This is a genomic window from Austwickia chelonae (assembly GCF_003391095.1).
GTDB lineage: Bacteria > Actinomycetota > Actinomycetes > Actinomycetales > Dermatophilaceae > Austwickia > Austwickia chelonae_A.
Window position 1 is genome coordinate 518,365 of record NZ_CP031447.1, and the last position, 461,373, is coordinate 979,737.

Below are 461,373 nucleotides of genomic sequence, written 5' to 3' on the forward strand. Positions count from 1 at the left end.
TGCACAGGCGGAGACGATCGCGAAGCAGTTCGGGCAGGCCTGCCAGAGCAAGTACCCGAACCTGTTGCCGCACCTGTCGACGAACAATGTCGTCAAGGACATGGACATCGCCCGGGCGGCGTTGGGGCAACGCCAGATGACGTACATGGGCAAGTCGTACGGCACCTTCATCGGCGCTCTGTACGCGGAGCAGTTCCCGAAGCAGGTGGGCCGGTTCGTCCTCGACGGGGCGATCGCCCCTGATCTGACGGAGAAGGAGCTGACCTTCGGGCAGGCCGAAGGTTTCGAGACGGCGACCCGCGCCTATGTCGCCGACTGTGTGAAGAAGGGCTCCTGCCCGTTGGGTGGCAGCGTCGACGAGGGCATGCAGTCGCTGCGGGACATGTTGAAACGTCTCGACAGCCAGCCGGTGCCGGTGAAGGGCGACGAGCGGGTCAAGCAGTTGACCGAGGGGTGGGCGTCGATCGGGTTGGCGTCGGCGATGTACGCCGAACAGAAGTGGCCGGAACTCACGAAAGCATTGCGTGGCATCAAAGCCGGCGATGGCACCGACATGTTCACCTTGGCCTCGGGCTATGTCGACCGTGACAAGAGCGGCCGGTACACCGGCAACCTGATGCAGGTCATCTCCGCGGTGAACTGCCTGGACCACCCGGCGGAGAAACAGACGAAGGAACAACGCGAAGCCCGGATCGCCGAAGCGAAGAAGATCGCCCCGACATGGGGTGCGTACATGGCGGGCACTTCGTACACGTGCGCGAACTGGCCTGCCCCGGCCGACGGCAAACCCCGCAAGATCGCTGCCGAGGGGGCGAACCCGATCATGGTGGTCGGCACGACCCGCGACCCGGCGACCCCCTACGCCTGGTCCGAACGGCTCGCCAAACAGCTGAAGAGCAGCCGCCTGGTCACCTACGACGGCGACGGACACACCGCGTACATGCGGAGCAACCGCTGCGTGCACCAGGCCGTCGACGACTACTTCCTCCACGGCAAGGTGCCCGACCACGACGTGAAGTGCTGACCGGAGCACTGACCCGCAGCCGGACGCTTTGGAGCTGACCCTCCCCGTACGTATACTGGGGAGCCGCATCCTCGTTCGCTCACGCGAACGCGGGCGTCTGCCGCTTTAGCTCAGTCGGCCAGAGCGATTCACTCGTAATGAATAGGTCGTCGGTTCGATTCCGACAAGCGGCTCAGGACAAGCCTCTCGCATTAGCGGGGGGCTTTCCTGTTGGTCGGGGGGTTGTGCCACGTCGTGGCCCGCAGCTGCGTCGAGCCGGTGCAGTCGTGCGCATCCCACAACGCTTGCAGCGTGACACGCGGACGAGCCGGGTCGATGAACGTTTCCTGATGCAGCTTCCGACGAATCTGCGCCTCGAAATCCTCAGTGTTGCGGCGACGGGCAAAGGGTCTTCGAGCGTTAACGATAGTCCGGGGTCCAGTTCCGCCCTTGCAGGGCCAAGGGCCGCCAGATGGTCGAGCAAGTCCATGAGGTCAGGCATGGTGATGCCGAGCCGCAACGTGCGCAGCTGCTCACCAGGTCCGGCCGCGACGTCGAAACTAGCCACGATGCCCCCATGTCCCCACGCATGCGGCTACCGGTAACGAACCGGGCATCGTCGCACAGAAAGGGCCCTAAGTCCTCTCTCTGAGTGGCCGTTGCGTGGTCCTGAGAACTGGAGAATTCCGGTCGGTGGCATGCAAGGGTGGAGCGAAGTCTTGCTCATGCCGATGCGCGCTGCGGGGCGCGGCGAGAGACCATGTCGCCATGACAAACAACATCGGCGTGCATCACTGTGTTTTTCCCCGCTGTGGCGTTCGGATGGATAGGTAGATGGCTCATAACGCAGACTCCGTCGCCCCGCGGACTGGGGCGCGGGTGATCGTGGTCGGGGGACATGACGACGAACTTGACCAACGGCTCAGCGATGAGCTCGACGCCTTCAATGCCGCCGCCATGGACACCTCGGCCGAGGAACTATCGGTCCGCGTGGAGGCGGACGGCGACCTTGTCGCCGGGGTTTCCGGGTGGACCTGGGGTCGAGCGGCCGGGGTCGGAATGACGTGGGTCCGCGAAGACCAGCGCGGCACGGGGATCGGAGCTGCTGTGATCACCGCCTTCGAAGACGAGGCGCGGCGACGCGGTGCCGATCACTGCTTCGTCACGTCGTTCTCATTCCAAGCCCCGGCGTTCTATCAGCGGCTCGGATACGTGGAGATTTTCCGCTGGGACGCCGTACCTACGACAGGTCAGGACGATGTTCACATGCGCAAATCACTGTGACCGACCTCGGGGTCGGGCGGACCGTCCCCGAGGTCGGCAGCGCTGCTCCTGTCTACCAGGATGCCCTGACCGCTTCTCCAGCAGTTGTAGCGGCTTGCGGCACCATCGGGGGCAAAACCATCCCTACTGGTTCAAGAGCGCCGGCTTTGCCAGCGCTGCGGCGGGGCCCCGCCCTCCGGCCTGCGGCGCTTCGCGCGCCGCCCTCCGGGCACCCCACCGCCTGGAGCATACTTCGCTAGTGTCGTGAGGCGGTAATACGTTGCTTGTTCGGTAGGCTTGGTGTATGCCGGGTCCTGCTGCGAAGTCTCTTGTTCTGACTGATCATGAGCGGTCGGTGCTGTCGGGGTGGGTGCGTCGGCCGACGTCGTCGGCGCGGTTGGTGCAACGGGCCTCGATCGTGTTGGCGTACGCCGAGGAGTCGTCGGTGGCCGGTGTGGCGCGGCGGGTGGGGGTCAGTGCCCCGACGGTGACCAAGTGGCGCGACCGGTTCCTGACCGAGAGGCTGAACGGGTTGGATGATGCGCCACGGCCGGGGCAGCCCCGCAAGCTGACCGACGAGCAGATCGAGACGCTGATCAGCCGCACCCTCAGCGGGGTGCCGCCGAACGGAGATACTCGCTGGTCGACTCGGTCCATGGCCAAGGACCAGGGGTTGAACCAGACCCAGGTGTCGCGGATCTGGCGGGCCTTCGGTCTCAAACCGCACGCGGTGGACTCCACCGAAGTCGTCCAAGGACCCGGCGTTCGTGGACAAGGTCCGTGACATCGTCGGCCTGTACCTGCCACCCCCGCAGAACGCCCTGGTCCTGGTGGTGGATGAGCAGTCCCAGGTCCAGGCCCTGGACCGGGCTACGCCGATCCTGCCGATGATGCCCGGCACGCCCGCGCGGGCCACCCACGACTACGTCCGCCACGGAACCACGACAGCGTTCGCGGCGATGGACATCCTCTCCGGGGCAGTCATCGCACGGAACCACCATCGCCACCGCAGTAGCGAGTTCCTGCGGTTCCTCACAGAAGTCGAGAAGGCCACTCCCAAGCACCTGGAGTTGCACCTGGTCCTGGACAACTTCCCCCGCGAGCGGGAGGTGCCCCCAGCCACGCACAAGACCCCGGCCGTGAAGGCCTGGCTACTCAAGCACCCCCGCGTGGTCCTGCACTTCACGCCCACCAGCGCGTCCTGGCACAACCTCGTCGAACGCTGGTTCGCCGAACTCACCCGCCGCAAACCCCGGCGCTCAACCCACCGCTGTGTCATCGAGCTCGAACGCGACATCGTGACCTGGACCCAGAACTGGAACAACGACCCCAAACCCTTCGTCTGGACCAAGACCACCGACCAGATCCTCGACACCCTCACCAGCTACTGCCAACGAACCAACAACTCACGACACTAGTTATGAAGAGCTGATAATTCCGTCGCGCTGAAGCGATTCTTCTAATTCGCCAATCCGCTCCCTGATCAAGTTTTGCCGATGGTTCACGTCTTTCGAATCCTCCAGAAGCCTTCTTAGGGCTCCGGCGTTCCGTTGGTGGTCGATTTCATCAAGCTCGTTTCTCTGAGTAGGTGAGTAGTGTGTCCAGTATGGCAGTTTATCGGAAGCAAGTAAACCTATTCCGTGGCCTCCAATATCAACCTGGCCGATAAGTTCTACTCGCTGACGAAACTCTACAAGTAGCTTATCTGCGGTAAAAAGGTAAACTTTTTTATGGTAATCCGGAAGTTCGCCGCTCTGAGCGATGTCGCAAATTGCTGAGTAAAGAAGATCATATGCGGCTCCGTGGAGTTCATTCAGTGTGGGTGGGCAAATTCGGTTTAATTTTAACAAGGCTGATGCTCCGTTGCGTTTCTTTCCGCTGCTGTTCGTTTCACGATTAAGTAAGAGCTCGCTAATTGTAAGCGTCGCATGAGCGGAGAACCCCGCGAACTTGTTCATCTGCTCGACCCAACTGCGCCAAGCGGATATGCGTTCTTCTGCCTGGAACTTCTGGTTGTGCATTGGCCTATATAAGCGAGCTGCCTCAAGGATGCTTAAATAGTTCAACATCGATAATTCACGGTCGCCGTCGCCATAGTCGTTGGCATCTGATTTCTGATGAGAAAGATCCGCCAAATATGCGTTGACGTGCTCGCGCAAATCTTCGATGCTGACGGTTAAGGGGTCTGACAGCATCCACGCCCTCCAATGGGCCCTCAGCTGCCTGGCGGCTGAGATTCCGCCCGGACCTTCACGGCATTCGGCAAGTGCGAAACCAGGTACCGAATCCAACTCTTTTATCCATTTCAGGTGGGCGCGTAAGTCAAGGAGTCGTTTCGGATTTTTCTCAGGATATTTTATTGCGCGTTCAGCATCAATGAGGATGCTCTGATCGATGAGTACTGATGAACTAAACTCTGGACAAGCTGGTGCTTCTGATTGCGGTCCAACGTACGAGTAGCGTGTAGTTTTATCGAAAGGAAGGGATGTGAACCGCGCGACCCCCCGAGGGGCAAGCCCCTTTTGTGTGCGGATCAGGTCTCCGATGTTCTTAAACTTTGTAGGCGGTAAGCGGGAGATGATCAGGATGATTTCGCTTCCGTTGGACGGGGCGTCTCCGTAGATATGAGCTGTGGGAAGAAAAGCAACGAGGGGTCGGTCATCGGCGCAGACATACCGGACGGTGAGGCCGACCGGAACGTGGACCACTTCAAGAGGTGCTTCTGCTAGGGCCGTGCAATTCGTAGATTTCCCCAGGACTAGGCCCAGCTGTTCGCCATAGGAACGGAAAGACTCATCGCTGATGGGGAGTGTTCCAAATGTGTTACTCGTAGATGTCTCGGCGACGAGAACGAGTGCCGGTTGGCCCGCTAACTGGCTGTACCAGCACCCTTGCCACTCCATAACTGCAGGAATCTCACCGATGTCCGGCCTACCACTTGAGTATCGGAACCTCATCGAGCAAGAATCACCCAAGTTGGCGGGGGATAGCAACATAATTTAGTGCCCCCCTGCCCACGCCTTGCTGATGGCATGGGATCCGTGTTCCAGTTCTCGGTCCAGGCTCCGAAAATGGGGACTGCTGCAATGCGAGGTGGCGCTCGTCGAGATCAAGACCCTGGGCCGGACCCTGAAACGCCGCGCCGCGGACGTCCTGGCGTACTTCGAACATCCCTGCACATCCAACGGGTCCACCGAGGCCATCAACGGACGACTCGAGCACCTCCGCGGTATCGCCCTGAGCTTCCGCAACCTGACCAACTACATCACCAGAGCTCCTGGGCACCGGCAGTTTCAGGCCCGACCTACACCGCATTCTGCGATGAGCCCTCTCCTATCGTCGACCGGAATGGCTACATCACCGAGCGGCGGATGTGCTGAGATGCACTGACCGAAAAGGCTGGTCGAATGGTCACTGCCATGTGAACAGTGGCAATGCCATGGCCGTTGGCCCAGACCCGGTGTCAGCCAGGACGAGTGCTTCGATCGAGTATTGCGCCGAACCCTGCCGGGATTTCTGCAGCGCTGGCACCTGTTTTGCTCTACACGGAGGCGTCGACAGCTTCAGAACAGCCGAGCCAACGCCGCAGCGATCATTCCCACGAGGACGACGACGATGAACGGTGCCCGCAGGATCAGCGCCACGGCTGCTGCGGCGAGTGCTGCGATGCGGGCGTCGAAGGTGATGTTCTGCCCCGTGGTGAACGTATTCGCCACCACCAGGGCGCTGAGCAGGCCGACCGTGCAGGCGGCCGACGCCTGGCGGAGGATCGGCGCGTCCAGGACGGACTCGGGCACGAGGTAGCCGAGCAGTTTGGTGGCGAAGGCGATCAGGCAGGCCAGGCCGAGCCACAGCCAGGGCGTCATCACTTCTCCTCCTGGCGGTGCTGCACCCACGCGATGGCGACAGCCACTATGGCGGCCATCACGATCGGGATCCCCGGCGGCACGAACGGTGTCGCCATCAACGTGACGACGGCGCAGATCAGCGCCACCTGCACCGGCCCACGTCCGTGCAGGCGCGGCCACAGCAACCCCAGGAAGGCGGCGACCGCCGCCCCGTCGAGCCCCCACACCTTCGGGTCGCCCAGCGAAGCGCCCGCGAGCGCGCCGACGAAGGTTGCCAGGTTCCAGAAGATGAAGACGGCCACTCCTGCCGCCCAGAATCCGCGGTGTTGTTCGTCGGGGTCCTCCTGACCGGACGCGGTGGCCATCGATTCGTCGATCGTCAGGTGGGCCATCGCGGGCCGTAGCAGGCCGTGCGGGCGGAGTAGCTCGTTCATCTGCACCCCGTAGACGGCGTTGCGCACGCCCAGGAGTGAGGCTGCTGTCACCGCCGACGGCCAGCTGCCCCCGCCGGAAAGCACTCCGACGAGTGCGAATTGCGAACCGCCGGTGAACATCAGTAGTGACAGGGCGCAGGTCTGCAGCACCGACAGTCCTGCGGCTACGCCGAGCGCGCCGAAGCTCAGCCCGTAGAGCCCTGTTGCTACGCCGATCGACAGGCCCATCCGGGTGGCAGGGGTCAGAGTCGCCATCGCCGCATCGTAAATCCCCAGGGGGGTGGCCGGCGGGGAATGTCCGTCCGCCAGAAGTGGCCGGGTGGAAAGGGGTGCGCCCGGCTCACTCGGCATGTCATCCAACGAGATCGTAAAAGTCGCTGTCAGATTTCAGCTTTGATGCAGGACTCTTCATAGATGTCCTGGCACGCTGGCGGGGCCGACCCGTGGCCCGGCTCCGCTGCTCACCGGAGCCGGGCCACGTCATCCGATCGGTGACCTCATGCTTTCGATCAGAAAGGGCGCCCCTCATGCCTGATCCGGACCTGCACACCCACCACGTGAATGACACCAGGACTTCTGGTCGGGGAGCTGCGCAGGCCGGGCGATGGGGCACCGACTACTTCCGGATGGCGACGAGATCGCCGCGGTACCGGTGGTGGGTGCCTCTCATTGAAGTCGCCCTGCTCTACGTCGGCTACCTCGCGTTGGTCTTCGTCGTGGTGATGATCGCGACGGCGCTGAAATTGGTGGCCCCTGATCACACCAACTTCATTCAGGGAGTGGGCAATCAGGCCGGCATCGCGCCGTCCAAGCCGATCGACTTCACGTTGACGACGCTTTCGCTGATCATCCTCGTACCTGCAGCGATGTTCGCCGTCCGGTACGGTGGGCGCCGTCCGGTGGGAGGGCTGTTCGCGGTGTGTGGGTGGCTGAACACGTCGCTGTTGTGGCGTTCGACGAAGCTCATCCTGCCGGTCTACGTGGTGTCGACAGCTGTTCCGATGTTTTTCTTCGACTACACCTTCAGCATCACCGCGAGTGCTCTCATCGGCGCGCTCCTCGTTGTCATTCTCATCCCGTTGCAGGCGGCCGCTGAAGAAGTGGCCTTTCGTGGGCTGATGGGGCAGGTGCTCGGGGCGTGGACGAAAACCCCGGTCATCCCGATCGTCCTTCCGGTGATTCCTTTCCTGCTCGCCCACAGCTACGACTTTTCCGGGATGTTCGCGTTGGCGGTCTTCTCGATCTGCATGGGGATTCTGCTCTGGGTCACCGGTGGTTTGGAGATCCCGATGGTGATGCACGCGATCAGCAATATGACGGCGCTGTTTCCCGTGGCTTTCGGCGCTGGGGCGGTCTCCGACACGGTGAGTCTGACGGTCGTCGTCTACCAGAGCGCGTTGACCATCGGGTTGACGGTTCTGATCATCCTGCGTCCGCAGGTCGTCGGTGTCACCAGTTGGAAGACCTCGTCGGCTCCCGAAGGGAAAACGGCGAGCTGAACCGACCGTGCCCAGCCGTCGGAGGGCGGTCGGGCACGGCTGGGGTCGATGGCCTGTTCAGTTGCGGGCCAGGGCGGCTTCGATGTCGGCGCGCAGGTTCTCCGGTTTGGTGGTCGGGGCGTACCGTTTGATGACCTGCCCGTCCTTGCCGACCAGGAACTTCGTGAAATTCCACTTGATGCTGTCGGCGATCACGCCGCGTTTCTGCGAGCGCAACCAGACGAAGAGCGGGTGGGCGTCGTTGCCGTTGACGTCGACTTTGTCGAACATGTGGAAGCTGACGCCGTAGTTCTTGGTGCAGAATTCGCCGATCTCGTCGGCGTCGCCAGGTTCTTGCCCCGCGAACTGGTTGCAGGGGAAGCCCAGGACGGCCAGGCCTTGGTCGGCGTAGTCGTGGTGGAGTTTCTGCAGGCCGTCGAGTTGTGGGGTGAGGCCACATTGGGAGGCGGTGTTGACGACGAGGACGACCTGCCCGGCGTAGTCGGACAGTTTCTTGTCCTCGCCGGTGAGGGTGGTGGCGGTGAAGTCGTGCAGGGAGGCCATGGTGTCGTCCTTCGATTCGGAGGTGGTGAACTCTGGATAAGTATTGCGCACAATTTAGTTGTGTACAACTAGGTGTTGTCGGACCTGTCGGTGGTTCGTCCGTCGAAAATGACTGGGCTGCCGTTTGATTCGTGGAAATATCTCGCTATGACCATGCCATCGGGCTACGTGCTTCACCGCGGAACGCCCGCCATCGAGGACTACCTCCGGCTCCGTCGCGAGTCGGGTCTGACGCCACGAACCCCCGCTCAAGCCGAAGCCGGGCTCCCCGGAAGCTGGGCGGCCTGCCATGTCACCCACGGCGATATCGGCCCTGCCGTGGCCATGGGTCGGGTCATCGGCGACGGCGGCTGGTACTTCCACATCATCGACATGGCCGTACTGCCCGAGCATCAACGGTGCGGGCTCGGTGACGCCGTGCTCACCTGGCTGCTCACCCGCATCCGTGAAGACGCCCCCGAAGGGGCCTTCGTCTCCCTGATGGCCGATCCGCCCGGCCGTCCGCTCTATGCCAAACACGGCTTCAGCGAACGGCGTGACCTCTCCATGGGGATGGCCATCTGGAACTGAGTCGGCGACTCGGATTCCACTAATAAAGAACCGAAACCTGAGCACCGAGTACGGTGCCCAGGTCCCGGTTCCAGGTTCCAGTTGAAGGGGTGGGGACGTGGTCAGTGGGTGAAGCCCACCGGAGCCACCACCGGTACCCCCTCGTCGGAGAGCACCTTGGCCTCCACCCGGTAGGTCGACGAGAGGGTCTGCGAGGTCAACACCTCGGCCGGGGCCCCGAAGCCCACGCTCGCCCCGTCCCGCAGCACCAGCAGGTGGTCGCAGAACCGGGCCGCCAGGTTCAGGTCGTGCATCGGCACCAGGGAGACCCCGTCCACCGCCGCCGTCCGCGCCCGCACATAACCCAACACCTTGATCTGATGGTGCAGGTCCAGGGCCGACGTCGGCTCGTCCAACAGCATGACCTGCGGGCGACGCACCGTCATCTGGGCGATCCCGGCCAACTGGCGCTGCCCGCCGGACAGCTCGTTCAGATAGCGGTTGGCCAGGGCGGCGATGCCCAACTCCTCCAGGCACGAATAGGCCGTGGTGATCTCCTCGGCGCTGGTGTGCCAGGACGACCGGCGCCGCAGACCGACCAGCACCGACTCCAAGACCGTCAACGCCACATCGCCGGGCGGATCCTGCGGCACATAGCCCAGCACGTCACGCCGCTGCCGGGCCGACAGCTCGACGCCCTCGGTATCCACCACGCAGATCCGCCCCTCCCCGTGGTGGATCCCGGCGATGAGCTTCATCAAGGTCGACTTGCCCGAACCGTTCGGCCCGAGCACGCCCACCACTCCACCGGTCGACGGCATGGACACCCCGGCCAGGGCGACCCGCTTGCCGTAAGAGAACCCGATGTCCTGCAGAGCCAACTTCACCGGGCACCTCCGAAGGAGTTACGGCGGCGGGTCGTGATGATCAACACGAACACCGGCACCCCGACCGTCGCGGTGAGAATGCCCACCGGCACCGCCACCCCGGGCACGATCACCAGGCTGAGCGCATGCGCCGACGACAACAACGCCGCCCCGGTCAACAGCGACGCCGGCAGCAGATACCGCTGGTCCTCCCCGACGAGCACCCGGGCCACGTGCGGGCCGACCAGGCCGATGAAACCGATGATCCCCACGAAGGACACCGACACCGCCGCCAGCAGGGATACCGCCAACAACGAGACGATCCGCACCCGTCGTACGTCGACCCCCAGGGCGGCGGCGCGGGCGTCACCGAAACGCATCGCGGTCAGCTTCCACCCGTTCGCCGCGAACCCCGGTACGGCGAGCGCCAGTGCGACGCCGACGAGGGTGATCGCCGGCCAGGTGGCGCGCTGCATCGACCCCATGCTCCAGAAGACGATCTGTTGCAGGCTCTCGGTGCTGGCGTTGTACTGCATGAGCGCGGACAGGGCTTGGAAGAGGAAGACCATCGCGATGCCGAAGAGGACCACGGTCTCGGTGCTGGCTCCCCGCCACATCGACACGGTGGAGATCACCGCGGCCGCGGCGAGGGCCAACGTCCCGGCGAAGACGGTGAGGGTGTGGTCCTCCAGGAAGGGCACGGTCAGGCCGGTCACGATGGCCAGCGCTGCACCGAAGGCCGCTGCGGCGGAAACACCCAGGGTGAAGGGCTCGGCGAGAGGGTTGTCCAGGATGGTCTGCATCTGTAAACCACCCAGGGAGAGCGCGGCGCCGACGAGGACAGCCAGCAGTGCCGGGGGGAGGCGCAGGTTCCACACGACGGTGCGGGTCTGGGCTTCGACGGCGTCCGGGGTGAGGATCGCCCAGAGCACGTCGGTGAGGCTGTAGCCGAGGGGGCCCAGGGCGATGCCGGTGAGGAAGGTCAGGACGACCACGGCGGCCAGGGCGATCAGGGTGAGCGAGCGTTGTACGGCTCGTCGTCGGACGATGCGGAGCTGTTCGTGGGCGCCGGGCACGCCGACGGCGCCGGAGAGCGGGGTGATGCTCTCCGGCGCCTCGGCTGCGGCGCTGGTGGACCGTGCGGACATGCCCGGTCAGTTCACCGACGCGATGACGGTGCCCTCGGCGGGGAAGGGCATGAACTTCTCGGAGAACTCCTGCCAGTTCTTCTCCGGGTCGAGGTCGGCGAAGAGTTCGGGCTGCTGCCATTTCGCGAAGGCCTGGTAGGCGACGAAGTTGTAGGGCGCGTCGTAGAACTGGTGGTAGATGCCGTGGACGGTGCCCTCCTTGAAGGCGGTGAGGTGCTCGAATCCGGGCTGCTGTTGCAGGGCCTTCAGGGAGGCGACGGCCTGGTCCTTGGGGGTGTCGTAGCCGATGTCGACGAAGGTGGTCCTCGATTTCTCGTCGATCTTCTGCTTCGCCCAGGCGCCACCGGTGGCGATGATGTGTCTGGGCTGGCTGGCGATGATCTGCTCGGGGGTGATATCCCCTTCTTCACCGGTGAGGATCGAATCGGCCAGGTTGGTGCCGCCGACCTGGGTGAGCATGAGGCCGAAGTTGCTGCCCTTCCAGGTCGAGCAGCAGGGTTTGAGGCCGGGGGCCCGCCACATCAGGGTGGTGGGTTTGTTGGTGGCGCTCTCGGCCTTCTTCATGATCGGTTCGACGGCGCCCTTGTAGTAGGTGAGGAAGTCCTCGGCCTGCTGGTTGCGGTCGAGGAGCTTTCCGAGGGCGCGCATCGTGGTCTCGGTGTTCTTCGTGGGGTCGACCCGGAAGTCGGTGACGACGTATTTCAGTCCGGCTTTGTCGAACTGGTCGAGCAGGCCGGACTGTTTCGCGGCGCGCATCGAGTCCAGGGTCATCACGTAGACGTCGGGTTTGTGGGCCAGGAGGGCTTCGACGGAGAGGTCGCTGGAGCGGACTGCGCCGATCTTGGGTACGTCGGCGGCCTTGGGGGTGGTTTTCAGCAGCCGCTGGTACATGTCGGGGGCGGCGCTTTCCATGTCGGATCCCCAGGCGACGACCTTGTCGATCGGGTTGTCCTTGTTGAGGACCATGCTGGCGTAGGCCTGGCGTTGTTCGCCGAAGATGACACGTTCGGGTTGTTTGTCGAAGGTGACGGTGCGTCCGGCCGCGTCGGTGACGGTGACGGCGGTCTTGCCTGCTTTGGCGTCGCCGCCGGGGGCAGTGTCACAGGCGGTGAGGAGGAACGAAGTGGTGATGAGCCCCACCGCGAGGGCCGGCTTGAGCTTCACGGGAATCCTGTCGCATCGAAAGTTCACAAAAGCAAGGAAAGCCTAACCTAAGGGGCGATTGGTATGACCGGGACCTTCCGGTAGATCCGCAGGCCACCGGGCCATCTCGTACCGAAGAAGGCGAAAAAAGAGGAGTACCAAGATGATTCGCTATCGCAGCGATTGAGCGGATCAACCGGTGCGGATCGGCTCTTCCTCATCGCTGACACAGCCACTTGTCAGTGGTCGATGCGAGGATGAACAGACCGCCACCCGGAAGGAAGGTCGTCGTGGACATCACCGACATCGGACCCAAACCACAGGTCTTCAACCTGGAAGACGCCACCCTGGAGAACGACCACTACCGACAGGTCGCCTGGACGGGCAAATACCTCCAGCTCACCCTCATGGCCATCCCCGTCGGCGAAGACATCGGCCTCGAAGTACACCCTGAAACCGACCAGTTCCTCCGCCTCGACGGCGGTCGCGGTCGCGTCCAGATGGGCCCCGCCGAAGACCAGCTCGACCAGGAATGGGAAGTGGAGGACGGACACGCCGTCTTCGTCCCCGCGGGCATGTGGCACAACATCACCAACATCGGTGACGAACCCATGCGGCTCTACGCCGTCTACGCCCCCGTCCACCACGCCCAGGGCAAGATCCACCCCACCCAGGCCGACGCCGAAGCCGACGAAGACTCCGGCAACGACGAACCGCCGTCGTGGACCGTGCAGCCCGGCATCGGCAAACCCGACCAGCACGCCTGAACACGAGGCACCCTCGGCAACACTGACATCGACCGGCCCGGCTCGTCAGCTGGGCCGGTCAGCCACCCATCGGCGATCCGGCGACACACCTGCTCGACAGCGCATGGGCAGGGCCGCAGCAGGTCGTCGAAGACCTGCGCCACAGAACGGTTCGAGGCCGAGGCTGAGAAAACCTGATCGTAAGATTGCCGGTCACACAAAAGGCGTCAGCCGAAATGCCCACACCTGACATCATTCTTCGCTGCCTAAGGATGAACCCGCCCTCAGCGAGCCACCCGCTCGAATGTGACCAGGAGCCCTTCGACCCCGCCAGGCCCGATCCGCCCTTTGACATCGACGGACGAGATCGCCTTGAGCTGCCAGCCATCGCTGGCATGGTCGTTCAGCACCCGCTCCAGCTTCGCGCCGCTCATCTTGCCGCCGATCAGGCCTTCGCGCAGTTCCACCACTTTGTACTCGTACATCGTGTCCTCCTCGGGCATTCGTAGGGCACGACTCTAGGGGGTCGAGGACGCAGCGCCTATGTCCTGCTGCCCGGTCACTTCACGTCGAAGGGCTCTCCTTCTCCGACGATCGCTTCAAGCCGCCCGCCAGGGACCTTCGCGTCGCCGGTGTACACGAACCGGTAGGTGCCCGGCCGGGCCTCGGCGGGGACCGTCCAGCTCAGCGCAACTTTCGAGGACGCCACTCCGACCCGGGTCCAGGAGAACCGGGTGTCCGGGTCGTTGTCATCGGCGACGCGTTCCCACCCGGTGGTGGTGCGTCGTTCGACCCGCATCAGGCTGGTCCGGCGGCTGACACTGTTGTTCGGGTGGGCGCCGACGAAATCGGCCTGCACGGTACTGCCCGCTGCCACCGCACGGGGCTTGTCGCCGAGCCCCGGCCCGGCCACCTGCTGCCCGAAGTGTTCTCCCGGGGTCGGAGCGTCGTGGACGACCTTGCCCACGGCGCTCTCGACGGTGACCTTCGGGCTGGGCGGAACCCCCATCGCCACAGGGGTCCCGTCACGCAGCGCTCTGCCCAGATGAGCGACCACCCCTTCGAGGACAGGCACCGTCCACCGGCCGAAAACCGTCGCGCCGCCTTCGTAGTCCTGCCGGGTGTACTCCTGCGGAGTGGTGAAGTAATGCCCGTACGCATTGGTGACGCTCTGCAGGAACACCCGCTCCGGGGAGACCCCAGCGGCACGGGCCAGCACATGCCGCATCCGCACCCCAGCCGCGGCGGTGAGCTCACCGGGCATCCCGAGCAGGACGACATCTCCGATCCGGAACACCTGAACCGGCAACACCGTCTGCACGCCGTCGACCAGCCCCGACCGGAAGAGGAACTTCTTCGGAGCCTGGCAGCGACGCAACACCGGATTCAGCGCATAAGCAGTATTCGTCTGTGACTCGAAAGGCGTGTTCCCGTCCGGTCCTTCACTGAGGAAAGGCGGCCCGCCGCTGCCGTCCTCGGTGCTGCCCGCACCGAAGGAAGCACCCAGGACCGGCTCACAGGTGCGTTCGTCACCACCACTACCGGTATACACAGCGGACGCATCCTGATGCGGCATGTCGACGTAGACGATGCGGGCATCGACACCGCCGGCCACCGCACGCCGCGCTGTCTGCGCCGGATCGTACGCAGCCCGGAACTGACGCTCGCCGATGACCCTCATGTTCTCGAAAGGATCCTCCGTGGGCCCACTGCCCGGCTTCAGGTTCAGATTGGACGAGGCATCACCGCCATTGCTCATCGCGAACCCCGCCACCATCGCCGGGTTCACGCCCTGCGCGACAGCCTCGTAGTCGACCCCGGCGGTGCGCCGCTCCCACAACCACTGCGCATACCCCTTGTTGTCCGTCGAGATCAACCGGTTCTTCGCCGTAAGACTGGTGGGATGCGTGGCGAACCAGTTCAACGCGCCGACGGTCCGCCCACCCCGATCGAAGGTCAGCGTCTCCGACCGGGGATCGATCCCGCCCGGCAGCTCCGCCTTCACCCCAGCCGGATTCAACTCGTGGGCGCGGCGGCTACGGTTCACCGACGCCGTGGTGAGCCGAGACGCGCTCTGATGGATGCTGGTCGGCGCCAGGTCGGCCTCGGCGCGGGCCACCGCAGCGAGTACACCGTCGGTGAGCGCCCGGAAAGTATCTCGATGAGTACCCATCGTGGTGACGTTGTACAGGCTGTACTCACCGGTCCCGCCCGGCGTGGCATGAGTGTGGATACCCGCGATCATCACATTGGACTCCCCGTACCGGTCGCCGTAGACGGCAGCCAGCCGGGCCAGGATCTCCCGACGCATCTTCGACTCCCCGGTGAGGATGTCACCGAGGACGTACAACAGCCGTTTCCCACTGGCCGGGTCCGCGATGACGAAGGCCCGGGCGTGCTGGCGCATATGGACCCCAGCGGTGAGCTGCTTCCCGTCGCCGTACCCGGCCATACCGTTCTCACCCGGTTCACCGGTGATATCGGCCAAACCGCGACCCACCAGGTAGGTGCCCGGCCCGCTCGGCGCACCCACGGCAGGCGACGCCGTAGCCGGGACGACCGCGGCCGACAACGGAAGAACGACCGCCGCAGCCAGAGCCATCCGCCGACGGGCTCCAGAGCGACGACACCGCCCGGGATGAACGAGCCGCCCTCGACCACCCGGATCACCGAACGGCCGAAAGACAAACTGGGGATGATGCGCCATAGGGGAGCTCCTCGTCGAGCCGGGCCTCCCCGAAGCCGGGCCGCACTCGAGAAGACCCGAGTCGGACAGCCCGTCCTGGCAGGCTGCGGGGTGCCGATGTCCGATGGTCGGTTCCGTCCCTGGGCCCGTCCGCGTGACACGAAGAGTAGCCCCCACCCACCCCGGGGCGAGAAGGCACCGGTGACACGGCGTGTCAGGCTTGGGCCGATGCCACCTTCTTGATAGGTCTGCCTCGCGATGGTTGCGACGCGACACCCAGGAGGCGGCCCGATGGAGGGAGGCAGAACCCAGCACAGGAGGGCACCCGACCGCCCGCATGTGGTGGAAGGTGTCCCCGAACTGGTGTGGTCCGTCTTCGTGCTGTCGGTCTTCGCCGTCGGTGAAGACCCGGACGGCCCGATCTCCATCCAGAACCCGGTGGCAGGCTTCAGCTGCATCGCACTGGGCGCACTGATCTTCTGGTGGGCCTTGCGCTGCGCATTGTCACGGGCAGTGCGTGTACGGGGCTACCCGGTGAAAGTGCTGCTCTTCTGCGGGGCGGTCGTCGGCGCGCTCGCGATGTCCGAGGGGACGTGGATGCGGGTCGGCGTGGTGGTGGCGACGGCAGTCCATTGTTCGTGGGTGAACGAGTGGTGGTGGCATCGCCGGCCGATCTCGGTGGGGAACAACCGTCCGGGGTGACGGTGCGGCGCGGCGTGGCGCGTGACTGATCGGAGGCGCAAGGTTTCTGCGCCTCCGATCAGCCGGTCAGGAATCAGTGTCCTTCCTGGTCATCGGCCTGCCGGGGTGGTGGCCGGTGTGCCCGCGGGGGGTGTCGTCGAGGCCGGGGCCTTCGGTGTCACCGTGGCGGGTCGTGGTGCGGGTGCCGCAGGAGCTGTCGGGGTAGCGGGTGCTACCGGGGCAGCCGGTGCGGGGGCGGCAGGTTTCGGTGCTGCCGGTGCCGGGGCGACAGGTATCGCGGGTTTGGCTGCTGCCGGCGCCGGGGGAGCGACGGGCTTCGCTGCACCGGGCTTCGGAGCGACGGGGGCGACGGGGGTGACCGGGGTGGTCGCGCGGGCCGCCGCTGCTGCAGCGACTGCGGGCGGGATCACCGTGGTCGGCACCTTTTCGGCGTTCCGGGTGGCCAGGACGTCGGTGGGGTTGTCGTAGAACTGGACCTTGACGGCATTGGTCAGGGGAGCGGTGCCACGGGTGGCGCGGGGTTTCGACCAGGTTCCGTTGAGATTGCAGCCTTGGCGGGTGCCTTCGTAGGAGATGACGTTGAAGCCGTAGCTGGCGCGGGCGGTCTTGCCCGGCGGCACCTTGTACGGGCCGATGGTCTGGCCGACATTCCAGGCCATCGAGTGTTCGAGGGTGGGCGTGATCGTCGCTTTGACCACGGAGAACAGGTCGAAGCCGAAGCTGCCGGAGACGGAGGCCCGGAAGGTCTTGGTCTTCGACAGGCTCTGGGTCAACGGCAGCGGCTCGCTGGTGTTGTTGGTGGTCTCGATGGCGCCGGAGGCCTTGAAGTGGGCATGCACCTTGGTGATGGTGATGCGGGTGTCCTGCCAGGCGTTGCAGACGGGGTTGGCGTTGAGGATGTTGCGTTTCTGGGGCTGGCGCCGGTTCTCCTGGACGAAGGGCAGCGCAATGTCCTTGACGCCGATCACCCCGTGGGGGTTGCTGGTGGTGAGGACGGTGGACGCCAGCTCTGAGGGTTGGGCGTCGGCCGGGGAGGCGGCATGTGCGGCGTTGAAGGGGATGAAGGTGACGGTGGCAGCGAGCGCTGCAGCGCCCGAGATCATGCGCAACAGACGGCGAGTCAAGGCGATCACTCCTGTCAGGAGGCTGAAGGGGTCTCATCTGCGAGATCCCCGGCAACATTCCGTGACTCACGTATCGCCTGACCATATTTTTTACATATTCTTTTGATAAATGTTATCAATCGTTGATCTTTTGGTCCACTTATGCTCCATTTACCCGGACCGGGCCTTCTTGATCGAACGGTCCTGAAAAGACATTCGTGAACGGGACATGACGAGGGCCGGGCTCCAGCGCCGTCGCGCGGAAGTCCGGCCCTCGTCTGTGCGTGGTCGGTGGGTGTCACGCCCCTCTGGGTGGTCGACGTACGGCCGATCGGTCGATCGCAGGGGCGTGGCTCACCGGAGTCGGATCAGCCCCGAGGTTTGGCCGCCGGAACGACGGCAGTGGGGACCTTCTCGGCCGAGCGTGAGGCCATCACATCGGCAGGGTTGTCGTAGAACTGCACGTGCACATTGCTGGCCACCGGGGCGGTGCCTCTGGTGTACGTGGGCTTGGCCCAGGTTCCGTCGAGATTGCACCCCTGGCGGGTGCCTTCGAAGGAGATCGTGTTGAAGCCGTAGCTGGCGCGGGCGGTCTTGCCCGGAGGGACCTGGTAGGGGCCGATGGTCTGGCCGACGTTCCAGGCCATGCTGAACGACAGCCCCGGGCTGATCGTGGCCTTGACCGCAGAGAAGACGTCGAACCCGAAGCTTCCGGAGATCGACGCATTGAAGGTCTTGGTCTTGGTCAGGTTCTGGGTCAGCGGCAGCGGGCCGCTGGTGTTGTTGGTGGTCTCGATGGCGCCCGAGGGCTTGAAGTGGGCATGCACCTTGGTGATGGTGATGCGGGTGTCCTGCCAGGCATTGCAGACCGGGGCAGGGTTCAGGATGTTGTGGCGCACCGGGTGACGTCGGTTTTCCTTGACCACAGGAAGTTTGACGTTCTTCACCCCGAGGATCCCTCCGGGGTTGGTCGTACTGGCCGGCGCTTCGGACGATGCTGCGGTCGGCGCAGCCGGTGAGGCGGCGTGCGCAGCGCTGAGGGGGACGAAGGTGACTGCGGCAGCAAGAACGGCAGCCCCCGAGGCCACGCGCAACAGACGGCGAGTCAAGGCGATCACTCCTGTCAGGAGGTGAGGTGTGTGGACTCTTCTGTGAGCCCGGTGGTAATACTCTGTGAATTCCATTGACTCAAACAAATTTTTTACATTTTCTTGTAATAAATGTTACAAAATTTTGACCTATCCATCTTGTTATGCACTATTTGCCCAGAACTTGAGATCTTGGTGGTTCGGATTCGGATCCGGTGGTGATAAATCGGACATCCCCTGGCATCCGGGAGAGGTGTGAAGGGTGCGCGGGTTGCGCCGGGTGTGACTCTGATGCGAGTGAGTGTCTGTAACCCATTGGGATGCCGGGTGGCAATGACTTCGGCATGCGCATTTTCTCGACGATGATGCTATTTGCGGGATTGACATAGCGCCGAAGTGGCGTGATCTATCGCCCAGATATGAAGATTTCCTGCTTATTCTCTGTGAATATCTGACGGTAGAATTTAAATATCCAATCGGATGGGGGTGATCTGGGTGTCGAAGACGGGAAATTTCTTGCCGGCCATGAGGTCTGGATTGTCCGGTTTCTCGTCGTGGTGTACATGAATTTTCGACCTGACCTGGGCCGGGAAAGGTCAATGACCAGGTCGGATCACCGATGAGGGGAAATCTCCTCTCCACCATCGGCAGATATGCCATACCTTCTTCAATCCGAATTGAAGCGATGTGATATCACGGAGCTGCGGAAAAGTTGCGGACATGTCTGACCACCGCATCACATGAATGTCGGCCAGCCAGGAGGGCGCCCGACAAACCACGGGGAGTCATCAACCATGTGGGCTCGAAAGAATCGTGCGACCAGGCGCACCACATCATCAGTCGTGCTGGCTGTCGTCGGAGCATTCGTCGTCACCACCGCCGGATGCGGTGGCGACACACCCGCTGCGACAAGCTCCGGCACCTCCAGCCCATCCCCGGTGGTCTCAGCGCCGACGGTCTCCCCAGCACCGGCGCCCACTCCCGTGGACGAAATGTCCCCCCGTGGGCAAGTCGGTGACACCCGGCACCGCACCGCCAAACCAGCCCAGCACGCCCACCACGGCTCCCCCTCCTTCTTCGGGTCCGGGCGCTGCACCTCCTACGTGGTCTCCGCGAACGGCCGCGCCCTGAACTGGCACGAAATCCGCAATACCTCAGTGGGCGCACCCTTCACCCTGGGGCAGGCACCTTTCACCCCCGTTCGAGCCGCCTACACCGGCGGTGGCGGAGACATCAGCAACCGCATCTCGGAATTCGCCGCCACCGACACGCAAGGCAAGCTGCACCTCCTGCGATCCACCGTCACCGGGGCGGCCAACGGGAGGCCAGCCTCCGCGCAGGTCACGTCCGCACTGCTCGGACACGGTTTCGCCGGGATCTCCGCCATCGGCGGCCGCACCTGGATGCCGAGCAACGGCCGAGGCGAGATCTATGTGATCGACGCTGCCGGTCGGCTGCAGAGATACCTCGTTCAAGGAACCCCGGAAGCGCCCCGGCTCTCCCCGCCGGTCACCCTCGCCAGCGGATTGACCGGAGTCACCGCACTCAAGGTCGACACCCTCCACCTGAACGGCGTCGCTGCCGCCGACCCGGATGCCACCAGAGTCCTCTTCACTCAAGGTTCCACCCTGAAACAGGTGATCATTCGCGCCGACGGGCGCTCCTACACACCCATGAACCTGATCCGACCGCTGCCACCACTCAACCAGGCCACCGCGCTGAGCCGGATGACCTGCATCGGCAACGATGGACGGGTGAACAACCACGGCGGAATCGTCGTACACCGACCAACAGGAGCCGCAACGATCCTCGGCGGCACCTACGGCGTCAACATCCCCGTCCCCACAGGTCTCAGGCCGGTAGGAGTCGCCACCAGCGCTGTCCCCGGGCTGCTCATGGGGTGACCGGCGTCATGGGCTCATGAGGAGCGCGCTGCCGACGCGGCAGGAAGGACGCGAAGACCACCCCGCAGGCGAAAGCCAACCCGGACACGGCCCAGATTCCTACTGTCAAGGAGAAGATCGCCGTCGACGCGGCCACCACCGCAGGACCGCCCACCGCTCCCAGGTCGCCCAGGAAACGACAGACCCCGAGGAACTGGGGACGGCCGCGATCCGGCGAACCATCCGCCGAAATCGTCATGACGATCCCTGAACCCAGCCCATTGCCCACCGCGACCAGCCCCGCCACCGCCAACAGCGGCAGGAGCCCATCGGTCAATGGCAACAAGGCGAAAGCCAGGGTCATCACCGCAGTCATCGGTATGGCTGCCGCCCGGCGGCCGTAGCGGTCCATCACCCATCCGCCGGGGTAGAACAGCATCGTGTCCACAGCCCAGGAGAACGCCACCACCAAGGACACCTGCGTGTCCGCAAGCCCCAGATGATGCCCCCACAACGGCAGCACCGACTGACGAGTACTGCGCACCGCGGAGAGCAGAAGGATGCCTACCCCCAATGTGGCGTAGAACCGACGATGATTACGCACCACATCGGCGATGCGGACCTGGCCGACCGTTCCGCCCTTGCCCTGGACTTCCGCCGTGCCCGCCGTGCCCGCCGTGGCAAGGCCGGTCGGCAAGGGCGGCAGCAACCAGGACAGCGCAGCAGTGATCACCATCGTGACCGTCGCCAACGCGAACACCGCAGGCCGCCCGGCCACCCCCAAGAGCCCGGCCCCGCTCAACGGCCCGAGGAACATCCCCACCCGCATCACCCCGCCCAAGGTCGACAGGGCACGCGCCCGGTGGCTCACCGGGACGGCCTCCGTCAGATAGGTCTGCCGGGCCAGGGCGAAGACGACCATCCCCGTGCCGAGCAGGAAGACCAGGACGACCAAGGCCCACAGCTGGGAAATCTGGACCATCAACGCAAGAACCAGGGCGCTGAACAGCGCTGACGTCGTCATCGCACCCCGCTCGCCGACCCTGGCGGTGAATACCGAGGCCGGAAGGGACGCGCTCAACGCCCCGATCATCTCCAGGGTCAGCACCAGTGCGGCCTGCGCCGGAGACGCACCCAGGTCCAAGGCCACCAGAGGGAGCAACGGAGCGATCGCGCCGATCCCGACACCGCTGAGCGCCACCGGTGCGTACACGGTGAGCGCGAGATGTCGCGCTGAAGGGCCGTCCACCCTGGAAGAATAGGGCGGCGGTGGGTCACCGGGCGGCAATGACGCCCACCGGCCGCCACCGTGATCGCAGCCGGACGTCGACGGCGGAACCCCGGAAAGGACCCGCGTCGACGCCAACGAGAGGACGAAGAACACGATGATCGGCGAACAGCCCGTCGAGAGCCTGATCAGTCAGGACGAGGCCTGGCCGCTGGTGCAGGAGTGGGCGGCGGCACGCGGGGCGCGCATCCTCCCCGGTGAGGCAGCAGAGCGTGCCGAAACTTTGCGGGCTTTGCAGGTCACCACGCATTCGGTCCTGGGTTCCCTGGCGTACCACTGTGGGGGAATCGTCGTCGACGACGGCTGGCTTCGTCTTCTTGGCGGCGGGCAGCCTGCCGGCGAGGAGCCGGGGCTGCCCAGTCTGGCCGAGATGAACGGGCTCGGAGAGCGCGGCCAGGACGCTGTCGCGCCGGGCCTGCTGGTGGTCGCCTACGACGTTCTGGGTGGTCTCTTCGGCGTGAACGCCGGTGCACTGCCTGCCGCGCAGGGTGAGATCGCCTATTTCGGTCCGGACACCTTGGAGTGGGTTCCCCTGGAAGCCGGTCATGCCACCTTCGTCGAGTGGGCGTTGACCACCGGTCTGGACGACTTCGCCGGTCATCTGCGGTGGCGGGGCTGGGCGGACGAGGTGCGCAGGCTGACCCTCGACCAGGGGATGACCGCCTACCCGCCGCCGTGGAGCCACGAAGGCCGCGACCTGGGGGCGGCGCGGCGAGCCCCAGCGCCCATCGTCTCCATCTGGGCTTCCCAAGCCACGGCCGCGAAAGGCCTCGCCGACTGACCCTCCCCTGAACAACCGGGACCTGGGCACCATAGTCGGTGCCCAGGTCCCGGTTGAGGGGGTTCGTCAGGGCAGGACGATCAGAGGAACGGCCCGGGTGTACTGGATGCGGCCGGCCCACACCAGCTTCACCAGGACCCACCAGTTGCCCGGTCGGACGTCGGTGTCGGCCTGGACGTCGAAGCGGATCGTCTGGCTTTGACCGGCTTCGACCTCCAGGGCCTGCACCGTCGGGCCGACAATGCCCCACGTGCCCCACGGGCTCACCGGGATCGCCTCACCACAGATCGCGGTGCGCAGATCGTTGCGGACGGTGACCTCGATCGACGTGCGGGTACCTGCGCGGAGCACGACCTGCTCGGTCACGCCGGTGACCGTCAGCCCGGTGCTCCGGGCCGTCGTCCGGGGAAGCCCACCGATCTGGATCTGATGGTCGACCTCGACCCCCGGCGTCGGGGGCAGGATGTCTCCGGGGTCGCCGACCACGACGGTCAGTACGTCCTCGACGAGGTCCTCCCCGATCCGGGTTCGTACGCCGATCAGATAGGTCCCCTCCGGGGTGCCCTTCGGAACGACCACCTCGCACGGTACGAAGAGATGACCACCGGGAGACAGATCGAAGGAGTGCCCGGCCGCAGTGCACGACCACCCCTCAGGTGCGTCGATTTCCACAGCGGAGGACACCGAAGCGTCGACCGACTGACTCGACAGCCGGACCTGTGTCTCGGCGCGGCCCTCGTCGTCGACCCGCAGCACTGTCGGTGAACAGGTCAGACTCACCGGCAGATAGCCCATCGGAGCTGGGCCGCGGTTGTGCAGCCAATACCGGGAGTAGACGGGCTGGACAGGTTCGCATGCCGGCCCGAGCAGGTCACCCTGCGGGTCGCCCACACCGGAGGGGACAGCCACGACCGTTCGGATCTGCGAACCGTTCATCGCCAATTCCAGTGAACGCGAAGAAGTATCGACCTGCAGCTCAGGGATCCCGGGCAAGGGGTCCTCGTGCAGGTCCGCCTCGACGGCCTCGACCCATCCCAGATCGGAGGTGACCGTCGCAGTCACCGGCATGCCGGACAAGGCTGACAGCCGGACAGTGACTCCGTCACGGGCCCGGGGGAGCTGGGCGGATCCACGAGCGATCGGGTTGCCCTGTGGCTTCACCGTCTGGAGGTGGACCGACCCCTCCGGCGCCACGGAGAGGAAGACATGTCGTGGCGGGATCCGACCGTCGTGCGGGGCCTCTTCGCGGGCGGTCAACGGTGCTGAGCGTTCCTGCCCGCGGTGGGCCAGCCGACCGGCCCGCCAGTCACCAGGCCCGGCGAACAAGCTGTAGTCGAATTCGTGGGTCCAGTGCTGTAGTTGGAAAGCTGAGCCGTCAGGGTGGCGGCGTACCGGCGGGTCCAGCCAGATGCCGGACGGCCAGCCGGTGCAGGAACGCATCAAGGACAGGTGCAGGCCGCCGTCGGGAGAGACCGCGAAGCTGGGCAGACCGTAGGAGGAGATCGCGACGGTGTAGTCGTCGGCGAACCGGGTCGGTCCGGCGTCCACACAGCGGGCTTCCATCCGGGCTCCGGTGGACAGCTCCTCGACGAGTTCAGCCACCACCGCCGACAGCGCTTCGGGGGAATCCCCGGCAGCGTCGACGACCAACACCGGAAGGGCACGGATTCCGCGGAGGTCGGCGTGGGGCACCCAGGTCTCTTCGACAGAGCGCTCCGAGGGGACGAAGACCCGGGCCTGGCCACACTCGTCGATCTGACGGGTCAGCTCAGCTGCCTCCGGGCTGCTCTCCAGGATCTCCCTCGCCAGCGGGTTGCGCTCCGGGCCGCCCAGGACGATCCGCACGTCCGGCAGGTTCGAGTCGGCGTGCGACCATCCGTAACGGTTGCCCGTGGCGACGCCGGTCGTCGCGGTGACGCCGACTCGGGCCAGCGCGACCACGAGGTCCCTGGCCAGAGGAGAAGCCTGGTCGAGATCAGGGACGACCACTTCGGCCACGGCGATCGACAGATCTCCTACCGGTTTCCCCGCTGGGTCGTGTACGCCGATCCGAGCCGTCGAGCCCACACCGAAGACTGTGTGCGCGGGGTGGTCCAAGGTCCAAGGAGTCGCTGCGGTATCGGCGTCCGGGTGCGCGAAGGGGCGGCCGATCACGGCTCCGGCGACATCGCTGAACGAACGGCCTCCGGGCACATCGCAGGCGAACTTCACCCGTAGTAGTTCGTCGCTGCCTTCGAAACGGACCACGCGGGTGGTGAAGTCGACCCTGTCCAGGCCTTGCCAGCAGGTGACGATCTGTTCGTAGCGGACCGATCCCACCTGCCCGGTGGCGATGAGCCGTTCCCCGACCGGACAACGCTCGACCCGCACCTGAGCCGGGTTCTCCGCGCTGGAGACGACCTTTCCCTTGGGGAGGAGATGCCAGGGGCCTTCTCCGAAGTCGGGGTGGGCCTCGTATTCGGCGGCCAGCCGCAACTCGGCACCCAGGGCGCCGTCCTGCAGTAGCTCTCGTCCGCTGCGCAGATCGACGATGCTGCTCAGCGCGCCACCGCGTGTCGGATCGGCGACCACGCGGAAGATCTCCGAGGAGATGGTGTGCTCGGTGTCTTCCGAGGTGCCTTCGCACGGAGACTCCCAATGAGGAAGGGGCGCCGCTGCGGTCATGACTCGCCAGGTGCGATGGCCGATGCCGGGCACGTCCTGGGCGACGAAGGCGATCGAGACCGTCGCGGGTCCGTCGCCGTCCGCACCCGTCCCCTGGGATTCGACGACGAAGGGCACCTCGGCGCCGTCGTCGTCGACCAGCCGCAGTCCGGAGCCCTCGGGCCAGGGCACTGACATCCGGGCGACATCGGTCCGAGTGTGTGCCAACGTGTTCACCACGACGACGGCGCGGCCTTCGCCGCGGGTGTCGACGGCGCCGAGCAGGGCCCGCAAGGACGCTTCTCGGACATCGGCGGCCAGGTCGTGGGCTTCACGCCACCCGTGGACGAGATCGAGGTAGACCTGGTCGGATTCGCTGCCGGTGATCGCATCGTGGTGCGAGCCGTAGGCGAGCAGCCGCCACACCTTGTCCATCGCGGCGTGCGGGAACTGGCCCAGCCCGTGGAGTTCGGCGAAGGTCGCCAGTTTCTCGGCGTCGGTCGCCGCGACCTCCACCGCGCGTTGGGCCTGCTTGGTGTCGATGTACGAGACGTCCTTACCCGTGTAGATCGGGTTCATGTCCCGGGACTGCGGGCTGGGGGTGACCCCTCGCGCGTCGAGTTCGTCCTGGACCGCGGCGAAGAAGTCCCGGGGGAGGGCACACACGAAACGTGGCGAGACATAACGGGCGTTCCAGTCGCGGTGGATCTGGGTGACCCACTTGTTCGGCGGGGTGTAGTCGGTGCCGACCGGCAGCATGGTGTTCTTGCTGGAGGCCACCGAGGCCAGCTCCAGGAAGAGCCGGTAACACTCGTCCTCGGCTTCCTGGAGGTCCTTGGAGGAGTCCATCCACCAGCCGGCGGAGTAGTGGGCCGGCATGTAGTGGGTGGTCACGCCGTTCCCGCTGGGGGAGATCCACTCGAACTCGGCGGGGAACTGCATATTGCGGATGTCGCCGTCGTCGCTCTTCCACCCGGTCGACATCGGACCCCACTGGTGGTGCGGGCCCCGTGCCCAGGCGGTGCTGGTGAGCCCGGCGTCGGCGACGAGTCCGGGGAACTGGGGGTCGTGGCCGAAGACGTCCAGTTGCCAGGCCGTGCTGGGGTTCGCCTCCATGATGTCGCGTTGGTAGCCCATGCCGTGGACGAAGTTGCGGATCGTCGTCTCCGAGCAGATCAGGTTGGTGCTGGGCTCGTTGTACGTACCGCCCATGATCTCCAGGCGGCCTTCGGCGACGAGTTGTCTTACGGTCTCGCGTTCTTCGGGGCAGGTATCCCAGAAGGGCTTGAGGTAGTCGACCTCGGCGAGGACGAAGGAGTAGTCCGGGTCGACCCGGGCCTTCTCCAGGTGCATCTTCACCAGGGCGATGCCGTTGTGGTCCCATATGCGCCGGGTCGAGCCGTCGTTGCCGGGCAGTTCGCCGCGGTCGGTGTACGCCGCCTGGGTGTTCCACCACACCGGGTCGTAGTGGAAGTGGTTGATCAGGAACATGGTCCACCCGGTTTCGGCGACTTCCAGCTCGGTCGTCACCGATGACTGGTCGGGGTCGTATCCGGAGGCGGTTTCGTCGACCTCCAGGGTCACGGTGATCGGGACACGTTCCTTGACCTCGTGTCGGGAGTCGATCTCGACCGGGATCTCGAGTCGCGGCCCGTCTCCCGGGGCGATCTCGACCGACCCGGTGACGCCGTCCCCGACGACCTGCACCCGAGCTGCGGCAGGGGCCGGAGCATCGAGTTCGGCCTGGACGACCTGGGCCGGTCCGTCCGGGGTGCTGACGAAGCACCAGGTGGAACGCGCAGAGGCGAGAGCAACAGCAGTCATCTGAATCATCCCTTTACAGCGCCCTCCGAGACGCCCTTGAAGAAGAAACGGTGCAGAGCGGCGAAGAAGAGGACGATCGGGATCAACGCGATCATCGTTCCTGCGGCGATGAGCCGGGGGTCGTTGACGAAGGTGCCTTTCAGGTGGGCGAGCCCGACGGTCAGGGTCATCATGGACGGGTCTTGGAGCACCAGCAGCGGCCAGAGGAAGTCGTCCCAGGCGCCGATGAAGCTGAAGATGGCGATGATCGAAATCGTCCCGGTCACATTCGGAATGCCGACGTAGAGCAGCCGTTGCCAGACGTTCGCCCCGTCGACGACGGCGGCCTGGTCGAGTTCGACGGGGATCTGGTCGAAGGCGTTGTACATGAGTAGGACGTTGATCGCGCCGATCAGCCCGGGTAGCGCGACGCCGTGGAGCGTGTTGGTCAGACCCATCGTGTTGATCAGCTGGAACTGGCTCATGATCGTGGCCTCACCGGGCAGGATCAGCGTCGACAGGAAGAGCCACAGCACGATCTTCTGCCCGCGGAACTGCAACCGGGAGAGTGCATACCCGGCAAGAGTGCAGCCGACGACATTGCCGACCACGACCATCACGGCGATGACCAGGGAATTGCCGATGTAGGACCACACCGGGATCACGTTGGCGACCCCGATGTAGTTCTCGAGGGTCGGCTGTTCGGGCAGGAGACTCGGCCGGGCCGTGTTCACATTTTCGTACTTGCTTTTCAACGACGTGGACAGCTGGTAGAGCATCGGCCCCAGCGAGATGATGGCGAGGAATGCCAACAAGGTGTAGCGCCAAATGTATTCGCTTGCTTTGATCCGGCCGTTCATCACTTCTCCCGCATCCGTGCCAGGACGAGCAACGGTCCCAGGCAGATGAAGAAGAGCAGCACGGACAAGGCGCAGGCGTAACCGAGATGTCCCTGCATGCCTGCGCCGTTCTGCTGGATCAGCATGACCACGCTGGACGCCCGCCCGCCCGGCCCGCCCAGTCCTCCGGAGAGGATGTGCGGTTCGGTGAACACCCGCAGAGCGGACACGGTGATCATCACCGAGACCAGCAGCATGGTGGGCCGGACCCCGGGCAGGGTCACGGTGAAGAAGCGGCGGATCACCCCGGCGCCGTCAACAGCAGCCGCTTCGTACAGGGTGCGGTCGATGGCGCCCAGGTTGGCCAGGTAGATCACCATGTACCAGCCCAGGCCCTTCCAGACGGTCAGGCTGATCGCCGAGAAGATGAGGAGCCACCGGTCCTGCAGGAAGGGCAAGGGCCCTGAGATGAGGTCGGCTGCTTTCAACAGCCCGTTGACCACGCCTCGGTCGTCGAGCAGCCACTGCCAGATCAGGGCGACCACCACGGCGGAGGCCACGACCGGGAAGTAGAAGACCGTGCGGAAGAAACCGATGCCCGGGAGATTCTTTTGTACGAGCATCGCCAACAACAACGGCAGAATCGTCAACAGCGGAAGACAGACGACCATATAGATGACGCTGTTGAGGATCGCATTGAGCAACTGGTCGTCGTGCAGCATTCGCTCGTAGTTGGCCAGCCCGGTGAAGTGGCCGCCGCCAAGCATTCTCACATTGGTGAAGGAGAGCACCACGGTGTTGATCGCCGGGAAGATGCTGAAGACCACCAGGAGGATCAGCGCAGGCAGGATCATCACCCATGGGGCATACCAGCGGTGAAAACGCATCCGTGCGTCCTTTTCTTGATTTCAGGATCAGTAGTTGAGCAGCGAGTTCGCTTTCTGGACGGCGTTGTCGACGGCTTGTTGTGCCGTGATCCGTCCGGTCATCGCATCGGCGATCTGCTGGTCCAGGTATTTCTCCATCGGGTTGCTCCACAGCGGAGGAGCCGGGATCTTCGCGTTCGACAGGGATTTCCAGGCCATGACGGTGGCGTCTTGGTGGGCGCTGCCGTCGGAGCGGGAGAAGATCTCGTCGCTGTTCTTCCCCTTCGATCCGGGGAAGTAGCCTTTGGCCTTCGTCTTCGTGGTGAAATTGATCTGGTTCTCGTCATTGGTGACGAATTTTGCGAAGGCCAGTGCCGCCTTGGCGTTCTTGGACTTGGCGTTCACCGACAAGGCTTGGGCCCACAGGGGTGGATTTCCGATCGCCGGGGCGGCCACGATCTTCGGCGAGAGGATCGGGTTGGTCTCGCCGACCTTCTCGATGAAGCTGCCGCCAGCCGTCGTCCAGGCGACCTGTTCCTTCTTGAACATCTCGGAGTTGCCCTGGTATTCGCTGGTCAGGATGCCTTTCGGCATATATCCGGCTTGGTAGGCCTTGGTGTATTTTTCGACGACCTCAGCTGCGGCTGGGGTGTTGAAGACGAATTTCTTCTGCTCCTCGTCCATGATCGGAACGCCCGCACCGGCGATATCGGCGATATTGGGCTTACGGCTCATCATGGTGATTTCGCCGCCGGTCTTCTCGTGCATCTGCGCGGCCTGCGCGATCAGGTCGTCGAGGGTCTTCGGCGGGTTGGTTTTCGGGTCGAGGCCAGCCTTGGTCATCAACTCGGTGTTGAAGAAGTTCGCGTCGGTTCCCAAATACCAGGGGAGGCCGAAGGTGCCGCTTGGTGAGCGGTAGGTGTAAGCGCCCAGGCCTGCCTTCTGATATGTCTTCTCGATGTCCGGTATGGACTTTTTGACGTCGAGCAGAGCCCCTGCTTTGGCGGCACTGTAGGCGATGTCCGGAGGCAGGTTGACGACATCGGGAAGATTGCCCGAGGTGATCTGGCTGGCGACCTTGTCGGAGTATCCTTCGCCGGGCTGGTCGATCCAGTTGACTTTGACCTTGGGGTTCTTGGTTTCGAAGTCCTTGATGAGGGCGTCGAAATATTCCTTGAAGTTCGATTTGAGTGACCACGACTGGAAGGACACCTCACCGCTCAGCTCACCTGAGGTGTCGATGGCTCTGTCCGATTGGCTCTGATCGTTCGACCCAAGGCCACAGCTGGAGACGAGGGCGACGGTGACGGCCAGTGCGAGGGCGCGGGGGCGCATGCTCATTCTCGATCTTCTCCCCTATGAGAAGTTCCGGGTTCTCTTCGAGTGAGTTTACGCATTTCCCTGCCGGAGGAGAACCGGTTTAGATTTTTTGACTATGTACTGAGCGGTTATGGCTGTCAAGGGGTTCGGCGCTGTGACACGATTCAGCCCATGGGGAGGGTGACCATCAACGACGTTGCTCGACAGGCAGGGGTCTCCAAGAGCTCTGCCTCATTTGCGCTCAACGGTCGGCCGGGGATCTCCGAGGCCACTCGGGCTCGGGTGCTCGAAGCAGCGGCTGCTCTGGGCTGGCAGCCGCATTCGGCTGCTCGAGCGCTCTCCCACTCCAGGGCGGACATGGTCGGCCTGGTGTTCTCCCGGCCGGCCCGGACCCTCGGGGTCGAGCCGTTCTTCGGGCAGATCCTCTCCGGGCTCCAGGAGGGATTGCGGGGACAGTCGATGGGGCTCCAACTGGCTGTGGTCGACGGGCACGAGGACGAGATCGAGCTCTATCGGCGATGGTGGGGTGGTCGGCGGGTCGACGGGGTCGTCCTGGTCGACGTCCACGAGCAGGACTCGCGGATATCTGCCGTGCGCACATTGGGGCTCCCCGCCGTGGTGATCGGTGCAGATGCCGACGAATGTGAAGGTATGGCAGCGATTCCCGCGGATGACGAGGGTGCTATGACCCGGATCCTCGACTATCTCGCCGCGTTGGGGCATCGCCGCATCGCGCACGTGGCCGGTCTGGCGACATTGCGGCACACCCGCAGGCGGATCGCGGCGGTTGCGCTGGCACGGGAGCGATTGGACCTGGAGAGCGCGGAATCGTTGTCGACGGACTTCTCCGATGTCCAAGGAGCCGACGCCACCCGGGAGTTGCTCAGTCGACATCACACTCGGCCCACGGCGATCGTCTACGACAGCGACCTGATGGCGGTCTCCGGGATGGGCGTTGCCCATGAAATGGGTTTCAGTGTTCCTCAGGAGCTCTCGCTGGTGTCCTTCGACGACTCGGTGTTGGCCCGGTCGATCCACCCGGCGATGACGGCTCTGCACCGCGATGTCTTCGCCCTGGGTCGGCTTGCCGCACAGGCCTTGCTCCAGGAGATTGCCGAGCCGGGGAAGAGCCTGGTGTTTCCGGCGGAAAGACCCCGGATGGTGGTGCGGAAGAGCACCACTTCTCCGGCCTCCACAGCAGGAGCTGAACCGGTTTTGCCATGAATTCTTCGGGACGAGTCCTGAGAACTGCCCTGAAAGCAGTCCGCCGCCCCACCCTTCGAGAAGAGCGTAGGAGCACACTGTGACGATCGCCCACCAGGACAAAGACTCTCACCTCGCTGCCCGCCGACTGAGAGTGGGTGCCAATTACGTGCCGAGTCGGAACTGGTTCTACAGCTGGCTGGACCTCGACCTGGACGACATCCGCCGTGACTTCGACGATCTGGCCGACGTCGGCCTCGACCACGTCCGCGTCTTCCCCATCTGGCCGTGGATCCAACCCAACCGGGGGCATCTGCGAGGCCCGGCGATCGAAGACGTCCGCTCGGTGCTCGACGCCGCTCATGAGCGAGGTCTCCAGGTCTGCCTCGACCTGCTCCAAGGACATCTGTCGAGTTTCGACTTCCTGCCCTCCTGGGTCTCGACCTGGCACCGCCGCAGCGTGTTCACCGATGCCCAGGTGCGTTCCGGCCTGGTCTCCTACGTCAGCACGATGTGCCGGACGCTGGGGGAGCATCCGGCTCTCTTCGCGATCACCACGGGAAACGAGGTCAACAACCTCTGGCCGGTCAACGAGACCACCCCGCAGGACTCCCTGAAATGGGCCGAGGAACTCGTGGATGTGATCCGTTGCGAGGCACCGCAGGTAGCCTCCTTGCACTCGGTCTTCTCGGACGCCTGGACGGTGTCAGGACATCCCTTCACCCCTGCAGAAGCCGTCGACATCGGCGACTGGACCACCGTGCATTCCTGGATCTTCAACGGCCCCAGCGCTCTCGCGAGCCATGTCGACGAGAGCTGCTTGAGCTGGGCCGACTATCTCGTCCAACTGGCGGTGGCCGCAACTCCCGAGGTGGCACGCCCGGTGTGGCTGCAGGAAGTCGGAGCGCCGGGGCCGGATGTCCCCGCGGAGCAGGCTGCTGACTTCGCCCGGGCGGTGCTGACCCGAGTGGTTGACGAACCGCGACTGGTCGGGGTGACCTGGTGGAGTTCCCACGACATTTCACGTGACCTGGTCGATTTCCCCGAACGGGAATACGATCTCGGGCTGTTCACCGTTGATCATCAGCGGAAACCGGTCGCCGAGGTGCTGGCCGACTTCGCAGGGCGGGAGCTGCCCATGGTGCCGCGGAAGCAGAAGCTCGACATCGATGTGGACGTGCGGGCTGCGTTGCGCGGAGACATCGACCGGCGTGACGAGCTGGCAGCAGGGTCACCTTTCCACCGGCAGTGGGTGCAGACACGGGCCACCGGCCCCGTCAGCGTCGAACTCGCCTGACCCCGCTGAACCTGACCACTCCTATCAGCTTGGGATGCTAGCTATCGGAGCGGAATTACGTCATCGTTGCCGTAAAGGGCCAGCGAATGGCAGTAACGCCCAGGTCCCATGTCGAGCACTCCTCGAAAGGTCGTCTGCGTGACCTCTCCGGAACACCGAGTCCACGATTTCTCCGACTCCATCCCTCGCAGCCCCGGACATCGGCTGCGTCGCACCCTCTCCTACGCCCTAGCCCTCGCCTGCGGGGCAACGATCGCCCTCGTCCCCCATGCCCACGCCGCACCCGACGACCGCGCCACAGGCCGAACCGGAACAGCCGAAGCCGGCCAGAAGGTCACCGAGATCAATGCGGCCCTCGATGCCGCAGACAGACGTCTCGACGAACTGACCACCAAGGCCGGAGTCGCCGCTGAACGGGCCAATGCGGCACGCGTCGAACTCCAGAAACTCGCCACCGAGGTGGAAAAGGCACAAGAAGCCGAGGAAAGCGCTCGCGCTGAAGCCCAGAAAGCCCATCAGGACGTCGACGGTCTGGCAGCCAGGCTGTGGATGTCAGGCGGCTCCCTCGACGGCCTCGAAGTACTTCTCGACAGCAAGGGCAGCACCAAGGTCGCCGACCGGGCAGCCGGACTGGACCTGCTGACCTCCTACCGCGGGTCGGTCCTCAGCGACGCCAAAAAAGCTTCCGACCGGGCTTCCGCGGCACATCGGCAAGCTGCAGCGGCAAAGGTCAAGCAGGAAGCCGCCGCCGCTCGTGCGGCCGCCTCGGCCACGGCGGCGGAGAACGAACTGAAATCGGCCAAGGCCGCGCGCGACGAGATCGTCGCCCGGCAGACGAAACTCCTCGCCGAACTGGCTGCAGCGCAGAACAGCACGGTCGAAGCAGAGACCCAACGCCGGCTCGTCATGCAGCAGAGCGCCAGCCGGGCGGCGATCGAACAGGCCATCCGTCAGGCCAGCGGAGCCAACGGCCCGATCCCGGCGTCCCACCGAGGCGCCGCCGCCGCGCTGACCTACGCCTCACGTCAACTCGGCAAGACCTACGTCTGGGGTGGCGAAGGACCCCACGGATACGACTGCTCCGGCCTGACCAAGATGGCCTGGGCGCAAGCCGGGGTGCGGCTGACCCACCAGACGAACTACCAATGGGCAGAGACCGCACGGGTTCCGTTGAACCGAGCCCAGCCCGGTGACCTGATCTTCTACGGGAAGATCGGCGGTGACATCCACCACGTCGGCCTCTACCTGGGCGGCGGCCGGATGATCCACGCACCGACCTTCGGCGAACCGGTGAAGGTCTCGTCCATCTACTGGGGAGACCTCATCCCCTTCGCCGGTCGGGTGCGCTGAACTCAGGAACAGACACCGACACGTGGGTGGGGCGGCCGGTACCGGCCGCCCCACCCACGTGTCGGTGTCGGCCCCCGCTGCGCGGCGTCGTCCGACGTCAGTGACAGCGCGGGTGCGGAAGCGGCCACCGGTGCGTGGTGACCCCGTGCTCCTGGGCACGGTCGATGGCCTCACGGATGATCCGCTCCGCGGTCAGCCGGTCCGCCCAGTGCGCGCCCTCCACGGACTTCCCGGGCTCCAGGTCCTTGTACGTCTCGAAGAAGTGCTGGATCTCCAGACGGTCGAACTCGCTGACGTCCTCCAGACCCTGGATATGCCCGACCCGAGGGTCCTTCGCCGGGACGCACAGGATCTTGTCGTCGCCACCGGACTCGTCACGCATGTGGAACATGCCGATGGCCCGGCAGTTGATCACCACACCGGGGAAGGTGGGCGAGTCCAACAGGACCAGGGCATCCAACGGGTCACCGTCCTCACCGAGGGTGTCCTCGATGTAGCCGTAGTCGCTGGGGTACTGGGTCGAGGTGAAGAGCATCCGGTCCAAGCGGATACGCCCTGTCTCATGGTCGATCTCGTACTTGTTCCGCTGTCCCTTGGGAATTTCGACGGTCACGTCGAAGAACATCGGCGGTGTGGACACCCGAGCCTCCCCCGAGTCGCCGGGGGTGAGCTCGATGTTGCTCGTCATACGGTTGGCCTCCTGCAGTGGCGGATGTCGCACGCTCGCGGGCAGCGGCGTCGCTGTTATAGGCCAGTCTCTCGCATCTGAGGTGGCGGTGGGAGCAGGAGTGTCCGGTGAGCCTGCAGGGGTGTTCCCGCCAAGCACCGCCGGACCCCTGGGTATTGTCGAGACCGAGGCCTGCGCTTCAGGCTTGTCCGGGGGCGTGGACCGTGCAGGAGCAGACCGGCCCGTGCCCTTCCCCGGACGGATGAGATTTCTCCCATGGAGAGGGGAACCCGGCGACTATGCGGAAGATTCCTGTGATCGCCGCAGGCATCACTTTGACGCTCTGCACCTACGTCTGCCTGGACGCGGCAGACATCGTCCCTGGCGTCTTCACCACCGAAGCCTCCGTCACCGTCCTGGACGGGGCACCGGCCCCCCAGCATTCGGGCGCAGAGCAGAGCGGCGGAAAACGGTGGAAGACCGCTGACCGGGCTTCCGCACTCCCGACCCTCGACCGGAATGCGCCTCTGCCGACTCCGGAGACCCTGGCCAAGATCATGGCCCCGCTGACCGTCGATCGTGCTCTCGGCTCGGAGACCAGCGCTGTCGTGCTGGACGGAATCACCGGGAAAGTCCTCTACGACGTCGGCGGGAGGACTCCCCGCACCCCGGCCTCCGTCACGAAACTTCTCTCCGCTGCCGCCATCGGATCAGCGGTCTCCCTCAACCAGACCCTGGAGACCAAGGTCGTCCGAGGTGTCAGGCCACAAGAGATCGTGCTCGTCGCCGGCGGCGACACTCTCCTCGCCTCGGAGAACGGCAACCCCGCATCCGTTCTCGGCTACGCAGGGTTGGGTGAACTCGCCCAGCAAGTCGCCGACCGGCTCAAAGCGGCCAAGGTCCCCGGCCCGGTGCAACTCACCCTGGACGACGGACGTTACCGAGGTCCGGCCGTCGACCCGGCCTGGGATCCTCAGGACATCGTCCAAGGCTATGTCGGGCCGGTCACTCCGCTGGGGATGGCCGTGGACCTGCCCGCCGAAGGCAGGCCGGCACCGGCCGACCCGTCGATGAACGCTGCTGCTGCCTTCCGCGCCGCCCTGACCAGACGAGGCATCGCCGTGGCAGAACCGGTGACCAGAGGAGCAGCACCCGGCGACGCCCAGACCCTCGGCAGCGTCCGCTCGGCCTCCCTCGGAGACCAGCTCGGCTACGCGCTGGCCGCGTCGGACAACATGTTGACCGCTGCCCTGACCAGGATCGCCGCCGTCCAGACCGGCAACGACCCAGCCTTTCCGTCAGTGGCCTCCTGGGTGACCGGACGGATCGCAGCGCTGAACGTACCGGTCGACGGGATGAAGATCGTCGACGCCTCAGGACTGGCCCCGGGCACCACGGTCACCGCGCAGACCGTCGCAGCAGTCCTCCACCACGCGGCAAGCGAGAAAGAACCTCGGATCTCCCAAGCATTCTCCGGGCTCCCGGTCGGCGGCCTGACCGGCACCCTCGCCACCCGTTACCTCGACGGTCCTCAACGCGCAGGGGCAGGGATGGTCCGCGCGAAGACCGGCACACTCACCGGCGTTTCCTCCCTCGCCGGGAATGTCGTCGACCAGGACGGCCGCCTCCTGGTTTTCGCGATCATCGCCGACCGGCTACCGGCCGGGGTCCACGTCGCCCGGCCTGCACTGGATCGTTTCGCAGCCGCGCTCGCCGCCTGCGGCTGCCGCTGAACCGGCGCGGGCGCCCCTGCGCATCCGCGGCCCGGGAGTGTGCTTTCCACGACCATCCGGGGGAGGATGCCCCCATGGGTGAACAGCGAGCAGGCCAGTACGGCAGCGGCGGCCCCGGCAACGCCCAGAGCCCCGACGACTCGACGGGGCACCCGGAGCCTGCCGCAGAGCCCCTGCGACTGATCAACTGGGAGCTCGCCCTGAAAGGAATCCGGAGGATCACCCCGGCCGGCCCCGTGATCGATCGGGCACAAGCGGACGAGGTGGTCGCCGACCTGCACTCAGCTTCCCAGCGCGCCTACGATCCCGTAGCTCGGACCTCGGGGCTGCACGCGCCCACCGGCCCCGAAACAGCACTGGTCGTGGACCGACCCACCTGGGCCCGGATCAACATCGACTCCTTCGCCGCATTGATCGACCCGGTGGTCGACGCAGCCGTCCGCAGCGCCGGGCGCCCAGAACCAGGCCTGCTTGCCAGGCATCTTGCCGGGGCCACCACCGCGGGCGAACTCACCGTCCTGATGAGCTTCCTGGCCACCAAGATCCTCGGTCAGTACGACCTGGCCTACAGCTCCACGAATGCGCCCCGCCTCTTGCTGGTCGCGCCCAATATCGTCCAGGTCGAACGAGAACTCGACCTGGACCCGCACGATTTCCGGCTCTGGGTATGCCTGCACGAAGAGACCCACCGGGTGCAGTTCACCGCGGTTCCTTGGCTGCGTGAGCACATGATCGGACAGACCCGCCGCATCGCGGCAGACCTGATGCCGCGCAGCGACCAGGTGCTCCACCGGCTGACCCTGGTGGCCAAGAACGCAGGCGCCGCACTGCGCCCTGGCGGAGCCGGTCTGGCCGAACTGTTCCTCGACGAGGGACAACGCGCCGATATCGCCAGGCTCAGCGCCGTCATGGCCCTGCTGGAAGGCCACGCCGATGTCGTGATGGACGAGGTCGGACCCCACGTGGTCCCCACCGTCGACCTGATCCGCCGACGCTTCGAGTCCCGCCGTCACGAGGTCACCGGCCTGGCCGCACTCTTCCGGCGAGCGCTCGGCCTGGAGGCCAAGATGGCGCAGTACCGGGACGGGGCAGCCTTCGTCCGGGAGGTCACCGCCGCCGTCGGGCTCGATGGTTTCAACGCGGTCTGGGATTCACCGCAGACCTTGCCGGACGCTCAGGAAATTCAGGACCCCGCAGCATGGATCGCCCGTGTCCACGGCTGACCGGGAAGCACACCTGAGCCGCGGAGGGACGAACACCCGATGACCGGACCTCACCCTGCCGTGGCCGCCACTCGGCATGCGGTGCGCTCACATCTGGCCGGTTGTGCACCGGGCAGTCTGGTCTTGGTGGCGTGCAGCGGCGGGGCCGACTCGTTGGCGCTCGCTGCGGCTGCGGCTTTCGAGGCGCGGAAGTACCCGGTCCGGGTGGGCGCGGTGACCGTGGACCACAGCCTCCAGGAGGGGTCGGCACAGGCTTGTCGAGAAGCTGCGGACCGATGTCGAGGGCTGGGTCTGGATCCGGTGGTGATCCGCCGGGTGCAGGTGCCGCAGTTCGGCGGGGGTGGGCCGGAGGCGCGGGCGAGGCACGCACGTTATGCCGCTTTCGCGGAGGTGATGGTCGAATACGGCGTCGGCTCGATCTGGTTGGGGCATACCCGGGACGACCAGGCCGAGCAGGTTCTCCTGGGGCTGCTTCGAGGTTCGGGGACCCGTACGTTGTCCGGCATTCCCCGTCGTCGGCCGCCTTATGAGAGGCCTTTGCTCGACCTGCCTCGACAGGACACGGTGGAGGCTTGTCGGGCTCAGGGGCTGGTGCCGTGGATGGATCCGAGTAACGAGGATCCGTCTTTTCTCCGCAACCGGGTCCGTCGTCTGTTGAGAGAGGCCGGCGAGGAGCTCGGGCCGGTCCTGTCCGCGGCCTTGGCCCGCAGCGCGGCTTTGGCCAGGGAGGACGCCGATGCGCTCGATCTGTTCGCTGCGCAGGCGTATCAGGAGCTGGGCGATTGGCCTTGGACGGCCGCTGCCGTAGCCGGGCGACCGGCTGCTGTTCGAGGGCGGCTATGGCTTTTGTTGGCGCGAGAAGAGGGATGTTCTGAGGTGACTTCTCGGCATGTGTCAGCGATGGATGCGCTGGTCGTGCGGTGGCGAGGACAAGGACCGGTGGCTTTGCCCGGAGGACGTTGGTTCGGCCGGAGGGGCGGTCTGGTCGGCTTGACCGACCGTGGTGGGCGAGAATGGGAGATGGGTGACGGCCGGGAGTGCTCTCCTGGTGGTGGCCTGGTGCCGTCGGTTTCGGCGGTGCCTGCTGAGGGACCTGACGGTCACGCGACAGAGGAGATATGAGTGGACGCCGAGCACATGGGTGCTGATCTCGAGAAGGTGCTGATCAGCGAGGAGCAGATCATGAACCGGCTCGAGGAACTCGCCGTGCAGATCTCGGAGGACTACGCCGGGAAGGACCTGCTCCTCGTGGGTGTCCTGAAGGGTGCTGTCCTGGTGATGGCCGACCTCATGCGGGCGATGCCTCGCACAGTGCCGATGGATTGGATGGCGGTCAGCTCCTACGGGTCTGGGACGAAGTCCAGCGGTGTGGTGCGCATTTTGAAGGACCTGGACACCGATATCACCGGCCGGCATGTCCTGATCGTCGAGGACATCGTCGACTCGGGCCTGACCTTGAGCTGGATCAAGGCGAATCTCGCTTCTCGTGACGCGGCCTCGGTGGAGATCTGCACTCTGCTGCGTAAGCCGGACGCGGCCAAGGTCGAAGTCGACGTCAAGTACGTCGGTTTCGACATCCCGAACGAGTTCGTGGTGGGTTACGGGCTCGACTACGCCGAGGAGTACCGCAACCTCAGGTGTGTCGGAACCTTGGCGCCGCACGTCTACGCCTGAACGCGGGTACATCCACTTTTTTCTGCGCGCTCCGATCCAGTTAGGGAACCTCTGGCACCGTTCGCACGTGCTTCATGGGGTGGCTCCGGTTCTTCCGGCAACCGCCGATAGTGCTGCGTCGGGAGGAAGAATCAGGTGAGTGTTGGAGCGCCGATGAAACGGCAGGACGAGGACAGCGGGGTGTCGGCTCTCTCCAGCGGGGGGCTGACTTCTGAACAGGTCGCTGAGCGGATCCGTGAGGGGAAGATCAACGACCTTCCCCCACGTTCGGGGCGGACCGTCGGCCAGATCATCCGGGCGAATGTGTTCACCCGGATCAATGCGATCTTGGCGGTTCTCTTCGGCATCGTGGCGATCACGGGCTCGTTCAAGAACGGTTTGTTCGCCTTGCTGATCGTGGTGAACAGCGTCATCGGCATCATCCAGGAGGTGCGGGCCAAACGCACTCTGGACAAGCTTGCGATCGTCGGTGAGGCACGACCGTTGGTGCGTCGTGACGGAGTGGCCCGTCGTATCGACCGGCGTGAGCTGGTCTTGGACGACATCGTCGAGTTGCAGCCCGGCGACCAGGTGGTCGTCGACGGTGAGGTCGTCGAATCGTCCTACCTGGAGGTCGACGAGTCCCTGTTGACCGGGGAGAACGACCCGGTCGACAAGCAGGCCGGGGACCAGATTCTTTCAGGGAGCTTCGTGTCCTCGGGATCGGGCGCCTATCGGGCGACCCGGATCGGTGCAGACGCCTACGCAGCTCAACTCGCAGCAGAGGCCAGCCGGTACACCTTGGTCGACTCGGAGCTGCGTAGCGGCATCGACCTCATCCTGCGCTACATCACCTACCTGCTGATCCCGGTGGGTGTGCTGACGGTGTGGGTGCAGCTGAACCACGTGAACACAGATGGCAATGGCGCGCTCCTGGGGCTGGTGGCAGCCCTGGTGCCGATGGTGCCCGAGGGCCTGGTCCTGTTGACCTCGGTCGCTTTTGCCGTCGGGGTCATCCGCCTCGGGCAGCACGGATGCCTGGTGCAGGAGCTCCCGGCGATCGAGGGACTGGCCCGGGTGGACACGGTGTGTGTCGACAAGACCGGAACCCTCACCGAGGGTGGTATGCGGCTGGACACCCTGGTGGCATTGCCCGAGGACGACGAGAAATCCCGGGAGCGGGTGTCGCAGCTCTTGGCGCAGCTGGCGGCGACAGACCCGCATCCGAACCCGACGATGGCAGTGATCGCGGAGCATGTCGGGGCCCCGGCCTCGGTCTGGGAGACCAACGCCCTGGCCCCCTTCACCTCGGCGACCAAATGGTCCGGGGCGAGTTTCACCACGGGCGAAGGCCGCCCGCGCAGCCTGGTGCTGGGTGCGCCGGACGTCCTGGCGGTGCCGGGTTCGCTGGCTGCCAAGCGGGCCGAAGAATTCGCTGAGCAGGGGCTTCGGGTGGTGCTCCTGGGCACTGCGGAACGACTGGTCGACGACCCGGACGGGCTGGGTGAGGTGACCCCGGTGGGTCTGGCCGTGCTGGCGCAGAAGGTCCGGGATGATGCTGCCGACACCGTGGCGTATTTTGCTGAGCAGGGCGTCGAGGTCAAGGTCATCTCCGGTGACAATGCAACCTCTGTGGCTGCGGTGGCTCGATCCGTAGGCATCGGTCAGGGATCGGAGACGACGGCGATGGATGCCCGTCATCTCCCCGATGACGCTGCCGGGTTGGCGGATGCCGTCGACGGACACAAGGTGTTCGGTCGGGTAACTCCGCAGCAGAAGCGGGCGATGGTCGGCGCGCTGCAATCGCGGGGGCGGGTCGTCGCGATGACGGGGGACGGAGTCAACGACGTCCTGGCTCTGAAGGACTCCGATGTCGGTGTGGCCATGGGGTCGGGGTCGGAGGCCAGTCGGTCGGCGGCACAGATCGTGCTCCTCGACGACCGGTTCGCGACCTTGCCGAAGGTGGTCGCCGAAGGACGGCGGGTCATCGGGAACATCGAGCGCGTGGCGGCACTCTTCCTGACGAAGACCTTCTACTCCTGTCTGTTGGCGATGTTGGTGGGCCTGTCGGGGCAGCCGTTCCCCTTCGTGCCGATCCACGTCACGATCATCTCCTGGTTCACGATCGGGATCCCGGCCTTCATCCTGTCCTTGGCCCCGAACGCGGACCGGGCCCGGACCGGTTTCGCCAAGCGTGCGCTGGCCCGGTCGGCACCGGCAGGTCTGATCATCGGCACCATCACCTTCCTCACCTACCTGTGGCTCAGGCATGACCCGCGGGGGGCGAACCCCGAGCAGATCTCGACCGGTGCGTTGATCGTGGTCATCGGGATCGCCATGTGGGTGCTGGGCGTGGTGGCCCGTCCTGACCGGCTGTGGAAGATCGTGTTGATCGCGGCGAGCGCGCTGGCGTACGTGGTGATCTTCACGGTGCCGATGCTGGCCCGTTTCTTCAACCTGGACACGGGGAGCCCGTACACCCTGACCGTCGGTGCTTTCTCCGTGGTGCTGGGCATCGTCCTGTGTGAGACGGCCTGGCGTCTGGAGCGTTGGTACGGGCGTCGGCGGGCTTCGAGCGTGTGACGAAAGAAAACAGGCAAGATACGCTTTCGTTCTGAAGCATGTACGTCCGCGGGTGATCTTTCGGGGTCATCCGCGGAGGTGCTTCGGGGGTTCGGTCGGTGTCGAACATGTGTGCTGGTTCCGCTTGTGTGGATCGGACACGACGCCAGGACTCGGACCGTGGTCGGAACACCTCGGGACAGCAGACCGTTGCGAGGTGGTGAGGAGCGCCTCCTTGCTCGTGTACCGTTCGAGGAAGTCGAGGCCGGCGCTCCGGTCGAATGTCGCGACGAGCAGGAGGTTCGGGGCCCTACCCCGCAGATGAACGCCAAACGCATCCTGAAGAACCCGTGGCCGCTGATCATCTTCGCCGTCGCTGTGCTGCTCATCCTGTCGAGGCTGTTGACGGGTGGTGGCTTCACCGAGATCAAGACTCATGAAGCCGAGCAACTCATCAACGGTGGCAAGGTCGAGTCGGCGACCTTTGTCGATAATGATCGCCTTGAGTTGACCCTGCGAGGTAAGCAGGACATCGGCGAGTTGAAGGGTGTGGAGAAGGTCTACACCCTGTATGTTCCGCAGCGGGCCGAGTCCCTGCTGAGCGAGTTGAAGGCGAAGCAGCCGCCGAGCGGATACAACGACAAGCCCCCGCAGTCGTCGATCTTGGGCACCTTGCTCTTGAACTTCCTGCCGATGGTGGTGCTGCTGGCCTTCTTCGTCTGGATGATGAACCAGGCGCAGGGTGGCGGCGGTCGCATCATGCAGTTCGGTAAGTCGCGGGCGAAGCTGGCTGACAAGAACACCGAACCGGTGACTTTTGCCGATGTCGCGGGCGCGGACGAAGCCATCGAGGAATTGACCGAGATCAAGGAGTTCCTCGCCGAGCCGAGCAAGTTCCAGGCGGTCGGGGCGAAGATCCCTCGGGGTGTGCTGCTCTACGGTCCTCCGGGAACCGGTAAGACCTTGCTGGCGCGGGCTGTCGCGGGTGAGGCGGGGGTGCCCTTCTTCAGCATCTCCGGATCGGACTTCGTCGAGATGTTCGTCGGTGTGGGTGCTTCCCGGGTCCGTGACCTCTTCGAGCAGGCCAAGCAGAATTCCCCGGCGATCGTCTTCGTCGACGAGATCGACGCGGTGGGTCGCCATCGTGGCGCCGGTCTCGGCGGCGGTCATGACGAACGGGAGCAGACGCTCAACCAGTTGCTGGTGGAGATGGACGGCTTCAACGCCCGGCAGAATGTCATCCTCATCGCGGCGACCAACCGTCCGGACATCCTGGACCCGGCACTGCTGCGGCCCGGACGCTTCGACCGTCAGATCGCGGTGGAAGCCCCGGACATGCTGGGCCGTTACGCGATCCTTCAGGTGCACGGCAAGGGCAAGCCGCTGGCCGAGGGCGTCGATCTGATGGCGGTTGCTCGACGTACTCCGGGTTTCACCGGTGCCGATCTGGCGAATGTGTTGAACGAGGCAGCTCTGCTGACGGCTCGCTCGAATGCCAGGATGATCGACGATCGCGCCTTGGACGAGGCCATCGACCGCGTGGTCGCCGGTCCGCAGAAGCGCACCCGGTTGATGGGGGGCCGGGAGAAGAAGATGACGGCCTACCACGAGGGTGGTCACGCTCTGGTCGCGGCGGCGTTGAATCATACCGACCCGGTGACGAAGGTGACGATTCTGCCGCGTGGGCGTGCTTTGGGGTACACCATGGTCCTGCCGATCGAGGACAAGTACAGCCAGTCACGTAACGAGATGCTGGACCAGCTGGCTTACGCCCTGGGTGGTCGAGTGGCCGAAGAGATCATCTTCCACGACCCGACGTCGGGTGCCTCGAACGACATCGAGAAGGCCACCGGGATGGCCCGCAAGATGGTCACCCAGTTCGGGATGAGCGAGCGGATCGGTGCGATTCGACTGGGGCAGGACAACAGCGAGGTCTTCCTGGGCCGTGACATGGGCCACCAGCGTGACTACTCCGAAGGCCTGGCAACGGTCGTCGACGAGGAGATCCGCCGTCTGATCGAGGCCGCCCATGACGAGGCCTGGCGCATCCTCAACGAGAACCGCGACATCTTGGACCACTTGGTGCTGGAGCTCCTGGAGAAGGAGACCCTCAACGCCGAGCAGCTGGCCGAGATCTTCGCTCCGGTGCGTAAGCAGCCGCGCCGTCCGGTGTGGCTGTCCAGCGATCGGCGTACGGTCAGCGACCAGCCTCCGGTGCTCACTCCGGCGGAACGCGCCGCCTTGGAGCGCGGTGACGACCTGGAAGACCGGGCTCCTGGCGAGGAGCATCCTCCGGTGAAGACCATCGAGGTGGAGCCGGGCGGTCCGGTCGGTGGTTGAGAACAGCTGTGCGGTGGCCTCGGCACGGCCCGGCGACATCGAGCGACCTGACCGGTCGTCTCGGGTTGACCTGGGCCGTGCCGAGGCCGCTGTCCGGGAACTTCTGTTGGCCTTGGGTGAAGATCCAGAGCGGGACGGTCTGCAGGACACTCCTGGTCGAGTGGCTCGCGCCTATGCGGAGATGTTCTCCGGGGTGCAGCAGGATCCGGCCGAGATTCTCGAACGTCGTTTCGACATCGACCATGACGAGATGGTCATGGTGCATGACATCGAGGTGTTCAGCACCTGTGAGCATCACTTGTTGCCTTTTCACGGGGTGGCGCACGTCGGTTACATCCCGGCACAGGACGGGCAGGTCACCGGGTTGAGCAAGTTGGCTCGTCTGGTCGACTGTTTCGCGAGGCGTCCTCAGGTACAGGAACGGCTGACCACCCAGGTGGCCGACGCTTTGGTGACTCATCTGGAAGCGCGCGGAGTGATCGTCGTGGTGGAGGCGGAACACCTGTGCATGTCGATGCGTGGCGCGCGGAAGCCGGGCGCCCGGACGACGACTTCGGCTGTTCGAGGGATGTTGCGGAACCCGGCGACCCGGGCTGAGGCGATGGGTCTGATCCTGCGGGGACGTGGATGAGCGGGCCTGGGAGTCTTCCTGCCTCACCGGGAAAGGGGTCTGCCTCGACCTTGGTGATGGGCATCGTGAATGTCACGCCGGATTCGTTCAGCGACGGCGGACGCTGGTTCGACCACGGCGCTGCCGTCGCTCACGGCGTGAAGCTTCTCGAGGAGGGCGCCCACCTTCTGGACATTGGTGGTGAATCGACTCGTCCAGGATCGCAGCGCCCCGATGAGGAGGAGGAGCTTCGCAGGGTTCTTCCGGTGGTGCGGGAGCTGACGGCAGCTGGCGCGGTGGTCTCGGTGGACACGATGCGGGCCCGGGTGGCTCAGGCCTCTCTGGCGGCGGGGGCCACGTATATCAACGATGTCAGCGGGGGGCTGGCCGATCCGGACATCCTGGGGGTCGTGGCAGACCATGGCTGCCCGTACATCTTGATGCATTGGCGGGGCCATGGCTCGGTGATGCAGAGCCGGGCGTCCTATGCGGACGTGGTGGCTGAAGTCCACGCGGAGCTGGCGACGAGGATCGAGGCAGCGGTGGCCGTCGGGGTCGACGAGCGCAAGCTGATCTTGGATCCAGGCTTGGGTTTCGCCAAAACCGCTGAGCACAACTGGCGTCTGCTGGCAGAGCTGGCCGGGTTCTCCGCCTTGGGTCTCCCGCTGTTGGTCGGCGCCTCTCGCAAACGTTTCCTGGGCACACTCCCGCCGGGGGACGACGAGGAACCGACAGCACCTGGGCAGCGGGATGCCGCGACCTGCGCGGTGAGTGTCCTGTCCGCTCAGGCCGGGGCTTGGGCCGTGCGGGTCCATGATGTGCGCTCGTCGGTCGCGGCGGTGGCTGTGGTGGACGCAGTACGGAGGTATCACGGTGGCGGGTCCCTGGGGGAGGGGCGCCATGGCCAGTGATCTGATCACGGTGTCCGGGCTGAGGGTCGAGGCCTGCCACGGGGTCTTCCCCGAAGAGAAGGTTCGACCGCGGCCTTTCGTCGTCGATATCGAGCTGGAGGTCGACCTTTCACGGGCCGGGGTCTCCGACGACCTGGCAGACACGGTGAGCTATGCCGAGATCGCTCATCGGGCGGTGGCGGTGGTGCGGGGGAGACCGGTCGACCTGATCGAGCACTTGGCCGAGCAGATCGCCACGGTCTGTCTGGACGAACCGTCCGTGGAGGCGGTCAGGGTCGAGGTGCACAAGCCTGAGGCACCGGTCGGGCTCCCCTTCGAGGACGTCTCGGTGCGGGTGCACCGGGAGCGGTCGGCCACGGTAGTGGTTGCTCTGGGTTCGAATCTGTCCCTTCCAGCGATGCGTCTGGCTGATGCGGTCCGCAGAATCGGGGCACTCGACGGCGTCGATCTGATGACGCTCAGCCCTGTGGTGGAGACCGACGCGGTGGGTGGGCCGGAAGGGCAGCCGGCCTATCTGAACGCGGTTCTGCTGCTCCGGACCAGGCTGGCTCCACATACCTTGTTGGCTCGGCTGCACGAGGTGGAAGCGGTGCACGGGCGTGTCCGGGACGTACGTTGGGGGCCGCGGACCTTGGACCTCGATCTCATCGACTATGCCGATCCTGTTCGTGGTGGGTCCAGAAGGTCGGACGACCCGCAGCTGACTTTGCCCCATCCTCGGGCCTTCGAACGAGCTTTCGTGGTGGTGCCCTGGTTGCTGGCCGATCCGACCAGGGACGAGGCGTATCAGGTCTGGGCGGAGCTGTCCGGGGTGGCGGGGCTGGAGGGTGCGCGTCCGGTGGCTGGTGACTTGGGAGTCAGGTCGGGGCCGGAGTGGCCGGCTTTTGTCGCAGCGCTGGTGGCGGTGTCCTCGTGGTGATCTCGGGTCCAGGTGGCCGACCACCTGGCCACGGATCGGACGGCGGGTTGCCTGCGCGCACGGTGTGGTGGGCGTTCATGCTCACGCTGGGGGTGGGTTATCTCCTCCAGGGCTATCTGAACGATCACTGGGGCCGGATGCCTTTCCCCGGATGGCCCGGCGCGGTCATGTTGGCGGCGGTGTGCACCGGGCTGGTCTTCGGGGGGTTGCCGGTCCGGCGGTGGCAGTCGGGCCGTCGGAAGCGCAGGCTCGACCCCATCTTTGCTTTCCGGGTGTTGATCATGGCGAGGGCTGCAGCACTGGCCGGCGGTGTGGTGGCCGGTTGGTACCTGGCCCATGCCGCCGTTCTTCTGCCCGATGTAGGGTCAGCTACCGTCCGTGACGGCGTATGGCGTTGTCTGGCTTACGTCTTCACCGGTGGCGCGTTGACCTTCTGCGGTTTCATGGTGCAGTCCTGGTGTCGTCTCGACCCTACTGAAGACCTCCACGAGTCGGACGAGGACGACGTCGACCCTCGGTGAACTCGAGGGAACGGATCAGCGGTCGATGTCCCCGATGACGAAGTAGAAGGAGCCCAGGGCTGCGGCGAGGTCCTGGATCCGGGTGCCGACGAGCACAGCGGAGAGCGCGGAAGCCGCCGCGAAGGAAGGTGTCCGCATGGCCAGCCGCCATGGAGTCTTCTCTCCGTGGGAGACGATCAGATAGCCGGCGTGTCCGGCGGGAGCTTCCGTGCTCACGTAGTGCGCTCCTTCCGGAACGCGCAGTACCTTCGGTAGCCGGACGTCGATGCCTTCAGCTGGCAGGGAGCGCAACCGGTCGATGCAGGCCTCGACCAGTTCTACGGACACCTCGATCTGTTCGGCAAGGACCTGATGTCTGGCGAGGGCATCTCCCTCGTGACGGGTGATGACACGGCCTGGTCCGCCGGGCGCGAACAGTTCCCCGTAGGCCAGGTAGGGTTCGTCCCGACGTAGATCGATGTCGATCCCTGCTGCTCGGGAAATGGGGCCGAGTGTTCCGTAGGCCTGTGCATGGTCCTGGTCCAGGAGAGCGACCCCCCGGGTGGCGGCGAGGACTCGCTCCTCAGCCAGCGCTTGGTTGAGTTCCGGAAGGACCGCACGTACCTGGGCGATCACCTGGGATACCTGGGCGAACCATCCGGCAGGCATGTCCTGGGACAGGCCGCCGATCCGCACGATCATCACGTGCATCCTGCCGCCGGTGGCGGATTCCAGGACGGTGAGGAGTCTTTCGCGCAGGGGGTGCAGCCCGAGCAGGCGAGCGTTCCCGGGCAGCGGCATCCGGTCGAGGAACTCAAGGTGGTGCACGATCCGCGTGTATTCAGCGAGGAGAGTACGTAGCCAGGTGGCCCGGGTGGGCACTTCCAGCCCGAGCATGTGTTCTACGCCGAGGGCGATACCGAGTTCTCCGGCGTAGGAGCTGTGCCAGTCGTGCCGGTTGGCCAGGGCAAGGATCTGGCGGTAGTCACGTACTTCGAAGAGTTTTTCGACTCCGCGGTGGAGATGTCCGACGAGTGGTTCGGCTGAGGTGATGCGTTCGCCGTCGAGACGCAGCGCGAGCCGGAGCAGACCGTGCGAGCTGGGGTGGCCTTCGCCGAGGTCGATCACGGCGTCTGAACACCAGCGGGCACCGGCGCCGATGCCGACGATGGTGTCGGAGAGTTCGTTGGCATCGATCTGCGAGGGCCCGTCGGTCATGGTCGTCAGCTTAGGGAGTCTCCGGTGCGGGGGACGTATCGGTGGTGCTGGGCAGGTCATGTGCGTTGATACACCCAGGTGAAGTTGCCGAGACCATAGGGGTCGAGCAGCCGGGCCGCTGTGCTCGAGGCGCTCAGCGCGGTGAGATAACCGGTGGGGTCGCCGGCAGCATCGCCCGGGTCGGGTGGGCCGGCGTCGATGCCGAGTTCGTTCAGGCTGTTCCGCTGATCGTCCAGACGGTCATGGGTGAGGGAGTCGACGGCGACATGGGCAGTCACATCGCTCGCTCCGTCGGGAATCGGTGGGCGGTGGCGTCCATGGCGGTATCCGGTGAGGGTGCCTCGTGTGGGTCTGGCTTCGGCGGTGTGGCCGTAGTCGACGGCGATGGCCAGGCCGTGGGGCACGTGGTCGAGGAGGCGGTTCCAGGCCTTGTCGCGGGGGCGTCCGACTTCGATCCGGCTACCTGGTTCCTGGTCTTCTAAGGGCCACCAGGTCTGGCACCAGGCGAGGTCGTCCGGAGAAGGACCTCCTGGTTCTCCGGGGGCGGGCCCGAGGGTCTCGCGACCGTCCGGGGACACCAGCAGGGTTCGCGGGGTGCCTTTCTCGTCGAGTTGCCAGATGGGGCAGGGGACGACGTCGAGCCATTCGAGTGCGAAAGTAAGGGCTCCGGTGATGTGGGGGAGACCGGTGAGATCAGCGCCTCCGGGGGTGGTGATCCAGGTGATCCTGTCGGGGATCCCTGGGGGGCGTGTGCCGATGTCAACGGCATAGATCTGCAGGTGGGGAGCAGATAGCGTGAGAGCTGTAGCGAGTTCACCTCGGCCTGAGGCCAGGTCGACGACGGTGTCGAGGTCGTGGCGTCGGCAGAGTTCGATCAAGGCCTGCGCGAGGATGTGGGCGGTTCCGGGAGCACCTTGTGCTGCGGTGGTGAAGTGTCCGCAGGGTGCCTGGCGTCTGTAGAAACCGTGATCGGGGTCGTAGAGCGCCTGATACCAAGCCGACTCCCAGGGAACCATCTGCATGCGGACAGGCTAGACTCAGACTACTTGTCAATGATCGTGGGGCGTCTAGCCATATGGTGGCGTCTATCGATGATCGAAGCGAGCGAGGCTGCAAGGAATGATGAATTCGCTCTGGGCGGTAGTGCTGGCTCTTGCACCCTCAGTAGGTATCGGATTCCTCTTCTATAAGGTCATGAAGGCCCTCCTCGAGGGGGACCGTAACGAGCGGCTCGCTCATGCTCGCTGGGAAGCCGGGATCGTCGCTTCGGACAAAAGTGCCCCTCTAGGATCGCAGCACCCCACTGAATCCGGCGGTCGTACCGCCTAGTGCACAGGATTGCCGCGCTCCGCCGGGCCTCTGGTGTCGAGTGCCTACGGGAGCATGAATTTCTTTTTGTCGGGAGGTATCTCACTGTGCGCCGATGGCGTCGTGGGTGTTTTTCCCGGGGTGGTGGATAGATCGCTTCGTAGCAGTGCGAGGCTAGGCCTCGTACGTTCCTTCTCGGCCATATCGATCATGTCATTTTTAACGTTCTCGTCCTGCCCGTGAGGATTCGATCTGCGTGAGCGGTGCGTTCAACTCGACGGTGATGACTTCAGGGCCGTAGTCCGACCGGCCGTATGGTCGGGCTGTGGCTTACTGCATAATCCTGACCGTGATCTGTGGCTCATATGTGTTGTTTCGCGCGTGTAGGGCGTATTAGGTCCCGACTTGGCTTTCGGGCATGGTCGATGGCTCTACTGGTGTGTGGTTTTCGCAGCGTTAGACGGACTGAAGCATGGCTGCTTAACAACATGCGTTGAGCGGGGTCAGGTATTGACCTGTATGGTGCTCTTCTACAGTGGCGGAAGAGCTTCCTCTTTGGTGATGTCTCCATCAGCCTAGGACCTTGCTCCAAGGGCTGCGACTTTTGTCCTGCCGATGCTGCTGTGAGATAGAACGTGAAGCACCTTGCATTTCCCTTTTTCTCTCGGATGAATTACTATCGGCGCCGAGGGAATCCTTACAAGATCCAGTATTGAACTCTTGAGGAGAGATACGATGGCGCAGAAGGTCCAGGTCCTCCTGGTCGACGACGTCGATGGCGGCGAAGCGCGCGAGACAGTGTCTTTTGCACTGGATGGAATCAGTTACGAGATCGACCTTTCCGATGACAATGCCTCGAAGTTGCGCGAGGAATTGGCCTCTTGGATCGGCCACGCTCGTCGCTCTGGTGGGCGCAAGATGACGAACCGTCGTCCCAGCGGTGTGGGACGACGCGACCTCAACGCTGTTCGCGAGTGGGGTCGCGCCAATGGTTTCCAGGTGAGCGACCGTGGGCGTGTCTCTGGTGAGCTCCAGGCCGCTTACGACAAGGCGCACGCCTGATCATAAGTAGTCTTATGCTTGACTTCGGTTGAGCTTATATTTCCGTATGAGGGTGGTCACTCGGTGAGTGGCCACCCTCATGCGTTTCTTCTGGTGCGATGGAGTGCAGGATGTTCTTATGGGTATCCCCGTTGAGGAAGCCTGTCGTCTGACGGATACGATCAGCCGCGCCCTCGGTTATGTGGACGTGGTTGTGGCTGAGGCCGAGGGGTCTTTGGGGTATCGCTGTGCCGAAATCGTTCGCTCTCAGAGCGCGGGCGATGATCCCACCTCTGAATGGCGTCGCCGGGTACGGGCGAGTCAGACTTCCTTCTATGGGGTGGAAGCGCCACCTCAAGTAGCTGCAGCTTTTGTCCTCCAGTGGTATCTGGGCGTTGTTGCTACTCCTCTTGCATGGGCGGCAACACTTGGTCCATGGGTAATTGATAGCTCACCGGACTCGCTCTCTTTCGAACTTTCCGAGCGCGACTGCTTCCCTGACGCGGTATCGATTCGTGCCGATCGGATCATCGAGGTGCTCGATGAGGGTGATCGATTGGCCCTTGCTCATGAGTGGTATGTCGCACACGCCCGAATATTTGCGGAGAGTTACCATCCGCCAGAGGTTCGAATGGGCACCGGACAACGCTTCGGTATCGCATTCGATGTATGGATGATGTCATTGGAGAGTGCACGGCGTGCAGTATTTCCCGTATATCGTCAGCGACCCCCGGGGCGAAGAAGAGGATGTTGCATGATCTATGCGCTACCAGGCGGGCAAGCCTGCTCGACCTGCCCGCGCCATAAGAAAGCCGACAAGTCCTGAAACGGGCAATTCACAAGATGGGCTCCTCTGGCTTCAGATATGACGGCCCACATTCGTCGGAAGAGCCGCGACCTGCCCGTACGGCGTCCGGAAGGCGTCTTCTCCTCTGAGAGCTATGACTTGGAATCATGTTGCAGGGCAATGGAGAAGGCTCAAAAGTGAGCTATTTGAATCTCTGCTGCTTTGAACACTCGTACGAAGCGTCGGTAATCTGGAGGACTGGCGTCCGATAAGGGCGCATCCTGACAGCCGACACAGGCGGGCATGCCGCTGGATTTCTCCCACAACAATGCCCGTGAGTGAGGAGAGCAGTGAAACCCGCACGTACGAACGACAAGACAGTCCTGCTACGGGCCGGGATAGCGCCACGGGTCTTCTGGCCCGCTGCTGCGTTGACCCTGGCTTTCGTGGCCGTGGCACTCGTCGCGCCAGCTTGGCTCAAAGGCGTGCTCAGTTCCGCAAACACGACGGTCATCAACGGCCTCGGGTGGTACTACGTGCTTCTGGTCACCTGCATGGTGGCCTTTTGCCTGTACGCAGGATGGTCCCGCTGGGGTGAGGTCACCCTCGGACCGGACGACGAAGAACCCGCCTACAGCTTGATGACTTGGTTCGCGATGCTTTTCGCCGCGGGCATGGGAATCGGGCTCGTCTTCTGGGGTGTTGCTGAACCGCTGAACCACTTCGCCACCCCGCCGCCCGGAAGCTCCGGAGCCATCGAAGGGGCCTCTGCGGCGACCAGAGCGCAGAACGCGATGACGACGACTTTCCTGCATTGGGGCCTGCATGCCTGGGCGATCTACATCGTGGTGGCCCTGGCCCTCGCGCTGGCCGTGCACCGTCGCGGGCGGCCGGTCTCCATCCGGTGGGCTCTTGAACCGCTTCTCGGTGACCGCGTTCGCGGAATCTGGGGAGACATCATCGACGTCGTGGCCATCGTGGGGACGCTCTTCGGTGTCGCGACCTCGTTGGGCTTCGGGGTCACCCAGGTGACATCAGGTCTGCATTTCCTGGGAATCGCTGACGAGAGCATGACCCTGATGGTGACCCTGGTCGTGGTGATCACCTCGATCGCGATGGTCAGCGTGGTCAGCGGCCTCGACGTGGGGATCAAGTGGTTGTCGAATGGCAACCTGGTCCTCGCCTTCGTCCTGATGGCGATGGTTCTCGCTTTCGGCCCCTCACTCTTCCTGCTGCGCGAATTCGTGCAGAATTTGGGTTCCTATATTCAGAACATTGTCGGGCTGAGCTTCCGTACCATGCCTTTCCAGGGTGCTGAGGGCGAGAAATGGCTCGCCGGATGGACCACCTACTACTGGGGCTGGTGGATCAGCTGGTCACCCTTCGTCGGGGTCTTCATCGCGCGGATCTCCCGCGGTCGCACCGTCCGGGAGTTCATCGCCGGTGTCCTGCTCGTCCCGACCCTGGTGACCTTCCTCTGGTTCTCCATCCTGGGTGGCACCGCGATCTACCTGCAGATGACCGAGGGCACGCTGATCCAGGACGGGGTCGTTTCCACGAACACCGCTCTGTTCAAGATGCTTTCCTCCTTGCCGGGGACGACGGCCCTGGCCGGTCTCTTCTTGTTGCTGATCGTCGTCTTCTTCGTGACCAGTGCAGACTCCGGATCGTTGGTGGTTGCGATGCTCGCCTCCGGTGGCGACGAGCTTCCCCCTGTCTGGACCCGTGTGCTCTGGTCGGCACTTGGCGGAGCCATTGCCGCAGTACTCCTCTGGGGTGGGGCCAGATCCGGCGGGCTCACCGACGGTCTCTCTGCTCTTCAGACGATGGCCATCCTGGTGGCGGCACCTTTTAGCCTCGTGATGATTGCGATGTGTTTCGCTACTGCACGTGCCCTTCACCGCGAGGTGGCACGCCTGCGCAGGTTGGAACGTGCCGCTTTCGCGCGGAAGATCGTGAAGGATCACGATCTAGTCTCCAGTTCCGACCTTTAACCCACGGAAAGGACCCACGGTGGGCTCGTCCCCAACAGATCCCGATCTCCTCACGGAAGAGGCCGGGACACCTCCCGCCGCACCTCGCTACACTCCGGCGCGTATCTCCTGGCTACTGTTCTCCTGCACCGTACTGGCGTTGGGTGTGGTCTTCCTGATCGCCTCCCGGAAAGGCGCTGACGGTTATTCGACCTTGCTCAATGGGGTCACCATTTCCTCGGGGCTGCCGTTCACCGCGGTCTGTGTCCTCGTCGGGCTGGTCTTCATCGGGATCGGATGGTCACGCGGACTGAAGCCGGACCTCGGCACCGTCGTCCAGCCCGTGCTGGTCGGCGTGGTGGCCGGAGCTGTGTTGCCTCTCGTTCCCCAGGCATCCGGGGCGGCAGGCCAATGGGGACAGTTCGCCCTGGGCTTCGCGCTCCTGGCTTCGGGGATCGCCGGGTATCTCAGCGCCGACCTCGGCGTCGGTCCCACCGAAGGCCCGGCGATCGCTGTCGAGCCGCTCATCCCCTTCCGCTGGGCCTACCTGGGCGTTCAAGTGGTGGGTTGTCTGATCGGCTGGCTCTGCCAGGCCGACGTGGGCGTGGGCACCTTGATCGTGGTCTTCGGCATCAGCCCGGTCATCGACCGGCTTCGCCCGCTGATGCCGACCTGGTCTTGATCATGTCCGGAACGAGGTGAGGAGAGAGCGGATGCGCCGGCTGGCCGCAGCTCTTGGTCAGGTGAAGTTCGACGGATTCATCGTCGCGATCCTTACCGCGGTGCTGGTCGCCTCCGTGCTCCCCGCTTCGGGCCGGACGGCAGGCCACCTGGATATCGGTATCCAGGTGGCCATCGCCGTTCTCTTCTTCATGTACGGGGGGCGGCTGGAGCCCCGTCAAGCCTTGCGCGGGCTGACCCATTGGCGGCTCCACCTCCTCATCCTGGGGTTCACCTATGTGGCTTTCCCGCTGGTAGGGGTGCTCTGCGCATCTCTGCTGGGGCTCGTACTTCCCCCGGCGCTGGTGGGCGGGGTGCTCTACCTGTGCCTGATTCCGTCAACGGTGCAGTCGTCGATCACCTTCACCTCCATAGCGAAGGGGAATGTTGCCGGCGCGGTGGTCTCCGCTTCGGTGAGCAACCTGGCCGGGGTGCTGCTCACTCCGGCCCTGGTCCTGCTCGTCATGTCCGGGAGCAGCGGAGTGGCTCTGCAACCTGAAGCTGTCGTCGACCTCGTCCTGCAGATTCTGTTGCCTTTCGTGTGCGGGCAGCTGAGTCGCCGCTGGACGGGGGGCTGGTTGGCGGCGAACGGAGCATGGCTGAAGTACGTGGATCGCGGGGTGATCGTCGCCGTCGTCTACTCGGCCTTCTCCCGGGGGATGCGTGAAGGCATGTGGACCCAGATCTCCGGAAAAGACCTGGTCGCGCTGACCCTGGTGATGGCAGCGCTCTTGACGCTCATGCTCCAGGCGACACGGACGGCGGCCGAGGCCTGCGGTTTCAACCGGGAAGACAAGATCGCCGTGCAGTTCTGCGGGACCAAGAAATCTCTGGCTACGGGGCTGCCGATGGCTCTGGTTCTTTTCCCTGGGCAGCCTGTCGGGCTGATGGTGCTGCCGTTGATGCTCTTCCACCAGCTCCAGCTGATGGCGTGCGCGGTGATAGCGCAACGATATGCGCGTGAGAGCGTCCATCCCGGGTCGGGGAGGAATGATTCAGGTCCGTCCAGTAAGGACGACCCGGGCTCGGGCGGAACCTGAGACAGTCCTACCCGAGAATGAGGGTAAAACGGACAACTCGAGAAGGCTGCAGGCCAGACCGATGGGTCAGTACATGACCTCTTCCTGCAACACAGTGGCCGACCACCCACGGACACCGTGGGAGGGCCCGGCTGTCGGACGAGACGAAGGAGCGCCGTGCTTTGAGCACAGGTGACGATAGACCCACCGCCGTCGAGCGGTACCGCGCAGGGCGACGTCGAACCGTCCTGTGGTTGTGGCAACGGCTACGGATCGCCTTGCGCGACTCACCGGTCACGGTCATGGCCTTGGTCTGGTTGTCCTGCGCAACCGTTGCGGCGCATCTGCTCCCGGTGAGCTCCAGAGCCTTCCTAGCGGACACGGTCCTCCTGCGGCACGGCGACCTACTGGCCGAGCCGTGGACCCCCCTCACGTCCTTACTCCTGCCGTCCAACCCGCTGGACGCCCTTGTCAGTCGTGGCCCGGTGGTCACCGCAGCCCTGCTCTTCGTTCTCGGGGTGGCGGTGGAACGTCGTCTGGGCTCCCATCGCTTCCTCGCGGTGACCGTGATCGGCAATGTCGTCGCTGCCATCGGCACCCTGTTCTTCGCCATGCTGGTCCGGAGAGTCTTCCCGGAATGGTCCGAGTCGATATCGGCGTTCACCTTCGCCGGACCCGGCGTCGCTGTCATCGCCGCGGCAGCGTGTGCCACGGCGACATTGACCCATCTGTGGCGACGTCGCATCCGTGCCACTGGGACCACTGTGGTGGTGACGATGGCGCTCTACCACGGTGGTGCGGTTTCGGTGGCGGCGACATCTGCGGTGGTCTGCGGTCTGTTCATGGGCCGGCTGATGCGCCGTCACCGGGTGGAGACACGACCGTTGGGAACGATCCACGAACGTCGTGTCCTGCTCTCCTTGATCATCACCGCAGGCGCCATCGGCCCGTTGGTCGGAGCCTGGCCCGATTTCGCCGAGGGGCCTTTGTCCATCCTGGGAGGCTCCATCGCTCTGCCCTCTGCCGGGGGGTCGGACGCCATGGCGACGGTCTGTGCCGAGGACAGGTTCTCTCGTGAATGTGCTGAATACCTGCTGGCTTCAGACCCCAATCCCGGGGTGTTGCTGCTGACCTTCATTCCCACCGCGATCCTGTTGTTGTGTTCGGTCGGATTGCGTCGAGGCCGCCGACTGGCGCTGATGATCGTGGTCGTCCTCGAGATCGCTCTGGGCGGTTTCTTCCTGAAGACCCTGCGAAGCCTGCTCGACGTAGAAGAACAGCTGGGCATGTTCATCGGTGTCGAGCTCAGCTGGGTCGAGCTCGCCGAGGTGTGGATCCCCTGTCTTGTGCCGATCGGGCTCGCCCTGTTGTTGCTTTTCCACCACAGGCTCTTCGCCACCCCCGGGCCGACGGGGAGTGTGCGGCGGTTGTTCGCCTGGGTGACGGGCGCGTGCTCGGTGGGACTCACCGTCTACGTGGTGGGTGGGCTCGCCGTAGCGGACCAGTGGACAGGTCAGGTCTCCGCTTTCCAGCTGGCGAAGGATGCCCCGCGAAGGCTTGTACCACTGGAGTACCTGCTTCCGATGAATGATGCTTTTCCCGCGCTTCTCCCCATGGGGCCGCAAGCGACCTTCTTGTACTCCTGGGTCGGGGTCCTCACCTGGCTGCCGATGGGTGGGGCGCTGTTGCGCGCCATGTCCCATGCACCGGCGGCTGACCCGGGTGCTGGACGAGCCCGGGAACTGCTCATTCGTTACGGTGGCGGCTCGTTGTCGTGGATGGGGCTCTGGGAGGGGAACCGGCATTGGTTCTCCGCCGACGGCCAGTCCTATGTGCCCTTCCGGGTGATCGGCGGGGTCGCCGTGACGACGGGCGACCTGGTGGGGCCGGCCTCTGCGCAGGAGAGGGCATTGGCCGAATTCCTGTCCTATGCGGATGCACAAGGATGGACGGTGTGCTTCTACTCGGCGACGGCCGATCTGCGGGAGCGGACGGCTGCCCGCGGCTGGCAGAGCACCCAGGTTGCTGAGGAAGCGGTTCTTCTGCTCCCTGACCTGGCTTTCACGGGGAAGAAATTCCAGGATGTGCGCACAGCACTGAACCACGTCAAGAAGCAGAATCTCACCACCACGTGGACGACCTGGCGGGAAGCCCCGCTGGAGGTGCGCCTGCAGATCAGGGAGATCTCCGAACAATGGGTCGGGGAGCAGACGCTCCCCGAGATGAGTTTCACCCTCGGCGGGCTGGCCGAGATCGCAGATACCGACGTGCGGCTTTTCCTGGTGTCCGACAGCGTGGGCGTGGTTCATGGTTGTGCTTCGTGGCTGCCGATCCATCGGGACGGGCGACTCGTCGGCTGGACCCTGGACTTCATGCGCCGTCGGCCTGATGGTTTCCGACACACGATGGAGGTGCTGATCGGGCAGGCCGCACTGGACCTGAAGGCGGAGGGATACGAGGAGCTCAGTCTTTCCGGTGCTCCCCTGGCGAAGGTGACCACGGCGGAAGAAATGCCTTCGCGACCGGCGGGTTTCCCGGCCGCTGTCGATTCGGTCTTGGAAAAGGTCGGTAAACAGCTCGAGCCGGTGTACGGCTTCCGTTCGTTGCTGCGTTTCAAAGCGAAATTCCAGCCCACCTACCGCCCGCTCTACCTGCTCTACCCCGACCCTGCGGCGCTTCCGGCGATCGGCACAGCCATCGCGCGGGCCTATCTTCCTGACGCTGATCTCGGCGACCTCTGGCAGGTCAGCAGCCTGATTCGAGGGTCACGGCGCGCTCAGGAACAGAAGGTTTCATCGGAGCGGGTTTCGGGGCCGACCCGGTGATCCTCTCTTTCCAGGCAGACCTGTGGCAGATGCCCTGGGTCTCTGCTCTGTTGCGCCTGCCGGTGCTGGGGGTCGCCGCCGAGGCGGTGACCTATGCGGTGATGGCGCTGTGCGTGGTGCTCCTGGTGAACGTACCGTCGCTGAAGGGGCACCGTCGTTGTCCTGCCTTGGCCGTGGCGGCTGGTATCGGAGCAGCGGTAGGTGTCACGGTCACTGTCCTGGCCGACCAGGTGTTGTCATGGGTTCCCGGCGGTATCCCACCGGGTGCACGGGCCTGGTTGGTCGCAGCGTCTACTGTCCTCGGGTTGGGCTGTGTCGCGGTGGGGCAGGGTCCTGGTCTGCGGCGTGTCCTGGCCTTCGTCCTGTTGATACCGGTCGGTGTGACAACCGCAGTAGGGGTGAACGCCTCCTACGGTTTGTTGGGGGACATCGGGTCCTTGATGGGCAGGAGTTCCTCTCGACCGGTCGGAGTCGATCAGCTGCCGCCGTTGCCGAGCCGGACGGAGAACACCGCGGAGTGGGTCGCCCAGGGGTGGAGTCCGCCGGCGGGGATGCTGGAGCACGGACGTCGTGTCGCGGTCGAGATACCCGGTGAGGTCTCGGGATTCCGAGCCAGGCCTGCGGGTCTCTACCTTCCGCCGGCTGCACTGGTTCCGGATGCTCCTGCGTTACCGGTCGTGGTGATGATGATGGGGTCACCCGGCAGTCCGGATCTGACCCATGTCGCTGATGCGCTGGACAGGGAGGCTGTCCGGCATCGCGGGCTGGCCCCCATCGTGGTGGTGGCCGACCAGCTGGGGAGCAGTTATGTGGACACCCTGTGCATGGACACTGCTGCGCGTGGCGCAGTGGAGACCTATGTCAACACTGATGTCGTGTCCTGGATCGAACGGCATCTCCATGTCTCCCGACACCGGTCAGGGTGGACCGTCGCCGGATATTCCAACGGCGGCCTGTGCGCGGCTCGGTTCGCTGCGCGGCATTCTCAACGTTGGGGTAATGCGCTGAACATCTCCGGGGAGGAATTCCCCGGGTCGGACCGTCCGGAGAAAACCTTGGCCGATATCTTCCACGGCGACCGGGCGGCGTACGAGAACACCGCCGTCCCTCAGCTGCTGGGTCAGGTGTCGTTGCCGGACACCTGGATGGTGTTCACGGTCTGTGCCGATGACACCCGACATCTTCCCGGGGCCCGTCGAGGTGCTTCAGCAGCGGCTGCCGCAGGTGCGCACAGCGTTTACCTGGAGTCTCCGTCGGGTGGGCATGTTCTTCCTGCACTGGTGGCCGGGGTCGACCGTGGGTTCGCGGCCTTGTATCCGCGGCTGGGGTTGGATCTGTGGCATCCCCCACAGGACGCGCACCGTGCCGTGCCGGCAGAGGGTCCTCCGTCGGGAAGTTGATCCGTGTTTGACCTTTTCGGGGAACACCTGTGGTGGGGGCCCGTTCTGCGACGAAGCCCCCACCACAGGTGTTTGTCGGGTCAGGCCTTGGCCTCCGTCGGAGCGGCTTCGTCGTCCGTGGACGAGGCGTTTTTCGAAGAAGCCGCCGCAGCTGCTTTCTGCTTGGCAGCTTTTGCCTCGGCCGCGGCTGCTGTTTTGGCGGCCTTGGCCTGCTCCTTCTGTTCGTTCAGCCAAGCGGTGCGTTTCGCGGCGGGTTCCCAGCCGGAATCCACGAAACGTTTCTGCACCCAGATGGCGCTGATGAGCAGAAGTGCGGACAACGCTGCCAGACCGGCGAGACCACCGATCGGTCCCAGCTTGATGATGTGGCCGACCAGGAAGCCGTACCAGGCGAAGTCGGCGTCACCGAAGGTGGTATTGGCGAAGCCGAGCGTGCCGAGCACCCCCAGGAGGAAGGCCGGGAGGAAGGAGATGAGTACCCCGTTGGTGAATCCTCCGAAGACTGCGCCGCGCCGGCCACCGGTGGCATTGCCGAAGACTCCGGCTGCACCGCCGGTGAAGAAGTGCGGAACCATACCCGGCAGGATCAAGGCCAGGCCGAGCGCCGGCCCGAAGACCCAGGCCAGGAGGGCGAAGGAGACCAGCCCGCCGGCGAAGGAGGAGATGAACCCGATCAGTACGGCGTTGGGTGCGAAGGGGTAGACGATGGGGCAGTCCAGCGCGGGGACCGCGCCGGGGACGACCTTGCGGGAGATGCCCTCGAAGGCGGGGACCAGCTCGGCCAGGATGGTGCGAACCCCGTACAGGATGATCGATACCCCGATGCCGAACTGCAGACCTTGGGCGACACCCTTCATGATGAAGTCGCCGCCGTCCTTGGCCTTCAGCATGGCGAAGGCGATGTCGCTGCCGAGCCCGATCCAGGCCCAAGCGCAGAAGACGACGTAGAAGAGCACCATCGACAGTGCGGTGGCCACCATCGAATCACGCAGGAAGCGCAGCCCTTCGGGGACCTTGATGTCCTCGGTGGAGCGTGATTTCCGGCCGACGGCCTGGCCCACCGCGCCGGCGGCGACATAGCCGAGGGTGCCGAAGTGGCCGATGGCGAGCTTGTCGTTGCCGGTGACCTTCTTGGTGTACGGCTGGGAGACGGCAGGCATCACCGTCATGATCGTGCCGAGCAGGACCGAGGCGACGACGACCTGGAGCACCGGATGCGGTTTGGCCACGGAGAGCACCACGGTCAGCATGGTCGCCATGAAGAACATGTGATGGCCGGTGAGGAAGACGTACTTCAGCGGGGTGAGCCGGGCGATGATCAGGCTGACGAGGAATCCGCCGATCATCACCCAGGCCACCTGTGCCCCGAACTGGGCGGCAGCGATGGAGACGATGGCTTCGTTGGTGGGGACCACGCCTTGGGCACCGGTGGTCTTGAGGATGAGCTCGCCGAGTGGTTTGAGGGAGGCGACGACCACTTCGGCCCCGGCGCCGAGGATGAGGAAGCCCAGGGTGGCCTTGAGCGCTCCTCCGATGACCTGCCCGGACTTCTTGCCCATGGCGAGGAGACCGACGGCGGTGATGAGGCCTACCAGGTAGGCCGGCACCGACAGGATCTGGTTGACGATGAAGTTTGCGATCTGCATGACGATGTCTTCCCGACCGTGCCGTGTCGGCTACTCGCCGACGGACGAGATCTGCTCGGAGATCTCGTCGACATCCATGAAGTTGGTGACGATGCGGACCGGGGTGCTCAGGTCTTCGAGTTCACCGGCGAGTTCGGCGCTGGTGAGGACCAGGTCCGCCATGGCAGCGGCGCCTTTGGCGGTGCCGATGTCGGCGGCTTCGACCTCGCCGTCGATGTCGAGGGCCTCGAGTGCCTTCTCGGTGTTCATCTTCAGGAGGATGGAGGTGCCGATTCCCATTCCGCAGACGGCGATGATCTTCATGAGTCCTTCTTTCCCAGGCTGGCGTCGATGGCGTGGAGGAGCTGGTCTGCGTCGTCGGCTGCGGACAGCTCCGCGCGACGGGCTGGATTCGAGATGATCTCGGCGATCTGCCGGAGAGCCTCGAGGTGCGTGTCGTGGTCGGTGCTGGCCAACCCTACGACGAGGTCGACGGGGTCGTTCTGGGGGTGTCCGAAGGACACGGGCTCGTCCAGGGAGAGCCAGGACATGCCGGGTTTGAGTACGGCTTCGGAGGCCTGGGCGTGGGCGAGGGCGAAGCCCGGCGCGATGACGATGTAGGGGCCGAACCGGTCGACGGCGGCAATCATCTGTTGGGTGTAGGCAGCGGTGGTGCTTCCACTCGTGTGGAGGAGCCTCCCGGCTTCTTCCACGGCTGCACGCCAATCCGCAGCGGACGCATGCAGATGGATGGCTTCGGGGGGTAATAGGTCCGTGAGGGAACTGTGTTCAGGCCCCTGTTTCGCGCACATCGCTGTGCCTCCTCATGCGTCACCGGGACCGTTCGGCCCCAAGTTTTGGTCACTATAGGTCAAAACCATCGACGGTCGCTAGCCTTGGTGATGTCGTTGAGCAATGTCGCGAGGGGAATTCCATGGAGGAGACGGGACGTCCGATGGGGGCGCGGTCCATCCGCAGGGCCGGCGCGATCCGACCCCGTACAGGGCTGCGTTCGGAGGTGGGGCCAGGCGCACTGCTCGCGGTGATCCGGGAATCGGGCGGGCTGACCCGCCGTGACTTGATCGACATGACCGGCTTTGCGCGGGCGACGGTCGAGTCCAGGCTCGACGCGCTCCTGGGCTCGGGGCTGATCGTGGAGCGGGCCCGCCAGGGAGGTACGGGTGGGCGCCCTCCGAAGGTCTTCTCGTTCAACGAACAGGCCGGTTATCTGCTCAGCGTGGTACTGGGGTCCAGCCATACCCGGATCGGGGTCTCCGATCTGGGGTGTCGCACGGTGGCCGTGGAGGACCTGGACGTGGACATGTCGGCCGGTCCCGGCGTGGTGCTTGGCGCGGTGGGTACCCGGTTGCGACGCATGCTCGAGCAGCGGGGTATCGAGCCTCGGACGGTTCTGGGGGTGGGGGTTGGGGTGCCCAGTCCGGTGGAGCTGGGTGGCCGGATGGCCCGTCCTCCGGAGCCGGGCGGCCTGTCCGACCTGGGAGGACAGTGGGCAGATGTGGTCATCGCCCGGGAGATCATGGCTTTTCTGCCGGGGTTGGGGGTGGAGGCGGTTCCGGTGGTCGTGGACAAGGACGCCAACATCATGGCGTTGGGGGAATGGCGGACGACCTGGCCGGATGTGCGCGATCTCATCGTCTTCAAAGTCGGCATCACCCTGGCCTGCGGGATCGTGGCCAATGCCTGTGTGGTGCGGGGTGTGGGTGGGATCGCCGGTGACCTGGGGCATGTTCCGGATCCGGCCAGTGATGTGCGCTGCCGGTGCGGTCAGTCGGGGTGCGCCGAAGCCGTGGCCAGCGGGGAGGCCATTCGGCGGGCGTTGGGTGACCGGGGGCGCGGGTTGAAACGAGGGCGGGACATCGTCGAGCTGCTGCATGCGGGAGATCCGGAGGTCGCCGAGCATGTGGTGCGGGCGGGGCGGCACATCGGGCGGGTGATCGGCGATGCGATCTCCACCTTGAATCCGGAGCTGGTCGTGGTCGGTGGAGCTCTCGCCGAGGACAATCCGCTGCTCATCGATTCGATCCGCTCAGTGGCGGCCGCGCGGGTGCATCCGCTGGCAGCAGCGAGCACGCAGATCGTGGCGTCGACGATCAAGGAGGACACCGGTGTGATCGGGGCTGCTTTGTTGGCTCTGGAGGAAGCCTTGGATCCGGTCGTGGTGGACGCGATGGTGGGGGTGGGCCGGACCGGGGGGTGATCGGGGCCCGGGTCCGGGAGGGGCCCTTCACCTGGGGGGTCGCATTCAGTTGAGTTTTGTCTTACTCTAGTCATAACTGGATCAAGTCCTGGGGTCCTCGACCTCCACCGCAGTCGACGGGCCCCAGGGCGACCACAGCGAAGGACGACTCAGGGATGATCACCTCGGCCGAAGCAGATCTGATCCGATACGCCAGGGTGCTGCCCTTGGACATCGTGCAGGCCAAGGGCAACGGACACGCCGGCACCGCCGTCGGCCTGACGCCCCTGATGACCGTGCTCTACCGGCACCGACTCGTCCACGACCCCCAACACCCCGACTGGGCAGGGCGGGACCGTTTCGTCCTCTCCGCAGGGCACGCCAGCCTCGCGCTCTACCTCCAACTCTTCCTGACCGGTTACGGCCTGGAACTCGACGACCTGCGTCGTGCCCGAACCCTCCACGCACTCACCCCCGGACACCCGGAGCTCGGCGTCACCCCAGGAGTGGAAACCTCGACCGGGCCGCTCGGGCAAGGGCTGGGCAATGCCGTCGGCATGGCCATGGAAGAACGTCGGGTCCGGGCCATGCTCGACCCGCAGAGCCCGGCCGGGGAAAGCCCCTTCGACCACCGCATCTGGTGCTTGGTCTCCGACGGCGACTTGATGGAGGGGCTCTCCCACGAGGCCGCCGCGCTCGCCGGACATCTCCGACTCGGCAAACTGGTCGTCCTCTGGGACGACAATGGCATCAGCATCGAAGGTCCCACGCAGATCACGACCTCAGAAGACGTGCCTGCCCGCTTCGCTGCCTACGGATTCCGCGTGCTCACCCTCGAGGACGCCGAAGACCTCGACGGGATCGACCGCACCCTCGCCGAAGCGGCTGAAGCCCAGGACGGCGACGCCCCCACCTTCATCCGGGTCCGCACCCGGATCGGCCACCCCATGCCGAACCTCGGAGGCACTGCAGCCGCCCACGCCGGACCGGTCGGTGAAGCCGAGATCAGACAGACCAGAAACGTGCTCGGGCTCGACACCGAAGCCTGCTTCCACCTTCCCGAAGACCTGCTCCTGGCCTCCCGGGAAGCCGCTGCGGCGCGTGGGACACAGCTACGTGAACAGTGGCAGGCCCGCCACACCGCCTGGCAAGAACGAGCCACCCCGGAATGCCGAGAACTCCACCGGCGGCTGCGCGCCCGACAGCTGCCCGACGACCTGTGGCACAGCATCGTCCGTGACCTCGAAGAACTCACCGACCCCGTAGCCAGCCGCACCGTCACCGCTCGTATCCTCGCCGCCCTGGGAGAGCGGATGCCCGAGCTCTGGGGCGGATCCGCCGATCTCGCAGACACCGCCTGCGGTCGACTCAGCACCACCGACAATGTGCTCAGCCCGGTCGACACCACCGGACGGGAAGGTGGACCAGGAGGACGCCAGGTCCACTTCGGCATCCGAGAACACGCCATGGGTGCCCTCGTCAACGGTATGGCGCTGAGCGGAATCACCCGACCCTTCGCCAACGGCTACCTCGTCTTCTCCGACTACCTGCGTCCCGCGCTGCGCATGTCCGCTCTCATGCAGCTGCCCGTGATCTACCTCTTCTCCCACGACTCCGTGGCCGTCGGCGAGGACGGACCCACCCACCAACCGGTCGAACACCTGGCCGGACTGCGTTCCCTGCCCGGCCTGGCCGTCGCCCGACCCGCTGACGCCGGGGAAACTCTCGGCGTATGGCGCCGCACCCTGGAGTCGGCAACCGGGCCTACCGCGATCATCGGTGCCAGACAAGCCACCCCTCCGGTCGCCGAACTCAGCGCAGGCGCCGCCGGTGCCGTACGAGGCGCCTACATCCTGCGCGACGACGAGCAGGTCGAAGTGCTTCTCCTGGCCACCGGCTCAGAAGTACACCTGGCCTGCGCCGCCGCCGACCGGCTGACCGCCGAAGGCCTCGGCGTCCGGGTCGTGTCCATGCCCTGCCTGGAATGGTTCGAGGACGAGGACATCGCCTACCGAGAAGCCGTCCTGCCACCGACGGTCGCCGCTCGAGTGAGTATCGAAGCCGGTGTCACCACAGGCTGGTGGCGTTACCTGGGCACCTACGGACGTGCTGTGGGCGTTGACCGCTTCGGCGAGAGCGGCCCGGGCGATATCGTCCTTGCTCGAGCCGGGGTGGAGATCGACGCCGTCGTCGACGCCGCCCGATCATCACTTTCCGCCGTGCGCCGCGGCGATCCCCATCGGGACGAACCCTCCGGCGCAACCCCAGACACCATCAGCTCATAGCTGATCGACAACCGTCCCTGAGGAGAAAATCATGGCTGTCCGCACTGTGCCCGTTGCTGCTTCTGTCGGTCTGCACGCCCGTCCGGCCTCCCTCTTCGTCCAAGAGGTGATGTCTACCGGGCTTCCGGTCACGATCGCCTGCGGCGACCGTGGCCCCGTCGACGGGCGCAGCATGCTGGGCGTGATGACCCTCGGTGCACGCCACGGCGAGGAAGTGACCCTCACCGCCGAAGGCGAGGGCGCTGACGAGGCCCTGGAACGCCTGGTGAACTTCCTCTCCCGCGACCTGGACTCGGAGTGAGCCGATGAGCGAACGCACTCTGAACGGCATCGGCGTCAGCGAAGGCATCGCCGTCGGACCGGTGGTCCGTCTCGCCGAGATGCCACATCCGCCATTTGACGAGCCGAAGACAGCCAACCAGAAGGAATCGGCCCGTCGGATCCGCACCGCGCTGGAAGAAGTCGCCGTCGCCCTGGAGAAACAGGCCGCCGCTGCAGACCCTGCTGCCAAGGAGATCCTTGAAGCCAGCGTGATGATCGCCCGCGACCCCGGCCTGACCGCCGCGGTCGACGAGCGGCTCGCGACCGGAACCGGCGCAGCACAAGCCCTCAACGACGCCGTAGACAGCTACTGCGACATGCTGACCCAACTCGGTGGCTACATGGCCGAACGGGTCACCGACCTGCGTGACGTGGGCGCCCGAGCGATATGCAGACTGCTCGGCGTCCCCGAGCCGACCATCCCCGCAGTGAAGAGCCCCTCAGTGCTCGTCGCCCGCGACCTGGCCCCCTCCCAGACGGCAGGGCTGAACCCGAAGAAGATCGTCGGCTTCATCACCAGCGAAGGCGGACGGACCGGCCACACAGCGATCCTGGCGGCTCAGCTCGGCATCCCGGCCGTGGTCGGCGCCACCGACGCCCTCACTCTTCCTGAAGGCAAGAAGGTCCTGCTCGACGGCGCGACCGGAACGGTCCTGCTCCGGCCCGCGGAGAGCCAGATCGCGGCGGCACGCAAACAGGAATCCACCCGTGCAGCGCTCTGCGCGGAAGCCTCCGGCCCCGGGGCGACCAAGGACGGAGCCCGCGTCCAACTCCTGGTGAACATCGGTACACCGCAGGACGCCAAAGCCGCCGCCGGAACGGACGCCGAGGGAGTCGGCCTCTTCCGTACCGAATTCGCCTACCTGGACCGGACCCAGGCCCCCACCCGCGAAGAACAGACCCGGATGTACACGGAGGTCTTCGAAGCCTTCGCCGGGAAGAAGGTCGTGGTTCGTACCCTCGACGCCGGGGCGGACAAACCCCTGCCCTTCGTCCCCGCCGCTGCCGAAGAGAACCCCGCCCTGGGCGTCCGTGGTCTGCGGCTGCAGCGCAGCGTGGACAACCTGCTGGCCGTACAACTCAGCGCGATCGCTGACGCTGCCCGGCAGACCAGCGCAGACGTCTGGGTGATGGCACCGATGGTGGCGACTCGTGCCGACGCCGAGATCTTTACCGCAACGGTCCGGGCCGTCGGACTGTCCACCGCCGGAACGATGGTGGAGATCCCCGCTGCCGCACTGCGCTCGCGGGAGCTTCTGCAGGTGTGTGACTTCGCGTCGATCGGTACGAACGACCTCTCCCAGTACGCCTTTGCCGCTGACCGGATGAACAGCGCGCTCTCGGGTTACTTGGACCCTTGGCAGCCTGCCCTTCTGGACCTCGTGGCGATCACCTGCGAAGGCGCTTGTTCGGCGGGCCCGGGGGAGATCGGGACGACCCGACCTGTCGGTGTCTGCGGAGAAGCCGCCGGTGATCCTCTGCTGGCTTGTGTCCTGGTGGGTCTGGGGGTGAACAGCTTGTCGATGGCGCCTTCTCGCGTACCTCGGGTACGGGCGGCCTTGCGTGCCCACGACATGGCGACCTGTCGAGCGATGGCTGCGGCAGCCCGACGATCAGCCTCGGCCGAAGCGGCTCGGGAAGTCGTCCGGTTGTTGGCCGAGCCCTCCGTGCGCGATCTGTGATCCGCGCACGGGCGGTGAGCGGTGCGGGGCCCAGGGGCCGAGGTATCGACGCCCCGTACCGCTCGACCGGCCGATCTCATCCCACTGGCGCAGAGTCGCCTTTCTCCGGGCCGGTGACGACCGGGTGCCCGTACTGCGGGTCGCCCCACTCGGTCCAGCTGCCGTCGTAGACGGACACGAGCCCAGGGTCGTATCCGGCGACGCAGGCGGCCAGTGCGGTGACACAGGCGGTGACCCCTGATCCGCAGCTGAAGGCCACATTCGGATGACCTTCGGTGGCTTCGTCCATCATGGATCGAAGCTCGGCGGCGGGTTTCATCAGGCCGTCCTGTTGCGTGGCCAGGTAGGGCAGATTGGTGGCGCCCGGCATGTGCCCGGAGCGCAGACCGGGCCGGGGCTCGGCGTCGACTCCAGTGAACCTGCCGTGGCTACGTGCGTCGACGACTGCGCACGCCGGGTCCTGGAGGAGCACGGTCATGGTGTCGGCGTCGATGATGGCGCCGGGACGAGGGCGGGCCGTGAAATTCCCTTCGGGAATCTCCTGCTCGTCGGGAATCGGTTCGAGGTCGTGCCCGGCGTTGATCCAGGCGTCCAGTCCACCGTCGAGTACGGCGATCCGGGGGTGGCCCATGGCGTGGAACATCCACCAGGCTCTGGCAGCGGAGTAGAGCTCATGGATGTCGTAGACGATCACGGTGCTCTCCGTGCTGATCCCCAGCTTGCGGGCCCGTTCGGTGAAGGCCTCCGGGCTGGGCATGGAGTGTGGGAGGGAGCTGTCGTCATCGGAGAAGTCGTGTTCGAGGTCGAACCGTCGTGCACCGGGGATGCGTTGTCCCCTAGGGTCGTTCGGCGGAATGGATGCATCGAGGAGAACGAGATCATCGTCGCGCAGATGACTTGAGAGCCAGGAGATGTCGACGATGGGGGGAAAGACTGTGGTCGGCGTGGGGGTGCTCACGTCCCCCATGCTGCCAGGAGGTGGTGCCTATCGGACTCCGGGTCATCGGCCCTGCCGGGGGTACGCCCAGAGCGAACATCGCCTTTCTCTCCGGATTCATCCGGAAGAAACGGAATCACGAAGCCGGTCAGGGCGTTCGTGGAGACAAGAGAAGAGACTGTCCGGACCCTCCGGTGAGCCCGGTTGCATCCGACGGGAGCAGGCAGTCCAGGCAAGAGCACCGATAGCATCGAGGTATCTCGATAGCGAGGAGCGGGTTACATGTTCGAACGGTTCACCGACCGGGCGCGTCGGGTGGTCGTGCTTGCGCAGGAAGAAGCGCGCATGCTCAACCACAACTACATCGGCACCGAGCACATCCTGCTCGGCCTCATCCACGAGGGTGAAGGCGTCGCCGCGAAGGCTCTGGAAAGTCTCGGCATCTCGCTGGACGCGGTCCGCGAGCAGGTGCAGGAGATCATCGGCACGGGCACCCAGGCACCCAGCGGGCACATCCCGTTCACCCCGCGGGCGAAGAAGGTCCTCGAGCTGAGCCTGCGTGAGGCACTCCAGCTGGGCCACAACTACATCGGCACCGAGCACATCCTGCTCGGCCTCATCCGGGAGGGCGAGGGCGTCGCGGCCCAGGTGCTGGTCAAACTGGGCGCAGACCTGTCCAGGGTGCGGCAGACCGTCATCCAGCTGCTCTCCGGATATCAGGGTAAAGAGACCGCAGCGGCGGGGGTCGGCGGCCAGTCGACCCAGGAAGGCACGCCTGCGGGCAGCCTCGTCCTCGACCAGTTCGGACGCAACCTGACCCAAGCCGCCCGCGAAGGCAAACTCGACCCCGTCATCGGGCGGAGCAAAGAGATCGAACGGGTCATGCAGGTGCTTTCCCGGCGCACCAAGAACAACCCGATCCTCATCGGCGAGCCCGGCGTCGGTAAGACGGCCGTCGTCGAAGGTCTCGCGCAGGACATCGTCAAGGGCGAGGTGCCCGAGACCCTCAAGGACAAGCACATCTACACCCTCGACCTCGGCGCGCTGGTCGCGGGCTCCCGCTACCGCGGCGACTTCGAGGAACGGCTGAAGAAGGTCCTCAAGGAGATCCGCACCCGCGGCGACATCATCCTGTTCATCGACGAGATCCACACCCTCGTCGGGGCCGGTGCTGCCGAGGGCGCCATCGACGCGGCCTCCATCCTCAAGCCGATGCTGGCCCGTGGCGAACTGCAGACCATCGGGGCGACCACCCTCGACGAGTACCGCAAGCACATCGAGAAGGACCCGGCTCTGGAACGCCGCTTCCAGCCGATCCAGGTCGCCGAGCCGACCCTGCCGCACACCATCGAGATCCTCAAGGGACTGCGCGACCGTTACGAAGCGCACCACCGGGTCTCCATCACCGACTCGGCCCTGATCGCCGCGGCGAACCTGGCCGACCGGTACATCAACGACCGGTACCTGCCGGACAAGGCCATCGACCTCATCGACGAGGCCGGGGCCCGACTGCGTATCCGCCGGATGACCGCACCGCCGGACCTGCGCGAGTTCGACGAGAAGATCGCCCACGTCCGCCGCGAGAAGGAAGCCGCGATCGACGGGCAGGACTTCGAGAAGGCCGCCAAGCTGCGCGACGACGAGAAGCAGCTCATCGACGCCAAGGCCAAGCGGGAGAAGGAATGGAAGTCCGGTGACATGGACGTCGTCGCCGAGGTCGACGAGGAGCTGATCGCCGAGGTCCTGGCTGCTTCCACCGGTATCCCGGTCTTCAAGCTGACCGAGGAGGAGTCCACCCGGCTGCTCAACATGGAGGCTGAGCTCCACAAGCGCATCGTCGGCATGGACGACGCCATCAAGGCGCTCTCCCAGTCGATCCGGCGTACCCGCGCCGGTCTGAAGGATCCGCGTCGCCCCGGCGGCTCGTTCATCTTCGCCGGCCCCACCGGCGTCGGTAAGACCGAACTGGCGAAGGCCCTGGCCGAGTTCCTCTTCGGGGACGAGGACAGCCTGATCACCCTCGACATGTCCGAATTCGCCGAGAAGCACACGGTCTCGCGCCTGTTCGGCTCCCCGCCCGGCTACGTCGGCTACGAGGAGGGCGGCCAGCTCACCGAGAAGGTGCGCCGCAAGCCGTTCTCGGTGGTGCTCTTCGACGAGGTCGAGAAGGCCCATGCCGACATCTTCAACAGCCTGCTGCAGATCCTGGAGGACGGCCGCCTGACCGACTCCCAGGGCCGGGTCGTCGACTTCAAGAACACCGTCATCCTGATGACCACCAACCTGGGCACCAGGGACATCTCCAAGGCGGTCAGCCTCGGGTTCGCCCCGGACTCCTCCGCCGGCGCCAGTAACTACGAGCGGATGAAGAACAAGGTCCAGGACGAGCTGAAGCAGCACTTCCGGCCGGAGTTCCTCAACCGGGTCGACGACATCGTGGTCTTCCCGCAGCTCACCGAGGACGAGATCGTGCAGATCGTCGACCTGATGATCGCCCGTCTCGACGAGCGTCTGCGTGACAAGGACATGGGGATCGAGCTTTCGCCTGCGGCGAAGAAGCTCCTGGCGAAGAAGGGCTACGACCCGGTGCTGGGCGCGAGGCCGTTGCGCCGGGCCATCCAGCGGGACATCGAGGACGTGCTCTCCGAGAAGATCCTCTACGGCGAGATCGGTGCCGGTGAGCTGGTGTCGGTCGATGTCGAGGGTGAGGGCAAGGAAGCGAAGTTCACCTTCGTCGGCGCGAAGAAGGACCTCGACCCGCTGCCGGTTCCCGATCACGCACCGGGCAGCGCTCACGAGTCCAGCCCGGAACATCTGGGCGGTTTCTCAGGAGGCTCGGCCTCCGGGGAAGCACCTGAACCGCCTGCTTCGCCCTTGGGTGGATCGATCGGCTGACCAGCTGTGTCCTGAGTTCTTCAGCACAGACGAACGGTGGGGGGCAGCACTTCTTCTGAGTGCTGCCCCCAGCTGTTGTCATGAGGAGGACACCGGAAGACGCACTCCGGCCGAGAACAGTCGGCAGCGAACGCATGCTGAACAGCTGGTGGGCGGACGTTAGTCTGAGAAGGATATGAACGCGCTGCTCGGACCCCTCGTCGCTCTTGCTGCTGCACTCGCTTACGGCGGGTCCGACTTCTTGGGCGGGATGCTTTCCCGCCGCCGTCCAGCGGCCGCTGTGGTGGGTGTCTCGCAGGCCTGTTCCTTGGTCTTCCTGGTCCTGGTCGTCGCGGTGGTCGGGATCCCCGACGACTGGTCCTGGCTACCGTGGGCCGTCGGCGCCGGCGCGGCGGGGGCCATGGGGTTGATCTTCTTCTACACGGCTCTGGCCAGCGGCACGGTCAGTGTGGTCTCCCCGATCAGTGCCACTGGCGCGATCTTGCCGGTGGCCATCGCCTTCCTCGGCGGTGAGCGGCCAGGCGCGGTGAAGGTCACCGGAATCGTGTTGGCGTTGTTCGGAGCGGTGCTGGCCTCAGGGCCGGAGCTGCGTGGCGAGCCGCATGTGAAGGCACGGGCGGTGTGGCTGGCGGTGCTCGCCGCGATCTGTTTCGGGGTCACGGTGTACGCGATCGCCCGAGGTTCGCAGGTCTCGGCGCTGGCCACCATGCTCGGGATGCGGGCGACGAGTGTCACCGGTTTCGTGATGGCAGCGGTGATCACCCGGAGCGTGGGCGGGGTGAAGCCAGGTGAGCTACCCGTGCTCGCTGCGGTGGGGATCACCGATGTGGGGGCGAACCTTCTGCTGGGGATCTCGACGACCTTGGGCATGGTGTCCGTGACCACGGTGCTGGCCTCTTTGTATCCGGTGGTGACCGTGGCCATGGCGGCGATCTTCCTGCACGAACGGATGCGTCCGATCCAGATGGTCGGGGTGATCGCTGCTCTGGCCGGCGTCGTCTTGATCGCGGGGGTCTGACCGGGGCGCTCTTCGGCTACCAGGAGACTGTCGGAACCGTCGGGCATGATGCGGTCATGGATGCGAGGACCCACGAGTTGCGACAGTCCCACGACCGGCTCGCCGAGGTCTACGCCGAACGCCTGGCAGGGCATCTGGCCCAGGCACCGGCCGAGCGGGCCGTCCTGGGGTTGTTCGGTGAATTGGTGCGAGGGGCTGCCGATTCCACCGCAGGAGAGATGCTGGTCGGCGACATCGGCTGCGGTACCGGGAGACTGGTGCCCTTCCTGACGACGCTGGGCTTATCTCCCCGTGGAGTCGACCTGTCCACGGAGATGATTCGGGTGGCTCGGCGCGAACATCCCGGTTTCACCTTCGAGGTCGGTGATCTACGGGAGCTGCCTTTCGAGGACGCCTCTTTGTCCGGTGTGGTCTGTTGGTACTCGCTGATCTTCTTGCCGCGGGAAGAGCGTGCGGCGGCTTTCGCCGAGCTCGCCAGGGTGGTTCGCCCGGGCGGATATCTCACTGCGGCTTACAAGGTTGGTGGAGGCGAGGCCCGCCGAGGCGGGATCTCCCTGGGTGTCGCCTTCGACGTCTACTGGCTCGATCCGGGGCAGATGCAGAGGCTCGCCGAGGACGCGGGATTCACCGTGGTTTTCCGTGCCGAACGCCCTGCCGAGCCGGACGAATACCAACCGCAGGGGTATCTGATCGCTCGGCGGGGCTGACCCTCCCCGGCCGCCCTTGCTAGCCTGAAATCGGCCCTTCGACGGTGGAGGTGACCCCGGACGAGAGGCCCGCCGTACCCGGACACGACGACGGCGAGGCAACGGAGTCCGTCATGAACTGGATCGTCCTCGTCGTCGCCGGCATGTTCGAGACCATGTGGGCCAGCGCGCTCGCCCAGCCCGACTGGTGGCGGCGTCCCCTACCGCTGGTGGCCTTCGTCGCCGGAAGCCTGATCTCCCTCGGCGGGTTGTCCTGGGCCCTGCGATCGATTCCGGTGGGCACCGGGTACGCCATCTGGGTAGGGGTCGGGGCAGCGACGACCGTGGTCTACGGCATTGTCGCGCTCGGTGAACCGGCCACCGCAGCCCGTATGGTGTGCATCGGTCTCATCATGGCTGGGATCATCGGGCTGAAACTGGTGTCCTGAACCCGTAGGAGCTTGATCTGCTCACGCGCGGGGGTCAGGGCTTGGCGCAGTCTTCACAGGTACCGAAGATCTCCAAGGTGTGCCAGATGTCGGAGAAGCCGTGCCTGCGGGCGACCTCCTTGGCCCATTCCTCGTCCTGGGGGACCTCGATCTCCACGGTCTTCCCACAGTCCTGACAGACCAGGTGGTGGTGGTGCTCGGTGGTCGAGCACAACCGGTAGATGGCTTCACCGTCGTGGCGGCGGATCATGTCGGCCCGTCCGTCCTGGACCAGCCCGGCCAAGGAACGGTAGACGGTGGCCAGGCCGATGGTGTCGCCTCCTTCACGTAGGCGTGCGTGTAGGGCCTGCGCCGACAGGAAATCGTCGGTATTGCGCAGGGCCTCCTCGACGGCGCGCCTTTGACGGGTGGCGCGGCGTTCACCCTCGACCATCAACGGACTCCCCTCTGCCGAAGCTGTGACGGTCGACTTTACCGTGAGTCGGTCGACATTCAGCCTTTGTCCAGCTCAGCTCAAGGATGACCGGTTCTTCTCTGCGGTGCGGGGATGGTCTTCGGGCCGGTGCTCGTCGTAGTGGTCGCCGTGCTGGGCGTGGAGGTGTCCGTCATGGAGGTAGTCGACGTGATCGCCGTGGAGGATTGCCGGGTGTCCGCATCCGGGGCCGTGGTCGTGTTCGTGTGCTCCGATGTGGTGCGTGTCGTGGCGGAGTCCCCGAATTCGGGCGAGGAGTGCCACGAGGACAGCCACCGCGGCGTAGACGATGACGGTGAGTACCACGATGGTCCCCCCGGAGGGGGTGTCGAGGTAGAAGGAACCGACGACTCCGCTGACGGAGCAGAGCACGCCGATGAGGACTGCGATGGCCATTCCTGACCGGAAGCTCCGGGCGAGGAGTTGCCCGGTCGCATTGGGGACGATCATCAGAGCACTGATCAGGAGGAGCCCGACGATGCGCATGGAGAGGACGACGGTGACCGCGGTGAGGACGGCCAGCGTGATGTTCAGCGCCATGACAGGTAGCCCTGCGGCTCGGCTGTACTCCTCGTCGTTGGCGACGGCGAAGAAATAGGGACGCAGCAGCCAGGTGAGGGTCACGACCACGACCGCCAGCACGGCGAAGGTCCACAGATCGCTGGAGCTGGTGGTGGTGATGGCGCCGAACAGGTAGGCATTCAGGCTCGTCCCACCGGAAGGGGCCTTGGCCATGAGGACGACGCCCAGGGCGATTCCGCCGTAGAACATGATGGCGAGGGCAACGTCCCCGCTGGTGCTCCCGCGTACGCGGATGAACTCGACGACGACCGCGCAGATGATCACCAGGACGAGCGCGGTGAGGATCGGCTGGGTGCCGGTGAGCGCGCCGACGGCGACCCCGGCGAGGGCGACATGCCCCATGCCGTCGCCGATGAGGGAGAGCCTGCGTTGGACGAGGAAGACCCCGACCATGGGGGCGGTGGTGCCGACGAGGAGTGCGGCGATCAGCGCCTGCTGCATGAATTCGTAGCGCAGGAGATCAAGCACGGTGTGTTTCCTCCCGGACACCCAGGGGTGTCCATCCGGGGCCGGGTGGGTCGTGGGGTGCCAGGTGGTGGTGGCCGCCGGTGGCCGTCGTCGGGGGGTTCTCTCCGGCCGGCCGGTCGTCGGTGATGCGTCCGCCGTGCATGGTGACGATGCGGGTGACGGCCTCGGCAAGGGCGTCGAGTTCGTGGGTCACGGTCAGCAGAGTGACGCCTTCACCGGTGAGCCGGGTCATCGCCTGGGCCAGGACGGCCTGGTTGGATTCGTCGACTCCGGCGGTGGGTTCGTCCATGATCAGGATCTCGGGTTCGGCGGCCATGGCCCGGGCGACGAGTACTCGGCGTTGTTGCCCGCCGGAGAGGTGGGTGACATCGGCTTTCTCCATGCCGCCGAGCCCGACGACCTCCAGGGCGTGGGTCACGATCTGGAGATCGCGGCGCCGTAGCCGCCCGAGGAGGCCGGTGTGGGGAAGCCGTCCGATGGCGACGATCTCCCCGACGGTGGCGACCACGGAGGTGGACAGGGTGTGCCGTTGGGGGACGTATCCGATGAGGCTGCGACGCCGTAGCCCGGCGAGGGGGTCGCCGAGGACGCGTACCTTCCCGCCGAGGTGGTCGTTCAGGCCGAGGAGTCCACGGACGAGGGTGGATTTGCCGCATCCGTTGGGCCCTAGGACAGCCAGCGATTCCCCGCGGTCCACGTGCAGGTCGATACCGGAGACGATCGTGCGGCCGGCGTACCCGAAGGATGCCGACCGCACGTCGATGACCGTGCTGCGATCTGTCACGAGCAGCTCTGCCCCTTCTTCAACGTGGCGAGGTTGGCGCGCATGACCTCGATGTAGTTCTTTCCTGCGGACTTGTCGTTGATGCCTTCGATGGGGTCGAGCACAGCGGTCTGGGCGCCGGTCTCCTTGGCGATGGTCTGCGCCACCGCGGGGCTGACCAGGGTTTCGGTGTAGATCGTGCCGACCTTGTTGTCCTTGACGAAGTCGGTGATCTTGGCCATGCGAGCGGCATCGGGCTCTTTGTCGGGGGAGATGCCGGCGATGGACATCTGCTGCAGCTTGTACCGCTCGGCGAGGTAACCGAAGGCGGCGTGGCTGGTGACGAGTTTCTTGTTGCTGCAGGTCTTCAGGCCTTCAGCGAAGTCGGTGTCAAGGGAGGCGAGCTCTTTGGTGAAGGCCTCGGCGTTCTTCTCGTAGTCGGCCTTGTTGGCAGCGTCGATCTCGCCGAGTTTGGTGGCGACAGCTCTGACGGCTTTGGTGTACCGGACGGGGTCGAGCCAGAAGTGGGGGTCTTTCTCGTCGTCCTTGTGGTCGTCCTTGTGCGGGCTGACGGTGGGGGTCTCGTGGTCGTGGTCCTTGTGGTCGCCGTGGTCGTGGCCGTCGGAGGTGGCTTTCAAGGTGAGATCGACATCTTTGGTGATGTCGTAGGCGTTCTTGGCGTTCTGTTCTTTGAGCGCTTTGTCGACGGCAGGCTGGAGGCCTTTTTCGTAGACGGCGAGTTTTGCCGAGGTGACCTTGGCGATGTCCTGGGGGGTGAGTTCCAGGTCGTGGGGTTCTACACCGGGTTTAGTCAGATTGGTGACCGTGACATGGGTGCCACCGACTTTCTCCACGATGTGCTGGAGGGGGTAGAAGGAGGCGACGACCTCGATCTTGGATCCGTTCGAGGAAGCGGATTTTGAGTCGGTGCCGCAGGCGGAGGCGGAAAGGGTGGTGGCTGCGACGAGGAGAGCAGTGGCGGCTGCACGGCGGTTCATGGAGGCCAGGCTAAACTAGATGAGAAAGATTGTCATTTAGGCTTGCCTTCCTCTTCGGATGTGTTCCTGTCCGTGCCGATCGAAGAAAGAAGCCGAGAGTGCGCCACGGCTGCCTCTCGCCGGGAGCAGGAGCAACGGATTCTGGCAGGCTTGGCTCCATGAACAGTGATGACATCCCTTCAGGGGTGGAAGGCGGGCGACCTGGAGACAGGGGGTCTGCTCAGGAAGGGAAAGCGCTCGAAGAAATGCCGCAAGGTGTTCTTTCTTATGGCATCGGACATGCCCTCACCCGCGATGTCAATGCCATCCGGGAACTGGTCAAACCTTATGCGGAAAAGCGGATTCTGATTGCGAAAGATGCCGTCGCCTACTACGAAGGACTGGCTGAATTTCGGGTGGCCAGGGAAAAGGGCACCGGGCGGATCATTGGCTGCGGCGCGCTACATGTCATGTGGGAAGATCTTGCTGAAATTCGTACTCTGGCAGTCGCTCCCGATTCCTTGGGGCGGGGAGTCGGCGGAGCCCTGGTATCCCGGTTACTGGATGACGCTGAGAAGATCGGTGTTTCTCGCGTGTTCTGTCTGACCTTCGAGGTCGACTTCTTTGCGCGACATGGTTTTCAAGCCATTGACGGGCAGGCTGTTGAGCCTGAGGTCTATCTTCAGCTGCTTCGATCCTATGACGAAGGCATCGCCGAATTCCTCGATCTGGAGCGTGTGAAGCCCAACATCCTGGGTAATACGCGGATGCTGCGCATCCTTTAGGGCGTGTCTCCTAATTGGGCGGTAGGGACGCGGCTATGGGGTGTTGGAGCGCGCACGCACAGCGGCATGAGCGTGCACAGCAAATGTGTTGACCCGGTCGAAGCCGTGCCCTGATAGTGCGGACATGGAATCGACGCCGTTCACGAACAAGCCGACCCTGTGAGGCGAGCTGGTCACGTTGCGCCCCATCCGCGCGGAGGACGCCGACGTGATCGACAACACAACGGGTCACCTCGTCGGCGAGGTCGTCCTCAACGAGTGGGACGAGGACAACGAGTCCTGCGGCTTCCGCACCTTGATCGGGGCGGCCGGCCGAGGCCGCGGGCTCGGCACCGAGGCGACCCGGCTCGTCGTCGAGCATGGCCTGACGACGATGGGCATGCACCGCATCACTCCCGAGGTGTACGACTTCAACCCGCGCGCCCGCCATGTCTACGAGAAGATCGGCTTCGTGTACGAGGGCGCCGGCCGCGAGGCTCAGCGATCACAGCCGTGATCCCTCTACTGCGCAGCAGGGCACGGTGAGCCCGCGAGGAGTAGGCCTTGTCCGTCATCACCCTGTCCCACGTTCCGTCGGCGGTGAATCGGCGGTGCTGCTTCCTGATCCCTTCAACCACGATCCGGTGAACCCCGGAACCGTGAGCCCCGGCGCCCGTCCGAGGACCTCGGCTGCGCCACTGTTCACGCCAGCTCGCCTGGTCGCCGCGCTCCCTCCCACTTCAGCGATGAAGAGCGGAGTTACTTCGGACGACGGAGCGGAACCGGTTCGAGCTCAGGAATCGTGAAAATGCGGTCACAGTGATCGGCCACGGTATCGCTGTGGGTCGCCACGATGACGGCACGTCCTCCGTCGGCCAGTTCACGCAGCATGCCCATGACCATCGCCTCGTTGGCCTCGTCCAGGGCTGCGGTCGGCTCGTCGGCCACGATGATGCGGCTCGGTTTGACCAGGAGACGCGCCAAGGCCACTCGTTGCTGCTCACCACCGCTGAGGGTATGCACAGGATCAGCGGATCTTCCCTCCAGGCCGACCTTTTTGAGTACGTCTTCAACATTGATTCTCTTCATCCAAAGGCGAGGCCTGGCGGCTATGTCTATGTTCTCTTGAACAGAGCACGATTCGACTAGCGCGTAGTCCTGGAATAAGTAACCGATGACACTCTGTCGCATCATCCTTTTTGCCCGGCTGGATGACGACGAAGCCTCAACTCCAAGGAGTTTCACCGAACCGCTGTCAGGTTGCTCAAGAAGTCCGATGCAGTGCAGGAGGGTGGATTTTCCACTTCCGCTGACCCCTCTGACGGCAAGCATCTCTCCTGCACCGACTTGGAGTTCGATATCAGACCAGAGAAGATGTGTGCCATAAGATTTGGTTAGTCCGCTTATTGTGATGATTTCTGTGTTCCCCATGATTTTCTCCTGACATATTATTTGCAGTTGGAAATTTTCTAGGAGGCGCTGGTGGCCCTTCTTGTCAGTGTCCGGTCAACCATGGAGATAGCCAGAAAAAGCGAAGATGCTCCGAAAATTAAGACACCAAGATAGACATAGGGAATGGTCTCACTCTGTTGAAGTAGAGAGACCGAGTCTCCGCCTGACGAAGCTATGTTTCCTTGGAAATTTTTCTCGTAGGAGAGATAGGAGAAAACGGACCCCAGAAGTATCCACAGGGCAAGTTCGCAGGTCAGGACCCTTCGGTAAGTTCGCATAAAGGACCATCCATGGATTCTCCGGATGAAGCTTCGTTGACGGTAAAGCGTTGAATAGGCAATTGACAAGCTGAAAGAAGTAGCCAGAAGTGTCAGGGCGGCACCGATAACTCCGACGACGGTGAAATTTATCTCACGCTTTTTTTCAGTAAGTTTTTGTGTGGAAGAAGTTCCTGCCAGTGAAATACCGGACAGGGCCTCCTTGAGTTGAGGAGAGTCGAGGATGATCCCACGTGCTTCTGAGGCATCCGTCATGAGCACGCCGCCGGAGGAGGCGGCAGAGGCGATGAAATCCCCATTCAGCGACCTGTCAGGAATACGGATGACAAAGTCTGGCTCACTGAGAGCTGAAATGCCTAGACCTTGTGAATCATAAGTAAAAAATCTAGAGCCTTGCTCCAGCTCGGCGTAACTAAATTTTTTGGAAAAGTCAGAATTTAAGCTGAATTGTATTGCTTTTTGAATCTCGGTTCTAATATTTTTACTACTTGATCCTGAGCTTCGAATCGCGATGCACGCGTCGCTTCCGCATGACTTGAGGCTCTCCGGAATATTGTTGCGCTTCACATACTGATCATTAATGATCAGAGCGTTCTGAGGTCGGCTTTCTTCGCTGATGGACATCAGCAGTTTGTGGGCTATGACGAGATGCGACTTCTTATCTTCCTCAGCGAGCCATCGCTCTACCGGGTCCATAGCCTTTTTTTGAGATTCAGAATCTGTCATCACAGAACCTACGCCGTGAAAAATGAGTCGGCCTACTCTGGCGTTCTCACCATGCCAGTGTTCATGCTCTTTTTCTGCAGAGGTGACCTGCGCTCCAGCGAGGGCAAGCGTTGTCGAGAGCGATATGACAAGCCCTGCTGCTGGAGCTCGGACCAAGCAGGAAGAAGAGATGAGAGGAATTCCTTCGGCTCTGCCCTTGACCTGCGAGAGTATCGCAGTGCAGCGCCAGGCAACTGCTGCGGAGAGGATGTGGACGATGAAGATAGCTGATAATGAAGCGACGAGCGCGTAAGCTGCCGTCCAGAGAAATGTATCTAGTTGTCCGAGTTGATTATATAAATGAAGAAAAAAGATCGAGGCTGCTCCTGAGGCTGCACATGATAGGACGGCTTGCGTGGAGCTAGATTTTATTTGACGAGATATTTCTGTGGTAAATGCATGGCCGTTCATGCGTTTGATTCCATATTGCCTGCCGCATGAAAACTGATATGCGACGATGGTGGCGCATAAAGCTGCTATTATTCCTATAATGGCCCATTCCATCCCTCTTTGGAGGGAGATCATTTGAAATAGTCCGATTTTGCCATGGGCTGTCGCTTTGAGTCCGAGTTGTTCGAGCTGCGTGGCGAACTCAGTTGCTTGTCCAGGGGTTCCATAGACGAGGTACTGGCCTGACCAGTCGTTGTTCTCGAGGTTCAACGGTGTGACTTTGGTCGACATCTTGCTGCTGAAGTCGGGATATCTTTGGTTTATCTCCGGCGCGGACGATGGGATTAATCTGATTGTTCGCGCTTCGCCTGGGTCGGTGGAGTCCGGCTCGACGCGCCCAATCGTGATCCTTTCGGATCGAACAAAACTCACCACTTTTTCGTAGGCATCCTCGGCGTTGATATTTATTTTTCCATTAGCGATGACATGTGCAGGTGAGTCGTGTGTCGGATAGCTCGCATCTGTGGCTGAAAGGCAAAAAAATGCAATCAAGAAGCATAGTGGTGCAATTAACTTGTAGATAGATTTCATATCCTTGTCGTCTTGCATTCTTGGTGGAAGTTAAGATGGGGAGAATATTGTTGGGCTCAATGCTTTCTCAGGTGCCCTGAGTTGGGTGTCCTCAAGGGGGTCGGCTATTTGACTTCCCATCAGGTTACCGGTGTTTCTGCCGTAAGGTGAGCTGTTTGCCTAAGCGCACCGGTGAATTCTGCGCTGCTATCGCACAGGCTGAGGCCTACGCGTGCGGAGGGTGCCGACGGCGGGCCTTGAGCCGGGTGGTCGGTAACGGCGGGGCAGGCAGCCAACTCGTCGGACCCTGATAGCCGGGCACCTCCCCGAACCGGTCTTCCCGGGCATTCCACTGGTCCCGCGCCGCAGCGACCTCTTCGTGGGAAGCGCCCACGAAGTTCCACCACATCACGAATTCCTCCTCGAAGGGCGTCCCGCCCAGAAGCACCACCCGGGTCGACTCCGCTCCCACCTGCAAGGTCAGCCGTTCCTGACCGGGCTCCACCACCGCCAGGTCACCGCGGCCGACCTCGACACCGTCCACCCGGACCACCCCGTCATCGACCAGCACCCCGTGCTCGAAGGAGCATTCCACCGGCAGCGTGAACTCGGCCCCGGCCGTCAGGTCGAGCTGCGCGCCCAGCAAGGGTGTCGCCGTCGCCACCGGTGAACTGTCCACGTCCGGCAGGCGGCCCAGGAAGACCTTCGCCGTGCCGCAGCTCCCGGGAAGTGGCTTCTCGGGCGGGATATGCCGGACGACTCCGCGGGGCATGCCGCGGTTCGCCTCGGGCAGGACCACCCACAGCTGCACCCCGTGCAGCACCGCTGTGGCCGGGGTCGACACCTCCGAGTGGGCGATGCCATGACCCGACGTCATGAGGTTCAACTCACCCGGACGGACCACCGCCACCACGCCACTGCTGTCCCGATGCTCCAGCTCTCCGGCGAACAGCCAGGACACCGTCTGCAACCCGGTGTGCGGATGAGGCGGCACATCCATCCGGCCCGGCTGGCCGGGACCGGCCGGAGACGGGCCGTAATGGTCCGCGAAACACCAAGCGCCCACGCAGGGCCGGTCCCGCTGCGGGATCGTGCGCCGCACGGTCATGGCGTCCGCGCCGCCCAAAGGCACTTCTTTGCCGCTCAGGATCTGCACCATCACCTGCTCCTCAGCCCAGGCCGCCGGGGAAGGACACTGCCAGCGTCCCACGCCGGGCAGACGAGGGCACCTCAACGAGACGCCAGGTAGACCCGTCGCACCACGTCCTCGATGTCGGGCTCCTCGATCGACAGATCACGCACATCGGCCTGCCGGGCCACAGCGGCCAGGACGGTCGAGGCGGAGGTCGCCGCGGAGTCGAAGGCCAGCCGTTGGCGCAGACCCTCGCCCTCCGAGGCCAGATGTTCGGTGCCGGGGATCCCGGTCAGATCGGCGGTGGGCGCGGCCAGGTCGACCACCAGCACCCGGCGGGCACCGACCCGTGCCGCCAGGCCGGGCAGGCTGCCGTCGTAGGCGAGTCGACCCCGGTCGACCACCAGCACCCGCTCGCACAACCGCTCGATGTCCCCCACGTCGTGGGTGGTCAGCAGCAGGGTCTGCCCGTGGGCGGCGCGTTCGGCCACCAGGAACTCGCGCAGCCGTTGCTTGCTCAGCACGTCGAGCCCGATCGTCGGCTCGTCCAGGATCAACAGGTCGGGGGAGTGCAGCAGCGCCGCAGCGATCTCGGCCCGCATCCGCTGACCGAGGGAGAGCTGTCGCACCGGCCGGTCCAGGTAGTCGCCCATCTCCAGGCGTTCGACCAGCTCGGCGGTGCGCTCCCGGGTGGCCCTGGTCCCGAGGCGGTGGATCGCCCCGAGGATCGCGAAGGACTCACCGGTGGGCAGATCCCACCACAGCTGGCTGCGCTGGCCGAAGACGACCCCGATCCGCCGGGTCAGATCCTTGCGGGAGCGTTGCGGATCCAGTCCGCAGGTGCGTACCCGTCCGCCGGTGGGGGTGAGGATGCCGGTGAGCATCTTGATGGTGGTGGACTTCCCGGTGCCATTCGCGCCGATGTAGCCCACGGCTTCGCCCGGAGACACCGACACGGTCAGTTCGTCGACCGCGCGGAGCACCGCACGGCGGGTCCCCCAGTGGATACGTCGGACGAACTCCCGGGTGAGTTCCTCGGTCGTGATGATCGGCTCGGTCATCCGCCGCCTCCTTGGTAATGCTTCGTCCCGCGATTCCACAGCCAGGCCACCACGAGCCACACCCCGGCAGCGACCAGCGGTGAGGCCCAGGCGAGTTGGGGGAGGAGCCAGGGGATCTGTTCCGGGGCGTCCAGTCCGAGGAGGGCCAAGGCCGGCAGGTAGCCGGTGAAGGCCACCGGCACCGCCACGACGAAGAGCCCGATCAGGTACGGCGGGAAGATCGAGGTCGGCTGCTGGGCGGCGTAACGGCCGCCGTAGGTGAACGCATTGGTCAGTTCGGCTCCTTCGATCAGGAAGAACTGGCAGGCGGCCGCTGCGACGAAGATCCCGCAGAAGATGATCACGCTACTGGCCAGGCAGAGCACGAGGAGTAGGACCGTGGTCGGTGACCAGGCGATCGGGTTGACGGCCAGCCCGTAGCCCAGGGCCGTGACCCCTACGACCACCCAGCCCAGCCGACGCAGGGCGATCTCACTGGTCATCAGCTGTCCCAGGATCGACAGCGGCCTCAGGTAGAAGGCTTCCAAGGTGCCCTCACGCAGGAAGGTCGGCAGGGAGTCGACGTGGCCGACGAGTACCTGGCTGACCGAGTAGGCGCAGTGGGACAACCCGAAGAGCAGGCACACCTGCGCGAAGGTCAGCCCGCCGAGGGAGCGCACATTGTGGAAGACGATCCACACCTCGACGAACTCGATGAGTCCGAAGAGCAGACTGGCCGCGACGTCCAGCGTGAAGGAGACGCCGTAGACCTTCTGGCTGCGCAGCCGGGAGACGAGAATCGTCGCATAAGGACCGCGCTGTCTGTCTTTCGCCCGTTCAGCCACCGGCGACCACCAGGCGGCGGGTCCCGGCGCGGAAAGCGAGCCGCACGGCGAGAGCCAGGGCGACCGACCAGAAGAGTTGCGTCCCCAATACGGACCAGACCTGCGCGCCGGCGATCCGTCCGCTGAGCAGATCGGCCGGGGCCTGCAACAGCGACGGGAAAGGCGTCACCCGGCTCAGGGATTGCAGCCACTCGGGCATGATCGCCACAGGGACGATCAGCCCGGACAGGATCCCGGCTGCTCCTGCGTAGAGACTGAGCAGACCGCGGGTCTCGGTGATCCAGAAAGCCGCGCACTGCAACAGGAACCGGGACAACTGGCTGACCAGCATGGCCAGGGCGATCGCGACCAGGCCTGCGGTCCAGACCGCAGGATCCGTCGGCAGCCGGACCCCGACCACAGCTATCCCGACAGCCAAGGTCGGCAGGGAACGGGGGATCACCGTGGCAGCGGAGGACCCCAGGCCGTGGGCCAGGAAAGCGGTCGGTACGTCGAGAGGGCGGGCCAGGTCGACGGCGATGTCGCCGGTGCGGATCCGGTCGCGCAGGTCGCTGCCGGACCAGATGTCCACCGGCCCGAGCAGGGCTTGGGTGATGAAGGCGTAGGACAGCAGGCTCGCGGCGTCGTAGCCGGCCAGATCGGAACTCGCCGTGGCGGTGGCCGTGGCTGCCATGGCGAGGAGCACGGCGCAGCGGACCAGCCCGAACACGCTGTTGGTGACGACCCCGGCGAGGACGGCCATCCGGTAGGTGGTGCGGCGGCGGAACCCGGCTACGAAGAGCCTGCGATAGGGGTCCGTTGCGAAGCGCACAATTGAGAAATTCTACGTGGATCGGTGAAGAAGTGCTCTATGAAACGGATCACGGGAGCGAGTATCGATCGTCGGGTGTCAGGACCAGCAGTCCATCGGCGACCAATGAGGCCAAGCACCTGTTCCGCTGGAGGTCGTCCCGGGGCCAGGCCGCTCGCAGGTCATCGGCACCGACCGGCCCGGAGGCCGCCCGGGCCACCGCCATCAAGGTGCCCCGCGCTTGACGGTCCGTGCCCTCCCAGGCCTGGCCGCGGTGGGCCTTCCCGGTGTAGGGCGGGCACCCGGCCCGCTGCCAGGCGCACCTCGCCTGTACCGGGCAGGAGCTGCAGCGGGGTGCGCGTGCGGTGCAGACCAGCGCGCCCAGCTCCATGCAGGCCACATTCCAACGCACGCTGGTGGTCGTCTCCTGGGGAAGGAGCTCGTCGGCCAGTGCGGACTCGGCGCGGGTCAGTGACGGCTGGGGCAGGGCGGACCCGGTGACCAGGCGGGCGTGTACCCGGCGGATGTTGGTGTCCACCACGGTGGCTCGCCGACCGAAGGCGAAAGCGGCCACAGCGGCGGCCGTGTAGGCGCCGACCCCGGGCAGCGCCCGCAGGAGTTCTTCGGTGTCCGGCACCTGGCTGTCGTGATGCTCGACCATCGCGGTGGCGGCGGCGTGCAGGCGCAAGGCCCTGCGGGGATAGCCCAAGCGGTTCCACATCCGTACGGCCTCCCCGGCGGGGTCGGCGGCCAGGGCGGCCGGTGTCGGCCAGCGCTCCGTCCACGCATGCCAGGCCGGTTCGACCCGGTTCACCGGGGTCTGCTGCAGCATCACCTCGGAGACGAAGACACCCCACGGGGTGCGATCGGGCTGCCGCCAGGGTAGGTCGCGGGCGTGCCGGTCGTACCAGTGCAGGATGTCGTGTCGTGTCGCCGAGAAGTCCACGGCGACGAGTATCACGCGTAACGTTCCAACATGCTCGCCTCGGCGATCCGGGAGAGCCCTTCCCGGAGGCTGTGTGCGCGGGTTTCACCGACGCCTTCGACCGCCATGAAATCGGTCAGATCGGCCAGCAACAGGGCCTGCAGGCCGCCGAAGTGCTCGAGGATGCGTTCGCCGACGGCTTTGGGCAGCCGAGGGATCTTCGACAGGATGCGTTGTCCTCGGGGGCTGATCGCCTCGTCCAAAGCTTCGGAGCCGTCAGGGTGCCCGAGTGCGACGGCGATCTGGGACAGGTCGAGGAGTTCGGAGGCGGTGAGAGCAGCCAGGTCCCGGAAGGCGTCTTCTTTGCCTCCGCTGACCTTTTCGTGCAGATAGTCGGCGGTGACCAGATCGCGTTCGGTGCGGATGCCGACGATCAATTCCTCCAGTTGGAGGGAGAGCAGCCTGCCGTCGGTGCCCAGCTCGATGACATAGCCGACGACCTCCTCACTGATCCGCCTCACCATTTCGTGGCGTTGGACGACCAATGCGACATCTCGCAGTGTGACCAGGTCCTCGACCTCCAAGGCGGTGAGGATGGCGGTGACCTCGTCCAAACGGGTCTTGTAGCGTTCGAGGGTGGCCAGGGCCTGATCAGCTTTGGAGAGGACTGCGGTGGGGGCTTCGAGGACCTGGTGGAGGTGCCCGACGTACAACGCGATGGTCCGCATCGACTGACTTACCGAGATCACGGGCAGACCGGTCTGTTTGGCAACTCGCTCGGCGGTTCGATGCCGGGTGCCGGACTCCTTGGTCTCGATGGTGGCGTCCGGCACGAGCTGAGTGGCAGCTCGCAGGATCCGGGAGATGTCGTTGTTGACCACGACGGCACCGTCCATCTTGGCCAGTTCACGTAAACGGGTGGCGGAGAACTCGATGTCGATGGGGAAGCCTCCGGTGCACAGGGTCTCGACGACCCGGTCGTGCCCGAGGACGATCAAGGCGCCGGTGCGGCCTCGTAGGATGCGTTCCAGCCCGTCGCGTAATGCGGTTCCGGGAGCGACCGCAGCCAGGGTACGCCGCAGCAGCTCTTCGTCTGTGCGCTCCACGGATCTCCTCGTCTCTGCGGTCCACCCCCGCGCCTGCACCGTGACTCCGACCGTGTCGGTAGGCCGTGGCACCCCCGCGCCGCGCATCATCTCCGGTGATTTTACCGCTCGGTCAAGACCAGGTGAGCGGCTTCGCGTACGTCTGACACCTCGATCACGGCCATGCCGTCAGGTACACCGGAACCTGAGGGCACAGGGCTCAGGGCTGGAGCGCCGCGTCGAGGACGTCCGTCAGCGTCCCGGAAGGAGCCGGTGGGTACGACGGCTCGTTCGAATCCGATGCGGCGGGCCTCGGCGAGACGACGGGGGACTCCGCTCACGGCGCGTACCTCTCCGGCGAGTCCGACTTCTCCGAGCACGATGGTGCCGGTGGGGAGCGGCCGGTCCAGGACGGAACTGGCCATGGACAGGGCGATGGCCAGGTCGGCGGCGGGCTCGGCGACCTTGACCCCGCCTACGGTGGAGACATAGGTGTCGCACTTGCCGACGGGAAGTTTCGCCCGTCTCTCCAGCACTGCCAGCAGCATCGAGACGCGAGAGGACTCCAGCCCGGAAGTGGTCCGCCGAGGGGCAGGTGCCCCGGTGGGGGCGAGCAAGGCCTGCACCTCGGCGACGAGGGGCCGTCGTCCTTCGAGGGTGACGGTGACCGCGGTGCCGGGGACGACGAGGTCGCGGCTGGACACGAAGAGCCCGCTGGGGTCGGCCAGCCCTTCGATTCCGGTGTCGGACAGGTCGAAGCAGCCGACCTCGTCGGTGGGCCCGTATCTGTTCTTCACCGCGCGGACCAGCCGGAGTCTGCTGTGGCGTTCTCCTTCGAACTGGACGACGACGTCGACGAGGTGTTCGAGGACCCGCGGGCCGGCGATGGAACCGTCCTTGGTGACATGACCGACGAGCAGAGTGGACATGTCGCGGCTCTTGGCGGCAGCGATGAGGCTTGCGGCGACCTCGCGTACTTGGGAGACATTCCCTGCTGAGCCGTCGATCTCGCTCGAGGCGATGGTCTGCACCGAGTCGACGACGAGCAGGTCCGGTTCGAGGCGTTCGAGTTGGGCCAGCGCGGCACCCAGGTCGGTTTCAGCGGCGAGATAGAGCTCGTCGGCGAGGGCTCCGATGCGTTCGGCGCGTAGGCGTACTTGGGCGGAGGATTCCTCCCCGGTGATGTAGAGCACCCGTCGACCTGTGCGCGCGGTGCGGGCGGCGACGTCCAGCAGGAGCGTCGACTTGCCGATGCCAGGCTCGCCGGCGACGAGTACGACGGCGCCGGCGACGAGCCCCTTGCCGAGGACTCGGTCCAGTTCGGGGACTCCGGTGGAGCGGGCCTGGGCCGGAGTGGCGTCGACCTGTCCGATCGGCCGGGCCGGACGGTCGAGTTTGGTGGCGGGAGCGGTGCGCGCGGTGACTTGTCCGATTTCCTCGACGGTTCCCCAGGATTGACATTGACTGCATCGACCAACCCATTTCACCCCGGACCAGCCGCATTCGCTGCACCGGTAACCGGGAGAATTCTTTGCTGCTCGTGCTGTCGTGCTTCTCGCCATGGCGCTGACGTTAGCGGGCTGAGCTGACAGTGGTGTGGAGACGTTCGACGGACGTTTCGACGGGGGGAGTGGCTCTCGTTGAGCGATGGACGGTAACCTCCTGCGGGGTCCGCGATACGCGGAGCCTACCTGAATGCCATTCTTACACTAAGGATTAAGTAAAAGCAGGGTTGTGTAGTTAAGCTGTCTTGACGCATAAACTGCTTTTGTCATCTACTGATGTTTATGAAATCCGGGGATTTTCCAGAAGGTTGGGAGCGGGCCTTTCTGTCCTATGTCACATTGAGACTCCTTGTGACATATCCAGATGACGGGAATGCCGTCATGACTCGTCTCCGTAATGTCGGTTACCGAGATCTCGAGAGCGGTGCGTTGTACCCTTTGTTGAAGAAGATGGAGAAGGAAGGCCTGATCACTTATCAGTGGGGGATGCCTGATCAGGGGCCTGCACGCCGGATCTTCTCGTTGACCGACCGGGGGGTGGAGAAGGTGACCAGGGCGACTGAGAGGTTGAATTCAGTCCTGTCCTCCATGCCTTTCGAGGATGACGGATCGATGAGCTACTGAGCTGTGAATAGATAGGCGATGGGGCTTCGCCGTAGGGGCGGTAAAGGTTGGGGAAATTTTTTTGTGGGGTCTGGCTTTCTGAGCATCGTGGGTGATGTCTGCGCACTGGGGTTCAGTAGCGTGAGTGCCAGATATTGATGGCGTAATCGACTCCGTCGCCAGAATATTCCTCGAGGATATTGGCTGCGATACGGGGGGAGAACTCGATGCGAACCACTGCTTCGAAGTCGGCTCGATCGTGCATCTGCCAGCGCATGGTGACCCGTTCTGCCGTGAAACCTCTACGCTTCCAAAAATTTTCAATCTCAATGGGGTCGTAGTTCGGGTGTTCTCGCCGGAACCAACTCCCGAAGGTTGAACGACTGGCGTCATTGTCGATGAGAAAAGCGCTTCCTCCGGGACGAAGTACCCTGGCCAATTCCGCTAGGCCAGGTTCACATCCTGGGCCGAAGAAGTAGGCCCAACGGGCGTGCACGATGTCGACGCTGTTCTCCGGGAGAGGGATGTCCTGGGCTGCGCCGACAAGCACCGACATCGGCGCAGCCGCCGGACCCCGCGGGTCGAGAGCCACCCGACGTCGGGCTTCGGAGACCAACGGGGGATGTGGTTCGACTCCGGTGACGTGGCCTGTCGGGCCGACCAGGGAAGCGAAGGCCGGCAGATGGAAACCAGTTCCGCAACCCAGGTCGAGCAGATGCTGCCCTTCCGGTGGATGCAACCGACACAATGCCGAGAGGATCAGCCCCTCGGGGTCCACGGATCTGTTCTCGATCTCGTAGATCTGTGGGTGATTCCAGATATTCGGCGAGGGAATCACGGCAGGTGTGGCTCTGTTCCGGCGTATCCGGTCGACGCCGGTGGCCCGACCCGAGCTGGCCCACAGGCTCATGACCGGGATGCCTCCCGGGTCGCCGGATGGGAGTACAGCCGGAGCATCGGACGACCGTCGGCATCGACCGATGAGGCCCCAGCCCAGGACTCCAGATGGGCTTCGCACTGTTCGCGAAGCACCAGATAGGCGGCTTCACCGATCAGCTCGGTCAGCTCGGCCGCTGCGCTGACATAGAGCGGCACGCCGCTTCGATGAGCGAGCGGAGAACCGGTGCAGTACCAGTCCAGATCATGTCCCCCCGGGCCCCAGCCCCGACGGTCGTACTCGCCGATGCTGACCTCTAGATAGCTGGTGTCATCCGGCAAGGTGATCGTGCGATAGGTGCGGCGGATCGGGAGCTGCCAGCACACATCGGGTTTCACGGTGTGCGGCGGTAGCCCTCGGGCCAAGGCGTAGTGGTGGAGGGCGCATCCGGGCCCGCCGGGGTGGCCGGGCCGGTTGAACAGGATGCAGGCACCGTCGACCACCCGGGTCTTCACCTCGGGTTCGTCGTCGTTGTCCTCTGCATCCTCCCACCACGTGTCGCCAGGGGAGTGAGCTTGTAATTGCCAGGTCTCCTCGTCGAGGTCCGCCACGACGGTGCTGACTCGCTCAAGGTCTTCAATATCGGTGAAGTGCGCTCCGAGCGTGCAGCACCCGTATTCAGGCGTCGTCTTGTCGATGCCGAGGCAGCCTTGGCCGAAGATGCAGTTGTAGCGGGAGGTCAGCCAGGTCAGATCGCAGCGGAAACGTTGCTCTGCGTCTTCGGGGTCGGGGAATTCGATCCACAGCCTCGGGGGATCCAACGGAGTCTCCGAGGAGGATTCCGGACCGGAGATGCTGCGGCGGGGCATCTGTTCACTGTAAGCGCTGGTCGTCCGGGGGCTGAAAGATGAACCGGGCCCGACCGTGCTCAGCGGGGGCACTCCTCCGACTCGCAGCAGTCCGGGTGTTCACCGATCTCGTCGAGGTCCGCGCCCTCCCACGCGGGGAAGGGGTCCGCATAGGACAGCCATGCCTGCGGGCCGTCCGCGATCTCGGCGTCGGTGAGCAGGCATTCCGCTAAACGCTTCTGGAGAGCCTCCGGCTTCAGGTCGATGCCGATGAAGACCAGCTCCTCGGCGTGCGTGTCGTCTTCCTCCCGGGCGCCCGCAGGGTCGAACCGGGCCGAGCCGCCTGCCTGGCTCCATAGCCCGGTGACCGTCGGGCGGCTGGCCAAGGTGAAGAAGCCCTTCGAGCGGACGATCCGTCCGTAGGGTCCGTCGTCGAGGTCATCGGCCAGGAGTGACATGAGACGATCGGGGTGGAAAGGGCGTGGTGACCGGAAGACCACAGAGGAGATGCCGTATTCCTCGGTCTCCGGGATGTGGTCGTCGCCGTTGAGTTCGGCGACCCATCCAGGGGCCTGTTGGGCACGTTCGAGGTCGAAACGGTGGGCGCCGACGATAGCGCGGATGTCGATCTGACAGTGCCTGGTGCGGATGACCTCGGCGAGAGGATTGAGTCGACGAAGAGTGGCCTCGAGCCGGTCGACGTCGAAGGGTTCTGCCAGATCGGTCTTGTTCAACAGGATGACATCGGCGAATTCGACCTGGTCGATGAGGAGTGCCGAGACCGTGCGGTCGTCACTTTCGTGCTGGTCCAGGCCTCGGTCGAGGAGGTCATCGGCCCGGGCGAGTTCGGCCAGGAAGCTGGTGGCGTCGACGACGGTGACCATGGTGTCGAGCTGGGCTCGCTGCCACAGGGTGGAGCCGTCGTCGCTTTCCAGTGCGAAGGTGGCGGCGACGGGCAGCGGCTCGGAGACGCCGGAGGATTCGATGAGGAGATGGTCGAAGCGGCCTTCGGCTGCGAGCCTGCCGACCTCGTCGAGGAGGTCGTCGCGCAGGGTGCAGCAGATGCATCCGTTGGTGAGTTCGACGAGTCGTTCTTCGGTGCGGGAAAGGCTCGCGCCATCGGCGACGAGAGCGGCGTCGATGTTCACCTCGCTCATATCGTTCACGATGACGGCGACGCGGAGGCCTTCCCGGTTGGCCAGGACGTGGTTGAGCAGGGTGGTCTTCCCCGAGCCGAGGAATCCGGAGAGGACGGTGACGGGGAGGGGAAGGCGGTGGGTGTGGGGGCTCTGATCGGTGGCGGACGCAATCATAGACATGAGAATCATTATGATCTTGGTGGGCCGTGGTCGACGACCAGCACATCGATATCGCTCACCACCGCACTCGCGCTAGCCTGCTCACATGCGCATGGGTGTCATCGACGTCGGGTCCAACACCGTCCATCTCCTCGCCGTGGACGCCCACTGGGGAGCTCATCCCTTCCCCGCCTCCTCCTACAAACTCACCCTGCGGCTGTCCGAACACACCGAGGACAACGGGGAGATCAGCGTCTACGGCAGGGACACCCTGATCCGGTTCGTACAGGAATGCGCGGCCAAGTCCGAGGACTGGGGTATCGAAACACTGATGGGCTTCGCCACCAGTGCAATCCGTGAAGCCCCCAATGGTGACGAGATCCTCGACGCCGTCAAGGAACAGACCGGCGTCGAACTCCAGGTGCTCCCCGGCGAGGACGAATCCAGACTGACCTTCCTGGCCGCCCGCCGCTGGTTCGGCTGGTCGAGCGGACGACTCATGCTGGTCGACATCGGCGGTGGATCACTCGAGCTGGCCGCAGGGATCGACGAGGACCCTGATGTCGCGCTCTCCCTGCCGCTGGGAGCCGGACGGCTTACGCGCGAGCGCCTCGTCGGCGATCCTCCGAATCCAGAGACCGTCCGCGAGGTCCGCAAGGACATCCGTACCGAAGTTGCCCGTGTGATGCGGGATCTGACGAAGGTCGGACGGCCCGACCGCTATGTCGGCACCTCCAAGACCATCCGCTCCCTGGCCCGGATGTGCGGAGCCGCGCCCAGCGCGGACGGCCCCTACGTGCGTCGGAGCTTGGACCGTGACGATCTGCGGGTGCTGGTTCCCCGGCTCGCCTCGATGAGCTCGGCCCAACGGCGGAGTCTGCCCGGGGTCTCAGAAGAACGATGCCGTCAAGTGCTCGCCGGAGCATTGGTGATCGAAGCCGTGATGGATATCGTCGACATCGAACGCCTCGACGTCTGCCCATGGGCGCTGCGTGAAGGAGTCATTCTCCAAGCGCTTGATCTCATCCCCGCGCCCTGACCTCTGGTCCGCACAGATCGCCCGCTCCGCGAAGGGAGCCTCGGTGGTACTTCCCGCATCGATACCCTGACAGCATGAACAGTGCCCCGGACGGACCTGCCATCCGGGTGACGATGTCCACCTCCTCGGTCTACCCCCTGGGTGCAGAAGCTGCCTTCGAAGCGGCAGCACGCCTGGGGTACGACGGGATCGAGGTCATGGTGCTCGGCGATCCGCTCACCCAGAACCACGCCATGCTGCAGAGATGGTCGGAGGCCTACGGAATACCCGTCCTCTCCGTCCACGCGCCCTGCCTGCTGGTCACCCAACGGGTCTGGGGGACCACCGACCCGTGGACGAAGCTCGATCGATCGATCGAGCTGGCGCAGCAGGTCGGTGCCGAAGCCGTGGTCGTGCACCCCCCTTTCCGCTGGCAACGCGATTACGCAGCGGGATTCGCCGACGGCATCGCCGAACGCGAGCATGACACCGGCATGGTCCTCGCGGTGGAGAACATGTTCCCCTGGCGGGCACGCAACACCGATGTCCAGGCCTATCTTCCCGATTGGGACCCGGTCCCTCAGCCCTACGACCATGTCACCCTCGACCTGTCGCACACCGCAACCGCGGGCAGCGACGCGCTGGCCATGCAGGAGGCTCTCGGCACGCGGCTGAGCCACGTGCACCTGGCTGACGGCTCTGGATCCTTCAAGGACGAACATCTGGTCCCCGGGAGAGGCAGCCAACCCTGCGGTGAATTTCTCGCGCGGTTAACGGAATCCGATTTCACAGGTGTGGTCTGCCTGGAGGTCAGCACCCGGAAGCTCGCCCCGGCCGACCGAGAAGCAGACCTGATGGAATCCCTGGCCTACGCACGCCTGCATCTGGGGCAGCCGCCGAGCCAGCACATCGTTCACCCTCATCCGCACCATCAGCGCTTGACCACCATGAGTGCCGGAGCGGCCCGTCGCCGAGAGCGGCGCATGGACCGGCTCTCCCGGCGGGCAGCACGGCGGCACCTACGCGGCTGAACCCAAACCAGCAACCTATAGTCGTCCTCGACACTTATTGCCGCGGCTGACGATTCGTTGACATATTCCGCCTCGGGCACACCCCGGTCGACGGGGGCCGGGCAGATGCGGACCCGAGGGCCGACCGTCTACTCAATGAGAGAACCGTCGCGAAGGGGGACCAGAGAGAAATGCCTGCTGCCAAGGCAGTCCTGTCCGCATCACTGCGCCGGGTGGCCAGGGAAGGGCGGCTGCGTCGTTTCGTGGAAGCACCCACCGTGGGACACGAGATCGTCAACAGATACGTGGCCGGTGAGTCCCTCGGATCGGCCGTCGACGCCGCAGCGGAACTGACCTTCAAACGCCGATATGTCTGCCTGACCTCCCTGCACTCGGAGATCGACAGCGAAGAGCGAGCAAAATACAACGCCAAGCGGTATCGCAAACTTCTGCGCAGGCTCGGGGCTGCAGGGCTGACCTCCGGCGGCCGCTGCGAAGTGAGCTTCCAACTTGCAGCCCTGGGGCTCGAACTGGGCACGAACGGGGCCGGTCTGGCCTTGGAACATGCCCGGAGGATCTGCCGTGAAGCAGCCAACGTGGGAGCATCGGTCACCGTCGAGACCCACCATCCAGAGACCGTCGACCTCACCTTGGAAACAGTCGCCGACCTGAGGGAGGACTTCCCCGGCGTCGGAGTCAGTCTGCAAGCCGCCCTGCGCCGTACCGAGTCGGACGTGCGTGAGCAGTCCGGGCAACGGGTACGGCTCTGGAAGGGCCCGGCCGGATCGGGCAACGACCGTTTCCGCCATGCAGCCGAGGTCGATCGGGCATTCGTCCGCAACCTCAAGGTGCTGATGGCCCAACCAGGAACCCCGGTGGTCGCCACCCAGGACGTCCGACTGATCGATATCGCCGATGCGCTCGCCCGCTATCTGGACCGTCCCCGTGACCAGTACGAATACCAGATCCGTTACGGAGTGCGCCCGGAGACCCAGGCCATCATCGGTGATCGAGGCGACCGGTGCCGGGTGTATGTGCCCTTCGGCGAGGACTGGTATTCCTACCTGATCTCGAGGGTGGCCGATGACCCCACGAATGTCGGTGACCTGTTGAAAGCGACTTTCGCCCGGTAGGCCGGGCCTGAACCCGGGTGGACCGCCTACCCGGTGTGTCCCGGAGGGGACAACGACAGCGAAAGGATCCGTCCATGGCTCGACTCGCGGTTCTCGGAGCAGGTGTGATGGGCACAGCCATCCTGTCCGCATTCCTTGACGCAGGTGCTTACCGACCGGAGGAAGTATCCGCCTCCACTCTCGATGACGACTGCCGGCGACGGTTGGCCGACGAGCTCGACGTGGAGGTGACCGACAACGCCCGGGCGGTCTCCGGCGCTGAGGTGATCCTGATCGCCGTGAAACCGGATGTCGTGCCCTCAGTGCTCTCGGAGATTCGTGATCAGGTTCCTGAGGAAGCCTTGGTGATCAGCGTCGCGGCAGGGGTGACCTTGGACACGTTGGAGAGCGAGCTGCCTGAAGGGACAGCCGTGGTTCGGGTGATGCCGAATACTCCGGTCGTGGTGCGTGAGGGCATGTTGGCGCTCTCACCGGGTAAAGAATGCCGGCCTGAACAGGTCGACCGCGCAAAAGAACTGCTCGCCTCGTGCGGTTCGACCCTCGTCGTGGCGGAGAAATATCAGGACATGGTGACCGGGGTGTCCGGATCAGGTCCGGCCTATGTTTTCTCGCTGGTGGAAGCGATGGTCGAGGGTGGCGTGGTGCAAGGGCTGTCACGTCCGGTGGCGACCGAGCTGGCGGTGCAGACCTTGTACGGGGCGGCCAGCCTCCTGCGTCAGCAGGGCGGTCATCCAGGGTTGTTGCGTGAACAGGTGACCAGCCCCGGCGGTACGACGGCAGCAGGTCTGCGGGTCCTGGACGCAGGTGGCTTCCGCGCCACCGTCGTCGATGCGGTGGAGGCGGCCACCCGCCGTGCCGGCGAGCTCGGAGCCTGAGGGCTTGCCCTTTCACTGCGGGGCGGTCACCATCCAGATGGGGCCGTTGTCGACGGACCCCAAGGTTCCGCAAACGGTGGGAATGACGTTGCTAGCGTGTTTAATCGCGTGTCGGGTGCCGGTTTTTGCCGGTCAGGAGCCCGAGCCCGGATATGGAAGGGTTGATGGATGATCGAGGCCACCGTGCGTCGTCTCTCCGAGGAGGAGTGGACGACCTATCGTGATCTGCGGTTGACGGCTTTGGAAGAGTCACCGGAAGCCTTCGTGAAGTCCTACGCGGAGGAGAAGGAGTACGACGAGGAGCTGTGGCGGGCGCGGATGCGTCGAGCAGAACGCCTTGTCGCTTCTACCGACGGGAAGGATGTCGGGATCCTCTCCTTGCGGAAGGCCGACGAGGAGTTCGAGGAATCAGCCGAGATCTTCGGCATGTGGGTGACTGTCGAGTTGCGTGGACAAGGCGTGGCCACAGTGCTGTTGCAGGACGCAGTCCGTGAAGCCAAAGCGGCGGGTTACGACCACCTCGTCTACTGGGTAGGAACGGAGAATGCGCGAGGAGTCGGCTTTGCCACCGGCCGGGGGTTCCGCCCGAGTGAGCAACGGCGTCCGATGAACCGGGAGTCCACCGACGAGAGCGAGGAGGAGATCGCTCTCGTGCTCAGCCTGAGCTGACGGTGGCTCCTGCTCTCGTGGGCGGGCAGGCCGTTGATCGTGGCCGGTTCGCTCCGGGCACGGCCCGGATGCTTCCAGGAGGGCACTTTCGCCAGTAGCGTGCGGATATGGCGCGCACCGGGATCGTGTGGGACGAGAGCCTGACCGGCTATGACTTCGGCGCAGGTCACCCCATGAACCCGTTACGGCTGGACCTGACCGCGCAGCTGTGTCGAGAGTTCGGTCTGCTGGACCACGAAGGTATCGCCCTGGTCGATCCGGATATCCCCCAGGACGAGCTGCTCCGGTCGGTCCATACCCCGCAGTACATCGACGCGGTGAAACAGGCCTCGGCCCATCCGAGCGGGGCACAGGGCGCCTTCGGGCTGGGCACCGACGATGATCCTGCCTTCGCCGGGATCCACGAGGTCAGTGCCAGGATCGCGGCCGGAACGGTGGAGATGGCCCGGGGCGTCTGGGAGGGGGACTACCGGCATGGCGTGAACTTCGCCGGAGGTCTGCACCATGCGATGCCTGATTCCGCATCGGGCTTCTGCATCTACAACGATGCAGGGGTCGCCATCCAATGGCTGCTCGACCAGGGTGCCGAGCGGGTCGCCTATGTGGATGTGGACGCTCATCACGGTGACGGCGTAGAGCGGATGTTCTGGGAAGATCCTCGGGTGCTGACCGTCTCAGTGCACGAGACCGGCGCGGTGCTCTTCCCCGGGACAGGTTTTGCCGCCGACACCGGCGGCCCGGGTGCTCCCGCGGGAGCGGTCAATCTCGCCTTGCCACCGGGGGTGGGAGACACGGCATGGCTGCGGGCTTTTCATGCCGTGGTTCCGCCGGTGCTGCGGGCCTTCCGCCCACAGATTCTGATCAGTCAGCACGGCGCGGATTCGCATGTGCGCGACCCGCTGGCCCACCTGGCCCTGTCGGTGGACGCTCAACGGATCGCGATCGAGGTCTTGCGTGATCTGGCCGTCGAATTGTGCGGTGGGCGTTGGGTAGCACTGGGCGGTGGGGGATACGAGATCGTCGAGGTGGTGCCTCGGACCTGGACCTATCTGGTGGCGGCGGCTCAGTACCGGCATCTTCCGGTGGGTGAGCCCGTTCCTCAACGATGGATGGACTATGCGCAGGAACGGGCGGGGCAGGAATCTCCACGGTTCATGGGGGACGGGGCCTCGGAGGACGGCCGTATCTGGTGGCCGTCCTGGGACACGGGCTTCGACCCGGAGAACAGCGTCGACCGGGCGGTGATGGCGACGAGGGAAGCGGTCTTTCCCGGGCTGGGGCTGGACATCTGGTTCGACTGAGCCAGGCGGGCCGACAAAGCCGGTCGACGCGAAATCTGTTCGGGGTGTTCTTGCTCGGAGAGACGTCCTGGAAGATGTCCAGGGTGAGGAGTTCCTCGTGCAACAGCCCGGGCCCGGTTATGGTGTGCCTGGTGCGGTGGTGACAAGAAGCGATGGATGCTGACGTCGGAGCCGCACGACTGTTCGTTCCGCGGGACGCTTCGACCTGCGTTCTCGGGCGAAGAGATTCTGCGTGATTCCTTCATGAAGGTCCGTCGGCGATTTCCGCACGATGCGGCGGGGGGAGTACGCTTTTTGGGATCGTTCTGAAAGGACCACTCATGGGCTCTGTGATCAAGAAGCGCCGCAAGCGGATGGCGAAGAAGAAGCACCGCAAGCTGCTGCGCAAGACGCGTCACCAGCGTCGCAACAAGAAGTGACCACGGCGCCCGTGCGGCGCACAGGTCGATGATGGCCCGCATCCGGTGTGGATGCGGGCTTCGTCGTCATCTCCTCCCGTAGGGAATCACCCCTCCTCATCTGCCTTGGGTCCCTTTGCGCCGCTTAGGATCAGGCGATGAGCTGAGGAGGCGTGCGATGGCACAGGCCGTACTGGTCACCGGTGTCAGCAGACATCTGGGAGCGAGGGTGGCCCGAGGTCTGGCGCTGCGCCATGACATCTCCAAGGTGATCGGGCTCGACATGATCCCGCCCCGGGAGGAGCTGGGCCGGGCAGAGTTCGTGCGGGCCGATGTCCGCAATCCCATCGTGGCTCGTCTGTTGGAACAGGCCCAGATCGATACGGTCGTTCATCTGTCGCTGTCCACCAATACGACCCGTGGCGGAGCGCGGGCCTCCCAGAAAGAGGCCAACGTACTCGGTGCCATGCAATTGTTCGGGGCCTGTCAACAGGCTGCAGGTCTGAGTCGGATCGTCCTGAAGTCGACCTGTGCCGTCTACGGAGCATCCCCCCGGGACCCGGCGCTGTTCACCGAGGACCAGACTTCCTCGCGGGTGCGTTCAACCGGTGGAGTGCGGGATGCCCTGGAAGTGGAGGGTTATCTGCGTGCTGCGCGCCGCCGACGCCCGGAGCTGGAAGGGACGGTTCTGCGACTGGCCCATGTCGTCGGCCCGCACATGTCCTCGCCCCTGCTCGACTACTTGGCGCTTCCTGTGGTCCCGATTCCGTGGGGGTACAACGCCCGGCTGCAATTCCTCCATGAGGACGATGCCGTGGCTGCCATCATCGCGGCCGTGGTCGGCCCGCCTGCCGGTGTGGTCAATGTCGCCGGGGAAGGCATCATCACCTTGCTGCAGGCGGTAGCGCTGTCCGGGCGGGCTTTCGTCCCGGTGCCCACCAGGCCGGGGCTGCCGTTGAACCGGCTCGGGCACAGCGACTGGTGTGTTCCCTTCGATGCAACGGATGTCAACTACCTGAGGTATGGCCGGGTGATGGACATCACCCGTGCACGAGAGCAGCTGGGATTCACCCCTCGATACTCCACCCGCGAAGCCTTTTTGGAAGCGGCGGATTCCTTTTCTCCTTCGGTACCGCCAGTGCGGGCGATACGGGACTGGTCCGAGGTGTTGAGTGGAGCAGTGGTCGCTGCCACACGAGGTCGACCTGGTCGTGGTGAATCGGCGGAGACGGACAGCACGATGGCCGGCCAGGAGGAACTCCGGGGATGACAGCGAGATCGGACTCCCAGGGGACCGGCGGTCCATGGGGGGCGGACGAAGTGGCGGCGGCGGTCCAGGCTTTGGTGGTCGGGCTGAGGTGGGCGGCACGGCAGGCCGGTTTCCCCGAGAACGAGGTGGAGGACCGGGTGGCCGACACCCTGGCTTTTCTGCGCCGTCGGATCACCGGGGAGTTCACCGTCGACGAGTTCGGCTTCGACCAGGATTTCACCGAGCACGTATTCCTGCCGATGCTGCGCCCTCTCTACCGATCCTGGTTCCGGGTCGAGGTGCGAGGAGTCCACCATCTTCCCGATGAAGGTGGTGCCCTGGTGGTGGCCAACCATTCGGGGACGATCGCACTGGACTCGTTGATGACCCAACTGGCAGTGCACGACGAGCATCCGGCACGCCGGTATCTACGGATGCTGGGGGCCGACATGCTTTTCGCTGCGCCGGTGGCGGGCGAGTTCGCTCGTCGGTTCGGGAGCACCTTGGCCAACCCGACTGATGCCGAGCGACTTCTTGTGGCAGGCGAACTGGTCGGTGTGTGGCCGGAAGGTTTCAAAGGGATCGGGAAGCCCTATCAAGACAGGTACCGGCTGCAGCGCTTCGGTCGAGGTGGGTTCGTGGCTTCGGCATTACGTGCCGGCGCGCCGATCATCCCGTGCAGCATCGTGGGAGCAGAGGAGATCTACCCCATCCTGGGTTACCTGCCGGCGCTGTCCCGAGCGCTGGGAACCCCGTATTTTCCGGTGACGCCCCTGTTCCCCCACTTCGGTCCGCTCGGGCTCGTCCCCTTGCCGAGCAAATGGATCATCGAGTTCGGCCAGCCGCTGCCGACCGACCATTACGGCTCGGACGCAGCTGACGATCCGATCCTCGTCTTCGACCTGACCGACCAAGTGCGTGAGACGGTGCAGCGTACGTTGTACAGCCTCTTGGCCCGGCGTGGTTCGGCCTTCTTCTGAGAGAGAAGTGGTGTTCGATGTCCTTCCCTGATCGAGGCCGGCCTCCACGGCTGGTCGTGGTGACGATCCCAGACTGTCATTTGTGTGATCTGGCCCGTGAGGCCGTGGAGAAAATGGCGTTCCGGGCAGGGATTCCCTGGTCGGAAAAGGACCTGACCGAAACGGGCGCTCCTGATCCGGCGTGGTGGGACGAGGTTCCTCTGGTGCTGGTGGACGACGCCGTGGTCTGTCGTCTGCGGGTCGACGAGGACCTCCTCGGGGCGGCCCTGGAACGTTGAAAGAGGTGGGCCTGCAGCCACTTGAAGGAATTTAGCGGATTCGGTTCGGCGGTTCTTGTCGGTAATTACCGCCGTTCCCGTTACCGGGGCCGAAGCGAGATGCTGGTTCGTGTCGGTATCTGAAATGTCATAAAGAGGAGAGTGGCCTCGTTTGGTTCAGTCACCTTGAAACGCCTATCGTGAACTGTCCCTACCCTGTGCGACAAGGAGCCGGTGCACTCGTGTCCGATGAGATCGCCGCGCGCCGGGGGATGTCAGAGGCGACGATCGCCCGCCTGCCGGACTACCTCCATGTCCTGGGAGACCTCATCGACCGGGGAACCGCTTCGGTCTCCTCCCGGGACCTGGCCGCTGCTGCTGGGGTCAACTCGGCCCAGGTGCGTAAAGATCTCTCCCTGCTCGGCTCTTACGGGGTGCGAGGCGTCGGCTATGACACGGCCGGGCTTGCCGGACACATCGCCCACGCGCTCGGCCTGACCCATCCCTGGGGGGTCGTCATCGTCGGCGCAGGTCGGCTCGGACAGGCCCTGGTCCGATACCCCGGTCTGGACGGACGAGGGTTCGCGATCAGGGCACTCTTCGACTCCGACCCTGACCTCGTCGGCACCCGGATAAGGGAGATCGAGGTCCACGCCGTGGACGAGATCCCTGAAGTCGTCTCCCGCCACGCTCCGGTGCTCGCCGTGATCGCCACTCCCGCGGAGGCCGCGGCCGGAGTCTGCGCACGGCTCGTCGAAGCCGGAGTCACCGGTATCCTGAATTTTGCACCTGTAGTCCTTCCTGAACCGCAGGGCGTTCATCTTCGCCAGGTCGACCTGGCCAACGAACTTCAGATCCTGGCCTTCCACGCTCACAGCGAGGAGGTGACGGCATGAGCCTGCTCGCGATCGGTCTGTCGCATCGCAGCGCACCGATGTCCGTGCTGGAAGAAGCCGCCCTCGACGCGAGCGAACAAGAAAGTTTCGCCACCGCGCTGGCGGCCTGCGAGAACATCCGTGAGGTCATTGTCCTGGGCACCTGCAACAGACTCGAGGTCTACGCCGAGGCCACGACCTTCCACGGCGCATTGTCCGAGATCGGACAGTGTCTCGTCGACGCCACCGGTATCGGACGTGAGCGCCTCACCGATTTCCTCTACGTCCACTATGAAGAACGAGCCATCGCGCATCTGTTCTCAGTGGCCTCCGGCCTTGACTCCATGGCCGTCGGCGAGGCCCAGATCCTCGGGCAATTGCGCACCAGCCTGCGGCGTTCACAGAGTGTCGGACATGCCGGTCCAGTCCTCAACGCCCTGGTCCAGCAAGCGCTCCGGGTCGCCAAGCGAGTGCATGCCGACACCGGGTTGGACAAAGCCGGGCCCTCTCTCGTCGAAGCCGGGGTGGGAGCGGCCACCGCTCACGTCGGAAAGCTCGCCGAGGCCTGTGTGCTGGTTCTCGGGGCAGGCGCGATGAGCAGCCTCGCTGCTACCACTGTTTCCCGGATGGGCTGTCGTGACCTGGTCGTGGTGAACCGGACCCATGAACGGGCCCGACGATTGGCCGTCGCTACCTCCGGCCGGGCCGAGACGGTCGACAGCCTCAACCGGGTGCTCGTCGAAGCCGACATCGTGATCTCCTGCACTGGCGCGGTCGGCTACGTCCTCGACACCCAACAGGCACTGACCGCATCCGTGGCGCGTTCTCATCGGCCCCAGGCCTATGTCGACCTGGCTCTGCCTCGAGACGTCCACCCGGATGTGGCCGAGACCCCCGGCGTCGTCGTGCACGCCTTGGCCGATCTCGGCGAACTCCTGACCACTGCTCCCGACTCGCAGGACGCCGTCGCCGAAGCCCAGGACGTGGTCACCGCGGAGGTGGCTGCTTTCCTCGCGCATCGTCGCACCCTGGAGGTCGCGCCGACCGTCGCGGCATTACGGGCCAGGGCACAGGAAGTCCTGCAGGGAGAATTCAGCAGGCTCAACGCTCGACTGCCTGGCCTCGACCGGTCGGAACAAGACGAAGTGCGTCTCGCGATGCACCGCGTCGTGGAGAAGCTGCTGCACACGCCGACCGTGCGGGTCAAGGAGCTCACCGGAACAGCCGACCCGAGTGACTACGCGCAGGCTCTACGCGAACTCTTCGACCTCGATCCCTATGAGGTCGCGGCCGTGTCCACACCCCCGGAGAAGGGAGGCCTGGCGTGAGGACACCTCTGCGGCTGGCCACACGTCGCAGCGCACTGGCCACTACGCAGGCGCAATGGGTTGCGGATCTGCTTCGCGCCCGCGGTGAGGAGGTCGAACTCGAACTTGTCGTCACCGAAGGCGATGTCAACGAAGCGCCACTCACCCAGATCGGTGGAACGGGCGTTTTCGCCTCGGCCATCAGACGTGCGCTCCAGGAGGGGCGAGCAGATCTGGCCGTGCACTCCCTGAAAGATCTGCCGTCCGCGCCCGAGGCGGGGTTGACCATCGCCGCGGTCCCGGAACGGGAAGACCCGCGGGATGTGCTGATCGCTCGGGACGGCTTGTCGCTGAAGGAACTTCCGGCCGGTTCGATCGTCGGTACCGGGTCGCCACGTCGGGCGTCCCAGCTGCTCGTTCTTCGTCCGGATCTGCAGGTCAAAGCTATTCGAGGAAATGTCGATACCAGGATCGCCCAGGTCGCTTCGGGCTCCTGTGACGCGGTGATCCTTGCTCGAGCAGGCCTGTCCAGGCTGAACCGACTCGAGGTGATCACCGACGTGATCGAGATCCCCGATATGATCCCCGCTCCCGGCCAGGGAGCACTCGCCATCGAATGTCGTTCGGACCGAGGCGATATCATTCAAGCAGTCGAAGCCCTCGACGATCCGGACAGTCGCGCCTGTATTCAGGCCGAACGTAGTCTCCTGGCAACTTTTGAAGCTGGCTGCACGGCTCCCATCGGTGCCCACGCGCAGATCGTGCCTACTTCATCGGGAACCAGTCTCAGCATGACAGCGTTCGTGGGGACAGTGGACGGCCGTGAAAGTCTACGGCGCAGTCTTGACGGATCGCCTCTCTACCCAGTGGAAATCGGTGCCGATTTGGCCTGTCGATTACTCGACGAAGGCGCCGACCGTTTCACGACCGCACCGCAGGAGCATCATCCTTGAGCCGCCAATGCACGCCACCGGCCGATGACGCGCTGGCCCGCGTCGCCTTCGTCGGGACAGGACCAGGAGCACCCGGCCTCCTGACTGTCCGCGGAGCAGACCTAGTCGCCCAGGCCGACGTCATCATTCTCGACAAAGGCACACCACGTTCGATCGTCGACCGGCACGCCCGCTCGGGCGTCCGCATCGTCGAAGCCCCGGAAGTACTGGGGGAGAACGCTGCCGAACTTCTAGGAAGCCTCGTCCGTGAGGTCGCCCGTAAGCCGACCGACGAGGACGGATCAGCCGTCGTCGTCCGGCTGATGGATGGAGCGTCGGGTCTCGCGGATACGCTTCGCGCTGAACTCGCCACCTGTCTGGGCGCGGGGCTGGCCGTCGAAGTCGTTCCCGGCGTCAGCTATGCCACCGCTGTTCCCACCTACGCCGGTATCCCCTGGGCCAGCGCAGGAACGCCGGCATCGCTGGTCATCTCCCGGGTCTCCGACACCACCACCTGGTCGGTCGCCGGATCCGACGATCTGGCCGTGACCATCATGGGCGAGCCGGAGGACATCGCCACTGGTCTGGAACGCACCCTCGCCGAGGGCCGCGATCCCCATACCGATGTCGCCCTCGTCGCCAACGGCAGTACCACCGAACAGCGCACCACCGTCGTCGCTCTCGGAGAAGCGGTCAAACTGCTACGGACCGGCCGGGTACCGGGCGCCCACGTCGCTGTCGTCGGCGGAGGCGTCGCCGACCGGGAGGCCTTCAGCTGGTTCGAATCGCTACCGCTCTTCGGCTGGCGGGTCCTGGTGCCAAGGACCAAAGCGCAGGCCAGCTCGATGATGGCTGAGCTCCAGTGCTACGGCGCTGTCGGTGAGATCGTCCCGACCATCAGTGTGGAACCGCCTCGGACACCGGCTCAGATGGACAAGTCCATCGAGGGCATGGTCACCGGGCGATACGAATGGGTCGGTTTCACCTCGGTCAACGCTGTGCGAGCAGTGAAAGAGAAATTCGCCGAACGGGGCTTGGACAGCAGGGCCTTCGCGGGCCTGAAGATCGCCGCAGTGGGCGGGGCGACGGCCGACGCTCTTCGAGCGATGGGGCTGGAACCCGACTTGATCCCCAGCGGTGAACAGTCTGCCCGTGGGCTGCTCGAGGACTGGCCGGCCTATGACGCCGACCTCGACCCGATCAACGGTGTTTTCCTGCCCCGAGCCGATATCGCGACCGATGTGCTCGTAGCCGGTCTTCAAGAACTCGGCTGGGCCGTCGACGATGTCACTGCCTACCGCACTGTACGGGCGGCTCCACCGCCGGCACCTGTCCGGGAAGCCATCAAGAAGGGCGACTTCGACGCGGTGCTCTTCACCAGTTCCTCGACGGTTCGCAATCTCGTCGGGATCGCCGGTAAACCGCATGCCAGCACTGTCGTTGCCTGTATCGGCCCAGCCACTGCTGCCACTGCGCAGGAACATGGTCTGACGGTGTCGGTCATCGCGCCGGAGCCCAGCGCAGCTTCGCTGGTGGGTGCGTTGGCGGGCTACGGCAGCCAACGGGCCAAAGCGGCTCAGGACGCCGGAGAGCGCCTTGTCCGGCCCAGTGAGAAGAACATCCGGCGGCGACGCCGGTCCTGACCCTCGGTCTGCGTCGCGCGCTGCGCAGCCCCTTCCGAACGGAGAACCGATGTCTGAGGCAGTTCCGCAGGTGGTGCGTCCCCGCAGGCTTCGTCAGAGTCCGGCAGTGCGTCGACTCGTGGCCCAGACCAGGTTGCACCCGGCCGAGCTGATCCTGCCTCTCTTCGTTCGGGAAGGGGCGAACGAGTCCCTCCCGATCGCCTCGATGCCCGGTGTCAGCCAGCACTCGATGGATTCGCTCCTGGTCCAGGTGCAGGAAGCTGTCGAGCTCGGGCTCGGCGGAGTGATGCTCTTCGGAGTGCCTGAGCGGCGGGACGCCCGCGGAACAGGTGCCGATGACCCTGACGGCGTGCTCAATGTCGCGCTGAACCGAGCCCGGGACCTCGTGGGTGACGACATCCTCGTCATGGCCGACCTGTGTCTTGACGAATTCACTGATCATGGGCACTGCGGGGTCCTCAAGGACGACCCTCGACGCGGGCCTGTCGTCGACAATGACGCCACTTTGGAGCGTTATGCCGCGATGGGGCTCGCCCAGGCCCGCGCTGGAGCGCACGTCCTGGGCCTCTCCGGCATGATGGACGGTCAGGTCGGTCACGTCCGGACAGCGCTGGACGAAGCCGGGTACACCGATACGATTCTGCTGGCCTATGCCGCGAAGTACGCCTCAGGCTATTACGGGCCTTTCCGTGACGCCGTCGAATCGACACTGACCGGAGATCGCACCACTTATCAGCAGGACCCGGCGAATCTCACCGAGTCCCTCCGCGAGGTCCGACTCGACATCGCTCAGGGCGCAGATCTGGTCATGGTCAAGCCGGCGCTGCCCTATCTCGACGTGGTGCGCGCGGTGGCTGCCGAGTCGTCCGTGCCGGTCAGTGCTTACCAGGTCTCTGGGGAGTACGCCCAGATCGAGGCAGCTGCCGCCCACGGGTGGATCGATCGGGAACGGGTTGTGCTGGAGACCCTGACCTGTATCCGGCGTGCCGGAGCACAACAGATTCTCACCTACTACGCGGCCGAAGTCGCTCGACTCCTCGGTTGAGCTCGGCTCGACCTCCTGGGTAACGGCAGGGACGGACCTGCCCGCTGTCGAGGACCCTCCTGCCGTTATCGTTCTGCGGTGAGGATCCCGGTCGGAGAGGACGACCGGGACTTCATGTGGTGGGGTTCAGGTGCTCCATCGCCTTGAACGCGGTGTTCACGGCTGTCGGGGAGTCCGCTGGGCCGGTGCACTGCCCAGCTCATTGAGGACGAGGATGCGACAGCAGCGACAGCTTGCCGAAACCGGGTCGGCGGTGCTCGGCGGTGGCCAGATCACCGAGCAGGAACAACCCCGATGGTTGACCGACGAGGAACAGACTGCTTGGCGCGCCTATCTGCGAGGCAGCTGGCTGCTGATGGATGCGCTCGACCGGGCCTTGCAGGTCCACGGCATGTCCATCTCCGAGTACGAAGTGCTGGCCATTCTTTCCGATGCGCCTGAAGGCCGGCTACGGATGTCTGTCCTGGCCGACACCGTGGTCCAATCACGTAGTCGCCTCACCCACACGGCGACCCGGATGGAAAATCGTGGATGGGTGAACCGGTGCTCCGTCCATTACGACCGGCGCGGTGTCGATCTGTGCCTGACTGAGGAAGGACGTCGGCTGCTCACCGTGCTGGCGCCCATCCATGTGGAGAGCGTGCGCCGTTACCTACTCGACCCCCTGGGCCATGACGATTTCCTCGCATTGGGCGAATATCTGAGCCGTGTCCGGGAGGCTCTCCCGGGGGAGGCGTCCTGACCGGACGCGAGGAGACAGCTCTGCGTCACTGGCGTGAAACGCCCTGGGAGAAGCGGTGATGTCGGCATCAATGGACCACCAGGACGTCGAGCAATGCGGGCGTTCTACCCTTTGATGGTGTCGACAGACCTTCCCGCGCGTAGATTTCTGAAACTCTCCTATCTCACCGAATTCCTGAAGTTCGGTCTGGTCGGCGCATCCGGAGTGGCGGTGAACGCGGGCGTCTTCCTGTTGATCGTGAAGTTGACGTCATATCCCGACAGCCAAGTCCTCTTCGGCCTGTGGCCGACGTCGAAGAATTTCCGGGTCTATCATCTGGCGGCCACGATCTCCTTCATCCTGGCCAATGTCTGGAACTTCGAGCTCAACCGTGCCTGGACCTTTCGGCCCGGCGGTATGTCCAGCCGGAAACGTTTCGGCCGGTACTTCGTCATCGGCGTGGCCGCTTTTGTGTGTGGTCTGTGGATCATGAGCATGTTGTTGACCCCGGGGTCGCCGGTGGTCCTGCCACTGGAGATCCTCGACGGTTCGACCACCCTGCGTAAGGCGTCCTTCTGGGCGAACCTGATCCAGATCTTCGCGACCATGCCGATCTCCTTCATCCTGCAGAAGGTGTGGACCTTCGCCTCCCACGAGGAGGAGTCCCCCGAAGAGGTCGTCCCCGAACCGGCAAAGGTCGCCTGACCTTTTCTGCGGGGCTCGCGTCGGACTCGGCGCCGACCGGTGTCGGCCATGGGAGAGGATGAGGCCATGGTGGACCCCAGCGCTGTGCACATACCTTTCCCTTATGACGCGCCTGCCTCCGCGGCACTGATGGATCGCGCTTCGACGGTCATCCCCGGCGGGGTGAACAGCCCGGTACGGGCTTATCGAGCTGTCGGCGGCACGCCACGTTTCATCGCGAGCGCGCGGGGACCATGGCTCACCGATGCCGACGGGCGACGCTATGTCGACCTGGTCTGCAGCTGGGGACCGATGATCCTCGGACATGGCGACGAACGGGTTCTCGATGCCGTGCAGAGGGCTGCAGTCTCCGGCTTCTCCTTCGGTACCCCTAGCGAGAACGAGGTGGCGCTCGCGGAGGCGATCGTCTCCCGGGTCGAGCCGGTGGAACAGGTCCGGCTGGTCAGCTCAGGTACTGAGGCGACGATGTCCGCTGTCCGGCTGGCGAGGGGGGCTACCGGCCGGAGCACGGTGGTGAAATTCGCCGGCTGCTATCACGGGCATGTCGATGCTCTCCTGGCTCATGCCGGCAGCGGCGTGGCGACTTTCGCGCTTCCTGACTCCGCAGGCGTCCCGGCGAGCGCTGCTGCTGAGACCATTGTCCTGCCTTTCAATGACATCCCTGCTCTGGAAACGGCCTTCGCCGAACATGGCGAACGGATTGCCGCAGTGATCACGGAGGCCGCCGCAGGCAACATGGGCGTCGTCCCGCCTGCTCCGGGGTGGACCCAGGCGTTGCGCCGGGTCACCCGGCAGTACGGTTCTCTGCTGATCAGTGACGAGGTGATGACCGGATTCCGCTGTTCCGCTGCGGGTTGGTACGGGTTGGAAGGACCCTACGACCTGCATGACGGGAAGGATCGGGGGGCGCCCGACCTGTTCACCTTCGGCAAGGTCATGGGCGGTGGCTTCCCGGCCGCAGCTTTCGGTGGCCGTGCCGACCTGATGGCCTTGCTCGCACCCCAGGGGCCGGTCTACCAGGCGGGGACGCTGTCGGGGAATCCGGTGGCGACCGCAGCGGGTCTGGCGACTTTGCAGGCTTGTGACGAGTCGGTCTACACCCGCCTGGCCGAGGTCTCACGCGTGATCGCCGATGGCGCGGTGGCGGCCTTGGCCGCTGCAGGAGTGCCCCATGTGGTGCAGTGGGCCGGCAGCATGTTCAGTATTTTCTTCCGGGAAGAACCGGTCGTGAACTACGACGACGCCCGCACCCAGGACACCGCAGCTTTCCGGGCGTTCTTCCACTCGATGCTCTCCAACGGGGTTCATCTGCCGCCCAGTGCCTTCGAAGCGTGGTTCTGTTCGGCTGCCCATGACGACGCCGCGATCGACCAGGTGTTGACGGCTCTGCCGGCGGCAGCACGAGCCGCCGCGGCCAAGGAGGACCCGGCTGCTTCGAGGCATGGGAGCATGGGCGCATGACTTCTTCTCGTACCGTCGTCCACGTCGTGCGGCACGGGGAGGTTCACAACCCCGATCGGGTCCTGTACGGGCGTCTCCCGGATTACCACTTGTCCGACCGTGGCCTGGAGATGGCTCAACTCACTGCACAGAGCCTGGCCGATCGGGATGTGACCGTCCTGGTGTCCTCTCCGCTGGAACGTGCCCAGGAGACCGCCGGTCCGCTCATGGATGCCTTCGAGATCCCGGTCCGCCTGGACGAACGACTCCTGGAGGCAGAGAACTTCTTCGAAGGGAAGGCCTTCACCACCTCCCGGCTACGGGAACCTGCGGTCTGGCCTCGCCTGATCAATCCCTTCCGGCCCAGCTGGGGTGAGGCGTACTCGCGTATCGCTTCCCGGATGAAAGCCGCACTGGAGGCCAGCCGCGATGCCGCTCGTGGGCATGAAGCAGTTCTGGTCAGCCACCAGTTGCCCATCGAGACCTTGCGTCGGCACCTCTCGGGGGAGCGCCTGTGGCATGACCCTCGTCGGCGGCGGTGCAATCTGTCCTCGGTGACCTCGTTCACCTTCGACGGTGACGACCTGACGTCTGTCTCCTATACCGAGCCTGCCCGGGCTCTCTACGCCGACGCCTCAGCGGTGCCAGGGGCATGAACCCGGACGGAGCTTCCCGTCAGCGCTGGGGAACGGGTGTGCGTGGCCTGCGTCGCCACGGAACTCCCTGGTTGGTCTGTGCCCTCGCGTCCTTGGCCGTGGCGGGATGCTCCGTCGATTCCCATTCCATCGCTGGGCAGGCCCAACGAGGGGACAGCAAGGGCTATGTCGCCGGGAACGGCGCGATCGAGAGCATCCGCCCCGGCGACCGTAGCCAACCGGTCCGGCTCGAAGGGAAACTCCTGGACGGCAGCCCCTGGAAGATCGACGACCACCGTGACAAGGTCGTGGTGATCAATGTCTGGGGCAGTTGGTGTGCACCCTGCGAAGCCGAGATGCCTCGGCTGGAGAAAGCCTGGAGTCGTTGGCGGGATTCGTCCCAGCCAGTGGTTTTCGTCGGTATCGACAGCGGAGAATCAGCTGAGACCGGTGCCGCAGCTGTCAAGAGGTACGGGCTGACCTATCCGAGTCTGAGCGACCAGAACCGAACTCTTACTCTCGGCCTGCAGGGCAAAGCCAATGCCACGCCGACCACCCTGGTCATCGATCGGCAGGGAAGGATCGCCGCCAGGATCTCCGGGGAGGTGACCAGCGAGTCGACCCTCGTCGGTCTGGTCGAGGACGTCTTGAAGGAGACATGACCACCGGTCGTATCGAAGGAAGGCCGACGTGAGCGCGATCGCCGCTGACGGCAACCTCGTCCTGGCCGTACTCGTCGCGATGGCGGCGGGAGTGGTCTCCTTCGCCTCTCCTTGCGTGCTGCCACTGGTTCCGGGCTTCCTCGGCTATGTCACCGGGCTCTCCGGAGAGGTCGCCGGGTCGCGTGACGGCCAGGAGAACAAGCGGGGCTCAGTGCCGGAAACGCCGCTGAGGAGGCCACCGTCCGCCCGGGTGATCATCGGTGCTGCGCTCTTCGTGGCAGGTTTCTCGGTGGTCTTCCTCGCCGGAACGGTCCTGGCCTCTGCGGTGGGATCCTTCCTCGTCGAATATCGGCGTGCCGTCTCGACGGTCGGCGGGCTGGTCGTGATCGCCCTGGCCTTCGTCTTCCTGGGATGGGGGACACAAGGAAGCTGGTCGCCGCGCTGGCGTCCGGCGGCTGGTCTGGCGGGTGCCCCTCTGCTGGGGATGGTCTTCGCCGTGGGATGGGCTCCGTGCATGGGCCCTACGCTGGCGGTCATCTACACCCTGGCGACGACGACCGGCGGAGGGCCGGGAACCATTCTGCGGGGCTGTCTGCTCGGCGCGGCCTACTGCGGGGGGTTGGGGGTGCCTTTTCTGCTGGTGGCCGCCGGGTGGGCGCGAGCGACTGCGGCATCGTCCTGGCTGCGTCGACACCACGTGCTCGTGCAGCGGTGCGGCGGCGGCCTCCTCCTGGCCGTCGGTGTGCTCCTGCTCACCGGGTGGTGGGACTCCTTGGTGGTTTTTCTGCAGATCCGTCTGATCAACGGGTTCATCCCTTCGCTGTGAGGCTCCGCGCTCGCTGCTGACGACGTACCGCGGCGGAGCGGTTCTGCGTAGAAAGAGCCAGAAGCGGGGCGGATATGGCAGGCTGGCGAGGCATATGGACGCGCAGCATCAGCACGGTGAGCAGCCCGGCGAGAAGAACTCCGAGGGGGGACCCTCAGGAGGACGACTTCCCGAACTGGGGCCGCTGGGACTGCTCAGGTGGGCCTGGCGACAGCTGACCAGCATGCGCACCGCGCTCTTCTTGCTGCTCCTGGTAGCGGTGGCGGCGGTGCCCGGATCGATCTTCCCGCAACGGAACCTGGACCCCGCACGGGTGGCGGACTATCTCCGCGACCACCCGGACACCGGCCCTTGGCTCGACCGCTTCGGCTTCTTCGGAGTTTTCAGCTCACCCTGGTTCTCCGCGATCTACCTGCTGTTGATGCTTTCTCTCATCGGCTGCGTGGTGCCTCGGACCAAGCTGCATGTACAAGCGATCCGTCATCCACCGCCGCGCGCGCCACGTCGGATGGAACGGCTGCCCAGCCACCATGAAGGCGTCATCGACGGCGAACCGGAAGCGGTTCTGGCTCAGGCACGGCGTGCCCTTGGCTGGCGGTACCGTTTCCGGTGCGGTCAGGACGACGATCCGAACACGCTCTCCGCGGAGACCGGATACTCCCGGGAGACGGGCAACCTGCTTTTCCATATCGCCTTGTTGGTCCTGATCGTGGCCCTGGCCTGGGGGCATCTGGTCGGCTGGCGGGGAGACCGGATCGTCCCGGTCGGGCAGTCCTTCTCCAACTCGGTGTCCGGTTACGACACGTTCAACCCTGGCCCCTGGGTGAACGCCGAGGACCTGCCCCCCTTCACCGTGCGGATCGACGCCTTGGACGTGCGTTTCGAGTCCGACCCCCGGGCAGGAAAACAGGTCGGTGCACCCCGTGACTTCCGCGCTCGGACGAGCGTCACCGAGGGGCCGGGCCAACCGATGCAGCCGCGGGAACTCTCGGTCAACGGACCACTGGGATTCGGGGATACCCAGGTGTACCTGCTCGGTAACGGATATGCGCCCACGATCACCGTGCGGGATGCTGCCGGACAGGTTCTCTTCCGCCAGCAGGTGCCCTTCCTACCCCAGGACGACAACTACACCTCCACAGGCGCGGTCAAGGTGACTGGCGCCCAACCGAAACAGCTCGGGTTGATGGGGCTCCTCCTCCCGACCGCAGCCGCTGATGTCAACGGTGGACTGCGCTCGACCTTCCCCGGAGCTACGAATCCGGCTCTGGTCCTGACCGCCTACGAGGGGGAGCTGTTCCCCGAAGGGCGAGCCCAGTCGGTGTACACGGTGGACACCACCCGGATGTCCCCGGTCAAGGGCGAAGACGGCAGCCAGGTGAGGCTGACCCTGACCCCGGGGCAGAGCGCCGAACTCCCCGGCGGGCGAGGAAGTGTCACTTTCGACCAACTGGACCGGTGGGCCGGCGTGTCTGCCAGGTACGACCCGGCGCGTCCGCTCGCCCTGATGTCGTCACTGGTGGCCGCCTTGGGCCTGGTGGCCTCCTTGCTGGTCCGCCGCCGCCGGATCTTCGTACGGGTGCATACCGAACCGGTGGGAGCCGACGGACGGCGACGGACCAGGATGGAAGTCGCCGGGCTGGCCAAGGGCGATGACCCGAAGCTGGACGTCGTGGTGGCCGATCTGGTGCGGCAGGTCGACGAACGGCAGGCCAAGCAGGTCCTTTCTGCGGGTTCAGGACGTTAGTCTGAACAGACGGCCGGTCTGGCGATCGTCCTGGGCGAGACCCACGAGGTGACAGGCCACCGATCTATCCAGACCCCGCATGCGGGGACCGACCTCTGCGGACAGGCTCATGACGATCCTCCTGCTCGATGCACGCATCAACCTGCAGCTTGCGCATTACGCCAATCTCGCCTTGTACGCCGCGATGGTGGTACTGACGCTCGCGATGCTGGCCTTTGCCGTCTACGTGGCCTTCGCGGAACGTCCGGGCGCCGCAGAGCAGGTCGCGACGGAGGAACGGTCGAAAGAGCTCGCCGGCGTAGGCGGGGCATCAGCCGCAGGGGGAACCACCGAGGTGTCGTCTGCGGACGGGGCGGCGTCTCCGAGTGAAGCTGCTGAACCGGGCGAGGGCCAGGACGCGCCGGATTCTCCGCAGGCCCGGAAGGCCCGCCCTCGAGGTACTGCCTCCGGGGCTGCCGGAGTCAGCCTGACCTGGCTGAGTCTGATGTTCCTGGTCGTCTCGGTGGTCTGCCGAGGCGTGGCCAGTAACCGCGTTCCGGTGGCGAACATGTTCGAGTTCGCCGTCTTCGGGTCGATGTTGGTGCTGGCGGTCTACCTGGGAATGGGGATGCGCTGGCCGCTGAAATGGTTGGGACTTTTCGTCACCACGCCGGTTCTTCTCATCTTGGGCCTGGCGCTCACCGTTTGGTATTCACCGGCGGCGGAGCTTCTGCCGAGTCTGCGTAGTCTTTGGCTGGCCATCCACGTGCCGATCGCGACTTTGTCGGTGGCGGTGTTCACCATCGCTGTCAGCGTCCTGATGCTGCATCTGGTCAAGGAACGGCGTGAGCGCAGTGTCACCGACGGCGAGAGCCGCAACAGCTTCCTTGACACTCTTCCCCGGGCGGAGAGTCTCGACCGGATCGCCTACAGCCTGCACATCGTGGCTTTCCCGCTGTGGACCTTCTCGCTGATCGCCGGGGCGATCTGGGCTCAGCAGGCGTGGGGTTACTACTGGAACTGGGACCCGAAGGAGACCTGGACCTTCATCATCTGGGTGATCTACGCCGGCTATCTGCACGCCCGCTCCACCAGCGGCTGGAGCCGGCGTACCGCGAACGTCCTGGCCGTCGTCGGCTATCTGGCCATCATCGTGAACTTTGCTGTGGTCAATGTCTATTTTGCCGGGCAACACTCCTATTCCGGATTGTGAGGTCGAAGATGAGGTCTCCCGTCCTGCGTTATTCCGTGCTCAGGATCGGTGTCTTCCTGCTCTGTGCGGTCGTGCTCTGGCTGATTCCGCCTTTGCGTGACCGGATGCTCATCCTGCTCCTGCTCGCCGCTACCGTGTCGATGCTGATCTCGATGCTCGTCTTGAACGGACCGAGGGACGAGATGAGTGAGCGCATCGCGGCTCGGGTCGAGGCCCGGCACCAGGCGAAGGAAGCCGAGCAGGAAGCCCAGACGCACACGGCGGACGCCGGCGCGGAAGGGAAGGCGGACGGGTCGCGTGCGGTCTCTCCTCGGAAGATGCTTCGGGACGAGGACGCCGAGGACGCCGAGATCGCGGCGAACGGCGAGCGTTACCGCTGACTTTTCGTCGAGATCCCGGCATCCTGACAGGTGCGGAGGTCAGGAAGCGAATTGCTCCCGAGCCGCGCGTCCGGCCAGTTCGCGCAGCAGCCGGTCGGCCTCCTGCATACAGACCTGCGGGTCCGGCTCGATGTCGACCAGCTGGTAGATCGCGTCCAGCCCCGTTTCGGAGATCTCCTGTGGAGTCAGCTCGGCGCGACCACACACAGCGATCACCGGGACACCAGCGGATTTCGCAGCCCTTGCGACTCCTGCCGGGGCCTTACCCAGCAGGGTCTGGAGATCGAGCGCACCTTCTCCGGTGACGACGAGGTCGGCGCCAGGAAGTAGTTCGGTGAACTCGCCCAGGCCCAGGACGACATCGATCCCCGGTCGCATCGTCGCACTCAGCACGGCCTGAGCGGCATAGCCGACTCCGCCCGCGGCACCGGCACCGGGACGCTCGGTGTCATTCTGTCCGGTCACCTCGGTGACGATCGAGGAATAGTGTGTCAACGCATTTTCCAGCTCTGCGCACATGGCCTCGTCGGCTCCCTTCTGCGGGGCGAAAATAGCCACACAGCCCCGCTCACCGAGCAAGGGATTGTTGACGTCACTGGCCAGGGTGATCTTCGTCTGCGACAGCGCGGGGTGGAGAGCCGACAGGTCAAGGGTGGACAGCCGGGCCAGCGCGGCGCCACCGGGCGGGAGATCATTGCCCTGGTCGTCGAGCAGACGTGCCCCCAAGGCCTGCAACATGCCGGCACCACCGTCGGTGGAAGCGCTTCCACCGATGCCCAGCACGATGTCCCGGACTCCGGCGTCGAGAGCTGCGACCATGACATCGCCCACCCCCCGGCTGGTCGCGCCCAAGGCGTTGCGACGTGCGCCGGCCCGGACGATCCCGCAGGCGTCGGCCATTTCCACGACGGCCTGTTCACCCCGGATGGCGTACGAGGTGTTGGTGGGATCACCGAAAGGACCCGAGGCGGTCACCGGTACTCGGGTGAAGCCTGCCGTCTCGGCGGCGTCGAGGGTGCCATCACCCCCGTCGGCGATGAGAGTGGCGCTGACCTCCAGGTCGGGGAGCGCGGCACGCATCCCCTCGCTGATCGCGGTCAACACCTGGGTTCCAGTCAACGAACCCTTGAATTTGTCGCAGGCCACCAGGATGCGAGCCATGAACGGAAGCTCCTCGAGATCGGCGCCCGTGGGCTGCCGAGCGCGACGGATGAAGACAGGACAGCGGGCCTTCCATCACTAGAGAGACTCGCTTCAGGGCATTCTCGCCTCTCCGCAGGGATCGCGCGAGGACTTTCGGACAACGCCCTGCCTCGAAGTGTCTGTTCCTGGAAGGTAGCTCATCAGATCGGAGAGGGACCCAACCACATACCCAGCCCCAGGAGCATCCCGTAGGCCAAGGTCAACTGACCGATAGACCCGAGGACCGAGATCAAGGCAGGGCCCTTGACCCCCTTGAGGACACGGAACACCGGAAGCACCGCAAGCCCGAAAGACAGCACAGCGGCCAAAGCGCCACGGTGGAAGAGGCCGGTCGCCACCGCGCAGGCCAGAGCCACGAGAATCATCAGGACGAAAAGCACACGGGCTTTTTTCTCTCCGAGGCGGACAGCCAAGGTTCGTTTGCCGCTGACCGAGTCGCCGGGGATGTCCCGGATGTTGTTGATCATGAGGATCGCGCAGCTGAGCGACCCGCAGCCCACAGCCCCGGCCCACCCCGCGGGAGAGAGGGCCAGGGCCTGGGTGAACTGGGTGCCCAAGACAGCGACCAGGCCGAAGAAGATGAAGACGAAGACCTCACCCAGGCCCAGATATCCGTACGGGCGTTTGCCGCCGGTGTAGAACCACGCGGCCACGATGGCGGCAACACCCAGGAGCAGGATCCAGTACGTATTGGCCAGTGCGCTCAGCGCCAGACCAGCTAGGGCTGCGAAACCGAACCAACACATCGCCATGAGTTTGACGTCCTCAGGGCTGGCCAGCTGCTGGCCCACCAGTCGGATCGGGCCGATCCGCGCATGGTCGGTGCCACGGATCCCATCGGAGTAGTCATTGGCATAGTTCACGCCGATCTGCAGCGAGACCGAGACCACCAGGGCCAGAATCGCGGCTGCGGCGGACGGCCTACCGAGAGCCGCAGCCGCGCCGGTCCCGATGGCCACGGGGGCGATGGCAGCGGGCAGGGTGCGCGGACGTGCGCCTTCGATCCATTGGGGGACGGTTGCCATCACAAACTCTTCAGGAAGTCGGGGTCGTCATCGGGGCCACGGGGTCCTCTCGGGCGCGGGGGTTCTTTCAGGCGTTTCACCAGGGAGGAGTTGTTCGGCCCGTACGGCCTGCCCACCAGGAACCAGACGGTGGCGCCCACCCCGGGGAAGGCCAGGACCACCATCACCCAGGTGGCCTTGGGCAGCCCTGAGAGCCGTTCCTCGTCGGTCTGGATGCAGTCGGAGACTGCATAGACCGTGAACGCCAGGAGCGCCAGCATCAGCACCACCCGTAACACGTCCCACTCCTTGGTCTGATCTTTCGTTGCTGAGGATCGAGCTGGTCGGAGCCGTCCCCTTCAGCCCGGGATGACAGGTCGATCATCACTGTTCATTGTGTCAGCTCCGCTGAGGAACCTCTGCCGGACAGCGGCGCGGTCGACCTTGCCGACACCGATCGTCGGCAGCGAGGAGAGAACCGCCACGCGCCGAGGAAGTGCGTAGTGCGGCACTTGTCCACGTAGACGTTCGCGAAGCTGTGAAAGTTCCGGAAGGGACGCTGCCGAAGGAGCGTCAAGTCTGACGTATTCACTTGCAGGAGAAGCACAAGCCAGATCCTGAGGTCTGTTCTCGCTCGGCTGTCCAGGCGCGAGTGCCACAGCCACGACCTGACCCCAGCGTGGGTCCGGCAGCCCGACGACGACCGCCTGCCAGCCGGACGGCAGCACCTGGGCGAGCGCTTCCTCCACTATCGAGGGCATCACCTTCATCCCACCGGTGACGATGACATCGTCCACCCGCCCCCGCACCGTGAGCACACGTCGACCAGTTCCCGGATCGTTCTCCCACGATCCCAGGTCGTCGGTGCGGAACGACCGGCCTTTCGTCGTCGAAGAAAAAGCAGCCCGGGTACGTTCGGCATCACCCAGATAACCAGCGGCCACCATCGACCCGCCGAGCACGATCCGACCGATCCCCGACGGCGAGTCCACCGGCTCCAGACCGACCTCGGTGCAGGACAAAGGCACACCGTCGTAGACACACCCGCCGCAGGTTTCGCTCGACCCGTAGGTCGTCACCACGCCGACCCCCAGGGAGCGGGCCCGGTCCACCACGGCCGGATCTGTGGCCGCACCCCCGACCAGAACCGCTGCGAAGGGACGCAAGGCGGCCACCCCCTGCGGACTGTCGAGCAGGCGATACAGCTGAGTAGGTACCAGCGAGACGTAGGACGGGCGCTCGCCTGCGGATCGGTGCACGTGATCCGCGGAGTTCACGAAGCCCGGTACCCGGAACGGGCCGGAAGCCACTGCACTGACCCTGCCGGCACCCAACAGCGTCCTGATCAGCACCTGCACGCCGGCGACATGGTGGGCGGGGACGGCCAGCAGCCAGTCACCCGGGCCGTGGAGCCGCTCCTCGGTCGCGCGTGCGCTGGCCCGGAGCGCAGCAGCGGTGAGCAGAGCACGTTTGGGTGTTCCTGTCGAGCCTGAGGTGCCGAGCACGGTGACCAGGTCGTCGGGCAGCTCCGCGGGGTCGTGCCCGGGCAGGACCGGTGGCGGCCCGTCCGCCGGGAACGGGACCACCGCGGGGCCATCGCCCTCGATCGCTGCCTGCCATGCCGTGAGGGACTCCACTGCACGCTCACCTGGATGGACGGGGAGCAGGACCAGGTCACGGGGCACAACGACACCATAGGCGACCGGTTCGCCCTACCGATGCCATGTCCGCGGCGCGTGACCGCGTCGAGGCTGCCCAGATGTGCAGACCCCTGTCCCGGCTAGACAACGGGGAGAATGACGACATGACGAATCGTGGAGTGGCAGTAGTGACCGGTGCGAGCAGTGGCATCGGCAGGGCGACCGCCCGCAGGCTCGCCCAGGACGGCTTCGAGGTGATCGCTGCCGCCCGGCGGCTCGACCGTCTCCAGGAGCTGGCAGCTGAGATCGGTTGTCGCGCGATACGCTGCGATGTCACGGACCCCGAGCAGGTCGAAGCCCTAGCCAGGGAAGCCGGTGAGCGGGTCGCCTTGCTGGTGAACAATGCTGGTGGAGCGATCGGGCTCTCGCCGGTGGCCGAGGCCGATCTGGGCGAGTACCGAACGATGTTCGAGACCAATGTGTTGGGCACCGTCGCCGTCACCAAGGCGCTCCTGCCTGCGCTCGTCGCCTCGGGGCAGGGCACGATCATCACGATCACCAGCATTGCCGGGCAGACGGTCTACGAAGGCGGCGGCGGATACAACGCAGCCAAGTTCGCTGAGGTCGCAGTCAGTGATGCCCTGCGTCTCGAGCTGAACGGGCAGCCTGTCCGGGTCTGCGACATCGCGCCAGGCATGGTCGAATCCGACGAATTCTCGCTGGTCCGTTTCGACGGGGACGCCGAGAAGGCCGCGAAGGTCTACGAAGGGGTCGACCGTCCGCTCACCCAGGACGACGTGGCCGAGTGCATCGCCTGGGTGGCTGAACTGCCCCACCACGTGAATGTCGACAAGCTCACGGTGAAACCGGTGGCCCAGGCTGCCGCACACAAGGTGCACCGCGGACCCATCTACCGTTGACGCCGATCGTCGGTGGTGCCGGAAGCTGTTGGCCCGGCCCCACCGACGGGATGCTCAGAAGTACCAGGGGAAGGGCGACCAGTCGGGGGCACGTTTCTCCAGGAACTGGTCACGGCCCTCGACGGCTTCATCCGTCATATAGGCCAGACGGGTTGCCTCCCCGGCGAAAACCTGCTGACCGACCAAACCGTCGTCGACCAGGTTGAAAGCGAATTTCAACATTCGCTGAGCCTGCGGCGACTTGCCCAGGATCTCCCGGGCGACCTCAAGGGCTTCGGTTTCCAGCTCGGCGTGTTCGCACACCAGGTTGACCGCGCCCATCCGCTGCATGTCCTCGGCAGAGTACGTGCGGCCCAGGAAGAAGATCTCCCGAGCAAATTTCTGCCCCACCATCCGCGCGAGATAGGCCGAGCCGTATCCGGCGTCGAAGGAACCCACGTCCGCATCGGTCTGTTTGAAACGGGCATGCTCCCGGGAGGCCAGGGTCAGGTCGCAGACGACGTGCAACGAATGTCCACCTCCGGCGGCCCAACCGTTGACCAGGGCGATCACCACCTTCGGCATCGTCCGGATCAGCCGTTGCACCTCCAGGATGTGCAGACGTCCGCCCTCGGCCTTGACCCGGGCCTCGTCCACCGATGATGCGGTCTCGTCGCCGGCCGTGGTGGCATTCTCCGAGGCGTACTGATACCCGCTACGGCCACGGATCCGCTGGTCACCGCCAGTGCAGAAGGCCCATTTGTCCGCTGCTCCGGTGCCCTGGGGTCCGGGCCCGTTCCCGGTGAGCAGGACCGCTCCGACGTCCGGGGTCATCCGGGCGTGGTCCAAGGCTCGGTAGAGCTCGTCCACGGTGTGGGGGCGAAAAGCGTTCATCACCTCCGGACGGTCGAAGGCGATGCGTACGGCGCCCAGGGTGCGCCCCGGAACCGGCCCTGGAAGGACGCAGCGGTGGTAAGTGATGTCGGTGAACTCGAACCCCGGTACCGGGGCCCAGGCCTCCGGGTCGAAGGTCGGCGAGATCGGTCGTGAGGTCGAGTTCTCGGCTGGTGTCATGGCGTCACTGGTCACATCGCCGATCCTAGGTGGACCTTCTCAGGGGTGACACGGGGTCGTTCTGAGGTCGGCGACAGGCCGGTGCGGATGAATCCGCCTGTCCCCAGGTGAAAAAGCTTCGGAAATGGTTGATAGCGGCCGATGTGACACATGCAGGAGCCACATTCACCGGACCCGCACCGGCACACACCCCGAGGGAGCCGCTCATGGCCCGCCGTATCCTCGTCGTCCCGTTGACCCCCGGGGCGGGAGTCACCTCTGCCTGCCTCGGGCTGGTCCACGCCCTGGAAGGACGACACCTGTCGGTGGGCTTCGCCAAACCTTTCGGGGACATACGCGGTGCCGTTGAGGACAGCTCAACCAGCTTGTTCCGCTTGGCGACCTCGTTACGGCCACCGCAGCCCATCGATGCCGCAGACCTGGAGAACAGGCTTGCCCTGGGACGGGTCTCTGGCGTGATGACCAATGCCGTGGAGTTGATCGCCGAACTCGACGACGAACACCAGATCCTCGTACTGGAGGGGATGGTGCCCTCCCGGGAACAGTTCTACGCCAGCAGGATGAACGGCGAACTCGCCCGTTCGCTCGACACCGAGGTCGTTCTCGTCGGAACGGTGGATGCCGGTAATGTCACCCGTTTCGCCGAATTCGCGGCCACCGTCGCCCAGATCTATCGCGTACATGGTCAGAGCAGAGTCGTCGGTGTCGTCGCCAACCGGGTCCCCGAGGGTGTCGACCACGGTGAACTGGCCGACGCCCTCCAGTCGCACGACCTGATGTGTGCGGCGATCGTCGACGACTACGACGAATTCGGAAGGCCGCGTGTCGCCGACCTGGTGCGTGAACTCGAGCTCGATGCGCTCTCCGGTGATCTCTCCAGGAGGGTCTCCTCGACCGTCATCGCCGCACAGACCATTCCGGGTTTCCTCCCGTACTTGACCGAGGGTGCTCTCGTCGTGGCCCCCGGCGACCGACACGACGTGCTCATGGCCGTAGCCCTGGCCGAGTCTGCCGGGATCCGGCTGGCCGGTCTGCTGATGACAGTGGGTGTCCACCCCGACCCGCAGGTGATGAGCCTGATCGAGCCGGCGCTCTCCGGAGAACTGCCTTTACTGGCCACCGGAGATGCGACCTTCCCGGTTGCCAGCCGCATCGTGAACATGGACCACAGCATCCCGGCCGATGACGAAGTACGGGCACGCCGGGTGATGGAGACCGTCGCGCAGAACTACGTTCCGGCCTTCCTCGATACCTTGTCCCAGCGCAGGCAGACCACTCGCACGACCCCTGCCCAGCTCCACGCCCACTTGCGGGCCCAGATGTCTCGTGGGCACGTACACCTGGCCATCACCGATGTCACCGATCACCGGATGATGCGGGCCCTCTACCTGCTGCAACGTCACGAAGCCCTGCGTTTCACCGCCTTGGTCAGCCAAGCCGTCCTGGACGAGCAACTGGCGCTCTTCGGTGAACGCAGACTCCCCATCAACGTGCGCGTGGTCGACCCGGCAGAGGAATCGGCCACGGCCACGGCACTGCATCAGGAGCTGACAGCGGCTGGTCTCCATCTCGACAAGGACTCACCCCTGTTGCACGCGCTGGCGCTCGTCCGTGACAGGGAGGTCGACGGTGTGGTGGGCGGCCTGAACGACACCCGGTCCCACTTCCTCGACACGATCCGAACCGTGATCCCCCTGGTCGCCGAAGCCCCGGTGATCTCGGCGGCCCAGGCCGTCCTGTTACCCGACGAGGTCGTCTTCGTCGCCGACACTCTGTTCACCGCGCATCCGGATGCCGCCACCTCCGCAGCCATCGCGATCCGGACGGCGGAGACCGCCCGCATGTGTGGCGTGCCGCCCTATGTGGCTTTCATCGCGCCGAGCTCGTCGTCACCGACCGCGGACCAGGATCGAGAAACGATTGCCGCCGCACGAGCGATCCTGGCGGAGCAGCGTCCTGACCTGGCAACCTGCGGGCCGCTCTCCTTCCACCAGGCCTCAGCAGAGGTCGCTTCCGAGCAAGGGCGCCCCTCGGTCTTCATCTTCTCCGATGTCGCCTCTGCGGCGGCCACCGCGAAAGCACTCGACCAAGGCACCGGCACCCGGGTCTACCCGCCACTGCTCCAAGGGCTGTCTACGGCGGCGAACTTGCTGCCCAAGGATGCAGACGTCGATCAGATCATGGATCTCATCGTGGCGACCGCCGTCCAAGCCGCCGATCTGGGGTGAGCCGGAAAAGCGCTGGGATATCCGGTTAGCCTGGGCAGATGTCTGACCCCTGCGCCGACCGGTTCGTCCTTGCGCCGCCGGATCTTCCGGATCTCCTCGCCGGGGCACGAGTCGTCCGAATTCCTCTACGGGTTCGTTTCCGAGGTGTGGAGGAACGTGAGGCGCTGCTGCTTCACGGCCCCGCGGGTTGGGGAGAGTTCGCGCCCTTCCTGGAATACGCGGACGACGAGGCGGCCCGGTGGCTCGGTGCAGCGGTGGAAGCAGCCTGGACAGGGCATCCTGGGCCCTGCCGCTCCACCGTGGCGGTGAATGCAACGATCCCTGCCATCGCCCCGGCACAGGTGACCTCGGTCCTGGCCAGATACGACGGTTGTCGCACGGCCAAGGTCAAGGTCGCCGAGCACGGGCAGACCCTGGCGGATGACCTGGCCCGAGTGGCCGAGGTGCGCGCGCTGATGGGGCCAGCTGCCCGGATACGGGTCGATGCGAATGGCGCCTGGACGGTGGACCAGGCCGTGGAAGCGATCTCCCGGCTGGCCAGACATGGCCTGGAGTATGTCGAACAACCGTGCGCGAGGGTGGAAGAACTCGCTCGACTACGGAGGGAACTGGCCGTCTCCGGGATCGACGTCCCGATCGCTGCGGACGAGTCGATCCGTAAGGCAGGCGACCCCATGGCGGTCCGTGACCTGGGCGCGGCAGATCTGATCGTGGTGAAAGTCGCTCCGCTGGGGGGTGTCCGTCGAGCTCTGCAGGTCGTGGAACAGGCCGGACTGCCAGCTGTGGTCTCCAGCGCTTTGGACACGTCAGTGGGTATCAGTGCTGGACTGGCCTTGGCGGCAGCACTGCCTCAACTCGAATACGCCTGTGGCTTAGGCACTTTAGAGCTGGCAGCCGGGGATGTCGCGGCCGACCCCCTGGTTCCGGTCAGTGGTGACCTCCACGTGCGCCGGCCGGAGTGCGACGAAGAACTCCTGGAACGATGGGCCGCGCCACCGGAGCGGGTGACCTGGTGGCGGGACCGGCTGACCCGCTGCCACCAGCTGCTGAACTGACCCCGCTTCGTCCTCTCGCAGCCCAGCGGATCAGAGCAACACCACCAGGAACAGGACGACCGCAGCAGCCTCGACCAATGCCCCCAGCACGTCCCCGGTGATTCCGCCCAGGCGGTGGACGACGAAGGACAGGACGAGTTCACAGGCCAGCATGGCACCGAGAACAGCACCCAAGGCGCCTATCGGGATCGACGTCCCCGGGAGAAGCGGACTCCCACCGGTGGCGGCAAAGGCCGATACGGACAGGATGGCAGCCGCAGTGACCGCCCAACACAGGAACCACCGGTACCAGGGGACCGCACCAGCGACAGCCTCGCCGAGCCCCTCAGGCCTGGCAGCGGGGACACCGGCCCGGGTGCCGGTCGCCAGCGCAGCCCGGGATGCCGCGATGAGCACAGCGGCGACAGCCCACCCCCAGGGCCGGACAAGAACCGCTCCGAGGCAAGCCGCCTGCAACCCCAGCACGACGATCAGTGCGGAAGCACCCATCGGCCCGACATCACCACGGCGCATGACGTCCAGCGCCCGCTCCCGATCCCATGAGACACCCAGCCCGTCGACGGTGTCGGCCAACCCGTCGGCGTGGATGGCCCGGGTCAGGGCCAGAACAAGCCCGACGGTGACGAACCCTGCCGCGGTGGGAGGAACCCCCGCGTGCGCGAGCAGCCCGCCGACAGCCGCAGAGAACAATGCCACCGGGACCATGACCACCGGACCGATGATCATCGCCCAGCCGGCGACCCGGCGGTTGACCGCGGTCGGCGGCGGAGTCGGCAGGATCGTCAAAGTTCCCGCAGCCAAGGCGAAGGCGTCACCAGGCAGGGCCCCTGGCCCCTGACCGGGGCGGGATTTCGAGGGGCTGGAGCCCTGCCCTGCGCTCATGACAACGGTGCCTCGGTGGTGGTGACGGGGTGATCGACATCGGTGAGCTCGCTGAGCAGTGCGAGATCTCTGATGCCGGCAACAGCTGTGCGCAGGATCGGTACGGCGCAGACGGCGCCGCTGCCTTCGCCGAGCCGCATGCCCAGGTCGACGATCGGCACGAGCCCGAGCTGCTGCAAGGCCAATCCACAGGCCGGTTCAGGGGAAAGATGACCGGCCCGCATCCATGCGCGAGTCCCCGGCTGGAGGGATTCGGCCATGACGGCTTCAGCAGCAGAGATGACCCCGTCGACGAGGACCGGGACGCCGCGGCGGGCAGCCCCCGTCATGAAGCCGGTAGCAGCGGCGAGATCGGCGGATCCGAGCGCAGCCAACCGGTGCAAGGGATCGTGACGGCGCTCGCCGACCCGGGCTATCCCGGTGTCGATGACCTCGGTCTTGCGGCGCATCCCCTCGTCGTCGATGCCGGTTCCCCGTCCGGTGACGGCGGCAACGGGCAGGTCGTAGGTGGCGGCGATGAGCGCGGTGGCTGCGGTGGTGTTCCCGATACCGACATCGCCGGCGATGAGGAGCTGTGCGCCGTCGGCGATCTCTTCTGCAGCGATGCGGTCGCCCAGCGCGAGTGCTTCTCTGGTCTCGTCGAGGGTGAGGGCGTCCCGCAGGTGGAAGGGTTCGCTGCCGCGTCGGATCTTGGCCACCGGGGTGGCGTGAGCGGCCGGTGGGATGTCGATGTCGTCCAGGCAGGAGATGTCGACGATGCGTACCTGGATGCCGTGGGCCGCCGCCAGTGCGTTGACTCCGGCTGCGCCCTGGGCGACGCCGGTGGCGATGGCGGTGGTGACCTCCGAGGGGTAGGCGGAGACTCCGTGAGCGGCGACGCCGTGGTCACCGGCGAAGACGACGACGCGGACGTCGTTCAGCTGGGCAGGTGGGAGCTGTCCTTGGCAGGCGCTGATCCAGGCTGCGAGCTCTTCGAGTCGCCCGAAGGCGCCGAGTGGTTTGGCCTGAGCATCGCTGTATCGGCGGGCGTTCTCGTACGTCTGGGGCGATGGTGGCGGCAGATAGGGCGCCTGGCCGGTGTCAGGGGCCTGGGTGAGGAGGGTGGCGTCAGCGGTGGTGTTGGTGGTGTTCATGCAGTGTGCTCCGACGTGGTGTGCGTGGTGGGTCGGGGTTCGACGGCGAGGAAGTACTGTTTGTCGCCGACCCTGGTGATGATGCAGGTGAGTTCGTTGCCGCGTCCGTCGAGTCGGAGATCCTTGCGGAGTCGGTCGGCGTCGAGGGTGATACCGCGTTTCTTGATGGTGAGGCGCCCGATGTCCTGGCTCCGGAGCCAGTGACGCAGCGTCTTGTGCTGTAGAGGCATCGCGGCGCTGATCTGGTATCGCCGCGCGTAAGCGACCTCGGAGGGGCTCGCTGCGGTCACATAACCGGCTCCTGCGGCGAGTTCTGTTCCGTCGGTGGCGGCGACGAGAGCACCGGTGAGCCCGGCGCGGACAACGGCTTTGTCCGGGTCCCAGATCCAGTCGCCTTCGGAGGGGGCCGCCGTGGCGGTGGGGCGATCCTGGCCGGGAAGGGCATCGCGTTCGGTGAGGGTGATGTCGACGGCGGGGGCACTGCCGTCGGCCGACGGCGGGCGCAGGACCAGAGCGCTCCGGCCTGCTTCGGTGACCAGTGGGCCCCACCACAGAGTGCATTCGAGGACTTCTCCGGCGTAGGAGGTCCACTGGGCTTCGCAGCCTGCCGGGACGGCGGAGTGGGCGAGGGAGGGACTGAGCTTGGCCCCGGTGGCGGGGACTCGGGCGGCGGTCTCCACCAGGGTGTTGAAGGAGGGGGTGAGCTCGTCGAGACGGAAGGTGCGGCGGGTCCGTCCTTGGGCGTCGTGACGTCCGGGGCTGCGGCGGGCCGGATCGAACCAGGCGCCGTCGGTAAGCGCGGTGATCTCGTCGGCGATCGCGGCGGCATCACCGACGCGGGTGCGGGAATCGGGGAAGTAGCGCAGGTTGGTCCCGGCGATGGCGGCGGTGGCGGGGTCCTGGTCGACGGCGGTGACCTGTAGTCCCAGTGCGGACATGGCCATGGCGTCGGCGCCGATCCCGCAGCCGAGGTCCCAGACATGTTCGATCCCGGCTTGGCGGTATCGGGAGGCATGCCGAGCGCCCAGCTCGAGGCGAGTGGCTTGTTCGAGCCCGTCGGAGGTGAAGAGCATCCCGGCGGCGAAGTCGCCGAGTTTTCCTTGGGCTCGGGCCCGTAGACGGCATTGGGTGAGTGCGGCCGAGACCAGCTCGGGGTCGTATCCGGCTTCGCGGAGGGACGCGCCCAGGTGGAGCGCGGTGGCGTCGTCATAGGGCGGGAGCGAGCTGAGTAAGGCCCATCCTTCGGGGGAGAGCAGTTTTTCGACGACGCCTATATCCATGGTGTTCATCCTGCCGCACCCGGTACGGCTCCGGCTCATGCCCTGGCCGACGGCGTGGGGTGCGTCGGGTCGGTGAGCCGTGGTGGGCCTGTCCCGCTGGGTGACAGATCCGTGGTCCTGAGGGGTGGTGAGGCGAGTTCTCCTCGGGGACGGGCGGTCCGAGGAATATGCGGCAGTTTGAGCGCGTGACGCTCCGTGTTGGCACTCGAGTTGACCGAGTGCTAAGGCCGGGCCTAAATTCGCTTTAGCACTCCATGCGGGCAAGTGCTAATAGCAGTCGTCCGCAGCGGAGTGGATCAAGATCGCTTCCGTACAGCGTGCTTGGCGACCCCCGCGACGGCGTCAGGTGTGCGCAGGGAGCAGCCCATCAGTCCACCCGTGCCCCAGGCGGGCACGGCCGAAGCGAAAGGTTCCTACCGTGTCGGTTTCCATCAAGCCGCTCGAGGACCGCATCGTCGTCAAGTCCAGCGAGGCCGAGCAGACCACCGCATCCGGACTGGTCATCCCGGACACTGCCAAGGAGAAGCCCCAGGAGGGCGAGGTCCTCGCCGTGGGCCCCGGGCGTGTCGACGACAACGGCAACCGCATCCCGCTCGACGTCAAGGTCGGCGACAAGGTCATCTACAGCAAGTACGGCGGCACCGAGGTCAAGTTCTCGGGCGAGGAGTTCCTCATCCTCTCCGCTCGCGACGTTCTCGCGATCGTCGAGCGCTGAACCGCTCGTAGGCAAGACCTCTGACGGCGCCCCGGCCCACCTTCCACCAGGTGCGCGCCGGGGCGTGCGTCGTTCGTGAGATCCCCTGGTCGGTGAATCCGGCCTCCAGACTGCAGAGAGAAGGATTGACATGGCCAAGGAGCTGGAGTTCAACGATTCCGCCCGTAAGGCGCTGGAGCGGGGAGTCGACGCCCTCGCCAACACCGTCAAGGTGACCCTCGGTCCGAAGGGTCGCAACGTGGTTATCGACAAGTCGTGGGGTGCACCCACGATCACGAACGACGGTGTGACGATCGCGCGTGAGGTCGAGCTCGAGGACTCCTACGAGAACTTGGGTGCGCAGCTCGCCAAGGAGGTCGCCACCAAGACGAATGACATCGCCGGTGACGGAACCACCACTGCGACCGTGCTGGCCCAGGCCATGGTCAAGGAAGGCCTGCGCAATGTCGCCGCAGGTGCCGCCCCCTCGGGGCTGAAGAAGGGGATGGATGCTGCGGTGGCCGCAGTGTCCGACAAGCTGCTGGCCAACGCGCGTGAGGTCGAGGGCAAGACCGAGATCGCCCAGGTCGCTGCGCTCTCTGCGCAGGACGCCACCATCGGTGAGCTGATCGCCGAGGCCTTCGACAAGGTCGGCAAGGACGGGGTCATCACGGTCGAGGAGTCCCAGACCGCTTCGACCGAGCTCGAGTTCACCGAGGGTATGCAGTTCGACAAGGGCTACCTCTCGCCGTACTTCGTGACCGACTCCGAGCGGATGGAAGGCGTCCTGGAGGACTGCTACATCCTGATCAACTCGGGCAAGATCTCCAGCGTCCAGGACCTCCTGCCGCTGCTGGAGAAGATTGCCGGGGCGAAGAAGCCGCTGCTGGTCATCGCGGAGGACGTCGAGGGTGAGGCCCTGTCCACCCTGGTGCTCAACCGGATGCGTGAGGTCCTGAAGGTCATCGCCGTCAAGGCGCCCGGCTTCGGCGACCGCCGTAAGGCGATGCTGCAGGACATGGCGATCCTCACCGGCGCCACCGTGATCTCCGAGGAGGTCGGCCTGAAGCTGGACGCCGCAGGCCTCGACATGCTGGGTGTCGCCCGCCGCGTCGTCGTCTCCAAGGACAACACCACCATCGTCGAGGGAGGCGGCCAGCAGGACGAGGTCGACGCCCGCGTCGCCCAGATCAAGCAGGAGATCGAGCGTAGCGACTCCGACTGGGACCGTGAGAAGCTCCAGGAACGTCTCGCCAAGCTCGCCGGTGGCGTCTGCGTCATCAAGGTCGGTGCGCACACCGAGGTCGAGCTCAAGGAGAAGAAGCACCGCATCGAGGACGCCATCTCGGCGACTCGGGCAGCCATCGAAGAAGGCATCGTCGCTGGTGGAGGAACGGCACTGGTGCACGCCTCCGAGGCCATCGACGGGCTGGAGCTCTCCGGCGACGAGGCCACCGGAGCGGCGATCATCAAGAAGGCTGCCGCCGAGCCGCTGCGCTGGATCGCCGAGAACGCGGGCATGGAGGGTTATGTCGCCGTTGCCAAGGTGCGCGAGCTGCCGACCGGCCAGGGCCTGAACGCAGCCACCGGCGTCTACGGCGACCTGATGGCGGCCGGAGTCATCGACCCGGTCAAGGTCACGCGTTCCGCGCTGCGCAATGCTGCGTCGATCGCGTCCATGGTCTTGACCACCGACACCCTGGTCGTGGAGAAGAAGGTCGAAGAGCCTGCTGCGGCAGCAGGCCACGGTCATGGCCACGGCCACTGACCTGAGGTGACGACCGACGGATGGCCCGCCCCCGGAGTCGGGGGCGGGCCATCCGTTGCTCTGACTGCGGGTTAGGCTGGAACAGTCGAGGGTCAGCTCGCTGCGGGAACCTGTCTCTCGGTGAGGTGGATGGACTCTCGCTCGTCCTCGGTGAGGGCTCCCCAGACTCCGTAGGGTTCTCGGACCTTCAGGGCATGGGCGCGGCACTCGATCAGGACCGCACACCGCCGGCAGACGTTCTTGGCCGCTTCGTCGCGGCGTCTGCGGGCGGAGCCACGTTCACCTTCTGGATGGAAGAAGACATCGGGGTCCGATGTCCGGCACCTGCCGGCGAACTGCCATTCCCACTGGTCGGCTAGGGGTCCGGGCAGCCTCGATATCTCGGCCACGATGTCTCCTTATGGGTGAGGGTCCACCAGGTTGCCGCGTTCTGGTCGGCGTCTGGCAAGGTGAATGAGAGAATCTCTCTTCATCGGTAGTCGGACGCACGCCCGACCGGGCGTCATGTCACGGGATACCCGCTGAGGGGTGGGCCAAAACCTCTGGTAGGAAGAAAGACCTGCCCATGAGCCAACAGTCAGGAGAACAGCCTGTGATCGGGGTGCTGTGGGCGTCAGCCATCCGTGAAGAACCCGACCGGCGAAACGCTTGCATCGGTAGCCGTGCCAGCGGACAGGAGAGGGAGTTCGACGGATGACAGGGGGCCACTCCAGGGGAGGGAGTGACTATCACCGGCGGGGACCGTCCGGCTGGATGGAAACAGGCCATGGTGAGATGTCGGAGTCGGGGAGACCTTCGGAGTGGTCGGTGCTGACCGATCTGGCGGTGGGTGCACGCGCCGGCGAGAACGAGGCACGTGAGCGCTTGGCCGCCTGTGTCCACGACCGTGCCTACCGATACAGCAGGGCAAAGCTTCCGCAGTTCCCTCAGGTGGCTCTGGCCGCTGAAAGGGTGGCTCAGGCGGTATGTGTGGCCGCGCTGGTCGAGCTTCTGTCGTACGACGAATTCGTGCAGCCTTTCGACGAGGTGGTCCACACGATTTGTGCGCGGGCAGTGGGCGAGGCCTGCCAGGCGGTGATGGACGAATCGGAGCGGGGCGAAGAACTTCCCGAACTGTTGGGGGACAGCTCGGACGAGACCTGGGAAGCCTGGCATCTGTTGGACCAGCTTCCCGAACAGCAGCGGGAACTCCTGATTCTTCGGATAGCAGTGGGGCTTTCTGCCGAGGAAACCGGTGATTCGCTGGGTATACCGGTGGGTTCCGTGCGGGCGGCGCAACATCGTGCGCTCGTCCGTTTGCAGCGTCTGATGCATGAGGCCAGGGGTGAAGAGTGATGGCGGGCAATTTCTACGACGCAGACGATCAGCTCCTTGATGCGCTGGCACGGGGCGAGATGATCGTCGACGATCCGACGGCCATGCTCCTGCAGGCATGGGCCGAGCCGGTGTTGGTCGATGCTGCGGGGTCGTGGCGTTCTTTCAGCTTGGACGCCGTGGAGGAACGTGCTGCGGATGTGCTGGAGGAGGTCGCCGGTGCAGGCTGGGCCGGCCCGAGGGCTGGGGTCTCCGGGATCCTCGCCGCGGCCGGGCTGTCCGCCTCCACGGTCCTCTTACGCGATGCCCCGGAGCACTTCGTCGACATGGCTCGCTTCGAGGCGGGAGCCGGGGCGCGACAGTCTTTCAACATTTCACGTCCCGCGCGCCCGGTAGGGCCTGTCGGTGGTGCTGCGGCAGAGCCTGATGCGGCTGGTCCGGCCACGGAGGACGTCCCGGTGCCGAGGGAGTCCGGTACACCCCAGGAGAACGGCCGGCCAGCTGCTCAAGATCCGCACACCGAACCGGTGGAGCCGGTTGAGATCGGGAAACCACCGTCCGGTGGAGCTTCGGGCGGAGAATCTTCCGGGGGACCAGGTCGCCGCGTAGTTCCTGCTCCGCCCACTGCCCCGATCGAGATGTCACCTGCCAACCAGGTCAAAGCCCCTGCAGCAGTGCCGGATGAGGACGAAGCAGGTTACACCAGGGTGCAATCCGTAGCAGGGCGGACCATGGCTGCCCCGTTGACGGCTCCTCCGGTGACGGCTCGGGTCGAAGCCGTCGACCGCACCCGCGGCTTCGATGTCGAGGGGCCTCGGGAGCGAGCCGGCACCCGACAGTTTGCTTCAGCCGCGGCAACTACAGCTTTTGACCGGGCCGAGTCCGGTGAGATGCCTGGCCCTTCTCCGGCGAAGACCCAGATCGCGGCGGCCGGTCCGCCCAAGGGCGCTTTGGCGACGATCGACGACCGGGACGAGGAGATCTCGTCCACGGGGGATCGTGCTGCCAAAGGCGCCGTGGGTACCGCCGCGGTCGGTGGCGGCGTGGCTTTGTGCATCCTGGGCTCGGTGGCCTTGGCGATCGCCGGGGTCGATGTTCCGCTGCTGTCGCCGATCGTGCGTCCGGTGAAGATCCAGAACCAGAACAACACGCCGTCGTCGCCGGTGACGACGAAGAGTACGGCCGGTGCAACATCCTCGCCGTCGTCATCGAGTGTGGGCAGTCGTACCTCGCCCGCGTCGGTGCCTACCCAGCGGCCGAGTGAACCAGGCCGCCCCACGACGGCTTCGCCGAAGGCACCGGTACCTTCGCGGGTGCAACCACCGGCACCGCAGTTGCCACCTCAGCAGCCTGCCGCGCCCCCGTCGGTCCGGGAGCAGCCTCCGCACATCGCACCTCCGCCGGCTGTCCCGGCGCCGAAGCCTCCAGCTCCGAAACCCCCGGTTCCGAAACCCCCGGTTGCGCCTCAGCCGCCGGCAGCTCCACCTGCGCCGGCAGAGGCACCGTGATCCTCTCCGTCCGGGGAACGACCTGACAGGTCGTTCCCCGGACGGGCGGTCTCTCAAGCGGTGGAAGCCGACTCACCACCGCGCAGCGGGACGACCGGTCAGTCTTAGACTGAGGTGATGAGCGACGCGACCGGACCCGACCGGGATCCCTTTGCCACGATCGGCCTGACCTATGACGACGTGCTTCTGCTGCCCGGAGACACGGACGTCATCCCCAGCGAGGCCGACACCGCCACCCGGATCAGCCGCAATATCGTGGTGAAGATTCCGCTGGTCTCCGCGGCGATGGACACGGTCACCGAGTCCCGGATGGCCATCGCGATGGCCCGGCAGGGCGGAATCGGCATTCTGCACCGCAACCTGTCGATCCAGGACCAGGCTCATCAGGTCGACGTGGTCAAACGTTCCGAGTTCGGAATGATCACCGACCCGGTGACCACCAGCCCCGATGCCACGCTCGCTGAGGTGGATGCCACCTGCGGTCAGTTCCGGATCTCCGGTCTGCCCGTCGTCGACGACACCGGTCTGCTCGTCGGCATCATCACCAACCGTGACCTGCGCTTCGAGAGCGACTTCTCCCGCCGGGTCCGTGATGTCATGACGAAGGCGCCCCTGGTCACCGGCCCGGTCGGGATCGACAAGGAGTCAGCCCTGGCTCTGCTGGCGAAGAACAAGATCGAGAAGCTCCCGCTGGTCGACGAAGTCGGTCGACTCTGCGGCCTGTTCACCGTGAAGGACTTCACGAAGTCCGAGCAGTACCCCCTGTCCACGAAGGACGACGCCGGGCGACTCCGCGTGGGCGCGGCCGTCGGATTCTGGGGAGACTCCTGGGAACGGTCGATGGCCCTGGTGGACGCCGGGGTCGACCTGCTGGTCGTCGACACCGCCAACGGCCATGCCCGCGGAGTCACCGACATGATCCGCCGGTTGAAGTCCGATCCGGTGACAAAGGGCGTTGACGTGATCGGGGGGAATGTGGCCACCCGGGCCGGGGCACAGGCCCTGGTCGATGCAGGTGCGGACGGGGTGAAGGTCGGTGTCGGCCCAGGCTCGATCTGCACGACCAGAGTCGTGGCCGGGGTCGGAGTACCACAGGTCACCGCTATTCACCAGGCGAGCCTGGCCTGTCGTCCGGCCGGGGTCCCCTTGATCGGAGACGGCGGCCTGCAGTACTCGGGAGATATCGCCAAAGCCCTGGTGGCCGGCGCCGATACGGTGATGCTGGGTTCGCTGCTGGCCGGATGCGAGGAGAGCCCCGGCGAGTTGGTCTTCATCAACGGCAAACAGTTCAAGCAGTACCGGGGGATGGGCTCGCTCGGAGCGATGCAGTCCCGGGGCCGGGCCAAGTCCTACTCGAAGGATCGCTACTTCCAGGGCGATGTCACTGACGACGACAAAGTCGTGCCCGAAGGGGTGGAGGGCCAGGTAGCCTACCGCGGACCGCTCGCAGCAGTCGTCTACCAGCTGGTCGGCGGATTGCGTCAATCGATGTTCTACGTGGGCGGGCGGTCGATCGATGAGCTGCAGACGAAGGGGCGCTTCGTTCGCATCACGGCGGCAGGCCTGAAGGAGTCGCATCCTCATGACATCCAGATGACTACCGCGGCACCCAATTACACCGGTAACTCCCGTTGATCGTGTGGCTGCGGCCGGGTGCCCGCAGACCCGAGAGGCGAACCGTGGGTAGATTGGTGCGGTGACCGACATCGAGATCGGCCGCGGAAAGCGCGGCCGCAGGGCGTACAGCTTCGACGACATCGCGATCGTGCCTTCACGACGCACCCGAACCCCGGAGGATGTGTCGATCTCCTGGCAGATCGACGCCTACCAGTTCGGCCTGCCCTTCGTGGCTGCTCCGATGGACTCGGTGATGTCCCCGCAGACGGCGGTCGCCTTCGGCGAGGCCGGTGGCTTGGGTGTCCTCGACTTGGAAGGCCTGTGGACCCGGTACGAGGACCCGAGCGCGCTGCTGGCGGAGATCGCCGAACTGTCTCCAGTCGAGGCCACCTCCCGGATGCAGGAGATCTACGCCGAGCCGATCAAGCCCGAGCTGATCACCGAACGTCTACGGCACCTGAGGGATGCCGGCGTGGTGGTGGCCGGAGCACTGTCGCCGCAGCGTACGAAGGAACACTGGAAGACGGTCGTCGATGCAGGCGTCGACATCTTCGTCATCCGAGGGACGACGGTGTCGGCCGAGCACGTCAGCTCCCAGGACGAGCCGTTGAACCTGAAGCGTTTCATCTACGAGCTGGACGTGCCGGTCGTCGTCGGTGGGGCGGCTTCCTACACCGCAGCCCTGCACTTGATGCGCACCGGTGCGGCCGGTGTGCTGGTGGGATTCGGCGGCGGAGCGGCGCACACGACTCGCCAGACCTTGGGTATCCACGCCCCGATGGCCAGCGCGGTGGCCGATGTCGCCGCTGCTCGACGCGACTACCTCGACGAATCGGGCGGTCGCTATGTCCACGTCATCGCCGACGGTGGAATCAGCAGGAGCGGCGACGTGGTGAAGGCCATAGCGTGCGGAGCGGACGCGGTGATGATCGGTGCGGCCCTCGCCCGCGCTGAAGAAGCACCTGGCCGTGGCCACCACTGGGGTTCAGAAGCACACCACCCGGACCTGCCCCGTGGAGAGCGGGTGCACGTAGGCACCTGCGCGCCTCTGCACGAGATCATGGTCGGCCCCGGCCGCACCGCCGACGGCACGACGAACTTCGCCGGAGCGCTTCGTCGCTCGATGGCCACCACCGGGTACAGCGACGTGAAGGAATTCCAACGCGTCGAGGTCATCGTGGCTCCGTACACCGCAGGCTGAACAGACAGCTCCGCGCACTGACCAGAACGAGGGCGGGCCGTGGTCTCAGGACCACGGCCCGCCCTCGTCAAGCCCTCGAACGACGTACGGTGGGAGCATGACTGCGACGACCGGTGTGGACGCTGCCTTTTCCGGCTCAGACGAACGACCTGAGACGACGGAAGGCCAAGGGCATCACGCGTTGGACCCGGCCTGGGTGCAGCGGTTGACCGCGCTCGCGGTGACCTCCCCCCGGGCGGAGAAGATCACTGCGGTGACCCCGATGACAGGCAAGGCGCTGGCCCAGATTCCGCTGTCGACTCCGGAAGATGTGCGCGTCGCGGTGGACGGGGCACGTGCCGTCCAACCTGGTTGGGCGGCGACACCGCTGTCCGAGCGCGCTCAGATCCTGCTGGACTTCCACGACCTGGTGCTCGCTCACCAGGTCGAACTCCTGGACGTGATCCAGCTGGAGAGCGGAAAGGCCCGGCTGCACGCCTTCGAGGAGATCGTCGACGCCTGTCAGGTTGCGCGGTACTACGCCCGGACCGCGCCGCGGCATATCGGCCCGCAGCGCCATACCGGATTGATCCCGGGGCTGACCCAGGTCACCGAACTACGACGTCCCAAGGGTGTGGTGGGCATCGTGGCCCCGTGGAACTATCCGCTGTCGATGGGGATCACCGACGTCCTGCCGGCCTTGATGGCCGGGAACACCGTCGTCGTCCGACCTGACTTGCAGACCTCGCTGACCTTGCTCTTCTGCGCGGAACTGCTGCGGAGGGCCGGCCTGCCGCCACGGGTCCTTCAGGTCGTCCTGGGACGGGGCGGCGTGGTCGGCAATGCGTTGTTCGAACGGTGTGACTACATCGGTTTCACCGGGTCGACCCGCACCGGTCGGCAGGTCGCTGAACAGGCCGGACGGCGCCTGGTGTCCTGCTCGCTGGAACTCGGTGGGAAGAATCCGATGTACGTGGCGGCCGATGCCGACCTGGGTCGTGCCGTCGAAGGAGCAGTGCGTGCCTGCTTCGCTTCGGGCGGGCAACTGTGTGTGAGCATCGAACGGTTGATCCTGCACGAGGCGATCGCAGATGATTTCCTGTCCCGTTTCGTCCCTGCTGTTCGTGCGATGAGGCTGGGCTCGCAGCTCACCTACGACGCGGACATGGGCAGCTTGGTTTCCGCTGAGCAGCTCGAGGTCGTCCGGCGGCATGTGACAGATGCACGTGAGCGGGGTGCCGTGGTCCTGACCGGGGGGCAGGAGCGTCCGGACCTGGGCCCGTGGTTCTACGAGCCGACGGTGTTGACCGGGGTCACCGAGGAGATGGAGGTCTGCCGGGAGGAGACCTTCGGACCGGTAGTCTCGGTCTATCGTGTCGCCGACGACAACGAGGCGGTCGCCCTGGCCAATGACACCTGCTACGGGTTGAACGCGTCGGTGTGGACCCGGGATATCGCCCGGGGTCGTGCATTGGCCGCTCGGATCGAGGCCGGTACGGTCAATGTCAACGAGGGGTACGGGGCTGCTTATGGGTCGACTGCAGCACCGATGGGTGGTTTCAAGTCTTCAGGGGTGGGACGTCGTCATGGCGGTGAAGGCATCTTGAAGTACACGGAGGCGCAGACCATCGCTGTCCAACGTGTGCAAGGTCTCGGTGTTCCGCCGCAGCTGTCGGTGGGTCGATTTACCGAGGCGATGACGGTCTTCTTGAAAATGATGAAGATGCTGGGTAGGCCATGACCCGGTCATCCGTGGATGAGGAGGGCGGCGCGTCGGTGTCCGCCCCTGGAGGGAGCATGACCATGCCTGCATCTAACGATGTGACTTATTTGTTGATCGATGGGGAGAACATCGACGCGACATTGGGCGGGGGCATCCTCGGCCGTCGCCCGCGCCCTGAGGACCGGCCCCGTTGGGATCGAGTCAAACGGTTCGCCGAGGAACACTGGGGCCAGCCTTCGGTGCCGCTGTTCTTCCTCGCGGTCAATGGTGAGATCCCGATGCCTTTCGTGCAGGCGCTGATCGCTGTCGGTTACAAACCGGTCCCCTTGTCCGGGCAACCGGACCAGAAGGTCGTCGACATCGCGATCCAGCGCACTCTGGAGGTCCTCCGCGACCGTCCTGCTGACGTGATGTTGGTCAGCCATGACGGGGATTTCCTCTCCCACGTCCACGACTTGAACGACGGGCGACGGTTGGCGGTCCTGGGCTTCGCCGAATTCCGCAATGCAGGCTTCTCCGCCTTGGGCCCGCAGGTGGAACTGATCGACCTGGAGTACGACGTGAATGCGTTCACCGAACGACTTCCTCGGCTACGCGTCATCCCGATCGACGAGTTCGACCCGGAGGACTTCCTCTGACGGGTTGCTCCTGAGCTCGTGCCTTCGGCCTGTTCTCAGGGAGAGGCGCGCGTCTTCAGGCCTGTTCACGCGGTGCGGTGGTCTAACCTGGCCACGTGCTGCGGACCGCTCTGACGCCGAAATGGCTGGCCCTGCTCGGCCTCGTGATCGCGGTCGTCGTCGGGTTCGCGGCTTTGGGGATATGGCAGTGGGATGCCGCTCACGAGCGCGGGGTGGCGGAGGCCACCAAGGAGGCGGCAGCGAAACCGGAGGCTCCTCTGGTGCAGGTAATGCCGGCGGATGGCACTTTCCCCGTGGGCGCACTGGACCGGAAGGTCTCCGTCGCCGGCACCTACGACCTGTCCGGGCAAGTGCTCGTGTCGGGGCGTCGGCACGGGGAGACGGAAGGTTTCTGGGTGGTCACTCCTTTGCTGGTCGAGGGAGCGCAGGGTCGTACGGGCGGTCCGGTGCGGATCCCGGTGCTTCGCGGTTTTGTCGCCGAAGGCGCCCCGGTGCCGCGGCCACCTGATGACCGGGTTTCCCTGCAAGGAGTGCTCGCCCAGGGGGAACCGCCGCCGAACCAGTTCCGGCCGCTTCCGGAGGGACAACTGGCGACCTTGAACGTGCCTACCCTGCTGAACCGGTGGGGTGGAGAGGTCTACAACGCCTTCGTCTTCACCGTGTCCCAGACACCGCCGACCACCGGGGACACGTTGACCCCGGTGCCCCCGCCTGCTCCTGGCAGCACCCGGTTGAACTGGCGCAACCTGGGTTATGCCCTGCAATGGTTCTTCTTCGCTGTCTTCGCCCTGTACATGTGGTGGCGGATGGTCCGGGAGGAGAGCCGCGTGCAATCTGCTCTCGAAGAGCGGCAGGAGATGCACGCCGATCAGTCCACGGATAAAGGAGAACCAGCGAGATGACCACACCTGCTTCGCGGATCATTGCGAGCAATGAGGAGATCCGTCGCGCGCTCACCTTCTTCAAGGTGATGGCTTTCGTGGTGGGGGTCGGGTTGCTGGTCTTGGTGCTGGAGATGGTCCTCAAGTATGCGGTGGGTCTGCAAGGGCGGGACAACCCGTTGTGGTGGTGGCCGCAACCGCACGGTTTTCTCTACATGGTGTACGCGGTGGCGACATTTTCGCTGAGCCTGAAGGTCCGTTGGCCGCTGGGCAAACTGATCTGGGTTCTCCTGGCCGGATGTCTTCCGTTCCTGTCCTTCGTGACCGAGGCCAAGGTCGTCCGTGAGGTCCGGGCGTTGATGGCGGAACGAGAGTAAGCAAGAGGCTTGCGGATGTAGGAGATCGGCCTCAACTCTACCCTTACGTAAGGGTAGAGTTGAGGCCGACCAAGCGCCGTTGCGCGCAATTCGCGCGTCGCACCGTGAAGGACGTCTCGTGAACAAACCGAACACCTCGCTCCGGTCCCTCCCTCGCGTGTCCGAGGACGTGCGATCCCCAAGATCGGCGACGAACAACCCCTCTCGGCATCCATGGGCGGACAAACTGGGCAAGCGGTACCCGATCGTGAACGTCCTGCGCGAGGACAGACATCGCAATGGTGGGGTGCGCACCCCAGGTTTTCAGACGATCGCTTGTCACCGACTGGCGAACTGGGCGGAGAGTGACGAAGCGCCCAGGGCCTTGCGGGCTCCGGTGGGGCGGGTCGCCCGGGCCGGGCTCCTGGTCGCCCGCGGGGTTTACGGTATCGAGCTACCGGCCAGCGTCGTCCTGGGGCGAAGGGTCAAAGTCGCGCATCAGAGTGGAATCATCGTCCACCCTGACGTGGTCATCGGAGATGACGTGCTGATCAGGCAGAATGTGACGATCGGCCTGAAGGAGGACATCTTGGGCGATGCTTCGGAACATGTCCCGCACATCCGCTCCGGCGCCTCTCTGGGGGCAGGGGCCGTGGTCGTCGGACCGGTGGTCGTCGGCGAGGGCGCTGTGATCGGGGCGAACACGGTGGTCACCCGCGATGTGCCCGACGGTGGGACGGTCTTACCTGCGCGTTCGATCATCCGAGACCACTCGGGGGCCGAAATACGTTCTGGCATCGTGCGCTCCACGCCGCAGGACATGTTTCCTTCCGCGGAGTGAACCAACCGCTTGCTCAGGCGAGCAATGCCATCCCTGGGTCAGGGCCGGTAGGCCGACTCCCTGGTCGCGGCATGTAACCGGTTGCGTAACAGCCTGGAAGGGCCAAGGATCCGCTCGATCTCTTCGATGGCCTCCGCGACGGTGGCCTCACCGTTCTGCACCAGCTCAGCGTCTCGATCAGTACCTTGACCTGTTTCGATGGCCCGGCAGGCATCGACGATCGGCCGAATCTGTTCCAAGGACAGGCCTACCAATTTCAGACTCATCACGAGGCGGAGCCGCTCGACGCCTTCGGCATCGTAGATGCGGAAACCTCCGGCCGTCCGCCCCGCAGGGGTGACCAGACCGAGGTCCTCGTAATGGCGGATGGAACGCAAACTCAACCCGGTGAGTTCGGCGACGTCCCCGATCTGCAGAGGCCGCATCGGGATGGGCCCGGTGCCAGGAACGGTGAGCATGTGGTGACTCCGAGGTACGTTCAGATAATCGCATCATCCTAGCGAAGCGTCCTGCGGCCCTGGACGGTCGAGGGTCGGTGTCTTCCCTCGTCGGCCGCTAGGCTGGTTCCTGTGAGTAAGGATCCCCATGCGCATCCCGTCCTAGTGGTCGACTTCGGTGCACAATACGCACAACTCATCGCCCGTCGGGTGCGTGAGGCCGGAGTCTACTCGGAGGTCGTCCCCCATACAGCCTCCGCTGCCGACATCCTGGGACGGCAACCTTCCGCCATCGTCCTGTCCGGCGGACCATCCAGCGTCTATGCGGACAGCGCACCCTCGCTGGACCCGGAACTCCTGCGAGCGGGGGTGCCGGTCTTCGGGATGTGCTACGGATTCCAGGCCATGGCCCAAGCTCTCGGCGGTGAGGTGGCCCGCACAGGTCTGTCCGAGTACGGGGCGACCCCGGTGACCGTCAGCGACACCGATTCCACCCTCTTCACCGGCCAGCCGAACGCCCAGTCGGTGTGGATGAGCCACGGTGACTCGGTCACCCGCGCACCCGAGGGCATGTCAGTCACCGCCTCGACCCCCGGCGCACCGGTCGCCGCCTTCGAGGACGACGAGAAACGTCTCTACGGCGTGCAATGGCACCCGGAGGTCCTGCACTCCACCTTCGGTCAGCGTCAGCTGGAGAACTTCCTGCGCCGCGGCGCCGGCCTGACAGCGGAGTGGAACCCCGAATCGATCGTCGAGGACCAGGTTGAGCGGATCCGCGCCCAGGTCGGCGAGGACCGGGTGCTCTGCGCACTGTCCGGCGGGGTGGATTCCTCGGTCGCCGCAGCGCTCGTCCAGAAGGCCGTGGGCTCGCAACTGACCTGCGTCTTCGTCGACCACGGCCTGCTGCGCCAGGGCGAGGCCGAGCAGGTCCAGCAGGACTTCGTGGAGGCCACCGGCATCGACCTGGTCACCGTCGACGCCTCCCAGGCCTTCCTCGGTGCGCTCGCCGGGGTCAGCGACCCCGAGGAGAAACGCAAGATCATCGGCCGTGAGTTCATCCGCACCTTCGAGCGGGCTGCTCGGGAGATCGTGCAGGACCGGGGTGACGAGGAGCACCCGGTGAAATTCCTTGTCCAGGGCACGTTGTACCCCGACGTGGTCGAGTCCGGCGGCGGCAGCGGCACGGCGAACATCAAGAGCCATCACAATGTGGGTGGTCTGCCCGACGACCTGCAGTTCACGCTGGTGGAGCCGCTGCGGGACCTCTTCAAGGACGAGGTCCGCCAGGTGGGGCTCGAACTGGGCGTCCCTGAGGCGATCGTGTGGCGTCAGCCCTTCCCCGGCCCCGGTCTGGGGATCCGGATCGTCGGTGAGGTCACTCACGAGCGTTTGGAGGTGCTGCGCGCCGCTGACGCGATCGTCCGCGAGGAGCTCACCCGCGCCGGCCTGGACCGGGAGATCTGGCAGTGCCCGGTGGTCCTGTTGGCCGAGGTGCGTTCCGTGGGTGTCCAGGGCGACGGGCGGACGTACGGACATCCGGTGGTCTTGCGGCCGGTCAGCAGCGAGGACGCGATGACCGCGGACTGGACCAGGGTGCCTTACCCGGTGCTCGCGGCCATCTCCACCCGGGTCACCAATGAGGTTCCCGAGGTGAACCGGGTCGTGCTCGATGTCACCAGCAAACCTCCGGGCACCATCGAGTGGGAATGATGCCATGATCCTTGGCAGACGCCCGCAGGTCTTGATCAATCTGACGGTGATCGGGGTCAATCTGCTGGTGCTGCCGAACTGGTTCTCGCCGGGGCGTTTCCCGCTTCAGGCGAGGCTCGCCTTCGTGGCTGTGCATGTGGTGTTGATCGCCCTGTGCTCGTGGTGGTTGTCACAAGCACTGGGCGTCAACCCGTTCACCCGCCGTCGACACCCGGTCTACACCCCGTACGCCTTGGATCCCGAGGCGGGAGATCTCCCCACCGACCGGTCTGGAAAAGAGTCTTCGGGGAAGAGGAACAGCAGGGACAACTGGGGGAGATCGGGGGACTTCCGCGAGTTCGATCCGCACGAGGAAGAACCCGACCCGCCGACAGCTCATGATCGTGAACTTGCCCACCCTGGAGCGGACGGAGCCGTAGCGTGTACCTCCATGAGCGAGGGACACACGTCAGATCAGCGCCGACGGACGGTTCAGCGTTACTACGACGCTCTCGACCGCGATGACCTGGAAGCGGTGTTGGAGTGTTTCTCCGGTGACGTGCTCTACCGGAGGCCGGGCTATCCGGTGATGACCGGTTCCGAGCAGCTCCGGGCGTACTACAGCGAAGAACGCCGGCTGGCCCGTGGCCGCCATTCGGTCCGGAACCTACTGGTCGACGGCCAACAGGTCGCAGCCCAGGGCACCTATGAGGGGGAGTTACGGGAAGGCGATCGGATGACGGTCGACTTCGCGGCCTTCTTCGTCATCGACGGCAACGACCGGATCTGTGAGCACGCTACGTATTTCTATGTCGCGCATGTCTGAGTTCGTGACTGCTGGTAGCTCGTCGGGTGATTGTTCATCCTCTTTGTCGAGCAGGTGGTCTCCGCGACCGACTTCGCACCGTCTGTCCGCGTTTTTTGCACAAAAAGCAATAAGTGGATCATTCGCTGAAAGCTATTAAATTTTTTTTTCGGAACCAAGCTCTTTCTTGCTCATGGCATCTTCGGTTGGCGTATTGTGCTGAACGGGTGTATCAGTTTGTGGGTTTTACTTAAGTATTTCGAGCTGCTGGGTTGTCGGAATGATGCCTGTCGATGATGTGTGCATGCCGCGTGGGCGGGCGTGATTTCGAGTTCAGGAGAATGATCCGAGAGTATTTGAGCTGGGGGAAGAAGATGAAGATCGGCAAAGCGATCATCTGTGGAGCAGTGAGTGCTTCGATCGTCATGGGGGGAGCCACTGCCAATGCGGCAGTGTTTGGATCGAGTGATTCTTCTCGGGCAGGAGTGGTGGCGAGTGGGAGTCTTGCTTGCCCTCATGAGAGTGATGAGGTTGTGAGCTTCGACAGGATCGAGGATGTCGCTTTAATTGAAAATCTCAAGGGTAAGGTGGGGAGTGGGATCAGGTCGGGAGAAATCCGTCTCACGGCAGACCTGAAAGACTTTGACTTCTCGGCAGTGAGGGTTTTTGAAAACAAAGCCAGCGGTAAGCAGTCTACGGCGGTCATGGTTCCTGCGGTGGAGGGGGAACGGAGCTTGATGAGTGGAGTCACTGCTTTCTATGAGCAGGGACGCCTGGCGGGTTATAGTGAGCTTCACGTTACTCGAAATGAAAATGGTAATTTCCAATTGTTGACATCTGTAGACGGAGGCGTTGCCGAGAGTAAAGATAGTGGAATTAAGTGGTTCTCCGACAGGGAGATGTTTACTGAAAGTGCTGTACTGGGGTCGAGTGGCTGGATGAGTAATATGGATAAATGCCTTGCGACGACTCTGGGAATATCTGGCGGCGCGGCTGTTCTTATCGGAGTGCTCTGTAAAGCCAACTGCGGAGTGGCTGTTACTAATGTACTTTCAATGTCGGTGTGTGCTGCATGCGTCGGTGGGGTCATTGGGTTGGCCGGGAAGTCATTTAATGCCGCCACTAGGTGTTTTTCACTCTGAGGTGGATCTAGTCGTATGAGGTGCCTATTCCAGGTTTTTGCATCAGTAGCTTCGATGCTGGCGGTGCCCTTGGGGGCGTGGCTCCTGGCGTGGAATGGGGAGTCGGGTTGGGTGCGCATCGCCCCCTTGGCCGGTGCGGAGGCCTTCCTCCTGATCTGCCTGATCATCCTGGCGTTATGCGGCGCCAGTCTCTCCACGGAGAGCAGCGAGCAGCAGAACCCCGTCTGAACACCACGACGGGCCGGAACGACAGCGCGGGAAGACCCGCGACATCGCCCCGGCCCGTCGAGGCGAACTGGTGGATGCAGACCGCTCGTCAGGCAGCCGTGCCGCGCGCAGCAGCGAACCGGCGGGAGACGTCGTCCCAGTTGACGATATTCCACAGCGCCGAGACGTAGTCGGCCTTCACGTTCAGGTACTGCAGGTAGAAAGCGTGCTCCCACACGTCGAACACCAGCAGCGGGTCGGCACCGAAGTTCACATTGCTCTGGTGGTCGTAGTGCTGGCTGACGATGAGACGGCCGTCAAGAGGCTCGTAGGCGAGCATGCCCCAACCGGAACCCTGGATGGTCGTGGACGCCGCGGTCATGTGGGCCTTGAAAGCCTCGAAAGAACCGAAGTCCTTCTGGATCGCCTCGGCCAGCGGGCCGGTCGGCTCACCGCCGCCCTCGGGGGAGAGGTTCTGCCAGAAGATGGTGTGCAGAGCGTGCCCCGACAGGTTGAAGGCCAGCGTCTTCTCCAGCCCGACGATGGCGCCGAAGTCGTTCTTGTCCCGTGCGTCGGCCAGCTTCTCCAGGGTGTCATTGCACCCCTTGACGTAGGTGGCGTGGTGCTTGGCGTGGTGCAGCTCCATGATCTGGCCGCTGATCGCCGGCTCAAGGGCCGCGTAGTCGTAGGACAGGTCGGGCAGGGTGTACATCATGCCTCCTGGCATCTTGTGAGCGGTGCCCCACACACCCTAGTCGGGGTGGGGAAGAGTTGCGACATATCACCTTTCACCCGAGGTGACATGTCATCCACTTCCGAACGTATCAGGGCCGGCCGGTGTGCCCCACATCTCGACAGGGCCGGAAAGCCCTCGGATCAGGCGTGGGCATGCCCCGGACGCCGGACCGTACGCATCGCCGAAGGCACGTACACGCAGGTCGGATCCGAACCCAGGATGTCGCCGGTCACCGCATAGGCGTGCGACCGCGACCCGCCGCAGACCTCGTTGAACTCACACACCCCGCACTTGCCATGGAACTCCTCGGGATGCCGCAACGAGACCAACAGCGGATCGGTGCGGTAGATCTCCGGGAAGGGTGTCTCCTTCACATTCCCGCAATGCTGCGGGAAGAAACCGGAGGGGTAGACCAGACCGGTGTGCGAGATGAAAGCGAAACCACGACCCGAATTCACATCGATCGGCGGCCGGGGCTTACGGCGCCGCACCGTCGCGTCGCCGAGCAGATCCGCCGTGGCCGCGCGCAACCGCCGGTACAGATCGCCGTGCGGCACCTGCGAGGAGGTCGTTTCACCCTCTTGTGCCCTGGCCCGCATCCGTGCCCGCTGAATGGCGACCCGACGATAGTGCGGTGCCTCCGTCGTCTTCACCGCGATGAGATCGGAGACATCGTGCAACCAGTGGAGGACGTCCTCGGCCTCGGCCGCGCTGAGCGTCTGCAGCGCGGAGCCACGTCCGGTCGGCACCAGGAAGAAGACACTCCACAGCGATGCGCCCAGGGAGTGCACCAGGCGCAGCAGATCAGGCAGTTCCTCCACGGTGTCCCGCGTGATGGTCGAGTTGATCTGCAGGCGGTAACCCAGCTCCTTCGTCCATGCCGCAGCCTGCACGGTCGCATCGAAGACACCGGGAACCCCGCGGAAACCGTCGTGGACCTCAGCGCGGGCGCCGTCCAAGGACAAGGAGATCGCATGGACGCCGCTGTCGCGGAAGACCTTCAACGACTCCGGAGTCATCTTCGGCGTGACCGACGGCGAGAGCGCCATGTGCAGGCCCAGGTCAGCCCCGTAACGGACCAATTCGGGCAGATCGGCACGTTCGAAGGGGTCACCGCCGGTCAACACCATGATCGGATGGGGCTTACCGAAGGAAGCCACGTCGTCCAGCAGAGCCTTGCCCTGCTCGGTGGTCAGCTGATCCGGGTGCGCCGACTTCTGGGCGTCGGCTCGGCAGTGCTTGCACACCAGCTGGCAGGCGCGGGTCGTCTCCCAGATGACGATCATGGGTCGTTCGCCGGCGTCATGATGCAGATGTCGGACGACGCGCTCGGGCGTGACGGTCATGAGGCCTCCTCGGCATCGAAATGTCTGACCAGCCGCTCGGCCGCGCTGTTCGCCGACGCGATGCACGCGGCCAGGCCGATGCCGTCGTAGGAAGCACCGGCGAGCACGACCCCGGGGAGGTGCTCGTCGATCTCCGCCCGGATGTCGGCGACCCGGTCGAGATGCCCCACCGTGAGCTGAGGCAGCCCCTGAGGCCAGCGTTGCACGTGGACGATGGCGGGGGCCACCGACAGCCCGGTGAAGGATCGCAGATCTTCCAGGAGTCGCGCGACCAGGCTGTCGTCGTCGAGCCGGTCGACCAGGTCCTGGCCATCACGCCCCGCGGACAACCTCACCAGGTGGAGGTCGCCGCCGCCGTGCTGCGGCCATTTGGCCGACAAACTGGTCATCGCCTTCAACAGGGTGCCCGTCGTCGACGGCACGAGAAGCCCGTTGGCCTGCAATGCCGGAACATCGGCCACGTCCTGGGTCGGGAAACCCAGGAGGACGGTCACCGTGGAAGAGATCCGGGTCTGGGCGAGAGTGTCCGCCGCGCGGGGGAGCACCGGTTGCAGCAGCTTCCGCGCCGCCGTCGCCGGGACGGCCAGGACGACGGCATCGGCCTCGGCGACGCCCTCGCTCGTCGTCAGCCGGTAACGCTGCCTCCCGGGGTCGCTCTCGGGGCCACCGGGGACGGCTTCCACGGTGTCGACCTGTGCGCCGAGGACGACCTCGACCTCGACATCGGTCAACAGGCGGTCGACCACTTCGTGGAGACCGCCCTTCCAGGACAAGAAGTCCATCCGAGGGGCAGGGCGCGCAGGCGCCGGGGCGAAGGCTTTCGGCAGTGCGCCGACGATCTTTTCCCGACGATCTGCCGGAAGGCGTCGTGTGACGGTGCCGACAACCTGACGGGGGAGATCGCCCAGGCGCAGCGGCATCAATGAACGCCCCTGCGATGCTGCGGAAACCAGGGTCGGAGTGGTGGCGCGCAGACTGAGCTGGTGGACATCGCCGGAGTGCAGCCCGCCCAGCAAGGGGTCGACGAAACGGTCCACCACCTGACGGCCGAATCTGCCGGCGACGAACTCGCCGACGGCGATGTCCTGGCCCGGGCCGAGCGGGGGCGTCGACCGCAGCCGAGCAGCCACAGGTTCCAATCCGGCCCGGAACAGGCCGGCCATCGACATGACCCGGCTGGCCAGGACCGGACGTAACCGTGTCGGCCCGGCCGGACCGACACCGGAGGGAAGCCGACGTCGTCCGCGGGGCGTCCACAGGTAGCTCTCTCCGGAACGGGCGACGATGCGTTCGTCGAACAGTCCGAGTTCTTTCAACAGAGCTATTCCGTGCGGTGCCATCGTGTGCATGGCTTCTGCGCCCAGGTCGACGGGCATGCTCGCAGGAGCTGGATCGTCCTGGTCCGAGGAGGTCCCGTGGCCGGTGGATGGGATCGGGACATGCACGGTGAGGATCTGCCCGCCGAGTCGACGGTCGCTCTCGTACAGGGTGACCCGGTGACCGGCCAGGGCGAGCCGACGGGCGGTGGTGAGCCCGGTGATGCCGCCGCCGATGACGACGACATGTCGGACCTGCGAACCTTCCATCTGTCGGTCCTTCCCTCCTGCGCATCCTCTCGCCCTCCTGCGAGCCGGTCTGCCCGACAATCCTAGGACGGAGGCCTGTCGGCAAAGCAGGAGGATGCTCGCGCAGGTCATATCCGGTGTGCGATGACACCGGGCGGACTGCTGTCGGGACCCTGACACTGGATCAATCGTTCCCAGCTGGTTCACAGGAAAGGGGAAGGTCCGTCTCCCACCATGGCGTCATGGCCAGTCTTCCCACCCGCGCTGTGTCCGCGGTCCTCCCCGGTGGGCGTAAGGCCAGGGGTGCGGCCGTCGGATACGGATTCGTGCTCATGGCGTCGGCGCTCGTCGTGATGGCATTCCTGGTGCGTTTCTTTCTCCATGACGCCCGCGGGCAGGAGCTGGAGCGACGAATCATGCGGGGAGTCGGAACGAGTTCCCTCATCGACCAGGTTCTCCAAAGCGGTTTGGAGCTGGTCAGCGTCGGAGCGATCGTGCTCGCCCTGGTCGCACTGGCGGTTTTCGCGGTGATGCGTCGACGGGCAGACCTCGGCCTGGGGGCGGCGATCCTCGTCGCCGGAGCGAATATCACCACCCAGGTGCTGAAGTACGGGGTGCTGGAACGATCCGACTTCGGGTTCTCCCGCCACAACTCGCTGCCCAGCGGGCATGTCACCGTGATCACCTCACTGCTGATCGCGGCGGTCCTGGTCCTGCCCGCAGCCTGGCGTCCGATGCTGGCCCCCGCAGCAGCCTTCCTGGCCACCGGGGCAGGCGTGGGCACCATCGTGCTGAGTTGGCACCGTCCCAGCGACGTCATCGCCGCCTATGCGGTGGTGCTGTGGTGGGTGGGCGCCATCGTGGCCTGTCTAGCGCTGGCCTGGCGGCAACAAGGCCCTGTTCCCAGAGGGCTGTGGCGCCCCTTCGGCTATGTCGTCGGAGGCTTCCTGGCCGTGGTCGTGGCGGCGGTCCTGATGCTCGTCTCAGGGGTCTCCCCCCGGCAGGGAATGTACGACCTCGCACTGGGACTGGCGGCACTCCTCCTGGTGGCCCTGTGCTGCGCGGCGGTGATCAGCCTGGCCGCTTACGCCACAGACCTCCTCGGCGACGACCGCGGGACCGGCTGAGTTATCGATGGTGAGTGGTGCTCGCTAGGGTGTGAGCGTGTTGAGGACCATGACCGCCGTCGCTGCCGGCAAGGCCGCCATGCTCGCCGCTCGCGTGCGTGGAGGAGGATCTGCCCTCCCCGGCCTGATCGTCGAGCGCATCGATCCGTCGTTCCTGGCCACATCCTTGTCCCGAGTCAGGGGCGGGATCGTGGTCGTCAGCGGGACGAACGGCAAGACAACAACGACCAAGATGCTCGCCGAAGTACTGCGAGCACATGACAAAGAGGTGTTCAGTAACCCGACGGGGAGCAATTTCACCCGCGGCGTGATCTCCTCGCTGCTCGGCAAGGTGGGTGTCGATGGACGGATCCACGCGGACTTCGCCGTGGTCGAACTCGACGAGGCCCACTCGATCCCCTTCGCCCAAGCTGTTGCCCCGACCCACGCCCTGCTGCTCAACGTGGCCCGCGACCAGCTCGACCGGTTCGCGGAGATCGACCACACCGCTGAGCTCCTGGCCCGTCTGGCCAGTTACACCACCACGGGGTTCGTGCTGAACCGGGACGACTCCTTCATCTCCCGGATCGCCGGACGCCTCGAAGAAGCCCCGCGATCGCAGCGGCCGGTGCCTCCGCGGATCGGTTACTTCGGTGTCCACCCGGAGATCGCCGACCGGCTGCCGGAGCTGCTGGAGGCAGACCTGCGCTCGGACGAGGAGACGGCGCTGCCCGACCTCGGCGCGGGTGACGGGCTTCTCCGCCCGATCGACGAGAACTCCTTCGAGATCCTCTTCGGGGACGGCAGCAAGGTCGGTCCTCTCGAGCTGCGCCAGCGAGGACTGGCAGCCATGATCAACGCCACCGCGGCGACGACGATGGCACGGCAACTGCTCGGTGCCGAATTCGACGTGGCCGCTGCGGAACGCGCGCTGCGGAATGTCGCTCCGCCCTTCGGTCGCGGCGAGGTCGTCGACGTCGACGGGCAGCCTCTGGAACTCGTCCTGGTGAAGAACCCCGCCGGGTTCACCGTGGCCCTGGGCACCTACGGTTCCTCACCGGTGGCCACCATGATCGCGATCAATGACGACTATGCCGACGGGCGCGACGTCAGTTGGCTCTACGACGTCTCCTTCGACTCCCTGGCCGAGCGGGGCGTGGCCATCACCAGTGGTGTCCGGGCCTACGACATGGCTTTGCGTCTGCACTACGACGACATCACCACCTACGCCCAGGAACCTGACCTGGAGAAGGCCCTGGAGCAGTTCCTGGAGACCTACCCGAACGAACCCAAACGGATCTTCTGCACCTACACCGCGATGATGGCCCTGCGGCGGATGCTCGCTGCTCGCTACGGGCTGGCCGCGATCGGTGAGGACAACCCCGGGAAGAGCGAGAGGCTGGCATGAGCACGCAGGATGTGGTGGTCACTCACCCGGAGGGGGAGAGCAAGGGCACCGTGGTGCTGGTGCACATCTACCCGAAGGAGATGAGCATCTACGGTGACCTGGGCAATACCCGGGTCCTGCAGCGTCGGCTGAACTGGCACGGGTACAGCTGCCAGCTGCACCGTCACCACCCCGGAGAGGACTTCCCCGAGGACGCCCACATCGTGCTGGGCGGCGGCGGCCAGGACTCCGGGCAGGCCAGGGTGGAGTCCGACCTCGAACGCAACGGACCGGTGCTGAAGGCCTTGGCCGACGACGGCTGCCCGATGCTGATGATCTGCGGCATGTATCAGCTTTTCGGCAATGCCTTCGTGACGCTGGAGGGGCGGCGGTTGCCAGGTCTGGGCATCCTCGATGTCACCACGACCGGGAACACCACCCGGATGATCAGCCCGGTCGTCCTGGAGACCGACTACGGGAAGATCGTCGGCTACGAGAACCACTCCGGCGCCACTGTCCTCGGACCGGGCCAGCAGCCCTTCGGCCGGGTGCTCCACGGTTATGGCAACAACCCTGAGGACGGGACGGAAGGGGCGCACACCAACCGCGTCTTCGGCACCTACCTGCACGGTCCGATCCTCCCGGCGAACCCGGTCTTCGCCGATGCCCTCATCGCCGACGCCGTCGAGCGCGGGCTGGGCCGTCCCTTCGACGGGGAAGACATCGACGACACCCTGGCGCTCCAGGCCCGGGAACGGCAGATCACCAGGCTGCTGTCCGGTAAGGAGAAACGAGACCGCAAGGGTGCTTGACCGGACAGACGGCAGGAGCTGCCTCTGCGCACACCCCTCAGCACATGGTCGTGGGCCGCACCGGAAGAACATCGGTGCGGCCCACGACCATGTCGGCTCAGTGGAAGACCGGGAGAGGCCCGGGCGGCGGATCGTCCGGGTCGTCCTCTTGTCCGACCTGGTAATGCCGTCGAGTTGCCGTCCACGCACCCGCGGACAACAGCCCCAGGGGGATCTCCAGGATGTGGCTGTAGATCGCGAAGAGCACCACCGAGGCCGCTGCTGCCGCATGATCGGCACCGAAGGCGATCATCAACCCCGCCGCCAGCTCGGTGACTCCGATGCCGCCGGGGGTCACCGGGACCATCGTGAGCATCCGCGAGAGCGCATAACAGGCGAAGGCCTGCGACCAGGGGAGGTCGATGCCGAAGGCGGTCATGCACTCGCGGAAGAGGAAGAAGTAGATCCCGAGGAAACCGACGATGCCTAAGGTCAAACGGACCCACCCCGGCCGGATCACATGGATGACCCTGGAACGCATGTCGACGGCGACAGCCTCGACGTCCTGGTGGTACTCCTTGCGGAACAGTCGCAGCATCGGCTTCACCACGCGGTCAAGCGCACGGCCGATCCGGTGGGCTCCTTTGTCCGACGCGATGATCCCCACGGCCAGGGAGACCATGACCGCGGCAACTCCGACGGCGCCCCAGCCGCCGACGACGATCAGATGGGGAAGGTCGGTGGCGCCGTCGGCCAACAGCCACAGGATGGCGAACATCGGGAGCAACGCTCTGACCAAGAGATTCCAGATGGTCGTGATGATCAGAGAGGTGCCGATGTTGCGGTGGCTGAACCCCCAGGACCGGAAGATCGCGTACTGCGCTGCGACACCCATCGCGCCTCCACCGGGCATCGCATTGGAGACCCCGGAACCGCACAGGTTCACGATGAGCGCCGGCGTATGCCGCAGGCCGGGCAGCGATGCGGACAGGGTGAAGGTGTAGGAGTACAGGCCGCCCATCATCAACATGAAGAGAAGGAAGGCCTTCGCCCAGCCGAGGCGTTGCAGCTCGGCGAGGATCTGGGTCCACGAGGTGTGGGTGATCCAGGGCAGGACCCAGCCGAGCAGGAAGGTCGCTGCACCGAGACCGACAACGACTTGCACCAGGCGGGTGAACCGGTCCTTCGCCCTCGTCCGGCTCGCATCCTTCGAGGGGTCGGGTTCAGGGTTGGTGCTCTTCGCCGGTTCAGCGTGCTCCACGAGACCCCCCGATCATGACGGTGTGCCGGCAACGGCTGGGCAAAGCAGCGGCTACCGAAGCGGTGATGGGTAGCGGGCTACAAACCCGCGAAGACGTCCCTTTCGAGAGTACCTGCAGATGTCCGGAAGGTCGGATATCTGTAGGGGCGTCGTCTGGCGATCGGTTCACCGGGTGCCAGGCCGGACGCATCGGCGAACCATTCTCGCCCGAAGGCCAGGGCATAGACCGGTGCGGGGAGACGGAGGAATGCGGCCAGGGTGCGATCCGCTCCTGCATCCGCCGCTGCTTGCGAGGCATGAGCCGCCATCGACGCCCGCTTGGCGGCGATCTGACGACGGACATCGATCCGGAAGGTGATCTCCTCCCGCGGAGAATAGGAACGGCGAAAGGCCGCCGGGTCGAAATCGGACGGATAGCGGTATACCTTGCCCACGAGTTCTACCGTCCTGGCGATCAGCTCACGGGGGACGGTGGCCTCCAACAGCCGTGGCGTGCCAGCGATCAGTGCGGCTCGCCGGGCCACCTCGTGCACCCGCACATGGTCCCGATGGCCGTATCCGCCGTTGGCGTCATAACCGAGCAGGACCTGTGCCTGCTCAGCTTGCAGGATCTCCACCAGCCGGTCGACCACGTCCTGCGGGTCTGCGCGCAGGAAACGTTCACGACCAGGTGGATCCGGGGGGAGATCGCCGGTCATTCCTGAATCGGCATAACCCAGGTGGATGACCTCCGACACCCCTAGAGAAGCTGCGCTGGAGCGCAGCTCGTTCAACCGACGTTCGCCGAGAGTGCGCCCGTCGGAGTCCCGGTAACTCTGCGACGTCATCCCCTGATCGCCGTCGGTGGCCACGACGAGCACCACCCGGTGTCCTCGCGCAGCAGCCTCAGCGAGAGTGCCCGCTTCAAGGAGGGCTTCGTCGTCGGGATGGGCGTTGAAAGCGACCAGGGTGTGACTCATGGAGACGATGATGACGGACGGCACGGACATCCGGCATCCCCGGTGTGTCGGATGCCCAGCTGCGGGGCTCGCCCGGGCAATTCACCTGATGATCAGCGAATGTCCTGAAAATGGTTGCTTTTTGGTTGATTCTCCGAGTGCTGACTCCTGTTCGAGCTCGGTGATGTGTGATCCTTGGGCATTGTGAAGATCGCCCTGTTGTCCGACTGCTACCTGCCACGTCTGGGTGGGATCGAGGTTCAGGTTCGTGATCTCGCCTACCATCTGCTGGCGGCGGGGCACGAGGTCGAGGTGTTCACTGCCACCCTCGGTGACCACGACGAGCGCGGCGGTGTGGTCGAGATCGTGGACGGCCTGCCGATCCACCGGATGGGCATCGAACTTCCCGGACGGCTACCGATGAACCCGCTGGCCGCGCGGGAGATGAAACACCGCCTCACCGTCGGCTCTTTCGATGTCGCCCACGTCCACATGGGCATCACCAGTCCGTTCACCGTCGACTGCACCCGAGTGGCCCTGCAACTGGGGCTGCCGGTGTCCATGACCTGGCACTGCATGCTCGGCCCCGCCGAACCGCTCTTCCACATCAGCCGGATCGCCCGGATGTGGGCACGCTGCGGTGTCGCGATGAACGCGGTCTCCCGGGTCGCCGCAGGGCCGGTGCAACGAGCTCTGGGTCCGTGGGGCACCTGCCACGTGCTGCCCAATGGCATCGACGCTTCGACCTGGTGGAGGGAACCGGACGATCAGACAGCCTTGGAGCCACCCTCCCGGGACAGCGAACTCCAGGTGGTCTCGGCGATGCGCCTGGCGAACCGTAAACGGCCGTTGCCCTTCCTGCAGGTGATGCGACAGGTGCGGCAGATGATTCCCGAGGTTCCTTTCCGGGTGACGATTCTCGGCGAAGGCAGACAAGGGTCGTTGGTCCGGGCCTACGTCAAGCGTTACGGCATGACCGACTGGGTGGACCTGCCTGGCCGAGTCAGCCGGCCCGAGCTGCTCAACCTCTACCACAGCAGTCATATCTATGCTTCACCGGCAAAGTTGGAGTCCTTCGGCATCGCTGCTCTGGAGGCCCGCTGCGTCGGACTGCCTGTGGTAGGCCGAGCGACCAGCGGATGCGTGGAGTTCATCGAGGACGGGATCAACGGATTCCTGGCCGAGGACGACAACCGGATGGCCGAGGCCATGGCCCGGCTGTTGTCGGACCACGACCTCAGGGAAAGCATGTGGCACCACAACATGACCCAGCCTCCGCAGCACGACTGGCCGAGAGTCGTCGAGCTGACGATCGAGGAGTACCGTCGGGCTGCTGCGCTGCGTGGGCTGACCCTGGCCGACCGGTGACCCGGTGACGACGACAGCGCCCGGCGCGGTGGTGGTGCAGGCGTGGAACGGCTCACAGGACGTCGTCCTCACGGCCCTGAAACATGGACAGGACCCCGAACAGCTCCTGACCAGGCTGGGCTGGCGGGTGGAACGTCCGCTCCGAGCAGAACGGCGCGGCGCGGACATCGTGGTGGAGTTCGCGGTACGAGCAGCCTCGCCATGCTCTCCACCGCCCCCGTGGCACGACCGATCTCCTGTCCGGGAGGAGACATCTGCCGGCCAGCCGGATGTCCTACGTAGACAGCGGGTCTCCTCTGCAGTGCTGGTCATAGCAGACCTTCCGCAGGATGTCCGGCCCGCAGCCCGGTCGGTGCTGGCCACCCGCTATTCCGGGACAGTGGTCCGTTGGGAAGGCGCGTGGGGCCTACCCGGCGGAGGCCTCGAGCCTGCGGAGGAACCGGTTGCCGCCGCTGCTCGCGAAGCCTACGAGGAGACCGGACAAATCGTCGACGTGGACGACTTGGCTTTCGTCCAGAGCGCGCACTGGGTGGGGCGCTCGCCGGCAGGCGTGCTGGAGGACTTCCACGCAGTCCGCCTGGTTTATCGGGGGAGATGCGCTCGTCCGACCCCGGCGGTGGTGCACGATCTCGGCGGGACGACGGCCGAAGCCGCTTGGGTGGCGCTGTCTCGGGCGGACGAACTCGACTGGGCCCCTGGTCCGCGCGCGCAGCTGACTTCACTGGGCGTCTTGTCGTCGGTGGATTGAGCGGTGGCGGCGGTAGTGGTGCGGAGGGTGTCCGCTCGTCGTGGTTCGCTGCTTCAGCCTTGGTCGTCCTGAGGAGTGAGGATTCGTAATCCGGTGGGGAAGGCGCGGGGGTCGTCCGGTGGCCGGTCGGTGACGATGACATCGGCCTTGTCGAGGGGCGTGATATAGCCGGCTTGTCGGACGCCGAAGGCTGAGCTCGTGGCGAGGACGCAACGTTGTCGGGCTGACCGGAGCATTCCGCGTTGGGCGGAGACCTGACCGGGGGCTGTGGTCGTGTACCCGGTGTCGGGGTGGACGCCGTCGACCTCGACCAGGGCCCAGTCGGTGGGATGGTCGGCGAAGAAGTCGGCGGTGGCCGGCCCCGAGGTGACCAGCTGTCCGTTTCCTTCACGGAGTTCACCACCGGCGACGTGGATCCGGAAACCTGCCTGCCTGGCCAGGATGTCTACAGCTCTGAGGTCGTTGGTGACGATCGTCAGTTCTTCGAGGTCCAACAGCAGGGGGAGGAGGGCTTCGCTGATGGGGCCGCCGCTCAGCGCGAGGCATTGGCCGGGGCTGATGAGTCCGCGAACGGAGCGGGCGATGGAGGTGTGGCGTCGCTGTTCCTCGACCGGGTCGGTGTTCTCCGCCCGGCGGGGGTCTGCGTCCGGTCTGATCCGTACGCCGCCGTGGAGCCGTTCGACCAGGTCGGCTCGGGCGAGTGCTTGGAGGTCACGGCGAATGGTGGAGGTGTCCACCTCGAGGTGGTCGGCGAGAACCTTTACTTCTATGTACTCGCCGGAGCGCAACCGACCCAGGATCATCCGTTGCCGGTCGTTGAGTCTCATCCCGGTCCTCCCTGTCCGGTTCGGTCGTTCTGCGCCCACGGTACGCATCACGGGCTGATCTCCTGGTGAGGGGACCCTGACCGGGGGCGTGTCGGGCGAGCGTTGACGGCGCCCGGAAAGTGGCTGGCAGGGGGGGAGAAGAGGGGACTTGACAGTCCCCCGTGCGTGCGAGACCTTTTAAGCGCAGTGCACGTTTTCGTGCACCTTGTGCCTTGGACCGTGTGTTTGCAGTGCGCCGTTTTTCGAGGGGGAGGAAAGATGCGCCTTTCACCTGTCGTGGTTGCCGCGCTGCTCCTGCCACTCGCGCTCTCCTCCTGCGGATCGATCGACGCAGCCCAGGCAGAGCGACCTCCCGGCGGGGCGAAACCACCTGCTGCGGAGAGCATCGACCAGGGGGCCTACGTCAATGTGGTGAAACTCACCGGCATCGCCTGGTTCGACCGGATGAAGATCGGGGTCGAGGATTTTGGTGCCACGTCGGGCCGGAAAACCACCCAGGCCGGGCCGGCCACCGACAGTCCTGAGCAGCAGGCCTCCCTCATCCAGGCGTTGATCGCGCAACGTCCTGCAGGAATGGGCATCATCCCTTCCGACCCTCAAGCCGTCGACGCGGTGGTCAAACAGGCGCGCGGCGCCGGAATCCGCGTCGTGACCCACGAAGCTCCTCAACTGACCAGCCCGGACGCCGATGTCGAGGCCTTCGACAATGCCGACTACGGGCGGAAGATCATCAGCGGCTTGGGCGCCTGCATGGGCGGGCAGGGCGAGTACGTCCAGTTCGTCGGAAAACTGACCGCGACCTCGCACATGGCCTGGGCCAATGCCGTTGTCGAAGAACAACGATCCAGGTTCCCCGCGATGACCCGTATCGGTGACCCCGTGGAGAGCATGGACAGCGCGGAGATCGCTTACGTCAAAGCAAAACACCTGCTGCAAACCCATCCCCGGCTCAAAGGGTTTTCCGGCGCCTCCAGCCAGGACGTCGTCGGTATCGCTCGGGCTGTCGCCGAGGCGGGACTCCAGGACGAGACCTGCGTCCACGGCACCGGCGTCCCCTCGGAGACCAAACACTTCCTCGCTGAGGGAGCCATCGACGCAATCTACTTCTGGGACCCGGCCAAAGCCGGGAAAGCCGTCATGAAAGCGACCCAGCTGTTGGCCGAAGGCAAGAAACTGTCGGACGGGGAGGACCTCGGCGTGGAGGGATATCGCAGACTGCGGCAATCGACGGACAACCCGCTGGTCTTTCTCGGCGACGCCGCGCTCTCGGCGACCAAGGACGACGTCATGAAGTACGACTTCTGACGTCCACGCGGGGTCGACGCCCTACACGTCCGCCCCGTACGACCGCGCCCGGGACCACCCTTCCCCTCCCTCGCCGAAGGCCCGGGTGCGGCCGACCACCCCGTTCCCCACGAATCTCCTCGGCCGGCGGAGCCGAAGGGGAGGAGTCGAACAGCAGGAGACCACAGTGAGCACCGAAGCCACGCCCCCCGCTCCGATCGTGCGGGCCGTGAACGTGTCGAAACGTTTCGGTGGGGTGGTGGCCTTACGTGGGGTCTCCGTCGACTTCCACCCCGGGGAGGTCCACTGCCTCGCCGGAGAGAACGGGTGCGGGAAATCCACACTGATCAAAGTCATCAGCGGGGTGCACCGGCCGGTCACCGGGCATGTCGAGATCGCCGGGCAGGAATACCCCCGGCTCGGCACCGCCCAGGCCCACAGCCTGGGGGTCGAGGTGATCTACCAGGACTTCTCCTTGCTGCCCAACCTGAGCGCGGCGGAGAACATCGCCCTGCCAGGATTCGTCGCCGAACGACGGATGTTCATGCGCCGCAAGAGGAGCAGACTCATCGCCGAGGCCGCGCTCGACCAGATCGGGATCGACCTCCCCTTGGACGTCCCGGTCGAACAACTCACCGTCGCCGAACGACAGCTGTGTGCAGTGGCCAGAGCCATGGCCCATGACGCCCGATTCATCGCCATGGACGAACCGACTACCGCGCTGACCTGGAAAGAGGTCGACGCACTCTTCGACGCCGTGCACCTCCTCAAAGAACGCGGAGTCTCCATGGTCTTCGTCAGCCACAAGATGCAGGAGGTCTTCTCCATCGCGGACCGGGTCACCGTCATGCGCTCAGGGCGGGTCGTCACCTCCGGGCTGCCCGAAGACTTCAGCCACGCCAGCCTGACCGAACGGATGACCGGACGTTCCTCCGACGAGATGCCCGCGCCACCACGCCCCCAGCAGGAGGCCATACCCGCATTGTCCGTACGCGGGATGACCCATGAACCGCTCTACGCCGACGTCAACCTCACCATCGGTCCAGGCGAGATCGTCGGGGTGGCCGGGCTCCTGGGATCAGGACGCACCGAGATCGTGGAAGGGATCTGCGGGATCAGACCTGCCCCTCGCGGCATCATCGAGGTCGCCGGTCGACGCATCCGTCCCCGCTCGCTCAATGACGCCATCGACGCCGGTATCGCCTATGTCCCCGAGGACCGGCTCACCCAGGGGCTCTTCCTCGACCAGTCCGTCGGCGACAACCTGGTGGCCACCCAGGTAGGGCGTAGAGGCGGACGATCTCCTTCCCGGAGCGCACTACGCACCGCCCAGGAAGAGGCCATCGACACACTGAAGATCACCACCGACTCCCTGACCGGGCCGGTACGGGCACTCTCCGGAGGCAACGCCCAACGAGTCCTCCTCGCCAAATGGCTGATGGGAGAACCGAAGGTGCTCGTCCTCAACGGTCCGACCGTCGGAGTCGACGTCGGCAGCAAGTTCGACATCGTCGAGGCACTGCACGAACAGAGCCGCCGGGGCGTGGGGATCCTGCTCCTCTCCGACGACATCCCCGAACTGGTGACCACATGTCACCGCGTCCTGGTGGTACGCAGCGGACGCATCGTGGCCGAACTGGCTGGCGACGATCTGACCGACGATGCGTTGGTGGAGGAGATCTCGGCATGACATCCACGACGAAAACAGCCCGGCCTGCGCGGCGCGCCACCACAGCACCACGTTTCCCTGCACTACGTCGGACGCTCGCCGCCCAGGAGAACCTCGTCCTGGGACTGATCCTGCTGATCCTCGCGGTCGTCGTGATCCAGGTGCCTGGCTACTGGCATGTGGAGACCCTGTTCACCGTGCTGCGGGCCTCCATGGTCGACATGGTCTTCGCGCTGGGCGTACTCCTGGTACTGGTCGCCGGAGGCATCGACGTTTCCTTCCTCGCTGTCGGAGCCTTCTCCGCCTATGTCGCCTGCAAGGTCGCGCTGAGCGGGGCAGACACCATCCCGGCCTGGGCGATCTTCCTGGGCGCGGTGACGATCGGCGCCGTGATGGGAGTGATCAACGCCCTCGTGGTCATCGCGATGCGAGTGTCCACCCTGATCGCCACCCTCGCCACCTCCGCCGTCTACCTCGGGGTGCTCTTCGCCGTGGTCGGGGCCAATGTGATCACGGTCGTCCCCGAATCCCTCCGGCATGTGGCCAAGACCCAGCTGTGGGAGGCCCCCGGCGCCGTCCGCGGAGTCACCAGGCTGAACATCCTGATCCTCCTCGTCGCCCTGTGCTGCATCGCGGTGGCCTTCTTCCTGCGCGGCACCGTCGCCGGACGTTCCGTCTTCGCGATCGGTGGAGACGCCGAATCCGCCGCCCGGGCAGGGATCCAGGTGGACGCCCTGCGGGTCCTGGTCTTCGCGCTGGCCGGCGCACTCGCCGGAACGGCCGGGATCATCCAGGTCACCTTGGCCGGCCGGGCCGACCCGACGACCTTCATGGGACGCGAACTCGACGTGATCGCCGCCGTGGTCATCGGGGGCGCGGCCGTCACCGGCGGCCGGGGAACGGTTCGCGGGGTCTGTCTCGGAGTCATCCTGGTCTCGCTGATCTCGACGTCCTTGGTCCCCCTGGGTGTGCCGAGCATCTGGCAGAAGGCGGCCGTGGGCGTCCTGCTCCTGGTAGGGGTGCTTCTGCAGAGCCTGTCGGCCCGGAACCGCACAGAACGCCCCATCCTGGACGGTGACGCTCCACCTCCCCGGACGCGAGGAGCAGACGGACCGGAGCACCACGACCTACCGGACGGGAACACCGCACCCGCCGGGACGAGACAGGGAGTGCCCGCTGATGTCTGAACAGGCCGTGTCATCCCGTCTACGGCAGCTGAGGCAAGCCGGCGGTGACGGTGCCGGGCTACGACGGATGCTCGTCGTGGCCGCCACGATCTTCGTGGTCTTCTCCCTGGCCACTCCACAAGCCTTCCTCTCACTGGACAACTTCCAGTACATCGCCCTGTCCTCCCCGGAGATCGTCCTCATCTCCTTGGCGATGTCCTTGGCGATGCTGACCGCAGGGATCGACCTGTCGGTGGTCGCCGTGGCGAACCTGAGCGCCATCGCAGCAGCACAGGCCATGGGACACTGGTCTGGTTCGCCCTGGGGGGTGGCGGTTGGGGTCGCCGCCGCGCTCGCCGTGGCCTTGGCATGCGGTCTGGTGAACGCCTGGTTGATCGCGAAATGCGGGATACCGCCGATTCTGACGACCCTGGGCAGCTCACAGTTGTTCGCCGGGTTGTCACTGGTCTGGTCCGGTGGCGCAGTCGTCAAGGGGCTGCCTCCTGAGTTCACCCACTTCGCCTTGACGACTTTTGCCGGGGTCCCTTCGCTCTTCTGGACGATGGCGGGCGTGGCCGTCCTGGTCGCCTGGGTGGTCGGTCGTACTCGGCTGGGTTTCCGGATGAGGATGGTCGGTGACAACCCGCAAGCGGCGGACTTCTCCGGGATCGACCGGGCTCGGGTGCTGGTGTGGACCTACGTGCTCAGCGCAGGCTTGGCCGGTGTCGCCGGTCTGATCATTTCTTCTCGGGCTTCGGGCGCCAACTCCCAGTACGGTGCTTCGTACGTCCTGTTGGCGATCGTGGTGGCCGTCCTGGCCGGGGTCGATCCCGACGGTGGCCGGGTCACCGTGATCGGGGTGGTGATCGCGGTGCTCACGATCCAGATGCTCGGGTCCGGTCTGCTTGCCCTGCAAGGTAGCTCCCACGTGGTGAATATCGCCCAAGGTCTCCTGCTGATCGGGATGGTGCTCTTCAACACCTGGGGTCCACATGTCGCTGACCACCTACGGTCCAGGAAGGTGCCCCTCATATGAAACAGGTCGTCCTCGGCATCGACATCGGCACCGGAAGCACCAAGGGGGTGCTGGTCACCGCGGACGGAACGGTCGTCGCCACCGCCCGTCGCACGCATCGGATCTCCCTGCCGCACCCCGGCCACGTGGAGATGGACGCCGAGCGGCAGTGGTGGGGAGATGTCACCTACATCTGCCGGGAGCTGGCCTCGCCCGACCACGAAGTGGCTGCGATCTGCGTGTCGGGTCTGGGGCCGGCCGTCGTCGCGGTGGACCAGGACTGGCAGGCGTTGCATCCGGCGGTGCTCTACGGGATCGACACCCGCGCTCATGAGCAGATCACGGAGATGACCGCCGAACTCGGCGACCAGCAGATCCTGCGACGCTGCGGCAAGAAGCTCTCTTCCCAGGCAGTGGGGCCGAAGCTGCGGTGGTTGCGGGAGCATCGGGATGTCCCGGCCGCGGCACGGTGGTGTTCATCGCACACCTTCGTTTCCGGGCGGTTGACCGGCCGATGGTTCCTCGATCACCACACGGCTTCCCAATGTGATCCGCTCTACGACATGGCTGCTCAGGGTTGGGCGCAGGACTGGTCGGAGAAGGTCTTGCCGGGAGTGCGTCTCCCCGACCTGGTGTGGCCCGGCGAGATCGTCGGACGGCTCACGCCGCAGGCTGCTTCGGCGACCGGGCTGCCTGCAGGGGTTCCGGTGGTGGCGGGCACCGTGGACGCCTGGGCGGAAGCCCACAGCGTCGGCGTGCATCGACCCGGTGATCTGATGATGATGTACGGCTCGACCATGTTCCTGGTCCAGGTCCTGTCGGCGCCGACGGTGGATGCCGCGCTCTGGACGACCAGCGGGGTCACCTCCGGTTCGCGCACCTTGGCCGCGGGGATGTCCACGTCGGGCACCTTGCTGGAATGGGTGTCGGACCTGGTCTCGGAGGAATTCGCCGAACTGGTGTCCCAGGCCGAGGAGGTGCCCGCAGGTTCCGACGGGCTGGTCATGCTCCCTTACCTGGCCGGGGAACGTTCACCCCTGTACGACCCCGATGCCCGGGGACTCCTGGCCGGGCTGCGGCTGACCCACACGAAGGGCCATCTGTTCCGGGCCGCGCACGAGGGGATCGCCTACGGGGTACGGCAGATCCTGGAGGTCATGGAACAGTCGGCGGGTGCCCCTGACCGGGTGGTCGCCGTGGGCGGCGGAACCCGCGGCGGTCTGTGGATGCAGATCGTCAGCGATGTGTGCGGGATCGAACAGATCGTCCCCGAGACGACGACGGGAGCCTCCTACGGGGGTGCTCTGCTGGCTGCCGAGGGCGTCGGGCTGGTGGAGGCCGGAACCTCCTGGATGCGCACCGCAGGTGTGGTACGTCCACGCAAGCAGGTGCAACGTCGCTATCAGGAGCTGTACCGGGTTTACCGGGACCTGTATCCGAATACGCGGAATTCGATGCACGCCTTGGCCCGGGTACAGGAATCGGTGGGCTGAAGATCACCACCGGCACATTGAACCGGGTGCTCAGGAAAAAGCCTCCCGGACCGGCCTGGCCTCATCGCAGGCCTTCTCGTGGCGGCGTCTCTGTATGATTCGATCGCGACCGCGCGATCAGTAGAGCTCCTGTCGTGAGGGCCCCCCATACCAGGGCGAGTACTACCCATTTGAGAAGAGGCATCTCAGCGTCTTCGAACCAGCCTTGCAGGGCGGGCCGGCTCAGAGCGAGGACCAGGGACACCGTGATCAATAGGCAGCCTGTTGTAGCCTGCATGGCCTTGGACGCCACGGAAAGGAACCTCCCTGCTCCGGGCCGGTATCACGGGCGAAGCGTGCTGCCGACTGATCATTGGTGACCTCCGGCGCAGTGTACAGGCTTACGGAGTATCTGATGCGAAATATTTCGGATCTGTTACTGGTTCAGGCATAGACCTCTTCCATGTGAACCTTATTGGCTGGAAGAGTAGTGCTGGGGGTCTATCCTTCCGTCCTTTAAATATGCATGAATAGTGCACCCGGGGTCATCCTGAATGCGGGGTCGGTGAGCTTAGGTAGGGGAAACCCTGCGTAAAGGTGACCTGTGGGTATATTTGTGAATTTTTGGTGTTCATATTGTGCAGAAAATGAGCTGTTCGATGGCTTGCGGGATGAATATATTGACCCTGCTAACTGCAATACGTATAAGTCGGAATCATTTTTCTGAGGGGCGGAGGATCGCTTCTGGTGCGCGCTCTAACTGCAGTTCAAGAGCGCTTCTCGTATCGCGGTATATCCGTTGTCATGGAATCTCCGGGCTAGGCTGTCGCCATGGTCCTCGCTTTCCAGATCCTCGGCATCGTGCATATCGCTGTCGCCGCTCTCATCGTGGGTGGCTACGTCCTCTTCCTGTCCTCGAACCAGGTGCATCCGCTGATGGTCTGGGCTGCCAGGATGCAGCTGATCCTGGGGCTGGCGATGGTGGGGCTGGCCGAAGGTGGCAAGGTTCTGCGGCTCGACCACGGTTGGGTAGGGGTCAAGTTGGTGGTGGCGATCGCTGTGGTGGCCTGCTGCGAGATCGCTGCGGCGAAGCACCGTCGGGGCACCTCGAAACCGGTCCTGGTCCATGTGGCTTTGGGGCTGACTCTGGTCAACGTCCTGGTGGCCTACGCCTTCCGGTGATCCAAAGCTGATGGGGGCTTGTTCTTCGGCCACCTTCGACAGTTTTTCAGGGATGCAGGCTCGGTAGGCGGGGCGGCTTCCCGGCCCTAGGATGGACGCCGCGATGAGCCTTTTTGACCTTCCAGACGAGTTGCCCCTTCCCGGCTTTGCGATGGCACCGGCGGGAGGTGGCGTGGACGCCGACGGCGTGCCCGGATGGGCGAGATCCGGGGCCCCGACCTCCGCACCGGTGGCAGACGGGCCGACCAGTCCGGTGGAGCCGACCGTCCCGGAGCTGGACGGTGCTTCGCTGTTGGTGGGATTGAACGACCAGCAGGCCGAGGCGGTGCGTCATACCGGTGGTCCTCTGCTGATCGTGGCCGGGGCAGGGTCGGGCAAGACCAGGGTGCTGACCCACCGCATCGCCTACTTGATGGCCGAGCGTGGGGTGAAGCCGTGGGAGATCCTGGCGATCACCTTCACCAACAAAGCCGCTGCTGAGATGCGGGAACGGGTCTCTGCACTGGTGGGCCCGAGCGCCAGATCGATGTGGGTGAGCACCTTCCACAGCGCATGCGTGCGCATTCTGCGCAGGGAGAGCGACCGGGTCGGCCTGCCGTCCAACTTCTCGATCTACGACTCCGCGGACTCCCAACGGTTGATGGCCATGGTCCTGCGCGAGATGGACCTGGATCCGAAGCGTTACCCGCCGCGGAGTTTTTCCGCGCAGGTGTCGAACCTGAAGAACGAGCTGGTCGATGAGGAGACCTTCGCCTCACGTGTGTCGGAGACGAATCCGGCCGAGCGGGTCCTGGCGGAGGCGTACTCGGGATATCAGCGCAGACTTCGGCAGGCGCACGCCCTGGACTTCGACGATCTGATCATGACGACGGTGAACATCCTCCAGGCTTTCCCGGAGGTGGCCGAGCACTACCGCCGCCGGTTCAAACACGTCCTGGTGGATGAGTACCAGGACACCAACTACGCCCAGTACGTACTGGTCAAGGAGCTGGTCGGCACCGACGCGCCGCAGGCGGGGCACCGTCCGGGCGAGTTGTGCGTGGTGGGTGACGCCGACCAGTCGATCTACGCCTTCCGGGGTGCGACGATCCGCAATATCGTCGAATTCGAGCAGGACTATCCCCAAGCTCGGACGATCCTGTTGGAACAGAACTATCGGTCGACCCAGACGATCCTGCGCGCTGCCAATGCGGTCATCTCGCAGAACACGTCGCGGCGTCCCAAGAACCTGTGGACGGATTCGGGTGAGGGCGCGAAGATCGTCGGCTATGTCGCTGATTCCGAGCACGACGAGGCCGCTTTCATCGCCCGTCGGATCGACGAGCTGGGGGACCGGCACGGCGTCCGGCCCGGAGATGTCGCGATCTTCTACCGGACCAATGCGATGTCGCGGGCCTTGGAAGAGGTCTTGGTGCGGGTCGGCCTGCCGTACAAGATCGTCGGTGGGACCCGCTTCTACGAGCGCCGTGAGGTCAAGGACGCGCTGGCCTATCTGAGGGTGATCGCCAATCCTGCGGACACGGTGAATCTGCGGCGGATCCTCAATGTTCCCAAGCGTGGTATCGGTGACCGGGCCGAGGCGTGCATCGCCTCTCTGGCCGAGCGGGACGGAATCACCTTCGCGGAAGCCTTGGTCCGGCCGGAGGATGCTCCAGGGTTGGCGACCCGCTCGGCGGCGGCGATCACTCGTTTCGTGGGTCTTCTCGACGAGCTGCGTGCTGTGGACGAGAGCGGTGCCGGGGTAGCTGCGGTGGTGGGCGCGGTCGTCGAGCGCACCGGCTATCTGGAGGAGCTGCGGAATTCACGAGACCCGCAGGACGAGAACAGGATCGAGAACCTCGCGGAGCTGGTCGCGGTGGCCCAGGAGTTCGACGAGGCCCGAGTCGCCGAGGACGGAGCCCCCTCTTCGACGGCGTTGGCCGAATTCCTGGAACAGGTCGCGCTGGTGGCTGATTCCGATGACATCCCCGACGACCCCCAGGCACAGGCTCAGGGCGTGGTGACCTTGATGACTTTGCACACGGCCAAGGGCCTGGAGTTCCCGGTGGTCTTCCTGGTCGGCATGGAGGACGGGGTCTTCCCGCACGTCCGCAGCTTGGGGGAGACCCAGGAACTGGAGGAGGAACGGCGGCTGGCCTATGTCGGGATCACCCGGGCGAGGGAGCGGCTGCATCTGACGCGGGCGGCTACCCGGTCGGCCTGGGGCGCGCCCCAGTACAACCCCGCCTCACGTTTTCTCGACGAGGTCCCTGCTGAGGTGATCGAGTGGGAGCGGTCCGGCCCGTTGCCAGGCGCCCGGGGCGCAGGGCAAGAGCGGTCGTCACGTCGCGAGCCTGCGGTGGCAACGTTGTCGAACCGGTCTGCCGGCCGCGGTGCTGGTCGTGCCCTATTGTCCTTGAACGCTGGTGATCGAGTGACACATGACAGTTTCGGCCTGGGCAAGGTGGTCCGGGTCGAGGGCGAGGGGGATAAGACGATCGTCCATGTCGACTTCGGCGGCGAACAGGTGAAACGGCTGCTGCTGCGTTACGCCCCGTTGGAGAAGCTCTGAGGAAGTCTTCTCCCCTGGGGTGAGCAGGAGGAGAAGTGACCTCGTGGGAGAGGCCGGAGGATCAGCGCGAGGCGATGCCGCGCGCTGCCATCCACGGTTCAGGGTTGATCGGTGCGCCGCCTCCGGGCCGGATCTCCAGGTGGAGGTGGGGTCCGGTGCTCTGACCGGTGTTGCCGAGCTGGCCGACGAACTGTCCAGGCTGAACTTTCTGCCCGACACGTACAGCGATGGAGTTCATGTGGCCGTAGTAGGAGACGGTGCCGTCCCAGTAGCGGATCTGGACGATATTGCCGTATCCGGACATCTGCCCGGCATAGGTGACGACCCCGGAGGACATGGCACGTAGGGGGGTGCCCAATGGCGCGGCGAGGTCAATGCCGTAGTGGAAGGTTCCCCAGCGGGGGCCGAATCCGGAGGTGAAGGTCGCTCCGGTGACGGGGGCATTCCAGGTGCGACTCAGGTCGACGACCGGCTTGGGTGGTGCGACGGGGGCTTTTTCCGGGACCGGAGCCGGGGCAGGTGCAGGGGGTGTTGTTGCTTCGGGTTCCGGGGTGACCGGGGTTGCCTCGGCAGGGGGCGAGGCGGGCGTCGAGGGCGCTGCCTCGGGAGTGGGTGCGGGTTCGGGCGCCTTGGGTTCCTCGGCTTGCGGGGACATCATCAGGGCTGCCGGTCGCACTATCGCATTGGCCTGGGTGATGTCGGCGAGGGAGGTGTTGGTCGCAGTCTGGACGAGTGCGAAGGTGGCGCCGAGGCTGACTGCGGAGACGGAGACCGGCTTGACGAGCGATGGCCCGACGCGCCGCTTACCGGAACGGTGTCGGCCGGAGGGGCCGCTGTTCTCGGAGGGACGGGCGGTCGAGGTGCCGTAGGCGGGCCTGTGGCGACCGTTGTAGGGAGAAGACACGTGGTGAATCCTGGGTGTTGAGACGTCCGAAGGGCTGAACATCGTGTACATGAGCGTCTTTATGAAGTTGCGACCTAAACGTTATCTCATGGTGATGCTTTACCGCGACTGACATGTATGCGGAGGGTGTCTTCGCCACCAGTGGGCCACTGACCTGCACTGTTGCCTTTTCTGGTGTGAAGTCTCCGTTATTTTGGTCGGACATCGTTAATCCAGCAAGCGCCCAGGAAAAACTCAAGAAAGCCCGGAAGGTCTCTCAAACGTGATCTACAAGGGGCTGTCGCCACCGATCGTCGTGACCTGATGACGTCGAGTTCTGTTGTGAAACGAGTGAGCCCGATCCGGTCGGTTGAGGGCGACCGAGGCTGCGCTCGAGTGGACCGATCGCGCTTTCGTCCCGGCCGGAAAAATCGACATGAGAAATTTCACAGAGATGTCACCGATTTTTTGTTCGATGTCCTGTGGGTTGCCGCGTCCCGATAGTCGAGGCGATTGATTCCGCGACGATGAGCGGGTCCGCAGTTAATCTGACGTCATGACTGACTCTCCGCTGCGGATCGTCGTGGCCAAACCAGGGCTGGACGGGCATGATCGGGGTGCCAAGGTCATCGCCCGTGCGCTGCGAGACGCGGGGATGGAGGTCGTCTACACCGGCCTGCATCAGACGCCTGCACAGATCGTCGAAGCCGCGATACAGGAGGACGCCGATGCGATTGGGCTCTCCGTCCTGTCCGGGGCTCACATGACTCTTTTCGCGAAGACGATGGAGCTGCTCCAGGAACGTGATTCCCAGGACATCGTGGTCTTCGGCGGCGGCATCATCCCTCAGGAGGACATTCCGCTGCTCGAGGATCTCGGTGTGGCGAAGGTCTTCACTCCCGGTGCGACGACGACCGAAGTCGTCGACTGGGTACGAGCTCACATCTGAGGACGTTCCGTGGAGGATGCGCTGAGCTCAGTTCCCTTGTCTGCCTGCTTGCTGCCGCATCGCGGTCAGCCCGAGGCCTCCGCCGAGCAGGAGCGCGGCGTAGAGAGCAGTGGCGATGATCTCCGTGCCGGAGGTAGGTAGCCGACCCGCCAAAGGCGCGGCTGCTTCCGCGATAGCCGCAGCTGAACGCACTGGGACCCGCTGCGGAGCCGAGCTGGCGATCCGCTCCGGGGGGCCGGTCAGGATCGATTGCGCATCCATTCCAGGCAGGGTCTCCGGCGCTGGCGCCTGGGCCGGTGCCGGAGGTGGCACCTGGATCGGCGCAGGTGGGGCCAGTGGTTGTGGCGGCGTACCAACTGGTGTGGAGATCGCCGGACCCTGCAGGACGGGGGTGTGGCGCTGCTGTTCCTGGGTCGGGGCTACTGGGACGAGTGGCCCTGTGACCGGGGAGAAGGGGACGCCACTCGAGGGTGGGCGGTTCAGATCGGGCACAGGATGATCCACCGCAGGCGCGGATGGCTGGGAGGTCAGACGGGCGAGGAATGGCACCGGCACCTCGGGTCCGTCCTGACCGCCGTAATGCTGTTCAGGGAGCCAGGCTGCTGTGGCTGTCGATGAGGTGGCGTGTCCGTTGAAGACGCTGGTGCCTGCGATCTGGTAGCCCTCGGCTCGGTAGCCCGTGGTCCGAGCGCTGATCTCCAGGACGTAGTGGTGGCCGCTGCGTAAACGGTCGGAGGGGACTCGGATGCCACCGGGGCTCAGCCTGCCGTCATGGCAGGCGATATCGCTGATCTTGGACCGATCCTCCGGGGCGGTGCCCCAGACGTCCCACAAGCTGGCTTCGGCGCAGGCCAGGCTTTCGCCCAGCCGTGCGTCGAGCGAGAGGACCGAGGAGTGGTACAAGGAGAGCTGGGAAAGAGTCGCGCTGCTCACCTGGCCACGGACGAGATTGCCCTTCTCCACCGTGCTGCTGATCTGGGCGGTGACGGTGGTGCGCAGCGGTCTTCCTGCGCAGCTGGGGCAGGCCGGCATCGTGACTTCCGTGCGCATCCGGCCGGCCTGTTTGCCGGTGTCGACGGTCCAGTCGATGAGGGTCGAGCTGCCTGGTGCATGGCGTTCTCTGGGGAGGTCGAGGAAGATCGAACCGGAGAAGGAATTGACCGGGGCACGTGATCCGCTGCGGTTGAAACGGAAGGTCGTTGTGCCATCAGCGGCGACGGTCATGGTCAGGCCGGGGAGGGCATATGTCCCGCTGAGGACCTGGGTGCCCGCGGGGAGCCGGGGCCGCAGGGTGACCTGCGAGCCGGGGGTGGCGGTGCACCCAGCAGGGAAGGTGCCGTTGAGCTTGACCTGGTGGGGTTCCCAGTAGCTGGAGGACTGGACGGCCTGCGACTCGACATGGGGAAGACAGGAGCCAGGTGTGGTGGATGTGCTCGTCGCGGCGGCGGCCTGCCCGGTGAAGACGCTCAAGGGCAGCAGCAGTGCCGTGATACCGATGACCCGGCGGTGTCGCAGCGGTGCGATGGGAGGCATGAGGGGGAGCTCCTAGCAGCGGATTGTGCTCAGGTATCCGATCGTCAGGCCTGGAGGCGAATTGAGAAGAACTGGAAAACATTCTCTCGCAGCCTTCTTCGAAAACGTGGGAAGGTCTCGAGCGAACTTGAGCTTGTGCGCCAGGGGCGGGGCCTCTCACGGTGGCCCCGCCCCTGGGAACGGAGGATTCTGCGGGTCAGCGTCCTTCGTTGCGTTTGGCCCCGTACCGGCGGTTGAACCGCTCGACGCGTCCTGCGGTGTCGACGATCTTCTGCTTACCGGTGTAGAAGGGGTGGCTCGCTGAGGACACGTCCACGTTGACACAGGGGTAGGTGTTGCCGTCCTCCCACTCGATGGTCTCGCGGGGGGTCGCGGTGGACCGGGTGAGGAAGGCGTATCCGGCTGCGGCGTCGCGGAAGACCACCGGTCGGTATTCGGGATGGATTCCCGGTTTCATGAGGACTCCTGTCTGGATGGCTGGGGTTTGTCCACGGTGTCGTCGGGTCCAGGCGAGTGGACGGGTTTCACCAGCTGGACTTGGTGACTCCGGGGAGTTCTCCGTCGTGGGCCATCTGGCGGAGTCGGACCCGGGAGATGCCGAAGGTGCGGAAGTAGGCGCGGGGGCGTCCGTCGACGGCACAGCGGTTGCGCAACCGGGTGGCGCTGGCGTCGCGGGGCATCTTCTGCAGGCGGGTCATCGCGACGGCTTTGTCGTCATCGCTGGTGTGCGGTGAGGCGATAGTCTTCTTGAGGGTCGCGCGTTCTTCGGCGTAGCGGGCTACGATCTCGCGGCGCTGCTGGTCCTTGGCGATTTTGCTCTTCTTTGCCATCAGCGTTCCTCTTTGAATTCGACATGGCGGCGGACGACGGGGTCGAATTTGCGCAGGATCATCCGATCGGGGTCGTTGCGCCGGTTCTTGCGGGTGACGTATGTATAGCCGGTGCCCGCAGTGGAGCGGAGCTTGATCACCGGCCGTACATCGGAGTACTTGGCCATGGGCCTGCCTTTCGCTGAACTATCATGAGAATCATACTCAAATACACCGACCACAAGGAGCCCTGATGGCTGTCCCCAAGCGCAAGATGTCGCGCAGCAACACCCGTTCCCGCCGGGCGAACTGGAAGGCCACTTCGGCCGACCTGGTGCCCGTCGCCGTCAATGGCGAGATCTACCGAGTTCCTCGTCGCCTGGTGCGCGGCGTCGAACGCGGTTACGTGGATCCCGCCACGGTGGGTATGTGATCCGGCGGATCGAGTCGTGATGAGCGGGTGGGCCTTGCGGGGTCCGCCCGCTCGTTGTTTCTTCTCCGGGTGGAATCCTGGACGAGGTCGCCGGCTCAGATCTTCTCGCCGCGGGCCTGGATCCGCTTGACCGCAGCCTCGATGCCGATGGAGTCGATCGTCTTGATGGACGAGGCCGACAGGCGGAGGGTGATCCGGCGCCCGAGGCTGGGTACGTAGTAGGTCTTCTTCTGGATGTTGGGATCGAATCGACGTGAGGTGCGTCGGTGCGAATGGCTGATGGTCTTGCCGAAGCGAGGTTCGGCGCCGGAGAGCTGGCAGTGCCGGGACATGGCGTGCTCCTTGTGATGCGTTCTCTCCCGCTCTTGTGGGGGAGGTGTCTGATCCTGCTAGCCTAAGAGAACGATTCTCATTAATAAAATTTGCCCGGAGGTAAATCAGTGCAGCCTGTCCCGGTACACATCGTGGTCGGCCTCGATGCCCCCGATCAGGCACTCGCTGCCATGGGGCTGCATGTCGACCTGACCGGATCCGCCGTGGTCTCGGTAACCGTCGACGCAGCCGAGGGCGCGGTGCGGTGGGTGGTCTCCGACCTCACCGGCATCGCCGAACAAGGCCATGAGGACGTGGCGCACCCCTGCTTGACCTGCTCCATCCGCGAAGCACTCCTCCCGATGCTGACCAGGCTCGCCTCGTCAGGGCGCTGGGCCTCCCTGATCGTGGTCCTCCCCGTGGCCGCCGACCCCCTACCCATGACCCTCGCCGTCGCAGAGGGCGAGGTCCGGGGCCAAGCCGTCGCCGACATCCTCGAGGTCGCCACGGTCGTGGCCGTCGTCAGCGCCAAGGACCTCTGCTCCGGTGTCTTCGACGATCCCCTCCTGAGCGAGCTCGACCTCAACATGGTCGACGACGATCAGCGCGCCTACGGCGAAGTACTCGTCGCCCAGATCGAGCTGGCCGATGACATCGTGCTGGTCCACGGCATCCCCGACGAGTCCGATGCCGCGCTCCTCGACCATCTGCGCCGACCCGGGAGCCGACTGCACCACGGGATGGAGACCTTTGGCGGATCGCCTGCCGTTGCCGACTACCGCCACGACATTCAGGCCTCGCGTGCCTTCGTGGACCCCCGGCATCGCCGCCCCTCCGGAGCCGTCCCTGCCGGCGGCATCGTGACCATCGAACTGACCAGCTGGAAACCCTTCCACCCCGAGCGTCTTCTCGAACGAATCGAGGAACTGGGGTCGGGAGACCTCCGTGGCCGTGGAGCCTTCTGGCTTCCTGGACGCCCAGGCCTGGCGATCGCCTGGGACGCCGCTGGCGCCGCATTGTCCATCGGGGCAGTCGGTCGCTGGGATGACGCCGAACGTGCCACCCGACTCGTGGTGACCACTGACGAGGAGACCGCTCAGGTCGTCAGCTCGGCCTTCGACGCCGCCATCATGACCGACACCGAGATGGTCAGTGCGCAGGCACGATGGTCCGGCCGCGACGACGGCTTCGGGGAATGGCTGGGAGACATCGAGTTCGGTGCTGCCTGAGCGGTCACGGCCCGGCTGCCGGACACGGCGACCGGGCCGTGATCTTTCTGCAGATCGGCGCTTTCCACGGAAGTTCCTCGGCCTGACCGTTCGGTAGGATCGGGCCCGGGCCTGACCATCAACGACGAGGGAGCTGCCGTGGATCTTTTCGAGTACCAGGCGCGGGATGTCTTCGAGAAGCACGGCGTACCCGTGCTCGCCGGGAAGATCGCCGAGACGCCTGCCGAGGCCAAGGCAGCGGCTGAGGAGATCGGCACCAGGAGCGGCGGCGTCACCGTCGTCAAAGCACAGGTGAAGACCGGCGGTCGTGGTAAGGCCGGTGGCGTCAAGGTCGCGAAGACGGCCGACGAGGCCGGGCAGCTCGCCGAACAGATCCTCGGGATGGACATCAAGGGCCACAAGGTCCGCGTCGTCATGATCGCGCAGGGCGCCCAGATCGAGGAGGAGTACTACTTCTCGATCCTGCTCGACCGCGCCAACCGCAACTACCTTGCGATGTGCAGCAAGGAAGGCGGAATGGAGATCGAGCAGCTCGCCGTCGAGCGCCCAGAGGCCCTCGCGCGCATCGCCGTCGACCCCAACGTGGGCATCGACGAGGCCAAGGCCAAGGAGATCGTCGAGGCCGCCCGCTTCGACGCCGAGACCGGCGCCAAGGTCGCCCCCGTGCTCCAGAAGCTCTGGGACGTCTACAGGAACGAGGACGCGACCCTCGTCGAGGTCAACCCGCTGGTGAAGGTCGCCTCCGGCGACATCGTCGCCCTCGACGGCAAGGTCACCCTCGACGACAACGCCACGTTCCGCCAGCCTGAGCACGCCGGCCTGGTCGACGAAGCCGCCGAGGACCCGCTGGAGGCCAAGGCCAAGGCGGTGCACCTCAACTACGTCAAGCTCGACGGCAATGTCGGCATCATCGGCAATGGCGCGGGACTCGTCATGAGCACCCTCGATGTGGTCGCCTACGCCGGGCAGGACCACACCGGCGGCGTCGCCAAGCCCGCCAACTTCCTCGACATCGGTGGCGGCGCCTCGGCTCAGGTCATGGCCAACGGCCTGGACGTGATCCTCGGTGACGAACAGGTCAAGTCGGTTTTCGTCAATGTCTTCGGTGGCATCACTGCCTGTGATGCCGTCGCCAACGGCATCGTCGGCGCCTTGCAGACTTTGGGAGACAAAGCCACCAAGCCGCTGGTCGTTCGCCTGGACGGCAACAATGTCGAGGAAGGACGCCGGATCCTGCGCGACTTCGACCATCCCCTTGTGACCATCGAAGAGACCATGGACGGCGGAGCGCGCAAGGCCGCCGAGCTGGCCGCCGCGGCGAAGTGAAGGACTGACGACTGATGGCAATCTTCCTCAACAGCGACAGCAAGATCATCGTCCAGGGCATGACCGGCTCGGAGGGCATGAAACACACCCAGCGCATGCTCGCCTGCGGGTCGAAGATCGTGGGCGGGGTCAACCCCAAGAAGGCCGGCACCGAGGTCGAGTTCGACGGTGGTGTGAAGGTTCCCGTCTTCGGGACGGTCAAGGACGCCATGGCTGCCACCGGTGCTGATGTTTCGGTGGTCTTCGTGCCCCCGGCCTTCGCCAAGTCCGCGGTCGTCGAGGCGGTCGATGCGCAGATGCCGCTGCTCGTCGTCATCACCGAGGGCATCGCGGTCAAGGACACCGCGGAGTTCTTCAACTATGCCCAGGCCAAGGGCAGCACCCGCATCATCGGCCCGAACTGCCCCGGCATCATCAGCCCCGGGCAGTCCAATGCCGGCATCACCCCCGCCGACGTCTCCGGTCCGGGCAAGCTCGGACTGGTCTCCAAATCGGGCACGTTGACCTACCAGATGATGTACGAGCTGCGCGACATCGGCTTCACCACCGGCCTCGGTATCGGCGGTGACCCGATCATCGGCACCACGCACATCGACGCCCTCGAAGCCTTCGAGAAGGACCCCGACACGGTCGGTATCGTCATGATCGGCGAGATCGGCGGCGACGCCGAGGAGCGTGCGGCGGTCTACATCAAGGAGCATGTCACCAAGCCCGTCGTCGGCTATGTCGCCGGTTTCATGGCACCCGAGGGCAAGACGATGGGCCACGCCGGTGCGATCGTCTCCGGCGGGGCCGGCACCGCCGAGGCCAAGAAGGAAGCTCTCGAGGCAGCGGGGGTCAAGGTCGGTAAGACGCCCACCGAAACCGCGAACCTCATGCGGGAGATCATCAAGAACCTGTGATCCGCGCAGGTCAGGGGTGAGGGCGTCGTCTGTCGGACGGTGATGACGCCCTCGCTCGGCTGTTCAGCGGGCTTTCCGTGCAGAGGCAGTTCTGTCTACACCGCTGGTGTCCGTGACGGCGATCCTGGACGACCGTCCGTCTAGCGCATTCATGGACCGTCAGCCGCTTGATGTTCCTTCAGTTCTCCGCTGGCGAATTTCTCTCCTTAGAGTTTGCTCTCGCTCTGAGCAGGCATCGAAGGAGATGACATGGCGAACAAGGCCTATACGGCGGGAGCCCCGACCGTTGCCGATCCACCCCGACCGCACCGGGATCGCACCCACTGGCTCTACCTTGCCGTAATCGCCGCAGTGGTCGGCGGCATCGCCTTCGGCGCTGTGGCTCCGGACGCGGCCAAAGAAGTGAAATGGCTCGGCGATGTCTTCGTCAAGCTCATCAAGATGATGATCAGCCCGGTCATCTTCTGCACCATCGTGCTCGGCATCGGGTCGGTCGCCGCAGCGAAGAATGTGGGCAAGGCCGGTGGGATCGCTCTGCTCTACTTCGTCACGATGAGCACTTTCGCTCTGGCGATCGGCTTGGCGGTAGGCAACCTGATCCAGCCGGGACACGGCTTGACCGTGGTCAAGGGAGGCGGTGACAGATACGCCAAGGCGGCTGAAGGCAGCGGCGGTACGGTCGCTTTCCTCAAGTCGATCGTTCCGGAGACCTTGTTCAGTGCGTTGACGGCCGGGAGCGTGCTGCAGACGCTGTTCGTGGCGCTGCTGGTCGGCTTTGCCATTCAGCGGATGGGAAGCCAAGGGCAGCCGCTGCTCACGGGTATCGGTCACCTGCAGAAGCTGGTCTTCCGTATTCTCACGATGGTGCTCTGGTTGGCCCCTATCGGGGCATTCGGCGCGATCGCTGCTGTGGTGGGTGAGTCCGGGACCGCTGCGGTCGCGGAGATGATCAAGCTGATGCTCGGCTTCTACCTCACCTGCCTGCTCTTCATCGTGGTGGTCCTGGGGACGATCCTGGCCGTGGTGACTCGGCAGAACATCTTCAAGTTGATGAAGTACCTCGGTCGGGAGTACCTGCTGATCTTCGCCACCTCGTCTTCGGAGTCGGCCCTGCCCAACCTGATGGCGAAGATGGAGCATGCCGGTGTGTCCCGGAGCACTGTCGGGATCGTGGTGCCTACTGGCTATTCGTTCAATCTGGACGGCACCGCCATCTACCTGACGATGGCGTCGATCTTCATCGCTGATGCGATGAACAAGCCATTGAGCCTGGGGGAGCAGGTCGGTTTGCTCATCTTCATGATCATCGCGTCCAAGGGCGCAGCAGGGGTGACCGGTGCAGGGTTGGCCACCTTGGCCGGTGGTCTGCAGAGTCACCGGCCGGAGCTGCTCGACGGTGTCGGGATCATCGTCGGGATCGACAGGTTCATGTCCGAGGCCCGGGCGTTGACCAACTTCTCGGGTAACGCCGTGGCTACCCTCTTGGTCGGCCGTTGGACCGGGACTGTGGACCTGGAGCAGACCCGTCGCGTGCTTTCCGGGGCGGAGCCGTTCGACTACACCACGATGGTCGACGCCCATGAGTCCGAGGTCCATGTCGGGGTGCACCCCCCTGCACCGGTCAACCCTGCGGATCGGATGCATCCCACCCCCTATCCGGTCCAGGTGGAGAGCACGGACGTACCGTTGGCACCGAAGTCTTCTTGACCGTGGTCGGGTGGGGCTTGGCCATGAGGCCGCCAGGCCCCACCCGACGGATGTGGAGCGTATCCACGCCGGGGTGATCCTTGTCAGGCGCTCATCGGCCTTTTCATCCCTTCGACGGCCACTTCTCTACGAAAGTTGATGCAGGTGAAGGGAATTCATGATTGTTATCCGTTCTTGTCGGGGGAGAGCGCTGCTCGTGCGGTGGACTTCCGCTCGAACCAGGGCACACGGGCCTGGGGGGCAGCCTTCGCCAGATCACTCAAGGTCAGTGCGACATAACCTTCGTCGAGGATTGCCCGAGCCAAACCCCGAGTGAGCTCGCCTCGGTCGAATGTCGGAACCGATGTAGCGCCTTCGGCATCCGGAAGCATTCCCGACGAGGCATCGTGCAGAAGAAGGATGCCCCCCGGGTGCAGCGCAGCAACGGCCCGATCGACCAGCACCGGCGTGGGGATGTCCTCCCAGTCCCGAGCCCAGGCTGTCCACACGGGGATATCCAACCCTGCGGCGCGCAGTGCGACCAATTGGGACATGCGGATCGCGCCGTAGGCGGGTCGGTACCAGCGGACGGTTCGTCCGGTCAATCGGGACAACGTTGCCCTGGCCTTGAGGATGCTCTGGATCGAGACCCGGAAATCGAGGGCTGACACCCGGTCGTGATCGTGACCGTGCAGCCCGACCTCATGTCCCTCCTCGATCATCCGCCGGATGAGCTCAGGATGCCGGACGGCATGCTCGGCGAGGACGAAGAAGGTCGCCGAGATGCCGATGTCCCGCAAAGCGTCCAGTACTTGTGGTGTGTGTTCCGGGTCTGGGCCGTCGTCATAGGTCAGAGCGATGATCTTTTGATCGGTGACTGCGGAGCTGAGCACTGTGAACGGACTACTCAATCGCGCGAGAGGCCCGATCTGAGGGCCGAGACGTTCGAGGGGGCGGGGTCCGCTTTCGTAGGCACAGACATAACGACGTCGGACGAGGACGATGCTCACGGTATGGTCCGTCTCTGAAGGGGAGGGACGCCTGTCGGGGGTGACAGCGCGCTGGATGTCAGCTTCTGGGGAGTTCCGGTGGGGAGGCTTCGGGGGAAGGGGCAGCGGTGTGACGTCCGAGATGCCAAGCCAGCTGCCAGGTCACCCCCCTGACGGTGGGGACGAGGAAAAGAGTACGCAGTGCAGCGCCGATCGATGACTGTGAAAAATGCTGCCCCTGAGAGCGTTCCACTGGTGTCACCTGGGGGGCCAAGCAGCCGTAGCGCTCTTCCAGCCTGGTGTAGCCACGACCGTAGTCGAGCCCTTGCCTGAGTGCGCCTCCCACCGTGGACCTGAGCCGGGTGTGCAGCACCATGTCCGGGGCGTACTTCAAAGGGGTTCCGTGTAATTGGACCCGCCAGCACAGGTCGGTGTCCTCCAGGCAGGGCAGCTCCTCGTCGAATCCTCCGACGCTCAGGAAGACCTCTCGATGGATAGCCATATTTCCCGACCCGGCGTGGGGAAGGCCCAAACTGTTGCTGGTGCCGGGTTGGAGTCCTTCCTGCTGTTCCATGCGACGGGTCCGGGCTAGCCGCTCGGAGTTGAGCCGGTTGACCTCGATCTGTCCGGCGACGAACGGGTGAGTTGCCATGGCGGCGCAGGTTGCGGACACCCAGCCGGTGCCGACGATGTCGTCGGCATCGCAGAAAGCGATCCAGTCGCCCTCTGCGGCTTCGACGCCTCGGTTGCGGGCGTGAGCCGGCCCGCGTCGTGTGCTCGCATCTATCACTCGTAGTCGGAGCCGGTGGGTGTAGGTCTCGGCGATCGCCACGGAGTGATCCGTCGAGCCGTTATCGGCCAGGATCACTTCCCAGGGCAGTTCACAGGTTTGAGAGGCGAGGGCTTCTAGCTGGTCGGAAAGAGTTTCCGAAGCGTTGAAGCAGGCGATGATGATGCTGAGTCTTGCCGCGGATGACCTTTTCACGAACTCTTTCCCCATTCTGCTTTGAAGTGGGCACCGGCCTTCGGAAAGTTTTTGATGAGAGAGTGGGCGTCTCCCTCGTTGTCCCATTCAAAATATGAATGCATGACAATGCGATTGGCGGGGTCTTTTATGAAGCCGTTCATGCGATCTATGAAATCGCTATTGTCATCTCCACCTGGGTATTTTGTGCCAGACCACAGGCCCCACTCAGGGAAAGCCATCGGCTTATTGTGCGATCGCGCAAAATCTGCCCAGAATTTTAATCCGCGGTCGCCCCCGTAAATCATGTTGTTCCACATGAATGTAGAACGTGTTGATCGGCATTCTTGGTCGCACTCGGCTGGATATGGATAGCCTTGAGGGTGGAAGCCTGTGTCGTAGATGTCAAGGCCAATAACATCGACAACATCATCACCCGGATAGAAGCGACTGGCGTCCTGGGTGACTCCCTGACTTCCGTTTCCTGGGTTCCAGATCAAAGTGAATCGTTGGCCCGGTGTCGAGCGCAGCACGGAGGCGATTCTCCGAAAATAGGCATTGAAGGATTCGGGGTCCGTCGCGTAGGAGTAGGAGCCTTCCATGTTGTATTCCCAGCCCACCCGAATCATGGCATCGGAATAACCACGTTTGACGAGTTCCTTACCCAGAGTGGCGAAGTGGTTGTCGTAGGCACCTTTTGCCCCAGAGGCGTTGTCGGCGCTCTCCTTCAGGGGGCGCATCGGGACCGAGAGCACCAGCCGGTAAGGGGAGCCTGCCCAGTGATCGAAGAGATACGACGGGTTGGAGAGCTGCTGCCAGGTGGCGGCAGCTTGGAAGTCGACCACTGTATCCACCGGCTTGCCCAGCCAGGAGCTGAATTCCTCGACCTGCCCGCGTTGGGTTCCGCGGAAGACCCCGGTCAGTGGGGGCTGACCTGGTGCAGGGAGAACCGGCTGTGCCGGCCCTGTGGGGGATGCGGACGAAGTGGGTGGACTGCTCGGCCCTTTACCAGGGCTACAGGCGGTTGTGAGGAGTAGTGATGCTGTCACCAGCGCGGTCATGAATCGGGTGAGATCGTTCTTGCGCGCCGAGTGAGCGGTCATCTGTATGTATTTCCCCTGGTCTTGCGGTGGACTGCGATCGAGGTCAAGAGTTGTTCTTGATGTTGACCCGGCGTGAGGACGGGGGCGTGGCGCGCACGTTGATGGGCTGCGTGGTGAGCGGGACGTTCGCCGGCATTGCTGCTTCCTCGTCGAAGTCGGTGACGACGACGCCGATCACCGGTATCCCGGCTTGCCTGGTCACGGTGCGTGTCGTGTCCAGGGGGAGGGCCAGTGACACGGGCGGGCACATCGCGATGACTCCGTCGACCGCTTTCCCGTAGGCCACGACTCGGTAGTCCTCAGCGATCTCTTCTGCGCTGATCAGGGTGATGGCAGCTTGGCGGCGCAGCGCGAGGGTCGAGTCGAGGTCGGTGAGATCTTCCAGGCTACGGACGGAGACCGCGGGCTCGATGTCTCGGAGCGCTTTGGCCAGCTGGCGTGCCGCGATCGTGGCGTGGTCGGGCAGCCCAGGGGTGACCACCATCAGGACCAGGGGAGAGCTGCCTGCCGCGGCGTAGACCCCGGCCAGGCCTCGCTGCAGTCGATGTTCTCCACCCTCACCGCAGCTATCGGCGATCACCGGGACGCCGAGACGATCAGCGATGCGGCGTGCCCCTCTGACGCGAGGGGAGAGCAGATGCCGGATGGTCAGGAAAGTAATCGTGCCCAAGGCACCGAAAAGCCCTGTGAATACAGCATCCCGAAGTGGTTGGGGCGCAGTGGGTTTGCTAGGCGCTTGGGCGTTTTCGCGTAAAGCGAGGCCATCTCCGTAGACGGAAGCCTTGGTGTTGAGGTCGTTCAGGGCGGCAGGGGTGTCGCTTCCCTTCGGCAAATTCTTGGCCTGGCCCTTGTTGGACGACTGTACGTGTTCTGAATATGCCGACGTGACAGCGTTAACGATCTCTGCTGCCTGTTCTGCAGTGGGTGCTTTCGCACTGACGACCACGACACCACCCTCCTTCTGGGGGGTGGCGCGAACGCGTTCCCGGAGCTCCTCTGCGCTCGGGCCACCTCGCAACTTGGAGTGGGTGGAATCAAGTACCGGTCGGGATTTGATCAGCTCCGACTGATTAACCATGAAGCGTTGAATGTCGTAGCTAGGGCTCAGGTTAAAAGGATCAAATTCTTTACTTGCCGAAAAGACCAATCGGGCAGATGCTTCATAGGTGGTTGCTCTTGTTGAGGCAAACAAATATCCAGCTATAAAGAGGATTGCCAGCGCAGCGGCGGGAAGATAGCTATATTTCGCAAGGGCTAATCCTAGGCCCCGAACCCGATTATCCATCACTTCCCCTTAGATGCTGCAGTGAGCTGAGCTCCTTTGCTCCGAGCCTCCTGCTGGCCGCTAGTCGTCGGTCCCCCCTGACCGGCGGCGGATGCCGGCCTAGACAGACTCATGGTCTGCCGTATGGCAGTATTCCACAGGAGGCGACTGTGATGAAATCATGGGCTACGATAATATGCACTGTGCCCCGCCAAGTGGGCAAGAAGCTATCGTCAAGATCTATCCCATGAGCTGGTATAGGGGCTGGGAGACAAGAGCTTTCACCGGGCCTGCGATCCTTTCTGGGACCGACAAGGGGAGTCCTGTTAGTGGCTGTACCACAGTTCGAGATCGTGCTTGTCTCCTACCGCAGTGCGCCCTTGGTTGAACGTCTCGTTCATGCCTGGGGAGAGTCGATCTCCGTGATCGTTGTCGACAATGCAAGAGATGTCGATGGTTTGTCCTCTCTTCCAGAAATTTGCCCATGGGTGACTTATGTCGACGGTCAAGGGCAAGGATTTGCCAGGGCTGCGAATAAGGGTGCTTTGCGGTCAAAAGCGCCATATGTCATTTTCGTCAATCCGGATTGTGCGCCCACTGCGGAAGATCTCTCGAATCTGGTTGACGGGCTCAGCCAAGACCACACCGCGCTCTCCCACGCCGCGACCATGACGAGCCGTGACGGTGAAATCGAGATCGGTGTCGGCGGCTGGGAACCTTCAGTACGCCGCGCTCTCGTCTTCGGTTTCGGGCTCCATAAAGTCCTGCCCTCGTCCGGTCTCTACGCCAAGCCGTCCCATAGCCAACACATCGAGGTCGACTGGACGACCGGTGCCTGTATGGCGGTACGTCGCCAGGACTTCTTGCGGGTCGGAGGTTTCGACGAGAGCTTCTACGTCTACTGCGAGGACCTCTCCCTGGGTCGGCGGGCCCGTAACGTCGGTCTACGCCAGGTGCTACGAGCCGATGTGAAGGTTCGGCATGGCGCAGGCAGCTCAGGGGCTCCTTCCGACGAGATGCTTCGCATGCGGGGAGCCTCGATCGCCAACTACGTCAAGCGCTACCACCCGCTGGAAGCACCTGCCATCAGAGCCGCGCTGGCTGCAGGTAACGGCATGCGTGCCGTGCAACGACAACTCCAAGGAGACAAGGGAGAAGCTCGAGGGTTCTGCTCGTACGTCGCCGGAGTGGTGACGCGGAGCGCGCACGTCGGAGGGCAAGAAGTGGCCCGCGCCCGGATGCAGGAGACCGAACAGCCTCCCGGGCGGCGTGAAGATCGATGAAAAGGATCGCCGCTTCCGAAGTGGTCGATCGTGAACGTCCTGCAGAGACCGCTGATCTCTTCGCGCGTCCCGTTCACGACCCCGGCGCGGAACACCCGCGTCGGCAGGTTCGACGCACCATGACACTTCTGAAGTGGCTTCTTGTGGGATCTATCGTCCTACAACGATTCCAGGTCCCCGGAGGGATCCCGGTCACTCTGCTCCTGCTGCTGGCCGGTGCCTTCCTGATGGTGGCCTGGGGTACCGCAGTGGTCTCTCGTCGGGCGACGGTGCTCTTCCTGATCGCCACGACCTCCATGGCCTTTCTCTCCTGGTTGGCCGGGCAGGTTCAGGCGGAGGCCTCCATGACCTCTTTCCTCTTCCTGATGATGCTCTACATGCCCTGGATCCTTCGGGTGCGTGACGACCTTCGCGAATGCATGGTCGAACTCGGCCGGTTCTACGTGATGCTGATGAGCTTCTTCGGGGTCGTCGGCTTCGTCCAGCTGACCGTCCAGTTCCTCCGGATCTGGTCGTACACGGATTATCTCGGCCAGGTGCCGGAAGCCTTCTTGATCCCCGGCTTCAACTCAGCGGCCATGCTCACCTACGGGTCGGGCATCTACCGTGCTCATGCCTTCGTCTTCCTCGAGCCGTCGATGCTTTCGCAATCGTGTGGTCTGGCCCTGATCATCGGCCTGGCACTGCGTCTGCGGCTCGCAGCGCTGGTGGGGCCGGTCCTGGGGCTGGTCGGGGCGACCTCAGGAACCGGGCTGATGCTCTTGGGGGTCGGAGTCACCTTGATCGTCCTTCTACGGCCGCGGCTGCTGCGCCCGGCCTTCATCGTCCTGGCCGTGGTCGGCCTGATCGGCATGCTCCTCTCCCCGGCGGCCGCGCCACTGCTCGAACGCTCCGACGAGATCGGGCAGAGCGGAAGCTCTGGCTCGCTGCGGTTCATCGACCCGTATGTCCAAGTGATAGAAGGGCTGGAGAAAGACCCGCTGAGAGTGGTGCGAGGTGCCGGACCAGGAACCAGCGAACGGCTGCTCACCAGTGCTCGTGGTCTGGGCCAAGCTGTGGTCTACACGATCCCGGCCAAGCTTCTCTTCGAGTACGGAGCCTTCGCCGGGGGGCTCTTCCTGATCTTCATCCTGTATTCTATGCTTCGACCTCTGTCGATACCCCTGCTCGGGCCGAGCATGGTGTTCATGCTGATGTTCCTCTCCGGAGCATTGCTGCAGCCGAATACCTGTCTCATGGCTTGGCTCATGTTGGTGATCTGGCGTCGACCGTTGCGGGACCCCCGGTCCGAGGAAGAGCCGGCCGGTATCGACGGCGTACCACGCCTGCGCATCGGGGACTGGCCTGCGAAACGGATGCCCTCAGGGGCGGGCGCGTGAGGCGTGCCCGTCGCGGTGACGACCCTGCAGATCCGGGAAGTCATGGCGGCGAACCCTGGGAATCCTTCCCCGAGCACGCCCGACAGGACAACCGTCGGGGGAGGCCGGCCTGGGACGATCCGCCCACACCTCCACCGTGGGCCGGCAAGGTCGAATATCACGACGCCGTGGTCGCTCAGCTTCACGACCCTTGGGAGGACGACGAGCCTTCAACGCGACCCCGACAGGAACGACGTCGTCCGTCGACGGACATCGAGCTGAAGCCACCCGCCGAGGTGGAGGAACTTCGGCCCCCGGAGCAGGCCGGAGGCGGTTTCCTGAAGAAGTTCGGCGGACCGGCCTTGTGGGTCTTCGCCGACCAGGCCGTGTGCAGCCTGTCCACTTTCGCCTTGGCCATACTCGTCGGCCGCTCGGTGGGCGAAGAAGCTTTCGGGGCCTTCTCCATCGCCTTCCTGGTGTTCACCTTCCTGGTCGGGCTCTCCCGGTCGACGGTGACCGACCCGATGGTGGTGATCTATTCCAAGGAGGACGCCGCTGCCCAGAATGTTGCGGTGCCCAAGGCGATCGGCCTGGCGACGCTGCTCGGGATGGCCGGTGCACTACCGACTCTGCTGACCGGGCTCTTCCTGGGCACATCGAGCGTGATCGGCGCATCGTTGATCAGCCTGGCCCTGGTGCTTCCTGGGCTGCTGCAACAGGATGCCTGGCGATTTGTCTTCTTCATGACCGGCCGTCCTCGACCTGTCGCGATCAATGACACCATCCGGACAGTCCTGATGTTCGCCCTCGTCGTGTGGCTCCACAGCAACTCGGTGATCAACAGCGCCACGATGATTCTGGTGTGGGGTGCCTCGGCCTATATCGCCTCGGCGCTGGGCGCGGTGCAGGCACGGAGACCAGCTGCCTTCCGCGGATGTCTGGAATGGCTGGGCGGACATTGGAAGCTCTCCGCCCAGTTCGGAGCTGACTTCACCATCAGCCAAGGGTCGTTCAACGGCACGAATGTGGCTTTGGGGCCGATCAGTTCGCTGGCGACCGTCGGCGCGTTGAATGCCTCACGCAGTCTGCTCGGCCCGCTGTCCATGCTGTTCGGGGGGTCTACCGCCATGGTGCTTCCCGCGATGTCGGCGCGCAGCCATCGGACCCTGATCGGGTTGGCCGCTGCAGTGAGCGGCCTGCTCTCCGCCGTGGCAGCCGGATGGGTGCTCTGCCTGATGATGATTCCTCGGAGCTGGGGAGTGGCGCTGCTGGATCGTAACTGGGCCGGGGCGGAGGCAACCATCCCCGCGACCGGGTGGGCTGTGATCATGGTGGGTGCCGCCGTCGGCCCCAACCTGGCTTTGAAGGCCAGGGAGGAATCTGCTCGCCTGCTCCGGATCACCTTGGTGCAGGCACCCTTGATGGCGCTCCTGGGGCTCTCCGGTGCCTGGGTGGGTGGCGCAGTCGGGGCATCCACGGGTTTTGCCATCGCTCAGAGCATCGGGGCTGCTCTGACCTGGAAGGTGTTCGTCGACGTCGAACGAGAGGCGGTCTTGTGACCCCACGACAGATCCTGCTCATCACCAAAGAGTTCGGCTTGCCTGCCCGCTCAGGAGGCATGCTGCGTACCTTGGCCATCGCCCGTGCCCTGGCCACGGTCGGGGAGGTGACCATCGCCCACCCCGGCGGTCTGTGGCGGCTCCCGGAAGGATCCAGGGACGACTTCGTGACCGTCGCGCCGGGGCGAACCTACGGGATCCGGGACAACCTGCGGACCTTCGTGACCTATCGGACGGTCGGCGGCACGCGTACCTGCGGGCTAGGGCTGCTGGACGCGGTCCGTGATGCACTCCGCCAGGACGTCCGCTACGACGCAGCGGTATTGGACCACACCTGCCTGCTGCGTGTCCGCAGTCTGCTGCCTGCAGACCTGCCGGTCGTAGCGAGCATGCACAACGTGGAATCCGACCTGATGAAACAGCGGATCAGTGCCGAACACGGCATCCGCAAGATCGTCGCTGCCGTGGAACACCGCTGGCTGTTGGCCCAGGAACGATCTGCCGCTGACCTACCCACCGTCGTGTGCACCCAAGCCGATGTCGACGGCCTTTCCTCCCGAGGCGGGGCCAAGGTTTCCGTGGTTGCCCGTAATGGTGTTGACCCTGTTGCTGACTCCTCTCGCGGGCAGGACGCCGAGAGTTCCCAGGAGCTCCTGTTCACCGGAGCGCTGGACTGGGGGCCCAACACGTCTGGTCTGCGCTGGCTGGTGGCAAGCGACGCCTGGAAGAAGCTCTGTGTCGAACGGCCTGGGCTCGTGCTGACGATCGCAGGCCGTCGTCCCTCTCCGGAGTTCCTCGCCGAGATGGCGGCAGCTCCCTCGGTGAGGGTTGAAGCGGATGTCCCTGACATGAAGCCGCTCCTGGAGCGGGCTCGGCTCGGAGTCGCCCCTCTTCTCGAGGGAGGGGGGTCACGGATCAAACTCCTGGAGTACATCGCTCACGGGTTACCCTCGGTGTCCACCTATGTAGGTGCCTCCGGTCTGGACCATTTGCCACCGGGAGCTGTCACCCAGGTTCCTGAGGACGCCGAGGCTTTCTGTGCTGCAGTGCGCACTGCACTGGACGAAGGAACAGCGGTGCTCTCTGCCGAAGCGATCGCATACGGTCTGCAGTGGTACAGCTGGACGGCGGCGCTTGAGCCCCTGACCGAGCTCGTGGCGGACAAGAACGACGAAGGGTGACCACTGTGACGACCACCGACAAAGTGACCGGCGTGACATCGGCCGAAGACGGTCGCGAGGGACTGTCTTCGGCAGAGGAGAAGAAGTCCGAGGCCTTGCGGGCACGGGTGCTCCGTCTGGTGCGCACCGAGTGGAAGTTCATGTCGTACAACGCCTTGCTGAACTCGGTGCTGGGGTCGACACTCGTCCCCCGCCCGCTGCGGCTGCTCGGCTACCGGATGATGGGGCTCGATGTGAAGGCCATCGACATCTACCCGGGGCTGAAGCTCTACATCCGCGACGGCTCCTACCTGAGCATCGGTCGGAACACCACGATCAACCATGACGTCATGATCGAGGCGACCGGGAAGGTCACGATCGAGGAAGACGTGATGATCGGTCACCAGGTCGTCATCATCACGTCTCACCACCCGCGGCTGTCCGACGGGAAGATCTCCCGTGGCATGGAAGGTCGCCCTGTCACCCTGAGCAAGGACTGCTACATCGGCGCCCGGGCTCTGATCTGCCCCGGCGTCACCATCGGGCCCAAGGTGTTGATCGGTGCCGGCGCCGTCGTCACCAAGGACTGTCTGGAGCCTGGCGCCACCTACGTGGGTATCCCGGCGCGCAAGCTGGGCTGACCAGCCGAGAACCCTGAGCGCGCCCCCGGCGTCAGCGGAGATCCGCTGACGCCGGGGGCGTTCTGCCGGAATCAGAAGAGCCTGGCGTACTCCGCCGAAGAACGAGGCATCTGCACCGGAGACCATAAGGAGTTCGCCACCCCTGGCCCCGGCTCGTTGAAGAAACATTCCACGGCGAGGACATCACTGTTCGCCATGAACCATTCGTACATCTTGCGGATGTAGAAGGGGTTGTCTCCGGCTCCCTGCCTGCTGACATCGGCGGTGCCCCACTCCGGAATGCTCATCCCTTTGCGGTGAGCCCGCGCGAAATCAGCCACATCGGCGATGCCCGGCGCTTGCGCCGGCCGGATGGTCCGCGCGAACGAAGCCTCGTCGGTGGACCTGGTGTTCCACCAGTCGTAGGTATCGCAGCCGACAAGGTCGACGACGTCATCGCCCGGATACAAGGAGGTCAAGGCGTCCAGGCGGGATCGTTGGCCGGGGATCCCCACACCGCAACCGATCCCGAAATCCATCAGGAGTTTGGGTGCGACCGCCTTCATCGTCCGTGACACGCGGGCGAAGGCAGCTCGGTAGAGCGGCGCATGTGCTGCACCGGCCTGCCACGGCCACCAATCGCCGTTGGCTTCCCAGCCGATGCGGACGATCGCGTCGCCTCGTCCATGGGCGAGCAAGGTCTGGGCTTGTCGCCGCCACACCTGATCGTGGTCACCGCGGGCCACCGTGGCCAGAGAGCCCGTTCCGTCCTGGGGGAGCAGCGACAAACCGTAGACGAGCTTTCCGGGGAAGCCGTTGAAGACCGAGATATTCCAATCGCTTTCCGCGATCCGGGCGAAGGATTCCTTGTTCGAGTAGGAGACGGTCGCATCGGTGGAAGAGCCACGGAAGATGCCCCATCCCTCGGCCCGTTGCGGCCCCCACGTGCCGCCGGCGACCCAGGCTCCGGAGAACCACGGCTTCCCGGAGCGGGATGTTCCCCACAACCGGGTAGCGGCATTGCCTGTCGGAGGGGGCGGATTCGTACCAGGGGGGCGAGGTGTGAAGACACCGGGCCGAGGAACGACCGTCGAGGCTGTCCGGACGGCGCCGGAGTCCTGATCGGTCACCGTGAAGGTGTAACTCCGTCCGGCGACCAGATCGGTGAAGAGATGTTCCCGGCGGGAGCCCTCCACGACCTCACGGGAAGAAACCGCCTCGCCGGTGAGGGAGATCAGCCAGCCGGCAGCGGGGGAACGCTCAGCGGACCAGTGCACCGCAACCCCATGGCCCAGGAAACGGATGGACAGCTCGGGTTTTTCAGCTGCGGTCGACGACTCGGTGCCCCGTCCAGGGGCGGTGCCTGCTGAGGCCGGAAGCAAGTTTGCACCGGAGAGCAACAAGGCTGCGACGGTGCCGCACGCCACGGCGGTACGACGCCGGAACAGGCTCGGGGACATGAGCGGACCCTCCTGAGGCGATCACGGCTCAGGCCGGGAGTGCCTGAGCTCATCCCCGAACAGCCCTGTCGGTACCCCCGTGAAGAAGGCCGAAACCTCCCGGACCGGCTTTCAGGAGACCCGTCGTCCGGAGGAGAGCGTGTCGTCGATCCTGGTCGGGGACACCATCTCGGTCGAAGCAGGGTCCTCAGCACGGATGAAGGGTTTGATCTCCCCGTACTCGGCATAACGCTGCCGGCGCTGTTCGAAGGTGTGATCGCTGCGTAGCTGCCACAGGTCGGACAGGACGAAACGGTCTCCGCGGGTGATGACCAGGGTCTTGGACCCCAGGGCGGGGCGCCACTCTCCGCCGACGTCGAGGAGACGTTCCACGATCTCCTCCTCCTCGCCGATGAAACGTGCCGGGTCGATGTCCAGATAGGCGCTGAAGGCCTCGGCCGAGTCGGCGAAGTCGATCGCCATGTTGTGGCCGTGAGCGAGGGCCCGTTGTCCGCGACGGTCGCGGACCTCGGCGACCATCACCTTGCGTACGCTGCGCAACATATCGGCGGTGCCGCTCTCCCCATGGGTGAAGACAGAGTTGCCCAGGGTGACGACGGGCCGGGACCAGGCTCGACATGTTCGGGCCATGACAGCCGCCCATTCCAAGCCGACAAGGGTGTCGGCGTCGGTGAACAAGATGGGGCCACGGCCGCCACGGCGCTCTCGCAAGGTGGCGACGCCATGTTGTAGAGCCGCCATTTTGAAGCTCTGTGTGGATTCCAGGACGCAGGCGCCCATGCGCTCCGCGCGTTCTGCCGTGGCATCGGTGGTGCCATTGACGATGACGTACGGACTCACCGGGACCGAGGACCAGGACAAGGTCAACAGCGTCGCCGGGAGATCTGATTCCTCATTGCGCGCCGCGATGAGGACGGGAATGCCCTCATCGGTGGAGAATCGTCGCCGGGTCTCCGGGGCGTGGGCAGCTACGACGTCTGCTCCATCGAATTTTCTCAGCTGGCGAACCTGCTTCAGTGCGAGCATCTTGTCCTCATCCCCCTCTGAACGTCCTTGCCCGGTCGGAAGTCGGTCACATTCCGGGCTTTTTCCCGTCAGCCTTCGGCGTGGTCCGTGAGACACCGTCGGTTGTCACAGTCGGGTTGGGGGACGGCGAAGTGCCACACCTGCTGGGGCTGGGTCGAGTGTAATGGACGAACGACCAGGACGAGGGTCCGATTCTCGATCCTGTCCGGTATGTCAGGTCTGGACGGCCTGCTCCGGGACGCGCCCGCCCAAGGCTGTCCCATGTCGATGGCGCTGGTGTCCAGGAGTTCCCCCGGAGGTTCGTCAAAGGGCCCGTCAGTTACGTCTGTTCCGAGGAAGATCATCCGACGTGCAGGATGGCTCCGCTCAGAATGCGAGACCAGCGGGTGGCTGATCAGTGGTGAAGAGCGCCTGCTTCACCGGTCTCGGTGAAGGGACCCGAGGCCGCCCGGCCCAGGAAGAGCACACCAGGGCCTACTCCCTTCCACGCCACGATGCCGTGAACGGCCTGGCCCCTACCGTCCAACAGGCCCAATGCCGTGGTCCCCTCCAAACCTTTCAGCGCCAACGGGAACGAGGAGACCTTGCCCTCCGGCGGCACCGTGAGCAGGACCAGCCGGTCGCCGCTCACCGCGTACACCGTGAGTGCTTTGCCCCGAGTGCCCCGAACGGCCTGCTCGTCCGCCAGCACCACCGCAGTCACCTCCGGCACGTCGGCAGCGACGATCTCGTCGCTGGACACTCGAGGAGTGGACCCGGGACCCACACCTTCGAGCACGACGCGTCGCACGCCCCCGGAGCGGACGAAGACCAGGACGGAAACCTGCCCTGTGCCACCTTCTGCTGTGGTCAGCAGCGCTGAGACCTCTGCTCCACCGGACAACGGAAGTACCGCGTCTTCCACGGCGCGTCCAGAACGCCTCAACGTCAGATGGAAATGCCCTCCTGAGTCCACCCCGATCGCTGACACGAGGTCGCTTCCGATCTCGGGTGCGCTCCCGGACAGCGTCGTCGTCGCAACACGTGAGGTATATGGAAGCACTCCGGCCCCGTGGTCGAAGCCGCCCGAAACCGTGCCGACCCGATGCCCGAACACCCCGTCGGCGACACCTGCGACCCGCACCCTGGTCACCGGATCCACGGATACAGAAGAAATCCGCCGGGCAGGCTCCTCGGTGGGCATGACACCGCCGACCTCCGGCCGAAGCTTCCCGTACGCCGGCACCGGAGCCGCAGCCGTGGACATCCCGCTCGAGGAGGGCCCGCCACCTTCAGATCTGGCGTCGCCTCGTCCGCCCGGGCCACCGAGCAGGCCGAAGCCACCTGCTGTGACCAGGACGGCAGCCAGGCAGGCCGCCGTCCCACGCGCTGCTCTGCGCCGGTCGCCGCGCCGTCGAACCTGCTCAGCAGTGGGCATCGGGATCAGGGCGCAGCACTCAGCTGACACCGGGGACAACCGATCCTGTAGTTCACGGTGAGGCATGACCGGTCTCCTCGGACTGCTCGTCGAGCACTGTGGCCAAAGCTGTCCTGCCGCGGGAGAGCCGAGCCTTGACCGTACCCACCGGGGCCCCGGTCAACGACGCCACTTCCTCGACCGGGAGATCACACAGATGATGCAGCACGATGGCATGCCGCTGGCTTTCCGGGATCTGGCGCAAGGCCGACACCAGCGCGACATGATCCAGGGACATCCCGGACACCGATTCCTTCTCGGCCCGTCTCATCCACGCCGTCGCCGCATTCTTCGCTTTGCGCCAGCGCGACACCGCCAACCGATAGGCGACAGTTCGCAGCCAGGCTTCAGGGGCGTCCATGACGTCCAACTGCTCACGGCGCTCCCACGCCCGAGTGAAAGTCTCCTGGACGACATCCTGAGCCTCGGCGAGATCGCCACACACCGCGTACATCTGGGCGACGAGCTGACGCGAGCGCGTGTTGTAGAACTCATCGAAGGCCGCTTCGTCCATGCTGCCTCCGGGCCCCTTCTCCTCGACGGTCTCCGTCGTCGAGTCAGCTTATGGGTTCGAGCGCTTCGACGGAGGGCGTATCCCGGTGTCTGTGAAACGTACGTCTTGCCCGCCCCTCCACCGCACCCCGCCGGAACCAATGTTCACCAGGGCGAAGCGACGAGCACCGTACCCCAGGCACCGGCTACCATCGCCGGCCCGAAAGCCAACCTGGTGCTCAGATGCATCCGTCGTCGGACGAGCAACCAGAGTGCCGCAGCTCCTCCGCACAGGAACATCGCATAGACCCCGACGAGCAGATGCCCCCAGGAGAACCACCCCAGGATCGCTCCTAAGCTGCCGGACAGCTTCACATCACCCCATCCGAGCTGCCCGCGGGAAAGCACCGCCAGGACGAGGAAGAAGAGCCACGCGGCACATCCGCACCAGAGCGCTCGCCGGGCATCGGGCCAGCGAGCGCAGAGCGCCGCGACCAGGGCCATCCCTGCCGCGAGAGCCGGATAAGCCGGCAGGGTGAGTACGTCTGGCAACCGGTGTACATCCAGATCGATCGCGCACATCACCACGTACGCCGGGACCGATGCCGCCAGGACAAGAGCGGGGAAGGCCCCGGCGGTGGTGAGTCGCCAGGCCACCGCCGCAGTGAGCACTGCGCATGTCGGTACGACCCATTGGAAAGTGGGCAGTGGGCGCTCCCACTCGTCCTCGTAACGGCGGTGTCTTCCGGTGGAGAGAAACGGTCGGGCAGCTAGCCCGCAGAGCACACCGTACCCGGCGGCGCAGGCACCCAGGGCCACAGCCATGATGTCCATCGGACCATCATGCGCGGCACGAGTACGTCCACAGCGGGGGCGACACGAGCCGGCATGCGGCGTGGGCATTTGGGTCGTGGCAAGGGGCAAGGCACGATAAAGGCCTCATGACCACGCGATCACCCAGACTCACCCACGCCGTCAGCGCGCCGCTGGAAAGTGCTCCTGGCTGGGTCAGAGCAGTCCTTGCCGCTTTGGAGAGCCTTTTCCTCTCGTCGATATCGGTGATCCTTCCGGTCTATCTGGCCTGGCTGGCCAGCCCCAATGCCGCGGTCGACGGTCAGCGGGCCGTCCAGGTCGGGCTGGCCGGGTGGTGTCTTGGCCACGGAGGCGGTTTCTACGCGAAGATCGGTTTTGTCTCGGTCGTTCCGCTGTTCTTCACTGCGGTTGCCGTCGCGATCTGTTTCCGGTCCACGCAGCGGCTGACCGCGAGGATGCTCCGCTCCGAGGTCGTCCGGATCCGTCATCTCGGGGGACTGCGCTGGGATGTCGCCTTCGAGGGCGGGCTCTTCGTGGCCACCTACACGACGGTCGGTATTTTTCTGGCCTCCACGGTGCATGCCCCGGGAATCACCGCTTCGGTTCCGCGCAGTGCCCTGGGATTCCTGATGGTTTCTTCTCTGGCCTATCTGCTGGGGTTGCTCTCGCAGTTCCGTGGGGGATTCCCCGAGATCGCGCCGGGCTGGGATCTGCGTCGGAGGATTCCTCCGGGGCTGCGCATCGGTGCCCTCGCCGGGATCCGGTCCTTCTTCGTGCTCCTGTGCGTCGCCATGGTCGGGGTCGGCTTGTTGGCCTTCATCCGGTTCGACCGGATCGCGGGGTTGTACGACCACCTGGGGCCCGGGCTGATCGGGGGGGCGCTGCTGACCGGTCTGCAGCTGCTCTATCTTCCTAATTTCGGTGTGTGGGCATTGAGTTGGATGGCAGGGCCGGGCTTCGGGATCGGGCTCGAGTCCAGTATCAGCCTGACCCAGTCCTCGCCGGGTCCATTGCCTTTCCTGCCGGCCTTTGCCGCCTTGCCCGAGGCGGGTCCGTTGCCCGGTTACCTTCGCGTGGCGCTGATCGTGCCGGTCGCCGTGGGTTTCCTCCTTGAGCGTCGGACCAGTTCGAGGGTTCCCGACGATCTGGTGGAGCGAGCATTGGTCGCTGGAATCGGGGTGACCACCAGTGCTCTCTGCGCGGGGGTCGCGGCCTTCCTCAGCGGGGGGTCCATGGGGTCGGCTCAGCTGGTTGATGTCGGTGCGCCGCCTTTCCTGCTGGCGGCGATGCTCGGTGGGGAGATGGCTTGCGGTGCGGGGCTCTCCTTGGGGGTGTATCTGCTGCGTAGGGGACGGCGACGTTCTGCTGCTGAGCTAGCGTGACTTCCGTGGGAGCTTCTAGAACTACCGTTGTCGTGCTCGTCTCCGGCTCGGGGACCAACCTGCAAGCAGTCATGGATGCTTGCGCAGATCCGGGCTACGGGGTCGAGATCGTCGCAGTCGGCTCCGACCGTGATGGCATCGCCGGTCTGAGTCGTGCCCATGAGGCGGGCATCCCGACCTTCGTCTGCCGGGTGTCGGACTACGAGAACCGGGCCAGCTGGGATGAAGCGTTGACATCGGAGACCCTGAGCTATGCCCCTGATCTGGTGGTCGGGGCAGGTTTCATGAAGATTCTGGGGGGAACCTTCTTGGCGAGCTTCGGTGGACGGACGGTGAACACGCACCCGGCGATCTTGCCGAGTTTCCCTGGGGCACATGGGGTTCGGGATGCGCTGGCCTATGGTGTGGCCGTCACTGGATGTACCTGTCATCTGGTCGACGCCGGGGTCGACACCGGCCCGATCATCGCCCAACGCGCGGTCGAGATCCTGCACTCGGACGACGAGGAGTCCTTGCACGAACGCATCAAGGTGGTCGAGCGAGAGATGCTGGTCGACTGCCTGGGCCGGATGGCACGCGAGGGCTACCGCGTGGACGGACACCGGGTGCATATCGGCCGTTAAAATGGCATGGACACGACTGGCGCAGGTGGGTCACCACCGGGGAGTGACGTCGTGGGCATCGCCCGCCTGGGTGCCCACACCCGTACGCGGGTGACCGACCGATGTCCCCCGCAGCCGACCTCCAGGAGTGAACGATGACTTCCGTCGACAACGAACGGCGCCCTCTACGGCGGGCCTTGGTGAGCGTGTACGACAAAACCGGTCTCGACGAACTGGCTCGGGCGCTGCACGCCTCCCAGGTCGAGATCGTCTCGACCGGTGGGTCTGCCCGGGCGATCAAGGCACTTGGCATCCCGGTGATTCAGGTGGAGGAGCTGACCGGGTTTCCCGAATGCCTCGAGGGGCGGGTCAAGACCCTGCACCCCCGGGTGCACGCCGGGATCCTCGCCGACACCCGTAAGAGCGCGCACCTTGATCAGCTGGGCGAATTGGGAATATCAGCCTTTGAGCTGGTCGTCTGTAATCTCTATCCTTTCCGGGAGACCGTTGCCTCGGGTGCGCGCCCGGACGAATGCGTCGAGCAGATCGACATCGGGGGACCGTCGATGGTCCGAGCTGCAGCGAAGAACCACCCCTCCGTGGCCGTGCTCACCTCGCCGACCCAGTATCCAGAAGCTCTGGCTGCGCTCAACGCAGGTGGTTTCACCTTGGAGTGCCGCCGCCGGCTTGCCGCCCAGGCCTTCGCGCACACCGCCGCCTATGACGTGGCCGTCGCAATGTGGATGAGTGACGGTTACGCGGACACCACGGAAGGCACCGGATTCCCGGAGTTCGTCGGAACGACCTGGACCCGTTCCGCAGGGTTGCGCTACGGCGAGAACCCGCACCAGCAGGCTGCGCTCTACCTCGGAGCGGGCAGCGGGGTCGCTACGGCTGAACTCCTGCACGGCAAAGCGATGAGTTACAACAACTATGTCGACGCCGATGCAGCGCTGCGTGCAGCCTACGACCACGGCGACCAGCCGACCTGCGCAGTGGTCAAGCACAACAACCCCTGTGGCATCGCCGTGGCGCATGACATCGCAGAGGCGCATCGCAAGGCTCACGAATGTGACCCGGTGAGTGCTTTCGGCGGAGTCATCGCGACCAACCGCCCGGTGACCGAGGCGATGGCTCGTCGGGTACAGGACATCTTCACCGAGGTCGTCGTGGCCCCTGGGTTCGACGAGGAAGCCCTGACGCTGTTGACCGGTAAGAAGAACATCCGTCTGCTGCGGGTCGACGGGACGAGCGCATGCTCGGACGTGGCGATGTGGGAGATGAGGACGATCGGCGGCGGACTGCTCGTGCAGACGATGGACCGTTTGGACGCCGTTGTCGAACCAGTAGCTGGCGAAGCGTCGACCGCCGGGCACGGGGACGACCCCCTCAGATGGACCTTGGTCGCCGGCGACGCTGCCGACGACAAGACTTTGCGCGACCTTGAGTTCGCTTGGCGAGCAGTCCGCGCCACGAAGTCCAATGCCATTCTGCTTGCGCGGGACGGAGCCTCCGTCGGCGTGGGCATGGGCCAGGTCAACCGGGTCGATTCATGCCGGCTCGCGGTGGAGCGCGCAGGGGCGGAACGGGCCAGTGGTTCGGTCGCAGCCTCCGATGCCTTCTTCCCCTTTGCCGACGGGCCGCGGATCCTCGCGGAGGCAGGGGTGCGGGCGATCGTCTCGCCAGGAGGGTCCATCCGGGACGAGGAGACCGTCGCGCTCTGCCATGAACGAGGGATTACCTTGTACTTCACCGGAGCTCGTCATTTTGCCCACTGATCTTCGTGGCAGGGGCAGGGGCATCGTCCGGACGGATCCGGGTCGATCGGTGCACAACGGAGTGTCGAGGACCGATCACCTGCCCGAGGAAACGATGGCAGGATCGGACCTATGAGCTCGCAGATCCTCGACGGCAAAGCCACCTTGGCCGCTATCAAGTCCGAATTGAGCGCCCGCGTCGCCGTACTCGCCGAACGGGGGATCACCCCGGGTCTGGGTACCGTCCTGGTGGGTGACGATCCGGGCAGCCATTGGTATGTGGGTGCTAAACACAAGGACTGCGCTGAGATCGGTGTCACCAGTATTCGGCGTGATCTGCCGGCCGGTTCCACCCAGGCAGAGGTCGAGGCAGTCGTCGACGAGTTGAACGAAGACCCTTCATGCACTGGCTTCATCGTTCAACAGCCGACCGGGCTCGATGAATTCGCGATCCTGTCCCGGGTGCGCCCGGACAAGGACGTCGACGGGTTGCATCCTTACAACCTCGGTTGTCTGGTGATGAACCGCCCGGCGCCGCTGCCGTGCACGCCGGTGGGCGTGGTGGAGTTGTTGCGTCGTTTCGAGGTACCGGTCGCCGGTGCTCATGTGGTGGTGGTCGGACGGGGTCTGACCGTCGGTCGTCCTTTGGGGCTCATCCTCACCCGCAAGTCGGAGAATGCCACGGTCACTCTCTGCCACACCGGTACCCGCGATCTGGCATCGCAGGTCAGGAAAGCAGACATCGTCGTTGCGGCGGCAGGCGTTCCCGGCATCGTGACTCCGGACATGGTGAAGCCGGGAGCCGCGCTGCTCGACGTCGGGGTTTCTCGTGTGGATGGCAAGGTGGCCGGTGATCTTGCGCCTGGATGCGCCGAGGTGGCCGGGTGGATCGCTCCGAACCCTGGTGGTGTGGGGCCGATGACCCGAGCGATGTTGTTGACCAATGTCGTGGAGGCTGCGGAAAAGCAAGTTGGTCTGCGGTGATTTTTCCACGTCGAGGCCGGCCCGGTCTCGGTGCCTGGTGGGTCCTTTCGCTGGGTTTGCTGGCCGGAGGCATCACTGTGCTCTTCGTCGGCCGGGCTCTGGTCGGTGGGGTGATCATGGGGCTGGCTTTCGTGGCGGCTGCCGTCTTGCGTCTGTTGTTGCCCGATGAGCGGGCAGGCGGGCTGGCGGTGCGTTCCCGTACATGGGACGTGTTGATGCTCTTGACCTTCGCCGTGGTGGTCTTCGGTGCTTTCCTGGCGGTGGATCTACGTCCGCGTCGATGAGGTGTTCGACCGTGGAGACGGGCGGCGTGTGGAGTTCTTCGACTCCGGCGCCGCCCGTCGTGGTCGGGTGCTGCGGGTCGGGACGTCCGTCAGGACCTGACCGGTGCCCGGTAGAGGTAGAGCGGGCTGGCGTCGGCACTGAATTGGGAGAAGGGGAAATGTTCGGCGGAGAGGTTGGTCACACCTGAGCCGAGGAACTCGCGGGCGACGGCCGACCCGGACTGGGCATAGACCGTCAGCCCGATCCGGCGTTCCACGCAGACCTTCCGAATGATGTCGAAGGATCCGTTGCCCATGGTCATGCCCGTGGCGATGACATGGTCAGCTTGACCGAGGACATCCTCCATGCTGCTGGTGATCGGGTCACCCCAGTGGGTCTGGGTGAGGTTGTAGTCGCAGGGGAGAGGCTCGCAGCCATGTTCTCGGATGGCCTGGACGAGCGGGTTGACCACGCCGATCAGTGCAACTTTCGATCCGGCGGGGACGGGGGCATTCGGGTCGTCCAGCAGGGAGGAGATGGCGGCGTCCCGGGCGATGGCCCGCTGGTCGGGGGTCCCGGTCGGTAGCTCCACGACGGTGGCGCGGGGGTCTTCTCGGTGGGGTCGGACGCAAGCGAGGTAGGCATCGAGCGCGGCGAGGCGGAGTACCGGTTCGGGGTGACTCAGGAGATCCTCGACGGTGCTTCCGGACAGGTCGCAGATGTCGGGGGTGAATTGGCCTGCTTCGAAGGCGCAGGCACCGAAAGCGTGTTCGACGCGGACCAGTAGGTATTGGTTCCGATAGGTGACCGGGCTGCCGGCGAGGCGGGTGCCGTGTTGCACGTAGAAGACGCTGCGGGCTGTCAGGTCGCGGGGATGAGGGCGGCTGCCTGTGCATAAGGCGTGGGTGACGAGGTCGTCGATGCCGGTGACGGTGTGTGCGTGAAGGTCGGTCATCGTTCGCTTTCCCTGTGGGTGGAGTCGCCAGTGAACAGGGGTGACGCACGGGGGTGGTGCTGGACGAGGGGCACTCGGCTGAGGGATTCCCCGAGGATGTCGTGGGGGAGCCCTCGGATGGGGCGCCCCGTGGAGCGGTGACTGGACGATCGTTCCTATCATGTCCTTACACAACATGATTCAACTGCTCAGTGTGAACATCGCCACGCTGTGAACAGGTGAAATCTTCTAGGGTTAGGATGGCCTAAGTATCCTAATTCCGCTCAGTACGTGACATAAGGAGCGCTGCGCTTCATGAAGCAGGCCGTTCGCACCACACTGATTGCCGCAAGCACGACCCTGGCACTGACGACTCTCGCCGGTTGCGGATCTGCGAACACCACGGCTTCAGACACCGGCAACACCGCACGCGTCGAGATCACCAACTGTGGCTACACGGTGAGCGTCGACGGCCCACGTAAGAAAGCAGTGACCGCTGAGCAGGGCTCCACGGAACTGCTGCTGGCGCTCGGGCTGGAGAACCAGATGGCCGGGACCTCCAACATCAAGACCGAGGTCGCCCCACAATGGAAAGAGGCCTATCAGAAGGTCAAGGTCGTCACTCCACAGATACTCACCCCAGAGCTGACCCTGTCGGTGAGCCCGGACATCGTCGTCTCGCCGCTGCGCAGCCAGTTCTCCAAGGACCGGGTCGGCACCCGCGACGAACTGAAGACCAAAGGCATCGCCAGCTACATCAGCGAGGCCGACTGCGCCCCTGACAAGCGCACCATCAAGGACCCGATCGAGGCGATCTTCACCGATTACCGGAACATCGGGAAGCTCTTCGGCGTCAGTGGGAAGGCCGACGAGCTGGTCGCCGAACAGACCAAGCAGATCGAAGAGATCGAGAAGAACAGAGCTGGGGGGAACCCGCAGAAACTGGTCTGGATCTACTCGACCTTCAAGGGACAGCCCTATGTCGCCGGTGGCGGAGGATTCCCCGAGGCCATGAGTCGCCGGGTCGGTGCCACCAATGTCTTCTCCGACATCAAGGACAGCTGGCCAGAGGTCTCCTGGGAGAAGGTCGCCGAGAGCGACCCGGACATCATCGTCGTCGCCGACCTGAAAGAGCGGGGCAAGCCCGGAGACACCGCCGAGGAGAAGATCAAGGAGATCAAGGAGAACCCGGCGATGGCCAAGACCCGGGCCGTCCAGGCGAACAGCTTCCTGGTGGTGCCCGGTGTCGAACTCGACGCCTCCCCACGCTTCGTGAATGCTCTCAAGATCGTCGCTGCCGAAGTGAACAAAAAAGCATCGTGAGCGCACTTGACAAGGCCATCGCCGTTCGATGGCAACGGGTCCTGCTCTTCCTCAGCGTAGGCACGATCACTCTTCTCGTCTCCGTGGTCGTCTCCTTGCAGCTCGGAGCGGCACAGATCGCCTTCTCGGATGTCGTCAACGTCTTCAGCGCCCATGTCGGGCTGCCCAGTGAGCCGGTGTCACCCATGGTCGATTCGATCCTGTGGGACCTGCGTTTCCCCCGGGTGATCACTGCGATCCTCGTCGGTGCAGGGCTGGCCGTCTGTGGATGTGCGCTCCAGGCGCTCACCCGTAACCCGCTGGCCGAGCCTTATCTGCTGGGCATCTCCTCGGGATCCTCCGCCGGCGCTGTTGCCGCATTGGTGCTCGGATTCGGAGGCGGCGCAGTCGGTCTTACCGGTGGGGCAGCTATCGGGTCACTCTGCAGCATCACCTTGCTTCTTCTGCTGCTACGTAAGAGCGGGCTCGACTCGGTACGCATCGTGCTCACCGGAGTCGTCGTGGGTCAGCTCTTCTCCGCGATCAGCTCCTTGATCCTCATGGCGGCCGGAGACGCCGAAGCCACCCGCGCGGTGACCTTCTGGCTCCTGGGGTCCATGGGAGCAGCCAGGTGGGGAACCGTGGGTGTCATCGCGGTGGCCCTGGCCGCGGGTCTCGCCGTGATCATGTGGCACGCCAGAGCTCTCGATGCTCTTGGGCTGGGCACGGACACCGCTGAATCCATCGGCGTCCAGGTGGAACGGACCAGGCTTGTCCTGCTGGTGACCACATCGGTGGTCACTGCGGCCGCGGTCGCCGGGGTCGGCGCCATCGGCTTCATCGGCCTGATCGTGCCCCACGCCATCCGCTTCCTGATCGGGCCCAACCACCGTTTCCTCGTACCCTGTTCAGCCTTGGGCGGGGCCGTCCTGCTCGTCATCACCGACGCGATCTGCCGGGTTGCCTTCGCGCCCCGCGAGGTGCCCGTCGGGGTCGCCACCGCACTCATCGGCGTCCCCATCTTCCTCGTCATCATGAAGAAACGAGGTGACCTGTGAAACTCACAGCTCAGCAAGTGACCTGGGGAGTGCCCGGGAAGGTGATCGTCCGCGGCGTCAGCCTCGAAGCAGCCTCCGGCAGCGTGCTCGGCCTCGTCGGGCCGAACGGTTCGGGCAAGTCCTCGCTGCTGCGATGTCTGGCCGGGCTGCGTCGCCCGACCTCGGGCAGCATCCTCTACGACGGCCAGGACTGTTTCGGGTGGACGCCTCGGCAGCGTGCCCGCCAGGTTTCCTTCGTCGAACAGAGTGGCACCGCTCCGGACGACATCACCGTCGTCGACCTGGTCAACCTGGGGAGGGCGCCGCACCAGGAACGGTGGAAGTCGGCCAATGCTCAGGACCGCTCCCTCGTCGACGAGGCGATGCGCGATCTGGGGATCACTCACCTGGCAGCTCGACGGTGGCGGGATCTCTCCGGTGGAGAACGTCAACGGGCCAATATCGCTCGTGCGATCGCCCAGGACGCCCGCTGCATCATCCTGGACGAGCCCACGAACCATCTGGACATCAGACACCAGCTGGATCTGTTGCTCCAGCTGAAGAACTGTGGGAAGACCGTCATCACCTGTTTGCACGATCTGGGCCTGGCCGCCCGTTACTGCGACGACATCGCCGTGCTGACCGACGGCGAACTCCTTGCGCACGGTACCCCGGAAGAGGTGCTGAACGGTGAGGTGATCGAGGCATCCTTCGCCGTCCGGGCGGATGTCGGGCGTGGCCCTGGGGGAGAATGGGCAGCGAGCTATTCCCCGCTGCCCCTCGACGAGGAGCTCATCGTCTCCACCACGAGTTGAGAGACCACATCTGTTCATCGAGAAAGGAACTGCCTGCGTGCAGGACTTCCAGATCTATCGTGCCGTCACGCCGAACGATCTCGCACAGGCCCGCGACGTCATCCTGTCCAGCATGGAGACCGACCAAGGTTACGGATATCAACCCGAGTGGCACTGGGACATCGTCAATGCCCAGGAGGTCTACACCGACAACGAGCGGCACGCCATGATGGTCGCTGTCTCGGATGGCCAGGTCGTCGGCACCTGCGCGCTGCGCACCGGCGGTCCGAAGTGTCCCCCGCACCATCCTGAATTGGCCGACCGCTACCGTGACCGGCCTGCGGTCGGCCATATCTCCCGCTTGGTCACCGTGCCGGAGGCCCGGCGGCGAGGTGTCGCGGGAAGCCTCGTTCGGAGCTGTTTGGATCATGCTCGGACGATCAGTCGATATCGGGTCGTCTACCTACACACGAATGCAAAATCTCCCGGAGCCCTTGAGTTCTGGACAAAGAGTGGCGCCGCGGTCGTCCGGGACGACCGGGACGGATGGGATCAGGATTCCCGCTTCGAGACCGTGCACTTCGAGTTCGATCTGAGCGCCTAGGAAGATCTCGGCACGCCCTGGACCGACGGCTGTGGGGCCGCCGACCTTTCCGGTCGGCGGCCCCACAGTTTCGCCTGCCCCGGCTCAGGAAAGGGGCAGTATCAGGGTCACTTGATGAGACCCAGCTCACGTACGGCATCGCGCTCTTCCACGAGCTCGGCCACCGAAGCATCGATCTTGCCGCGGCTGAAGTCGTCGATCTCCAGGCCTTGGACGATCTCCCAGTCGCCGTTCTTCGTGATCACGGGGAAGGAGGAGATGATGCCCTCAGGCACACCGTACGACCCGTCGGAGACCACGGCCATCGACACCCAGTCGCCTTCGGCGGAACCGGTCAGCCAGTCACGAGCCGCGTCGATCGTCGCCGATGCCGCCGAAGCGGCCGAGGACGCACCACGCGCTTCGATGATCGCCGCGCCACGTTTGGCGACTGTGGGAATGAAGTCGTTCTCGTACCAGGCCTGGTCGCCCACGGCCTCGTAGGCGTTCTTGCCGCCGACCTCGGCGTGGAAGAGGTCCGGGTACTGGGTTGCGGAGTGGTTTCCCCAGATCGTCATCTTGGCGATCTCGGTGACCGGCACACCCAACTTCGCGGAGAGCTGGCTGATGGCCCGGTTGTGGTCCAGGCGGGTCAGCGCGGAGAAACGCTCCTTGGGGATGTCAGGGGCATTGCTCATGGCGATGAGGGCATTGGTGTTGGCCGGGTTGCCGGTGACACCGATCCGGATGTCGTCAGCGGCGTGGTCGTTCAGGGCTTTGCCCTGGCCGGTGAAGATGGCGCCATTGGCTTCGAGCAGATCGCCGCGCTCCATGCCCTTCGTACGGGGGCGTGCGCCGACAAGCAATGCCAGGTTGGCGCCGTCGAAGATCTTGTTGGGGTCGTCGCCGATCTCGACACCGGCGAGGGTCGGGAAGGCGCAGTCGTTGAGCTCCATGACCGTGCCCTCCAGCGCTTTCAGCGCCGGCGTGATCTCCAGGAGCTGCAGTTGGACCGGAGTGTCTGGGCCGAGCAGCGCGCCACTGGCGATACGGAAGAGGAGGCTGTAGCCGATCTGGCCGGCGGCACCGGTGACGGCAACCTTCACGGGCGTTGTGCTCACGGTTCTCCACCCTTTGCGATGAGGGAAACACTGAATACGTCGAACCTATCAGCGACCACTCGGGTGAAGACGTGGACCAAAGGCCCGGGATCCGTTGTGGGATGGGGGCGATGGCCGGAGAGCAGTCGCCCCCATCCGTGGTCGGTGCGCGCTCAGCGGCGGCCGAACAAGCGGCGTAGGAGACCGGGTTTCCCGCTGGACTCGGCACCGTGCTCGCTGTGCTCCGGCTCCGGGGTGGGCATGGCAGGGGCCTCTGCAGGAGCCGGAGGAGTGGTCTCGGGTGCTGTCACGGGGACGGTGGGTTCGGGCGTGACCATCGCCGGTTCGGGCAGCGGCTCGGGCGCCGGAGCGAGGTCTTCTTCGGGGCAGGAGGATTCCAAGGACGGGGTGGCTTCCATCCAGACGGTGGTGGGGTCTTCCTTCGCCGGAACGGTCACCGCGGGGACGGGGGTCTCAGCGGCAGGAGCGGTGGTCTCCGCATCGCCGTAGTCCATGCCCAGGAAGCGTCGTGACTTCTCCGAGAAGACTTCCACGCCGTCGTGCGCCTGTAGCGCGGCCACGAGACGCTCAGCGGTCGCTGCATGTGCTTCTTCGGGGTCGATGACGCCGTGCAGGTCGATCAACGCGGTGCACTTGGTGAGCCAACGGCGGCTGCTGTGCTCCGGCAAGTAGGTCGCATAGTGTTCGGCGACGCCCTCGGCCTCCTCGAACCAGAAGCTGAAGGTGTAATCGTCCACCTGGAGGTCTAGCCTGAGTGGCTTGTCGGTGACCTCGGCAGCGGGGAAGACCTCGCGCAGCCATGCCGCAAGAGCGTCCTTGTCGAGACCGGATTCAGGCAGGACGAAGACCATGTGCGGATAGCTGTGTGACGACATGCTCTCATCCTCCCGCATCGGCCCTCCGGATGCGAAAAGTGCGCCTTGTCCCGCTCTCCGTGCCGATCCACGGCAGGTCGCCCAGGTCCGCTCCTCACTCCGGCGTGTCGACTGCATGTCCGGCGGTAGGTTGGCGGTGAGCGTGCTGTTCGCCTGAACAAGCAGAGAACTGGAGAGACAGAATGACAGCGTCAAAAATCGTCTGGACCAAGATCGATGAGGCGCCGGCTTTGGCGACCTATTCGTTCTTGCCCATCGTGCGGGGATTCACGAAAGCCGCGGGCGTCGATGTCGAGACCTCCGATATCTCCCTGGCCGGTCGGATCCTGGCCCAGTTCCCGGAGAAGCTGACCGAGGAGCAGAAGGTCGCCGACCATCTCGGTGAACTGGGCCAGCTCACTCAGGACCCGACGGCGAACATCATCAAGCTGCCGAATATCTCGGCCTCCGTCCCACAGCTCAAAGCGGCGATCATCGAGCTGCGGACCAAGGGGTACGACATTCCGGAGTTCCCGGAATCGCCTTCCGGCGACCTTGAGCGCGAAATCGCCGCCCGTTACGCGCGAGTTCTGGGATCAGCCGTGAACCCGATTCTGCGTGAAGGTAACTCGGATAGGCGTGCACCTTTGTCCGTCAAGCGTTTCGCGCAGAGGAATCCGCACCGGCTCGGTGCCTGGACAGCGGACAACAAAGCCCGAGTAGCGTCCATGCACGAGGGCGACTTCTACGGCAACGAGAAGTCCACCGTCATGGAATCGGACGAGACCCTCACCATCGAGCTGGTCACCTCCGAGGGAGCGACCGTCCTCAAGAGCGACCTCGCGGTGATGAACGGTGAGATCGTCAGCACCACCTTCATGAGCGCGAAAGCACTCACCGCCTTCTACACCGAACAGTTCGCTGCAGCCGCTGACGAGGGTCTACTGCTCTCCGTCCACCTCAAGGCGACCATGATGAAGGTCTCCGACCCGGTGATGTTCGGATACGCCGTGCGGGCCTTCTACTCCGACGTCTTCGAGGGCCACGCCGATCTGTTGAGCGAGTTGGGAGTGAACCCCAACCTGGGCCTGGGCGATCTGCTGAATCGTCTGGCCGATCTCGACCCGTCGGTCCGGACCACCGTCGAGGACGCGATCGCGGGCCAGTACGACACCCGCCCTGCACTGGCCATGGTCGATTCCGACCGCGGCATCACCAATCTGCACGTCCCCAGCGACATCATCATCGACGCCTCCATGCCGGTGGTCGTCCGCGACTCCGGACAGATGTGGAATGCCAAGGGCGAGCAGCAGCAGACCCTGGCCCTGGTCCCCGACCGGTGCTATGGGCCGATGTACGCCGCCGTGATGGACGACTGCCGGGAAAACGGGGCTCTCGACCCGTCCACCATGGGCGACGTCCCCAACGTCGGCCTGATGGCCCAGAAGGCTGAGGAATACGGCTCCCACCCGACGACCTTCATCATTCCCGAGGACGGCACCGTGCGGGTCACCGCCAGCGGAGGCGAGGTCCTGTCCGAGCATGCGGTCGAGACCGGGGACATCTGGCGGATGAGTCGGGTCCGGGACATCCCGATCCAGGACTGGGTCAAACTGGCGGTGACTCGAGCCCGGGCCACCGGGGCTCCGGCCTGCTTCTTCCTGGACGATCGACGGGCTCATGACCGTCAGGTGATCGCCAAGGTGCAGGAATACCTGCCCCGCCATGACACCGATGGTCTTCAGATCGTGGTCAAAGAGCCGGTCGAAGCTATCCGGTTCTGTCTGGAACGGATCCGCCGGGGCGAGGACACCATCTCGGTGACCGGTAACGTACTGCGTGACTATCTCACCGATCTCTTCCCCATCCTCGAACTGGGTACGAGCGCCAAGATGCTCTCTGTCGTGCCTCTACTGGCCGGCGGTGGGCTCTTCGAGACCGGCGCGGGTGGCTCGGCGCCGAAGCACGTCCAGCAGTTCGTCAAGGAGAACTACCTGCGCTGGGACAGCCTCGGTGAGTTCTCTGCGTTGGGTGCTTCATTGGAACATCTGGCTGCTGCCCAGGACAATGCGTCGGCGAAGGTGTTGGCCGACGCCCTCGACGTGGCCATCGGCCGTTTCCTCGATGAGAACAAGTCCCCGGCCCGCAAAGTCGGCCAGATCGACAACCGCGGTAGCCACTTCTACTTGGCGCAGTACTGGGCGCGGGCTCTCGCCGACCAGGACACCGATGCCGACCTGAAGGAGCGTTTCATGCCGGTCGCCGACCGCCTGGAGTCCGCCGAGGCGCAGATCAACGAGGAACTCCTCGCGGTGCAGGGAAGCCCGGTCGACATGGGCGGCTACTACCTGCCCGATGCGGAGAAGACGGCGCAGGCGATGCGTCCCAGCGCGACCTTCAACGAGGTCATCGACGCTCTCTGAGCCGACGACGGTGTCGGCCGTGACCCAGCGGGAGCGGCCGACATCAGCGGCAGGCGTAGGAGACTCCACCCAAGGAAGAGTGGACATCGTCGATCCATTGACAGGATCGGCAGACCCCGCGGACCGGGCCCTAGTCCCGTCCGCATTCTCGGGCACACCTCGGGCGTGGATACGATTCACATGATGAGCCAACAGTCTTCGATCACGACCCGGAGCCCGGGGGAAGACTCCGGTGCCTTCCCTCGGGTGAGTTCGAACGAGGCAGAGTTCACCCAGGCGCTGCGTGCAGCCATCGTCTCCCGGGGGGTCAGCCTCGAATCGCTGCGTCAGTCGCTCGCCGAGCGAGGCTCCCGGGTCAGCGTGGCCACCCTCAGCTACTGGCGGTCGGGGCGCAGCATGCCCGACCGTGGAGGGTCCATGATCGCGCTGGCGCAGCTGGAGGAGGTGCTGTCTCTACCTGCAGGTTTCCTGACCAGTAAGGTCAAACCACGGAAGCCGGGGAGCGTGGTCGCCAGCGCGCTGCCCACTCACTATCGCACTGCGCAGTCGCCTCCCGTAGCTATCAGGCACTGCGAATCTTTCGACGATGCCGTCGTTCGAGCAGGCCTGGCCGAGTTGGGGATGGACTGGGACGACGGACTGGACCGCGTCAGCTACCACGACCGTCTGCAGGTCCGCCCGGATCGGACCGACGGCAGCCATGACGTCCGTACCGTCTTCGTGGCGACACGCCCGGGCGCGCACCGTTTCCCGATCTGGTCCACCCACGACGACCGCAAAGCGTTCCCCTTCGTGATGGGGCTGTCGAACTGCCGACTCGGCAGAGTCGTGGAATTTCGGGAGCATGTGGCCGTGGCCGCCGAGATGTTCCTCGACCACACGCTCGACAAGGGGGAGTCGACGATCGTCGAACATCGGCTCGAGTCCATCGGACAGGACCTCCCGGTGACTCAACTTCTGCGTCGGGTGTCGACTCCGATCCGGGAGCTCGTCATGGAGGTCCGTTTCTCCGGTGAACAGCTCCCCCGTGCGGCGAAGACCCGTCGCATCGTCGAGGACACGGACGTGCAGGAAGCCACGACACTCGTCGGTTCTTCTGTCTACCTTCTGGTCATCGATCCTGATCCGGGTATCTACGGTCTTGAATGGACGTGGTGATCTCGTGAGCGGCAAAGACGATGAGAACGACGACTTCGCCGTCGCCTTGCGGGCGGCGATCCAGGCCCGGGGCCTCTCCTTGGAACGACTGCGCTACCACTTGTTGCACCGTGGGCACGAGCTGTCGGTGGCCACCATCAGTTATTGGCAGTCCGGACGGAGCAGACCTGAACGAACGGCCTCCTTGGCTGCGCTCTCGGCTTTGGAGAGCATCCTCGAACTCGAGCATGGCGAGCTGTCCGGCAGGCTTCCCGCTCGTCGGCGACAGGCCGGCCCGGGGGTCGGGATCCGACCGGAATTCGCTTTCCGCTGCTACGGGCCTGTGGTCGAGGACGAAGTCGCCAGAATGGGGCTCTCCTGGGACAGCGGAGTCCATAGAGTCGCGGTGCACGATCGGGTCGAGATCGGTCCGGACGCGGTGAATACCCGCCATACCGTCCGGGAGGTGCTCGTCGGAGAACGGGAAGGCGCTGATCGTTATCCGTTGGTCTACCGGGCCTCGCCCGATGCTCCGGTCCGGATCAAGTCGCTGCGCCACTGTCATGTGGGGCGCAGTACCTACCTCGAAGCCGAAGGCATCGTCGTGGCCGAACTCCTCCTGGACCGGCCTGTGCCAGTAGGGGGAGCCATGTTCGTCGAACACTCGCTGGCGTGGTCCTCTTCAGGTCGCGAAGACTCTTCCGTGGCGCGGGGGTTTGTCCGCTCGGTGCACTCCGCGCACACCGAGGTCAATTTCCATGAGTCGTGTCTTCCTCTGTCCGCTGAACGGTTCACCGTGGTCGACGGAGCCCAACAGACCGAACCGGTCGTGATCTCCGGACGTTCACTGCACAGCCTTGTCCTGGACTTCGGCCCCGGGATCTACGGATTGCGATGGACTTGGTGACCAGGGTCGGGGTGGCGATCGCCCTGCCCGAACCACATGCTGGCCTCCTCCAAGAGGCACGCCGGAACTTCGGTGACCTTCAAGGAGACCTGGTTCGAACCCACGTCACGCTGGCTGGTCCGCGAGAGATCCCGGACCGGGAGATGAGCCGGGTCCAGGAACATCTGGCCATGATCTGCCGCGACCAGGGACCTTTCGACGTCCTCCTGCAGGGGGCGACGTCTTTTCGCCCCGTCACCCAGGTGTCCTATCTGCGAGTGTGCCGTGGCGCTGAGGAGTGCAGGCAGCTCGCCGAGGCGATCTGTACTGGGCCGCTGGCTGCTCCGCAGCACTATCCCTACCACCCTCATGTGACTTTGGCGCAGGATCTGCCTGAGGAGGCTCTGGACCGAGCCGAGCAGGAGTTCTCCGATTACTCACTGGGCTTCAGAGTGCAGGAGCTCGGCCTTTACGCCTGTGACCGTTACGATCGGTGGCGCCTACTCCGCGACTTCGCGCTGGAGCGGCTCTCCTCCTGACCGTAGCGCTCTCGCCGGGTCTGCGGAGCATGGTCGTCGTCGTACTGTCCTGGGGAGCGGCGGTCACGGCGGCTGGGCGGCATCGAGTCGGCCCCCTGGTCAGGGAAACGCATGGCCCTGGTCTGGGTGATGCTGTCCTGTTGGTCGTACGGCTCCTGCCCGGTGGACCGGGAAGACGAGTCCGAGGGGGACCATCCGCCGTAGGAGTCACGCCGTTCCGGCTCCGCGGGTACCCCCGATGGTGCTCGCTCGCCGATGGTGAATCCGTAGGTGTTAGAGCCACGTTCCGGCGCACCGTCGTGCTGCGGCAGAGCTTCGGAGACTGCCCGGTCATAGCGGTTCTGCTGGGTTGGCGGCGCCTTGGGCGGCGGGCTCGGGGTCGCCCAATCGAAATGATCGCCGCTGCTGGGTGTGCGACGCATGCTGCGGGTGGAGGACGCCTGATCCGCCGAACTGATCGGGGTGCTGCTGGTCGGCGGGGATGCAGCGCTGTATCCGTGACTGCGGCTGTCGGGAGATGTGTTCTGGTCGGTGGCCCAGTCGTAAGGAACACTGCGGGCTTCGGCCGGAGGGGTGGCTGCCGGGGAGGGGGAGGACGGGGAGTTCCAGTCGAAGCTGCTGGAACCCGCCGACGCTGTGGCAGGGGGAGCAGGGGAGGCAGGGGCCGAAGAGCCATAAGCAGCTTCGCTGCTGTAGCCATTGCCCGATCCGGCCCCGTAGGCCGTCCCGTATGGGCTGTCACTGCTGGACGTGCCGTACGAGGAACTGGTGCTACTCGTCCCATAGGCGCTGCTGGAGCTCGAGGAGGCCGACGACCCATAGGAGGTATCGCTGCCGTAACCATTGCTCGAACCGGATCCGTAGGGGGAGCCGTAGGCGCTGGGGGTGTACGGGCTGCTGCTGGAGTCGGTGGCGCTAGCGGTCGAGGACTGTTCTGCGGCCCAGTCGTAGGGGGTACGACGGGGCTCGGCCGGAGGGGTGGCTGCCGGGGAGGGGGAGGACAGGGAGTTCCAGTCGAAGCCGCTGGAACCCGCCGATGCTGTGGCAGGGGGAGCAGGCGTTGCCTGCGCAGGTGAGCCGTACAACGGCGCAGCACCGTAGGCGGGCCCGGCCGAAGGGGCGTTTCCGTTGGGTGCTGCGGGCGGTGCGCTGCTGGGAGGGGGTGATCCAGGAGGAGAGTCCCATCCGAACTCTGGGCGAGTCATGAAGGAGGTGTCCTCGAGCTCCGGCGAGGAGGCCGGGGGCGGGCCTGTCGGTGCGGGCCGGCCGGGGGCCGGCCGCTCCGGCGCGCGGCGCTCCGACGAGGGCCGCTCAGGTGCCGGGCGGTCCCGTGTCTGGTCCAGCGCTCCGGACTCGGCACGGTCGTAGCTGTCCCGGCGGCCCGGTCCGCGACGGTCACGACGGCTCTGAGGCACTTCTCCTAGCGCTCCGGACTCGGCACGGTCGTAGCTGTCCCGGCGGCCCGGTCCGCGACGGTCACGACGGCTCTGAGGCACTTCTCCTAGCGCTCCGGACTCGGCACGGTCGTAGCTGTCCCGGCGGCCCGGTCCGCGACGGTCACGACGGCCTGCAGGTTCGAGCTCGCTGTCGTGTCGCCGTCCTGCCCGGGATGTCGGGGGGTCTTCGTAGTCGTACTCGTCGTCCTCGCGGGAGCGTCTGCGTCCCTGTGCGGAGGCTCTGCTGTCGGCACGTCCGCGGCGCCCTGGAGCGCTGTCGGAGTCGCGACGGCTGCTGCGGGCGGGGCGGTCGCCGTCGTCGTCGTAGTCGTCGTACCGTTTGTCCGGTACTCGTGACGGGCGACGTTTTCGCGTGTCCTGTCGGCGTGAATCCTTGCGGAGCTTACGAATACGTAAAACTACGATGAGCAGGATGATGACGCTGGCCGCAGCGATGATCAGGGTGGTGGGGTCACTGAAGTCCATCAGAGCAAACCCTGCTGTCGTTGGCGGAGGAGACTCGGCGATGGTCCGTGGCTGGTTCGAGGAAGGCGCGGTCGGTGATTGTCCTGGTGCCGTGGGTTTGGCCTCGGGAGGGGACGGCAGCGATCCCACGGAACCGACTTTGTCGCCGTGGGCGAATGCCCAGTCGAGCAACTTGGCCGAGGGTTTCCAGTCATTGGTCCGAGCAGCCATGAAAGCGATGGCATAAGTGCGGTTTCCTCGTTTCACGGCGCCGACATAGGTGTGTCCGGCAGCATCGGTGAAGCCGTCCTTGCCACCGAGTGCGCCTGGATAGTTCCAGAGCAGTTTGTTCTGGCTTGCCACCTCGAATCCCGGTTTGCCGCTGTCGCCGGGGAAGGTGAATCTTTGCATGGTTAGTATCTGCGCGACCTTGGGATTTTCAAGGGCCCCGCGCAAGATCGTCACTAGATCGTATGCGCTGGTCTTCTGTCCCGGCGCATCGAGTCCATGCGGGGTCTTCGCCACGGTGTTCTTGGTACCGAGCTTGCCTGCCCGCTCATTCATCTTCTCGATGGTCTTGGGGGAACCCCCGGGACCGGTGCGCGCCAAGGCTTCTGCTGCATCGTTGGCTGAACCCATCAGGAGCGATTGGAAGAGCTCCCGGGCGGTGTATTCCCGATTTGGGATCATGCCGACACGAGTGCCGTCCACTTGCGCATCGGATAGCGTGGTGCGAATTCTCTGTTCATCCGGTATCTGCGGTGCGAGTACCTGAGCGGTCAGCAATTTCATTGTGCTGGCAGGCAGATAGGGCTGATGCGCATTTTTGGCGACCAGAACTTTGCCGGTCTGCATCTCGGCGAGCAGATAGCTCTTGGCTGCGATGGGGGGCGGGGCGGGGACACCTTTGGGTAGATCGGTGACCAACTCTGCTGAGTTCAGCTTGTCCTCGCTGGAGAGCACCACCTGTGGGGACGTTGCGGCAGGTGCCGGCACAGCAGCGCCTGCCGTGGTGATGCAGGCCAGAATGACAGCTGTGATGATCGCCAGGGCGGGGGGCCTCGTGACGCGCCGCCTGGCAGCGCGTCGACGGCCCGCGTCTGGTGTAGGGGGCACAGGATCTCCTGGTCATGCGACGAGGGGGCTTCCCCCGAAGCTGTCGGTTATGCCATCTGGACGCTCGACCATTGTCGCGACATGAGTCGATAGTAGGCCAGGAGCATGGCGGTGAGCCTCGCCCAGGAAGCTCCTCCGTTCCGGATGCCGCCCGTGCCGTGATGGCACCGGGGCGGGACGTAGGCTTCGTCGCCGCAGCTCACGTGGAGGACAACGTGAACCGTGGATCGGAGTCGCTCGTCCAAGAAGCCTAGGCAGATAAAGACGCCGAGGGCTAATCATGGTGATGAATCACTTGGTGGAAGGCTGGGGGCGGCATTCTTTCCCCACCATCAGCCGGATATTTGATCGATTATTTCGAAAATTCCGATACTGCCGAGTTGCCGCTTGAGTCGGGAAGTCCTGAGCTGCTTCGGGGGCCGTGGGGTAAGGCGAGCTTCGCTGAGCCGGCAGCGTTGGGATGTGCTTGGTGGATCGGGTCGGTTAGGTTGCGGTCATGGCTGACAATGTGTCTCCGTCCACAGGACCGATTCCTCCCACTGATGACTTCTGGTCGGTGATCCCGGCGGGGGGCGCCGGTACGCGGCTGTGGCCGCTCTCACGAGCTGCCCGCCCGAAGTTCCTTCACGACCTCACCAGCTCGGGACGATCGCTCCTGCAAGCGACTGCGGACCGTCTGCGCCCGCTTTCCGGTGAGCGCCTGCTGGTGGTCACCGGGACGAGCCACGAGGAGGCCGTCCGGGCGCAGCTCCCTGAACTCGACGCTCAGGGTCTGCTGGCTGAGCCCCTTCCCCGCGATTCGATGGCAGCGATCGGACTCGCGGCGGCTGTGGTCGAGCGACGTGACCCTGAGGCGGTGATCGGTTCCTTCGCTGCGGACCATGTGGTGGGGGACGAGGAGTCCTTCCGGCGGTGCGTGGCCGAGGCCGTGGTTCTTGCTCGAACGGATTTGCTTGTCACTCTAGGTATTCGGCCTACTTTTCCGGCAACGGGTTTTGGGTACATCAAGGTCGGGGAGCACCTCGGCGTAGAGGGTGCGCCGCACGGTCATGCTGTGGATCGTTTCGTGGAGAAGCCGGATGCACCGACGGCGCACAGCTATATCGATAGTGGCGACTACCGTTGGAACGCAGGGATGTTCGTCGTCAAGGCGCGGGTTCTGCTCGATCTCTTGGCGGTTTACCATCCTGAGCTCTCGCAGGGGCTGCGGGCGATCGCAGTCGACCCAGGACGTTTGTCGGAGATATGGCCCACGCTCACCAAGATCTCGATCGACCATGCTGTCGCCGAGCCTGCGGCGGATGCTGGGCGGGTGGCAGTGATCGAGACCGATTTCCCTTGGGATGACGTGGGTGACTTCGACTCTCTTGCTGAGCTGCTTCCTCCGCAGGAGGGAGAACTTCCTGCCGGGCTGCACGTCCTGGGCGATGCGGGCAAGGTTCTGGCGCAGGAGGCCACCGGCATCGTGAGCCCGAACGGTGGTCGATTGGTCTCGGTCATCGGGGTGGAGGACATCGTGGTGGTGGATACTCCCGATGCACTGTTGGTGACCACTCGTGATCGGGCCCAGGACGTGAAGCGTCTCGTGGACGAGTTGAAGGCCAGAGGGCGTACTGAACTGACCTGAGGACTTAAGTCCCGGCCTGCCTCGCATATGTGCGCGAGGCAGGCTTTTTTATTGTTATAACAAAACGTCAATATGAATAACCTTCCTTTATCCAGGAGTGGGGCGCCTCCTCTTGGTGAATCAGTGGCGGGAAAGAGCCGTTGGTCAGAGTGATCGAGGTCGCAAACGTTTTCCTCTCCGGGTTCCTGATAGGAAAAACCTTTATTGAGAACATCTTTGGCGCGAAAGTGTGTAGATACTCCTCATTTTCGTTCCAAGCTTCCTGAAGTTGCTGGTCAGCCCGCGCAATCCGGGGCTACCATCGGGCCTTAAGCCGGGTTCTCCGGCCGCCACACTGCAAGGAGGCCCCTGAATGCGTCATACGACTGCTGCCGTCGCGGTTCTGGCTGCGGCCAGTCTGGTACTGGCTGGTTGTGGAGGAGCGGATTCGAAATCCGATTCGGGAGAGAAGAAAGCCGATGGAAAAGGGCTCAAGGTGGCCCTGGCTTTCGATGTGGGCGGCCGAGGTGATCAGTCCTTCAACGACTCCGCGGCTCGGGGAACTGATAAGGCAAAAGCTGAATTCGGTGGTGAGGTCAAAGATTCCACGGCTACGCCAGGGGAGTCGGAATCCAGTCGTGAGAACCGGCTTCAGCAGCTGGTCGACTCCGGTTACACCACCATCGTGGCTGTCGGCTTCGCCTACAAGGGCGCGGTCGACAAGGTGGCCAAGGACAACCCCAACGCGAAGTTCGCCATCGTCGACTCCGCCGACGCCAAAGGTCCCAATATCGCCAATGTCGTCTTCGCAGAACACGAAGGCTCTTATCTCGCAGGCGTCGCCGCAGCCAAGAAGTCCAAGACGGGCAACATCGGTTTCGTCGGTGGAGTGCAGACCGACCTGATCAAGAAGTTCGAAGCGGGTTACGCCGCTGGAGCGAAGTCGGTCAAACCCGACATCAAGATCCAGATCAAGTACCTGACCCAGGCTCCCGACTACTCCGGCTTCACCGACCCGGCCAAGGGCAAGACCGCTGCGGAAGGCATGCTCTCCGCCGGTGCCGATGTCATCTACCACGCCGCAGGTGGCTCCGGACCAGGCGTCTTCACCGCTGTCAAGGCCAAGAACGCGATGGCCATCGGCGTCGATTCCGACCAGGCCAAGACCGCATCCAAGGACGTCCAGGACATCATCATCACCTCGATGGTGAAGAACGTCGACGTGGGTGTCTACGACTTTCTCAAATCGGTCAAGGACGGCACCTTCAAGAGCGGAGCCCACAGCTTCGACCTGAAGAGCAATGGCGTTTCCCTGTCGACCACCGGCGGCAAGATCGACGACATCAAGGCCGAGATCGACAAGGCCAAGCAGGAGATCGTCGACGGCAAGGTGAAGGTCCCCTCCACCGTCTGATCGCTCGATGCGATCGGCCCGGGCCGGCTCAGTACACGGCCCGGGCCGCAGCACGCCCCTCCATGCCCGTCCCTTCACATACCCTCGGGAAGTTCCATGGCAACGCAGCCACCTTCCGCGCCGCCCACCGCGGCCGGCCCACCCCCCACCGGACCGGAACCGGACGCAGCCATCGCCGTCCAGGTCGAAGGCATCACGAAACGCTTCCCCGGGGTGGTGGCCAACAAGGACATCACCTTCGCCGTGCGACGCGGCCATGTTCATGCCCTCGTCGGGGAGAACGGGGCGGGTAAATCCACCCTGATGAAGATCCTCTACGGGGTACAGCGGCCAGACGAAGGCACCATCACCGTCGACGGTGAACAGGTCGCCTTGAAGAGCCCCTCGGACGCCATCGCTCACGGCATCGGCATGGTCTTTCAACACTTCATGCTGGCGGACAACCTGACCGTCCTGGAGAACGTCGTCCTCGGCGCCGAGAAACTCCATGGCATCGGTGCCGGAGCCCGCACCGAGATCCGACGGATCAGCGAAGAATACGGACTCGGTATCGACCCGGATCAGCTGGCCGCATCCCTCGGGGTCGGCGCTCGCCAACGGGTCGAGATCCTCAAGGTGCTCTACCGCGGGGCGCGCATCCTGATCCTTGACGAGCCCACTGCCGTCCTCGTTCCCCAAGAAGTCAACGAACTCTTCGGTAACTTGCGTAAGCTCACGCGAGAAGGCCTCACCATCATCTTCATCAGCCACAAGCTCGACGAAGTGCTCTCCGTTGCCGACGCCATCACCGTCATCCGCAGGGGAACCACCGTGGCCTCGGTGAACCCTGAAGAGACCACCGCTCGGGGACTCGCCGAACTGATGGTCGGCTCTGAACTGCCCACCCCGGAGACCGAGGAATCCACGGTCACCGACCAGGAACTGCTCCGGATCGAGGACATCCTCCTCTCCGACGGCGGTGCCCGTCCCGTCCTCGACCACCTCGATCTGACGATCCATGCCGGAGAGGTCGTGGGCATCGCCGGCGTGGAAGGTAACGGACAAGCCGAACTGATCGAAGTGATCATGGGCATGCGCGAACAGGACAGCGGCCGCATCCAGCTGCGGGATCTGGACATCTCAGACTGGGGCGTGCGTCGTATCCGTGAAGCCGGAGTCGGCTACATCCCCGAGGACCGGCACCGTCACGGGCTTCTGCTGGACGCACCGTTGTGGGAGAACCGCATCCTGGGACACCAGACCCAACGTCCCAACATCAAAGGCGTCTTCGTCGACTCCAAGGGTGCGCAACAGTCCACGCAGGAGATCGTCGACCAGTACGACGTCCGCACCCCCAGTATTCACGTCACGGCAGGCTCACTCTCCGGGGGGAACCAGCAGAAACTGATCATCGGGCGGGAGATGGCCCACCAGCCGATCGTCCTGCTGGCCGCGCATCCCACCCGCGGAGTCGACGTCGGAGCGCAGTCCTTCATCTGGGACTGCTTGAAGAATGCACGGCGGGAAGGCCTCGGCGTCCTGCTGATTTCGGCGGACCTGGACGAACTGATCGGGCTCTCCGACAGCATCTATGTACTCCTGCGCGGCAGACTGACCGGTCCCTACGACCCGGACACGGTGACCGCTCAGGAGCTCGGCGCCGCGATGACCGGCGCGGACGGACATCGGCAGGCTTCCGGCGCCGAGAACACCGCGACGACGGCCCCGGAGGAAGCGCGATGAAGATCGATCTACGCAGAATCGGTTTCAGCCTGGCAGCGCCGCTCCTCGCGCTCATCGTGGCCTTCACGATCACGACGGCCGTGCTCTTCGCAGCAGGAGACCCGGTGGGAGCTGTCTGGCAGCAGCTGCTCAAAGCGCCCTTGCCCCGGGTCACGGTCAATATCCTCAACGAAGCCATCATTCTCTACATCTCCGCGATCGCCGTGGCTATCGGCTTCCGGATGAACCTGTTCAACATCGGTGTCGAGGGCCAGTACCGGGTGGCGGTCTTTGCCGCTGCCGTCGTCTGCGGTCAAGGATTCATCGGTGGGCCCGCCAATGTCCTGCTGGGCATCGTCGTGGCCATGCTCGCCGGGGGGATGTGGGCCGGTATCGCCGGTTGGCTGAAAGTACGTCGCGGTGTGTCGGAAGTGATCTCCACGATCATGCTCAACGCCATCGCCACAGGACTGGTCGCCTACCTGCTGGGCATCGTCGCGCCGTCCGGGCAGACCGATGTCACCAAGACCGCTGAGATCCCTGCCTCGTCCTGGCTGACCGGGCTGGCCTTGGTCCCCGGGGCGCGCAACACGGTCTACTCCCTGGTCTTCCTCTCCGTGCTGGTGGGCTTCCTGTACTGGTTCGTCCTGACCCACACCAGGTTCGGCTATGACCTGCGAGCGGCCGGACGCAGCGAGAGCGCCGCGGTGGCCAGTGGTGTCGACGCCAAGAAGATGGTGATGATCACGATGGTGCTTTCCGGTGCCGTCGGTGGACTCGTCGGGATGCCGCTGCTCTTCGGCCAGGACCACGCCTACGGAGGGACCTTTCAAGCCGGGCTCGGTTTCGCCGGGATCGGTGTGGCACTGCTCGGCCGTAACCACCCCGTCGGGATCGCCTTCGGCGCGCTGCTGTGGGCCTATCTGAACCAGCAGTCCGGGCCGCTGCAGTTGATCTCGGTCTCGCCGGAGATCGTCTCGATCATCCAAGGCATCATCGTCCTCGCCGTCGTCATCGCCTACGAAGTGGTCCGACGAGTCCAGACCCGTCTCGAACAGGCCTCTGTGGCTAAACGGCTGGCTGCCGGCGAGCGAGCCGGAGACGGCCGGACCACCACTGCGAACAGTCGGTCGGCGGAGGACCTGGCCCCTGCTGAGGCCACCACCGGGTCCGCCACCACGGAAAGGGACCACTCATGAGCATGGGACTTCAGCTCGACGCGCACGTCGCGGCAGACATCCCGCAACGGCGGAACCGTTGGACTCCGCTGCGCCTTGCGCTGACCGTTCTCGGAGTTCTGGTCGGTCTGTCTGTTCTTCGGGTGGCGACCGGGGAGAACGACATCGCTTCCTCCGGTGCCGTGGCCGCTGCGATCGGCCTGGCTGTTCCGATCGGCCTGGCCGGTCTGGGAGGTCTGTGGAGCGAACGGGCCGGCGTCGTGAACATCGGTTTGGAAGGCATGATGATCCTCGGCTGCTGGGGATCAGCAGCCTTCGCGCTGAGCTGGGGTCCCTGGGCAGGTCTGATCGGGGGAATCCTGATGGGTCTGGTCGGCGGCGCGGTGCACGCTGTGGCTACCGTCTACTTCGGTGTCGACCATGTCGTCTCCGGCGTGGCACTCAACCTGATCGGCCCAGGCGCTGCGAAGTACCTGGCCGCTCGGACCTGGCCCCAGTTGCAGGGCGTGCAGTCCCCCCAGCTTCCGGAGCTGCCGAAGATCACCGTTCCCGGGCTGTCCGACGGTCTGCGCTCGTTGGAGAGCACACATCTGTTCCTGATCTCCGACGCCGCTGGCGTGCTGGCCGGACTGGTCACTGATCTGTCGATGCTCACCGTGATCGCGGTCGGACTGGTCGCGGCCAGTTGGTGGGTGCTCTGGCAGACAGCTTTCGGTCTGCGTCTGCGCTCCTGTGGTGAGTCGCCAGCTGCTGCAGAGACCCTCGGCGTCGATGTCTATCGGTACAAGTACGCCGGTGTGCTGATCTCCGGTGCCCTGGCCGGTCTTGCCGGGGCCTACCTGACCCTGGTGGCGGCCAATATGTTTCGTGATGGGCAGACTGGTGGACGCGGGTATATCGGCCTGGCTGCCCTCATCTTCGGCAACTGGCGGCCTGGGTCTTTGGCCTCCGGCGCATTGATGTTCGGCTATTTCGATGCTATTCAATTGCGAGGCAACGCAATCCATGGTGTTCTCCTCGCTGCGGGAGTGGCCTTGGTGGCCTTGGGAGTCACCGCGCTGCTGCGTCATCGTTCCGGGCGGCAGGCTGCCTTCGCCCCCGCTGCGACCGCCGCACTGGCGTTGGCCGTGGGCTGGTACGCAGCCAGCGACTCTGCACCCACCGCAGTGCGACTCTTCGTCGGATTCGCCGGGGTCGCGCTTCTTCTCGGCTCCGGGCTCGTGGCCTTTCTCGCTCGTCGAGGATCCGTCGGATGGCCGGGGGCTTTCTCCGGCGGACTGGCCATGGCGGCTTTCGGGCTCTTGGTGACCTGCTGGTATGCCTCTTCGGAGTCGGTTCCCAGCCAGCTGACCGGCGCCGCACCCTATGTGGCTACGCTTCTGGTACTGGCCCTGGCCAGCCAGAATCTCCGGATGCCCGCAGCCGACGGGCTGATCTATCGCAAGGGTGAAACTCACTGATGAACGACGAAGCAGACGTGGCTGACATCACGATCGACTGGGATGCACTGCATGCCGAAGCGGTAGCCGTGATGAAGCAGGCCTATGCCCCGTACTCCAACTTCCCCGTGGGCGTCGCTGCTCTGGTGGACGACGGCCGGATCGTCTCCGGGTGCAATGTGGAGAATGCCTCGTACGGGCTGGGCCTCTGCGCCGAGTGCGGGCTGGTCTCCGAGCTGGCCAAGACCGGTGGCGGACGACTGGTCGCGGTGTGGTGCGTCGACGCCCGTGAAGTCACCCTCATGCCGTGTGGCCGGTGCCGCCAGGTGCTCTACGAATTCGGGGGTCCGGACTGCCGGATCCAGACCCCGGAAGGCCGGCTGACCCTCAAGGACATCCTTCCTCAGGCCTTCGGCCCGGCGGACATCGAACTGGTCACGAAGGCTTGAACGAAGCCGAAATCGACCAGCGGAGCCCGACACCCACGTCCCACGGGGTGCCGGGCTCCGGCCGTGAACACCGCGAAATAGGGTTCGCAGTTCAGCCGGTGAACTCCTCGATCAGAGCGCTGAGCATCGCTTCGCAGGCCGCCAGTTGGGCCAGCTCCACGTATTCGTCCGTGCCATGGGCTTGAGCGATATCTCCCGGCCCGCAGACGACCGCATCGATGCCGGCATCGGAGAATTGCCCGGCCTCGGTGCCATAGGTGACCTTGTTCGTCTCCAGAGGTCGACCGAGCCGCTCGATCAGGGCGGCGGCGGCACCCTGCGGCGAACTCTCGAGCCCGGGGACCATCGAAGCGACCCGGAAATCAACTCCCCCTGAAGGGTGCCGAGCGCGCATCATCTCGGACTCCTCCTGGGCGAAGGCCCGTAGGGTCTCCACGACGGCCCGCGGGTCCTCGGCGGCGATCGTCCGGAAGTCGGCTTGGACCAGGCAATGGTCGGCGACCGTGTTCGAGGCGATCCCTCCCCGGACGATATTCACCCCGATAGTGCTGTGCGCGATCTCGTAGGCATCGTCGAAAGGCCCGTTGGCAGCGAAATGTTCACCCAGCTCGCTGATCCGTCGAATGACCACGGCGGCGTGCTCGATCGCGTTCAGACCGCGCGGTTTCAGCGAACTGTGGCAGGCGTGGCCATGGAACTCCATCTCGACCAGGTTCACCGACTTGTGCCCGAGGACTGCGCGCATCATGGTCGGCTCGCCGATGATCGCGACCCGCGGGGTCAACCCGAGCTCGGCCAGATCCTTCACGATCTGGTCACCACCCAGGCAGCCGACCTCTTCGTCATAGCTGAAGGCCAAGTGGATCGGTTCACGCAAGGAAGCCTTCTGCATGTCCGGGAGGGCGGAGAGCACGCAGGCCAGGAATCCCTTCATGTCCGCAGAGCCTCGTCCGTACAACCGGCCGTCGCGGATCTGCGGGGCGAAAGGTTCGCTCGTCCACTGCTGCCCGTCCACCGGCACCACGTCGGTATGGCCGGAGAGCACCACGCCTCCGTCGGTCGACCCGTCCGCAGCAGGGATCGTCGCGATCAGATTGGCCTTGCCCTCCTGTGGGCCTGCGCAGACATGGGTGGTGACCCCCGAGGCCGAGAGCTCTTCCCGGACGATGTCGATCAGGGGAAGGTTCGGGTCACGGCTGGTGGTGTCCAAGGAGATCAGGCGCATCGCCCAGTCGATGGTGCTACGGCGTGGAGAAGACATGAGGACAGCCTTTCCGAGCAAATGGGCCACGACATCGCCCACGCTACCGGCCGGACCCGTCGGGCCAGGCCATTCGCAGGGAGCTCAAGGTGCGCCGTCTTCGACCACCGCTGCGTGCAGACTCCGAAAAAGTTGCTGGACAATGGAATCGACGAGTGCCCTTTTGTCCTTTCGCAGGTAGCAGGAGGATGAGGCAGGATCGGGACATGACCGAAGCCTTCGACGCCGTCGACATCATTCGCGCCAAGCGGGACCGGCAGCGACTCTCCCCGGAACAGATCGACTGGGTGATCGATGCCTATACCCGAGGCGTCGTCGCCCACGAACAGATGTCTGCGCTGGCCATGGCGATCTTCCTCAACGGGATGGACCGCAGTGAGATCGCCCGGTGGACCCAGGCCATGATCGCCTCCGGTGAGCGCATGGACTTTTCCGGGTTGTCGAAGAAGACCACCGACAAGCACTCCACCGGAGGCGTCGGGGACAAGATCACCCTGCCCCTGGCACCGCTGGTGGCCTCCTACGGGGTGGCCGTCCCCCAGCTGTCCGGGCGCGGGCTGGGCCACACCGGGGGCACCCTCGACAAGCTCGAATCGATCCCCGGCTGGCAGGCCGCGCTCAGCAATGAGGACATGCTCCGTCAGCTCGACGAGGTCGGCGCGGTCATCTGCGCGGCCGGCTCCGGCCTCGCCCCGGCCGACAAGAAGCTCTACGCCCTACGCGATGTCACCGGGACGGTGGAGGCGATCCCGTTGATCGCCAGCTCCATCATGAGCAAGAAGATCGCCGAGGGCACCGGGTCGCTGGTGCTCGATGTGAAGGTCGGCTCGGGTGCCTTCATGAAAGAGCTCGGAGCGGCCCGTGAACTGGCCCGCACCATGGTCGACCTGGGAACCGACGCCGGTGTCCGTACTGTCGCCCTGCTGACCGATATGTCCACCCCGCTCGGGTTGACCGCAGGAAATGCCATGGAGGTCCGGGAATCGATCGAGGTCCTCGCCGGAGGCGGGCCGGCCGATGTCGTGGAACTCACTGTGGCGCTGGCCCGGGAGATGCTCGCCGGCGCCGGGGTCACCGACGTCGACCCGGCCGAAGCATTGCAGGACGGCCGGGCCATGGATGCCTGGAAAGCAATGATCCGCGCCCAGGGCGGAGACCCTGACGCGACATTGCCGGTGGCGGCCGAGCAAGAGATCGTCACCGCGGAGCGTGACGGCGTCCTGACCTCGCTCGACGCCTATGCCGTCGGGCTGGCCGCCTGGCGTCTCGGAGCAGGCCGGGCACGTCAGGGAGAGCCGGTCCAGGCCGGAGCCGGGGTGGAGATGCACGCCAAACCCGGTGACCGGATCCGTGCCGGGCAGAAATTGCTCACTCTGCACACCGACACCCCGGAGCGCTTCGCCCGTGCACAGGACGCCCTGAAAGGCTCCTGGAGCATCGGAGAGAACGCACCGGAACGTCCGGTGCTGCTCATCGACCGGATCGCCTGAGACCCCGAGCGCGTTCTGTCCTGCCCGGCGTACGCCGGGCAGGACAGAACGCGCAGGTGTGTGGCGATGACGGACGAGATCCAGTCCCGCTCATCCCAGCCAGTCAGGAAATGTCCGATTACCCTTGGTGAGTGCCTGAACTCATCCAGAAGCCGGTGCACATCACCACCGGACACGGCCGCACCGTCGACGAATACATCGGCCGGTCGTCCACCGGCCACGACATCGTCTCCGTCGCTCGGATGAGCGCACCAGCAGGATGGTCCGGGAACTATCACCGACCTGAACTCGACGCGGTGACCGTGGTACTCGTCGGCACCATGCTGGTCGATCACGACGGAGGACAAGCCCGAGTACGGGCCGGCCAAGCCCTGATCACCCGTTCCGGAGAGCGGGTGCGCTACACCAGCGGCGACGACGGCGTCGACTGCATGGTGGTCTGCTTGCCCGCTTTCAGCCCCGAAGCCTCTCCACCGGCGGAGTGACCGAGGAAGAACCGAACTGCTCCGGAGACGTCATCGGAGACTGGACAGCTGGGCCGTCCGACATCACGGGTAGCCCCCGACCGGTCAACCGCCGACGGATCTCCTCATCCCGTTGCAGACGCTCCCAGTCGCGTCGGCCACGCTCCACCAGCACCGCTTCCAGGAAGACCTCCGGCGGTGTGCCCAGCGGAGGGCCGGGAGAGACATACACCAAGGCCTGAGCAGCAAGATGCTGCGCCAACTGATGCCGAGGCTCCGGACGGATCTGCGGAGCTCTGCGCAGGAGCTCACGGATCGACAAGGACAGCTGATCGGGCAAAGGCGCGATATCGGCAGTGGACGCCCAGGCAGCCAAGGGCAGGGGCACCGCAGCAGGCGTCGGCCAGGGGAAGGTCATCCGGTCGCGGACCACATATGTTCCTGCGGCGAAGTCACCCAACCGTTTCGCCCGAGTATTCAACAATCCGCTGACCAGAGCCGGTGCCCCCATCAGCAGATATACCTCTACCAGGCCGACCATGTGCCGGGTGAAGGCATGCCGGAAGGAGATCGGCCCGCCATCGTCACGCAAGGTGCGTAACCCCAGAATCATCTTCGCCACGGTACGGCCGGTCAGTGTCTCCAATATCGTCGGGAAGCCCACGACGACCAACAGCACCGTCGGGACAAAAACCGCGGTCAGAGCCGTCTGATCGAGAACGTTGGCGAGCGGCATGAACACCGCGAATAGAACGGTCGGCAACATGAAAAAGACCACTGCCATGTCGATCATCCCGGCAATAGCACGCACACCCAGCGAAGCCGGCGGTAGTTCCAAGGCGACCGCTTCGCCGGTCAACAGGTACTCTCCGTCATCGGATTCCCCGAGGTGTCCTTGCCCGCCCACGGCGCTCGTCGTCACCTGCCCAGCCTAGCTCGCTTCGGCTTGCTGACCCGCGAGACACCTGTGTCATGCCGAGGAGGAACCACGTCGACCATGAAGGGCCGTACAGTGGCGACGTGGACGTGGACGCCTATGTCGCAGCGCACCTACCGCAATGGCGACGGCTCGAACAGCTGATCAGTCACCGGAATCTGAGCTGCGCCGAAGCAGACGAGATGCTGGACCTCTACCAACGCACCGCGACCCACCTGTCAGCGGTGCGTTCGGCGTCTCCCGACCCCCAGCTCATCGCTTACCTCTCTTGGCTGCTTTCCCGCACCAGGGCGCACTCCGCGAGGCCCGGCAGGTCCGAATGGGGTTCCTTACTGAGATTCTTCACCCACACCTTCCCCGGGACGCTCTACCGGATCCGCTACTGGTGGCTGGCCACCCTGGCGGTGAACCTCCTTGTCGCCCTGGCCCTGGGATGGTGGTTCCTGAACAACCCCCATGTGGAACAGACCATGATGAGCGCAGGCCAGGTCCGTCAGCTGGTCGAACACGACTTCGCCAACTACTACGTGGAGAACGCCGCCAGTAGCTTCGCTTTCCGGGTCTGGACCAATAACGCCTATGTATCTGCCTTATGCATCACGCTGGGAGTCCTCGGCTTCCCGGTCATCGGCCTGCTCTGGACCAATATCCTCAACCTGGCCGTCATCGGTGCCTTGATGACTCGTCATGGCCGGGCCGACGTCTTCTACGGTCTGATCCTCCCGCACGGGCTGTTGGAACTGACCTGTGTCTTCGTCGCCGGTGGCGTCGGCCTACGGCTCTTCTGGAGCTGGGTCGAACCAGGAGCGCGCAGCCGGGCGCAGTCCTTCGCCGCCGAAGCCCGTGCTGCTATGTCCGTGGCCATGGGACTGGCCCTCGTGTTGCTGCTCTGTGGTCTGATCGAGGGCTTCGTCACCCCCTCGGGGCTCCCCACCGCAGCGCGGATCGGTATCGGTGCGCTCGCCGAAGTGCTCTTCCTGGCGTACGTCTACACCCTAGGACGCTCCGCATATCTCGAAGGGGAAACCGGGGATCTGACCGCCGACCGCGGCGGATATGTCGGTATCTCCCGGGAGTGACCGGGCCAGCGCGGGTCGGGCATCGGGTAGCGAACCAGCTCCGGGAGTTCTCGGTACCCCGTAGGGGTCAGAGCAGGCCTCGGGACTTCAACATCAGATAGTGCCGGCACAGCGTCAACGGCAGGTCCTCCGGCCCCCGATCCAGGACGGTCACGTCCACCTTCTGCAGGACAGCCGCAGTACGGTCCCGTTGCCTGGATGTCTGCTCAGCCGCCGCCGCACCATAAACGGCGTCCGTGCGTTGCACAGCAGTCAGCTCCTGCTGCGCTGACGCTGGAAGCAGCAGACGTGCCTGTTCCACCGAAGGATCCTGGACCGAGGCGATCACCACCCGATGCCGTGCGGTCAACGCAGGCAGCACCGGTAGAAGGCTTTCCTCGACCGCGGCAGGCTCCAAGGGTGTGACCAGCACGACCAGAGCTCGACGTCGCGCCTGCCCGGAGACCGCACCGACGATCCTCGGCCAATCGGCTTCCACCAAAGCCGGATCTACCGGAGCCATCGCATTGACCAAGCGGTTCAACAGGTCGCCCCTCCGGTCGGCCCGCACATGAGTGTGGATATCCCGGTCGCCCAGCATGACCTCGACCCGGTCGCCGGCTCGTGACGCCAAGGCGGAGAGCAGCAGAGCTGCGTCCATCGCCGCGTCCAGCCGCGGCATGTCGCCGATCCTCCCGGCACTCGTCCGGGAGGTGTCCACCACGATCACCACATGTCGGTCTCGCTCCGGCTGCCAGGTCCGCACCACCACCTGCTGGCGCCTGGCCGTAGCCCGCCAGTCGATGCTGCGTACGTCATCGCCCTCGACATAATCCCGCAGGGAATCGAACTCGGTACCCTGCCCACGCGTACGCACCGCTGAACGTCCGTCCAGCTGACGCCACTGCGCCAGCAGACCGGGCAGATGACGGCGGGAAGGGAAAGCCGGTAGCGCACGAAGCACGCCGGGCACCACGAAAGAACGCTGCCGGGCACCCAGACCCAACGGGCCGAACACCCGGAGAGTGAAGCGATCGGTCGACAGATCTCCTCGACGGGACGGGATCAGTTCCACGTCCACCGGTAGGGAACGCCCCGGATGGAGGACCACCCGGTGACGGTCCATCACCGACCCGGCCGAAGGCTGCCAGGCATCACGGACGAGAGCACGGACCCGACGTCGCGTCGGATTGGTCAGAACCACTCGGCTACGCGTGGACTCACCCACCCGAGTCGGTGGGACCGCTTCCCGACGGGCGGCCAGCCCACCTGGTGAGGGTGCCAGAGCCACGTCCACGAACAGCAAGGCCAGTGCGCCCACCCAGTAGATCCGCAGCACGGCTGCTTCCGGCCACCAGATCAGCGGGATCGTCCCTGCCGCGACAAGAACCACGAAACGCCAGGTCACAGCCATGCGATCACCCTGCCTCTTCGCCCATCGTCGCTTCGGTCACCCGAGAAGAAGGAGATCGGTACTCACCGGGGCACCGGCACCGAGGCCACCGCTGTGGCCAGCACCGTAGCGACCGACACCCCGTCGAGCTCGGCTTCGGGACGCAGCCGCAAACGATGCGCCAAGGTGGCATGGGCCAAGGCCTTCACGTCATCGGGAGTCACGAATGCGCGTCCGTTCAACCAGGCCCAGGCCCGGGAGGTCGCCAAGAGCGCCGTCGCACCGCGCGGGCTCACTCCCAAGGAGAGCGAGGGGGACTGCCGGGTCGCCCGGGCGATGTCGACGATGTAGGCGGCGATATCGGGGGAGACCGTGACCTGACGAGCAGCAGCAGCGGCGGCGATCAGATCGTCCGGGGAAGCCACGGCCGTCAGACCGGCTGCTTCCAGATCACGGGGGTTGAACCCGCCGGCATGCCGACAGAGCACCGCCACTTCGTCCTCCCGCGGCGGTAGACCCAGTTCCACCTTGAGCAGGAAGCGGTCCAACTGCGCCTCGGGCAGAGGATAAGTACCCTCGTACTCCACCGGGTTCTGGGTGGCCGCGACCAGGAAAGGCTTCGGCAGAGAACGGGGGCGCCCGTCCACGCTGACCTGTTTCTCCTCCATGGCCTCCAACAAGGCGGCCTGGGTCTTGGGCGGGGTGCGGTTGATCTCGTCAGCCAGCAAGAGATTCGTGAAGACCGGCCCTGTCCGGAAGCTGAATTCCGCGGTGTTCGGGTCGTAGACCAGGGAACCGGTGATGTCGCCAGGCATCAGGTCGGGGGTGAACTGCACCCGTTTGGTGTCGATGGACAGCGCTGCTGCGACGGAACGCACCAGCAAAGTCTTCGCCACGCCGGGCACGCCCTCCAGGAGCACATGTCCCTCGGCGATCAGGCCGATCAACAGCCCCATCACAGCGCTGTCCTGACCGACCACTGCCTTGGCGACCTCGGTACGTACGGCCAACAGCTGAGCGCGGGCCTGAACGGACACCGGATCCTCCGGTCGTCCGGAGTGCTCAGCGACAGGGGGCTGAGCGTACTGCTGTGCGGGATGCTCCTGCTCAGCGTGCTGCTCCCCGGGGTGGACCGGGTCAGGGTGCTGATCGCTCATGTGCGTCGAACCTCTCCTTCGAGACTGGCAAGCGCCCCGGCGAGGGCCGCCAGATCGGCATCGTTCTGGGGGGCGCAGGTGAGAGTGTGCAAGATGTCATGGGGGGAACGTCCACAGACCTGAGAGGCGGCTTGCGCCACCACCGACGGGTCAGCGGACGGGGGGAGATCAAGAGTCATGGACAACCGTCGACAGGTTGCCTGCTGGAGGATCGTCGCGGCATAGCTCGGCTGGCGGGCGCGACGATACATGCGTCCCCGGGCGAGGGTGGTCTCCCCGGCCTGGACCACGACAGGCAGGGGCTCGCGGGAAAGTCTCCCGAGGCGTCGCCCTCGCCAGAACATCGCCACCACGACCGTCGCCGCCAACCCGAGGACCAGCGGCTGGAACCATTTCGGTTGCCACGCCGACCCGGCATCGGCCTTCTTCTCAGCCACCTTCGACTCGGGGGCCCCCGAGTACCATGTCACATGGGGATGCGACCCGGTCAGTCGAAGCGCGACCGCTGCATTCCCCTGAAGGCGGAGATGCTGGTTGGTGAAGATGTCCAGGCTGCCGACGACGACGATCCGACGCCCGAGGTCATCCCTGATCACGACGGCCCCAGGCATCCCAGCGCCGCCGCCGACCTGGGTGAAACACACCTTGTCCAGGCTCCGGGAAGAGCGGTAGAGCCGAGTTTCCCCGGTGATCTCGTCCCCTGCCCGGATGCCCTCAGCAGTGCATCGCGCTCCGAAGGACCCCTGGATCTTCTCCTGGACGCTGATGTCCCGTGCGAACATCTCGAGGGTCTCCCGATGCGGATTCACCAACACGAGAGTCTTCGCCCGGGCTGCATGGCTGCGTACCGAACCCAGCGCCTGGTCGGGAATCTTGCCGGGCGCAGCGATCACGAAGGTTCCTTCAGCCGGGTTGCCCAGGTCGGAGGAGGTCCTCGCCATCCGGACATCCACCTGAGCGCGTTCACGCAGCAGAACAGCCAGGGCGGCCCCGCCGTTCGACGTGGTCGAATCCAGGTTCCCCGGCTCGGACCCGATCCGATCACCGGCGACCCAGTAGGTACCGAGCAGCGCGGCGGCCACGAGAGCAAGGAGGACACCGACTGTTCCCAGCAGCCGTCCTATCGGATTCATCGAGGCACCGCCAGCGGAACCGCATTCGCATCTGGCCTGTTCAGGATCGGTTTCTCCGCACGCATCCGGGACTCCAAGGACAAGATCCGCTCCACCGCACTCAGCTCGGGGACCAACCCTCCGTAACAGGCTTCCTCGAAGGTCGTCGCCGCGTCGCCGCACTCGACTCCGCAGACCGGATACGCGACAGCTGCTTGGACCGCGAACTCCCGAGCCGTTCTGCCCTGGTTCACGTTGACGACATATCGCTCCTGCAGACCTGCGGCGATCGCCCGGTAGGCCTCCACCGCAGCAGTGCGCGGATCGTCAGGGAGAGCAGCCTGCGCCCGTGCTCGGTACTCCGCGGCAGTCAGCGGGGCGAAGGGCAGCACCGCAGGCTCTGGAGAGCCCGCTTCCTCGGCATCCGGGTATTTCCTCTTCCAGACTTTGACGAACAACACCGTGAGCGCGAGGACCACGACCAGGACGGCCAGGATCGTCACGGCCGAGGGCACCGGTGAACTGCCGCCTTTGAACGAGAACAGCTTGAGCAACAGCGCTTCCAGCTGATGAGCGAGATAAGCCAGGAACCTGGCGATCCACGGTTCCTGATAAGCAGATTTGGCGAGTTCCTCCTCGGCCCAACGGCGGGCCTCCTCCGGAGAAGGGTCGACCGCGGCCAGCGCACACCAGGAGCGGGCCCTCATCGGTCGGCTCCTCGTCGAGCCTCGTTGACCAGCAGAACGTCCAAGCCCTCGTTGCGCACTCGAAGATCGATGTAGAAGAGGGCGTACAGGACGGCCTCGAAAGGCAGCGAAAGGGAGTCGACCAGCAGGTCCAACAGGGTGTTCAGCGCCGGCGCCCAACTGGATTCCAGCAGGTTGTAACCGCTGGCCATCGACAGGATGGTGATCGCTATCAGCGAAGGCGTGGCGATCACCGTCATCATGACGGCCACCAACACCTTGCCGGTCAGCATCACCAGGAAAGCCCGGCCGAGAGAACCACGCATCAGATCGAAGGAACGACGCAAGGCACGTACAGGACCGGCACCCTCGATGACCGACACCGCCGGTGCTGCGAAGAACGGGACCAACAGGACGAATTGAATCAGGCTCAGGACGGCCAGCACCATGGTGAGGTCGGTCAGCTGGGCATTTCGTCCGCCCGTCATGACCCAGATCGCCGATGCTGTGCTGCCGGTGACCACGGCGATCACCGCGACGAGCCTCAACAGTGAGAACCGATGCGCGGACAGGGCCTCCTTGACACGAGGCCAACTGGGGCGACGCCCGAGAACGGCGTCGGCGGTGGGCACCGCGAGCAAACCGGCGATCAGGAGGGCCAATACCGGCTTGACCGCGAAACTGGGGGAAATCCGCACGATTTGACCGGGGCTGCTCAGCAAAGTGACCCCGACGGAGACATCGATGGCTGCCCGGACGACCGTGGCCACCGCGATCCCCAGGGCGGCCACGCCGATGAAGAGAGCCGGACGCCGACGGACGGTACGGATCGCGCCGTCGATGATGTCATTGATCGACAACGGCCGTAATGTGACGACCCCCGGACGAAAAGTGAGCAGCCGTGCCCCTGCTCGGGGCGGGGCTGACATGTCGGGAAGGCCGACTGGGCCGTCTGCCAACCGGCCTGGTCGTGCGGTGACGGACCCATCAGACAGCCCCCACTGGGCGTCGTAGACCGGATCTCCGTAACGGGCCCCGTACACAGGGCCAGTCGTTTCTGCGGAGGGAGGACCAGGAACGGCCAGTGAGTCCCGCTGGCTCATGCGTTGCCTTCCCGCTCATGATGATCCGCTGTGAAAAATGCCTGCTCCTGCTGTAGTGACCATCATGCCCCACAACATGTCCCCGACAGATCAAGGTCGACACTTTCTGTCCGTGGGCTGGAGACGGCACACCTCGATGCTGAAGAGCACGGAAAGGTGGCCAGGACTATCCTCGAAGTCATCCGGTTCGTGACAGTCGAGGTAAACCCATGGAATGCCGTAATTTTCGCCAATGGGGGCAGTTGATGGTGGGGGGAACCCTCGCTGCGGTGGCCGTCGCCGTCATGACCGCGATGATCGGAGGGTGGATCGACCGGTCGTTGGCCGGGATCACCTGGAGCGTGGCCTTGTCCGTACTGGGGTGGGTGGTCTTCGTCCGTCCGTGCGTGCGGGTCGACGACACCGGGGTGCGAGTCGTCAACATCCTGCGCGACATCCACCTTCCCTGGGAGCGCGTGGACGGGGCGCGTTCGTCGTGGTCCCTGGTCGTCGAATCAGAGACCGGACATTATTCGTCCTGGGCGATCTCCGGCACAGCGAGCCCCGGACGGGACGCCCTCCTGCGCCGTACCGTGCCGTCCCGCCCCGGAGAGAACCCCACGACCACGCAGCTGAACCGCACCGCAGACGCCGGGCATGTGCTCACCGTCGAGGCCGATGACGTCCACGCAGGGATGACACCTCCCTCGCTCGGCGCCTCCGCTGCCGCGATCGCCGCGCTCATCGAGCGTCACCGCCTGGACCGGCCCTTGCCCGGCGAGGGATCCACTGCCGAGCAGGTCACCTCCAGGTGGGCGTGGCCCTCAGTGATCCTGCTGGCGCTGAGCCTCACCGCTGTGGTCGTCGTCTCGTGGGTGTGACAGGCACACCCACGAGACGACGACCACGTGCGGCGAAGAGGACATTCCTCAGACGAGGGTGAACGACTCGAAAGCCGCCCGAAGCGCTGCTAGCCGGCGTGTCGCCTCGTCGCGGGCGGTGTAGAGCCCGGTGGTGTCCTGCGTGGCGACCACCGTCTCCAGATACACCTTCAGCTTCGGCTCGGTGCCGCTGGGACGGATCACCACGCGGGAACCGTCGGCGAAGGTGTAACGCATTCCCTCGGTCGCCGGGAGAGAGTCCTCCGGGTGCGAGAGATCCTCGGTCCGTTCCACCATGACTCCGGCGACCGTGCCACCGAAGGTGACTTCCGACTGCAAGCGGTGCATGATCCGCGCAGTCAGAGCAGGATCGGTCACCCGCACGGCGAAGGTGTCCGTGGCGTGCACACCGTGCGTGGTCTCCAACTCGTCGAGGACGTCGGTCAACGTACGACCCTGATCCTTCAACCGGGCCGCCAACGCCGCGATCAGCAAACCTGCCGAGATACCGTCCTCGTCCCGGACGACCTGAGGTGCCAGACAGAAAGCGGAGGACTCCTCGTAGCCCAGACGAAGACCCTCCACCCGGGAGACCCACTTCGACCCGGTCAAGGTCTCCTTGCCTGCGCAACCGGCGGCATCGACGATCTTGTCGAACAACCGGCTGGACACCAGCGAACGAGCGAAGACCTCACCAGGCTGGACGCCCCGTTGTACGGCGTCCCAGACGAGCAGGGCGCCCACCTCGTCACCCCGTAGCTTGCGCCAGCCCTCCTCGACGGTCAGATCCGGAACGGCGACCGCACAACGGTCACCGTCGGGGTCGTGCGCGAGGACGATGTCCGCACCCTTCGCCCGGGCCAACGTGATCGCCAGGTCCAAGGCTCCGGGCTCGTCCGGGCTGGGGTACTCCATGGTCGGGAAGGACGGATCCGGCGCGTCCTGTTCGGCGACCACGGCAGGCGCGGGGAAACCGGCCTCGTGCAGAACCGCCTTGAAGGTCTCCCCGGCGACACCGTGCAAAGAGGTGTGTACGATCCGCAGATCACGAGGTGCCCCCACCGGCACCAGCGCCGACACGGCGTGGACATAGGAGGAAGCGACCTCGTCACCGAGGACCTCCCAGCCGTCGTCGGCCTGAGGAATGTCCACGACCCGACGCACTCGTTCGATGTGACGCCGGATGTCGCTGTCCATCGGAGGAGCGATCTGCGCCCCGTCGCCCGCATAGACCTTGTACCCGTTGTCCAACGCCGGATTGTGTCCGCCGGTCACCATGACCCCGGCGTCACAGCACAGATGACGCACCGCGTACGCCAAGACAGGAGTAGGCAGCGGGCGGGGCAGCACCAGAGCCCGACCACCCGCGCCGACCACCACCGAAGCGGTGTCCCGGACGAACTGGGAAGACGCCAACCGGGCATCGAAACCGACCACCACGGTCGGTAGACCGATCCGGCCGTTGAGATAACTCATGAGACCCGCAGCGGTACGCATGACCACGGAACTGTTCATCCGGTTCGGGCCGGCGCCCAGCGCCCCGCGCAGCCCAGCAGTGCCGAACTCCAGCAAACCGTGGAAACGGTGAGTCAGATCGGCCAGCGCCTCGGCCTCCCCGGCCTCGGTCGCTGCGATGAGCTCTTCGAGCTCCTCACGCAGGGCGATATCGGGATCATCCTTGATCCACTCACGGGCGTAGGCGATGAGATCGTCCGCGGCTATCTCCACGGGGGTTTCTCTACGGCGGGAACGACGGGTCAACGTTGGTTCGGTCATGGTGCTCCTTACTCGTGCAGGGTGACCTGCGATCCGGCGATCTCGTGCGGCTCAGATCTGCGTCACGATGCTGGCGAGGAGGTTCCCGCAACGGGTAGCCGCAGCCTTGCCCGCTGCGATGACCTCCTCATGAGACAACGGGGTGGGAGAGATGCCTGCAGCCGGGTTGGTGACGAGCGAAATGCCCAGCACCTCCATTCCGGCCTGGCGTGCTGCGATGACCTCCAGGGCAGTTGACATGCCCACCAGGTCACCGCCGAGGGTCTTCGCCATCCGGACCTCGGCAGGCGTCTCGTAGTGCGGTCCACGGAACTGGACGTACACGCCCTCATCGAGGCTCGGGTCGACCTGGCGGGCCAGATCGCGCAGACGGGGGGAATAGGCATCAGTCAGATCGACGAAGTTCGCGCCCTCGATGGGGGAGGAAGCGGTCAGGTTGATGTGGTCGGAGATCAATACTGGCGTGCCGGGAGCCCACTCAGGGCGCAAACCGCCACAACCGTTGGTAACTACGACAGTTTGACATCCGGCCGCAGCGGCCGTGCGGATGGGGTGGACCACCGCCCGCACCCCACGTCCTTCGTAGAAATGCGTACGAGTGCCGAAGACGAGCGCGCGACGACCGGTGTCACCGATGGCGACCGACCGCATCGTGCCTGAATGACCAGCCACAGCCGCCGCCGCGAAACCGGGAACATCCTCATTGTCGATGGTCGTGAGGGTCTCACCGATGAGGTCGCCGGTCCGACCCCAGCCGGACCCGAGGACCAAGGCCACGTCATGGCGCGGCGCATCGGTGCGCTCGGCGATGACCGCAGCTGCCGCGGAAGCGAGCTCGAAGGGATCGATGTCAGATGAAGGGAGCAGAACCGCCATGCACCGAGCCTACGACCTCCCACCCCACCGGCCGACGGTCCGGTAGGCATAAGCGCCCTTGCCACTCAGGCTACCCGGCCCGTCGAGGTGGTTGGATGGAGGGGTGAACGAAACTCAGCAGCGGGTGACAGTGCTCGGCGGCGGCCCCGGGGGATACGAGGCCGCACTGGTCGCGGCCTCGCTGGGAGCCCACGTCACCGTGGTCGACACCGACGGCATCGGCGGGGCCTGCGTCCTGTCCGATTGCGTCCCCAGCAAAGCACTCATCTCCACCGCGGCCTACGTCGGACGCGTCGGACAGGCCGAACAGATGGGAGTCCGGCTCGGCTCCTCCCCGGCCCGGCACGCCAACGACTCCGTCCTCGACGCCGACCTGCCCGCCGTGAACACCCGGATCAAAACACTCGCCAGACGGCAAAGCACCGACATCGCCACCGGCCTGCGTGACCGCGGCGTCGACGTCGTCCACGGACGAGGCCGACTCACCGGCCCCTCGACCGTCCAGATCCGACCCTTCGACGGCGACACCTACGAGAACCGCTCCGACATGATCCTGATCGCGACCGGAGCAGCCCCTCGCACCACCGACAGCGCCCGCCCCGACGGAGAACGCATCCTCACCTGGCAACAGATCTGGGAACTGCCACAGATCCCCGAACACCTCATCGTCGTCGGCTCCGGAGTCACCGGAGCCGAACTCGCCCAGGCCTACCTCGGACTGGGGGCCCACGTCACACTCGTCTCCTCCCGAGACCGAGTGCTGCCCGGGGAGGACCAGGACGCAGCCCACGTCATCGAAGACGTCTTCCGCGAACGAGGGATGACCGTCCTCAACCGCTCCCGGATGGCCGCCGTCCGGCGCACCGACGACGGCGTGCTCGTCCAGCTCGAAGACGGCCGGGAGATCACCGGGAGCCATGCACTCCTCGCCGTGGGATCAGTGCCCCGGACCACCGAACTCGGACTGGAGACCGCCGGAGTCGCCCTCACCGACCGCGGACACATCAAGGTCGACCGGGTCTCCCGCACCACCGTCCGTGGCATCTACGCCGCCGGAGACTGCACCGGAGTCCTCCCCCTCGCCTCGGTCGCCGCCATGCAAGGACGTATCGCCGTGGCCCACGCCCTCGGCGACGCCGTCAGCCCCCTGGACATCCGCGGAGTCAGCTCCAACATCTTCACCGACCCCGAGATCGCCACCGTCGGCCTGTCCCAGTCACAGGCCGAGACGACGAACGACGTCCGGCAGATCCTCATGCCCCTGGCCACCAATGCGCGAGCCAAGATGGACGACGTCCAGGTCGGCTTCGTGAAGCTCTTCGCCCGCAACGGCAGCAACCAGGTCGTCGGCGGCGTCGTCGTCGCCCCTCGAGCCTCCGAACTGATCTTCCCGATCGCGCTCGCCGTCGGACAGCGTTTGACCGTGGACCAGGTCGCCGCCACCATCACCGTGTACCCCTCGTTGTCGGGTTCGATCGCCGAAGCGGCCAGGCGGCTGCACTCGGTGGAGGGATGAACGGTCATCGGGTCGTCGAGGTCGACGGTCCGGGTGGAGAGGAGCGATGACGATGGATTTCTCTAGCCTCGTGAACAAGGCCAAGAGTTTCGCGCAGGACAACCCGGAGAAGGTTCGCGCCGGGCTCGACAAGGTCGAAGACGTGGTCAACGAACGCACCGGCGGGAAGTACGCCGAGCAGGTCGCCAAGGGTGCGGGCGTCGTCGAGAACGCCCTGGGCGTTCCCGGGCAGGCCAAGCAGGCCTTCCTCGACGAGATGGGCGCGGACGAGGGCGGAAAGCCCCGCCCGGTGCAGGTCGACCCGGTGCAGTCCTCCGGGCCGATCGACCCGCCGTCGAAGATCTGAGAGCGGGCCCTACTCGGCGGACTCGCCTTTGATCTCGCACAGGACAGCACCGCTGGACACGGTCTCTCCTACGGCCGCGGACAGCCCGGAGACCGTACCGGCCTTGTGCGCATTGATGGGCTGCTCCATCTTCATCGCCTCCAGGACCACCACGAGGTCCCCCTCGGCGACCTGATCGCCGTCGGACACTGCCAGCTTCACGATGGTGCCCTGCATGGGAGCGGTGAGGCTGTCGCCGCCGACCTTCGCCCCGGCCCGGCCTGCGGTACCGGCCCGGCGAGGCGCCTTGCGTCGAGGCCCGTTCGCCGTGCCTGCGCCACCTCCAGCGGCAGGAAGGCCACCGGGAAGGCTGATCTCGACCCGTTTGCCACCGATCTCGACGACGACCCTCTGCCGTTCGGCCTCCGGGTCGCCGGCGTCGGCGGTGGGGCCGCTGTAGGGCTCGATGGTGTTGTCGAACTCGGTCTCCATCCACGTGGTGTACACGCTGAACGGTTGCTGCGGATCTGCGGGAGCGAAAGCCGGGTCCTCGACGACCGCGCGATGGAAGGTCAATGCGGTGGGCATCCCCTCGACCTCGAACTCGGCCAAGGCACGGCGGGCGCGTTGCAGAGCCTGCTGACGGTCGGCTCCGGTGACGATCAGTTTGGCGAGCATCGAGTCGAACTGTCCGGAGATGACGTCGCCCTGTTCGATACCGGAATCGAGCCGGACCCCGGGCCCCGACGGCGGCCGGAAGGTCAGCACGCTGCCCGGTGCCGGGAGGAAACCGCGCCCGGGGTCCTCGCCGTTGATACGGAATTCGATGGAATGGCCACGCAGTGGCGGGTCGTCGTAGCCGAGCTCTTCGCCGTCGGCGATCCGCAGCTGCTCCCGGACCAGGTCGATGCCGGTGACCTCCTCGGTCACGGGGTGCTCGACCTGGAGTCGGGTGTTGACCTCCAGGAAGGAGATGAGCCCGTCCTGGGCGACGAGATATTCGCAGGTACCCGCACCGACGTACCCGGCCTCGGCGAGGATCGCCTTGGAGGCACGGACCAGTTCGGCGTTCTGCTCGTCGCTGAGGAAGGGGGCAGGTGCTTCCTCGACGAGTTTCTGATGACGGCGCTGCAGGGAACAGTCGCGGGTGGAGACGACGACCACATTGCCGTGGGCGTCGGCCAGACACTGCGTTTCGACGTGGCGCGGTTTGTCGAGGAAACGTTCGACGAAGCACTCGCCGCGGCCGAAAGCGGTGACCGCTTCACGGACAGCCGATTCGAAGAGTTCGGGGATCTCCTCGAGGGTGCGGGCGACCTTCAGGCCGCGTCCGCCACCGCCGTAGGCGGCTTTGATCGCGACCGGCAGGCCGTGCTCCTGGGCGAAGGCGATGATCTCCTCGGCGTCCTGGACCGGCTCCTTGGTGCCGGGCACGAGGGGTGCTTTCGCGCGGGTGGCGATATGCCGGGCCTTGACCTTGTCACCGAGGGCGTCGATGGCGGCGGGGGAGGGGCCGATCCAGGTGAGCCCGGCGTCGAGGACGGCCTGGGCGAAGGAGGCGTTCTCGGCGAGGAAACCGTATCCGGGGTGGACGGCGTCGGCACCGGAACGCTGGGCGACGTCGAGGAGTTTCTCCTGGACGAGGTAGCTGTCACCGGGCGTCGCTCCTCCGAGCGCGTAGGCCTCGTCGGCCACCTTCACGTGCAGGGCGTCGCGGTCGGGGTCGGCGTAGACGGCGACGGAACCGATTCCGGCGTCCTTGCAGGCGCGGGCGATGCGCACGGCGATCTCGCCGCGGTTCGCGATCAACACTTTGGAGATGGCCATGGCCCGGAGCCTAATGTCCCCAGAGGGTCGGTGGCGGTTTGCCGAACAGCCTAATTGACCGTGACATAGCCCACCTTCGGGGGGTGGGCGCTTGCAGCGTAATGTCGCATCATGACTGGATCTTCGACTGTATCGACCCGCACCTTGGTCTCGGGGGAAAAACACGTCGAGATGCCCCGGCTGGGGTACGGCGTGTACAAGATCGATCAGGCGGATGCCGCCGACTGCGTCACCCGGGCTCTGCAGCTGGGTTATCGCAGCATCGATACCGCGTCCTTCTACGGCAACGAAGAAGGTGTCGGTCGGGCGGTCGTCGAGAGCGGACTGCCGCGCGAGGAGATCTTCGTGACCACGAAGGCGTGGAATGATGCGCACGGTTTCGACGAGACCCTCCGCGCTTTCGACGACTCCCTTTCCCGGCTCGGCCTGGACCAGGTCGATCTGTATCTGATCCACTGGCCGTGCCCGGCCAAGGAGAAGTACGTCGACTCCTGGCGGGCTCTGCTGCGTCTGCAGGAGGAAGGCCGGATCCGGGCAGCCGGGGTCAGCAACTTCGAACCGGAGCACCTGCGCCGCCTGGTGGAGGAGACCGGCCAGGCACCAGCGGTGAACCAGATCGAACTGCACCCCTACCTGCAACAGCGGGAACTGAAGGCCTTCCACGGTGAACAGGGCATCGCCACCGAGGCGTGGAGCCCGTTGGCCCGGGGCAGTGAGCTCTTCGCCGAGCCGACGGTCGTGCGGATCGCCGAGGAAACGGGGGCGACACCGGCGCAGGTGGTGTTGGCCTGGCATCTGGCACAGGGCAATATCGTCATCCCCAAGTCGGCCACGCCCCAACGGATGGCGGAGAATCTCGCCGCTGTGGACGTCACGCTGGACCCCGGACAGATCGACACCCTGGACGCGCTGGACCGCGGCGGACGAATGGGACCGGACCCCTGCACCTTCAACGGTTGACCCCACCTCCCCATCTCCCCACCTTTGTGGAACCTGAGCACCAAGTACGGTGCTCAGGTTCCGGTTGTTGCGGTGTGTGGGGGTTTATTCGGGGGTTAACCGCGACCTGGGCACCGAGTACGGTGCTCAGGTCGCGGGGGTGGGGTGGGTGGGGTGCCTCAGAGCTGACCGAATTTCGCGGTGAAGTGCCGCAGCGCCGGGGGCTCCTCCACGATGCGGTAGCCGGGCAGGTCGCCGGCCATCGCCTTCACCTGCTCGCAGACCTCGATGACGTAGTCGATGTGGCTCTGCGTGTACGTGCGCCGCGGGATGGCCAACCGCACCAGGTCCATCGCGGCGGGTTTCTCACTGCCGTCGGGCTGCTTGCCGAACATGGCGGTGCCGATCTCGCAGCTGCGCACCCCGCCGACCTCGTACAGGGCGACCGCGAGCGCCTGCCCGGGGAACTTCAACGGTTCGATGTGGGGCAGCATGGCGCGGGCGTCGATGTAGACGGCGTGCCCGCCGGTGGGCTTGATGCAGGGGATGCCGAGCTGGTCGAGGGCCTTGCCGAGATAGGCGGTCGAGGTGATCCGGTAGTTGAGGTAGTCGTGGGTGACGGTCTCCTTCAACCCTTGGGCGAGGGCTTCGAGGTCACGTCCGGCGAGGCCGCCGTAGGTGGGGAAACCTTCGGTGAGGATCAGCAGGTTGCGGCATTCCTGGGCGAGGGCGTCGTCGTTGAGGGCGAGCCAACCGCCGATATTGCCCAGCGGGTCCTTCTTGGCGGACATGGTCATGCCGTCGGCGCAGGCAGCCATGTCGCGGACGATGTCGACGACCTCGCGCTCGCCCTGTCCCTCTTCGCGCATCCGAATGAACCAGGCGTTCTCACCGAAGCGGCAGGCGTCGAGGAAGAGCGGTTTGCTGTACTTGTGGGCGATCTCGGAGACGGCGCGCAGGTTCTCCAGGGAGACGGGTTGTCCGCCGCCGGAGTTGTTGGTGATGGTCATCATCACGCAGGGGACGTCGTCGCCGCGCTCGGACAGGAGGGTCTCGAGGCGGTCGAGGTTCATGTTGCCCTTGAAGGGGTGGTCGAGGGCGGGGTCGTGGCCTTCGTCGATGACCAGGTCGAGGGCGGTGGCGCCGGTGAATTCGATGTTGGCCCGGGTGGTGTCGAAGTGGGTGTTGCTGGGGACGACCTTGCCGGGGGAACAGATCGCGCCGAAGAGGATCTTCTCGGCGGCCCGTCCCTGGTGGGTGGGGATGACGTGCTCGTAGGGGAAGAGGTCGCGGACGGCGTCGCGGAAGAGGTAGTAGGAGGGGCTGCCGGCGTAGCTCTCGTCGCCGTGCTGGATGGCGGCCCACTGGTCGCGGCTCATCGCGCCGGTGCCGGAGTCGGTGAGCAGATCGATCAGGACGTCGTCGGCGTGCAGGGAGAACAGGTTGTACGACGCCTCCGCGGCCTTCTGGCGGCGGTAGTCCGCCGTGGTCATCCGTAGCGGTTCGACGGAGTGGATGCGGAAGGGTTCGATGACGGTGCGGAAGGTCGGTTCGGTCATGGGCTCAACTCTGCTGGATGGAAGCCCATCTCCGCGGGATTTTGGCATAAGCCGCTTCGGCAAGTGGCCGGACAATTCGGGTGTCAGCGCCAGGAAACGGACGATGAGGACGGTCTCGGGGAGAGCCGCACTCATCGTCCGTGTGCGGTCCTAGCCGGCGTCCGGGCTCACTTGTGGGTGCTGCCCTTCTCCCAGCCGACGTCCTGCCAACGGGGGTGCATGAAGGCGAAGGCGGCCGGACCGTAGTTCGCCAGGCCCTTACGGGTCGCGAGGATCAGCGGCGAGGTCGCGATCGGGAGCTGGCCGTACTGCTGGTTCCATTCCTTCTCGATGGCGTTCATCTCCTTGGCCTGGGCATTCGGGTCTTCGATGGCGCCGAGCTTGCGGATGCGTTCGTCGAGTTCCTTCGTGCCGGTCGAGGAGTAGTTGCTCTGGCTGTCGGTGCACATCACCTGGCAGATGTTGGCGATCGGCCAGGCTGTGGTCGAACTCCATGCCATGGCGAGCAGGCCGAACTCCCGTTTGTTCACCGTGTCGCTGAAGGACGCCGCCGGACGCTGGTCGATCTGCAGGTCGATGCCGGCTTTCTTCATCTGGGACTGCACGGTCTGTGCGAGGGCACGAGCCATCGGGTCGTCGCCGAAGGTGGTGTATTTGACGGTGACCTTCTTGCCGTCCTTGGCGTAGAAGCCGTCGCCGCCCATCGTGTAGCCGGCACCTTCGAGGGTCTTCTTGGCGTCGTCGACGGAATGGGTGACCGGCATGGCTGGTTCGTACTCCGGCTGGAAGGTGAAGAAGTTCGTCGAGTCGGTGGGCTTCTCCGTCCAGTTCAGACCGTCGAAGCGGACCTTCTTCCATTCCTCGCGGTCATAGGCCTGCCACATGGCTTTGCGGACGTTGATATCGGCCAGTCCTTCAGCCTTGGTGTTGAAGACGTTGACGCCGATGACCAGTCGCTGGCTGCGGCGGATGTCCAGGTCCTTGGCGCCTTGGATCTGCTGGTAGCGGGACTTGTTACCGACCGAGGTGGCGTCGATCTCCCCGTTCTTGAACGCCGGGATGGTCGCCGAGTCCTCCATCTGCCGGAAGATGACCTTGTCCAGGAGCGGTTTGTCACCCCACCAGTTCGGGTTGCGTTTCAGGACGAAGGTCTTCGCCTGGTTGTCGATGTTCTCCAGAGTGAACGGTCCGGAGCGCCATTCGGGGTGGAACTCGGTCTTCATCGCCTCGTTGAAGGTCTTCGCATCGACACCCAGTTTGGGGTGGATCAGGATCTGGAAGAGTTCCGGGGCCGGGTAGAAGGGTTTGTCCATGGTGACGACGACCTTGTTGTCGGCGTCGCCCTTCGCCACCGAGGCGATGTTCTCGAAACCGGTGGTGGAGATATTGCCGTAGCCGCCCTTGTCCATCGGGGCCCGGTAGGCCTTCCAGAAGGCTTCGAAGGCCGTCCAGTCGATCGGGGTGCCGTCGTTCCACTTGGCCTTCGGGTTCATCGTGTAGGTGATGACCTGTTTGCCGTCCTTGGTCTCGGACTTGGGCATCTCCTCCAGGTAGTCCTTGTTCGGTTTGATCTTGCCGTCCGGCTCCCACTCGAAGAGGACCGGATCGGTCGCATTGGTGATCTCGTGATACTCCGCGCCATTCCCGTCGATGTGGGAGCCGTTGTAGTTCGTCGGCCAGTCACCGATCTCTAAGGTCAGAGTGCCGCCCTGCTCCAAGGAGCCGCGGTCCTTCGGGTTGTTCGCCACCAACTTGCTGGCCTGATTGATGTCCTGCTTCTCCGGGCCGGCTTTCCCGTCCTTGTTGCCGGAGGAACATCCGGCCAGGGTGAGTGAAGCGCAGACGCACAGTGCGAAAGCCGTGCGGGACGGATTGCGGGTCATGATGAACTCCTTTCGGACGACGGCTCCGACACAGGGAGGTCGGACTGAGGGGGAGGCCCCTGCACATGTGCGCTCACCAGCTGTTCCTCAGGGAAGAAACAGGCCTGTCGGTGGTCCGCGGTGCCGGTCGGTACCAGCGGCGGTTCTTCCGAGCGGCATTGATGCCGCTTCGTCTCGTCCAACCCGAGGAAGACCGGGCAGCGGGTCGCGAAGTCGCATCCCACCGGGCGGTCCAACGGGCTGGGCAGGTCGCCCTGGAGAAGGATGCGTTGCCGGGAACGCTCCTTCACCGGGTCGGGCACGGGGATCGCTGAGAGCAGCGCCCGGGTGTACGGGTGGGTCGGGCTGTCGAAGACCTCGTCGACCTGGCCGATCTCGACGATCTTGCCCAGGTACATGACGGCGACCCGGTCGCTGATGTGGCGCACCACCGCCAGGTCGTGGGCGACGAAGAGATACGAGATACCCAGGTCGGCCTTCAAGCGGTCGAGCAGGTTGATGATTCCGGCCTGTACGGAGACGTCCAGGGCGGAGACCGGTTCGTCCAGGATCAGCAGTTTCGGTTCGAGGGCGAGCGCCCGGGCGATCCCGATGCGTTGGCGTTGTCCTCCGGAGAACTGGGTGGGGAAACGGTTCAGGTGGTCCGGTTCCAGGCCGACGGTGGCCATCAGGTCGCGGACCCGTTCCTGGCATTCCTTCTCCGGGGTGCCATAGGCCTGGAGCGGTTCGGCGATGATCTCGTAGACGGTGAACCGGGGGTCCAGGGCGCCCATCGGGTCCTGGAAGACCAGCTGGATATTGCGCCTCAACCCAGTGACCTCGGATTTCTTACGTAATTCATGGATCGAGGTGCCCAAGACCTTGATGTCCCCGCGGGTCTTCGGGGAAAGTTCCATGATCTCCAGCAGGGTCGTCGTCTTCCCGCAGCCCGACTCGCCGACCAGGGCAAGGCATTCGCCTTCAGCGATGTCCAGGTCGATCCCGTCGACGGCCTTGACGTCACCGACCTGACGTTTCAGGAAGGCCCCCTTCATCAGCGGGAAGTGCCGGTGCAGCTCGGAGACCTCCAGAACGGTGTCCCGCTGTTGCCGGGGCAGGTCGGAGAGTGCCGCATGGGGCACCGGGGGCACCGGGAAGATCGCCCGCGGGTCAGGCAATGCGATCAATTCCCGGGAACGTACGCATGCGGTCAGGTGGTCCGGGGCCACCTGCGCCAGCGGAGGTTCCTGTTCGGCGCACACCGGGGCGGACACCGGGCAGCGGGGCAGGAAGGGGCATCCGGTCGGTTCGGCCAGCAGATTCGGGGGATTTCCCTCGATGGGGACCAGGCTGCTCTTCTCCCGCCGGTCGACCCGGGGGATCGACCCGAGCAGCCCGACGGTGTACGGCATGCTCGGACGCTGGTAGATGTCGTCGATGACGCCTTTCTCCACGGGACGGCCCGCGTACATCACCATGACGTCGTCGGCGACCCCGGCGACCACGCCCAGGTCGTGGGTGATCATCACGACCGCCGCGCCGGTCTCCTCCTGGGCGACGGTGAGCAGATCGAGGATCTGTGCCTGGATGGTCACGTCCAGAGCGGTCGTCGGTTCGTCGGCGATGATGACGCGGGGGTCGTTCGCGATGGCGATGGCGATGACCACGCGTTGACGCATCCCGCCGGAGAATTCGTGGGGGTAGGAGTCGACCCGGGTACGTGGGCTGGGGATACCCACCAGGTCGAGCAGTTCGATGGCGCGTGCTCGGGCTTTCTGCCGGGAGATCGAGCTGTGCGCCTGGAGGGCTTCGACGATCTGGTCGCCGACGGTGAACACCGGGGTCAACGAGCTCAGCGGGTCCTGGAAGATCATCGAGATGTCGCTGCCCCGGTGCCGGGACATCTCCCGGTCCGGCAGCCCCAGCAGTTCCTTGCCGCCGTAGGTGATCGAGCCGGTGACCTTCGCGGTTTCCGGAAGCAGACCCATAATCGCCAGGGAGGTCACCGACTTGCCTGACCCGGACTCGCCGACGATGCCCAGCACCCGTCCGGGGCGGAGGTCGAGGTCGACCCCGCGGACGGCGTGGACCGAGCCGGCTTCGGAGCCGAAGCGTACGTGCAGATCCCGTACCGACAGGATCGGTGATCCCGCACCTGCGGGTGTGCTGTCCGTCCTGGCGGTCATGCTCGTCCTCCTGACTTGCTGTTCGGGTCCAAGGCGTCACGCAGGCCGTCGCCGATCAGGGAGAGCGACAGGGTGAGCCAGAGCAGGCAGACCACCGGGCCCCAGAAGAGCCACGGGTACGCCGACAGCTGACTGGCGGCCTGCCCGATGAGCTGGCCCAGGGAGACGTCGGGGGCACGGACGCCGATGCCGAGGAAGGACAGCGCGGTCTCGGAGATGATCGCCCCGAAGGTGCCCAGGACGATGTTGAGGATCAGGTAGGAGCCGATGTTGGGGATGATGTGGCGTCGGATGATCTGCCAGTCCGAGACGCCCAGATAGCGGGCCGAGGTGACGAATTCACGTTCCCGTAGCGACTGGGTGGTGGCGCGGACCACACGGGCCAGACCCATCCAGCCGAACATGGTCAGGAAGATCGCCAGGTGGACGGCGCTGCCACCGGTGCTGCCCATGAAGACGGCGATCAGCAGGAAGTAGGGCATCAGCAGCAACATGTCGAGCACCCACATGCCGACCCGTTCGCGGGTGCCGCCCCAGAAAGCGATGGTGGTGCCATAGGCGGCACCCAGGATCGGGGCGCACACTCCGACGATGGCGGCGATCATCAGTGATTTTCCGGTGCCGCGCACCAGCATCGCCCACAGGTCGACTCCGCCGCTGTTGGTGCCGAGGATGTGCCCGCCCTCGCCGGGAGGCGTCCCGATATTCATCAGGTCCTGTTGGTCGTAAGAAAATTCGTTGCCCAGGTTGCCCAGCAAGGTGAAGGCCACGGCAACGGTCAGCATGCCCATGCCGATGACCGAGCCCTTGTTGCGCAGCAGCCGGCGCACGATCAGCCGGCTCTTCGAGGTGATCTCGACGGTCTCCGGGCTGTCGGCGTTCAGCGAGGGCGCGGTCTCGGTCTGTACCCGGGCGGGCATTCCCAGCGGGGTGGCGTCGATCCGTGCCGAGGAGGCCTCTGCGGCCAACGGGGTGGCGGGGAGGACCTCGCCTTCGCTCAGCGGTTCGGCGGCGGGCCCGGGACGGAGGGGTTCGCGAGGTTCGGTCATCTCAGCTCACCCGCACCCGGGGGTCGACGACGGCGACGGACAGGTCGGCCAGGATTGCTCCGATGGCGAACATCACTCCACCGAAGGCGACGCCCGCGACGGTGGCATTGACGTTCTGGGTCATCACGATGGCGTCCAGGGTGTAGCGGCCCAGACCTTGCCAGGCGAACACGGTCTCGATGATGAAGGTCCCGGTGAACACCATCGGTATCTGGAAGGCGATGGACTGGGCTACCGGGATGAAAGAAGTACGTAGGGCGTGTTTGCGAACGGCTTGGGCTTTGGTCAGGCCTTTGGCGCGTGCAGTACGTACATAATCCGCATTGATATTGTCCAACAGAAGTGATCTTTGCAACAGTTGGTAGCCGACATAGGCCACGATCGTCAAAGCGATGGTAGGGAGCACCAGATGTTGGATTTCATCGATGATCTGGGCTCCGGTTCCTTCCGGGGGGAGAGCTGAACGCATGCCGGTGACATAGAGGATGGTGCCGCCGGCGCTGTCATTGATCCGAATGCCGGTCATCTGCACGACCAGGTAGATCACCGGGGCGGGGACGCAGCTGATGACATAGCTCAGTGTGGTGACCGCCCGGTCGGAGAACTTGTACTGGCGAGCTGCGGCAAAGATGCCCAGAGAGACGCCGATGATCACCGAGAGAATGGTGGCGAGGATGACCAACCGTCCGGAGATGAGCGCCCGGATGAAGAATTCGTCGTTGACCCGTGCCCCATCGGGCCCCATGCCCCAGTCGAAGTGCAGGACGATGTTCTGCAACCACTGGAAATACCGTTCGAACGCGCTGAGGGTGGGGTCGAGTCCGTTGGCCCGCAACTGGGCGTTGACCTGGTCGATGGTCGGCCGAGGAGTGCGCTCCAGGAGGCGCGACTGCGGTCTCATGAAGTTGACGGCGGCGAAATAGGCGATGGTGGTCGCGATGAAGATCATGACCACGTAGTTGCCCAGACGGCGAAGCAGATATTTGGCCATCAGTCGATCCCTCTGGGACCGCTTTCTGCCTGCTGTCGTCGTCTCTTCTCAGATGTTTCTGACATGGGCTTTCAACCTCATTGTTTTCCGGCGCCGTCCAAGCTGCTGTGCCCCCAGAGGAAGGGCGGCAGGTCGTTGTCTCAGATATGGCATGGCTTCCGTGCGCACCATCGCCGATGGCGCAAAAACTAGCACCCGGAAGATGCCCATAGCGGGAACTTGAAGAAGCCTTGTCTGTGTCGATGAAAAGGTCTTTCGTTGATAACGAAACCGGTCGGTCGTGCCTGTGTGAAGATCGACGAGGCATGAACGTACGTTCACGGTTCTTCGTCCGTTCTTTCCTTGCAGGTGGCCCAGGTCATCCGCTCAACTGTGCTTCGGCCCGGCCGATGGGAAGGTCAGGCATCCGTCCACGGCCCAGGCCGCCGGTCGCCACAGCGGAACATCTCGGGGCGAAGGAAGTGGCGGCATGAGAATCGGTGTCGATGAGGACTCGTCGCGCAGGGTCGACCTCGAGACCTGGGCGGCACAGATCGCCGCGATGCATCTCACCGTGGCCCGGCTGACCCCGTCCGCCTCGGCACCGGACCGGGCTGAAGACCGTGGCACCGCGCCAGTCGTCGACATCGCGGCGGCACAAGGTGCCCGCGCGCACATGTTCGCTGCCCGAGAAGGTCAGATGACCGTCCAAGAAGGACTCGGCTATCTCCGTGTGGCCTCAGCCGACCTGCAACGCGCCCAGGAAGTGCTGGGTCGGATGAGCGTCGTGTCGGCGCAGGCGACCGATCAGAGCTATGACGCCGCACAACGGGCCGGGCTGCAGAAATACTTCGACCGGTCGGTGCAGGAGCTGGAAGGGATCGCCGAACAGGCCCGCTATCACACCCTGCGGATGCTGGGTGGCAGCGCTTCCGCCTGGTCGCTGCCGGAAGGCGCGGTGATACCGACGGCGGCGCCGGCGATGGTGGACCGCCCCGGAACTCCGCGCCGGGAAGCCCGCCCGATGCCGACCCGAGAAGGTGCCGTTGATGCACCGGATCAGGGCCGACCCGAGTCGTACCGGGAGACCTCGGCGCTGACGACGGAGCACGGTGAACGGACACGCTCCTCCCTGGCCTCACCGGCGCAGGCGCTTCTGGCCCTGGAACGGGTCGGTCATGCCGAGAACATCCTGGCGCAGATCTCCTCGGTGGTGAACGAGGCCGAGGCGAGCATGCACCGGATGATCCGGGACTGGGGATTGTCCGCCGGACGCCAGCCCGGAATGGACCATGACCATTCACCGGCCGCGGCGATGAACCGCCAACTGGCTCTTCACGAAGCCACCCGATCCGGTGCCTCGGTCCTGGTGGAGGCGACGCGCGCGCAGTTCCAGGCAGTGACGACCGTAGCTGGTGGTGTCGTGGTGGCGGCTGTGCTGGGTGCAGCGGCCTCGCCGGTACGTGAGCCCGCTGCCAGTGAAAAACCCTCGGTTGAACCGGTGGCCTCACCGGCCGGTTCGGCGCGGACGGCGACGGACGAGCGACGCGAGAGCGGACAGGGGCAGGGTTCTGGAGTGGCTCGCCGCTGAGAACCCGGGTGGAGCTCTCTGACTAGTTCTCGTGCATCGGTCTTTCACACGGGGACGCATGGCCCCTGTCGCCGACACTGTCGACCGTCCAGCCTGTCTGGGTGACCGTTGGTCGCTCAGGGGGTGGGTGATTGGTCGTCCACCATTGGTCGTCCGCCCATCGTTCTGTACATCGATGCCCTATTGGTCCGGTTCGTCGACAGAGGGCCATCCGGCCGCTGCACACCGCGCACCCCTCCACGAGAAAACGGTGACCAGCATGTATGAGCTCTCCGCCGATCACGAGGAGTTCCGTGCCCATATCCGGGACTTCGCTACCGCCGAGATCGCCCCCCACGTCGCCCGCTGGACCAAGGAACGCCGTTTTCCCAGCGAGATCATCCCCAAGATGGGAGAACTCGGGCTCTTCGGTCTCGTCGTCCCCGAGGAGTACGAGGGTGCAGGCATGACGTCCCACGACGGCCCCTTCACCTACCTCTGCCTGGCCATCGAAGAACTCGGCCGCATCGACCAGTCCATCGGCATCACCCTCGAAGCCGGAGTCGGTCTGGGGATCAACCCGATCATGACCTACGGCACCCAGGAGCAGAAGGTCCGCTTCCTCCCCGACCTGGCCACCGGACGGGCACTCGCCGGTTTCGGACTCACCGAACCCGAAGCCGGGTCCGACGCCGGAAGCACCCGGACCAAGGCGGTCCTCGACGGCGACGAATGGGTTGTCGACGGCGCCAAGGCCTTCATCACCAACTCCGGGACCCCACTCACCTCCGTCGTCACCGTCACCGCCCGCACCGGTACCCGTCTGGACGGCCGCGCCGAGATCAGCGCCATCATGATCCCTTCGGGCACAACCGGATTCACCGTCGAGCCCCCGTACGACAAACTCGGCTGGTGGATCTCCGACACCCACGGACTCACCCTCGACGCCGTCCGCGTCCCCCAGGACCATCTGCTCGGCACCCGGGGCAAGGGCTACGGTCAATTCCTCGCCACCCTCGACGACGGCCGCGTCGCCATCGCCGCCCTGGCCACGGGCTGCGTCCAACGCATGGTGGACGAATGCGTCGACTACGCCAAGAACCGGCAGTCCTTCGGCCGACCCATCGCCAGCTACCAAGGCGTCAGCTTCCAGATCGCCGACCTACAGGTCATGGCCGAAGCCAGCCGCCTACTCACCTACAAGGCCGCCGCCATGAAGGACGCCATGGACGCAGGCCGGGTCACCACCGCCGAGTTCAAACAGGCCGCCGCGCTCGCCAAGCTCTACACCAGCGAGTCCGCCGTCACCGCGACCCGCATCGCCACCCAGATCTTCGGCGGCAACGGTTTCATGGAGGACTATCCCGTGGCTCGTTTCTACCGCGACGCCAAGATCCTGGAGATCGGCGAAGGCACCTCCGAGGTGCAACGCATGCTCATCGCCCGAGGGCTCGGCCTGCCCGCCTGAACCAGGCGCACCGGACTCGGGACACAGTCAAGGAGAACAGATGACCTCCGGCAGGAAGACCTTCGCGGAGCAGCGCACACCCGGCCCTGGGTCAGACCGCCGCGTCGGTGATATCCGGACCCGCCTGAATGCCGCACACGACTCCACAGCGGAGGTACCCCCTAGAGCACGAGCGAAACTGGACTCCCAGGGCAAGATATTCGTCCGCGACCGGGTCGCGATGCTCTTCGACGAGGGCAGTTTCGTCGAGGACGGACGGTACGCCAACGCCCTGGCCGGGGGAGCGCTGCCCGCGGACGGCGTGGTGACGGGCCGGGGCACCGTCGACGGCCGTCCCGCGATCGTCGTGGCGAACGACCCGTCGGTGAAAGCCGGATCGTGGGGGGCCCGCACGGTGGAGAAGATCGTCCGGGCCACCGAGGCGGCGCTGCGTGAAGAGTTGCCGATCTTCTGGTTCGTCGACTCCGCCGGGGCCCGGATCACCGACCAGGTCGAGCTCTTCCCGGGGAGACGCGGCGCCGGGCGGATCTTCCACAACGAGGTCGCCCTGTCGGGTCGGGTGCCGCAGATCTGCTGTCTGTTCGGACCGAGTGCGGCCGGTGGCGCCTATATCCCCGCCTTCACCGACCTGGTCGTCATGGTGGACGGCAATGCGTCCATGTACCTGGGCAGCCCCCGGATGGCCGAAATGGTCGTGGGGGAGAAGATCACCCTGGAGGAGATGGGCGGGGCACGCATGCACTGCACGGTCTCCGGCTGCGGCGACATCCTCGCCGAGGACGACGAGGAAGCCATCGAGCTTGCCAAGCTCTACTTCTCGTACCTGCCGTCGACCTGGCGGGACATGCCCCCGATGTTCGCTGTCGAAGAGCCTTCCCGGCCGTTGCGCCCAGACACTGTTCCGGAGATCGAATCAGTGCCCTTCGACATCCGCGAGGTGATCGAGGGGCTGGTGGACGGGGACAGCTTCTTCGAGATCAAGGCGCTCTTCGCCCCTGAACTGGTCATCGGCCTGGCACGCCTCGACGGGCGGTCCGTGGGTGTGGTCGCCAATAATTCCGCTGTCAAGGGCGGGGTGCTTTTCGTCGACAGCGCAGACAAGGCTGCACGCTTCGTGCAGCTCTGCGATGCCTTCTCCATCCCGCTGATCTATCTGGCAGATGTCCCCGGCTTCATGATCGGTTCGCAGGTCGAACGGGCCGGCATCATCCGTCATGGCGCGAAGATGGTCAGCGCGGTCTCCGAGGCGACGGTGCCGCAGATCTGCGTGGTGGTTCGGAAGGCCTACGGGGCGGGGCTCTATGCGATGGCCGGGCCCGGCTTCGGCCCGGATGCCACCATTGCCCTGCCCACGGCCCGGATCGCCGTGATGGGGCCGGAAGCGGCGGTCAACGCCGTCTACGCCAATAAGATCGCCGAGATCACCGATCCCGATGAGCGGGCGGCCTTCGTGGCGGCCCGACGGGAGGAATACGAACAGGATGTCGACCTGGAACGTTTGGTGAGCGACCTCGTACTGGACGATGTCGTCGAGGCCGACCTGCTCCGTGATGATCTGATCAGACGGCTGTCGTACGCCTCCCGTCGGGAACGGGCCTTCAGCGAACGTCGGCATGGCATCTCGCCGGTCTGACGTCCGGGCCGCGGACCGTTCAGGACGGAGAATTCCAGATTCAGCCCGGTTGCTCGACCGTCGACGGCCGTGCCGACCACAGCGCAGGCCAGGAGACACCGATCTCGACGAGCATCGTCCGCAGTTCGGGCAGGGACAGGCCGACGACATTGTGGTGGTCCCCACGCACCCCGGTCACGAAGGCTCCGCCCAGACCGTCCACGGTGAAGGCACCGGCGCAGGCGAGGGGCTCCCCGGTGGCGACATAGGCGTCGATCTCGGTGGGTTCGACCCTGGCGAAGGAGACCTCGGTGGTGACCGTCCGGCCCAGGGTGGCGCCGGTGCCCCCCGACTCCTCGTCCCGCAGGTCGATCAGCCAGTGACCGGTGTGCAACTGTCCGGTCTTCCCCGACATGGCCTGCCAGCGAGTGACAGCATCCTGTACCGACGACGGTTTGCCGTGTGCCTGACCGTCGAGTTCGAAGAGCGAATCACAGCCCAGGACGATCAGATCGGCCTCCTTGTCGTCGAGGTCGCCCGCGACTGCTTCGCACTTGGCGCGGGCCAGGACCAGGGCAGCATCGGCCGGCTCCAGTGCTCCGTGGATCTCCTCGGCCCGGGCGAGGACGGCCTCCTCGTCCACGGAAGACACCACGATGCGGGGGACGACACCGGCGGCGCGCAGTGTTGCTGCTCGGGCCGGTGAAGCCGAGGCCAGTACCAAGGTGACCGGTCGGTCGCAGTTCTGGTCGGGGATAGGACGTCGATCTGTCGTAGCGTTCACGCCAGCACTGTACGGCGGAAGACGTCCAATCCGACGCCGCCGATGTCCAAGGAGCGTCGGTGGAAGCTCTTCAGGTCGAAGGCGTCCCCCTCACGTCGACGGACCTCCTCGCGCAGCTGCAGCCAGAGACGTTCCCCGATCTTGTACGACGGGGCCTGGCCCGGCCATCCCAGGTAACGGTCCAGTTCGAAGCGCAGGACGGACTCGGGCATGGTGACATGCCTGACCAGGAAGGCCCAGGCCTTCTCGTAGTTCCAGGCACCGCCGCCGACCTCGCCGGGAGCTTCGAATTCGCAGTGCAGTCCGATGTCCAGGACGACACGGGCCGCGCGCATCGACTGGCCCTCGAGCATGCCGAGCAGATTGCCGGGGTCGTCCATGAACCCGAGTTCCTCCATGAGGCGTTCGGCGTACAGCGCCCAGCCCTCACCGTGTCCGGAGGTCCACGACATCAGCCGTCGCCAACGGTTCAGCAGATCCGAACGGTAGACCGTTTGGCCGACCTGGAGGTGATGGCCGGGGACACCCTCGTGGTAGACGGTGGTCAGCTCACGCCAGGTACTGAAGGTGCTCACTCCTTTGGGCACCGACCACCACATCCGCCCCGGGCGGGAGAAGTCGTCGGACGGGCCGGTGTAGTAGATGCCTCCGGTCTGGGTGGGGGCGATGCAGCATTCGATCCGACGGACCGGGTCGGGGATGTCGAAGTGGGTTCCGGCCAGGGCGTCTATGGCAGCATCGGCGCGTTCCTGCATCCAGGCCTGGAGCGCGTCGGTGCCTTCCAATCGGTAGCGGGGGTCTGCGTCGAGCAGGTCGGCGGCTTCGGACGGGGTCAGGCCTTCGCGGATCTGCCCGGCGACCTGGGTCATCCGGGCGTCGATGCGGGCCAGTTCTTCCTGGCCCCAGGCGTAGGTCTCGGCGAGGTCCACGGTGGCGCCGAGGAAGCGTCGGGAGAGCAGGGCGTAGGTGTCCTGGCCGACGGCGTCCCGTTCTGTGGCCCCGGGGAGGAAAGCTGTGAGTTTTTCGACGAGTTCGCTGTAACCGCGTCGGGCTTCGAGCGTGCCTTCGCGAAGGAGGTCGCGGGTCTGCTCGTCTTCTCCGGCGAGGTCGGGGACACCGGCGAAGTACCCGTCGTCCCCGGCGAGCTCTCGGGCCTGTTCCAGGCAGACTTCCACCTGGCGTCGGACAGGGGTGCGCCCATGCGTGGCGGCTTCGCTGACCGAGCTGTGCCATTGCTCGAGGGCCTGGGGGATGCGGTGCAGGCGCCGGGCGAGGACGGCGAGTTCTTCCCCGGTGGAGGTCGGCATGAGATCGAGGACGTCCCGAATGGCCTGCAACGGGCTGGCCAGGTTGTTCATCTCCGCCAGGTCGAGTTCGGCGGCGTGGATCTCTTCCTCGAGCCCGAGACGTTCCTGCATGGCATCGACGGTCACCTGGTCGACTGCGTCCTGGCAGGAAGCTCGACCGAGTGCGTTCAGAGTGTGGCGGCGCAGGTCGGAAAGCGCGGACCAGCCTTCGGGGGAGAAGTCGTCATAACCGTCGTGTTCGCCGGGGATGCCGAACTGGGTGGCGGTGAGGGGGCTCAGCTCGATGACCTTGTCGACGTATTCCTCGGCGATCCGGTCGACTTCGGTGGAGGGACGAGGTGAGGGGGTGGAGTGGATCACGGGGCGAACCTATCCCAGGCGTGGCATGACGTAGTGGACTTCGTGCAGATCAGCGCGTCGTCGGCGGTCACGGGGCGATCAGCTCGTTCCGCCCCAGCCGACGCCACGGACTGCGCCCATGTTGAATGTCCTGGCCCGATGGGACCATCCTCGCCGGGCCAGGGGGGACTCCTGGGGTGCCCCGTTCACCAGCGCCATTATCACGACGGTCAGGGCGGCCAGCTCCTCCTCGGTGGGGCACCCGTACTCGACCCGGATCACAGGCGTGGACTGTGTGCTCGTGGTGTCCTCGGTCATCCTGTGCCCTCCGTCTGCGCTCGGTGGTCCGCCGCGCCTGGTCCGTGCCCGCCAACAGGTCGGCCGGCGTTCACAGCGGGATGTTCCCGTGCTTCTTCGCCGGCAGCTTCTCCTGCTTGGACCGCAGCGCGCGCAAGGCTTTGACGACCTGGACCCTGGTCTGCGCCGGTTCGATGACTGCGTCGATGTATCCGCGTTCGGCTGCGATATAAGGATTGGCCAAGGTCGTCTCGTACTGTTCGATGAATGCCCGGCGGGCGGCTTCGACGTCTTTGCCCTGTGCCGCGGCTTCGGCGAGTTGTTTGCGGTAGAGGATGTTGACGGCGCCTTGGGCACCCATCACCGCGATCTGTGCAGTCGGCCAGGCCAGGTTGACGTCGGCTCCCAGGTGTTTGGAGCCCATCACGTCGTAGGCACCGCCGTAGGCCTTTCGGGTGATGACGGTGACCAAGGGGACGGTGGCTTCCGCGTAGGCGTAGATCAGTTTGGCTCCGCGACGGATGATGCCATTCCACTCCTGGTCGGTGCCGGGAAGGAAACCGGGTACGTCCACGAAGGTCAGCACGGGGATGTGGAAGGCATCGCAGGTGCGGACGAAACGGGCTGCTTTTTCCGAGGCGTCGATGTCGAGGGTGCCGGCGAACTGCATCGGCTGGTTCGCGACCACGCCGACGCTGCGTCCTTCGACCCGACCGAAACCGCAGACGATATTCGGTGCGAACAGGGCGTGAACCTCGGTGAAGGCACCTTCGTCGAGGATGGTCTCGATGATGGTGTGCATGTCGTAGGGGGTGTTCGGGGAGTCCGGGATGAAGGTGTTCAGCGCCTCGTCCTCCGCCGTCACCTCGGGGTCGGGGTCGAAACCGTAGACGACGGGTTCCTCGAGGTTGTTCTGTGGCAGGTAGGACAGCAGTTCGCGCACGTACTCGATGGCGTCGTCCTCGTCGGAGGCCGCATAGTGCGCGGCTCCGGACTTCGTGTTGTGTGCCTGCGCGCCGCCGAGGTCTTCGAAGGCGACGTCCTCACCGGTGACGGTCTTGATGACGTCGGGTCCGGTGATGAACATGTGCGAGGTCTGGTCGACCATCACGATGAAGTCGGTGATCGCGGGGGAGTAGACCGCGCCACCGGCGCAGGGGCCCATGATGAGGCTGATCTGGGGGACGACCCCGGAGGCACGGACATTCCGCCGGAAGATCTCGCCGTACATCGCCAGTGAGGCGACGCCCTCCTGGATGCGTGCGCCGCCGGAGTCGTTGATGCCGACGACCGGGCAGCCGATCTTCAACGCCAGGTCCATCACCTTGACGATTTTCTCCCCGAAGACTTCGCCGAGGGAGCCACCGAAGACGGTGAAGTCCTGGGCGAAGACACACACTGGGCGGTGGTCGATGGTGCCGTACCCGGTGATGACGCCGTCACCGTAGGGACGATTGCGTTCTTGTCCGAAGTTGGTCGACCGGTGCCGGGCCAGGCCGTCGAGCTCGACGAAGCTGCCTTCGTCGAGGAGCTGTTCGATCCGTTCCCGAGCGGTCTTCTTGCCCTTGGCGTGTTGTTTCTCCACGGCGCGGGCCGGCCCGGCGTGCAGCAGATCGTCGTTACGCCGGTGGAAGTCGGCGAGTTTGCCTGCCGTGGTGCGCAGGTCGGGGAGGTCCTGCTGGTCCTCGGAGTGGGCGACATCGCTCATGGGCGAGAGCCTAGCCTTGGGAACATGCCGATGGCTTTGAGTGAAGATCCTTTGCGTGCAACCCTCGTCACACCTGACAGCTTCTGGCGTCAGGTCGACTGTTACGAGGAGGTCGGGTCGACCAATGCGGTTTCCGCTGCCGACCCGAGTGCCTGGCGGGTGGTGACCACCCGTCGGCAGACCCAGGGGCGGGGCCGCTACACGCGGGTCTGGGAGTCCCGGGAGGGCGCCTCGGTGGCGATGTCCTTGACCGTTCCGCTGGCGGATGATCCGCACAGTTGGGGATGGCTGCCGTTGACGGCCGGTCTGGCCGTTGCCGAGGCCTTGGGCGAATTGACCCGAGCTCCTGCGCGTTTCACCCTGAAATGGCCCAATGACGTCCTGATCTGCCTGGACGACGGGAGCAAGGGGAAGGTGTGCGGGATCCTCTGCGAGACGGTGCCCGTCCAGGCGACCGGCGGTGTGCCACTGGTGGTGGTCGGGATCGGGATCAACATTTCCCTCGCTCAGGAAGAGCTGCCCGTGCCCACGGCAACGTCCTTGGCCTTGGCGGGGCTGTCCGGTCCGGACGGGCAGCTCCCCGGAGGTGGGGACGTCGTGGTCGCGATCGCCCGTGCCTTCGCCGCGCGACACGCCCAATGGGCTCAGGGGGGTCAAGAGCTCCAGCGGCTGCGTTCGGCCTACCGCCAGTGTTGTTCGACCCTCGGGGCGGCGATCGAGGTCCATCTGCCAGGTGATCTCGTCGTACAAGGCCAAGGGGTCGAGGTCTCCGACGACGGGGAGATCGTGGTGGACACCGCGGAGGGGCGTCGTGCCTTCGCGGCAGGGGATGTCGTGCATGTTCGCCCCGGAACGGGGAAGGATCAGGCATGATCGGCCCATGACCACCGGCAGCGGCGCCGGGCGCGCGCCTACGTCCCGAGGGCTCTTTGCGGCGGTACCGGCAACGGATCCGTCCGGCGAGCTGTCGGGTGCTGTCGCGGGATATGCCCGGGGCGAGGTGTGCGAGGCAGTGGGGATACCCCTGCCTGCGGCGCGGCGGTTCTGGCATGCCCTCGGGTTCCCGAGGGTGGGTGATGCCGAGGCCATCTTCACCGACGAGGATGTTCAGGCTCTGTCCCAGATCGTCGGGTTGATCCGCCGTGGCGTCCTCGATGAGGAGAGCGCCGTGGGCATGACCCGGGCGATCGGGCGGAGCGCGGACCGGTTGACCGCCTGGCAGACCCAGCTGATCCGGGAGATGGCTTCCGAGGAGGTCTCCGACCGGTTCGACACCGCGTCGACGGTGTCACCGCGTTCCGGGGAGCTGTCCACGGCCGGGCTGGCTGCTGAGCTGGCTGATGAACTCGAGCCCCTGCTGATCTATGCCTGGCGCAGGCACCTCGCTGCGACCGTATCGCAAATGAGTACGGCGGCTGACGACCTCCGCGAGCGTTCTGCCAAGGAGATGACGGTCGGGTTCGCCGACATGGTCGGATTCACTCGAATCGTCCGCCGTCTCGACGAACACGAGCTCGGCTCACTGGTGCAGCGCTTCGAAGCAGCGGCCTCGGACACCGTGGCCGCCTACGGGGGGCGGCTGGTGAAAACGGTCGGTGACGAAGTGCTCTTCTGCTGTAGTTCCCCCGAGGCCGCCGCAGGCATCGCCCTGACTCTGATCGATGTCCATGCCAAGCAGGGGGACCTGCCCCCGTTACGGGCCGGGTTGGCCACCGGACCGGTGACGGCGAGGTTGGGGGATCTCTACGGTGTCACGGTCAATCGGGCTTCCCGGCTGACCGGCCTGGCCCGTCCGGGGACAGCGCTGGCCGATGTCGAGTCCGGCGAACGGCTGCAGGAGCACCACGGGATCCGGCTGTCTGCGCTACGCGCCCGGGAACTGCGTGGTTTCGGGCCGACCCGGGCTTATGCGATTCGTCCCGGCAGCGAAGGTCCGCCGCGTCCGGCCCGGTCGCCGGTGCCTCATCTCCGCCATCATCTCCGTCGTCCCTTTCGTGGAGGCCTGTCATGACCGAGCACAGCCCGTTGGTGACCGTTCGTCGTCACGGCCCGCAGGACCGGGTGGCCGAGCTGGTCCTCGACCGGCCCGAGGCGATGAATGCGGTGTCGACGGCGATGGCGGAGGCCATCGCCACGGCGACTGGCGAACTCGCCCGTGACCAAGGCATCTCCTGTGTGGTGTTGACCAGTACGCACTCCCGTGCGTTCTGCGTGGGCGCCGATCTGAAGGAGCGCCGGACCTTCTCCGACGCCGATCTCTTCGCCCAACGTCCCGTGGCCCGGGCCGCTTACACCGGGGTTCTAGACCTGCCGATGCCCGTGGTGGCCGCGGTGGACGGTTTCGCGCTGGGCGGAGGCTGCGAGCTGGCGCTGGCCTGCGACCTGGTCGTGGCCGGAGCCGAGGCTGTCCTGGGCCTGCCGGAGGTTTCGGTGGGTGTCATCCCCGGCGGAGGCGGTACGCAGTTGCTGACCCGTCGGGTCGGCTGGTCGAAGGCCGCCCGGCTGATCTTCACCGCCCAACGACTGACCGCGGCGGAGGCTGTCGAGCACGGCCTGGTCGATCTGCTGACGCCAGCGGGTCAGGCTCGTGACCAGTCTTTGGACTTGGCTGGTCGGATCGCCGTGCACAGCCCGGTCGGTCTGCGACAGGCCAAGCGGGCCATGCGGTTGGGCGCTGACGTGGATCTGCGTTCAGGCTTGGAGATCGAGGATGCTTGCTGGCGGTCCACGGCGTTCAGTGCCGACCGGGCCGAAGGCGTGGCGGCTTTCGTGGAAAAGCGCGAGCCACGCTGGCCGGGATATTGATCCTCGGTCCACTTTTCGCTGCTCACACTGTGATTCATGTCCAATTTACTTGGCAGGTCATCCTACTGGGACCCATTTCGGACCCTAATATGACGCCATGATCAGAGTTCTGCTGGCCGAGGACGATCCGGCGATCAGCGAACCTCTTGCCCGAGCCCTGCGCCGTGAGGGATACACCGTCACGGTCTCCGATGACGGCTTGCGGGCACTCGCTGCCGCGCAGGACAACCCCGACCTGGTGATTCTTGACCTGGGGTTACCGACCATGGACGGTTTGGAGGTCTGCCGACGACTACGTGGTGAGGGTCGGACCGCGCCGATCCTGATCCTTACGGCTCGGGCGGACGAGGTCGACACCGTGGTGGGGCTCGATGCGGGCGCCGACGACTATGTCACCAAGCCCTTCCGGTTGGCCGAGCTGCTGGCCAGGGTGCGGGCTCTGCTGCGACGGACTCCCGGGTCGTTAGGAGAGGACGAGGGCGGTATCCGGATCGATGCCCAGGCACGTCGCGCTTACATGAATGACGAGGAGCTTCAGCTCACCGCGAAGGAGTTCGACCTTCTGCGGGTGTTGGTGCGGGAGCAAGGAAAAGTGGTTTCCCGGGAGCAGCTCATGCGGGAGGTCTGGGAGACCCAGTGGTTCGGGTCGACGAAGACCCTGGACATGCATGTGTCGGTATTGCGCCGCAAGCTGGGCGACGACGCGGCCCGTCCTCGTTACATCACGACTGTACGAGGGGTGGGTTTCCGCTTCGAACGCGCCGACGGAACGAGCTGACCGGTGCGCCGGATGCTGGTGCGGTCGACGATCTGGGCCGGTCTGGTCGGCCTGATCGTCTTCTTCGTCCCGGTCTCGGTCCTGACGGTGGTCTTCGTCCGTTGGCATGAGGAACGGGTCGGGAGCTGTCGTGTCGAGCCGTGGCAGTACAGCCCGTGGTGGTTGTTCTTCGCGGGTTTTTCCTTGGCGGTGCTGGCCAGTGTCATCGGCCTGTGGCTGGCGATTCGGCAGGCTGATCGTTTTGTCGAGCCTCTGCAACGGTTGACCGATCAAGCGGAACGGTTGGGGTCGGGGGACGCCAGGTACGAGCGGATCCAATCGGGGATCGAGGAGATCGACCGGGTTTCGGACGTGCTTTCGCGCAGTGCGCAGCAGCTGTTGACCTCCTTGTCGGTGGAGCGGGATTTCGCCTCTGATGCCTCCCACCAATTACGGACCCCGTTGACGGCGCTGTTGATGCGTCTGGAAGAGATCTCGGTGACCGATGACGTCACGGTCGCGCAGGAGGAGGCGAATATCGCCATCGAGCAGGTGGAGCGGCTGAACGCGACGGTGGATGCGCTTCTGACACGTTCGAGGGGGCACACGCCGACCTCGATGACGGCGCCCACTTCTCTCGACGCTGTGTTGGCACGTCTGCAACGGGAGTGGATGCCTGCTTTTGAGGCTGCTCAGCGCACGGTTCGGGTCAGCGGGGAGCGGGGCTTGCGATTGGTCACCAATCAGGTGGCCTTGGCGCAGATCTTGTCGACCTTGATCGAGAATTCGTTGGTGCACGGGCGGGGCCTGGTCCGGATCGATGCTCGTCGTTCGGGGCCGTCCGGGGTGATCGAGGTCTCTGACCAGGGTCCTGGGGTGTCTCCGGAACTGGCCCCGCATATTTTCGAGCGCAGTGTGTCGACGAAGAGCACCGGTCTCGGGCTGGGGCTGGCGCGTGATTTGGCGGAGAGTCATGGGGGTCGACTGGAACTGGTTCAGGGGTATCCGGTGGTTTTCGCACTCTTTCTCTCTGCGGCGGAGGTGGGGACGGACGGTGAACCGGAGCACGAGATCCTGGGGTAACTGTGGCAGTGGCAACGGCAGTGCAGGGTGATTCAGCTGGTGAACGACTAGCCTGGCCTGCGTGACTGATGTGGTGCGTGCTCCTGGTGGTTTTCCCGTCGTGGGTGTGATCGGCGGCGGTCAGCTTGCTCGGATGTGTCAACCGCCGGCGGTGGCCTTGGGGGTGCAGCTGTCGATTCTGGCGGAGAACGACAAGGCGTCGGCAGCCTTGGTGGTCCCTTCGTCGCCGGTGGGTGATCATGGCGACCTGGCGGCGGTGCGTGAATTCGCCAGGCATTGTGACGTGGTCACTTTCGATCACGAGCAGGTGCCGACTGAGGTCTTGGCTGCTCTGGAAGCTGACGGGGTGGTTCTGCAGCCCTCGCCGCAGGCGTTGGTCTTCGCTCAGGACAAGCTGCGGATGCGTCGCCGGTTGAGCGAGTTGGGGGTGCCTTGTCCGCGTTGGGCGCAGGTCACGACCCGGGAAGAAGTGCTCGCTTTCGGAGAAGAAGTGGGCTGGCCGTTGATCGTGAAGGCTCCTCGTGGCGGATATGACGGCAAAGGGGTCCTGGTCGCCGGCGGCATCGAGGAGGTCGACCCCTGGCTGTCTGAGGTGGCCCGGGACCGCGCGACAGTCGCGGAACAGGCTGGAGGAGTGGGCGCGAGCGGATCGCCGTCCGTTCCGGCGTTCGCCGATGGGCTTCTCGTGGAAGAGAAGGTCGACTTCGTGCGAGAGCTGGCGGTATTGGTGGCGCGGAGCCCGTCCGGTCAGGCGACGGCTTGGCCGGTGGTGGAGACGGTCCAGGTGGGCGGGGTGTGTGCGGAGGTCCTGGCTCCTGCCCCGGATCTGACGGAGGAGGTCGCTCTCGCGGCGACGCGCGACGCTTTACGGATCGCCGGTGAACTGGGCGTGACCGGGGTGCTGGCGGTGGAGATGTTCGAAGTACCCGCGACATCGGGGCGGGGGGGTTCTCGTTGTGTGGTGAACGAGCTGGCGATGCGTCCGCACAACAGCGGCCATTGGACGATCGAGGGGTCGGTGACGAGCCAGTTCGAGCAGCATCTGCGAGCTGTTCTGGACCTGCCTCTGGGCGATCCACGGCCCCGCTCCCGGTGGACGGTGATGGGCAATGTTCTCGGTGGCGACTATTCGGAGTTGTACTCGACCTATCGGCATCTCCTGGCGCGGGACCCGGGGCTACGGGTGCATTTCTACGGTAAAGAGGTGCGTCCGGGGCGCAAGGTCGGTCATGTGACCGTGTGCGGTGAAGATCTGGCAGATCTGCGCGAGCGGGCCCGTCACGCGACCGAGTTCGTGACTGGTGTGATCACCGGGTGAGTTGTGCAGGACATCGATCGAGGAAGAACACGTGGAAAGGCGTCTGATGAGTGATGGCCCCGTCGTAGGGATCGTGATGGGCAGCGACAGCGACTGGCCGGTCATGGAGGAGGCGGCTCAGGCCTTGACCGAGTTCGGGATTCCATATGAGGCCGATGTGGTCTCTGCGCATCGGATGCCGACGGCGATGATCGCCTATGGGCAGGAGGCGGCAGGACGAGGCCTGCGGGTGATCATCGCCGGCGCAGGTGGCGCGGCACATCTGCCTGGGATGTTGGCGGCGGTGACTCCGCTGCCGGTGATCGGGGTGCCGGTTCCTTTGGCTCGTTTGGACGGCATGGATTCTTTGTTGTCGATCGTGCAGATGCCGGCAGGGGTTCCCGTGGCGACGGTGTCGATCGGCGGTGCTCGTAACGCCGGTCTGCTGGCGGCCCGGATCGTGGGTTCGGGGACCAGTGAACAGGACGCGGGCGTTCGGGAACGCATGGTGGATTTCCAGGGCGACCTGGAGCGGGTGGCCCGGGAGAAGGGGCGCCGTCTGCGCGAAAGTTGCCGGTGAGACGGTCTTCGATCGGTGGATGAGCGTACTGCCGCCGGGAGCACAGGGTGTGCTTCGCAGAGGGACGGAGCCGTTCGCGTAGCGTGTGCCGTGGCGGGAGAACCTCGGAAACACTTCCGATAGTGTTGTGAGGCAGCGGATCTCAGGAGGCATGATGCGTTTCGGAATGGTGATTCCGCAGGGATGTCGGCTGGATCTGGCCGGTATCGATCCGCTGCAACACTGGGGCGTCATGGCGGGCCTGGCTCGCCGCGCCGACGCGGGCGACTCCTGGTCCGGCATCTGGCTTCACGACCACCTGCACACCTTTCCCACGGCCACCGACGAGGCCACCCACGAGCTCTGGGCGGTGACGGCCGCGCTCGCCGCAGTCACTGTGCGAGTCCGTTTGGGGCAGGTGGGCACCTGCCTGGCCGGCCGGCCCCCGGCCATCCTGGCCAAGACGGCCGCCACTGTCGACGTGATCGCCGAGGGCCGACTGGACGTGGGACTCGGTGCGATCCACGACCCCGAGGAGTGGCGGGCCTATGGGCTGGTCGTCCCCGAGTTCGCTGATCAGGTGGCAGATCTACGGGAAGCCTCGCGGATCATGCGCCGCGCCTGGACCACGGGCCACCTGGATTTCGTGGGCGAACGCTATCTCGTCGACGGCGGGATCTGCAGGCCGCTCCCGGTGCAGACGACCGGTACCGGGAGAAGTCTGCCGTTGTGGTTGGCCTGCGACGGGGAGCCGGCGCTCCTCCGGGTGGCCGCCGAAGAGGCCGACGGTGTGCATCTGTCCGGGGACCCGGATGAATTCGCTGCGCAAAGCGAGCTCCTGGCCCAGCGCTGTCATGAGGTGGGTCGGGATACGGCCGAGATTCTGCGCGCAGGGATCTTCGACGTGGTGATCGGGGTCGACGAGGGCAATGTGCAGCGTCGTCTCGACTGGTATCGCGGGCATCTGTCCGCTGCCGGTGTCGGGGACGAAGTGGGCTTGCGCACGGTCGAGGAGCTGATCCGACAGCCACTCGTGGGCACACCGGAGACGATCGTGCAGACCTTACAAGGCCTGCACGCCCAGGGGATGGGATATGCGATCTGCTATTTCCCTGAATCTGCCTATGACGTGAGCGGATTGGACCTGTTTGAACGTGCAGTGATCCCTCAATTACGGCAGAAGGAGAACTCCCACCACCGCCATTGGCCTTTCCATCTTCCCTGATCGGAAGGGGGACCGGTCGCTGACCTGTGAGGCTACCCATGACAGCGATACGAGCCTCCGAGAGGAGAGAGAAATATCACGTCTTCGCGCACCGGGCTCTTCTCCTCCGTTGTCGATGCCCGTTGCCGGCAACGGAGTCACCTGCTGACCATGTCGGCGCCGGAGCACTGCCGGGGCACAAGAAGATCGGAATGCCTAGTCGAAAGACTTCGTCAAGGTTCTGACCTGCTCATGTTCACTTGTCATGGCTTTTCTCTCCTCCCTCGAACGGGCCGAAGAAGGCGTTCGACGGCTGCTCGAAGAGGGCAGACCCGACCCATATGTCATGAAGAACGTTCGAAGTTCCCTGGAGTTCTCCTGACCGGGAGTCGACTTGGACGTCGACGCTGATTAAGGGGGGGTGTGGATAAAATCCACAGACCTTCCCCCGATACTGGGATGATCATGAGTCGGCACAACTCCCGCGATCCCTACCGCGACCGCCAGGACGACGATGCCTCGATGGGTTCCCGTCGAGGCATCCGCGAAGTCCGCGGCGGCGGTGGCGCGCGCGCGAACGCTTATCGATCCAGGCGTCCAACGGAGCCACCGTCGGATTACGCCGATGACTACGACGACAGACCGCGCGCCCGCCCGGTCCCGCCTCGGCGTGCATCTGCCTCCGGACGTCCGCGTCCGCAAGGGGGCGCACCCGCTCGGCAGACGTTGTCCGACCCGGACCGGCTTCCGCCGCGATTACGCCGGCGGCGCGCGTACGCGCTGGTCGGGATGACCTTCGTCGCTCCCGGGTCGGCCCAGCTGGTCGCGGGTAACCGCCGACTGGGTCAGTTCGGGATGCGTTTGTGGTTCACCGTTCTGGCCTTTGCGGTGGGTGTGGCCATCCTGGCGGTGGTCAAGCGCAGCTGGGTGCTCTCCTTCGCCACCAGGTCCTGGGCCTTGATCACCTTGGCCGTGGTCCTGGGTGTCCTGGGTTTCCTGTGGGCGATCACCTTCATCGACGCAGCCCGCTTGGCCAGCACTCGCCGGTTGAAGGCTTCGACACGTCGAGGGGTCGTCTTCCTCGCTGTGATCGGCATGGTGGTCACCGCAGGTCCGCTCGGATGGGCAGCATCCACCTTGTACACCGGCAGTACGTTGCTCGACACGGTGTTCGACGCCGGGCAGAGCAAAGGACGCAGTAAGGGCAGGTACAACATCCTGCTCCTGGGCGGAGACTCCGGGACGGGCCGGATCGGGAACCGACCAGACACCATCATGCTGGCCAGTATCGATGGCAACACAGGTAAGACGGTCACCTTCGGATTCGCCCGTGACACCGAGAACATCAACTTCCGGCCTGGATCGACGATGGCCCGTTTGATGCCCAAGGGCTGGAACTGTGGCGACGAGTGCCTGCTCAACGGCCTGTACATGTGGGCCACGGAGCGGAAGGACCGGTTCCCCAAGGACGTCAAGGACCCAGGCGCCCTGGCCATGAAGGAAGCGGTCGAATCGCTCTCAGGCCTGGACATCCAGTACTACGCCCTCATCGACCTGCAAGGCTTCCAGACGATGGTCGACGCCATCGGCGGGCTCGAAGTCGACGTCAAGAAGCGCACACCGGTCGGTGGCGGCACCTCCAAGATCCACGAGTGGATCGAGCCCGGCCGGCATCATTTCAACGGTTTCTACGCCCTGTGGTACGCGAGATCCCGTGAAGGCGCGACGAACTACGAGCGGATGGCCCGCCAGAAGTGCGTGCTCCAGGCGGCGACCAAGCAGGTCGACCCCCAGAAGGTCCTGATGAAGTTCCGTGAACTGGCCTCAGCGGGTAAGCAGGTACTGAACACGGACATTCCCCAGGCGGAGCTGGGCGAGCTCGCTAACCTGGCGTTGCTCTCCCGATCACACCCGATGAAGAGCATCAACTTCACCCCGCCGTTGATCAAGCCGTGGAGCTACGACCCTCAGGTGATTCGCTCGACCGTTGCCGAGAGTCTGGGCACGGCGACGCCGTCCCCGTCGAGTACCTCCTCGAGTGCGTCCTCGGCACCGACCACCAGTTCGAAGAGCAGCCCGGGGCAGCGTCCTGGCGCCGGTGGCCGGACATCGAGCAGCAGTTCGAAGAGCAGCGCTCCGGCGAAGAGCTCGTCGAGTGCAGCGACACCTACCGATGGCACCGAGATCTGCACGGTGCCCTGACCAGGCGCCCTTCGAGGGATGCCTACCCCTCTCGTGGACGGAGAAGAGATGTCTGTGGACGGTGGTCTGACTCGGGCCGGCACGCCGGGTCAGGATCTGGCAGCCTCGGCCGAGGAGTGGCCGAGTGTCAGCGTGATCATGCCGATCCTCAACGAGGAGAAGTACCTGGCAGATGCGGTGCGTCGGGTCCTGGCACAGCAGTACGAAGGCGCATTGGAAGTGGTGCTGGCGGTGGGGCCCAGCCAGGACGCGACCGCAGCGGTGGCCCAGACGTTGGCCGGAGCCGACGCCCGGGTCCGAGTGGTGGAGAACCCCAGCGGCCGGACCCCGGACGGCTTGAACGCCGCATTGCACGCGGCACAGCACGACGTGATCGTTCGGGTCGACGGGCATGCCGAGCTCTCGGACGGGTACATCCGGACAGCAGTCGCCGAGCTGGAACGTACTGGGGCGGTCAATGTCGGCGGGATCATGGACGCCCAGGGCACTACGTCTTTCGAGCAAGCAGTGGCTTGTGCGATGAAGTCCCCCCTGGGCGTCGGTAACGCTCGCTTCCACTGTGGTGGTGGGGAGGGCGAAGCGGAGACGGTCTACCTGGGTGTCTTCCGTCGTGAAACGCTCTTGCAGATTGGCGGTTACGACAGCCACTTCACTCGGGCCCAGGACTGGGAGCTGAATCATCGGTTGCGGCAGTCCGGCGGGCGGGTCTGGTTCACGCCTGAGTTGAAAGTGACTTATCGCCCTCGGCCCACGGTGAACAAACTGTCCCGGCAGTACTTCGAGTACGGCCGCTGGCGTCGGGTGGTCTCAGCGCATCACGCCACGATCAACCCGCGCTATCTGGCACCTCCGGCAATGGTGCTGGGGACGGCGGCGGCCACGGTCGCTGGGCTGCGTCGGCCTGCTCTCCTCGCTGTTCCTGCGGCCTATCTCGCCGCAGTGGCTGCTGGCGGCCTTGCCATCAGTAAGGGACAGAAGACCAGTACCCGAGCGTTGGTACCGGTGGCTCTGGCAACGATGCACTGGTCGTGGGGGGTTGGCTTCCTGACGAGTCCTCGGCGGCTGCGTCGTCCGGTGCAGGAGAAGACGGAGGCGTGAGCAGCTCCAGCCTGCCGATGGTCGATGTCACCGTCGTCACCAGCGGTCATGATGTCGCCGATGCCCGGCTCCATCGGGAGGTGGCCGCATTACGCGCCCGTGGGCTCACCGTGGAGGTGCTCGGGCTGGGATCCGTGGACAACGGTCCGGCCGGGGCCGAGGTGCGTACCTGGCAGCGTTCAGGGATGGTCTCCCGGGCTTTCTTGGCCCTGCGCCAGCCTTTTCTGGCCAGGGGACGGGTGATCGTGGCACTCGATCCCGACTCCGGTCTCGTGACCTGTCTGGCTGCTCGGGTGCGGGGGCGCAGATCGGTTGCGGATGTCCATGAGGACTATGCGGCGCTGCTGGGCGACCGCGACTGGGCGAAACGGTGGGGCGGAGCTCCTGGCGTGGTCGGTCAGGCCTTGGTCAGGAGCGGGCTGAGGGTCTTCAAACATGCAGACCTGGTGGTGGTCGCCGATGATCACGTGCCGCCGTCGACCGCGCGGCAACGTCTGGTCGTCCGGAACCTGCCGGACACCTCGATGCTGCCCGAGCCCGGCCCGCGTTCGCCGGTTCCCAGAGCCTTCTACATCGGCGATCTGCGACGGAGCCGTGGCCTGTTCGCGATGGTCGAAGCCATCAGACGGTCTCCCGAGTGGCAACTGGACCTGGTCGGTCCGGTGGCTGCTGCCGATGACGAGCCTCTGCGTCAGCTGCTGGCCCAGGATCCGGAGCTGTCCGCGAGAGTACGTCTGCATGGGCGCAGGCCACCGGCAGAGGCGTGGCGTCACGCCGAGGGGGCTTGGGTGGGGCTGATGCTCTTGGAACCGACTCCGGCCTTCAATGACGCCGTGCCGAGCAAACTGTACGAATACTTGGGGTGCGGTGTTCCGGTGATCACCACCGATCTGCCGCGTCCTGCTGATCTGGTGCGTCAGTCCCAGGCCGGGGCAGTGGTGGCCGGGGGGACCGATGTCCACGTCGGGGAACGGGTCGCCGAGGTCCTGCGGGCTTGGTCGGCAGACCCTGAGGAGATGGATCTCCTGCGAGCGAGGCTGGCGCAGGAAGCGCTGAACGCCAGATCGCGTCCCACCCCTTACGAAGAGCTTGCCGATCGGGTCATTGATCTGCTCGGACGCTCCTGATCCCACATCCCTGGCTATCCCCTTGGAGGAGTTATGTCCGTCCGTATCATCGACACTGCAGATGTGTCCGAACAGGCACAGATCGGTGACGGAAGTTCCATCTGGCACCTCGCCCAGGTCCGTGAGGACGCGGTCCTCGGGGAGAACTGCATCGTGGGCCGTGGCGCCTACGTCGGCTCGGGTGTCGTGATGGGCGACAACTGCAAGCTGCAGAATTACGCCCTGGTCTACGAGCCGGCGAAGCTGGGCAATGGCGTCTTCGTCGGCCCGGCCGTGGTCTTCACGAACGATCATTACCCGCGGTCGATCTCGCCGGACGGCAGCTTGAAGCGCGGTGACGACTGGGAGCATGTGGGAGTCACCGTCGAGGACGGCGCGTCGATCGGTGCCCGTTCGGTGTGTGTGGCTCCGGTGACGATCGGGAAGTGGGCCCTGGTGGCCGCGGGGTCGACCGTGGTCAAGGATGTCCCGGCCTACGCTTTGGTGGCGGGGACGCCGGCGCGTCGGATCCGTTGGGTCGGCGAGGCGGGGGTTCCTCTGGAAGAAGCGGGTGACGATCTGTGGCGTTGCCCGCAGACCGGTCGCACTTACCTCCAGGAGGGGGAGAGCCTGCGTCCGCAGGACTGATCGTCAGCGACGTGGACCTTTCGGTGGGGTGCGGTCACTGCCCAGTGACCGCACCCCACCGGCGTCTCAGGCGTGGAAGGCCCCGAACCCTTCGGCGATGAGTAGTAGCCCGAAGATCGCGAAGGCTGCTGCCGCGCCGATCTTGATGACCTTTTCGGGGAGCTTGCGGCCGAGAACGGCCCCTACGACGATGGCCAGGGCATCGGCAGCCACCATCCCCAGAGTGCTACCGATCCATGTGCCGAACCATTCCTCCTTGGTGGCCAGTGCGACGGTGGCCAGCATCGTTTTATCGCCCAGCTCGGCGAGGAAGAAAGCGACACCGACGGCAACGATGGCAGCGCCGGTGCTGTGCTTGGCTTTGTCCGCCTCGGCGTCGGTGAGTTCGTCTCCACGAAGGGTCCAGGCAGCGAAGGCGAGAAAAGAGATCCCTGCCACGATGGAAATGATCCATTGCCGGTCTGCGAAGGCATTGCCGACGACCCGCCCCAGGGCGACGGAGGCCAGATGCACCAGTGCAGTGGCTGTGGTGATCCCGATCAGGACGTCTCGCGGGCGGTAACGAGCGGCGAAGGTCATAGCCATCAACTGGCTCTTATCGCCCAGTTCAGCGGCGAAGATCACCGCAGTGGACAGGAGAAAGGCGTACATGGCGGGGCTCTCGGTCAGGTGCCGACCGGAGAGCCCGCGCTGGGGAGTCTTCGGCCGACGCTAGCGTGTACACGGTTGCGCTTTCGGCCGAAAGTCTCGTCCGCCACCGAGCTGGCCTGAGGCCTGTCTGTCGGTGACCGCCCCCACCGGGTGCTGAGTTCATTCGGCACCAGTATGTCGACGAGGGCGCGGGGGACTACTCCCTTTCGCGTCTTTATCTTAACCGGCTCCTCAGCCGGGGACACCAGTCTGTTCTGTCTGGCGAGATATGTGACTTTCGTCGGTGAGCTGTGACCTTTCCTTGCGGTCTGTTTCAGCACGCCAGCTCAGGGTGACGACATGTGCCAGCATGACGAACCACATCGGTAGCGCCAGCGAGGAGCTGACCACGACCCCGGTCACGGTGAGAGCGATGAGCAGACAACCGATCTCAACTCGACGGGAGACGACCTCGGCGTCAGCCGCTGTGCTGTGGAGTCCCACGGTGTGTCGGCAGCAGTACGCCAGGAGTGCCAGAAAAGGAATGGCTACGAAAAGTCCGTATTGACTGAGGATTTCGATGAAACCGTTGTGGGCGTTGATGGTCAGGTCTTCGATCCCTACGGGTTTTTCCTGCCCCAGGCGATATTCGAAGGTGCCCGGGCCGGTGCCGAACAACGGACTGCTCTCCCAGTAACGCAGCCCAGCGCGGATCAGATTGATCCGCAGCCCGTCGGACTCCTCTTCACCAGCTTTGGGCGTCCGGAGTAAGGGGTTCTTGTCGGCCAGCGCCGGAACGAGGAAAGCTGCCGCGATCAGCAACCCCAGGGCGGACGCCAAGGAGATGGCGACCCACCGGGCCGTACGGGAACGACGGACCGCCGCCCACCACCCTCGACGGGCGGCAATGCCGATCGAGACCACCACCAGCTGCAGGGCCACGGCGCCGACCGCGCCTCGGCTCAGTGTCGTCCAGATCAACCAGGTGGTGGCTCCTGCGGTGGCCAGGAAGACCACACCGACCCATCGGGGAACCCGGTCCAAGGACCAAGCCAGCAAAGTCCCGGTGACAGCGACGAGTACACAGGCGTAGTTGTTCGGGTTGGAGAAGGTTCCGGCTGGAATGTGCGGCTGGAAATACCACTCGACCCAACGGGTGACGACGATGTGCTCGTCGTACAGGATCTCCATGACGGCCACCGGGGCGGTGGTGGCCAGCACCAAGACCCACAAGGTGCGGAATCCGTACTGTCCGGCACGAGTTCCCCGGGAAAGCAGGATCATCGCTCCAGTGATCGCGGCTGATGCGGCCATCAGGGAGAGCTCACTACGAGCGGCTTTCCCGGTTGCTCCGGGCTGGGTGTTCCAGGTGACTGTCGCGCTGACGGCCCATGCCACCCAGAAAGCCACCCACAGGATCACCGAACGTGAACGCCACCAGGTCAGACGCCACAGACAGGCTGCTGTGACGACGAAGACTGCGAGGAGGAGGAGACCGATGGGTGCCAGCCAGAGACCTTTGACCCGCAAGGAGATCTGGCTGATCCATGTCAGCAGAAGCCCGGCGACCACGATCATCGTCGGACCAGCAGCCCACAGCGGAGAAAGAATCCGATGAAGCCGCTCACGCACGCCGATCAGCTCTGTGGAGCGGCGGCCGTCCTCCGCCGACTCCACAGGATTGTTCGTGGTCACGGCGTACGGATTCCCGACCACTGCTCGTGTCGACGGTGCGTCGACAGGATGAAGTTCACCGCTCGCTGTGAGCAGTTGTCGATGGCGTAATCGGCAGGAAGCACCGGGTGGATGTCGCCCTGCTCGTCACAGGAAGCGAGGACGGTCCGGATGCCCTCGACCACATTCTCCGGATCCAGCCCGGTCATCACGATGGCACCGGTGTCCAGGGCCTCGGGACGTTCGATGGCATCGCGCAGAGTCACCGCGGGGAACCCCAGAATGGATGATTCCTCGCTGATGGTCCCGGAGTCGGAAAGGACGCACAGTGCCTCCTGCTGGAGGCGCACGTAGTCGACGAAGCCCAAGGGGGCATGGAAGATGATGTCCTTGGACAGTACACGTCCTGTGCCCTGCACCAAGGCGTCCAGACGTTTACGGGTGCGGGGGTGGGTGGACACCAACATTGGTACGTTGTAGGCCCGTTGCGCTGCTTCGAGGCAGTTCAGAAGGGACTCGAGTCGTGCCGGGGAGTCGACATTCTCTTCCCGGTGAGCGCTGACCAGGAGGAACTTCCTTCGGGTCAGCCCCAGATCGGCCAATACGGTCGAAGCGGCGAACTGCCCTGCGTGGTGGTCAAGTACTTCCTTCATCGGGGAGCCGGTGAGCAGGACCCGACGAGGGTGCATTCCTTCGGCAAGCAGGTTCCGGCGGGCATGCTCGGTGTATACCAGGTTGTAGTCCGAGACATGGTCGACCATGCGCCGATTGGTCTCCTCGGGCACATTCAGGTCGAAGCAGCGGTTGCCGGCTTCCATGTGGTAGACCGGGACGCGCATCCGGCGGGCCATCACGGCGGCGATACAGGAGTTGGTGTCCCCCAGGACCAGCAGCGCGTCCGGTGACTCTTCCTGGATGGCTTGTTCGACCTTCGTCAGTACGCCGCCGAGCACTGCACCCAGAGAACTGGTGTCGACGTCGAGGAAGTGGTCAGGCTTACGGATCCCCATCTCCTCGAAGAAGATCCCGTTCAGTTCGTAGTCATAGTTCTGCCCGGTGTGGACCAGGACGTGATCGACGGTCTCGTCGAGTCGGGACATGACCCGGGACAGACGGATGATCTCCGGGCGGGTGCCCACGACGGTCATCACCTTGGTCATGGCTGCTTTCCTTCTCTCGAGCTCATCTCGGTGGACTGCGGGGGAAGTACTTTTTCCGGGTAGGTATCGGCGTCGGCCGGATCGTACATCTCGTTGATCCAGAAGAGGGTGAGCATCTCCTCATCGCCGGTGTTGGTGATCGAGTGCGTCCACGACGTCGGCATGTCCACGGCGAGAGGTGCTTCTCCGGTGACCTCGATCTCCACGATTTCGTCGGTGAGGACCTTGCGCAGCCGGATCACTCCCCGCCCGCGCACCACCACGAAACGCTCGATCTTGCGGAAATGCAGATGATCCCCTCTGGTCACTCCGGGCACGGTCGTGGAGAAGGAACTCTGCCCGGATCCGCCATGCTGACGCAGTACCTCGACGAACGAGCCGCGGGTATCAGCGTGTGGGGTCAACGGGAAGGACCTGACGCCCTGATCCCACATCGCAGCGCGCAGGACGTTGAACAGGTGGATGTCGACGGCATCGGCCAGGACCGGGATCTGCCCGGTGCGATAACAGTCATGGAAGGAAGCGAGCCGGTCGGCCACCCAGGAGATGCGCAGGGGCACCACCGCAGTCGGGCGGAGCAGCGCCGGTGGGTCCTGCTCGAAAGCAGCAGCGAGTAGATCGGCCACGGCATCCTGCACATGAAGCAGCGGGATCTCACGATCGCCGGTGACCTGAGGAATCTGCCCGGAGGCGATCCGGTGGGCGAAGGTCGCCACGAAGCTGTTGTACTCCGGGCGCCCGTGCTCGCCGTACAGATTCGGCAATCTCACTTCGACGCAGCACAATCCGCGTTCTTCGGCGAAAGCAGTGAGTCGTTCGGCGGCCAAACGTTTGCCAACCCCGTAGGGGGTCTCCTCATCGCCTGTTCCGTCGGCCTGGAGGGAACCGGCCACCACGATGCGGGCTCGGGAGCCGCTGTTGTCCATCGCCTCGGCGAGCCGGTCGGCCAAGGCGACATTGCCGTCTCTGACTTCCTCCTGCGAGGCGCGATTGATTCCGGCGATGTGCAGGACCACATCGGCATCGGCCAGCGCCTCTTCCAAGTCCTGGGTCGCGAAAGCTGCCCGGTCGATGCCCACGACCGTGTCCACCGAGGTCAGGGTCGACAGTCGCGCTCTGGTGTGCCAGCCGAGGAAACCCGCAGAGCCCGTGACGACGACCTTCATCGGGCGCCCTCGACCAGGGCCTGGATCTCCGGGAGCATCATCAACAGGTCCTTGGTCCCGGCCAGGTCGAGACGATCGGTGTTCTCCGAGGTGTAGTCCCCGATCTGGGTGATCTCCTGGGTGCCCTCCTCGAAGTACTGTTCGTACTGCATGGAGCGGGCGTCGACCGGCACGCGGTAGTAGTCGCCGTGGTCCTCGGCCTTGACCATCTCCTCACGGGAGAGCAAGGTCTCGTGCAGCTTCTCCCCGTGCCGCGATCCGATGACCGAGATGGGATGCCCCGGCTTGCCCAACAGGTCGGCAACCGCCCGGGCCAGGACCTCGACAGTGCAGGCCGGTGCTTTACGGACGAAGAGATCGCCCGGTTCGGCGTGCTGGAAGGCGTAGGTGACCAGGTCGACCGATTCCTCCAAGGACATGAGGAAACGGGTCATGCTGGGTTCGGTGATGGTCATGGGGATGCCGGCCATGACCTGCTGGACGAAGAGCGGGATGACGCTTCCTCGGCTGTACATGACATTGCCGTAGCGGGTCACCGAGATGGTGGTGGGGCTGTCGGGCTGCTGTCGGGCGAAGGCCTGAGCGGTCTTCTCCATCAGGGCTTTGGTCATGCCCATCGCATTGACCGGGTAGACCGCTTTGTCGGTCGACAGGCAGACCACGGAACGTACCCCGGAAGCTGCGGCCTGCTCGACGACATTGTGGCTGCCCAGAACGTTCGTCTTCACCGCCTGCTGAGGAAAGAATTCACAGCTGGGTACCTGTTTCAGCGCTGCGGCATGGAAGACGTAGTCGGCGCCGACAAAAGCTTTGCCCACGCTCTCGGCGTCCCGGACGTCGCCCAGGAAGAAGCGGAGACGGGAATCACTGAAGCGCAGCCGCATCTCGTGCTGTTTCGCCTCGTCGCGGCTGAAGATGTGCACCGCAGCGATGTCGTCTTCGAGCAGTCGACGGGCCATCGTGGAACCGAACGAACCGGTTCCACCCGTGATGGCGACAGTAGCGCCAGACAAGCTGGTCATGGGAGCGCTTCTCCTTTAAACAGGGCGGTTCAGGGTGCGGTGGCCTCGACATTGGGCAATGGGCCGTCAACGGCCTTCTGCCCTCCGTCCAGGGGGGTACCGCTGGTGGACACCGGGCGGCACCCTGTCGCGGGAATCACATGATCGGCATCTGAGCCGAGGGCGGCGCCACGCATCCATTCGTAGGCCGAGACCGGGTCGGCCAGAGCCGTTCCCAACACGAGCATGGGGTCCAACGCAGGGACGTCGACGGCATCCACCAGCGGGTGAGCGGTCGCACGACGTCCCTCTTCGTCGGAGAAGAGATCCTCGCCGAGCTTCTCGCCGGGACGGAGCCCGGTGAAGACGATCTCGACGTCCTTCTTGCCGGACATCCGGATGAGGTTGCGGGCCACTTCGACGATCTTGACCTGCTCGCCCATCTCCAGAACCATCACCTCGCCGTCATTGCCGATGGTCCCGGCCTCCAGCACGAGCTGACAGGCCTCGGGGATCAGCATGAAATAGCGGCGCACGTCCGGGTGCGTCACGGTGACCGGCCCGCCGGCTTTGATCTGAGCGGTGAAGGCGTGCAGCATCGATCCCCGTGAGCCGAGGACGTTCCCGAAACGGACCGAGACGAAACGTCCGGGACGATTGCGGGCGAAGTGGGAGGTGAGCCGCTCGGTACAGCGCTTGCTGTAGCCCAGGGTGGAGGTCGGGTCCGCGGCCTTGTCGGTCGACACGTTGACGAAGGTCTCCACCCCGACTCCGGCAGCGGCCTCCAGGACATTCAGCGTGCCACGGACATTCGTCTTCCAGGCCTCCAGCGGAAAGCTCTCCAACAGCGGTAGATGTTTCAGCGCAGCGGCGTGGAAGACCACCTGGGGTCGTGCTTGTTCGAAGACCAGCCGTAGCCCTTCGGGGTCACGGATGTCGGCCAGGAGCAGATCGTCGCTGTCGAGCAGTCCTTGGCCGGTCAAACTCATCTGAGTGGCCTGAAGGCCCGACTCGTCACGGTCCAGGAGGAAAAGACGTTCAGGTGAGAACTTGGCGATCTGTCGGCACAGTTCAGAGCCGATGGACCCGCCTGCCCCGGTGACCAGTACCCGCCGACCCTGGATCTGGGCAGCGATCGCGGTGGTGTCCAGCTGTACCGGAGGACGGCTGAGCAGGTCGGTCAGGTCGAGGTCCCGCAGATCCCGGACCCCGCCCTCGGCGGTGGCACTCGGATCGAGGACGTCGGAGAGCGAGGGCAGGATCTTGACCTTCAACCCGGCCTCGTTGGCACCTTCGGACAGGACCCGGAGATCGGCAGCGGTGGCATGAGGGGCTGCGACGATCAGCATGGTCGCCTTGGCGGACTCGGCGACCTGGACGAGGTCGTTCTTCGTCCCCCGGACGGGGACCCCTTCGATCCGCAGCCGCTGGCGCTCTCGGGTGTCGTCGAGCATGGCCACCGGCAGGATGCGGGCCTCCTGCTCCCGCAATGCACTCTTCACCAGTCGGCGCCCGGTGTCCCCGGCGCCGTAGATGATGGCTCGTTCCTCGGCATCGGCGCGTTCACGCAATTCATGGGTGCGGAAGATCCGGAAGAACAGTCGCATCCCGAAGCCGCCCAGCATGGCGAAGCCACCGCCCTGGGCCGGGGTGGCCCGGGGCAGATAGTCCGGATGCCACAGGAAGAAGACGACGAAACTGGCGATGATGATCGTGATGAACATCGACCGCATCAGGTCGAAGGTCTCCTCGTAGGAGCCGCGGGTGTGGCTGACCCGGTACGGGCCGAGCAGGGTGCCTACGGCGAGCTGGCACAGGGCACATCCCAGGGCCAAGGTCAGGGTGATGCCGAACAGGCTCGCTGGAGCCACCTGCCCATTGAGGACGTCATAGCGAAGATAGGCCGTGGCGAAAACGGCCACGACCCACATCAACATGTCCATCGCGGCCCAGAACCAACGGCGCAGGCGCGCTCGGCTCGTCGGCGACTGCGTCAGCACGAATGCCTCCCTTGCTGCCCTGCGGATTGCCGCTCTAGCCTATCCCCGCCGAAGGCCTTCCAGAACCGCGGTCGAGGACAGGGAGCTTCACCGCCGTCAGCCTTGCCGTCCAGAGATTCCCCCACTCGATAGTGTCGACCCATGCTTGCCGTTTACTGCGCCAGCCAGTCCGCCACCGACCCCCTGTCCGGTCTTGTCGTGGGGGAGCGACCTGAACCTGAACCACGCCCGGGGTGGACGGTCGTCGACCTTCGTGCGGCCACGTTGAACCGCCACGATCTGTGGTCCCTCCACGGCGTGGGCTTGCCTGCTGAACGACTGCCGATGATCCTGGGCTGCGATGGAGCCGGAGTCACTTCGGACGGACGGGAGGTGATCCTGCACGGGGTCATCGCCTCGCCGGGATGGTCCGGGGACGAGACCCTCGACCCGCGTCGTTCGCTCTTCTCCGAGGTCCATCAGGGGACTCTCGCGGAGAAGGTCCTGGTGCCGGACACCAACCTGGTGCCCAAACCGGCCGGGATGAGCTGGGAGACAGCTGCCGCCTTGCCCACCGCCTGGTTGACCGCCTACCGGATGCTCTTCACCAACGCCCAGGTCACTCCGGGTTCATTGGTGTTGGTGCAGGGAGCCGGAGGCGGAGTGGCCACCGCCTGCATCCGGTTGGGCGTCGCCGCCGGTCTACGGGTCTGGGTCACGAGCCGCTCTGAACACAAACGGGGACAAGCGCTCGCTCTCGGCGCCGAGGCGGCTTTCGAACCGGGGGCTCGGCTCCCGGAGAAGGTCGACGCCGTCATGGAGACCGTCGGTGCAGCGACCTGGTCGCACTCGGTGAACGTGCTGCGTCCTGGCGGGACCATCGTGATCTCGGGTGCAACCAGCGGCGACGCTCCGCCCCGGTCCGAGCTGACGAAGATCTTCTTCCGCCAGCTCAAGGTCGTCGGCTCGACGATGGGGAACCGGCACGAGTTGGAACGCCTGGCGACCTTGGTCGACCGGCATGACCTCAAACTCCCGGTCGAGGCGACCCTGCCACTCCCCGAAGCACGAGCTGGTTTCGAGAAGCTCCTGTCGGGAGATGTCTTCGGGAAGATCGTTCTTACCGTGTGACCGGCGGGTCTCCCTGCTGCGCAGGTTCCGGCTCGTCGACTGAGTGAAGGCCGGGTTCGGGGTGTCCGGAGCGGAAGCCAACGGACGCCCCGAACCCGGGCGACAACGCTCAGGGCGCGATCTGCAACCAGTGCTCCCAGCCACCGTGCAGAACCAGCCAGGCCAACAACCCGTAACCGGCCTGTCCGGGATGGCGCTGGTCCTCGGTGGCGCTCAGCTCGGCCAGCCACTGCTCGTGCTCCAGCAACGGGTAGTAGCAGTCGACGTAAGGGATGCTGCGGCGGCTGCACACATCGGACTGGGCCTCGACCAACGGCTCCAGGGCATGGTTGAAGTCGGCGTCGAGGGTCGGCGGTGGACCGACCACGAAGGGTGAGATGCCCCGTGCCGTCGCCTCGTCCAACATATTCGCCATGTTGAGCCGGGAACGGGCGATCGTCAGCTCCTGGTCGATGTCGCCGTGCCCGACCCCCATCACGAGCCGACGTTCCCGTCGACCCTCCCAACGGGGTGCGCCCTCCTGCCGCCATCGGTTCAGCAGATCGGCGGACGACTGTCCCCGGATGCCCAGGTTGTAGCTCGTCACATTGAGGTCGGGGTGTGCGGTGCGGGCCGTTACCCGGCTCACCCACCCCAGTGCCTTGGGGTCGCCGTAACCGGCGACGAAGGAATCCCCCATGAAGACCAGGCCGACGTCACGTGGCCCGTCTGCAGCGAGCGCGTCCGCGCTGGCGATGAACTCCATCGGGGCTGCCCCCGCGCCGCTGGGCTTGCTCTCTTCGTTGCTCACAGGCCTACTCAGTCCTCGTCGTCGTCGAGCCGTGCAAGCCAGGTCGCGAACCTCTCGATCGGAATCTCAAATTCCGGATTCAGATCAACGAAGGTGCGTAGCTGCTCGGCCAGCCAGTCCAACGTGATCTCCTCATCGCCGCGACGGGCCGACAACTCCTCAATTCCACGGTCGGTGAAGTACACGAGATGCATTCTGCCGCACATCAGCACTCACCGGGGACAGGGGCACGCGCCCCGTCCCCGGTGAGTTGAGGGAAAGCCGTCGGTTGGTTGACCGGAAGGGAACCGGTCGATCAGCGGTCGAAGGACTCCCGCATCAGCGCAGCCCGCTCGATCTCGTGCTGCTTGTGCGAGCCGGTGGACGGAGATGCCGAAGCAGCCCGGGAGACCACCCGGATCGGCCGTTGTTCACCGTTCTCGGCCAAGGACTGCGGAAGATTCACCATCATGAAGGGCCAAGCACCCTGGTTCGCGGGTTCATCCTGCACCCAAACCAGTTCGGCGTTCGGGTAATGCTTCACGATCTGGGCGATCTCTCGGCCAGGAGTCGGGTAGAGCTGTTCCACCCGGACGATGGCGGTCGCACCGTCCTGGCGCTGCTCGCGTTCCGCCTCCAAGTCGTAGACCACCCGCCCGGAGGCGAGCAGCACCCGGGTCACCGCGCCCCCGTCCAGCGGTGCCTTGTCATGGATCGCCGGTTCGAAGGTTCCGCTGGTGAAATCTTCGACTGCGCTGGTCGCCGCGCGTAGGCGCAACAACTGCTTCGGGGTGAACACGATCAGGGGTTTGCGCGGCCGGGAGTAGGCCTGGCGACGTAGCAGGTGGAAATAGCTGGCCGGAGTGCTCGGATTGGCAACGGTCATGTTGTCCTGGGCGCACAACTGGAGGTACCGCTCGATCCGCGCCGAGCTGTGGTCCGGCCCCTGCCCCTCATAACCGTGGGGGAGGAGGAGCACGACGGAACTACGCTGACCCCACTTCTGTTCGGAACTGGAGATGAACTCGTCGACGATGGTCTGAGCGCCATTGGCGAAGTCACCGAACTGGGCCTCCCAGCAGACCAGCGCGTCAGGACGTTCCACCGAGTACCCGTACTCGAAGCCCATGGCGGCGAATTCGGACAGCAAGGAGTCGTACACCCAGAAACGGGCCTGGCCGTCGCCCAGGTAGAGCAGCGGCGTCCATTCCTCGGCACTGGTGCGGTCGATGAGCACGGCATGCCGTTGCACGAAGGTGCCCCGTCGGGAGTCCTGACCGGCCAGCCGCACCGGAGTCCCCTCGCTGAGTAACGACCCGAAGGCGATCAGCTCGCCCATTCCCCAGTCGATCCCGCCCTCGCGTGTCATCTGGGTGCGCTTCTCCAGCATGCCGCGCAGCTTCTTGTGCGGTTCGAAGCTCTCCGGCCAGCTGGTCCACAGGTCACCGATCTTGTGCAACAACCCGGTGCTGATCGCGGTCGAATGACTGCGATGCGCCCGGACCTCGTCCTCGACCTGTGCTTCGGGCCGCTCCAAACCGTCGATCTCGGTGGTTGCTCCCACCGACGGAGCCGCAGGCTTGGCCTTGGCTGCTTCCTTGGTCTCCAGGAAGACCTGCTCCAGCCGTCCCTGGTAGTCCTGCAAGGCGGCCTGGGCGTCCTCCAGGGTGATGTCGCCGCGACCGACCAACGCTTCGGTGTACAGCTTGCGGACACTGCGCTTGGCCTCGATGAGCTTGTACATCAGTGGCTGTGTCATCGAAGGGTCGTCGCCCTCGTTGTGGCCGCGACGCCGGTAGCAGATCAGGTCGATGACGACGTCCTTGGCGAACTTCTGACGGAACTCGTAGGCCAGCTCGGCGACCCGGACACAGGCCTCGGGGTCGTCGCCGTTGACGTGGAAGATCGGCGCCTGGATCGTCCGGGCCAGGTCGGTGGAGTACACCGAACTGCGTGAGCTCGTGGGGGCAGTGGTGAATCCGACCTGGTTGTTGACCACGACGTGAACGGTTCCGCCGGTGCGGTAACCTCGCAGCTGGCTCAACTGCAAGGTCTCCAAGACGACACCCTGGCCGGCGAAGGCCGCATCACCGTGCAGAAGCAGCGGCAGAACGGTGAACTCCTCACCGTGCAGGTCCAGCCGGTCCTGCTTGGCCCGCACGATGCCTTCCAGCACCGGGTTGACCGCTTCCAAGTGGCTGGGGTTCGCCGCCAGGTAGACCTTCGTGGTTTTCCCGTCCTCGGACTCGAAAACGCCTTCGGTACCCAAGTGGTACTTCACATCGCCCGAACCCTGGACGCTGCGCGGGTCCTGGGTTCCTTCGAACTCGCGGAAGATCTGCGCATAACTCTTCCCGGCGATATTGGCCAGGACGTTGAGCCGGCCGCGGTGCGGCATGCCGATGCACACCTCGTCCATGCCGTCCTCGGCGGCCCGGCACAACACCCGGTCGAGCAAGGCGATCACGGACTCGCCACCCTCGAGACTGAACCGCTTCTGCCCGACGTACTTCGTCTGCAGAAAAGTCTCGAAAGCCTCAGCAGCATTGAGCCGGCGCAGAATACGCATCTGCTCGTCCCGGCTGACCTTCTCCGCCTTGACCTCGATCTTCTGCTGCATCCACAACCGCTGATCCGGGTCCTGAATGTGCATGTACTCCACGCCGATGGTGCGGCAGTAGCTGTCCCGAAGCACATCCAGGATCGCCCTGAGCGTGGCTCGCTCGGTGCCACCGAAACCACCGGTGGCGACTTCCCGGTCCAGATCCCACAAGGTCAGCCCGTACGTCTCCAGTGCGACGTCGTCGTGCCGTCGCATCCGGTACTCCAACGGGTCGGTGTCCGCGAGCAGATGACCGCGGACCCGGTAGGCGTGGACCAGCTGCTGCACCCTCGCTGCCTTGGACAGGTCGTCCTCATGGCTCGCCACCAGGTCGCGCTTCCACCGCACCGGCTCGTACGGGATACGCAGGCTGCGATAGATCTCCTCGTAGAAACCGTCTTCGCCGAGCAACAGACGGTGGATGATCCGCAGGAAATCGCCCGAAGCCGCACCCTGAATGATGCGGTGGTCATAGGTGCTGGTCAGCGTGATGATTTTGCTGATCCCCTGGCGGGCGACGGTCTCCAGACTCGCACCCTGCCACTCCGCCGGATAGTCCAGCGCGCCGGCACCGATGATGCACCCCTGGCCCTGCATCAGCCGAGGCACCGACTGCACGGTGCCGATCCCACCAGGGTTGGTCAACGAGATCGTCGTCCCGGCGAAATCATCGACCGTCAGCTTGTTGCCGCGAGCCTTGCGGACCAGCTCCTCGTAGGCATTCCAGAATTGGAAGAAGTCCATCGTCTCGGCCGCTTTGATCGACGGCACCACGAGGCTTCGCGTGCCATCGGGCCGCGGAAGGTCGATCGCCAACCCGAAATTGACATGGGCAGGGCGGACCAACTGTGGCTTGCCCTTCTCGTCAACCCGGTAGCTGCAGTTCATGTCGGGCAGTTCGGCGAGCGCCTTCACGATCGCGTACCCGATGATGTGGGTGAAGCTGATCTTCCCACCGCGAGTGCGCTGGAGATGCTGGTTGATCTGGATCCGGTTGTCGATCATCAACTTCGCCGGGATCCCACGAACGCTGGTCGCGGTAGGTACCTGCAGCGAAGCATCCATGTTCGTCACGATGCGAGCAGCCGGGCCCTTGATCGCTTTGATCTTCTCGGCATCCTGCACCTGAGGGGGGCTCACCTGAGGGGTGTCGCGAGGGGTCGGGGTCTTGCCCATCGGCACCGCAGGCGCGGCCACCGGCTCCTTCTGCTGAGCAGGAGGACGTTGAACCGTCGTACTCCGAGGCGGAGAAGCAGGTTTTCCCTTACCGTCCTTTTCCACGGGTTCCTTCTGATCGGAAGCGGCCTGGGATGTCGCCGTGGCTGACGATGGCCTGACCGTGCTCTCGGAGGTTCGCGCACCGGCCTCGGTCCGGGGCGCGGCCTGGCCGTCCGCGCTCGCCGTCGGAGGGGTGGACTCGGGGGCGGACGCCGCAGTGGCCGCAGCCGTGGGAGCGCTGTTCTCACGGCGAGGGGCATACCCGTCGAAGAAGGCCCACCATGCTTTGTCGACGGACTCCTTGTCCTGCAAGTACTGCTCGTAGAGCTCGTCGACGAGCCACTGATTGGGCCCGAAGCTGGCGGTGGGATCGTTCGGAGCGGGCAATTCTGCCACGGCGGACTCGCCTCTTTCGTATGTCGCCGGTGACGGCCAGGACACATGACGAACCACCCGACGACATCGCTGGTCCGCCGGTGCCAGGCTACCCCGCGCCGGGCGGCTGGTGCGGTTCCGGAAGAAGGCGAACGAGGTCGAAGGGCTGCTGATCCCACTGATCGGGACATGTTCTCCCCCCCGTGTCCGCTTTGGGGCGGATTAGGATGGCGACCACTATGACCGAGTGGCTCCTCGTCGGCGCGGGGGTCCTGTTGACCCTGGGAACGGCCGTCTTCGTCGCGGCCGAGTTCTCGCTGGTGGCTCTCGACCGCTCCAGCGTGAGTCATGCGGCCGAGAACGGGGACGCTGCTGCGCGTGCGGTACTGCCGTCGTTGACGGCCTTGTCCACACAGCTGTCCGGTGCCCAGGTGGGGATCACTCTGACGACGCTGGCCCTGGGATATGTCGCCACCCCCTCGGTGGGGGCCTTGCTGGCCGGTCCGGTCGCGACTGTGGGGGTGCCCGTGGAGAATGCGCCGGCGGTGGCCTCCGGGGTGGCGCTGGCCGTGGCGACGTTGTTCTCGATGGTCGTCGGAGAGCTGGTGCCCCAGTTCCTGGGAATATCCGTTCCCTTGGCGACGGCGAAGGTGGTGGCGGTCCCGGTCCGGTTCTTCACCGCGATGGTTCGTCCGTTGATCGTGGCGTTGAACGGTTCGGCCAATGCTGTGCTGGAGTCCTTCGGAGTGCGTCCGCAGGAGGAGCTTTCCGGTGCCCGTACCCCTCAGGAGCTGGCGTCGATCGTGCGGCGCAGTGCGCAGGTGGGCACTTTGGACGAGGACCTGGCCACCCGGGTGGCCAGGTCCTTGGATTTCGGCTCCCGCACTGCGGCGGATGTGATGACGCCGCGGGTGCGCTGCGTGGCGGTGGAACGTACGGATTCGGCGGCCGACGTGGTGGCCACTGCGTGGAGAACCGGACATTCCCGTTTTCCGGTGCTCGGCGACGACTGGGACGACGTGGACGGCGTGGTGCACGTGAAACAAGCGGTGTCGGTGCCTCACGAGCGGCGGGAGTCGGTTCCGGCGTCTGGGCTGATGAGTTCCCCGGTTCTGGTTCCCGAGACGATCGGTTTGGAGCCACTGCTGGGTCTATTGCGTGGTGGTGGCCACCAGTTCGCTGTGGTCGTCGACGAATACGGCGGTACTGCAGGGGTGGTCACCTTGGAGGACGTGGTCGAGGAACTGGTGGGGGAGGTTGCCGACGAACATGACCGGCAGTTGACCTCGGCCCGTCGTGATGTGCGTGGGTGCTGGACGGTCCCGGGGTCCTGGCGGGTGGACGAGGTCCGTGAGCGGGTAGGCGCAGACCTACCGGAAGATGCGTCCTACGAGACGGTGGGCGGCTTCATGATGGCGCTGCTGGGCAGGATCCCTTCGGTGGGGGACGAGGTCGAGATCGTGGGCTGGCACATCCGGGTGGAGGGGATGGACGGACGTCGGGTGGAGCGGGTACGTCTCCTGCCGGTCGATCCCATCGCCCAGCAATCCGACGAGGCAGCTTTGCCTCGAGAGACCGGAGACCCACGGTGACCCCGGGGATGGCCTTGGCGATCTCCGTGCTGCTTCTGATGGGGAATGCCTTCTTCGTGGGCGCGGAGTTCGCGGTGATGACGGCCCGGCGGAGTCAGCTTGAGCCTCTGGCACAGGAAGGACGGCGGTCGGCTCAGCTGGCTCTGGTCGCTGTGGAACATGCGTCGAGCTTGCTGGCCTGTGCGCAGTTGGGTATCACGGTCTGTTCGCTCTTGTTGGGAGCCTTGGCCGAGGACGCCATCCATCATCTGGTGGCGCCGATGATTGCCCGGACGGGGCTCCCCGAGGGTGTGGCCCATGTGGTGGGGCTGTCGATGGCTTTGCTGATCGTGGCGTACTTCCATGTGGCCCTGGGGGAGATGGTGCCCAAGAACCTGGCCATCGCTGGGCCGGACCGAGCAGCCTTGTGGCTGGCACCGGCGTTGTTGTACGTCACCCGGGCCTTGGGGCCGGTGATCCGGGTTCTGGAATGGGTGGCCAAGTCCTTGGTCCGTGTCCTGGGGGTGGAACCTCAGGACGAGGTGAGTAGCGCGTATACGGCCGAGGAGGTCGACCGTATCGTCGTGGAATCCGCCAAGGAAGGACTTCTCGGGTTCGACCAGCATGGTCTTGCCCGGCGGGTGCTGGCCTTCGGGGAGCGCGTCGCGGCTGATGTCGCGGTTCCCTCGACCGACCTGGTGACCCTTGCCCGCGGGTGTACTCCGGAGGATGTGGAGCGGGTCGTGGCGAAGCACGGGTTCAGCAGGGTGCCCATCACGGACCTTTCCGGTGACCTGGCGGGCTATGTGCATCTGAAGGATGTGCTCTACGCCGATGAGGTGGAGCGGTCACAGACTCTGCCGTGGAAGAGGGTGCGCCCGCTGGCGACGGTGTCACCTCATGACGAGATCCAGGATGTCTTGGTGAGTATGCAGCTCAGCGGGGCTCATCTGGCCAGGGTCGTCGATCGTGACGGCGTGGTGACCGGGGTGGTCTTCCTGGAGGACGTCTTGGAGGAACTGGTGGGTGAGGTCACCGACTCGACCCGTCGGTGAGTACGTCTGTGAGGAGGGAGCGATCCGAGGCCGTGGTGGAGACGGCGAGGCGTCGGTCAGGGCAGGGCGAGGACTGCTTGAGCGGTCGCGGTGTCGGTCACGAGCAGATCGACGTAGCCGCCGCGGAGCGCGCCCTGGATCGCCTGGGCCTTCTCTGTCCCGGCGGCGACGGCGACGACCTTGTCTATGGACTTCAACCGGGCCAAGGGGACGGCCATCACCCGGTCGCACAAGGAAGCCTGGATGTGGCGCCCGTTCGCATCGAAATGATGTCCGGAGATGTGGCCGACTGCGCCTAGCCCGGCCAAGTAGTCGCCTTCGGCGGGGGCCAACCATCCTTGGAAGATCGGGCCGGACACTCCGGCGCGGTCGATCGCCCCGATCCCGACGATGGCCACGTCGGCGTGGGAAGCCAGCGCCAAGGCATTGGCCACGGACTCCTCCCTGCGCAGCGCTTGGGCGAGCCGGGGCGAGCCGACCAGCAGCGGCGCAGGCATGAGTCGGTAGGTCGCGCCGAAACGTTCGGCGATGCGCCGGGTCACGTCCGGGGAGTCGGTGACCGGGCTGTCCTTCGACAGCGCGCCGATCATCTGGACGACGCACAAGTCGTGCAGCGACTGGTGCGGAAGCTGTTCGACCACGGCGCTCAAGGTGGTACCCGAGGAAGTGGCGAGCACAGTGGCTTGCCGACACACATCGACGAGGACCTCTGCGGCGGTGGACGCGACAGCGGTGAGCGGGTTCATTCCTTCACCGCATTGGGCGACCCGGGCGTCACGCAGACCGAACCGGGAGCAGAGCGACTCCTCGAGGGCCATGGCGCGTTCGAGTGGGTGGCCGATGACGAAACGGACGATCTTCCGGCGCCGGGCCTCGGAGAGCAGCCGGGAGATCCGGGAACGGGAGAGGCAGATCCTCTTCCCGATCTCGTCCTGACTGAGCCCGTCCAAGTAGTACCACCGGGACACCTGGGCGAGGAGAGAGAGATGTTCACGAGCTTCCTGCACGGGCCAAGTGTGCACGAATGTGCTTTTTAGAAGAAGAGCAGGATGACCACTGATCTTGTAAACAGCATCTTTTTGGTTATTTATCCGGGCCTATCTCCGCTAAATATGCACAGATGTGCTTCTGCGGGTTGTGTCGACTCCTCTTTCCCGGCGTACATCTGAGAGCAGGCGGGCCGCATCTCTCGGGGGCCCTGGCACAAAGGAGTGACGGAATATGTCGTTCGTCCGCACCATCAAAGGTGACGTCGACCCTTCGACCCTCGGCGTGGTCAATGCCCACGACCATCTCATCCGCGTTGGTGCCGGTGAGGTCTACATCGACGGCGATCACATGCTCGACGACGTCGACAAGGCAGCACAGGAGGCCACCTACTTCGTCGAGGCCAGCAAGAACTGGTCCACCGGCGGCACCGTCATCGACATGTGCCCGGCCGCCTGCGGGCGTTCGATCACCAAGCTCAACGAGGTGGACGACAAGGTCGAGGACCTGCAGGTCGTCGTCGCTTCCGGGTTCCACCAGCAGAAGGTCTACCTCGAGGTCCACACCACCTGGGTGTACCAGTACACCGTCAACCAGATCGCCGATCTCCTCATCGCCGACATCTGTGAGGGCGTCGACGAGTACGACTACATGGGCCCCTTGGTGAAGCGCAATGCCTCCAAAGCCGGCGTCCTGAAGTGGGCCACGGCCTACGGGAGGATCACCGACTGGGAGAAGAAGACCGGTGAAGCGGTCGTCATCGCCCACAAGGAGACCGGCTGCCCGATCAACACCCACACCTCGGCCGGAACCGCGGCCCTCGAGCAGGCCCGGTTCCTCCTCGGATTGGGTGCCGTCCCGGAGAAGACCGCCATCGGGCACGTCCAGCGCAATGCTGATGTCTGGTACCTCGAGCAGATCATGAAGCTCGGTTGCTACCTCGAGCTCGATGGCACCAACCGCATCAAGTACCTACCCGACCACCACCGGGTCAACCTGGTCCGTTCCTTCGAGGCGGACGGCTTCGGCAAGCAGGTCCTCCTGGGTACCGACTCCGGAAAAGCTTCGTACCAGAAGGTCTACGGGTCGGTCACCGGCATCGACTTCGACCCGGCCGTCTTCGCCCCCCGCCTCATCGACGAGGGCGTCGACCGCGAGTACGTCCAGGACCTCCTGGTCGGCAACGCCCGTGAGTTCTTCGCCTTCGCCGATGGGAAACAGCAGTGACCTCCCCGAGGTTGCAGATCGCGCTCGACACTCCGGACCTCCCCAGCGCACTGCGGCCACTGCAGCAGGCCGCGCCGGCCATCGACGTCATCGAGGTCGGGACGGTGCTCTGCCTGGCCGAAGGGATGTCCGCAGTGCGTGCCGTCCGAGCAGCCTTCCCCGAGACCCCCGTCCTGGCGGACATCCGGATCGCGGAGGCCGGGAAGATCCTCTCCACGATGGCTTTCGAGGCCGGTGCTTCCCTGGTGTCGGTCGTCGCCGGAGCCAGCCTGGAGACGGTCCGCCAGGTCGTCGCCGTGGCCCGGACGCACGGCGGTGAGGTGCAGGTTGAGCTCGCCGATGAGTGGTACGACCCCGAGCGGGCCCGCACCTGGCGGGAACTCGGTGTCGAGCATGTCATCGTCAAACGTTCCCGGGACCGGGAAGCCTCCGGCGACCTCTCCTGGGGAGCGGAGGATCTCGCCCGGGTCGACGAACTGGCCCAGATGGGTTTCACCGTCACCATCACCGGCGGGATCACCGCCGCTGATCTGGCCACCTTCGCCGGGCATCCGGTCGGTATCGTCATCGCCGGACGCTCTGTCGTCGGCGCCGCCGATCCACTTGCAGCCGCCCGCACGCTCAAGGACGAGATGACCAGGGTGTGGGCCGGATGAGCGCACTCGCAGCTGTCACCGATCTTCCGGAGGACGCAGGCTCTGCCGCGGTTCCCTGCGTCGAGCTCGGTATCTACGAGAAGGCGCTGTGCTTCAACGGCTCCTACGACGACCTCTTCGCCCAGGTGGCGAGGGGAGGTTTCGCCTTCATCGACCTGTCCGTCGACGAGAGCGCCGAGCGCGCGGCCCGGCTGAACTGGACGATGGCCGAGCGTGTGGCCGTCCGTCAGGCAGCAGCCCGCGCCGGTATCGCCTTGGGCGGTCTGTGCCTGTCCCTGCACCGCAGGGTCGGACCAGGTAGTAGTGACCCGGTGGTTCGCGAGGAAGCCCGTACGGTGCTCTTCCAAGGGATCGACCTGGCTGCGGACCTGGGCATCCCCGTGGTGCAACTCGCCGGTTACTACAACTATTACGAGAAGGCGCATCCTCAGGCACGCGAGTTCTACGTCGACTGTCTCCGCAAAGGGGCCGAGCACGCAGCCCGTCGCGGGATCCTCCTGGGTATCGAGAATGTCGACGGTCACGACATCGACTCGGTCTCCGAGGCGCTGGCCGTGGTCGAACAGATCGATTCGCCGTGGTTGCAGTTGTACCCGGATGTCGGCAATATCGCCGAGCAGGGGCTGCCGATGGAGGCCGAGCTCGCCCGGGGCGAAGGCCGGATGCTGGCGATCCATGTCAAGGACGTTCGCCGTGGCGAGCCGCGTCGAGTGCCGATGGGCGGCGGGATCGTCGACTGGGATGTCGCCTTCGCCGAGTTGGCACGGCAGGGCTGGTCCGGTCGGATGATGATCGAGATGTGGAATGACGACGCCGAAGGTGGCCTCGAGCGGGCGGTCTGCGCGCGGGAGTTCATCGAGGGTCGGCTTGCTCATGCCGGGGTCGTCGTCTCCACCACGCGGGTACCTGCGGGCCAGGAACTCCCGGCTTCGGTCGTACGCCTTCGTGAAGAGGTCTGCCGGGGCAACCTGGAACTGCCCAAGCACGGTCTGGTGGCCTGGACCGGGGGCAATCTGTCGGCGCGTGACCCACAGACCGGTCTGATCGCGATCAAACCTTCGGGGATGCTCTACGACGACATGAAACCCACCGACATGGTGGTGGTCGATCTCGACGGCAAGGTGGTCGCTGGGGATCGCGGTCCCAGCTCGGACACCGCATCCCATCTCGCGGTGTACCGGGAACGACCGGACGTGATGTCGATCGTGCACACCCATTCGCGGTATGCCACGGCCTTCGCTGCCGTGGGAGAGCCGATCCCGTGCTGTCTGACCGCCATCGCCGACGAGTTCGGCGGTGACATCCCCTGCGGAGGATATGCCTCCATCGGCGGGGACGAGATCGGCGCCGAGATCGTCCGTTCCATCGGACGTTCCCCGGCCATCGTGATGCGCCAGCACGGCGTCTTCACGGTCGGACGTAACATCGACAAGGCCCTGCAAGCTGCCGTCATGGTCGAGGACGTCGCGGCGACCGTGGCGATCGCGCGTGGTCTTGGCGCGGTCACCCGGCTGCCCGAGGAAGAGATCGAAGCGAACTGGGACCGCTACCAGAACCGCTATGGCACCGCGAACGCGAGCAAGGGCGTGACACGATGACGACCTACGACCTGGCCACTTTCGGTGAGGGACAGATCAGGCTGACCGTCGGCAAAGGCGACCGGTTGAGCACAGCGACCCAGCTACGGATGACTGCGGCGGGTTCCGAGGCCAATGTCGCCGGCTTGCTGGCCCAGCTTTCCCGGCGTACGACCTGGGCGTCGGTGATCCCGACGACTGATCTGGGTACTCGGGTGATGGGGGAGTACCGATCCGTCGGAGTCGACCTGTCCCATGTCATCCGGACCGGTGATGAGCGGATCGCTCTGTACTTCATGGAGCCCGGTGATCCGCCCATGCCGGCTCGGGTGACCTACGACCGGTTGCACACCAAGTTCCGGGAGATCACTCCGGAGACTTTCGACTGGGACGGATTGCTGGATACCCGGGTGCTCTTCGTCACCGGTATCACGGCCTCGCTGACCGAGCAGACTGCAGCCGTGGTCACCCATGCGGTGGAGCAGGCGGCAGCTCGGGGGGTCGATGTGGCTCTGGATGTCAACTATCGCAGCTTGCTGTGGAGTCCTGAACAGGCGCGTTCGGTGTTGGAACCGCTGCTGGACAAGGTGTCGATCCTCTTCTGCTCTCGGGCCGACGGTACGAAGGTCTTCGGGATCGATGGGGACGGGCCCACGGTGAACCGCCTCCTGTACGAGTGGAGCGGAGTGCGCCATGTGGTGTCGACCGATGCCACTGCGGGCGTCTACTACTGCGGTGTCGAGGGCCAGGAGATCTACGAGGTGCAGCCGGTGCCGGTGATCGACCGTCCTGGAGCGGGAGATTCCTTCGTGGCGGGTTGTCTGCACGGCTATCTGGACGGAGAGGTGAAGGCCGGGATCGGTTATGGCCTGCGGACCTCGAAGTTCGCGCTGACCCATCACGGTGATCTCACCCATGTCTCGGCGACCGAGTTGGCGATCCCGACGACCACGGACATCGTGCGCTGACCCTGCAGCACGGGGTGTCCTCTCGAGGCGAAGTCTTTTGCGGTGGGACGGCCGGCGTTGTCCGGGCGCCGCCGTCACCTCGGAGCCAGTGACGGGTCCTGTTCCTGTGCTGGCTCCGAGGTCGGCCGTATCGATTCGCCTTCACGCGGCTCCGGGTCATGTGGCCGCGCTATTTTCCACAACGATGTGAAGAAAGTGACCCTGTCATGACGGCTACCCAGCCGACGCCGATGACGGCGCTGGAACAGATAGATGCTCATCCACTGACGCGTAACCAGCGATCTTTGATCGGTCTGGCCATCACCGGCAATATCGCCGAGTTCTTCGACATGTTCCTCATCGGGTTCGTCATTTCTTATCTGGTCAAGCCTTGGCAACTGACCGGTTTGGAATCCGGGGTGATCCTGGCCTGTTCCGGTCTGGGAACTGTGGTGGGCGCAATTATGTGGGGCCGTCTGGCCGACATGGTCGGTCGTAAGCAGTCCTTCAAGTGGTGCGTGATTCTTTTCGTAGGTTTCACCGCGCTGTCGGTGTTCACCCCGGAGCGCGGCTGGATCCTATTGGCAATCCTGCGAATCGGTGTGGGTATCGGCGTCGGAGGCTTGAACATCACCTCGATCCCGTACGTGCAGGAGTTCGTTCCCGCAGCTCAGCGTGGACTGCTTTCCGGTCTTGCTTCGGTGTTCATCCCCTTGGGGCTCTTCCTGGGCTCGATGGCACAGGCCTGGCTGGGGGACATCATTGGCTGGCGTGGGCTGATCGCCCTGGGTGCTGTCCCGATCTTCCTGCTCCTGTGGTTGGCGAAGGTTCCGGAGTCTCCGCGTTATCTCCAGTTGCAGGGGCGCACCGAGGAAGCACGTCAGTCGTTGGCCTGGGCCCTGGAGATCCCGGTGGACCAGGTCGGTGCCCTTCCGGAGGCCAAGGTCGACAAGGGGATGTCCTACGGACAGGTGATCAGCAAGCATCTTCGCCCGTTGATCATCGTCACGCTGGGGTCGTTCTGCTTCATCCTGGGTTCCTTCACGGTGCAGTCCTGGGGGCAGACCTTGCTGAAGGAGGGCTACGGTTACGCTGCTGCGACGGTGGGATACCTGTTCATGGGGGTCTCCCTGGCCGACTTGTTGGGCCGATTGGCTTCGGCGTGGCTGGCCGACAGGATCGGCCGTCGCTGGACGATGTTCTCCTTCGGGATGCTGGGTGCAGCGGGCGCGGTGGTCGCGGCGACGTCTACCTCCGGGACGACTTTTTTCATCGGTGTCCTGATCATCATGGGCTTCGGTGACGGAGCCTTCGGCATCCTGAACGCCTTCGGTGCCGAGCAATTCCCGAATGAAGCTCGCTCGACGGGGTTGGGGCTCGGCTACGGGCTGGGTGCGATGGCGAAGGTGGTGGGCCCGGGCCTGATGGGAGTGATCGTGGGAGGCGACATGAACAAGCAGAATGTCACCGTGGACGCGGTGCCTCCGGCGTTCTTCCTCTTCGCGGTACTGCTGGTGGTGGGTTCGTGCATCTACCTGTGTGCGAAGGAGACGAAGGGGCGGTCGTTGGATTCGATCTGATCTTCCAGACAAGCGTGGGGCCGACCGGACGATCGTCCGGTCGGCCCCACGCTTGTCTGGAAACGGTCAGCGGGGATTCGCGGAGAGTCTCGCCGCTCCGGGTTTGCTCGTCCATTGACGAGCGGACAGGCTGGTCAAGGCGTAGATGGTGGCCAGATCCAGACTCATCGGCGAGAAGGTGACCCAGTTCGGTCGTTCGCCGTAGAAGGCCTGCAGAAGCTGCCCGATCAGGGAGAAGCAGAGCAATGCGAGCATGAAGAGCCGAGCAGTCTTGCTTCCGCGGAAGGTCGACCAGGCCAAAGCGCCCATGATTAGGTAAGTCACGATGACGATGACGGCCAGGATGATCTGGGTGAGGGCTTTGTCGTCGGGGGATATGCCTTCGCTGATGATATCGACGTCGATGATGCTTCGTAGCGCAGCGATGACCGATCCCAGGAGGGAGAGCAATGTCATGACTCCGGCGACGACGATGGAGAATGGACGCCGACCTACTTCGTTCAGTAGACGTTCCTGACGGGCCTGTTTGACTTCTGCTCGGGTCGTCTTGGTCGGGATGGCCGTGGTGTAGCCGTACTCGGTGTTGAGGTCGACGTTCTGATCGGTGCTGGGGACGACGAGTTCGCCGAGTTGCACGATCGGCAGGTCACCGTCGGTGGCGACGGCGTCGCCACCGCCATTACGGCAGTGGTAACCGGTGGAGAAGTCCTCGATCACATCGACGGTGGCCTCGGGGACGGCGTAGACGATGGAGTCGACGATGTAGTCGCGTTCGATGTCGATGTCGCGGTCGATCTTGTGGGTGACCTGCAGGGTGAACAACGAGAAACCGACGGAGCGGTCGTAGGTTCCTGCGGCGAGCCAGTCGACGTGGTGCCCGCCGGGCAAGAGCCAGCCTTCGGGAGCGCGCCAGAAGCGCACGTGGTGACGTTGCGCGGGGTTCCCCTCGACTTCTTGTTGGTAGGCGAACTCCTGCATGGAACCGAAGAGCATCAGTGGGCTGACCGGAGCTTCGGGATAGCTCTTACGGGTGATTGAGGCGGTGACGATGCGGATGCTGGAGGCCATGTTGACCGGGTCGGCCAGTACCCAGCCGGCGCGGGTCATCGCCTCGTGAATCTGCTCTGCGCTGCCGCGGAGGGCCAGGTTGACCGGGTCTCCCAGGAGGCCGTCGCTGGTACGGCTGCGCCCGATGAAGTAGTCGGGGACGTAGAGGGAGGTCAGGACGCGGTGCAGGCGTGGCAGCGCGAGATAGGCGAGCACCGCCCAGAAGACCAGGAGATAGGCGATGGACACAAAGCGCGTCACACCTTGCCTGAGCATGAGGAAGGCGAAGACGAAGGTCAGGAATGTGGTGACCCCGAAGAACAGGTTCTCAACGAGGTCCAGGGTGAAGAATCGTCGCAAGGCGTAGGTCTCGACCTTTTCAGGCACATGGTCGTAGACAGGCTTGCGTACTGGCGTGGTCATTTACCGTCCTTCCCGGCTTACGTGCTGTCACAGAGTCGCACGGGTGTCTGATCCTTCATGTAGCCACCTGGCTCATCGTCGTTCCGGGACAGGAGATAAAGGGGACTTCGCGGCGACTGCGGAAGGCGAGATGGTCAGGGCACAAGCAAGGGGCGAGACCGGTGTGGTCTCGCCCCTCAGCTGCATCGAGTGCCCCCGGCAGGATTCGAACCTGCGCTCCCGCCTCCGGAGGGCGGTGCTCTATCCCCTGAGCTACGGGGGCGCACTCACGTGTCACCGTCCGTAGTGACGAGTGACAGGAGAACGTTACCAGCTCGAACGCCCAAGAAGGGAACCGCCTGGTGAGGGCTTTCTCGTGGGCGCATTGCGAGATCCGCTCCGGTGAAGGGCGAGGCTGCCGTGCAGGGGCGCGGACTCCCGCAGTACGGACGGAAAACTTGTGAGGCGTGCCGACTTCGTAGTATGTCGGGGTGACACCCGACGAGCTCGCCCAGACCATCACCAGCTGCTTGCGCGACGCCGTCGCCGCAGGCGACATCCCTCTGGAGGCCGAGGCTGTACCCGCCTCTGTCCGTGTCGAGCGACCCCGGAGCAGAGAACACGGGGACTGGTCGACGAATATCGCGATGCAATTGGCCAAGAAAGCAGGCCGGAACCCTCGCGAGCTGGCCTCTGCCCTGGCCACCCGGCTCCAGGAGCAGCCTGGTATCTCCCGAGTGGACATCGCCGGACCTGGATTCCTGAACATCGTCCTGGACGCAGCTAGTGCGGGTGAACTGGCTCACGCCATCGTCGATGCGGGAAGGTCGTACGGGCGAGGAGACGCCCTGGCCGGGAAGAATGTCAACCTCGAATTCGTCTCTGCGAACCCGACCGGGCCGATCCACCTGGGCGGAACACGGTGGGCGGCCGTGGGCGACGCGCTGGCCCGGATGTTGGAGGCCGCCGGCGCCACCGTGACCCGCGAGTACTACTTCAACGACCACGGAGCACAGATCGATCGCTTCGCACGCAGCCTGTTGGCTGCGGCCCGAGGCGAGGACGCCCCCGAGGACGGGTACGCCGGCGCGTACATCTCCGACATCGCCGCGGCAGTCGTCGCTCAGGAGCCCGATGTCCTGGAGAAGGACGACGCCCAGGCGCAGGAGATCTTCCGGTCACGTGGCGTCGACATGATGTTCGGCCAGATCAAGAAGAGCCTGCACAACTTCGGTGTCGACTTCGACGTCTACTTCCACGAGAATTCTCTGCACGAGAACGGCTCCGTCGAGCGTGCGATCGGCCGGCTGACGGAGTTGGGCCGTACCGAGCAGCGTGATGGTGCGCTCTGGCTGAAGACCACGGACTTCGGTGACGACAAGGACCGCGTCATCATCAAGTCCGACGGTGAAGCCGCTTACCTGGCCGGAGACATCGCGTACTACCTGGACAAGCGCGAACGCGGCGCCGACATGGAGATCCTGATCCTCGGAGCCGATCACCACGGCTACGTGGGCCGGATGATGGCGATGTGTGCAGCCTTCGGGGACACCCCCTGGGAGAACCTGGTCATCCTGATCGGACAGATGGTGAACCTGGTCAAGGACGGACAACCGGTCCGGATGAGCAAACGTGCCGGCACCGTCGTGGTCATGGAAGACCTGGTCGAAGCCGTGGGCGTCGACGCCGCGCGGTACCAGATCTCCCGGTACTCGATGGATTCCAATATCGACATCGACCTCGACCTGCTGGTGCAACGGTCGAATGACAACCCGGTCTTCTACGTCCAGTACGCGCACGCCCGCACCTGCAATGTCGCCAGGCTCGCCGCGCTGGACGGAGTGCACCGCGAGGACGCGTTCTCACCCGAGATGCTCACCCACGAGACCGAGTCGGCGCTCCTGGCGATCCTCGGCGACTACCCTCGAATCGTGGCTCAGGCAGCTGCCCTGCGGGAACCACACCGGGTCGCTCGTTACCTGGAAGATCTCGCTGCGAAGTACCACAAGTGGTACGACGAGTGCCGGGTACGCCCTGCGCAGCGTGATGGCGTCCTCGAAGAGGTCACCGATCTGCACCGCACCCGGTTGTGGCTCAACGATGCCACTCGCCAGGTGTTGGCCAACGGACTCGACCTGCTCGGCGTCTCTGCGCCTGAGCAGCTCTGAAGGGCGGTGTGATGCGCGCGCACGAGGCAGGCGCTCTCCACTCGGATGGTTATGGGGCTGCTCCGCAGTGGCTCCCGCATCCGACGGATGTCAACGGTTTGTTGCCCCAGCTCTGGTCCTCCGGTGTCGGCAAGGATCCCGATGGTGTTCTCACGGTGGCGGGGCTCCGGATCACCGACATCGTGGCGGAACACGGTACCCCGGCCTATGTCGTGGACGAGGCCGATTTCCGGGCGCGGGCGAGATCGTTCCGCGACGATTTCGCGGCCCCGTTCGCCGACTGCGGCGGGCTGAAGGTCTACTACGCGGGTAAGGCCTTCCTGTGTACCCAGGTGGCTCGTTGGATCATGGACGAGGGGCTGGGCCTGGACGTCTGCTCCGGGGGCGAACTGGCGGTAGCCCAACGGGTGGGCTTCCCCGGGGAACGCCTGGAGATGCACGGCAACAACAAGTCTGTCGCCGAGATCGAGGCGGGTCTGCGTTACGGCATCGGCCGCATCGTGATGGACAGCTTCGACGAGATCGAACGGGTCGCAGGGATCGCAGCGCGCCTCGGTGTTGTGGCTCCGGTGATGCTGCGGGTGACCGCGGGCGTCGAGGCCCACACCCACGAGTTCATCGCTACCGCGCACGAGGACCAGAAGTTCGGTTTCTCCATCGCCGGTGGCCAGGCACTGAAAGCGGCCGAGGCGGTCCTGGCACGCTCGGAACTCGACCTGCTCGGGCTGCACAGCCACATCGGCTCGCAGATCTTCGACACCTCGGGTTTCGAGGTGGCGGCCCGTCGAGTGCTGGCCTTGCACGCGCAGATCGCCCGAGACCTGGGGCACACCATGCCCGAGCTGGATCTCGGAGGTGGCTTCGGTATTGCCTACACCTCGGAGAACACCCCGCTGTCGGCCGCTGAGCTGGGTACCCAGCTGGCCGGGATCATCACCCGGGAATGCGCAGTCGAGGGGATCGAGGTGCCTGCGGTCTCGATCGAGCCCGGGCGGGCCATCGCCGGTCCGTCGGCCTTGACCGTGTACGAGGTCGGCACGGTCAAGGAGGTCCACCTCGACCACGGGGCCCGTCGGGCCTATGTCTCGGTCGATGGCGGGATGAGTGATAACGCCCGCACCGCGCTCTACGGGGCGGACTACTCGGTGACCTTGGCGAATCGGCGTAGCGATGCTCCGCCGATGATCAGTCGTGTGGTCGGGAAACATTGTGAATCGGGCGATATCGTCGTGATGGACGAGTATCTTCCGCAGGATGTGCGACCGGGGGATCTGGTGGCGGTGCCTGGCACCGGGGCCTACTGCCGGGCGTTGTCCAGCCAGTACAACCATGTGCCGCGTCCTCCGGTACTCGCGGTCCGGCGTACTGACGAAGGTGTGACCGAGGCCCGGGTGATCATCCGTAGGGAGACGATCGAGGACATTCTGGGCTTGGACGTCGACGTCTGATCCTTCTTCGGAAGGGCTGACTCGAATTCGTCCTTCTCGGGAAATCCTGAGGTCGGAGCGCTGGGCGGTCTAGCTTCATTCATCAGAGCAGTAAGGAGAGTTCCCTTGAGCGACAACGCTGTTGTCCCTCTGCGCGTCGCCCTGCTCGGGTGCGGGGTAGTCGGTTCGTCCGTGGCGCGTCTGCTCACGCAGAATGCTGACGACTTGACTGCCCGGATCGGTCGACCGATCCGGATCGAAGGGGTCGCGGTGCGTCGTCTCGGGCGCGATCGCAGTGACACACTTCTTCCCGATGACGTCTTCACCACGGACGCTGAAGAGCTGGTGACCAGGGCAGATATCGTCGTCGAGGTCATCGGAGGGATCGAGCCGGCGCGTGGTCTCATCTTGCGCGCGATGGAGCATGGGGCCAGCGTCGTCACCGCGAACAAGGCCCTGCTCGCCGAAGACGGCCCAGCCTTGTACGAAGCGGCTGCCAGACATGGCGTCGACCTGTACTTCGAAGCCGCTGTCGCCGGCGCGATCCCCCTGTTGCGTCCCTTGCGGGAGTCCCTCGCCGGGGACGACGTCTCCCGCATCATCGGCATCGTCAACGGCACCACCAACTACGTCCTGGACAAGATGGATGCCACCGGAGCCGGTTTCTCCGAAGCGGTGGAACAGGCTCAGGCATTGGGCTATGCGGAGGCCGACCCCACCGCCGATGTCGAAGGCTTCGATGCTGCGGCCAAAGCAGCGATCTTGGCCTCGCTGGCCTTCCACACCCGGGTCAGCAGCCGAGACGTTTACCGTGAGGGCATCACGGAGGTGTCCGCTGCTGATGTGGTCGCCGCAGCGGAGATGGATTGTGTCGTCAAGCTGCTGGCGATCTGTGAGCGCGTCTCCGATGCGCAGGGCGTGCAGGGGGTGAGTGTCCGCGTGCACCCGGCCATGGTTCCCCGAAGCCATCCGCTCGCCGGTGTCCGCGAGGCTTTCAACGCGGTCTTCGTCGAGGCCTCGGCAGCCGGACAGCTCATGTTCTACGGCCCGGGCGCGGGCGGGGATCCGACAGCCTCAGCCGTCCTCGGCGACGTGGTGGCCGTCGCTCGGCATCGTGTGGGTGGTGGACTGGGACCCAAGGAATCCGCCTACGCCGATCTGGCCGTCCTGCCGATGGGCAGCGCCGCCACGCGTTATTACATCAACCTTGAGGTCGCGGACCTTCCTGGTGTTCTGGCACAGGTCGCTTCGGTGTTCGCCACTCACGGGGTGTCCATTCAACAGGTCCGTCAAGAGGCCTGCCCGCCGCACGACCTCGACGAGGCGGAACGGGAGTTGCCCGGATCTGTGGCACAGCTCGTGGTCGTGACCCATACTGCTGCGGATTCAGCCCTGGCTGCGACCGTCGACGATCTGGCGGATCTGGAGATCGTGCGCGGCGTGACGAGCGTCATGCGTGTGGAAGGAGAGTGACATGGCACACCAGTGGCGTGGCGTGATTCGGGAGTACACGGATCGGCTGCCGATGCTCGACGGGGCGCCGGTCGTTTCGCTCTGCGAAGGCGGAACCCCGCTCATCGAGGCGGAGAGGCTTTCCGCCCAGGTGAACGCGAAGGTGTGGGTGAAATTCGAGGGGATGAACCCCACCGGATCCTTCAAGGACCGGGGGATGACCACGGCGATGTCGATGGCCGCGGCACACGGGGCGGAGGCTGTCATCTGCGCCTCTACCGGTAACACGAGCGCCTCGGCGGCTGCTTACGCGATGAAGGCCGGGATGACGTGTGGGGTGCTCGTTCCCGAGGGCAAGATCGCGATGGGGAAGCTCTCTCAGGCCATCGCCCATGGCGCCACATTGTTGCAGGTGGAAGGCAACTTCGACGACTGCCTGATGGTGGCTCGAAAACTGTCAGAGGCCTACCCGGTCGAACTGGTGAACTCGGTCAACCCCGCACGGATCGAAGGGCAGAAGACCGCCTCCTTCGAGATCGTCGACGCGCTGGGCGATGCCCCGGACATCCACTGCCTCCCGGTGGGTAATGCGGGAAACATCACGGCCTACTGGCGCGGCTACCAGGAATATGTCGGCGGGACTCCAGGCGCCCAGGGGGAGGCAGGCACCGGCGGGCCTGCGACGCGGATGCCCAAGATGTGGGGATTCCAAGCCGCGGGAGCCGCCCCGATCGTGCTCGGACATCCAGTCGACGAGCCGGAGACCATCGCTACCGCCATCCGGATCGGTAACCCGGCTAGTTGGCAGCAGGCCGAGGAGGCCAGGGACAGCTCCGGCGGCCTGATCGATGCGGTGACAGACACCGAGATCCTCGAAGCCCATCGGCTGCTCTCCTCCACGGAGGGCATCTTCGTGGAACCGGCTTCGGCAGCGAGTGTGGCCGGACTGCTCAAGATGCATACTGCAGGGCTGGTGCCTTCCGGCGCGACGATCGTGTGCACGGTGACCGGACACGGTTTGAAGGATCCGGCCTGGGCCTTGCGTGGAACAGACGGCAGGGAGATGACTCCGACCAAGATCGGTGCGGATGCAGTGAGCGCTGCCCGCGCCCTGGGACTCGAGTTCTGATCCGGTGATGCACTCCGTGGAAGGGCTGCGGCTCCGGGTACGGGTGCCGGCGAGTAGCGCGAACCTTGGGCCGGGTTTCGACTCCGTCGGGCTTGCCCTGGGAGTGTGGGACGAGGCAGAGGTCGCGGTGGGCGGCGAAGGGCTTCGGATCCGTATCGAGGGCGAAGGTGCTGGTCAAGTCCCGACCGACGAAAGGCACCTACTGTATCGATGCCTCGCTCAAGGGCTTGTCGAGTTGGGGAGCCCGCTGACCTCGGGGCTGGAGCTGATCTGCGTCAACCGGATTCCGCACAGCAGGGGAATGGGGAGTTCGGCGACAGCCGCAGTGGCCGGATTCGCCTTGGCGAGCGCGCTGGAGGCGGCTTCGGCAGGATCGGCCTCGGCCGGAGAGATCGCGATCGACCGGGATTTCGTCAATGAGATGGCGGCTCGGGTGGAGGGGCATCCGGACAACAGCTCGGCGAGTGTTTTCGGCGGGATGACGGTCTCCTGGTCCGAAGGGGGCTCCGGGGTCGGGTTCCGCACTGCGCAGATCGCGGTGCACGAGGACATCGTGCCTGTGGTGCTGGTACCTGATGCGGAACTGTCGACGGCATCGGCCCGGGCCGCATTGCCCACAGAGGTGTCCTTGAAAGCGGCTTCAGCGACGGCGGGCCGGGCTGCGCTGCTGGTAGAGGCGATGAGTCGAAGCCCGGAGCTGCTCATGGCTGCGACCTGCGAATGGCTGCACCAGGAGCAGCGTCGCATCGCGTATCCCGCGACGATGCGGGTCGTCGACGAGCTCCGCTCATCGCATTTCGCTGCGGTGGTCTCCGGCGCAGGCCCGACGGCAATGGTGTTGACCACTCAGGATCGTGCGGCTGAGGTCGTCGAGCGCGCCAAGGTGATTTGCGGTGCGGAGCCTGACCGGTGGCAGGTTCTGACGCCGGGTGTCCCAGGGCGCGGGGTCGAGGCAGCACTGCTCCGATCGGAGCGCTCGGCTGAGGAGTGAATCCGTCAGCGTCTATGGCGAGTACGTCCAGCTGGGTGAAAGCGGTGGCGCGTTCGATCCAGCGGAACTAATCGTGCTACATTCGACTTGCTCCACGGGGAACCGTGCGCCATATCGGCCAGCCCTGATCGGATCCGATAGCACACCGGAGCAGATCGTCACCAACGGTTGATGCAATCCCGTTGCTGGCCGACCTCCCCAACCATCGCCGCCAATTTCCTTTGCCGCAGATCGCGACAAGGGGGCCTGAAAATATGCAGGTCCGGGCGGAAATTCTACATTGGCGCTGCCGTCGTCCCTGCGTGACGGTCCGCCGACCGAGGTCGAGGTCCGGTAGCTGACCGGCTTCGTACGACGAGGGAAGGACCTTCGTGACTGACACCACCGAGCTCTCCACGCCTGCGGATGAGGCTCCGAAACGTCGCGGCCTGACGACGCTGCGGCTGGCCGAGCTCCAGAACCTTGCGCAGGCCATGGGTATCTCCGGTACGTCCGGCATGCGCAAGGGTGATTTGATCCTCGCCATCAAGGAGCGCCAGGGAGGCGCGTCCACTATCGACGTCCAGGTTGCTGCGCCTCGAAGGGCAGGCAAGGTTCAGTCCAGCTCTGTCCCGGAGAGGAAGAGCGCCTCGCAGGAGGGAGAACAACGCTCCACTCCCTCGGAGAAGACCACGAAAGATGCGGAGCCTGTGGTGAAGAGGTCAGCAGGAGAAGAACGCTCCGCGCCGAGCGCGCAGGACGAGACGAACTCGGTCGGCACCGGTCGTCAGCGTCGTTCTCGTCGGGCCACCGCGCCGGTCGCCGCGCCGGAACGACGCGAGGAGGGCGCACCGGCTCCGGCGGAGCAGGAGAAAACCACTTCGCGGACCGAGCAGGCCGATGACCGGCAGCAAAGCTCTGGTAACAACGAGAGCACACAGAACAACGACGAAGGACAGGGGCGTCGCCGATCCCGCCGTGAGCGGCAGCGTGACTCCCGACAGAGCGGGGATCAGGGCGCTGACTCGGGCCAGTCACGCGGTGAGTCGCGCGGTGACTCTCGCGGTGAGTCCTCACAGGGCAGCGGGCGTCAGGGCGAGAGCCGACGCTTCGGCGAGGACGACGACAGCCGTGGCGGCCGCCGTCGTAACCGCCAGCGCAGCCGTGACCGTAAGCGCCGGGGCAACCGCGGCATGGGAGACGACTACAGCGATCAGATGGAGACCTTCACCGAGGACGACGTCCTGGTGCCGATCGCCGGGATCCTCGACGTCCTGGACAACTACGCTTTCGTGCGGACCAGCGGATACCTGCCTGGCCCCAATGACGTCTACGTCCCCTTGGGCATCGTCAAGAAGAACGGGCTGCGTAAGGGCGACGCCGTGACCGGAGCGGTCAAGGCCCTCCGGGAGGGCGAGCAGCTCCCCGCGCGCCAGAAGTTCAACGCTTTGGTGCGCTTGGACACGGTCAACGGTGGCTCTCCGGACTCGGCCAGGGGGCGGGTCGAGTTCAACAAGCTCACGCCGCTCTACCCGCAGGAACGTCTGCGCTTGGAGACCGAACCGAATATCTACACGACCCGGATCATCGACCTCGTGTCGCCGATCGGTAAGGGCCAACGTGGTCTGATCGTCTCCCCGCCCAAGGCCGGTAAGACCCTGATCCTGCAGGCCATCGCCAATGCGATCACGAAGAACAACCCGGAGGCCCACTTGATGGTGGTGCTCGTCGACGAGCGCCCCGAAGAGGTCACCGATATGCAGCGCACCGTGAAGGGCGAGGTCATCGCCTCGACCTTCGACCGGCCTGCAGACGACCACACCACCGTGGCCGAGCTGGCGATCGAGCGGGCGAAGCGGCTCGTCGAAATGGGGCATGATGTCGTGGTTCTGCTCGACTCCATCACTCGCCTGGGGCGTGCTTACAACCTGGCGGCCCCAGCCTCCGGTCGGATCCTTTCCGGTGGTGTCGACTCCTCGGCGCTCTACCCGCCGAAGCGTTTCTTCGGTGCTGCGCGCAATATCGAGAACGGTGGGTCGCTGACCATCCTGGCCACGGCGCTGGTAGAGACCGGTTCCAAGATGGACGAGGTCATCTTCGAGGAGTTCAAGGGCACCGGAAACATGGAGCTGCGGTTGTCTCGCCAGCTTGCCGACCGCCGGATCTTCCCTGCTGTCGACGTGAATCCTTCGGGAACGCGTCGGGAGGAGATCCTGATGAGCGCGGACGAGCTGAAGCTCATGTGGAAGCTGCGGCGGATCCTGTCCGCTCTGGAGTCCCAGGCTGCTTTGGAGCTCCTGCTCGCTCAGATGAAGAAGACCAAGCAGAACGCAGAGTTCCTGATGATGGTCCAGCGCAACAGCAGCATCAAATTGGACGACGAGGACTGAACCGGTTCCTTCCTTCGGAAGTGATCTTCTGAGGGGGCCTGGCTTTCAGTAGCGCGGGCTCGGTCTTTCTGGCCGGGCCCGCGTCGATCTCTCAAGGCTGGGATGTTTCGTCAGGATTTCTCGGTGCTCGGCGATCTCTGGCAAACTGGGGTGTTGGCTGCCGGTTCACGTCGCACCATCCGAGGTGCGCGACCCGGCAGGGCGACCACCCCCTGAGGAGAGATCGTGCAGAAAGACATCCACCCCACTTACGTGGAGACCACGGTGACCTGTACCTGCGGGAACACCTTCACCACCCGCAGCACGGCCAAGAACGGTGCGATCAGCGCCGATGTCTGCAGCCAGTGCCACCCGTTCTACACGGGCAAGCAGAAGATCCTCGACACCGGTGGTCGTGTGGCCCGCTTCCAGGCGCGCTACGGCAAGAAGGCTGCCAAGTAGCTTCCCTGTCCGACGCCGACCCGCATGCTCCATGGCATGTCGGGTCGGCGTCGGCGCATGTCAGGCACAGAGTCGTCCTTCATGCCGATGAGGAGAAGCGAGATGTTGGAGTCCGCAGCAGCACAGGCTCAGGAATACGCCGAGATCGAGGCGCGGTTGGCCGATCCATCCGTTTTCGCGGACCAGGCCTTGGTGAAGAAACTCAACAAGCGATACGCCGCGCTGGCACCGGTCGTGCGCTCCTACAGCGAGGTCAAGGTTCTCACCGAAGATCTGTCTGCTGCGCGTGAGCTTGCCGTGGAGGATGCTTCGTTCGCCGAGGAGATCCCTGCAATGCAGGAACGACTCGATGCTGCGCGCAGCCATCTGCGTGCGCTCCTCGTCCCCCGGGATCCCGATGACGATCGAGATGCGATCGTGGAGATCAAGGCAGGTGAGGGTGGTGAAGAATCTGCGCTCTTCGCCGGTGACCTGCTCCGGATGTACCTGCGCTATGCCGAACGTCGTGGTTGGTCGACGCAGATCCTGGATCTGATGGAATCCGATCTGGGCGGGTACAAAGATGTGCGGCTGGCGGTGTCGGCGCGAGGTGTCCCCGGCCCGGGCGAGGCGCCATGGGCGCGGCTGAAGTACGAGGGCGGAGTTCATCGGGTGCAGCGGGTCCCGGTGACCGAGAGCCAAGGCCGGATCCACACTTCAGCGGCAGGGGTCTTGGTGATGCCGGATCTCGACGACCCCGAAGAGGTCGAGATCTTTCCGGCCGACCTACGCATCGACGTCTATCGTTCTTCCGGCCCCGGCGGGCAGAGCGTCAACACCACCGACTCCGCAGTGCGGATCACACATCTGCCCACGGGCCTTGTCGTCAGTTGTCAGAACGAGAAGTCGCAGTTGCAGAACAAGGAATCGGCGCTGCGGGTGCTGCGCGCACGACTCCACCAGATGCGGGTGGACGAGCAGGATGCGCAGGCAGCAGATGCTCGTCGTAGCCAGGTCCGTACGGTCGACCGTAGCGAACGTATCCGGACGTACAACTTTCCGGAGAACCGCATCGCCGATCACCGCACCGGCTTCAAGGCGTACAACCTCGACACGGTTCTGGACGGAGAGCTGGATCCGGTCGTGCAATCTGCCGTCGACGCGGACGAGGCAGCTCGGCTGGCGCGGATGGTCGATCGCCCATGAGCGCAGCGCCGGAGGAGGAAGCGGTGACGGATCAAGTGCCGGAAGATCTTTCGAGAGCGCTGCGATGGGCCACCTCAGTGCTCTCGACTGCGGGTGTGTCAAGCCCGCAGACGGACGCCGTGCTGCTGGCGGCTCATCTGGCGGGGATCTCACCGGGCGAGGTACACAGCCGTGCCATCCTCGGTACGCCGACCCCGGAGGGCTACGGAGCCCTGGTCCGCCGACGTGCTGGACGGATCCCGCTGCAACATCTGACGGGGAAAGTGGCTTTCCGCCGCCTGGAACTGAGCGTGGGACCGGGGGTCTTCATCCCTCGGCCGGAGACCGAACTCCTCGCCGGGTTGGCGATCCGGGAGCTGATCTCTCGGGAGCAGGAGACCGGCCGGTCTCAGGTGATGGTCGATCTGTGCACCGGATCCGGAGCGGTTGCCCTCGCCGTGGCGGACGAGACACGCGGTGTTGAAGTTCACGCGGTGGAACTCTCTTCAGAGGCTTTGGTCTATGCCGCTCGCAATGTGGCCGAGCACGGCGAAGGAATCGTGCTGATCGAGGGCGACGCCGGTGATCTGTCGCTGTCGGCTCTGGCCGGGGTCGGTGGCCAGGTGGATGTGGTCACCTGTAATCCGCCGTACATTCCGGATGGCATGGTCCCGGTGGACCTGGAAGTCCGTCGACACGATCCGCGCATGGCGCTCTACGGAGGAAGCGCCGACGGTCTGGCGATTCCGCTGCGCATGGTCGATCAGGCTCTTCGACTCCTGGTCCCGGGCGGGGTGCTGTTCATGGAGCATGCTGAGGCGCAGGGGGAGAGCCTGCCCGCGGCGATAGATGCGCGGGGCGGTTGGACGGAGGTTGAGGACCTGAGCGACCTGACTGATCGGCCGCGAGTCACCAGAGCTGTCAAAAGTTGACGAATTTCGGCCTGGATTAAGCCTTTTAATGTCGTATTCGGGGAACGTCAGTTGATTCTTACACGTTGACAACCCGTAAGCGACGGGCATTCCGGGCCCGATCCGACGTGAAGGGACGACCATGGGTTTCTTTGACCGCCTGTTCGGTGGTGGCCGAAAGGACCAGGGGCAGGGTGAAGCGCCAGCGGCGCAGCCCGCACCTGCGCCGGCACCGGCACCGGCAGCGCCGCCTGCTCCGGCTCAGGCAGCAGCTCCTGCCATGCCAGCCCCAGCACCGGCAGCAGCTCCGGCTGCGTCGGCACCAGAAGGACAAGCGATCTCCGCTGCTGATGAACAGGCCATCAAGCGTTACCAGTACATGTTGCAGACGGCTCCGCCTGACCAGATCGAAAAAGCTCATGAAGAGGCTTTTGCCAAGCTGAACCCCGAACAGCGCAAAGAGCTTCTTGCCCGCCTTTCGCAAGGCAATCCCGCAGATAAGCCGGCGGATGACAGCCCGCAGGCTCTGGCGCGTTCGGCGACCCGGACCGAGATGCGCGAGCCTGGGTCCTTGCAGAAGGTGATGGGAAACGAAGCGGGCGGAATGAGCAGGGGAGGCGCCGCTCTGGGTATGGGCGCTGCCCTCCTCGGAGGTGTCGCCGCCGGCGTCATCGGAACGGCGGTCTTCAGCTCGCTCTTCGACGAGAACACTTTCCAGCAGTGGGATGCTGCTGCTGAGGGGCTCATCCCCGATGTGGAGATGCCTGAGGTCGGAGATTTCTTCGGCTTCGGTGACGACTCCGAGGGCGGGTTCTTCGACGACTTCTAGACTGAGGCCATGAGCCCCGTCATCGATTGCACCACCGAAGACGCCCGGGCGGAGGCCGTCGCTCGAGCAGCGGCGGCCGTCCGCGACGGGCGTCTGGTCGTCATGCCCACCGACACGGTCTATGGAATCGGTGCTGATGCTTTCAACGCCGCTGCGGTGACTGCGGTCCTGGCTGCGAAGGGGCGTGGGCGGGAGATGCCACCGGCGGTCCTGGTGTCCTCACCGCATACTGTGGACGGACTGGCCGCTGAGGTGCCCGGTTACGCCCGTCAGCTGATGAAGGCTTTCTGGCCTGGCCCGTTGACCCTGATCCTGCGAGCTCATGCTTCCTTGATGTGGGATCTGGGGGAGACGAATGGGACGGTGGGGCTACGGATGCCCGATGACGCCGTCGCTCTGGCACTGCTCGCTCAGACCGGACCGATGGCGGTCAGCAGCGCGAACCGGACGGGGGCGCCTCCGGCCGCCTCGGTTCTCGACGCCGCGACCATGTTCGGTCCAGCGGTGGAGGTCTACCTCGACGCAGGGCCTGCTCGGGGTGCGGTGGCTTCGACCATTGTCGACTGCACCAAGGACGAGCCTGTCATCTTGCGGCAAGGGGTCCTTCCGGAGTCGGAGATCCGGCGTGCAGCGGGTCTGGAGCATCCTTCCTCCGAATCGATGCCGGCCACCGAGAGCTGAGGGACTCTCAGAGCCCTCGGGGCCTGCGCCAACCCAGAGCGGAATAGGCGAACCTGATGTGTTCCTCGACCACGGCTGCTGCCGCGTCTTCGTCCCGTTCGGCCACCGCCAGGTAGATCCGCCGATGTCCGTCACGAAGATGGGCGACGAAGGTGTCCCAGTCCTCCAGCTCGTGGAAGGACGTCAAGATCGGAATCCGCATCGACTCACGGATGGCGATGGTCATGTCGGCCACGAGGACGTTCTCACCGGCGGCGGCCAAAGCGACATGGAATTCGGTGTCGAGGTCGTTGAAAGCCGATCGGTCAGTGGCAGGGTCCTCCATCGCTTCGACGAGTCGACGAAGTTCTTCGACATGCTTGTCCTGACGGGAGCGGGCCGCCAACCGGGCACTCCAACGTTCCAGCATGACCCGCGCTTCGATGACATCGGACATCGGGAAGTTGGACAGGGCCACATGCAGTCGGAGTACCCGGGAGAGCGCCTCGGTGGGCATGGCGCACACGATCGTTCCGCCGTCGCGCCCGACTCCGACCGAGGCTTTCAGTACTCCTTGTGATTCCAGGACTCGGAGCGCTTCTCGGACAGCAGCTCTGCTGACTCCCAGCTTGGCAGCCAGATCGCGTTCCGGTGGGAGCCGATCGCCGACGTTGAGTGTGTCGTTCAGGATCTGTTCTTCGATACGGCCGATGACTTCTTCGTAAGCGCGGGTCTTCGTGATCCTGCGCCAAGTCTGGGCATCGCCCGCAGGTCCGTCGTTCATGGTCGTCTCTTCCGTTCCTCCGAGCGCGACGGCTATGGAGATATCACCTGCGACCGTACCGCTCTTCGGAACTGGAACGCTGGAACGCTCAAAGAATTTCACAGGGCGTCGATGTCCACTTCATGGAACATGATGGTGGCGGAAGGTGACCTTCGGACTGTTTACATGTCAGAATTTGACCTTAGTCTCATATGGTCAGACCAATTGGAGGTCGGACCGCAGTCAGCGGGTCGCAATTCAGGGCGCCCTCGAAGGACAACGGAGTTCTCATGACCGTGCTCACCGGCTTTCAGCCGAGTACTGACCCGACAGGTAACCAGTTCCTTTCTGCACTGGTCGCCATGATCCCTATCCTGGCGATGCTGATCACTTTGGGTGGTCTGCGTTGGCGGGCTCATTACGCCGGTCTGTTCTCTTGGGGACTGGCCTGCATCGTCGCCGTGGCTGTCTTCAAGATGCCGATCGCCATGGTCGCGGCGACCAGCGCCGAGGGTTTCCTTTACGGCATCTTCCCCATCGTCTGGATCCTGTTGGCCGCGATCTGGATGTACCAGGTCACCGTGATCTCCGGGCGTTTCGACGACCTGCGTCGCACTTTCTACCTGATTAGTGATGACACTCGTGTCCTGGGTCTGCTGATCGCTTTCTGCTTCGGTGGGCTGCTGGAGGCCTTGGCCGGATTCGGTGCGCCGGTGGCGATCACCACGGTCATGTTGATCGCTATCGGTTTCTCCAAACTGCGTGCGGCGATCGTGGCCCTGTTGGCGAACACCGTCCCGGTGGCATTCGGCGCGGTGGGTCTTCCGGTTCTCATGGCGGCGAAGACCGCAGACATGGACGTCTATGCGATCGCGCCGATCACCGGTCGGATCACCGCCATCCTGTGTCTCGTCGTTCCTTTCCTCCTGCTCGCGGTGATGGACGGTAAGCACGGCGTCAAGCAGTGCTGGCCTTTCGGGCTGGTCGTCGGCCTGACCTTCGGCATCACCAAGTGGATCATCTCCGGTTCGGCTCTCTACAACCTGACCGAGGTCTTCTCCGCAGTCGTCTCCGTCGTGGTGGCCATCGCCTTCACCCGCGTCTGGAAGCCGGCCGGTTCCGCCGAGGCCCGCCCGCGCGTCGGCGCGCCCCTCGTGCCCGAGGTCGAGGGCGGGCCGGTCGAAGCACAGTCCACCGACGCCTCCGACCTGACCCGTCAGCGCATCTTCATGGCCGTAGTTCCCTACGTCCTGGTCATCGTGGTCTTCGCCATCGCGAACCTCGCGCCTGTCGCCAAGTTCGCCAAGTCCCTCGATGTGAAGATCCCCTGGCCCGTCCTGACCGGAGAGCTGCTGGACAGTGCGGGCAAGGCGTCTTCGCACCAGACCTACACCTTCTCGTGGGCTTCGACCCCCGGCATCCTGCTGGCTTTCGTGGCCATCCTGGTCGGCCTGATCTACAAGGTGTCCATGAAGGACCTCTTCGGTGAGTTGGTCGTCAACGCCAAGAAGATGAAGTTCACCGTGCTGACCATCGGCTCCGTGGTGGCACTGGCCTATGTGATGGGTGACTCGGGACAGACCTTGGCCCTGGGTATGTGGATCGCCGGTGCCGGCGTGATCTACCCCTTCCTCGCGCCGATCCTGGGTTGGATCGGTACCTACGTGACCGGCTCCGACACGAGCGCCAACATCCTGTTCTCCGGTCTGCAGGCCGGGGTCGGCGACCAGATCGGCCACAAGGCACTCCTCGTGGGGTCGAACGCTGCCGGTGGCGTCGTCGGAAAGATGATCTCCCCGCAGAGCCTCGCCATCGCCGCGACCGCGATGAGCCTGGCCGGCGCCGAGTCGACGGTGCTCCGCAAAGTCATCGGGTGGAGCCTGGGGCTCCTCGTCGTGCTCTGTCTGGTCTCTGGTCTCATGTCAACGCCAGTTTTGGCCTGGGTCCTCCCCTGATTTTTCACTGGCCGGTTCTCGGCCGTTGATCGCAAGGAGTCGCTATGAACAGCAAGCCGGGCGAGGGCAAAAAGGTAGCCCTGTTCGCCACCTGTGCTGGGGATGCCATGTTCCCAGCCACGCCGAAAGCCGTGCTCTCCGTCCTGGAGCGTCTCGGCTGTGAGGTCGAGTTTCCGGAGAAGCAGACCTGCTGCGGGCAGGCCTTCACCAACACCGGATACTTCGACGAGACCATTCCGGTCGTCCGCAACTTCGTCGAGACCTTCGGAAAGTACGACTACATCGTGGCGCCTTCCGGGTCATGCGTCGGATCGGTCCGCGAGCAGCATCCGATGCTGGCCGAGCACGCCGATGACTCGGGTTTGCGGGCCGAGGTCGCCGACATCGTGCGGCGCACCTATGACGTCAGCGAATTCATCATCGATGTCCTCGGGGTCGAGGACGTGGGGGCGTATTTCCCGCACAAGGTGACCTATCACCCCACCTGTCACTCCACCCGGGTGGCCAAGGTGGGGGACAAGCCCTACCGGTTGCTCAAGGCGGTCAAGGGGTTGACTCTGTTGGAGCTGCCCGACGAGGACCGCTGTTGTGGTTTCGGAGGCACTTTCTCCATGAAGAACCCTGACGTCTCCGTGGCCATGGCCTCCGACAAGGCCCGCCATGTGGCCTCGACGGGTGCCGAGTACCTCGTGACCGGTGACAACCTCTGCCTGCTGAACATCTCGGGTGTGCTCGGTCGTCAGCACTCAGGGATCAAGCCCATCCACTTGATCGAGATCTTGGCGCAGACCGAAGGAGTGCCGGCATGAGCGAGCGCCGTACCCCTGCACCGCCTTCGGGTGACTTGATCGACTCGCCGCGGTTCCCGGTCGCTGCTCGCCGCGAGTTGTCGAACCCGGTCCAGCGTGGCAACTTGCATCACGCGATGACCACGATCCGCGCCAAGCGTGGACGGGTCGTGGGCGAGCTCGACAACTGGGAAGAGCTCCGTAAGGCCGGTGAGGCGATCAAGAACCGGACGTTGCGTCATCTCGACACCTATCTCCTGCAACTTGAGGAGTCGTTGACCAGGGCCGGAACTCAGGTCCACTGGGCCCGGGATGCCAAAGAGGCCAACGAGATCATCGTTCGCCTGACGAAGGCTGCGCTGGCCCGTCACGGGGTGGCGGACGAGGTCTCCGAGGTCGTCAAGGTCAAGTCGATGGCCACCCAGGAAATCGACATGAACGAGGCCTTGGAGGAAGCCGGTGTCGCCGCGTGGGAGACCGACCTGGCCGAACTGATCGTCCAGCTGGGCCACGACCGGCCCAGCCACATCCTGGTTCCGGCCATCCACCGGAACCGGGCAGAGGTCCGGGAGATCTTCCTGGAGGAGATGGGGCGTTACGGCAAAGCTGCGCCTGCTGACCTCCCGGCCGAACCGCCTCAGCTCGCCGGGGCCGCTCGCCTGCACCTGCGGGAGAAGTTCCTGCGCGCCAAGGTGGCCATCTCAGGTGCGAACTTCGCCGTGGCCGAGACCGGCACACTGACCGTGGTCGAGTCGGAGGGTAACGGGCGGATGTGCCTGACCCTTCCGGAGACCCTGATCTCCGTGGTCGGGATCGAGAAGGTCGTCCCGACCTTCGACGACCTGGAGGTCTTCCTCCAGCTGTTGCCGCGTAGCTCCACCGGTGAGCGGATGAACCCGTACACCTCACTGTGGACCGGTCCCACCGAGGGCGACGGCCCCCAGGAGATGCACGTCGTCCTGATCGACAACGGCCGGACCAAGGTGCTCTCCGACCCCGAGGGCCGTCAGGCACTGCGGTGTATCCGTTGCTCGGCCTGCATCAACGTCTGCCCGGTCTACGAAAAAGTGGGTGGACACGCCTACGGGTCGGTCTACCCAGGGCCGATCGGTTCAATCCTGACCCCGCAGCTGCGGGGGACGGGGAGCGCTGTGGACAAGTCGCTGCCCTTCGCCTCCACCCTGTGTGGGGCCTGCTTCGACGTCTGTCCGGTCCGGATTCCGATCCCGGACCTGCTGGTGCACATGCGCAACAAGGTCGTCGAGGCGAAGAAGGCCGAATCGAAGCAGTCCAGTGTCTTCAAACGGATGGCACATCCGCACGCCGAGCCGGCGATGATGAAGGCCGGGGCGTGGATGATGGCCGATTCCCGTAGATGGGCTGCTGCCACTGCAGGGGTTGGCTTGTCCGGCAAGGTGATGGGCATCGGCAAGGGTGTCGATCACCTCGGCCCGTTGCCCTATCCGTTGTCGAAGTGGACCAACGCGCGGAATGTCCCGGCGCCGCCGAAGGAATCCTTCCGGAGCTGGTGGAAGCGCGAACGTGAAGGACAAGGGCGATGAGCGGGATGGGTTCGATGTCTGCCAAGGAAGAGATTCTCGGTCGTATCCGTACTGCGCTGGCCGATGTTCCGCCCGTGGAGCAGAAGATCGACAGCCCGGTCGACTGGCGATACCACCAGGTGACCAGCATGCCCGATGTCCTGGATCGCTTCGTGGAGCGGGTCGAGGACTACAAGGCAGAGGTCGTGCGGACCGACGCTGCCGGCGTTTCTCGTGAGATCGCACGTGCGCTCACCAAGCTGGGAGCTGAGTCGGTTGTGCTGCCTTCCGGTCTGGACCCGGCTTGGCGGCTGGCTGTCGTCGGCGCAGGCATGCACATCCTCTCGGACGAACCACCGCTCACCCAGCGTCAGCTGGACGAGACGGATGCCGTGGTCACTGCGGCAGCCGTCGGGGTTGCGGAAACCGGGACGATCATGCTTGACCATGGCACCGATCAAGGGCGTCGTGCGCTTTCACTGGTGCCTGACATCCACATCTGCGTGGTCCGCGCAGATCAGGTCGTCTCTGATGTTCCCGAGGCCGTCGAGCGCTTGGGCGACTCCGTGCGGGCGGGACGTCCGGCGACCTGGATCAGTGGTCCGAGTGCGACCAGCGACATCGAGCTGTCTCGGGTCGAGGGTGTACACGGTCCGCGGACCCTTTACGTCATCCTGCAGGAGGGCTGACCTGCTGGGTGCATGGACCGGGGTCTTGTAGCGTGGAAGCGCTGCGAGGCTCCGGTCCTCTTGTTCTGCAAGAGCTCTCGTGCTGGAGGTCGGCCGGTGTGCTTTTCATGTCCCGTGCCGCCTAAAGTTGATCGAAAGTACTGTCATGACTGAAGGGCGGAGGGCGTGCGCGAATACTTCCTGGTGTTCGCCGTGGCGCTGGTGGTGACCTTCGCGGTGACACCAGCAGTGCGTTGGTCGGCCATCCGCCTCGGCGCGATCACCCCGGTGCGTGATCGAGATGTGCACAAGACCCCGATTCCCCGGATGGGCGGGGTCGCCATCCTCATCGGGTTCCTCGCTGCCGTCGCAGTAGGGAGTCAGCTCCCGCATTTGCACTGCATCATTCGCACTGACCCGGTTGCTTGTGGTCCGGGCGGTGGTGGCGAGATCAAAGGCATCGTGATCGGTGCGATCCTCGTGGCTCTCGTAGGAGCTATCGATGATGTTCGTGAGCTGGACTGGCTGACCAAACTGTCCGGTCAGATCATCGCCGGCGGGGTGATGGCCTACTCGGGAGTGCAGCTGCTGTCCTTGCCCATCCTGGGAGTGACTGTTCTGCCTTCACCGGTGCTTGTCGTCCTGACCATCGGGATCGTTCTGGTCACCACTAATGCGGTGAACTTCGTCGACGGTCTGGACGGGCTCGCTGCCGGGATCGTGGCGGTCGCAGCCTTCTCCTTCTTCCTGTACGTCTACGGGGTTTCCTACCGCTACAACCCGCCGAATGTGTTCTCCACGGCGACTTTTGTCAGTGCTGCCACGGTGGGTTGTTGCGCAGGTTTCCTTCCGCACAATTTCCATCCCGCGCGGTTGTTCATGGGCGATGCGGGTTCCTTGTTGTTAGGTCTGTTGATGGCGGCGACCACCATCACCTTCATCGGTAATGTCGATCCGGCGGTTCCGACCTCGGGGAACGAACAGTTGGCGATGTACCTGCCGATCGTGCTGCCCCTGGCCGTGATCGTCATCCCGCTGCTCGACATGACTTTGGCGGTGATCCGGCGTACCAGGCGGGGGCAGAGCCCGTGGTCGCCGGATGCCCAGCACCTGCAGCATCAGCTCCTGGGGCTGGGGCACAGCCATATGGGAGCGGTGCTCCTGCTCTACTTGTGGGCTGGGATCGTGGCCTTCGGCGCGGTGGCTCTGGCGTATGTGGAAGGGCCGGTTCCCTTGTTCCTCATCGCGGGGGCCATGGCAGGAGCGTTGTGGCTCACCGGGCGTTTTCCGAAGTGGTTGGAGCGCAAACGCTTGTGACGGTTTTCACAAGCATGGGGGGGTAAGGTGCTCCCGCATCGCCCTTCCCCTGTTCCTGCCTGTGGCAGGATGGCATCGTCGCCCATGAGTGAGGACTAGCAGGCTTCATGACCGCAGCGCGCATCGCACGATCGGTGCTCACGCCGGGCCGTGCCGTGCTCATCTGGGGGGTGCTTGCCTCGTGTCTGGTGAGTCTGCTCGGTGCCGCCATCGGGTTCCTCTCGTCGGGTGTCGAGGAGGCGATCAGTGCGGCGGCGGGATCCCTGCTGGTGGCGGTCTTCTTCGCCAGCGGAGCCCTTGCCCTGGGAGTCATTCTCAAGTATGCGGAATCCCTTGCGCTCATGGGGGCTTTGGCTGTTTACGGCACGCAGGTGACTGTGCTCTACAGCCTCTATGACACACTCGACCACTCCTGGTGGTTGAGGGGGAAGTGGTTCGCCGCAGCCGCTCTGGTAGAAGTTGTCGTGTGGCAGTGCGTGCACGTCCTTGCTGTGGTGAAGACACGGACCCTGATCTACTCCGTGCCATTGCCCACCGTCGAGTCGCGTTGAGGGGAGGAAGACGAGTATGGAGCAGCGGCAAGCTGGCGGCAGCAACGCGAAAACGACTTCGGCCGAGATCCCACCCTTCCGGGACGATGCCTCCTCGATCCTCTCCTACCTCTTCTCCGGCCCGCTCACCTTCGGGGGGATCGGCTACGGCCTCGACTACTGGCTGGGTACGACTTTCGTTGTAGCGATCGGGATTCTTCTGGGTATCGCTATGAGCATTTACGTCATCTGGCTCCGGTACGGTGGCAGTTGACTGCACTGAATGATGTGCGGTCCTCCGGCCGCGTCTGCCTTTGCCGTTCCCTGGGCGTGCACACTCCCGCGCGAGTCGAAGCACGTGTGATCCTCAAGGAGATGAAGTGGTCCTGAGCGCCATGATCCCCCTCGCCGGGCGTGTCGCTGCGGAAGGTGGCACGTTTACGCCCCCCTCGCCCTACGACTTCTGGCAGCCGCTGTGGACCGTCGGTGGTGTGACCATCACCCGACCCATGTTGGTGATGTCCGTAGCCTTCCTCATGCTCGTCGGCTGGATGTCCTATGCCTTGAAGGGCGCTCAGACAGTGCCGACGCGCAGGCAGCATCTGTTCGAGATGGTCTACGACTTCGTGCGTCATGACATCGCCAAGGACATGATCGGGAGCAAGGACCTGATCCGGTTCATGCCCTTGATCTTCGCGTTGTTCACCTTCATCGCTTTGAACAACTTCATGGCGGTCATCCCGTTCTTTCAGAATCCGCCGATGGCGCGGATCGCTTTTCCGATCAGCCTGGTCGCTATCGTGTACATCGCGTATCACTACGCGGGTATCAAGAAGCACGGTCTGATGGGATATTTCGGTCTGCTCATTCCGCCGGGTCTTCCCGTCGTGATGCGGTTCTTGATTGCTCCGCTGGAATTCATTTCCAACTTCATCGTTCGCCCGTTGACGCTGACTTTGCGACTCTTCGGCAACATGATGGCTGGTCACATGGTTCTGGTGCTCTTCATCCTCGGGGGCGAAGTACTTCTCTTCCACGGCGAGGGGCTCATGAAACTCGCCGGTGTCGCTTCTTTCGGAATGGGTGTCCTGATGACACTCTTCGAGCTGCTGGTGCAATTCCTGCAAGCCTATGTCTTCGCTCTGCTCGCAGCGTCGTACATCGGTTCTTCCCTCGCGGACGAACACTGATCGCAGCGCTGTCGGTAAACAACTGAACATACCCCTCGAACGCCGGGGGCAGTCGCTCCCCGGTTCACGCTCAGAAAAGGACACGCATCATCATGACCGGCACCATGAACCTCGTTGGCTACGGCATCTCCACCATCGGCCCGGCCCTGGCCATCGGTCTCATCTTCGCCGCGCTGATCAACGGGATCGCTCGCCAGCCGGAGGCCAAGAGCGCCCTCATGCCCGTCGCGATCATCGGTTTCGCGGTCGCCGAGGCCCTGGCCATCCTGGGCTTCGTCGCGCTGTTCATCTTCAGGTCCTGACCCACTCGCGGTCACACTCCGCCCCGACAGCAGCCACGCGTCGGGGTACAGCCTGGTCATAGGAGATTTCCGTGCAACTCAGCCTGATACATCAGGTCGCTGCCCTCGTGCCCATGGAAGGTGGGGGCGGCGGCAACGACGGGCAAGGTTCGTCGATCGTCCCGCACCCCGGCGAACTCATCTTCGGTTCCATCCTCTTCCTGATCTTCCTGGTCTACATCTGGAAGAAGGTCGTGCCGACCATCGAAGGCATCTACCAGCAGCGGTCGGAAGCCATCGAAGGTGACATGGGACGCGCCGAGAAGGCGCTGGCCGAGGCCGAGGCCTTGAAGTCCCAGTACGAACAGCAGTTGTCCGAGGCTCGGACCGAAGCGGCCCGGGTCCGGGAGGAAGCACGAGAACAAGGCGCTTCCATCATCGCGGAAATGCGCGACCAGGCCCAGGTCGAGGCAGCGCGCATCCTCGAGAACGCCCAGCGCCAGATCGAGGCCGAGCGCAACCAGGCCATGCAGCAGCTCCGAGGCGACGTCGGACAGCTCTCCACCGACCTGGCCAGCCGAATCGTCGGTGAATCCCTGCACGACGAGATCCGTCAGCGGGGGATCGTCGAGCGGTTCATCAGCGAGCTCGAAGCCGGTCGGATCGAGCCGACCACAGCGTCCTCCGGCGACGGCCACGCACCGCGGGATTCCTGATGGAAGGGTCCTCCCGCGGCGCTTGGAAAGCCGCACTCGAGATCGCGCACGAGATCGAGCGTCGACGCACCGTAGATCTACGGGTGTTGGCGGGAGACCTCTTCGCGGTCAGCGAGACCCTCTCCGGTGAAGCGCGTCTCCGCAGGGCCTTCGCCGATCCCTCCCGGGACGCCTGGCCCAAGCGTGAGCTGGCGACACAGATCCTCGGTGGTCAGGTCTCCACTGAGGCGCTGAACATCGTGAACGGCGTCGTCAGCGGACGGTGGAACTCCGACCAGGACATGGTCGACGCGCTCGAACGCATCGGTGTCGACATGGTCTTCGCCGCGGTAGAGAGCGAAGGGCGTCTTCCGCAGTTGGAGGACGAGCTCTTCGAGGTCGACCAACTGGTGCAGCGTGAACGTGATCTCGGGGACTTCCTCGGCCGTAGGGATGTCGAGAAAGCGCCCAAGGCCGAACTGCTTGAGAGGCTGCTTGCCGGTCATGTCTCGCGCGATGCCCTGTGGCTGTCGACCCGTCCGGTCCTCAACCCGCGAGGGCGTAAGTATTCCGCGGCGATCTGGCGGCAGCTCGCCATCGCGGCGGAGCGTCGGCGTCAGATCACCGCGATCGTGACCTCGGCAATACCGCTCGACAAAGAACAGAAGAAGCGGATCGAATCGGCGTTGGCCCGCACCTATGGGCGCGCCGTCAATGCCAACATGGTCGTCGACCCAGATGTTCTGGGAGGCGTGCACATCCGAGTCGGCGACGATGTCATCGACGGAAGCATCCTGAGAAGGCTCGACGACGTCCGTCGGGCTGTGAGCACCACATAATTCCGCCGGTCCGGCCGCTGTATGCCCTCCGGACCGGACCACAGCACCACGCCGCGAGTCGGCACCGAAGCATCCCGACACTCGGCCCCTTTCGAACAGGCCGGGCTGCAGACGAGGAAGAAGAGAGAGACGATGGCGGAGCTCACCATCCGTCCGGAGAAGATCCGGGACGCACTGAACTCCTTTGTTCAGTCCTACGAGCCCGACGCGGCCACACGTGAAGAGGTCGGTCGGGTCACCGATGCCGGTGACGGTATCGCCCACGTCGAGGGCCTGCCCTCCGCGATGACCAACGAGCTGCTCCAGTTCGAGGACGGAACCCTCGGCCTCGCTCTGAACCTCGACGTCCACGAGATCGGTGTCGTCATCCTCGGTGACTTCTCCGGTATCGAGGAGGGCCAGAGCGTCAAGCGCACCGGAGAGGTCCTCTCCGTGCCGGTCGGCGACAGCTACCTCGGCCGTGTGGTCGACCCGCTGGGCAAGCCGATCGACGGCCTGGGCGAGATCAAGGCCGAAGGTCGCCGTGAGCTAGAGCTCCAGGCTCCGAACGTCATGCAGCGCAAGTCGGTCCACGAGCCGCTGCAGACCGGGATCAAGGCCGTCGACTCGATGATCCCGATCGGCCGTGGACAGCGTCAGCTGATCATCGGTGACCGGCAGACCGGGAAGACCACGGTCGCCGTCGACACGATCATCAACCAGAAGGCCAACTGGGAGAGCGGCGATATCGACAAGCAGGTGCGTTGCATCTACGTCGCCATCGGCCAGAAGGGCTCCACGATCGCGTCCGTCAAGGGCACCCTCGAGGAAGCCGGCGCGATGGAGTACACCACCATCGTCGCTGCCCCGGCCTCCGATGCGGCCGGCTTCAAGTACCTCGCCCCCTACACCGGATCGGCCATCGGCCAGCACTGGATGTACCAGGGCAAGCACGTCCTGATCATCTTCGACGACCTGTCCAAGCAGGCCGAGGCCTACCGTGCGGTCTCACTGCTGCTGCGTCGCCCGCCGGGCCGTGAGGCCTACCCCGGTGACGTCTTCTACCTGCACAGCCGGCTGCTCGAACGCTGCGCGAAACTGTCCGACGAGATGGGCTCCGGCTCGATGACCGGTCTGCCGATCATCGAGACCAAGGCAGGCGACGTCTCGGCGTACATCCCGACGAACGTCATCTCGATCACCGACGGCCAGATCTACCTGCAGGCCGATCTGTTCAACGCCAACGTCCGTCCGGCGATCGATGTGGGTGTGTCTGTCTCCCGAGTCGGTGGCTCCGCGCAGATCAAGGCGATGAAGGAGGTCGCCGGACGACTCAAGCTCGACCTGGCGCAGTTCCGTGCGATGGAAGCCTTCGCCATGTTCGCCTCTGACCTCGACTCCGCGTCGAAGGCGCAGCTGGCGCGCGGCGCGCGATTGGTCGAGCTGCTCAAGCAGCCGCAGTCCTCGCCCTACCCGGTGGAGGAACAGGTCGTCTCCGTGTGGGCCGGTACCACCGGCAAACTCGACGATGTCGAGGTCGAGGACGTTCGCCGATTCGAGAGCGAATTCCTGGAGTTCATGCGCCGGGAGAACGCCGGGATCCTGCAGTCGATCCGAGAGACCAAGAAGCTCGGGGACGACGCCAAACAGAGTCTTGAGACGGCGATGACCTCCTTCAAGCGGGACTTCCGCACCGGCAAGGGCACCTCGATCGCAGAAGAGTCTGTCGAGGCACTCGAGCAGGACGCCCAGGACCAGGAGCGGATCGTCCGCAAGCGCTGACCGACTTCGGGTCGATGCCGCCGAGTCAGCGGCATCGACCCGAAGCGGCGGGGCCAACTTCACCCACGACTACCGTTCGATCAAGGAGAGGCGGAAAGATATGGGAGCGCAGATCCGGGAATACCGGCAGCGCATCCGCTCCGTCAAGGCGACGCAGAAAATCACGAAAGCCATGGAACTCATGGCTGCCTCGCGGGTGATCAAAGCACGTCAGCGGGTGGAGGAAACGACGCCGTACGCCGTGGCGATCACCGAAGCTCTCGGTGCCGTCGCCAGCCACTCGGATGCAGAACATCCGTTGACCACCGAGGCCGAGAACCCGCGCCGTGCCGCAGTGCTCATCATCGCGAGCAATCAGGGCCTGGCCGGTGGGTACATCTCCTCGGTGTTGAAGGAGAGCGAACGGCTCGTCACGAGGCTCCGCAGCGAAGGTAAAGAGGTCGTGCCGCTCCTCGTCGGGCGGAAGACGATCTCCTTCTACCGTTTCCGGCAGCGTGAGTACGCAGCCAGCTGGGAAGGTTCGACGGACAACCCGACCTTCGAGACGGCCAAGGAGATCAGCGACCGCATCCTCCAGGAGTTCTTGGCATCCGAGGACAGCCGGGTCGACGAGGTTCATATCGTCTACACGCAGTTCCGCACGATGGTCACCCAGCTTCCTCGTGCCTTGCGTTTGCTGCCGATCGAGGTGGTCGACGAGCAGGTCGAAGATTCCGGCCAGCGCAGGATGCTCCCGCTCTATGAATTCGAGCCTTCCACCGAGGACGTTCTCGACGCGATCCTGCCGCAGTACGTGACCCACCGGGTCTTCAACTGTCTGCTGCAGTCTGCCGCCTCCGAGCTGGCTGCCCGGCAGCGAGCGATGAAATCGGCCACCGACAACGCCGACGAACTCATCAAGACGTACACCCGGTTGGCCAACCAGGCCCGCCAGGCCCAGATCACTCAAGAGATCAGCGAGATCGTGGGCGGCGCCAACGCCCTCGCGGACGCAAAGTAAAGACACGAGGAGCATCTCCCATGAGCACTGCCTTTGCCGAGCCCCAGTCGGCTCAGCCTGCCCACGGCGGACAGGGGCGCCTGTCTCGCATCATCGGCCCGGTCGTCGACGTGGAATTCCCCGCAGACCAGATGCCTGATATCTACAACCTCCTCACCGTCGAGGTCGAGGTGTCCGGCGAACGCAAGAAGCTGAACCTCGAGGTCGCCCAGCACATCGGTGACAACATGGTGCGCGCGATCTCGCTGCAGCCCACCGATGGTCTGGTCCGTGGCACCACCGTGCAGGACACCGGCGGCCCGATCTCGGTGCCGGTCGGGGATGTCACCCTCGGCAAGGTCTTCAATGCCACCGGCGACTGCCTCAACCTCGAGGGGGACGGGCAGCTGGAGACCCACGAGCGTTGGGGCATCCACCGGCAGGCACCGCCCTTCGACCAGCTCGAGTCGAAGACTCAGATGTTCGAGACGGGCATCAAGGTCATCGACCTGCTCACCCCGTACGTCCAGGGTGGCAAGATCGGTCTCTTCGGTGGTGCGGGCGTCGGCAAGACCGTCCTCATCCAGGAGATGATCGCCCGTGTGGCGCGCGACCACGGTGGTGTGTCGGTGTTCGCCGGTGTCGGTGAGCGTACCCGTGAGGGCAACGACCTCATCGTCGAGATGGAGGAGGCCGGGGTTCTCGGCCAGACCGCCCTGGTCTTCGGTCAGATGGACGAGCCGCCGGGCACCCGTCTGCGGGTTGCGCTGTCCGCGCTGACGATGGCGGAGTACTTCCGTGACGTGCAGAAGCAGGACGTGCTCCTCTTCATCGACAACATCTTCCGGTTCACCCAGGCCGGCTCCGAGGTGTCCACGCTGCTCGGCCGGATGCCGTCGGCCGTGGGTTACCAGCCGACCCTTGCCGACGAGATGGGCGTCCTCCAGGAGCGGATCACCTCGACCCGTGGGCACTCGATCACCTCGATGCAGGCGATCTACGTCCCTGCGGACGACTACACCGACCCGGCACCGGCGACGACCTTCGCCCACCTCGACGCCACGACCGAGCTCTCCCGTGAGATCGCGTCGCTCGGGATCTATCCCGCGGTGGACCCGCTGACCTCCACGAGCCGCATCCTCGACCCGCGGTATGTCAGCAAGGAGCACTACGAGACCGCGGTCCGCGTGCGTCAGATCCTGCAGCGCAACAAGGAACTGCAGGACATCATCGCCATCCTCGGTATCGACGAGCTCTCCGAAGAGGACAAGATCCTCGTCAACCGGGCCCGTCGTATCCAGCGCTTCCTGTCGCAGAACACCTATGTCGCCAAGCAGTTCACCGGCATCGAGGGTTCGACGGTGCCGCTGGCCGACACGATCGAGGCCTTCACCAAGATCGCCGACGGTGACTACGACACCGTTCCCGAGCAGGCCTTCTTCATGTGTGGTGGCCTCGACGACGTCGAGCGTCAGGCGCGGGAGATCGAGAAGAACAGCTGAGTGTTACTGCTCTCAGCGAAGTGCCGGACGGGAGTTTCCCGTCCGGCACTTCTCATGGTTGGCGTCGGACGGGGGAGGCCGGTACGCCTACGTAGGTATGTCCCGGCAGAGTGCTCCGGACCACTACTGCATTGGCGCCGATCTTGGTCTCCGCGGCCACGATGATCGGCCCGAGGACCCGGGCGCCGGCGCCGATGAAGACGTCGTCCTCGATGCGGGGGGCGGGCAAGACCTGATTCATGCCGATGGTGACGTGGTGGTAGAGAACCAGATCTGAGCCCAGGACGCACGAGGGGTGGAGTATCACCCCGCGGGCGGAGTGCGGGATCCGGATACCTGGGCCACAGACCACCTGTGAAGGGAGTTCAGCTCCGAGGAGCCCTCTGATCCAGAGGATGTCTCCGACCCGGACGACCCTGCGCAGAATGAAGGCTGCAAGCCCGGGGCGTCCGCACAAGGCCTGTCCTGAGCGCCAGATCACCAGGGTGAGGCGTTGCATAGGAAAAGGATTCTTCGGCCAGTCGGCTTGGAGCAGTGATCGGGCTTCGGCGTAGGCCTCACGAATCGACGATGATTTTCGACGCCCCAGGGAGTCGCAGGACTTCGCTCCCAGCCGTAGGTTCAGCATCTCCGCGCATTGCTGTCGCCCTGGCGTACAGCGAGGTTCGTTGCTGATTTCTGTTCGCTCCCATGCTCCTGCCAGACCCGGAAGAGGAAGAGCGGATTGCCGATGACATAGCGACGCCACATCCGGCGTGGCTCTTGTTTGAGTCGCCAGATCCATTCCATGCCGAGTTCCCGGATCCACACAGGCGCCCGGGGGATACGTCCGGAGTAGAAGTCGAAGAGCCCGCCGACTCCCATGACGACGCCGGGAGCCAGCCGTGGGTGCATCCGGTCGCACCACATCTCCTGTTGGGGGACCCCCATGGCGACCAGGAGGATTCGGGCTCCAGAGCGGTTGATCAGGCTGACCACTTCGTCGTCGTCATTGGAGATGTACCCGTGATGGGTGCCGACGATCTTCAGCTCGGGGTAGACATGCTGCATGGCCTGGGCTGCAGATTCGGCGACGCCGGGCCGTGCTCCCAGCAGGAAGAGGGGGAGGCCTTGGTCGGCGGCCATCTTGCAGAGTCTGGGAAACAAGTCGGTGCCGTTGACATTCTCCCGCAGCGCGACGCCCTTCATCCGAGAGGCGACCTTCAGGCCGATGCCATCGGGCAGGATCATGGTGGCCCGATGTAACACCCGGTGGTAGGAGGGGTCTGTGGCGGCGATATTCAAGCAGCCGGGGTTGACGAAGTAGATGAGGTCGGCCTGGCCGACGCGGGGTTCTTCCCGAGCTCGGCTGGTCACTGCGGACAGCGCTTCTTCCATGGTGGTGTTGGCGATGGGGATATCGAACAGATTGAGCTCGGAAGGTTCTTCCCGTCCAGGTGGGGTGCGTAGGGCCGACGCGAGCAGTGAGCGGACGATCAACCCAAGGTTTCTGGCGCGGGACAGTCCTGGTTCGGACATGAGTGCCCGGTCGGCGGGCTCGTCACCTTCGTAGGTGATTCCGGTGTACTCGCGGAGTCGGTGCACGGAGAAGATTCCTGGCATGCCCTCGACCCGCCAGAGCTGGCGGTCGGGTAGTGCGCGGGCTTCTGCGGTGCTCAAGGGGAACGGCCCGATGATGCGCATGTCGCCGCGGACGACGGACCACAGGTGCAGGATCGTCGCACCCCGGGCCTCACCGGCGAGGGTGCGTAGGCGGAAGGTCCGTTCGGCTGGCCCGACGGCATCGACGATGTCGACGGTTTTCCCGGTGCGGGCGTAGCCGGCGGCGGCTCGGATCAGAATGATCGGGGAGATGGCGAGCAGGGTCAAGGAGGCGATGGCCCTCTCCCCGACAGGAGTGTGATTCTGGGTGCGGAATGGTTTGTGCAGTTGGAGAGCTGGCGGTCGGATCGAGGACACCTTCAAGTCACCCCTTGATGTGAAACAGGTCACATTGCATGCGTCGATGTCGGGTCCGGGTAAGAAATCTTGGGCGGATCTATTCTCGCGCAGGAGTTTTCAAATGAGGTGAGCTGCGAGCGTGTCAATCGACCGAATTCATGTCCTTTGGTCCCGGGCCGATGGGGCTTGCGACCTGATACCACGACAAGGCCACGGAAGGCAATCATGCGCCTCGCTCCGCACCGCCACACCAAGAGCATGCTGGCCATCGCCCTGATGGCTCCGCTCACCATCGCTCTGGCAGCACCCGCGACCGCCGCGCCCGGTAACTCCGAGGCACCGCGACCGACCACCGGACAAGGCGTCGACTTCCACACCAACAAAGACGCGGGACGGTCCATGGCACGCCGCCAACTCCCGCCGCGCACTCCCACCCCGGCACCGGAGAAGCCAGCACCGGCCCAGGGCCGACTCCTCAACTTCTCACCCAACAGCTTCTTCTACGACGACATCAGCAAAGCACCCCTGGACGCCAACAGCGCAGCCATCGGTGCCTCCGTCGCCAAACAGGTTGCCGACAACTGGGGTGGTACCGCCGCCTTCAACGCTCACGCCTGGAACAGCACCTTCTACCGGGTGGACGCCAACACACCCCGCGTACGGGTGAACTGGTCGAACTGTTTCAAATGGAACTGGACCCCGAAGAACCTCTACGACGGACGTAAGGTTTTCGTCGACGTCCCCATCCCTACTTACGCCACCCCTGCACCAGGGAGCGACGGCGCCATGTCGATCTACGACCCGGCGACCGACACCTCCTGGGAGTTCTGGCAGATGAAGAAGGACAGCTCCGGCGAATGGCAGTCCTGCCAGGGCGGCCGCATCGACCAGGTGAGTACAGCCATGGGCCAGTACCCCCTGGGATTCGGAGTCAGCGCAGCCGGAATCTCCATGACCGGCGGAATGATCTCCGCTGAAGAAATCCGCCGCGGCCGCATCGACCACGCCATGTACCTCGCCGTCATCGAAGCACGTCATTTCTCCGAGTACAGCTGGCCGGCTGTCCGATCCGATGGCTACACCAAGGACCCCAATCTTCCGCTCGAAGGGCAACGGCTTCGTCTGGACCCCGCCCTCGACGTAGAGGCCCTGGACATCTCCCCCTTCGCCAAAACTGTGGCCCGGGCCGCTCAGAAATACGGATTCATCGTCTCCGACAAAGGCGGAGCCGTAGCCCTGATCGGAGAAGCCGGTCAATCGCTGAAAGCCACCACCGGGACCGATCCCTGGCCGCAACTCCTCGGCGGCACGGACCATGAAGCCCTACGAGGCTTCCCCTGGAACAGGTTGCAAGCGCTGCCCAAGGACTACGGCAAACGCTGAGTTCCATCGAAGAACTCGGTACCCCGCTCAACCAGCTGGGATCCGCCACGCACCCCTCTCGTACGTGCACTTCATCGCGATCTGAACTGCCGGACGTCTCGCGTCCGAGCCCGCCCCTGCCGGGGTGAGGCTGCGCCCCTCCTCCCGTTCACCCCGCCTGGCACGCCGTGCTGGGCTTCCTACCCATGCCAGGAGTGGTCATGTCTCGTCGTCTCACCGCACTCGCCGCTTGGGGGCTGCCCCCGGCGGTGCTGCTTCCCTTCGCGCTCGTCACCGCCTCCACCGCGGCCGAAACCACCACGGAAGAGACCGTCGCCCGGGTCGTCGCCCGATACTCCCCGGTCGTCGACAGCTCAGGGAAGACCTGGAAACCTCGCACCGGCTTCATCGGCACCGACCGGAACTCCCGCTCACTCGTCGGCACCGACATCCTCGGGACCAATGACGACGTCCTCTACCAGGAGACGACTTTCGGAACGACCGGCTACACCTTGCCGGTCACCTCCGGTCGATACCGCGTTCGTCTACTGATGGTGGAGAACTACTGGACGAAGGCCGGACAGCGGGTCTTCGACGTCTCCGCTGAAGGCAAGCCTGCCTTGGAGAAGGTCGATATCGCCGGCGCAGTCGGCGCACGTACCGCCTACGACCGGACCTTCGAGACCGATGTCACCGACGGGTCGCTCGATCTGTCCTTCACCAAAGTCGTGGACAACCCTCAGTTCAGCGCGATCGAAGTGACCAAGGTGTCTGCGCCGACATCGACCCCGACCACCACCCCGATCCCGGAGCCCACACCGACTCCTGCTCCGGAGACCGTCACTCCTACCCCGGTGAACAACCCGCCCGGCCGCGCCCCGATCCCGCTGGCCTCAGACAGCCCTTGGACCAGCCGCATCGAGAATGCGCCGCTGGACCCCAAATCCGCAGAGATGGCGGCGAACCTTCACAAGGACGTCATCGAGAACTGGGGCGGTATCGCAGCTTTCAACAACACTCACTACAACGCCTCCTTCTACCCCGTTCCTGCTGATCAACCTCGCATCGACGTCGACTTCTGGAACTGTCAGCGCAAGACCTGGATCGACCCGAACCTGACCACCGGTCCGGCCTACTTCCGGCAGGTTCCCGTCCCGGACTACGCCCGCGCAGCAGTCGGCACCGACGGTGAGATGAGTATCTACGATCCGCACACCGACCAGCTCTGGGAGTTCTGGCAGATGCGCCGCAATGCCACCAGCGGACGGTGGGAGGCCTGCTGGGGCGGACGCATCGACAATGTCTCCAGCAGCCAAGGGATCTTCCCCCAGTGGTACGGAGCGACCGGAACCGGTGTGGCCATGGCCGCAGGCATGATCTCCCTCGATGAGGTCCGCGAGGGCAGGATCGACCATGCCATGTACCTCGCCGCGATGAACATCCAGCAGTACCCGGAGATCTCCTGGCCGGCCCTGCGGGGTGACGGCAACCTGGTCGACCCCAATGTCGTGCGCGAAGGGCAGCGTCTGCGCCTCGACCCGAACCTTGACCTCGACCGGTACAATCTGACCCCTGTCGGACGCATGGTGGCCGAAGCCGCGAAGAAATACGGTTTCATCGTCAGTGACCGGTCCGGTTCCGTCGCCGTCATCGGTGAAGCAGGCCTGCGCGAGGAGACCCTCACCGGAACCAACCCGTGGCCCGGGCTGCTCGGCGGGATGCCCTCCTACGAAGTGATGCGGAATTTCCCCTGGGAGGCCATCCAGGTGGTCGCCAAGGACTGGGGGGCACCCAGCTGATCGTACGAACCCTTGACGAACAGGTCACCGGGCCGGATGCATGCGCTCCAGGAAGGACGCCATCGCCGGCCCGGTGACCTGCGGTACGAACTCCTCCAGGACGGTTCGGCGTCCCTGAGCGCCCAGCTCCTCCCTGAGCTGTGGAGCCCCGGCCAGTTGAGTCAAGGCGTCGGCCAGAAGGTCCGCCCGTCCGGGGCGGACCAATAGGCCGTTCACCCCGTCGACGACCAGCTCGGGGACCCCCGCGATACTGGTCGCCACCGCTGGGAGGCCGGTAGCCATTCCCTCCATCAGGACGACAGGTAGCCCTTCCATGAACGACGGCGACACGTACACATCCGCCCAGTGGTAATGCGCCGGTAGGTCGTCCTGGCCGACCGGTCCGCACAGCAGGAAGGAATCAGCCAGACCTGCCTGCTCGATCTGTTCCTGCAAAGCGGCCATGTCCTCACCGCCACCGATCACCCGCGCCGTCGTGGGGATCCCCCGATCGGCCAGGATCCGTACCGCTTCTATCAAGGTCGGGAAGCCCTTCAGGGCCACCAGACGGCCCACCGCCACCAGCCGCAGCGGACCTTCGCTCCGGTTCCGTGGCCGCGGAGGCAAGGAATAGATGTCTGCGTCTACGCTCATCCGGACGACTTCGATCTTCGACCACTGATCGCGGGTGGTCAGGCGCATCAACTGGCTGCGGGTGAAATCGCTGATTGCGCAGATGCCCCGAGCTGAGCGGATCTTCGCCGGAATGTCCCACTGGTCGACATACTGGAACTCGGCGTAACCGTGCACCGTCAAGGACCATGACCATGTTCCGGGGCCGTCCACTGCCTCTCCGATGACCGTGACCAGGCGCGCCACGTCCGCTGACACATTCGCCATATGGACGTGGACATGTCGCAGCCCCTTCTCCCGCATCCACTCGTGCAAGAGCACCGCCTCAGCCAGGTAGAAGCCTTGCCAGACCCGTCCCCGGACAGTGCCATAACCGGCTCGTACCGCGCACCGTGCCGCTGCCGCCCAGGCTGTCGGGTGGTTTCGGATCAGCCGGGCCGAGGCTGCTGCCACCTGGGCCTTGTCCTGCAGGATGACCCGGGTCGACGCGGCCTCGGACCGCATGGTCCCTGAGGCGAGTTGGTCCGGTGGACACGGACGCACGCTGTACGTGTGTACCTCCCAGCCCTGCCTGCGCACCGCAGCGATCTCCCGCTCGATGAAAGTGTGGGACAACGCTGGGTACTGGCTGTTCAGATAGGCGATCCGTCGGGAGGACGTCAGCTTCTCGACGACTGGCATCTCAGGGCTCCTTAGCTATACACCCTGCTCGGGTCTACCGGGTGGAGTGATCGCGGTTCCAGGTGCTGGTGGACTGCCGGGTCCGGTGGGCGCGCCAGCGGGCGACAGCCGTGACCGTCACGTAGACCCCTAGCGCTGGCCACGTTCGGGGCTCGGTGTAGGCCAGACCGGCCAGGGCCCGCCCGGTCCGGGCCGTCGAGGACGAGAAATCTGCCGGTGCCTGCTCCGCTACGGACAGGCCTGCAGGGGTCGCTTGCGCGAGCTGCTCGTTTCCGCGGGCCACCCTCGTCCTGACCTGGAGGAGGCTACGGAGATCCTGCGGAGGGCGTATCACCGAACTGCCCGGGACACAAAGATGTTCCTCGGGGGCGAAGAGCCGACCGACGAACAAGTCGTCGCCCTGGACCTGGGGGAAGACCCCGAAACGTTCCCGGCCGCTCCGGGACAGCCCGTAGACGCCGCGACCCACCAAGGTGTCTTGGGCAGACGGCAGCCGTGAGAACACTTGGTGGAAAGCACGTACCGGCCAACTGCAAGCCGTCAGATCGAAGGTCAGCTGCGGGGCTGCGCAACGTGCTTCGGGGAAGGTCAAGGCACCGATGAGTTCGCCCAGCGTGCCGGGGGACAGCTCGACATCGGCATCGAGGTAGATCCGGGGGAAGACCGTGGCCACGTCGTCGGCGGCATTCAAGGCGCCGACTTTTCCTGGGGTCGGCAGATCGAGGACGACCACCCCGTCGAAGGCCTGTGCCCGGGCGACGGTGTCATCCGTGCAGCCGTTGGCGGCGACGACGATCTCCACCGGGCCCGGCAGCATTTCTGCGGTCAGCGAGCGCAGGCAGCGTTCGATGACCGCGCCCTCGTTGTAGGCCGGGATGATCACCGAGGCGATCGGGCCGTTCACGAGATGCGCTCCGTCGGCGTCTGGATGGGTTCACCCTCGCCGGGGAGGCGGCTCCTCAGCCGTCGGGCCGGTACGCCCCCCATGATGCTGAAGGGCGGGACGTCCTTGGTGACGACCGCGCCCGCCGCCAGGACGGAGCCCCGGCCGATCGTGATCCCGGCGGTGATGGTGACATTGGCTCCGATCCACACGTCGTCCTCGATGACCACCGGCCCATTGCTGTGTGACCAACCCTGCTGGTTCATCGGGACGGTGAGGTCGTCGAAACGATGATCGGTGCTGATGATGATGCAGCGGGGGCCCATCATGACATCGTCACCGATGGTGACCGGCCCCAGGATCTCGGCGTCGATGCCGATGCCGGAACGGTGCCCGATCTGAATGCCCCGGCCGGAGCCGAAATGTGCCCCGTGTTCGACGTTGACGGATCTGCCGGTGTGATCGAACAGACATCTGGCGGTGGCTGTGCGCAGAACGGCGCCGAGTTGTCCCAGCGGCGCGTAGCTGCGGGGGAGATGTGCCCCGATCGCGTAATAGGCCATGTAGGCGAAGCCGCGCAGGACAGGACGGGCGGAGACCTTCGGCACAGCGAACCTTCTTCCACGATGCGATGAAAGACCTTGTCTATTATGAACTTCGGGCGATTTGTCCGCCCGTCTGTCGTGGGGCGATGAGAGAAACTCTGGTCCAACGTCCGACATACGTCGGGGAGGACACCGGTCTGGGCGCGTCGCGCCCCCCTGGCCTCGAAGGTGTGATCAGGTACGGACAGAACCACGGGACGACGCGAAAGGTTGCTGTGACCACTGACGACACCGATGCCGGCGATCGCAGGAAGAGTGACCAGGAGCCGCCGCCCGACGGGACAGGTGCAGGGGGCCCGCGTCGTGGTCGGGCCACGGTTGTGGTGCGCAGCGCCGGTTGGCAGCTGCTGGCTCAACTCGCGCCTTTGGTGGTCAATCTGACGCTGACTCCGTATGTCATCACCAAGCTGGGAGTGGTGGCCTACGGGCTGTTCCTCATCGCCAGCACCTTGACCCAGTTCCTGGGACAGTTCGACGGCGGAATCGGGCGTAGTGCGACCCGCTATTTCGCCGTGTACGCGGGGCAGGGCGACAGTCGGGCTGCGACCCGGCTGTTGACCTCGCTGCTGGTCTGCGTCGTCGGACTCACCTCGGTGACCTTGGGTACCGTTTTCGTCCTGGCACCCAAGGTGGTGGATTTCTTCCATGCACCGCCTGCACTGGAGCAGGACACGATCTTTCTGATCCGGGTGCTGACGATCACGGTCGGTGTCGCTCTGGCCCGGAATCTCTTCGCCGGGGTGCTCAATGCGCATCATCGGTTCCGTTTGACCGCTTCGACGATCTTGCTCGGCTATGTCGTCTACGCGGTCGGGATGCTGATCGTTCTGGAAAAAGGTTACGGGCTGTGGGGGGTCGCCTGGATTTTCGTGGCCCAGCAGATCCTGGCCACGGTGACCCTGGTTCCGTCGGCGCTACCGTTGCTCAGCGCCGACGGTGTCGGCTTCATCACCCGCGCCGAGCTGAAAGAGTTCTTCGCCTTCGCCTGGAAAGTTCAGCTGGCCGGCCTGTTGAACATGACCGGCCTGCAGGGGGCGACTCTCATCGTCGGACGGATGGCGCCGCATGACGTCCCGGTCTTCGGCCCGGGAAGCACCTTTGCGTACCAGCTGCGGATGATGCCCTTGAATGCCATTGCTCCCTTGCAGTCGGTGCTCGGACAGTCGATCGGTAGCCGGGGCGCGGCGGACACGGTGGGGACCTTCGTCAGAGCTCAGCGGATCTGGGCGATCGCCGTCGGCGGATGGGTGGCCGTGGGGGCACCTGCCGCCTATTTCGGGGTGAACGTCTGGCTGCCGCTGCCGGGCGAGGAGGCAGGGTTGGTCGCCTCCTTGATGCTGGTGGCGCATCTGTTCGCGTTGCTGCCTGAGCCCTTGGGGCTGTGGTGCATGTTGTTGGAACGCCCGGAGTTCGAGATGCGAGCTGGGGCGATCACCGTGTTCTTGATGTTGTCGCTGTCGGCGCTGCTGGTCCCTGCGGTCGGCGCGGTGGGGGTGGCAGCGGCCACGATCGTCGCGCAGATGTCGTCCTTTGCGTATCGCCTGCTGATGGTTTCCAGACTGCCGGTCCCGGTTCCTGGGCCATTGCGATCGGTCCCGTGGGCGTGGATGGTGTTGGCCGCGCTGCTCAGCTTCGCGTGCGTCTGGGGCACAACGGTCCTGATCGAACGCGGCGTCTTGCCCGGTCGTGGGCTCGGGTTGGTGCTCTGCGGGGTGGCGGCGGCTCCGGCAATGGCGACCTATGTAGGGGCGACGCTCGGTCTGCGCCGGGCCTGGCAATTGATCCAGAGGAGAGGCCGATGAACCCATCCCGGCGGGTAACGATCATGCTGCTGGTGGCGATCGTGATCATGGGGGGTGTGGTCTGGTACGTGGAGAGGACGACCCGCCCGGTGCCTGCGCCTTCGCTGTCCTCCGCGCGCTCACCTGCGCCTTCGCCGTCTTCCTCCGACCCGGGCTCAGGGCAGCCGTTCGGCCCGTATCCCCGTTTCGCCTCGGATTCAGTGTTTGCCCGGGAACTGTCCTCGGCTCCCTTGGACCGGAGCAGACGTCCCCAGGTCGAGCTGATCGCCCGGCATGTACGGGACAACTGGGGTGGGGTGGCTGCCTTGAACGTGGACGACTACGCGGCTGGTTTCGCGGTGGCCTCGTCGAAGACCCCCCGAACCGATGTGCTTTTCCATGACTGTCAGCGCAAGGGGGAGACCCCGACCGGGCTGTATGACGAGGCGAAACATTTTGTGGGGGTGCCGATCCCGGACGATGCTGTCCCAGCTTCGGCTTCGGACGGTCATTTGGCGGTCTGGGATCGGGAGGGGGATGTTCTCTGGGAGTTCTGGGTGGCTTCGCGACGTCCCGATGGTCGGTGGCAGGCGTGCTGGGGCGGGCGGATCGATCGAGTCTCTCAAGCTGACGGGCGTTTCCCCGCGCCCTTCGGTGCCTCCGCTGCGGGGCTGGCCGCGAGTGGATACATGGTGACCCTGGAGGATGCCCGGCGGCTGAAGATTGAGCACGCCATGGGCTTAGTGGTCATGGAAGCTGGTCAGGGACACCATTATCCGGCGAATCGAGATGACGGGACGAGTACTCGCCCTGAAGCGGTCAAACAAGGGACCCGGTTGCGCCTGGATCCGTCGGTCGATGTCGACGCATCGTCGATGACCCCTTTGGGGAAAGCCATTGCTCGAGCTGCACAGAAGTACGGCTTCATCGTGGTGGACAAAGGGGGAGCGGTGGCAGTGATGGCGGAGAGCGGTGGCCGCCACCAGAAGGCGACCGGGCGTGATCCGTGGGCGGAACTGGGGCGGGGAACCCCCGCGTATCAGCTGTTGCGGGGCTTTCCGTGGGACCGGCTTCAGGTCGTGGAACCTGGATGGGGTTCGCCGGGCTGAATCGGAGCGCCGGCTTTCGGTGACGACGCCGTCTCGGCCAGACCGTTCTCTTCCGTCATGGCGTTCGTGACATCGGAGGTCTCGGGCTGTTCCCGAAGCATCCACGGGGCGGTTGCGACGCCGGTGACCAGCCAGGCGACGTAATTCGGGAAGGGAATGCCCATCGGCCCGGCCATGCCGGTGCCGACCCAGGCGGTGAAAACGACCAGGCCCAGGATGCGCCATCCCTGGAGGTCCTCATGAACGGGACGGACCAGGAGTCGACCGGGGCCGAGCGCCCAGATCGCCAGGAAGACGAGGGCGGCCGGAAGGCCCAGCTCGACGGCTCGGGAGAGCAGGACGTTGTGCACCTCCACGACCACATTGTTCATCGCGTATCCGTCGGAGATCCGGAACCAGTCGGCACCCTCGGGGTAGAAGCGGCGCCAGCCGATACCTGTCCAGGGCAGATCTGTCAGCAGCGCTAAGGCGGCGTCATTGCTGCCTAACCGGTCGTCGACCGATGATTTCTCGTTGAGCCGTCCGTCGAAGGACTCCTGAAGTCCTGGGATCACGGCCAGCGCGAGAGCAACCACGGCCAAGGCTCCACCGACCGCCAGCGGCACCCATTTGCGCAGGGCCGGGACCAGCGCCCCAGCAAGAAGAAGGCCCAGGGACACTCCCACCCAGGTGGCGCGGGTCAGACTGAGCACAGTGGTGATCAGTCCAGTGGCCAGGGCCGTCAGGCCGGCGAATCGCCAGAGGCCACGTCGGACCCGGTAGGCCAGGAAGGCCCCGGCGAATCCGCAAGCAGCGGAGGAGAAGCCCATCGCGTCACCGGCGAGGAAGGGCCCGCGGGCCCGGCCGAACATCATGCCGAGAGTGGGGTCGGCGATATAGCGGGGAAAAGCCAGCCTGACGTCGATCATCTCGATGATCCCGGTAATGCCCAGGTAGAGGCCGATCAGGGTCAGGGTCTTCAACAGCAGGTCACGATGGGCGGGCCGGTCGAAGAACAGGGGCGCCGTGGCGAAGAGCACCAGTGGCAGGACCATCCGGTCGGCGAAAGCGAAGACCGCGACGACATTGAAGAGATTGTCGTACCAAGCCATGGAGAAGAGAGTCCATGCCACCAGGGCAGCCATGAGGAGGTGGACATCGCGCAGCCGTAGGTGACGTCGACGCCCGTCGAGGAGGAGCAGGACGATGGCCAGCGGAATGAGCAGCCGGTCAGGGCCGATGGGCAGACGCATGTACTGGCTGTTTCCGCTGACCAGATTGGTCACCAGGCCTAGCAGCAGGCACCACAGATAGGCGGGTGGACGTTCTCGGACGTGGCTCGTCTTGCGTGCTCCGGCTGTCAAGGCGGTCATGCCCGGGTCTGCTGCCGATGGCTTCGTCGGTCGAGCAGGACGGCGACGCCCAGGGCCAGGACCATGCCGACACCGGCGCCCAGCAGCGCGCCGCGTTGGAGGCGACTGCTGCGGTCGTTGCCGACGAGTCGTGCGCCCTGACCGATCGGCCTGAGGTCCGCCGAGGTCGATCGTTGGCTGACGAGTCGGCGGTATTTGTCCAGGCGGGCGTCCTGTTCGGCTTGAAGCTGAGCGCGGACGGTGTCTACCTGCGCGAAAACTTCCAGATCGGCCTGGATGACGGCGGCAGGTCGTTCTGCGCCGAGATCGCGGTTGTACTTGGCCAGGCTCCCGGCCGCCCCGGCCTGAGCCTTGGACAGCGCCGGAGCCTTGGCCACGATCTCCTTCATCACCTCGGCCGGGTCGTTCTCGGCGCGTGACTTGTTCACTTCGGCGGTCAGGGCGTCGGCAGCTTGCTGGCTGGCGCGTACCGCGGCATCGGCGTCTCGCCCCTTGGCCTCGATACGGATGATCGACGACTCCGGGATGGGGGAGGCGGACAACGAGCTGACTTCGGGGGGCGTCTTCAGCCCGGCCACTCCCTGGTCGGTGACCCAGCGGGAGTAATTGGAGGCCATCTCCTTGGCTGCAGTGGGATATCCGGGAATGTTGAGCGCGCTCATCTCGCCGTGGCCGATGGCCAGACGGGTCTCGCCGGTGTAGGTGGTCGGCCGGACGAGAGCAGTTCCTCCGCCGATCAAGGTGGTGAGGAAGGTGAGGAGGATCGCCGGAATCCAATGTCGTCGCAGTGAGGTGAGCGCCGAGGACCCGTGGTCGGCGGTGAGGGTGGACACAAGACTCCTTCTGATCGGGAGGGGTCGCGGTCGTAGGGGCCGCACAGCGGACATGTCCTTATTCACCGTTTGGGCGAATTGCGTTCGCGGGGTTCAGCATAGCGGCGCAGGGGGCTTCGACTCCGGGGCCACGACGGCGCGTGGCCGGCTTTTTGTGGACGCCGGTCCAGTAGCCGTCGACAGAAGGTGGGCGGTGCGGAACTTTCCGGCCGGTCGGCTCGGTTAGACTGCCCGTACCCGTCGCTGAAGTGGAGGAACTCCGTGGCAACTTTGCACGTAGAGCTGGTCGCGGCCGACCGTAAGGTCTGGGAGGGTGAGGCTCGTTCGGTGAGCGCACGCGGGACCGAGGGCGAACTGGGCATCCTTCCGGGTCACGCGCCCCTCATGACGGTTCTTGCCGATGGCGACATCCAGATCAAGGGAGTCGAAAGTTCCCAGCGGGTCCACATCGACAGCGGATTCCTGTCGGTGGACGAGAATATCGTGCGCATCGTTGCCGAGACGGTCAGCGAACCGACTCAGGGCTGATCACGGTGGATGCACTGGTCGCGGCGGAGATCGTGGTCGGTGTCTGTCTGGGAGCGGTCATTCTGCTCCTGCTTTTCGTGGCGGTTCGACGCTCTGTGCTCGCTCGAGGGGGCGACCTTCTGTTGTGCGGACTGCGCACCGACCCTCAGGCCCGCTGGAAGGCGGGCCTTCTGCGTTTCGACGGGCTTTCCCTGGCGTGGCTGCCGCTGTTGGGGGTCTCGCTGTGGCCGGAGCACTGCTGGCAGCGGACCGGCCTGGACATCGGTGGTTTCGAGGAGCTTCCGCCCGGTGACGGGCTGGATGCGAATTCGGTTCGTACGGTTCTACGGGGCCAGCCGCTGTCGTCCCCGGGCGGGGACAGCGAGACCGTCGAGCTCTCCATGGGGCGGGACACCTACACCGCGCTGCGTTCCTGGGTGGAGGCCTCCCCGCCGAGGCATCGTCCCGTGGAATGGTGAGCACGCCTCGGCGTCAGCCCAGGAGATCTCCGCGGATCAGGCCTGCTTCGGGTCGGTCGATTCCGGTGACTGTGGTGCCCGAGCCTTGTCCCGGGGATTCTGCGCGCGGCCTCCGCCTGGCTGCCAGAGGATGTCGCCGTCGTCGCTGAGGTTCGCCACCCTGGCCAGGACGAAGAGCAGGTCGGAGAGCCGGTTCAGATAACGGCAGGTCTCCGCATTGACTCCTCCGGGAGCAGCGCCCTGCTCATCAGCCGGTTCCTGGCCGTACTTGTCGATGGCGCGCCAGGCCGAACGTTCAGCGCGGCGGGTGATGGTGCAGGCCAAGTGGAGATAAGCCGACCCGGGGCTGCCTCCGGGAAGGATGAAGCTGCGGAGCTTCTCCACCATGTCGTTGTAGTGGTCGCAGTCGGTTTCCAGTTCGCTGGTCCAGGCTGGGTCGACCCGTAACGGCGGATAGGTGTAGTTCTGGGCGAGTGGGTTGCACAGGTCGGCACCGACGTCGAAGAGATCGTTCTGGATGCGGGTCAACGTGGCGACGACATCATCCCTGAGCCCTCCGCAGGTGATGGCGACCCCGATCGCAGCATTGGCTTCATTGACATCCGCGTAGGCCTCGAGCCGTTCGTCGGTCTTGGAGGTACGGGAGAAATCGCCCAGGGCGGTCGTACCGTCGTCTCCGGTGCGGGTGTAGACACGGGTGATGTTGACCATGCGTTGATCCTTTCACGTGGCGAGCCGTCTCGAACGGGTCTGAGGCCCGTTCGGCGCAGGCCTGTGCTGTGAGCACACTCACCCAGGCCCTAAGGCCCGAAATGGCCCTTGCGGTCGCTACTTTCGCCCCATGGAGATGCGAAGCAGGCCCTGGGTGATGCGAACCTATGCGGGGCACTCCAGCGCCGCCGCCAGCAATGAGCTGTACCGCCGTAATCTTGCCAAGGGGCAGACCGGTCTGTCAGTTGCTTTCGATCTGCCCACCCAGACCGGTTACGACCCTGATCACGAGCTGGCCCGGGGTGAGGTCGGCAAGGTCGGCGTGCCGATCAGCCACCTCGGGGACATGCGGGCGCTCTTCGCCGGGATCCCGTTGGCGGAGATGAATACCTCCATGACGATCAATGCCACGGCGATGTGGATGCTCGCCTTGTACGAGGTGGTCGCCGAGGAACAGGCCTTGGCCGATGGTACGGACAGCGAGGGGCTTTCCTCGACCATCGCGAAACTGGCCGGAACGACGCAGAACGACATCATCAAGGAGTATCTCTCCCGGGGTACCCACGCTTTTCCGCCCGGGCCCAGCCTTCGGCTGACCGTCGACACCATCGCCTACACGGTTGCCCGCATGCCCAAGTGGAATCCGGTCAACATCTGTAGCTACCACCTTCAAGAAGCCGGAGCCACTCCGGTGCAGGAGGTCGCCTTCGCGATGGCCACCGCCATCCAGGTGTTGGATGCGGTGCGTGCCTCCGGGCAGGTTCCCGAGGATCGTTTCGGCGACGTCGTGGCCAGGATCAGTTTCTTCGTGAATGCCGGGGTGCGTTTCGTCGAGGAGATGTGCAAGATGCGCGCCTTCGTCCGGATGTGGGACGAACTCACCCTCGAACGGTACGGCGTCGCAGACCCCACACAGCGTCGTTTCCGCTACGGAGTGCAGGTCAACAGTTTGGGACTGACCGAGAGCCAGCCGGAGAACAATGTCCAGCGGATCGTGCTGGAGATGTTGGCGGTCACCTTGTCGAAGGACGCTCGTGCCCGGGCCGTGCAACTACCGGCGTGGAACGAGGCCTTGGGGCTGCCCCGGCCGTGGGACCAGCAGTGGAGCCTACGTCTACAGCAGGTCTTGGCCTACGAGTCCGATCTGCTCGAGTACGACGACATCTTCACCGGGTCGCCGGTCATCGAGGCGAAGGTCGAGCAGATCGTGGCCGGGGCGAAGGAAGAACTGGCCCGTATCGAACACATGGGCGGAGCTGTCGCTGCCGTTGAGAGCGGTTATATGAAGCAGGAACTCGTGGCCAGCCATGCAGCTCGTCGGCAACGGATCGAAGCCGGGGAGGACATCGTGGTGGGGGTCAACAAATTCACCACCACCGAACCCAACCCGCTGACCGCCGACCTGGATGCCGCCATCCAGACCGTCGATCCGAAGGTCGAAGCCGCTGCGGCCGAGGCCGTCCGTGCCTGGCGTCGCGATCGTGATCGGGACGAGGCGCGGCGAGCACGTCAGGAGGTTGCGCTGGACCGGCTGCGTGCTGAAGCGGCCGAGGAGTCGACCAACCTGATGGATGCCTCGGTGGAATGCGCCCGTGCCGGGGTCACCACCGGAGAATGGGCAGCCACCTTGCGTGAAGTCTTCGGGGAGTACCGGGCACCGACCGGGGTCACCGGATCCATAGGCGTCGGCGAGGCGCCCGAGGGGTCCGCACTGGCCAAGGTTCGTGCACAGGTGACGCAGACGGCCGACGACCTCGGTATGACCTTGCGTTTCCTCGTGGGTAAACCTGGGCTGGACGGGCATTCCAATGGGGCTGAACAGGTCGCGGTCCGTGCCCGGGACTGCGGTTTCGAGGTCGTCTATCAGGGCATCCGGCTGACCCCGGATCAGATCGTCGCTGCGGCTGTCGCCGAGGACGTCCACGCCGTGGGCGTGTCGATCCTGTCCGGCTCCCACATGGAGCTGATTCCGCAGATTCTGCGGGGTCTTCAGGAGTCAGGCGCCGCTGATGTGCCCTTGATCGTCGGTGGCATCATCCCGGACAGCGATGCTCGACGGCTGATCGATGCCGGTGTCGCCGCCGTATTCACGCCACGTCACCATGACCTGACCGAGTCCATGGGACAGATCGTCGCTGCGATCCGCCGTTCCCACGGGCTGGCGCCCTTGCCGGGGTAGGACGTCCCGTGGAGCTTCAGGGGGCGGTGCGCGCGGGTCTCATGGGCCTGCGCAAGGACGCCGCTCGTCGACGTCCGGCACGCAGGAACATCCGCCCGGTGTGCGCTGCCATGCCCGCGTCGAGGGTGTGCCGACCCAGGCCCCGAGTGACTGTCAACAGTTCGGGCAGTGCCCCCTGTTCGGCGAAGATCTTCATCAGGTAGTGGAGCGAGTCCCGGACATTCTTCGTCGGCATCGTCGGATACTCGGCGCGCAACTTTCGGTAGATCTGTCGGTGCCCGTCGACGACCGACTGCTTCCGGGTGGTGATCCGGTGCGGGTCGCCGGCTCCGTGCCAGTAGTGCACCAAGACCTGGGGCACTACGCAGACCCCAGTGGCTTGGCTGACCCGTACCACGAACTCCCAGTCCTGACAGGCCGGAAGTGTCAGGTCCACCCCGCCGACCTGTTCGGCCACGGCGCGAGAAACCATCATGGTGGAGAAGGTGCCCACCAAGGGCTCGGCGATCAGCTCCGGGCGGTGCAAGCCCTCGACCCGGACCTCACGCGGCGGGAGGAAGCTGCCGTCGTTCAGTTCGATGTCGTACCAGGTGTAGCAGAAGCCGTACTGTGGCCCGTGCTCCGCCAGACGTTGTAACTGTTTCTCGAGTTTCTCCGGAAGCCAGAGGTCGTCGCTGTCCAGGAAGGCGAGCCACGTGCCGCGGGCCTGGTCCATCCCGGTCTGGCGGGCGGCGTTACCACCTCGGTTGGTCTCGTGGGTGAACAGTCGGACCCGGTCATCGCCGATACTGCGGACGACCTCGTCCGTGCCATCCCGGCTGCCGTCGTCGACGACGATGACCTCCAGGTCGGTGACTGTCTGCGTCAGTGCGCTCTCGACGGCCCGGCGGATGGTTCCGGCTCGTCGATACGCCGGGACGATCACCGAAACCAGGGGGGAAGAAGATGACACCAGAGCCTCATATCGTTACGGGGACAAGGAAAGTCGCCGGAGAATGCGTCGGCTCAGGTCTCGCGGAGCCGACGGTCCTGGACGTGCCTCAACAACGGTGCGGTCATCGGTAGTCGGGACAGAAGCGCCTTGCGGCGTAGGCCACGGTTGCTGGGAAGCAGCTCCGAAGCCACGGCGAAGGATGTGGCAGCGGTACGGCTGTCTCGTCGAGCCAAGGCCTGCTCTCCTCGACGGATATGGACGATCGGTGGTCCCAGTGCGACTTTTCTCTCCACCACAGCACGCTCCTGCGCGCTGAGCTTGACTTCGGAAGAGCTCAGGAGTTTCCGCATCACGGCTTGTTCGTGTTCACCCATCTGGGCGATGTCAGCTGACAAGGATGAATTGGTGCGTCGGTACAGCGCCGAGGGCTCCATCTGGAAGACGACCTGCCATCCGCGGAAGACCGCTCGCAACCAGTAGTCGTAGTCCTCGGCGGCGCGCAGTTCGCCGTCGAAACCGCCGACCTCCTCGTGCAGAGCTCGGGGGAAGACGGAGAAGATCGAGATGAAGGGGCTCTCCAGCAGGCGCATCCGCTGTCGAGCAGGCGGTACCTCTTCGTGGATCAGCCGTCGATGCGGAGCGATCCCCTCACCGGTCAGGAAATACGCGCTTGTGGTGACGATCCGTCGACCTCCTCCGGCGGCTCGCCAGGTCGACAGGGCTTTTTCCAGGTGGTGCGGCATCCAGATGTCGTCGGAGTCGAGGAGCGCTACGAGCTCGCCGTCGGCATGCTGCAAAGCGGTATTGCGTGCGGCCCCGCATCCGCTGTTCGGCTGGACGACGAGACGGACCCGGTCGCCGTACGCGCGGGCGATGTCCTCGGTGGCATCGGTGGAGCCGTCGCTGCACACGATGATCTGGGTGTTCGGGTAGGTCTGGGTCAGCGCGCTGCTGATGGCGGCACCCAAGGTGTTCTCGGCTTGATAGGCGGGGATGATCACGCTGATCAGCGGACTGGTTGGCATCGGACCTCCGAAGCGGCTCGTATGCGGCCAGGACACCGCAATGCTATCGACGAGAATGTACAAACCTCGCCAATCGCCTTTCGGAAGAATGCAACCCGCCGTTTTTACTGGTCAGGGCCTTGCGTGGTCGTCTCAAATATCTCCACTCATTCCTCGGTCGGCACGACCACCGCAGCCGAGACCCGGCGTGGGTCAGCCGCAGCCGAAAGGGCCCCGTCGGCGTCGTACAGTGCAGCGCCTACCCCGCCGAAATACATCGTCAACGGCTCGTGGGGGGTCACCGGCAGGGCTAGCCCTGCCACGGCCTCGGCCAGCGGCTCCGAACGTTCATATCTGACACACAGACCACCGTTGCCCAGGTCGACGTGCAGGCGAGGCTGGTCGACGGCCGCTTGGAGGGGCAGCTCGTCCAGGCACAATCCACCCAATACCTGGAAGAGTGCGGTGGTGATGCGGTCAGCGCCCGGCGAACCGATCGCCGTCATCGCACCGTCGTCGCGTCGTGCGGTCGTCGGGGCCATGTTGGAGGCCAACCGGGTGCCTGGCGGAAGGGCGTGCAGGCCTCGACGGTTCAGTTCAGGCTCGCCCAGAGCATTGTTCAGGGCCAGCCCGGTGCCGGGCAGCGTCACTCCCGACCCATAGCCCGCAGAAGCGGTGATCGAACAAGCCAGCCCGTTCGCATCCACCGCTGAGACATGGATGGTGTCCTGCGAAGAAGCTACCGTCGCCAGACCTTCCGGCCCGAGGTCGTCCACCACCCGTACGAGTTCACGACCGGCGCTCTCCAGGTCCTCGGAGACATCGATCAGTCGGTGTCGATAGGCCAGGACCAGGCGCTGGATCTCGATGACATCACCGGCATCGGTCGTGCCCTGTCTCGTCCGATGCTGTTGCAGCAGCCGCAGCATCGCCGTCAGTACCGGCCCGCCGATCGAGGGGGGCGGATTCACCGCCACATCCCAGCGGCCCAATCGGGAACGTAATGCCGCTCGGGTCACCGTGCGATAAGCGGACAGGTCTTCCATCGACAGCAACCCGCCCCGGGCCGTCATCTCCTCGGCGAGAGCCCGGCCGAGTTCACCGGTGTAGAGGTCTGCGGCACCATGGCGTCCTATCCGCTCCAAGGTGGCTGCCAAATCGGGGTCACGCAGCAGTGCCCCGGTTGTCGGCGGTGTGCCGGCTTGCCCCAAGAACGCTGCGGTGCACTCGTCCTGAGCAAAGAGTTCAGCTGTGGCATAGCCGAGGTAGTACGCAGATGTCGCACCCAACCGGTACCCGCGCTGCAGGACGTCGACCGTCGGTGACATCAGCTCTGACCAGGGCAACACGCCCCAGCGCTGAGAAGCCTCACCCAAGGCAGCGAACATCCCAGGGGTGGCCACCGATCCGGGGCCACCGAAGACGGTCAACCCACCGGCGTAATCCATGGCGGCTGACCACATTCCCGAACCGAACTGCTCCTGGGGGCGGCTGCGACCGGGCATCTCGCAGTTGCCGTCGAGGACGACCGGCGGGGATCCTGGCTCCCAGACGTTCACGAACGCCCCGCCCATCGGGCTCATGATGCCCGGCTCGGTGCAGGAGGCCATCACGACGGCGGCGACAGCAGCATCCACAGCATTGCCGCCGGCACGAGCCACTGCTTCGGCAGCCTCGGCGGCGCCTTCGCCGGGAGCAGCCACGGCGATACGCACAGTCATGGGGTCAGCCTGACATGGCACGGCCCGGGTGGCCTCCCAGGCAGCAAGATCGATCAGAAAAGCCGCGACTCGCGGTCGTCGGTACCTTTCAGAGCGTCGTAGTCCAAAGTGAGACACCGGATCCCGCGGTCCTCAGCAAGGGTTCTGGCCTGCGGCCGGATCTCCTGAGCGGCGAAGACCCCGATGACCGGGCCCGCCGCGACCAGATGTGGATCACGGTTCATCAGCTCGAGGTATCGGGTCAGCTGCTCGACGCCGTCGATCTCTCCTCGGCGCTTGATCTCGACCGCCACGCTGCGTCCTTCGGCATCCTTGGCCAGGATGTCCACCGGGCCGATCGCCGTCATGTACTCCCGACGGACCAAGCGATAACCCGCGCCCAAGGTCGTGATGTGTTGAGCCAACAAGGCCTGGAGATGAGCTTCGACGCCGTCCTTCACCAGACCAGGATCCACACCCAGCTCATGGGCCGAGTCATGCAACACCTCGTACAACCTGATCCGCAAGCTGTCGCCGGACTTGGCATGACGCACCACCCAGACCGTGCATACGCCCAGCTCGGCCTCCGTCGGCTCCGGAGCGATCTCCGCCATGGCGCAGGGCGGAGACATCCAGTTCAACGGCTTGTACGAACCGCCGTCGCTGTGGACCAGGACGGAACCGTCCGCCTTCACCAGCAACAGACGGGTCGCCAAAGGGAGATGAGCCGACAGACGGCCCATGTAGTCGACACTGCATTTCGCGATCACCAGACGCACGCGGCTCACCATCTCACAACCACCGCCTGCCGGCCGAGCCGGATACAGATCCGACGATCTCCCCGGGCGGGGCGGACAGCAGGGGAGGAAGGCAACATCCCATCCTTGGGGCCCTCGGAGAGGTGTGACCGTCATCGCTTTAAACACAAGCCTTTTCGTCGGAAATGTCTTGGCACACTCTCGCTATGACGCGACAGATCAACACGATCGGTGTGATCGGCCTGGGAACCATGGGTGCCGGCATCGCCGAAGTCTTCGCCCGCAACGGCCTGACCGTCCACGCCGTCGAGATCGACGACGACGCAGCCCAGAACGGCTACCGACGCCTCGTCGACTCGACCTCCCGCGCCGTCGCCAGGGACAAGATGACCGCCGACGAACGCGAACAGATCCTCGGGCGCATCACCGTCAGCACCGACCCAGCCGCCGTCGCCGACTGCGACTTCGTCATCGAGGCCGTCACCGAGGACATCGAACGCAAACGCATCGTCTTCGCCCAATTGGACGCCGTCGTTCACGAGGACACTCTGCTGGCGACCAATACCTCCGCCCTGTCCGTCACCGACATCGCGGTCTCCACCGCCCACCCCAACCGAGTCGTCGGACTGCACTTCTTCAACCCCGCCCCCGTCCAGAGCCTCGTCGAGGTCATCGGGACAGTCGTCACCGACGACGCCGTCCTCACCCGGGCCAAGGCCCTCGTCGAACAGCTCGGCAAAGAACCGGTCGTCGTCGGGGACCGAGCCGGGTTCATCGCCAACGCCTTACTCCTGGGCTATCTCAACCACGCCATATCGATGTACGAGAACCGCTATGCCTCAAGGGAAGACATCGACGCCGCGATGCAATTGGGCTGCGGGTACCCCATGGGCCCGCTTGCGCTCGCCGACCTGATCGGCCTCGACGTCTGCTATGCCGTGCTCGACACCATGTACCGGCAGGGGCGAGACCGGCTCCACGCCCCCACGCCTTTGCTGAAACAGATGATCGCGGCAGGTCGGCTCGGCCGGAAGAGCGGGCGCGGTTTCTACACCTACGAACGGGTGGGTTCCAGCACTGTGGTCCCGGACCGGGAGACCCCCGGCAGTGGCGGGCAGGATGGCGTGATCGAGCTGCGACCGATTCGGACGATCGGGGTGGTCGGCAACGGGACGATGGCGATGGGCATCGTGGAGGTCTTCACCAAGGCCGGATACCCGGTCGTCTTCGTCGCCCGAAGCCAGGACAAGGCGGACCGGTCCGTCGCCGCGCTGACGAAGAGCCTCGACCGAGCGGTGTCTCGCGGTCGGTTGGACCAGCAGGATCGGGACGCTGCGCTGGCCAGAGTGACCGGGACCGACCAGCTCGACGAACTCGCTCAGGTCGACCTCGTGGTCGAGGCCATCGCCGAGGATCTTCAGGTCAAGCAGGAAGTTTTTCGTCGACTCGACGAGATCTGCCGCCCCGGGTGTGTTCTGGCGACGACGACCAGCTCGTTGCCGGTCATTCAGGTCGCCGCAGCGACCTCCCGTCCGGGAGAGGTCATCGGCATGCACTTCTTCAACCCGGCCCACGTGATGAAACTCGTCGAAGTCGTCTCCACGGTGACCACCGCCGACGACGTCCGGCAGACCGTCCACGACCTGTGTGGACGTATCGGCAAGCATGCTGTCCACTGCGGTGACCGCGCTGGTTTCATCGTCAACGCCCTTCTCTTCCCCTATCTCAATGACGCCGTGAAACTGTTGGAAGCGCACTACGCCAGCGCCGATGACATCGATCTGGCCATGACCGCAGGTTGTGGGCTTCCGATGGGCCCCTTCGAACTGCTCGACGTCGTCGGCCTGGACGTCTCCTACGCCATTCAACGTGAGCTGTACCTGGAGTTCCGGGAACGAGGCTTCGCCCCGGCGCCCTTGCTGGAACATCTCACCAAGGGTGGCTATCTGGGACGGAAGACCGGTCGGGGCTTCCGGATCCACGCCGCCTGATCAGCGCCGACCCAGGGGCCGGGTGGTAGACCGGGTCTTCGGCCGACTTGCGATGATGGATCCATGCCCCGGGCCAACCGCCGCCGACGCGACGACCGCGAACTCGATCTCGGGCGAGCCCTGGGCGGCCTGGAGCGCAGGGAGAGCCACTCCGACGGTGAATGGTTCGTGCGCCGGGTGGCCGGCCGGGACCCGAGCCGCCGCTACCTGTGTCCCGGATGCCAACAGACCCTGACCGGCGACATCGCCCACATCGTCGCTTGGCCGGCCGATGGTCTCGGCGGGCTGGACGATCGCCGTCACTGGCATGCCCGCTGCTGGCAGAATCGCAGCCGACGCCCACCGAGAGGTTCCTGGAGATGACATCGACGCCCCCACCCACGGACCCCACCACCGGGTCATTGCGCACCATCACCCCGCGGGAGATCCGCGCGAACAGCGTCCTACCGGCTCAACGGGAGGACATCGAACTGCACACCGCAGACGGACTGACCCTCGTCGGGGAGCTGGCGACCCCGATCGGGAAGCCCCCGGTCGCGACGCTGATCACCTTGCACCCGCTGCCCACCCACGGCGGTTTCATGGACAGCCACGTCTACCGTAAGGCCGCCTACCGGCTGCCTGCATTGGCCGATGTCGCCGTTCTCCGTTTCAACACGCGAGGGACCTCTTCGGCACGGGGCACCTCAGAGGGCGAGTTCGACTACGCCCAGAGCGAGAAGTACGACGTCGCCGCAGCCATCGAATTCGCCGAGTTCCACGACCTGCCCCACCGGTGGCTCGTCGGATGGAGTTTCGGCACCGACCTGGCTCTGATGCACGGGCACGACCCCTCGATCGAGGGCGCCATCCTGCTGTCTCCACCGCTGCGCTACAGCCACGAGTCCGATCTACAGGAATGGGCCGATTTCGGAAAGCCCGTGGTGGCACTCGTCCCGGAACATGACGACTACCTGCAACCGGCCGAGGCCGTGGAACGCTTCAGCACCATTCCCCAGGCCACAGTGGTTCCGATCGAAGGCGGCAAGCACCTATGGGTCGGCGAGACCTTCGTCCGTCGCGCCTTGCAGGAGATCGTGGACGTCGTGGCGCCCGGCCACGGAGATCTCCCGACGACCTGGCTGGGCCCGATGGACACCGCCGAGAGCGCTGACTCCGACGGGTGACGTCGCGGGGCACCCAGCACCGAACGATCTCCGGCATGGACGTCTACCGACTGCGGAAACGGTTGATCCCGGCCAGGTGCCGTTCTCGTTTCTCGGGGTCGGTCACGCCCATCCCCTCCTCAGGTGCCAAGCAGAGCACACCGACCTTGCCCTGGTGGGTGTTGCGATGCACATCCAGCGCGGCCTGCCCGACCTCGGCCATCGGATAGGTCCGGCTCAGGGTCGGGTGGATCAAGCCACGGCGGATGAGGCTGTTGGCCTCCCAGGCCTCGCGGTAGTTCGCGAAATGGCTGGACACGATCCGTTTCAGGTTCATCCACAGGTAACGGTTGTCGTACTCGTGGAGATAACCGGAGGTGGAGGCACAAGTCACGATGGTCCCTCCCTTGCGAGTCACGTAGACCGAAGCGCCGAAGGTCTCCCGGCCGGGATGTTCGAAGACGATGTCGACGTCGTGGCCGTGGGTGAGCTCGCGGATGTCGGCGCCTAACCGTTTCCATTCCTTCGGGTTCTGCTTCGTCCCCTCCTCGTCCCAGAAGGCGTACCCTCGGGCACGGCGGTCGATGACCAGCTCAGCTCCCATCGCCCGGCAGATCTCGGCCTTGTCGGGGGAGGAGACCACGCAGATCGGAGTGGCACCGCCGGCGACCGCCAATTGGGTGGCATAGCTGCCCAAACCGCCGCTGGCGCCCCAGATCAGCACCCGGTCACCCAACTTCATGCCTGCGCCATTCCGGGAGATCAGCTGTCGGTAGGCGGTGGAATTGACCAGCCCGGGGCTCGCCGACTCCTCCCAGGTCAGGTGTTCGGGCTTCGGCATCAGTTGGTTGGCCTTGACGATGGCCAGCTCGGCGAGCCCACCGAAGTTCGTCTCGAACCCCCAGATCCGCTGCTCAGGATCCAGCATGGTGTCGTCATGGCCGTCGTGATGTTCCAACTCCACTGAGAGGCAGTGCGCCACGCACTCCTGCCCGGGCTTCCACAGGTGCACCCCCGGCCCGGTGGCCAGCACCACACCGGCCAGGTCGGAGCCGACGATGTGATAGGGCAGATCATGTCGGCGCGCGCTGGGGGAGAGCCGACCGTAACGCTCCAGGAAACCGAAGGTCGGCAGAGGTTCGAAGATGCTCGACCAGACGGTGTTGTAGTTGATGGCGCTGGCCATGACGGCGACCAGAGCTTCTCCTGGGGCCAGTTCTGGAAGGGGCACTTCGTCGATGTGCAGGCTCCGACGGGGGTCCTTCTCCCGGCTGGGGGTGTCGGCGAACATGTCCGCTTCGTCCTTGTGCACGGTCACGGCCCGGAAGCTTTCCGGCGTCATGGATTCGTATGTGCCTGGTGTCCGGTCGCCCGCCAGGATGGCGTCGCGGATCTCCTGGGTGGTGGCCACGGGAACTCCTCGGGTCGGTGGGGCTCTCCTCACCGGTCAGGATTCCCGAGCTGGAGGGATTGTGAAGCCGAGGCGCCCGGTGAGCTTCGTCACGAGTCGCTTTTTTCGGACATGACGAAGCCGGGGCGGCTTGGCTGCCGTCCCGGCCTGGGTGACCACGAGGTCTGGGGATCAGTGACCCTGGCCTGGCTCGACCAGCTCGACCAGCACGCCGCCGGCGTCCTTGGGGTGGATGAAGTTGATGCGGCTGCCCGCGGTGCCCCGCTTCGGCTCGGCGTACAGCAGACGCAGGCCACGTTCGCGCAGAGTCGTACAGACCGCGTCGATGTCCTCGACCCGGTAGGCCATCTGCTGGATGCCGATGCCGTTCTTGTCGATGAACTTCGCGATTGTGGAGTTCTCGTTCAGGGGCGCGAGCAGCTGGATGCAGGAGGTGGAGTCTCCGACGGCCATCATGGCTTCGGCGACGCCCTGCTCTTCGTTGACCTCACGGTGGGCCATCGTCATGCCGTACTTCTCCTCGTAGAAGCGGATTGCTTCGTCGAGGTCGTGTACGGCGATGCCGACGTGGTCGATGTGGGTGAACAGTCCTGCCATGGTGTCGGTCATGGAGCCAGCCTAGGCCGAAGCAGTGCAGGGTCGGGAGGGACGAAGGCCCTTGTCGGCATGTCGGATACGGCAGGGCAGATCGGCTCTCGGAGTGTCCGTGGGGCCGGAGCCTCGGTCCTGACGGCATCGGAGGTAGCCTCGTGAGGGCGACCTGGACGGTTGTGCCCCTACCGGGCGAACGCCGATAACTGGGTGGTGAGACAATGAGCGGGCCCGCTCACAAGGACTCGGCAGGGGAACGGGGCATCCGGCCGAGGTGGAGCGGCAGGCCATGGGACCTGGCCGTGGTGGCCCCTGGTGCGTAGGAGTGGAGATGCTCGCCAACACCAAAAGTGCACGTCACCAGCTGATCGCCGACATATTGGCGCGCTACTGCGTGCATTCCCAGTCGGAGCTCCTCGAACGACTTGCCGAACACGGTGTCGTGGTCACTCAGGCCACACTTTCTCGTGATCTGGTAGCTCTCCGGGCGGTCAAGGTACGTAAGGGGCGCAAACTTGTGTACGCGCTCCCCGGCCTCGGTGGGGACACCACTCCGCGTCCGGCCCCGGATGAAGGCACCCTTGATCATCGGCTTCGGCATGTCTGCGAGGAGTTCATCGTCTCTGCGGTCCCCGTGAAGAATTTCGTGGTGGTACGGACCCCGCCGGGCGCGGCGGACTACGTGGCCTCGGTTCTCGACCAGAACGGGGGCCTGGGGGCCCTGGGCACTATCGCCGGGGACGACACGACGTTATTGGTCTTCCAGGACGACGAAACTGCTGCGGAAGTGAGTGAGCTCCTTCTGGACAGTTCCGGGCGTCCGCGGAGTTGACTTTCCCCGACCTGGAATACCGATGTGGCGGACCTGAACACCTCAGGTCCGCCACATCATTTCCGGGTCACAAGGAGATGTGACCGGTCGCCAAGAAGAAGGCTCCGAGAACTGCTGCTGCGGTGATGGCGGCGAAGAGGGCGGTTTCTACGGTGGTGAACGGCTTCTCTCCAGCTGCCCGACGCGACGGGATGTAGACGGCGGCACCGATCACGTAGAAGAGCGCGGACAACAACAGGTACTTCGGTCCTGCGGCGTAGAGCAGCCAGATGGCGTAGATCGTGGAGATCCCGCCGATGATCATCGCTTTGACCCGGACGGACTGTTCCTGCTCGTAGGTCTCGCCGCTGATGGCCAGTTTCAGCTGGTAGACGGTGGACAACAGGTAGGGGATGAGGATGAGCGAGGACGCGAGCAGGATCAGCGCGTCGTAGGCGTCCTTGTTGGTGGTCGACCAGATGAGGAAGATCTGTTCGCAGACGGCGGTGATCACCAGAGCACCTGCTGGGGCGCCCTTGGAGTTCAACTTGCCCAGGATCTGCGGCATCACTTTGTCCTGAGCCGGGAGAGCGAGGATCTCGGCGCACAGCAGGGTCCAGCTCAGCAGCGCGCCGAGCAGGGAGATCGCCAGGCCGAGCGCGATCAGCGTTCCTCCCCAGGGGCCGACCACGGAAGCGAGCAGTTGGCCCAGGGCAGGGTCCTTGACGCCGGCCAACTGAGCTTGGGCCATCAGACCGTAGGAGATGATGTTGACCAGGATCAGCAGGGCCAGCACGCCGAGGAAGCCGATGACCGTGGCCTTGCCGACGTCGGAGCGTTTACTGGCCCGCGCGGAGAAGACGCTGGCTCCTTCGATGCCGATGAAGACCCAGACAGTGACCAGCATCATGCCTTTGACCTGATCCAGGACGGACCCGAGCGGGACGATCTCGTTGTCAGCGCCGGAGGGGACGCTGGTGTTGGTGCCCCAGATGTCGGCGGTGAAGATCCCGGCCTTGAAGGCGACCGCACCGATCACGATGAACATCAGCAAGGGGACGATCTTGGCGACGGTGACGACGGTGTTGACGAAAGCTGCTTCCTGGACACCGCGGATGCACAGCCAGGTGGTGGCCCACAGGACGACCGAAGCGCCGATGACCGAGGGAACTTTGTTCTCGCCGCCGAAGAAGGGGATCAGTTCTCCGACTGCGGTGAAGAGGAAGACCAAGTAGCCGACATTGCCCAACCAAGCGCTGATCCAGTATCCCCAGGCCGAGTTGAAGCCGATGTAGGAACCGAAGCCTGCTCTGGCATAACCGTAGACTCCTCCATCGACATCAGGCTTTCTGCTCGCCAGATTCTGGAAAACGAAAGCGAGTGTCAGCATGCCGACGCCGGTGATCATCCAGCCGATGATCAAGGGAATCGGTGAGGCGCTCTGCGCCATCTGACGGGGCATCGCGAAGATACCGCCGCCGATCATGGAACCGACCACCAACGCGATGAGAGCGCCGAGCTTCAGGCGGGCGTCGGATCCGGTGGGCAGGCTGTCCGAGACAGTCGATTGAGGCGTGCTGCTGGTCATGGGAGTCGCCGTTCTCGATAACTAAGGTGACGAGGTAGGAGGGAGACGCCGCCGCCGGTTGCGGGCCGATGACAACGTTCAGGTGCTCGTCGCTCACCTGAGATTGTGGACAGTACGAGGGTCAGAACTATATGACTGGTCTCAGCTTGGCGGGTCGAGGATGCCCAAAGAGGACCACCACGCCGAAGTATTTCCTTGCGCAGATAATCTCGCGGAAGACGGGTGATTTTCGGGAAAGGCCTTTACCCCGCAGGTGAACCCGGAGGGGAGTCCCGTGACGACTTTTATTGGTGACGCGTCCATGACATTTTTAAGCGTTTCTCAGCTGTTCCTGCACCAGTGCCGCACGGAGACGTTCATCGTCGTCCGATGCCGACGGTCGTGGGACAACGCCGACGCACATTCGCAGAAAGGCGGTGCCTGTGCTGGGGGCAGAAGGCACAGGGGCATCCGGCCCACGGTGGGAAACCGGACACAGCGTGGTGGAAGAACCAGCTTGCGGGGCGTGGCGCAACACACCCCGCAAGCTGGGGTCGTACATCGGTTGAGGGCGGGCGTGCCTCAGCCGATCGGGCGGCGGCGCGGTCCGAGGTCGTCCACCGACCCGTAGGCCCCACCAGGGGTGATGATCGTTCCTGCGGTGCCGTCGAGCATGCCGGCAGCATCCTCCAGGCTGCCGATGGCAGCCATGTCGCCGGTGAGTTCGACGAACTGACAGGCAGCCTCGATCTTCGGTCCCATCGACCCGGCGGGGGCGCCGAGGTCACGCAGGGCTTTGGGCGTGGCCCGGTGGATGGGCTCGGCGTCATCGGTGCCGAAGTTCCGGATGACGTGGGGGACGTCGGTGAGGATCAGCAGGGCGTCCGCTTCGAGATGTTCGGCGAGTACTGCTGCGCTGAGGTCCTTGTCGATGACGGCTTCGATACCGCGCAGCTTGCCTTCCTCGTTGCGGACCACCGGAATGCCGCCGCCACCGCTGCACACCACGAGTACGCCGCTGTTCAGCAGCTGACGGATGATCCGGGTCTCGACCACCCGTTGAGGTGTGGGCGAGGGGACGACCCGGCGCCAGTACTCGCCATCGGGTTTCACGACCCAGCTCATCTCCTCGGCCTTGGCCTTGGCGGTGGCTTCGTCGTAGACCTCACCGACGAACTTGGTGGGATCCGCGAAAGCGGGGTCGTCGGCGAGAACGAGAGTTTGGTTGACCATGGCGGCGACCTGGCATCCGGGCAGATGGTTCTGCAGGGATTGCAGGATCCAGTAGCCGATCATGCCTTGGGTCTCGGCACCCAGGGTGTCCAGCGGGTACGGCTGCGACAGGCGCGGATCCTGTGCCGATTCCAGGGCGAGCACTCCGACCTGTGGGCCGTTGCCGTGGGTGATGACGAGTTCGTGCTCCTGGGCCAGAGGCACGAGTGAAGCGATGGCCCGTTCGGCGTTGGCGATCTGGGTCGCCGCATCCGGCTTCTGGCCACGCTGCAGGAGGGCGTTGCCGCCCAGCGCTACGACGATTCGCATGGTGGTTGATCAGTCTCCCAAGGTGGCGACCATGACGGCCTTGATGGTGTGCATGCGGTTCTCCGCCTGGTCGAAGACGATCGAGGCCTCGGACTCGAAGACCTCGTCGGTGACTTCGAGGGACTCCATGCCGGTGGCCTGGTAGATGTCTTCGCCGACGGTGGTGTTGCGGTCGTGGAAGGCCGGCAGACAGTGCATGAACTTGACCTGCGGGTTGCCGGTGGCTGCCATGGACTCGGCGTTGACCTGGTAGTCCTTGAGCAGCGCGATGCGCTCGTTCCAGACTTCCTTGGGCTCTCCCATGGACACCCACACGTCGGTGTAGAGGAAGTCACAGCCGGCGACCCCGGCCTTGACATCGTCGGTGACGGTGATGCGGGCCCCGGTCTTCTCGGCGATCTCCTTCGCCTTGGCGATGACCTCGGGTGCGTTCTGGAGTTCTTCAGGGGCGACCATGCGGACGTCCATGCCGGCCATGGCGCCGGAGATCAGCAGGGAGTTGCCGACATTGTTCCGGGCGTCGCCGAGGTAGGCGAAGGTGATCTCGGAGAGCGGCTTGTCGCAGTGCTCGATCATGGTCAGCTGGTCGGCGAGCATCTGGGTGGGATGCCATTCGTCGGTGAGCCCGTTCCAGACCGGTACTCCAGCGAATTCACCGAGGGTCTCCACGAGTTCCTGTGAGGAGCCGCGGTATTCGATGCCGTCGTACATCCGGCCGAGTACTCGTGCGGTGTCCTTCATGGACTCCTTGTGGCCGATCTGGGAGCCGCTGGGGTCCAGGTAGGTCACGCCGGCGCCCTGGTCGTAGGCCGCGACCTCGAAGGCGCACCGGGTGCGGGTGGAGGTCTTCTCGAAGATCAGGGCGACATTCTTGCCCTTCAGGCGAGGACGTTCGGTGCCGCTGTACTTGGCCCGTTTGAGGTCTGCGGACAGGGTGAGCAGGTGACGCCACTCCGCGGGGGTGAAGTCGATCTCCTTGAGGAAGTTGCGGTGTCGAAGGTTGAACGCCATGTCTTCAGATGTCCTCTCGTTCGATGGGGCAGCTCATGCAACGCGGGCCACCACGGCCGCGGCCCAGTTCGGATCCGGCAATGGTGTGGACCTCGATGCCGTTCTCCTCCAGGAACTGGTTGGAGGTGACATTACGTTCGTAGGCGACGACGACTCCGGGGCGTACGGCAAGCACATTGCAGCCGTCGTCCCATTGCTCGCGTTCGGCCGCGCCTAAGCTCTGCGGCGCGGTCAGGGTACGGATGGCGTCGACCCCCAGGGCGTCGGCGATCGCGTCATGCATCTTCTCGGGGGCGTGCCGGGTGACCTTGAGGTCGTCATCGCTGTCGCCGGGTTCGAGGGTGAAGGAGGGCAGCATGCCCAGCCCGGCGAACTTGGTGAAGCTGTGGTCGTCGACCATCGACATGACCGTGTCCAGGTGCATGGTGGCGCGGCTGGAGGGCAGCTGGATGCCGATCAGCTTGTCCGCGGCTTTCTTGGCGAAGAGCTGGCTGGCGAGACGTTCGATGCCTTGAGGCGAGGTTCGTTCGCTGATGCCGATCATCACTGCACCGTGGCCGAGGACGTGGACGTCCCCGCCTTCCATGGTGGCGTGACCGACGCCGAGCCCGCTGCCCCACCGTTCGAAGGGTGCGCAGACGGACAAGGTCGGGTGGTAGCGGTAGATGGTGTCGTAGTTCATCGACTCGCGGATACGAGCCCCCCAGCGCATCGAGTTGACGGCCACGCCGCCGTACACCCAACAGGAGGTGTCCCGGGTGAACAGGTGGTTGGGCAGTGGCGCGAGGATGAACCGGTCGGTGTCCATGGTGGAGAACACCAGGGAGTTGGTGACATCGGCGTCGTGTTCGAGTGCCTCGTCCTTGGTGAGCCCGCCGATCAGGAAGGAGGCGAGTTCGTCTGCGGTGACCGAGGTCAGCAGGCGGGTCAGCGGGTCGATCGCTGCGGGTCCGAAGACCTCGATGTCGAGGAGCTGTTTGAGCAGGTGTTCCCGGGCCTCGGGGATCTCCAGGGTCTCGGCGAGCAGCTCGTGGAGATAGAGCACTTCGACGTCGAGTTTGCGCAGGGTCTCGGCGAACTGGTCGTGCTCTTCCTGGGCCTTTTCCACCCAGGGAATCTCGTCGAAGAGAAGTTCGTCCTTATTGCCGGGAGTGAGGCGGGCGAGTTCCTGGCCGGGGCGGTGAAGAATCACTCTCTTCAACTGCCCGACCTCGGAACCTACGTAGGCCTTGGGCATGGGCCATTTCCTTTCGTGGACCGCGTCGTCGGGATGTCCCTTGGGGGCACCCGGGGAGGTGATGGCGACTTTAGACATGTCTGGGGGCTGAAAACAGGGGTTCGGTACATGAAAGGAGCGGGAAATGAATAGAAAAACAGGTGCGTTGGTGCTTCTGGTGGTCGCGAGGGCGAATATATGCAGCCCCTTGTCGCTTCCAAACATGTGATGTGCGTCACGAAAAATGCCAGGGGGTAAGGCGTGCGCGTCTACGAATATCGATCAATATCGGTTGATAAGGGATGAAATGACTCTTTTGTGAAACTTCCGACCATCGGGTCGCGATGTTCCCTTGGCCGGGTATATTCCGCACTCCTTCCCTTGCTCCGGGGAAATATCCCCTGACCTTGTCGGGATGTTGAATTCGACGAGGATAAATTCTCGCAGAGCGGAATGCGATGGAGGCTCCGAGCACCGCCTCTTTCGGGGCGAGGGTGGGGCGGGGTGGCCACTGGCGGCGCCTTGTGCGGCCGAGGTCGGCCCTTTCGGAAGGCCGATGGCCCACCTCCTCCTGGTTAGAGTGGCGAGGACCGGCTCGACGATGAAGTTGGAGACCCGATGTCCCAGAATCGAACTGATGACCCGACCGTGATCATCTCCGGGGCGCGTACCCCGATGGGACGCCTACTCGGATCGCTGAAGGAACTTCCGGCGACCGCACTGGGCGGCATGGCGATCGCCGGTGCACTGGAACGCTCCGGGCTGGCCGCCACGCAGATCGACCACGTGATCATGGGCCACGTTCTCCAAGCCGGTTGCGGGCAGATCACCGCCCGCCAGGCTGCAGTGGCCGGTGGGTTACCGATGACCGTGCCGGCGATCACCATCAACAAGGTCTGTCTGTCCGGGCTGGCCGCCATCGCCCAGGCCGACCAGATGATCCGAGCCGGCGAGGCCACCGCCGTCGTCGCCGGCGGGATGGAGTCGATGAGCCAGGCCCCCCATCTGTTGGAGAAGAGTCGGCCGGAACATCGATACGGGGACCGGGTGTTGCGGGACAGCATGGAGTACGACGGGCTCTGGGACGCCTTCACGGACCAAGGCATGGGCGAGCTGACCGAGTCGGCCAACCAGGGCGATGTCACTCGCGAGGAGCAGGACGCCTTCGCCGCTCGCAGCCACCGGCTCGCCGCTCGGGCCTGGGCCGAGGGGATCTTCGCCGAAGAAGTCGTCCCGGTGCGGATCCCCCGACGCCGTGGTGAGGCCACCGTCGTCGACCGGGACGAGGGAATCCGGGCAGACACCACCGTCGACGGGCTTGCCAGGCTCCGACCGGCCTTTCGCCCCACCGGCACCATCACCGCAGGATCCGCCAGCCAGATCAGTGACGGAGCCTGTGCTGTCGTGGTGACCCGGCGCTCCACGGCGCAGGAACAAGGGCTCACCTGGCTGGCAGAGATCGGCGCCTATGGCACGGTCGCTGGACCCGACTCGACCTTGCAGTCCCAGCCTGCGCGGGCGATCGACGCCGCCTGCCGCAGGGAAGGGCTCGACCCGAGCGAGCTCGACGTGGTCGAGATCAACGAAGCCTTCGCCGCGGTCGGGATCGCCGCCCAGCGACTGCTCGGCCTCGACCCGGAGAAGGTCAACCCGAACGGCGGGGCCATCGCGCTGGGCCACCCGCTGGGTATGTCCGGCGCACGCATCGTCCTCAGCCTGGCCCTTGAACTGCGCCGACGAGGAGGCGGGGTCGGCGCCGCCGGACTGTGCGGCGGCGGTGGGCAGGGGGATGCGCTGGTGATCCGGGTGCCCCGCGGATGAGCGTCTCCCGCCACACCGGAGATGAGAGCATCTGATGTCTCGTCGTGAGACCGATGTCTCCTCGCTGGTCACCCAGGCGCAGGAGGGGTCGCCCCGTGCGGTGGCCCGATTGATCTCCTTGGTGGAGGAGGCCTCCCCGGCCTTGCGTGAGGTGATGGCGGCGCTGGCCCCGCATACCGGACGGGCCCATGTCATCGGTCTGACCGGAAGCCCAGGAGTGGGCAAATCGACCTGCACGAGTGCTCTCGTCGGGGCATTACGAGCACAAGGGCGAAGAGTCGGCGTGCTGGCGGTGGATCCCAGCTCTCCTTTCTCCGGAGGTGCGCTGCTCGGTGATCGGGTCCGGATGCAGGACCATGCATTGGACAAGGAGGTGTACATCCGCTCGATGGCGAGCCGAGGTCATCTGGGTGGGCTGTCCTGGGCGACACCGCAGGCAGTGCGGGTCCTGGACGCTGCGGGGTGCGAGGTCGTCCTCGTCGAGACCGTCGGCGTGGGACAGTCGGAGGTCGAGGTCGTCGGGCTGGCCGATACGACCGTGGTGATGTTGGCACCGGGGATGGGTGACGGTATTCAGGCGGCGAAGGCCGGGATCCTGGAGATCGGCGACATCTTCGTGGTGAACAAAGCGGATCGTCCGGGGGCCGACGCGACGGTGCGGGATCTGCGCCACATGATCCGGTTGGGCGCACGCGGAGAAGGGCCGTCATGGCGGCAACCGGTGCTGAGGGCGGTGGCCTCCCTGGGCGAGGGGATCGACGAGTTGGCGGCGGCGGTGACCGAGCATCGTGCGTGGGCCGATGAGCACGGTGAGCTGGCTCGGCGCAGGTTGGCCCGGGCCGCCGGTGAGATCGAAACGATCGCCTTGGCCACCTTGCGGGGGAGGATGGGCGACCTCCGCGCGGGAGATGGTTTGGCCTCCTATGCGCGGCAGGTCGTAGACGGGGCCAGTGATCCGTACACGGCGGCGGATCGCGTCGTGGAGCAGTTGGAACGAGGCTGACCCAGGGCCGCGCGCCGCCGTCGTCAGGTGCTGTCGTTTCCGTACGGTGAGAATATGGATCTGGTCAGCCTTGATCTATCGAATCATGAGCATATAGAACATTATTGGCGGGTTCGTGAGACGGCGTTGAGCGCTGGTCGTCCGCGTTTTCAGCCGACGACGCTCGAGGACTTCATCGAATTGATGGGCTTGCCCGACGAGATCCACAACCGTCGTGTGGTCGGGGTCTATGCCCGGGGTGCCATGTTGGGTGCGGCTATGGAACTGACCCCGAAGGACCCGCAGTCGCAGGATGTGTGGATCTTCCCCTATGTCCCGCCGCATTACCGCGGAGACGGGATCGGCTCGATGCTTCTCGAAGAGCTGATCGCTCATGCCCGGGCTCAGGGGCGTAGCCGGATGCTTTCCGGCATCGAATTCGCCGGGGACTCTCTGGCCGAGGCAGCGCGTCATCCGTATGTCCACTTCGCCCGTCGCCACGGTTTCGAGGTCGGTCGGCGGATGATCCGATGGGAGCTGACTCTGCCCGTTCCGGAGACCACCGTTGACGCTTTCGCCCAGGCTGCCTGTCAGCGGGCTGAGGGATATCGCTACGCCCTCTACCAGGGCCTGCCTCCACCGGGCTGGCGTGATCAGTTCCTTGCGCTGCGTGCAGCCTCGGAGGAGGCCGATCTGGCCAAGGGGATGGCAGTCCAACCTGAACAGATGCACGGTGACTACGAACTCACCACACGGATGTGGACAGGGCAAGGCCACCACGTGGTCACGGCGGTGGCAGTGGCCCCCGATGGTGAACTGGCTGGTTATTCCACGCTACGAGTTCCACCGAAACCGGAGTTCGCGGCCTCCATCCAGGGATTCACCTACGTCGCTGATCACCATCGCCGGAAGCGGATCGCGCCGACGCTGCTGTCGGCGACCTCGATATGGCTCAGTCGGCATCACCCTGAACGGATCCATGTCCAGACGACGACGGTGGAGATCGACCGCCGAATGGCTTCGCTCAGCAGAGCGGTGGGCTATCGACCGATCGAGACGATGCTGAGGGTCATGCGGCGTCTGATGCCCGCGGGGACGTCCTAGGGGTTGGCCCACGGTTCGTGAGTGGGGGCGCACCCAGGGGTGAGGCAGCTGGTTCCTGCTGGATTACTGTGGGCACCATGCTGATCGCCTTTTCGGTCGCCCCTGCGGTGGCCGCCGACGAGACCGGTTCGGTGCACGAGGCCGTGGCTGCAGCCATCGAACAGGTGCGCGCCTCGGGACTGCCCCATCGGACCGATTCGATGTTCACCACGATCGAAGGTGAATGGGACGAATGCCTGGCGGTGGTGAAACGCTGCTGTGATGCGGTGGCCGAGGTGAGCCCACGGGTTTCTCTGGTCCTGAAGGCCGATATCCGCCCGGGACATACGGGTGAGATGCAGGGCAAGCTCGACCGGTTGGAGACAGCTCTCGCCCGGAGAGCGCACGAAAGAGGCTGAGATCGACGGCCAGTCGCCGGGCCGTCTGCCGCCGATCGGAGGGGGTGAACGGCCCGTGCTCCGTGTCTCGGGGGGACCGGAGCGCCGCTGACGGAATGCTTTCCCTCTGCACTGGCGGTCCGTTGTCGTGCCGAGTAGATGTGGAATATGACGACGACGGACATGACCGGCTCCGAAGCAACATTGGCCGCCGTCCCCGGACGCGGTGACGACGCACTCCCGCTCTACCGTCTGACCGCAGCCGAAGGCGCCACCGGGCGTCAACGTTGGCAACAGCGTTACAGCGCTGCCCTGGCCGCAGGCAAGGTCCGGGATGCCGACTTCACCACCCTGTCCGGGATGGAGGTCGATCCGGTCTACGGGCCCAGCGATGCGCAAGCTGCAGCAGACGAACACTTCGAGCGCATCGGTTGGCCGGGCGAATTCCCCTTCACCCGTGGTCTGCACGCCACTGGGTACCGCGGACGCACCTGGACCATCCGCCAGTTCGCGGGCTTCGGCAATGCCGCGCAGACCAACGAGCGGTACAAGATGATCCTGGGTCGTGGCGGCGGCGGTCTCTCGGTGGCCTTCGACATGCCGACCCTCATGGGCCGCGACTCCGACGACCAGATGAGCCTCGGTGAGGTCGGACACTGTGGCGTCGCCGTCGACTCCGCCGCCGACATGGAGGTCCTCTTCTCCGACATCAAGTTGGACGGTGTCACGACCTCGATGACGATCTCCGGCCCTGCTGTCCCGGTCTTCTGCATGTACCTCGTCGCCGCTGAGCGCCAGGGCTGCGACATCTCCGCGCTCAACGGGACGCTGCAGACCGACATCTTCAAGGAGTACATCGCCCAGAAGGAGTGGCTCTTCGCTCCCGAACCCCACCTGCGGCTGATCGGCGACCTGATGGAGTACTGCGACGCCGACCTCCGCGCGTACAAGCCACTCTCGGTCTCCGGCTATCACATCCGCGAGGCGGGGGCGACGGCTGCGCAGGAGCTGGCTTTCACGCTCGCCGACGGCTTCGGATACGTCGAGCTGGGTCTCTCCCGCGGCCTGGACGTCGACTCCTTCGCACCAGGCCTGAGCTTCTTCTTCGACGCCCATGTCGACTTCTTCGAAGAGATCGCGAAGTTCCGGGCCGCCCGGCGCATCTGGGCTCGCTGGCTGCGCGACGTCTACGGCGCCAAGACCGAGAAAGCACAGCAGCTGCGCTTCCACACCCAGACGGCCGGTGTCTCCCTGACCGCGCAGCAGCCACTCAACAACGTCGTCCGTACAGCGGTCGAGGCGCTCTCCGCCGTTCTCGGTGGCACCAACTCCCTCCATACCAATGCTCTCGACGAGACACTCGCCCTGCCGACCGAACAATCAGCCGAGGTGGCTCTGCGCACCCAACAGGTGCTCATGGAGGAGACGGGCATCACCAATGTCGCCGACCCGCTCGGCGGTTCCTGGTACATCGAGGCGCTCACCGACAAGATCGAGGCCGAAACGGAACGTATCTTCGCCAAGATCCGTGAACTCGGGGAGCTGGACCAGCAGCGTGGTGTCGACGGCGCGGTTCAGCACGAGGTCGGACCCATCACCTCAGGCCTGCTGCAGGGCATCGAGGACGGCTGGTTCATGTCCGAGATCGGCGACGCAGCCTTCCACCATCAAATCGCACTCGAACAAGGTGCCAAGAAGATCGTCGGCGTCAACTGCCTCACCGACTCGGTCAGCCACGACCTGGAGATCCTCCGGGTCAGTCACGAAGTCGAGCGGGAACAGGTTCGGACCCTCACCACCCGCAAGGCCGACCGGGATCTGCCTGCGGTCGAGAGATCGCTCGCCCGGATGGTTGCGATCGCTCGCACCGAGGAGAACCTGATCCCGGCCATGCTCGATGCTGTTCGGGCCGAGGCCACCCTGGGGGAGATCTGCCACGCCCTCCGTGACGAATGGGGCACCTATCGCGAACCGGCACGGTTCTGACGGCAGTCGATCTCCTAGCGCGATACCCGGGACGGGGGACGGCCTCAGGCGCGACGGCCTCCGTCCACGGCTCCAGCAGCCTGCGGAAGACGGTCGTCCGACACCCGGAAGCGTTGTCTTTTTGTGACCTGACAGTCCGACTGGTTAAGCTGGGTGGTTGACGTGCCCTTGCCATCGGAGACCTGAATACTCCGCTGCGTGATCGGCTACGTACCGAAGTCCCGGTGGCCGCCGTATGCCGCAGGGCGACCCTTGGTCGTTACCCGAAGGAATAGCTCGTGCCAGCAGCTCCGCAACGCCGCCTCCCAGAGGTGCTCACCTTCGCCGCGCTCGTGGCGGGTGTCGTCCTGCTGGTGGTGGGTCTGATCTTCGCCATCACCATCGGACCTTCCGGACGGTTCGAAGTCACCACCCACGTCGGTGAACCCGGCGTTGTCGTGATCGGCAAGGACGCGGTCCGTGCCTCGTCCGTACCGGTCAAGATCAAGGTCTCCGGCAAAGGCGAGGGCGACCTCACCATGATCCGGATGCTCGACGAGGACGCGCGGGCCGCCGCGGAGCCTGCCCGGCACACCGTCATCGACGGGGTCGATTTCCTGCCCCGAGGGCTGAGTGCGGTCGAACGCAACGGTGACCAGCTCAGCAAGACGTTGAACACCGACACCTTCATGGCTGATCCGACGACCGCCCGGGGGGTGGACCTCGAGGTCACGCCCAGCGCGCTTCCTCAGGCGGTGCTCATCTTCGCCGGTACCCCTGGAGAGCCACGCTCGCAGACCCTCGACGTGACCATGACCTGGAGCAATGCCGCTTGGTTCTGGCAAGCAGCCGTCGTGACCGTGTTCGGTGGCGGTCTGTTGGCCTTCGGCGGTCTGCGACTCCGGAAGAGCTGGCCGCTGGGCGGCCGTCGGCCGGCACCCGGCCGCGGCGGGCGGTCTGGACGGGGGGCGTCTGCGGCCCCGCGAGGTGGGCGCGGGCGTAATCTCCTGAAGCGGAAGAGCCCTGGCGGTCAGGGGCCGTCGACCTCGCGGATGCCTGCCGTCGATGAGGACACCGTGGCAGACACCGACCTGTACGTCGATCCGAAGAAACCCTTCCCGCGTCCGGTGCCTCCGCCTGCTCGCGGAGCCGGTGCTCTTCCCTCCTCCCGTGGTTCCGGGATGAAGAAGGCGCTCTCCGGGAAGAACCCCTTCGCAGGAAAGTTGAAGAAGAAGGGCGATGCCCGTAAGGACGGGCCTGGCAAGGGACCCGACTCCCCGCGTCGAGGACGCCGTTCATGAGTTCGACATCATCACGAGGAGCTGTATCAGTGAATCGCCCACGACCGACTCGACGTGCGGCTGTCGCAGCCGTGATCGCGGCCGTGGCCCTGGCCGGTTGCGGTGCGCCGGGTGTCCCTGGGTCGGGGACCGGCTATGGCGACCCGGGCTCCACCGTCACCGACCAGCAAGCGGGCCGCATCCTGCAGCGTGTGATGGATGCCGACACTGCAGTGCGCTCGGGTAAGCCGGAGGCCACTGCTCAGATCCCGGTCACTTATGCGGCGGAGGGCGCTCGAGCTGCGGACGCTTTGACCAAGCTGATCGGCGCAGGAGCTCAAGGAAAGATCGCTCAGGGTCCCAGTGACCTGAAGGTGCTCGCGAATTCCCGTGGGGCGCAGTACCCCCGGTACATCTTGGGTGCCTCGACCCCTGCGGGCGCCCAGCTTCCCCACGTGCACCTGCTGGTGGCCACGAATGCTCGTACCCCTTACCGCCTGGCCATGAGCGCACAGATGCTGCCAGGCGCGACGATCAATGCCTTCCCCACCCGAGACGAGGGGACCCAGATCGTCACCACTGGCGAAGACATGGATGTCAAGCCGGTCGACGTGCTCAAGTCCTATGCGGATGGGCTGTCGGGGAAGAAGGAGAACGCGCTCTACCAGAACGACACCTTCCTCGAGCAGATCGTCAACAAGATGGAGGAGCAGAAGAAGGCCTCCAGCAATCAGGCCGATCTCGTCCAGACCAACCAGCTCATGCCGGACCCAGTCGCCGCTTTCCGTGAGTTGAACGGTGACACCCTGGTGCTCGGCGCCATCGAGCGGACCAGCGAATACACCATCAAGAGCGGCCAGCAGCTGAAAGCACCGCCGATGTTCAAGGCTTTCGTCCCTGGCCGCACCGTTCTTGTGCAGCAGGCTCGCATCCAGGTCGTGCAGTTCCTCGTCTTCACCGTTCCCAAGTCGGGTAAAGCTCGTTTGGTTGCGGCCACGGAGCAGGTGGCAGGCGCGTCAGGCCTGTGACACCCGTAGACGTGGAGGAATTCGCGAGTGCGAGTTCGCTCCAGGTCTGTGCTGTCCGTAAGAATGGGGCACATGACTCTGCCCGGTTCTTCCACGGGCGCCCTGCGCGGCGCCGTTGACCTGTCCTCTCTCGGTCGGCCGGCCCCGGCGCCGTCACCGGCTGCCTCCGCAGGAGCACCGACGCTCCTTCAGGAGGTGACCGACGCCACTTTCGAAGAGGCCTTCCTGGCGACCCGTGAGGTTCCTGCGCTGTTCGTGCTCTGGGACGGGCAAGCTGACCAGACCAGGGGGGCAGTCGATGCGGCGGTGTCCGCGGCCCAGTCCTATCCGGGACGGCTGCGAGTGTGCGCGGTCGACGTCCGGACAGCTCCGAAGATGGCGCAAGCCTTCGGAGTCCAGCAGATCCCGGTGACGATGGCGATCATCGCCGGTCAGCCGGTTCCTCTCTTCGCCGGGGTCCAAGCCGCAGATCAGCTGCGCCAGATCTGTGACCAGGTTCTGCAACTGGCTGCGCAGAACGGAGTCACCGGCCGCTTCGAGCCAGGAACTCCGGAAGCCGAGCCTGTGGAATCCCCGCTGCCGGCAGCTCACGCGAAGGCTTACGAGGCTATCGAGTCCGGTGATTACACAGCTGCGGTGGCGGCATATGAACAGGCGCTGAAAGAGAACCCTGGGGACGCGGACGCCAAGGCGGGCTTGGCGCAGGTCTCCTTGCTGTGTCGACTCGACGGGGTCGACGTGGCCGCGGCACGAGCGGCTGCCGCTCAGAACCCTCAGGACGTCGACGCGCAACTACTGGTCGCCGATCTGGACCTGTCGGGAGGCCATGTCGAGGACGCCTTCGCTCGGCTGGTCGACCTGGTCAAAGCCACATCTGAGGACGATCGGGAGCGGGCTCGCCAGCACCTGCTCGACTTGTTCGAGGTGGTTGGTTCCGCTGATGAACGGGTTGCCAAGGCACGCCGTGCGTTGATGAGTGCGCTCTTCTGAGCGGAGACCTGTTCGCAAGAGCTCGGAGGCGGGGTGGGGTCGTGTCCTTGGTGGCTGAGACCCCACCTCCGCGCTGAGCTGGTTCAGTCCCAGGGGGAGGGACCGCCCCGTTCCTGCCATTCGACGGCAGGGTCGGTGATCCCTGATGAAGGATAGGGCGCAGGGGATTTCTTGAGCAGTGATTCCCCCAGCCGGGAGAGTACGCCGGCGGCAAGCGCTTCGATGTCGGGCCGAGACATCACGTGCAGGCCGAGCGGGTAGTTCTTCACCGTGCCGTCGAGGATGATCAGGTGGATGTCGTCGGGGGTGCACAGGTCGCGGAAGTCGTTGAGACGGTGGCCGGGAAGATCTTCGACGATCACCACGTCGTAGCCGCCTCTGCGGTACGTCTCGGCGAGCGCGATCTCGGCGCAGTAGCGCAGGAGGAGCGTTCGAATGGTGCCCAGTTCATCCGCTGCTGAAGCATGTTCGGAGGCGACCATGCCTGCCAGGACGGGGCCGTCGATCACCATGGACTGGTCGAGATGGCGTCCGATGGCCCAAGCGAGATGATGACAACCCGAGCTCAGGGGACCGGAGATGACGATGAGACGTCCCATCGGTGCCCTGGGCGCGACGGGCTCTCCGGGGACGGCGTCGGAAAAAGGGTTGTTCTGGTCGGTCATAGCGTCTCCATGGGGGCGGTTCGTCGGTTCCTCTCGACTCAGTCGTTCAATGCGGCAGAGACCACGAGACGGGCTTGTTCTTGGACCTGTGTGAGGTGCTCGGCACCTCTGAATGATTCGGCGTAGATCTTGTAGACATCTTCGGTTCCCGAGGGACGGGCTGCGAACCAGGCATTTTCGGTGACGACCTTCAAACCACCGATGGCTGCTCCGTTTCCGGGCGCCGTTGTCAGTTTCGCAGTGATCGTCTCACCGGCGAGGACATCGGCAGTGACATCCTCAGGGGTCAGTGCGGCGAGCCTGGACTTCTCTTCGCGGTCAGCGGGTGCGTCTACTCGAGCATAGGCGGGCTCGCCATGTCTGGCGACGAGGTCTGCATAATGCTCACTGGGGGAACGCCCTGTTACGGCAAGGATTTCGCTGGCCAACAATGCCAGAAGAATACCGTCCTTATCGGTACTCCAGACGCTGCCGTCGAAGCGGAGGAAGCTTGCACCGGCTGACTCCTCGCCGCCGAAGGGGCCGGACCCGTCGAGCAGGCCGGGGACGAACCATTTGAAGCCGACAGGCACCTCGACGAGTTTGCGGCCCAGATCAGCAGCGACCCGGTCGATCATGGAGGAACTGACCAAGGTCTTGCCGATGAAACCGTCCGCGGACCAGTCAGGCCTGGCCCCGCCGAAGAGGTAGTCGATCGCCACGGCGAGGAAATGGTTGGGGTTCATCAGCCCGCCGTCCGGGGTGACGATCCCGTGCCGGTCGGCATCAGCGTCGTTCCCGGTGCTGATCCGGTACTCGCTGCGATTCGCGATGAGCCCGGCCATGGCGGAGGGAGAAGAACAGTCCATGCGGATCTTTTCGTCCCAGTCCAGCGTCATGAAGTGCCAGGTCGGATCGACCAGGGGATTGATCACGGTCAGGTCGATGCGATGTCGATCGGCGATCGCTGCCCAGTAGTCGACGCTGGCGCCGCCGAGCGGATCAGCGCCGATATGCAGCCCGGCATTCCGGATCGCGTCGATATCGACGACATGGGGGAGGTCATCGACGTAGCTGCTCAGAAAGTCATAGGGTGTTGCCTCGGCCCGAGCGCGGGAGAAGGGAACTCGCCGGACGTCCTTGAGGCCGCTTTTGATGTACGTATTGGCGCGTTCAGCGATCCATGCCGTGGCATCGCTGTCGGCGGGGCCGCCGTGTGGGGGGTTGTACTTGAATCCACCGTCCCCCGGGGGGTTGTGGCTGGGGGTGACGACGATGCCGTCGGCCAGACCGACATGGGCGGGCAGATCGGACACTCCTCGGATCTTGCCGCGGTTGGCTCGCAGGATCGCGTGACTGATCGCGGGAGTCGGGGTGAACCGGTCGCGGTCGTCGACCAGGACGGTGATCTCGTTACCGGCCAGGACCTCCAAGGCGCTGGCCCAGGCGGGCTCGGACAGGCCGTGGGTGTCTCGTCCGATGAAGAGGGGGCCGTCGAATCCCTGCGCCTGGCGGTAGTCGACGATGGCCTGGGTCGTGGCCAGGATGTGGTCCTCGTTGAAGGACGTGCGCAGGCTGGATCCGCGGTGACCGGAGGTTCCGAAAGCGACCCGTTGGTCGACCTGTTCAGGGTCGGGCCGTTGGGTGTAGTACGCCGTGACGAGGTGCGCGACGTCCACGAGATCATGGGGCTGTGCGGGACTTCCAGCGCGCGTAACGGTCATGTGTCCATCCTCGCATCGGTGTTCGCGGTGTGGGCGCAAGACCAGGTCGGCGGCCGACGGTTCTGATGATCTGAGTCGGACGGATCGCTTCATTGGAGGCGACTTCTTCAGCGAGTGCTGTCCTATCCTGGCTGGTTTTGTGCGTGCGCCTTTTTTCGTGAGCCTACCGGGAGTGGCTCAGAAGCTACCAGAGCTCGCCGAAACGCCGTGCTGGAATAGCGAAATGCCTGATCAAGGGGTTTTTAGATGTCCTGCGATTGGAGTTGTCGACGGTGTTACCATAATGTGGGTCGGGCGTCCAACAGTGTGTTCTGTGAATAGGTTTCGGCTCGACAATTGGGGTTCTAGGGGGGAACTGCCGCCCATGACAATGGTGCTCACCGCTATTCCTTGGGTATCGACGGCGATTTCTCCTCTTTGCCCCTTGACGGCGAATTCGTCGGATGGTCCCCGAACTCGTCCGCCCGGATTTTTTCTGCGGTGCGGTCCACTGAGGTCGCGACATCTCGTCCCCCACCCGGTCCGTCGCGTTGGCTGCCGAGCGCGGCCCGCTCCGGGACGGAAGCCTTTCCGTCATGCCGGAGCGTGACGGATACAGGTGACAGGAGCGGACGAGGGAGATGCCTCGTCCTTGCATGGACGGAAGCGCCGGCGCCGGCGCGGAACAGGGAAGGAAGTCGTTTGTGAAGGCCGTCATTCTGGCTGGAGGCCTGGGCACCAGGCTGAGCGAGGAGACCGCGCTCAAACCCAAACCCATGGTGGAGGTCGGCGGACGTCCGATCCTCTGGCACATCATGAACGAGTATGCCGCCCACGGCATCAAGGATTTCGTGGTGTGTTGTGGTTACAAGGCGGAGTACATCAAGGAGTGGTTCTCCACCTATGCCATGAGGCAGTCGGACATGACCTTCGACCTGGCCACCGGCGAGGTCGTCATCCACAAACGTGAGGTCGAGGACTGGCGGGTCACCCTCGTCGACACCGGCCTGCATTCGATGACGGGCGGCCGGCTCAAACGGGTCAAGGAATACCTCGGGGACGAGACCTTCTGCTTTACCTACGGCGATGGGGTCAGCGATACCGATATCACCGCGACGGTCGACTTCCACAAGAAGTCTGGTCGACTTGCCACGATGACCGTGGTGCAACCACCCGGACGCTTCGGCGCGATCTCCTTGGGGGCCTGCGAGACCACCATCGAGCATTTCCAGGAGAAACCCGACGGCGATGGCGCTTGGGTCAACGGCGGGTACTTCGTGTGCGAGCCCGGTGTCATCGACTACATCAGCGGTGACGACACCGTCTGGGAGCAGGAACCGCTGCGCGAACTGGCCCATGCCGGTCAGCTCAATGCGTACAAACATCCCGGTTTCTGGCAGCCGATGGACACGCTGAACGACAGGACCAAGCTCGAGAAGCTCTGGGAATCAGGCAACGCTCCCTGGAAGGTGTGGAACTGACATGAAGATCCTGGTTACCGGTACCGATGGTTACATCGGATGCCTCCTGGCTCCGATGCTCGTCGAGGCCGGACACGATGTCGTCGCCGTCGACACGGGCTACTACAAGAACGGCTGGCTCTACAACGGGTTGGCCAGTGCCCCGCTGACCCTGAACAAGGACATGCGGAACCTGACCGAGGCCGACTTCGACGGCGTTGACGCCGTTGTCGCCCTGGCCGAGCTGTCCAATGACCCGGTCGGTGATCTGGTCGGTCCGATCACTTACGAGATCAACCACCTCGGCTCGGCTCATGTCGCCAGGACGGCCAAGGCCGCAGGCGTCGAACGCTTCGTCTACATGAGTTCCTGTTCCGTCTACGGCGTCGCCGAGGGCACCGTCGACGAAACCAGCGCAGTCAACCCGCAGACGGCCTATGGCAAGTGCAAATACCTCACCGAGCAGGACCTGTGGGCGCTGGCCGATGACAACTTCCACCCGGTGGCCCTGCGCAATGCCACCGCTTTCGGAGCCAGCCCGCGTCAGCGCTTCGACATCGTGCTCAACAACCTCTCCGGCCTGGCCTATACGACCGGCGTTATCGCCATGACCAGTGATGGCACACCTTGGCGGCCGATGGCGCATGCGCTCGACCTGTGCAAGGGCATCATGCTCATGCTCGAGGCCCCGGTAGAGAAGATTCACGGCCAGGCCTTCAACTCCGGCAGCAATGACAACAACTACACGGTTCGTGAGATCGCCGAGACCGTGGCCGCCGAGTTCACTGGATGTCAGCTGTCCTTCGGTGCTCCGGGGGCGGACAACCGTTCGTACAAGGTCAATTTCGACAAGATCGCCGATCTTGGTCTGGTCTGCGACTGGGACCTTGCCAAGGGTGCGCGGCAGCTCCACGAGGTCTTCGACGCGATCCAGCTGGACGAGGAGACCTTCACCGGCCGCGGGCACACGCGGCTCAAGCAGATCGAATGGCTCCTGAAGACGGGCCAGGTCGACGAGAAGCTGTTCTGGAATCGGGAGTGGTGAGCATGGAGTTCACGAAGACGGCCGTTGACGGCTGCTGGATCATCGACCTCAAGCCCTTCGAGGATGCTCGAGGTGGCTTCGCGCGGACGTTCTGCACCGAGGAGTTCGCCGAGCACGGCATCCCCACCGACGTGGTCCAGGCCAACATGAGCTGGAACCACAAGGCCGGGACGATGCGCGGCATGCACCGACAGATCGCCCCAGCTGCTGAAGGCAAGCTCGTGCGCTGTATCCGCGGGACGATCGTGGACTGCTGCCTCGACCTGCGCGAGGACTCGCCGACCTTCGGCGAGCACGTCATGGTCGAACTCTCCGCGGACAACCACCGTGCGCTGTGGATCCCGCCGTACTGCGGCCACGGGTACCTGACGCTCACCGATGACACCGAGGTGACCTACCAGGTCTCCGGGAAGTACAGCCCCGAACACGAGCGCGGCAACCGGCACGACGACCCGGCCTTCGGTCTGGAATGGCCCGCCGAGATCATGGTCATCTCCGACAAGGACCAGAGCTGGCCGGACTGGGACGGGAAGAAGATCAAGTGATCGTCGTCGACACGCTGCTGGCGCAGCGGGCAGCCGAGGGGCGCCCGGTCCGCGTCGGGATCGCCGGTCCCGGCTTCATGGCCAAGGGCCTGATGAACCACATCATCAACACCACACCCGGCATGGAGGTGGCCTGCGTCTACGCGCGGAACATCGACAAGGGTGTAGCTGCGCTTGCCAACGCCGGCCGGGAAGGCGAACTCGTCGCCGTCGCCGACGACATCGCCGGTATCGAGGCAGCGGTGGCTCGAGGTGGCACCGCGGTCACGGACAACTACGAGGCGATGACCCAGGCCGCCAGCGTCGACGTCGTCATCGACTGCACCGGCTCGGTCGAATTCGGCTGTCATCTCGCGTTGGCCACCTTGGCCGGAGGTAAACACCTCGTCCTGATGAACGCGGAGGTCGACGCCACGGTCGGTCCGATCCTCAACGCCAAGTTCGAGGACGCCGGCCTGGTCTACACCGGATGCGACGGCGACCAGCCGGGCGTACAGATGAACCTCATCCGCTTCGTCCGCGGGCTGGGGCTCACCCCGTTGGTGGCCGGAAACATCAAGGGGCTGCAGGACCCGTACCGCAACCCGACCACGCAGGAGGGATTCGCCAAGCAATGGGGCCAGGACCCGCACATGGTGACCTCCTTCGCCGATGGCACGAAGGTGTCGGTGGAGCAGGCCCTCGTCGCCAATGCGGCTGGCTTCTCGGTGCACCAGCGTGGTTGCCTGCAGCGTGACCACCGCGGCCACGTCGATGAGCTCACGCAGATGTACGACGTGGACGAGCTCAAGGAACTCGGTGGAGCGGTCGACTATGTGGTCGGCAGCCAGCCCGGTCCCGGGGTGTACGTGCTCGCCACGCACGACGACCCGAAGCAGCAGCACTACCTGAACCTCTACAAACTCGGTCAGGGACCGCTGTACTCCTTCTACACGCCTTACCACTTGTGTCACTTCGAAGTGCCGGACACCGCCGCCCGCGCTGTCCTGCTCGGTGACGCGACGATCAAGCCGTTGCGTCAGGCCCCGCGCGTCGAGGTCGTCACCATCGCGAAGAAGGACCTTAAAGCGGGGGAGGCGCTCGACGCTCTCGGCGGCTACACCTACTACGGCGAGTGCGAGAAAGCCGAGGTCGCCGTAGCCGAACAGCTGCTGCCGGTCGGCCTGGCCGAAGGCTGTGTGCTGAAGCGCGATATCGCCAAGGACGAAGCCATCTCGTACGCCGACGTGGTGGTGCCCGAGGGGCGTCTCTGCGATGAACTGCGTGCCGAGCAGGAACAGGCCTTCGGAGGAGCACAGTGACCCCACCGTTGAACTACCCGCCGGAGCCGAGCCTGAACGCTACCCGGGTCTACGACTACGTCGTGATCGGCGGTGGGATCGTCGGCCTGTCCACGGCGATGACCCTTCTTCAGGAACGCCCGCACGCTGATGTCCTGGTCCTGGAGAAAGAAGACGTGGTCGCTGGCCACCAGACCGGGCACAACAGCGGCGTCATCCACGCGGGGATCTACTACACCCCGGGCAGTTTGAAGGCGAAGTTGTGTAAACAGGGTGCGCAGTGGACCCGTGACTTCTGCGACCACTACGGCATCCCGTACCGCAACACCGGCAAGCTCATCGTGGCCACCGACGACGAAGAACTCGCTCGGATGCACGCCCTGTACGAGCGGGCGCTCATCAACGAGCTCGACGTCGAGCTGGTAGACGCAGCTGAGCTACGTCGTCGTGAGCCGGAGATCACCGGGATCGGCGCCATCTTCCTCAAGAGCACCGGGATCGTGGACTACCGGGAGGTCTGCCGCCAGATGGCAGACGTCATCGGAGCCCAGGGCGGCCAGCTACGTCTGGGGGCCAAGGTGGTAGGGATCCACGAGTCCCTGTCCGAGGTCTCCTTGGACGTGCAGGTCGGTGAGGAAGAGGCTGAGCGTCTCTACTGCCGACAGCTGGTCGTCTGCGGTGGAATCCAGGCCGATCGTCTCGCAAAGATGGCCGGGATCGATGTCGATTTCCAGATGATGCCCTTCCGGGGTGAGTACTACCGGTTGGACCCCAAGCACAATGACATCGTCGACACCCTCATCTATCCGGTGCCCGATCCTGACCTGCCGTTCCTGGGTGTGCATCTGACGCTGATGATGGACGGCGGGGTCACCGTCGGGCCGAATGCGGTCATGGGTTTCAGCAGGGAGGGCTACGAGAAGTACTCGATGAACCCGCGGGACATGGCGTCCTTCATGCGTTTCCCCGGGTTCTGGAAGGTCGCGAAAACCCAGCTGAAGACCGGGCTGGTGGAGCAGTGGAATTCGATGTACAAGCCGGGCTACCTGGAGCTGGTTCGTAAGTACTGCCCGAGCTTGACGACGGAGGACCTCACTCCGGAGCCCTGCGGGATTCGCGCGCAGGCTGTGCGCAAGGACGGGTCGATGATCGAGGACTTCCTCTTCTACGACACGCCGCGCATGGTCCATGTGTGCAATGCGCCTTCTCCTGCAGCGACGTCGGCGATGCCGATTGCTGCCCTGATCACCGAGAAGGTTCTGGCGCACGACGTCTGAACAGTGCGCAGAAGTCGCTGATCCGACCTCATGTGTGTGCTCCGGGGCGGTTGTCCTTCCTTCCAGGATGGACAACCGCCCCAGATTATTCCGGGCATTTACGACATTCCTTCGCGGTGACTTCGATCTATTCTGGACCGATGGCGACCACACCTGACACGCCTGCGCGAGAAGGAAACTCGCTGCGGCCAAGCCCTCCGGCCGCCTCGCGGACCGCTGGGCTGGGGACGGTACTGACCGTCTTCGCACTGATCACCGTGCTCACCGTCGGCATCCTCGGGCGTGACCTGTGGGGCCAATGGCTGAACGGAAATCCTGCTGCGGCCACCTGGGTCGCAGTCTTCATCGCGATCGCCCTGCAAGCCTTCCCCTTCCTGGTGCTGGGCGTTGCGCTCTCGGCCGTGATCGCGGTCTACATCCCCGCTGACACCCTGCGCAGCTACCTGCCGGAAAATGCTGCTGCAGCGGTCCCGGTAGCCGGCATCTCCGGCGCTCTCCTGCCCGGATGCGAATGTGCTTCCGTGCCCATCGCCGGCTCCCTGGTGGCTCGCGGTGTCGCGCCGGCTGCCGCATTGACCTTCCTGCTCGCTGCGCCGGCCATCAACCCGGTCGTCCTCGTGTCGACCTCAGTGGCCTTCGGTGGCGACTGGCGGATCGTGCTGGCCCGCTACCTGGCTTCGCTGATCACCTCCGTGGTGATGGGCTGGTGGTGGCTCCGGATGGGACGGGACGACTTGATCCGGCTGCCTCAGCGAGGGCGGAGCGGAGGCAGCAAGTTCAACCGCTTCACCACCGCTATCACCCACGACCTGCTGCACGCCGGGGGCTTCCTCGTCGTCGGCGCGGCCATCGCCGCCGTCGTCGCCGTCTTCGTCCCTCGCAGCATCCTGGAGGCGTTGAGCAGCAACCTGGCCCTGGCCGTGATCACCCTCGCGCTCTTCGCCGTCATCGTCGCGGTCTGCTCCGAGGCGGACGCCTTCGTGGCGGCGAGCCTGACAGCTTTCCCCCTGACCGCACGACTCGTCTTCATGGTCGTCGGGCCGGCGCTCGACGTGAAGCTGTTCGCCATGCAGGTCGGCACCTTCGGACGCGCCTTCGCCATCCGTTTCGCACCGATGACCCTGCTGGTCGCGGTCACCAGTGCCGTCGTGATCGGGCAGGTGCTCTTGTGAACCGCCGTGATACTCGGTCCCTGGAGAACAGGAGCGACCCGCGATGAACAGACTTCTGGCTGCGCTGGCGACCCTGACCTGCTCGGTCGTCGCGATCCGTGCCGTCTGGCTGGGCGATCACCTGGCCTATGTCAAGGAAGGGCTGACCATTCCGCTACTGGTCGCCGCGGTGGTGGTCTTCTGCGTGGGAGCCTTCGAATGGTGGCAGGCCGTGCGTCATCTCCGCATCGGACGACGCCACGACGATCATGCCCACTCCCACGACGAGGACGAGGCTTGTGCCGCTGGTGGACACCGGCACAAGGCAGGACAGATCGCACCCCGGATCGGCTGGGCGATGCTGGTGCCCTTCGCCGTTCTAGCGGCGGTCCCGCCCACGCCGGTAGGCGCCTACACCGCCCAACGTATCCAGGCGAACCGGGACGCCTCTGTCACGCTGACCCCCGCGAAGGAATTCGATCCCTTGGACCCCCAATCCGAGGTGCTCGAGATGTCGGTCCGTGAATTCTGGGAACGTGCCAGCTTCGACAACAGCCGGAGCCTTGCCGGTCGTCAAGTGCGGATGACCGTCTTCGCCTCCCCGGAAGACAGCGTCGAAGGAGGATGGGTGCTCGCCCGGATGGCAGTTCTGTGTTGTGCCGCCGACGCCTTCCCTGTCAAGGTTCTCCCGCTGGGGGTAGGGCAACGCCCTGCTGACGGTCAGTGGGTCGTGGTCGAGGGCATGTGGGAGCCAGACCCCTCAGCGCCGCACCCCGATGCACCCACCGCAGGGGAGGCGGTTCCTCGTCTACAGGTCTCTTCGATCACGCCCACCACCCAGCCGACGAAACCCTACGTCTGACCCGGACCTCACGCTGGCCGTACGAGGGTCGGGTTGGGCCTCCAGTCCAGGAGGCCCGACCCTTCACCGCCTACGGTGTCAGCGATTACCGTCGCCGGGAGGGATCTCGCCGCCATGCACCGGCGGAAGCGAGCCCAGTCCGGAATCCACGGCCACGTCGGCCTGCACCGGTGAATTCGACAGCTCCGGGCGAGGGGTGCCCAAGGTCGGCCGTTCTTCGGCAGCAGGATGGACCGCTTCGGGGATGACGACCTCCGAGGGCAGGCCGGCCGGCTCGAACCACACTGCCGACAGCTTCTGCATGGACACCGTCGCGGAATAGGGCTGGCCGTGCCAAGGGATCTCCTCGGCCTCGATCTGCCCCATGTTGCCGATGCCTGCTCCGCCGTACTCGCCGGCGTCGGTGTTCAGGATCTCCCGCCACATGCCGCCGTGCGGTAGCCCGATCCGGTAACTGTGATGTTCGACGCCGGAGAAGTTCGCCACACACGCCACCACTGGCCGCTCGCCGGCGGCGTTCTGGGCGCCGAAGCGGAGGAAACTGTAAGCGTTGCCATAACTGTCATTGGCATCGATCCAGGCGAATCCCTCAGGTGAAGAATCCAACTGCCACAAAGCCGGGTGATCGACGTACAACCGGTTCAGGTCTCGTACCAGGCGACGGGTCTGCTCGTGAGGTTCTTGATCCAACAGCCACCAGTCGAGGCTCCGGCCGTCCGCCCACTCCGCGATCTGCGCGAACTCACTGCCCATGAACAACAACTGTTTGCCGGGGAAACTCCACTGCCAGGCGTAGTATGCCCGCAGATTGCTCAACTGCTCCCACGGACTGCCAGGCATTTTGCCCAACATGGACCCTTTGCCGTGCACGACCTCGTCGTGGCTGATCGGCAAGGCGAAGTTCTCGTTGTAGGCGTACACCATCGCGAAAGTCATCTCATGGTGGTGGTACTGCCGGTAGATCGGCGCCAGCTGGGCATACCCGAGGGTGTCGTGCATCCAGCCCATGTTCCACTTCAGCCCGAAACCGAGCCCGCCCATGTAGGTCGGTGAGGTCACCCCACTCCAGCTGGTCGACTCCTCGGCGATGGTCACCGCTCCGGGACAACGCCGGTACACCGTCGCATTGGTCTCCTGGAGCAGCTGTACCGCTTCCAGGTTCTCCCGCCCACCGAACTGGTTGGGCAACCACTCGCCCTCATCGCGGGAGTAGTCCAGGTACAGCATCGACGCGACCGCATCGACTCGAAGACCGTCGGCGTGGAACTCCTCCAGCCAGTACACCGCGTTCGCCACCAGGAAGTTACGCACCTGCGGACGGCCGAAGTCGAAGATGTAGGTACCCCACTCGGTGTGCTCACCGCGCCGGGGATCCGGGTGCTCGTACAACGCCTGGCCGTCGAACCGACCCAGCGCGAAACCGTCCTTCGGGAAATGCGCCGGAACCCAGTCGAGGATGACCCCGATACCGGCCTGGTGCAGCCGGTCCACCAGATAACGGAACTCATCGGGGTCACCGAAGCGACTCGACGGTGCGTAATAGCCGCTGACCTGGTAACCCCAGCTCGGACCGTAGGGGTGCTCCATCACCGGCATCAGCTCCACATGGGTGAAGCCCATCTCGCTGACGTACTCGACCAGCTCTTCGGCCAACCGGGTGTACGACAACCCCTGACGCCAACTGCCCAGGTGGACTTCGTACACGCTCATCGGCTGCAGGTGGGCCTCCCCCGCCTCAGCTCGGCGCTGCATCCATTCGGCGTCATTCCACTCGTAACGGGAGGCGGTGACCACCGATGCTGTCGCGGGCGGGCATTCGGTGGCCCGGGCCAGGGGATCGGCCTTGGTCCGTCGGTAACCGTCCGCCCCGAGGATCTCGTACTTGTAGACGGTGCCCTCTCCGACGCCGGGAACGAAGAGCTCCCACACGCCGGTGCTGCCCAGCGCACGCATCGGATGGGCGGTGCCATCCCAGGTGTTGAAGTCGCCGACCACACGGATCGCGCGGGCATTGGGGGCCCACACGGCGAAGGAGGTACCGGTGACCTCGCCCATGGGGCCGGAATACGTGCGTATCTGGGAGCCCAGGACCTTCCACAGCTCCTCGTGGCGTCCTTCGCCGATGAGGTGCAGATCGAGCTCACCCACCGTCGGCAGGAAACGGTAGGGGTCGTCCTGGCGGTGTCCGAAGCCGTCGCCGTAGTCCACGATCAGCCGGTAGTCATCGGTCTGCGGGATATCCAGCTGGACCTGCCAGATGCCACCGGTCTGGTGCGCCATCGGCCGACGTGAACCGTCCGGGAGCTCGATGTCCACCGAGGAGGCTCCCGGGCGCAGCGCCCTGACCGTGACTCCGCCGTTCCACGGGTGGGCGCCGAGGACGCCGTGCGGGTTGCCATGCCCGCCGTTGACCAGCAAGGTCAGCTCGTCCTCGTCCACCGGGGCGGTGGCCGGTGCCGGGGCCAGCGGAGCAGCTTCTTCTTCCGCCATCGGGGCCATCACCTCGGCAGGTTCCGCCGAGACCTCAGGCTCTTCCACGTCGGTCTCGGGCGATGTCATCCGGACGGTCTCGTCCGATGCCTGGTCTTCAGCGGCGGGGAAGGGCTCTGCGTCCTCCTCGGGGTCCGGCGGAGGCAGAGCGTCTCCTGGAACTACCGGGTCGACGACGACGTCCTCCGGACCGGCAGTGCTCTCCGTGGACGGGAGATCGTCCGGGACATCGGCCGGGGCCGATTCCTCGGCGAATGGTGACAGGGGCTCAGGGCTCGGTGGCTCTCCGGCGGGCGAGCGGTGGAGAAGAACGCCGAAAGGAGAGGGGAAAAAAGCTTTCTCGTGGCTCTCTTCGACGTTGTTCTCTTCGACGTCAGGGGAAGCCTCGGGTTCAACCGGTGCAACGGGCTCAACTGACGCAGCTGGTGGCACCATCCCCTCGGGGGCCTCCGGCCCGACCGGCTCGCTCACCGTCGCAGCAGGCTGGCGCAGCTGTTCGAACAAGGCTGCCGTGTTCTCGGGAGTGATCTTCTCCCCGGCGAGAATGCGTTGCAGGATCGGATTGATCTCGGGCATCGGGGTCGGCGCAGCTGCCGACTCCTCCGCAGGTATCTCGACCGGGGACGACTTCTGGTCGGTCCGGTCTTCGGGCTGCTGTGGCTGGTCTGGGTCGGTAGTCATCTCTTCTTGCTCTGTGGAAGGAGTCGGGGAACACAGCCGGGCGACAGCACCGGCTGGGATAGACAACCACGGGGGCCGGTGACGGGCCTCGTAGACGACTTCATAGAGTGCTTTGTCCAGCTCCAAGGCGCGAAGAAGCGCTGTGGAGTCGGCATTCTCCCGCGGATCGTCCGCGCAGCTGGCATAGCCGTCGAGGAAAGAACGTCGACAGGCTGTCGCCCAGGACTCCAACCGGACGGCCGAGTCCGGATCCTCCTGACCCGCCGACCCCGCGACATAGTCGAAGGAACGCAACATCCCGGCCACGTCGCGCAGAGGAAGATCAGCCCGATTCCGTTCGATCAGCGGACGCAAGGGCTCCCCTTCGAAGTCCAGGAGCACCCAGCCACGACCAGGAACTTCGAGGACCTGACCGAGGTGGTAGTCGCCATGGACACGTTGCAGACGAGGCCAAGCCGAATAAGCGGCCGCAGTGAAGACCTCATTGATCGTCGCCCGATGGACAGCCAGATCAGGGACCGTCGACAACGCAAGATCGCAACGTTCCTGCCAGGAACGCAGCTGCCCCTGACGGGCTGCCCGGCTGGCCGCTTCAACCGGCATCGCCGCCGCCAGATCGAGATGCACCGCAGCAGTAGCTACTCCAAGAGCGAAAGCCCGCTCGGTGAAATCCGTTCCCGAGGCCGCCGCCTCCACCGCGACCCGCCACGCATCCCGGGTCCCCGGGAAGAACTCCTGGGCGAAGGCCAGATGGCCTTCCGCGACGCTGTCCGTCCGGTCCACGCCCGACCAACGTCCGCTCATCGACCCGAAAGGCATCGGCACCGAACGGGAGCCGGCACCGGCCAACGCCGACTGCAGCACCACATCGGGATTCTCCCCGTCCTGCAGGACCCGGAAGATCTTGACGATCAACGGGCAGGGCGCGCCCACTCGATCATGGTCGGGGACATCGACGATCCGGGTGTCACAGATCACCGAGGTGTTGGACTGTTCGCCGGTGAGCACCCGCGAACCGGTCACCTCGACCTGGGCAGCGCCCGGCTGAGGAGCCCCTTGGGCCGCTTCGTCGAGGCCGGGCCCGGCATGACCCCGGTCCGCGGTGCCGCCCCGGGTGATCAGGGAGACGAGCGCGGTGACATAGGCCGGATCCTTCGGGGCGTCGTAGACATACCGGGTGCCGAGGACGGAATGCTCGCAGACACCGATCAAGGCGTCCGCACCGTCCGCCAGTGGAGCATCGCGGTAGGTGACCGGAACCTGGTAGACGACCGGGGGGGTCGCCGACTCGTCCACCACGATCAGGGTCTCCATGCCGACCTGGCCGACCGGGTCCTCGAAGCGGAAACCGCCGACCCTGCGTAGACGCGGGACGATGCCTTTCGCTGCGTACCAGCGTTGCGTCGGTAACCAGGCCGCGAGCAGGTCGAGCTTGCTCGGGGTGATGACCGCGTCGTGGTGGATCTCAGCCATCGTGCTCACGCTCCTGTAGAGACAGCCAGAAGAAGTCCCGAGAACCCACCGTGAACCGGTAGGTCGCGTCCTCGCCGACCATGGGGAAGCCGGAACCACCGAACAGGTCACGGGCCTTGGCCCCGGCAAGCCGCTCCGGAAGGTGTACCGTGCCCGCCTGGGGTCGGCTGGACAGATTGTGCAGGCACAACACGGAGGTGTTCTCCTCACGGCCCTGAGAGGGGTCTGCCTCCAAAGTCCGGGTGAACGCCAGGACAGCTTCGTTGTCGCACTCACGTAAGGAGAAGACACCCAGGCCGAAGACCGGATGCTGCGACCTGACCTGCAGCATGGCCCGTAGCCAGTGCAGCAGAGAGCTGCTCGACGCGACCTGAGCCTCCACATTCACATTGTTGTGGTGGTAGACCAGCGACTGGATCACCGGCAGATACAGCTTGCCGGGGTCGGCGCTGGAGAAACCGGCATTCCGGTCAGGGGTCCACTGCATCGGGGTACGAACCGCATCGCGGTCGTCCAACCAGATGTTGTCCCCCATACCGATCTCGTCCCCGTAGTACAGGCAGGGGCTGCCGGGCAGGGAGAGGAGCAGCGCATGGATCAGTTCGATCTCGGCGCGGCTGTTGTCCAGCAGGGGAGAGAGCCGCCGCCGGATGCCCACATTGGCTCTCATCCGGGGGTCGGGCGCGTACCAGCCGTACATGGCGGTGCGTTCCTCCGGGGAGACCATCTCCAAGGTCAGCTCGTCGTGATTGCGCAGGAAAGTGCCCCACTGGCCACCGGCCGGCACCGGGGGAGTGTCGTTGAGGACATCGATGATGGGGGCGGCTTTCTCGGCGCGCAGGGCGTAGTAGAGCCGTGGCATCACCGGGAAGTGGAAGCACATCTGGCATTCGGGCCGGTCGTCGCTGCCGAAGTAGTCGACCACCTCGTCGGGCATCTGATTGGCTTCGGCCAACAGGACTCGCCCGGGGTACTCGGTGTCGACCATGGCCCGCAGCCGGGCGAGGAACTCATGGGTCTTGGGATGGTTCTCCCCGTTGTGCCCTTCCTCCTCGAACAGATAAGGGACCGCGTCGAGCCGGAAGCCGTCGATACCCAGGTCCATCCAGAAACGGACGGCGTCGAACATGGCTTCCTGCACCGCGAGGTTCTCGAAGTTGAGATCCGGCTGGTGGGAGAAGAACCGGTGCCAGAAGAACTGCCGACGTACCGGGTCGAAGGTCCAGTTGGACACCTCGGTGTCGACGAAGATGATCCGGGCCTCGGCGTACTTGGTGTCGTCGTCGGACCAGACGTAGAAGTCCCCGTAAGGGCCCTCGGGGTCGGACCTGGAGGCCTGGAACCAGGGATGCTGGTCGCTGGTGTGGTTCATCACCAGGTCGGTGATGATGCGGATGCCGCGGGCGTGGGCCTGGCTGACCAGCTCGGTGAACTCCGGGAGCGTACCGAACTCGGGCAGCACCGCGGTGTAGTCGCTGATGTCGTAGCCGCCGTCGCGGAGCGGTGAGGCGTAGAACGGCGGGAGCCACAGACAGTCGATGCCGAGCCACTGCAGGTAGTCGAGTTTGCCGATCAGCCCGGTGAAATCCCCGGACCCGCTGCCCTTGGAGTCGGCGAAGGCCCGGACGAGGACCTCGTAGAAGACCGCCGTCTTGTACCAGTCCGGGTCATGCCGCAGCCCGGGCTGGGTGAGGTTGAGTCCGTGCATGTCAGAGCCTCCGGACGGTGATGACGTGGACGGGTTCGTCATGCGGGCCGAGCTTCACGTACGGATGGGAGTCCCACTGCCAGCACCATTCGCTGATCAGGTCTTCGGCGATGAACCGGTCGTCGGGCCCCAGCCCGAGTGCGGCCATGTCCAGCTGCAGCCAGGTCTCCCTGGTCATGTGGGGGTTGAGGTTCGCGACGACGATGACGACATCGTCCCGGCCGTTCTCCCGGCGACGTTTGGAGAAGACGAGGATGTCCTCGGGGTCGTCGGCACTGTGGAAGGTCAGATTGCGCAGTCGGTGCAGCGCCGGATGGTTGCGGCGGATCTCGTTGATCCGGGTCAGATAGTCGGCCATCCACAGTTCACCGGCCTTGGGCCCGCCGGGTTCGTAGTCGTGCCACCGGCGGTCCTTGAACTGGTACTTCTCGTTGTCGATCTGTTCCTCCACGCCGGGACGCGGCACTGATTCGAGGAGCTCGTAGCCGGCGTAGATCCCGTAGGTGGGGACGAGGAAAGCAGCCAGTGCGGCGCGCAGCTTCCACGCGGTGGGCCCGCCGTACTGCATGTACGGGGTGAGGATGTCGTGCGTGGTGGGCCAGAAGCTGGGCCGCATGTATGAGGCGCACTCTCCAGCGAGTTCGGTGCAGTACTCCTCGAGTTCGGCCCGTTCGTTCCGCCAGGTGTAGTAGGTGTAGCTCTGCTGGAAGCCCACCTTGGCGAGGGTCTTCATCATGGGAGGTTTGGTGAAGGCCTCGGCAAGCCAGATCACGTCCGGGTGCTCCCGGGCGACGTCGTCGATGATCCACTGCCAGAACTCGACCGGCTTGGTGTGGGGGTTGTCCACCCTGAATATCTTCACGCCGTGGTCGATCCAGACCTGGATGACGCGCCGCATCTCGGCGTAGATACCTGCCGGATCGTTGTCGAAGTTCAGCGGGTAGATGTCCTGGTACTTCTTCGGCGGGTTCTCCGCGTAGGCGATGGTGCCATCGGCGCGGGTGGTGAACCACTCGGGGTGCTCGTGCACCCAGGGGTGGTCGGGCGCGCACTGCAGGGCGATGTCGAGGGCGACCTCCATCCCGAGACGACGAGCTTCCCCGACAAAGGCGTCGAAGTCCTCGAAGGTGCCCAGGCTGGGTTCGATGGCGTCGTGACCGCCGTCCTTGGAACCGATGGCGTAGGGCGATCCGGGGTCATGGGGTCCGGCGACCAGGGTGTTGTTCGGCCCTTTGCGGTTGATGCTGCCGATGGGGTGCACCGGGGTGAGATAGACGACGTCGAAGCCCATACGGGCGATGGCGGGGAGCCGTTCGGCAGCGGTGCGCAGGGTGCCCGTGGTCCAGGTGCCGGTCTCCTCGTCGTACCGGCAGCCTTCGGAACGGGGGAAGATCTCGTACCAGGCACCGTAGAGGGCGCGCTCGCGTTCGACCTGCCACGGGTAGTCGGGGGAGGGAGAGACCATCTCCCGCATGGGTCGTTGGCCGAGTTCGCTGCGGATGCCGTCGCTGAGTGCCCCGGCGAGGCGTTCGGCGGGGCTGCGGCTGCTGTCGCGGAGCTGGCGGATACCGGCGTCGAGGAGGGCGACGGCGTAGGACTGGCGCGGGGGTTGGGTGCGGGCGCGTTCGAGCAGGCGGGCGCCTTCCTCGAGCATCAGGTCGACGTCGACGCCGGCCTCGACCTTGATGGTGGCGTCGTGCTCCCAGGTGGCGTAGGGGTCGCTCCAGCCTTCGACGCGGAAGGTCCAGCGCCCGGTCTGGTGGGCGTTGACGGTGCCTTCCCAGGTCATCAGGCCGGGGTTGGTGCAGGTCATCGGGATGTGCTGGGTGGATCCATCGGGGGCGGTGAGCACGATGGTGGCATTGACCGCGTCATGGCCTTCTCGGAAGACGGTGGCGGTGACGAGGAAGTCCTCGTCGACGACGGAGATCACGGGCCAGGCGCCGCCGTCGAGTGTGGGTTGGACGTCGATGACGGGGATTCTCCCGATGGGGCGTCCGACACGGGCCGGGACGATGGGGCGGTTCGTTTCTGGCACGGACGATGTCTCGGTCACAGTTCGACGCTATCGGTTCGACAGGGGTGCGCGCACCTGCGTGTCATGCCTGGTGCGGACGAAGCGGCAAGATGTCCGGGCTTGGCATTCTGTGGTTTTCGTAAGGGGCGTGAAGGTAGGCTGGTTGCCCGTGTGGCTGTTGTCGGTCGTCGGTGGGGGAAGCTCTCGTGTCGGGTTCGTTGGAGCTGGTGGTCGGGGAGCAGAGTGCGGCGGGCGCGGTGATTCGTGCCAGCCTGCCAGATCTGGTGAAGGTGTTGGAGACTTTCGCGGACGATGTGGAAGCTTGTGCGAGTGGGTTCAAGGGTGCTGCGGCTGCTGCCTTGTCGGTCGAGCTTTCGGAGTGGGTAGCAGCGGCTGCTGATGTCATTCCTGCGTTGGTCGAGTACGCGGCGTCCTTGGAATCAGTGGACCGGGCCGCGGCTCAGCAGGAGATCGCAGCGCGTACCGGGGTGATCGAGGCCGGTTCTTCAGGGGCTAGCGTGTCCGAATTGAACATGTGGTGAGGTGGGCTTGTGGCTGAGCGTTCGTTGGTGGTCAGGTTCGATGACGTTGACGCGATAATTTCGGATCTGGAGAAGACCCAGCGGAATTTTCTGGCCCGGATTGAGGAGTTGCGTCAGAACGCGGAACATCGGATGCCGGGTTGGTCGACGAAGACGGAGTCGAGGAGGGCCCGTGATGTTTTTGATGCGCGTCTGGCTGAATCGGTGAAGGAGATGGGAGAGTCCTTGGGGCGTATTCGGGCGGCTTTGGTGGATGTGAGGGCGTCGGCGCACCGATGCGAGGTGCGTAATGTCGCGATCATGGATTGAGCCCAGGGCAGGGCTGGCCAAAGGGGGTGCGGCTGGAGGTGGGCTCGCATGATTTCGAGGTGGATATGGAGGCCTTGGTCGGGGCTGCTGAGGCAGTAGGTCAGGCGGTGGATTCTCAGCGGAATAATGATGTGGTCGATCTGGTACCGATGGATTCGGACGTGTGTCACCCCGTGGTGTGGGAGGCCTTGTCGGAGTTTATGAATCGGTGGGAGATCAGCATCGTGTCGATGACCGATGATGTCGCGGAGATCTCGGGGCGGCTGAGTAAGGTTGCGGCGACTTATGCGCAGTTCGATGCTGAGGGAGCAGCCCGGTTGAAGGGCAGCAAGGGTGATGTACCGGTGGTTCCACGGCCTGGTGCGTGAGCGTGTCTGATTTCAAGATCGAGGGGAATCCGGAGGGGATTCTTACCAGGTGCGTTCGGATGCGTGCCGAGGCGTCGACCTTTGACGCGGTGGCGAATCATCTTGAGCGGATTTCAGCTGATGGCTGGACAGGGCGGGCTGCGGATCGCTTCCGGGAGCGGTTTACGGCGGAGCCAGGCCGGTGGCGTGATGCGGCGGCGGGCTTTCGTGCGGCGGCGGGAGCTTTGGAGGCCTATGCGGAGTCTTTGAGGTCGGCGCAGGCTACGGCGAAGGCGTGTGCCGCGGAGCATGTTCGGGGAGATCAGGTTTCGCGGGATGCGCGTGCTATGTACGACGCGGATGTGGCGCGGGCGCGTGGGGAGAAGATGGAGTGGGAGGCTGCGCACGGTCCGGGATCGTTCACTTTGAGGTTGGCGCCCTTCGTCGATCCGGGGGACGCGATCCGGGCGGGTGCGGTGGGCTCGTTCTCAGCGGCGCGGGCTCAGCTGGATCGGTCTGCCCAGGCGTGTGCGCAGGAGGTGCGTTCGGGATGTGCGGCTGCTTCACCTGAACGGAATTGGCTGGCGGAAGCTAATCATTTCATGGGTTCGATGGTCGGTGGGACTTGGGAGGCTCTTCAGGAAATCAACAAGCTTACGAATGTGTCTCGCCTGGGGTGGGAGTTCTTAGGTAAGGACATGTTGGGAGTGGCGTCGGGGGACCTGACTTTGGAGGAAGCTGCAATGAAGAAGCAGCTCATGGTCGAGGACGGGTTGTCGATGTTGGCGGCGGCTCGGGAAGATCCGGTTGGTTTCGCCAAGCAGGTCGGTGCGGCTGTAGTAGATGCCAAGACGTGGAAGGACGATCCGGGGCGGGCGTTGGGGCGGTTGTTGCCGGATGCAGCTTTGACGATTGCTTCGGGAGGGGCTGGGGCTGCTGTCAAGGGTGGCCGGGCAGGGCTGGCTTCGGCGAAGGGTGCTGTTCAAGTCGGTGGGAAGGCCGTGGTTAAGGGGGCACGGCCGAGGCTGGCGAGTGTGCCTCGCACGGTGGCGGATATGGGTGATGTGGCTCGGTCGGCTCGGGCGAGGACCAAATGTGCTTTGTTTGGAGATCCGGTCGATATAGCTACGGGTGCTGTAGTCCTGGAGGAGATGGATCTGGTCCTGCCGGGGGTGTTGAAGGTGGGGTTCTCCCGACGGTGTTCCTCTTCGTATACGGGGGGCGGTTGTTCGGGGCATGCTGGGCGTCGACCTTGGACCAACGATTAGATATTGACGTCGAGACGGGCTTGGGGGTGTTGTTGCTTGAGGACGGTGTGGCGCTGTCTTATGTGTTGCCAGAGCATCCTTCGATGAGGGCGGTGCCTCTGCGGGGGGGACCGATGGATCTTGTCTCGTCCGAAGGTGGATGTTTTCGAGGTGTTCGATCCGGCGTCGGGGTGGACACGTCGGTTCGGGTCGGTGATCGGGGCTTCGGCCGGGTCGTTCTTATTGACGGGGATTGTCGACGAGAGTGGGAATGCGGTCACTGTCGAGTACGACGAGCGGGCGGTGCCGGTGTGCTGGTCGCATTCAGGGGGGTTCCGGGTCGAGGTCTCTTCGGAGGAGGGCCGGGTGGTCGGGTTGTCGCTGTCGCGGGATGGCGGACGTCCGATGGCGGTGCGGTCGTTCGGGTATGACCGGCAGGGGCGGCTGTCGCGGGTGATCAATGCTTCGGGTGAGGCATTGCGTTTTGGGTATGACGACCTGGGCCGGCTGTTGTGGTGGGCGGATCGTGGTGGGGAGCGGTATGACTACACCTATGACGAGACGGGGGCGTGTGTGGCCGGGGCGGGCTGTGGCGGGATACTCACGTCTCGTTTCGTGTATGACAGTCTGGATCGTTGTACGACGGCCTTTGACTCGCTCGGTGAAAAGTGGGTGTATAAGTACGATGAGGAGTTTCAGATCACGTCGGTGACCGATCCGACTGGTGCATCGACCAGCACGGTGTGGGATCGGGCTGGCCGGAGGTCGACGGTGAAGGATCCGTCGGGACAAGCGACATCGTGGACTTACGACGATGACGGGAATATCGCTTCGGTGCAGGATCCGGGCGGGCGGGTCACAGCTTACGAGTGGTTGCCGGGACGGTCGTTACCGACGTCGTTGACTGGCCCTGACGGCCAGTCGTGGGGTTTCGAGTACGACAGGGCGGGTCGGCTGATAGCGTCAGTTGATCCGCTCGGGGGCCGTTCGGTGTTCTCCTACGACGAGCGGGGCGGACTAGTTTCCGCGGTGGATGCGTCCGGGGTATCGACTTGGGCGGTGTGTGATGCGGCCGGGCTGCCGGTGGAGATAGTCGACGGGGCGGGTCGGGCTACGCGGGTGTTCTATGACGTGGCGGGTCGCCCAGTGCGGGTGATTGATGCGGCAGGCGAGTCTTCAGCAGCGTGGAATGTCGACGGTCTGTTGACGTCTCGGATCGATGCTGATGGCGGCCGGTGGGGGTTCGTGTATGACGGTGAGGGGAATCTGGTCGAGGAGGTTGATCCGAACGGCCGGGTCACTCGGCATGAGTACGGGGTGTTCGATTCGAGGGTGTCGACGACGGCGCCTGATGGGGCGGTGACCCGATTTCGTTATGACTCGGAGCGGCGCCTGGTCGGGGTGGTCGATGCGTTGGGGAGGGAGTGGGTGTTCGAGCGTGATTCGGCGGGGCGGGTGATCGCGCAGACCGATGTCAACGGCGCTCGGACAGTGTTTTCCTATGATCTGGCTGGTCGGCTGATTTTGCGGGTCAATGCAGCTGGACAGCGCGTGCGGTACGACTATGACCAGGCGGGGGACCTGGCGCAGATCGTGACTGACGGGGCGGGGATGCCTCCAGAGGGGGCTGGGCTTTCCGCCGGGGTGACTCGTCTGCTGCGGGATAGCGCGGGGCGGGTGGTTCGAGCAGCGTCGGATCAGACTGATCTGGTCATCGACTATGACGCTGCTGGCCGAGTGGTGGGGGAGTCCTGGGACGGTGCGGGAGTGTCCCAGGATCTGGATTCGGCCGGGCGACTGGCCGGGGTATCGGGGTCGTGCGGAGGTCCAATCAGGTACGAGTATGACGCGTCGGGGTTGTTATCCACTGTGGTTGCGGGGCAGGCCCAGATCGACCTCGGGTATGACGCGTCGGGGAGAGAGATTACGCGCAGGTTCGCTACGGCTCCGGATCGGGGTGCCGCGCTGACCGGTGCTGAGGCGCAGGATTCTGGTTCTGTTGACCGGTTTGGTCGTGTCAATGATCCGTTGGAGTCTTTCGCATCGGGGCTGAACATGGGGACGGGCTCGTCAACGGTGTCACCGGCTTCTGCGATGTCGCGTGTTTCCGGGGGTGCTGAGGTGACGTCGGTGTGGACTCCGGGGTCACTGCTGATATCCCGGGAGGCTCATGGCGCTGCGGGGCAGGTCGGTGCGTGGCGGAAATATCAGTGGGACCTAGCCGGGCAGCTCACCCGGATTATCGATGCCGTTCAGGGGGCGATTCAGTTCCGTTTGGATTCGGCTGGGCGAGTCGTGGAGTTGGTGACTGCTTCTAATAGGGGCAGCTCTAGTGAGGCGTACACCTATGACCTGACTGGTCAGGTCACAGATTGTGTCCTTCCGGAGGATAATTCTTGGTTCGGGCAGGCTGGCCTGGATGATGGGGATGGTCTGCGTTCGGTTGGGGACGGGCACGGGTCTCTGGAGTTCGCTGGGAGCTTGGTGCATCGGGTCGGTGCATGGCATTACGACTACGACGTGGTTGGGCGTGTGGTCTGTCGTCGTCGCCGGGCTTTATCAGGCCATTGGTTGAGCTGGTTGTTTTCTTGGGATGGGGATGACCGGTTACGGCAGGTCACAGCCCCTGATGGGTCGTGGTGGGTTTACTACTATGACCTGGCTGGCCGTCGTATCGGGAAAACTCATTACACGTCTGAAGGGGCTGCTACTTCCCGTACACGATATGTCTGGGTGGGGAACGAGCTGCTCAGTGCTACTACTACTGAGGGTGGTCCTCATGTCTCAGCGAATGATGTTCTGGTTGAGGCCATGTGGTGGATTCATCATCCCAGTACCGGAGAACCGTTGACTCAGCATGACCAGGAAACGGCGCAGGATTGGTGGCCAATCTTGACCGATCCGGTCGGTACTCCGGTGTCTTTAGTGGATCGTGTCAGTGGAAGGCCGGTGTGGTCTGCGTCAACCACTTTGTGGGGGCTGGTGACCTCGAAGTGCGAGAGGAATCCTTCGAAGGCCCGTTCTGGGGCGGGTCTGGTTGGCCTGCCAGAGTGTCTTCTGGGTTCACCTGGGCAGATCTGGGATTCTGAAACTGGCTGGGCGTATAATCGCTACCGGTATTACGACCCGATCATTGTTTCCTTCACCAGTCCTGACCCTCTTGCCCCGAGTAGTACGCTAATCCCCATGGATATCTTCCCAACCCGTACACTCGGATCGACCCCTATGGGCTAATACCAGGCGGATGTGAGCGTAAAAAACACTCTATTTCTAGTCGAATGAAAGAAGCTGGTCCTGGGTATGAATTCGGGTTGCCAAAAAGTGGGCGTATCAGGTATGTTCCCCCGACCGGTTACAATCCTGCAGAGGCGCTTCCTCGAGGAATCCAAAAAGGGTATCGGGATAGGTTTGGTAATGAGTGGACGGTTGGGCCCTCTAGGACGCAAGGTCGCCCTTTCGAATGGGATGTTCAGTTTTCGCCAGAAGGAAAGGCAAGTATCGGATGGTTGTCTCGTGATGGTCGGCATGTCAATGTCTCTCCACTTGGAGAGGTGACGCACCGATGACGCCCCTTCCTTTCTATAGTCTAGTTCAAGTTCCCTCAAATAAAAGATTTACAGGGAAGTTTCAACTCGGTTACATTATTGGGCGCGCTCTTTGCGATGACGGTCGCTGGCAATATTATATCTCAGATGGCGGGCGGGATCAGTTGCTGTTTGAGGATGAATTCTGCGTATTAGGGCATGTGGTCGATGGTGTGATTCAACATGGTGAATATGGTGAAATTGAGAGCATGTCGGGGCAATTAATCTACAACTCTCCCTTGTCTGCAGAGTCTGGCGACGAGGGGAATTCAAAGAGCAGTGATGGCTACTATGAAAAAGGAGTTTGGAGGCTGGTCGAGACCCCGGACGATTAAGCTCGATCCATCAAGCAACAGGGCAGTTATTAGTTGCACTGGTGTGAGAAAAGATTGATTGCTCCTGCATGGCCTCTCTTAGAGGCGCCCCTCGGTTATTTCATGGAGAGACTCGATGCATCCACTTCCACTTCTAAGTGTGGTTCTTACTCGTACGCCACTCGGTAGGGATGACTGCTTTGGGGTTGGCATTGTCGTTGATCGGATCGAAATATCAACCAGCCTGTGGGGATACAGTCTGATTATTGGCGGCGGTGAACACGTGTTTCATGATCATCAATTAATCCCTTTGGGATATGTGGCTGATCGATTAATTCTATATGGGGCGCGACCTGATATAATGAATAATTATGGAAGGCTGATATATAAGACTGAAACAATAAAAGAGTTACTGGAAGGGCATGATGGTTTCTACGAAAATGGAATATGGAAAAAAATTGAGAGATCTGGACTTGTGGGAATTAAATTTGATTGCCCTCAGGGTGACCATTCTAAATTAGGAAAATATTTAACATCAGGAAAAGGTTTAATAAACTGAATCTTTTGGCACCTCAACGCTGAGCTTTTGCGGTTAAGGGTTGTCAAGGATCTGTCTGAAGGGTTCTGCCTGACTGGTCCCATTCGCGACGACGCGGGCGCATTGACGGCCATGATCGGGCCGACGCTGATGGGTGAGGCTGTGACGAGATGCACCTGGTGGGCAGGTCGGTGAACGCCACTCCGGGCATTGCAATAAAATTCTGAAATTTCTTGCAAAAAGAGAGGCGACCGCCGTTCTCTCCGGATAGTCTTCCGGGAGAGGCCTGCTCACGTGGTGCTCTCGACCTGTGCCAGCTGGTCAGCCGAAGCCTTCTCGACACCCGCCCCAGGAGTCGCCATGAAGAGTCCTGCACCTATCGCCGTCCTCGCTGCCTTTTCATTGGTCCTCACGGGGGCACCTTCAGCTGCCGCCGGGCCCATGCCGGTCGTGGCCTCAGATGCACCGACCGCGGCCGGTGACATCGACCTGGGCACAGCCAAGGCTGTCTGGGTGGCGCCCGGCCTTCTCGCCTGGCCGTCGAAGACGCTCCCCGCCGGAAGTGCTCCTGGCACACTCACCTGGCGGCTGCACAGCTCACCGCACGGCGGGATCACCCGCGACGGGAACACGCTGAGAGCGCACACCAGCTATGAACTGACCTGGCAGAAGACGGGGCTCCCCGCATCAGTACTCGCCGACCACCCTCATTTAAAGGGGTACCTGGCGTTGCGGGCCCCGGCCGCATTGGCCGCGCAGGCCGGGAACATCCTCAAAGGACAGGTCGCCCTCAGCCTTCACGACAACCGATCCCAGCTGCACGCGGCAACCGGAGCCCAGACAGCTCCCGTCCTCGACACCCTCTACGCCAGACAAGCGGTCCGGAACACCTACGGGGTGAACTGGTCCGGGAGCCAATTGCAGCTGAGGCTATGGGCGCCCACCGCCCACAAGGTCACCCTGCTGACCTGGCCGGCCGGCAGCGCGGCCGATGCGCCTGTCGCCACCGCAATACGTACGCCCATGACTCCGGAGAGCGACGGATCCTGGGCGGTCCGTGGCCCCGCGAACTGGAAGAATGCCCGCTATCTCTACGAGATCGACGTCCTCGACCCGGCCGTCGGGAAGATCCGCACCAACCAGGTCACCGACCCCTACTCGGCCGCGCTCACCCCCGACTCGACCCGCTCGGTCGTCGTCGACCTGACCGACTCCGCATTGGCACCCCCGCAGTGGCGACAGGCCCGCCCCCCGAAACTCACCCGCAGCGTCGACCAGACGATCTACGAACTACACATCCGGGACTTCTCGATCAGTGATGCCACAGTGCCTGCGGCACACCGCGGCAGCTATCTCGCTTTCGCCGACCAAGGCCACGGCACACGACACCTTCGCAGGCTCGCCGCCGCCGGGCTCAACACCGTGCACCTGCTGCCCTCCTTCGACATGACATCCGTCCCGGAGAACAAAGCCGACCAACAACGCCCGCCCTGCGACCTGAGCAGCTACCCGGCCGACAGCGAAGAACAACAACGCTGTATTCAAAAAACCGCCGCGAAGGACGGATTCAACTGGGGATACGACCCTTACCACTTCTTCGCTCCCGAAGGCTCCTACACCTCATCGACGAAGAATGCCGACGGAGCCCGACGCATCCACGAATTCCGCACCATGGTCGGCGGGCTGCATGCCTCCGGTCTGCGCGTCGTCCTCGACCAGGTGTACAACCACACCGCCGCCCACGGCCAGAACACTCACTCCGTCCTCGACCGGATCGTGCCCGGCTACTACCACCGGCTCGACGCCACCGGAAAAGTGACCACGTCGACCTGCTGCTCCAACACCGCCACCGAACACGCCATGATGAACAAACTCATGGTCGACGCCACCGTGAGCTGGGCCAAGCACTACAAAGTCGACGGATTCCGCTTCGACCTGATGGGCCACCACTCCCTGAAGACGATGAAGTCGGTACGCGCAGCACTGAACCGTCTCACCCCCGCCGCCGACGGCGTCGACGGGCGTGCCGTCACCCTCTACGGCGAAGGCTGGAACTTCGGCGAAGTCGCCGACAATGCCCGCTTCGTCCAAGCCTCCCAAGGACAGCTGGGCGGCACCGACATCGGCACCTTCAACGACCGCCTCCGGGACGCGGTGCGCGGCGGCGGACCCTTCGACGCCGACCCACGCAGACAAGGATTCGCCACCGGACTGGCCGGTGCGCCCAACGGCTCTCCCGCCAACGGCGACCCGGCAGCCCAAGGTGCCCGTCTCCGCCACGAAACCGACCTGATCCAGCTCGGACTAGCGGGAAATCTCCGCCATTACACCTTCCGTAGCCAAGCCAGCGGACGGCCCGTCACCGGGGCGAAGATCGACTACAACGGAAAACCCGCCGGCTATGCCGATCGGCCCGGCGAGACCGTGACCTATGTCGACGCCCACGACAACGAGACGCTCTTCGACACGCTCACCCTCAAGCTGCCACCGGCCACGACCATGTCCGACCGGATCCGGATGAACACCCTCGCCCTCTCCACGACGGTGCTCTCCCAAGGCATCCCCTTCTGGCATGCCGGAGCCGACCTCCTGCGTAGCAAGAGCCTGGACCGCAACAGCTACAACAGCGGTGACTGGTTCAACCTCCTCGACTTCTCCATGCAGGACAACGGTTTCGGACGAGGCCTACCGCCGGCCGAGGACAACAAGGCCAAATGGCCCTATCAGAAACCGCTGCTTGCAGACCGCCGTCTCAAACCCGCACCGCAGGACATCCGTACCGCCGCTGCCGCTGCTCAAGATCTCCTCCGACTGCGACAGTCCACCCCGCTGTTCCGTCTCGGCGATGCACAAGCGATCAACCACAAACTGACCTTCCCCGCCTCCGGTACCTCCGCGGCTCTGCCCGGTGTGATCGCCATGCGCGTGGACGACACCCGGGGCACGCCAACCGACCCTCGGCTGCGCGGACTCGTGGTCGTCTTCAACGCCACCCCCGCTCCGATCCGCCAGACCATTCCCGGCATGGCCGGGCAAATAGCCACCCTCAGTCCGGTGCAGGCACAGGGAGCCGATCCGGTCGTCCGGACGGCCACCTGGGACACCCGCACCGGAACCGCCCATGTCCCAGCCCGTACGGTGGCGGTCTTCGTGCAGCCGCGCTGAGGCGGATACGCACCGGCCGATCCCGACCATCAGGGCAGTGAGGAGCTTGCCCCAGCACCCGCCTGCCGCACCCGTCCAGCTTCTGGCAGGACGGGTGATCAGCCATGTCATCTGGTCGTCCGACCCGGACTGACCAGCACTTTTATGGAAGATCCTGGGCTCGGTTTCTGTGCTCGTGTCCCGTAACATCGATCTGTGTGAAGGCTATTCGTCGCTTCAACGTCCGTTCTGTCCTGCCCGAGTCGATCAGTGAGTTGGGAGACTTGGCCGCCAACCTGCGTTGGTCCTGGCACACAGCAAGTCGCAGCCTCTTCGCGGAGACGGCTCCTGCACTGTGGGAGAAGGTGGGACACGATCCAGTCGCGCTGTTGTCGAATCTGTCGGCGGACGAACTGGGCCGTCTGGCCGCCGACCCCGCCTACGTGGCCAGGGTGAAGGCCGCTCACGCCGACCTGACGGCCTATATCGCCGGGGACCGCTGGTACCAGCGGTGGGCGAAGGAAGCACCGGGCCAGGTGCCGCAGTCGATCGCCTACTTCTCCGCCGAGTTCGGCATCACCGAAGTCCTGCCCCAATACTCCGGCGGGCTCGGAATCCTCGCCGGAGACCACCTCAAATCGGCCTCCGACCTGGGCATCCCGCTGGTCGGCGTCGGCCTGTTCTACCAGACGGGGTACTTCGCGCAGTCGCTGAACCGGGACGGTTGGCAGCAGGAGACCTACCCGGTGCTCGACCCCGACGGTCTGCCCCTCTCCCTGCTGCGTGACCAGGACGACAAGCCGGTCCTGATCACCTTGCAGATGCCCGGCCGTCGCACCCTGCACGCCTTCGTCTGGAAGGCACAGGTCGGCCGCATCCCCCTGCTCCTGCTCGACTCCGACGTCCACGAGAACGACCCCGATCTGCGTACGGTCACCAACCGGCTCTACGGCGGCGGCGGCGAACAGCGCCTGCTGCAGGAGATGCTGCTCGGCATGGGTGGAGTACGGGCACTGCGCGCGTGGAGCGCACTCAGCGGCGACCCGGAGCCGGACGTCTACCACTGCAACGAGGGCCACGCCGGCTTCCTGGGCATCGAACGCGTTCACGAACTGGTCACCCAGAAGGGGCTTTCCTTCGACGAAGCGGTCGAAGCCACCCGCGCCGCGACCGTCTTCACGACACACACCCCGGTGCCCGCAGGTATCGACCGCTTCGGCACCGACCAGATCCGTCACTACTTCGGCGGGGACAACACCCTCGACGGTGTGCCGACGGACCGCCTGCTCGCCCTGGGCGCCGAAACCTACCCCGGCGGGGAGAGCGGCGTATTCAACATGGCCGTGATGGGGCTGCGCATGGCCAAACACTCCAACGGTGTGTCGAAACTGCACGGCCTGGTCAGCCGCGACATGTTCCACGGCCTGTGGCCCGGATTCGACGACTCCGAGGTGCCGATCACCTCGATCACCAACGGTGTGCACGCCCCCACCTGGGTCGATCAACGGATCTTCGACCTGGCCGACACCTACGGTCCGTTGGAGTCCTCCAGCGCGAAGATCGCACAGTTCGCCGAGCGAGCCACCGACGAACAGATCTGGTCGGTCAAACGTGAACTGCGCCAGACGCTGGTCGACATGGCGCGTACCCGGATGAAGGACAGCTGGATCCACCGCGGGGCAGCGCTGCCCGAGCTGGGCTGGACCCAGTCGATCCTCGACCCGGACGTGCTCACCATCGGCTTCGCCCGGCGAGTCCCCACGTACAAGCGGCTCACCCTGATGCTGCGTGACCCCGAGCGACTCAAGCGGATCCTGCTCGACCCCGAACGTCCGGTGCAGCTGGTCATCGCCGGGAAGAGTCACCCCGCAGATGACAACGGCAAACGACTCATCCAGATGATGGTGCAGTTCGCCGACGACCCGCAGGTCCGTCACCGGATCGTCTTCCTGCCGAACTACGACATCGGCATGGCCCGCCATCTCTACCCGGGCTGCGACGTCTGGCTGAACAACCCCCTGCGTCCGCTGGAAGCCTGCGGCACCTCCGGGATGAAAGCCGCACTGAACGGCGGCCTGAACCTGTCGATCCTCGACGGGTGGTGGGACGAATGGTTCGACGGCGAGAACGGATGGGACATCCCGACCGCCGACGGCATCACCGATCCCGACCGCCGGGACGACATCGAAGCCGCAGCCCTGTACGACCTGATCGAGAACCGGGTCGCTCCGCGCTTCTACGATGTCGACGAGAAGGGTGTCCCGCGCCGCTGGGTGGCCATGATGCGGCACACCCTGGCGACCCTGGGCCCGAAGGTCTTGGCGACCCGCCAGGTGCAGGACTACACCCGGGACCTCTACCTCCCCGCCGCCCAGGCGAACCGGACGATGGCCGACCGTGGCTTCGAAGCCGCCAAGGACCTGGCCACCTACCGGCAGAAGGTCACCGACCAGTGGTCCCACCTGCACGTCGACCACGTCGAATCAGCGGGAGTCCCGGACGCACCCCAGGTGGGTGACACCTTCCGGATCAGCGCTTTCGTCTCCTTGGCCGCGCTGCGCCCCGAGGACGTCTCCGTCCAGGTCGTCTACGGCCATGTCGACGCCAATGACCAGCTGTCGGGGACCTCTACCCAGGAACTGACCCTGGCCGAGTCCTACGAAGGTGGAAGGCACCGATTCGAAGGAGACCTCCGCGTCACCGAGACCGGAGCCTTCGGTTACACGGTCCGGATCGTCCCCACCCATCGATATCTCAGCTCACCGGCGGAATTCGGGCTGGCGGTCAACGCCTGACCGGTCCCGGACGCGCGAAGGAGGCCGACCACCCCCACGGGGGGTCGGCCTCCTTCGCGTCCAGCCTCGGCCACCTGACCCGATCGAGAGCTCCCGGAACCGAACACGACCGGGAAGCAACATCAGATCAGTTGGTACACCTGCAAAGTGGCAGCCCCGACCTCGGTCACATGGCCGGGGTCGATCCGTCCGCCGTCGCCCGGGCGCTCCCACCCGGAATCCCAGATCAACCGGTAGCTGCGCCCGCCGGACAAGGGGGGCATGGTGACCTCCTCGGCGGCATGTTTCCCCTGGAAGACCAGGAGGAAAGAAGCACAGGTGATCCCGTCGCCGAGGAGGAGCATCTGCAGCACCCGACAGCGGGGGTCCTCCCAGGACTGACTGGTCATGGGTTCGCCGTAGCGGCCGAACCAGAGCACGTCGACCCGGCTGTCGCCCGGGCGGGGGTGTCGGCTGAAGAAACTGGCTTGGCGGAAGACCTGGTTCTCCTTACGGAGTCGGGTCAGGAAGCCGACCGTGTCGGCCAGGTCCTCCTGCCACTGCTCCAACTGCCAATCGATCCAACTGATCTCGTTGTCCTGGCAGTAGGCGTTGTTATTGCCCTGTTGGGTGCGTCCGATCTCGTCGCCGGCGCAGAGCATGGGAACTCCGGTGGCCAGCAGTGTGGTGGCCAGCAGGTTGCGGATGCTGCGTCGTCGGAGTGCCTGGATCTGCGGGTCGGTGCTGACACCTTCGATGCCGTGGTTGTAGGAGCGGTTGTCCCCGTGCCCGTCCCGATTGTGTTCGCCGTTGGCCTCGTTGTGCTTGTCGGCGTAGGTGGTGACATCTGCGGTGGTGAAACCGTCGTGTGCGGCGACGTAGTTGACGCTCGCCAGAGGCCCACGATCGCTGTGGTCGAAGAGGTCCTGGCTGCCTGCCATCCGGGTGGCCAGTTCCCGGACGCCGTGGCCTCGATAGGCGGTGGCTGCCATGTCGACCAGCCAGAAGGTGCGAGCGGTGTCGCGGAAGCGGTCGTTCCACTCGGCGAAGGGCGGCGGGAACTGCCCGGTACGCCAGCCGTGGACCCCGCAGTCCCAGGGCTCGGCGACCAGTTTCACCCGGGACAGGACCGGGTCGGTGCGCATCGCCACGAAGAACGGGTTGTTCGGGTCGTAGTCGTGGTTCCGGCCGCGGGCGAGCGCGACTCCCAGATCGAAGCGGAATCCGTCGACATGGCATTCGGTCACCCAGTACCGCAGGGAGTCGAGTACCATCCCGGTCACCATCGGGTGTCGCATGTCCACGGTGTTGCCGCATCCGGTGACATCGATGTCCTGGCCGCGTTCATCGATCCGGTAGTAGCTCTCGTTGTCGAACCCGCGCCAGCTCAGCATGGGACCGCTTCGGCCTTGTTCGCAGGTGTGGTTGTAGACCACGTCGAGCAGGACCTCGAAGCCGTGGGCGTGCAGAGCGCGCACCATCGACTTGAATTCGTCGAGGGAACCTTGGGGGCCCGGTGCTGCGGCATAGGCGCCGTGCGGGGCGAAGAAGCCCAGAGTGTTGTATCCCCAGTAATTGGTCAGCCCCAGCCGGGAGAGCCGGGGTTCGGACATGGACGCATGGATCGGCAGCAGCTCGACGGTGGTGACCCCGATCCGGTGCAGATGGTCGAGGAAGGTCGGGTGGGCGAGCCCTGCGTAAGTGCCTCGGAGTTCGTCGGGGATCCCCGGGTGTGTCTGGGTGGCTCCGCGGACATGGGCCTCGTAGACGACCGAGTCGCTCCAGGGGATCCGGCGGAGGGACGACTCGTCACCCCAGTCGAAGTGGTCGTCCACGACGACTCCTCGGGGCACGAAAGCGGCGCTGTCCCGGTCGTCGATCAGATCGCCAGCACCCTGCAACTGGCCGTCGACCATGTGGCCGAAGATCTCCGGGGACAGCACGACCTCGCCGCTGATCGCTCTCGTATAGGGGTCGAGGAGCAGTTTGGCAGGGTTGTGCCGTCGCCCGTGCTCGGGACGCCAATCGCCGTGGATGCGGTATCCGTAGTGCTGTCCCGGTCCGACGTCGGGCACATGTCCGAACCAGATGCCGTGGACACGGTCGGTCAGCTCGACGCGTCGTTCGGAGTGGCCGGATCGGTCTCCGGGGTCGAAGAGACACAGCTCGACGGCCTCGGCGGTCGAGGTGAAGACCGCGAAGTCCGTGCCCTGCTGCGTGGGTCGAGCCCCGAGGAGGGGCGGCAGATCCGGGCTGTGGCGCACCCTGACACCATATCCGGCCCGTGCGCGCGGTGACTGTGCAGAGGCCTGTCCAAGCTGTTCGGGACGGGGCGGAGAACTCTGCCGAGAGCGGATCGGGGGGCTTTCTGCGACGGTGCGGGGGACCTCTACTGGTGTCATCGCATGTCGCCCGACTACGTTGGGGGCATGAGCGATCCCACTAGTCTGCCCAACTTCCCGCCGCCAGCCGACGAGCAGCCCCTGCGTGGCCGTGTCCTCGACGCGTTGCAGGATGAGGGTTTCCGCCCCGATATCGACGCCGACGGCGATATCGCCTTCAAGGTGAACGGCCAGCAGCTCTTCGTGCACTGCTTCGAAGGCGAGGTGCCGCTGATGCGTATTTTCGGTCAGTGGCAGATCGACGAGACCCTGCCGGGTGACGAGACGGTCCAGCTGCGCAACTGCAACGAACTGTCCTTGCGTTTCAACCTGGTCAAGGCCGGCCTGGTCAATGGCACTCTGCTGGTTGCCGGTGAGCAGATCTGCCTGCCCGCCACTGACGTCAAACTGGTTTCCTCCCTGCTGACGCAGCTGGTGTTGCAGGCTGTGCACGTGTGGCACGAGATGATGATGGGACGAGACCCGTTCAGCCAAGAACAGGCCTGACATGAGCGAGTACGTCCGCCTCGAGGTCGCCGACGGGGTCGGCACCATCCGTATCGACAGACCGAGGATGAACCCTCTGGATGCGTCGGTCCAGGACGCGATAGCGGCTCACGCCGTCGAGGCGGACGCTCGCGATGACATCCGAGCGGTCATCGTGTATGGCGGCGAGCAGGTCTTCGCCGCTGGAGCCGATGTCAAGGAAATGTCTCGGATGTCCTACACGGACATGGTTTCCCGGGCCAAGCACGTTGGCGGCTTCGCCACTGCCGTGGCCCGGATCGGGAAACCCACCGTCGCCGCGATCGAGGGGTATGCCTTAGGCGCCGGATGTGAACTGGCCCTGGCCTGTGATTTTCGGATCGCTGCCGAGAACGCGTTACTGGGCCAGCCCGAGGTTCTGCTGGGCTTGATGCCCGGTGCCGGCGGCTCACAGCGACTGCCACGGCTGATCGGTTCGGCGAAGGCCAAGGACATGATCTTCACCGGTCGCCAGGTCGGCGCGTTGGAGGCCTTGGAGATGGGCCTGGTCGACGCGGTCTGCGCTCCCGGACAGGCCTGGACGGCAGCCCAGGAACGGATGCGCCGCTTCGCCGACGGTCCTGCGATGGCGATCCGTCACGCCAAGGAAGCCATCGACCGAGGCCTGGAGACCGACCTCGAGACAGGCACCGCGATCGAGGCAATGCTTTTCGCCGGGATCTTCGCGACGGAGGATGCGCGCGCAGGGATGACCTCCTTCATCGAGAAGGGGCCGGGGAAAGCCGCTTTCGAAGGGCGGTAACCGGCGCAGGTCGGTTGTGCTCGTGTCGATAGGTTGTACGGCATGGCTCACCCGCGCTCGGGGTGCCTTGCCCCTGCGTGCCAGGGGGCACGCGGGCCAGTTCGGAATACGCCCGGGGGAGATCGATGAGGAAGTTGCTGGCGCACGCGCGATGGGCGGTGACGCGGGGGGCGGTGCGCCCTCGTGACCTGGCCTCTTACGCGCGCATGGCGGCGATCTCGGCGAGATGTCCGGATGTGACCTTTTTGGGGCCCTGTTTCATCTACGAGGATGTCGTGATCGAGGCCCGGCGAGGGTACGGGCGGGTCGTTATCGGGCCGTGGACGCACATTGGGCCGGGGTCCCGACTGCGCTGTCATGAGGGGACTCTCCGTGTGGGGGCCAAAACGGTTTTCGGTGCGCGGTGCACGGTGAACACGTGGTTGGACGTGGAGATCGGGGATGCGTGCCTGTTCGGTGACGACGTCTACTTGTGCGATTTCGACCACATCACCACGAGCACGCAGGTGCCCATCAAGGATCAGGGGATCGTGAAGTCTCCGGTCAGGGTGGGAGACGACGTCTGGCTGGGAACGAAGACGGTGGTGACGCGGGGCGCCCGGCTGGGACATGGCTGCGTGGTGGGCGCGTCGTCAGTGGTGCGGGGGGATTTCTCGCCCTTCTCCGTGGTGGTGGGGGCGCCGGCGCGTCTGGTGCGTTATCGCGATCAGGTGCAGGAGGAGATGCGGATGGCGGCGACGGCCGGCCTGGCTTCTGCGGAGGTACTCCCGGTGGCGGTGGAACTTCCCGGGGTCAACGGTTTCGTTCCTTCTTTCTCGTCGTTCTCGGATTTTGCGATCTCGGACCGTCGGGGATTCTCGTTCCGCTTCCCGGGGGAGGGCCGGGCTCGCTGAGCTACGTGCGGTGGGTGTGTGCCGCATCACTTCTGCTCAGCACGAGGGGAGTATCTACTTTGCGTAGTGTCGGTGGCAGCTGTCGACCGGGACGGGATTGGCTGCAGCGAGGGTGATCTCCCTGTGGAGGCGGCGTTCCTGGTTGGCGTTGCTGCTCATCGGCCGCGCTGTCCGTCGTCGGCTGCAGGACTGGCGATGAGATGTCCTTGCAGCCGGGCTAGGGAGAAGAGGGCGAGACATGAACATCGTCGTCTGTGTCAAATATGTGCCGGACGCCCAGAGCGATCGCTCCTTCGATGAGGACGGGACCACGGATCGGGCGTCCGCCGATGGCCTGTTGTCCGAGCTGGACGAATACGCCATCGAGGAAGCTCTCAAGATCAAGGAAGCTGGCGAGGGCGAGGTCACCGTGGTGACCGTCGGCCCGGAGAAAGCCGTCGACGCAGTGAAGAAAGCCTTGCAGATGGGGGCGGACAAAGCGGTTCACGTCTGCGATGAGGCCATTGCCGGATCCGATGCGCCGGCGACCTCATTGGTCTTGGCCGAGGCGATCAAGAAGATCGGTGCTCCGGATCTCGTGTTGACCGGTATGGCGTCCACCGACGGCACGATGTCGGTCGTGCCTGCGATGTTGGCTGAGCGGTTGGGCCTGCCTCAGGTGACTTTCGCTTCGGAGCTGAGCGTTGACGGCGGACGGGTGCGGATCCGTCGTGACGGTGACATCGCCACAGAGGTGGTCGAGGCCGAGTTGCCTGCGATGGTGTCCGTGACCGACCAGATCAATGAGCCTCGGTATCCCTCGTTCAAGGGGATCATGGCCGCTAAGAAGAAGCCGGTGGAGACCTGGTCGCTGGGCGATCTGGGCGTCGATGCCGGGCAGGTCGGGCTCGATGCCGCGTGGACCAAGGTGTTGTCGACGACGAAGCGTCCTCCGCGTGAGCAGGGTTTGATCGTCACTGATGACGGTCAGGGCGGCGCGGTGCTGGCCCAGTTCCTGTCCATCCAGAAGTTCGTCTGAGCCGGTTACGGAGAGGAGAGGAAGACGATGACCGAGGTTCTCGTTCTGGTCGACCACGTCGACGGGTCCGTGCGAAGGACGACGGCGGAGATGCTGACCTTGGCGGCCCGCTTGGGTGAGCCTTCTGCAGTGTTCGTCGGCGATGGCGCCGAGGCTGCGGCCGAGTCACTGGGGAAGTACGGCGCAGCGAAGATCTATGCGGTCGGCAGCGAGGCCGATGGCTACCTGGTGGCGCCGGTGGCGGAGATCCTGGCGCAGTTGGTGGGGAAGACGTCGCCGGCGGCGGTGCTCATGTCGAGTAGTGCGCATGGCAAAGAGATCGCCGCCCGGCTGTCGATCAAGACCTCGTCCGGTTTGATCACCGATGCAGTGGATGTACGGGCCGGTGGCGAGGGCGTGGAGACGACTCAGTCGGTCTTCGCCGGCTCCTATACCGTGCAGGCGACGGTGACCCAGGGGACGCCGATCATCACGGTGAAACCTAATTCGTGTGCGCCGCAAGAAGCCTCTGTCGAGGCAGCGGTCGAGCAGGTGGATGTGGCCTTGTCGGAGTCGGCCAAGGCGGCTCGGATCACCGAGCGTAAGGAGAAGCAGAAAACTGGTCGTCCGGAGTTGACGGAGGCGGCCATCGTGGTCTCCGGTGGGCGGGGAACCGGCGGCGACTTCTCCCCGGTGGAGGCTTTCGCCGACACCCTGGGTGCCGCAGTGGGGGCTTCGCGGGCGGCGGTCGACGCGGGCTGGTATCCCCACACCTCGCAGATCGGTCAGACGGGCAAGCAGGTCAGCCCTCAGTTGTATGTGGCTTGTGGGATCTCCGGGGCGATCCAGCATCGGGCCGGCATGCAGACCTCCAAGACGATCATCGCGATCAACAAGGACGAAGAAGCTCCGATCTTCGAGCTGGTCGACTTCGGCGTGGTCGGGGATCTCTTCGAGATTCTTCCGCAGGCGGATGCGCAGGTGAAAGCCGCTCGCGACTGAGGGCGTCGAGTCGTGGCCGAGTGCCGGTCTGCGCTGGTGGGCCGGCGCTCGGCGTGCGTGGAGGGCCTGCCTGGACAACGCCGAGCCCCGACGGCTTCGGGGGGCAGCGTCGGGGCTCGGGTGATCGAGGGGCAATAGCCGAAGGTTTCCGGATATTGCCGACAGCACGAGGTTACTGGACGGGAAGGTGACGAGCCGGTAACGAAGGTCCTTGTTTTGCGACAGAATCCACCGACAGTTGCGCAAAACGGGCAGAAAGAGTGGAGCCCAAGAGAGCTGGTTGGACGATCGTCCTGGTCGAAGAAAGGACGCCGAGGGGGTACAGGGGCACCTAAGATTGATCCACGTGAGTGTCTACCTCGACCATGCCGCCACTTCGCCGATCCGTCCGGAGGTGGCGCAGGTGGTGCATGAGGCCATGCTCGAACTGGGCAACCCCAGCTCACTGCACAGCGGCGGCCGCGCCACCCGTCGGCGAGTGGAGGAAGCACGCGAGGATCTGGCCGATGCTCTGGGAGCACGCCCCTCGGAAGTTCTCTTCACCTCCGGCGGTACCGAGTCGGACAATCTCGCGGTCAAGGGTCTGTACCGGCATCGCCGAGCAGCGGACCCTCGCCGCTGTCGACTCGTGGTCTCCTCTGCTGAACACTCTGCGGTGCTGGACAGCGTCGAGGACCTCGTCACCCATGAAGGTGCCGAAGTCACCTGGGTCGATCCAGATCGGAACGGGGTCGTCGGCGCAGATTCCTTCCGTGCTGCGATCGAGGACGACGAACTCGGTGGACCGGACAATGTCGTTGGCGTCCTCGGGATGTGGGCCAACAACGAGACCGGGGTGGTCCAGCCCATCGGTGGGATCAGCACGGTCGCCGGCGAGTACGGCCTGCCCGTATTCACCGATGCCGTCCAAGCCGTCGGCAAGGTCCCCGTGGATTTCGCAGGGAGCGGTGCGACTCTCCTCGCCGCCACCGGGCATAAGATCGGTGGCCCGGTAGGCACCGGGATACTGTTGGCCACACGGGATGCGCCGATGCGGGCGATCAGCCACGGTGGGGGACAGGAACGTCGCCTGCGCAGCGGCACCTTGGCGATGCCTTTGATCGTCGGTCTGGCACGCGCGGTACGCCTCGCGGTGGATCGCAGTGCTGAGGAAGCAGGGCGCTTGGCCGAGCTGCGTGACCGGTTGGTCAGAGGGGTCCTCGACACGGTTCAGGGTTCGAGGGTCACCGGTGTGTGGGAGCCAGGTGACGTGGTCCAGCGGGTGCCCACGCATGCGCATGTCCTCATTCCTGGATGCGAGGGTGATTCCCTGCTCTTCTTGCTGGATGCCGCAGGGGTGGCCTGTTCCACCGGTTCGGCCTGCCACGCCGGGGTTCCGCAACCCAGCCATGTCCTGTTGGCGATGGGCTACCCGGAGGACGAAGCCCGTGGCGCCTTACGCCTCACGCTCGGGTGGTCGAGCACCCAGGGCGATGTCGACATGTTTTTGAGTGCGTTGCCTGAGGCTGTGGAACGGGCGCAACGGGCCCATGCGGCCACCGTGGCCCGGGCCGCGGCGCGGGAAGGGAGCCGTTGATGAGGATCGTGGCTGCGATGAGTGGCGGGGTCGACTCGGCTGTCGCCGCTTCACGGATGGTCGAGGCCGGACACGATGTCGTCGGGGTGCATCTCGCGCTCTCCCGTAGCGCGGCGACCTTGCGCACCTCAGCTCGCGGGTGCTGCACCGCCGAAGACTCCGGGGATGCCAGACGAGTGGCCGACAAGGTCGGCATCCCGTTCTACGTCTGGGATATGGCGGAGGAGTTCCACCGCGACGTCGTCGAGGATTTCCTCACCGAGTACGCCGCCGGGCGTACCCCCAACCCGTGCCTGCGTTGCAACGAGCGGATCAAGTTCGCAGCGCTGTTGGACAAAGCTTTGGCCTTGGGCTTCGACGGGGTGGCCACCGGCCATTACGCACAGGTGAGTATGCCGGGGGACGGCATGAACACCACCGGTCGAAGAGAGCTGCACCGTGCAGTCGATCCGGCGAAGGACCAGTCCTACGTGCTGGGGGTGCTTGACGCCGACCAACTGGCGCGTTCCTTCTTCCCGCTGGGTGACTCGACCAAGGACCGGATCCGTGTCGAAGCCGCTGCCCGAGGCTTCGCGGTGGCTGCCAAACCCGACAGTCACGACATCTGCTTCATCGCGGACGGGAACACCCGGGGATATCTCTCTGCGAGATTGGGTGAGAAACCGGGGGAGATCGTCGATGAGTCGGGCTCGGTGGTCGGTGAACATGTTGGTGCCTACGCCTATACGGTGGGGCAGCGTCGGGGTCTGGCCCTGCGCAGGCCGGCACCGGACGGACGGCCTCGCTATGTCACCGAGGTCGACGTACCGGCGAACCGGGTGGTGATCGGCCCCGAGGAGATGTTGGGTATCGACGTCATCGTCGGCATGCAGGCCCGATGGTGCGGTGAACCGCCTTCCAGGGAGCTCAGCTGCGGAGTGCAGCTGAGGGCCCATGGCGAGGAGATCCCAGCGGTCGCCGTCGTCGAGGGAGAGGGCGAGGTCGTGATCCGTTTGTCCCGGCGTACCCGGGGAGTGGCTGCGGGGCAGGCCGCGGTGCTCTACGAGGGCACTCGGGTCATCGGATCGGCGACCATCTGCGGGACATCTCGCCGCTGACCTTTCTTCTCGACCGGGTTGGGGCTCTTGGTTGTTCCCGGTCGTGCCACCGCTGACCGGAGACATAGGTGGCGTGTACGGTGCGATCGTCGCCGAGAACGATCATCGCGAAGAGGAGATCCGCGAGCTGATCGGCCTGTGCCGGTCCATACAGACCTTTCCGGTGCGGACGCACATGCCGCCGCGGGATTCGGCAGCAGCGAAGAGAACGTCGACCGAAGCCGGGAAAACGGTGCTGTAGGAGGTGGGGAAGGTGCAGGTGTTCAGCCAGTCGACGAGTTGGGCTCCGTAGGGGGCGATCATGCGGCTCTGGGGGAAATGGACGTGGGTGTCGACGAATCCGGGCAGGATCAAGTGGTCGGGGTAGTGATGGACGGCGGTTTCCTGGGAGAGGGTCGGCAGGAGCCGATCAGCAGGTCCGCAGCTGATGATTTTCCCGGTCGAGAGGACGCTCAGGCCGTCTGATTCGTCGTGAACAGCGCGGGACGAGGCCTCGGCGAAGGGGCCTCGCAGAGCAAGCTCGGACATCACACACTCGTTTCGGGGGTGCTGAGGAGCACACGGATCACGACTCCTCGGAGTATGAAAAAGATCAGACAAAGTTTTGTTTTCTGAGGAAAAACTTGTTGCGACTCTTTACATAGATGAGGGTGCGTGTCCTGTGGAAGTGCTGCGGATGCTGGCTGTCAGTGCCGCCTAGGCTGACTCGGTGAGCAGAAGCAGCGCCCTTGGATCATGGCCCGGCCACGACGACAGCATGGTGCGGGAATCCATGCGTGTCATACGAGATCTCCTGACCGACGAGACTCGTACCGGTCGCTCCGGTATTCCCTATGTGCCGGAGACCCCGGGAAGAGGCCCCGGTGCCGACATGATCGGACGGACCGCAGGGATGCTCGTCGACATGCCGGTTGACCTGCAGCCCTCTGGATGGCGGATCGTCGACCGGCCCGGTCGGGATCAGGCTAGGGCGCAAGGCTATCTGCGCAACGACCTGGATGAACTCGCGGAAGCATTCGAAGGGTATCGAGGCATCCTCAAGCTCCAGGTGGCCGGGCCCTGGACCATGGCTGCCGAGCTACGGGTACATCGAGGTGAACGGAGCCTGGTCGACCTAGGGGCTTGTAGGGATGTCTCGGCCTCCTTGGCCGAGGGGGTCAAGGAACATCTGGCCGACGTGCGTCGCCTTCTTCCCGAGGCGAAACTCGTCGTCCAACTGGACGAGCCGCTCCTGCCTGCGGTTCTGGCCGGGAGCCTTCCGACGAGCAGCGGGTTCGGACGGTTGCGTGCCGTCGACCCTGAGGAGATTCGTCGGCGGCTCTCCGAGGTTGTCGAGACCGTTCGTCAGTCTTTGTCCGGTGGAGAATCTGCGGACTCAGCGGATCGCAGCCCGATGAGTGCGGCTGGCGAGGGCGTGCTGATCCACTGTTGTGCAGACCGGGTTCCGGTGTCACTCCTGCGGCAGACCGGTGCCGACGCCCTGGCGGTGGACATCTCCAAGCTCGATGTCCGTGGATGGGAATCGGTGGCTGTGGCAGTGGAGAGTGGGATCGGTCTGTGGGCTGGAGTGCCCGTGCCATCAGGTGCGATACCCACCGCTCATGCCTTGGCTGCGCCGGTTCGTACTGCCTGGCATGAGCTCGGGCTGGAACGGTGGCTACTCGATCACGTGGTGCTCACCCCGTCCTGCGGGCTGGCCGGACACAGCCCCGCTGAGGCGACCCTCGTCCATCGAAGGCTGGTCGAAGCTGCGGCTGAGCTCGTCGAGGAGGCTGAACGTTAAAGGGCGCTTGAGGGTAGGCAAAATAACTCAAAAAGGAACAAAATTCTTTTTCTTCTAATACCGCCTACCTTCACGTAGCCTGGGTCCTGCGCCCTCCCAAGCGCATTCGGGTTCCTTCCTGAGCTGTCCTTCAATGGTCGATCTGTGCCCTGAACAGGGTGTATCCACCTACGCTCCTGCTCGGAGAGACGGATCGACGATTTCTGCGAAAAGACCGGCCCGGACGTCACCACGGTCGGTCGGACAGCCTCGACGAGCCCGACACTGGCACACGACCGGCGCGCAGAAGCGTCGGAAAGGGGTAAGTCATGGCGAAGAAACGCCTGATCACCGTCGGTACTGCAGCACTCCTCGGGCTCGCTCTCACCACTGGGCCGGCACAAGCCTCCTCTCTTGAGCACCGGCCAGCACCGGGCATCCCCGCGCCCGCGGCACCCAACCCTGGTATTCCTGCCCCGGTAGCAGAAGCACCGACCGGTGAAGCACTACCTACACAGCAACTCACCCCAGGTGAAGCACCCTGGAAGAACGGGGCGATAGCGCGGGAACGCTCTGTTGGAAAGCACGCGAGTATCGCCTCTTATGTCCAGCGTGAAAAGCGGGCCTTCGGCTTCGACTTCGCCGGCCTCAAACCTCAGGACGAGGTCACTGTCCGTTGGCGCACCGTGGTCCACACCCGCGATGTCATCAGCACCAATGTGTATCGAGGAACGGATCCGGCGGCAGGAAAGGGCTGGTGGTACAGCGGCCGTCAGCCTGGATGGACGTCGGCTGACGTCGAGGTCAAACGTGATGGAAAGGTCGTTGCCACCCTCAAGCTGAAGAACCCCTACTCCGTGAAAGTGTCCGAGGTGGCCCTGTGTTACAGCTTCGCCTTCCTGGCCAGGAATGCGCTCAGCGGAGACCGGATGCTCATCGAATGGACCATGGGCAGCGGCGAGAGGCGACAGATCGATCTTGAAGCCGGGCTCTTCCTCTCCGGCTGGCAGAGCGGATGGCGGACCGCCACCATCAAGGTCTATGAAGGAAGTAACCCGCTCAACCTCATCGCCGACCCGGTGACCATCATGAACCCCGGGTATGACGACGAGGGTCAGAAAGACGCGATGCGTCAACTCGTTGGCTGATCCGAGTTGGGTACGACGGTGGCCGGGGACCTCGTGCGAGGTCCCCGGCCACCGGGCTGTTCATCAGGGCGATCAGCCGAAGTAACGCTCGTGCCACACGAGGAAGATGTACACCGTCCAGATGAGTCGGCTGTTGTCGACCTTTCCTGCGCTGTGGTCGTCGAGCAGCTGCCGGAGCATCTTCGTGTTGAAGAAATGGCGGGCCGTCGGCGAGGTGAAGGCATCGCGCACCCGGCCGTTCCACGGCTGCTGCTTGAGCCAGACCCGAATGGGCACCGGGAAGCCGAGCTTCGGACGCTCGTAGTACTCCTTGGGCAGCTTGTTCTTCGCCGCCGCCCGGAAGGCCATCTTCGTCTGGTGCCCGTCGACCCGGTACTCCGCCGGGATCTTCGCGGCAACCTTCATGACCTCCTTGTCCAGGAAAGGCACCCGGACTTCGAGGGAGTTGGCCATCGACATCTTGTCGGCCTTCAGCAGGATGTCCCCGACCATCCACAGGTTGATGTCCAGATGTTGCATCCGGGTGACCTCGTCCTGGCCCACGGTCAAGGCGTACCGAGGACCGGTGATGTCCTGGGGGAGCAAGGGGTTGCGCAGCTCGTCGTTCATCAGGGCCGCGACTTCCGGGGCCCGGAAATGATAGGCGTTCCCGATGAAGCGGTCCTGAAGGTCGAGCGACCCACGACGCAGGTAGTTGTGCCCGTGTAGACGGGGCATCTTGTCGCCCAACATGCCCAGACCGCGACGCACCGGGGTCGGAGCGCCGGTCAGATGCCGCAGCCCGTAGGGCTCGTTGTAGATCTGGTAGCCCCCGAAGAGTTCGTCGGCGCCTTCACCGGAGAGGACGACCTTGACGTGCTCCTGGGCCAGGTTGGCCACGAAGTAGAGAGGCACACAGGCCGGGTCGGCCAAAGGCTCGTCCATGTGCCACTGGATGTCGGACAATGCGTCCCAGTACTCGGTCGGCGTGATCACCTTGGAGTGGGACTCGACACCGATGTCCTTGGCCAGCGCCAGAGCCGCATCGATCTCGCTGTACCCGGCGTTGGCGAAACCGACGGTGAAGGTGCGCTGTCCACCGAAGCTGGCCGCCACGAAGCTGGAGTCCACACCGGAGGACAGGAAGGAGCCCACTTCGACATCGGCGATCATGTGGGCCTTGACCGAGTCCTCCAGGACCGCGGAGAGCTCCTCGACATGGTCCTCGAAGGGGCGGCCGGTCTCCGGCTGGAAGTCCGCAGACCAGTACCGCTTGATCTGGAACTTGCCGTCCTTCCAGCGCAGGAAGTGTGCCGGGGGCAGCTTGTGGATGCCCTCGAACATCGTTTCGTCGAGCGGGTTGTACTGGAAACTCAGGTAGCTCGCCAGCCCCTGGAGGTTCAGCTCTCGCTTGACCTGGGGGTTCTCCAGGATGCACTTGATCTCGCTCGCCCAGACGATGCCATCGCGCAACGGGGCGTAGTAGAGCGGCTTGATGCCGAAGAAGTCGCGAGCAAGGAAGAGCTCACGTTCCCGGGTGTCCCAGACCGCGAAACCGAACATTCCGCGGATGTGGTCGAACATCTTGTCGCCGTACTCGTCGTAGGCGTGCAGGAGAACTTCGGTGTCCGACCTGGTGCGGAAGTTGTGTCCGCGCGTGATGAGCTGGTCACGCAGGCTCCGGTAGTTGTAGATCTCACCGTTGAAGGTGATGACCTTCGTACCGTCCTCGTTGAACAGAGGTTGGTGGCCGTCCTCGAGGTCGATGATCGAGAGGCGACGGAACCCCAAGTGGGCGTCACCGTCGATGTGGAAGCCGTCGTCGTCAGGGCCGCGGTGCGAGATCTGCCCGGCAGAGGCGCGGATGACCTGCTCTCGGTCATATGTCGTTGTTGGGTCGATAAAACCGCAAATACCGCACATTTCTCAGGCCTACCCCGCTGATGATCGCTCATAGCCGTCGGCTCGGACCGGCGGCCGGACCGAGCCACCTTATCGCGTTCGGCTGCTTTTCCAGCTTTCCCGTCCGTGAGGGCGCCGCTCCGAGCACTGCCTGGCGGAGCCGGAGCCCTGCCGCCGTGCGGCACGATAGGAAATGTGACTCGCTTCTCTCCTGAGACATCGCCTGCCCTGCCGTCCTTCCCCTCCACCGAGGTGCCTACGGTCGATGCGCAGGCCCGTCACGAGTGGGCCGATCTCGCTGATGAGATCAGGCGTCACCAGTTCGCCTACTACGTCAAGGACATGCCAACCGTCTCCGACGGTGAATTCGACCGTCTGCTAGGTCGGTTGACACAACTTGAGGAGCATTACCCCGAGCTGCGCACCCCGGACAGCCCTACCCGACAGGTCGGCGGAACCTTCTCCACCGAGTTCACCCCGGTGGACCACCGGGAACGCATGTTGAGCCTCGACAACGTCTTCGATACGGTTGAGCTCGATGACTGGTTCGAGCGAGTTCTGCGCTCGGCCGGCGCCTCGGTCCATTGGTTGACCGAGCTGAAGATCGACGGACTGGCCGTCAACCTGCTCTATGAGAACGGCCGGTTGGTCCGGGCACTGACCCGCGGGGATGGGCGTACCGGGGAGGACGTGACCATGAACGTCCGCACCATCGAGGGGATCCCGGACCGGTTGACCGGAAGCGAGGAGTATCCGGTTCCGGAACTGGTCGAGATCCGTGGCGAGGTCTTCTTCCCGGTGGAGGCTTTCACCACGCTCAATGCCGGCCTCGTCGCCGCTGGCAAGGCGCCCTTCGCCAATCCGCGGAATGCTGCGGCAGGTTCCTTGCGGCAGAAGGACCCTCGGGTGACTGCCTCTCGTCCGCTGCGGATGCTCGTGCACGGTATCGGGGCCCGGGTCGGCTTCGATGTTCGTCGACAGTCGCAGGCCTATGCTGCGCTGGCCGAATGGGGGCTTCCCACCAGTCCGCATGTGGTCGTGCTCGACGACCCGCAAGCGGTCCGGAAACGGATCGAGTACTTCGGTGAGCACCGACACTCGGTGGAACACGAGCTCGACGGTGTCGTGATCAAGATCGACGAGATCGCCGTACAACGAGCTCTCGGCGCCACCTCACGGGCACCTCGCTGGGCCATCGCCTACAAGTACCCCCCCGAAGAGGTCACGACCAAGCTGTTGGCGATCGAGGTCAACGTCGGGCGCACGGGACGGGTCACCCCGTACGGAGTGATGGAGCCGGTGAAGGTCGCCGGATCGACCGTGTCCATGGCGACGCTGCACAACGGGTTCGACGTCAAACGCAAGGGTGTGCTGATCGGTGACACGATCGTGCTCCGTAAAGCGGGCGATGTGATCCCCGAGATCGTCGGGCCGGTCGTCGAGCTACGGGATGGTCACGAGACCGAGTTCGTCATGCCGACGCACTGCCCGGCCTGCGGTACCGAGCTGGCCTTCGAGAAAGAAGGCGATAAGGACATCCGGTGCCCCAATGCCCGATCCTGTCCGAGTCAGCTCCGCGAACGGGTTTTCGGGCTGGGCTCTCGGGGAGCCTTCGACATCGAAGCGCTGGGCTGGGAGGCCGCCGTCGCCTTGGCCGACCCCGAGCACGGACGTCCGCAGGAAGCGGACAGCTGGGGGGTCCCTCGACGGAGACCTGTGCTCGACAGCGAATCCGGACTGTTCGACCTCGATCTGGACGACCTGGCCGAGGTGCGGGTATGGCGAGAGGTGCCGTTGACCCGTAAACGCCTCGGACCACTGCGCCCCGAACTCGTGCCCTATTTCTTCACGAAGCCGACTGCGAAGTCTCCGAGCAAGCCACGGGAGAACACCTTCCGGCTGTTCGAAGAATTGGAGAAGGCGAAGTCGCAGCCGCTCTGGCGGGTGCTCGTCGCGCTGTCGATCCGGCACGTGGGCCCGACAGCGGCTCGAGCATTGGCCACTCACTTCACCTCGATGGAGGCCCTCCGTGCGGCCTCCCGGGAGGAACTGGCCGCGGTCGAAGGCATCGGCCAGGTGATCGCCGAGTCGGTGCAGGAATGGTTCACCGTGCCCTGGCACGTCCAGGTCGTGGACTTCTGGGCCGAGTCCGGGGTACGGATGGCCGACGAGATCGAGGACACGGTGTCACCGACGTTGGCCGGTCTGACCGTCGTCGTCACCGGTTCCCTGGAGGGTTTCTCCAGGGACGAGAGCAAGGAAGCGATCGTCTCTCGCGGAGGGAAGGCTGCTGGCTCGGTGAGCCGGAAGACCGACTACGTCGTCGTGGGGGAGAATGCCGGCTCGAAGGCGGACAAAGCTGAACAGCTAGGTGTGCCTATGCTGAACGAGGAGCAGTTCATCAGATTGCTCCAGGAGGGGCCTGGTGGAGTCACCGGGATGACAGAAGGACAGGGATGAGCGCTTCGCCCGACGGCGCGCCAGGGACGACAACGGTCAGGACCAAGGTGACCTCGTGGGTATTGCGGATACCCCCCGCCTGGTCGTCGGTAGCAGTGCTGGTCGCTTTCCTGTGGATCTTGTGGACCCAGCCGGTGACCAGTCTCCAGATCGACAGCCTGGTCTACCGCTACGGAGCTGAAGTTCTCTTTTCCGGGACAGATCGACTGTACGAGCAGCCGGATGGAGCTCTGCCCTTCACATATCCGCCGGTGGCCGCGCTCTTCTTCACGCCTCTTCTGGTGGCCGAGCCGCTGGCAGCTCTGATCGTCATCGTCGCAGGCCTGGCCTCGGTCTGGCGGATGACCTGGTTGGTGCTGGACTACCTACGTCCGGAGGAACACGGTCATGCGATGGCGGCGGCTGCGCTGCTGCCCTTGGCCGTTCTGACCGAACCGATCTTCAAGACTTTCTCCTACGGCCAGATCAATCTGGTTCTGGCGTGGCTCGTCACCGAGGATCTGCTGGGGAGACACCGTGGGAGGTTCGGCGGGATCCTCGTGGGTCTGGCCACCCTCATCAAATTGACCCCGGCTGCTTTCTTCCTGATCATCGTCCTGCGCCGGGATGTCGCTTCCTTCTTGCGTGGTATCGGCACCATCATCGCCGGAGTGGTGTTGGGCTTCCTGCTGATGCCGTCCTCGTCACGCATCTTCTGGAGCGGGCTGACCGGGGCAGCCCAGCGGGTCGGCGACGTCGCCTACTTCCTCAACCAGTCCACCAAAGGCGCTTTCGCTCGCAGTGGAATCACCGCTTCCTGGCCGTGGATCCTGGCTTGCCTGCTGATCCTCGCCGCCACCTGTCTAGCAGCCCATCTGCTGTTGCGATCTGGGCGAGACCTGCCTGCGGTACTCGTCACGGCCTTCTGCGCGCTGCTGATCTCCCCGGTTTCCTGGAGCCATCACTGGGTGTGGACGTGGCCGTTGATGCTCTGGGCTGTGATCGATCATCGCCCTCCTCTGGGGAAGGGTTTGCTGTTCCTGGGGTTCTCCTGGGCCTTCGCCGTCCTCGTGAGGCCTTTCTGGTGGGCGATCCCTCACCATGGTCCGTGGCATGAGGTGTCCTGGTGGCAGTTGGTGATCTCCGACACCTATATGGTCGTGGGAGCCTTCACCTTGGTGATGCTCACGGTGGAGGCTTTCCGGTTGCGGGCCCAGGGGACGGCCATCGGCCCAGGCCAGGTCGTCGGGACGGAGTGACGTGAGAGGACTCGACACACGAAGCGGGGCCGGCCCGAGGAAGAGACCCACCCATCGTGTGCCCTTGGCCGCGGTCTGGGCGACCGGCGGAATGACGTTGGTTCTTTCCTTCTTCCTGCTGTGGCTCTTCGGACAGCCGGAAGATCTCGGGGTCTACCGCTCGGCCTCCGCGTTGGCGCTGAACGGGCAGGACCGGCTCTATGACACCGGTTCTGACGTCCTGCCCTACACCTATCCGCCGATCGCGGCCTATCTTCTGGCCCCGGTCACACTGCTGCCTGCCCCGATGGCCGCAGTGCTGGTCATCTTGTTGAATCTGCTCTTCCTCTGGAGGATCACCTGGATCTTCCTCGGTACGGGCCCCGCCGTAGCGGTGCTTCTGCTGCCGCTGGCCCGCCTGGTCGAGCCCATCTGGCAGACCTTTTCGTTCGGTCAGGTCAACCTTCTCCTGGCCTGGCTGATCGCCGAGGACCTGCTCAACGGTCGGCGGCGACGATGGGCGGGAATCCTGCTCGGCTTGGCGATCCTGGTGAAACTGACCCCTGCCGCCTTCCTGCTGCTTCCTTTGGTCCGGCGGGATCTGGCGGCCTTGGCTCGTTCCTTCCTCACCGTCTGTGCGGGAGTCGCAGCCGGGTTCCTGCTTCTTCCGGCCTCCTCCGCGACTTACTGGGTCGGCCTTCTCGGAGCTTCGGCTCGGGTCGGTGGCCCAGACTACATCGCGAACCAGTCCCTGGCCGGGGCCATGGCCCGTGCCGGGATCGGAACACAGACCGGGACTGGACCGGTATGGGCATTGCTCTGCTTCGTCGTGGTCACGATGGCCACCATCGCCGTGCGCCGTGCTGTCCAGGACGACAGAGACCGGCACGCCGTGCTAGCCGCAGCTTTCTGCGCGCTGTTGATCTCCCCGATCTCGTGGAGCCACCACTGGGTGTGGGTCTGGCCGATGCTGCTGTTGTGGTGTTCAGGTGCGCTGTCCCGGGTGACCGCCGCATCGGTGGAACAAGTGCAGCCGTGGCCGAGCGAACATCTCCACAGCGATACGTCGAAGAGCCGTACGTTCACCGAACATGCCAGCGAGGCGATCTCCCTGGTGAAACGGATGTGTTCCGCAGTCAACCGGTCCTCCTCCGACCGTGTGGCTCGTGCCCTTGCCTTCACCTGGGCGATAGTCACCATCAGCCACCTGTTGTGGTGGGCCTTTCCCGCGAGGGGTACATGGTCGTCTCTGCCGATCTGGCAGCTGGTGTTCACCTCGGTGTACACGGGCTTGGGAGCGGCGACGCTCGCCTGGTGCGCTTTTCACGTCGACCCGGTGCTGGAGCGGAGTGCGGAGACCAGCGCCTCGTGATCTGTTCGGCCGAGCAGCCTAGAATGGCGGCCATGTCCACGATCTCCCGTGAGCAGGTCGCACACCTGGCGACACTGGCTCGGATAGACCTGTCCGAGCGAGAACTCGACGAGATGTCCGGTGAACTCGCCGTGATCCTCGCCGCTTTTGCCAAGGTCGGCGAACTCGCCGATGTCGATGTGCCGGGTATGTCCCATCCTCTGCCATTGACCAATGTCTGTCGGGAGGACGAGGTCGCACCCGGCCTGAGCCCCGATGAGGCCCTGTCCGGTGCACCCGAGTCGGAGGACGACCGGTTCGTCGTCCCACGGATCCTCGGCGAGGACTGACCAGACCATCATGGTCGTCGGGCCCGGCCCATCTCCGGGAGGACGACCTGCCCAGCTTCCTGCGAACCATCGAACCGAGGGATCAGCCGTGACCACCCCCACCGACCTGACCCGGCTCAGCGCCGAGGCGCTCGCTGACCTGTTGACCCGCAGAGAGGTCTCTTCTGTCGAGGTGACCCAGGCCTATCTCGACCGGATCGACGCTGTTGAGGGTCAGGTCAACGCCTATCTGCATCGTAATGACGACGAGGCGCTCGAGGCGGCGGCACAGGTCGACCGGGATCGAGCCGGGGGGAAAGAGCTGGGCTTTTTGGCCGGGGTCCCGGTCGCGGTGAAAGACGTGGCCTGCACGGTGGGGCAGCCCACCACCGCAGGAAGTCGGATTCTGCAGGGGTGGATGCCGCCTTATGACGCGACGGTGGTCTCCAGGCTGCGAGCAGCTCGCATGCCGATTCTGGGCAAGACCAATATGGACGAGTTCGCGATGGGCTCCTCCACCGAGCATTCTGCTTATGGGCCGACGGCTAATCCCTGGGATCTTCGCCGGGTGCCCGGTGGATCGGGCGGTGGTTCGGCAGCCGTTCTGGCCGCCTTCATGGCGCCGCTCGCAGTCGGTTCCGATACGGGTGGTTCGATTCGTCAGCCAGCTGCCTTCACCGGGACGGTCGGGGCGAAACCGACGTATGGAGGCGTCTCCCGTTATGGCGTGATCGCGATGGCCAGCAGCCTGGACCAGATCGGCCCTTGTGCTCGGACGGTGTCGGACACTGCTCTTCTGCACGAGGTGCTGGCGGGACACGACCCCCGTGATTCCACCAGTATCGAGGCGCCGGTCCCTGCCGTGGTCGATGCTGCGCGTCGGGCCGATGTTTCAGGCATGCGGATCGGCGTCATCCGTCAGCTCGGCGGTGAAGGCTACCAAGCGGGGGTGCGGGCTCGCTTCGACGAAGCGGTGGCCTTGTTGACCGCAGCTGGGGCGGATGTGCTCGAGGTCGATTGCCCTCACCTGGGCTACGCCCTTGGCGCTTACTACCTGATCATGCCCAGCGAGGCGAGTAGCAACCTGGCCAGGTACGACGCGATGCGTTACGGCTTGCGGGTGGGCCCGGACGGTGTGTCGCAGCCGAGTACCGAGCAGGTTACCGCCGCTTCGCGGGGACAGGGGTTCGGCCCGGAGGTCAAACGCCGGGTCATCCTCGGAACGTACGCGCTGTCCTCGGGGTACTACGACGCCTTCTACGGGCAGGCACAGAAGGTGCGTACCTTGATCGCCCGTGATTTCGCGGCTGCTTTCGCGCAGGTCGACGTCGTGATCAGCCCGACCGCGCCGACCACGGCCTGGCATCTGGGCGTCAAGCTCGACGACCCTTTGGCGATGTACCTGGGCGATGTGGCGACGATCCCCAGCAACCTGGCAGGTATCCCCGGGATCTCCGTTCCGGTGGGATTGGCCGACGAGGACGGTATGCCGGTCGGTCTCCAGGTGCTCGCACCGGCGATGGCTGATGACCGTCTCTACAATGTCGCCGCGGCGCTTGAGAACTCGTTGAGTCAGCGATGGGGCGGCAAGCTGCTCGACCGGATCCCTGAGCTGATGTCCGCACCGAACGGCGAGGAGGCCTGAGCCGTGCACAACCCTCAGATGGTGGAACTGCTCGATATCGACGAGGCCTTGGCTTCCTTCGACCCGGTGATGGGCCTGGAGGTGCATGTCGAGTTGAACACGCGGACGAAGATGTTCTGTGCTTGCCTGACCGAGTTCGGCGCAGCTCCGAACTCGCAGGTGTGCCCGGTCTGTCTGGGCCTGCCAGGAGCCCTTCCTGTGGTCAACCGGGCCGCGATCGACTCAGCCATCCGGATCGGATTGGCCTTGAACTGTTCGATCGCGACGACTTGCCGCTTTGCCCGGAAGAACTACTTCTACCCGGACATGACGAAGAACTTCCAGACGAGTCAGTACGACGAGCCGATCGCTTTCGACGGGTATCTGGACGTCGAACTCGACGACGGCGAGATCTATCGGGTGGAGATCGAGCGAGCTCATATGGAGGAGGATGCGGGCAAACTCATCCACGTAGGTGGCGCGACCGGGCGCATCCATGGCGCCGACTATTCGCTGATCGACTACAACCGCGCGGGAATTCCGCTCATCGAGATTGTCACCCGTCCTCTGGTGGGGGCGGGGGGGCGAGCTCCCGAGGTGGCCCGGGCTTATGTGAGCGCGCTACGTGAACTGATGCGGGCGTTGAAGGTCTCCGACGCGCGGATGGAACAAGGGTCGATGCGTTGTGATGTCAACCTGTCGTTGCGTCCGAGAGCTGGCCACGACCGGCGCGGTGCGGATCAGTCGGCGGTCCCCTTCGGCACGCGTACCGAGACGAAGAACGTGAATTCCCTGCGTAGCGTCGAAGCAGCCTGCCGTTTTGAGATCCGCCGTCATGCGGCGGTTCTCGCCTCAGGGGGAGCGATCGTCCAAGAGACACGACACTGGCACGAGGACACGGGTGAGACCACAGCGGGGCGTCCGAAATCGGATGCTGACGATTACCGCTACTTCCCCGAACCTGATCTGGTCCCGGTGGCTCCCACGCCGGAACATGTCGAGAAGCTACGGGGGACTCTTCCGGAACCTCCTGGGCAACGACTCAAACGACTCCAGGCGGAATGGGTCTTCACCGACCTCGAGATGCGGGACATCTTGGGCTCCGGGGCCTTGGACCTGGTTGAGGCCACGGTTCGGGCCGGAGGCTCGGCGTCGGCCGCCAAGAAGTGGTGGGTCGGGGAGATCTCCCGCCGTGCCAATGCGCAGGGGATGGAACTGGCGCAGATGTCGATCTCCGCTGAACAGGTGGTGGAGCTGGACTCGCTGGTGACCGGTGGGCGTTTGAACGACACGATGGCCAAGCAGGTCCTGGACGGTGTGTTGGCAGAAGAGGGCGGGCCGACCCAGGTCGCCGATGCCCGAGGCCTGCAGATGGTCTCCGACTCGGGTGCGCTTCAGTCCGCGGTCGAGGCCGTGATCGCGCGGAACGGCGCGGTGGTCGAGAAGATCCGTGGCGGTCGGGTACAGGCCGTGGGTGCCTTGATCGGTCAGGTCATGAAGGAGATGAAGGGGCAGGCCGATGCTGCCAAGGTACGGGCATTGATTCTGGAGACGCTGGGGGTCGAAGGCTGATCCTCCCCGAGTGCGCCGCATGGCTTGGGATGATGGAGCTATGACGGAGATCCCACGCGTGTTGGTGTTGGTACGACATGCCGAGGCGGTGTCCTTCTCGCCGGGAGGGGACGCACAGCGAGCTTTGACTGAGTCTGGCCGTGAAGTGGCTCGAGAGGTGGGTGCACGGCTGGCTGGTGAAGGTGTACGCCCTGATCTACTGATCTGCTCGCCGGCTGTACGCACAGTGCAGACCTACGAGGAATTGCGTAGCGGCGGTCTCCAGGTGCAGGAACTGTGGGGGGAGCCGTCGTTGTACGACGCTGCGGTCGAAGATGTCGTGGACTCGATTCGTGAGGTTCCCGAGGACATTCGTACGTTGGTGGTGCTGGGACATGCTCCTGGAGTGCCTGGTGTGATCGCTGTGGTGGCTGATCATCGTGAGCAGGACGAGGAACCGGTGCACCGAAGGGTCGAGGGGTGGCCTCCTGCGGGGGTGGGGGTCGTCGTCCACGCGGGTCCTTGGTCGACCTTCCCCGATGACTCCTCAGCTGTGGTGATGTTGCAGAGCCCACCGGAAAAGGTGTGACCTTTCCCACAGACGTCCGTCCTTGAGTCTGGATATTGCGTTTCTTTCCATGGTGATTCGCTGGACAGACGTTCTATTTTCCGACTGTCCTCAGCTCTGCTAAGACGTTCGTTCGTTTAAGCGGCTGCCCTTTCCGCCGATGACTCCAACGGTTCGGGAATGCGTCCAAGTCGGACGCGCAGGCGCTCGATAACGAGGCCTGTCACCCATGGATGGGGAGGGCATCGGGATGAATGTCGGACGAGGGCGATCTGTGGCATTGGCCTGCACGATGGCGGCTCTGATCGCCTCAGGATCCGGGGTTCAACAGGCTTCGGCCGCAGACGGTCCGCAGGTGACCGTGCAGGGCGAGTTGGTCACGGTCGTCGACGGTCCGACCAAGGAGAGCAGGGTCCGGGTTCCTGGAGGCGCTTTCGTTCCAGTTGCTGCGGCTGCGGTGAAGGATGTCGAGCCGGGAGCGAAGATCTCGGTCACGGTGCCGCGCCGGACGATGGAACGTTCCGGAACCTCCTTCACCCCCGTCCCTGACGCGGTGGCACCGGTCACATCAGTTCAGCCGCCGGTGTCCTCTGCCCAGATGAGCCCAGCAGTCCACCAGATCACTGCGGTTGTTGCCGTACCCCGAGGTGTGTCCGGCACTGCCCCCAGCTCGGATGCGGTGCGCGCGCAGATTGCTTCGGTATCCCAGTACTGGTCGGAGCAGACCGGTGGTGCTTTGACCTTCTCGGCCACTTCGGTGACCGGACCGGTCAACCTGTCGGCGTCCTGTAGCGATGTCTGGTCGATGTGGGAGGAGGCGGCGTCACGGGCTGGCTTCAGCGCTGGCCCCAACAAGCACTTGGTGCTGGTCTTGCCTCGGGAGGCGGCGAGCGCGGGCTGCGGTTACGGCTTGGCCAGTGTGGGCTCGGGTGTCAGCGCGGGAGGCTACGCCTATGTGTCCGACACGGCTTGGCCAGTGATGTCTCACGAGCTGGGGCACAACCTGGGACTGGCGCATGCGCAGCGGCTGACCTGCCCGGGTGTGGCTGATGTCGCGCTGAGTGAGGCGGCGGCGAAGGGCTGTCGGATCGATGAGTACGGCGACCCGTGGGACGTGATGGCTGCGTCGGCACCGAACAATGCTGGTTCGTTGTCGGCGCCTCAGGCCCATCGGTTGGGGATGTGGCCGTCCTCGGCGGTGACGGAGCTGTCCTCGGGGTCGGCCTCGGTGTCCTTGAACCCGGTCTCTTCTTTCACCGGTACTCGGGCGGTGCGTGTGGTCGACCCGAAGTCGGGCGCGGTGTACTTCGTGGAGTACCGGACCCGGAGCGGTCGGGACTACTTGTTGTACTCGAACATGGTTGGCGGGGTCCGGATCGTACGGGAGGACTCGTCGAAGTCGGGGCAGGCCAAGCCGTCCCTGGCATTGGACGCTTCGCCGAGTGGCTCCTCCGCAGATGTGAACTGGGGCATCCCGGTGGGTGGTTCGTTCACGTCGTACGGCGGCGGGGTGACGGTCCAAGTGATTTCGCAGGACGCTTCTTCGGCGCAGGTGAAGGTGACTGCAGGCGCGGTGAATCCGTCACCGGTTCAGAGCCCGGCGCCTGCGCCGTCGCCGGTATCGGTGACAAAGCCTGCGGCGACTTACGATCTGTCACCGAGCACCGGGAAGGTTTCACGTCTGGGTAACGGAGGATGGTATGCGGTGCCTTCGTCGGCCTATATGTTCAACAGTGCTCTGGTGACGTACACCTCCGGTGCGTCATGGTCGACGACGGTGGACGGTGGGCGATCGATGGACATCATCGGGACGGCTTTCCCTGGTGGCGCCCGTGGACGGGTTCTGGTGGATGGCGTGGCCTGGGCTGATTTCGACAGTTACCGTGCCACCTCGACGGACCCGTACAAGCAGGTTCTGCGGACGGTGAATATTCCGGCGGGGCGGCACACCGTGACGATCGTGGCCTTGCCGTCGGCTGGCCGGGGGACCTTGGCCTTGGATGCTTATCGTCTGCGCTGATGAGGGGGGGCGAGGAAGGGCCGGGGACGTCGATCCCCGGCCCTCCGTGTTTTTCCTACAGGTGGTGATGGTGTCGGGGCCCAAAGTGGAAAATGAGAATGGATTTCATTACGATGGATCCGTTGATCGGACTCGGCGGCTCCACGTGGGACGGAGCCGACGGTGCCCGCAGCTCCTCTGCCCACCGGGGTATGCACCACGGGTGCGTCGGGCAGGGGTATCACCCTTCGGGGTGAGGTGCACTGATTCGGTGTCGTGGGATGTGCGCGGGGCACGTTCCACGACACCGATGCACACAAGACGATGTCAGCACTCAAGACAGTCGTCCCGATCTGTGGATGACCAGGTCTACCATGCGAAGGTATGACCGCCATCTCTTCCGCCAACGGACCGGACATCAAGCCCCGTAGCCGCGAGGTCACCGACGGCATCGAATCCTCAGCCAGCCGAGGGATGCTCCGCGCTGTAGGTCTGAGCGACGAAGATTTCGCCAAACCGCAGATCGGTGTGGCCAGCAGCTGGAACGAGATCACCCCTTGCAATCTCTCCTTGGACCGGCTCGCTCGAGCTGTCAAGGAAGGTGTCCACGCCGCAGGCGGATACCCGCTCGAGTTCGGCACGATCTCGGTCTCCGACGGCATCTCCATGGGGCACGAGGGCATGCACTTCTCCCTGGTCAGCAGGGAGATCATCGCAGACTCCGTGGAGACAGTCATGATGGCCGAGCGACTCGACGGGTCGGTACTCCTCGCCGGGTGCGACAAATCGTTACCCGGCATGCTCATGGCTGCGGCCAGGCTCGACCTGGCTGCTGTTTTCCTCTATGCCGGATCGATCTTGCCCGGCATTGCCAAACTCTCCGATGGCACCGAGAAACAAGTCACCATCATCGACGCCTTCGAGGCAGTGGGGGCTTGTGCCCGAGGGCTGATGAAGGCTGAGGATGTTGACGCGATCGAACGGGCCATCTGCCCCGGAGAAGGCGCCTGCGGCGGCATGTACACGGCAAACACCATGGCATCGGTAGCTGAGGCCATCGGCATGTCACTCCCGGGCAGCGCAGCTCCGCCGAGTGTCGACCGGAGACGCGATGTCGCTGCCCGCAAATCCGGAGAGGCGGTCGTCGAGCTGCTCCGTCGCGGGATCAGCGCGCGCGACATCATGACCAAGGAAGCGTTCGAGAACGCCATCAGCGTGGTGATGGCCTTCGGAGGGTCGACCAATGCCGTCCTCCATCTGCTGGCGATCGCACACGAGGCACAGGTCGATTTGACCCTGGACGATTTCCGGCGGATCGGTGCGACGGTTCCTCATCTGGCAGATGTGAAGCCATTCGGTGCACACGTGATGACCGATGTCGACCGGGTCGGTGGGGTCCCTGTCGTGATGAAAGCTCTGCTCGATGCAGGCCTGTTGCATGGTGATTGCCTCACGGTGACCGGACGTACGGTGGCCGAGAACCTCGCGGATATCGCGCCTCCCGACCCGGACGGCCTCGTTCTGCGGGCTTTGGGCCAGCCGATCCACCCCACAGGCGGGATCACAGTTCTGTCCGGGTCGCTGGCTCCGGAAGGTGCCGTGGTGAAATCGGCAGGCTTTGATTCAGAGGTCTTCGAGGGTACTGCGCGGGTGTTCGACGGAGAACGTGGCGCGATGGATGCGGTCGAGGACGGCACGCTCCAGGCCGGTGACGTGGTGGTGATTCGTTACGAGGGGCCGAAGGGCGGACCGGGGATGCGGGAGATGCTGGCGGTGACCGGTGCCATCAAGGGTGCAGGGTTGGGTAAGGACGTCCTCCTGCTCACCGACGGTCGTTTCTCCGGGGGCACCACCGGGTTGTGCGTGGGACATGTCGCGCCGGAAGCGGTCGACTTCGGGCCGATCGCCTACGTGCAGGACGGAGATCGCATCCGACTGGATGTGGCACAGGGCACGCTGGACCTACTGGTCGGTGAGGAAGAGATGGCTGCTCGCCGGCAGCAGGCGGTTTCCGCGCCTGAACCTCGATACACGCGTGGAGTGTTGGCCAAGTATCGGCGCCTTGTGCGCTCGGCGAGCCTGGGCGCGGTCTGCGATTGATCCGCCCGGCCCGAGGCCGGCGTCATCCCAGCGGAATAAGGTCGGGGACGTCCTGACAGTGAGGACGTCCCCGACCCGGGGGCTTGCCGACCGGGCTCAGTCTGCGGGGCCTTCGCCGGGAGCGAGCTGCATGGCGCTGTAGTTCTCGATGCCGACACGATGCACCGCGTCGAGCTGCCCTTCGAACCAGTCGGCGTGCTCCTCTTCTTCGCGTGCCATCTCCTGGAAGATGGAAGCGGTGGCATGGTCACCCAGGTCATGGCACTCGTCGGCGGCGGAGTTGAAGGCGCTGACGGCCTCGAGTTCGCTGGCTAGGGCAAGGCGGAGCATCTCTTCGACCGATTCGCCGATGGTGATGGGGTTGAGTCGCTGGACGTTGGGGTGACCGTCATACATGAGGATGCGGTTCATGAGCTTGTCCGCATCTTTCATCTCACCGATGGAGAGGTCGTAGAAGACCTGCCCGAGCTTGGATAATCCCCAGTTGTCGAGCATTCGAGCGTGGAGGAAGTAGGTGTTGACGACGGTCAGCTCAATCGTCAACGCTTCATTAAGCAGCTCGACGACGCGGGGGCTCCGGGGTTTCATGATTCTTCTCCGTGGCATATGTCAAGGACTTGCTATCTCGATGAAATAGTAAGTCCTCAAGCAATTTTCGCACAGATGGAATGCATCTACCGCAGTTCTGGCCTGCGCCGGTGGCCTGACAGATACGTCCTAGACGTGATTCATGCAGTGCCGCTACGCGTAGTTGTTCGTCGGTGACGACGGCGCAGTGACAAATGATCATAAGGGAAGGCTAACCTAATTTGTTGATGTGCGTCGAGCTGAGAGTGCATGATTTCTTGAAGTCCGAATAGCCTCACGGGATATTGATTGCAGCGCTGAAGTTTTCATTTCCCCCTTCGTGCTGACAGGCTGCATCCCTGATGGGCGGGGGTGAGCGAAGGGCCACTTGGCCTCGCGACTAAGGTCATGCCTCATGGCCAGTTCGCTGAAATCACGGTTCTCAGCCCGTCGTCTCCTACGGGTTTTCGGAGTCATGGTGCTGGCAGTGATCGTGGCCGGCGGCGCCCTGGTCTGGCGGTGGGGGCCGCGTTACGGCATCTACCTCTTCCCTCCGTCACCGGCGGCCTACGCGGAACAGGCGATCTCCAAGATGGGGCAGGGTTACTTCGCCGAGGGGGACCTCTGGGCGGAGGCCAGAGCGAAAGCGCTTCGGCAGGTTTCCGCTGCGAACTCGTACGAGGCGACATTGCCTGCCTTGAAGGAGGCGCTCGCGGTGGCAGGGGGTCCGTCGTCCCAGCTGGCCGAGAAGAAGGACAAGACCAAGGGGGAGAAGGGACAGCTTCCTCTGCCTGGGATCGGTACAAAAGCGCGGATTACGACGATCACGGTGCCCAAGATCGAGTCGTCGGATGCGGATTATCACGAGAAGTATGCCCGCAGCATGTCCACAGGAATCCACTCGGCCAAGTCGGGGACCTGCGGCTGGATCGTCGATCTTCGAGGTAATACGGGTGGGGACGCTCTGGCAATGCTCTCGGGTCTGAGTCCGCTCCTGACCGATGGGGTGGTGGCTGGGTGGGAGAAACGCAACGGAAAGAGCGGCGAGGTCGTGGTGTCCGGTGACAAGGTCAAGGTGGGGAGGCGGAGCCTCGAGACCGACCACGGCGGCAAGGTTCGTGGGCAGGTGGCGATCCTGCAGGACGGCCGCACTTCGCACTCTGCCGAGCTGGTGGTGGTGGCTTTCCGTGGGCAGCCGGGTGTCCGCTCCTTCGGGATGCCCACGACCGGTAACTCTGCAGTGCGACAGTCGGTGCCTCTCTACGACGGTCGGACTCTGCAGCTGACCATCGGGGTGGACACTGACCGGTCCGGGGTGCGCTACGGGGGGCCGGTCGAGCCGCAGGAGAAAGCTGCTGATGCTCTGTCGGCGGCGACGAAGTGGTTGGCCACGTCCTGCCGCTAGGCCTTCAGCGGCCTGTTTTCCCGGTAGTCAGCGAGTCCTTGGGAGGGACAGAAGCCGTCCGTTTAGTGAGCAATGCGTTTCACAATGTGAAATGCCCTTCGGGATTCGTTGACGGTCCAGCGAGCTTCGGGGAAGCTGAACGAGTGAGCACCCTCCTCGTAATTACTTGAGCGCGACCGGCCGCACCTACGGCTCGTTGCGCAACCCCTCCAGCCCAACCGGGCCGAGGGGTTTTTTGTTGACCGGAGACACCCGCGGTCGACATCCCCCTCCCGGGCCCGAGCCCGGGACAAAGCTCGCACGTGAAAGCGGTGACAACAGTGAAGGATCGTCAGGCGAGGCCATCGGCCCCAGCCACCGGCCCCACGAGCCCACCAGGCACGAAGGCCACCCGGAGCGTCAGAACCCCCACCCCCCAGGACATCGCGAACCGGGCAGAAAAGCGGTCGATTGAGCACGTCAGCGGCGCGCAAAGCCTTGTACGCGCCCTCGAGGAGATTGGTTGCGAGGTCGTTTTCGGGCTTCCTGGAGGTGCCATCCTCCCTGCCTACGATCCACTGATGGACAGCACCAAGGTGCGGCACATCCTGGTCCGTCACGAGCAGGGTGCCGGCCACGCAGCTCAGGGATATGCCACTGCCACCGGCAAGACCGGAGTCTGCATGGCCACATCCGGACCCGGCGCGACCAACTTGGTCACGCCGATTGCCGATGCCTACATGGACTCGGTTCCCCTCGTCGCCATCACCGGCCAGGTCGGCAGCCAATCCATCGGCACCGATGCTTTCCAAGAAGCCGATATTCGCGGCATCACCATGCCCATCACCAAGCACAACTACCTGGTCACCGACCCGGAGAAGATTCCCCAGGCCATCGCTGAAGCCTTCCACATCGCGGCCACCGGACGCCCTGGTCCAGTTCTCGTCGATATCACCAAAGACGCGCTCCAGGCCCAGACCACCTTCTCCTGGCCACCCCGGATGGCACTCCCCGGTTACCGGCCCACTACACGCCCGCACAGCAAACAGATCAGAGAAGCCGTACGTCTCATCCGCGAGGCGCACCGGCCCGTGCTCTACATCGGCGGTGGAATCCTCAAAGCAGGGGCCACCGAAGCACTGGGTCAGCTGGTGGAAACCACCGGTATTCCACTGGTCACCACCTTGATGGCCCGCGGAGCGGTCCCTGACGAACACCCCCTGCACTACGGGATGCCAGGCATGCACGGATCCGTTTCCGCTGTCACCGCGCTCCAGCGGGCGGACCTGATCATCGCGCTCGGTGCCCGTTTCGACGACCGGGTCACCGGGAAGCTCTCGACCTTTGCCCCGCTGGCCAAGGTTGTGCATGCCGACATCGACCCTGCGGAGATCGGTAAGAACCGATCGGTCGATGTGCCGATCGTCGGAGACTGTCGTGAAGTCGTTCGCGCCCTGTTGGAGGAGATCGACCACGCAGAGCCCCTCAGCGACTACAGCGCCTGGGTCCAGGAGATGGATGCCATCCGACGGACCTACCCACTCGGCTATTCAGAACCTGAATCAGGTTTGATGGCGCCGCAATACGTCATCGAACGGATCGGAGCGCTGGCAGGACCCGAGGCCACTTATGTCTCCGGGGTCGGCCAACATCAGATGTGGGCAGCCCAGTTCGTCAGATACAGCAGACCCCGAAGCTGGCTGAATTCCGGCGGGCTGGGCACCATGGGGTACAGCGTTCCTGCTGCGATGGGTGCCAAGGTCGCCGAGCCGGGGCGCACGGTCTGGGCGATCGACGGCGACGGCTGTTTCCAGATGACCAACCAGGAACTCGCCACCTGTGTCATCGAGAACATCCCGATCAAAGTAGCCGTCATCAACAACTCCAGCCTCGGCATGGTGCGCCAGTGGCAGACCTTGTTCTACGACCAGCGCTACAGCAACACCGACCTACACACCGGCCACGAAACCCGACGTGTCCCCGACTTCGTGAAACTTGCCGAGGCCTATGGGTGCCTGGGGCTGCGCTGCGAACGCGCCGAGGACGTCGACGCCACCATCGTCGCGGCGATGCAGGTGGACGACCGCCCGGTCGTCGTTGATTTCGTGGTCTGCCGTGACGCCCAGGTCTGGCCGATGGTTCCGGCCGGGGTCAGCAACGACGAGATCATGTACGCACGCGGGCTCTCGCCCGTGTGGGATCGCGAGGAGTGACCGGTGAGCAGACACACACTCTCCGTTCTGGTGGAGAACAAGCCCGGCGTGTTGACGCGGATCGCGGCGCTCTTCAGCCGTAGAGGGTTCAACATCAGTTCGCTGGCCGTCGGCGAGACGGAGAACCCAGAGATCTCTCGGATGACGGTCCTGGTGGACGCCGAACAGCTTCCCCTGGAGCAGGTCACCAAACAACTCAACAAGCTCGTCGAAGTGATCAAGGTGGTCGAGCTCGATCAATCCCAGACTGTCGAACGCCGGATTCTGCTGGTGAAAGTTCGAGTCGATGCGAACACCCGTAGCCACGTGATCGAGACCGTCCACCTGTTCCGCGCCAATGTCGTCGATGTCGCACAGGACTCGTTGACCATCGAAGCCACCGGGCGGGTGGAGAAACTCGAAGCCTTGCTGACGATGCTCCGGCCCTACGGGGTCAAGGAGCTGGTGCAGTCCGGGCTGGTCGCGATCGGACGAGGATCCAGATCCATCACCGATCGCACCGGACGACACTGAACCCGAAGACCACGGCGGGAAAAGAACCCCTGGACGACTCCCGCCATCTATCCTCCCGACCCAAGACAGATATCTGAAGGAGCCACCATGGCGACAATGTTCCACGACGAAGACGCTGACCTGAGCGTGATCCAAGGCCGTAAGGTCGCTGTCATCGGCTACGGAAGCCAAGGACATGCACACGCACTCAACCTGCGTGACTCCGGGGTCGACGTGCGGATCGGGCTTGCCGAGGGCAGCGCTTCCCGAGCAAAAGCTGAAGCAGAGGGCCTCCGGGTTCAGACCGTCGCCGACGCCGTCACCGAGGCTGACCTCGTGGTCGTGCTGACCCCTGACCAGGTGCAGCGTAAGGTCTACGCCGACGAGATCGAGCCGAACCTGGCAGCGGGGTCAGCGCTGATGTTCGCCCACGGGTTCAACATCCGCTTCGGCTACATCCAGCCGTCTGCTGGTATCGACGTCTTCATGGTCGCGCCGAAGGGCCCCGGTCATCTGGTGCGCCGTGAATACACCGACGGACGGGGAGTCCCGGTTCTTCTGGCCGTGGAGAAGGACGAGAGCGGAAAAGCTTGGGATCTGGCCAAGTCCTATGCCAAAGCCATCGGTGGGCTGCGCGCAGGAGGTATCCGCACCACCTTCACCGAAGAGACCGAGACCGACCTCTTCGGTGAGCAGGCAGTTCTGTGTGGTGGTGCCTCGCAACTGGTCCAGTACGGTTTCGAAACGCTCGTGGAGGCCGGATACCAGCCCGAGGTGGCCTATTTCGAGTGCTTGCACGAACTCAAGCTGATCGTCGACCTGATGATCGAAGGAGGGATCGCCAAACAACGCTGGTCGATCTCTGACACCGCCGAGTTCGGCGACTACGTCTCAGGACCGCGGGTCATCGATCCGCATGTCAAGGAGAACATGCAGGCAGTCCTCGAAGACATCCGTAACGGAGTCTTCGCGAAACGATTCATCGATGATCAGGACGCCGGCGCACCGGAATTCACCGCGCTGCGTGAGAAGGGCACCCAGCACCCCATCGAACAGACCGGCAAGGAGCTGCGCAGCATGATGGCCTGGATCCGAACCGGCGGGCTCGACAGCGACTACACCGAGGGCTCAGCAGCCCGCTGACCTGCAGAGCATCAGCGACGGCCGACGCGCCGCGGCGGGGGTGGACCAGGGGAAACCCTGGTCCACCCCCGCCGCATTCATCCGGGCAGCCCGATCACATCGGGCAGGTCGCTCCATAGGTCGAATAGCCTTCAGCCTGGCCAGGTCCAGGACAGATCAGTGACGAATACCGCCTGTCGCCCAGGAGATGGCGGCCCAGCCATATCAATGTCGTCTCGCTGACATGCGGGTTCGTGCTGGATGGTGCGTGATGGCCACCGGTTGGTACCTCGACATACGACTTCGGGGCCTTGGTGATCGACGCATACATGAAGTCCGAGAACTTACGAGGTGGCGCAGTCGGGTCGTCCGCGGAGGACATCAACACCGTCGGCACGCGATTTTCCGGGAAATCGACTTTGGTGTCCCACGGGTAGACCGAGACCACAGCCTTCAGTCCGGGGATCATCGTCGACGCACGTAACACCGCGCCTCCACCCATCGAATAGCCATACAACGCCACCCGCTTCGGGTCGATTCGCTGAGCGATCGGGCTCGATGTGCTCATCCACTGAGCTGCCACCTTCAGCGCCGTCGCCCGTCGCGGAGGCCAGTCCAGCTTGATCGGAGGGTGAATCATCACGGCGACATAGCCGTGGGTGGCCAGACGCTGCCCCAACCATTGAAGAGTCTTGAACTCGCTTCCCCACCCGGCGATCATCAACACCGTCGGCCGGGGCGCCGGAACCTTGTCCGCGGGATACGCGAACAAGGCCTCACCCATCCCTTTGGGAGTCTGCTTCGACGGGACGTGGAGCGTCTTGATCGCCAATGGACCATTTGTCCGCAGGGCGGCACGGGTGGACGAGATGGATGAAACCGGCTTGTTCGGCAGCGGCGTGGTCGCCGGCACCGCCACCATACCGGCGGCTGCCGCATCGGCATGCCACCCCGGATTTTCCCGCTGAATCGTGGTGAGCGTGGACCGCAGCGCAGCCTGATCGACGGTCGTTGACGCGCTCGCCGGGGTCGGTATCGGGGAAGAACCTGCGTCGGCTGCGTGCGCGGGGACGGCGGATGAGGCCATGATCAGGCCGAGTGTCGCCGCGAGCAGACGCCGCGGCCAGAGCGAAGTCGCCCTATGAGTCATACAGAGCTCCTGGAAGAGTTCGTGTGTCGGAAGAGAAGGGGTGTTGCCGTCTGTCGTGACGGACCAGCACGTCACATCATGGCGTCAGTGGGCTTCTCCACTGCCTGCTTGAACGGAGGAAGCCCGAAGTAGGAGATGAATCCGATGCCGCCCCCCATGAACCCGGCTGCGCCGCACACCCTGCGGTCCTTGGCTGCTTCCTGCCGGGTCTCGTTACCTGTCGGCTGACCGGGGTAAGGCGCGGGGGTCGGACGGCTGGTGGCGGTGGTGCGGGTCACCACGACCTTACCGGTGAGAGGGAGGTGGGCCGCGGAGTCTCCGACGAAGATGGTGCGTTCACCGGCCAGGTTCACGAATTGGTGTTTCGCGGTGTCGAAGACAGACAAGGCACGTGCAGAGATCTTCATCGTGACCCGCTTCTTCTCCCCGGGGGCCAAGCTGATCTTCGTGAAATCGGCCAGAGCCTTCGGCGGGCCGGCTACCCGGGCCGGCTGGCTGACATACACCTGGGGGACGACGGCTCCAGGTCGGTTTCCGGCGTTGGACACCTCGACGCTCACCGGGATCGAGCCGTCGGCGGATGCGCTTCCCACGGACAATCCGGAATAGGTGAACTTCGTGTAGGACAGGCCGTGCCCGAAGGGGAAGGCTGGTGTGATCTTCTGCTTGTCGTACCAGCGGTAGCCGATGGCGAGGCCTTCGTCGTGGCGCCCGCCGGGGAAACGTTCTTTGGCGGCCGCTGGGAGATGAGCCGGGGAAGCTGCGAAGGTGACCGGGAGTCGACCTGAGGGGTTGACATCTCCGAAGAGCACTGAGGCCAGCGCTGTTCCGTACTCCTGACCGGGGTACCAGGCGGAGATCAGCGCCGGGACCCGGTCGGCGAAGGGCAGGTCGACGGCGCTTCCGGTGTTCAGGACGACGACGGTGCGGGGATTGGCCTTCCGGGTCGCTTCGATGAGGTTGCGGTCGACCAGGCTGAGCTTGGTGTGACGTTGGTCCTTGTTCTCCGAGGAGTAGGACTTGACCACGACGACGGCCACATCGGCGTTCGCGGCCTGCTTTGCCGCTTGAGCAGGAAGGATCCCTCCGTAGTAGGTGACCTGGGCGTTGTTCTTCGCTGCTCGGCGGGAGATGCCCTGCAGAGGAGTGGTGATGCTGTCGGCGATGACATGTGCACTGCCACCGCCGGAAGCGAGGACATTCCGGCCGGCGGCAGAACCGATCACGGCGATTCGATGGGTGGAGGGCTTCAGCGGAAGCACGCCGTCGTTCTTCATCAGAACCATGCTGTCGGCAGCGACTCTGCGCGCGATGGCTGCGTGCTGCGGGTTGGTGACCTTCGCCGTGGGTGATCCGCTGGGAGCTCTGTCGAACAGGCCGTGGGCGAACATGGGGGTGAGGATCCGGGTCACCATGTCGTCGAGGCGCTGCACACTGACCTTGCCTTCGGCCAGCCCCTGGCGCAGGCGCTTGTCGTAGTAACAGGAGTCAGGCATCTGCAGGTCGAGTCCGGCATTGGCCGAGGCCGTTGAGGCATGCATCCCGAACCAGTCGGAGATCACGAAACCGGAGAATCCGATCCGCCCCTTGAGAACCTGATTCATCAGGTAGCCGTTGTTGCAGGCGTGCACATTGTTGACCTGGTTGTAGCTGCACATCACTGAGGCGACCTTGGCCTCCACGAGTGCTTCGAAGGGCGCGATGTAGAGCTCGTTGAGGGTGCGTTCGTCGACCGTGGCGCTGGCATGGGAGGTGTTGCGTCCGGTTTCCTGGGTGTAGGCGCCGAGATGCTTGGCGACGGCGAGCACACCCTGGCTCTGGATGCCTTTGGCTTCTGCCGCGCCCATCTGGCCGACGTGGACAGGATCTTCGCCGAAGTTCTCGAAGGCGCGTCCAGCGCGAGGGTCGCGGGTCAGGTCGATGCCGGGGCCGAGCGCGTAGTTCGCGCCTTTGCCTCGGGTCTCGGCTCCGATGACCTGACCGTATCGAGTGGCCAGAGTCCGGTCGAAGGTGGCGCCCAATGCGACAGGTGCTGGGAGTTGGGTGACCCCGGTCTTGTTGTTGCCTACGCCTGCCGGGCCGTCGGTCGGGCTCAAGGCGGGGATGCACAGGCGGGGATTCGCGGCGACTTGTCCGGCGTGGACGGGGCCATAGGCCTGCAGCGGCCGAGCAGTTCCGTGGATCATCCCGATCTTGTCGTCCAGGGTCATCTTGGACAGCAGTAGTCGGGCACGGTCGGCAGGCTCTGCGGAGGATCTGACCCAGGGACAGGGCGCGGCTCCTCCGGGAGCAGAAGGAAGCGCTGCCTGGGTGACGGATGCGCCCTGCTGGGCATGAGCGGGCAAGACCGTGAGACAGGAAGCCGGGATGACCCCGACGACAGCAAGAAGGGCGGTGACCAGACGCGGCCGTTGCATGGAGGCTCCTGAGAACATGAGGCGAGCTCGTGGACATGCAGACTCGTGGCCCGCCCCGGGAGCCGTGTCATGTGTGAGGGCCACCTTGCAGGGGTGGCTTCCAAAGGCATCTGCCGTGGGGACGGCACGGCCTCTGGTAAAGAGGTGTCGGCAGTCCCAACGTCGGGACGGTGCTGCGAATGGCCTGATCGTACGCCGAATAGGAAAGTGCGGCAGGGATATACGCAGAGTTTTCTCAAGAAAATTGGACGTTAGTCCAAGTTTGGGCTCAGGTCTTTCCCACTTGAGCTCCCTGGACGACACGGCGTCGAGGAGACCGACAGATCTCCTCGACACCGACAGGGGTCCGTTGGGGAAGGGCTTACTTCTTCTGGAAGCAGCTCTTCATGGTCTGGAAGGCAGCCTTCTCCTTGGCGACGGCGTCGCGGATCTCGGCTCCGATCTGGCCCATGCCCGCACCGTCACCTCCGGTGAACAGCTTGGCAACGGCCTTGATGCCGTGAGTCTTGACCAGGGACGCGATCTTGGCCACCATTCCGGCGACTTTGGCCGTGGTGAAAACCGTCACGGCCAGGAAGGTGCCCACCGCAGCGGTGCACTTGGCGACACGCCACCAGTTGGAGCCCTTCTTGCTGGCCTGGGTTTCGAAGGTCGCCTCGGGGATATCGGCGGTGCTCTCCGCCTTCAGGACCTCTTTGACGTCCTTGTTCTCGACGTCCTTGTCCTTCTCCTCGAACTCCTTGAGGGCCTTCTGCTGTTGTTCCTTGTCCTTCTCGAGGCGTTCCTTACGCTGGTCGGCGCTCTCGTGACGGATGTCCTTGGCCGGGTTCTTCTTCGCGTCCTGGGTCTTGACCTCCTCGACGACCTTCTCCAAGGCCTTCTTCGAGTTGTCGTCCAGGTCCTTGACGATCTCCTTCGGTTTCTCCTCGCGCTTGATCTCCTCGGACAGCTGGTCGAGGGTTTCGCGGGCGTCTTGCTTCACGGAGTATCCGACGAGCTTTCCGGACTCGTCGTGGACAGGGACAACGCCCTGCTGTTCCATTTCCTTGACGGCCGAGTCCTGCGGCTTGTTCTCGAAGGGCGCGGCGTAGGCAGCCGACCCACCGAAGGCGATGGTGGTGGAGGCGACGGCGACGACGGCGATGGTGCGGAGGGGAGCAGGCATAGCCCCTGCCTTTCTAATGCGAGATGAACGTCGCGGGCAGATCTGTCGGGATGAGCCCGTCCGGGCCGTGAGGGCCCGAATCATGCGGGAGGCGACATCTCGGGGAGGCAGGTCTTCCTTGGCGAGGATGGCCTGGGCCGGTGTGGGGTGTCCCTGTCACTGGCGAATGACGGTCAGGACGATCCACGGGAGGACACGAGGACACGGCGGAGCGTGCGTTGGCACGCAGGCCGGAGGCGACGGCGTGATCTGCGGGAAGACCGTGTCTCACGATGCCGACTCCTTCGTAGTCGCAGGTATCGGTGTACCTCCCCCGAGGCACCGCGGTTCGGGCCTGGCTTCTGAAGGGCCAGAGCCACGCCCGCATGTCGACATATGTTGCGAAGGCAGCCTGTACCCATAGGAGTCGTCTCGTCAAGAGATGGTGGAGATCAATGCGGCAGAATGGACAGGTGAACCAAGAACGCGAAATTTTGACCTGGGATGCCTTCGGCGCCGCAGCGCGTGAACTCGCCCAGAACGTAGTGGATTCCGGATTTATCCCGGATATCATCCTTTCGATCACTCGCGGAGGGCTTCTTCCGACAGGAGCTATTAGTTATGCCTTGGATATCAAGGCGCTCCATATCATCAATGTTGAATTTTATACGGGAGTCGATTCGAGATTACTTGAGCCAGTATTCCTTCCTCCACTTCCGGCGACCCAGGATCTATCGGGACAGAGAGTCCTCATCGTGGATGATGTGGCGGATACTGGACGGACCCTCAAGCAAGTCAGAGATTTTTGCGGTCCCCATGTGGCCGAGGTACGCGTGGCAGTGCTCTTCGAGAAGCCGCAGTCGTTGGTGAAATCGGACTACGTCTGGAAGCGGACTGAGAGATGGATCACCTTCCCCTGGTCCGCGGAGCCGCCGATCATACGGTTGTCCGACAACGACCGATGACTGGCCGCGGCGCCCAATAAGCTTGTGACCTGCCACTTTTAGGGGCGCGATTGTGCTCGTGGCGTCTGCTCGGGCGCCAGTTCGACTCTGTGGGTGCTGTGTCTCACGAGGAGGGCGATCTTCTCAGGTGGGCGATTTTTCTTACGATAGTCCTTGTGCAGGGGAAGTTCTCTGCATGCGGATATGAGCTCACCAATGCTCTTCGCGGTATGCCCCGGCTGGTACGGATCACCCTCTGTCGCTGGGAAGAACAGATGGGGTTTGCCCCGTCTGCATTCTGATGGTCCGTGATTGTTTTGTGCCCTTCTTGCGTTTAAGAAAGGGTGAGGGAGATGAAGGCCATGAGCGAAGAAGTGCGTGAATTTAGGCGGGCGATACAGGAGTCGCTGGATCTGCGGGATCAGGGTCATTCCTGAGTGCGGGTCGCCAAAACTGAGGGCTGATATCACTCTGGTGATATCAGCCCTCAGCTGTTTGCGAGGTTCGATGGGTAACGCCTGCGGTGAGGAGATTCTCCAGGTGAAGTAATGCCAAGCTTCCGAGGAGGGGGAGGGGCTGGAGTGGCCGCCCCCCAAAAAGTGTCCATCATGTGGACGCCTGTTATGGAGCTTCCGGCCCGCGGGGGTGGCGGAAGGGGCCTGGCTGGGAACAGCCTGGGGGATGCGCCGCTGGCGTTAAGGCAAGTGATCTCCTGTAACCATATTGGCATTCGATCGGATCTCTCGGTGTCGAGGAGATTCGCGCTCGACGGGCGGATGCCTGTCATTGCCTCGGAGGGGCGGTGATTGGGGCTGCGGTCTTCTGGGTTGGTAATTCATTGATCAACTTTTTGCCTTGTTGTGCAAGAACGCTGTTCATCCTCGCAAATATCGCGAAACCATGGCGGGCGTTACTTCTTCTTTGTCGCCAGCGCTCGTTTCGCTTCTTATTCCTGTAAAAGCTGGAAGAAGGCATGCTGGCATGGTTGAAGAAAGATGCCATTGACCTTGCCGGGCAAGGGGTGTGGTGCGCTTCTCCGGGAAATGAGTCAGTGGGGATGGGGTGTCGGCGCCAAGGCCATCGAGCTCTCCGATGCCCTACTGGTCCAAGCTCGTCCATATGTCGAGAGCTCCGTCGAGAAGCATCTGTGATGCAGGTCCACGCGGGATTCTTCTGAGGCGTCTGAACCTTCGGATGGCAGATCAGGGAGCTGTTGCTCGCTCGGTCTCATGAGGGGCACCTCCCCGAACAGGAGTGCGACCTTGGCCTTATATTCTGGTCTGCACCGTATTGATCGGGGGTTTTACAGAATGACGCGCTGGTCGAAGGGACTGCGCGCCCTAGCAGCCGTGTGCGTGGTCGCCATTGTGGCCGCGACGGTGTTGCTGGTGGTTCGCTCGCGAGGATACGACCAGACCAGGGTGACCCCCGACGACGGTACGGTCTGGGTCTCCGCCGACTCCTTGGGCATGTTCGGGCGGGTGAGTCTGCCCGACGGGGCCCTGGACGCGGCTTTCCCGCCGCCTGGCGAACGTCAAGCTGCATACCAACTCGACCTTTTTCAAGCCGGTCCGGCTGTCGTCGCTCGTGACCGGACTTCCGGGCGCGCTTATCCCGTGGACCTTGCCCGGGGTAAAGCGCTTGAAGACGAGGGTGTAGCAGTCCCAAGTTCCTGGACGATGGACTCTGGCGGCTCGACGGTCGCGGCGCTCGACCCCGTCTCTGGCGATGTGCGTATGGCGCAAACTGACCACGACGGCAGAGCGTCGGTCTCAGGGCTGACTTCCGCCACCAAGCCGTCCTTCTCGGTAGGGTCGGATGCAGGCGGTTCTCAGTCCGGCCGGCGGTCGGACCTGGCAGTGGGCCTGGACGGGCAGGTCCATGTCGCTTCGACCTCAGGACAGGTGTCGACCCGTCGTCCTGGGGTGGACATCGAGGTGAGGAAAACTGAACTCGGTGGACGCCTGCAGGATGTCCGGGTCACTGCGGTCGGAGACCGTCCGGTCGTCCTCGATCCCAAGGAGCGTCTTGTCGTTCTCCCCGGCGAGCAACGGGTCTCCCTTCCCTCTTCGCTGGGCGACTCCGTACTCCAACGTCCTGGTCCGGCTGCAGACGAGGTCCTCGTCGCCGGCTCCAAAGAGCTTTTCGCCATCTCCCTGGACGATGGCGCGATTCGGACGTTGTCCTCCGAAGGCATCGGATACCCGGCTCGCCCAGTACGTCAGGGTGAATGCATCGCTGCTGCTTGGGCTGGGGCGCAGGCGGTAGCGGTCCGCGGATGCGGGGAAGAAGCGCCCCGCAGAGTGAACCTTTCGCGTGACGAGGGCGGGCTGCAGACCCCCGATCTGCGGGCCAGAGGCACTTCCGTGGTGTTGAACGACGTCGCCCGAGGCTCGGTGTGGGACCTCTCCACCGGTAAGCGTCTTGACAACTGGTCCACGGTGAAGCCTCCCACCAAGGAAGGCAAGACCGGTAAAGACGATAAAGATCGAACGTCGAACCAGCCGAAGGCACCCAAAGCTGTTGCCGATGAATATGGAGTCCGGCCTGGACGGGCCAGCGTGCTCCATCTGCTCGACAACGACTCAAACCCTGGTGGTGCAGTCATCGCGATCTCCGAGGTGTCCTCGCCCAGCGACCCCCGCGTCCGGCCGACCATCTCTGCAGACGGCCAGAGTGTGCAGGTTGTGGTCCCGGACAATGTGGGTTCGGTGAACTTCAGTTACACCATCACTGACGGGCGGGGGCTCTCCTCGTCGGCTCCGGTGTCGCTGAAAGCTCGCACACCGAAAGACAACGCGCCCCCTCATCTGCGTGCCGGGCACAAACCACGTTCTTACGCCGTACCTAGCGGTGGGCACGTGGCTGTCCCCGTCCTGGCCGACTGGCGGGACGACAAGGACAACGATCCGGTGTCCGTGGTCTCCGCTTCTGCACAAGGAATGCAGGTCTCGGTCTCCAAGGATGGCAACGTCGATATCTCGGCTGCCGCAGGAAAGGGTCATCGACAGGTTTCCTACGAGGTCAGCGACGGGCAGAGCACTGCCAAGGGCACTATCGACCTCGAAGTACTCGCCCCTGGGGCGACAACGACCAGCCCACCCACCGCTATGCCGGACTTCGTTTCTGGCCAAGTGGGTCGTCCCGTCGTGATCCGGCCCTTGGACAACGACCTGCCCGGCGCAGACCCAGCTACTCCTGCGGCGCGTCTCCGTTTGGCCGGAGACGTCTCCTCGGCTGAAGGCCTGGCTGTCACGACCAATCGCAACGAGGGCACGGTCACCGTGACAGCGGCACGCCCGGGTACCTTCTTCCTTCCCTACGGGGTGATCTATGGTGGCGCGCCGATGGCCAAGTCCACTATCCGGGTGGACATCGCTCCAGTCGTGAAAGACGCCTCGCCGATCGCTGTCATGGATACCGCAGTGGTTCGCGGCCAAGGTGCTGTCACCGTCGACGTCCTGGCCAATGACATCAGCCCCTCCGGGCGCATCCTGGCAGTCTCTAAAGTTGAAGCCGCAGACCCGAACCAGCTGCAGGTAGGTGTGGTTCGTGGGCGATGGTTGCGTATCCAGCCGAAGAAGCCTCAACTCTCGCCGGCCCAGCAGGTGGTGCGTTACACAGCTGAGGACGGTGCCAACAGCGCAGTGACAGGGACGGTCATCGTCACTCAGCTGCCTGCTCTGCCGCAGTCGGTGCCGGTGACCTCCGAGGACCATGCCACGGTGCGTGTCGGTGACAATGTCACTATTCCTGTGCTCGACAACGACGAAGATCCCGGAGGCTCCCAACTCGAGATCGTGCAGGACGCCCCCGGCGCGCCGGCGCCAGGCCGCTTGGTCGTCACCGTGGACGGCAAAGAAACGACCGATCACGGTTCGGCTTATGTCTCTGGTCGCGTGGTCCGCTTCCAAGCTCCTCAGTCGGTGCAGAATCGGACGACCGTCCAGATCGCCTACCTGGCGCAGAACTCTTCCGGCTTGGAAGCCAAGGGGCAGGCGCACGTGGTGATCGAGCCGGAGCCCGGACAGGGAAATCCCAACCGTGAGCCGGAGCCGCCGGAGATCGAGGGTCGTATCGTCGCCGGTGACACGACGACGCTCCAGATCTCTGCGACCGGTGTCGACCCGGACGGCGACTCCGTTGCCCTCATAGGCATTTCCAGCGCGCCAATTTTGGGAAGGGTCATGGGTTTCACCCCCGGGACCTTGACCTATCAGGCGTATCCGATGTCAGGTGGCACGGATTCCTTCTCCTATGTCGTTCAGGACAAGTACGGTAAACGTGGCACCGGTACAGTTCGATTGGCCGTGGTCCCTCCCGGAGATCCACAGCCACCGATGGCGGTGGACGACACGATCGTGGCTCAGCCCGGAGCCGTCGTCCGTTTTGATCCTTTGACGAACGATCTGGTCGCCAGCGGGGACAAGGTCCGGATCAACGACCTGAAAGAGACCAATGGCGCCGAGGTCGAAGGCGTCAAACTCAATTCTCCGCGAGGCCCCATCGAAGCGACGGTCGGCACCGGAACCCAGCCGGTGACTTTCCGCTATTCCTTGACGAACGGTCTGGGGACGCCGAGCGTGGCCACCATCACCCTGCGCGCACGTGCCGGATACCGGATGGCGCCAGTGGCGGCGAACACTCAGGCCACGGTGAAGGACGGGGAGACCTCGGTCACCGTCGACGTCCTGGACAAGGTCCGTGATCCAGATGGTGACGGGACTGGCTTGCGCGTCAGCCAGGTCTTCTCCCGCGACGCCACGGTGCAAGGCAGCCAGGTGACGGTTCCGCTCAGCACGCACCCGCGTTTCGTGGCTTACGAGGTCACCGACCGTGAAGGTGCCTCGACGATGGCGGTGTTGACTGTCCCTGCCACGGGAGAAGGCCTGCCATTCCCCGCGCCGGACAAGGTGATCGAAGTCCCCAAGAAGGGGAACATCAAGGTCGACCTCTCCGATTACGTGCGTCATCCCGCAGGTAAGAAGGTCTCGGTCGTGCCGGGCTCCGCGCTCTCCTCTTCGCCGGAAGGGATGCTGGACGTGAAGGCGGTGGAGCCTACCCAGATCCAGGTGAGTGCGAAGACCGATTACGTAGGCCCGGCTGCGATCGCCTTGCAGGTGAGCGAGAACGCAGACGGTTCGGATTCCCAGAACAAGGCTGCTTTGATCTCCATCCCCGTTCAGGTCGGCCCGGAGACCCCGGTGCTGAGGTGCCCGTCCTCTACTTTGGGCGTGGTCGTCGGCGGTCCTGAACAGCGGTTCGACGTCATGGCGCTGTGCCACGTATGGACGGCCAAACCTGGTGGGGCGGAGAAGTTGCGTTTCCGCGGGCAGCTCTCGGGCGAGACCTCAGGTCTGCAACTCTCGAACCCCGACAACCACACGGTGGCTTTGTCGGCGAACGGGAACGCCAGGGAAGGCCAACGGGCAACACTGTCGATCAGCGTTCCTGGTACCGAGGCGAAGCCTGCCACGGTTGCCGTGACCGTTCGGAGCCCGCATCCGCCGACTCTTGCCCCGATCACCTTGGACGGTGTCGCGGCTGGACAGACAGCATCGGTGAACCTGGCAGGTTATGTTTCTTCGCCGTTGAGCTCGCCCAGATTGTCGGTCGTCTCTCTGGAACAGACCGGGGGAGCCCATGCGCGACGTGACGCAAACGGTCTCAACGTGTCGATCACTCCAGATGCTGGAGCAAAGGGTGTACTGACCTTCTCGGTCGTTGTCTCTGATGTCCCGGACCGTTCACGGACCGACCGTCAGGGCAGGGGCACTATCACCGTCAGGGTGATCGGTACCCCAGATGCGCCAGGAACTCCGGCACCGGCCGGTCCGCCGCAGAGCGGTGCCGTGGTCCTTAACTGGGCCGTGCCGAATCACAACGGTGCTCCGATCGATCGTTACCAGGTCTCCTGGCCTGGTGGCACGCAAGAATGCGCAACAGTGCCTTGCACGATCTCAGGCCTGCGGAACGGGGCGACCTTTCCCTTCCGGGTCAAGGCACACAACTCTGTGGGCTGGGGGCCGGAAAGCCCGGTCTCGGCACCGGTTCTGGTCGACGCACGTCCCGGCCCGGTGCGTGATGCCCGGGTGGCTCAGGGCGAGGCCGGCTCTTTGGTCGTGGCCTGGTCGCCACCGGAGTCCGTCGGGTCACCGGTGACCTCGTATGTGATCACGTGGCCGGGCGGCCGGATGGTCACTGCGGCGACACAGGTACTGGTACGAGGGCTGGATGCCACTGGTCCGGTGTCATTGACGATCGTGGCGGTCAACCAGGTCGGTCCAGGTGAGCCCGTGACGGTCACCGGCCAGGCGGCAGGACGGCCGAGGACACCGGGTGCTCCCTTGCTGTCAGCGATCGCCGATGGGAAGGGCAACGCGCAGGTGGCGATCTCGTGGACCCCAGTGCTGCCGAACGGTCCGTTGCCGCTGACCTACACGGTCACCCGGACCAGTGCCTCAGGGTCGACCACGGTCTGTTCTACCGGGATGGTCTCCTGTAAGGACACGGTTCCCTCCGATGGCGGGCAGTACTTCTATTCGGTGACTGCGACCAATGGAGCAGGACTTTCCTCCGACCCTGGGCCGTCGGCATCGATCACGGCAGAGGGCATCCCGGGGCAGCCGACCGATGTCAGCGCCGAGCGCACCCCGCAGGGCAAGATCCTGTTGACCTTCACTTCGCCGCGTAGCACCAAGCCGGTCACGGTGCAGTGCGCGCTGGGGGCCTCTCCCTGCTCGGGCGCACCCTGGGATTTCGCCACATCGGAACGGGTCACTCGGACACTGGAGCCGGTCTCCGGGGCGCTCACCATCACGTTGAGGGCGTGTAATCAGGGCTCGAGGACACAATGCTCGGCGCCTTTGACGGTGCCGATCAAGGGCGAACAGAACTCGGATGTCAAGGTCAAGGTCGGGGCCAGTGGGCCGTCGATCGGCTATGAGGTGTCGACACCCGGAGCGCCTCCAGGTAGTTCCTTGTCGGTAACGGTGTCCGCCGGTGGACGCACAGTGAGCAGTCAGCAGTTCACCACAGGAGCAGGCGAGGCCTGGGCCGCGAAGCAGACGGTACGGGTGGGCTACGGACAGAAGGTCGCTGTCACGGCTGTGCTGACCACCGCGCAAGGCAGCCGAACTGCCAAAGGTTCGGTGGAGACCAGCCTGGCGAAGGTGGCTCTGACCGGAACCGGCGTGAGTTCACCGATCCCGGTCACGATCGAAGTGAGTGGGATGGCCCCCAGCGCGACGGTGGTCTGCACGGTGACCAATCGGACTAGGTCGGCCTCGGCCGATGTGAATGTGGCGACAGATGCGTCAGGGAGAGGGACGGCGGTAGCCCCGCCAGACCGGTTGAAGGCCCAGGCGCGTGATGTCGTCATCGCTACGTGTGACCGTGGCGGTAACGACGGGGGAGTCAGCTCCCCGCCGACCACCCTTCCCACCAAGCCCTGACGGGCCAGATCACCGCCGTGAGGAGACGGAACACGTGATGAACAGGAAAAGCTCAGCCGATCAGGGCAAAACGGTGGCACAGTCCCACGAGATCAGCTGGTTCCAGAAGACCTTCGACGCTTTGGCGACCAATGTCGCTGAAGCGGTTTTGGGTAAACGCCATGTGGTCGACCTGACCCTGACCTGCTTGGCTGCCCGGGGACATCTCCTCCTGGAGGATCTTCCTGGTACGGGGAAGACCAGCTTGGCCCGGGCCCTGGCACAGAGCGTCCAGGGCGAGCATCACCGCATCCAGTTCACTGCCGACCTGCTCCCTGGCGATGTCACAGGGGTGTCGATCTTCGACCCGGCTAAGCAGGTCTTCGAGTTCCACCAGGGGCCGGTGTTCTCGAACATCGTCCTGGCCGACGAGATCAACCGGGCCAGCCCGAAGACCCAGTCCGCTTTGTTGGAGGCGATGGGTGAGGGCCGCGTCACAGTGGACGGGGTCACCCATGAGATGGCGACCCCTTTCATGGTGATCGCCACCCAGAACCCTATCGAGCAGGCTGGGACCTACCGGCTTCCTGAAGCGCAGTTGGACCGCTTCCTCATGAAGACATCGGTCGGTTATCCCGACCGGGCGGCGATGCGGCAGGTATTGGGCGGGCGTGCGGAACGTGACCGGGCCAAGTCTGTGCGTCCGGTGATCACCGGCGAGGTGGTCGGGCAGTTGGTCGATGTCGCTCAACGGGTCTATGTCGCCGACGAAATCATCGATTACGTCACGAACCTGGCTGAGGAGTCGAGGGTGACTCCGCATGTTCGGGTCGGGATGTCGGTACGCGGAGCGTTGTCGTACGTGCACTGCGCCAAGGCTTGGGCGGCTTCGCAGGGCCGGAATTTCGTCATTCCGGACGACATCAAGGAGCTGGCGGTCCCGGTGCTGAGCCATCGTCTGCTGTTGGACGCCGAGGCGCAGTTCGAGGGGGTTTCAGTGGAGGCCGTCATCGATCAGGTCTTCGAGATGGTGCCGGTTCCCGACGGCGGTTCTCGCGGGTCCGATCGGAGCTGACATGGCTTTTCCCCGCTTTCCTGCCTCGGTCGGCCGGATTCGTACGCAGGTGGTGTCGACCTGGTCCGCAGCCTTGGACGGACCGTATGGCAGGACTGCTCGTCGGTGGGCAGCCCCGGCAGTCCGGGTCTTGGGCCCGGTGACTCCTTTGGGCTGGTCGGTGGTGGCTGCTGCCTTCCTGTCCTGGGTGGTCTGGTTGTCCACCGGCTGGGCAGAGGCTGGGGCGATGTGCATGGCGGGTTTCGTGCTGGTCTTTCTTTCAGTGGCCTGGTCGTTGTTGCAGGGGGGGATGGAGGTCTCCTTGTCCTTGTCGCCGACCCGGGTGACGGCGGGGGAGAGCGCAGGAGGTGAGGTGGTTCTGCGCAGAGTAGGCCGACGTCGCCGTCTTCCGGCTGTGGTGGAGCTCCCGGTCGGTATGGGACGTGGGCGTTTTTATGTCGGCGGGTCTGTGGGTTCGGTCCAGGTCGAGCAGTATTCGGTCTTCACGGAGAAGCGTGGAGTGGTCCGGGTCGGGCCGGCACGGTCGATCTCGGGGGATCCTTTTGGCCTGGTGCGCAGGGAACAGACCTGGACGGGGATCTGCGAGCTCTTCGTGCATCCGCACACGGTCCATCTGCCGGCTTTGGACGCTGGCATGATCCGCGATCTCGAGGGTCGTTCAACGACGGACCCCTCGCCCTCCGACCTCGACTTTCATACGGTGAGGCCGTATGTGCCAGCCGATGATCGGCGCCATGTGCATTGGAAGGCGACAGCGAGATCTGGCTCGGTCGGTCCCTCCGAAACGCAGTCCTTGCTGGTCAAGCAGTACTACGACACGAGGCGCTCCCACCTGGGATTGGTCGTCGATGTCGATGCCGGGCATTATCCCGACCCTGATGACGTGGAGATGGCCCTGGAGGCCGCAGCTTCTTTGGCTGTGCGCGCCTGTCGAGACGAGTTGGACGTCAGCGTGGCGGCGGGAGATCGGCTGATCCATGCTGCGCCCCTACCGGTCCTGTTGGATGGGTTTGCGCAGGTCGAGGTTGGTTCAGAGCATTTGTCCGAATCGGTGGTCCGTCTGATGACGGCGGCGCCACAGATGAGCTTGGTGGTCTTCGTGGTCGGTCCGCAGACTGATCACGATGATCTGCGGCTGGGAGTCTCTCTGCTGCCGGCCTCGGTGCGGCCGGTGATCTTACGGGTCCATCCCGGGCATCAGCCGGGTCTGTCGACTTTTCCGGGTGCTTCGGCAATGGTGATCGGCCGGGTCGAGGACCTGCCGATGTTGGTGCGAGAGGGAACTTTGTGAAGTCTGCTCTGGATCGTCTGGCCATGGCGCTGTCCGAGCGCGAGGCTGTAGTCGACGCAGTGATGGTCGTGCTGTTGTTGTGCTGCGCGCTGGGCGGCTTCGCTGGGACTTTCGACGGCCCGTTGGCTCTGTTGGCAGGATGGGCCGGGGTGTTGATCGGCGTCAGCCTGGACACGGTGTGTCGCTCGTTGGCGGTTCCTCGATGGGCACGTATCGCGGCGCGTGTACTAGGGACTTCACTGGTCTATCTCGCTGTGGCTCCGTTCCTCGGTGCGAGGAGCGCTGATGACGGGCCCTTGTCCCCTGATGCCTGGATGCGGGCCGCCCAGGTGGCTTTTGGTGGATGGCGTGATTTGCTGACCACCTTGCCGCCGGTGGCGCAGAGTGGGCCGATGGCGGCATTGCCATGGCTGATGGGCCTGGTAGCAGGATTATTGACTTTTGCGGCTGCTCGGACGTGGCTGCGCTCAGGACCAGTTCTGGGGTTGGTCGGGGCGACAGCGGCTTTGACCGCGCTTTTGGGTACTTCGTCCTCCTCAGGAGCGGTTCTGCGTGGGCTGGTGCTGATCCTGGGCGCGGCGTTGTGGGCGGGGATCCGTTCTTCTCGTTTGGTGGCATCGAACAGGCCAGTAGGTGCGGCTCAGTTCGCTGCAGGCGCTGCGTTGTTGATGGTGACCGGGGTCATCGCGGCGCCAGCTGCTCAGGCGATGACTTCTTCAGGTGGGCCGCGCGAGACCTTGCGCGAACGCATGATGCCTCCGGTGACCGATCATACGAAGGCCAGTGTTCTTGCTGGTTTCCGCCGTTTTCGCCCGGTGGGCGAGGCTTTGGCGGACAAGGCTCTGGTACAGGTGTCGGGGCTGCCCAAGGATGCGCCGGTTCGATTTGCTGTCCTGGATTGTTTCACCGGGACGGTATGGGACGCCTGCGGTCTGCCCGGTGTGGCCAGACCGGGTGCGGGGGCGTTCTGGAAGGTCGGTACCGCCATCCCTGCGCAGATCGAGGGAAAGACGGCGGAGTATCGCATTCGGGTGGAGGACGCTTATGCCCAAGATCCTTATCTGCGGGATTGGGTTCCTTCAGCGGGTTCCCTGACTTCTTTGGACTATGCAGGCGACCGCAGAGAAGCCTTGAGCGAAGCAAGCCGGGTGAACGTCTCGACGGGGGCTGTGCTGGTCTCCGGGGGTGTCCGGGGAGGTGAGGAGACGGTGCAGGCTGCCCGTTTGCCGGGGGCTGCCTTGCCGGACACCTTGCCTGCTACTCAAGGTGCGTTGACCGATGTCTCCCGTCTCCAGGCCGTGTCGTCCTATGTGGCTCGGTGGGGAGGCCCCTCCTCGGATCCATGGCAGCGCTTGCGTGCTGCGGCCCAGCACCTGCGTTCCACCGGTGCTTACTCCGATGGCGACACCGGTTCGGAGCGTCCGGTTCTGCCTGGGCACGGGGTCGGGCGGATCGAGGCTCTTCTGGGGGCCACTGAGCCGGCTGGGGACGACGAACAGTACGCCAGCGCGGCTGCGTTGATGGCGAACAGCCTCGGGTTACCGGCGCGGGTCGTCGTGGGCGGGGTGCCTGACTCCTCCGGGGTGCTGCGGGGCCGGGAGGTCCGGGCCTGGATCGAAGTAGCTGTCGAGAATGCCTGGGTGCAGCTGGGACCTGACCAGATCGTGCCGCCTCGGGACAAAAAACCTAAGCCCATCCCGGAGGAGGATGTGCAAGGTGCTTCGGCGGCAGTGGTTCCGCCTCCTAATACTGCGCGTCGGCCGAGCTCGGAAGATCCGTTCGCCTCCGATACGTCCTTGGGTGGACATGATCGACGCTCGACGCCGGTGAGCGAGTGGTGGGTCACCATGCCGTTGTGGGCTCGGCTGACCGGTGCGATCGTGTTGGGGCCGCCGCTGTTGTGGCTGGCTTTCGTCGGTGCCGTGATGGCGGTGAAGGGTGGGCGTCGGTCGGCTCGGCAGAAGCGTGCTCCGACAGCTGCGGTCTGCGCAGGTTGGGATGAGGTGGTCGACCGGCTCATCGACCGGGGTATGTCTCCGCCGTCGGGTGTGAGCCGTCGTGAGTTGGCCCGGCTGTCAGGGGACCCTTCCCTCTTGGGGTTGGCTTCGCGGATCGATGCGGTTCATTACGGTCCGCAGTCAGTTGGTGAGGAAGAGGTGGCTGCGGTCTGGCGTGAGGTGATGGAGCAGCACAGGCTACTGGCTGCGAACCTTCCCTGGTGGCGACGGCTCCTCGTTGCGGGCAGCTTGCGTTCGTTGCTGCCCGGCTGGCGTACTCGCGAGGGCGCTGAGGGGCTACGGCCTTCTTCGGTGTATTTCGTGCAGATCCAGAATTAGTGGCGTCCGAAGGGCCAGAGCCACCACCACCAGGGGCGTTTTTTCCGACGATGACGGCGTAGGCCGCCTTGGGGTACTTCGGTGTCGAAGAGGTCAACGGCTCCCATGGCGGGTGCGTAGACGCTTTCGGTGGCGCTGGTCCGACGTTCGCGTCGAGTGGCCCGGGTCGGGGCCTCCCCGCCGCGGGCTGCTCGACGTGTTGCGCGGGTGGCCGGTGATTCCATGACCGGGGGCGGGCTGTAGACAGGTTCCCTGCCGAGGCCGGGGAGGAGCTGAGGCGCGTGTTCGATCGGTTCCTCGGGCAGAGGGAAGGGTGCTGGGGGAAGGAACCCATGATGTTCGTGATCGAAGTAGTCGGTCTTCGGGGCGAAGGCTTCGGGTCGTGTGACGTGGTCTGCGTATGAGTCGGTGCTGTTCAGGTCCGGATAGCGTGGCTGCTCTTCTTCCCAAGGATCCGAATAGGTCTGGTGATACAGGTCGGGGGGATCCTGAAATCTTTGGTGATCCTGGAGAGGTTCATGCCAGGGGTCGGGGTAGCGCTCCTGGTAGTCCGAGGGGATGGGACTTCTCTGGGTTTCCTGGTAGGAGGAGCGGTCGGGATAGGGGTCGTACCAAGAGTCTTGGTAGGAGCTCTGGTAAGGGTCCGACTGGGGCAGGTCGTGAATGTCGCCATGCGGGGGTAGATGGGCCGACGAATAAGGGCCGGGATACGCCTCGGCGGACGGATAGTAGCGTCCTTCGGGTGACTCTTCTTGGTAGTAGGGGTCCTGATAGTGGGTTTCTACCGGTGGTGGGTAGGCCGCGAGGTAAGGCGGTGGTGCGTTGAAGCGTTGGGACAATGTCGCGTCATGGAGGAGCTTGCGCTGTAACGACCAGTACTGGGTGGGCGAGATCTCTCCCTGTAGGTACAGCTCGTCGAGTTGGGCGAGATCATAAGGCGCCTGGGAGGCCTCGGTTTGTTCATCGTTCATCGGGGGAACGGTGTGCCGGGCCGGTCACGGTGCGCAGTGTGACTGGCCCGGTGTCGTCGGCTGGTGTAGGGAAGTGAGCGCCGGCGCCTATGCGAGGAAGGGCGGGGAGAGGTGCGCGGTCGTGGCTGGCTCGGCGCTCTCGCGTCCGGGGGTCTGCCGTGTCAGTGAAAGGTAGGGCACTGGATCGGCAGGCTGTCACCTGAGGTGTGATGTTGCGTCGTGTAGGCACGGAGGGCTCCCCTTGTTCCAGTCGTGATGATATCTCTCCCCGCGGTGGCTTATCTCCTCTGGCTCAGTCGGATGGGACGAGGGATGAGTCCCTCGGCGGGCTCGGTCTCGGCGCATGACAGCCGATGGGTGGGGGTGGCCTCTTGAACTGTCCTACAGGACGACTGCCCCATTCTTCTCATTTAATGAGATGGAGGTCCTATTATGCAAGACGAGCCGCTAGCGTCCTTCTCTATGAAGGATGTCGCACAGGACACCATCGAGCTGGCCTGCATCCCCGGTGATGGTATTGGCCCCGAAGTCGTCCGTGAAGCCCGGTCGGTCCTCGACGCCCTTGCCGGGAGTGGCATCGGACCCCGCATTGATGTGACCGAGTACGACCTCGGAGCGCGCCGTTGGAAGGAGACCGGCGAGGCCTTGCCGGCCGGAGTGCTCCGAGAACTGCGCGACCACGACGCCATTCTCCTGGGAGCTATCGGGGACCCTTCTGTGCCCAGCGGACTGCTCGAACGCCAGCTCCTGCTGGCGCTCCGTTTCGCACTCGACCACTATGTGAACCTTCGCCCGGTCAAGCTCCTGCCCGGCGGCACGACCCCCCTTGACCTTGCCCAGGTCGCACCCGAAGGCATCGACTACGTCGTCGTCCGGGAAGGTACCGAAGGGCCTTATGTCGGCAACGGAGGTGCCCTGCGTGTCGGGACCCCGGCCGAGATCGCCACCGAGACCAGCATCAATACGCGGCATGGCGTCGAACGCGTGGTGCGCTATGCCTTCGATACCGCTCGTGGTCGATCACGCCGCCATCTCACCTTGGTGCATAAGCACAATGTGCTCACCCACGCCGGGCAGCTGTGGCGACGTACCGTCGAAGAGGTCGCCGCCGATTATCCCGAGGTCGAGTGGGGATACCAGCATGTCGACGCGGCAACGATCTTCATGGTGACCGACCCCGGACGTTTCGACGTCATCGTGACGGACAACCTCTTCGGCGACATCATCACTGACCTCGCAGGCGCCACCGCCGGAGGTATCGGATTGGCGGCCAGCGGAAATATCAACCCGACGCGAAGCACCCCGAGCATGTTCGAACCAGTCCACGGTTCGGCGCCCGATATCGCCGGACAGGGCAAGGCTGATCCGACCGCCACGATCCTGTCTGCAGCGATGATGCTGACCCACCTGGGGTATCCAGAAGCCTCTGCTGCCATCGAAACAGCCGTTGCAGCCGACCTGGCCGCGCGGCCTCGACTGGGAACACGCTGTACCTCCGACATCGGAGAGTCAGTCGTACGACTCCTGACCTGAACCACCCAGAATCCCCTCGTCGCCGACCCGGACAGCTCCACTGCGCCCAGCGCAGGAGGAACCAGACCGGGCGTGGGACTGCGCTAAGCGTTAACCTGCCCAGGAGCGAAGGTGCGCAACCTGATCAACGGCGGCACCCCTGCCCCTCACCGTCCCGATGACGACAAGGACCCGGCTATGACTCTCGCCTTCACCACCCAGGACCACCCCCAACGGGCCACGGCTGAACAGCGCGCCTACGTATTGGGCAATCCCGGATTCGGGCAGAACTTCACCGACCACATGGCCCTGGCCCGCTGGACCAGCGACGAAGGATGGCATGAAGGCGCAGTGGTGCCCTACGGGCCGTTGGCCATCGACCCGGCCGCAGCGGTCCTGCACTACGCCCAGGAGATCTTCGAGGGTCTGAAGGCCTACCGACATGCAGACGGGTCGATCTGGACCTTCCGGCCGGAAGCGAACGCTGAGCGGATGCAGCAGAGCGCACTCCGTCTTGCCCTGCCTCAGCTGCCCACGCAGGACTTCATCGAGTCCTTGCGTGCGCTGGTGGCTGTCGACCATGAGTGGGTTCCTGCAGTAGGAACGGGGGAGACCAGCCTGTACCTACGCCCGTTCATGTACGCCTCTGAGGCCTTCCTGGGGGTGCGTCCTTCTCGTGAGGTGACCTACTGCTGTATCGCTTCGCCCGCCGGCGCGTACTTCTCCAGGGGGCTGGCACCAGTGAACCTGTGGGTGTCCACCCAGTATGCGCGTGCAGGAGCAGGCGGCACCGGAGCGGCGAAGTGCGGTGGCAACTACGCCAGTTCGTTGGCCGGACAGTTGGAAGGCGCTCAGCACGGCTGCGACCAGGCTGTCTTCCTCGACTCGGGGACTCACCGCTACATCGAGGAACTCGGCGGGATGAACCTCTTCCTGGTGTACCGCGACGGTCGGATCGTTACCCCGGAGTTGACCGGGAGCATCCTGCCCGGCGTCACCCGCAGGTCGATCCTGCAGCTGGCGAGTGAGATGGGCCTGTCTCCCGAAGAGCGGCGTATTCCTATCCAGGAGTGGAAGGACGGAGCCGCCAGTGGTGAGATCACCGAGATCTTTGCTTGTGGCACCGCTGCGGTCATTACTCCGGTGGGCGAACTCCGCTGGGACGGCGGCACTTGCGACCACCGTCGTTCGGTCGACCCCGGTCAGGTGGGGGATGTGACCCAGCAGCTGCGTACGGCTCTGCTGGACATCCAGTACGGGCGGGTGGAGGACACCCGCGGGTGGATGACCCGTTTGTTCTGAGCGGTGCCGTCCTGGCCCTCTCGACGTGTGGTTCTCCGGCGGGCAGGGTCAGGACGCCGCAGGGTCGTTCAGGATGCGCTCGCACGTGGTGATCAATCGTGACCTCAGCATGCTGGCCTCCTCGGCGATCTCCCGCTGGCGGGCGACATAGGTGGAGCGTCCGGCGGCCGTTTCGACAGGAATCGCCTCCAGGCCGAAGCCGGTCACATCGTAGGGGCTGGCCTGCATGTCGAGCTGCCGGGCTCGTAATGCCATCTCCAGACAGTCCATGAGCAGCTCGCTGGGTACGGCCGGGGAGAGTCGGGCAGCCCAGTGATAGAGGTCCATCGAGGCGTGGAGGCAGCCGGGTTGTTCCTGGTCGTCGCGATTCTTCCGGGTGGGGTGTAGCTGGTTGAGCGGACGCGCCTGCTCGGTGAAGAAACGGTAGGCGTCGAAGTGGCTGCACCGGATCGTGGACTGTTCGACGACCTGGTCGGTGTGTGCCTGGCTGAGGCGCAGGGGCAACTGTTCGTGACGTCGTTCGTTGTCGGACAGCCCATAGACCATGGCCCATTCGTGGAGTCCGAAACAGGAGAAGACTGCGGGGCGTGAGGCCGTGGCGGCCAGTAGCTGATGGATCTCTTCGACCAGCCTGCGGCGGGCTTCGAGGAAGGCCGGCACGTCCAGGAGGTATCCGTCGCCGTGTGCTGTGTAGTGGGGCCAGTGCCGACGCTCAGAGGGGCCGGCCCCGTCCTGGAGGAGCACGCCTGGTCCTGGGTGCCAGCGTCGGAGTTTGCCCGGCCGATGGCGGTAGTAGACCCAGAGGAAGTCTTCGACGGGGTGGCTCAGCCCGCGGCTGCGGCGGTGCAAGTGGCCGTTCACCAGCTTCTCGACCCGTCCAGTATGGGTCTCCTCGCGATGACGCCATTCGGCGTACGACAGCTCTTCCACGGAGCAGGACCCTACCGCTCGTGGGAAGGATCGACCCGACCAACCTCGCGAAATTGGTTGAACAATATCCGGAGTCAGATCTACTCTCCTAAGAGTCGTCGCGATGATCCGTGGGAGAGACAGTCCTGTCGTCTCTTCTGCGGGGGCTGTCCGACGCCGCTCCTCGCTGCTGAGGCCGCCGCGAGGAAATCGCGCGCCACAGCGGAGGAAGCATGGAAGACCTGCGCATCACGGTCAATGGCACCGTTCATGAAGTGACCGACGTCGGACCCCACACCACGCTTCTCTCCTGGTTGAGGGCGCAGGGGCTCACTGGAGCCAAGGAGGGCTGCGCCGAAGGAGAATGTGGTTCCTGCGCAGTTCTCCTCGTCCGTGAGTCGGCATCCGGCAAAGTCAGGCTGGACAGCATCAACTCCTGTCTGATCGCCATGGGCGCTCTCCACGGGGCCGAGATCATGACCGTCGAGGGGCTCACCGACGGACGCTGGGAACATCCCGTCCAACGGGTCTTCGCTCAGGCAGGAGCCAGCCAATGTGGTTTCTGCACTCCGGGATTCATTGCCAGCCTTGCGGGCGAGTACTACCGGTCCGATCGGATCCCGGGGCAATACGGGCAGGAGAACGGCGTCGATCTGCACGCCTTGGGCGGGAACCTCTGCCGTTGCACCGGCTACCGGGCCATCCGTGATGCGGCCGAGCGGATCGGTTTCCCCGAGATGGACGATCCGGTCAGTGAACGTCTGAGCCGTCAGGTGTCGCCCCCGGCGCCGGTGCACCTCGCGGACGAGGAGGGGGCCTTCATCCGCCCGGCGAACCTCGAAGAAGCTCTCTACCTGATCAGCCGGCACCCCGAAGCGGTTCTCCGCGCAGGGGGTACTGACCTGGGAGTGGAACAGAACCTCCGTCACCGTCGACCTGGCCTGGTCGTCGCCGTCGATGCCTTGCCCGAGCTGCGAATGATCCAGATCGAGGAGGACCATATCGACATCGGAGCGGGGCTGCCCCTCAGCGAGGTCCAGGACGCACTCGACGGGGCGATCCCGCTCCTCGACGCCATGTTCCCCCACTTCGCCAGCCCGCTCATCAGACATGCTGCCACCCTCGGGGGCAATCTCGGCACTGCCTCAGCGGTCGGTGACAGCGCCCCTTGCCTCCTGGCTCTTGACGCCCGCCTCGTCCTGGTCTCCCAGAAGGAGCGACGAGAGATCCCCCTGGGAGATTTCTTCCTCGGGTACCGCCGGACCGTCCGTCGTCCCGACGAGATCATCACCACCATTCGGATCCCACGTCCGTTCGCGCCACAGGTGGGATTCCAGAAGATCACCAAACGTCCCTTGGACGACATCTCCAGTGTGTCCGTCGCCTTCGCCTTCCACATCGAACGGGAAGTCGTCACTGCAGCGCGGATCGGTCTGGGCGGAGTGGCAGCTACGCCCATTCGCGCGCGCGCCACCGAGGAAATCCTCGTCGGACGCCCCTGGACTCAGGAGACCGTCGACCTCGCGGGCGCAGCATTGGCGAAGGAAGGAACTCCGTTGACCGATGCGCGAGCGAGCGCGGCCTACCGCATCGCCATGCTCGAACAGTCTCTCCGCCGCTTCTACACGGAGCTCACGACCCAGGAGATGGCTTCATGACCTCGCTCTCCCGACGTCCGTCACGGGCCGCCGTCGGTGATGCCCTCATCCATGTCGATGCGCAGGCCCATGTCACCGGGGCTGCACTGTTCACCGACGACATGGTTGGTCGTTACACCGGTGTCCTCCATGCCTACCCGGTACGTGCTCCGCATGCCCGCGCCCGGATCGTCGCGATGGACTGCTCTCCTGCGTTCGCTGTCCAGGGGGTGGTGAAGGTTCTCACCGGCCAGGACGTACCGGGGGTCAACGACTCCGGGGTGTGGCACGACGAACCCCTGTTTCCCAGCGAGGTGATGTTCCACGGGCAGGCGGTGGCCTGGGTTTTGGGGGAGAGCCGGGAGATTGCTCGTCGTGGTGCGGAGGCTGTCCAGGTCGACTACGAGCCGCTGCGCGCGGTGGTCACCCTCGAGGAAGCCCTTGCCCAGGAGAGTTTCCAGGGCGGAGAGCTGACCTTGGCCCGGGGCGACGCTGAGCGCGGGCTCCGCCGTTCCGCGTGCTGTTTCCGGGGGATCACCGAACTGGGAGGGCAGGAGCATTTCTACTTGGAGACCCATGTCACGCTCGCCCGGGTAGACGAGAGCGGACAGCTGCATCTGATCTCCAGCACGCAGCATCCTACGGAGACACAAGAGATCACAGCTCATGTCCTCGACCTTCCCAGCCATGCGGTCACCGTTGAATGTGTACGTATGGGTGGAGGGTTCGGCGGCAAGGAGTTTCAGCCTCATGGCTATGCCGCTGTGGCGGCTCTGGGTGCGACTCTCACCGGACGCCCGGTCGAGCTCCGGCTCGATCGCAGTCAGGATCTGTCGATGACCGGTAAGAGACATCCCTTCCTCGCCGAGTGGGAGGCCGGCTTCGACGAGGACGGCCGGATCACGGCGGTGTCAGCCACCCTCGTCGCGGACGGGGGGTGGAGTCTGGACCTGTCCGAACCCGTTCTGGCCAGAGCGCTCTGTCATGTCGACAATGCCTATTTCATTCCGGACATCCGAGTCGTGGGCCGTATCGTCAGAACGAACAAGACTTCGCAGACCGCCTTCCGCGGTTTCGGAGGGCCTCAGGGGATGGTGGTGATCGAGGACATCCTCGGTCGGTGTGCGCCGCTGTTGGGCATGTCCCCAGTCGACCTGCGCAGACGTAATTTCTATCGGACCGGCGAGCAGACCCCTTACCGGCAGACAGTGCGTCACCCCGACCGGATGGCCATGATCTGGGAGCAGCTGCTGGACAGCGCGGACTTCGAGATGCGCTCGGCTGCGGTCGAGGAGTTCAACCGAACCCATCGGCACCGTAGGCGTGGGATCGCGATCACGCCGCAGAAGTTCGGGATCTCGTTCAACTTCACCCCCTTCAACCAGGCCGGTGCCCTCGTCCATGTGTATCGGGACGGATCGGTGACCGTGGCCCACGGCGGCACCGAGATGGGGCAGGGCCTGCACACGAAGATGGTTCAGGTCGCTGCAACAGCGTTGGGTCTCCCTACATCGGCGATCCGTTTGGCCTCGACCCGAACCGACAAGGTGCCCAATACCTCTGCGACTGCGGCGAGCAGCGGCGCCGACCTCAATGGTGCTGCGGTGAAGGACGCCTGTGACCAGATCCGGGCCCGGATGGCCGAGGTCGCTGTGGAGAGCCTACGGGCCCGGATAGGACCTGCTGGAGCACGGGGAATGAAGGCAGGAGACATCCGTTTCGAGAACGGTGAGGTCTTTCCCGCCGGGCATCCGGAGCTGGCGGTGCCTTTCGCTACCGTGGCCGGGGACGCGTATCTTCGGCGGACGAAGCTGTGGGCTGCCGGTTTCTACCGGACTCCGGGACTGCACTGGGACAAGACGACGATGACAGGCGAGCCCTTCAAGTACTTCAGCTATGCCGCAGCCTGCACCGAGGTCGAGGTGGACGCCTTCACCGGCGCGCACCGGGTACTCAGGGTCGACATCCTGCACGATGTGGGGGACAGCCTGTCCCCCTTGATCGACCGTGGGCAGATCGAAGGCGGTTTCGTCCAGGGAATGGGCTGGATGACCATGGAAGAACTGCTCTGGGACAGCGCACCTGGTCCAGGACGAGGTCGGCTGCTCACGTCGGGCGCGAGCACCTACAAGATCCCTTCGATGGGTGAACTCCCCGAGGTCTTCCGGGTCGATTTCCTGGAACGGGCCACCGAGACCGAGGTGATTTATGGATCCAAGGCGATCGGTGAGCCCCCGTTGACCTTGGCGATCAGCCTCCGTGAAGCGCTGCGCCAGGCCTGCGCTTCCTTCGGCCCTGCTGATCGGGAACAAACATTGGCTCTTCCTGCTACTCCGGAGGCCACCTTCTGGGCGATTCAGGAGGCACGGGCAGCATCCGAGGTCTCGGGCGCCGCGGAGCCGGGGAACCCCTGCTGGGGCGAGCGCACCTCGGGAGAAGGACACGCTGCCGAGGGACAGAGTGCTCACTCCCAGGAGGTGCCGGTCCTACGCCGAGGGCGAGGTGCAGCCCGATTCGGATAGCGTGATCGCAGAGCCATATCCCGTGTTTGTCAGGAGCACCCATGAAAATCGCCCGTTATGTCGTCGACGACGAGCCGACCTATGGCGTCGTCATGAGCGAGGACGGCGTGCCCGCTTGGCTGGCCCAGGTGAACGGCGACCCGTTGTATTCGAGGGTGGCCCCGACCGGGGCCCGGCACGAGCTGGGCGATGTGCGACTGCTCGCACCGGTGATCCCGCGGAGCAAGGTCATCGGCATCGGGCGCAACTATGCCGCTCACGCCGCCGAGCTGGGGCATGACGTGCCTGCCGAGCCTTTGGTCTTCCTCAAGCCGAACACCTCGGTGTGTGGGCCGGACGATCCGGTGGTGATGCCGGATTTCAGCGCCGAGGTGCATTACGAGGGCGAACTGGCTGTGATCATCGGCCGGATGTGCAAGGACGTCCCGGTGGACCAGGTCGCCGATGCAGTGTTGGGGTACACCTGCGCGAACGATGTCACCGCACGGGACATCCAGCGCAGTGACGACCAGTGGTCGCGGGCCAAGGGTGCGGACACCTTCTGTCCGTTGGGTCCCTGGATCGAGACCGAGCTTGATCCCATCGACGTGGAAGTGCGGACCAGGTTGGACGGACGTACGGTGCAAGAGGCCTCGACCTCGTTGATGATCTACCCGGTGGCAGAGTTGGTGTCCTATGTCTCGAGGATCTTCACCTTGCTGCCTGGAGATGTCATCTTGACGGGCACCCCTGCTGGGGTGGGTGCGGTGGAGTCCGGACAACGCGTGGAGGTGGAGATCGAAGGGATCGGCGCCTTGTCGAATCCCTTCGTGCGCCGCTGAGACCCTCGGATGCCGAGGTGCGCCGTTCAAGGGCGTCGTAGGCTGGAGCCATCATGAGCACATCCAGCATCCCGGCCGGCTTCTCCGGCGCACCCAGGCTCCGTGTCGCTCCTTCTCCGACAGGCGATCCTCATGTCGGTACCGCATACATGGCTTTGTTCAATCTGGCCTATGCGCGCCAACAAGGGGGACGGTTCGTCCTGCGGGTGGAGGACACCGATCGTTCCCGTTTCCGAGCTGATTCCGAGCAGCAGCTGTACGACACCCTGGACTGGCTCGGCCTCGGGTGGGACGAGGGGCCGGACAAGGGCGGCCCCTTCGCCCCGTATCGGCAGAGCGAACGGCTCGAGACCTACCGTCCTTATGTCGAGCAATTGATCGCCGATGGGCACGCCTACCGGTGCTGGTGTTCTCCGGAGCGTCTGGCGCAGATGCGGGAGGAACAACAACGTTCGAAGTCCTCGGTCACCGGTTACGACCGTCTCTGTCAGGGGATGACCCGTGAGGAGAGGGCCGAGATTCCTGGTTTCCAGGAGACCCCGGTGGTCCGCATGCTGGTGCCCTCGGATGCGCCCATCGAGTTCGATGACCTCATTCGGGGACGGGTGCGCGCGCCGTACCCGGATGATCAGGTGATCCTCAAGGCGGATGGTTTTCCCACCTATCACATGGCTGTGGTGGTGGACGACCACGAGATGGGGATCACGCATGTGGTGCGTGGGGAGGAATGGATTAGTTCGACGCCGAAGCATCTTCTGCTGTACCGCTGGCTGGGGCTGACTCCACCGACTTTCGCGCACATGCCATTGCTGCGGAATACCGATAAGTCGAAGATCTCGAAGCGGAAAAATCCCGCTGCCCGCCTCACCTGGTTCCGTGAACAGGGTTACCTGCCAGAGGCCTTGGTGAACTTTCTCGCGCTCTTGGCCTATCCGCCGGCTAAGGATGCCGAAGGCAAGGACGTCGAGGTGTTCACGCTGGAGCGTTTCGCCGAGGAATTCGACTGGGCGAAGGTGAATCCGGCTGGCCCCATCTTCGACCTGACCAAGTTGGACTGGCTCAACGGGGTGTACATCCGTGAGTTGTCGGTCGAGGATCTGACCGCGCGGTTGATCCCATATCTGCAGTCCGACGGGCTGTTGGGGGAGAACCCCACTTTGGGTGAGATCGTGCGGGTGCGGAGCTTGGCCGAGTTGATCCAGCCACGGCTGGTCAAGCTCACCGAGGCCGCGGAACAGCTGCGTCCGTTCTTCACCGCTGATGACGAATTAGTCGTGGCGGATGATGCCCGGGCTTCGCTCAAGGGCGAGGTCTCTGCGGTTCTCGACGCAGCGATCGCCGCTTTGGAGGACATCCCTGACGACGCTGGTGAGGACTTGTCTCAGGTCGCCGGCAGCTGGACGGCCGGACGGATCGAGGAGTCGTTGAGGGTTGCGCTGATCGACGAGCTCGGATTGAAACCACGGGTTGCTTTCGGTCCGGTCCGGGTGGCTTTGTCCGGCCGCAGGGTGTCTCCGCCCCTTTTCGAGTCCGCTGAGGTGTTGGGACGACACTCGACCTTGACACGTCTGCGGTCCTTGCGGGCGTCACTGTGAGCTCCGCCGGTGCGCTGGGGCCTGCCGAGGATCTCGGTGCACCGGGCACGGACGTGGCTGGGTGGTCACGTCCGGTGCGTGCACTGCTGCTCGACGTCGATGACACCTTGGTCGATACGCTCGGGGCGATGCACCGGGCGTTGGTCCAGTCGGCTTCCCGGGTCTGGTCGGGGTGCGACGAAGAGGTTCTCTCCGCTTTCGCCCGGAGGTATTACACCGATCCGGGCGGTTTCTTTGATGAGTACACCCGTGGGGAGAGAACCTTCGCACAGATGCGGCGGGCTCGTTTCGACGACGCCGTCTCTGCGACGAGGCTGGACCCGGTTGACGAGGTGACTTACGAGTCCTTCGAGAACGGATATCGGGCAGACCTGTTGGCAGCACAGAGACTCTTCGTTGATGTCGACCGGCTGCTGGACCGTGCGGAGTCTGCAGGGGTGCCGGTGGTTCTGCTCACCAATTCCAGTGGTGAGGTGACCCGGGAGAAAATGGCTGTGGTGGGCCTGACCAGTCGTATCGCCTCAGTAGTGACCACAGACACACTCGGTTTCGGTAAACCTGATCCCAGGGTCTTCGCCTATGCCTGCGCAGCGGTGGGTGTGCCACCTGAGGACGTGCTCTGTGTGGGAGACACGATCGGCACCGATGTCGTCGGCGCGCGGCGTTCCGGCATCCGGGTGCTCTGGTTGCAGCGTCGAGACTCACCTGAACCGCGGGATGCAGGCTGGAATGAGCCGGTGTGTGACCCCGGTGTTCGTGTCATCTCGACCTTGGACGAGGTCCTCGACGTGCTCTGATCTCTTCGGGTCAAGCAGGAGTATTCGTTTTCTTCATCTCTTTGACGGTGGGGTCCTGCCCCGGAGAGTACTCTCCGGGGCAGGACCCCACCGTGACCGAGGCCCAGGTCAGCTTCGGCTTGCTCGTTTCTGAATCGCGGCCCATTCGTCCTTCAGCCCGACGGTGCGGTGGAAGTGCATCGGGGTCTGAGGGTCATGGGCGAAATAGCCCAGTCGTTCGAACTGGACCACTGCTCCCAGGGGGGTGTCGGCGAGCATCGGCTCGGTCTGGCAGCGGAGGAGGGTCTCTTTACTGTCCGGGTTGACGTCGTCCATCACCTCTCCCGTGACTTCCCCAGGAACGGGGTGGGTGAAGAGCCGGTCGTAGAGGGACACCGTGGTTTCTACGGAATGCTGGGCGGAGACCCAGTGCATGGTCGATTTGACCTTGCGTCCGTCGGGTGCGGTGCCACCCCGGGAATCAGGGTCGTAGGAGGCGTGGACCTCAAGAATCTGCCCTTGGTCGTCCTTGACCACATCGGTGCAGGTCACCAGGTAGGCGCCCCGAAGCCGGACCTCGCGACCAGGGCTGAGTCGGAAGAACTTCGGTGGGGGAGTTTCGGCGAAGTCGTCCTGTTCGATCCACAGCTCACCGGTGAAGGGAACCTTGCGGGTGCCGTCGGCTTCGTTCTCGGGGTTGTTGGCGACCTCGAACCATTCGACGACAGGCGCGCCTTCGGCGTCGGTGGGCCATCCGTCGATGACCAGTTTGAGTGGGCGGAGCACGGCCATCCGCCGCTGGCTGGCCAGGTTGAGTTCGCGACGGACGAAGGATTCGAGTAGTTCGATGTCATGTCTACTGTTGGTCTTGGTCAACCCGACGTAGGCGCAGAAGTCGCGGATGGACTTGGCCGGGTAGCCGCGTCGACGCATTCCGGCGACCGTGGGCATCCGTGGGTCGTCCCACCCGTCGACCGTTCCGCTGCTCACCAGCTGGAGCATTTTTCGCTTGCTGGTGATCAGGTAGGTGACTGCCAGGCGGGCAAATTCGGTCTGCTGCGGTGCTTCGTACGGGAGCGGGAGCTGCCCGAGGAACCAGTCGTAGAGCGGTCGGTGGCTATCGAACTCCAAGGTGCACAAGGAGTGCGTAACGCCTTCGATGGCATCGGACTGACCGTGTGCCCAGTCATAGGTCGGGTAGAGGCACCAGTCGTCGCCGGTTCGGTGGTGGGGGGCATGTCGGATGCGGTACATGATCGGGTCGCGCATCTGCATGTTCTCGTGTTGCATGTCGATCTTGGCGCGGAGAACACGGGAGCCGTCAGGGTAGTCTCCGTCGCGCATCTTGCGGAATTCGGTGAGATTCTCGGCGACGGGACGGTCACGGTAAGGAGACTCGATTCCAGGGCGACCGAATCCACCACGTTGGGTGGAGATGGTCTCGCCGTCCTGTTCGTCGACGTAGGCCTTGCCCTGTCCGATCAGGTATTCGGCCCATTCGTAGAGTCGGCCGAAGTAATCGGAGGCGAAGAGCACTGGCTCGGGCGGGGGAAAACCGAGCCAGGTGATGTCCTCGATGATCGAGTCGACGTATTCGGTGTCCTCGGTGTCCGGGTTGGTGTCGTCGAAACGAAGGTTGCAGATGCCACCGAACTCCTCGGCGATACCGAAGTCCGCGCAGATGGCTTTGGCGTGTCCGATGTGAAGGTAGCCATTGGGCTCGGGTGGGAACCTGGTCTGGACGCGTCCTGCGAAGATACCTGCGTCGTTGTCGCGGCGGATCTGTTCACGGACGAAATCGCCTGCCGGCGACGTGGCATCAGGCTCGCTCATAACTCTTCACTCTAGTGCCTGTGTGAGGCCGGTTTTGCGGTGGCAGGTGTACTGCGCTGACTGGCGGAATCGTAAGCCTGAGGAGACTTTCTCAGACCGGACTTCTCGATGCCGATGGGATCGAAGGCCCGGCTGTCCAGTGGACCGGACCCTCTTGAGGGGAGAGCAGGGCTGGCGCCGGGCTGATTTGGGTTAAAGGGCACTCGGAGGCTAGAGTGCTTTCTCGGATCGCCTACTCGGTGAGCAGATGCTCTCCTAGTGGGGGGTACCCCATGGGGTATGGTGTAATTGGCAGCACGACTGATTCTGGTTCAGTTAGTCTAGGTTCGAGTCCTGGTACCCCAGCCAGCCGCGTAATACGCGGTGCGGTGTTGGGTGATCTTTCAGATCGTCTGAGACCGATTGGGAAAAACTGCCGATCAAAGGTAAGGTTTCACCCGCTGCTTTAAAAGCAGTAGAAGGCCCCGTTGTGTAGCGGCCTAGCACGCCGCCCTCTCAAGGCGGTAGCGCCGGTTCGAATCCGGTCGGGGCTACAAAAGTCAAGGCGACCCCTTCGTAAGAAGGGGTCGCCTTTCTTGTTGGGCAAGTTGCGATTTACGCTGTGTGCAGCAGCATCGTGGGTCGTCCAGGTGTCTTACGCCGGATCCGGCGCGTGGGTATCTGACTCGACAGGATCTCGATATCTGATGGCTTCGTTGTTCCGGCCACCTGAGACCTGCCGGGGTGAGTGCAACCTAGGTGTGCCGCTGAATATGCGAAGAGCGATGGAAGGACAGGAATCCCCGATGGCGGATCCTCAGATGGACGTGTGTGAGGCCTGGATCAGGGCGAGAGGCCTGCCCCAGGTACTTGCTCGTCGCACGCGCCGCCGGGCCCTGCTGCGTCGGGTTTCGCCTCTGCTTACGATGTTCCTGTCGATGAATTTGTTCTGGCTGGCCACTTTCATCCTGATGAAGGGCGAGTCGGAGGCAGATAATGCTGACAACATCGATGAAGAGATCACCTTGATTTTGGGCTTTATCCTCTTCTTGGGCACCGTATTGCTCTCAGCACTAGCCGCTTTTTTTGTCGGCTGGCTGCTGCGCAAGTTGCCTAATGGGGGAAGTAAAGTCCTTGCAGGGGCGGTGTGTTTGGCCTACCTGATCTTTCCTGCGGTGATGACCGATCAACTGACTGGCAAGGGTCTTTTCATCACCTTTTTTTCGCATGCGTTTATTCTGGTCATTTTGATCTTTTTGGCCTATCTCGGTGTCGGGAATGTGTTGGTCTGGGCGTTGAAACGTTCGGTGAGTCAGCTGACTGCGCTGGGTGCGATGATTGCGCGGGTACTGCCGGTCTTCCTGGTTGCGGTGCTCTTCCTCTTCTTCAATGCCGAGATCTGGCAGGTGGCGGCCGGGATTGACTATGGGCGTGCCTTCGGCGTGGGGGTAGTCCTGCTGTTCTTGGCCTTGGTGGTTGTGGTGGTGACCGCGCTGGATGAGATGCGCACGATGTTCCGCAAGCACGAGGGGCGTGAGGAACAGGAGGAGTTCTCTTACCCGGAGTCTTTGGAGAATGAGAAGCGTATGCGGCTTTTGCTTCGCGATACCCCTTTCGCGATGGCCTCGGTGCCTCGGCTGCGCTCTTCGCTCGGGATCGGTGAACGGGTCAATCTGCAACTGGTCGCTATTGCGGCTCAGGTGATCCAGGTCTTTTTGTTCACCTTGTTGATGGGGGTCTTCTTCGCTTTCTTCGGGCAGGTGGCGATCACGGATGTCGTTGCCAAGACCTGGATCTCGGCGAACCCAGAACCGATGTCCATCGTGGACATCAAGCTGCCCCTCAGCTCGGTGCATTTCAAGGTGAGTTTCATCCTGGCCTGTTTCAGCGGACTGTCCTTCGCTGCGTCGTCGAACAGCGATGCGACCTATCGCAAGTCTTTCCTCGATCCGGTTCTGGCAGAGAACGAAGTCAATATCGCTGTCCGGGATGCCTACCGGGGAATGCTGGCCGAGCGGGAGCTGTACGGGGAGATCGTCGAGGGCCGTAGTGACATGGTCTGAACGATTGGTTCGTCTCTCCTGATGAGGGGGCATTCGTCGTGGGTGTGTATGCCGCGACGGGTGCCCTTTGTCGTAACACCGATGCCCCCTGACTCAGATCGAGTTATTCTGACATTGGACAAAGTTGACCATACTCTGGTGGACGGTGCGTGGTGAGCGGGCTGCCAGGAGCAGCTGGCTAAGACGGCACATCTGTCGCCGGAAGCGATGCAGAACGGGCAGGCGACATGATCACGGAGAACACTCGGCGACGAGCCCCCCGGACGAAGGGACCCGAAGGGGGCGATGCTGCGGTCCATACCTTGCTCATCAACGGCGTGGCCCACGAAGTATCCGAGAACACTGAACTGCTCCAGCTGCTTCGGGACGAACTCCGTCTGATCTCGGTCAAAGACGGCTGCAACCAGGGGTCCTGTGGGACGTGCATGATTCTGGTCGATGGCAAGGCGGTCCGCGCTTGCACCCAGCGGGTCAAACGCCTCGCCGGAAAACAGATCACCACGATCGAAGGATTCAGTGACCGGGAGAAATCGGTTTATGGGCATGCCTTCGGCACTGCGGGCTCGGTGCAGTGTGGCTTCTGCATTCCCGGAATGATTGTCTCTGCGAAGTCTCTGCTCGATGCGAACCCGGAGCCGACGGCGAGCGAGGTCAGACATGC

389 protein-coding genes, 4 tRNA genes, 3 pseudogenes and 1 riboswitch (2 of these 397 cut by a window edge) are annotated in these 461,373 nt (G+C 64.7%); of the genes and pseudogenes, 256 read left to right on the top strand and 140 right to left on the bottom strand.

Features of this window, described 5'->3' with window-relative positions; genetic code table 11:
* The 4 genes and pseudogenes from DX923_RS02290 to DX923_RS02305 all read left to right on the top strand — a co-directional run.
* Window positions 1–1,024: the 3' portion of an alpha/beta hydrolase gene (locus DX923_RS02290; RefSeq protein ID WP_116112401.1), read on the top strand. It extends 551 nt beyond the left edge of the window; only the last 1,024 of its 1,575 coding nucleotides appear in the window; its start codon lies beyond the left edge, outside the window; it ends in the stop codon at window positions 1,022–1,024.
* A gap of 99 nt (window positions 1,025–1,123) precedes the next feature.
* A tRNA-Thr gene (locus tag DX923_RS02295) sits at window positions 1,124–1,197 on the top strand.
* Between the two features lie 640 nt (window positions 1,198–1,837).
* A complete protein-coding gene (locus tag DX923_RS02300; RefSeq protein ID WP_116112403.1) occupies window positions 1,838–2,287 on the top strand; it encodes a GNAT family N-acetyltransferase in 450 nt (149 codons plus the stop codon).
* Window positions 2,288–2,570: 283 nt separating this feature from the next.
* Window positions 2,571–3,684, top strand: a pseudogene (locus tag DX923_RS02305) (IS630 family transposase).
* Here the strand turns inward: DX923_RS02305 and DX923_RS16065 are convergent.
* Window positions 3,685–4,974, bottom strand: coding sequence for a hypothetical protein (locus DX923_RS16065; protein ID WP_162872722.1), 1,290 nt, complete (start codon window positions 4,972–4,974; stop codon window positions 3,685–3,687).
* Between the two features lie 319 nt (window positions 4,975–5,293).
* On the opposite strand from DX923_RS16065, the pseudogene DX923_RS02315 reads away from it, so the two are divergent.
* A pseudogene (locus tag DX923_RS02315) lies at window positions 5,294–5,591 on the top strand (transposase).
* Window positions 5,592–5,829: 238 nt separating this feature from the next.
* Here DX923_RS02315 and DX923_RS02320 read toward each other — a convergent pair.
* Both DX923_RS02320 and DX923_RS02325 read right to left on the bottom strand, forming a co-directional pair.
* Window positions 5,830–6,132 (bottom strand): AzlD domain-containing protein, encoded by a 303-nt coding sequence (locus DX923_RS02320; RefSeq protein ID WP_116112406.1) that lies wholly within the window; start codon window positions 6,130–6,132, stop codon window positions 5,830–5,832.
* Complete coding sequence (locus DX923_RS02325; protein ID WP_116116104.1) at window positions 6,132–6,803, bottom strand: AzlC family ABC transporter permease; 672 nt, start codon at window positions 6,801–6,803, stop codon at window positions 6,132–6,134. Before DX923_RS02325 ends, DX923_RS02320 begins: the two co-directional genes overlap by 1 nt.
* A gap of 272 nt (window positions 6,804–7,075) precedes the next feature.
* Here DX923_RS02325 and DX923_RS02330 point away from each other — a divergent pair, with 272 nt between their 5' ends.
* Entirely contained in the window at window positions 7,076–8,047 is a 972-nt protein-coding gene (locus DX923_RS02330) for a CPBP family intramembrane glutamic endopeptidase (protein ID WP_116112407.1), read from the top strand.
* Window positions 8,048–8,104: 57 nt separating this feature from the next.
* Here the strand turns inward: DX923_RS02330 and DX923_RS02335 are convergent, their stop codons facing one another.
* Window positions 8,105–8,590 carry a glutathione peroxidase gene (locus tag DX923_RS02335; RefSeq protein ID WP_116116105.1) on the bottom strand — a complete coding sequence of 162 codons (486 nt, stop codon included), beginning with the start codon at window positions 8,588–8,590 and terminating at the stop codon, window positions 8,105–8,107.
* Between the two features lie 147 nt (window positions 8,591–8,737).
* Between DX923_RS02335 and DX923_RS02340 the strand changes: the two genes are divergently transcribed.
* The gene (locus tag DX923_RS02340) at window positions 8,738–9,160 is read left to right on the top strand and encodes a GNAT family N-acetyltransferase (protein WP_116112409.1); all 423 of its coding nucleotides are present in this window, start codon (window positions 8,738–8,740) and stop codon (window positions 9,158–9,160) included.
* 101 nt (window positions 9,161–9,261) lie between these two features.
* Here DX923_RS02340 and DX923_RS02345 read toward each other — a convergent pair whose 3' ends face one another.
* From DX923_RS02345 to DX923_RS02355, 3 genes are read right to left on the bottom strand one after another with little or no spacing between them, the layout of a single operon-like run.
* Window positions 9,262–10,026 carry an ABC transporter ATP-binding protein gene (locus DX923_RS02345; protein ID WP_116112410.1) on the bottom strand — a complete coding sequence of 255 codons (765 nt, stop codon included), beginning with the start codon at window positions 10,024–10,026 and terminating at the stop codon, window positions 9,262–9,264.
* The gene (locus tag DX923_RS02350; protein WP_240322706.1) at window positions 10,023–11,153 is read right to left on the bottom strand and encodes a FecCD family ABC transporter permease; all 1,131 of its coding nucleotides are present in this window, start codon (window positions 11,151–11,153) and stop codon (window positions 10,023–10,025) included. Before DX923_RS02350 ends, DX923_RS02345 begins: the two co-directional genes overlap by 4 nt.
* A gap of 6 nt (window positions 11,154–11,159) precedes the next feature.
* Window positions 11,160–12,317 (bottom strand): ABC transporter substrate-binding protein, encoded by a 1,158-nt coding sequence (locus tag DX923_RS02355; RefSeq protein ID WP_116112412.1) that lies wholly within the window; start codon window positions 12,315–12,317, stop codon window positions 11,160–11,162.
* Between the two features lie 269 nt (window positions 12,318–12,586).
* Here DX923_RS02355 and DX923_RS02360 point away from each other — a divergent pair, with 269 nt between their 5' ends.
* Window positions 12,587–13,063, top strand: coding sequence for a cupin domain-containing protein (locus tag DX923_RS02360; RefSeq protein WP_116112414.1), 477 nt, complete (start codon window positions 12,587–12,589; stop codon window positions 13,061–13,063).
* Between the two features lie 263 nt (window positions 13,064–13,326).
* Here DX923_RS02360 and DX923_RS02365 read toward each other — a convergent pair whose 3' ends face one another.
* Both DX923_RS02365 and DX923_RS02370 read right to left on the bottom strand, forming a co-directional pair.
* The gene (locus DX923_RS02365) at window positions 13,327–13,527 is read right to left on the bottom strand and encodes a DUF4177 domain-containing protein (protein WP_116112415.1); all 201 of its coding nucleotides are present in this window, start codon (window positions 13,525–13,527) and stop codon (window positions 13,327–13,329) included.
* A 74-nt stretch (window positions 13,528–13,601) separates the two neighbouring features.
* The gene (locus DX923_RS02370; protein ID WP_162872723.1) at window positions 13,602–15,644 is read right to left on the bottom strand and encodes a neutral/alkaline non-lysosomal ceramidase N-terminal domain-containing protein; all 2,043 of its coding nucleotides are present in this window, start codon (window positions 15,642–15,644) and stop codon (window positions 13,602–13,604) included.
* Between the two features lie 375 nt (window positions 15,645–16,019).
* Here DX923_RS02370 and DX923_RS02375 point away from each other — a divergent pair, with 375 nt between their 5' ends.
* A complete protein-coding gene (locus DX923_RS02375) occupies window positions 16,020–16,430 on the top strand; it encodes a hypothetical protein (RefSeq protein WP_162872724.1) in 411 nt (136 codons plus the stop codon).
* 89 nt (window positions 16,431–16,519) lie between these two features.
* On the opposite strand, the gene DX923_RS16070 is transcribed toward DX923_RS02375, so the two are convergent.
* Both DX923_RS16070 and DX923_RS02390 read right to left on the bottom strand, forming a co-directional pair.
* Entirely contained in the window at window positions 16,520–17,554 is a 1,035-nt protein-coding gene (locus tag DX923_RS16070) for a hypothetical protein (protein ID WP_162872725.1), read from the bottom strand.
* Between the two features lie 347 nt (window positions 17,555–17,901).
* Window positions 17,902–18,642, bottom strand: coding sequence for a hypothetical protein (locus tag DX923_RS02390; RefSeq protein WP_162872726.1), 741 nt, complete (start codon window positions 18,640–18,642; stop codon window positions 17,902–17,904).
* Window positions 18,643–19,463: 821 nt separating this feature from the next.
* Here DX923_RS02390 and DX923_RS02395 point away from each other — a divergent pair.
* Window positions 19,464–20,525, top strand: a complete 1,062-nt coding sequence (locus DX923_RS02395; protein ID WP_162872727.1) for a hypothetical protein — start codon at window positions 19,464–19,466, stop codon at window positions 20,523–20,525.
* On the opposite strand, the gene DX923_RS02400 is transcribed toward DX923_RS02395, so the two are convergent.
* A complete protein-coding gene (locus tag DX923_RS02400) occupies window positions 20,515–21,753 on the bottom strand; it encodes an MFS transporter (protein ID WP_162872728.1) in 1,239 nt (412 codons plus the stop codon). The two genes, DX923_RS02395 and DX923_RS02400, sit on opposite strands and share 11 nt — an antisense overlap.
* A 136-nt stretch (window positions 21,754–21,889) precedes the next feature.
* Between DX923_RS02400 and DX923_RS02405 the strand changes: the two genes are divergently transcribed.
* A complete protein-coding gene (locus DX923_RS02405) occupies window positions 21,890–22,573 on the top strand; it encodes a DUF2625 family protein (RefSeq protein ID WP_116112428.1) in 684 nt (227 codons plus the stop codon).
* A 66-nt stretch (window positions 22,574–22,639) separates the two neighbouring features.
* On the opposite strand, the gene DX923_RS02410 is transcribed toward DX923_RS02405, so the two are convergent.
* The 4 genes from DX923_RS02410 to DX923_RS02425 are packed head-to-tail and all read right to left on the bottom strand — an operon-like array spanning window position 22,640 to window position 30,065.
* A complete protein-coding gene (locus DX923_RS02410) occupies window positions 22,640–27,040 on the bottom strand; it encodes a glycoside hydrolase family 38 C-terminal domain-containing protein (RefSeq protein WP_116112429.1) in 4,401 nt (1,466 codons plus the stop codon).
* Window positions 27,041–27,045: 5 nt separating this feature from the next.
* The gene (locus DX923_RS02415; RefSeq protein WP_116112431.1) at window positions 27,046–27,879 is read right to left on the bottom strand and encodes a carbohydrate ABC transporter permease; all 834 of its coding nucleotides are present in this window, start codon (window positions 27,877–27,879) and stop codon (window positions 27,046–27,048) included.
* On the bottom strand, window positions 27,879–28,745 hold the full coding sequence (locus DX923_RS02420; protein ID WP_116112433.1) for a carbohydrate ABC transporter permease: 867 nt from the start codon (window positions 28,743–28,745) through the stop codon (window positions 27,879–27,881). Before DX923_RS02420 ends, DX923_RS02415 begins: the two co-directional genes overlap by 1 nt.
* A 27-nt stretch (window positions 28,746–28,772) precedes the next feature.
* Window positions 28,773–30,065, bottom strand: a complete 1,293-nt coding sequence (locus DX923_RS02425) for an extracellular solute-binding protein (RefSeq protein WP_116112434.1) — start codon at window positions 30,063–30,065, stop codon at window positions 28,773–28,775.
* Between the two features lie 150 nt (window positions 30,066–30,215).
* Between DX923_RS02425 and DX923_RS02430 the strand changes: the two genes are divergently transcribed.
* The 3 genes from DX923_RS02430 (at window position 30,216) to DX923_RS02440 (ending at window position 33,894) form a co-directional block, all read left to right on the top strand.
* Complete coding sequence (locus DX923_RS02430) at window positions 30,216–31,268, top strand: LacI family DNA-binding transcriptional regulator (RefSeq protein WP_116112436.1); 1,053 nt, start codon at window positions 30,216–30,218, stop codon at window positions 31,266–31,268.
* 79 nt (window positions 31,269–31,347) lie between these two features.
* A complete protein-coding gene (locus DX923_RS02435) occupies window positions 31,348–32,544 on the top strand; it encodes a glycoside hydrolase 5 family protein (protein ID WP_240322707.1) in 1,197 nt (398 codons plus the stop codon).
* A gap of 138 nt (window positions 32,545–32,682) precedes the next feature.
* Window positions 32,683–33,894, top strand: coding sequence for an NlpC/P60 family protein (locus DX923_RS02440; RefSeq protein ID WP_162872729.1), 1,212 nt, complete (start codon window positions 32,683–32,685; stop codon window positions 33,892–33,894).
* A 97-nt stretch (window positions 33,895–33,991) separates the two neighbouring features.
* Here the strand turns inward: DX923_RS02440 and DX923_RS02445 are convergent, their stop codons facing one another.
* The gene (locus DX923_RS02445) at window positions 33,992–34,519 is read right to left on the bottom strand and encodes an inorganic diphosphatase (protein WP_116116108.1); all 528 of its coding nucleotides are present in this window, start codon (window positions 34,517–34,519) and stop codon (window positions 33,992–33,994) included.
* A 341-nt stretch (window positions 34,520–34,860) separates the two neighbouring features.
* Here DX923_RS02445 and dacB point away from each other — a divergent pair, with 341 nt between their 5' ends.
* From dacB to DX923_RS02495, 10 genes are all read left to right on the top strand, one after another.
* Complete coding sequence (dacB, locus tag DX923_RS02450) at window positions 34,861–36,294, top strand: D-alanyl-D-alanine carboxypeptidase/D-alanyl-D-alanine endopeptidase (protein WP_116112440.1); 1,434 nt, start codon at window positions 34,861–34,863, stop codon at window positions 36,292–36,294.
* 74 nt (window positions 36,295–36,368) lie between these two features.
* Window positions 36,369–37,517, top strand: coding sequence for a zinc-dependent metalloprotease (locus DX923_RS02455; protein ID WP_116112441.1), 1,149 nt, complete (start codon window positions 36,369–36,371; stop codon window positions 37,515–37,517).
* Window positions 37,518–37,556: 39 nt separating this feature from the next.
* Window positions 37,557–38,639 carry a tRNA lysidine(34) synthetase TilS gene (gene tilS, locus DX923_RS02460; protein WP_116112443.1) on the top strand — a complete coding sequence of 361 codons (1,083 nt, stop codon included), beginning with the start codon at window positions 37,557–37,559 and terminating at the stop codon, window positions 38,637–38,639.
* Window positions 38,640–39,191, top strand: coding sequence for a hypoxanthine phosphoribosyltransferase (gene hpt / locus DX923_RS02465; RefSeq protein WP_116112445.1), 552 nt, complete (start codon window positions 38,640–38,642; stop codon window positions 39,189–39,191).
* 135 nt (window positions 39,192–39,326) lie between these two features.
* On the top strand, window positions 39,327–41,753 hold the full coding sequence (locus DX923_RS02470) for an HAD-IC family P-type ATPase (RefSeq protein WP_116112446.1): 2,427 nt from the start codon (window positions 39,327–39,329) through the stop codon (window positions 41,751–41,753).
* A gap of 300 nt (window positions 41,754–42,053) precedes the next feature.
* Window positions 42,054–44,072 carry an ATP-dependent zinc metalloprotease FtsH gene (gene ftsH, locus DX923_RS02475; RefSeq protein ID WP_116116110.1) on the top strand — a complete coding sequence of 673 codons (2,019 nt, stop codon included), beginning with the start codon at window positions 42,054–42,056 and terminating at the stop codon, window positions 44,070–44,072.
* 13 nt (window positions 44,073–44,085) lie between these two features.
* Window positions 44,086–44,703: a GTP cyclohydrolase I FolE gene (gene folE, locus DX923_RS02480; protein ID WP_430732297.1), complete on the top strand. Its 618-nt coding sequence runs from the start codon at window positions 44,086–44,088 to the stop codon at window positions 44,701–44,703.
* Entirely contained in the window at window positions 44,700–45,593 is an 894-nt protein-coding gene (gene folP / locus DX923_RS02485; RefSeq protein WP_116112448.1) for a dihydropteroate synthase, read from the top strand. The genes folE and folP overlap by 4 nt, the downstream gene beginning before the upstream one ends.
* Complete coding sequence (folK, locus tag DX923_RS02490; protein WP_162872730.1) at window positions 45,583–46,512, top strand: 2-amino-4-hydroxy-6-hydroxymethyldihydropteridine diphosphokinase; 930 nt, start codon at window positions 45,583–45,585, stop codon at window positions 46,510–46,512. Before folP ends, folK begins: the two co-directional genes overlap by 11 nt.
* A complete protein-coding gene (locus DX923_RS02495) occupies window positions 46,506–47,033 on the top strand; it encodes a DUF3180 domain-containing protein (protein ID WP_162872731.1) in 528 nt (175 codons plus the stop codon). Before folK ends, DX923_RS02495 begins: the two co-directional genes overlap by 7 nt.
* A gap of 15 nt (window positions 47,034–47,048) precedes the next feature.
* On the opposite strand, the gene DX923_RS02500 is transcribed toward DX923_RS02495, so the two are convergent.
* Both DX923_RS02500 and DX923_RS02505 read right to left on the bottom strand, forming a co-directional pair.
* Window positions 47,049–48,230, bottom strand: coding sequence for an NADH-quinone oxidoreductase subunit D (locus tag DX923_RS02500; protein ID WP_116112453.1), 1,182 nt, complete (start codon window positions 48,228–48,230; stop codon window positions 47,049–47,051).
* Between the two features lie 56 nt (window positions 48,231–48,286).
* On the bottom strand, window positions 48,287–49,252 hold the full coding sequence (locus tag DX923_RS02505) for an SAM-dependent methyltransferase (protein WP_116112454.1): 966 nt from the start codon (window positions 49,250–49,252) through the stop codon (window positions 48,287–48,289).
* Window positions 49,253–50,273: 1,021 nt separating this feature from the next.
* On the opposite strand from DX923_RS02505, the gene DX923_RS02515 reads away from it, so the two are divergent.
* From DX923_RS02515 to DX923_RS02545, 7 genes are all read left to right on the top strand, one after another.
* Complete coding sequence (locus DX923_RS02515; protein WP_116112458.1) at window positions 50,274–50,600, top strand: histone-like nucleoid-structuring protein Lsr2; 327 nt, start codon at window positions 50,274–50,276, stop codon at window positions 50,598–50,600.
* A gap of 67 nt (window positions 50,601–50,667) precedes the next feature.
* Window positions 50,668–51,405: a (2Fe-2S)-binding protein gene (locus DX923_RS02520; protein ID WP_116112459.1), complete on the top strand. Its 738-nt coding sequence runs from the start codon at window positions 50,668–50,670 to the stop codon at window positions 51,403–51,405.
* 311 nt (window positions 51,406–51,716) lie between these two features.
* Complete coding sequence (locus DX923_RS02525) at window positions 51,717–53,360, top strand: BCCT family transporter (protein WP_116112461.1); 1,644 nt, start codon at window positions 51,717–51,719, stop codon at window positions 53,358–53,360.
* Between the two features lie 19 nt (window positions 53,361–53,379).
* Window positions 53,380–54,021 carry a YczE/YyaS/YitT family protein gene (locus DX923_RS02530; protein WP_116112463.1) on the top strand — a complete coding sequence of 214 codons (642 nt, stop codon included), beginning with the start codon at window positions 53,380–53,382 and terminating at the stop codon, window positions 54,019–54,021.
* Between the two features lie 31 nt (window positions 54,022–54,052).
* The gene (locus DX923_RS02535) at window positions 54,053–55,099 is read left to right on the top strand and encodes a bile acid:sodium symporter family protein (protein WP_116112464.1); all 1,047 of its coding nucleotides are present in this window, start codon (window positions 54,053–54,055) and stop codon (window positions 55,097–55,099) included.
* 161 nt (window positions 55,100–55,260) lie between these two features.
* Window positions 55,261–57,903, top strand: coding sequence for a phosphatidylglycerol lysyltransferase domain-containing protein (locus DX923_RS02540; protein ID WP_116112466.1), 2,643 nt, complete (start codon window positions 55,261–55,263; stop codon window positions 57,901–57,903).
* On the top strand, window positions 57,900–59,303 hold the full coding sequence (locus tag DX923_RS02545) for an alpha/beta hydrolase (protein ID WP_116112468.1): 1,404 nt from the start codon (window positions 57,900–57,902) through the stop codon (window positions 59,301–59,303). The genes DX923_RS02540 and DX923_RS02545 overlap by 4 nt, the downstream gene beginning before the upstream one ends.
* Before the next feature lie 80 nt (window positions 59,304–59,383).
* On the opposite strand, the gene DX923_RS02550 is transcribed toward DX923_RS02545, so the two are convergent.
* From DX923_RS02550 to DX923_RS02560, 3 genes are read right to left on the bottom strand one after another with little or no spacing between them, the layout of a single operon-like run.
* Window positions 59,384–60,949 (bottom strand): PTS ascorbate transporter subunit IIC, encoded by a 1,566-nt coding sequence (locus tag DX923_RS02550; protein ID WP_116112469.1) that lies wholly within the window; start codon window positions 60,947–60,949, stop codon window positions 59,384–59,386.
* 30 nt (window positions 60,950–60,979) lie between these two features.
* On the bottom strand, window positions 60,980–61,252 hold the full coding sequence (locus tag DX923_RS02555; RefSeq protein WP_116112471.1) for a PTS sugar transporter subunit IIB: 273 nt from the start codon (window positions 61,250–61,252) through the stop codon (window positions 60,980–60,982).
* A complete protein-coding gene (locus DX923_RS02560) occupies window positions 61,249–61,740 on the bottom strand; it encodes a PTS sugar transporter subunit IIA (RefSeq protein ID WP_116112472.1) in 492 nt (163 codons plus the stop codon). Before DX923_RS02560 ends, DX923_RS02555 begins: the two co-directional genes overlap by 4 nt.
* Before the next feature lie 122 nt (window positions 61,741–61,862).
* On the opposite strand from DX923_RS02560, the gene DX923_RS02565 reads away from it, so the two are divergent.
* The 4 genes from DX923_RS02565 to ptsP all read left to right on the top strand — a co-directional run bounded on the left by DX923_RS02565 (window position 61,863) and on the right by ptsP (window position 67,413).
* Window positions 61,863–63,146 (top strand): ROK family transcriptional regulator, encoded by a 1,284-nt coding sequence (locus tag DX923_RS02565; protein ID WP_162872732.1) that lies wholly within the window; start codon window positions 61,863–61,865, stop codon window positions 63,144–63,146.
* Window positions 63,147–63,301: 155 nt separating this feature from the next.
* Window positions 63,302–65,410, top strand: a complete 2,109-nt coding sequence (locus DX923_RS02570) for a transketolase family protein (protein WP_116112476.1) — start codon at window positions 63,302–63,304, stop codon at window positions 65,408–65,410.
* Window positions 65,411–65,441: 31 nt separating this feature from the next.
* Window positions 65,442–65,711: an HPr family phosphocarrier protein gene (locus DX923_RS02575; RefSeq protein WP_116112477.1), complete on the top strand. Its 270-nt coding sequence runs from the start codon at window positions 65,442–65,444 to the stop codon at window positions 65,709–65,711.
* Between the two features lie 4 nt (window positions 65,712–65,715).
* Complete coding sequence (ptsP, locus tag DX923_RS02580; RefSeq protein WP_116112479.1) at window positions 65,716–67,413, top strand: phosphoenolpyruvate--protein phosphotransferase; 1,698 nt, start codon at window positions 65,716–65,718, stop codon at window positions 67,411–67,413.
* A gap of 76 nt (window positions 67,414–67,489) precedes the next feature.
* On the opposite strand, the gene DX923_RS02585 is transcribed toward ptsP, so the two are convergent.
* A complete protein-coding gene (locus DX923_RS02585; RefSeq protein WP_205413094.1) occupies window positions 67,490–68,371 on the bottom strand; it encodes a sulfurtransferase in 882 nt (293 codons plus the stop codon).
* Window positions 68,372–68,632: 261 nt separating this feature from the next.
* Between DX923_RS02585 and DX923_RS02590 the strand changes: the two genes are divergently transcribed.
* The 4 genes from DX923_RS02590 to DX923_RS02605 all read left to right on the top strand — a co-directional run bounded on the left by DX923_RS02590 (window position 68,633) and on the right by DX923_RS02605 (window position 73,398).
* Entirely contained in the window at window positions 68,633–71,245 is a 2,613-nt protein-coding gene (locus DX923_RS02590) for an ATP-dependent Clp protease ATP-binding subunit (protein ID WP_116112482.1), read from the top strand.
* A 175-nt stretch (window positions 71,246–71,420) separates the two neighbouring features.
* Complete coding sequence (locus tag DX923_RS02595) at window positions 71,421–72,263, top strand: DMT family transporter (protein ID WP_116112484.1); 843 nt, start codon at window positions 71,421–71,423, stop codon at window positions 72,261–72,263.
* A gap of 56 nt (window positions 72,264–72,319) precedes the next feature.
* Complete coding sequence (locus DX923_RS02600; protein ID WP_116112486.1) at window positions 72,320–72,970, top strand: class I SAM-dependent methyltransferase; 651 nt, start codon at window positions 72,320–72,322, stop codon at window positions 72,968–72,970.
* Between the two features lie 113 nt (window positions 72,971–73,083).
* Window positions 73,084–73,398 carry a DMT family transporter gene (locus tag DX923_RS02605; RefSeq protein WP_116116111.1) on the top strand — a complete coding sequence of 105 codons (315 nt, stop codon included), beginning with the start codon at window positions 73,084–73,086 and terminating at the stop codon, window positions 73,396–73,398.
* A gap of 34 nt (window positions 73,399–73,432) precedes the next feature.
* Here DX923_RS02605 and DX923_RS02610 read toward each other — a convergent pair whose 3' ends face one another.
* The 4 genes from DX923_RS02610 to DX923_RS02625 all read right to left on the bottom strand — a co-directional run bounded on the left by DX923_RS02610 (window position 73,433) and on the right by DX923_RS02625 (window position 76,681).
* On the bottom strand, window positions 73,433–73,831 hold the full coding sequence (locus tag DX923_RS02610) for a Fur family transcriptional regulator (protein ID WP_116112487.1): 399 nt from the start codon (window positions 73,829–73,831) through the stop codon (window positions 73,433–73,435).
* Window positions 73,832–73,906: 75 nt separating this feature from the next.
* Complete coding sequence (locus DX923_RS02615; RefSeq protein ID WP_116112489.1) at window positions 73,907–74,920, bottom strand: metal ABC transporter permease; 1,014 nt, start codon at window positions 74,918–74,920, stop codon at window positions 73,907–73,909.
* Window positions 74,913–75,704 carry a metal ABC transporter ATP-binding protein gene (locus DX923_RS02620; protein ID WP_116112491.1) on the bottom strand — a complete coding sequence of 264 codons (792 nt, stop codon included), beginning with the start codon at window positions 75,702–75,704 and terminating at the stop codon, window positions 74,913–74,915. Before DX923_RS02620 ends, DX923_RS02615 begins: the two co-directional genes overlap by 8 nt.
* Window positions 75,701–76,681, bottom strand: coding sequence for a metal ABC transporter substrate-binding protein (locus DX923_RS02625; RefSeq protein ID WP_116112492.1), 981 nt, complete (start codon window positions 76,679–76,681; stop codon window positions 75,701–75,703). Before DX923_RS02625 ends, DX923_RS02620 begins: the two co-directional genes overlap by 4 nt.
* A gap of 245 nt (window positions 76,682–76,926) precedes the next feature.
* On the opposite strand from DX923_RS02625, the gene DX923_RS02630 reads away from it, so the two are divergent.
* Window positions 76,927–77,445 (top strand): amino-acid N-acetyltransferase, encoded by a 519-nt coding sequence (locus DX923_RS02630; protein ID WP_116112494.1) that lies wholly within the window; start codon window positions 76,927–76,929, stop codon window positions 77,443–77,445.
* 208 nt (window positions 77,446–77,653) lie between these two features.
* Window positions 77,654–77,941, top strand: a complete 288-nt coding sequence (locus DX923_RS02635) for a GNAT family N-acetyltransferase (protein WP_240322708.1) — start codon at window positions 77,654–77,656, stop codon at window positions 77,939–77,941.
* 242 nt (window positions 77,942–78,183) lie between these two features.
* Here the strand turns inward: DX923_RS02635 and DX923_RS02645 are convergent, their stop codons facing one another.
* From DX923_RS02645 to radA, 9 genes are all read right to left on the bottom strand, one after another.
* Window positions 78,184–78,855: an ATP-binding cassette domain-containing protein gene (locus tag DX923_RS02645; protein ID WP_205413095.1), complete on the bottom strand. Its 672-nt coding sequence runs from the start codon at window positions 78,853–78,855 to the stop codon at window positions 78,184–78,186.
* A gap of 38 nt (window positions 78,856–78,893) precedes the next feature.
* Window positions 78,894–80,900 carry a bacteriocin-associated integral membrane family protein gene (locus tag DX923_RS02650; protein ID WP_162872733.1) on the bottom strand — a complete coding sequence of 669 codons (2,007 nt, stop codon included), beginning with the start codon at window positions 80,898–80,900 and terminating at the stop codon, window positions 78,894–78,896.
* A gap of 205 nt (window positions 80,901–81,105) precedes the next feature.
* Window positions 81,106–82,038: a pirin family protein gene (locus DX923_RS02655; RefSeq protein ID WP_240322709.1), complete on the bottom strand. Its 933-nt coding sequence runs from the start codon at window positions 82,036–82,038 to the stop codon at window positions 81,106–81,108.
* Window positions 82,039–82,109: 71 nt separating this feature from the next.
* Window positions 82,110–83,072: an ABC transporter ATP-binding protein gene (locus DX923_RS02660; protein ID WP_116112497.1), complete on the bottom strand. Its 963-nt coding sequence runs from the start codon at window positions 83,070–83,072 to the stop codon at window positions 82,110–82,112.
* Window positions 83,069–83,896, bottom strand: a complete 828-nt coding sequence (locus tag DX923_RS02665) for an ABC transporter permease (protein ID WP_116112499.1) — start codon at window positions 83,894–83,896, stop codon at window positions 83,069–83,071. Before DX923_RS02665 ends, DX923_RS02660 begins: the two co-directional genes overlap by 4 nt.
* A complete protein-coding gene (locus DX923_RS02670; RefSeq protein ID WP_240322710.1) occupies window positions 83,889–84,707 on the bottom strand; it encodes an ABC transporter permease in 819 nt (272 codons plus the stop codon). The genes DX923_RS02665 and DX923_RS02670 overlap by 8 nt, the downstream gene beginning before the upstream one ends.
* Before the next feature lie 49 nt (window positions 84,708–84,756).
* Window positions 84,757–85,632 (bottom strand): A/G-specific adenine glycosylase, encoded by an 876-nt coding sequence (locus DX923_RS02675; protein WP_162872734.1) that lies wholly within the window; start codon window positions 85,630–85,632, stop codon window positions 84,757–84,759.
* Between the two features lie 11 nt (window positions 85,633–85,643).
* Window positions 85,644–86,717 (bottom strand): DNA integrity scanning diadenylate cyclase DisA, encoded by a 1,074-nt coding sequence (gene disA, locus DX923_RS02680; RefSeq protein WP_116112502.1) that lies wholly within the window; start codon window positions 86,715–86,717, stop codon window positions 85,644–85,646.
* 101 nt (window positions 86,718–86,818) lie between these two features.
* On the bottom strand, window positions 86,819–88,258 hold the full coding sequence (radA, locus tag DX923_RS02685) for a DNA repair protein RadA (protein WP_116112504.1): 1,440 nt from the start codon (window positions 88,256–88,258) through the stop codon (window positions 86,819–86,821).
* 324 nt (window positions 88,259–88,582) lie between these two features.
* On the opposite strand from radA, the gene DX923_RS02690 reads away from it, so the two are divergent.
* Window positions 88,583–88,825 (top strand): helix-turn-helix transcriptional regulator, encoded by a 243-nt coding sequence (locus DX923_RS02690; RefSeq protein WP_240322711.1) that lies wholly within the window; start codon window positions 88,583–88,585, stop codon window positions 88,823–88,825.
* Window positions 88,826–88,937: 112 nt separating this feature from the next.
* On the opposite strand, the gene DX923_RS02695 is transcribed toward DX923_RS02690, so the two are convergent.
* The 3 genes from DX923_RS02695 to DX923_RS02705 are packed head-to-tail and all read right to left on the bottom strand — an operon-like array spanning window position 88,938 to window position 91,848.
* A complete protein-coding gene (locus DX923_RS02695) occupies window positions 88,938–89,714 on the bottom strand; it encodes a class I SAM-dependent methyltransferase (protein WP_116112507.1) in 777 nt (258 codons plus the stop codon).
* Window positions 89,711–90,550, bottom strand: coding sequence for a hypothetical protein (locus DX923_RS02700; RefSeq protein ID WP_116116115.1), 840 nt, complete (start codon window positions 90,548–90,550; stop codon window positions 89,711–89,713). The genes DX923_RS02695 and DX923_RS02700 overlap by 4 nt, the downstream gene beginning before the upstream one ends.
* Window positions 90,551–90,609: 59 nt before the next feature.
* Complete coding sequence (locus DX923_RS02705) at window positions 90,610–91,848, bottom strand: GTP-binding protein (protein WP_240322712.1); 1,239 nt, start codon at window positions 91,846–91,848, stop codon at window positions 90,610–90,612.
* An 85-nt stretch (window positions 91,849–91,933) separates the two neighbouring features.
* Here DX923_RS02705 and DX923_RS02710 point away from each other — a divergent pair, with 85 nt between their 5' ends.
* The 24 genes from DX923_RS02710 to DX923_RS02825 all read left to right on the top strand — a co-directional run bounded on the left by DX923_RS02710 (window position 91,934) and on the right by DX923_RS02825 (window position 114,827).
* Window positions 91,934–92,866, top strand: coding sequence for a Ppx/GppA phosphatase family protein (locus tag DX923_RS02710; protein ID WP_116112510.1), 933 nt, complete (start codon window positions 91,934–91,936; stop codon window positions 92,864–92,866).
* A gap of 74 nt (window positions 92,867–92,940) precedes the next feature.
* On the top strand, window positions 92,941–93,876 hold the full coding sequence (locus DX923_RS02715) for a sugar phosphate isomerase/epimerase family protein (RefSeq protein WP_116112512.1): 936 nt from the start codon (window positions 92,941–92,943) through the stop codon (window positions 93,874–93,876).
* A gap of 170 nt (window positions 93,877–94,046) precedes the next feature.
* Window positions 94,047–94,988, top strand: a complete 942-nt coding sequence (locus DX923_RS02720; RefSeq protein WP_116112513.1) for a proline dehydrogenase — start codon at window positions 94,047–94,049, stop codon at window positions 94,986–94,988.
* A gap of 74 nt (window positions 94,989–95,062) precedes the next feature.
* Window positions 95,063–95,863 (top strand): pyrroline-5-carboxylate reductase, encoded by an 801-nt coding sequence (gene proC / locus DX923_RS02725; RefSeq protein WP_116112515.1) that lies wholly within the window; start codon window positions 95,063–95,065, stop codon window positions 95,861–95,863.
* A gap of 168 nt (window positions 95,864–96,031) precedes the next feature.
* Window positions 96,032–96,532 carry a GNAT family N-acetyltransferase gene (locus DX923_RS02730; RefSeq protein WP_116112517.1) on the top strand — a complete coding sequence of 167 codons (501 nt, stop codon included), beginning with the start codon at window positions 96,032–96,034 and terminating at the stop codon, window positions 96,530–96,532.
* Between the two features lie 107 nt (window positions 96,533–96,639).
* Window positions 96,640–97,833, top strand: a complete 1,194-nt coding sequence (locus DX923_RS02735; RefSeq protein ID WP_116112518.1) for an acetoin utilization protein AcuC — start codon at window positions 96,640–96,642, stop codon at window positions 97,831–97,833.
* A gap of 320 nt (window positions 97,834–98,153) precedes the next feature.
* Entirely contained in the window at window positions 98,154–98,252 is a 99-nt protein-coding gene (locus tag DX923_RS02740) for a 30S ribosomal protein bS22 (protein ID WP_003792170.1), read from the top strand.
* A 157-nt stretch (window positions 98,253–98,409) separates the two neighbouring features.
* Window positions 98,410–99,501, top strand: a complete 1,092-nt coding sequence (locus DX923_RS02745) for an NAD-dependent epimerase/dehydratase family protein (protein WP_240322713.1) — start codon at window positions 98,410–98,412, stop codon at window positions 99,499–99,501.
* A complete protein-coding gene (locus DX923_RS02750; protein WP_116112520.1) occupies window positions 99,498–100,460 on the top strand; it encodes a lysophospholipid acyltransferase family protein in 963 nt (320 codons plus the stop codon). The genes DX923_RS02745 and DX923_RS02750 overlap by 4 nt, the downstream gene beginning before the upstream one ends.
* Before the next feature lie 17 nt (window positions 100,461–100,477).
* Window positions 100,478–100,738 (top strand): glutaredoxin family protein, encoded by a 261-nt coding sequence (locus DX923_RS02755; RefSeq protein ID WP_116112521.1) that lies wholly within the window; start codon window positions 100,478–100,480, stop codon window positions 100,736–100,738.
* A gap of 221 nt (window positions 100,739–100,959) precedes the next feature.
* A complete protein-coding gene (locus tag DX923_RS02760) occupies window positions 100,960–101,613 on the top strand; it encodes a redox-sensing transcriptional repressor Rex (protein ID WP_116112523.1) in 654 nt (217 codons plus the stop codon).
* Window positions 101,610–102,920, top strand: coding sequence for a glutamyl-tRNA reductase (locus DX923_RS02765; protein ID WP_116112524.1), 1,311 nt, complete (start codon window positions 101,610–101,612; stop codon window positions 102,918–102,920). The genes DX923_RS02760 and DX923_RS02765 overlap by 4 nt, the downstream gene beginning before the upstream one ends.
* Entirely contained in the window at window positions 102,917–103,852 is a 936-nt protein-coding gene (gene hemC / locus DX923_RS02770) for a hydroxymethylbilane synthase (RefSeq protein ID WP_116112526.1), read from the top strand. The genes DX923_RS02765 and hemC overlap by 4 nt, the downstream gene beginning before the upstream one ends.
* Window positions 103,849–105,474 carry a uroporphyrinogen-III synthase gene (locus DX923_RS02775; RefSeq protein ID WP_116112528.1) on the top strand — a complete coding sequence of 542 codons (1,626 nt, stop codon included), beginning with the start codon at window positions 103,849–103,851 and terminating at the stop codon, window positions 105,472–105,474. Before hemC ends, DX923_RS02775 begins: the two co-directional genes overlap by 4 nt.
* Window positions 105,475–105,523: 49 nt before the next feature.
* The gene (gene hemB / locus DX923_RS02780; protein WP_116112529.1) at window positions 105,524–106,519 is read left to right on the top strand and encodes a porphobilinogen synthase; all 996 of its coding nucleotides are present in this window, start codon (window positions 105,524–105,526) and stop codon (window positions 106,517–106,519) included.
* 214 nt (window positions 106,520–106,733) lie between these two features.
* Window positions 106,734–107,261 (top strand): MarR family winged helix-turn-helix transcriptional regulator, encoded by a 528-nt coding sequence (locus DX923_RS02785; RefSeq protein WP_116112531.1) that lies wholly within the window; start codon window positions 106,734–106,736, stop codon window positions 107,259–107,261.
* Window positions 107,262–107,378: 117 nt separating this feature from the next.
* Complete coding sequence (locus DX923_RS02790) at window positions 107,379–107,945, top strand: GtrA family protein (protein ID WP_162872736.1); 567 nt, start codon at window positions 107,379–107,381, stop codon at window positions 107,943–107,945.
* A 66-nt stretch (window positions 107,946–108,011) separates the two neighbouring features.
* A complete protein-coding gene (gene hemL / locus DX923_RS02795; protein ID WP_116112534.1) occupies window positions 108,012–109,406 on the top strand; it encodes a glutamate-1-semialdehyde 2,1-aminomutase in 1,395 nt (464 codons plus the stop codon).
* A complete protein-coding gene (locus tag DX923_RS02800) occupies window positions 109,403–110,041 on the top strand; it encodes a histidine phosphatase family protein (RefSeq protein ID WP_116112535.1) in 639 nt (212 codons plus the stop codon). The genes hemL and DX923_RS02800 overlap by 4 nt, the downstream gene beginning before the upstream one ends.
* Window positions 110,038–110,682, top strand: coding sequence for a TlpA family protein disulfide reductase (locus DX923_RS02805; protein ID WP_116112537.1), 645 nt, complete (start codon window positions 110,038–110,040; stop codon window positions 110,680–110,682). Before DX923_RS02800 ends, DX923_RS02805 begins: the two co-directional genes overlap by 4 nt.
* 28 nt (window positions 110,683–110,710) lie before the next feature.
* Complete coding sequence (locus tag DX923_RS02810; protein ID WP_116112538.1) at window positions 110,711–111,508, top strand: cytochrome c biogenesis CcdA family protein; 798 nt, start codon at window positions 110,711–110,713, stop codon at window positions 111,506–111,508.
* A 94-nt stretch (window positions 111,509–111,602) separates the two neighbouring features.
* A complete protein-coding gene (gene resB, locus DX923_RS02815) occupies window positions 111,603–113,255 on the top strand; it encodes a cytochrome c biogenesis protein ResB (RefSeq protein ID WP_116112540.1) in 1,653 nt (550 codons plus the stop codon).
* A gap of 109 nt (window positions 113,256–113,364) precedes the next feature.
* The gene (gene ccsB / locus DX923_RS02820; protein ID WP_116116116.1) at window positions 113,365–114,447 is read left to right on the top strand and encodes a c-type cytochrome biogenesis protein CcsB; all 1,083 of its coding nucleotides are present in this window, start codon (window positions 113,365–113,367) and stop codon (window positions 114,445–114,447) included.
* Window positions 114,448–114,455: 8 nt separating this feature from the next.
* Window positions 114,456–114,827 (top strand): DUF4229 domain-containing protein, encoded by a 372-nt coding sequence (locus DX923_RS02825; protein ID WP_116112542.1) that lies wholly within the window; start codon window positions 114,456–114,458, stop codon window positions 114,825–114,827.
* 39 nt (window positions 114,828–114,866) lie between these two features.
* Here DX923_RS02825 and DX923_RS02830 read toward each other — a convergent pair whose 3' ends face one another.
* The 4 genes from DX923_RS02830 to DX923_RS02845 all read right to left on the bottom strand — a co-directional run bounded on the left by DX923_RS02830 (window position 114,867) and on the right by DX923_RS02845 (window position 118,719).
* The gene (locus DX923_RS02830) at window positions 114,867–115,988 is read right to left on the bottom strand and encodes a glycerate kinase (protein ID WP_116112543.1); all 1,122 of its coding nucleotides are present in this window, start codon (window positions 115,986–115,988) and stop codon (window positions 114,867–114,869) included.
* 182 nt (window positions 115,989–116,170) lie between these two features.
* A complete protein-coding gene (locus tag DX923_RS02835; protein ID WP_116112545.1) occupies window positions 116,171–117,055 on the bottom strand; it encodes a 1,4-dihydroxy-2-naphthoate polyprenyltransferase in 885 nt (294 codons plus the stop codon).
* A complete protein-coding gene (locus DX923_RS02840) occupies window positions 117,055–117,333 on the bottom strand; it encodes a PLD nuclease N-terminal domain-containing protein (protein ID WP_116112547.1) in 279 nt (92 codons plus the stop codon). The genes DX923_RS02835 and DX923_RS02840 overlap by 1 nt, the downstream gene beginning before the upstream one ends.
* A gap of 60 nt (window positions 117,334–117,393) precedes the next feature.
* Window positions 117,394–118,719, bottom strand: coding sequence for an AMP-binding protein (locus tag DX923_RS02845; RefSeq protein WP_116112548.1), 1,326 nt, complete (start codon window positions 118,717–118,719; stop codon window positions 117,394–117,396).
* A 119-nt stretch (window positions 118,720–118,838) separates the two neighbouring features.
* Between DX923_RS02845 and DX923_RS02850 the strand changes: the two genes are divergently transcribed.
* Window positions 118,839–119,594, top strand: coding sequence for an SDR family NAD(P)-dependent oxidoreductase (locus DX923_RS02850; protein ID WP_116116117.1), 756 nt, complete (start codon window positions 118,839–118,841; stop codon window positions 119,592–119,594).
* A gap of 54 nt (window positions 119,595–119,648) precedes the next feature.
* On the opposite strand, the gene DX923_RS02855 is transcribed toward DX923_RS02850, so the two are convergent.
* Window positions 119,649–120,647 (bottom strand): 1,4-dihydroxy-2-naphthoyl-CoA synthase, encoded by a 999-nt coding sequence (locus DX923_RS02855; RefSeq protein WP_116116118.1) that lies wholly within the window; start codon window positions 120,645–120,647, stop codon window positions 119,649–119,651.
* 206 nt (window positions 120,648–120,853) lie between these two features.
* Here DX923_RS02855 and DX923_RS02860 point away from each other — a divergent pair, with 206 nt between their 5' ends.
* Window positions 120,854–122,875 (top strand): phosphate acyltransferase, encoded by a 2,022-nt coding sequence (locus DX923_RS02860; RefSeq protein ID WP_116112550.1) that lies wholly within the window; start codon window positions 120,854–120,856, stop codon window positions 122,873–122,875.
* 38 nt (window positions 122,876–122,913) lie between these two features.
* Window positions 122,914–123,930, top strand: coding sequence for an o-succinylbenzoate synthase (locus tag DX923_RS02865; protein ID WP_116112551.1), 1,017 nt, complete (start codon window positions 122,914–122,916; stop codon window positions 123,928–123,930).
* A gap of 30 nt (window positions 123,931–123,960) precedes the next feature.
* On the opposite strand, the gene DX923_RS02870 is transcribed toward DX923_RS02865, so the two are convergent.
* From DX923_RS02870 to DX923_RS02880, 3 genes are read right to left on the bottom strand one after another with little or no spacing between them, the layout of a single operon-like run.
* Window positions 123,961–124,812 carry an adenosylcobinamide-GDP ribazoletransferase gene (locus tag DX923_RS02870; protein ID WP_116112553.1) on the bottom strand — a complete coding sequence of 284 codons (852 nt, stop codon included), beginning with the start codon at window positions 124,810–124,812 and terminating at the stop codon, window positions 123,961–123,963.
* Window positions 124,809–125,945 carry a nicotinate-nucleotide--dimethylbenzimidazole phosphoribosyltransferase gene (gene cobT / locus DX923_RS02875; protein WP_116112555.1) on the bottom strand — a complete coding sequence of 379 codons (1,137 nt, stop codon included), beginning with the start codon at window positions 125,943–125,945 and terminating at the stop codon, window positions 124,809–124,811. The genes DX923_RS02870 and cobT overlap by 4 nt, the downstream gene beginning before the upstream one ends.
* Entirely contained in the window at window positions 125,942–127,234 is a 1,293-nt protein-coding gene (locus tag DX923_RS02880) for a class I SAM-dependent methyltransferase (RefSeq protein ID WP_346218095.1), read from the bottom strand. Before DX923_RS02880 ends, cobT begins: the two co-directional genes overlap by 4 nt.
* Window positions 127,235–127,643: 409 nt before the next feature.
* Here DX923_RS02880 and groES point away from each other — a divergent pair, with 409 nt between their 5' ends.
* Window positions 127,644–127,940 carry a co-chaperone GroES gene (groES, locus tag DX923_RS02885; RefSeq protein ID WP_006501629.1) on the top strand — a complete coding sequence of 99 codons (297 nt, stop codon included), beginning with the start codon at window positions 127,644–127,646 and terminating at the stop codon, window positions 127,938–127,940.
* A 130-nt stretch (window positions 127,941–128,070) separates the two neighbouring features.
* Window positions 128,071–129,687 carry a chaperonin GroEL gene (gene groL / locus DX923_RS02890; RefSeq protein ID WP_116112558.1) on the top strand — a complete coding sequence of 539 codons (1,617 nt, stop codon included), beginning with the start codon at window positions 128,071–128,073 and terminating at the stop codon, window positions 129,685–129,687.
* Between the two features lie 92 nt (window positions 129,688–129,779).
* On the opposite strand, the gene DX923_RS02895 is transcribed toward groL, so the two are convergent.
* A complete protein-coding gene (locus tag DX923_RS02895) occupies window positions 129,780–130,076 on the bottom strand; it encodes a WhiB family transcriptional regulator (RefSeq protein ID WP_116112559.1) in 297 nt (98 codons plus the stop codon).
* A gap of 364 nt (window positions 130,077–130,440) precedes the next feature.
* Here DX923_RS02895 and DX923_RS02900 point away from each other — a divergent pair, with 364 nt between their 5' ends.
* From DX923_RS02900 to DX923_RS17095, 9 genes and pseudogenes are all read left to right on the top strand, one after another.
* Window positions 130,441–131,022 carry a sigma factor-like helix-turn-helix DNA-binding protein gene (locus tag DX923_RS02900; RefSeq protein ID WP_162872737.1) on the top strand — a complete coding sequence of 194 codons (582 nt, stop codon included), beginning with the start codon at window positions 130,441–130,443 and terminating at the stop codon, window positions 131,020–131,022.
* Entirely contained in the window at window positions 131,022–132,509 is a 1,488-nt protein-coding gene (locus DX923_RS16075; protein ID WP_162872738.1) for a hypothetical protein, read from the top strand. Before DX923_RS02900 ends, DX923_RS16075 begins: the two co-directional genes overlap by 1 nt.
* 117 nt (window positions 132,510–132,626) lie before the next feature.
* Window positions 132,627–134,144 carry an IMP dehydrogenase gene (guaB, locus tag DX923_RS02910; RefSeq protein ID WP_116112563.1) on the top strand — a complete coding sequence of 506 codons (1,518 nt, stop codon included), beginning with the start codon at window positions 132,627–132,629 and terminating at the stop codon, window positions 134,142–134,144.
* Window positions 134,145–134,205: 61 nt separating this feature from the next.
* The gene (locus DX923_RS02915; protein ID WP_116112564.1) at window positions 134,206–135,327 is read left to right on the top strand and encodes a GuaB3 family IMP dehydrogenase-related protein; all 1,122 of its coding nucleotides are present in this window, start codon (window positions 134,206–134,208) and stop codon (window positions 135,325–135,327) included.
* 97 nt (window positions 135,328–135,424) lie between these two features.
* Complete coding sequence (locus DX923_RS02920) at window positions 135,425–137,047, top strand: succinic semialdehyde dehydrogenase (protein WP_116112566.1); 1,623 nt, start codon at window positions 135,425–135,427, stop codon at window positions 137,045–137,047.
* Between the two features lie 62 nt (window positions 137,048–137,109).
* Entirely contained in the window at window positions 137,110–137,667 is a 558-nt protein-coding gene (locus DX923_RS02925; RefSeq protein ID WP_116116119.1) for an NYN domain-containing protein, read from the top strand.
* 95 nt (window positions 137,668–137,762) lie between these two features.
* Window positions 137,763–138,569, top strand: a complete 807-nt coding sequence (locus DX923_RS02930; RefSeq protein ID WP_116112567.1) for an SURF1 family protein — start codon at window positions 137,763–137,765, stop codon at window positions 138,567–138,569.
* Window positions 138,566–138,925, top strand: coding sequence for a DUF3817 domain-containing protein (locus DX923_RS02935; RefSeq protein WP_116112569.1), 360 nt, complete (start codon window positions 138,566–138,568; stop codon window positions 138,923–138,925). Before DX923_RS02930 ends, DX923_RS02935 begins: the two co-directional genes overlap by 4 nt.
* A gap of 502 nt (window positions 138,926–139,427) precedes the next feature.
* Window positions 139,428–139,628, top strand: a pseudogene (locus DX923_RS17095) (serine O-acetyltransferase); the annotation flags it as partial.
* Between the two features lie 155 nt (window positions 139,629–139,783).
* On the opposite strand, the gene DX923_RS02945 reads toward DX923_RS17095, so the two are convergent.
* A complete protein-coding gene (locus DX923_RS02945) occupies window positions 139,784–140,203 on the bottom strand; it encodes a MerR family transcriptional regulator (RefSeq protein ID WP_116112572.1) in 420 nt (139 codons plus the stop codon).
* A gap of 111 nt (window positions 140,204–140,314) precedes the next feature.
* On the opposite strand from DX923_RS02945, the gene guaA reads away from it, so the two are divergent.
* From guaA to DX923_RS02970, 4 genes are all read left to right on the top strand, one after another.
* Window positions 140,315–141,892: a glutamine-hydrolyzing GMP synthase gene (guaA, locus tag DX923_RS02950; protein ID WP_116112573.1), complete on the top strand. Its 1,578-nt coding sequence runs from the start codon at window positions 140,315–140,317 to the stop codon at window positions 141,890–141,892.
* A gap of 4 nt (window positions 141,893–141,896) precedes the next feature.
* A complete protein-coding gene (locus DX923_RS16585) occupies window positions 141,897–142,697 on the top strand; it encodes a nuclear transport factor 2 family protein (protein WP_240322715.1) in 801 nt (266 codons plus the stop codon).
* A gap of 320 nt (window positions 142,698–143,017) precedes the next feature.
* Entirely contained in the window at window positions 143,018–143,818 is an 801-nt protein-coding gene (locus DX923_RS02965; RefSeq protein WP_162872740.1) for a hypothetical protein, read from the top strand.
* Window positions 143,819–143,872: 54 nt separating this feature from the next.
* Entirely contained in the window at window positions 143,873–144,046 is a 174-nt protein-coding gene (locus DX923_RS02970) for a hypothetical protein (protein ID WP_162872741.1), read from the top strand.
* 88 nt (window positions 144,047–144,134) lie between these two features.
* On the opposite strand, the gene DX923_RS02975 is transcribed toward DX923_RS02970, so the two are convergent.
* From DX923_RS02975 to hemG, 3 genes are all read right to left on the bottom strand, one after another.
* On the bottom strand, window positions 144,135–144,737 hold the full coding sequence (locus tag DX923_RS02975) for a superoxide dismutase (RefSeq protein WP_116112580.1): 603 nt from the start codon (window positions 144,735–144,737) through the stop codon (window positions 144,135–144,137).
* Window positions 144,738–144,901: 164 nt separating this feature from the next.
* A complete protein-coding gene (locus DX923_RS02980; RefSeq protein WP_116112581.1) occupies window positions 144,902–146,107 on the bottom strand; it encodes a TIGR04053 family radical SAM/SPASM domain-containing protein in 1,206 nt (401 codons plus the stop codon).
* Window positions 146,104–147,693 carry a protoporphyrinogen oxidase gene (hemG, locus tag DX923_RS02985; protein ID WP_162872742.1) on the bottom strand — a complete coding sequence of 530 codons (1,590 nt, stop codon included), beginning with the start codon at window positions 147,691–147,693 and terminating at the stop codon, window positions 146,104–146,106. Before hemG ends, DX923_RS02980 begins: the two co-directional genes overlap by 4 nt.
* Before the next feature lie 221 nt (window positions 147,694–147,914).
* Here hemG and DX923_RS02990 point away from each other — a divergent pair, with 221 nt between their 5' ends.
* From DX923_RS02990 to DX923_RS03000, 3 genes are read left to right on the top strand one after another with little or no spacing between them, the layout of a single operon-like run.
* Window positions 147,915–148,799: a phosphatase PAP2 family protein gene (locus tag DX923_RS02990; protein WP_116112584.1), complete on the top strand. Its 885-nt coding sequence runs from the start codon at window positions 147,915–147,917 to the stop codon at window positions 148,797–148,799.
* Between the two features lie 49 nt (window positions 148,800–148,848).
* Window positions 148,849–150,186, top strand: coding sequence for a Mur ligase family protein (locus DX923_RS02995; protein ID WP_116112586.1), 1,338 nt, complete (start codon window positions 148,849–148,851; stop codon window positions 150,184–150,186).
* Window positions 150,183–150,977: a type 1 glutamine amidotransferase gene (locus DX923_RS03000; RefSeq protein ID WP_116112587.1), complete on the top strand. Its 795-nt coding sequence runs from the start codon at window positions 150,183–150,185 to the stop codon at window positions 150,975–150,977. Before DX923_RS02995 ends, DX923_RS03000 begins: the two co-directional genes overlap by 4 nt.
* A gap of 97 nt (window positions 150,978–151,074) precedes the next feature.
* Here the strand turns inward: DX923_RS03000 and DX923_RS03005 are convergent, their stop codons facing one another.
* Window positions 151,075–152,217, bottom strand: coding sequence for a lysylphosphatidylglycerol synthase transmembrane domain-containing protein (locus DX923_RS03005; RefSeq protein WP_116112589.1), 1,143 nt, complete (start codon window positions 152,215–152,217; stop codon window positions 151,075–151,077).
* Between the two features lie 77 nt (window positions 152,218–152,294).
* The gene (locus tag DX923_RS03010) at window positions 152,295–153,206 is read right to left on the bottom strand and encodes a PIG-L deacetylase family protein (RefSeq protein ID WP_240322717.1); all 912 of its coding nucleotides are present in this window, start codon (window positions 153,204–153,206) and stop codon (window positions 152,295–152,297) included.
* Between the two features lie 153 nt (window positions 153,207–153,359).
* Between DX923_RS03010 and DX923_RS03015 the strand changes: the two genes are divergently transcribed.
* Both DX923_RS03015 and DX923_RS03020 read left to right on the top strand, forming a co-directional pair.
* Window positions 153,360–154,523: a glycosyltransferase family 4 protein gene (locus DX923_RS03015; RefSeq protein WP_240322718.1), complete on the top strand. Its 1,164-nt coding sequence runs from the start codon at window positions 153,360–153,362 to the stop codon at window positions 154,521–154,523.
* A 4-nt stretch (window positions 154,524–154,527) separates the two neighbouring features.
* Window positions 154,528–155,271, top strand: a complete 744-nt coding sequence (locus DX923_RS03020; protein ID WP_116112592.1) for an NUDIX domain-containing protein — start codon at window positions 154,528–154,530, stop codon at window positions 155,269–155,271.
* 53 nt (window positions 155,272–155,324) lie between these two features.
* Here DX923_RS03020 and DX923_RS03025 read toward each other — a convergent pair whose 3' ends face one another.
* Complete coding sequence (locus DX923_RS03025; RefSeq protein WP_162872743.1) at window positions 155,325–156,098, bottom strand: DeoR/GlpR family DNA-binding transcription regulator; 774 nt, start codon at window positions 156,096–156,098, stop codon at window positions 155,325–155,327.
* Between the two features lie 258 nt (window positions 156,099–156,356).
* On the opposite strand from DX923_RS03025, the gene DX923_RS03030 reads away from it, so the two are divergent.
* The 7 genes from DX923_RS03030 (at window position 156,357) to pcrA (ending at window position 166,437) form a co-directional block, all read left to right on the top strand.
* The gene (locus tag DX923_RS03030) at window positions 156,357–157,403 is read left to right on the top strand and encodes an autoinducer 2 ABC transporter substrate-binding protein (protein WP_116112595.1); all 1,047 of its coding nucleotides are present in this window, start codon (window positions 156,357–156,359) and stop codon (window positions 157,401–157,403) included.
* A 166-nt stretch (window positions 157,404–157,569) separates the two neighbouring features.
* Window positions 157,570–159,072 carry a sugar ABC transporter ATP-binding protein gene (locus DX923_RS03035; protein WP_116112596.1) on the top strand — a complete coding sequence of 501 codons (1,503 nt, stop codon included), beginning with the start codon at window positions 157,570–157,572 and terminating at the stop codon, window positions 159,070–159,072.
* On the top strand, window positions 159,069–160,238 hold the full coding sequence (locus DX923_RS03040) for an ABC transporter permease (protein ID WP_162872744.1): 1,170 nt from the start codon (window positions 159,069–159,071) through the stop codon (window positions 160,236–160,238). The genes DX923_RS03035 and DX923_RS03040 overlap by 4 nt, the downstream gene beginning before the upstream one ends.
* Window positions 160,231–161,253, top strand: coding sequence for an ABC transporter permease (locus tag DX923_RS03045; protein ID WP_116112599.1), 1,023 nt, complete (start codon window positions 160,231–160,233; stop codon window positions 161,251–161,253). The genes DX923_RS03040 and DX923_RS03045 overlap by 8 nt, the downstream gene beginning before the upstream one ends.
* Window positions 161,250–162,725, top strand: coding sequence for an FGGY-family carbohydrate kinase (locus tag DX923_RS03050; RefSeq protein WP_116112601.1), 1,476 nt, complete (start codon window positions 161,250–161,252; stop codon window positions 162,723–162,725). The genes DX923_RS03045 and DX923_RS03050 overlap by 4 nt, the downstream gene beginning before the upstream one ends.
* A gap of 810 nt (window positions 162,726–163,535) precedes the next feature.
* Window positions 163,536–163,886, top strand: a complete 351-nt coding sequence (locus DX923_RS03055; RefSeq protein ID WP_116112602.1) for a hypothetical protein — start codon at window positions 163,536–163,538, stop codon at window positions 163,884–163,886.
* A gap of 103 nt (window positions 163,887–163,989) precedes the next feature.
* Window positions 163,990–166,437 carry a DNA helicase PcrA gene (pcrA, locus tag DX923_RS03060; RefSeq protein ID WP_116112604.1) on the top strand — a complete coding sequence of 816 codons (2,448 nt, stop codon included), beginning with the start codon at window positions 163,990–163,992 and terminating at the stop codon, window positions 166,435–166,437.
* 61 nt (window positions 166,438–166,498) lie between these two features.
* On the opposite strand, the gene DX923_RS16905 is transcribed toward pcrA, so the two are convergent.
* Window positions 166,499–167,341: a M23 family metallopeptidase gene (locus DX923_RS16905; RefSeq protein WP_116112606.1), complete on the bottom strand. Its 843-nt coding sequence runs from the start codon at window positions 167,339–167,341 to the stop codon at window positions 166,499–166,501.
* A 535-nt stretch (window positions 167,342–167,876) separates the two neighbouring features.
* On the opposite strand from DX923_RS16905, the gene DX923_RS03070 reads away from it, so the two are divergent.
* The gene (locus DX923_RS03070) at window positions 167,877–168,269 is read left to right on the top strand and encodes a cobalamin B12-binding domain-containing protein (RefSeq protein ID WP_116112607.1); all 393 of its coding nucleotides are present in this window, start codon (window positions 167,877–167,879) and stop codon (window positions 168,267–168,269) included.
* 27 nt (window positions 168,270–168,296) lie between these two features.
* On the opposite strand, the gene DX923_RS03075 is transcribed toward DX923_RS03070, so the two are convergent.
* From DX923_RS03075 to rpmG, 4 genes are all read right to left on the bottom strand, one after another.
* Window positions 168,297–169,802, bottom strand: coding sequence for a hypothetical protein (locus DX923_RS03075; protein WP_116112609.1), 1,506 nt, complete (start codon window positions 169,800–169,802; stop codon window positions 168,297–168,299).
* A gap of 196 nt (window positions 169,803–169,998) precedes the next feature.
* Window positions 169,999–170,259, bottom strand: a complete 261-nt coding sequence (locus DX923_RS03080) for a type B 50S ribosomal protein L31 (RefSeq protein WP_116112611.1) — start codon at window positions 170,257–170,259, stop codon at window positions 169,999–170,001.
* A gap of 67 nt (window positions 170,260–170,326) precedes the next feature.
* The gene (gene rpsN, locus DX923_RS03085) at window positions 170,327–170,632 is read right to left on the bottom strand and encodes a 30S ribosomal protein S14 (RefSeq protein WP_116112612.1); all 306 of its coding nucleotides are present in this window, start codon (window positions 170,630–170,632) and stop codon (window positions 170,327–170,329) included.
* Complete coding sequence (gene rpmG, locus DX923_RS03090; RefSeq protein WP_006501589.1) at window positions 170,632–170,799, bottom strand: 50S ribosomal protein L33; 168 nt, start codon at window positions 170,797–170,799, stop codon at window positions 170,632–170,634. The genes rpsN and rpmG overlap by 1 nt, the downstream gene beginning before the upstream one ends.
* A gap of 65 nt (window positions 170,800–170,864) precedes the next feature.
* Between rpmG and rpmF the strand changes: the two genes are divergently transcribed.
* Window positions 170,865–171,044 carry a 50S ribosomal protein L32 gene (gene rpmF / locus DX923_RS03095; protein WP_116112614.1) on the top strand — a complete coding sequence of 60 codons (180 nt, stop codon included), beginning with the start codon at window positions 170,865–170,867 and terminating at the stop codon, window positions 171,042–171,044.
* A gap of 95 nt (window positions 171,045–171,139) precedes the next feature.
* On the opposite strand, the gene rpmB is transcribed toward rpmF, so the two are convergent.
* Entirely contained in the window at window positions 171,140–171,376 is a 237-nt protein-coding gene (gene rpmB / locus DX923_RS03100; RefSeq protein ID WP_116112615.1) for a 50S ribosomal protein L28, read from the bottom strand.
* 108 nt (window positions 171,377–171,484) lie between these two features.
* Here rpmB and DX923_RS03105 point away from each other — a divergent pair, with 108 nt between their 5' ends.
* The 4 genes from DX923_RS03105 (at window position 171,485) to DX923_RS03120 (ending at window position 176,520) form a co-directional block, all read left to right on the top strand.
* Complete coding sequence (locus DX923_RS03105; protein ID WP_116112616.1) at window positions 171,485–172,585, top strand: GTP-binding protein; 1,101 nt, start codon at window positions 171,485–171,487, stop codon at window positions 172,583–172,585.
* 138 nt (window positions 172,586–172,723) lie between these two features.
* A complete protein-coding gene (sucC, locus tag DX923_RS03110) occupies window positions 172,724–173,911 on the top strand; it encodes an ADP-forming succinate--CoA ligase subunit beta (RefSeq protein WP_116112618.1) in 1,188 nt (395 codons plus the stop codon).
* Between the two features lie 14 nt (window positions 173,912–173,925).
* Window positions 173,926–174,813 (top strand): succinate--CoA ligase subunit alpha, encoded by an 888-nt coding sequence (gene sucD / locus DX923_RS03115; protein WP_116112620.1) that lies wholly within the window; start codon window positions 173,926–173,928, stop codon window positions 174,811–174,813.
* A 249-nt stretch (window positions 174,814–175,062) separates the two neighbouring features.
* Window positions 175,063–176,520 carry a cation:dicarboxylate symporter family transporter gene (locus DX923_RS03120; protein WP_116112621.1) on the top strand — a complete coding sequence of 486 codons (1,458 nt, stop codon included), beginning with the start codon at window positions 175,063–175,065 and terminating at the stop codon, window positions 176,518–176,520.
* A gap of 164 nt (window positions 176,521–176,684) precedes the next feature.
* On the opposite strand, the gene DX923_RS03125 is transcribed toward DX923_RS03120, so the two are convergent.
* Genes DX923_RS03125 through DX923_RS03140 form a run of 4 tightly spaced genes read right to left on the bottom strand, consistent with a single transcriptional unit; the run spans window position 176,685 to window position 180,633 of the window.
* Window positions 176,685–177,509: a polysaccharide deacetylase family protein gene (locus tag DX923_RS03125; RefSeq protein ID WP_162872745.1), complete on the bottom strand. Its 825-nt coding sequence runs from the start codon at window positions 177,507–177,509 to the stop codon at window positions 176,685–176,687.
* Between the two features lie 58 nt (window positions 177,510–177,567).
* Complete coding sequence (locus DX923_RS03130; protein ID WP_162872746.1) at window positions 177,568–178,473, bottom strand: glycosyltransferase family 2 protein; 906 nt, start codon at window positions 178,471–178,473, stop codon at window positions 177,568–177,570.
* Entirely contained in the window at window positions 178,470–179,555 is a 1,086-nt protein-coding gene (locus DX923_RS03135) for a glycoside hydrolase family 26 protein (protein ID WP_116112625.1), read from the bottom strand. Before DX923_RS03135 ends, DX923_RS03130 begins: the two co-directional genes overlap by 4 nt.
* Window positions 179,556–179,598: 43 nt before the next feature.
* A complete protein-coding gene (locus DX923_RS03140; protein ID WP_162872747.1) occupies window positions 179,599–180,633 on the bottom strand; it encodes a hypothetical protein in 1,035 nt (344 codons plus the stop codon).
* 515 nt (window positions 180,634–181,148) lie between these two features.
* On the opposite strand from DX923_RS03140, the gene DX923_RS03145 reads away from it, so the two are divergent.
* The 5 genes from DX923_RS03145 to DX923_RS03165 are packed head-to-tail and all read left to right on the top strand — an operon-like array spanning window position 181,149 to window position 186,820.
* Window positions 181,149–182,102 (top strand): glycosyltransferase family 2 protein, encoded by a 954-nt coding sequence (locus DX923_RS03145; RefSeq protein ID WP_240322719.1) that lies wholly within the window; start codon window positions 181,149–181,151, stop codon window positions 182,100–182,102.
* Window positions 182,099–183,481: a hypothetical protein gene (locus DX923_RS03150; protein ID WP_116112630.1), complete on the top strand. Its 1,383-nt coding sequence runs from the start codon at window positions 182,099–182,101 to the stop codon at window positions 183,479–183,481. The genes DX923_RS03145 and DX923_RS03150 overlap by 4 nt, the downstream gene beginning before the upstream one ends.
* On the top strand, window positions 183,478–185,019 hold the full coding sequence (locus DX923_RS03155; RefSeq protein WP_116112632.1) for a hypothetical protein: 1,542 nt from the start codon (window positions 183,478–183,480) through the stop codon (window positions 185,017–185,019). Before DX923_RS03150 ends, DX923_RS03155 begins: the two co-directional genes overlap by 4 nt.
* On the top strand, window positions 185,016–186,200 hold the full coding sequence (locus DX923_RS03160) for a glycosyltransferase family 4 protein (protein ID WP_116112634.1): 1,185 nt from the start codon (window positions 185,016–185,018) through the stop codon (window positions 186,198–186,200). The genes DX923_RS03155 and DX923_RS03160 overlap by 4 nt, the downstream gene beginning before the upstream one ends.
* On the top strand, window positions 186,197–186,820 hold the full coding sequence (locus DX923_RS03165) for an acyltransferase (protein WP_116112635.1): 624 nt from the start codon (window positions 186,197–186,199) through the stop codon (window positions 186,818–186,820). The genes DX923_RS03160 and DX923_RS03165 overlap by 4 nt, the downstream gene beginning before the upstream one ends.
* 71 nt (window positions 186,821–186,891) lie before the next feature.
* On the opposite strand, the gene DX923_RS03170 is transcribed toward DX923_RS03165, so the two are convergent.
* The 5 genes from DX923_RS03170 to DX923_RS03195 form a co-directional block, all read right to left on the bottom strand.
* The gene (locus DX923_RS03170; protein ID WP_116112637.1) at window positions 186,892–188,259 is read right to left on the bottom strand and encodes a hypothetical protein; all 1,368 of its coding nucleotides are present in this window, start codon (window positions 188,257–188,259) and stop codon (window positions 186,892–186,894) included.
* Between the two features lie 111 nt (window positions 188,260–188,370).
* Entirely contained in the window at window positions 188,371–189,285 is a 915-nt protein-coding gene (locus DX923_RS03175) for a hypothetical protein (RefSeq protein WP_116112638.1), read from the bottom strand.
* 394 nt (window positions 189,286–189,679) lie between these two features.
* On the bottom strand, window positions 189,680–190,768 hold the full coding sequence (locus DX923_RS03185; RefSeq protein ID WP_116112641.1) for a hypothetical protein: 1,089 nt from the start codon (window positions 190,766–190,768) through the stop codon (window positions 189,680–189,682).
* Complete coding sequence (locus tag DX923_RS03190) at window positions 190,755–191,255, bottom strand: SigE family RNA polymerase sigma factor (RefSeq protein WP_116112643.1); 501 nt, start codon at window positions 191,253–191,255, stop codon at window positions 190,755–190,757. The genes DX923_RS03185 and DX923_RS03190 overlap by 14 nt, the downstream gene beginning before the upstream one ends.
* Window positions 191,256–191,398: 143 nt before the next feature.
* Window positions 191,399–192,067 carry a prepilin peptidase gene (locus DX923_RS03195; RefSeq protein ID WP_162872748.1) on the bottom strand — a complete coding sequence of 223 codons (669 nt, stop codon included), beginning with the start codon at window positions 192,065–192,067 and terminating at the stop codon, window positions 191,399–191,401.
* A 107-nt stretch (window positions 192,068–192,174) separates the two neighbouring features.
* On the opposite strand from DX923_RS03195, the gene DX923_RS03200 reads away from it, so the two are divergent.
* From DX923_RS03200 to DX923_RS03220, 5 genes are all read left to right on the top strand, one after another.
* On the top strand, window positions 192,175–193,428 hold the full coding sequence (locus DX923_RS03200; protein WP_116112646.1) for a cell division protein PerM: 1,254 nt from the start codon (window positions 192,175–192,177) through the stop codon (window positions 193,426–193,428).
* Entirely contained in the window at window positions 193,425–194,051 is a 627-nt protein-coding gene (gene purN / locus DX923_RS03205) for a phosphoribosylglycinamide formyltransferase (protein ID WP_205413096.1), read from the top strand. The genes DX923_RS03200 and purN overlap by 4 nt, the downstream gene beginning before the upstream one ends.
* Window positions 194,052–194,053: 2 nt before the next feature.
* Window positions 194,054–194,130: riboswitch (ZMP/ZTP riboswitch) on the top strand.
* Window positions 194,131–194,185: 55 nt separating this feature from the next.
* A complete protein-coding gene (gene purH, locus DX923_RS03210; protein WP_116112648.1) occupies window positions 194,186–195,808 on the top strand; it encodes a bifunctional phosphoribosylaminoimidazolecarboxamide formyltransferase/IMP cyclohydrolase in 1,623 nt (540 codons plus the stop codon).
* 111 nt (window positions 195,809–195,919) lie between these two features.
* Complete coding sequence (locus DX923_RS03215; RefSeq protein WP_116112649.1) at window positions 195,920–196,771, top strand: bifunctional methylenetetrahydrofolate dehydrogenase/methenyltetrahydrofolate cyclohydrolase; 852 nt, start codon at window positions 195,920–195,922, stop codon at window positions 196,769–196,771.
* Complete coding sequence (locus tag DX923_RS03220; protein ID WP_205413097.1) at window positions 196,768–197,055, top strand: DUF3017 domain-containing protein; 288 nt, start codon at window positions 196,768–196,770, stop codon at window positions 197,053–197,055. Before DX923_RS03215 ends, DX923_RS03220 begins: the two co-directional genes overlap by 4 nt.
* A gap of 89 nt (window positions 197,056–197,144) precedes the next feature.
* On the opposite strand, the gene DX923_RS03225 is transcribed toward DX923_RS03220, so the two are convergent.
* Window positions 197,145–197,990, bottom strand: coding sequence for a Rossmann-like domain-containing protein (locus DX923_RS03225; protein WP_116112651.1), 846 nt, complete (start codon window positions 197,988–197,990; stop codon window positions 197,145–197,147).
* A gap of 294 nt (window positions 197,991–198,284) precedes the next feature.
* Here DX923_RS03225 and DX923_RS03230 point away from each other — a divergent pair, with 294 nt between their 5' ends.
* From DX923_RS03230 to DX923_RS03245, 4 genes are read left to right on the top strand one after another with little or no spacing between them, the layout of a single operon-like run.
* Window positions 198,285–199,292, top strand: a complete 1,008-nt coding sequence (locus DX923_RS03230; protein WP_116112652.1) for an ABC transporter substrate-binding protein — start codon at window positions 198,285–198,287, stop codon at window positions 199,290–199,292.
* On the top strand, window positions 199,289–200,329 hold the full coding sequence (locus DX923_RS03235) for a FecCD family ABC transporter permease (RefSeq protein WP_116112654.1): 1,041 nt from the start codon (window positions 199,289–199,291) through the stop codon (window positions 200,327–200,329). Before DX923_RS03230 ends, DX923_RS03235 begins: the two co-directional genes overlap by 4 nt.
* A complete protein-coding gene (locus tag DX923_RS03240; RefSeq protein ID WP_116112656.1) occupies window positions 200,326–201,123 on the top strand; it encodes an ABC transporter ATP-binding protein in 798 nt (265 codons plus the stop codon). Before DX923_RS03235 ends, DX923_RS03240 begins: the two co-directional genes overlap by 4 nt.
* 37 nt (window positions 201,124–201,160) lie before the next feature.
* Window positions 201,161–201,706 carry a GNAT family N-acetyltransferase gene (locus tag DX923_RS03245; RefSeq protein ID WP_162872749.1) on the top strand — a complete coding sequence of 182 codons (546 nt, stop codon included), beginning with the start codon at window positions 201,161–201,163 and terminating at the stop codon, window positions 201,704–201,706.
* Window positions 201,707–201,813: 107 nt separating this feature from the next.
* Here the strand turns inward: DX923_RS03245 and DX923_RS03250 are convergent, their stop codons facing one another.
* Window positions 201,814–202,806: a malate dehydrogenase gene (locus DX923_RS03250; protein WP_116112659.1), complete on the bottom strand. Its 993-nt coding sequence runs from the start codon at window positions 202,804–202,806 to the stop codon at window positions 201,814–201,816.
* Window positions 202,807–202,958: 152 nt separating this feature from the next.
* Entirely contained in the window at window positions 202,959–203,681 is a 723-nt protein-coding gene (locus DX923_RS03255) for a hypothetical protein (protein WP_116112661.1), read from the bottom strand.
* 182 nt (window positions 203,682–203,863) lie between these two features.
* Here DX923_RS03255 and DX923_RS03260 point away from each other — a divergent pair, with 182 nt between their 5' ends.
* The 4 genes from DX923_RS03260 (at window position 203,864) to DX923_RS03275 (ending at window position 208,645) form a co-directional block, all read left to right on the top strand.
* Window positions 203,864–206,083, top strand: a complete 2,220-nt coding sequence (locus DX923_RS03260; protein WP_116112662.1) for an NADP-dependent isocitrate dehydrogenase — start codon at window positions 203,864–203,866, stop codon at window positions 206,081–206,083.
* Between the two features lie 183 nt (window positions 206,084–206,266).
* Entirely contained in the window at window positions 206,267–207,241 is a 975-nt protein-coding gene (locus DX923_RS03265; RefSeq protein ID WP_162872750.1) for a hypothetical protein, read from the top strand.
* Window positions 207,242–207,245: 4 nt separating this feature from the next.
* A complete protein-coding gene (locus tag DX923_RS03270; RefSeq protein WP_116112665.1) occupies window positions 207,246–208,127 on the top strand; it encodes a helix-turn-helix domain-containing protein in 882 nt (293 codons plus the stop codon).
* Entirely contained in the window at window positions 208,115–208,645 is a 531-nt protein-coding gene (locus DX923_RS03275; protein WP_116112667.1) for a 2'-5' RNA ligase family protein, read from the top strand. The genes DX923_RS03270 and DX923_RS03275 overlap by 13 nt, the downstream gene beginning before the upstream one ends.
* Here the strand turns inward: DX923_RS03275 and DX923_RS03280 are convergent.
* A complete protein-coding gene (locus DX923_RS03280) occupies window positions 208,591–211,662 on the bottom strand; it encodes a D-alanyl-D-alanine carboxypeptidase family protein (RefSeq protein ID WP_116112669.1) in 3,072 nt (1,023 codons plus the stop codon). The two genes, DX923_RS03275 and DX923_RS03280, sit on opposite strands and share 55 nt — an antisense overlap.
* A gap of 496 nt (window positions 211,663–212,158) precedes the next feature.
* Between DX923_RS03280 and DX923_RS03285 the strand changes: the two genes are divergently transcribed.
* The 6 genes from DX923_RS03285 (at window position 212,159) to DX923_RS03310 (ending at window position 219,449) form a co-directional block, all read left to right on the top strand.
* Complete coding sequence (locus DX923_RS03285; RefSeq protein ID WP_116112670.1) at window positions 212,159–213,289, top strand: mannose-1-phosphate guanylyltransferase; 1,131 nt, start codon at window positions 212,159–212,161, stop codon at window positions 213,287–213,289.
* A gap of 352 nt (window positions 213,290–213,641) precedes the next feature.
* On the top strand, window positions 213,642–214,682 hold the full coding sequence (locus DX923_RS03290; RefSeq protein WP_116112672.1) for a BMP family lipoprotein: 1,041 nt from the start codon (window positions 213,642–213,644) through the stop codon (window positions 214,680–214,682).
* A gap of 96 nt (window positions 214,683–214,778) precedes the next feature.
* The gene (locus DX923_RS03295) at window positions 214,779–216,404 is read left to right on the top strand and encodes an ABC transporter ATP-binding protein (protein ID WP_240322720.1); all 1,626 of its coding nucleotides are present in this window, start codon (window positions 214,779–214,781) and stop codon (window positions 216,402–216,404) included.
* Window positions 216,401–217,582, top strand: coding sequence for an ABC transporter permease (locus DX923_RS03300; protein WP_116112674.1), 1,182 nt, complete (start codon window positions 216,401–216,403; stop codon window positions 217,580–217,582). The genes DX923_RS03295 and DX923_RS03300 overlap by 4 nt, the downstream gene beginning before the upstream one ends.
* Entirely contained in the window at window positions 217,579–219,021 is a 1,443-nt protein-coding gene (locus DX923_RS03305) for an ABC transporter permease (protein ID WP_116112675.1), read from the top strand. Before DX923_RS03300 ends, DX923_RS03305 begins: the two co-directional genes overlap by 4 nt.
* Window positions 219,021–219,449 carry a cytidine deaminase gene (locus DX923_RS03310; RefSeq protein WP_116112677.1) on the top strand — a complete coding sequence of 143 codons (429 nt, stop codon included), beginning with the start codon at window positions 219,021–219,023 and terminating at the stop codon, window positions 219,447–219,449. Before DX923_RS03305 ends, DX923_RS03310 begins: the two co-directional genes overlap by 1 nt.
* A gap of 91 nt (window positions 219,450–219,540) precedes the next feature.
* Here the strand turns inward: DX923_RS03310 and argE are convergent, their stop codons facing one another.
* Window positions 219,541–220,710: an acetylornithine deacetylase gene (argE, locus tag DX923_RS03315; RefSeq protein WP_116116125.1), complete on the bottom strand. Its 1,170-nt coding sequence runs from the start codon at window positions 220,708–220,710 to the stop codon at window positions 219,541–219,543.
* Window positions 220,711–220,916: 206 nt separating this feature from the next.
* Here argE and DX923_RS03320 point away from each other — a divergent pair, with 206 nt between their 5' ends.
* Together DX923_RS03320 and DX923_RS03325 are read left to right on the top strand one after the other, a co-directional pair.
* A complete protein-coding gene (locus DX923_RS03320; protein ID WP_116112678.1) occupies window positions 220,917–222,200 on the top strand; it encodes a thymidine phosphorylase in 1,284 nt (427 codons plus the stop codon).
* 131 nt (window positions 222,201–222,331) lie between these two features.
* On the top strand, window positions 222,332–222,685 hold the full coding sequence (locus DX923_RS03325; RefSeq protein ID WP_116112680.1) for a cupin domain-containing protein: 354 nt from the start codon (window positions 222,332–222,334) through the stop codon (window positions 222,683–222,685).
* Here the strand turns inward: DX923_RS03325 and DX923_RS03330 are convergent.
* Window positions 222,654–223,586 (bottom strand): RDD family protein, encoded by a 933-nt coding sequence (locus tag DX923_RS03330; protein ID WP_205413098.1) that lies wholly within the window; start codon window positions 223,584–223,586, stop codon window positions 222,654–222,656. The two genes, DX923_RS03325 and DX923_RS03330, sit on opposite strands and share 32 nt — an antisense overlap.
* Before the next feature lie 98 nt (window positions 223,587–223,684).
* Here DX923_RS03330 and DX923_RS03335 point away from each other — a divergent pair, with 98 nt between their 5' ends.
* A complete protein-coding gene (locus tag DX923_RS03335) occupies window positions 223,685–224,680 on the top strand; it encodes a stage II sporulation protein M (RefSeq protein WP_116112681.1) in 996 nt (331 codons plus the stop codon).
* Window positions 224,681–224,747: 67 nt separating this feature from the next.
* Here the strand turns inward: DX923_RS03335 and DX923_RS03340 are convergent, their stop codons facing one another.
* The 5 genes from DX923_RS03340 to DX923_RS03360 all read right to left on the bottom strand — a co-directional run bounded on the left by DX923_RS03340 (window position 224,748) and on the right by DX923_RS03360 (window position 230,110).
* Window positions 224,748–226,073, bottom strand: coding sequence for a DUF58 domain-containing protein (locus tag DX923_RS03340; protein WP_116112683.1), 1,326 nt, complete (start codon window positions 226,071–226,073; stop codon window positions 224,748–224,750).
* A gap of 62 nt (window positions 226,074–226,135) precedes the next feature.
* A complete protein-coding gene (locus DX923_RS03345; RefSeq protein ID WP_116112684.1) occupies window positions 226,136–227,209 on the bottom strand; it encodes an AAA family ATPase in 1,074 nt (357 codons plus the stop codon).
* Window positions 227,206–228,342, bottom strand: a complete 1,137-nt coding sequence (locus tag DX923_RS03350) for a DUF4350 domain-containing protein (RefSeq protein WP_116112685.1) — start codon at window positions 228,340–228,342, stop codon at window positions 227,206–227,208. The genes DX923_RS03345 and DX923_RS03350 overlap by 4 nt, the downstream gene beginning before the upstream one ends.
* Window positions 228,339–229,028, bottom strand: coding sequence for a DUF4129 domain-containing protein (locus DX923_RS03355; RefSeq protein WP_116112687.1), 690 nt, complete (start codon window positions 229,026–229,028; stop codon window positions 228,339–228,341). The genes DX923_RS03350 and DX923_RS03355 overlap by 4 nt, the downstream gene beginning before the upstream one ends.
* On the bottom strand, window positions 229,025–230,110 hold the full coding sequence (locus DX923_RS03360; protein ID WP_162872751.1) for a hypothetical protein: 1,086 nt from the start codon (window positions 230,108–230,110) through the stop codon (window positions 229,025–229,027). Before DX923_RS03360 ends, DX923_RS03355 begins: the two co-directional genes overlap by 4 nt.
* A gap of 209 nt (window positions 230,111–230,319) precedes the next feature.
* Here DX923_RS03360 and DX923_RS03365 point away from each other — a divergent pair, with 209 nt between their 5' ends.
* Window positions 230,320–230,970, top strand: a complete 651-nt coding sequence (locus DX923_RS03365) for a PH domain-containing protein (RefSeq protein ID WP_116112690.1) — start codon at window positions 230,320–230,322, stop codon at window positions 230,968–230,970.
* A 48-nt stretch (window positions 230,971–231,018) separates the two neighbouring features.
* On the opposite strand, the gene DX923_RS03370 is transcribed toward DX923_RS03365, so the two are convergent.
* Both DX923_RS03370 and DX923_RS03375 read right to left on the bottom strand, forming a co-directional pair.
* On the bottom strand, window positions 231,019–232,746 hold the full coding sequence (locus DX923_RS03370; protein ID WP_240322721.1) for a phospho-sugar mutase: 1,728 nt from the start codon (window positions 232,744–232,746) through the stop codon (window positions 231,019–231,021).
* A gap of 51 nt (window positions 232,747–232,797) precedes the next feature.
* Window positions 232,798–233,622, bottom strand: a complete 825-nt coding sequence (locus DX923_RS03375) for a purine-nucleoside phosphorylase (RefSeq protein WP_116112693.1) — start codon at window positions 233,620–233,622, stop codon at window positions 232,798–232,800.
* A 103-nt stretch (window positions 233,623–233,725) separates the two neighbouring features.
* Here DX923_RS03375 and DX923_RS03380 point away from each other — a divergent pair, with 103 nt between their 5' ends.
* Both DX923_RS03380 and DX923_RS03385 read left to right on the top strand, forming a co-directional pair.
* The gene (locus tag DX923_RS03380) at window positions 233,726–235,138 is read left to right on the top strand and encodes an NAD(P)H-quinone dehydrogenase (RefSeq protein WP_116112694.1); all 1,413 of its coding nucleotides are present in this window, start codon (window positions 233,726–233,728) and stop codon (window positions 235,136–235,138) included.
* A 52-nt stretch (window positions 235,139–235,190) separates the two neighbouring features.
* A complete protein-coding gene (locus DX923_RS03385) occupies window positions 235,191–235,484 on the top strand; it encodes an antitoxin (RefSeq protein WP_162872752.1) in 294 nt (97 codons plus the stop codon).
* A 9-nt stretch (window positions 235,485–235,493) separates the two neighbouring features.
* Here DX923_RS03385 and DX923_RS03390 read toward each other — a convergent pair whose 3' ends face one another.
* Window positions 235,494–237,290: an acetyl/propionyl/methylcrotonyl-CoA carboxylase subunit alpha gene (locus tag DX923_RS03390; protein WP_116112697.1), complete on the bottom strand. Its 1,797-nt coding sequence runs from the start codon at window positions 237,288–237,290 to the stop codon at window positions 235,494–235,496.
* A gap of 111 nt (window positions 237,291–237,401) precedes the next feature.
* Between DX923_RS03390 and DX923_RS03395 the strand changes: the two genes are divergently transcribed.
* Window positions 237,402–238,250 carry an aldo/keto reductase gene (locus tag DX923_RS03395; protein WP_162872753.1) on the top strand — a complete coding sequence of 283 codons (849 nt, stop codon included), beginning with the start codon at window positions 237,402–237,404 and terminating at the stop codon, window positions 238,248–238,250.
* Window positions 238,251–238,408: 158 nt separating this feature from the next.
* Here the strand turns inward: DX923_RS03395 and DX923_RS03400 are convergent, their stop codons facing one another.
* The 5 genes from DX923_RS03400 to DX923_RS03420 form a co-directional block, all read right to left on the bottom strand.
* On the bottom strand, window positions 238,409–239,788 hold the full coding sequence (locus tag DX923_RS03400; protein ID WP_116112699.1) for a tryptophanase: 1,380 nt from the start codon (window positions 239,786–239,788) through the stop codon (window positions 238,409–238,411).
* Between the two features lie 167 nt (window positions 239,789–239,955).
* Entirely contained in the window at window positions 239,956–241,671 is a 1,716-nt protein-coding gene (locus DX923_RS03405; RefSeq protein ID WP_116112700.1) for an ABC transporter family substrate-binding protein, read from the bottom strand.
* On the bottom strand, window positions 241,668–243,836 hold the full coding sequence (locus tag DX923_RS03410; RefSeq protein WP_116112702.1) for an ABC transporter ATP-binding protein: 2,169 nt from the start codon (window positions 243,834–243,836) through the stop codon (window positions 241,668–241,670). Before DX923_RS03410 ends, DX923_RS03405 begins: the two co-directional genes overlap by 4 nt.
* On the bottom strand, window positions 243,833–244,885 hold the full coding sequence (locus DX923_RS03415) for an ABC transporter permease (protein WP_116112703.1): 1,053 nt from the start codon (window positions 244,883–244,885) through the stop codon (window positions 243,833–243,835). Before DX923_RS03415 ends, DX923_RS03410 begins: the two co-directional genes overlap by 4 nt.
* Window position 244,886: 1 nt before the next feature.
* Window positions 244,887–245,876: an ABC transporter permease gene (locus tag DX923_RS03420; RefSeq protein ID WP_116112705.1), complete on the bottom strand. Its 990-nt coding sequence runs from the start codon at window positions 245,874–245,876 to the stop codon at window positions 244,887–244,889.
* Window positions 245,877–246,345: 469 nt separating this feature from the next.
* On the opposite strand from DX923_RS03420, the gene DX923_RS03425 reads away from it, so the two are divergent.
* The 3 genes from DX923_RS03425 (at window position 246,346) to DX923_RS03435 (ending at window position 250,526) form a co-directional block, all read left to right on the top strand.
* The gene (locus DX923_RS03425) at window positions 246,346–247,446 is read left to right on the top strand and encodes a hypothetical protein (RefSeq protein ID WP_116112707.1); all 1,101 of its coding nucleotides are present in this window, start codon (window positions 246,346–246,348) and stop codon (window positions 247,444–247,446) included.
* A gap of 259 nt (window positions 247,447–247,705) precedes the next feature.
* Window positions 247,706–248,893 carry an acyl-CoA dehydrogenase family protein gene (locus DX923_RS03430; RefSeq protein ID WP_116116128.1) on the top strand — a complete coding sequence of 396 codons (1,188 nt, stop codon included), beginning with the start codon at window positions 247,706–247,708 and terminating at the stop codon, window positions 248,891–248,893.
* Between the two features lie 40 nt (window positions 248,894–248,933).
* Window positions 248,934–250,526 (top strand): acyl-CoA carboxylase subunit beta, encoded by a 1,593-nt coding sequence (locus tag DX923_RS03435; RefSeq protein ID WP_116112708.1) that lies wholly within the window; start codon window positions 248,934–248,936, stop codon window positions 250,524–250,526.
* 40 nt (window positions 250,527–250,566) lie between these two features.
* Here the strand turns inward: DX923_RS03435 and DX923_RS03440 are convergent, their stop codons facing one another.
* The 4 genes from DX923_RS03440 to DX923_RS03455 all read right to left on the bottom strand — a co-directional run bounded on the left by DX923_RS03440 (window position 250,567) and on the right by DX923_RS03455 (window position 254,940).
* Window positions 250,567–251,289: a Maf family protein gene (locus DX923_RS03440; protein ID WP_240322722.1), complete on the bottom strand. Its 723-nt coding sequence runs from the start codon at window positions 251,287–251,289 to the stop codon at window positions 250,567–250,569.
* On the bottom strand, window positions 251,286–252,956 hold the full coding sequence (locus tag DX923_RS03445) for a DUF885 domain-containing protein (protein WP_116112710.1): 1,671 nt from the start codon (window positions 252,954–252,956) through the stop codon (window positions 251,286–251,288). The genes DX923_RS03440 and DX923_RS03445 overlap by 4 nt, the downstream gene beginning before the upstream one ends.
* Window positions 252,957–253,034: 78 nt before the next feature.
* Window positions 253,035–253,253 carry an acyl-CoA carboxylase subunit epsilon gene (locus DX923_RS03450; RefSeq protein ID WP_116112711.1) on the bottom strand — a complete coding sequence of 73 codons (219 nt, stop codon included), beginning with the start codon at window positions 253,251–253,253 and terminating at the stop codon, window positions 253,035–253,037.
* 70 nt (window positions 253,254–253,323) lie between these two features.
* Entirely contained in the window at window positions 253,324–254,940 is a 1,617-nt protein-coding gene (locus tag DX923_RS03455; protein ID WP_116112713.1) for an acyl-CoA carboxylase subunit beta, read from the bottom strand.
* A gap of 24 nt (window positions 254,941–254,964) precedes the next feature.
* Here DX923_RS03455 and DX923_RS03460 point away from each other — a divergent pair, with 24 nt between their 5' ends.
* From DX923_RS03460 to DX923_RS03515, 12 genes are all read left to right on the top strand, one after another.
* Complete coding sequence (locus tag DX923_RS03460; protein ID WP_116112714.1) at window positions 254,965–255,813, top strand: biotin--[acetyl-CoA-carboxylase] ligase; 849 nt, start codon at window positions 254,965–254,967, stop codon at window positions 255,811–255,813.
* Between the two features lie 7 nt (window positions 255,814–255,820).
* Window positions 255,821–256,951 carry an adenylate/guanylate cyclase domain-containing protein gene (locus DX923_RS03465; RefSeq protein ID WP_162872754.1) on the top strand — a complete coding sequence of 377 codons (1,131 nt, stop codon included), beginning with the start codon at window positions 255,821–255,823 and terminating at the stop codon, window positions 256,949–256,951.
* Window positions 256,948–257,745, top strand: coding sequence for an enoyl-CoA hydratase/isomerase family protein (locus tag DX923_RS03470; RefSeq protein WP_116112717.1), 798 nt, complete (start codon window positions 256,948–256,950; stop codon window positions 257,743–257,745). Before DX923_RS03465 ends, DX923_RS03470 begins: the two co-directional genes overlap by 4 nt.
* A gap of 97 nt (window positions 257,746–257,842) precedes the next feature.
* Complete coding sequence (locus DX923_RS03475) at window positions 257,843–258,523, top strand: response regulator transcription factor (protein WP_116112719.1); 681 nt, start codon at window positions 257,843–257,845, stop codon at window positions 258,521–258,523.
* A 12-nt stretch (window positions 258,524–258,535) separates the two neighbouring features.
* Window positions 258,536–259,585 (top strand): sensor histidine kinase, encoded by a 1,050-nt coding sequence (locus DX923_RS03480; protein ID WP_346218101.1) that lies wholly within the window; start codon window positions 258,536–258,538, stop codon window positions 259,583–259,585.
* A gap of 61 nt (window positions 259,586–259,646) precedes the next feature.
* A complete protein-coding gene (locus tag DX923_RS03485) occupies window positions 259,647–260,903 on the top strand; it encodes a 5-(carboxyamino)imidazole ribonucleotide synthase (RefSeq protein ID WP_116112722.1) in 1,257 nt (418 codons plus the stop codon).
* Between the two features lie 46 nt (window positions 260,904–260,949).
* Complete coding sequence (purE, locus tag DX923_RS03490; RefSeq protein ID WP_116112724.1) at window positions 260,950–261,462, top strand: 5-(carboxyamino)imidazole ribonucleotide mutase; 513 nt, start codon at window positions 260,950–260,952, stop codon at window positions 261,460–261,462.
* A 151-nt stretch (window positions 261,463–261,613) separates the two neighbouring features.
* Window positions 261,614–262,666 (top strand): LLM class flavin-dependent oxidoreductase, encoded by a 1,053-nt coding sequence (locus DX923_RS03495; protein ID WP_240322723.1) that lies wholly within the window; start codon window positions 261,614–261,616, stop codon window positions 262,664–262,666.
* A gap of 444 nt (window positions 262,667–263,110) precedes the next feature.
* Window positions 263,111–264,847: an LCP family protein gene (locus tag DX923_RS03500; RefSeq protein ID WP_240322724.1), complete on the top strand. Its 1,737-nt coding sequence runs from the start codon at window positions 263,111–263,113 to the stop codon at window positions 264,845–264,847.
* Window positions 264,848–264,865: 18 nt separating this feature from the next.
* Complete coding sequence (locus DX923_RS03505) at window positions 264,866–265,945, top strand: glycosyltransferase family 2 protein (RefSeq protein ID WP_240322725.1); 1,080 nt, start codon at window positions 264,866–264,868, stop codon at window positions 265,943–265,945.
* Window positions 265,942–267,072, top strand: a complete 1,131-nt coding sequence (locus tag DX923_RS03510; protein ID WP_240322726.1) for a glycosyltransferase — start codon at window positions 265,942–265,944, stop codon at window positions 267,070–267,072. The genes DX923_RS03505 and DX923_RS03510 overlap by 4 nt, the downstream gene beginning before the upstream one ends.
* A gap of 33 nt (window positions 267,073–267,105) precedes the next feature.
* Window positions 267,106–267,699 carry an acyltransferase gene (locus tag DX923_RS03515; RefSeq protein WP_116112729.1) on the top strand — a complete coding sequence of 198 codons (594 nt, stop codon included), beginning with the start codon at window positions 267,106–267,108 and terminating at the stop codon, window positions 267,697–267,699.
* A gap of 66 nt (window positions 267,700–267,765) precedes the next feature.
* Here the strand turns inward: DX923_RS03515 and DX923_RS03520 are convergent, their stop codons facing one another.
* The 6 genes from DX923_RS03520 to DX923_RS03545 form a co-directional block, all read right to left on the bottom strand.
* Window positions 267,766–268,350: a TMEM165/GDT1 family protein gene (locus DX923_RS03520; protein WP_116112730.1), complete on the bottom strand. Its 585-nt coding sequence runs from the start codon at window positions 268,348–268,350 to the stop codon at window positions 267,766–267,768.
* 231 nt (window positions 268,351–268,581) lie between these two features.
* Window positions 268,582–270,024, bottom strand: coding sequence for an O-antigen ligase family protein (locus DX923_RS03525; RefSeq protein ID WP_162872755.1), 1,443 nt, complete (start codon window positions 270,022–270,024; stop codon window positions 268,582–268,584).
* Window positions 270,021–271,163 (bottom strand): non-hydrolyzing UDP-N-acetylglucosamine 2-epimerase, encoded by a 1,143-nt coding sequence (wecB, locus tag DX923_RS03530; protein WP_116112733.1) that lies wholly within the window; start codon window positions 271,161–271,163, stop codon window positions 270,021–270,023. The genes DX923_RS03525 and wecB overlap by 4 nt, the downstream gene beginning before the upstream one ends.
* Complete coding sequence (locus tag DX923_RS03535) at window positions 271,160–272,329, bottom strand: NAD-dependent epimerase/dehydratase family protein (protein ID WP_116112735.1); 1,170 nt, start codon at window positions 272,327–272,329, stop codon at window positions 271,160–271,162. Before DX923_RS03535 ends, wecB begins: the two co-directional genes overlap by 4 nt.
* The gene (locus tag DX923_RS03540; protein WP_116112737.1) at window positions 272,326–273,351 is read right to left on the bottom strand and encodes a polysaccharide biosynthesis protein; all 1,026 of its coding nucleotides are present in this window, start codon (window positions 273,349–273,351) and stop codon (window positions 272,326–272,328) included. Before DX923_RS03540 ends, DX923_RS03535 begins: the two co-directional genes overlap by 4 nt.
* A gap of 29 nt (window positions 273,352–273,380) precedes the next feature.
* Entirely contained in the window at window positions 273,381–275,330 is a 1,950-nt protein-coding gene (locus DX923_RS03545) for a polysaccharide biosynthesis protein (RefSeq protein WP_116112739.1), read from the bottom strand.
* A 141-nt stretch (window positions 275,331–275,471) separates the two neighbouring features.
* On the opposite strand from DX923_RS03545, the gene DX923_RS03550 reads away from it, so the two are divergent.
* Complete coding sequence (locus tag DX923_RS03550) at window positions 275,472–276,440, top strand: zinc-binding dehydrogenase (RefSeq protein ID WP_116112740.1); 969 nt, start codon at window positions 275,472–275,474, stop codon at window positions 276,438–276,440.
* A gap of 109 nt (window positions 276,441–276,549) precedes the next feature.
* Here the strand turns inward: DX923_RS03550 and DX923_RS03555 are convergent, their stop codons facing one another.
* The 3 genes from DX923_RS03555 to DX923_RS03565 all read right to left on the bottom strand — a co-directional run bounded on the left by DX923_RS03555 (window position 276,550) and on the right by DX923_RS03565 (window position 281,425).
* On the bottom strand, window positions 276,550–277,230 hold the full coding sequence (locus DX923_RS03555; protein ID WP_116112742.1) for a GDSL-type esterase/lipase family protein: 681 nt from the start codon (window positions 277,228–277,230) through the stop codon (window positions 276,550–276,552).
* Between the two features lie 8 nt (window positions 277,231–277,238).
* A complete protein-coding gene (locus DX923_RS03560; RefSeq protein WP_006501496.1) occupies window positions 277,239–277,415 on the bottom strand; it encodes a DUF6104 family protein in 177 nt (58 codons plus the stop codon).
* Window positions 277,416–277,525: 110 nt separating this feature from the next.
* The gene (locus DX923_RS03565; protein WP_116112743.1) at window positions 277,526–281,425 is read right to left on the bottom strand and encodes a multifunctional oxoglutarate decarboxylase/oxoglutarate dehydrogenase thiamine pyrophosphate-binding subunit/dihydrolipoyllysine-residue succinyltransferase subunit; all 3,900 of its coding nucleotides are present in this window, start codon (window positions 281,423–281,425) and stop codon (window positions 277,526–277,528) included.
* Window positions 281,426–281,643: 218 nt separating this feature from the next.
* Between DX923_RS03565 and DX923_RS03570 the strand changes: the two genes are divergently transcribed.
* Both DX923_RS03570 and DX923_RS03575 read left to right on the top strand, forming a co-directional pair.
* Complete coding sequence (locus DX923_RS03570) at window positions 281,644–282,996, top strand: hemolysin family protein (protein ID WP_116116132.1); 1,353 nt, start codon at window positions 281,644–281,646, stop codon at window positions 282,994–282,996.
* A complete protein-coding gene (locus DX923_RS03575) occupies window positions 282,993–284,030 on the top strand; it encodes a hemolysin family protein (protein ID WP_116112745.1) in 1,038 nt (345 codons plus the stop codon). Before DX923_RS03570 ends, DX923_RS03575 begins: the two co-directional genes overlap by 4 nt.
* 56 nt (window positions 284,031–284,086) lie before the next feature.
* Here the strand turns inward: DX923_RS03575 and DX923_RS03580 are convergent, their stop codons facing one another.
* A complete protein-coding gene (locus DX923_RS03580; protein ID WP_162872756.1) occupies window positions 284,087–285,037 on the bottom strand; it encodes a sugar-binding transcriptional regulator in 951 nt (316 codons plus the stop codon).
* Between the two features lie 214 nt (window positions 285,038–285,251).
* Between DX923_RS03580 and DX923_RS03585 the strand changes: the two genes are divergently transcribed.
* The 5 genes from DX923_RS03585 to DX923_RS03605 all read left to right on the top strand — a co-directional run bounded on the left by DX923_RS03585 (window position 285,252) and on the right by DX923_RS03605 (window position 291,004).
* On the top strand, window positions 285,252–286,244 hold the full coding sequence (locus DX923_RS03585) for a phosphotriesterase family protein (protein ID WP_116112748.1): 993 nt from the start codon (window positions 285,252–285,254) through the stop codon (window positions 286,242–286,244).
* Complete coding sequence (locus DX923_RS03590) at window positions 286,241–286,900, top strand: 3-dehydro-L-gulonate-6-phosphate decarboxylase (RefSeq protein ID WP_116112750.1); 660 nt, start codon at window positions 286,241–286,243, stop codon at window positions 286,898–286,900. The genes DX923_RS03585 and DX923_RS03590 overlap by 4 nt, the downstream gene beginning before the upstream one ends.
* Window positions 286,897–288,498 (top strand): L-ribulose-5-phosphate 3-epimerase, encoded by a 1,602-nt coding sequence (locus tag DX923_RS17000; RefSeq protein ID WP_346218096.1) that lies wholly within the window; start codon window positions 286,897–286,899, stop codon window positions 288,496–288,498. The genes DX923_RS03590 and DX923_RS17000 overlap by 4 nt, the downstream gene beginning before the upstream one ends.
* Window positions 288,495–289,445, top strand: a complete 951-nt coding sequence (locus DX923_RS03600) for a sugar kinase (RefSeq protein ID WP_116112751.1) — start codon at window positions 288,495–288,497, stop codon at window positions 289,443–289,445. The genes DX923_RS17000 and DX923_RS03600 overlap by 4 nt, the downstream gene beginning before the upstream one ends.
* 206 nt (window positions 289,446–289,651) lie before the next feature.
* Window positions 289,652–291,004 carry an MFS transporter gene (locus DX923_RS03605; protein ID WP_116112753.1) on the top strand — a complete coding sequence of 451 codons (1,353 nt, stop codon included), beginning with the start codon at window positions 289,652–289,654 and terminating at the stop codon, window positions 291,002–291,004.
* A 66-nt stretch (window positions 291,005–291,070) separates the two neighbouring features.
* On the opposite strand, the gene DX923_RS03610 is transcribed toward DX923_RS03605, so the two are convergent.
* Window positions 291,071–292,474: an LssY C-terminal domain-containing protein gene (locus DX923_RS03610; protein WP_116112755.1), complete on the bottom strand. Its 1,404-nt coding sequence runs from the start codon at window positions 292,472–292,474 to the stop codon at window positions 291,071–291,073.
* 190 nt (window positions 292,475–292,664) lie between these two features.
* Window positions 292,665–292,736 (bottom strand) — tRNA-Arg (locus tag DX923_RS03615).
* 208 nt (window positions 292,737–292,944) lie between these two features.
* Between DX923_RS03615 and argS the strand changes: the two genes are divergently transcribed.
* The 11 genes from argS (at window position 292,945) to DX923_RS03675 (ending at window position 306,015) form a co-directional block, all read left to right on the top strand.
* Window positions 292,945–294,621 carry an arginine--tRNA ligase gene (argS, locus tag DX923_RS03620; RefSeq protein ID WP_116112756.1) on the top strand — a complete coding sequence of 559 codons (1,677 nt, stop codon included), beginning with the start codon at window positions 292,945–292,947 and terminating at the stop codon, window positions 294,619–294,621.
* Window positions 294,622–294,632: 11 nt separating this feature from the next.
* Entirely contained in the window at window positions 294,633–296,069 is a 1,437-nt protein-coding gene (gene lysA, locus DX923_RS03625) for a diaminopimelate decarboxylase (RefSeq protein WP_116112758.1), read from the top strand.
* 105 nt (window positions 296,070–296,174) lie between these two features.
* Window positions 296,175–297,521: a homoserine dehydrogenase gene (locus DX923_RS03630; RefSeq protein ID WP_116112760.1), complete on the top strand. Its 1,347-nt coding sequence runs from the start codon at window positions 296,175–296,177 to the stop codon at window positions 297,519–297,521.
* Window position 297,522: 1 nt separating this feature from the next.
* Entirely contained in the window at window positions 297,523–298,629 is a 1,107-nt protein-coding gene (thrC, locus tag DX923_RS03635) for a threonine synthase (RefSeq protein ID WP_116112762.1), read from the top strand.
* Between the two features lie 7 nt (window positions 298,630–298,636).
* Window positions 298,637–299,620 carry a homoserine kinase gene (locus DX923_RS03640; protein ID WP_116116133.1) on the top strand — a complete coding sequence of 328 codons (984 nt, stop codon included), beginning with the start codon at window positions 298,637–298,639 and terminating at the stop codon, window positions 299,618–299,620.
* A gap of 371 nt (window positions 299,621–299,991) precedes the next feature.
* Window positions 299,992–301,989 (top strand): transcription termination factor Rho, encoded by a 1,998-nt coding sequence (gene rho, locus DX923_RS03645; RefSeq protein ID WP_116112763.1) that lies wholly within the window; start codon window positions 299,992–299,994, stop codon window positions 301,987–301,989.
* 225 nt (window positions 301,990–302,214) lie between these two features.
* A complete protein-coding gene (rpmE, locus tag DX923_RS03650; protein WP_116112765.1) occupies window positions 302,215–302,430 on the top strand; it encodes a 50S ribosomal protein L31 in 216 nt (71 codons plus the stop codon).
* A 102-nt stretch (window positions 302,431–302,532) separates the two neighbouring features.
* Window positions 302,533–303,615: a peptide chain release factor 1 gene (gene prfA / locus DX923_RS03655; RefSeq protein WP_116112766.1), complete on the top strand. Its 1,083-nt coding sequence runs from the start codon at window positions 302,533–302,535 to the stop codon at window positions 303,613–303,615.
* Between the two features lie 95 nt (window positions 303,616–303,710).
* Window positions 303,711–304,526: a peptide chain release factor N(5)-glutamine methyltransferase gene (gene prmC / locus DX923_RS03660; RefSeq protein WP_240322727.1), complete on the top strand. Its 816-nt coding sequence runs from the start codon at window positions 303,711–303,713 to the stop codon at window positions 304,524–304,526.
* Window positions 304,527–304,785: 259 nt separating this feature from the next.
* Window positions 304,786–305,334, top strand: a complete 549-nt coding sequence (locus tag DX923_RS16080; RefSeq protein WP_205413099.1) for a hypothetical protein — start codon at window positions 304,786–304,788, stop codon at window positions 305,332–305,334.
* A gap of 9 nt (window positions 305,335–305,343) precedes the next feature.
* Entirely contained in the window at window positions 305,344–306,015 is a 672-nt protein-coding gene (locus DX923_RS03675; RefSeq protein WP_116112773.1) for an L-threonylcarbamoyladenylate synthase, read from the top strand.
* Between the two features lie 7 nt (window positions 306,016–306,022).
* Here the strand turns inward: DX923_RS03675 and DX923_RS03680 are convergent, their stop codons facing one another.
* Entirely contained in the window at window positions 306,023–306,778 is a 756-nt protein-coding gene (locus DX923_RS03680; protein WP_116112775.1) for a FadR/GntR family transcriptional regulator, read from the bottom strand.
* A 269-nt stretch (window positions 306,779–307,047) separates the two neighbouring features.
* Between DX923_RS03680 and DX923_RS03685 the strand changes: the two genes are divergently transcribed.
* The 14 genes from DX923_RS03685 to atpD all read left to right on the top strand — a co-directional run bounded on the left by DX923_RS03685 (window position 307,048) and on the right by atpD (window position 320,803).
* Entirely contained in the window at window positions 307,048–308,712 is a 1,665-nt protein-coding gene (locus DX923_RS03685) for an L-lactate permease (RefSeq protein WP_116112777.1), read from the top strand.
* A 44-nt stretch (window positions 308,713–308,756) separates the two neighbouring features.
* Window positions 308,757–309,521: a (Fe-S)-binding protein gene (locus DX923_RS03690; RefSeq protein WP_116112778.1), complete on the top strand. Its 765-nt coding sequence runs from the start codon at window positions 308,757–308,759 to the stop codon at window positions 309,519–309,521.
* Entirely contained in the window at window positions 309,518–311,062 is a 1,545-nt protein-coding gene (locus DX923_RS03695; RefSeq protein ID WP_116112780.1) for a LutB/LldF family L-lactate oxidation iron-sulfur protein, read from the top strand. Before DX923_RS03690 ends, DX923_RS03695 begins: the two co-directional genes overlap by 4 nt.
* The gene (locus DX923_RS03700) at window positions 311,059–311,730 is read left to right on the top strand and encodes a LutC/YkgG family protein (RefSeq protein WP_205413100.1); all 672 of its coding nucleotides are present in this window, start codon (window positions 311,059–311,061) and stop codon (window positions 311,728–311,730) included. Before DX923_RS03695 ends, DX923_RS03700 begins: the two co-directional genes overlap by 4 nt.
* Window positions 311,731–311,895: 165 nt before the next feature.
* Window positions 311,896–313,026: a glycosyltransferase family 4 protein gene (locus DX923_RS03705; RefSeq protein ID WP_116112781.1), complete on the top strand. Its 1,131-nt coding sequence runs from the start codon at window positions 311,896–311,898 to the stop codon at window positions 313,024–313,026.
* Between the two features lie 107 nt (window positions 313,027–313,133).
* The gene (locus tag DX923_RS03710; RefSeq protein ID WP_116112783.1) at window positions 313,134–313,577 is read left to right on the top strand and encodes a hypothetical protein; all 444 of its coding nucleotides are present in this window, start codon (window positions 313,134–313,136) and stop codon (window positions 313,575–313,577) included.
* 16 nt (window positions 313,578–313,593) lie between these two features.
* A complete protein-coding gene (locus DX923_RS03715) occupies window positions 313,594–313,830 on the top strand; it encodes an AtpZ/AtpI family protein (protein ID WP_116112785.1) in 237 nt (78 codons plus the stop codon).
* A gap of 106 nt (window positions 313,831–313,936) precedes the next feature.
* Window positions 313,937–314,746, top strand: a complete 810-nt coding sequence (gene atpB / locus DX923_RS03720) for a F0F1 ATP synthase subunit A (protein ID WP_116112786.1) — start codon at window positions 313,937–313,939, stop codon at window positions 314,744–314,746.
* A gap of 86 nt (window positions 314,747–314,832) precedes the next feature.
* Window positions 314,833–315,048, top strand: coding sequence for a F0F1 ATP synthase subunit C (locus tag DX923_RS03725; RefSeq protein WP_430732298.1), 216 nt, complete (start codon window positions 314,833–314,835; stop codon window positions 315,046–315,048).
* Between the two features lie 71 nt (window positions 315,049–315,119).
* The gene (locus DX923_RS03730; protein WP_116112788.1) at window positions 315,120–315,743 is read left to right on the top strand and encodes a F0F1 ATP synthase subunit B; all 624 of its coding nucleotides are present in this window, start codon (window positions 315,120–315,122) and stop codon (window positions 315,741–315,743) included.
* Window positions 315,743–316,561, top strand: a complete 819-nt coding sequence (locus DX923_RS03735; protein ID WP_116112790.1) for a F0F1 ATP synthase subunit delta — start codon at window positions 315,743–315,745, stop codon at window positions 316,559–316,561. Before DX923_RS03730 ends, DX923_RS03735 begins: the two co-directional genes overlap by 1 nt.
* 132 nt (window positions 316,562–316,693) lie before the next feature.
* Entirely contained in the window at window positions 316,694–318,322 is a 1,629-nt protein-coding gene (atpA, locus tag DX923_RS03740) for a F0F1 ATP synthase subunit alpha (protein WP_116116135.1), read from the top strand.
* A gap of 100 nt (window positions 318,323–318,422) precedes the next feature.
* Complete coding sequence (locus DX923_RS03745) at window positions 318,423–319,322, top strand: F0F1 ATP synthase subunit gamma (RefSeq protein ID WP_116112792.1); 900 nt, start codon at window positions 318,423–318,425, stop codon at window positions 319,320–319,322.
* A 20-nt stretch (window positions 319,323–319,342) separates the two neighbouring features.
* Window positions 319,343–320,803: a F0F1 ATP synthase subunit beta gene (gene atpD, locus DX923_RS03750; RefSeq protein WP_116112793.1), complete on the top strand. Its 1,461-nt coding sequence runs from the start codon at window positions 319,343–319,345 to the stop codon at window positions 320,801–320,803.
* Window positions 320,804–320,855: 52 nt separating this feature from the next.
* Here the strand turns inward: atpD and DX923_RS03755 are convergent, their stop codons facing one another.
* Both DX923_RS03755 and DX923_RS03760 read right to left on the bottom strand, forming a co-directional pair.
* Window positions 320,856–321,431, bottom strand: a complete 576-nt coding sequence (locus DX923_RS03755) for a serine O-acetyltransferase (RefSeq protein ID WP_162872759.1) — start codon at window positions 321,429–321,431, stop codon at window positions 320,856–320,858.
* A complete protein-coding gene (locus DX923_RS03760; RefSeq protein ID WP_116112797.1) occupies window positions 321,425–322,762 on the bottom strand; it encodes a WecB/TagA/CpsF family glycosyltransferase in 1,338 nt (445 codons plus the stop codon). Before DX923_RS03760 ends, DX923_RS03755 begins: the two co-directional genes overlap by 7 nt.
* A 207-nt stretch (window positions 322,763–322,969) precedes the next feature.
* Between DX923_RS03760 and DX923_RS03765 the strand changes: the two genes are divergently transcribed.
* Both DX923_RS03765 and DX923_RS03770 read left to right on the top strand, forming a co-directional pair.
* Window positions 322,970–324,127, top strand: a complete 1,158-nt coding sequence (locus DX923_RS03765; RefSeq protein WP_116112798.1) for a DUF4124 domain-containing protein — start codon at window positions 322,970–322,972, stop codon at window positions 324,125–324,127.
* A gap of 200 nt (window positions 324,128–324,327) precedes the next feature.
* The gene (locus tag DX923_RS03770) at window positions 324,328–325,905 is read left to right on the top strand and encodes a malectin domain-containing carbohydrate-binding protein (RefSeq protein ID WP_162872760.1); all 1,578 of its coding nucleotides are present in this window, start codon (window positions 324,328–324,330) and stop codon (window positions 325,903–325,905) included.
* Between the two features lie 24 nt (window positions 325,906–325,929).
* Here DX923_RS03770 and DX923_RS03775 read toward each other — a convergent pair whose 3' ends face one another.
* Genes DX923_RS03775 through DX923_RS03785 form a run of 3 tightly spaced genes read right to left on the bottom strand, consistent with a single transcriptional unit; the run spans window position 325,930 to window position 328,689 of the window.
* Complete coding sequence (locus DX923_RS03775; protein ID WP_116112802.1) at window positions 325,930–327,198, bottom strand: glycosyltransferase family 4 protein; 1,269 nt, start codon at window positions 327,196–327,198, stop codon at window positions 325,930–325,932.
* Window positions 327,199–327,232: 34 nt separating this feature from the next.
* Entirely contained in the window at window positions 327,233–328,102 is an 870-nt protein-coding gene (locus tag DX923_RS03780) for a glycosyltransferase (protein ID WP_116112804.1), read from the bottom strand.
* Window positions 328,099–328,689, bottom strand: a complete 591-nt coding sequence (locus DX923_RS03785) for an acyltransferase (RefSeq protein ID WP_116112806.1) — start codon at window positions 328,687–328,689, stop codon at window positions 328,099–328,101. The genes DX923_RS03780 and DX923_RS03785 overlap by 4 nt, the downstream gene beginning before the upstream one ends.
* A gap of 212 nt (window positions 328,690–328,901) precedes the next feature.
* On the opposite strand from DX923_RS03785, the gene DX923_RS03790 reads away from it, so the two are divergent.
* Together DX923_RS03790 and DX923_RS03795 are read left to right on the top strand one after the other, a co-directional pair.
* Window positions 328,902–330,488 (top strand): lipopolysaccharide biosynthesis protein, encoded by a 1,587-nt coding sequence (locus DX923_RS03790; protein WP_162872761.1) that lies wholly within the window; start codon window positions 328,902–328,904, stop codon window positions 330,486–330,488.
* Complete coding sequence (locus DX923_RS03795) at window positions 330,485–331,576, top strand: hypothetical protein (RefSeq protein WP_162872762.1); 1,092 nt, start codon at window positions 330,485–330,487, stop codon at window positions 331,574–331,576. Before DX923_RS03790 ends, DX923_RS03795 begins: the two co-directional genes overlap by 4 nt.
* Here DX923_RS03795 and DX923_RS03800 read toward each other — a convergent pair.
* Both DX923_RS03800 and DX923_RS03805 read right to left on the bottom strand, forming a co-directional pair.
* Window positions 331,540–332,928, bottom strand: a complete 1,389-nt coding sequence (locus DX923_RS03800) for an O-antigen ligase family protein (RefSeq protein WP_116112811.1) — start codon at window positions 332,926–332,928, stop codon at window positions 331,540–331,542. The genes DX923_RS03795 and DX923_RS03800 overlap by 37 nt on opposite strands.
* Complete coding sequence (locus DX923_RS03805; RefSeq protein ID WP_116112813.1) at window positions 332,925–333,761, bottom strand: hypothetical protein; 837 nt, start codon at window positions 333,759–333,761, stop codon at window positions 332,925–332,927. Before DX923_RS03805 ends, DX923_RS03800 begins: the two co-directional genes overlap by 4 nt.
* 261 nt (window positions 333,762–334,022) lie before the next feature.
* Here DX923_RS03805 and DX923_RS03810 point away from each other — a divergent pair, with 261 nt between their 5' ends.
* Both DX923_RS03810 and DX923_RS03815 read left to right on the top strand, forming a co-directional pair.
* Window positions 334,023–334,289: a F0F1 ATP synthase subunit epsilon gene (locus DX923_RS03810; protein WP_116112815.1), complete on the top strand. Its 267-nt coding sequence runs from the start codon at window positions 334,023–334,025 to the stop codon at window positions 334,287–334,289.
* Between the two features lie 5 nt (window positions 334,290–334,294).
* Complete coding sequence (locus DX923_RS03815) at window positions 334,295–334,747, top strand: DUF2550 family protein (RefSeq protein ID WP_162872763.1); 453 nt, start codon at window positions 334,295–334,297, stop codon at window positions 334,745–334,747.
* Between the two features lie 36 nt (window positions 334,748–334,783).
* Here the strand turns inward: DX923_RS03815 and DX923_RS03820 are convergent, their stop codons facing one another.
* Window positions 334,784–335,458 (bottom strand): cob(I)yrinic acid a,c-diamide adenosyltransferase, encoded by a 675-nt coding sequence (locus DX923_RS03820; RefSeq protein ID WP_116112818.1) that lies wholly within the window; start codon window positions 335,456–335,458, stop codon window positions 334,784–334,786.
* Window positions 335,459–335,615: 157 nt separating this feature from the next.
* Here DX923_RS03820 and DX923_RS03825 point away from each other — a divergent pair, with 157 nt between their 5' ends.
* Window positions 335,616–337,637, top strand: a complete 2,022-nt coding sequence (locus DX923_RS03825) for a protein meaA (protein WP_240322728.1) — start codon at window positions 335,616–335,618, stop codon at window positions 337,635–337,637.
* Window positions 337,638–337,653: 16 nt separating this feature from the next.
* Here DX923_RS03825 and DX923_RS03830 read toward each other — a convergent pair whose 3' ends face one another.
* From DX923_RS03830 to nucS, 4 genes are all read right to left on the bottom strand, one after another.
* Entirely contained in the window at window positions 337,654–338,589 is a 936-nt protein-coding gene (locus tag DX923_RS03830; RefSeq protein ID WP_205413101.1) for a glycosyltransferase family 2 protein, read from the bottom strand.
* Between the two features lie 53 nt (window positions 338,590–338,642).
* Window positions 338,643–339,596, bottom strand: coding sequence for a glycosyltransferase family 2 protein (locus DX923_RS03835; protein ID WP_116112823.1), 954 nt, complete (start codon window positions 339,594–339,596; stop codon window positions 338,643–338,645).
* Between the two features lie 146 nt (window positions 339,597–339,742).
* Window positions 339,743–341,296 (bottom strand): gamma-glutamyltransferase, encoded by a 1,554-nt coding sequence (locus DX923_RS03840; protein WP_116112824.1) that lies wholly within the window; start codon window positions 341,294–341,296, stop codon window positions 339,743–339,745.
* 53 nt (window positions 341,297–341,349) lie between these two features.
* A complete protein-coding gene (gene nucS / locus DX923_RS03845; protein ID WP_116116136.1) occupies window positions 341,350–342,054 on the bottom strand; it encodes an endonuclease NucS in 705 nt (234 codons plus the stop codon).
* A gap of 185 nt (window positions 342,055–342,239) precedes the next feature.
* On the opposite strand from nucS, the gene DX923_RS03850 reads away from it, so the two are divergent.
* The 3 genes from DX923_RS03850 to DX923_RS03860 all read left to right on the top strand — a co-directional run bounded on the left by DX923_RS03850 (window position 342,240) and on the right by DX923_RS03860 (window position 345,190).
* A complete protein-coding gene (locus tag DX923_RS03850; RefSeq protein WP_116112826.1) occupies window positions 342,240–344,024 on the top strand; it encodes a 3-hydroxyacyl-CoA dehydrogenase family protein in 1,785 nt (594 codons plus the stop codon).
* A 63-nt stretch (window positions 344,025–344,087) separates the two neighbouring features.
* Complete coding sequence (locus DX923_RS03855; protein ID WP_116112827.1) at window positions 344,088–344,387, top strand: hypothetical protein; 300 nt, start codon at window positions 344,088–344,090, stop codon at window positions 344,385–344,387.
* Entirely contained in the window at window positions 344,384–345,190 is an 807-nt protein-coding gene (locus DX923_RS03860) for an alpha/beta hydrolase (protein WP_116112829.1), read from the top strand. Before DX923_RS03855 ends, DX923_RS03860 begins: the two co-directional genes overlap by 4 nt.
* A 43-nt stretch (window positions 345,191–345,233) precedes the next feature.
* Here DX923_RS03860 and ccrA read toward each other — a convergent pair whose 3' ends face one another.
* Both ccrA and mce read right to left on the bottom strand, forming a co-directional pair.
* On the bottom strand, window positions 345,234–346,580 hold the full coding sequence (gene ccrA / locus DX923_RS03865; protein WP_240322729.1) for a crotonyl-CoA carboxylase/reductase: 1,347 nt from the start codon (window positions 346,578–346,580) through the stop codon (window positions 345,234–345,236).
* 171 nt (window positions 346,581–346,751) lie between these two features.
* Entirely contained in the window at window positions 346,752–347,189 is a 438-nt protein-coding gene (gene mce / locus DX923_RS03870; protein WP_116112831.1) for a methylmalonyl-CoA epimerase, read from the bottom strand.
* A 313-nt stretch (window positions 347,190–347,502) separates the two neighbouring features.
* On the opposite strand from mce, the gene DX923_RS03875 reads away from it, so the two are divergent.
* Window positions 347,503–348,003 carry an arginine repressor gene (locus DX923_RS03875; RefSeq protein WP_116112832.1) on the top strand — a complete coding sequence of 167 codons (501 nt, stop codon included), beginning with the start codon at window positions 347,503–347,505 and terminating at the stop codon, window positions 348,001–348,003.
* Between the two features lie 67 nt (window positions 348,004–348,070).
* Here the strand turns inward: DX923_RS03875 and arcD are convergent, their stop codons facing one another.
* From arcD to DX923_RS03895, 4 genes are all read right to left on the bottom strand, one after another.
* A complete protein-coding gene (gene arcD, locus DX923_RS03880) occupies window positions 348,071–349,570 on the bottom strand; it encodes an arginine-ornithine antiporter (protein ID WP_116112834.1) in 1,500 nt (499 codons plus the stop codon).
* A 561-nt stretch (window positions 349,571–350,131) separates the two neighbouring features.
* The gene (arcC, locus tag DX923_RS03885; RefSeq protein WP_116112835.1) at window positions 350,132–351,091 is read right to left on the bottom strand and encodes a carbamate kinase; all 960 of its coding nucleotides are present in this window, start codon (window positions 351,089–351,091) and stop codon (window positions 350,132–350,134) included.
* A gap of 9 nt (window positions 351,092–351,100) precedes the next feature.
* Window positions 351,101–352,102, bottom strand: a complete 1,002-nt coding sequence (argF, locus tag DX923_RS03890; RefSeq protein ID WP_116112837.1) for an ornithine carbamoyltransferase — start codon at window positions 352,100–352,102, stop codon at window positions 351,101–351,103.
* A 4-nt stretch (window positions 352,103–352,106) separates the two neighbouring features.
* Window positions 352,107–353,339 carry an arginine deiminase gene (locus tag DX923_RS03895; protein ID WP_116112839.1) on the bottom strand — a complete coding sequence of 411 codons (1,233 nt, stop codon included), beginning with the start codon at window positions 353,337–353,339 and terminating at the stop codon, window positions 352,107–352,109.
* Window positions 353,340–353,936: 597 nt separating this feature from the next.
* On the opposite strand from DX923_RS03895, the gene DX923_RS03900 reads away from it, so the two are divergent.
* The 8 genes from DX923_RS03900 (at window position 353,937) to DX923_RS03935 (ending at window position 362,865) form a co-directional block, all read left to right on the top strand.
* Entirely contained in the window at window positions 353,937–355,139 is a 1,203-nt protein-coding gene (locus tag DX923_RS03900; protein WP_116112840.1) for an acetyl-CoA C-acetyltransferase, read from the top strand.
* Window positions 355,140–355,173: 34 nt separating this feature from the next.
* Window positions 355,174–356,142: a methylmalonyl Co-A mutase-associated GTPase MeaB gene (meaB, locus tag DX923_RS03905; RefSeq protein WP_116112842.1), complete on the top strand. Its 969-nt coding sequence runs from the start codon at window positions 355,174–355,176 to the stop codon at window positions 356,140–356,142.
* 126 nt (window positions 356,143–356,268) lie between these two features.
* Entirely contained in the window at window positions 356,269–357,225 is a 957-nt protein-coding gene (locus DX923_RS03910) for a GNAT family N-acetyltransferase (RefSeq protein ID WP_162872764.1), read from the top strand.
* A 77-nt stretch (window positions 357,226–357,302) separates the two neighbouring features.
* Window positions 357,303–357,623: a thiamine-binding protein gene (locus DX923_RS03915; RefSeq protein WP_116116138.1), complete on the top strand. Its 321-nt coding sequence runs from the start codon at window positions 357,303–357,305 to the stop codon at window positions 357,621–357,623.
* Between the two features lie 147 nt (window positions 357,624–357,770).
* Window positions 357,771–359,588: an acyl-CoA mutase large subunit family protein gene (locus DX923_RS03920; RefSeq protein WP_205413102.1), complete on the top strand. Its 1,818-nt coding sequence runs from the start codon at window positions 357,771–357,773 to the stop codon at window positions 359,586–359,588.
* 278 nt (window positions 359,589–359,866) lie between these two features.
* Window positions 359,867–360,868, top strand: a complete 1,002-nt coding sequence (locus tag DX923_RS03925) for a hypothetical protein (protein ID WP_116112847.1) — start codon at window positions 359,867–359,869, stop codon at window positions 360,866–360,868.
* 29 nt (window positions 360,869–360,897) lie between these two features.
* Window positions 360,898–361,875: a hypothetical protein gene (locus tag DX923_RS03930; RefSeq protein WP_116112848.1), complete on the top strand. Its 978-nt coding sequence runs from the start codon at window positions 360,898–360,900 to the stop codon at window positions 361,873–361,875.
* A gap of 72 nt (window positions 361,876–361,947) precedes the next feature.
* On the top strand, window positions 361,948–362,865 hold the full coding sequence (locus DX923_RS03935; protein WP_116112850.1) for a tetratricopeptide repeat protein: 918 nt from the start codon (window positions 361,948–361,950) through the stop codon (window positions 362,863–362,865).
* Window positions 362,866–362,948: 83 nt separating this feature from the next.
* Here the strand turns inward: DX923_RS03935 and DX923_RS03940 are convergent, their stop codons facing one another.
* Together DX923_RS03940 and pgm are read right to left on the bottom strand one after the other, a co-directional pair.
* On the bottom strand, window positions 362,949–363,530 hold the full coding sequence (locus DX923_RS03940) for a hypothetical protein (RefSeq protein ID WP_116112851.1): 582 nt from the start codon (window positions 363,528–363,530) through the stop codon (window positions 362,949–362,951).
* 38 nt (window positions 363,531–363,568) lie between these two features.
* Window positions 363,569–365,233 carry a phosphoglucomutase (alpha-D-glucose-1,6-bisphosphate-dependent) gene (pgm, locus tag DX923_RS03945; protein ID WP_116112853.1) on the bottom strand — a complete coding sequence of 555 codons (1,665 nt, stop codon included), beginning with the start codon at window positions 365,231–365,233 and terminating at the stop codon, window positions 363,569–363,571.
* A gap of 683 nt (window positions 365,234–365,916) precedes the next feature.
* Between pgm and rfbF the strand changes: the two genes are divergently transcribed.
* The 7 genes from rfbF to DX923_RS03980 all read left to right on the top strand — a co-directional run bounded on the left by rfbF (window position 365,917) and on the right by DX923_RS03980 (window position 372,832).
* Window positions 365,917–366,693: a glucose-1-phosphate cytidylyltransferase gene (rfbF, locus tag DX923_RS03950; RefSeq protein ID WP_116116139.1), complete on the top strand. Its 777-nt coding sequence runs from the start codon at window positions 365,917–365,919 to the stop codon at window positions 366,691–366,693.
* 1 nt (window position 366,694) lies between these two features.
* Window positions 366,695–367,717 carry an NAD-dependent epimerase/dehydratase family protein gene (locus DX923_RS03955; RefSeq protein WP_116112854.1) on the top strand — a complete coding sequence of 341 codons (1,023 nt, stop codon included), beginning with the start codon at window positions 366,695–366,697 and terminating at the stop codon, window positions 367,715–367,717.
* A 2-nt stretch (window positions 367,718–367,719) separates the two neighbouring features.
* Window positions 367,720–368,262: a dTDP-4-dehydrorhamnose 3,5-epimerase gene (rfbC, locus tag DX923_RS03960; RefSeq protein ID WP_116112856.1), complete on the top strand. Its 543-nt coding sequence runs from the start codon at window positions 367,720–367,722 to the stop codon at window positions 368,260–368,262.
* Entirely contained in the window at window positions 368,259–369,563 is a 1,305-nt protein-coding gene (locus DX923_RS03965; protein ID WP_116112858.1) for an NAD(P)H-dependent oxidoreductase, read from the top strand. Before rfbC ends, DX923_RS03965 begins: the two co-directional genes overlap by 4 nt.
* Entirely contained in the window at window positions 369,560–370,819 is a 1,260-nt protein-coding gene (gene lhgO, locus DX923_RS03970; RefSeq protein WP_116112859.1) for an L-2-hydroxyglutarate oxidase, read from the top strand. Before DX923_RS03965 ends, lhgO begins: the two co-directional genes overlap by 4 nt.
* 140 nt (window positions 370,820–370,959) lie before the next feature.
* The gene (locus tag DX923_RS03975) at window positions 370,960–371,991 is read left to right on the top strand and encodes a permease (protein WP_240322730.1); all 1,032 of its coding nucleotides are present in this window, start codon (window positions 370,960–370,962) and stop codon (window positions 371,989–371,991) included.
* Between the two features lie 43 nt (window positions 371,992–372,034).
* Entirely contained in the window at window positions 372,035–372,832 is a 798-nt protein-coding gene (locus DX923_RS03980) for a TIGR03943 family putative permease subunit (protein WP_116112861.1), read from the top strand.
* Window positions 372,833–372,910: 78 nt separating this feature from the next.
* On the opposite strand, the gene glgB is transcribed toward DX923_RS03980, so the two are convergent.
* From glgB to DX923_RS03995, 3 genes are read right to left on the bottom strand one after another with little or no spacing between them, the layout of a single operon-like run.
* Complete coding sequence (gene glgB, locus DX923_RS03985; protein WP_116112862.1) at window positions 372,911–377,476, bottom strand: 1,4-alpha-glucan branching protein GlgB; 4,566 nt, start codon at window positions 377,474–377,476, stop codon at window positions 372,911–372,913.
* Window positions 377,469–379,184 (bottom strand): maltose alpha-D-glucosyltransferase, encoded by a 1,716-nt coding sequence (gene treS, locus DX923_RS03990; protein ID WP_116112864.1) that lies wholly within the window; start codon window positions 379,182–379,184, stop codon window positions 377,469–377,471. The genes glgB and treS overlap by 8 nt, the downstream gene beginning before the upstream one ends.
* A gap of 1 nt (window position 379,185) precedes the next feature.
* A complete protein-coding gene (locus tag DX923_RS03995) occupies window positions 379,186–381,240 on the bottom strand; it encodes an alpha-1,4-glucan--maltose-1-phosphate maltosyltransferase (RefSeq protein ID WP_116112866.1) in 2,055 nt (684 codons plus the stop codon).
* 167 nt (window positions 381,241–381,407) lie between these two features.
* Here DX923_RS03995 and DX923_RS04000 point away from each other — a divergent pair, with 167 nt between their 5' ends.
* The 10 genes from DX923_RS04000 (at window position 381,408) to glgP (ending at window position 394,021) form a co-directional block, all read left to right on the top strand.
* Window positions 381,408–381,743, top strand: coding sequence for a hypothetical protein (locus DX923_RS04000; protein ID WP_162872765.1), 336 nt, complete (start codon window positions 381,408–381,410; stop codon window positions 381,741–381,743).
* A 9-nt stretch (window positions 381,744–381,752) separates the two neighbouring features.
* Window positions 381,753–382,052, top strand: coding sequence for a hypothetical protein (locus DX923_RS04005; protein ID WP_116112869.1), 300 nt, complete (start codon window positions 381,753–381,755; stop codon window positions 382,050–382,052).
* Window positions 382,053–382,117: 65 nt separating this feature from the next.
* The gene (locus tag DX923_RS04010; protein WP_240322806.1) at window positions 382,118–382,420 is read left to right on the top strand and encodes a hypothetical protein; all 303 of its coding nucleotides are present in this window, start codon (window positions 382,118–382,120) and stop codon (window positions 382,418–382,420) included.
* A 2-nt stretch (window positions 382,421–382,422) separates the two neighbouring features.
* Window positions 382,423–383,667 carry a putative T7SS-secreted protein gene (locus DX923_RS04015; protein ID WP_116112870.1) on the top strand — a complete coding sequence of 415 codons (1,245 nt, stop codon included), beginning with the start codon at window positions 382,423–382,425 and terminating at the stop codon, window positions 383,665–383,667.
* A 120-nt stretch (window positions 383,668–383,787) separates the two neighbouring features.
* Window positions 383,788–386,880: an RHS repeat-associated core domain-containing protein gene (locus DX923_RS04020; RefSeq protein WP_162872767.1), complete on the top strand. Its 3,093-nt coding sequence runs from the start codon at window positions 383,788–383,790 to the stop codon at window positions 386,878–386,880.
* Between the two features lie 44 nt (window positions 386,881–386,924).
* Window positions 386,925–387,212 (top strand): polymorphic toxin type 17 domain-containing protein, encoded by a 288-nt coding sequence (locus tag DX923_RS17100; RefSeq protein WP_116112874.1) that lies wholly within the window; start codon window positions 386,925–386,927, stop codon window positions 387,210–387,212.
* Entirely contained in the window at window positions 387,209–387,565 is a 357-nt protein-coding gene (locus tag DX923_RS16090; protein ID WP_162872768.1) for a hypothetical protein, read from the top strand. The genes DX923_RS17100 and DX923_RS16090 overlap by 4 nt, the downstream gene beginning before the upstream one ends.
* A gap of 115 nt (window positions 387,566–387,680) precedes the next feature.
* On the top strand, window positions 387,681–388,103 hold the full coding sequence (locus tag DX923_RS16095) for a hypothetical protein (RefSeq protein WP_162872769.1): 423 nt from the start codon (window positions 387,681–387,683) through the stop codon (window positions 388,101–388,103).
* A 339-nt stretch (window positions 388,104–388,442) separates the two neighbouring features.
* Window positions 388,443–391,247 carry a pullulanase-type alpha-1,6-glucosidase gene (gene pulA, locus DX923_RS04030; RefSeq protein ID WP_116112875.1) on the top strand — a complete coding sequence of 935 codons (2,805 nt, stop codon included), beginning with the start codon at window positions 388,443–388,445 and terminating at the stop codon, window positions 391,245–391,247.
* A gap of 197 nt (window positions 391,248–391,444) precedes the next feature.
* Window positions 391,445–394,021, top strand: coding sequence for an alpha-glucan family phosphorylase (gene glgP / locus DX923_RS04035; RefSeq protein WP_116112877.1), 2,577 nt, complete (start codon window positions 391,445–391,447; stop codon window positions 394,019–394,021).
* A gap of 122 nt (window positions 394,022–394,143) precedes the next feature.
* On the opposite strand, the gene glgX is transcribed toward glgP, so the two are convergent.
* On the bottom strand, window positions 394,144–396,264 hold the full coding sequence (glgX, locus tag DX923_RS04040; RefSeq protein ID WP_116112879.1) for a glycogen debranching protein GlgX: 2,121 nt from the start codon (window positions 396,262–396,264) through the stop codon (window positions 394,144–394,146).
* A gap of 165 nt (window positions 396,265–396,429) precedes the next feature.
* Here glgX and DX923_RS04045 point away from each other — a divergent pair, with 165 nt between their 5' ends.
* From DX923_RS04045 to mnmA, 7 genes are all read left to right on the top strand, one after another.
* The gene (locus tag DX923_RS04045; protein WP_040321112.1) at window positions 396,430–396,888 is read left to right on the top strand and encodes a hypothetical protein; all 459 of its coding nucleotides are present in this window, start codon (window positions 396,430–396,432) and stop codon (window positions 396,886–396,888) included.
* A 1-nt stretch (window position 396,889) separates the two neighbouring features.
* On the top strand, window positions 396,890–397,669 hold the full coding sequence (locus DX923_RS04050; RefSeq protein WP_116112880.1) for an enoyl-CoA hydratase/isomerase family protein: 780 nt from the start codon (window positions 396,890–396,892) through the stop codon (window positions 397,667–397,669).
* 125 nt (window positions 397,670–397,794) lie between these two features.
* Window positions 397,795–398,562: an acyltransferase gene (locus DX923_RS04055; RefSeq protein ID WP_240322731.1), complete on the top strand. Its 768-nt coding sequence runs from the start codon at window positions 397,795–397,797 to the stop codon at window positions 398,560–398,562.
* 238 nt (window positions 398,563–398,800) lie between these two features.
* On the top strand, window positions 398,801–399,580 hold the full coding sequence (locus DX923_RS04060; RefSeq protein WP_116112882.1) for an electron transfer flavoprotein subunit beta/FixA family protein: 780 nt from the start codon (window positions 398,801–398,803) through the stop codon (window positions 399,578–399,580).
* Between the two features lie 27 nt (window positions 399,581–399,607).
* Window positions 399,608–400,561 carry an electron transfer flavoprotein subunit alpha/FixB family protein gene (locus DX923_RS04065; protein ID WP_116112883.1) on the top strand — a complete coding sequence of 318 codons (954 nt, stop codon included), beginning with the start codon at window positions 399,608–399,610 and terminating at the stop codon, window positions 400,559–400,561.
* A gap of 346 nt (window positions 400,562–400,907) precedes the next feature.
* The gene (locus DX923_RS04070) at window positions 400,908–402,137 is read left to right on the top strand and encodes a cysteine desulfurase family protein (RefSeq protein ID WP_116112885.1); all 1,230 of its coding nucleotides are present in this window, start codon (window positions 400,908–400,910) and stop codon (window positions 402,135–402,137) included.
* Window positions 402,137–403,234 carry a tRNA 2-thiouridine(34) synthase MnmA gene (mnmA, locus tag DX923_RS04075; RefSeq protein WP_116112887.1) on the top strand — a complete coding sequence of 366 codons (1,098 nt, stop codon included), beginning with the start codon at window positions 402,137–402,139 and terminating at the stop codon, window positions 403,232–403,234. The genes DX923_RS04070 and mnmA overlap by 1 nt, the downstream gene beginning before the upstream one ends.
* Window positions 403,235–403,336: 102 nt before the next feature.
* Here the strand turns inward: mnmA and DX923_RS04080 are convergent, their stop codons facing one another.
* On the bottom strand, window positions 403,337–403,762 hold the full coding sequence (locus DX923_RS04080) for an amidohydrolase family protein (RefSeq protein WP_116112888.1): 426 nt from the start codon (window positions 403,760–403,762) through the stop codon (window positions 403,337–403,339).
* A gap of 244 nt (window positions 403,763–404,006) precedes the next feature.
* Here DX923_RS04080 and DX923_RS04085 point away from each other — a divergent pair, with 244 nt between their 5' ends.
* Together DX923_RS04085 and DX923_RS04090 are read left to right on the top strand one after the other, a co-directional pair.
* Window positions 404,007–405,017: a methionine synthase gene (locus tag DX923_RS04085; protein ID WP_240322732.1), complete on the top strand. Its 1,011-nt coding sequence runs from the start codon at window positions 404,007–404,009 to the stop codon at window positions 405,015–405,017.
* A gap of 308 nt (window positions 405,018–405,325) precedes the next feature.
* Window positions 405,326–406,144 (top strand): hypothetical protein, encoded by an 819-nt coding sequence (locus DX923_RS04090; protein WP_116112891.1) that lies wholly within the window; start codon window positions 405,326–405,328, stop codon window positions 406,142–406,144.
* A gap of 72 nt (window positions 406,145–406,216) precedes the next feature.
* Here the strand turns inward: DX923_RS04090 and asnB are convergent, their stop codons facing one another.
* Complete coding sequence (gene asnB / locus DX923_RS04095; protein ID WP_116112893.1) at window positions 406,217–408,046, bottom strand: asparagine synthase (glutamine-hydrolyzing); 1,830 nt, start codon at window positions 408,044–408,046, stop codon at window positions 406,217–406,219.
* Between the two features lie 174 nt (window positions 408,047–408,220).
* Between asnB and ligA the strand changes: the two genes are divergently transcribed.
* The 9 genes from ligA (at window position 408,221) to ilvD (ending at window position 421,224) form a co-directional block, all read left to right on the top strand.
* Window positions 408,221–410,485: an NAD-dependent DNA ligase LigA gene (ligA, locus tag DX923_RS04100; protein WP_205413103.1), complete on the top strand. Its 2,265-nt coding sequence runs from the start codon at window positions 408,221–408,223 to the stop codon at window positions 410,483–410,485.
* Window positions 410,482–411,723 (top strand): glycosyltransferase 87 family protein, encoded by a 1,242-nt coding sequence (locus DX923_RS04105; protein WP_116112894.1) that lies wholly within the window; start codon window positions 410,482–410,484, stop codon window positions 411,721–411,723. Before ligA ends, DX923_RS04105 begins: the two co-directional genes overlap by 4 nt.
* Window positions 411,724–411,787: 64 nt before the next feature.
* Complete coding sequence (locus DX923_RS04110; RefSeq protein WP_162872770.1) at window positions 411,788–413,074, top strand: glycosyltransferase 87 family protein; 1,287 nt, start codon at window positions 411,788–411,790, stop codon at window positions 413,072–413,074.
* Window positions 413,075–413,106: 32 nt separating this feature from the next.
* On the top strand, window positions 413,107–413,403 hold the full coding sequence (gatC, locus tag DX923_RS04115; protein ID WP_116116144.1) for an Asp-tRNA(Asn)/Glu-tRNA(Gln) amidotransferase subunit GatC: 297 nt from the start codon (window positions 413,107–413,109) through the stop codon (window positions 413,401–413,403).
* 88 nt (window positions 413,404–413,491) lie between these two features.
* Window positions 413,492–415,027, top strand: a complete 1,536-nt coding sequence (gene gatA, locus DX923_RS04120; RefSeq protein WP_116116145.1) for an Asp-tRNA(Asn)/Glu-tRNA(Gln) amidotransferase subunit GatA — start codon at window positions 413,492–413,494, stop codon at window positions 415,025–415,027.
* Window positions 415,028–415,045: 18 nt separating this feature from the next.
* On the top strand, window positions 415,046–416,578 hold the full coding sequence (gene gatB / locus DX923_RS04125; protein WP_116116146.1) for an Asp-tRNA(Asn)/Glu-tRNA(Gln) amidotransferase subunit GatB: 1,533 nt from the start codon (window positions 415,046–415,048) through the stop codon (window positions 416,576–416,578).
* Between the two features lie 40 nt (window positions 416,579–416,618).
* Entirely contained in the window at window positions 416,619–417,146 is a 528-nt protein-coding gene (locus DX923_RS04130) for a SixA phosphatase family protein (RefSeq protein ID WP_162872771.1), read from the top strand.
* Window positions 417,147–417,375: 229 nt separating this feature from the next.
* Window positions 417,376–419,145, top strand: coding sequence for a reprolysin-like metallopeptidase (locus tag DX923_RS04135; RefSeq protein WP_162872772.1), 1,770 nt, complete (start codon window positions 417,376–417,378; stop codon window positions 419,143–419,145).
* Window positions 419,146–419,508: 363 nt separating this feature from the next.
* On the top strand, window positions 419,509–421,224 hold the full coding sequence (ilvD, locus tag DX923_RS04140; RefSeq protein ID WP_116112901.1) for a dihydroxy-acid dehydratase: 1,716 nt from the start codon (window positions 419,509–419,511) through the stop codon (window positions 421,222–421,224).
* Window positions 421,225–421,320: 96 nt separating this feature from the next.
* Here the strand turns inward: ilvD and bfr are convergent, their stop codons facing one another.
* Window positions 421,321–421,812: a bacterioferritin gene (gene bfr, locus DX923_RS04145; RefSeq protein ID WP_116112903.1), complete on the bottom strand. Its 492-nt coding sequence runs from the start codon at window positions 421,810–421,812 to the stop codon at window positions 421,321–421,323.
* Window positions 421,775–422,014: a (2Fe-2S)-binding protein gene (locus DX923_RS17105; protein ID WP_116112905.1), complete on the bottom strand. Its 240-nt coding sequence runs from the start codon at window positions 422,012–422,014 to the stop codon at window positions 421,775–421,777. The genes bfr and DX923_RS17105 overlap by 38 nt, the downstream gene beginning before the upstream one ends.
* A gap of 192 nt (window positions 422,015–422,206) precedes the next feature.
* Between DX923_RS17105 and DX923_RS04155 the strand changes: the two genes are divergently transcribed.
* The 4 genes from DX923_RS04155 to ilvC all read left to right on the top strand — a co-directional run bounded on the left by DX923_RS04155 (window position 422,207) and on the right by ilvC (window position 427,023).
* Window positions 422,207–423,196 (top strand): S41 family peptidase, encoded by a 990-nt coding sequence (locus DX923_RS04155; protein ID WP_116112907.1) that lies wholly within the window; start codon window positions 422,207–422,209, stop codon window positions 423,194–423,196.
* A 422-nt stretch (window positions 423,197–423,618) separates the two neighbouring features.
* Window positions 423,619–425,388 (top strand): acetolactate synthase large subunit, encoded by a 1,770-nt coding sequence (locus tag DX923_RS04160; protein ID WP_240322808.1) that lies wholly within the window; start codon window positions 423,619–423,621, stop codon window positions 425,386–425,388.
* Window positions 425,389–425,391: 3 nt separating this feature from the next.
* Window positions 425,392–425,901, top strand: coding sequence for an acetolactate synthase small subunit (ilvN, locus tag DX923_RS04165; RefSeq protein ID WP_116112908.1), 510 nt, complete (start codon window positions 425,392–425,394; stop codon window positions 425,899–425,901).
* A gap of 87 nt (window positions 425,902–425,988) precedes the next feature.
* Window positions 425,989–427,023 carry a ketol-acid reductoisomerase gene (gene ilvC / locus DX923_RS04170; protein ID WP_116112910.1) on the top strand — a complete coding sequence of 345 codons (1,035 nt, stop codon included), beginning with the start codon at window positions 425,989–425,991 and terminating at the stop codon, window positions 427,021–427,023.
* 94 nt (window positions 427,024–427,117) lie between these two features.
* Here ilvC and DX923_RS04175 read toward each other — a convergent pair whose 3' ends face one another.
* From DX923_RS04175 to DX923_RS04185, 3 genes are all read right to left on the bottom strand, one after another.
* Window positions 427,118–428,152 carry a dienelactone hydrolase family protein gene (locus DX923_RS04175; protein ID WP_116112911.1) on the bottom strand — a complete coding sequence of 345 codons (1,035 nt, stop codon included), beginning with the start codon at window positions 428,150–428,152 and terminating at the stop codon, window positions 427,118–427,120.
* Between the two features lie 71 nt (window positions 428,153–428,223).
* A complete protein-coding gene (locus DX923_RS04180) occupies window positions 428,224–430,569 on the bottom strand; it encodes a beta-glucosidase family protein (protein WP_116112913.1) in 2,346 nt (781 codons plus the stop codon).
* 361 nt (window positions 430,570–430,930) lie between these two features.
* Entirely contained in the window at window positions 430,931–431,734 is an 804-nt protein-coding gene (locus DX923_RS04185; protein ID WP_116112915.1) for a hypothetical protein, read from the bottom strand.
* Window positions 431,735–432,168: 434 nt separating this feature from the next.
* On the opposite strand from DX923_RS04185, the gene DX923_RS04190 reads away from it, so the two are divergent.
* From DX923_RS04190 to DX923_RS04220, 6 genes are all read left to right on the top strand, one after another.
* Window positions 432,169–432,678: a phosphoribosyltransferase gene (locus tag DX923_RS04190; protein ID WP_240322733.1), complete on the top strand. Its 510-nt coding sequence runs from the start codon at window positions 432,169–432,171 to the stop codon at window positions 432,676–432,678.
* 974 nt (window positions 432,679–433,652) lie between these two features.
* Entirely contained in the window at window positions 433,653–433,808 is a 156-nt protein-coding gene (locus tag DX923_RS16100; RefSeq protein WP_162872773.1) for a hypothetical protein, read from the top strand.
* Between the two features lie 159 nt (window positions 433,809–433,967).
* The gene (locus DX923_RS04205) at window positions 433,968–440,111 is read left to right on the top strand and encodes an Ig-like domain-containing protein (protein WP_162872774.1); all 6,144 of its coding nucleotides are present in this window, start codon (window positions 433,968–433,970) and stop codon (window positions 440,109–440,111) included.
* Between the two features lie 37 nt (window positions 440,112–440,148).
* Window positions 440,149–441,165, top strand: coding sequence for an AAA family ATPase (locus tag DX923_RS04210; protein ID WP_205413104.1), 1,017 nt, complete (start codon window positions 440,149–440,151; stop codon window positions 441,163–441,165).
* A 1-nt stretch (window position 441,166) separates the two neighbouring features.
* Window positions 441,167–442,456 carry a DUF58 domain-containing protein gene (locus tag DX923_RS04215; RefSeq protein WP_116112920.1) on the top strand — a complete coding sequence of 430 codons (1,290 nt, stop codon included), beginning with the start codon at window positions 441,167–441,169 and terminating at the stop codon, window positions 442,454–442,456.
* Complete coding sequence (locus tag DX923_RS04220) at window positions 442,453–444,792, top strand: transglutaminase-like domain-containing protein (RefSeq protein ID WP_116112922.1); 2,340 nt, start codon at window positions 442,453–442,455, stop codon at window positions 444,790–444,792. Before DX923_RS04215 ends, DX923_RS04220 begins: the two co-directional genes overlap by 4 nt.
* Here DX923_RS04220 and DX923_RS04225 read toward each other — a convergent pair.
* The gene (locus tag DX923_RS04225; protein WP_116112923.1) at window positions 444,789–445,763 is read right to left on the bottom strand and encodes a hypothetical protein; all 975 of its coding nucleotides are present in this window, start codon (window positions 445,761–445,763) and stop codon (window positions 444,789–444,791) included. The genes DX923_RS04220 and DX923_RS04225 overlap by 4 nt on opposite strands.
* Window positions 445,764–446,225: 462 nt before the next feature.
* On the opposite strand from DX923_RS04225, the gene DX923_RS04230 reads away from it, so the two are divergent.
* A complete protein-coding gene (locus tag DX923_RS04230; protein ID WP_116112925.1) occupies window positions 446,226–447,296 on the top strand; it encodes a 3-isopropylmalate dehydrogenase in 1,071 nt (356 codons plus the stop codon).
* A 177-nt stretch (window positions 447,297–447,473) separates the two neighbouring features.
* Window positions 447,474–448,577, top strand: coding sequence for a branched-chain amino acid aminotransferase (locus DX923_RS04235; RefSeq protein WP_116116151.1), 1,104 nt, complete (start codon window positions 447,474–447,476; stop codon window positions 448,575–448,577).
* A gap of 48 nt (window positions 448,578–448,625) precedes the next feature.
* Here DX923_RS04235 and DX923_RS04240 read toward each other — a convergent pair whose 3' ends face one another.
* Complete coding sequence (locus DX923_RS04240; protein WP_116112926.1) at window positions 448,626–449,507, bottom strand: 3-methyladenine DNA glycosylase; 882 nt, start codon at window positions 449,505–449,507, stop codon at window positions 448,626–448,628.
* 212 nt (window positions 449,508–449,719) lie between these two features.
* On the opposite strand from DX923_RS04240, the gene DX923_RS04245 reads away from it, so the two are divergent.
* From DX923_RS04245 to DX923_RS04265, 5 genes are read left to right on the top strand one after another with little or no spacing between them, the layout of a single operon-like run.
* Window positions 449,720–451,144, top strand: coding sequence for a xanthine dehydrogenase small subunit (locus DX923_RS04245; protein ID WP_116112928.1), 1,425 nt, complete (start codon window positions 449,720–449,722; stop codon window positions 451,142–451,144).
* Entirely contained in the window at window positions 451,141–453,645 is a 2,505-nt protein-coding gene (xdhB, locus tag DX923_RS04250) for a xanthine dehydrogenase molybdopterin binding subunit (RefSeq protein ID WP_116112930.1), read from the top strand. Before DX923_RS04245 ends, xdhB begins: the two co-directional genes overlap by 4 nt.
* Window positions 453,646–453,686: 41 nt before the next feature.
* Window positions 453,687–454,466, top strand: coding sequence for a fumarylacetoacetate hydrolase family protein (locus DX923_RS04255; RefSeq protein ID WP_116112931.1), 780 nt, complete (start codon window positions 453,687–453,689; stop codon window positions 454,464–454,466).
* A 53-nt stretch (window positions 454,467–454,519) separates the two neighbouring features.
* Window positions 454,520–456,061: a glutamate--tRNA ligase gene (gene gltX / locus DX923_RS04260; RefSeq protein WP_116112933.1), complete on the top strand. Its 1,542-nt coding sequence runs from the start codon at window positions 454,520–454,522 to the stop codon at window positions 456,059–456,061.
* The gene (locus tag DX923_RS04265; RefSeq protein WP_240322734.1) at window positions 456,058–456,858 is read left to right on the top strand and encodes an HAD family hydrolase; all 801 of its coding nucleotides are present in this window, start codon (window positions 456,058–456,060) and stop codon (window positions 456,856–456,858) included. The genes gltX and DX923_RS04265 overlap by 4 nt, the downstream gene beginning before the upstream one ends.
* 108 nt (window positions 456,859–456,966) lie before the next feature.
* On the opposite strand, the gene DX923_RS04270 is transcribed toward DX923_RS04265, so the two are convergent.
* Complete coding sequence (locus DX923_RS04270; RefSeq protein ID WP_116112935.1) at window positions 456,967–458,670, bottom strand: glutamine--tRNA ligase/YqeY domain fusion protein; 1,704 nt, start codon at window positions 458,668–458,670, stop codon at window positions 456,967–456,969.
* A 273-nt stretch (window positions 458,671–458,943) separates the two neighbouring features.
* Between DX923_RS04270 and DX923_RS04275 the strand changes: the two genes are divergently transcribed.
* The 4 genes from DX923_RS04275 to xdh form a co-directional block, all read left to right on the top strand.
* Window positions 458,944–459,018, top strand: a tRNA-Gln gene (locus DX923_RS04275).
* Between the two features lie 112 nt (window positions 459,019–459,130).
* Window positions 459,131–459,203 (top strand) — tRNA-Glu (locus DX923_RS04280).
* 252 nt (window positions 459,204–459,455) lie between these two features.
* On the top strand, window positions 459,456–460,712 hold the full coding sequence (locus DX923_RS04285; protein WP_116112936.1) for a hypothetical protein: 1,257 nt from the start codon (window positions 459,456–459,458) through the stop codon (window positions 460,710–460,712).
* Between the two features lie 227 nt (window positions 460,713–460,939).
* On the top strand, window positions 460,940–461,373 hold the beginning of the coding sequence (gene xdh / locus DX923_RS04290; RefSeq protein ID WP_116112938.1) for a selenium-dependent xanthine dehydrogenase. 2,248 nt of this gene lie beyond the right edge of the window; the window shows 434 of its 2,682 coding nt (coding positions 1–434); the start codon lies at window positions 460,940–460,942; the stop codon falls past the right edge of the window.

What these genes read in the sequence shown, in the direction of transcription:
- DX923_RS02300 (WP_116112403.1), top strand. Translation starts at nt 1,838, where the DNA reads ATGGCTCATAACGCAGACTCCGTCGCCCCGCGGACTGGGGCGCGGGTG.
- DX923_RS02320 (WP_116112406.1), bottom strand. Translation starts at nt 6,132, where the DNA reads ATGACGCCCTGGCTGTGGCTCGGCCTGGCCTGCCTGATCGCCTTCGCC.
- DX923_RS02325 (WP_116116104.1), bottom strand. Translation starts at nt 6,803, where the DNA reads ATGGCGACTCTGACCCCTGCCACCCGGATGGGCCTGTCGATCGGCGTA.
- DX923_RS02330 (WP_116112407.1), top strand. Translation starts at nt 7,076, where the DNA reads ATGCCTGATCCGGACCTGCACACCCACCACGTGAATGACACCAGGACT.
- DX923_RS02335 (WP_116116105.1), bottom strand. Translation starts at nt 8,590, where the DNA reads ATGGCCTCCCTGCACGACTTCACCGCCACCACCCTCACCGGCGAGGAC.
- DX923_RS02340 (WP_116112409.1), top strand. Translation starts at nt 8,738, where the DNA reads ATGACCATGCCATCGGGCTACGTGCTTCACCGCGGAACGCCCGCCATC.
- DX923_RS02350 (WP_240322706.1), bottom strand. Translation starts at nt 11,153, where the DNA reads ATGTCCGCACGGTCCACCAGCGCCGCAGCCGAGGCGCCGGAGAGCATC.
- DX923_RS02365 (WP_116112415.1), bottom strand. Translation starts at nt 13,527, where the DNA reads ATGTACGAGTACAAAGTGGTGGAACTGCGCGAAGGCCTGATCGGCGGC.
- DX923_RS02370 (WP_162872723.1), bottom strand. Translation starts at nt 15,644, where the DNA reads ATGGCTCTGGCTGCGGCGGTCGTTCTTCCGTTGTCGGCCGCGGTCGTC.
- DX923_RS02375 (WP_162872724.1), top strand. Translation starts at nt 16,020, where the DNA reads ATGGAGGGAGGCAGAACCCAGCACAGGAGGGCACCCGACCGCCCGCAT.
- DX923_RS02405 (WP_116112428.1), top strand. Translation starts at nt 21,890, where the DNA reads ATGATCGGCGAACAGCCCGTCGAGAGCCTGATCAGTCAGGACGAGGCC.
- DX923_RS02410 (WP_116112429.1), bottom strand. Translation starts at nt 27,040, where the DNA reads ATGACTGCTGTTGCTCTCGCCTCTGCGCGTTCCACCTGGTGCTTCGTC.
- DX923_RS02415 (WP_116112431.1), bottom strand. Translation starts at nt 27,879, where the DNA reads ATGAACGGCCGGATCAAAGCAAGCGAATACATTTGGCGCTACACCTTG.
- DX923_RS02420 (WP_116112433.1), bottom strand. Translation starts at nt 28,745, where the DNA reads ATGCGTTTTCACCGCTGGTATGCCCCATGGGTGATGATCCTGCCTGCG.
- DX923_RS02425 (WP_116112434.1), bottom strand. Translation starts at nt 30,065, where the DNA reads ATGAGCATGCGCCCCCGCGCCCTCGCACTGGCCGTCACCGTCGCCCTC.
- DX923_RS02430 (WP_116112436.1), top strand. Translation starts at nt 30,216, where the DNA reads ATGGGGAGGGTGACCATCAACGACGTTGCTCGACAGGCAGGGGTCTCC.
- DX923_RS02445 (WP_116116108.1), bottom strand. Translation starts at nt 34,519, where the DNA reads ATGTTCTTCGACGTGACCGTCGAAATTCCCAAGGGACAGCGGAACAAG.
- dacB (WP_116112440.1), top strand. Translation starts at nt 34,861, where the DNA reads ATGCGGAAGATTCCTGTGATCGCCGCAGGCATCACTTTGACGCTCTGC.
- DX923_RS02455 (WP_116112441.1), top strand. Translation starts at nt 36,369, where the DNA reads ATGGGTGAACAGCGAGCAGGCCAGTACGGCAGCGGCGGCCCCGGCAAC.
- tilS (WP_116112443.1), top strand. Translation starts at nt 37,557, where the DNA reads ATGACCGGACCTCACCCTGCCGTGGCCGCCACTCGGCATGCGGTGCGC.
- ftsH (WP_116116110.1), top strand. Translation starts at nt 42,054, where the DNA reads ATGAACGCCAAACGCATCCTGAAGAACCCGTGGCCGCTGATCATCTTC.
- folP (WP_116112448.1), top strand. Translation starts at nt 44,700, where the DNA reads ATGAGCGGGCCTGGGAGTCTTCCTGCCTCACCGGGAAAGGGGTCTGCC.
- folK (WP_162872730.1), top strand. Translation starts at nt 45,583, where the DNA reads ATGGCCAGTGATCTGATCACGGTGTCCGGGCTGAGGGTCGAGGCCTGC.
- DX923_RS02500 (WP_116112453.1), bottom strand. Translation starts at nt 48,230, where the DNA reads ATGACCGACGGGCCCTCGCAGATCGATGCCAACGAACTCTCCGACACC.
- DX923_RS02505 (WP_116112454.1), bottom strand. Translation starts at nt 49,252, where the DNA reads ATGCAGATGGTTCCCTGGGAGTCGGCTTGGTATCAGGCGCTCTACGAC.
- DX923_RS02515 (WP_116112458.1), top strand. Translation starts at nt 50,274, where the DNA reads ATGGCGCAGAAGGTCCAGGTCCTCCTGGTCGACGACGTCGATGGCGGC.
- DX923_RS02535 (WP_116112464.1), top strand. Translation starts at nt 54,053, where the DNA reads ATGCGCCGGCTGGCCGCAGCTCTTGGTCAGGTGAAGTTCGACGGATTC.
- DX923_RS02550 (WP_116112469.1), bottom strand. Translation starts at nt 60,949, where the DNA reads ATGCAGATCGCAAACTTCATCGTCAACCAGATCCTGTCGGTGCCGGCC.
- DX923_RS02555 (WP_116112471.1), bottom strand. Translation starts at nt 61,252, where the DNA reads ATGAAGATCATCGCCGTCTGCGGAATGGGAATCGGCACCTCCATCCTC.
- DX923_RS02560 (WP_116112472.1), bottom strand. Translation starts at nt 61,740, where the DNA reads ATGTGCGCGAAACAGGGGCCTGAACACAGTTCCCTCACGGACCTATTA.
- DX923_RS02565 (WP_162872732.1), top strand. Translation starts at nt 61,863, where the DNA reads ATGGAGGAGACGGGACGTCCGATGGGGGCGCGGTCCATCCGCAGGGCC.
- DX923_RS02570 (WP_116112476.1), top strand. Translation starts at nt 63,302, where the DNA reads ATGATCACCTCGGCCGAAGCAGATCTGATCCGATACGCCAGGGTGCTG.
- DX923_RS02575 (WP_116112477.1), top strand. Translation starts at nt 65,442, where the DNA reads ATGGCTGTCCGCACTGTGCCCGTTGCTGCTTCTGTCGGTCTGCACGCC.
- ptsP (WP_116112479.1), top strand. Translation starts at nt 65,716, where the DNA reads ATGAGCGAACGCACTCTGAACGGCATCGGCGTCAGCGAAGGCATCGCC.
- DX923_RS02590 (WP_116112482.1), top strand. Translation starts at nt 68,633, where the DNA reads ATGTTCGAACGGTTCACCGACCGGGCGCGTCGGGTGGTCGTGCTTGCG.
- DX923_RS02595 (WP_116112484.1), top strand. Translation starts at nt 71,421, where the DNA reads ATGAACGCGCTGCTCGGACCCCTCGTCGCTCTTGCTGCTGCACTCGCT.
- DX923_RS02600 (WP_116112486.1), top strand. Translation starts at nt 72,320, where the DNA reads ATGGATGCGAGGACCCACGAGTTGCGACAGTCCCACGACCGGCTCGCC.
- DX923_RS02605 (WP_116116111.1), top strand. Translation starts at nt 73,084, where the DNA reads ATGAACTGGATCGTCCTCGTCGTCGCCGGCATGTTCGAGACCATGTGG.
- DX923_RS02610 (WP_116112487.1), bottom strand. Translation starts at nt 73,831, where the DNA reads ATGGTCGAGGGTGAACGCCGCGCCACCCGTCAAAGGCGCGCCGTCGAG.
- DX923_RS02625 (WP_116112492.1), bottom strand. Translation starts at nt 76,681, where the DNA reads ATGAACCGCCGTGCAGCCGCCACTGCTCTCCTCGTCGCAGCCACCACC.
- DX923_RS02630 (WP_116112494.1), top strand. Translation starts at nt 76,927, where the DNA reads ATGCCGCAAGGTGTTCTTTCTTATGGCATCGGACATGCCCTCACCCGC.
- DX923_RS02645 (WP_205413095.1), bottom strand. Translation starts at nt 78,855, where the DNA reads ATGGGGAACACAGAAATCATCACAATAAGCGGACTAACCAAATCTTAT.
- DX923_RS02650 (WP_162872733.1), bottom strand. Translation starts at nt 80,900, where the DNA reads ATGAAATCTATCTACAAGTTAATTGCACCACTATGCTTCTTGATTGCA.
- DX923_RS02655 (WP_240322709.1), bottom strand. Translation starts at nt 82,038, where the DNA reads ATGGTGCAGATCCTGAGCGGCAAAGAAGTGCCTTTGGGCGGCGCGGAC.
- DX923_RS02660 (WP_116112497.1), bottom strand. Translation starts at nt 83,072, where the DNA reads ATGACCGAGCCGATCATCACGACCGAGGAACTCACCCGGGAGTTCGTC.
- radA (WP_116112504.1), bottom strand. Translation starts at nt 88,258, where the DNA reads ATGGCGAGAAGCACGACAGCACGAGCAGCAAAGAATTCTCCCGGTTAC.
- DX923_RS02690 (WP_240322711.1), top strand. Translation starts at nt 88,583, where the DNA reads ATGACTCGTCTCCGTAATGTCGGTTACCGAGATCTCGAGAGCGGTGCG.
- DX923_RS02695 (WP_116112507.1), bottom strand. Translation starts at nt 89,714, where the DNA reads ATGAGCCTGTGGGCCAGCTCGGGTCGGGCCACCGGCGTCGACCGGATA.
- DX923_RS02700 (WP_116116115.1), bottom strand. Translation starts at nt 90,550, where the DNA reads ATGCCCCGCCGCAGCATCTCCGGTCCGGAATCCTCCTCGGAGACTCCG.
- DX923_RS02705 (WP_240322712.1), bottom strand. Translation starts at nt 91,848, where the DNA reads ATGTCTATGATTGCGTCCGCCACCGATCAGAGCCCCCACACCCACCGC.
- DX923_RS02710 (WP_116112510.1), top strand. Translation starts at nt 91,934, where the DNA reads ATGCGCATGGGTGTCATCGACGTCGGGTCCAACACCGTCCATCTCCTC.
- DX923_RS02715 (WP_116112512.1), top strand. Translation starts at nt 92,941, where the DNA reads ATGAACAGTGCCCCGGACGGACCTGCCATCCGGGTGACGATGTCCACC.
- DX923_RS02720 (WP_116112513.1), top strand. Translation starts at nt 94,047, where the DNA reads ATGCCTGCTGCCAAGGCAGTCCTGTCCGCATCACTGCGCCGGGTGGCC.
- proC (WP_116112515.1), top strand. Translation starts at nt 95,063, where the DNA reads ATGGCTCGACTCGCGGTTCTCGGAGCAGGTGTGATGGGCACAGCCATC.
- DX923_RS02730 (WP_116112517.1), top strand. Translation starts at nt 96,032, where the DNA reads ATGATCGAGGCCACCGTGCGTCGTCTCTCCGAGGAGGAGTGGACGACC.
- DX923_RS02735 (WP_116112518.1), top strand. Translation starts at nt 96,640, where the DNA reads ATGGCGCGCACCGGGATCGTGTGGGACGAGAGCCTGACCGGCTATGAC.
- DX923_RS02740 (WP_003792170.1), top strand. Translation starts at nt 98,154, where the DNA reads ATGGGCTCTGTGATCAAGAAGCGCCGCAAGCGGATGGCGAAGAAGAAG.
- DX923_RS02745 (WP_240322713.1), top strand. Translation starts at nt 98,410, where the DNA reads ATGGCACAGGCCGTACTGGTCACCGGTGTCAGCAGACATCTGGGAGCG.
- DX923_RS02750 (WP_116112520.1), top strand. Translation starts at nt 99,498, where the DNA reads ATGACAGCGAGATCGGACTCCCAGGGGACCGGCGGTCCATGGGGGGCG.
- DX923_RS02755 (WP_116112521.1), top strand. Translation starts at nt 100,478, where the DNA reads ATGTCCTTCCCTGATCGAGGCCGGCCTCCACGGCTGGTCGTGGTGACG.
- DX923_RS02765 (WP_116112524.1), top strand. Translation starts at nt 101,610, where the DNA reads ATGAGCCTGCTCGCGATCGGTCTGTCGCATCGCAGCGCACCGATGTCC.
- hemB (WP_116112529.1), top strand. Translation starts at nt 105,524, where the DNA reads ATGTCTGAGGCAGTTCCGCAGGTGGTGCGTCCCCGCAGGCTTCGTCAG.
- DX923_RS02785 (WP_116112531.1), top strand. Translation starts at nt 106,734, where the DNA reads ATGCGACAGCAGCGACAGCTTGCCGAAACCGGGTCGGCGGTGCTCGGC.
- hemL (WP_116112534.1), top strand. Translation starts at nt 108,012, where the DNA reads ATGGTGGACCCCAGCGCTGTGCACATACCTTTCCCTTATGACGCGCCT.
- DX923_RS02800 (WP_116112535.1), top strand. Translation starts at nt 109,403, where the DNA reads ATGACTTCTTCTCGTACCGTCGTCCACGTCGTGCGGCACGGGGAGGTT.
- DX923_RS02805 (WP_116112537.1), top strand. Translation starts at nt 110,038, where the DNA reads ATGAACCCGGACGGAGCTTCCCGTCAGCGCTGGGGAACGGGTGTGCGT.
- resB (WP_116112540.1), top strand. Translation starts at nt 111,603, where the DNA reads ATGGACGCGCAGCATCAGCACGGTGAGCAGCCCGGCGAGAAGAACTCC.
- ccsB (WP_116116116.1), top strand. Translation starts at nt 113,365, where the DNA reads ATGACGATCCTCCTGCTCGATGCACGCATCAACCTGCAGCTTGCGCAT.
- DX923_RS02825 (WP_116112542.1), top strand. Translation starts at nt 114,456, where the DNA reads ATGAGGTCTCCCGTCCTGCGTTATTCCGTGCTCAGGATCGGTGTCTTC.
- DX923_RS02830 (WP_116112543.1), bottom strand. Translation starts at nt 115,988, where the DNA reads ATGGCTCGCATCCTGGTGGCCTGCGACAAATTCAAGGGTTCGTTGACT.
- DX923_RS02835 (WP_116112545.1), bottom strand. Translation starts at nt 117,055, where the DNA reads ATGGCAACCGTCCCCCAATGGATCGAAGGCGCACGTCCGCGCACCCTG.
- DX923_RS02850 (WP_116116117.1), top strand. Translation starts at nt 118,839, where the DNA reads ATGACGAATCGTGGAGTGGCAGTAGTGACCGGTGCGAGCAGTGGCATC.
- DX923_RS02855 (WP_116116118.1), bottom strand. Translation starts at nt 120,647, where the DNA reads ATGACACCAGCCGAGAACTCGACCTCACGACCGATCTCGCCGACCTTC.
- DX923_RS02860 (WP_116112550.1), top strand. Translation starts at nt 120,854, where the DNA reads ATGGCCCGCCGTATCCTCGTCGTCCCGTTGACCCCCGGGGCGGGAGTC.
- DX923_RS02865 (WP_116112551.1), top strand. Translation starts at nt 122,914, where the DNA reads ATGTCTGACCCCTGCGCCGACCGGTTCGTCCTTGCGCCGCCGGATCTT.
- DX923_RS02870 (WP_116112553.1), bottom strand. Translation starts at nt 124,812, where the DNA reads ATGAGCGCAGGGCAGGGCTCCAGCCCCTCGAAATCCCGCCCCGGTCAG.
- cobT (WP_116112555.1), bottom strand. Translation starts at nt 125,945, where the DNA reads ATGAACACCACCAACACCACCGCTGACGCCACCCTCCTCACCCAGGCC.
- DX923_RS02880 (WP_346218095.1), bottom strand. Translation starts at nt 127,234, where the DNA reads ATGAACACCATGGATATAGGCGTCGTCGAAAAACTGCTCTCCCCCGAA.
- groL (WP_116112558.1), top strand. Translation starts at nt 128,071, where the DNA reads ATGGCCAAGGAGCTGGAGTTCAACGATTCCGCCCGTAAGGCGCTGGAG.
- DX923_RS02900 (WP_162872737.1), top strand. Translation starts at nt 130,441, where the DNA reads ATGGAAACAGGCCATGGTGAGATGTCGGAGTCGGGGAGACCTTCGGAG.
- DX923_RS16075 (WP_162872738.1), top strand. Translation starts at nt 131,022, where the DNA reads ATGGCGGGCAATTTCTACGACGCAGACGATCAGCTCCTTGATGCGCTG.
- guaB (WP_116112563.1), top strand. Translation starts at nt 132,627, where the DNA reads ATGAGCGACGCGACCGGACCCGACCGGGATCCCTTTGCCACGATCGGC.
- DX923_RS02920 (WP_116112566.1), top strand. Translation starts at nt 135,425, where the DNA reads ATGACTGCGACGACCGGTGTGGACGCTGCCTTTTCCGGCTCAGACGAA.
- DX923_RS02925 (WP_116116119.1), top strand. Translation starts at nt 137,110, where the DNA reads ATGCCTGCATCTAACGATGTGACTTATTTGTTGATCGATGGGGAGAAC.
- DX923_RS02935 (WP_116112569.1), top strand. Translation starts at nt 138,566, where the DNA reads ATGACCACACCTGCTTCGCGGATCATTGCGAGCAATGAGGAGATCCGT.
- DX923_RS02945 (WP_116112572.1), bottom strand. Translation starts at nt 140,203, where the DNA reads ATGCTCACCGTTCCTGGCACCGGGCCCATCCCGATGCGGCCTCTGCAG.
- DX923_RS16585 (WP_240322715.1), top strand. Translation starts at nt 141,897, where the DNA reads ATGATCCTTGGCAGACGCCCGCAGGTCTTGATCAATCTGACGGTGATC.
- DX923_RS02965 (WP_162872740.1), top strand. Translation starts at nt 143,018, where the DNA reads ATGATCCGAGAGTATTTGAGCTGGGGGAAGAAGATGAAGATCGGCAAA.
- DX923_RS02970 (WP_162872741.1), top strand. Translation starts at nt 143,873, where the DNA reads ATGCTGGCGGTGCCCTTGGGGGCGTGGCTCCTGGCGTGGAATGGGGAG.
- DX923_RS02975 (WP_116112580.1), bottom strand. Translation starts at nt 144,737, where the DNA reads ATGTACACCCTGCCCGACCTGTCCTACGACTACGCGGCCCTTGAGCCG.
- DX923_RS02980 (WP_116112581.1), bottom strand. Translation starts at nt 146,107, where the DNA reads ATGACCGTCACGCCCGAGCGCGTCGTCCGACATCTGCATCATGACGCC.
- hemG (WP_162872742.1), bottom strand. Translation starts at nt 147,693, where the DNA reads ATGGAAGGTTCGCAGGTCCGACATGTCGTCGTCATCGGCGGCGGCATC.
- DX923_RS02990 (WP_116112584.1), top strand. Translation starts at nt 147,915, where the DNA reads ATGGCCAGTCTTCCCACCCGCGCTGTGTCCGCGGTCCTCCCCGGTGGG.
- DX923_RS02995 (WP_116112586.1), top strand. Translation starts at nt 148,849, where the DNA reads ATGACCGCCGTCGCTGCCGGCAAGGCCGCCATGCTCGCCGCTCGCGTG.
- DX923_RS03000 (WP_116112587.1), top strand. Translation starts at nt 150,183, where the DNA reads ATGAGCACGCAGGATGTGGTGGTCACTCACCCGGAGGGGGAGAGCAAG.
- DX923_RS03010 (WP_240322717.1), bottom strand. Translation starts at nt 153,206, where the DNA reads ATGTCCGTGCCGTCCGTCATCATCGTCTCCATGAGTCACACCCTGGTC.
- DX923_RS03025 (WP_162872743.1), bottom strand. Translation starts at nt 156,098, where the DNA reads ATGAGACTCAACGACCGGCAACGGATGATCCTGGGTCGGTTGCGCTCC.
- DX923_RS03030 (WP_116112595.1), top strand. Translation starts at nt 156,357, where the DNA reads ATGCGCCTTTCACCTGTCGTGGTTGCCGCGCTGCTCCTGCCACTCGCG.
- DX923_RS03040 (WP_162872744.1), top strand. Translation starts at nt 159,069, where the DNA reads ATGACATCCACGACGAAAACAGCCCGGCCTGCGCGGCGCGCCACCACA.
- DX923_RS03045 (WP_116112599.1), top strand. Translation starts at nt 160,231, where the DNA reads ATGTCTGAACAGGCCGTGTCATCCCGTCTACGGCAGCTGAGGCAAGCC.
- DX923_RS03050 (WP_116112601.1), top strand. Translation starts at nt 161,250, where the DNA reads ATGAAACAGGTCGTCCTCGGCATCGACATCGGCACCGGAAGCACCAAG.
- DX923_RS03055 (WP_116112602.1), top strand. Translation starts at nt 163,536, where the DNA reads ATGGTCCTCGCTTTCCAGATCCTCGGCATCGTGCATATCGCTGTCGCC.
- pcrA (WP_116112604.1), top strand. Translation starts at nt 163,990, where the DNA reads ATGAGCCTTTTTGACCTTCCAGACGAGTTGCCCCTTCCCGGCTTTGCG.
- DX923_RS03070 (WP_116112607.1), top strand. Translation starts at nt 167,877, where the DNA reads ATGACTGACTCTCCGCTGCGGATCGTCGTGGCCAAACCAGGGCTGGAC.
- DX923_RS03075 (WP_116112609.1), bottom strand. Translation starts at nt 169,802, where the DNA reads ATGCCTCCCATCGCACCGCTGCGACACCGCCGGGTCATCGGTATCACG.
- DX923_RS03080 (WP_116112611.1), bottom strand. Translation starts at nt 170,259, where the DNA reads ATGAAACCGGGAATCCATCCCGAATACCGACCGGTGGTCTTCCGCGAC.
- rpsN (WP_116112612.1), bottom strand. Translation starts at nt 170,632, where the DNA reads ATGGCAAAGAAGAGCAAAATCGCCAAGGACCAGCAGCGCCGCGAGATC.
- rpmG (WP_006501589.1), bottom strand. Translation starts at nt 170,799, where the DNA reads ATGGCCAAGTACTCCGATGTACGGCCGGTGATCAAGCTCCGCTCCACT.
- rpmF (WP_116112614.1), top strand. Translation starts at nt 170,865, where the DNA reads ATGGCTGTCCCCAAGCGCAAGATGTCGCGCAGCAACACCCGTTCCCGC.
- rpmB (WP_116112615.1), bottom strand. Translation starts at nt 171,376, where the DNA reads ATGTCCCGGCACTGCCAGCTCTCCGGCGCCGAACCTCGCTTCGGCAAG.
- sucD (WP_116112620.1), top strand. Translation starts at nt 173,926, where the DNA reads ATGGCAATCTTCCTCAACAGCGACAGCAAGATCATCGTCCAGGGCATG.
- DX923_RS03120 (WP_116112621.1), top strand. Translation starts at nt 175,063, where the DNA reads ATGGCGAACAAGGCCTATACGGCGGGAGCCCCGACCGTTGCCGATCCA.
- DX923_RS03135 (WP_116112625.1), bottom strand. Translation starts at nt 179,555, where the DNA reads ATGACCGCTCACTCGGCGCGCAAGAACGATCTCACCCGATTCATGACC.
- DX923_RS03140 (WP_162872747.1), bottom strand. Translation starts at nt 180,633, where the DNA reads ATGGTTAATCAGTCGGAGCTGATCAAATCCCGACCGGTACTTGATTCC.
- DX923_RS03150 (WP_116112630.1), top strand. Translation starts at nt 182,099, where the DNA reads ATGAAAAGGATCGCCGCTTCCGAAGTGGTCGATCGTGAACGTCCTGCA.
- DX923_RS03170 (WP_116112637.1), bottom strand. Translation starts at nt 188,259, where the DNA reads ATGTCCCCGAGCCTGTTCCGGCGTCGTACCGCCGTGGCGTGCGGCACC.
- DX923_RS03175 (WP_116112638.1), bottom strand. Translation starts at nt 189,285, where the DNA reads ATGCTCGCACTGAAGCAGGTTCGCCAGCTGAGAAAATTCGATGGAGCA.
- DX923_RS03185 (WP_116112641.1), bottom strand. Translation starts at nt 190,768, where the DNA reads ATGCCTCACCGTGAACTACAGGATCGGTTGTCCCCGGTGTCAGCTGAG.
- DX923_RS03190 (WP_116112643.1), bottom strand. Translation starts at nt 191,255, where the DNA reads ATGGACGAAGCGGCCTTCGATGAGTTCTACAACACGCGCTCGCGTCAG.
- DX923_RS03195 (WP_162872748.1), bottom strand. Translation starts at nt 192,067, where the DNA reads ATGGACATCATGGCTGTGGCCCTGGGTGCCTGCGCCGCCGGGTACGGT.
- DX923_RS03200 (WP_116112646.1), top strand. Translation starts at nt 192,175, where the DNA reads ATGACCACGCGATCACCCAGACTCACCCACGCCGTCAGCGCGCCGCTG.
- purH (WP_116112648.1), top strand. Translation starts at nt 194,186, where the DNA reads ATGACTTCCGTCGACAACGAACGGCGCCCTCTACGGCGGGCCTTGGTG.
- DX923_RS03215 (WP_116112649.1), top strand. Translation starts at nt 195,920, where the DNA reads ATGAGCTCGCAGATCCTCGACGGCAAAGCCACCTTGGCCGCTATCAAG.
- DX923_RS03225 (WP_116112651.1), bottom strand. Translation starts at nt 197,990, where the DNA reads ATGACCGACCTTCACGCACACACCGTCACCGGCATCGACGACCTCGTC.
- DX923_RS03230 (WP_116112652.1), top strand. Translation starts at nt 198,285, where the DNA reads ATGAAGCAGGCCGTTCGCACCACACTGATTGCCGCAAGCACGACCCTG.
- DX923_RS03255 (WP_116112661.1), bottom strand. Translation starts at nt 203,681, where the DNA reads ATGTCGTCACACAGCTATCCGCACATGGTCTTCGTCCTGCCTGAATCC.
- DX923_RS03260 (WP_116112662.1), top strand. Translation starts at nt 203,864, where the DNA reads ATGACAGCGTCAAAAATCGTCTGGACCAAGATCGATGAGGCGCCGGCT.
- DX923_RS03265 (WP_162872750.1), top strand. Translation starts at nt 206,267, where the DNA reads ATGAGCCAACAGTCTTCGATCACGACCCGGAGCCCGGGGGAAGACTCC.
- DX923_RS03275 (WP_116112667.1), top strand. Translation starts at nt 208,115, where the DNA reads ATGGACTTGGTGACCAGGGTCGGGGTGGCGATCGCCCTGCCCGAACCA.
- DX923_RS03285 (WP_116112670.1), top strand. Translation starts at nt 212,159, where the DNA reads ATGGCTGACAATGTGTCTCCGTCCACAGGACCGATTCCTCCCACTGAT.
- DX923_RS03290 (WP_116112672.1), top strand. Translation starts at nt 213,642, where the DNA reads ATGCGTCATACGACTGCTGCCGTCGCGGTTCTGGCTGCGGCCAGTCTG.
- DX923_RS03295 (WP_240322720.1), top strand. Translation starts at nt 214,779, where the DNA reads ATGGCAACGCAGCCACCTTCCGCGCCGCCCACCGCGGCCGGCCCACCC.
- DX923_RS03300 (WP_116112674.1), top strand. Translation starts at nt 216,401, where the DNA reads ATGAAGATCGATCTACGCAGAATCGGTTTCAGCCTGGCAGCGCCGCTC.
- DX923_RS03305 (WP_116112675.1), top strand. Translation starts at nt 217,579, where the DNA reads ATGAGCATGGGACTTCAGCTCGACGCGCACGTCGCGGCAGACATCCCG.
- DX923_RS03310 (WP_116112677.1), top strand. Translation starts at nt 219,021, where the DNA reads ATGAACGACGAAGCAGACGTGGCTGACATCACGATCGACTGGGATGCA.
- argE (WP_116116125.1), bottom strand. Translation starts at nt 220,710, where the DNA reads ATGTCTTCTCCACGCCGTAGCACCATCGACTGGGCGATGCGCCTGATC.
- DX923_RS03320 (WP_116112678.1), top strand. Translation starts at nt 220,917, where the DNA reads ATGACCGAAGCCTTCGACGCCGTCGACATCATTCGCGCCAAGCGGGAC.
- DX923_RS03340 (WP_116112683.1), bottom strand. Translation starts at nt 226,073, where the DNA reads ATGGCTGTGACCTGGCGTTTCGTGGTTCTTGTCGCGGCAGGGACGATC.
- DX923_RS03345 (WP_116112684.1), bottom strand. Translation starts at nt 227,209, where the DNA reads ATGAGCGATCAGCACCCTGACCCGGTCCACCCCGGGGAGCAGCACGCT.
- DX923_RS03350 (WP_116112685.1), bottom strand. Translation starts at nt 228,342, where the DNA reads ATGAATCCGATAGGACGGCTGCTGGGAACAGTCGGTGTCCTCCTTGCT.
- DX923_RS03355 (WP_116112687.1), bottom strand. Translation starts at nt 229,028, where the DNA reads ATGAGGGCCCGCTCCTGGTGTGCGCTGGCCGCGGTCGACCCTTCTCCG.
- DX923_RS03360 (WP_162872751.1), bottom strand. Translation starts at nt 230,110, where the DNA reads ATGAGCCAGCGGGACTCACTGGCCGTTCCTGGTCCTCCCTCCGCAGAA.
- DX923_RS03365 (WP_116112690.1), top strand. Translation starts at nt 230,320, where the DNA reads ATGGAATGCCGTAATTTTCGCCAATGGGGGCAGTTGATGGTGGGGGGA.
- DX923_RS03370 (WP_240322721.1), bottom strand. Translation starts at nt 232,746, where the DNA reads ATGACCGAACCAACGTTGACCCGTCGTTCCCGCCGTAGAGAAACCCCC.
- DX923_RS03375 (WP_116112693.1), bottom strand. Translation starts at nt 233,622, where the DNA reads ATGGCGGTTCTGCTCCCTTCATCTGACATCGATCCCTTCGAGCTCGCT.
- DX923_RS03385 (WP_162872752.1), top strand. Translation starts at nt 235,191, where the DNA reads ATGGATTTCTCTAGCCTCGTGAACAAGGCCAAGAGTTTCGCGCAGGAC.
- DX923_RS03390 (WP_116112697.1), bottom strand. Translation starts at nt 237,290, where the DNA reads ATGGCCATCTCCAAAGTGTTGATCGCGAACCGCGGCGAGATCGCCGTG.
- DX923_RS03395 (WP_162872753.1), top strand. Translation starts at nt 237,402, where the DNA reads ATGACTGGATCTTCGACTGTATCGACCCGCACCTTGGTCTCGGGGGAA.
- DX923_RS03400 (WP_116112699.1), bottom strand. Translation starts at nt 239,788, where the DNA reads ATGACCGAACCGACCTTCCGCACCGTCATCGAACCCTTCCGCATCCAC.
- DX923_RS03405 (WP_116112700.1), bottom strand. Translation starts at nt 241,671, where the DNA reads ATGACCCGCAATCCGTCCCGCACGGCTTTCGCACTGTGCGTCTGCGCT.
- DX923_RS03410 (WP_116112702.1), bottom strand. Translation starts at nt 243,836, where the DNA reads ATGACCGCCAGGACGGACAGCACACCCGCAGGTGCGGGATCACCGATC.
- DX923_RS03415 (WP_116112703.1), bottom strand. Translation starts at nt 244,885, where the DNA reads ATGACCGAACCTCGCGAACCCCTCCGTCCCGGGCCCGCCGCCGAACCG.
- DX923_RS03420 (WP_116112705.1), bottom strand. Translation starts at nt 245,876, where the DNA reads ATGGCCAAATATCTGCTTCGCCGTCTGGGCAACTACGTGGTCATGATC.
- DX923_RS03425 (WP_116112707.1), top strand. Translation starts at nt 246,346, where the DNA reads ATGAGAATCGGTGTCGATGAGGACTCGTCGCGCAGGGTCGACCTCGAG.
- DX923_RS03430 (WP_116116128.1), top strand. Translation starts at nt 247,706, where the DNA reads ATGTATGAGCTCTCCGCCGATCACGAGGAGTTCCGTGCCCATATCCGG.
- DX923_RS03435 (WP_116112708.1), top strand. Translation starts at nt 248,934, where the DNA reads ATGACCTCCGGCAGGAAGACCTTCGCGGAGCAGCGCACACCCGGCCCT.
- DX923_RS03450 (WP_116112711.1), bottom strand. Translation starts at nt 253,253, where the DNA reads ATGACCGAGGACACCACGAGCACACAGTCCACGCCTGTGATCCGGGTC.
- DX923_RS03455 (WP_116112713.1), bottom strand. Translation starts at nt 254,940, where the DNA reads ATGAGCGATGTCGCCCACTCCGAGGACCAGCAGGACCTCCCCGACCTG.
- DX923_RS03460 (WP_116112714.1), top strand. Translation starts at nt 254,965, where the DNA reads ATGCCGATGGCTTTGAGTGAAGATCCTTTGCGTGCAACCCTCGTCACA.
- DX923_RS03465 (WP_162872754.1), top strand. Translation starts at nt 255,821, where the DNA reads ATGACCACCGGCAGCGGCGCCGGGCGCGCGCCTACGTCCCGAGGGCTC.
- DX923_RS03470 (WP_116112717.1), top strand. Translation starts at nt 256,948, where the DNA reads ATGACCGAGCACAGCCCGTTGGTGACCGTTCGTCGTCACGGCCCGCAG.
- DX923_RS03475 (WP_116112719.1), top strand. Translation starts at nt 257,843, where the DNA reads ATGATCAGAGTTCTGCTGGCCGAGGACGATCCGGCGATCAGCGAACCT.
- DX923_RS03480 (WP_346218101.1), top strand. Translation starts at nt 258,536, where the DNA reads ATGCTGGTGCGGTCGACGATCTGGGCCGGTCTGGTCGGCCTGATCGTC.
- purE (WP_116112724.1), top strand. Translation starts at nt 260,950, where the DNA reads ATGAGTGATGGCCCCGTCGTAGGGATCGTGATGGGCAGCGACAGCGAC.
- DX923_RS03495 (WP_240322723.1), top strand. Translation starts at nt 261,614, where the DNA reads ATGATGCGTTTCGGAATGGTGATTCCGCAGGGATGTCGGCTGGATCTG.
- DX923_RS03500 (WP_240322724.1), top strand. Translation starts at nt 263,111, where the DNA reads ATGAGTCGGCACAACTCCCGCGATCCCTACCGCGACCGCCAGGACGAC.
- DX923_RS03505 (WP_240322725.1), top strand. Translation starts at nt 264,866, where the DNA reads ATGCCTACCCCTCTCGTGGACGGAGAAGAGATGTCTGTGGACGGTGGT.
- DX923_RS03515 (WP_116112729.1), top strand. Translation starts at nt 267,106, where the DNA reads ATGTCCGTCCGTATCATCGACACTGCAGATGTGTCCGAACAGGCACAG.
- DX923_RS03520 (WP_116112730.1), bottom strand. Translation starts at nt 268,350, where the DNA reads ATGTACGCCTTTCTCCTGTCCACTGCGGTGATCTTCGCCGCTGAACTG.
- wecB (WP_116112733.1), bottom strand. Translation starts at nt 271,163, where the DNA reads ATGACCAAGGTGATGACCGTCGTGGGCACCCGCCCGGAGATCATCCGT.
- DX923_RS03535 (WP_116112735.1), bottom strand. Translation starts at nt 272,329, where the DNA reads ATGAAGGTCGTCGTCACGGGCTCTGCGGGTTTCCTCGGCTGGCACACC.
- DX923_RS03540 (WP_116112737.1), bottom strand. Translation starts at nt 273,351, where the DNA reads ATGACCAGCTTGTCTGGCGCTACTGTCGCCATCACGGGTGGAACCGGT.
- DX923_RS03550 (WP_116112740.1), top strand. Translation starts at nt 275,472, where the DNA reads ATGCTTGCCGTTTACTGCGCCAGCCAGTCCGCCACCGACCCCCTGTCC.
- DX923_RS03570 (WP_116116132.1), top strand. Translation starts at nt 281,644, where the DNA reads ATGACCGAGTGGCTCCTCGTCGGCGCGGGGGTCCTGTTGACCCTGGGA.
- DX923_RS03585 (WP_116112748.1), top strand. Translation starts at nt 285,252, where the DNA reads ATGTCGTTCGTCCGCACCATCAAAGGTGACGTCGACCCTTCGACCCTC.
- DX923_RS17000 (WP_346218096.1), top strand. Translation starts at nt 286,897, where the DNA reads ATGAGCGCACTCGCAGCTGTCACCGATCTTCCGGAGGACGCAGGCTCT.
- DX923_RS03600 (WP_116112751.1), top strand. Translation starts at nt 288,495, where the DNA reads ATGACGACCTACGACCTGGCCACTTTCGGTGAGGGACAGATCAGGCTG.
- DX923_RS03605 (WP_116112753.1), top strand. Translation starts at nt 289,652, where the DNA reads ATGACGGCTACCCAGCCGACGCCGATGACGGCGCTGGAACAGATAGAT.
- DX923_RS03610 (WP_116112755.1), bottom strand. Translation starts at nt 292,474, where the DNA reads ATGACCACGCCAGTACGCAAGCCTGTCTACGACCATGTGCCTGAAAAG.
- lysA (WP_116112758.1), top strand. Translation starts at nt 294,633, where the DNA reads ATGCGCGCGCACGAGGCAGGCGCTCTCCACTCGGATGGTTATGGGGCT.
- thrC (WP_116112762.1), top strand. Translation starts at nt 297,523, where the DNA reads ATGGCACACCAGTGGCGTGGCGTGATTCGGGAGTACACGGATCGGCTG.
- DX923_RS03640 (WP_116116133.1), top strand. Translation starts at nt 298,637, where the DNA reads ATGCACTCCGTGGAAGGGCTGCGGCTCCGGGTACGGGTGCCGGCGAGT.
- prfA (WP_116112766.1), top strand. Translation starts at nt 302,533, where the DNA reads ATGTTGGAGTCCGCAGCAGCACAGGCTCAGGAATACGCCGAGATCGAG.
- DX923_RS16080 (WP_205413099.1), top strand. Translation starts at nt 304,786, where the DNA reads ATGCCAGCCCCAGCACCGGCAGCAGCTCCGGCTGCGTCGGCACCAGAA.
- DX923_RS03675 (WP_116112773.1), top strand. Translation starts at nt 305,344, where the DNA reads ATGAGCCCCGTCATCGATTGCACCACCGAAGACGCCCGGGCGGAGGCC.
- DX923_RS03680 (WP_116112775.1), bottom strand. Translation starts at nt 306,778, where the DNA reads ATGAACGACGGACCTGCGGGCGATGCCCAGACTTGGCGCAGGATCACG.
- DX923_RS03685 (WP_116112777.1), top strand. Translation starts at nt 307,048, where the DNA reads ATGACCGTGCTCACCGGCTTTCAGCCGAGTACTGACCCGACAGGTAAC.
- DX923_RS03690 (WP_116112778.1), top strand. Translation starts at nt 308,757, where the DNA reads ATGAACAGCAAGCCGGGCGAGGGCAAAAAGGTAGCCCTGTTCGCCACC.
- DX923_RS03695 (WP_116112780.1), top strand. Translation starts at nt 309,518, where the DNA reads ATGAGCGAGCGCCGTACCCCTGCACCGCCTTCGGGTGACTTGATCGAC.
- DX923_RS03700 (WP_205413100.1), top strand. Translation starts at nt 311,059, where the DNA reads ATGAGCGGGATGGGTTCGATGTCTGCCAAGGAAGAGATTCTCGGTCGT.
- DX923_RS03710 (WP_116112783.1), top strand. Translation starts at nt 313,134, where the DNA reads ATGACCGCAGCGCGCATCGCACGATCGGTGCTCACGCCGGGCCGTGCC.
- DX923_RS03715 (WP_116112785.1), top strand. Translation starts at nt 313,594, where the DNA reads ATGGAGCAGCGGCAAGCTGGCGGCAGCAACGCGAAAACGACTTCGGCC.
- DX923_RS03735 (WP_116112790.1), top strand. Translation starts at nt 315,743, where the DNA reads ATGGAAGGGTCCTCCCGCGGCGCTTGGAAAGCCGCACTCGAGATCGCG.
- atpA (WP_116116135.1), top strand. Translation starts at nt 316,694, where the DNA reads ATGGCGGAGCTCACCATCCGTCCGGAGAAGATCCGGGACGCACTGAAC.
- DX923_RS03745 (WP_116112792.1), top strand. Translation starts at nt 318,423, where the DNA reads ATGGGAGCGCAGATCCGGGAATACCGGCAGCGCATCCGCTCCGTCAAG.
- atpD (WP_116112793.1), top strand. Translation starts at nt 319,343, where the DNA reads ATGAGCACTGCCTTTGCCGAGCCCCAGTCGGCTCAGCCTGCCCACGGC.
- DX923_RS03755 (WP_162872759.1), bottom strand. Translation starts at nt 321,431, where the DNA reads ATGCTGAACCTACGGCTGGGAGCGAAGTCCTGCGACTCCCTGGGGCGT.
- DX923_RS03765 (WP_116112798.1), top strand. Translation starts at nt 322,970, where the DNA reads ATGCGCCTCGCTCCGCACCGCCACACCAAGAGCATGCTGGCCATCGCC.
- DX923_RS03770 (WP_162872760.1), top strand. Translation starts at nt 324,328, where the DNA reads ATGTCTCGTCGTCTCACCGCACTCGCCGCTTGGGGGCTGCCCCCGGCG.
- DX923_RS03775 (WP_116112802.1), bottom strand. Translation starts at nt 327,198, where the DNA reads ATGCCAGTCGTCGAGAAGCTGACGTCCTCCCGACGGATCGCCTATCTG.
- DX923_RS03795 (WP_162872762.1), top strand. Translation starts at nt 330,485, where the DNA reads ATGAACCCATCCCGGCGGGTAACGATCATGCTGCTGGTGGCGATCGTG.
- DX923_RS03800 (WP_116112811.1), bottom strand. Translation starts at nt 332,928, where the DNA reads ATGACCGCCTTGACAGCCGGAGCACGCAAGACGAGCCACGTCCGAGAA.
- DX923_RS03820 (WP_116112818.1), bottom strand. Translation starts at nt 335,458, where the DNA reads ATGGTCAACATCACCCGTGTCTACACCCGCACCGGAGACGACGGTACG.
- DX923_RS03825 (WP_240322728.1), top strand. Translation starts at nt 335,616, where the DNA reads ATGCGAACCTATGCGGGGCACTCCAGCGCCGCCGCCAGCAATGAGCTG.
- DX923_RS03835 (WP_116112823.1), bottom strand. Translation starts at nt 339,596, where the DNA reads ATGCCAACCAGTCCGCTGATCAGCGTGATCATCCCCGCCTATCAAGCC.
- DX923_RS03840 (WP_116112824.1), bottom strand. Translation starts at nt 341,296, where the DNA reads ATGACTGTGCGTATCGCCGTGGCTGCTCCCGGCGAAGGCGCCGCCGAG.
- DX923_RS03850 (WP_116112826.1), top strand. Translation starts at nt 342,240, where the DNA reads ATGACGCGACAGATCAACACGATCGGTGTGATCGGCCTGGGAACCATG.
- DX923_RS03855 (WP_116112827.1), top strand. Translation starts at nt 344,088, where the DNA reads ATGCCCCGGGCCAACCGCCGCCGACGCGACGACCGCGAACTCGATCTC.
- DX923_RS03860 (WP_116112829.1), top strand. Translation starts at nt 344,384, where the DNA reads ATGACATCGACGCCCCCACCCACGGACCCCACCACCGGGTCATTGCGC.
- mce (WP_116112831.1), bottom strand. Translation starts at nt 347,189, where the DNA reads ATGACCGACACCATGGCAGGACTGTTCACCCACATCGACCACGTCGGC.
- DX923_RS03875 (WP_116112832.1), top strand. Translation starts at nt 347,503, where the DNA reads ATGCTCGCCAACACCAAAAGTGCACGTCACCAGCTGATCGCCGACATA.
- arcD (WP_116112834.1), bottom strand. Translation starts at nt 349,570, where the DNA reads ATGACCAGCAGCACGCCTCAATCGACTGTCTCGGACAGCCTGCCCACC.
- arcC (WP_116112835.1), bottom strand. Translation starts at nt 351,091, where the DNA reads ATGCGAATCGTCGTAGCGCTGGGCGGCAACGCCCTCCTGCAGCGTGGC.
- argF (WP_116112837.1), bottom strand. Translation starts at nt 352,102, where the DNA reads ATGGCGTTCAACCTTCGACACCGCAACTTCCTCAAGGAGATCGACTTC.
- DX923_RS03895 (WP_116112839.1), bottom strand. Translation starts at nt 353,339, where the DNA reads ATGCCCAAGGCCTACGTAGGTTCCGAGGTCGGGCAGTTGAAGAGAGTG.
- DX923_RS03900 (WP_116112840.1), top strand. Translation starts at nt 353,937, where the DNA reads ATGTCCCAGAATCGAACTGATGACCCGACCGTGATCATCTCCGGGGCG.
- meaB (WP_116112842.1), top strand. Translation starts at nt 355,174, where the DNA reads ATGTCTCGTCGTGAGACCGATGTCTCCTCGCTGGTCACCCAGGCGCAG.
- DX923_RS03915 (WP_116116138.1), top strand. Translation starts at nt 357,303, where the DNA reads ATGCTGATCGCCTTTTCGGTCGCCCCTGCGGTGGCCGCCGACGAGACC.
- DX923_RS03920 (WP_205413102.1), top strand. Translation starts at nt 357,771, where the DNA reads ATGACGACGACGGACATGACCGGCTCCGAAGCAACATTGGCCGCCGTC.
- DX923_RS03935 (WP_116112850.1), top strand. Translation starts at nt 361,948, where the DNA reads ATGACTCTGCCCGGTTCTTCCACGGGCGCCCTGCGCGGCGCCGTTGAC.
- DX923_RS03940 (WP_116112851.1), bottom strand. Translation starts at nt 363,530, where the DNA reads ATGACCGACCAGAACAACCCTTTTTCCGACGCCGTCCCCGGAGAGCCC.
- pgm (WP_116112853.1), bottom strand. Translation starts at nt 365,233, where the DNA reads ATGACCGTTACGCGCGCTGGAAGTCCCGCACAGCCCCATGATCTCGTG.
- DX923_RS03955 (WP_116112854.1), top strand. Translation starts at nt 366,695, where the DNA reads ATGAAGATCCTGGTTACCGGTACCGATGGTTACATCGGATGCCTCCTG.
- rfbC (WP_116112856.1), top strand. Translation starts at nt 367,720, where the DNA reads ATGGAGTTCACGAAGACGGCCGTTGACGGCTGCTGGATCATCGACCTC.
- DX923_RS03975 (WP_240322730.1), top strand. Translation starts at nt 370,960, where the DNA reads ATGGCGACCACACCTGACACGCCTGCGCGAGAAGGAAACTCGCTGCGG.
- DX923_RS03980 (WP_116112861.1), top strand. Translation starts at nt 372,035, where the DNA reads ATGAACAGACTTCTGGCTGCGCTGGCGACCCTGACCTGCTCGGTCGTC.
- glgB (WP_116112862.1), bottom strand. Translation starts at nt 377,476, where the DNA reads ATGGCTGAGATCCACCACGACGCGGTCATCACCCCGAGCAAGCTCGAC.
- treS (WP_116112864.1), bottom strand. Translation starts at nt 379,184, where the DNA reads ATGCACGGACTCAACCTCACCCAGCCCGGGCTGCGGCATGACCCGGAC.
- DX923_RS04010 (WP_240322806.1), top strand. Translation starts at nt 382,118, where the DNA reads ATGGAGGCCTTGGTCGGGGCTGCTGAGGCAGTAGGTCAGGCGGTGGAT.
- DX923_RS17100 (WP_116112874.1), top strand. Translation starts at nt 386,925, where the DNA reads ATGAAAGAAGCTGGTCCTGGGTATGAATTCGGGTTGCCAAAAAGTGGG.
- DX923_RS16090 (WP_162872768.1), top strand. Translation starts at nt 387,209, where the DNA reads ATGACGCCCCTTCCTTTCTATAGTCTAGTTCAAGTTCCCTCAAATAAA.
- DX923_RS16095 (WP_162872769.1), top strand. Translation starts at nt 387,681, where the DNA reads ATGCATCCACTTCCACTTCTAAGTGTGGTTCTTACTCGTACGCCACTC.
- pulA (WP_116112875.1), top strand. Translation starts at nt 388,443, where the DNA reads ATGAAGAGTCCTGCACCTATCGCCGTCCTCGCTGCCTTTTCATTGGTC.
- DX923_RS04045 (WP_040321112.1), top strand. Translation starts at nt 396,430, where the DNA reads ATGAGCGATCCCACTAGTCTGCCCAACTTCCCGCCGCCAGCCGACGAG.
- DX923_RS04050 (WP_116112880.1), top strand. Translation starts at nt 396,890, where the DNA reads ATGAGCGAGTACGTCCGCCTCGAGGTCGCCGACGGGGTCGGCACCATC.
- DX923_RS04055 (WP_240322731.1), top strand. Translation starts at nt 397,795, where the DNA reads ATGAGGAAGTTGCTGGCGCACGCGCGATGGGCGGTGACGCGGGGGGCG.
- DX923_RS04060 (WP_116112882.1), top strand. Translation starts at nt 398,801, where the DNA reads ATGAACATCGTCGTCTGTGTCAAATATGTGCCGGACGCCCAGAGCGAT.
- DX923_RS04065 (WP_116112883.1), top strand. Translation starts at nt 399,608, where the DNA reads ATGACCGAGGTTCTCGTTCTGGTCGACCACGTCGACGGGTCCGTGCGA.
- mnmA (WP_116112887.1), top strand. Translation starts at nt 402,137, where the DNA reads ATGAGGATCGTGGCTGCGATGAGTGGCGGGGTCGACTCGGCTGTCGCC.
- DX923_RS04080 (WP_116112888.1), bottom strand. Translation starts at nt 403,762, where the DNA reads ATGTCCGAGCTTGCTCTGCGAGGCCCCTTCGCCGAGGCCTCGTCCCGC.
- DX923_RS04085 (WP_240322732.1), top strand. Translation starts at nt 404,007, where the DNA reads ATGCGTGTCATACGAGATCTCCTGACCGACGAGACTCGTACCGGTCGC.
- DX923_RS04090 (WP_116112891.1), top strand. Translation starts at nt 405,326, where the DNA reads ATGGCGAAGAAACGCCTGATCACCGTCGGTACTGCAGCACTCCTCGGG.
- asnB (WP_116112893.1), bottom strand. Translation starts at nt 408,046, where the DNA reads ATGTGCGGTATTTGCGGTTTTATCGACCCAACAACGACATATGACCGA.
- DX923_RS04105 (WP_116112894.1), top strand. Translation starts at nt 410,482, where the DNA reads ATGAGCGCTTCGCCCGACGGCGCGCCAGGGACGACAACGGTCAGGACC.
- gatC (WP_116116144.1), top strand. Translation starts at nt 413,107, where the DNA reads ATGTCCACGATCTCCCGTGAGCAGGTCGCACACCTGGCGACACTGGCT.
- gatB (WP_116116146.1), top strand. Translation starts at nt 415,046, where the DNA reads ATGGTGGAACTGCTCGATATCGACGAGGCCTTGGCTTCCTTCGACCCG.
- DX923_RS04130 (WP_162872771.1), top strand. Translation starts at nt 416,619, where the DNA reads ATGACGGAGATCCCACGCGTGTTGGTGTTGGTACGACATGCCGAGGCG.
- DX923_RS04135 (WP_162872772.1), top strand. Translation starts at nt 417,376, where the DNA reads ATGAATGTCGGACGAGGGCGATCTGTGGCATTGGCCTGCACGATGGCG.
- ilvD (WP_116112901.1), top strand. Translation starts at nt 419,509, where the DNA reads ATGACCGCCATCTCTTCCGCCAACGGACCGGACATCAAGCCCCGTAGC.
- bfr (WP_116112903.1), bottom strand. Translation starts at nt 421,812, where the DNA reads ATGAAACCCCGGAGCCCCCGCGTCGTCGAGCTGCTTAATGAAGCGTTG.
- DX923_RS17105 (WP_116112905.1), bottom strand. Translation starts at nt 422,014, where the DNA reads ATGATCATTTGTCACTGCGCCGTCGTCACCGACGAACAACTACGCGTA.
- DX923_RS04155 (WP_116112907.1), top strand. Translation starts at nt 422,207, where the DNA reads ATGGCCAGTTCGCTGAAATCACGGTTCTCAGCCCGTCGTCTCCTACGG.
- ilvC (WP_116112910.1), top strand. Translation starts at nt 425,989, where the DNA reads ATGGCGACAATGTTCCACGACGAAGACGCTGACCTGAGCGTGATCCAA.
- DX923_RS04175 (WP_116112911.1), bottom strand. Translation starts at nt 428,152, where the DNA reads ATGACTCATAGGGCGACTTCGCTCTGGCCGCGGCGTCTGCTCGCGGCG.
- DX923_RS04180 (WP_116112913.1), bottom strand. Translation starts at nt 430,569, where the DNA reads ATGCAACGGCCGCGTCTGGTCACCGCCCTTCTTGCTGTCGTCGGGGTC.
- DX923_RS04185 (WP_116112915.1), bottom strand. Translation starts at nt 431,734, where the DNA reads ATGCCTGCTCCCCTCCGCACCATCGCCGTCGTCGCCGTCGCCTCCACC.
- DX923_RS04190 (WP_240322733.1), top strand. Translation starts at nt 432,169, where the DNA reads ATGCGGCAGAATGGACAGGTGAACCAAGAACGCGAAATTTTGACCTGG.
- DX923_RS16100 (WP_162872773.1), top strand. Translation starts at nt 433,653, where the DNA reads ATGCCATTGACCTTGCCGGGCAAGGGGTGTGGTGCGCTTCTCCGGGAA.
- DX923_RS04205 (WP_162872774.1), top strand. Translation starts at nt 433,968, where the DNA reads ATGACGCGCTGGTCGAAGGGACTGCGCGCCCTAGCAGCCGTGTGCGTG.
- DX923_RS04210 (WP_205413104.1), top strand. Translation starts at nt 440,149, where the DNA reads ATGAACAGGAAAAGCTCAGCCGATCAGGGCAAAACGGTGGCACAGTCC.
- DX923_RS04215 (WP_116112920.1), top strand. Translation starts at nt 441,167, where the DNA reads ATGGCTTTTCCCCGCTTTCCTGCCTCGGTCGGCCGGATTCGTACGCAG.
- DX923_RS04225 (WP_116112923.1), bottom strand. Translation starts at nt 445,763, where the DNA reads ATGAACGATGAACAAACCGAGGCCTCCCAGGCGCCTTATGATCTCGCC.
- DX923_RS04230 (WP_116112925.1), top strand. Translation starts at nt 446,226, where the DNA reads ATGAAGGATGTCGCACAGGACACCATCGAGCTGGCCTGCATCCCCGGT.
- DX923_RS04235 (WP_116116151.1), top strand. Translation starts at nt 447,474, where the DNA reads ATGACTCTCGCCTTCACCACCCAGGACCACCCCCAACGGGCCACGGCT.
- DX923_RS04245 (WP_116112928.1), top strand. Translation starts at nt 449,720, where the DNA reads ATGGAAGACCTGCGCATCACGGTCAATGGCACCGTTCATGAAGTGACC.
- xdhB (WP_116112930.1), top strand. Translation starts at nt 451,141, where the DNA reads ATGACCTCGCTCTCCCGACGTCCGTCACGGGCCGCCGTCGGTGATGCC.
- DX923_RS04255 (WP_116112931.1), top strand. Translation starts at nt 453,687, where the DNA reads ATGAAAATCGCCCGTTATGTCGTCGACGACGAGCCGACCTATGGCGTC.
- gltX (WP_116112933.1), top strand. Translation starts at nt 454,520, where the DNA reads ATGAGCACATCCAGCATCCCGGCCGGCTTCTCCGGCGCACCCAGGCTC.
- DX923_RS04270 (WP_116112935.1), bottom strand. Translation starts at nt 458,670, where the DNA reads ATGAGCGAGCCTGATGCCACGTCGCCGGCAGGCGATTTCGTCCGTGAA.
- DX923_RS04285 (WP_116112936.1), top strand. Translation starts at nt 459,456, where the DNA reads ATGGCGGATCCTCAGATGGACGTGTGTGAGGCCTGGATCAGGGCGAGA.